Origin of the sequence: Streptomyces sp. NPDC012769 (assembly GCF_042901205.1) — a bacterium.
In the GTDB taxonomy this organism is placed as follows: Bacteria; Actinomycetota; Actinomycetes; order Streptomycetales; family Streptomycetaceae; genus Streptomyces.
Genome location: NZ_JBIBCP010000004.1, coordinates 341,581 through 800,523, shown reverse-complemented (window position 1 = coordinate 800,523; position 458,943 = coordinate 341,581). Strand labels below are relative to the sequence as shown.

At 72.2% G+C, this 458,943-nt stretch carries 382 protein-coding genes, 6 tRNA genes, 6 pseudogenes and 2 riboswitches (2 of these 396 cut by a window edge); of the genes and pseudogenes, 140 read left to right on the top strand and 254 right to left on the bottom strand.

The annotated features are described in order from the left end of the window. The 6 genes from ACFY7C_RS24855 to ACFY7C_RS24830 form a co-directional block, all read right to left on the bottom strand. Positions 1-1,057 carry the 5' portion of an acyl-CoA dehydrogenase family protein gene (locus ACFY7C_RS24855; RefSeq protein WP_389654343.1) on the bottom strand. The gene continues 869 nt to the left of window position 1, outside the view, so only the first 1,057 of its 1,926 coding nucleotides appear in the window; the start codon lies at positions 1,055-1,057; the stop codon falls past the left edge of the window. 272 nt (positions 1,058-1,329) lie between these two features. Continuing rightward, a complete protein-coding gene (locus ACFY7C_RS24850; RefSeq protein WP_389654341.1) occupies positions 1,330-2,775 on the bottom strand; it encodes an aldehyde dehydrogenase family protein in 1,446 nt (481 codons plus the stop codon). A gap of 173 nt (positions 2,776-2,948) precedes the next feature. Further along, on the bottom strand, positions 2,949-4,238 hold the full coding sequence (locus tag ACFY7C_RS24845; protein ID WP_389654339.1) for a PQQ-binding-like beta-propeller repeat protein: 1,290 nt from the start codon (positions 4,236-4,238) through the stop codon (positions 2,949-2,951). A 62-nt stretch (positions 4,239-4,300) separates the two neighbouring features. Continuing rightward, positions 4,301-5,245, bottom strand: coding sequence for an EamA family transporter (locus ACFY7C_RS24840; protein ID WP_389654337.1), 945 nt, complete (start codon positions 5,243-5,245; stop codon positions 4,301-4,303). 202 nt (positions 5,246-5,447) lie between these two features. Beyond that, positions 5,448-7,022, bottom strand: a complete 1,575-nt coding sequence (locus ACFY7C_RS24835) for a PucR family transcriptional regulator (RefSeq protein WP_389654335.1) — start codon at positions 7,020-7,022, stop codon at positions 5,448-5,450. Positions 7,023-7,162: 140 nt separating this feature from the next. Beyond that, positions 7,163-9,637, bottom strand: coding sequence for an ATP/GTP-binding protein (locus ACFY7C_RS24830; protein ID WP_389654333.1), 2,475 nt, complete (start codon positions 9,635-9,637; stop codon positions 7,163-7,165). A gap of 276 nt (positions 9,638-9,913) precedes the next feature. Here ACFY7C_RS24830 and gabT point away from each other — a divergent pair, with 276 nt between their 5' ends. The 3 genes from gabT (at position 9,914) to ACFY7C_RS24815 (ending at position 12,772) form a co-directional block, all read left to right on the top strand. Continuing rightward, positions 9,914-11,248 (top strand): 4-aminobutyrate--2-oxoglutarate transaminase, encoded by a 1,335-nt coding sequence (gene gabT / locus ACFY7C_RS24825; RefSeq protein WP_389654331.1) that lies wholly within the window; start codon positions 9,914-9,916, stop codon positions 11,246-11,248. Between the two features lie 109 nt (positions 11,249-11,357). Next, positions 11,358-12,125, top strand: a complete 768-nt coding sequence (locus tag ACFY7C_RS24820) for a phosphatase PAP2 family protein (protein ID WP_389654329.1) — start codon at positions 11,358-11,360, stop codon at positions 12,123-12,125. Beyond that, positions 12,122-12,772, top strand: a complete 651-nt coding sequence (locus ACFY7C_RS24815; protein WP_389654327.1) for a hypothetical protein — start codon at positions 12,122-12,124, stop codon at positions 12,770-12,772. Before ACFY7C_RS24820 ends, ACFY7C_RS24815 begins: the two co-directional genes overlap by 4 nt. Here the strand turns inward: ACFY7C_RS24815 and ACFY7C_RS24810 are convergent. The 8 genes from ACFY7C_RS24810 to ACFY7C_RS24775 form a co-directional block, all read right to left on the bottom strand. Then, on the bottom strand, positions 12,757-14,559 hold the full coding sequence (locus ACFY7C_RS24810) for a chitinase (RefSeq protein ID WP_389654325.1): 1,803 nt from the start codon (positions 14,557-14,559) through the stop codon (positions 12,757-12,759). The two genes, ACFY7C_RS24815 and ACFY7C_RS24810, sit on opposite strands and share 16 nt — an antisense overlap. A gap of 108 nt (positions 14,560-14,667) precedes the next feature. Further along, complete coding sequence (locus ACFY7C_RS24805; protein WP_389654323.1) at positions 14,668-15,192, bottom strand: hypothetical protein; 525 nt, start codon at positions 15,190-15,192, stop codon at positions 14,668-14,670. 132 nt (positions 15,193-15,324) lie between these two features. Continuing rightward, on the bottom strand, positions 15,325-16,743 hold the full coding sequence (locus tag ACFY7C_RS24800) for an NAD(P)/FAD-dependent oxidoreductase (RefSeq protein ID WP_389654321.1): 1,419 nt from the start codon (positions 16,741-16,743) through the stop codon (positions 15,325-15,327). A 36-nt stretch (positions 16,744-16,779) separates the two neighbouring features. Then, positions 16,780-17,574, bottom strand: coding sequence for an ABC transporter permease (locus ACFY7C_RS24795; RefSeq protein WP_389654319.1), 795 nt, complete (start codon positions 17,572-17,574; stop codon positions 16,780-16,782). Then, complete coding sequence (locus tag ACFY7C_RS24790) at positions 17,574-18,500, bottom strand: ABC transporter permease (protein WP_389654317.1); 927 nt, start codon at positions 18,498-18,500, stop codon at positions 17,574-17,576. Before ACFY7C_RS24790 ends, ACFY7C_RS24795 begins: the two co-directional genes overlap by 1 nt. After that, a complete protein-coding gene (locus ACFY7C_RS24785) occupies positions 18,497-19,645 on the bottom strand; it encodes an ABC transporter ATP-binding protein (protein ID WP_389654315.1) in 1,149 nt (382 codons plus the stop codon). The genes ACFY7C_RS24790 and ACFY7C_RS24785 overlap by 4 nt, the downstream gene beginning before the upstream one ends. Positions 19,646-19,685: 40 nt before the next feature. Continuing rightward, a complete protein-coding gene (locus tag ACFY7C_RS24780; protein ID WP_389654313.1) occupies positions 19,686-20,933 on the bottom strand; it encodes a spermidine/putrescine ABC transporter substrate-binding protein in 1,248 nt (415 codons plus the stop codon). A gap of 73 nt (positions 20,934-21,006) precedes the next feature. Next, complete coding sequence (locus tag ACFY7C_RS24775; RefSeq protein WP_389654311.1) at positions 21,007-22,524, bottom strand: gamma-aminobutyraldehyde dehydrogenase; 1,518 nt, start codon at positions 22,522-22,524, stop codon at positions 21,007-21,009. Positions 22,525-22,700: 176 nt separating this feature from the next. Here ACFY7C_RS24775 and ACFY7C_RS24770 point away from each other — a divergent pair, with 176 nt between their 5' ends. Beyond that, positions 22,701-23,279, top strand: a complete 579-nt coding sequence (locus tag ACFY7C_RS24770; protein WP_389654309.1) for an NADAR family protein — start codon at positions 22,701-22,703, stop codon at positions 23,277-23,279. A gap of 13 nt (positions 23,280-23,292) precedes the next feature. Here the strand turns inward: ACFY7C_RS24770 and ACFY7C_RS24765 are convergent, their stop codons facing one another. After that, positions 23,293-23,976: a DUF4190 domain-containing protein gene (locus tag ACFY7C_RS24765; protein WP_389654307.1), complete on the bottom strand. Its 684-nt coding sequence runs from the start codon at positions 23,974-23,976 to the stop codon at positions 23,293-23,295. A gap of 124 nt (positions 23,977-24,100) precedes the next feature. Between ACFY7C_RS24765 and ACFY7C_RS24760 the strand changes: the two genes are divergently transcribed. The 6 genes from ACFY7C_RS24760 (at position 24,101) to ACFY7C_RS24735 (ending at position 29,859) form a co-directional block, all read left to right on the top strand. Then, positions 24,101-25,126 carry an adenosine deaminase gene (locus ACFY7C_RS24760; protein ID WP_389654305.1) on the top strand — a complete coding sequence of 342 codons (1,026 nt, stop codon included), beginning with the start codon at positions 24,101-24,103 and terminating at the stop codon, positions 25,124-25,126. Between the two features lie 20 nt (positions 25,127-25,146). After that, on the top strand, positions 25,147-25,899 hold the full coding sequence (locus tag ACFY7C_RS24755) for a glycerophosphodiester phosphodiesterase (protein ID WP_389654303.1): 753 nt from the start codon (positions 25,147-25,149) through the stop codon (positions 25,897-25,899). Beyond that, positions 25,896-26,702, top strand: a complete 807-nt coding sequence (locus ACFY7C_RS24750) for an SAM-dependent methyltransferase (RefSeq protein ID WP_389654301.1) — start codon at positions 25,896-25,898, stop codon at positions 26,700-26,702. The genes ACFY7C_RS24755 and ACFY7C_RS24750 overlap by 4 nt, the downstream gene beginning before the upstream one ends. Continuing rightward, entirely contained in the window at positions 26,702-27,889 is a 1,188-nt protein-coding gene (locus ACFY7C_RS24745; RefSeq protein WP_389654299.1) for a sensor histidine kinase, read from the top strand. The genes ACFY7C_RS24750 and ACFY7C_RS24745 overlap by 1 nt, the downstream gene beginning before the upstream one ends. Continuing rightward, the gene (locus tag ACFY7C_RS24740; RefSeq protein WP_389654297.1) at positions 27,886-28,590 is read left to right on the top strand and encodes a response regulator; all 705 of its coding nucleotides are present in this window, start codon (positions 27,886-27,888) and stop codon (positions 28,588-28,590) included. The genes ACFY7C_RS24745 and ACFY7C_RS24740 overlap by 4 nt, the downstream gene beginning before the upstream one ends. 96 nt (positions 28,591-28,686) lie before the next feature. Next, a complete protein-coding gene (locus ACFY7C_RS24735; protein ID WP_389654295.1) occupies positions 28,687-29,859 on the top strand; it encodes a serine hydrolase domain-containing protein in 1,173 nt (390 codons plus the stop codon). Here the strand turns inward: ACFY7C_RS24735 and ACFY7C_RS24730 are convergent. Both ACFY7C_RS24730 and ACFY7C_RS24725 read right to left on the bottom strand, forming a co-directional pair. Then, on the bottom strand, positions 29,825-30,388 hold the full coding sequence (locus tag ACFY7C_RS24730) for a hypothetical protein (protein ID WP_389654293.1): 564 nt from the start codon (positions 30,386-30,388) through the stop codon (positions 29,825-29,827). The two genes, ACFY7C_RS24735 and ACFY7C_RS24730, sit on opposite strands and share 35 nt — an antisense overlap. 31 nt (positions 30,389-30,419) lie before the next feature. Next, positions 30,420-30,947 (bottom strand): HXXEE domain-containing protein, encoded by a 528-nt coding sequence (locus tag ACFY7C_RS24725; RefSeq protein ID WP_389654291.1) that lies wholly within the window; start codon positions 30,945-30,947, stop codon positions 30,420-30,422. A gap of 147 nt (positions 30,948-31,094) precedes the next feature. Here ACFY7C_RS24725 and ACFY7C_RS24720 point away from each other — a divergent pair, with 147 nt between their 5' ends. After that, positions 31,095-32,006, top strand: coding sequence for a DUF1963 domain-containing protein (locus ACFY7C_RS24720; RefSeq protein ID WP_389654289.1), 912 nt, complete (start codon positions 31,095-31,097; stop codon positions 32,004-32,006). A 58-nt stretch (positions 32,007-32,064) separates the two neighbouring features. Here the strand turns inward: ACFY7C_RS24720 and ACFY7C_RS24715 are convergent, their stop codons facing one another. Then, positions 32,065-33,501, bottom strand: coding sequence for a gamma-aminobutyraldehyde dehydrogenase (locus ACFY7C_RS24715; RefSeq protein ID WP_389654287.1), 1,437 nt, complete (start codon positions 33,499-33,501; stop codon positions 32,065-32,067). A gap of 205 nt (positions 33,502-33,706) precedes the next feature. On the opposite strand from ACFY7C_RS24715, the gene ACFY7C_RS24710 reads away from it, so the two are divergent. From ACFY7C_RS24710 to ACFY7C_RS24690, 5 genes are all read left to right on the top strand, one after another. Then, positions 33,707-34,198, top strand: coding sequence for an Lrp/AsnC family transcriptional regulator (locus ACFY7C_RS24710; RefSeq protein WP_389654285.1), 492 nt, complete (start codon positions 33,707-33,709; stop codon positions 34,196-34,198). Next, positions 34,183-35,562: an aspartate aminotransferase family protein gene (locus tag ACFY7C_RS24705; RefSeq protein WP_389654283.1), complete on the top strand. Its 1,380-nt coding sequence runs from the start codon at positions 34,183-34,185 to the stop codon at positions 35,560-35,562. The genes ACFY7C_RS24710 and ACFY7C_RS24705 overlap by 16 nt, the downstream gene beginning before the upstream one ends. A 217-nt stretch (positions 35,563-35,779) precedes the next feature. Continuing rightward, complete coding sequence (locus ACFY7C_RS24700) at positions 35,780-36,508, top strand: ABC transporter ATP-binding protein (protein ID WP_389654281.1); 729 nt, start codon at positions 35,780-35,782, stop codon at positions 36,506-36,508. Then, on the top strand, positions 36,490-37,569 hold the full coding sequence (locus tag ACFY7C_RS24695) for a hypothetical protein (protein ID WP_389654279.1): 1,080 nt from the start codon (positions 36,490-36,492) through the stop codon (positions 37,567-37,569). Before ACFY7C_RS24700 ends, ACFY7C_RS24695 begins: the two co-directional genes overlap by 19 nt. A gap of 59 nt (positions 37,570-37,628) precedes the next feature. Beyond that, positions 37,629-38,735, top strand: a complete 1,107-nt coding sequence (locus ACFY7C_RS24690; protein WP_389654277.1) for an LOG family protein — start codon at positions 37,629-37,631, stop codon at positions 38,733-38,735. On the opposite strand, the gene ACFY7C_RS24685 is transcribed toward ACFY7C_RS24690, so the two are convergent. Then, a complete protein-coding gene (locus tag ACFY7C_RS24685; protein ID WP_389654275.1) occupies positions 38,708-38,929 on the bottom strand; it encodes a hypothetical protein in 222 nt (73 codons plus the stop codon). The two genes, ACFY7C_RS24690 and ACFY7C_RS24685, sit on opposite strands and share 28 nt — an antisense overlap. A 132-nt stretch (positions 38,930-39,061) precedes the next feature. Here ACFY7C_RS24685 and ACFY7C_RS24680 point away from each other — a divergent pair, with 132 nt between their 5' ends. Next, entirely contained in the window at positions 39,062-40,066 is a 1,005-nt protein-coding gene (locus ACFY7C_RS24680; RefSeq protein WP_389654273.1) for a hypothetical protein, read from the top strand. A gap of 21 nt (positions 40,067-40,087) precedes the next feature. Here ACFY7C_RS24680 and ACFY7C_RS24675 read toward each other — a convergent pair whose 3' ends face one another. From ACFY7C_RS24675 to rpsB, 9 genes are all read right to left on the bottom strand, one after another. Next, positions 40,088-41,110: an ABC transporter ATP-binding protein gene (locus tag ACFY7C_RS24675; RefSeq protein WP_389654271.1), complete on the bottom strand. Its 1,023-nt coding sequence runs from the start codon at positions 41,108-41,110 to the stop codon at positions 40,088-40,090. Then, positions 41,110-42,723, bottom strand: a complete 1,614-nt coding sequence (locus tag ACFY7C_RS24670) for an ABC transporter permease (RefSeq protein WP_389654268.1) — start codon at positions 42,721-42,723, stop codon at positions 41,110-41,112. The genes ACFY7C_RS24675 and ACFY7C_RS24670 overlap by 1 nt, the downstream gene beginning before the upstream one ends. Before the next feature lie 41 nt (positions 42,724-42,764). After that, positions 42,765-43,862, bottom strand: coding sequence for a thiamine ABC transporter substrate binding subunit (locus tag ACFY7C_RS24665; protein ID WP_389654266.1), 1,098 nt, complete (start codon positions 43,860-43,862; stop codon positions 42,765-42,767). 85 nt (positions 43,863-43,947) lie between these two features. Continuing rightward, positions 43,948-44,058, bottom strand: a riboswitch (TPP riboswitch). Positions 44,059-44,087: 29 nt separating this feature from the next. Next, positions 44,088-45,194 (bottom strand): 23S rRNA (adenine(2503)-C(2))-methyltransferase RlmN, encoded by a 1,107-nt coding sequence (rlmN, locus tag ACFY7C_RS24660; RefSeq protein ID WP_356699846.1) that lies wholly within the window; start codon positions 45,192-45,194, stop codon positions 44,088-44,090. 92 nt (positions 45,195-45,286) lie between these two features. Then, a complete protein-coding gene (locus ACFY7C_RS24655; RefSeq protein WP_389654264.1) occupies positions 45,287-46,396 on the bottom strand; it encodes a phosphatidate cytidylyltransferase in 1,110 nt (369 codons plus the stop codon). Next, positions 46,396-46,953 carry a ribosome recycling factor gene (gene frr / locus ACFY7C_RS24650; RefSeq protein WP_030217939.1) on the bottom strand — a complete coding sequence of 186 codons (558 nt, stop codon included), beginning with the start codon at positions 46,951-46,953 and terminating at the stop codon, positions 46,396-46,398. Before frr ends, ACFY7C_RS24655 begins: the two co-directional genes overlap by 1 nt. A gap of 94 nt (positions 46,954-47,047) precedes the next feature. After that, positions 47,048-47,812: a UMP kinase gene (gene pyrH, locus ACFY7C_RS24645; protein WP_356699840.1), complete on the bottom strand. Its 765-nt coding sequence runs from the start codon at positions 47,810-47,812 to the stop codon at positions 47,048-47,050. A 159-nt stretch (positions 47,813-47,971) separates the two neighbouring features. Beyond that, positions 47,972-48,808 carry a translation elongation factor Ts gene (gene tsf, locus ACFY7C_RS24640; protein WP_389654262.1) on the bottom strand — a complete coding sequence of 279 codons (837 nt, stop codon included), beginning with the start codon at positions 48,806-48,808 and terminating at the stop codon, positions 47,972-47,974. Between the two features lie 113 nt (positions 48,809-48,921). Further along, a complete protein-coding gene (gene rpsB, locus ACFY7C_RS24635) occupies positions 48,922-49,812 on the bottom strand; it encodes a 30S ribosomal protein S2 (RefSeq protein ID WP_389654260.1) in 891 nt (296 codons plus the stop codon). Positions 49,813-50,065: 253 nt separating this feature from the next. Here rpsB and ACFY7C_RS24630 point away from each other — a divergent pair, with 253 nt between their 5' ends. Further along, positions 50,066-50,566, top strand: a complete 501-nt coding sequence (locus ACFY7C_RS24630; protein WP_389654258.1) for a M23 family metallopeptidase — start codon at positions 50,066-50,068, stop codon at positions 50,564-50,566. Between the two features lie 76 nt (positions 50,567-50,642). Here the strand turns inward: ACFY7C_RS24630 and ACFY7C_RS24625 are convergent, their stop codons facing one another. The 17 genes from ACFY7C_RS24625 to ACFY7C_RS24545 form a co-directional block, all read right to left on the bottom strand. After that, positions 50,643-51,203, bottom strand: coding sequence for a TetR/AcrR family transcriptional regulator (locus ACFY7C_RS24625; RefSeq protein ID WP_389654500.1), 561 nt, complete (start codon positions 51,201-51,203; stop codon positions 50,643-50,645). 57 nt (positions 51,204-51,260) lie between these two features. After that, positions 51,261-52,097 (bottom strand): RNA polymerase sigma factor WhiG, encoded by an 837-nt coding sequence (gene whiG, locus ACFY7C_RS24620; RefSeq protein WP_389654256.1) that lies wholly within the window; start codon positions 52,095-52,097, stop codon positions 51,261-51,263. 227 nt (positions 52,098-52,324) lie between these two features. Further along, positions 52,325-53,581, bottom strand: a complete 1,257-nt coding sequence (dprA, locus tag ACFY7C_RS24615; RefSeq protein ID WP_389654254.1) for a DNA-processing protein DprA — start codon at positions 53,579-53,581, stop codon at positions 52,325-52,327. Then, positions 53,578-55,191 (bottom strand): YifB family Mg chelatase-like AAA ATPase, encoded by a 1,614-nt coding sequence (locus tag ACFY7C_RS24610; protein WP_389654252.1) that lies wholly within the window; start codon positions 55,189-55,191, stop codon positions 53,578-53,580. The genes dprA and ACFY7C_RS24610 overlap by 4 nt, the downstream gene beginning before the upstream one ends. After that, complete coding sequence (locus ACFY7C_RS24605) at positions 55,191-55,568, bottom strand: YraN family protein (protein ID WP_389654250.1); 378 nt, start codon at positions 55,566-55,568, stop codon at positions 55,191-55,193. The genes ACFY7C_RS24610 and ACFY7C_RS24605 overlap by 1 nt, the downstream gene beginning before the upstream one ends. 129 nt (positions 55,569-55,697) lie before the next feature. After that, complete coding sequence (locus ACFY7C_RS24600; protein WP_005311352.1) at positions 55,698-56,006, bottom strand: DUF2469 domain-containing protein; 309 nt, start codon at positions 56,004-56,006, stop codon at positions 55,698-55,700. A 55-nt stretch (positions 56,007-56,061) separates the two neighbouring features. Further along, positions 56,062-56,670 (bottom strand): NUDIX hydrolase, encoded by a 609-nt coding sequence (locus ACFY7C_RS24595; protein WP_389654248.1) that lies wholly within the window; start codon positions 56,668-56,670, stop codon positions 56,062-56,064. Then, the gene (gene lepB, locus ACFY7C_RS24590; protein WP_389654246.1) at positions 56,667-57,440 is read right to left on the bottom strand and encodes a signal peptidase I; all 774 of its coding nucleotides are present in this window, start codon (positions 57,438-57,440) and stop codon (positions 56,667-56,669) included. Before lepB (ACFY7C_RS24590) ends, ACFY7C_RS24595 begins: the two co-directional genes overlap by 4 nt. A gap of 71 nt (positions 57,441-57,511) precedes the next feature. Next, positions 57,512-58,600, bottom strand: coding sequence for a signal peptidase I (lepB, locus tag ACFY7C_RS24585; RefSeq protein WP_389654498.1), 1,089 nt, complete (start codon positions 58,598-58,600; stop codon positions 57,512-57,514). Next, a complete protein-coding gene (gene lepB, locus ACFY7C_RS24580) occupies positions 58,518-59,567 on the bottom strand; it encodes a signal peptidase I (RefSeq protein WP_389654244.1) in 1,050 nt (349 codons plus the stop codon). The genes lepB (ACFY7C_RS24585) and lepB (ACFY7C_RS24580) overlap by 83 nt, the downstream gene beginning before the upstream one ends. After that, complete coding sequence (gene lepB, locus ACFY7C_RS24575; RefSeq protein WP_389654242.1) at positions 59,560-60,477, bottom strand: signal peptidase I; 918 nt, start codon at positions 60,475-60,477, stop codon at positions 59,560-59,562. The genes lepB (ACFY7C_RS24580) and lepB (ACFY7C_RS24575) overlap by 8 nt, the downstream gene beginning before the upstream one ends. Positions 60,478-60,516: 39 nt before the next feature. After that, positions 60,517-60,867: a 50S ribosomal protein L19 gene (gene rplS, locus ACFY7C_RS24570; protein ID WP_356697895.1), complete on the bottom strand. Its 351-nt coding sequence runs from the start codon at positions 60,865-60,867 to the stop codon at positions 60,517-60,519. 129 nt (positions 60,868-60,996) lie between these two features. Next, on the bottom strand, positions 60,997-61,818 hold the full coding sequence (trmD, locus tag ACFY7C_RS24565) for a tRNA (guanosine(37)-N1)-methyltransferase TrmD (protein ID WP_389654240.1): 822 nt from the start codon (positions 61,816-61,818) through the stop codon (positions 60,997-60,999). Further along, positions 61,818-62,513, bottom strand: coding sequence for a ribosome maturation factor RimM (gene rimM, locus ACFY7C_RS24560; RefSeq protein WP_389654238.1), 696 nt, complete (start codon positions 62,511-62,513; stop codon positions 61,818-61,820). The genes trmD and rimM overlap by 1 nt, the downstream gene beginning before the upstream one ends. A gap of 76 nt (positions 62,514-62,589) precedes the next feature. Then, positions 62,590-62,829 carry an RNA-binding protein gene (locus tag ACFY7C_RS24555; RefSeq protein ID WP_005311361.1) on the bottom strand — a complete coding sequence of 80 codons (240 nt, stop codon included), beginning with the start codon at positions 62,827-62,829 and terminating at the stop codon, positions 62,590-62,592. Between the two features lie 2 nt (positions 62,830-62,831). Beyond that, positions 62,832-63,278, bottom strand: a complete 447-nt coding sequence (rpsP, locus tag ACFY7C_RS24550) for a 30S ribosomal protein S16 (RefSeq protein WP_345485363.1) — start codon at positions 63,276-63,278, stop codon at positions 62,832-62,834. 154 nt (positions 63,279-63,432) lie between these two features. After that, entirely contained in the window at positions 63,433-64,026 is a 594-nt protein-coding gene (locus ACFY7C_RS24545) for a hypothetical protein (protein ID WP_345485364.1), read from the bottom strand. Positions 64,027-64,383: 357 nt separating this feature from the next. Between ACFY7C_RS24545 and ACFY7C_RS24540 the strand changes: the two genes are divergently transcribed. Continuing rightward, positions 64,384-65,115: a class I SAM-dependent methyltransferase gene (locus ACFY7C_RS24540; RefSeq protein ID WP_389654235.1), complete on the top strand. Its 732-nt coding sequence runs from the start codon at positions 64,384-64,386 to the stop codon at positions 65,113-65,115. Between the two features lie 1,376 nt (positions 65,116-66,491). Here ACFY7C_RS24540 and ftsH read toward each other — a convergent pair. The 6 genes from ftsH to ACFY7C_RS24510 form a co-directional block, all read right to left on the bottom strand. Beyond that, the gene (ftsH, locus tag ACFY7C_RS24535) at positions 66,492-68,531 is read right to left on the bottom strand and encodes an ATP-dependent zinc metalloprotease FtsH (protein WP_389654233.1); all 2,040 of its coding nucleotides are present in this window, start codon (positions 68,529-68,531) and stop codon (positions 66,492-66,494) included. A 187-nt stretch (positions 68,532-68,718) separates the two neighbouring features. Next, positions 68,719-70,269, bottom strand: coding sequence for a signal recognition particle protein (ffh, locus tag ACFY7C_RS24530; RefSeq protein WP_389654231.1), 1,551 nt, complete (start codon positions 70,267-70,269; stop codon positions 68,719-68,721). A gap of 119 nt (positions 70,270-70,388) precedes the next feature. Beyond that, on the bottom strand, positions 70,389-72,854 hold the full coding sequence (locus tag ACFY7C_RS24525; protein WP_389654229.1) for a [protein-PII] uridylyltransferase: 2,466 nt from the start codon (positions 72,852-72,854) through the stop codon (positions 70,389-70,391). Positions 72,855-72,886: 32 nt separating this feature from the next. Beyond that, positions 72,887-73,225 (bottom strand): P-II family nitrogen regulator, encoded by a 339-nt coding sequence (locus tag ACFY7C_RS24520; protein WP_004924863.1) that lies wholly within the window; start codon positions 73,223-73,225, stop codon positions 72,887-72,889. Further along, on the bottom strand, positions 73,222-74,571 hold the full coding sequence (locus ACFY7C_RS24515; protein WP_389654227.1) for an ammonium transporter: 1,350 nt from the start codon (positions 74,569-74,571) through the stop codon (positions 73,222-73,224). Before ACFY7C_RS24515 ends, ACFY7C_RS24520 begins: the two co-directional genes overlap by 4 nt. Positions 74,572-74,905: 334 nt before the next feature. Beyond that, complete coding sequence (locus ACFY7C_RS24510) at positions 74,906-76,381, bottom strand: hypothetical protein (RefSeq protein ID WP_389654225.1); 1,476 nt, start codon at positions 76,379-76,381, stop codon at positions 74,906-74,908. Positions 76,382-76,807: 426 nt separating this feature from the next. Between ACFY7C_RS24510 and ACFY7C_RS24505 the strand changes: the two genes are divergently transcribed. Beyond that, on the top strand, positions 76,808-77,461 hold the full coding sequence (locus ACFY7C_RS24505; RefSeq protein WP_389654223.1) for a bifunctional DNA primase/polymerase: 654 nt from the start codon (positions 76,808-76,810) through the stop codon (positions 77,459-77,461). A gap of 79 nt (positions 77,462-77,540) precedes the next feature. Here the strand turns inward: ACFY7C_RS24505 and ftsY are convergent, their stop codons facing one another. Then, positions 77,541-78,758 carry a signal recognition particle-docking protein FtsY gene (gene ftsY / locus ACFY7C_RS24500; protein WP_389654221.1) on the bottom strand — a complete coding sequence of 406 codons (1,218 nt, stop codon included), beginning with the start codon at positions 78,756-78,758 and terminating at the stop codon, positions 77,541-77,543. Positions 78,759-78,844: 86 nt separating this feature from the next. On the opposite strand from ftsY, the gene ACFY7C_RS24495 reads away from it, so the two are divergent. Continuing rightward, positions 78,845-80,317: a cytosine permease gene (locus ACFY7C_RS24495; protein WP_389654219.1), complete on the top strand. Its 1,473-nt coding sequence runs from the start codon at positions 78,845-78,847 to the stop codon at positions 80,315-80,317. 52 nt (positions 80,318-80,369) lie between these two features. Then, positions 80,370-81,347 (top strand): LLM class flavin-dependent oxidoreductase, encoded by a 978-nt coding sequence (locus ACFY7C_RS24490; RefSeq protein ID WP_389654217.1) that lies wholly within the window; start codon positions 80,370-80,372, stop codon positions 81,345-81,347. Between the two features lie 48 nt (positions 81,348-81,395). Here ACFY7C_RS24490 and ACFY7C_RS24485 read toward each other — a convergent pair whose 3' ends face one another. From ACFY7C_RS24485 to ACFY7C_RS24470, 4 genes are all read right to left on the bottom strand, one after another. Beyond that, a complete protein-coding gene (locus tag ACFY7C_RS24485; protein ID WP_389654215.1) occupies positions 81,396-82,829 on the bottom strand; it encodes a sugar porter family MFS transporter in 1,434 nt (477 codons plus the stop codon). A 206-nt stretch (positions 82,830-83,035) separates the two neighbouring features. Beyond that, positions 83,036-86,608 carry a chromosome segregation protein SMC gene (gene smc / locus ACFY7C_RS24480; RefSeq protein WP_389654213.1) on the bottom strand — a complete coding sequence of 1,191 codons (3,573 nt, stop codon included), beginning with the start codon at positions 86,606-86,608 and terminating at the stop codon, positions 83,036-83,038. Positions 86,609-86,794: 186 nt separating this feature from the next. Beyond that, the gene (locus ACFY7C_RS24475) at positions 86,795-87,007 is read right to left on the bottom strand and encodes a hypothetical protein (RefSeq protein WP_389654211.1); all 213 of its coding nucleotides are present in this window, start codon (positions 87,005-87,007) and stop codon (positions 86,795-86,797) included. A gap of 394 nt (positions 87,008-87,401) precedes the next feature. After that, a complete protein-coding gene (locus ACFY7C_RS24470) occupies positions 87,402-87,683 on the bottom strand; it encodes an acylphosphatase (protein ID WP_389654209.1) in 282 nt (93 codons plus the stop codon). Positions 87,684-87,882: 199 nt separating this feature from the next. Here ACFY7C_RS24470 and ACFY7C_RS24465 point away from each other — a divergent pair, with 199 nt between their 5' ends. Then, positions 87,883-88,722 (top strand): CAP domain-containing protein, encoded by an 840-nt coding sequence (locus tag ACFY7C_RS24465; protein ID WP_389654207.1) that lies wholly within the window; start codon positions 87,883-87,885, stop codon positions 88,720-88,722. Positions 88,723-88,796: 74 nt separating this feature from the next. On the opposite strand, the gene ACFY7C_RS24460 is transcribed toward ACFY7C_RS24465, so the two are convergent. Next, on the bottom strand, positions 88,797-89,381 hold the full coding sequence (locus tag ACFY7C_RS24460) for a flavodoxin family protein (RefSeq protein WP_389654205.1): 585 nt from the start codon (positions 89,379-89,381) through the stop codon (positions 88,797-88,799). A gap of 126 nt (positions 89,382-89,507) precedes the next feature. On the opposite strand from ACFY7C_RS24460, the gene ACFY7C_RS24455 reads away from it, so the two are divergent. Next, entirely contained in the window at positions 89,508-89,894 is a 387-nt protein-coding gene (locus ACFY7C_RS24455) for a winged helix-turn-helix transcriptional regulator (protein WP_389654203.1), read from the top strand. A 75-nt stretch (positions 89,895-89,969) separates the two neighbouring features. On the opposite strand, the gene mutM is transcribed toward ACFY7C_RS24455, so the two are convergent. From mutM to ACFY7C_RS24410, 9 genes are all read right to left on the bottom strand, one after another. After that, entirely contained in the window at positions 89,970-90,860 is an 891-nt protein-coding gene (gene mutM, locus ACFY7C_RS24450) for a bifunctional DNA-formamidopyrimidine glycosylase/DNA-(apurinic or apyrimidinic site) lyase (RefSeq protein WP_389654201.1), read from the bottom strand. 122 nt (positions 90,861-90,982) lie between these two features. Then, complete coding sequence (gene rnc / locus ACFY7C_RS24445) at positions 90,983-91,801, bottom strand: ribonuclease III (protein ID WP_389654199.1); 819 nt, start codon at positions 91,799-91,801, stop codon at positions 90,983-90,985. 19 nt (positions 91,802-91,820) lie between these two features. Next, positions 91,821-91,994, bottom strand: coding sequence for a 50S ribosomal protein L32 (gene rpmF / locus ACFY7C_RS24440; RefSeq protein ID WP_030496967.1), 174 nt, complete (start codon positions 91,992-91,994; stop codon positions 91,821-91,823). A 2-nt stretch (positions 91,995-91,996) separates the two neighbouring features. Continuing rightward, positions 91,997-92,707, bottom strand: coding sequence for a YceD family protein (locus ACFY7C_RS24435; protein WP_389654197.1), 711 nt, complete (start codon positions 92,705-92,707; stop codon positions 91,997-91,999). 52 nt (positions 92,708-92,759) lie between these two features. Then, positions 92,760-93,827, bottom strand: a complete 1,068-nt coding sequence (locus ACFY7C_RS24430; protein WP_389654195.1) for a cell division initiation protein — start codon at positions 93,825-93,827, stop codon at positions 92,760-92,762. 109 nt (positions 93,828-93,936) lie between these two features. After that, a complete protein-coding gene (gene coaD, locus ACFY7C_RS24425) occupies positions 93,937-94,416 on the bottom strand; it encodes a pantetheine-phosphate adenylyltransferase (protein ID WP_389654496.1) in 480 nt (159 codons plus the stop codon). Between the two features lie 26 nt (positions 94,417-94,442). Next, positions 94,443-95,024: a 16S rRNA (guanine(966)-N(2))-methyltransferase RsmD gene (rsmD, locus tag ACFY7C_RS24420; RefSeq protein ID WP_389654193.1), complete on the bottom strand. Its 582-nt coding sequence runs from the start codon at positions 95,022-95,024 to the stop codon at positions 94,443-94,445. A gap of 66 nt (positions 95,025-95,090) precedes the next feature. Then, entirely contained in the window at positions 95,091-97,325 is a 2,235-nt protein-coding gene (gene recG, locus ACFY7C_RS24415) for an ATP-dependent DNA helicase RecG (protein WP_389654191.1), read from the bottom strand. A 41-nt stretch (positions 97,326-97,366) separates the two neighbouring features. Further along, on the bottom strand, positions 97,367-98,965 hold the full coding sequence (locus ACFY7C_RS24410) for a DAK2 domain-containing protein (RefSeq protein ID WP_389654189.1): 1,599 nt from the start codon (positions 98,963-98,965) through the stop codon (positions 97,367-97,369). Between the two features lie 236 nt (positions 98,966-99,201). Here ACFY7C_RS24410 and rpmB point away from each other — a divergent pair, with 236 nt between their 5' ends. Then, positions 99,202-99,387: a 50S ribosomal protein L28 gene (rpmB, locus tag ACFY7C_RS24405; RefSeq protein ID WP_003957616.1), complete on the top strand. Its 186-nt coding sequence runs from the start codon at positions 99,202-99,204 to the stop codon at positions 99,385-99,387. Between the two features lie 113 nt (positions 99,388-99,500). Here rpmB and thiD read toward each other — a convergent pair whose 3' ends face one another. After that, positions 99,501-100,319 (bottom strand): bifunctional hydroxymethylpyrimidine kinase/phosphomethylpyrimidine kinase, encoded by an 819-nt coding sequence (gene thiD / locus ACFY7C_RS24400; protein ID WP_389654187.1) that lies wholly within the window; start codon positions 100,317-100,319, stop codon positions 99,501-99,503. Continuing rightward, positions 100,316-101,278, bottom strand: a complete 963-nt coding sequence (locus ACFY7C_RS24395; protein WP_356697867.1) for a thiamine-phosphate kinase — start codon at positions 101,276-101,278, stop codon at positions 100,316-100,318. The genes thiD and ACFY7C_RS24395 overlap by 4 nt, the downstream gene beginning before the upstream one ends. A gap of 233 nt (positions 101,279-101,511) precedes the next feature. Here ACFY7C_RS24395 and ACFY7C_RS24390 point away from each other — a divergent pair, with 233 nt between their 5' ends. Further along, positions 101,512-101,745 (top strand): Lrp/AsnC ligand binding domain-containing protein, encoded by a 234-nt coding sequence (locus ACFY7C_RS24390; protein ID WP_356697866.1) that lies wholly within the window; start codon positions 101,512-101,514, stop codon positions 101,743-101,745. A 23-nt stretch (positions 101,746-101,768) separates the two neighbouring features. Next, positions 101,769-102,263 (top strand): DUF3515 domain-containing protein, encoded by a 495-nt coding sequence (locus ACFY7C_RS24385; protein WP_389654494.1) that lies wholly within the window; start codon positions 101,769-101,771, stop codon positions 102,261-102,263. 46 nt (positions 102,264-102,309) lie between these two features. Here ACFY7C_RS24385 and ACFY7C_RS24380 read toward each other — a convergent pair whose 3' ends face one another. From ACFY7C_RS24380 to ACFY7C_RS24370, 3 genes are all read right to left on the bottom strand, one after another. Next, on the bottom strand, positions 102,310-103,449 hold the full coding sequence (locus ACFY7C_RS24380; RefSeq protein ID WP_389654185.1) for a D-alanine--D-alanine ligase family protein: 1,140 nt from the start codon (positions 103,447-103,449) through the stop codon (positions 102,310-102,312). A 120-nt stretch (positions 103,450-103,569) separates the two neighbouring features. Then, on the bottom strand, positions 103,570-104,520 hold the full coding sequence (locus ACFY7C_RS24375; protein ID WP_389654492.1) for an NAD(P)H-dependent glycerol-3-phosphate dehydrogenase: 951 nt from the start codon (positions 104,518-104,520) through the stop codon (positions 103,570-103,572). A 47-nt stretch (positions 104,521-104,567) separates the two neighbouring features. After that, the gene (locus ACFY7C_RS24370) at positions 104,568-105,386 is read right to left on the bottom strand and encodes a lysophospholipid acyltransferase family protein (RefSeq protein WP_389654183.1); all 819 of its coding nucleotides are present in this window, start codon (positions 105,384-105,386) and stop codon (positions 104,568-104,570) included. A gap of 122 nt (positions 105,387-105,508) precedes the next feature. Between ACFY7C_RS24370 and cofC the strand changes: the two genes are divergently transcribed. Together cofC and ACFY7C_RS24360 are read left to right on the top strand one after the other, a co-directional pair. Then, entirely contained in the window at positions 105,509-106,180 is a 672-nt protein-coding gene (gene cofC / locus ACFY7C_RS24365; RefSeq protein WP_389654181.1) for a 2-phospho-L-lactate guanylyltransferase, read from the top strand. 10 nt (positions 106,181-106,190) lie between these two features. Continuing rightward, a complete protein-coding gene (locus ACFY7C_RS24360) occupies positions 106,191-106,394 on the top strand; it encodes a hypothetical protein (protein WP_389654179.1) in 204 nt (67 codons plus the stop codon). A gap of 89 nt (positions 106,395-106,483) precedes the next feature. On the opposite strand, the gene ACFY7C_RS24355 is transcribed toward ACFY7C_RS24360, so the two are convergent. The 4 genes from ACFY7C_RS24355 to leuC form a co-directional block, all read right to left on the bottom strand. After that, positions 106,484-107,167: an HU family DNA-binding protein gene (locus ACFY7C_RS24355; RefSeq protein WP_389654177.1), complete on the bottom strand. Its 684-nt coding sequence runs from the start codon at positions 107,165-107,167 to the stop codon at positions 106,484-106,486. Between the two features lie 143 nt (positions 107,168-107,310). Further along, positions 107,311-107,538 carry a hypothetical protein gene (locus ACFY7C_RS24350; RefSeq protein WP_389654175.1) on the bottom strand — a complete coding sequence of 76 codons (228 nt, stop codon included), beginning with the start codon at positions 107,536-107,538 and terminating at the stop codon, positions 107,311-107,313. Between the two features lie 104 nt (positions 107,539-107,642). Continuing rightward, positions 107,643-108,236 carry a 3-isopropylmalate dehydratase small subunit gene (gene leuD / locus ACFY7C_RS24345; RefSeq protein ID WP_389654173.1) on the bottom strand — a complete coding sequence of 198 codons (594 nt, stop codon included), beginning with the start codon at positions 108,234-108,236 and terminating at the stop codon, positions 107,643-107,645. Between the two features lie 6 nt (positions 108,237-108,242). Then, positions 108,243-109,667 (bottom strand): 3-isopropylmalate dehydratase large subunit, encoded by a 1,425-nt coding sequence (gene leuC, locus ACFY7C_RS24340; RefSeq protein ID WP_389654171.1) that lies wholly within the window; start codon positions 109,665-109,667, stop codon positions 108,243-108,245. Positions 109,668-109,807: 140 nt separating this feature from the next. Here leuC and ndgR point away from each other — a divergent pair, with 140 nt between their 5' ends. Then, on the top strand, positions 109,808-110,524 hold the full coding sequence (gene ndgR / locus ACFY7C_RS24335) for an IclR family transcriptional regulator NdgR (RefSeq protein ID WP_005311436.1): 717 nt from the start codon (positions 109,808-109,810) through the stop codon (positions 110,522-110,524). Positions 110,525-110,667: 143 nt separating this feature from the next. Here the strand turns inward: ndgR and ACFY7C_RS24330 are convergent. From ACFY7C_RS24330 to ACFY7C_RS24285, 10 genes are all read right to left on the bottom strand, one after another. Next, positions 110,668-110,743, bottom strand: a tRNA-Glu gene (locus tag ACFY7C_RS24330). 18 nt (positions 110,744-110,761) lie between these two features. Continuing rightward, positions 110,762-110,833, bottom strand: a tRNA-Gln gene (locus ACFY7C_RS24325). Positions 110,834-110,851: 18 nt separating this feature from the next. Then, positions 110,852-110,927 (bottom strand) — tRNA-Glu (locus ACFY7C_RS24320). 61 nt (positions 110,928-110,988) lie between these two features. Then, a tRNA-Glu gene (locus ACFY7C_RS24315) sits at positions 110,989-111,061 on the bottom strand. Positions 111,062-111,102: 41 nt separating this feature from the next. After that, positions 111,103-111,174, bottom strand: a tRNA-Gln gene (locus tag ACFY7C_RS24310). A 95-nt stretch (positions 111,175-111,269) separates the two neighbouring features. Further along, on the bottom strand, positions 111,270-111,992 hold the full coding sequence (locus ACFY7C_RS24305; RefSeq protein WP_389654169.1) for an HAD family hydrolase: 723 nt from the start codon (positions 111,990-111,992) through the stop codon (positions 111,270-111,272). Positions 111,993-112,020: 28 nt separating this feature from the next. Beyond that, the gene (locus ACFY7C_RS24300; protein ID WP_389654167.1) at positions 112,021-112,695 is read right to left on the bottom strand and encodes a DUF4241 domain-containing protein; all 675 of its coding nucleotides are present in this window, start codon (positions 112,693-112,695) and stop codon (positions 112,021-112,023) included. Positions 112,696-112,814: 119 nt separating this feature from the next. After that, positions 112,815-114,290 carry a glutamate--tRNA ligase gene (gltX, locus tag ACFY7C_RS24295; protein ID WP_389654165.1) on the bottom strand — a complete coding sequence of 492 codons (1,476 nt, stop codon included), beginning with the start codon at positions 114,288-114,290 and terminating at the stop codon, positions 112,815-112,817. Further along, positions 114,283-115,077, bottom strand: coding sequence for a fumarylacetoacetate hydrolase family protein (locus ACFY7C_RS24290; protein ID WP_389654163.1), 795 nt, complete (start codon positions 115,075-115,077; stop codon positions 114,283-114,285). Before ACFY7C_RS24290 ends, gltX begins: the two co-directional genes overlap by 8 nt. Before the next feature lie 91 nt (positions 115,078-115,168). Beyond that, positions 115,169-115,357: a hypothetical protein gene (locus ACFY7C_RS24285; protein ID WP_389654161.1), complete on the bottom strand. Its 189-nt coding sequence runs from the start codon at positions 115,355-115,357 to the stop codon at positions 115,169-115,171. A 582-nt stretch (positions 115,358-115,939) separates the two neighbouring features. Here ACFY7C_RS24285 and ACFY7C_RS24280 point away from each other — a divergent pair. The 14 genes from ACFY7C_RS24280 (at position 115,940) to ACFY7C_RS24215 (ending at position 132,529) form a co-directional block, all read left to right on the top strand. Next, positions 115,940-119,758 carry a nitrate- and nitrite sensing domain-containing protein gene (locus ACFY7C_RS24280; protein WP_389654159.1) on the top strand — a complete coding sequence of 1,273 codons (3,819 nt, stop codon included), beginning with the start codon at positions 115,940-115,942 and terminating at the stop codon, positions 119,756-119,758. A gap of 9 nt (positions 119,759-119,767) precedes the next feature. Continuing rightward, positions 119,768-120,181: a roadblock/LC7 domain-containing protein gene (locus ACFY7C_RS24275; RefSeq protein ID WP_389654490.1), complete on the top strand. Its 414-nt coding sequence runs from the start codon at positions 119,768-119,770 to the stop codon at positions 120,179-120,181. Between the two features lie 151 nt (positions 120,182-120,332). After that, complete coding sequence (locus ACFY7C_RS24270; RefSeq protein WP_352076384.1) at positions 120,333-120,740, top strand: DUF742 domain-containing protein; 408 nt, start codon at positions 120,333-120,335, stop codon at positions 120,738-120,740. Then, positions 120,721-121,311 carry an ATP/GTP-binding protein gene (locus tag ACFY7C_RS24265; RefSeq protein ID WP_389654157.1) on the top strand — a complete coding sequence of 197 codons (591 nt, stop codon included), beginning with the start codon at positions 120,721-120,723 and terminating at the stop codon, positions 121,309-121,311. Before ACFY7C_RS24270 ends, ACFY7C_RS24265 begins: the two co-directional genes overlap by 20 nt. A 352-nt stretch (positions 121,312-121,663) precedes the next feature. Then, positions 121,664-124,888, top strand: a complete 3,225-nt coding sequence (locus ACFY7C_RS24260) for a nitrate- and nitrite sensing domain-containing protein (protein ID WP_389654155.1) — start codon at positions 121,664-121,666, stop codon at positions 124,886-124,888. A gap of 10 nt (positions 124,889-124,898) precedes the next feature. Next, positions 124,899-125,312 carry a roadblock/LC7 domain-containing protein gene (locus tag ACFY7C_RS24255; RefSeq protein WP_128978734.1) on the top strand — a complete coding sequence of 138 codons (414 nt, stop codon included), beginning with the start codon at positions 124,899-124,901 and terminating at the stop codon, positions 125,310-125,312. A gap of 93 nt (positions 125,313-125,405) precedes the next feature. Then, positions 125,406-125,969 (top strand): DUF742 domain-containing protein, encoded by a 564-nt coding sequence (locus ACFY7C_RS24250; protein WP_389654153.1) that lies wholly within the window; start codon positions 125,406-125,408, stop codon positions 125,967-125,969. Next, positions 125,950-126,531: an ATP/GTP-binding protein gene (locus ACFY7C_RS24245; RefSeq protein WP_389654151.1), complete on the top strand. Its 582-nt coding sequence runs from the start codon at positions 125,950-125,952 to the stop codon at positions 126,529-126,531. Before ACFY7C_RS24250 ends, ACFY7C_RS24245 begins: the two co-directional genes overlap by 20 nt. Before the next feature lie 135 nt (positions 126,532-126,666). Continuing rightward, on the top strand, positions 126,667-127,875 hold the full coding sequence (locus ACFY7C_RS24240) for a serine/threonine-protein kinase (protein WP_389654149.1): 1,209 nt from the start codon (positions 126,667-126,669) through the stop codon (positions 127,873-127,875). After that, positions 127,865-128,341, top strand: a complete 477-nt coding sequence (locus tag ACFY7C_RS24235; protein ID WP_389654147.1) for a hypothetical protein — start codon at positions 127,865-127,867, stop codon at positions 128,339-128,341. Before ACFY7C_RS24240 ends, ACFY7C_RS24235 begins: the two co-directional genes overlap by 11 nt. Continuing rightward, positions 128,319-129,281 (top strand): hypothetical protein, encoded by a 963-nt coding sequence (locus ACFY7C_RS24230; protein ID WP_389654145.1) that lies wholly within the window; start codon positions 128,319-128,321, stop codon positions 129,279-129,281. Before ACFY7C_RS24235 ends, ACFY7C_RS24230 begins: the two co-directional genes overlap by 23 nt. A gap of 47 nt (positions 129,282-129,328) precedes the next feature. Then, positions 129,329-130,117, top strand: a complete 789-nt coding sequence (locus ACFY7C_RS24225) for a hypothetical protein (protein WP_389654143.1) — start codon at positions 129,329-129,331, stop codon at positions 130,115-130,117. Then, positions 130,114-131,034 carry a PP2C family serine/threonine-protein phosphatase gene (locus ACFY7C_RS24220; protein WP_389654141.1) on the top strand — a complete coding sequence of 307 codons (921 nt, stop codon included), beginning with the start codon at positions 130,114-130,116 and terminating at the stop codon, positions 131,032-131,034. The genes ACFY7C_RS24225 and ACFY7C_RS24220 overlap by 4 nt, the downstream gene beginning before the upstream one ends. After that, the gene (locus ACFY7C_RS24215; RefSeq protein ID WP_389654139.1) at positions 131,021-132,529 is read left to right on the top strand and encodes a protein kinase; all 1,509 of its coding nucleotides are present in this window, start codon (positions 131,021-131,023) and stop codon (positions 132,527-132,529) included. The genes ACFY7C_RS24220 and ACFY7C_RS24215 overlap by 14 nt, the downstream gene beginning before the upstream one ends. A 74-nt stretch (positions 132,530-132,603) precedes the next feature. Here the strand turns inward: ACFY7C_RS24215 and ACFY7C_RS24210 are convergent, their stop codons facing one another. From ACFY7C_RS24210 to ACFY7C_RS24190, 5 genes are all read right to left on the bottom strand, one after another. After that, positions 132,604-132,804, bottom strand: coding sequence for an acyl-CoA carboxylase subunit epsilon (locus ACFY7C_RS24210; protein WP_389654137.1), 201 nt, complete (start codon positions 132,802-132,804; stop codon positions 132,604-132,606). 15 nt (positions 132,805-132,819) lie between these two features. After that, on the bottom strand, positions 132,820-134,403 hold the full coding sequence (locus ACFY7C_RS24205) for an acyl-CoA carboxylase subunit beta (protein WP_389654136.1): 1,584 nt from the start codon (positions 134,401-134,403) through the stop codon (positions 132,820-132,822). A 153-nt stretch (positions 134,404-134,556) separates the two neighbouring features. Continuing rightward, positions 134,557-136,929, bottom strand: coding sequence for a polysaccharide lyase 8 family protein (locus ACFY7C_RS24200; RefSeq protein ID WP_389654134.1), 2,373 nt, complete (start codon positions 136,927-136,929; stop codon positions 134,557-134,559). Between the two features lie 137 nt (positions 136,930-137,066). Then, a complete protein-coding gene (locus ACFY7C_RS24195; protein WP_389654132.1) occupies positions 137,067-140,966 on the bottom strand; it encodes an endo-alpha-N-acetylgalactosaminidase family protein in 3,900 nt (1,299 codons plus the stop codon). Positions 140,967-141,093: 127 nt separating this feature from the next. Continuing rightward, positions 141,094-141,603, bottom strand: coding sequence for a hypothetical protein (locus ACFY7C_RS24190; RefSeq protein ID WP_389654130.1), 510 nt, complete (start codon positions 141,601-141,603; stop codon positions 141,094-141,096). Positions 141,604-141,848: 245 nt separating this feature from the next. Between ACFY7C_RS24190 and ACFY7C_RS24185 the strand changes: the two genes are divergently transcribed. Then, positions 141,849-142,472: a YceI family protein gene (locus ACFY7C_RS24185; RefSeq protein WP_389654128.1), complete on the top strand. Its 624-nt coding sequence runs from the start codon at positions 141,849-141,851 to the stop codon at positions 142,470-142,472. Positions 142,473-142,658: 186 nt separating this feature from the next. On the opposite strand, the gene ACFY7C_RS24180 is transcribed toward ACFY7C_RS24185, so the two are convergent. Next, the gene (locus ACFY7C_RS24180; RefSeq protein ID WP_389654126.1) at positions 142,659-143,813 is read right to left on the bottom strand and encodes a serine hydrolase domain-containing protein; all 1,155 of its coding nucleotides are present in this window, start codon (positions 143,811-143,813) and stop codon (positions 142,659-142,661) included. A gap of 198 nt (positions 143,814-144,011) precedes the next feature. On the opposite strand from ACFY7C_RS24180, the gene dnaN reads away from it, so the two are divergent. Continuing rightward, the gene (gene dnaN, locus ACFY7C_RS24175) at positions 144,012-145,112 is read left to right on the top strand and encodes a DNA polymerase III subunit beta (RefSeq protein WP_389654124.1); all 1,101 of its coding nucleotides are present in this window, start codon (positions 144,012-144,014) and stop codon (positions 145,110-145,112) included. An 18-nt stretch (positions 145,113-145,130) separates the two neighbouring features. Here dnaN and ACFY7C_RS24170 read toward each other — a convergent pair whose 3' ends face one another. The 8 genes from ACFY7C_RS24170 to ureA form a co-directional block, all read right to left on the bottom strand. Beyond that, complete coding sequence (locus ACFY7C_RS24170; RefSeq protein ID WP_389654122.1) at positions 145,131-146,486, bottom strand: hypothetical protein; 1,356 nt, start codon at positions 146,484-146,486, stop codon at positions 145,131-145,133. A 68-nt stretch (positions 146,487-146,554) separates the two neighbouring features. After that, positions 146,555-148,186, bottom strand: a complete 1,632-nt coding sequence (gene cimA / locus ACFY7C_RS24165) for a citramalate synthase (protein ID WP_389654120.1) — start codon at positions 148,184-148,186, stop codon at positions 146,555-146,557. A gap of 285 nt (positions 148,187-148,471) precedes the next feature. Next, positions 148,472-149,815, bottom strand: coding sequence for an MFS transporter (locus tag ACFY7C_RS24160; RefSeq protein WP_389654118.1), 1,344 nt, complete (start codon positions 149,813-149,815; stop codon positions 148,472-148,474). An 81-nt stretch (positions 149,816-149,896) separates the two neighbouring features. Next, the gene (locus ACFY7C_RS24155; RefSeq protein WP_389654487.1) at positions 149,897-150,436 is read right to left on the bottom strand and encodes a TetR/AcrR family transcriptional regulator; all 540 of its coding nucleotides are present in this window, start codon (positions 150,434-150,436) and stop codon (positions 149,897-149,899) included. A gap of 93 nt (positions 150,437-150,529) precedes the next feature. Then, positions 150,530-150,964: a hypothetical protein gene (locus ACFY7C_RS24150; RefSeq protein WP_389654116.1), complete on the bottom strand. Its 435-nt coding sequence runs from the start codon at positions 150,962-150,964 to the stop codon at positions 150,530-150,532. A 46-nt stretch (positions 150,965-151,010) separates the two neighbouring features. Continuing rightward, on the bottom strand, positions 151,011-152,039 hold the full coding sequence (locus ACFY7C_RS24145) for an agmatine/peptidylarginine deiminase (RefSeq protein ID WP_389654114.1): 1,029 nt from the start codon (positions 152,037-152,039) through the stop codon (positions 151,011-151,013). 20 nt (positions 152,040-152,059) lie between these two features. Next, positions 152,060-153,742, bottom strand: coding sequence for an urease subunit alpha (locus ACFY7C_RS24140; RefSeq protein ID WP_389654112.1), 1,683 nt, complete (start codon positions 153,740-153,742; stop codon positions 152,060-152,062). Then, the gene (ureA, locus tag ACFY7C_RS24135) at positions 153,742-154,467 is read right to left on the bottom strand and encodes an urease subunit gamma (protein WP_389654110.1); all 726 of its coding nucleotides are present in this window, start codon (positions 154,465-154,467) and stop codon (positions 153,742-153,744) included. Before ureA ends, ACFY7C_RS24140 begins: the two co-directional genes overlap by 1 nt. A 168-nt stretch (positions 154,468-154,635) precedes the next feature. Between ureA and ACFY7C_RS24130 the strand changes: the two genes are divergently transcribed. Then, positions 154,636-156,129: a cytosine permease gene (locus ACFY7C_RS24130; RefSeq protein WP_389654108.1), complete on the top strand. Its 1,494-nt coding sequence runs from the start codon at positions 154,636-154,638 to the stop codon at positions 156,127-156,129. A gap of 11 nt (positions 156,130-156,140) precedes the next feature. On the opposite strand, the gene ACFY7C_RS24125 is transcribed toward ACFY7C_RS24130, so the two are convergent. Together ACFY7C_RS24125 and ACFY7C_RS24120 are read right to left on the bottom strand one after the other, a co-directional pair. Further along, positions 156,141-157,253: a branched-chain amino acid aminotransferase gene (locus ACFY7C_RS24125; RefSeq protein ID WP_389654106.1), complete on the bottom strand. Its 1,113-nt coding sequence runs from the start codon at positions 157,251-157,253 to the stop codon at positions 156,141-156,143. 246 nt (positions 157,254-157,499) lie between these two features. After that, positions 157,500-158,549 (bottom strand): 3-isopropylmalate dehydrogenase, encoded by a 1,050-nt coding sequence (locus ACFY7C_RS24120; RefSeq protein WP_389654104.1) that lies wholly within the window; start codon positions 158,547-158,549, stop codon positions 157,500-157,502. A 98-nt stretch (positions 158,550-158,647) separates the two neighbouring features. On the opposite strand from ACFY7C_RS24120, the gene ACFY7C_RS24115 reads away from it, so the two are divergent. Further along, positions 158,648-159,421, top strand: coding sequence for a class I SAM-dependent methyltransferase (locus tag ACFY7C_RS24115; RefSeq protein WP_389654102.1), 774 nt, complete (start codon positions 158,648-158,650; stop codon positions 159,419-159,421). Positions 159,422-159,501: 80 nt separating this feature from the next. Here the strand turns inward: ACFY7C_RS24115 and ACFY7C_RS24110 are convergent, their stop codons facing one another. Further along, entirely contained in the window at positions 159,502-159,633 is a 132-nt protein-coding gene (locus tag ACFY7C_RS24110) for a hypothetical protein (protein WP_389654100.1), read from the bottom strand. A 314-nt stretch (positions 159,634-159,947) separates the two neighbouring features. Between ACFY7C_RS24110 and ACFY7C_RS24105 the strand changes: the two genes are divergently transcribed. After that, on the top strand, positions 159,948-160,856 hold the full coding sequence (locus ACFY7C_RS24105) for an alpha/beta fold hydrolase (RefSeq protein ID WP_389654098.1): 909 nt from the start codon (positions 159,948-159,950) through the stop codon (positions 160,854-160,856). Between the two features lie 74 nt (positions 160,857-160,930). Here ACFY7C_RS24105 and pruA read toward each other — a convergent pair whose 3' ends face one another. Together pruA and ACFY7C_RS24095 are read right to left on the bottom strand one after the other, a co-directional pair. Continuing rightward, positions 160,931-162,562: an L-glutamate gamma-semialdehyde dehydrogenase gene (gene pruA, locus ACFY7C_RS24100; RefSeq protein WP_389654096.1), complete on the bottom strand. Its 1,632-nt coding sequence runs from the start codon at positions 162,560-162,562 to the stop codon at positions 160,931-160,933. A gap of 32 nt (positions 162,563-162,594) precedes the next feature. Beyond that, positions 162,595-163,521 carry a proline dehydrogenase family protein gene (locus ACFY7C_RS24095; RefSeq protein WP_389654094.1) on the bottom strand — a complete coding sequence of 309 codons (927 nt, stop codon included), beginning with the start codon at positions 163,519-163,521 and terminating at the stop codon, positions 162,595-162,597. Between the two features lie 195 nt (positions 163,522-163,716). Here ACFY7C_RS24095 and ACFY7C_RS24090 point away from each other — a divergent pair, with 195 nt between their 5' ends. The 3 genes from ACFY7C_RS24090 to ACFY7C_RS24080 are packed head-to-tail and all read left to right on the top strand — an operon-like array spanning position 163,717 to position 167,564. Then, positions 163,717-165,168, top strand: coding sequence for a PucR family transcriptional regulator (locus ACFY7C_RS24090; RefSeq protein WP_389654092.1), 1,452 nt, complete (start codon positions 163,717-163,719; stop codon positions 165,166-165,168). A gap of 60 nt (positions 165,169-165,228) precedes the next feature. After that, entirely contained in the window at positions 165,229-166,383 is a 1,155-nt protein-coding gene (locus tag ACFY7C_RS24085) for a DUF1266 domain-containing protein (RefSeq protein WP_389654090.1), read from the top strand. Continuing rightward, positions 166,380-167,564, top strand: a complete 1,185-nt coding sequence (locus ACFY7C_RS24080; RefSeq protein WP_389654088.1) for a DUF1266 domain-containing protein — start codon at positions 166,380-166,382, stop codon at positions 167,562-167,564. The genes ACFY7C_RS24085 and ACFY7C_RS24080 overlap by 4 nt, the downstream gene beginning before the upstream one ends. 1 nt (position 167,565) lies before the next feature. Here the strand turns inward: ACFY7C_RS24080 and ACFY7C_RS24075 are convergent, their stop codons facing one another. The 7 genes from ACFY7C_RS24075 to ACFY7C_RS24045 form a co-directional block, all read right to left on the bottom strand. Next, positions 167,566-168,144 carry a TetR/AcrR family transcriptional regulator gene (locus tag ACFY7C_RS24075; protein ID WP_389654086.1) on the bottom strand — a complete coding sequence of 193 codons (579 nt, stop codon included), beginning with the start codon at positions 168,142-168,144 and terminating at the stop codon, positions 167,566-167,568. Between the two features lie 78 nt (positions 168,145-168,222). Beyond that, positions 168,223-169,812 (bottom strand): phosphoglycerate dehydrogenase, encoded by a 1,590-nt coding sequence (gene serA / locus ACFY7C_RS24070; RefSeq protein WP_389654084.1) that lies wholly within the window; start codon positions 169,810-169,812, stop codon positions 168,223-168,225. A gap of 237 nt (positions 169,813-170,049) precedes the next feature. Beyond that, on the bottom strand, positions 170,050-171,051 hold the full coding sequence (gene ilvC / locus ACFY7C_RS24065) for a ketol-acid reductoisomerase (RefSeq protein ID WP_389654082.1): 1,002 nt from the start codon (positions 171,049-171,051) through the stop codon (positions 170,050-170,052). A 128-nt stretch (positions 171,052-171,179) separates the two neighbouring features. Then, the gene (gene ilvN, locus ACFY7C_RS24060; protein WP_356703138.1) at positions 171,180-171,707 is read right to left on the bottom strand and encodes an acetolactate synthase small subunit; all 528 of its coding nucleotides are present in this window, start codon (positions 171,705-171,707) and stop codon (positions 171,180-171,182) included. A gap of 29 nt (positions 171,708-171,736) precedes the next feature. Beyond that, on the bottom strand, positions 171,737-173,590 hold the full coding sequence (locus ACFY7C_RS24055; RefSeq protein WP_389654080.1) for an acetolactate synthase large subunit: 1,854 nt from the start codon (positions 173,588-173,590) through the stop codon (positions 171,737-171,739). A gap of 215 nt (positions 173,591-173,805) precedes the next feature. Continuing rightward, positions 173,806-176,562 carry a putative bifunctional diguanylate cyclase/phosphodiesterase gene (locus ACFY7C_RS24050; RefSeq protein WP_389654485.1) on the bottom strand — a complete coding sequence of 919 codons (2,757 nt, stop codon included), beginning with the start codon at positions 176,560-176,562 and terminating at the stop codon, positions 173,806-173,808. Between the two features lie 713 nt (positions 176,563-177,275). Continuing rightward, positions 177,276-178,238 (bottom strand): 2-hydroxyacid dehydrogenase, encoded by a 963-nt coding sequence (locus ACFY7C_RS24045; RefSeq protein WP_389654078.1) that lies wholly within the window; start codon positions 178,236-178,238, stop codon positions 177,276-177,278. A 75-nt stretch (positions 178,239-178,313) separates the two neighbouring features. On the opposite strand from ACFY7C_RS24045, the gene ACFY7C_RS24040 reads away from it, so the two are divergent. The 3 genes from ACFY7C_RS24040 (at position 178,314) to ACFY7C_RS24030 (ending at position 180,915) form a co-directional block, all read left to right on the top strand. Then, positions 178,314-179,315 (top strand): aldo/keto reductase, encoded by a 1,002-nt coding sequence (locus ACFY7C_RS24040; protein ID WP_389654076.1) that lies wholly within the window; start codon positions 178,314-178,316, stop codon positions 179,313-179,315. 121 nt (positions 179,316-179,436) lie between these two features. Next, entirely contained in the window at positions 179,437-180,573 is a 1,137-nt protein-coding gene (locus ACFY7C_RS24035; RefSeq protein WP_389654074.1) for a PQQ-dependent sugar dehydrogenase, read from the top strand. Between the two features lie 30 nt (positions 180,574-180,603). Then, positions 180,604-180,915 carry a DUF6191 domain-containing protein gene (locus ACFY7C_RS24030; protein WP_389654072.1) on the top strand — a complete coding sequence of 104 codons (312 nt, stop codon included), beginning with the start codon at positions 180,604-180,606 and terminating at the stop codon, positions 180,913-180,915. Here the strand turns inward: ACFY7C_RS24030 and ACFY7C_RS24025 are convergent. From ACFY7C_RS24025 to ACFY7C_RS24005, 5 genes are all read right to left on the bottom strand, one after another. After that, a complete protein-coding gene (locus ACFY7C_RS24025; RefSeq protein ID WP_389654070.1) occupies positions 180,799-183,870 on the bottom strand; it encodes an AAA family ATPase in 3,072 nt (1,023 codons plus the stop codon). The genes ACFY7C_RS24030 and ACFY7C_RS24025 overlap by 117 nt on opposite strands. 7 nt (positions 183,871-183,877) lie before the next feature. Continuing rightward, positions 183,878-184,054, bottom strand: coding sequence for a hypothetical protein (locus ACFY7C_RS24020; RefSeq protein ID WP_389654068.1), 177 nt, complete (start codon positions 184,052-184,054; stop codon positions 183,878-183,880). Between the two features lie 264 nt (positions 184,055-184,318). Continuing rightward, positions 184,319-184,885, bottom strand: coding sequence for a GNAT family N-acetyltransferase (locus ACFY7C_RS24015; RefSeq protein WP_389654066.1), 567 nt, complete (start codon positions 184,883-184,885; stop codon positions 184,319-184,321). Then, positions 184,863-187,115, bottom strand: coding sequence for an MMPL family transporter (locus tag ACFY7C_RS24010; protein ID WP_389654064.1), 2,253 nt, complete (start codon positions 187,113-187,115; stop codon positions 184,863-184,865). The genes ACFY7C_RS24015 and ACFY7C_RS24010 overlap by 23 nt, the downstream gene beginning before the upstream one ends. Positions 187,116-187,266: 151 nt before the next feature. Continuing rightward, a complete protein-coding gene (locus tag ACFY7C_RS24005) occupies positions 187,267-189,366 on the bottom strand; it encodes a phosphocholine-specific phospholipase C (RefSeq protein ID WP_389654062.1) in 2,100 nt (699 codons plus the stop codon). 216 nt (positions 189,367-189,582) lie between these two features. Between ACFY7C_RS24005 and ACFY7C_RS24000 the strand changes: the two genes are divergently transcribed. Beyond that, positions 189,583-190,782 carry an acyltransferase family protein gene (locus ACFY7C_RS24000; RefSeq protein WP_389654060.1) on the top strand — a complete coding sequence of 400 codons (1,200 nt, stop codon included), beginning with the start codon at positions 189,583-189,585 and terminating at the stop codon, positions 190,780-190,782. 100 nt (positions 190,783-190,882) lie between these two features. Here ACFY7C_RS24000 and gatB read toward each other — a convergent pair whose 3' ends face one another. The 13 genes from gatB to ACFY7C_RS23935 form a co-directional block, all read right to left on the bottom strand. Continuing rightward, positions 190,883-192,394 carry an Asp-tRNA(Asn)/Glu-tRNA(Gln) amidotransferase subunit GatB gene (gatB, locus tag ACFY7C_RS23995; protein WP_389654058.1) on the bottom strand — a complete coding sequence of 504 codons (1,512 nt, stop codon included), beginning with the start codon at positions 192,392-192,394 and terminating at the stop codon, positions 190,883-190,885. A 16-nt stretch (positions 192,395-192,410) separates the two neighbouring features. After that, positions 192,411-192,644 (bottom strand): hypothetical protein, encoded by a 234-nt coding sequence (locus ACFY7C_RS23990; RefSeq protein WP_356696183.1) that lies wholly within the window; start codon positions 192,642-192,644, stop codon positions 192,411-192,413. A gap of 5 nt (positions 192,645-192,649) precedes the next feature. Then, the gene (gene gatA, locus ACFY7C_RS23985) at positions 192,650-194,152 is read right to left on the bottom strand and encodes an Asp-tRNA(Asn)/Glu-tRNA(Gln) amidotransferase subunit GatA (protein WP_389654056.1); all 1,503 of its coding nucleotides are present in this window, start codon (positions 194,150-194,152) and stop codon (positions 192,650-192,652) included. Between the two features lie 6 nt (positions 194,153-194,158). Then, positions 194,159-194,455, bottom strand: a complete 297-nt coding sequence (gene gatC / locus ACFY7C_RS23980; protein ID WP_010984178.1) for an Asp-tRNA(Asn)/Glu-tRNA(Gln) amidotransferase subunit GatC — start codon at positions 194,453-194,455, stop codon at positions 194,159-194,161. Positions 194,456-194,583: 128 nt separating this feature from the next. After that, positions 194,584-196,728 (bottom strand): putative bifunctional diguanylate cyclase/phosphodiesterase, encoded by a 2,145-nt coding sequence (locus ACFY7C_RS23975; RefSeq protein ID WP_389654054.1) that lies wholly within the window; start codon positions 196,726-196,728, stop codon positions 194,584-194,586. A 273-nt stretch (positions 196,729-197,001) separates the two neighbouring features. After that, the gene (gene ligA / locus ACFY7C_RS23970) at positions 197,002-199,179 is read right to left on the bottom strand and encodes an NAD-dependent DNA ligase LigA (RefSeq protein ID WP_389654052.1); all 2,178 of its coding nucleotides are present in this window, start codon (positions 199,177-199,179) and stop codon (positions 197,002-197,004) included. 43 nt (positions 199,180-199,222) lie between these two features. Further along, positions 199,223-200,263 carry a methionine synthase gene (locus tag ACFY7C_RS23965; RefSeq protein WP_389654050.1) on the bottom strand — a complete coding sequence of 347 codons (1,041 nt, stop codon included), beginning with the start codon at positions 200,261-200,263 and terminating at the stop codon, positions 199,223-199,225. After that, positions 200,260-202,302, bottom strand: a complete 2,043-nt coding sequence (locus ACFY7C_RS23960) for a tetratricopeptide repeat protein (RefSeq protein ID WP_389654048.1) — start codon at positions 202,300-202,302, stop codon at positions 200,260-200,262. Before ACFY7C_RS23960 ends, ACFY7C_RS23965 begins: the two co-directional genes overlap by 4 nt. Before the next feature lie 4 nt (positions 202,303-202,306). Continuing rightward, positions 202,307-203,005, bottom strand: a complete 699-nt coding sequence (locus ACFY7C_RS23955) for an SDR family oxidoreductase (protein ID WP_356696157.1) — start codon at positions 203,003-203,005, stop codon at positions 202,307-202,309. A 4-nt stretch (positions 203,006-203,009) separates the two neighbouring features. Continuing rightward, a complete protein-coding gene (locus tag ACFY7C_RS23950) occupies positions 203,010-203,468 on the bottom strand; it encodes a hypothetical protein (RefSeq protein WP_389654046.1) in 459 nt (152 codons plus the stop codon). A 101-nt stretch (positions 203,469-203,569) separates the two neighbouring features. Continuing rightward, entirely contained in the window at positions 203,570-205,345 is a 1,776-nt protein-coding gene (locus tag ACFY7C_RS23945) for an alpha/beta hydrolase (protein WP_389654044.1), read from the bottom strand. Next, a complete protein-coding gene (locus tag ACFY7C_RS23940) occupies positions 205,342-205,689 on the bottom strand; it encodes a hypothetical protein (protein WP_389654042.1) in 348 nt (115 codons plus the stop codon). The genes ACFY7C_RS23945 and ACFY7C_RS23940 overlap by 4 nt, the downstream gene beginning before the upstream one ends. A gap of 154 nt (positions 205,690-205,843) precedes the next feature. Continuing rightward, positions 205,844-206,380 (bottom strand): TIGR00730 family Rossman fold protein, encoded by a 537-nt coding sequence (locus tag ACFY7C_RS23935; protein ID WP_389654040.1) that lies wholly within the window; start codon positions 206,378-206,380, stop codon positions 205,844-205,846. 97 nt (positions 206,381-206,477) lie between these two features. Between ACFY7C_RS23935 and ACFY7C_RS23930 the strand changes: the two genes are divergently transcribed. After that, positions 206,478-207,074, top strand: a complete 597-nt coding sequence (locus tag ACFY7C_RS23930; protein WP_389654038.1) for an alpha/beta fold hydrolase — start codon at positions 206,478-206,480, stop codon at positions 207,072-207,074. Positions 207,075-207,135: 61 nt separating this feature from the next. On the opposite strand, the gene mnmA is transcribed toward ACFY7C_RS23930, so the two are convergent. Next, complete coding sequence (gene mnmA / locus ACFY7C_RS23925; protein WP_389654036.1) at positions 207,136-208,281, bottom strand: tRNA 2-thiouridine(34) synthase MnmA; 1,146 nt, start codon at positions 208,279-208,281, stop codon at positions 207,136-207,138. 61 nt (positions 208,282-208,342) lie between these two features. Here mnmA and ACFY7C_RS23920 point away from each other — a divergent pair, with 61 nt between their 5' ends. After that, positions 208,343-209,029 carry an N-acetylmuramoyl-L-alanine amidase gene (locus ACFY7C_RS23920; protein WP_389654483.1) on the top strand — a complete coding sequence of 229 codons (687 nt, stop codon included), beginning with the start codon at positions 208,343-208,345 and terminating at the stop codon, positions 209,027-209,029. A gap of 33 nt (positions 209,030-209,062) precedes the next feature. Here the strand turns inward: ACFY7C_RS23920 and ACFY7C_RS23915 are convergent, their stop codons facing one another. From ACFY7C_RS23915 to ACFY7C_RS23860, 12 genes are all read right to left on the bottom strand, one after another. Next, positions 209,063-210,226: a cysteine desulfurase family protein gene (locus ACFY7C_RS23915; RefSeq protein WP_389654034.1), complete on the bottom strand. Its 1,164-nt coding sequence runs from the start codon at positions 210,224-210,226 to the stop codon at positions 209,063-209,065. Between the two features lie 211 nt (positions 210,227-210,437). Then, complete coding sequence (locus ACFY7C_RS23910; protein ID WP_389654032.1) at positions 210,438-211,394, bottom strand: helix-turn-helix transcriptional regulator; 957 nt, start codon at positions 211,392-211,394, stop codon at positions 210,438-210,440. A gap of 103 nt (positions 211,395-211,497) precedes the next feature. Continuing rightward, complete coding sequence (locus ACFY7C_RS23905; RefSeq protein ID WP_389654030.1) at positions 211,498-212,364, bottom strand: thioesterase family protein; 867 nt, start codon at positions 212,362-212,364, stop codon at positions 211,498-211,500. Positions 212,365-212,387: 23 nt separating this feature from the next. Further along, positions 212,388-213,065 (bottom strand): trimeric intracellular cation channel family protein, encoded by a 678-nt coding sequence (locus ACFY7C_RS23900; protein ID WP_389654028.1) that lies wholly within the window; start codon positions 213,063-213,065, stop codon positions 212,388-212,390. 145 nt (positions 213,066-213,210) lie between these two features. After that, a complete protein-coding gene (locus ACFY7C_RS23895) occupies positions 213,211-214,548 on the bottom strand; it encodes an ABC transporter ATP-binding protein (RefSeq protein WP_389654026.1) in 1,338 nt (445 codons plus the stop codon). Then, a complete protein-coding gene (locus ACFY7C_RS23890; protein WP_389654024.1) occupies positions 214,545-215,537 on the bottom strand; it encodes an ABC transporter ATP-binding protein in 993 nt (330 codons plus the stop codon). Before ACFY7C_RS23890 ends, ACFY7C_RS23895 begins: the two co-directional genes overlap by 4 nt. Positions 215,538-215,541: 4 nt before the next feature. Then, positions 215,542-216,504, bottom strand: coding sequence for an ABC transporter permease (locus ACFY7C_RS23885; protein ID WP_389654022.1), 963 nt, complete (start codon positions 216,502-216,504; stop codon positions 215,542-215,544). Next, positions 216,504-217,508 (bottom strand): ABC transporter permease, encoded by a 1,005-nt coding sequence (locus ACFY7C_RS23880; RefSeq protein WP_389654020.1) that lies wholly within the window; start codon positions 217,506-217,508, stop codon positions 216,504-216,506. The genes ACFY7C_RS23885 and ACFY7C_RS23880 overlap by 1 nt, the downstream gene beginning before the upstream one ends. A gap of 93 nt (positions 217,509-217,601) precedes the next feature. Continuing rightward, positions 217,602-219,272 (bottom strand): ABC transporter substrate-binding protein, encoded by a 1,671-nt coding sequence (locus ACFY7C_RS23875; RefSeq protein WP_389654018.1) that lies wholly within the window; start codon positions 219,270-219,272, stop codon positions 217,602-217,604. A 233-nt stretch (positions 219,273-219,505) separates the two neighbouring features. Then, the gene (locus ACFY7C_RS23870) at positions 219,506-220,285 is read right to left on the bottom strand and encodes an enhanced serine sensitivity protein SseB C-terminal domain-containing protein (RefSeq protein WP_389654016.1); all 780 of its coding nucleotides are present in this window, start codon (positions 220,283-220,285) and stop codon (positions 219,506-219,508) included. An 81-nt stretch (positions 220,286-220,366) separates the two neighbouring features. Next, positions 220,367-221,104, bottom strand: coding sequence for an enhanced serine sensitivity protein SseB (locus tag ACFY7C_RS23865; RefSeq protein ID WP_389654014.1), 738 nt, complete (start codon positions 221,102-221,104; stop codon positions 220,367-220,369). Between the two features lie 133 nt (positions 221,105-221,237). After that, positions 221,238-221,939, bottom strand: a complete 702-nt coding sequence (locus ACFY7C_RS23860; RefSeq protein WP_389654012.1) for an AAA family ATPase — start codon at positions 221,937-221,939, stop codon at positions 221,238-221,240. A gap of 152 nt (positions 221,940-222,091) precedes the next feature. Continuing rightward, a riboswitch (glycine riboswitch) is annotated at positions 222,092-222,204 on the top strand. A gap of 158 nt (positions 222,205-222,362) precedes the next feature. Here ACFY7C_RS23860 and gcvT point away from each other — a divergent pair. The 4 genes from gcvT (at position 222,363) to ACFY7C_RS23840 (ending at position 226,830) form a co-directional block, all read left to right on the top strand. Beyond that, positions 222,363-223,487: a glycine cleavage system aminomethyltransferase GcvT gene (gene gcvT, locus ACFY7C_RS23855; protein WP_389654010.1), complete on the top strand. Its 1,125-nt coding sequence runs from the start codon at positions 222,363-222,365 to the stop codon at positions 223,485-223,487. A 119-nt stretch (positions 223,488-223,606) separates the two neighbouring features. After that, on the top strand, positions 223,607-223,984 hold the full coding sequence (gcvH, locus tag ACFY7C_RS23850; RefSeq protein ID WP_389654008.1) for a glycine cleavage system protein GcvH: 378 nt from the start codon (positions 223,607-223,609) through the stop codon (positions 223,982-223,984). Between the two features lie 24 nt (positions 223,985-224,008). Continuing rightward, positions 224,009-225,268 carry a serine hydroxymethyltransferase gene (glyA, locus tag ACFY7C_RS23845; protein ID WP_389654006.1) on the top strand — a complete coding sequence of 420 codons (1,260 nt, stop codon included), beginning with the start codon at positions 224,009-224,011 and terminating at the stop codon, positions 225,266-225,268. A gap of 176 nt (positions 225,269-225,444) precedes the next feature. Then, on the top strand, positions 225,445-226,830 hold the full coding sequence (locus ACFY7C_RS23840) for an L-serine ammonia-lyase (RefSeq protein WP_389654004.1): 1,386 nt from the start codon (positions 225,445-225,447) through the stop codon (positions 226,828-226,830). Between the two features lie 45 nt (positions 226,831-226,875). Here ACFY7C_RS23840 and ACFY7C_RS23835 read toward each other — a convergent pair whose 3' ends face one another. Together ACFY7C_RS23835 and ACFY7C_RS23830 are read right to left on the bottom strand one after the other, a co-directional pair. Next, positions 226,876-227,439, bottom strand: coding sequence for a flavodoxin family protein (locus ACFY7C_RS23835; protein WP_389654002.1), 564 nt, complete (start codon positions 227,437-227,439; stop codon positions 226,876-226,878). 8 nt (positions 227,440-227,447) lie between these two features. Further along, a complete protein-coding gene (locus ACFY7C_RS23830) occupies positions 227,448-228,278 on the bottom strand; it encodes a class I SAM-dependent methyltransferase (RefSeq protein ID WP_389654000.1) in 831 nt (276 codons plus the stop codon). 277 nt (positions 228,279-228,555) lie between these two features. Between ACFY7C_RS23830 and ACFY7C_RS23825 the strand changes: the two genes are divergently transcribed. Beyond that, positions 228,556-229,416, top strand: coding sequence for a LuxR C-terminal-related transcriptional regulator (locus tag ACFY7C_RS23825; RefSeq protein WP_389653998.1), 861 nt, complete (start codon positions 228,556-228,558; stop codon positions 229,414-229,416). Here ACFY7C_RS23825 and metK read toward each other — a convergent pair. The 16 genes and pseudogenes from metK to ACFY7C_RS23745 form a co-directional block, all read right to left on the bottom strand. Beyond that, positions 229,394-230,605 carry a methionine adenosyltransferase gene (gene metK, locus ACFY7C_RS23820; protein WP_389654481.1) on the bottom strand — a complete coding sequence of 404 codons (1,212 nt, stop codon included), beginning with the start codon at positions 230,603-230,605 and terminating at the stop codon, positions 229,394-229,396. The genes ACFY7C_RS23825 and metK overlap by 23 nt on opposite strands. Before the next feature lie 51 nt (positions 230,606-230,656). Further along, positions 230,657-231,433: pseudogene (locus ACFY7C_RS23815) on the bottom strand (thioesterase II family protein); the annotation flags it as partial. Continuing rightward, positions 231,430-232,422, bottom strand: a complete 993-nt coding sequence (locus tag ACFY7C_RS23810; protein ID WP_389653996.1) for a 3-oxoacyl-ACP synthase III family protein — start codon at positions 232,420-232,422, stop codon at positions 231,430-231,432. The gene ACFY7C_RS23810 and the pseudogene ACFY7C_RS23815, both read right to left, overlap by 4 nt. A gap of 1 nt (position 232,423) precedes the next feature. Next, the gene (locus ACFY7C_RS23805) at positions 232,424-233,476 is read right to left on the bottom strand and encodes an LLM class flavin-dependent oxidoreductase (RefSeq protein ID WP_389653994.1); all 1,053 of its coding nucleotides are present in this window, start codon (positions 233,474-233,476) and stop codon (positions 232,424-232,426) included. 24 nt (positions 233,477-233,500) lie between these two features. Further along, positions 233,501-234,742, bottom strand: a complete 1,242-nt coding sequence (locus ACFY7C_RS23800) for an MFS transporter (RefSeq protein WP_389653992.1) — start codon at positions 234,740-234,742, stop codon at positions 233,501-233,503. Next, positions 234,726-236,348 (bottom strand): amino acid adenylation domain-containing protein, encoded by a 1,623-nt coding sequence (locus tag ACFY7C_RS23795; RefSeq protein WP_389653990.1) that lies wholly within the window; start codon positions 236,346-236,348, stop codon positions 234,726-234,728. The genes ACFY7C_RS23800 and ACFY7C_RS23795 overlap by 17 nt, the downstream gene beginning before the upstream one ends. After that, positions 236,341-237,438, bottom strand: a complete 1,098-nt coding sequence (locus ACFY7C_RS23790) for an HAD-IIIC family phosphatase (protein WP_389654479.1) — start codon at positions 237,436-237,438, stop codon at positions 236,341-236,343. Before ACFY7C_RS23790 ends, ACFY7C_RS23795 begins: the two co-directional genes overlap by 8 nt. A gap of 50 nt (positions 237,439-237,488) precedes the next feature. Continuing rightward, positions 237,489-238,514, bottom strand: a complete 1,026-nt coding sequence (locus tag ACFY7C_RS23785; RefSeq protein ID WP_389653988.1) for a 3-oxoacyl-[acyl-carrier-protein] synthase III C-terminal domain-containing protein — start codon at positions 238,512-238,514, stop codon at positions 237,489-237,491. Beyond that, positions 238,511-239,638, bottom strand: coding sequence for an acyl-CoA dehydrogenase family protein (locus ACFY7C_RS23780; RefSeq protein WP_389653986.1), 1,128 nt, complete (start codon positions 239,636-239,638; stop codon positions 238,511-238,513). Before ACFY7C_RS23780 ends, ACFY7C_RS23785 begins: the two co-directional genes overlap by 4 nt. Continuing rightward, the gene (locus ACFY7C_RS23775) at positions 239,631-239,921 is read right to left on the bottom strand and encodes an acyl carrier protein (protein ID WP_389653984.1); all 291 of its coding nucleotides are present in this window, start codon (positions 239,919-239,921) and stop codon (positions 239,631-239,633) included. Before ACFY7C_RS23775 ends, ACFY7C_RS23780 begins: the two co-directional genes overlap by 8 nt. Continuing rightward, the gene (locus ACFY7C_RS23770; RefSeq protein WP_389653982.1) at positions 239,918-240,790 is read right to left on the bottom strand and encodes a 3-hydroxyacyl-CoA dehydrogenase family protein; all 873 of its coding nucleotides are present in this window, start codon (positions 240,788-240,790) and stop codon (positions 239,918-239,920) included. The genes ACFY7C_RS23775 and ACFY7C_RS23770 overlap by 4 nt, the downstream gene beginning before the upstream one ends. After that, positions 240,787-244,275: a thioester reductase domain-containing protein gene (locus tag ACFY7C_RS23765; RefSeq protein ID WP_389653980.1), complete on the bottom strand. Its 3,489-nt coding sequence runs from the start codon at positions 244,273-244,275 to the stop codon at positions 240,787-240,789. The genes ACFY7C_RS23770 and ACFY7C_RS23765 overlap by 4 nt, the downstream gene beginning before the upstream one ends. Before the next feature lie 17 nt (positions 244,276-244,292). Then, positions 244,293-244,646, bottom strand: coding sequence for an acyl carrier protein (locus tag ACFY7C_RS23760; RefSeq protein WP_389653978.1), 354 nt, complete (start codon positions 244,644-244,646; stop codon positions 244,293-244,295). After that, on the bottom strand, positions 244,643-247,720 hold the full coding sequence (locus ACFY7C_RS23755) for a condensation domain-containing protein (protein ID WP_389653976.1): 3,078 nt from the start codon (positions 247,718-247,720) through the stop codon (positions 244,643-244,645). Before ACFY7C_RS23755 ends, ACFY7C_RS23760 begins: the two co-directional genes overlap by 4 nt. Continuing rightward, positions 247,717-249,573, bottom strand: a complete 1,857-nt coding sequence (locus ACFY7C_RS23750; protein ID WP_389653974.1) for an amino acid adenylation domain-containing protein — start codon at positions 249,571-249,573, stop codon at positions 247,717-247,719. The genes ACFY7C_RS23755 and ACFY7C_RS23750 overlap by 4 nt, the downstream gene beginning before the upstream one ends. Positions 249,574-249,628: 55 nt before the next feature. Further along, on the bottom strand, positions 249,629-249,862 hold the full coding sequence (locus tag ACFY7C_RS23745) for a hypothetical protein (protein WP_389653972.1): 234 nt from the start codon (positions 249,860-249,862) through the stop codon (positions 249,629-249,631). 275 nt (positions 249,863-250,137) lie between these two features. Between ACFY7C_RS23745 and ACFY7C_RS23740 the strand changes: the two genes are divergently transcribed. Beyond that, positions 250,138-250,683, top strand: a complete 546-nt coding sequence (locus ACFY7C_RS23740) for a GNAT family N-acetyltransferase (protein ID WP_389653970.1) — start codon at positions 250,138-250,140, stop codon at positions 250,681-250,683. A 24-nt stretch (positions 250,684-250,707) separates the two neighbouring features. On the opposite strand, the gene ACFY7C_RS23735 is transcribed toward ACFY7C_RS23740, so the two are convergent. Then, on the bottom strand, positions 250,708-251,616 hold the full coding sequence (locus tag ACFY7C_RS23735) for a CopD family protein (protein WP_389653968.1): 909 nt from the start codon (positions 251,614-251,616) through the stop codon (positions 250,708-250,710). Between the two features lie 149 nt (positions 251,617-251,765). After that, on the bottom strand, positions 251,766-251,981 hold the full coding sequence (locus tag ACFY7C_RS23730) for an EF-hand domain-containing protein (protein WP_352076310.1): 216 nt from the start codon (positions 251,979-251,981) through the stop codon (positions 251,766-251,768). Positions 251,982-252,055: 74 nt separating this feature from the next. Between ACFY7C_RS23730 and ACFY7C_RS23725 the strand changes: the two genes are divergently transcribed. After that, complete coding sequence (locus ACFY7C_RS23725; protein ID WP_389653965.1) at positions 252,056-252,703, top strand: GNAT family N-acetyltransferase; 648 nt, start codon at positions 252,056-252,058, stop codon at positions 252,701-252,703. A gap of 34 nt (positions 252,704-252,737) precedes the next feature. Here ACFY7C_RS23725 and ACFY7C_RS23720 read toward each other — a convergent pair whose 3' ends face one another. From ACFY7C_RS23720 to ACFY7C_RS23695, 6 genes are all read right to left on the bottom strand, one after another. Then, a complete protein-coding gene (locus ACFY7C_RS23720; protein ID WP_389653963.1) occupies positions 252,738-253,925 on the bottom strand; it encodes a YncE family protein in 1,188 nt (395 codons plus the stop codon). Next, a complete protein-coding gene (locus tag ACFY7C_RS23715) occupies positions 253,925-254,689 on the bottom strand; it encodes a polysaccharide deacetylase family protein (RefSeq protein ID WP_389653961.1) in 765 nt (254 codons plus the stop codon). Before ACFY7C_RS23715 ends, ACFY7C_RS23720 begins: the two co-directional genes overlap by 1 nt. Before the next feature lie 382 nt (positions 254,690-255,071). Then, entirely contained in the window at positions 255,072-255,575 is a 504-nt protein-coding gene (locus ACFY7C_RS23710; protein WP_389653959.1) for an ATP-binding protein, read from the bottom strand. 135 nt (positions 255,576-255,710) lie between these two features. Then, complete coding sequence (locus ACFY7C_RS23705; protein WP_389653957.1) at positions 255,711-256,478, bottom strand: enoyl-CoA hydratase/isomerase family protein; 768 nt, start codon at positions 256,476-256,478, stop codon at positions 255,711-255,713. 82 nt (positions 256,479-256,560) lie between these two features. Further along, positions 256,561-257,805 carry an Ig-like domain-containing protein gene (locus ACFY7C_RS23700; protein ID WP_389653955.1) on the bottom strand — a complete coding sequence of 415 codons (1,245 nt, stop codon included), beginning with the start codon at positions 257,803-257,805 and terminating at the stop codon, positions 256,561-256,563. Positions 257,806-257,968: 163 nt separating this feature from the next. Further along, entirely contained in the window at positions 257,969-259,192 is a 1,224-nt protein-coding gene (locus tag ACFY7C_RS23695) for an Ig-like domain-containing protein (RefSeq protein WP_389653953.1), read from the bottom strand. A gap of 161 nt (positions 259,193-259,353) precedes the next feature. On the opposite strand from ACFY7C_RS23695, the gene glgX reads away from it, so the two are divergent. Beyond that, entirely contained in the window at positions 259,354-261,570 is a 2,217-nt protein-coding gene (gene glgX / locus ACFY7C_RS23690) for a glycogen debranching protein GlgX (protein WP_389653951.1), read from the top strand. 7 nt (positions 261,571-261,577) lie between these two features. On the opposite strand, the gene ACFY7C_RS23685 is transcribed toward glgX, so the two are convergent. Then, positions 261,578-262,837, bottom strand: coding sequence for a hypothetical protein (locus ACFY7C_RS23685; RefSeq protein WP_389653949.1), 1,260 nt, complete (start codon positions 262,835-262,837; stop codon positions 261,578-261,580). Positions 262,838-262,954: 117 nt separating this feature from the next. On the opposite strand from ACFY7C_RS23685, the gene ACFY7C_RS23680 reads away from it, so the two are divergent. From ACFY7C_RS23680 to ACFY7C_RS23655, 6 genes are all read left to right on the top strand, one after another. After that, positions 262,955-264,772, top strand: coding sequence for an ABC transporter ATP-binding protein (locus ACFY7C_RS23680; RefSeq protein WP_389653947.1), 1,818 nt, complete (start codon positions 262,955-262,957; stop codon positions 264,770-264,772). Beyond that, entirely contained in the window at positions 264,769-266,673 is a 1,905-nt protein-coding gene (locus ACFY7C_RS23675; protein WP_389653945.1) for an ABC transporter ATP-binding protein, read from the top strand. The genes ACFY7C_RS23680 and ACFY7C_RS23675 overlap by 4 nt, the downstream gene beginning before the upstream one ends. Positions 266,674-266,860: 187 nt before the next feature. Then, on the top strand, positions 266,861-269,836 hold the full coding sequence (locus tag ACFY7C_RS23670) for a carbohydrate binding domain-containing protein (RefSeq protein WP_389653943.1): 2,976 nt from the start codon (positions 266,861-266,863) through the stop codon (positions 269,834-269,836). 286 nt (positions 269,837-270,122) lie between these two features. Continuing rightward, positions 270,123-272,153 carry a M4 family metallopeptidase gene (locus ACFY7C_RS23665; protein ID WP_389653941.1) on the top strand — a complete coding sequence of 677 codons (2,031 nt, stop codon included), beginning with the start codon at positions 270,123-270,125 and terminating at the stop codon, positions 272,151-272,153. A gap of 75 nt (positions 272,154-272,228) precedes the next feature. After that, positions 272,229-272,885, top strand: coding sequence for a response regulator (locus tag ACFY7C_RS23660; protein ID WP_389653939.1), 657 nt, complete (start codon positions 272,229-272,231; stop codon positions 272,883-272,885). Next, positions 272,878-274,404: a sensor histidine kinase gene (locus tag ACFY7C_RS23655; RefSeq protein WP_389653937.1), complete on the top strand. Its 1,527-nt coding sequence runs from the start codon at positions 272,878-272,880 to the stop codon at positions 274,402-274,404. The genes ACFY7C_RS23660 and ACFY7C_RS23655 overlap by 8 nt, the downstream gene beginning before the upstream one ends. Before the next feature lie 33 nt (positions 274,405-274,437). Here the strand turns inward: ACFY7C_RS23655 and glgP are convergent, their stop codons facing one another. The 7 genes from glgP to ACFY7C_RS23620 all read right to left on the bottom strand — a co-directional run bounded on the left by glgP (position 274,438) and on the right by ACFY7C_RS23620 (position 285,812). Further along, a complete protein-coding gene (gene glgP / locus ACFY7C_RS23650) occupies positions 274,438-276,993 on the bottom strand; it encodes an alpha-glucan family phosphorylase (RefSeq protein ID WP_389653935.1) in 2,556 nt (851 codons plus the stop codon). A gap of 75 nt (positions 276,994-277,068) precedes the next feature. Then, entirely contained in the window at positions 277,069-278,406 is a 1,338-nt protein-coding gene (locus ACFY7C_RS23645) for an FAD-dependent monooxygenase (protein ID WP_389653933.1), read from the bottom strand. 26 nt (positions 278,407-278,432) lie between these two features. Continuing rightward, the gene (locus tag ACFY7C_RS23640) at positions 278,433-279,533 is read right to left on the bottom strand and encodes a monodechloroaminopyrrolnitrin synthase PrnB family protein (RefSeq protein WP_389653931.1); all 1,101 of its coding nucleotides are present in this window, start codon (positions 279,531-279,533) and stop codon (positions 278,433-278,435) included. Positions 279,534-279,597: 64 nt separating this feature from the next. After that, on the bottom strand, positions 279,598-281,040 hold the full coding sequence (locus ACFY7C_RS23635; RefSeq protein WP_389653929.1) for an MFS transporter: 1,443 nt from the start codon (positions 281,038-281,040) through the stop codon (positions 279,598-279,600). After that, entirely contained in the window at positions 281,037-282,449 is a 1,413-nt protein-coding gene (locus ACFY7C_RS23630; RefSeq protein WP_389653927.1) for a 4-hydroxyphenylacetate 3-hydroxylase family protein, read from the bottom strand. Before ACFY7C_RS23630 ends, ACFY7C_RS23635 begins: the two co-directional genes overlap by 4 nt. Positions 282,450-282,623: 174 nt before the next feature. Beyond that, positions 282,624-284,510 (bottom strand): hypothetical protein, encoded by a 1,887-nt coding sequence (locus ACFY7C_RS23625; RefSeq protein ID WP_389653925.1) that lies wholly within the window; start codon positions 284,508-284,510, stop codon positions 282,624-282,626. 312 nt (positions 284,511-284,822) lie between these two features. Beyond that, on the bottom strand, positions 284,823-285,812 hold the full coding sequence (locus ACFY7C_RS23620) for an AraC family transcriptional regulator (protein WP_389653923.1): 990 nt from the start codon (positions 285,810-285,812) through the stop codon (positions 284,823-284,825). Between the two features lie 118 nt (positions 285,813-285,930). Between ACFY7C_RS23620 and ACFY7C_RS23615 the strand changes: the two genes are divergently transcribed. From ACFY7C_RS23615 to glgB, 5 genes are all read left to right on the top strand, one after another. Further along, positions 285,931-286,860, top strand: coding sequence for an SDR family oxidoreductase (locus ACFY7C_RS23615; protein WP_389653921.1), 930 nt, complete (start codon positions 285,931-285,933; stop codon positions 286,858-286,860). 346 nt (positions 286,861-287,206) lie between these two features. Beyond that, the gene (locus ACFY7C_RS23610; protein WP_389653919.1) at positions 287,207-289,192 is read left to right on the top strand and encodes an alpha-1,4-glucan--maltose-1-phosphate maltosyltransferase; all 1,986 of its coding nucleotides are present in this window, start codon (positions 287,207-287,209) and stop codon (positions 289,190-289,192) included. Then, positions 289,189-290,901, top strand: a complete 1,713-nt coding sequence (treS, locus tag ACFY7C_RS23605; RefSeq protein WP_389653917.1) for a maltose alpha-D-glucosyltransferase — start codon at positions 289,189-289,191, stop codon at positions 290,899-290,901. Before ACFY7C_RS23610 ends, treS begins: the two co-directional genes overlap by 4 nt. Positions 290,902-291,144: 243 nt before the next feature. Continuing rightward, a complete protein-coding gene (locus ACFY7C_RS23600; RefSeq protein WP_389653915.1) occupies positions 291,145-292,494 on the top strand; it encodes a maltokinase in 1,350 nt (449 codons plus the stop codon). 226 nt (positions 292,495-292,720) lie between these two features. Further along, on the top strand, positions 292,721-295,009 hold the full coding sequence (gene glgB / locus ACFY7C_RS23595) for a 1,4-alpha-glucan branching enzyme (RefSeq protein WP_389653913.1): 2,289 nt from the start codon (positions 292,721-292,723) through the stop codon (positions 295,007-295,009). Between the two features lie 57 nt (positions 295,010-295,066). On the opposite strand, the gene ACFY7C_RS23590 is transcribed toward glgB, so the two are convergent. Further along, the gene (locus ACFY7C_RS23590; protein ID WP_389653911.1) at positions 295,067-297,301 is read right to left on the bottom strand and encodes a HelD family protein; all 2,235 of its coding nucleotides are present in this window, start codon (positions 297,299-297,301) and stop codon (positions 295,067-295,069) included. 132 nt (positions 297,302-297,433) lie between these two features. Between ACFY7C_RS23590 and ACFY7C_RS23585 the strand changes: the two are divergent. The 3 genes and pseudogenes from ACFY7C_RS23585 to thrS form a co-directional block, all read left to right on the top strand. Then, positions 297,434-297,703 (top strand): annotated as a pseudogene (locus ACFY7C_RS23585) (DUF6817 domain-containing protein); the annotation flags it as partial. 246 nt (positions 297,704-297,949) lie between these two features. Further along, positions 297,950-298,360: pseudogene (locus tag ACFY7C_RS23580) on the top strand (S1 RNA-binding domain-containing protein); the annotation flags it as partial. Between the two features lie 294 nt (positions 298,361-298,654). Further along, the gene (gene thrS / locus ACFY7C_RS23575) at positions 298,655-299,896 is read left to right on the top strand and encodes a threonine--tRNA ligase (protein WP_389653909.1); all 1,242 of its coding nucleotides are present in this window, start codon (positions 298,655-298,657) and stop codon (positions 299,894-299,896) included. A gap of 77 nt (positions 299,897-299,973) precedes the next feature. Here thrS and ACFY7C_RS23570 read toward each other — a convergent pair whose 3' ends face one another. Further along, on the bottom strand, positions 299,974-300,942 hold the full coding sequence (locus ACFY7C_RS23570; protein ID WP_389653907.1) for a nucleotidyl transferase AbiEii/AbiGii toxin family protein: 969 nt from the start codon (positions 300,940-300,942) through the stop codon (positions 299,974-299,976). Next, on the bottom strand, positions 300,939-301,514 hold the full coding sequence (locus tag ACFY7C_RS23565) for a hypothetical protein (protein ID WP_389653905.1): 576 nt from the start codon (positions 301,512-301,514) through the stop codon (positions 300,939-300,941). The genes ACFY7C_RS23570 and ACFY7C_RS23565 overlap by 4 nt, the downstream gene beginning before the upstream one ends. 106 nt (positions 301,515-301,620) lie before the next feature. Between ACFY7C_RS23565 and ACFY7C_RS23560 the strand changes: the two genes are divergently transcribed. Continuing rightward, on the top strand, positions 301,621-302,523 hold the full coding sequence (locus ACFY7C_RS23560) for a squalene/phytoene synthase family protein (RefSeq protein ID WP_389653903.1): 903 nt from the start codon (positions 301,621-301,623) through the stop codon (positions 302,521-302,523). Positions 302,524-302,552: 29 nt separating this feature from the next. Here ACFY7C_RS23560 and trxA read toward each other — a convergent pair whose 3' ends face one another. The 4 genes from trxA to ACFY7C_RS23540 all read right to left on the bottom strand — a co-directional run bounded on the left by trxA (position 302,553) and on the right by ACFY7C_RS23540 (position 304,957). Next, positions 302,553-302,900 carry a thioredoxin gene (gene trxA, locus ACFY7C_RS23555; protein ID WP_389653901.1) on the bottom strand — a complete coding sequence of 116 codons (348 nt, stop codon included), beginning with the start codon at positions 302,898-302,900 and terminating at the stop codon, positions 302,553-302,555. Positions 302,901-302,905: 5 nt separating this feature from the next. Next, on the bottom strand, positions 302,906-303,373 hold the full coding sequence (locus tag ACFY7C_RS23550; RefSeq protein WP_389653899.1) for a MerR family transcriptional regulator: 468 nt from the start codon (positions 303,371-303,373) through the stop codon (positions 302,906-302,908). Positions 303,374-303,422: 49 nt separating this feature from the next. Continuing rightward, positions 303,423-304,328, bottom strand: coding sequence for a nitroreductase/quinone reductase family protein (locus tag ACFY7C_RS23545; RefSeq protein WP_389653897.1), 906 nt, complete (start codon positions 304,326-304,328; stop codon positions 303,423-303,425). Between the two features lie 107 nt (positions 304,329-304,435). Beyond that, positions 304,436-304,957, bottom strand: a complete 522-nt coding sequence (locus tag ACFY7C_RS23540) for an Lrp/AsnC family transcriptional regulator (RefSeq protein ID WP_389653895.1) — start codon at positions 304,955-304,957, stop codon at positions 304,436-304,438. Between the two features lie 44 nt (positions 304,958-305,001). Between ACFY7C_RS23540 and ACFY7C_RS23535 the strand changes: the two genes are divergently transcribed. Next, a complete protein-coding gene (locus ACFY7C_RS23535) occupies positions 305,002-305,928 on the top strand; it encodes an NAD-dependent epimerase/dehydratase family protein (protein WP_389653893.1) in 927 nt (308 codons plus the stop codon). Then, the gene (locus ACFY7C_RS23530) at positions 305,928-306,806 is read left to right on the top strand and encodes an aldo/keto reductase (RefSeq protein ID WP_389653891.1); all 879 of its coding nucleotides are present in this window, start codon (positions 305,928-305,930) and stop codon (positions 306,804-306,806) included. Before ACFY7C_RS23535 ends, ACFY7C_RS23530 begins: the two co-directional genes overlap by 1 nt. Before the next feature lie 119 nt (positions 306,807-306,925). Here ACFY7C_RS23530 and ACFY7C_RS23525 read toward each other — a convergent pair whose 3' ends face one another. Next, complete coding sequence (locus tag ACFY7C_RS23525; RefSeq protein WP_389653888.1) at positions 306,926-308,344, bottom strand: cation:dicarboxylate symporter family transporter; 1,419 nt, start codon at positions 308,342-308,344, stop codon at positions 306,926-306,928. A gap of 150 nt (positions 308,345-308,494) precedes the next feature. On the opposite strand from ACFY7C_RS23525, the gene ACFY7C_RS23520 reads away from it, so the two are divergent. The 4 genes from ACFY7C_RS23520 (at position 308,495) to ACFY7C_RS23505 (ending at position 312,537) form a co-directional block, all read left to right on the top strand. Further along, positions 308,495-310,231 carry an ATP-binding protein gene (locus ACFY7C_RS23520; RefSeq protein ID WP_389653886.1) on the top strand — a complete coding sequence of 579 codons (1,737 nt, stop codon included), beginning with the start codon at positions 308,495-308,497 and terminating at the stop codon, positions 310,229-310,231. Continuing rightward, positions 310,228-310,938 carry a response regulator gene (locus tag ACFY7C_RS23515; protein ID WP_389653884.1) on the top strand — a complete coding sequence of 237 codons (711 nt, stop codon included), beginning with the start codon at positions 310,228-310,230 and terminating at the stop codon, positions 310,936-310,938. Before ACFY7C_RS23520 ends, ACFY7C_RS23515 begins: the two co-directional genes overlap by 4 nt. Positions 310,939-310,991: 53 nt before the next feature. Next, positions 310,992-311,693 (top strand): helix-turn-helix domain-containing protein, encoded by a 702-nt coding sequence (locus ACFY7C_RS23510; protein ID WP_389653882.1) that lies wholly within the window; start codon positions 310,992-310,994, stop codon positions 311,691-311,693. 100 nt (positions 311,694-311,793) lie between these two features. After that, positions 311,794-312,537, top strand: a complete 744-nt coding sequence (locus tag ACFY7C_RS23505) for a tyrosine-protein phosphatase (protein ID WP_389653880.1) — start codon at positions 311,794-311,796, stop codon at positions 312,535-312,537. 16 nt (positions 312,538-312,553) lie between these two features. Here ACFY7C_RS23505 and ACFY7C_RS23500 read toward each other — a convergent pair whose 3' ends face one another. Then, positions 312,554-313,678: a helix-turn-helix domain-containing protein gene (locus ACFY7C_RS23500; RefSeq protein WP_389653878.1), complete on the bottom strand. Its 1,125-nt coding sequence runs from the start codon at positions 313,676-313,678 to the stop codon at positions 312,554-312,556. A 213-nt stretch (positions 313,679-313,891) separates the two neighbouring features. Next, positions 313,892-314,917: a 6-phosphofructokinase gene (locus tag ACFY7C_RS23495; protein WP_389653876.1), complete on the bottom strand. Its 1,026-nt coding sequence runs from the start codon at positions 314,915-314,917 to the stop codon at positions 313,892-313,894. A gap of 278 nt (positions 314,918-315,195) precedes the next feature. On the opposite strand from ACFY7C_RS23495, the gene pta reads away from it, so the two are divergent. From pta to pyk, 3 genes are all read left to right on the top strand, one after another. Then, positions 315,196-317,289 carry a phosphate acetyltransferase gene (pta, locus tag ACFY7C_RS23490; RefSeq protein WP_389653874.1) on the top strand — a complete coding sequence of 698 codons (2,094 nt, stop codon included), beginning with the start codon at positions 315,196-315,198 and terminating at the stop codon, positions 317,287-317,289. Beyond that, positions 317,286-318,533 carry an acetate kinase gene (locus ACFY7C_RS23485; RefSeq protein ID WP_389653872.1) on the top strand — a complete coding sequence of 416 codons (1,248 nt, stop codon included), beginning with the start codon at positions 317,286-317,288 and terminating at the stop codon, positions 318,531-318,533. Before pta ends, ACFY7C_RS23485 begins: the two co-directional genes overlap by 4 nt. Positions 318,534-318,607: 74 nt before the next feature. Continuing rightward, the gene (gene pyk, locus ACFY7C_RS23480; RefSeq protein ID WP_389653870.1) at positions 318,608-320,038 is read left to right on the top strand and encodes a pyruvate kinase; all 1,431 of its coding nucleotides are present in this window, start codon (positions 318,608-318,610) and stop codon (positions 320,036-320,038) included. Between the two features lie 88 nt (positions 320,039-320,126). On the opposite strand, the gene ACFY7C_RS23475 is transcribed toward pyk, so the two are convergent. The 4 genes from ACFY7C_RS23475 to ACFY7C_RS23460 all read right to left on the bottom strand — a co-directional run bounded on the left by ACFY7C_RS23475 (position 320,127) and on the right by ACFY7C_RS23460 (position 324,253). Continuing rightward, entirely contained in the window at positions 320,127-321,341 is a 1,215-nt protein-coding gene (locus ACFY7C_RS23475) for a hypothetical protein (protein WP_389653868.1), read from the bottom strand. Then, on the bottom strand, positions 321,331-321,924 hold the full coding sequence (locus ACFY7C_RS23470) for a DUF6114 domain-containing protein (RefSeq protein WP_389653866.1): 594 nt from the start codon (positions 321,922-321,924) through the stop codon (positions 321,331-321,333). Before ACFY7C_RS23470 ends, ACFY7C_RS23475 begins: the two co-directional genes overlap by 11 nt. Before the next feature lie 127 nt (positions 321,925-322,051). Next, positions 322,052-322,696 (bottom strand): DUF6230 family protein, encoded by a 645-nt coding sequence (locus ACFY7C_RS23465; RefSeq protein ID WP_389653864.1) that lies wholly within the window; start codon positions 322,694-322,696, stop codon positions 322,052-322,054. A gap of 591 nt (positions 322,697-323,287) precedes the next feature. After that, positions 323,288-324,253: a tetratricopeptide repeat protein gene (locus tag ACFY7C_RS23460; protein ID WP_389653862.1), complete on the bottom strand. Its 966-nt coding sequence runs from the start codon at positions 324,251-324,253 to the stop codon at positions 323,288-323,290. A gap of 272 nt (positions 324,254-324,525) precedes the next feature. Here ACFY7C_RS23460 and ACFY7C_RS23455 point away from each other — a divergent pair, with 272 nt between their 5' ends. Further along, on the top strand, positions 324,526-325,152 hold the full coding sequence (locus tag ACFY7C_RS23455; RefSeq protein WP_389653860.1) for a TetR/AcrR family transcriptional regulator: 627 nt from the start codon (positions 324,526-324,528) through the stop codon (positions 325,150-325,152). Between the two features lie 106 nt (positions 325,153-325,258). On the opposite strand, the gene ACFY7C_RS23450 is transcribed toward ACFY7C_RS23455, so the two are convergent. The 3 genes from ACFY7C_RS23450 to ACFY7C_RS23440 form a co-directional block, all read right to left on the bottom strand. Further along, positions 325,259-326,959 (bottom strand): methylmalonyl-CoA mutase, encoded by a 1,701-nt coding sequence (locus tag ACFY7C_RS23450; protein WP_389653858.1) that lies wholly within the window; start codon positions 326,957-326,959, stop codon positions 325,259-325,261. 72 nt (positions 326,960-327,031) lie between these two features. Beyond that, the gene (locus ACFY7C_RS23445) at positions 327,032-327,364 is read right to left on the bottom strand and encodes a DUF3817 domain-containing protein (protein ID WP_389653856.1); all 333 of its coding nucleotides are present in this window, start codon (positions 327,362-327,364) and stop codon (positions 327,032-327,034) included. Positions 327,365-327,430: 66 nt separating this feature from the next. Continuing rightward, positions 327,431-327,940, bottom strand: a complete 510-nt coding sequence (locus ACFY7C_RS23440) for a MarR family winged helix-turn-helix transcriptional regulator (RefSeq protein WP_389653854.1) — start codon at positions 327,938-327,940, stop codon at positions 327,431-327,433. A gap of 243 nt (positions 327,941-328,183) precedes the next feature. Here ACFY7C_RS23440 and ACFY7C_RS23435 point away from each other — a divergent pair, with 243 nt between their 5' ends. Continuing rightward, positions 328,184-329,194, top strand: a complete 1,011-nt coding sequence (locus ACFY7C_RS23435) for a glycoside hydrolase family 6 protein (RefSeq protein ID WP_389653852.1) — start codon at positions 328,184-328,186, stop codon at positions 329,192-329,194. A gap of 22 nt (positions 329,195-329,216) precedes the next feature. Here ACFY7C_RS23435 and ACFY7C_RS23430 read toward each other — a convergent pair whose 3' ends face one another. The 5 genes from ACFY7C_RS23430 to ACFY7C_RS23410 form a co-directional block, all read right to left on the bottom strand. After that, positions 329,217-331,178 carry a galactose oxidase-like domain-containing protein gene (locus ACFY7C_RS23430; RefSeq protein ID WP_389653850.1) on the bottom strand — a complete coding sequence of 654 codons (1,962 nt, stop codon included), beginning with the start codon at positions 331,176-331,178 and terminating at the stop codon, positions 329,217-329,219. Positions 331,179-331,181: 3 nt separating this feature from the next. Beyond that, positions 331,182-333,029 carry a glycosyltransferase family 2 protein gene (locus ACFY7C_RS23425; RefSeq protein ID WP_389653848.1) on the bottom strand — a complete coding sequence of 616 codons (1,848 nt, stop codon included), beginning with the start codon at positions 333,027-333,029 and terminating at the stop codon, positions 331,182-331,184. A gap of 106 nt (positions 333,030-333,135) precedes the next feature. After that, the gene (locus tag ACFY7C_RS23420; protein ID WP_389653846.1) at positions 333,136-333,774 is read right to left on the bottom strand and encodes a TetR/AcrR family transcriptional regulator; all 639 of its coding nucleotides are present in this window, start codon (positions 333,772-333,774) and stop codon (positions 333,136-333,138) included. Beyond that, a complete protein-coding gene (locus ACFY7C_RS23415; protein WP_389653844.1) occupies positions 333,771-334,466 on the bottom strand; it encodes a DUF4166 domain-containing protein in 696 nt (231 codons plus the stop codon). The genes ACFY7C_RS23420 and ACFY7C_RS23415 overlap by 4 nt, the downstream gene beginning before the upstream one ends. Then, on the bottom strand, positions 334,463-335,158 hold the full coding sequence (locus ACFY7C_RS23410) for a hypothetical protein (RefSeq protein ID WP_389653842.1): 696 nt from the start codon (positions 335,156-335,158) through the stop codon (positions 334,463-334,465). The genes ACFY7C_RS23415 and ACFY7C_RS23410 overlap by 4 nt, the downstream gene beginning before the upstream one ends. A 123-nt stretch (positions 335,159-335,281) precedes the next feature. Between ACFY7C_RS23410 and ACFY7C_RS23405 the strand changes: the two genes are divergently transcribed. Continuing rightward, positions 335,282-335,722: a GNAT family N-acetyltransferase gene (locus tag ACFY7C_RS23405; protein WP_389653840.1), complete on the top strand. Its 441-nt coding sequence runs from the start codon at positions 335,282-335,284 to the stop codon at positions 335,720-335,722. An 8-nt stretch (positions 335,723-335,730) separates the two neighbouring features. Here ACFY7C_RS23405 and ACFY7C_RS23400 read toward each other — a convergent pair whose 3' ends face one another. Together ACFY7C_RS23400 and ACFY7C_RS23395 are read right to left on the bottom strand one after the other, a co-directional pair. Continuing rightward, positions 335,731-336,024, bottom strand: coding sequence for an MTH1187 family thiamine-binding protein (locus ACFY7C_RS23400; RefSeq protein WP_030553578.1), 294 nt, complete (start codon positions 336,022-336,024; stop codon positions 335,731-335,733). Then, positions 336,021-336,365: a DUF3817 domain-containing protein gene (locus ACFY7C_RS23395; protein WP_389653838.1), complete on the bottom strand. Its 345-nt coding sequence runs from the start codon at positions 336,363-336,365 to the stop codon at positions 336,021-336,023. Before ACFY7C_RS23395 ends, ACFY7C_RS23400 begins: the two co-directional genes overlap by 4 nt. A 107-nt stretch (positions 336,366-336,472) precedes the next feature. On the opposite strand from ACFY7C_RS23395, the gene ACFY7C_RS23390 reads away from it, so the two are divergent. The 4 genes from ACFY7C_RS23390 (at position 336,473) to ACFY7C_RS23375 (ending at position 339,103) form a co-directional block, all read left to right on the top strand. Next, entirely contained in the window at positions 336,473-337,111 is a 639-nt protein-coding gene (locus ACFY7C_RS23390; RefSeq protein WP_389653836.1) for an AIM24 family protein, read from the top strand. Next, complete coding sequence (locus ACFY7C_RS23385) at positions 337,111-337,761, top strand: AIM24 family protein (protein ID WP_389653834.1); 651 nt, start codon at positions 337,111-337,113, stop codon at positions 337,759-337,761. The genes ACFY7C_RS23390 and ACFY7C_RS23385 overlap by 1 nt, the downstream gene beginning before the upstream one ends. Next, the gene (locus ACFY7C_RS23380) at positions 337,758-338,546 is read left to right on the top strand and encodes an AIM24 family protein (protein WP_389653832.1); all 789 of its coding nucleotides are present in this window, start codon (positions 337,758-337,760) and stop codon (positions 338,544-338,546) included. Before ACFY7C_RS23385 ends, ACFY7C_RS23380 begins: the two co-directional genes overlap by 4 nt. Positions 338,547-338,626: 80 nt before the next feature. Continuing rightward, on the top strand, positions 338,627-339,103 hold the full coding sequence (locus tag ACFY7C_RS23375) for a MarR family winged helix-turn-helix transcriptional regulator (RefSeq protein ID WP_389653830.1): 477 nt from the start codon (positions 338,627-338,629) through the stop codon (positions 339,101-339,103). Between the two features lie 79 nt (positions 339,104-339,182). On the opposite strand, the gene meaB is transcribed toward ACFY7C_RS23375, so the two are convergent. Together meaB and ACFY7C_RS23365 are read right to left on the bottom strand one after the other, a co-directional pair. After that, positions 339,183-340,139, bottom strand: coding sequence for a methylmalonyl Co-A mutase-associated GTPase MeaB (gene meaB / locus ACFY7C_RS23370; RefSeq protein WP_389653829.1), 957 nt, complete (start codon positions 340,137-340,139; stop codon positions 339,183-339,185). 31 nt (positions 340,140-340,170) lie between these two features. Then, on the bottom strand, positions 340,171-341,373 hold the full coding sequence (locus tag ACFY7C_RS23365; RefSeq protein WP_389653827.1) for an acetyl-CoA C-acetyltransferase: 1,203 nt from the start codon (positions 341,371-341,373) through the stop codon (positions 340,171-340,173). Positions 341,374-341,510: 137 nt separating this feature from the next. Between ACFY7C_RS23365 and mce the strand changes: the two genes are divergently transcribed. The 7 genes from mce to ACFY7C_RS23330 all read left to right on the top strand — a co-directional run bounded on the left by mce (position 341,511) and on the right by ACFY7C_RS23330 (position 351,453). Next, a complete protein-coding gene (gene mce / locus ACFY7C_RS23360) occupies positions 341,511-341,963 on the top strand; it encodes a methylmalonyl-CoA epimerase (protein WP_352076229.1) in 453 nt (150 codons plus the stop codon). Between the two features lie 212 nt (positions 341,964-342,175). After that, on the top strand, positions 342,176-346,414 hold the full coding sequence (gene scy, locus ACFY7C_RS23355; protein ID WP_389654477.1) for a polarized growth protein Scy: 4,239 nt from the start codon (positions 342,176-342,178) through the stop codon (positions 346,412-346,414). A 114-nt stretch (positions 346,415-346,528) separates the two neighbouring features. Further along, entirely contained in the window at positions 346,529-347,464 is a 936-nt protein-coding gene (locus ACFY7C_RS23350) for a cellulose-binding protein (RefSeq protein WP_128984664.1), read from the top strand. An 85-nt stretch (positions 347,465-347,549) separates the two neighbouring features. Next, the gene (locus ACFY7C_RS23345; protein ID WP_389653825.1) at positions 347,550-348,527 is read left to right on the top strand and encodes an ABC transporter ATP-binding protein; all 978 of its coding nucleotides are present in this window, start codon (positions 347,550-347,552) and stop codon (positions 348,525-348,527) included. 3 nt (positions 348,528-348,530) lie between these two features. After that, positions 348,531-349,310 carry an ABC transporter permease gene (locus ACFY7C_RS23340; RefSeq protein ID WP_389653823.1) on the top strand — a complete coding sequence of 260 codons (780 nt, stop codon included), beginning with the start codon at positions 348,531-348,533 and terminating at the stop codon, positions 349,308-349,310. A gap of 221 nt (positions 349,311-349,531) precedes the next feature. Continuing rightward, the gene (locus ACFY7C_RS23335; RefSeq protein ID WP_389653821.1) at positions 349,532-350,635 is read left to right on the top strand and encodes an ABC transporter ATP-binding protein; all 1,104 of its coding nucleotides are present in this window, start codon (positions 349,532-349,534) and stop codon (positions 350,633-350,635) included. Further along, positions 350,632-351,453: an ABC transporter permease subunit gene (locus tag ACFY7C_RS23330; RefSeq protein ID WP_389653819.1), complete on the top strand. Its 822-nt coding sequence runs from the start codon at positions 350,632-350,634 to the stop codon at positions 351,451-351,453. The genes ACFY7C_RS23335 and ACFY7C_RS23330 overlap by 4 nt, the downstream gene beginning before the upstream one ends. A gap of 30 nt (positions 351,454-351,483) precedes the next feature. Here ACFY7C_RS23330 and ACFY7C_RS23325 read toward each other — a convergent pair whose 3' ends face one another. Continuing rightward, complete coding sequence (locus ACFY7C_RS23325) at positions 351,484-351,810, bottom strand: ATP/GTP-binding protein (protein WP_389653817.1); 327 nt, start codon at positions 351,808-351,810, stop codon at positions 351,484-351,486. Between the two features lie 211 nt (positions 351,811-352,021). Between ACFY7C_RS23325 and ACFY7C_RS23320 the strand changes: the two genes are divergently transcribed. Then, positions 352,022-353,056, top strand: a complete 1,035-nt coding sequence (locus tag ACFY7C_RS23320; protein WP_389653815.1) for an LLM class flavin-dependent oxidoreductase — start codon at positions 352,022-352,024, stop codon at positions 353,054-353,056. Positions 353,057-353,153: 97 nt separating this feature from the next. On the opposite strand, the gene ACFY7C_RS23315 is transcribed toward ACFY7C_RS23320, so the two are convergent. Beyond that, on the bottom strand, positions 353,154-353,546 hold the full coding sequence (locus ACFY7C_RS23315) for an SCO5389 family protein (RefSeq protein ID WP_015036224.1): 393 nt from the start codon (positions 353,544-353,546) through the stop codon (positions 353,154-353,156). A 238-nt stretch (positions 353,547-353,784) separates the two neighbouring features. Here ACFY7C_RS23315 and nucS point away from each other — a divergent pair, with 238 nt between their 5' ends. Beyond that, positions 353,785-354,474, top strand: coding sequence for an endonuclease NucS (gene nucS / locus ACFY7C_RS23310; RefSeq protein ID WP_389653813.1), 690 nt, complete (start codon positions 353,785-353,787; stop codon positions 354,472-354,474). A gap of 75 nt (positions 354,475-354,549) precedes the next feature. Here nucS and ACFY7C_RS23305 read toward each other — a convergent pair whose 3' ends face one another. The 4 genes from ACFY7C_RS23305 to ACFY7C_RS23290 all read right to left on the bottom strand — a co-directional run bounded on the left by ACFY7C_RS23305 (position 354,550) and on the right by ACFY7C_RS23290 (position 359,471). After that, positions 354,550-357,165 carry an ATP-binding protein gene (locus tag ACFY7C_RS23305; protein ID WP_389653811.1) on the bottom strand — a complete coding sequence of 872 codons (2,616 nt, stop codon included), beginning with the start codon at positions 357,163-357,165 and terminating at the stop codon, positions 354,550-354,552. Between the two features lie 185 nt (positions 357,166-357,350). Next, the gene (locus tag ACFY7C_RS23300) at positions 357,351-357,674 is read right to left on the bottom strand and encodes an STAS domain-containing protein (protein ID WP_019889522.1); all 324 of its coding nucleotides are present in this window, start codon (positions 357,672-357,674) and stop codon (positions 357,351-357,353) included. A 161-nt stretch (positions 357,675-357,835) separates the two neighbouring features. Beyond that, positions 357,836-358,684 carry a 3-hydroxyacyl-CoA dehydrogenase family protein gene (locus ACFY7C_RS23295; RefSeq protein ID WP_389653809.1) on the bottom strand — a complete coding sequence of 283 codons (849 nt, stop codon included), beginning with the start codon at positions 358,682-358,684 and terminating at the stop codon, positions 357,836-357,838. Between the two features lie 148 nt (positions 358,685-358,832). Beyond that, on the bottom strand, positions 358,833-359,471 hold the full coding sequence (locus ACFY7C_RS23290; protein ID WP_389653807.1) for a TetR/AcrR family transcriptional regulator: 639 nt from the start codon (positions 359,469-359,471) through the stop codon (positions 358,833-358,835). 72 nt (positions 359,472-359,543) lie between these two features. On the opposite strand from ACFY7C_RS23290, the gene ACFY7C_RS23285 reads away from it, so the two are divergent. The 3 genes from ACFY7C_RS23285 to ACFY7C_RS23275 are packed head-to-tail and all read left to right on the top strand — an operon-like array spanning position 359,544 to position 361,661. Next, a complete protein-coding gene (locus ACFY7C_RS23285; RefSeq protein WP_389653805.1) occupies positions 359,544-360,317 on the top strand; it encodes an ABC transporter ATP-binding protein in 774 nt (257 codons plus the stop codon). A gap of 8 nt (positions 360,318-360,325) precedes the next feature. Next, entirely contained in the window at positions 360,326-361,075 is a 750-nt protein-coding gene (locus tag ACFY7C_RS23280) for an ABC transporter permease (RefSeq protein WP_389653803.1), read from the top strand. A gap of 13 nt (positions 361,076-361,088) precedes the next feature. Then, complete coding sequence (locus ACFY7C_RS23275; RefSeq protein WP_389653801.1) at positions 361,089-361,661, top strand: cob(I)yrinic acid a,c-diamide adenosyltransferase; 573 nt, start codon at positions 361,089-361,091, stop codon at positions 361,659-361,661. Here the strand turns inward: ACFY7C_RS23275 and ACFY7C_RS23270 are convergent. Beyond that, the gene (locus ACFY7C_RS23270; protein ID WP_389653799.1) at positions 361,581-362,246 is read right to left on the bottom strand and encodes a hypothetical protein; all 666 of its coding nucleotides are present in this window, start codon (positions 362,244-362,246) and stop codon (positions 361,581-361,583) included. The two genes, ACFY7C_RS23275 and ACFY7C_RS23270, sit on opposite strands and share 81 nt — an antisense overlap. A 173-nt stretch (positions 362,247-362,419) precedes the next feature. On the opposite strand from ACFY7C_RS23270, the gene ACFY7C_RS23265 reads away from it, so the two are divergent. The 3 genes from ACFY7C_RS23265 to ACFY7C_RS23255 all read left to right on the top strand — a co-directional run bounded on the left by ACFY7C_RS23265 (position 362,420) and on the right by ACFY7C_RS23255 (position 366,228). Continuing rightward, a complete protein-coding gene (locus ACFY7C_RS23265; RefSeq protein WP_389653797.1) occupies positions 362,420-363,616 on the top strand; it encodes a sensor histidine kinase in 1,197 nt (398 codons plus the stop codon). Then, positions 363,613-364,254, top strand: a complete 642-nt coding sequence (locus ACFY7C_RS23260) for a response regulator (protein WP_389653795.1) — start codon at positions 363,613-363,615, stop codon at positions 364,252-364,254. The genes ACFY7C_RS23265 and ACFY7C_RS23260 overlap by 4 nt, the downstream gene beginning before the upstream one ends. A gap of 123 nt (positions 364,255-364,377) precedes the next feature. Next, entirely contained in the window at positions 364,378-366,228 is a 1,851-nt protein-coding gene (locus tag ACFY7C_RS23255; RefSeq protein WP_389653793.1) for a glycosyl hydrolase family 18 protein, read from the top strand. Here the strand turns inward: ACFY7C_RS23255 and ACFY7C_RS23250 are convergent. The 26 genes from ACFY7C_RS23250 to ACFY7C_RS23125 all read right to left on the bottom strand — a co-directional run bounded on the left by ACFY7C_RS23250 (position 366,209) and on the right by ACFY7C_RS23125 (position 393,233). Beyond that, entirely contained in the window at positions 366,209-366,874 is a 666-nt protein-coding gene (locus ACFY7C_RS23250) for a 4'-phosphopantetheinyl transferase family protein (protein ID WP_389653791.1), read from the bottom strand. The genes ACFY7C_RS23255 and ACFY7C_RS23250 overlap by 20 nt on opposite strands. 53 nt (positions 366,875-366,927) lie before the next feature. Next, positions 366,928-367,374 carry a DUF2550 domain-containing protein gene (locus ACFY7C_RS23245; protein WP_389654475.1) on the bottom strand — a complete coding sequence of 149 codons (447 nt, stop codon included), beginning with the start codon at positions 367,372-367,374 and terminating at the stop codon, positions 366,928-366,930. Positions 367,375-367,517: 143 nt separating this feature from the next. Beyond that, entirely contained in the window at positions 367,518-367,892 is a 375-nt protein-coding gene (locus ACFY7C_RS23240) for a F0F1 ATP synthase subunit epsilon (RefSeq protein WP_389653789.1), read from the bottom strand. A 112-nt stretch (positions 367,893-368,004) separates the two neighbouring features. After that, the gene (gene atpD / locus ACFY7C_RS23235) at positions 368,005-369,444 is read right to left on the bottom strand and encodes a F0F1 ATP synthase subunit beta (RefSeq protein ID WP_389653787.1); all 1,440 of its coding nucleotides are present in this window, start codon (positions 369,442-369,444) and stop codon (positions 368,005-368,007) included. Continuing rightward, on the bottom strand, positions 369,444-370,361 hold the full coding sequence (locus ACFY7C_RS23230) for a F0F1 ATP synthase subunit gamma (RefSeq protein ID WP_389653785.1): 918 nt from the start codon (positions 370,359-370,361) through the stop codon (positions 369,444-369,446). The genes atpD and ACFY7C_RS23230 overlap by 1 nt, the downstream gene beginning before the upstream one ends. Before the next feature lie 20 nt (positions 370,362-370,381). Next, positions 370,382-371,977 carry a F0F1 ATP synthase subunit alpha gene (atpA, locus tag ACFY7C_RS23225; RefSeq protein WP_389653783.1) on the bottom strand — a complete coding sequence of 532 codons (1,596 nt, stop codon included), beginning with the start codon at positions 371,975-371,977 and terminating at the stop codon, positions 370,382-370,384. A gap of 131 nt (positions 371,978-372,108) precedes the next feature. Then, positions 372,109-372,924, bottom strand: coding sequence for a F0F1 ATP synthase subunit delta (locus ACFY7C_RS23220; protein WP_389653781.1), 816 nt, complete (start codon positions 372,922-372,924; stop codon positions 372,109-372,111). After that, complete coding sequence (locus tag ACFY7C_RS23215; protein ID WP_356696693.1) at positions 372,921-373,466, bottom strand: F0F1 ATP synthase subunit B; 546 nt, start codon at positions 373,464-373,466, stop codon at positions 372,921-372,923. Before ACFY7C_RS23215 ends, ACFY7C_RS23220 begins: the two co-directional genes overlap by 4 nt. Before the next feature lie 41 nt (positions 373,467-373,507). Next, on the bottom strand, positions 373,508-373,741 hold the full coding sequence (atpE, locus tag ACFY7C_RS23210) for an ATP synthase F0 subunit C (protein ID WP_010474382.1): 234 nt from the start codon (positions 373,739-373,741) through the stop codon (positions 373,508-373,510). 89 nt (positions 373,742-373,830) lie between these two features. Beyond that, complete coding sequence (gene atpB / locus ACFY7C_RS23205; protein WP_389653779.1) at positions 373,831-374,640, bottom strand: F0F1 ATP synthase subunit A; 810 nt, start codon at positions 374,638-374,640, stop codon at positions 373,831-373,833. Positions 374,641-374,865: 225 nt separating this feature from the next. Continuing rightward, positions 374,866-375,279: a hypothetical protein gene (locus ACFY7C_RS23200; RefSeq protein ID WP_389653777.1), complete on the bottom strand. Its 414-nt coding sequence runs from the start codon at positions 375,277-375,279 to the stop codon at positions 374,866-374,868. Between the two features lie 262 nt (positions 375,280-375,541). After that, positions 375,542-376,846 (bottom strand): MraY family glycosyltransferase, encoded by a 1,305-nt coding sequence (locus ACFY7C_RS23195; RefSeq protein ID WP_389653775.1) that lies wholly within the window; start codon positions 376,844-376,846, stop codon positions 375,542-375,544. Positions 376,847-376,963: 117 nt separating this feature from the next. Continuing rightward, positions 376,964-378,223 carry a serine hydroxymethyltransferase gene (gene glyA, locus ACFY7C_RS23190; RefSeq protein WP_389653773.1) on the bottom strand — a complete coding sequence of 420 codons (1,260 nt, stop codon included), beginning with the start codon at positions 378,221-378,223 and terminating at the stop codon, positions 376,964-376,966. A gap of 303 nt (positions 378,224-378,526) precedes the next feature. Further along, a complete protein-coding gene (locus ACFY7C_RS23185) occupies positions 378,527-379,180 on the bottom strand; it encodes a protein-tyrosine-phosphatase (protein WP_389653771.1) in 654 nt (217 codons plus the stop codon). After that, a complete protein-coding gene (locus ACFY7C_RS23180; RefSeq protein ID WP_389653769.1) occupies positions 379,177-379,824 on the bottom strand; it encodes an L-threonylcarbamoyladenylate synthase in 648 nt (215 codons plus the stop codon). Before ACFY7C_RS23180 ends, ACFY7C_RS23185 begins: the two co-directional genes overlap by 4 nt. Positions 379,825-379,858: 34 nt before the next feature. After that, the gene (prmC, locus tag ACFY7C_RS23175) at positions 379,859-380,704 is read right to left on the bottom strand and encodes a peptide chain release factor N(5)-glutamine methyltransferase (RefSeq protein WP_345485624.1); all 846 of its coding nucleotides are present in this window, start codon (positions 380,702-380,704) and stop codon (positions 379,859-379,861) included. A 100-nt stretch (positions 380,705-380,804) separates the two neighbouring features. Next, positions 380,805-381,881: a peptide chain release factor 1 gene (prfA, locus tag ACFY7C_RS23170; RefSeq protein WP_389653766.1), complete on the bottom strand. Its 1,077-nt coding sequence runs from the start codon at positions 381,879-381,881 to the stop codon at positions 380,805-380,807. A 96-nt stretch (positions 381,882-381,977) separates the two neighbouring features. Beyond that, a complete protein-coding gene (gene rpmE, locus ACFY7C_RS23165) occupies positions 381,978-382,202 on the bottom strand; it encodes a 50S ribosomal protein L31 (RefSeq protein ID WP_030761597.1) in 225 nt (74 codons plus the stop codon). Between the two features lie 178 nt (positions 382,203-382,380). After that, a complete protein-coding gene (locus ACFY7C_RS23160) occupies positions 382,381-383,472 on the bottom strand; it encodes an LCP family protein (RefSeq protein WP_389653764.1) in 1,092 nt (363 codons plus the stop codon). Positions 383,473-383,686: 214 nt separating this feature from the next. Beyond that, a complete protein-coding gene (rho, locus tag ACFY7C_RS23155; RefSeq protein ID WP_389653762.1) occupies positions 383,687-385,717 on the bottom strand; it encodes a transcription termination factor Rho in 2,031 nt (676 codons plus the stop codon). 423 nt (positions 385,718-386,140) lie between these two features. Continuing rightward, the gene (gene thrB, locus ACFY7C_RS23150) at positions 386,141-387,058 is read right to left on the bottom strand and encodes a homoserine kinase (protein WP_389653760.1); all 918 of its coding nucleotides are present in this window, start codon (positions 387,056-387,058) and stop codon (positions 386,141-386,143) included. Positions 387,059-387,484: 426 nt separating this feature from the next. Next, positions 387,485-388,555: a threonine synthase gene (gene thrC / locus ACFY7C_RS23145; RefSeq protein WP_389653758.1), complete on the bottom strand. Its 1,071-nt coding sequence runs from the start codon at positions 388,553-388,555 to the stop codon at positions 387,485-387,487. A gap of 6 nt (positions 388,556-388,561) precedes the next feature. Beyond that, positions 388,562-389,854: a homoserine dehydrogenase gene (locus tag ACFY7C_RS23140; protein WP_389653756.1), complete on the bottom strand. Its 1,293-nt coding sequence runs from the start codon at positions 389,852-389,854 to the stop codon at positions 388,562-388,564. Between the two features lie 170 nt (positions 389,855-390,024). Beyond that, positions 390,025-391,416, bottom strand: a complete 1,392-nt coding sequence (gene lysA, locus ACFY7C_RS23135) for a diaminopimelate decarboxylase (RefSeq protein WP_389653754.1) — start codon at positions 391,414-391,416, stop codon at positions 390,025-390,027. 12 nt (positions 391,417-391,428) lie between these two features. Continuing rightward, positions 391,429-392,472 (bottom strand): ArgS-related anticodon-binding protein NrtL, encoded by a 1,044-nt coding sequence (gene nrtL, locus ACFY7C_RS23130; protein WP_389653751.1) that lies wholly within the window; start codon positions 392,470-392,472, stop codon positions 391,429-391,431. Between the two features lie 263 nt (positions 392,473-392,735). Beyond that, positions 392,736-393,233 carry a response regulator gene (locus tag ACFY7C_RS23125; RefSeq protein WP_389653748.1) on the bottom strand — a complete coding sequence of 166 codons (498 nt, stop codon included), beginning with the start codon at positions 393,231-393,233 and terminating at the stop codon, positions 392,736-392,738. A 158-nt stretch (positions 393,234-393,391) separates the two neighbouring features. Between ACFY7C_RS23125 and ACFY7C_RS23120 the strand changes: the two genes are divergently transcribed. Together ACFY7C_RS23120 and ACFY7C_RS23115 are read left to right on the top strand one after the other, a co-directional pair. Next, a tRNA-Arg gene (locus ACFY7C_RS23120) sits at positions 393,392-393,463 on the top strand. Between the two features lie 544 nt (positions 393,464-394,007). Further along, positions 394,008-394,331, top strand: a pseudogene (locus ACFY7C_RS23115) (XRE family transcriptional regulator); the annotation flags it as partial. On the opposite strand, the pseudogene ACFY7C_RS23110 reads toward ACFY7C_RS23115, so the two are convergent. Then, positions 394,331-394,618: pseudogene (locus tag ACFY7C_RS23110) on the bottom strand (HD domain-containing protein); the annotation flags it as partial. The pseudogenes ACFY7C_RS23115 and ACFY7C_RS23110 overlap by 1 nt on opposite strands. Before the next feature lie 11 nt (positions 394,619-394,629). Further along, positions 394,630-395,076: a GntR family transcriptional regulator gene (locus tag ACFY7C_RS23105; protein WP_389653744.1), complete on the bottom strand. Its 447-nt coding sequence runs from the start codon at positions 395,074-395,076 to the stop codon at positions 394,630-394,632. A 614-nt stretch (positions 395,077-395,690) separates the two neighbouring features. Here ACFY7C_RS23105 and ACFY7C_RS23100 point away from each other — a divergent pair. The 4 genes and pseudogenes from ACFY7C_RS23100 to ACFY7C_RS23085 all read left to right on the top strand — a co-directional run bounded on the left by ACFY7C_RS23100 (position 395,691) and on the right by ACFY7C_RS23085 (position 399,674). Continuing rightward, on the top strand, positions 395,691-396,464 hold the full coding sequence (locus ACFY7C_RS23100; protein ID WP_389653741.1) for a hypothetical protein: 774 nt from the start codon (positions 395,691-395,693) through the stop codon (positions 396,462-396,464). A gap of 845 nt (positions 396,465-397,309) precedes the next feature. Next, positions 397,310-397,528 (top strand): annotated as a pseudogene (locus tag ACFY7C_RS23095) (DUF6980 family protein); the annotation flags it as partial. A gap of 293 nt (positions 397,529-397,821) precedes the next feature. Continuing rightward, positions 397,822-398,211 (top strand): hypothetical protein, encoded by a 390-nt coding sequence (locus ACFY7C_RS23090; protein ID WP_389654508.1) that lies wholly within the window; start codon positions 397,822-397,824, stop codon positions 398,209-398,211. A 449-nt stretch (positions 398,212-398,660) separates the two neighbouring features. Continuing rightward, a complete protein-coding gene (locus ACFY7C_RS23085) occupies positions 398,661-399,674 on the top strand; it encodes a DUF5954 family protein (protein WP_389653738.1) in 1,014 nt (337 codons plus the stop codon). A gap of 27 nt (positions 399,675-399,701) precedes the next feature. On the opposite strand, the gene ACFY7C_RS23080 is transcribed toward ACFY7C_RS23085, so the two are convergent. The 3 genes from ACFY7C_RS23080 to ACFY7C_RS23070 all read right to left on the bottom strand — a co-directional run bounded on the left by ACFY7C_RS23080 (position 399,702) and on the right by ACFY7C_RS23070 (position 403,422). Then, positions 399,702-401,237: a M4 family metallopeptidase gene (locus ACFY7C_RS23080; protein WP_389654473.1), complete on the bottom strand. Its 1,536-nt coding sequence runs from the start codon at positions 401,235-401,237 to the stop codon at positions 399,702-399,704. A 309-nt stretch (positions 401,238-401,546) separates the two neighbouring features. Beyond that, a complete protein-coding gene (locus ACFY7C_RS23075; RefSeq protein ID WP_389653735.1) occupies positions 401,547-402,305 on the bottom strand; it encodes a 4'-phosphopantetheinyl transferase family protein in 759 nt (252 codons plus the stop codon). A gap of 79 nt (positions 402,306-402,384) precedes the next feature. Then, positions 402,385-403,422 (bottom strand): Ku protein, encoded by a 1,038-nt coding sequence (locus tag ACFY7C_RS23070; protein ID WP_389653732.1) that lies wholly within the window; start codon positions 403,420-403,422, stop codon positions 402,385-402,387. An 87-nt stretch (positions 403,423-403,509) separates the two neighbouring features. Here ACFY7C_RS23070 and ligD point away from each other — a divergent pair, with 87 nt between their 5' ends. The 7 genes from ligD to ACFY7C_RS23035 all read left to right on the top strand — a co-directional run bounded on the left by ligD (position 403,510) and on the right by ACFY7C_RS23035 (position 413,574). After that, on the top strand, positions 403,510-404,394 hold the full coding sequence (ligD, locus tag ACFY7C_RS23065; protein WP_389653729.1) for a non-homologous end-joining DNA ligase: 885 nt from the start codon (positions 403,510-403,512) through the stop codon (positions 404,392-404,394). Further along, entirely contained in the window at positions 404,391-405,431 is a 1,041-nt protein-coding gene (locus tag ACFY7C_RS23060; RefSeq protein WP_389653725.1) for a DNA ligase, read from the top strand. The genes ligD and ACFY7C_RS23060 overlap by 4 nt, the downstream gene beginning before the upstream one ends. 566 nt (positions 405,432-405,997) lie before the next feature. Beyond that, positions 405,998-408,094 (top strand): PBS lyase, encoded by a 2,097-nt coding sequence (locus ACFY7C_RS23055; protein WP_389653723.1) that lies wholly within the window; start codon positions 405,998-406,000, stop codon positions 408,092-408,094. 280 nt (positions 408,095-408,374) lie between these two features. Next, positions 408,375-409,154, top strand: a complete 780-nt coding sequence (locus ACFY7C_RS23050; protein ID WP_389653720.1) for a hypothetical protein — start codon at positions 408,375-408,377, stop codon at positions 409,152-409,154. Further along, positions 409,151-410,440, top strand: coding sequence for an ATP-binding protein (locus tag ACFY7C_RS23045; RefSeq protein ID WP_389653717.1), 1,290 nt, complete (start codon positions 409,151-409,153; stop codon positions 410,438-410,440). The genes ACFY7C_RS23050 and ACFY7C_RS23045 overlap by 4 nt, the downstream gene beginning before the upstream one ends. A 183-nt stretch (positions 410,441-410,623) precedes the next feature. Beyond that, the gene (locus tag ACFY7C_RS23040) at positions 410,624-412,069 is read left to right on the top strand and encodes an FtsW/RodA/SpoVE family cell cycle protein (protein WP_389653714.1); all 1,446 of its coding nucleotides are present in this window, start codon (positions 410,624-410,626) and stop codon (positions 412,067-412,069) included. A 23-nt stretch (positions 412,070-412,092) separates the two neighbouring features. After that, complete coding sequence (locus ACFY7C_RS23035; RefSeq protein ID WP_389653711.1) at positions 412,093-413,574, top strand: penicillin-binding transpeptidase domain-containing protein; 1,482 nt, start codon at positions 412,093-412,095, stop codon at positions 413,572-413,574. 102 nt (positions 413,575-413,676) lie between these two features. Here the strand turns inward: ACFY7C_RS23035 and ACFY7C_RS23030 are convergent, their stop codons facing one another. Next, positions 413,677-414,240, bottom strand: coding sequence for a hypothetical protein (locus ACFY7C_RS23030; protein WP_389653708.1), 564 nt, complete (start codon positions 414,238-414,240; stop codon positions 413,677-413,679). Then, positions 414,237-422,249, bottom strand: coding sequence for a ricin-type beta-trefoil lectin domain protein (locus tag ACFY7C_RS23025; protein WP_389653706.1), 8,013 nt, complete (start codon positions 422,247-422,249; stop codon positions 414,237-414,239). Before ACFY7C_RS23025 ends, ACFY7C_RS23030 begins: the two co-directional genes overlap by 4 nt. A gap of 838 nt (positions 422,250-423,087) precedes the next feature. Here ACFY7C_RS23025 and ACFY7C_RS23020 point away from each other — a divergent pair. Beyond that, positions 423,088-426,024: a hypothetical protein gene (locus ACFY7C_RS23020; protein WP_389654471.1), complete on the top strand. Its 2,937-nt coding sequence runs from the start codon at positions 423,088-423,090 to the stop codon at positions 426,022-426,024. Positions 426,025-426,117: 93 nt separating this feature from the next. Here ACFY7C_RS23020 and ACFY7C_RS23015 read toward each other — a convergent pair whose 3' ends face one another. Next, positions 426,118-427,236: a ferritin-like domain-containing protein gene (locus ACFY7C_RS23015; RefSeq protein ID WP_389653704.1), complete on the bottom strand. Its 1,119-nt coding sequence runs from the start codon at positions 427,234-427,236 to the stop codon at positions 426,118-426,120. Between the two features lie 232 nt (positions 427,237-427,468). On the opposite strand from ACFY7C_RS23015, the gene ACFY7C_RS23010 reads away from it, so the two are divergent. The 4 genes from ACFY7C_RS23010 (at position 427,469) to ACFY7C_RS22995 (ending at position 430,853) form a co-directional block, all read left to right on the top strand. Then, positions 427,469-428,404 (top strand): diiron oxygenase, encoded by a 936-nt coding sequence (locus tag ACFY7C_RS23010; RefSeq protein ID WP_389653701.1) that lies wholly within the window; start codon positions 427,469-427,471, stop codon positions 428,402-428,404. 165 nt (positions 428,405-428,569) lie between these two features. After that, a complete protein-coding gene (locus ACFY7C_RS23005; RefSeq protein ID WP_389653698.1) occupies positions 428,570-429,292 on the top strand; it encodes a TetR/AcrR family transcriptional regulator in 723 nt (240 codons plus the stop codon). Between the two features lie 25 nt (positions 429,293-429,317). Further along, positions 429,318-429,614, top strand: coding sequence for a hypothetical protein (locus ACFY7C_RS23000; RefSeq protein ID WP_389653695.1), 297 nt, complete (start codon positions 429,318-429,320; stop codon positions 429,612-429,614). Positions 429,615-429,701: 87 nt separating this feature from the next. After that, positions 429,702-430,853: an NlpC/P60 family protein gene (locus ACFY7C_RS22995; RefSeq protein ID WP_389653692.1), complete on the top strand. Its 1,152-nt coding sequence runs from the start codon at positions 429,702-429,704 to the stop codon at positions 430,851-430,853. Here the strand turns inward: ACFY7C_RS22995 and ACFY7C_RS22990 are convergent. The 5 genes from ACFY7C_RS22990 to ACFY7C_RS22970 form a co-directional block, all read right to left on the bottom strand. Then, a complete protein-coding gene (locus ACFY7C_RS22990) occupies positions 430,817-432,061 on the bottom strand; it encodes a styrene monooxygenase/indole monooxygenase family protein (RefSeq protein WP_389653689.1) in 1,245 nt (414 codons plus the stop codon). The genes ACFY7C_RS22995 and ACFY7C_RS22990 overlap by 37 nt on opposite strands. A gap of 89 nt (positions 432,062-432,150) precedes the next feature. After that, on the bottom strand, positions 432,151-432,816 hold the full coding sequence (locus tag ACFY7C_RS22985) for an ATP/GTP-binding protein (protein WP_389653686.1): 666 nt from the start codon (positions 432,814-432,816) through the stop codon (positions 432,151-432,153). Beyond that, on the bottom strand, positions 432,797-433,213 hold the full coding sequence (locus ACFY7C_RS22980) for a DUF742 domain-containing protein (RefSeq protein WP_389653683.1): 417 nt from the start codon (positions 433,211-433,213) through the stop codon (positions 432,797-432,799). The genes ACFY7C_RS22985 and ACFY7C_RS22980 overlap by 20 nt, the downstream gene beginning before the upstream one ends. Next, positions 433,210-433,701: a roadblock/LC7 domain-containing protein gene (locus ACFY7C_RS22975; protein WP_389653680.1), complete on the bottom strand. Its 492-nt coding sequence runs from the start codon at positions 433,699-433,701 to the stop codon at positions 433,210-433,212. Before ACFY7C_RS22975 ends, ACFY7C_RS22980 begins: the two co-directional genes overlap by 4 nt. Continuing rightward, entirely contained in the window at positions 433,698-436,640 is a 2,943-nt protein-coding gene (locus ACFY7C_RS22970; protein ID WP_389653677.1) for a nitrate- and nitrite sensing domain-containing protein, read from the bottom strand. The genes ACFY7C_RS22975 and ACFY7C_RS22970 overlap by 4 nt, the downstream gene beginning before the upstream one ends. 384 nt (positions 436,641-437,024) lie before the next feature. Between ACFY7C_RS22970 and ACFY7C_RS22965 the strand changes: the two genes are divergently transcribed. Continuing rightward, positions 437,025-437,807, top strand: a complete 783-nt coding sequence (locus ACFY7C_RS22965; RefSeq protein WP_389653674.1) for a hypothetical protein — start codon at positions 437,025-437,027, stop codon at positions 437,805-437,807. Between the two features lie 60 nt (positions 437,808-437,867). Here ACFY7C_RS22965 and ACFY7C_RS22960 read toward each other — a convergent pair whose 3' ends face one another. Next, entirely contained in the window at positions 437,868-438,353 is a 486-nt protein-coding gene (locus tag ACFY7C_RS22960) for a MarR family winged helix-turn-helix transcriptional regulator (RefSeq protein WP_389653671.1), read from the bottom strand. A 227-nt stretch (positions 438,354-438,580) separates the two neighbouring features. Here ACFY7C_RS22960 and ACFY7C_RS22955 point away from each other — a divergent pair, with 227 nt between their 5' ends. The 3 genes from ACFY7C_RS22955 (at position 438,581) to ACFY7C_RS22945 (ending at position 441,805) form a co-directional block, all read left to right on the top strand. Beyond that, positions 438,581-439,420 carry a lysozyme gene (locus ACFY7C_RS22955; RefSeq protein WP_389653668.1) on the top strand — a complete coding sequence of 280 codons (840 nt, stop codon included), beginning with the start codon at positions 438,581-438,583 and terminating at the stop codon, positions 439,418-439,420. Positions 439,421-439,592: 172 nt separating this feature from the next. Then, positions 439,593-440,480 carry a lytic polysaccharide monooxygenase gene (locus ACFY7C_RS22950; protein ID WP_389653666.1) on the top strand — a complete coding sequence of 296 codons (888 nt, stop codon included), beginning with the start codon at positions 439,593-439,595 and terminating at the stop codon, positions 440,478-440,480. A gap of 173 nt (positions 440,481-440,653) precedes the next feature. Next, the gene (locus ACFY7C_RS22945) at positions 440,654-441,805 is read left to right on the top strand and encodes a glutamate--cysteine ligase (RefSeq protein WP_389653664.1); all 1,152 of its coding nucleotides are present in this window, start codon (positions 440,654-440,656) and stop codon (positions 441,803-441,805) included. 64 nt (positions 441,806-441,869) lie between these two features. Here ACFY7C_RS22945 and lon read toward each other — a convergent pair whose 3' ends face one another. Beyond that, positions 441,870-444,281: an endopeptidase La gene (lon, locus tag ACFY7C_RS22940; RefSeq protein WP_389653661.1), complete on the bottom strand. Its 2,412-nt coding sequence runs from the start codon at positions 444,279-444,281 to the stop codon at positions 441,870-441,872. Between the two features lie 130 nt (positions 444,282-444,411). On the opposite strand from lon, the gene ACFY7C_RS22935 reads away from it, so the two are divergent. From ACFY7C_RS22935 to ACFY7C_RS22910, 6 genes are all read left to right on the top strand, one after another. Continuing rightward, the gene (locus tag ACFY7C_RS22935) at positions 444,412-445,047 is read left to right on the top strand and encodes a GNAT family N-acetyltransferase (RefSeq protein ID WP_389653658.1); all 636 of its coding nucleotides are present in this window, start codon (positions 444,412-444,414) and stop codon (positions 445,045-445,047) included. Between the two features lie 46 nt (positions 445,048-445,093). Next, positions 445,094-445,648: a hypothetical protein gene (locus ACFY7C_RS22930; RefSeq protein ID WP_389653655.1), complete on the top strand. Its 555-nt coding sequence runs from the start codon at positions 445,094-445,096 to the stop codon at positions 445,646-445,648. A gap of 105 nt (positions 445,649-445,753) precedes the next feature. Beyond that, positions 445,754-446,425: a spermidine synthase gene (locus ACFY7C_RS22925; protein WP_389653652.1), complete on the top strand. Its 672-nt coding sequence runs from the start codon at positions 445,754-445,756 to the stop codon at positions 446,423-446,425. A gap of 72 nt (positions 446,426-446,497) precedes the next feature. Further along, the gene (locus tag ACFY7C_RS22920) at positions 446,498-447,235 is read left to right on the top strand and encodes a response regulator transcription factor (RefSeq protein ID WP_132913532.1); all 738 of its coding nucleotides are present in this window, start codon (positions 446,498-446,500) and stop codon (positions 447,233-447,235) included. 83 nt (positions 447,236-447,318) lie between these two features. After that, on the top strand, positions 447,319-448,371 hold the full coding sequence (locus ACFY7C_RS22915) for an ATP-binding protein (RefSeq protein ID WP_389654469.1): 1,053 nt from the start codon (positions 447,319-447,321) through the stop codon (positions 448,369-448,371). 291 nt (positions 448,372-448,662) lie between these two features. Beyond that, the gene (locus ACFY7C_RS22910; RefSeq protein ID WP_389653649.1) at positions 448,663-452,469 is read left to right on the top strand and encodes a multifunctional oxoglutarate decarboxylase/oxoglutarate dehydrogenase thiamine pyrophosphate-binding subunit/dihydrolipoyllysine-residue succinyltransferase subunit; all 3,807 of its coding nucleotides are present in this window, start codon (positions 448,663-448,665) and stop codon (positions 452,467-452,469) included. Between the two features lie 82 nt (positions 452,470-452,551). On the opposite strand, the gene fxsT is transcribed toward ACFY7C_RS22910, so the two are convergent. The 4 genes from fxsT to ACFY7C_RS22890 form a co-directional block, all read right to left on the bottom strand. Next, positions 452,552-455,578, bottom strand: coding sequence for an FxSxx-COOH system tetratricopeptide repeat protein (fxsT, locus tag ACFY7C_RS22905; protein WP_389653646.1), 3,027 nt, complete (start codon positions 455,576-455,578; stop codon positions 452,552-452,554). A 56-nt stretch (positions 455,579-455,634) separates the two neighbouring features. Beyond that, complete coding sequence (locus ACFY7C_RS22900) at positions 455,635-456,912, bottom strand: HEXXH motif domain-containing protein (protein ID WP_389653644.1); 1,278 nt, start codon at positions 456,910-456,912, stop codon at positions 455,635-455,637. Positions 456,913-457,011: 99 nt separating this feature from the next. After that, positions 457,012-457,230 (bottom strand): hypothetical protein, encoded by a 219-nt coding sequence (locus tag ACFY7C_RS22895; RefSeq protein ID WP_389653641.1) that lies wholly within the window; start codon positions 457,228-457,230, stop codon positions 457,012-457,014. 138 nt (positions 457,231-457,368) lie between these two features. Then, on the bottom strand, positions 457,369-458,943 hold the final stretch of the coding sequence (locus ACFY7C_RS22890; RefSeq protein ID WP_389653638.1) for an SAV_2336 N-terminal domain-related protein. The gene runs 1,644 nt beyond the window's last position; 1,575 of the gene's 3,219 nt are visible here — the last part of the coding sequence; its start codon lies off the right edge, out of view — the gene reads right to left on this strand; it ends in the stop codon at positions 457,369-457,371.

Here is a 458,943-nt window from a genome sequence, read left to right as displayed (position 1 = left end):
CGAGGTCGACGACCGCCTCCAGGGCGAAGGCGGTGGCGGCGATGAAGGAGATCTTGGTGCCGACGGCCTCGTGCCGGGCGACCGGCTTGCCCCACTGCTCGCGTTCGGCGGCCCATTCGCGGGCGATCTTCAGGCACCACTTGCCGGCGCCGGCGCAGGCGGCGGGCAGCGAAAGACGGCCGGTGTTGAGGGTGGTGAGGGCGATCTTGAGGCCGGAGCCCTCGGGGCCGATGCGGTTCGCGGCCGGGACGCGGACGCGGTGGAAGCGGGTGACGCCGTTCTCCAGGCCGCGCAGGCCCATGAAGGCGTTGCGGTGCTCGACGGTGATGCCGGGCGAGTCGCCCTCGACGACGAAGGCGGTGATGCCGCCGCGGTGGCCCTCGGAGGCGGGGACGCGGGCCATGACGACGAGCAGGTCGGCGACGACGCCGTTGGTGGTCCACAGCTTCACGCCGTCGAGGACGTAGTCGTCGCCGTCGGGGACGGCGGTGGTGGCGAGCCGGGCCGGGTCGGAGCCGACGTCGGGCTCGGTGAGGAGGAAGGCGGAGATGTCGCTGCGGGCGAGCCGGGGCAGGAAGGCGTCCTTCTGCTCCTGGGTGCCGAAGATCTTCAGCGGCTGCGGGACGCCGATCGACTGGTGGGCGGAGAGCAGCGCGCCGAGGGCGGGACTGACCGAGCCGACCAGGGCGAGGGCCCGGTTGTAGTACAGCTGGGTGAGGCCGAGGCCGCCGTACTTGGGGTCGATCTTCATGCCGAGCGCGCCGAGCTCCTTGAGGCCCCGGACGGTCTCGTCGGGGATGCGGGCCTCGCGTTCGATGAGGCCGCCGTCGACCCGGGTCTCGCAGAAGGCGCGCAGCTTGGCGAGGAAGGCCTCGCCGCGCCGGACGTCCTCGTCGGCGGGGAGCGGATGCGGATGGATGAGGTCCAGGCGGAAGCGGCCGAGGAAGAGCTCCTTGGCGAAGCTGGGTTTGTGCCAGTCCTGCTGTCGTGCGGCCTCGGCGACCTGCCGGGCCTCGCGTTCGGTGACCTTGGGCGGCCGCTGGGTGGGTGCGGACATGAGGAGCTCACCTCGCCGCTCGTCGGGGGCCTTGTGTGGCTACTCGTCCGTCGTACCCGAAATCCGTGGTTTCGGAAACGGCCGCGGGGCCGGTTCCGGGTGCTTCCGGCCGCTTCCGGACGGACGAAAGGCGGCCCGGGCCCCCGCACAGTGGGCCCGGACCGCCGGTCTCGTGCGTACGGACGCGCTGGTCCGTACGGGTTGTCCTCCGCGCTCCGGAGCGCGGGTCCGGACGGGTGGGTCCGGGCCGCGCCGGGAGCGCGTGGCGGTGGCTAGAGCGCCAGGCCGGTGAGGACGAGGACGCGCTCGTAGGTGTAGTCGTCCATGGCGAACTTGACGCCCTCGCGGCCGACGCCGGAGCGCTTGGCGCCGCCGTACGGCATCTGGTCGGCGCGGTAGGACGGGACGTCGCCGACGATCACGCCGCCGACCTCGAGGGCGCGGTGGGCGCGGAAGGCGGCCTGGAGGTCGTGGGTGAAGACGCCGGCCTGGAGGCCGAAGTCGGAGTCGTTGACCGCGGCGAACGCCTCGGCCTCGCCGTCGACCTTGGCGACGGTCAGGACCGGGCCGAAGACCTCGGCGCGGGCCAGGGTGACGTCGGCGGGGAGGTCGGTGAGGACGGTCGGGGCGTAGGTGGCGCCCTCGCGCTTGCCGCCGGCGAGCAGCTTGGCGCCGGCCGCGACGGCCTCGTCCACCCAGGCCTCGACGCGCTTGGCGGCGTTCTCGTCGACCAGCGGGCCGACGTCGGTGGCGTCGTCCGCCGGGTCACCGGTGACCTGGGCCTCGACGGCGGCGACGATCTTCGGCAGCAGGCGGTCGTAGACGGAGGCGTCCGCGATCACGCGCTGCACGGAGATGCAGGACTGGCCGCCCTGGTAGTTGGAGAAGGTGGCGATGCGGGTCGCCGCCCAGTCCAGGTCGGTCTCGGAGGACCAGTCGGGCAGGACGACGGCCGCGGCGTTGCCACCGAGCTCCAGGGTGCAGTGCTTGTGCGGCACGGACTCCTGGATGGCGTAGCCGACCGTGTCGGAGCCGGTGAAGGAGATGACCGGGAGGCGCTCGTCCTGGACGAGGGCGGGCATGCGGTCGTTCGGCACGGTCAGGATCGACCAGGAGCCGGCCGGCAGGTCGGTCTCGGCCAGGATCTCGCCCAGGATCAGGGAGGAGATCGGCGTGGACGGGGCCGGCTTGAGGATGATCGGGGCGCCGACGGCGATGGCCGGGGCGACCTTGTGGGCGCTGAGGTTCAGCGGGAAGTTGAACGGCGCGATGCCGAGCACGACGCCCTTGGGGATGCGGCGGGTGAGCGCGAGGCGGCCGACGCCGCCGGCCTCGGTGTCGAGGCGCTGGGCCTCGCCGCCGTTGAAGCGACGGGCCTCCTCCGCGGCGAAACGGAACACGGAGACGGCACGGCCGACCTCACCGCGGGCCCACTTGACGGGCTTGCCGTTCTCGGCGGAGATCAGCTGGGCGATCTCCTCGGAGCGCTCGGCGAGCCGCTTCGACACGTGGTCGAGGGCGGCGGCGCGGACGTGCGCCGGGGTGGCGGCGAACTCGTCGACGACGGCGTGCGCGGCGGCGACGGCCTCCTCGACCTGGGCCTCGGTGGGCACGCTGACCTTGCCGACCAGACGTCCGTCGTACGAGTTCGTGACGTCGAAGGTGGCCTCGCCGGTGGCCTCGCGGCCGGCGAGCCAGAAGGCGTGGGTGGTCGTCATTGCGTACCGGCCCTTTCCGTTTCGGGGGTGGTGCGAGGGGGGTGCTCTCGCGCTCTCGTGCCACGTTAGGGCGAAGCGGGCGAAGGGGCGCTTGTCCGTGATGGAGTGATGGCGGCGCCCACCTGTCCGCTTTGGCCGAAGCGGGAGGCGGATCGGGCGGGCCCGGCCTGCCGTCACCAGGTGCGGTACGCCGAGAAGGGTCGCTCCGCCCCCTCGCCCCAGCGGGTGACGATCCACAGGTCCTCGTACCGGAACAGGCCGTTGATCTCGGCGGCGCCGGGGTCGGTGTCCTCGTCGAAGGTGCGCTCGTCCACCGTCTCGCCCGTGGCGGAGTCGTAGACGTGCAGCTCGGCGAGGCCCTTGCGGGAGTGGGTGAAGACCGTCACGCGGCCTCTGCCCACGTGCATCGCCGTGACCTCCCGCCAGGCGCCCAGCGGCTCCGTGCTCCACACCTCTTTCCCGGTCACCAGGTCGTAGGCGGTCACACCGCCTCCGGAGCCGTCGATGACCTTGCCGTCGGTCACGATCCGGTCCCCGCCCCCGAGGTCGAACTCTCCCTGCAGGCGGCCCTCCTGATCGAAGGCGAAGTGGGCGTTCACGCCGTGCGGGGCCCGTTCCTGGACCCTCAGGACCGTCGGTTCGGCGGACAGGAAGGACATGAAGGCGTCCGGGGCGACGGGGCGGCGGGCGCCGAGCGGAACGGTCCACCGCACCTTGCCGTCGGCCGGGTCGAAGGCGGCGAGCTTCGCCTCGGTGGCGCAGGCGAGGGGCACGAGGACCTGCCTCGACGTGACGGCGACGGCGTGGGGCAGGCAGCCCTTCGGCACGGCGGCCTTCCAGCGCGGGGCGCCGGTCCGCAGGTCGAAGGCGCGCACCGCCTGGTCGGCGGGGACGACGGGCCGCGTGCGCCGGTCCGGTTCGTGGGCCCACTGCTCGTCCTCGTCCCGGACCACGGCGAGGCCGGCTCCGGTGGCCAGGTCGTCGTCGGCGTACTTCGGGTCGGTGACGCCGGGCAGGCGGCTGGTGCGCCACAGCTCCCGGCCGTTCTTCAGGTCGATCGCGGCGACGGTCGCGCAGCCCTTGTCGCCCTGCGTCTCCATGAGGCCGATGAGCGCGACGGAGTCGGTCGCGGCGGAGGTGGCGCAGATCTCGACCCGGCCGGGCACGACGTACTCCCAGCGGCGCTCGCCGGTCCCGGCGTCGAAGGCGGTGACGGCGTCGAAGCGGCTGCGGACGACGGTGTCGCCGACCGACCAGGCGGCGTTTCCGTACTCGGCGGCCGTCTTGTCGTACGGCGTGTCCCAGACCCGCTCCATCGAGTCGCCCGGCAGATTGCCCGTGTCGGAGGCGACGCAGGAGGCGATGCCTCCGATGAGGGCGAGCGGGACGCCGACGAGGACCAGCACGGCGACCGCCAGTCCCCCTCGTTCCCTCCACGTGCGCTCGGTCGTGCGTTCTGCCATACGGATCCCCACCCCTGGCCGACTCGGTCGTTCGAAGCCCCGTCAGGGTAGGGGATCGTCGATCACCGGCGCCGCTCGGTCGAGACGATGAGACAGACCCCGGCGACGACGATCGCGCCGCCGAGCACGATGGGCCAGGACAGGGCCTCGTCCAGGATCAGCGCGCCGAGGGCGACGGCGACGACCGGGTTCACGTACGCGTAGGTGGCGACCAGCGAGAGCGGGGCGGTGTGGAGGAGCCAGGCGTACGCGGTGAAGGCGATCAGCGAGCCGAAGACGATCAGGTAGCCGAGGGCGGCCCAGGAACGGCCGGAGACGGCCGACAGGTCGAGGCCGTGCTGCTCGCCGCGGATCAGGCCGACGCCGAGGCAGCCGAGTCCGCCGGCGATCATCTCGTACGCGCTGGCGGTGAAGGGGTTCGCGGGCATGGGGATCCGCGAGGAGGAGAACGACCCGGTCGACCACAGCAGCGTCGCGACGATCACCAGCACCACCCCGCCGGTCTTCACGTCGCCGCTGAGCCCCGGCAGCGTGAGCACGGCCAGGCCCGCGAGTCCGAGCAGCACGCCGACGACACCGCCGGCGCTCGGCCGCTCGCCGAATCCGGCCTTGAGGAGCACGACCCAGGCCGGGACGACGGCGATGAGCAGCGCGGCGAGCCCGGAGGGCACGGAGGTCTCGGCGAGCACGACGAGCCCGTTGCCGCCGAGGAGGAGGAGCAGACCGACGACCGCGGCGGAGGCGAGCTGCCTGGGGCTCACCCTCAGCGCGGCCGGCCCCTGCCGCCAGGCGATGATCCCGGCCAGCAGCAGACCCGCGGTGACGAAGCGGGCGCCCGCGGAGAGGAACGGGGGCAGCGTCTCGACGACGATCCGGATCCCGAGGTACGTGGACCCCCACACGACGTACACGATCCCGAGCGCCACCCACACGGCGGCGGGGATGCGCCGGGCTGTGGGGGCGGGGGGCTTGACCTCGGCTGCCGTGTCGACGGCGGGGGTTGTCATGCTCAGGAGACTAGGCAAACCACCACCCCGAATCCAAGGATTTTGCCCGCGATCGGGCAGCGGGGGGCGAATTCGGGGCGGGTCCGCGGGGCGCCGGGGCGTCGGCTGCGACGGCGCGGCGCGCGCACCCCGGCGCGACCCGGCGACGCGCGGGCCCGCGCCGGGCCTGGCGCGCGGGGGTGCGGCCTCGGGCCCCCGCTCGTCAGTCGGCGGTCGCCGAGCCGCCCGTCGCCTTGAGGGCCAGCCAGAGTTCCATGCGGACGTCCGGGTCGTCGAGGGAGCGGCCGAGGATTTCCTCGACGCGGCGCATGCGGTAGCGGAGGGTGTGGCGGTGGACGCCCAGGTCGGCCGCGGCGGCGTCCCATTGGCCGTGGCGGGAGAGCCAGGCGCGCAGGGAGGCGACCAGGTCGCCGCGGCCGGTGGCGTCGTGTTCGTAGAGGGCGCGGAGCAGGCCGTCGGCGAAGGCGCGCACGGCGTCGTCGGCGAGCAGGGGCAGGACGGAGCCCGCGGCGAGCTCCTCGTGCTCGACGAGCGCACGGCCGCGCCGCCGGGCCACGGAGAGGGCCTGTTCGGCCTGCTTGTACGCGGCGGCCGCCGCGATCGGGCCCGTGGGGGCGGACAGCCCCACGACCAGCCCGGCCTCCTCCGCCTCCCGCGTCGCGTAGCCCTCGCAGGCCGCGACCACCGCTCCCCCGTCGCCGGCCAGGACGACCAGCCGCTCCCCGTCCTCCGGGCCGTCCGGCACCGTCAGGACGGACTCGCCCGCCCGGGCGGCCGCCGCCTCCAGGTTCTCGGCGAGCACCGCGAGCGGCGCCTCGCCGCCCTCCTTCGGCTCGCCCGGCACGGACTCGGCGATGAGCAGCCGGAACGGCGCGTCGAGCAGTCCGCCGTACAGGCTGCCGGCCACCGCCCGGGCGTGGTCGGGCTGCCCGGCGAGCAGCATCCGCAGCACCGCCGCGCCGAGCCGCTGCTCGGCTTCCTGGAGCGAGCGGGAGCGTTCCGTCGTGAGGGTCAGCAGGGCGACGGCGGAGTGCACGGCGTACCGCTCGGCCGTCCCGAGCGGCGCCCCGGTCCCGACGGCGAGCGCGCCGCGCACCCGCCGGCCGGTGCCGAGGGACTGCAGCTCCACCCGGTCGTCGGTGCCGCCGACCACGGCGCTGGCCGGCGCGGGCCGTTCCCGGAGCCGTTCCACGTCGGCGGTGAGCCGGGCGGCCCGGCGCGCGGCCCAGTCGGGCGAGACGGCGAGGACGGTGCCGGAGGTGTCGTACAGCGCGGCCCAGCCGTCGACGTGCGCGGCGAGCCGGGCGACGACGGCGTCCGGCCCCTCGGCGAGCGCGGCCCTGGTCAGTTCGCGCTGCGCCTCGAAGCCGGCGGTCACGGCCCGGTACTGGTCGGCGGCGATGGCCGCGGACACCGCCTTGCTGATGGCGAGGAACGGGGTCCGCCGCGGCACCTCGAGCAGCGGCAGGTGCTCCTCGCGGGCCGCGTCGAGCAGCGCCGCCGGGATGCCCTCGTAGTTGACGCCGATGGCGAAGCCGAGACCGACGACCCCCGCGCCGAGCAGCCGCCGCACATAGCGCCGCATCGCCTCCGGGTCCTCGGCATCGAGCGTGAGCGCGGTGGTGAGCAGCAGTTCGCCGCCCTCCATGTACGGGACGGGGTCGGCGAGCTCGCTGACGTGGGCCCAGCGCACGGGGGTGTCGAGGCGGTCCTCACCGGCGCGGACGGTGAGTTTGAGCGCCGAGTGCTGGACGAGCGAGGCGAGGGTGGGCGGCATTGGGGACCGTCGGAACCTTAAGGGGGGAGGGAGGCGCGTGGGGGGTGGGGGAGGCGCGCGCCGCCCGTCGGGCGTCGCGCCACCGATTGTGCCAGTCCGTCCCGGGGCCCGCCCTCAGCCTCGCGGGGAGCCGGGGCCCCCTAGGGGGTGGGGGCGTCGCGCAGGTCGACGAGGAGGGGCGGGGTGTGCTCGCCCCGCACATGGGTGAGGGAGAGGACGGCGTGGCCGGGCGGGACGGCGTGGGCGAGGTCGGAGGCGGACCAGCGTTCGCGCTCGACCTCGCGCACGGTCACGGCGTCGGTGGTGACGGCCCGGCCGGTCACCAGTTTGCGCAGGGTGTGCATGAGCCGGGTGAGGGGTTCGTCGGCGAGCACGGTCCGGCTGGTGACGTCCCGGGTCTCCACCCACTCGGTGCCCCAGGTCTCGGCGAACCGCTTGCCGTCCCACATGGTGACCCCGGCGAGGGCCACCCGGCAGCCGACCGCGCCGAGCAGCGGGGTGCGCAGGTGCTCGGGCACGTCGTCGAGGCCGCGCAGGCCCAGGACGACACCGGCGTGGGCGGAGCGCAGCCGTTGCAGTCCGCGCACGGTCCCGGCGGTCAGGGTGTGGGCGGCGTCGTCGAGGACCAGGCAGGCGAAGCGGGTCCGGTCGGTGCGGGTGACGGCGCGGGCGAGGAACTGGGCGAGGACGAGCCGGGCGAGCAGCCGGGAGGCCTCGGGGTGACCGGTCTCGGGCAGGTCGATCCGTACCCGTACGGGATGCTCCAGCGCGCGCATGGTGAACGGCGCGCCTGCGGAGGCACCGCCCGTGGTGTCGAAGAACCCGGCGAAGGCGGGCCGGTCGAGCAGGGCGACCCGGTCGGCGAGGGCGGCGGCGGGGTCGCCGGGGGTCCCCTGCTGACGCTCGCGGGCGTCGAGCTCGCGCAGGAGGGCGGCCCTGCCGTCCCGCTCCAGGGCGGCGCGGAGTGCCTGGCGGGGCGCGGGGGCGCCGTCGAGGAGCTCGCGGAGTTCGGGAACGGTGGGGAAGCGGCCGTGGACGGCGTGGAACGGGCCGAGGAGCTGGGCGAGGGCGGTCGCGGCCCGCCGGGGGTCGGCGGTCCCGGTCATGCCGCCGATCCCGGTGGGTTCGTCGGCGAGGGCGTCGGCGAGGAGGGTGGCGGCCTGGTCGGGGTCGCCGGTCCCGCCGTAGAGGTCGAGGTCGTGCGGCGAGGCCGGGTCGCCGACGCGGATGACGACGTCGTACGCCTCGTCGGGGCCGAGCGGCGCCCCGGCGGAGCCGACCACGACGACGGCGGCCTGTCCGGTGAGCGCCTGGAGGGCGAGGGACTCGACGACGGGGCGGAGCAGTCGGGTGGTCTTGCCGCTGCCGGAGGGGCCTACGACGAGCATCGAGGTGCCGAGGACGGCGGGGTCGACGGCGAGTCCGGTGCCGCGGCGCGGATACGGGTTGCGGGGGACGTCGGCGACGGTGCCGAGCCGGACCTGCCGGAGGGTGAGGTCGTGGGCGGCCGTCCGGCCGGGCAGCAGCCGGGCGCCCGACGGGTGCGAGAAGGCGGCGGCGCCGTGGGCCCGGATCTCCCGCAGGAAGGCGGCCTGCCGGTCGGGCGCCGTGCGGGCGGCCTCCCAGGCGGCGCGGATACGGGTGTGGTCGACGTCGTTCATGAGGTCGGCGGCGGCCTCGGCGACGAGCCGGTCGGCGGCCTCGGTGAGCCCGGCGGCCCGGAGCTCGGGCCAGTCGGCGGGGTCGGGCGCGGCCGGGTCGGTGACGGGTGGGGCGGTGGCCGGGCCGGCGGGGCGGCCGGTGCGGCCGGTGCGGCGCAGGGCGAGCCAGAGGAAGGGCAGGACGGCGGCGACCGTGATCCACAGGTCGGCCGTCTCCACCATGTGCTGGTTGGCGTACGCGGCGGTGGGGGTGCCGCGCTCGTACGGCAGGAGTGCGTAGACGACGCCCTTGAGCGGGATCCAGCCGCCGCGGACCAGGGCGACGGTGACGGATCCGGCGACGACGGCGAGGACGACCTGGGCGGCGCGTCCGCGCTCCTCGGTCAGCCGCCGCCAGGCGTACGGCCAGCGGCCGAAGCGGCCGAGTCCGTAGAAGACGGCGGTGAAGAGGACGAGCTCGTAGACGGCGAGGGCGAGGACGCCTCCGGTGCCGGGCTGCGGGCCGCCGTCGAGCGGGTGCCACCAGTCGTCGGGGGTGAAGAGCTTGAGCAGGACGCTCCAGTACGGGATGTAGCCGTTGCGGAGCAGGGACCAGAGCAGGACGCCGGCGAGGAAGGAGATGACCGCGCCGGACAGCACCGACCGCAGGGGGGTCTCGGCCGCCTCCCGCTCGGGCCGTGGCACGTATCCGTACCGCCACACCCCGGGCCCGCCGGCCGGCCGCGGCACGCGGAGCCAGTCGGCGAGCGTGACGCTCCCGCCGCCGGCGGCGCCACCCGCGGCGACCGGCGGCACCGCGGGCGCCACGACGGGCGGCACCGTCGGCATCGGCGGCGGCCCGGCCGGACGCGGGATCTGGTCGGTCCTCGGGGTCTCGGCCGGGCGGGCGGGGACGGCGGGGTCGGGAGGGGTGTCGTGTGTGCCGCGTGCGCCCTGTGTGCCCTCGAACTCCATGACCCCTGTCCCCCTGGCCCTTCACTCCGCCGCGCCCCGCAGCCTGGCCCGCGTCACCGCGGTGTCGCCGTCCGCCCCAATCTAGGGCCTCGGGCGCGGATCATGCCCCGGATCAGGCCGATGGCGTGGAGACGGGCCGGACAACAGCGCGTATGGCCGATACGGACAAGGACACGCCGGGACCACTCCCATCCGTAGCATGCGCGGGGCCACCGGCCGCGCCTAGCCTGCGGAGGAAACCCGCAAGTGCGTCCAGAACACCCCCAGGAGCCCCGCATGAACGCTGTCCCGCAGGAGCGGCGCGTCGTCACCGCCATCCCCGGCCCGAAGTCGCAGGAGCTTCAGGCCCGCCGTCTCGGCACGGTCGCCGGTGGCGTGGGCTCGGTGCTGCCCGTGTTCACCAAGCGGGCCGGCGGCGGCGTCATCGAGGACGTCGACGGCAACCTGCTGATCGACTTCGGTTCCGGCATCGCCGTGACCTCGGTCGGCGCCTCCGCCGAGGCCGTCGTGCGCCGCGCCTCCGCGCAGCTCCAGGACTTCACCCACACCTGTTTCATGGTCACGCCGTACGAGGGCTACGTCGAGGTCTGCGAGGCGCTCGCCGAGCTGACCCCGGGCGACCACGCCAAGAAGTCCGCCCTGTTCAACTCGGGCGCCGAGGCCGTCGAGAACGCGGTCAAGATCGCCCGTTCGTACACCAAGCGCCAGGCCGTCGTCGTCTTCGACCACGGCTACCACGGCCGCACCAACCTCACGATGGCGCTGACGGCGAAGAACATGCCGTACAAGCAGGGCTTCGGCCCGTTCGCGCCCGAGGTCTACCGCGTGCCGGTCGCCTACGGCTACCGCTGGCCCACCGGCCCGGAGAACTGCGGCCCCGAGGCCGCCGCCCAGGCGATCGACAACATCACCAAGCAGATCGGCGCCGAGAACGTCGCCGCGATCATCATCGAGCCGGTGCTCGGCGAGGGCGGCTTCATCGAGCCGGCCAAGGGCTTCCTGCCGGCGATCGTGAAGTTCGCCAACGACAACGGCATCGTCTTCGTCGCGGACGAGATCCAGTCCGGCTTCTGCCGCACCGGCCAGTGGTTCGCCTGCGAGGACGAGGGCATCGTCCCGGACCTGATCACGACCGCCAAGGGCATCGCGGGCGGTCTGCCGCTCGCCGCCGTCACCGGCCGCGCCGAGATCATGGACTCCGTCCACGGCGGCGGCCTCGGCGGCACCTACGGCGGCAACCCGGTCGCGTGCGCCGGTGCGCTGGGCTCCATCGAGACCATGAAGGAGCTCGACCTCAACGGCAAGGCCAAGCGCATCGAGGAGCTCATGAAGGGCCGCCTCGCCACCATGCAGGAGAAGTTCCCGATCATCGGTGACATCCGCGGCCGCGGCGCCATGATCGCCATCGAGCTGGTGAAGGACCCGGCGACGAAGGAGCCGCACCCGGAGGCCGCCGCCGCGCTGGCCAAGGCGTGCCACGCCGAGGGCGTCCTCGTCCTCACCTGCGGCACCTACGGCAACGTGCTGCGCTTCCTCCCGCCGCTGGTCATCGGCGAGGACCTGCTGGGCGAGGGCCTGGACGTCATCGAGGCCGCGCTGGCCCGTATCTGACGGTCGGGCGGCCACTTCTGACACCCTGTGTGAAGAAGCTGTGGGGGGCCGATGGCGGGATCGCGATCCGGCTGTCGGCCCCCTTCGTCGTGCCGTACGGTTTCCGCAGATGAGAGAAACACCCCGGGCGGAGCCTCCCCAGCCCCGCCCACACCGTGCCTTCGCGCACACCGCTGGAGCCCTGGGCTCCGGAACTCCTCACCGATCGGATGGCCGCCCGCCCCACACCCCCCGGGGCGCGCGGCAGCCCGGTCAAGGCGACCGCCCCGGAACCACCCCCCCTGTTCCGGGGCGGCCGGCTGTCTTCTGGGCCCTCGTCGTCCTCGCCGTCAGCACCTGGCAGGTCCTGGTCCACGGCCCCCTCGCCCGCCTCGACGAGCGTCTCTCCCGCGCCCTGGTGGACACGGTGCCGCGCACGCTCTCCGAGCTCGCCTCCGACCTCGGCAACCTCACCGTCGCCGTGCCGGTCCTGGCCGCGGCGATGGCGTACGCGGCCTGGCGCGGCCGCCGCGTCGCCGCCCTGGCCGCGGGGGTGGCCATGGCCCTCGTCCCGCTCCTGGTGGTCCCCCTCAAGGCGTGGACGGCCCGCCCCGGCCCCCTCGAACCCTGGGCCCACGGCTACTTCCCCTCCGGCCACACGGCGACGGCGATGGTCGCCTACTTCGGCGCGGCCCTCCTGCTCTCCCGCCGCCTTCTGCCCGTCGCCGCCGCGCTCACCGCGATCACGGCCACGGGTCTGGTCCTGCGCGGCTTCCACTGGCCGCTGGACGTCCTGGCCTCCGTCGCCCTGTGCCTGCCCCTGCTGCGCTGGCCGGAGTTCGCCGCGCGGTACGGTCGTGCCGCCCCTCACGCGACGACCGAACCGGAGAACCGATGACGATCCGACGGCCCGGACTCCCGACGGACCTGCCGGCACCGGAGCTGCTGTGGGCGCGCTGGGCCCTGGCCGCCGTCGTGCAGGCGACCACCGCGTCGGAGAAGGACGGTGTCCACCGGACCGGTGTCTGGATCGACGAGGAGGGGCTGCACCTCGACGACTGCGGTTGCACCTGGTGGACGTTCTCCCGGCTGGGCGAGGGCCGTTACGTGCTGTTCGGCGAGGACGAGTCCAGCGGCTGCAAGTGGCACGAGCCGCCGGTCGACATGCTGGCGGGCGGCCCCGACTGGCTTCCGTACGAGGAGCTGCGCGACCGGCTCGCCGGGAACGAGCTGGGCTGTGTCTACTGGTACGAGAACGGTGCCTGGGCGCGCGCCCCGTACCCGGAGGACCTGGACGACGACGGCCTGGACTGCGGGATGAGCCGCTTCGTCGTCCGGGACGAGGCCCTGGGGCTCCTGGACGAGTACGTCGGGTACGGCGAACCGGGCGGAGAGGTCCTGATGGAGCACGCCGAGGGCTACCGGCTGACGCCGGAGCTCCTCGACGCGCACGTGACTCCGCTCGACGGGAGCGCCCCGGACCGTCCGGCGATGGTCAGGGCGCTCCGGCGGGCGGGGCTAGGCGGGGCTCAGCTCCAGCGGTAGGCGTCGAAGTTCCGGCTGAACTCGCCCTGGTTGAAGCGGTCCCAGTTGATGGACCAGGTCATCAGGCCGCGCAGCGCGGGCCAGGTGCCGTGCGTCTGGTAGCTGCCGCAGTTCGTCCTTCTCGTCAGGCAGTCGAGCGCCTTGTTCACCTCGGCCGGAGGGGTGTGCCCGTTGCCGGCCTGGGGGGAGGCGGGCAGGCCGATGGCGACCTGCTCGGGGCGCAGCGCGGGGAAGACCCGGTCGGTGTTGCCGGCGACGGGGAAGCCGGTGAGGAGCATGTCGGTCATGGCGATGTGGAAGTCGGCTCCGCCCATGGAGTGGTACTGGTTGTCGAGCCCCATGATCGGGCCGGAGTTGTAGTCCTGGACGTGGAGCAGGGTGAGGTCGTCGCGCAGCGCGTGGATGACGGGCAGGTAGGCGCCGGCGCGGGGGTCCTGGCCGCCCCAGGGGCCGGAGCCGTAGTACTGATGGCCGAGCTGGACGAAGAAGGTCTCCGGGGCCATGGTCAGGACGAAGTCCTCGCCGTAACGGGCCTTCAGGGTCTTCAGGGCCGTGATGAGGTTCACGATGACGGGGCTGGTCGGGTTGCGGAAGTCGGTGTCGCCGGTCTGGAGGGACAGCGAGTGGCCCTCGAAGTCGATGTCGAGGCCGTCGAGACCGTACTCGTCCATGATCTTCGACACCGAGGTGACGAAGGCGTCGCGGGCGGCGGTGGTGGAGAGCTGGACCTGGCCGTTCTGGCCGCCGATGGAGATGAGGACCTTCTTGCCGGCCGCCTGCCTGGCCTTGATGGCCGCCTTGAAGTCGGCGGCCGATTCCACTCCCGGGCATTCGGTCGCCGGGCAGAGGCGGAAGCGGATGTCGCCGGAGGTCACCGAGGTCGGTTCGCCGAAGGCGAGGTTGATGACGTCCCAGGAGTCGGGGACGTCGGCCATGCGGGTGTAGCCGGAGCCGTTGGCGAAGCTCGCGTGGAGGTAGCCGACGAGGGCGTGGGCGGGCAGGCCGCCGCCGGGGTCGCCGCCGCCGGTCGTGGTGGTGGCGGTGACGGCCGCGGACCTGGCCGACTCGCCCGCGCTGTTGGCCGCCGACACCTGGAAGCGGTACGAGGTGCCGGCCGCGAGCCCGGTGGCGGTGTACGCGTTGGTGGTGACCGTCGCGGCGAGGGCACCGTCCTTGTAGACCTTGTACGAGGTGGCGCCGGGGACCGCGGGCCAGGTGAGGGTCACCGAGGAGGAGGTCGGGGAGCCGGCCGCGAGCCCCGTGGGGGTGGCCGGTGTGGCGACGGGGTCGCCGCCGGGGCCGAGCAGGGACAGGTCGTCGGCGACGTAGGCACCGGTGCCGTACCAGCCGTGGGTGAAGATCGTGACGGAGGTGGTGGAGGCGCCGGTGGTGAAGGTCGTGGCGAGCCGCTGCCAGTCGGGGGCGGACCGGGTCCAGGTGGAGACGTCGGTGGTGCCGGTGCCGGAGGCGCCGAGGTACACATAGCTGCCGCGCACCCAGCCGCTCAGCGTGTAGGTGGAGTGGGGCTTCACGCTCACGGTCTGGGCGCACCGGGCGTTGTCGCTGCCGGCCGGGGTGGCCTGGAGGGCCTTCGTCCCGCTGTGCACGGGTGAGGGGACGACGGCCCCGCTGCCCGCCGTACAGCTCCATCCGTCCAGGCCGCTCTCGAAGCCGCCGTTGCGGGCGAGTTCGGTGTCGGCGGCGTGGACCACGGGGGTGAGCGCGGCGAGGCCGCCGGCGGCGAGCACGCCCGCCAGGAGAAGGGTGAGGGGTCTGGTGCCGTCCACAACTGCCTCCGGTGGTGGGGGAATCGAGGTGGAGCGCGGCACAGCATGGTCCAGACCAATCAGGTGGTCAAGACCTCTGACCGTGACGCGCACGCGCCCGCGCACACCTCAGACGTCTCCCGACTCCTTTTCCTCCCGGGCCAGTTGCCCCGCCGCCTCGTGCATCGCCAGTTCAAGGAGGGCCGGGTCGGTGAGCGTGCCCGCCGCGTCGGGGGTCACCAGCCAGCGCACCCCGCCGCCGATAGCCCGACCCGGGTACGGGACGACGATCCAGGTGCCCCCGCCGGCGCTGCGGACCCCCGTGCCCAGCCAGCGCGCGGCGGTGCCCGGCGGCACGAAGAAGCCCATCCGGGCGTCGCCGAAGTCGGCGAGGACCGGGCCCGGCCGGTCCACGAGCCGGGTCAGCACGTCCAGGGTGGGATAGCCGAGCTCGGCCGGCAGGATCAGCACGTCCCACCGCCGCCCGGCGGGCAGCAGCGCGACGCCGTGCGGACTGCGCTCCCACTCCCAGCGGCAGGCCTCGGGATCCGGCGCCACCGAGGCGAGCCACTCCACCGCGGTCCTGGCGCCCGAAGCACCCGACGCCGCACCCGAGCCCGCACCGGCGCCCGCACCCGTCCCCGTATCCGCCATCACAAAGCCCTCTCTCTCCGCACGGACCCGCGGGTCGCGGTGTCCACACGGAAGAGAGAGGGCCGCCCCGCGCCCATGACGCGGGTTTCCCACCCCTCGGTTGTGATCTGCGTCACAATGACGCGGGCGGGCTCAGCTGTCGAAGCCGAGTCCCAGCCGGTCCATCGTCTTCAGCCACAGATTCCGCCGGCCGCCGTTCTCGTCGGCGCGGGCCAGCGACCACTTGGTGAGCCCGATGCCCGCCCAGGCGATCGGCTCCGGCGGGAACGGCAGGGGCTTGGAGCGCACCATCTCCAGCTGCGTCCGCTCGGTCCGCTCCCCCGCCAGCAGGTCCAGCATCACGTCCGCGCCGAAGCGCGTGGCGCCCACGCCGAGACCCGTGTACCCGGCGGCGTACGCCACCTTGCCCTGGTGCGCCGTGCCGAAGAAGGCCGAGAAGCGCGCGCAGGTGTCGATCGCCCCGCCCCAGGCGTGGCTGAAGCGCAGACCCTCCAGCTGCGGGAAGCAGGTGAAGAAGTGCTGGGCGAGCTTGAGGTACGTCTCCGGGCGGTGGTCCATCTCCGCGGCCACCTTGCCGCCGAAACGGTAGATCGCGTCGTAACCGCCCCACAGGATGCGGTGGTCGGCGGTGATCCGGAAGTAGTGGAACTGGTTCGCGGAGTCCCCGAGCCCCTGTCGGTTCTTCCAGCCCACCGATGCCAGCTGCTCCTCGCTCAGCGGCTCGGTCATCAGCGCGTAGTCGTACACCGGGACGACATAGTGCCGCACCCGCTTGACCAGCGACGGGAAGACATTGGTGCCGAGGGCGACCCGACGGGCCGCGACCCGGCCGTACGGCGTGCGCACGGCCATGCCGCCGCCCGCCGACACCAGGTCGAGCGCCGGGGTGTTCTCGAAGATCCGCACACCGAGGTCCAGACAGGCCCGCTTGAGGCCCCAGGCGAGCTTCGCCGGGTGCAGCATGGCCACTCCGCGGCGGTCCCACAGACCGCCCTGGAAGGTCGGCGAGTCGACCTCGGCCCGCACCGCGTCCCGGTCCAGGAGCGTGAGACCGTCGGCCAGACCGAGCCGGTCGGCCTCCTCGTACCACTCGTGCAGCTCGTCGAGCTGGTAGGCCTCGGTGGCCACGTCGATCTCGCCGGTGCGCTCGAAGTCGCAGTCCAGGGAGTAGCGGGCGACGGTCTCCTCGATGGCGTCGAGGTTCCGCTCGCCCATCCGCTCCAGCTTCGCGAGCTCCCCCGGCCAGCGGGCCAGGCCGTTGCCGAAGCCGTGGGTCAGGGAGGCGGCGCAGAAGCCGCCGTTGCGGCCCGAGGCGGCCCAGCCCACCTCGCGGCCTTCGATCAGCACGACATCCCGGGAGGGGTCGCGCTCCTTGGCGAGGAGCGCGGTCCACAGTCCGCTGTAACCGCCGCCGACCACGAGCAGGTCGCACCGCTCGGTGCCGGTGAGGGCGGGCAGGGCTCCGGGCTTGCCGGGGTCTTCCAGCCAGAAGGGGACGGGCTGGGCGTCGGAGAGAGATTGTGCAGCGAGACGCATGGCGACTGGGGCCATGGTTTCCAACTCCTTCGGTGCCTGACCGGCTGTCGGTCAGGCCGTTGCTGTTTTCTTGCGCCGGTTCGAGATGATCTGGCCGGCCACCACGATCACCACCGCGAGGACGAACATCGCGGTGCCGATCACGTTGATCTGCACGGGCGTTCCCCGCTGCGCCGAGCCCCAGACGAACATGGGGAAGGTCACGGTGGAGCCCGCGTTGAAGTTGGTGATGATGAAGTCGTCGAACGACAGCGCGAAGGCGAGCAGGCCTCCGGCGGCGATGCCGGGCGCGGCGATCGGCAGGGTCGCCCGCAGGAAGGTCTGCACCGGACCGGCGTACAGGTCGCGCGCCGCCTCCTCCAGACGGGGGTCCATGGACATCACCCGCGCCTTGACCGCCGTCACGACGAACGACAGACAGAACATGATGTGGGCGATCAGGACCGTCCAGAAGCCCAGCTCCGCACCCATGTTGAGGAACAGGGTGAGCAGCGAGGCGGCCATGACGACCTCGGGCATCGCCATCGGCAGGAAGATCAGCGAGTTGATCGCGCCGCGCGCCCGGAAGCGGTAGCGGACCAGCGCGAAGGCGATCATCGTGCCGAGGGCGACCGCGCCGACCGTCGCCCACGCGGCGAGCTGGAGCGAGAGGGTGAGCGACGCGCACAGGTCGGCCACCCCGCAGGGGTCCTTCCAGGCGTCCAGCGAGAACTGCTGCCAGGCGTAGTTGAAGCGCCCGTTCGGCTTGTTGAAGGAGAACGCCATGACGACGACGTTCGGCAGGATCATGTACGCGAGCGTGAGCAGACCCGCGATGGCAACCAGGTTCTTCCGCAGCCACTGCATCAGACCAGGTCCTCCGTTCCCGCGCGGCGGATGTAGACGGTGACCATGAGCAGCACGATCGCCATGAGGATGAACGACAGGGCGGCGGCCGTCGGGTAGTCGAGGACCCGCAGGAACTGCGACTGGATGACGTTGCCGACCATCTTGGTGTCCGTCGACCCGAGGAGCTCGGCGTTGACGTAGTCACCGCTCGCCGGGATGAAGGTGAGCAGGGTGCCGGAGACGACGCCCGGCATCGACAGCGGGAAGGTCACCTTGCGGAAGGTGGTCGCCGGAGAGGCGTAGAGGTCCTGCGCGGCCTCGTGCAGCCGGCCGTCGATCCGCTCCAGGGAGGTGTACAGCGGCAGGATCATGAACGGCAGGAAGTTGTACGTCAGACCGCAGACCACCGCCATGGGGGTGGCGAGCACCCGCTCGCCCTCGGTCCAGCCGAGCCAGCTGGTGACGTCCAGGACGTGGAGGGCGTTCAGCACGTCCACCACGACGCTGTCGTCGGCGAGGATCGTCTTCCACGCCAGCGTCCGGATCAGGAAGCTGGTGAAGAACGGCGCGATCACCAGGACCAGCAGGAGGTTGCGCCACCGTCCGGCCTTGAAGGCGATCAGGTACGCCAGCGGATAGCCGAGCAGCAGGCACAGCAGGGTCGCCGTGCCCGCGTACAGCAGCGAGCGGACGAACTGCGGCCAGTACTCCGTCAGGGCGTCCCAGTAGGTCCGGAAGTGCCAGGTGACCTCGAAGCCCTGCTCCAGGGAGCCGGTCTGCACGGAGGTCGATGCCTGGTAGACCATCGGCAGCGCGAAGAAGACGAGCAGCCAGACGATGCCGGGCAGCAGCAGCCAGTACGGGACGAGCCGCTTGCGCGTGGCGGGTTTGCGCGGCACCGGCTCGCCGGCCGGCGGCGCGTCCTTCGTCAGGAGGGCGTTCACGAGGCGTCCTCCACCGTCTCCACACCCGCGTCGATGTCCTGGGAGGCGTCGAGGCCGAAGGTGTGCGCTGGGTTCCAGTGCAGGACGACCTCGGCGCCCGGCACCAGACGCGCGTCGCGCTCTATGTTCTGCTCGTACACCTGGAGCTCGGCGCCGGCCGGGGAGTTCACCACGTACTGCGTGGAGACGCCGATGAACGACGAGTCGACGATCCGCCCGGTCACCCGGTTGCGGCCCGCGGCGATCTCCCCCGCGTCGTCGGCGTGCGCCAGGGAGATCTTCTCGGGCCGTACGCCCACCAGCACCTCGCCGCCCACGCGGACGGCGGAGGCACAGCGCTCGCCCGGCACCCGGAGCTTGCCGCCCCCGGCGGTGACGAGCACGTCGTCGCCGGTCTCGACGACCTCGGCCTCGATCAGGTTGGAGGTGCCCAGGAAGTTCGCGACGAACGTCGTCCGCGGGTTCTCGTACAGGTCGGCGGGGGCGCCGAGCTGCTCGACCCGGCCGCCGTTCATCACCGCGACCTGGTCGGCCATGGTCATGGCCTCCTCCTGGTCGTGGGTGACGTGCACGAAGGTGATGCCGACCTCGGTCTGGATGCGCTTCAGCTCCAGCTGCATCTGGCGGCGCAGCTTCAGGTCGAGCGCGCCGAGCGGCTCGTCGAGCAGCAGCACCTGCGGGTGGTTGATGAGCGCGCGGGCGACGGCGACGCGCTGCTGCTGGCCGCCGGAGAGCTGGTGCGGCTTGTGGCGGGCCTTGTCGCCGAGCTGGACCAGCTCCAGCATCTCGTCGACCTGCTTCTTCACCGACTTGATGCCGCGCCGGCGCAGGCCGAAGGCGATGTTCTCGGAGATGTCCATGTGCGGGAAGAGCGCGTAGGACTGGAAGACGGTGTTCACGGGCCGCTTGTACGGCGGCAGATCGGTCACGTCCCGGTCGCCGAGGAAGACGCTGCCCGTCGTGGGGTCCTCCAGGCCGGCGATCATCCGCAGCGTCGTGGTCTTGCCGCAGCCGGAGGCGCCGAGCAGGGCGAAGAAGGACCCCTGCGGGACGGTCAGGTCGAGCGGGTGCACGGCGGTGAAGGAGCCGTACGTCTTGCTGATGCCGGTGAGACGGACGTCGCCGCCGGTGGTGGTGTCAGTCATGGGTGGAATCCCGGTGTTCGTGAAGGAATGGACGGCGGCCTCAGGCACCGATGAGCTTGGCGAACTTCTCCTCGTACGCCGTCTCCTGCGCGCTGCTGAGCGAGCGGAAGGCGTGCGACTTCGCCGCCATCGCCTTGTCCGGGAGGATCAGCGTGTTGCTCGCCAGCTCGGGGTCGATCTTCGCGAGCTCGTCCTTCACCCCGTCGACCGGGCAGACGTAGTTGATGTAGGCGGCCAGCTGGGCGGCGACCGGAAGCTCGTAGTAGTAGTCGATGAGCTTCTCGGCGTTGGCCTTGTGGCGGGCCTTCGTCGGGACCAGCAGGTTGTCGCTGGAGGTGATGTAGCCGGCGGAGGGGATGGCGAACTTGATGTCCGGGTTGTCCGCCTGGAGCTGGATGACGTCACCGGCCCACGCGAGACAGGCCGCCAGGTCGCCCTTGTCGAGGTCGGAGGTGTAGTCGTTGCCGGTGAAGCGCCGGATCTGCTTCTTGTCGACGCCCTTCTGGAGCCGGCCGACGGCGGCGTCGAAGTCGGCGTCCGTGAAGGAACCGGGGTCCTTGCCCAGGTCGAGGAGCGTCATGCCCACCGAGTCGCGCATCTCCGTCAGGAAGCCGACCCGCCCCTTGAGCGAGGGGTCGTCCAGCATCTGGGTGACGGAGTCGACCTTCTTCCCTCCGGTCGCCTTGCTGTTGTAGGCGATGACGGTCGAGATGCCCGTCCAGGGGTACGAGTAGGCCCGGCCCGGGTCCCAGTCGGGGCGGCGGAACTGCGCGGACAGGTTGGCGTACGCGTTCGGGAGGTTCGCCGGGTCGAGCTTCTGCGCCCAGCCCAGCCGGATGATGCGGGCGGCCAGCCAGTCCGTCACGCAGATCAGGTCGCGCCCGGTGTCCTGACCGGCGGCGAGCTGCGGCTTGATCTTTCCGAAGAACTCGACGTTGTCGTTGATGTCCTCGGTGTACTTGACCTTGATCCCGGTCCGTTTGGTGAACGCCTCCAGGGTCGGACGCGTCTTCTCGTCCTCGCTGACGTCCATGTACTCGGTCCAGTTGGAGAAGCTGAGGGTCTTCTCCTTCGCCGAGAAGTCGGTGGACGCCGGGCCTTCGCCCTCCCGCTTGGCGGGCGGGATGCCACAGGCGCTCAGGCCGGCGAGGCCACCGACGGTGAGCGCGCCGACGCCTCCGGCACGCAGCATCGAACGGCGGGTGAGGGCGCCCCGGCCGCTCGTGAGGCTGCGCCGCATCGCGGCCAGCTGCGCCGCGGACAGGCTGTCGGGCTCGTACTGCTCCATGCGCTGTGCCCTTTCGGGATGGTTTCGCCGCTGGTCGGACGGCAGGCTTCACGCGGCGGTAGCCGCATGTCGATTACAGGCGGTCCCCGAAGATCGTGCGGTGCCAGTCCTTCGCGGCGACCGCGGTGTTGTCGTACATCACATGCTTGACCTGCGTGTACTCCTCGAAGGAGTACACGGACATGTCCTTTCCGAAGCCCGAGGCCTTGTAGCCGCCGTGGGGCATCTCGCTGATGATCGGAATGTGGTCGTTGACCCACACGCACCCGGCCTTGATCTCACGGGTGGCCCGGTTCGCCCGGTAGACGTCCCGGCTCCAGGCGGAGGCGGCGAGCCCGTACGGGGTGTCGTTGGCGAGCCGGATGCCCTCGTCGTCGCCGTCGAAGGGCAGGGCCACCAGGACCGGTCCGAAGATCTCCGACTGCACGACCTCGCTGTCCTGCGCGGCACCGGTGATCAGGGTGGGCCGATAATACGCACCGTCCTTGAGCTCGCCACCAGGGGCTTCGCCTCCGGTGACGACGGTCGCGTACGCCCGGGCCCGCTCGACGAAGCCCGCGACCCGGTCCCGCTGGGCATGGCTGATGAGCGGACCGAGGTCGGTCGAGGGGTCGAACGGGTCCCCGACGCGCACGGTCTCCATGAGTTCCGCGACCCGCGCGACGAAGGCGTCGAACAGCGGACGCTGGACATAGGCCCGGGTGGCGGCGGTGCAGTCCTGTCCGCTGTTGATCAGCGAGGCGGCGACGGCCCCGTGGGCGGCTGCCTCCAGGTCGGCGTCGTCGAAGACGACGAAGGGGGCCTTGCCGCCGAGCTCCAGGTGCAGCCGCTTCACCGTCGAGGTCGCGATCTCCGCGACGCGCCTGCCCACTCCCGTGGACCCGGTGAAGGAGGTCATGGCCACGTCCGGGTGCCCGACCAGATGCTCGCCGGCGATCCGCCCGGCACCCGTGACCACGTTGACGACGCCGTCCGGGATGCCGGCCTCCTTCGCCGCCCGGGCGAACATCAGCGAGGTCAGCGGCGTCAGCTCGGCCGGCTTCAGGACGATGGTGTTCCCGGCGGCGATCGCCGGCAGGATCTTCCAGGCCGCCATCTGCAGCGGATAGTTCCACGGGGCGATGGAACCCACCACACCGATGGGCTCCCGCCGGACGTACGACGTGTGGTCACCGCTGTACTCGCCCGCCGACTGCCCCTGGAGGTGCCGGGCGGCTCCGGCGAAGAAGGCGGTGTTGTCCACCGTCCCCGGCACGTCGAACTCGGTGGTGAGCTTCACGGGCTTGCCGCACTGGAGGGACTCGACCCGGGCGAAGTCCTCCGCCTGCTCGGCCAGCACACCGGCGAGCCGGTGCAGCGCGTCCGACCGCTCGCCCGGCGTGGCCCCCGCCCACTCGGGGAACGCCTCCCTGGCGGCCGCGACGGCCTCGTCCACGTCACCGGCCGAGGCCAGCGCGTAGGTGTACACGCTCTCCCCGGTCGCCGGATCGATCACGCTGTGGTCCTGTCCGGAGGTCCCGGCCCGAAGCCGCCCCCCGATGTACTGCGCGCCGTCCGCGAAGCGATCCGACACCTGGAAGCGGTTGCCCATGACGCTCTCCGTTGTTCCAGCTCGAGTTGAGTGCCGATCCTGACAGAGGCCCTCAGGTGCAACAAGTGATTCCGTTGTTGCCTTTTGGTTACGCGACGGAATCGGTCGACCAATGTGTCGAGGTCGGCGGGAAATTGCCGTACGGACTGTCCGTGGCACCTGACAAGCTGCCATGCATGAGCGATCTCGACACACTGAAACAGCAGGTCAGAACCGGAGCGAAGACCAAATGGCTGCATTTCTGGGGCCACCGGCCGCGCCCGGACGGGCAGCTCTCGGCGAGCTGTCTCAGCCAGTGGTGGCCGTCACCCTTCGAGGTGGACGGGGTGCGCTACGCGACGGCCGAGCACTGGATGATGGCGCGGAAGGCGAGGCTCTTCGGCGACGCGGAGGCGGAGGCGGCGGCCCTCGGCGCGCCCACCCCGGCCCACGCGAAGAATGCCGGCCGCCTCGTCCGCGGTTTCGACGAGACCGTCTGGGAGAAGGAGCGCTTCGCGATCGTCGTCGAGGGCAGCGTCCACAAGTTCTCGGCCGAACCCCTCCGCTCCTTCCTCCTCGGCACGGGAGGGCGGGTGCTCGTCGAGGCGAGCCCGCTGGACCGGATCTGGGGCATCGGTCTGGCCGCGGACGACCCGAGGGCCTTCGACCCGGAGCGGTGGCGCGGCCTCAACCTCCTCGGCTTCGCGCTGATGGAGGCGCGGGAGAGGCTGCGGGGAAAGGGCGCGGGGGCCGTTTCGGCCCCCGCGGAAGACTGACTGACGCCCGCGGTCAGCGCGGGGCGGCGGAGACGGTGAGGCGCGTCGCCCAGGGGTCCTCGGAGCCCTCCAGGCCCTCCGGGTTGCTGGCGATGACCCAGATGAGGAAGCCCAGGAAGGCCAGGCCGATCAGGGTGCCGATGGCACCGAGCACGATGCCCGCGATGGCCATGCCCCGGTTGGTGGCCACGCCCCGGTTGGCCTTCTTCAGGCCGATGATGCCGAAGATCAGCGCCAGGACGCCGGGGATCGCGCCGAGCCCGTAGAAGCAGAAGCCGGCCACGGAGATGATGCCGAGGACCATGCCGGCCGTGCCCATGCCGTTGTCCGGGTTCTGCTGCCAGCCCGGCTGGCCGTAGCCGCTGCCGTACGCGGCGTATCCCGGCGCCGCCGGATATCCGTAGCCCGTCCCGGCGCCCATCCCCGTCTGCGGGGCGACCGGCTGGGTCGGATAGCCGAAGGATCCGCCCGGCGCTGCCGGCGGAGGCGGGATCTCGACGCCGGACGCCATGGTCGGCTGGTCGTGCACCGGCGACGTGGGCGCACCCGTCGGACCGGACGCGCCCCCCGGCCCGGACGTCCCCGACGGACCTGTCGCCCCCGGCGCCGCCCCGCCCGTCGTCCCCTTGCTCAGTTCGACGCCGTCATGGTTCGGCGGAGCCCACGGGTCCACCGGCTGGTCGTTGTTCTCGGACATGGGCCTCCCCCATCGTGGTCACGCCATGCTACGACCTCACTCCGACGGGGGAAGGGCCAGGGGAACGGCCCGGGGGAGCGGCCGAGGGAGCGAGCCGAGGAAGCGCCCCGCCTACGATGACCCGATGACCGACCTGCATTCCTTCATCGCCGGGCTCCCCAAGGCCGAGCTGCACGTCCACCACGTGGGCTCCGCCTCGCCGCGGATCGTCTCCGAGCTGGCCGCCCGCCACCCGGACTCCAAGGTCCCGACGGACCCGGAGGCGCTGGCCGACTACTTCACGTTCACGGACTTCGCCCACTTCATCGAGGTGTACCTGTCCGTCGTGGATCTGGTGCGCACTCCGGAGGACGTGCGCCTGCTGACCTTCGAGGTCGCCCGGGACATGGCCCGGCAGAACATCCGCTACGCGGAGCTGACGATCACGCCGTACAGCTCGACCCGCCGCGGCATCGACGAGCGGGCGTTCATGGCGGCGATCGAGGATGCCCGCAAGGCGGCGGAGGCGGAGCTCGGTGTGATCCTGCGCTGGTGTTTCGACATCCCGGGTGAGGCGGGTCTGGAGGCGGCGGAGGAGACGGCACGTCTCGCGGTCGATCTCCGGCCGGAGGGCCTGGTGTCGTTCGGTCTGGGCGGCCCGGAGATCGGCGTGCCGCGCCCGCAGTTCAAGCCGTACTTCGACCGGGCCCGGGCGGCCGGTCTGCGCTCGGTGCCGCACGCGGGTGAGACGACGGGCCCGGAGACGGTCTGGGACGCCCTGCGCGAGCTGGGTGCCGAGCGGATCGGCCACGGCACGAGCTCCGTCCAGGACCCCGAGCTCCTGGCCCATCTGGCCGAGCACCGGATCGCGCTGGAGGTCTGCCCGACCTCGAACATCGCGACGCGGGCGGTGGAACGCCTTGAGGACCACCCGATCAAGCGGATGGTGGAGGCGGGTGTGCTGGTGACGATCAACAGCGACGACCCGCCGATGTTCGGTACGGACCTGAACAACGAGTACGCGGTGGCGGCGCGGCTGCTCGACCTGGACGAGCGGGGTCTGGCGGCGCTCGCGAAGAACGCGGTGGAGGCGTCGTTCCTGGACGAGGCGGGGAAGGCGCGCCTGGCCGAGGAGATCGACACGTACACGGAGCGCTGGCTGTCGGCCTAGGCATCAGCAGAATGGGGGGCATGGCCTCCGTGACCCCCCGCCCCCCGTCCGCCGTCCTCTCCCCCTCCTCGTCCCCGTCCCCGTCCCCGTCCCTCACCGTCGTGGCGCACCGCGGCGACCCGTACCGGGTCCGGGAGAACACGGTCCCTTCGATCCTGTCGGCGATCGGGCGGGGCGCGGACGCGGTGGAGGTGGACGTGCGGCTGACGAAGGACGGCGTGCCGGTCCTGCTGCACGACGACTCGTTGAAGCGGCTGTGGGGCCATGACCGGCCGCTGGCGGCGCTCACCGTCGCGCGGTTGAAGGAGCTGACGGACGGCGGGGTGCCGACGCTGCGGGAGGCGCTGCTCGCCGCGGGGGCGCACCGGCTGATGCTGGATCTGCCGGGCGGGGACGAGGGGTCGGTGCGCACGGTCGTCGGCACGGTGCGGGAGTGCGGGGCGGCGGAGCGTGTCTTCTACTGCGCGGGCGGCGTGGCGATGCTCCAGGTGCGGGCGGCGGATCCGAGTGCGGAGATCGCGCTGACCTGGAACACGCTGGCTCCGCCGCGCCGGGTGCTGCTGGACGCGGTGCGTCCGCGCTGGCTGAACTACCGCTTCGGGCTGGCGAGTCGGGAGCTGGTGGAGCGGGTGCACCGGGACGGTCTGCTGGTGTCCGTGTGGACGCCGGACACGAAGCGGTCCATGCGTAAGCTGATCAGGAACGGGGTCGATTCGATCACGACCAATCGCGTCGACGCCCTGGCAGCCGTCCTGCGAAAGGCCCGTCGATGACCGACCCGCACGCTCCCGACCACCTCCACGACCGCATCCGCACCGACGTCGCGCACAACGCCCGGGTGTGGAACTACTGGCTGGGCGGCAAGGACAACTACCCGGTGGACCGGGCCGTCGGCGACCAGGTGACGTCGTTCCATCCGAGCATCGGCGAAGTGGCGCGCGCGGACCGCGCGTTCCTGGGCCGGGTGGTGACGCATCTGGCCGCGGAGGCGGGCGTGCGCCAGTTCCTGGACATCGGTACGGGCCTGCCGACGGCAGACAACACCCACGAGGTGGCCCAGCGGGTGGCCCCGGACTCCCGGATCGTCTACGTCGACAACGACCCGATCGTGCTGACCCACGCCCGCGCCCTGCTGACCGGCTCGCCAGCAGGCGTCACGGAGTACGTGGACGCCGACGCGCACGATCCGGAGAGGATCCTCCGGGCGGCGGCGGGAACGCTGGACTTCACCCGGCCGGTCGCCGTCCTGATGCTGGGCATCCTCAACTTCGTCCTCGACGGCGACAAGGCCCGCTCGATCGTCCGCACCGTCATGGACGCCGTGCCCTCCGGGTCCTACCTGGCCCTCACCCACCCGACGTACGACGCCGAGCTCGGCGGCGAGGCGAACGTGGCGGCGATGGAGTTCTGGAACGCCCACGCCACCCCGCCGATCACGGCCCGCGGCCGCGCCGAGTTCACCTCCTTCCTGGACGGGCTCGACCTCCTGGAGCCGGGCGTGGTGTCGTGTGCGCGCTGGCGTGCGCCGGAGGCGGCCGAGGTCGCGCAGTTCGGTGCGGTGGGCCGCAAGCCGTAATGGGAGCGGGGCGGATACGGGGGGTCCGGGAGGTACGGGCCTGGGGCGCGGCCAATCCGTGGGCGGTGGACATCGGGGTCGCGCTGCTGGTGCAGGCGGCGATGACGATGCCGTTCGTGGTGCCGCGCCCGCCGGAACTGGAGCCGGCGACATGGTCGGCGTACGGGCTCAGCACCCTGACCGTCGTGCCCCTGGTGTGGCGGCGCCGGGCGCCCGTGGCCGTCCTGCTGGCCATCCTGGCGACGAGCGGCCTGTACCGGCTGGCGCTGGACGGGCCGGGGCAGCCGCTGCCGTACACCGGCCTGGTCAGCCTCTACACGATCGCGGTGCTGTCTCCCGCCCGGAGGCGACTGGCGGCGGGGATCCTCGTCGCGCTGGCGGTGCCGGTGTCCGTCTGGCTCAACACCCGGTCGATGCGCGAACTGACCTTCTCGCTCTTCGTGTTCGGGGCCGCGTATGTCTTCGGGCGGCTGACCGACGCCCGGCAGCGGGCGCACCGGGTCGAGGCGGAGCAGGCGGCGGCCCGGGAACGGGCCCGGATCGCCCGGGAGATGCACGACATCCTGTCGCACGCCGTGAGCCTGATGATCGTGCAGGCGGAGGCGGGCCCGGTGGCGGTGCGGGTGGCGCCGGAGCGGGCGGAGGCCGCCTTCGAGGCGATCTCGGAGACCGGCCGGGACGCGATGGCGCAGCTGCGGCGGATGCTGGGCGTGCTGCGCGAGGAGGAGGACGAATCCCGGGCCCCCAGGGAGCCGCAGCCCGAGGTGGGCGCGCTGCCCGAGCTGGTCCGGCGGGTCCGGGCCGGGGGTCTGGACGTGCGGTACGGGACGACCGGCACGGTGCGCCCGCTGCCGGCCGCGACGGGGGCGACGGTCTTCCGGATCGCCCAGGAGGGGCTGACGAACGTGGTCAGGCACGCGCGGGCGGCCTCGGCGTCGGTGCTGGTGGCGTACGGGGAGGACGAGGTGGAGGTCCGTGTGACGGACGACGGGCACGGCCCCGGGCCGGGACGGTCCGGCGGTCACGGCCTGATCGGCGTGCGGGAGCGGGCCGCGGCCCACGGCGGTACGGCCTGGTCGGGCCCCGGCCCGGACGGCAGGGGCTTCGAGCTGCGCGCGGTGCTCCCGCTGACGGAGTCGCACGAGGCACACGAGGCACACGAGGCGGGGAAGGTACGGCGGGGATGACGATCCGTGTGGTGGTGGCGGACGACCAGGAGCTGGTGCGCAGCGGTTTCGCGCTGATCCTGGACGTCCAGGAGGACATCGAGGTGGTCGCGGAGGCCGGGGACGGCGCCGCGGCGGTCGCCGCGGTGCGCCGGCACGCGCCCGATGTGGCGCTCCTCGACATCCGGATGCCGGTGATGGACGGCATCGAGGCGTGCCGGACGATCAGCGCCGGGTCGGCGTGCCGGACGGTGATGCTGACGACCTTCGACACCGACGAGTACGTGTACGAGGCGCTGCACGCGGGGGCCAGCGGCTTCCTGTTGAAGGACGTGCGGCGGGACGACCTGGTGCACGCGGTGCGGGTGGTGGCGGCGGGCGAGGCGCTGCTGGCCCCGTCGGTGGCGCGGCGGCTGGTGGAGCAGTACACCTCGGGCGGGCCGCGGCGGACCGATCCGCGCCTGGACGCGCTGACGGTGCGGGAGCGGGAGACGCTGCTGCTGCTCGCGCGGGGGCTTTCGAACGCGGAGATCGCGGCGGAGCTGGTGGTGAGCGACCACACGGTGAAGACGCATGTGGGCAACGTGCTCGCGAAGCTGGGGCTGCGGGACCGGATCCAGGCGGTGATCTGCGCGTACGAGACGGGTCTGGTCACGGCGGGCGCTCCCCCGGCCGGGGGAGGCGGGGCGGCCGGCTCCTCCCCCGCGTGGGCGAGGAACTGACCGGGCGAGGACCGCCGGTGCGGGCGATCCGTGGATCGCCGCTGGTCAGCAGGATGAGGTTGTCGAGAACAACGGCTCGCAACCATGGAGTTGACCATGAAGAAGTCCACCCGCGCCCTGCTCGCCACGGCCCTGGTCCTGGGGGTGTCGGCCGGCCCGGTGCTCACTCCGGCGTTCGCTTCCGGGAGCCCGGCGGCCGTGTCGCGGACGTCGAGTCCCGCCCCTGACCTGAGCACGGTGATCGCGGGTCTGCCGAGCGCCGACGCGACGGCCGCGCTGGTGCGGATCGGTGGTACGGAGGGGGCGTGGCAGGGCAGTTCGGGGGTCCGCGACCTGGAGTCGAAGGACCCGGCGGATCCGTCCGCGCGCTTCCGGGCGGGGTCGGTGACGAAGGTGTTCACGGCGGCGACCGTGCTGTGGCTGGCCGCCGAGGGCCGGATCGACCTGGACCGCTCGGCCCGCTCGTACCTGCCGGAGCTGATCCCCGGCCGGTACGCCACGGTGACCGTGCGTCAGTTGCTGAACCACACGCACGGCATCCCGGCGGCGGACTTCCCGGGCGACACCGTGGAGGAGTGGTACGCGCGCCGCTTCGAGGTCCACCGCCCCGAGGACATCGTCCGCTCGGCGACCGCGAAGCCGCGCGAGTTCCGGCCGGGGACCCGGCAGCACTATCTGAACATCGGCTACACGATCGCCGGTCTGATCGTGGAGCGGGTCACGGGTGACACGTTCGAGCACCAGGTGGAGCGTCGGATCCTGCGTCCGCTCGGGCTGCGGGACACGTACTTCCCGGGAACGGACCCGCGGATCCGGGGCCCGTACAACCACGGCTACCAGACGATGCGGCTGGACGACGGGACGACCGGTCTGCGGGACGTGTCAGTGTGGGGCACGACGGACGGCTGGGCTGCCGGTGACCTGATCTCCACGACGGCGGACCTGGAGCGGTTCACGCGGGCCCTGTTCGCGGGGGAGGTGGTGCGCGGGCCGCTCCTGGAGGAGATGTTCACGCTGCCGAAGGCGGTGGACTTCAAGAGCGGCGGCCCGGCCGCGTACTCCGTCGGTCTGTCGATGAAGAAGCTGGGCGGACGCGAGGTATGGGGCAAGACGGGTGGCCGCTGGGGCTACAACGCGGCCATCGCCTCGACCCGCCACGGCGAGCGGACCCTGGTCTACAGCGTCAACTCGACCGACGCGAAGGGCCAGGACATGAACAAGGTGGCGCTGGGGATCATGCTGGCGACGTACGGCCTGCCGTCGGAGTGACCGGCTCGCCCGGGGCGCCCGCCGTCGACGCCTCCAGGCGCCTGATCAGCCGGTGGACGGCGAGCAGCGGCAGGATCCCGATGACGCCGAACGACATGTCGATCACCGACCACCAGAAGGGGATGCCGCGGATCGGCCCGCAGATCAGGGCGAGCGGGATGATCCCGGCGCAGGCGATCATCCCGAACTGGACGACCCAGATGTTGCGTACGGGGTCGCGGTAGGGCCCGTAGAAGGCGACGGCGATGACGAGGTGGGCGAAGGCCAGCCAGTCGGTGCCGTACAGCAGGAAGGGGTACCGGTCGTCGGCGGCGTCGAGGCCGTCCCGTACCCGTGCGATCCACTCCAGGAGCCCGGGGAACGGCTCGGCGAGCGGGGCGGCCCAGGACGTCAGGGCGCCCTCGACCAGGCGGAGTTCGGTGACCAGCGGGAACGCCGTGGCCCCGCTGAGCACCAGACAGACGATGAAGACGACCAGCCAGACGCGGATGCGCTTGAGGAGGGCTCTCGGCCCGTTCGTGTCGTTCATGCGGGCAGCCTACGCCCCCTCATGAACGTGTTCAAAAACGGGTCAGGGTGCGGGCCGCGGCATGCGAGAGGACCGTCGCCCCGGCCGCCACCGCCAGCCCGGCGACCACGTCCCGGACCCGGGCCGGCCTCAGCACCCCGGCCCGTCGCAGCCGGCCGCGCGCCCAGAGGGTGAAGGGGACGACGACCAGGGGCGAGGTGGCCGAGCCGGGCGTCCAGCCGCGGACGGCGGCGGCCTGCGCGAGGTGCACGAGCCCGTGCAGGCCGAAGCCGTTCAACGCCCCCTGGTAGAAGGCGGACCGGCCGCCGCTGCGCCGGCCGGCGACGGCGGCCGAGCCCACGATCGCGGCCATCACCGCGACAGCGGCCCGGAACTCGCGGTCGTCGACGGAGCCGGCCGCCCGCCACACCGCCTCCGGCACGCCGGGGAAACGCTCCCGCAGCCGGGGCAGGTTCTCCCGCAGCCACCGGGGCCCGAAGGCCACCTCCTCGGCGTCGTGCAGGGCCCAGGCGGCGAACAGCCCGTAGGTGACGAGGACGTCGGGGGTGTCGTGGTCCATGCTCGGGCAACTCGCGGACCGGTGACCGAGTTCCACCGCCCGGTGAACTCGGCACGCTTCCCTGTGTGATGTCCCGGGCGACGGCGAGCCGGGCGGCTCCCCCGGCCCGGGCACCTTGTCGGTCAAGGAGCGCGGTACGGTGCCGGGATGGCTGACCGACCCGCGCGTACGACCCCGCCGCGGCCGCTCGACGTGGCGGCCCTGTTCCCCGAGGTGGCCCGCTACCGCCGGGAGGCGGTCCGGCTGCATCCGCGCGCCGGGAGTCCCGGGGTGCGGGAGAGCTCGATGGGCGGGCCGCTGCTCTGGCCGGCGGACGAGCCGTGGCCGGCCTGCGCGGACGACCACCCCCGCACGGCGTTCGCCCCGCCGCGGGACGCCGCGGGCCCGCTGCCGCTCGTGCCGGTGCTCCAGCTGTTCGCCGGGGACGTCCCCGGGCTGCCCTTCCCGCCCGGCACGGACGTGCTCCAGCTGCTGTGGTGCCCCTTCGACCACGAGCCGCGCTACGCGCCGCGCCCGGAGCCGTACTGGCGTGCGGCCGCCGAGGTCACCGAAGTCCTGCTCGACCCGCCGCGTCCCGCCGGCGCCCGGGAGGACTACGTGCCGGGGCCGTGCGTGCTGCACCCGGAGCGGGTGGCGGAGTATCCCTCGTGGGACCTGCCGGAGGAGGTGTACGAGGCGCTGGAGGAGCGTTTCGACGAGGTCGAGGAGGAGACGGGCTGGTCGTACTGGTCGCATCTGTCGGTGGCGCCCGGTGTGAAGGCGGGCGGCTTCCCGACCTGGACGCAGGACCCGTACTGGCCGGACTGCGAGGGCTGCGGGCGGCGGATGGAGCATCTGCTGACGGTGAGCAGCCGGGAGTTCGACGGCGAGTCGTGGCGCTCGTGGGTGCCCCGGGAGGACGTGCCGCGGACCGGGACGGTGCTCGACCTCCCCTACGAGGAGCGCCGCCGGGTGCAGGGCGCGCACGGGCTGATGCTCGGCGACATGGGCGGGGTGTACGTCTTCGAGTGCCGGACCTGTCCCGGCCGGCCCTTCGCGTACCACCACGACTGTTCGTGAGAACGGCCGTGGGGGGGGGGGGACGCCCCCCCCCCCCACGGCCGTGTGGTGCCGGTGATCAGCCCAGCGAGGTCATCACGTGCTTGATGCGCGTGTAGTCCTCGAAGCCGTACGCCGACAGGTCCTTGCCGTAGCCGGACTTCTTGTAGCCGCCGTGGGGCATCTCGGCGACCAGCGGGATGTGGGTGTTGATCCACACACAGCCGAAGTCGAGCGACTTGGACATGCGCATCGCGCGGCCGTGGTCCTTGGTCCAGACGGAGGAGGCCAGGGCGTACTCGACGCCGTTGGCGAACTCCAGGGCCTGGGCCTCGTCGGCGAAGGACTGGACCGTGATGACCGGGCCGAAGACCTCGTTCTGGACGATCTCGTCGTCCTGCTTGAGGCCGGAGACGACGGTCGGGGCGTAGAAGTAGCCCTTGTCGCCGACCCGGTGGCCGCCGGCCTCGACCTTGGCGTGGGCCGGGAGGCGGTCGATGAAGCCGGCGACCTGCTTGAGCTGGTTCTCGTTGTTCAGCGGGCCATACAGCACGTCCTCGTCGTCCGGCTGACCGGTCTTGGTCTCCGCGGCGGCCTTCGCCAGGGCGGCGACGAACTCGTCGTGGATGGACTGGTGCACCAGGACACGGGTCGCGGCGGTGCAGTCCTGACCGGCGTTGAAGAAGCCGGCGACGGAGATGTCCTCGACGGCCTTCTCGATGTCGGTGTCCTCGAAGACGACGACCGGGGCCTTGCCGCCGAGCTCCAGGTGGACGCGCTTGACGTCCTTGGACGCCGACTCGGCGACCTGCATGCCGGCCCGGACCGAGCCGGTGATGGAGGCCATCGCCGGGGTCGGGTGCTCGACCATGGCCCGGCCGGTCTCGCGGTCACCGCAGATGACGTTGAAGACGCCCTTGGGGACGATGGAGCCGATGATCTCGGCCATCAGGACGGTCGACGCCGGGGTGGTGTCCGAGGGCTTGAGGACGACCGTGTTGCCCGCGGCGAGGGCCGGGGCGAACTTCCACACGGCCATCATCATCGGGTAGTTCCACGGCGCGACCTGGGCACACACACCCACCGGCTCGCGGCGGATGATCGAGGTCATGCCCTCCATGTACTCGCCGGCGGACTTGCCCTCGAGCATCCGGGCGGCACCCGCGAAGAAGCGGATCTGGTCCACCATCGGCGGGATCTCCTCGCTCGCGGTGAGGGCGACCGGCTTGCCGGTGTTCTCGACCTCGGCGGCGATCAGGTCCTCGGCGCGCTCCTCGAAGGCGTCCGCGATCTTCAGGAGGACCTTCTGGCGCTCGGCGGGAGTGGTGTCACGCCATGCGGGGAAGGCGGCCGCGGCGGCCTCCATGGCGGCGTCGACGTCGGCCTGGCCGGACAGCGGGGAGGTGGCGTACACCTCACCGGTGGCCGGGTTGATCACGTCGATCGTGCGGCCGTCGGCCGCGTCCCGGAACTCCCCGTTGATGTAGTTGCGCAGCCGGCGCAGCTCGGTGGTCACTTGCCACCCCTCCTGTCACGTTCTGGTCCGCACCTCGTCGTGCGGTGTCCCGATGGGCGAGACACCCCAGGGTAATCGGTCCACTGACGCTTTCAACAGCCCCGACGGCCCCCAACTTCGGATTCAGTAAGATCAAGAGGCTTGAACAACGGATTTCATCACTCTGGGGTTGCAAGACCGACGAGGTTCGGTGCACAGTGAAGTCGTGGCCAGTCAAAGCACGCACTCAAGAACCGGAAGCGGTTCGTCCCCGACGATCGACGCCGTCTCCCTGGCGATCATCGAACAGCTTCAGGAGGACGGTCGCCGTCCCTACGCCGCCATCGGCAAGGCCGTCGGCCTGTCCGAGGCAGCCGTACGGCAGCGCGTCCAGAAGCTGCTCGACCAGGGCGTCATGCAGATCGTCGCCGTCACCGACCCGCTCACCGTGGGATTCCGGCGGCAGGCGATGGTCGGCATCAACGTCGAGGGTGACCTGGATCCGGTTGCGGATGCCCTGACGGCCATGGCCGAATGCGAGTACGTGGTGATGACCGCCGGCTCCTTCGACCTGATGGTGGAGATCGTCTGCGAGGACGACGACCACCTCCTGGATGTGATCAACAAGCGCATCCGCACCCTCCCCGGGGTGCGCTCCACCGAGAGCTTCGTCTACCTGAAGCTCAAGAAGCAGACCTATATGTGGGGAACCCGATAGCCGTGAGCAAGGACCTCTCCAAGACCGCCTACGACCACCTGTGGATGCACTTCACCCGCATGTCGTCGTACGAGAACAACCCCGTCCCCACCATCGTCCGCGGTGAGGGCACCTACATCTTCGACGACAAGGGCAAGCGTTACCTCGACGGTCTCGCGGGTCTCTTCGTGGTCAACGCCGGACACGGCCGCCAGGAGCTGGCCGAGGTCGCGTACAAGCAGGCCCAGGAGCTCGCGTTCTTCCCCGTGTGGTCGTACGCGCACCCCAAGGCCGTCGAGCTCGCCGAGCGTCTCGCCGACTATGCCCCGGGCGACCTGAACAAGGTCTTCTTCACCACCGGCGGCGGCGAGGCCGTCGAGACCGCCTGGAAGCTCGCCAAGCAGTACTTCAAGCTGCAGGGCAAGCACACCAAGTACAAGGTCATCTCGCGTGCGGTCGCCTACCACGGCACCCCGCAGGGCGCCCTGTCGATCACCGGCCTGCCGGCCCTGAAGGCCCCCTTCGAGCCGCTGGTCCCCGGCGCGCACAAGGTGCCGAACACCAACATCTACCGCGCCCCGATCCACGGCGACGACCCCGAGGCCTTCGGCCGCTGGGCCGCCGACCAGATCGAGCAGCAGATCCTCTTCGAGGGCCCCGAGACCGTCGCGGCCGTCTTCCTGGAGCCGGTGCAGAACGCCGGCGGCTGCTTCCCGCCGCCGCCCGGGTACTTCCAGCGGGTCCGCGAGATCTGCGACCAGTACGACGTGCTCCTCGTCTCCGACGAGACGATCTGCGCCTTCGGCCGCCTCGGCACGATGTTCGCCTGTGACAAGTTCGGCTACGTGCCGGACATGATCACCTGCGCCAAGGGCATGACCTCGGGCTACTCCCCGATCGGCGCCTGCATCGTCTCGGACCGCATCGCCGAGCCGTTCTACAAGGGCGACAACACCTTCCTGCACGGCTACACCTTCGGTGGCCACCCGGTGTCGTCGGCGGTCGCGATCGCCAACCTCGACATCTTCGACAAGGAAGGCCTGAACCAGCACGTGCTGGACCAGGAGGGCAACTTCTTCGACACCCTGAAGAAGCTGCACGACCTGCCGATCGTCGGCGACGTCCGCGGCAACGGCTTCTTCTACGGCATCGAGCTCGTCAAGGACAAGGCCACCAAGGAGTCCTTCACGGACGAGGAGACCGAGCGCGTGCTCTACGGCTTCCTCTCCAAGGCGCTCTTCGACAACGGCCTGTACTGCCGTGCCGACGACCGTGGCGACCCGGTCATCCAGCTGGCCCCGCCGCTGATCGCCGACCAGGGCACCTTCGACGAGATCGAAGGCATTCTGCGCTCGGTGCTCACCGAGGCGTGGACCAAGCTCTGACGGGTCCCGCACGACCTCACGCCGCCCTCACGGCGTGACCCCGGCCCGGGCATGCCGCCATCCGAGTGGATGGCGGCGGCCCGGGCCGCGTGCTGTCCGTACAAACCGATCTGAATCCTTAACGTGCCGGAAGAGCCCAGTGACCGACCGGCCCGCCCGTTCGTTCCCCCATCCAGGGGAACGAACACGGACTGGCTTCCACATCGAGGTGTACGCGATGGCCCCACCGGACAACGACGTGCTCTGGGCGCGTTCCCTGCGCTGCGCCCTGGGCGGCTGCGACGTGCTGACCGGCGTCTCCGTCGGCGTGCGCGAAGGCGAGATCCTCGCCCTCGTCGGCCCGCGCGGCAGCGGCAAGACCACCCTCATGCGGTGCCTCTCCGGCCAGCTCGCCCCCGAGCAGGGCGAGATCTGGTTCAACAGCACCCCCGTCCACACCATGAACCGCAACCAGCGCGAACGGCTCCGCCGCGACCGCTTCGGCTGGATCGACCCCGAACCCGGGCTGGTCCCCGAACTCACCGGCTGGGAGAACGCGGCCCTCCCCCTCCTGCTGCGCGGGGTGTCCCACCGGGCCGCCAGGACCGCCGCCGGCGAATGGCTCGAACGCCTCGACATCGGCAGCGCCGCCCGCAGACGCCCCGCCGCCCTCCCGCACGCCCAGCGGCAGCGGATCGCCATCGCCCGCGCCCTGGTCACCACCCCCTCCGTGCTCTTCGCCGACGAGCCGACCGCCACCCTCCACCGCGCCGACGGCGCCCAGGTGCTGCGCACTCTCGCCGCCGCGGCCCGCTCCCACGGCATCACCGTGCTCCTCGCGACCCACGACCCCGAGGTCGCCGCCGTCGCCGACCGCACGATCAACCTCCTCGACGGACGCCGCGTCGGCTCCGTACCACCGACGAACGGGGCGGAGGGCGTCACGGCGTGCTCGCTCTCCGTCTAGTCCGCGGGACCCACCCCGTCGTCCAGCTCCGCCGGCTCGCCGTCGCCTCGGCCGCCGCCGGAGTGGGCTTCCTGCTGCTGTGCGCGCTCGGCTACGCCGTCGGCCACCCGGGAGACCCCGCCGCCGTCATCCGCCTGCTGTGGTGCGCGCTCCCGCTCGCCGCCACCGTCCAGTTCGCGGTCGCCGTCGCCCGCACCGACCCCAGCACCAGGCCGCGCCCCGGCCTCTCCGCGATCGGCCTCGGCCAGGCCCGGCTCACCGCCATCGCGGCGACCTCCACGGCCGTCTCCTGCACCCTCGGCTCGATGATCGCCCTCCTCTTCTACCTGCACCTGCGGGGCGACATCACCGGCCTCCCCTTCGACGGGGCGGCGGCCGGGCTCCTCGCCGCCGACCAGCCCGTGCCCCTGGCGGCGGCCCTCACCCTCCTGGCGATCGCCCCCGTCACCGCCGCCACGGCCGCAGCCCTCGCCCTGCGCCCCCGCACGAAGACGCCCGCCGAGAAGTCACCGACCTCCGCCCTCCCCTGGGGCGTCGCCCTCCTCGCGGTGGGCCTCGCCGTGGAGACGTACGCCGCCCGGGGCGACGGCGGCGGTGTCCTCACCGGCTGGATCCTCACCGCGATCGGCCTGGCGACGATGGGCCCCGGCCTCACCTACGGCTGCGGCCGGCTGCTCCAGACGGTCCGCCCCGGCGCGGTCCGGCTGCTCGCCGGCCGGGTCCTCATGACCGACTCCCGCCGCATCGGCCGCCCGCTCGGCGTGGTCTGCGCGGTCGGCTCGGGCGCCGTGGCCGGATACACGCTCCACGGAGGCTCCGTGGGCGCCCTGGCCTGGCTGGGCGTGTCCCTGGTCGTCGGCTGCACCACGGCCACGCTGCTGACCGCGGCCCTCGAATCCCGGCAGAACCGCACCCTCACCACCGAGGCCCTCCTCCGCCTCGGCGCGCCCCCCTCGGTCCTGCGCACGACGGCGCTGCTCCGGGCGGCCGTCCTGATCGCCGTACTGGCCCCCCTGACCTGGGCCGTCGGAGCGCTGGCGGCGGTCCCGCTCCAGCGCTGAGCCGGCCGGCGGGGGGCCACGCCCCCCGCGCACGGCGCGCAGCCCCCTATGGTGGCCGCATGGCGACGCACCGACACGAGCGCGAGATCCATTCCCCCGCCGAGTTCGACGCGGTGCTCGCCGCGCACGGCTCCCTCGCCGGTTACCGGCTCCAGTCCGTCGACCTCACCGACCGGACCTTCGCGCTGCTCGCCGCCTCCGCCACCGACGCCGTCTTCCTGGGCTGCGCGCTGCAGCCGGAGGCCTCGGCGAAGGTGCGGGCGGACGGGGCGCTGGTGTTCCCGCCGGTGCCGGACCTCCCGTTCGACCCGTACCGGGCCCGGCTCCACTCCCCCGCCGACCTGTACGCGGGCATCGCCGAGGTCCCGTACGAGCGGACGCCGGACGCCCTCGCGTACGCCTGGTTCCAGCGGACGAAGGCGGACGGCGACGTCTTCTCCTCCATGCTCCGCTCGATCCACGACGACGCCGTCTCGGACGCCCTGGACGAGCACCTGGCGGGGGCGCGGGTGGTGGGGGTGATGGGCGGGCACCGGATGGGCCGGGGCACGGACGCGTACGCGGGGGCCGCCCGGCTCGGGAGGTCGCTGGCCCGCGCGGGCCTGACGGTGGCGACGGGCGGCGGCCCGGGGGCGATGGAGGCGGCGAACCTGGGCGCGTACACGGCGCCGCTGGCGGACGGGGCCCTGGAGGAGGCCCTGGAGCTCCTCGCGAAGGTGCCGTCGTTCGTGCCCTCGGTGACGGACTGGGCCCGCGCCGCGTTCGAGGTGCGGTCCCGCTGGCCGCGCGGCGGCGACTCGGTGGGCATCCCGACCTGGTTCTACGGCCACGAGCCGCCGAACGCGTTCGCGGCGCACATCGCCAAGTACTTCGCCAACGCGACCCGCGAGGACGGCCTGCTGGCCCGTTCGACGGCCGGCGTGGTGTTCCTGCCGGGCGCGGCCGGCACCGTGCAGGAGGTCTTCGACAACGCGACGCCGAACTACTACGGGTCGCGGGGAGCCCCGACCCCGATGGTCCTGGTGGACCGGGCCCACTGGACGGAGCGGCTGCCGGTCTGGCCGCTGCTGTGCGCGCTGGCGGAGAAGCGGCCGATGGCGGCGCGGATCGCGCTGGTGGACTCGATCGACGAGGCCCCTCAGGCGCTGGCCCGCCTCGCGGCGTAGTCGGTGACGTCCATGAGGGCCTCGGCGTACGGCCAGCCGTCGACCTCCACGTTCCGCCCCGCCGCCGGGAAGTCGGGGAAGAACGTCAGCGTCAGGCGGCAGTCCTCGTAGCGGGGCCGGATCCGCTGCCGCACGGTCCAGTGCCAGGTGGTGCCGTCCACGACGAGCCGGCGCAGGCGTCGATCGTTCTTCACCGGCCCACCGTAGGCGGGGGCCAGGCCACGGGCACACCCCTTTTCCGCCCCGGCTCCGGCGGGCGGCACGGGCGGCGGGCGGCCGGGAAAACCGCGCGCGCCGCTGAGACCGGCCGGGGAGAATCGGGGGCGATGGACGTCTTCGTGTGCGCGCGCTGCGACGCGGTGCTGACGGTGCCCCTGGCACGGGTGCCGCTCCCTCCGGAGGCGCATCTCTCGTACGGGCACGAGCCGTACCCCGCGCTGATGGAGCCGGGGACGTACGCGATCGACCCGGCTCCGTCGGGCCCGCCGTTCCGGGACGGGCAGGACATCGGGGAGGCGGCGGCCGCCGCGCAGGGGGTGTTCGCGCCGTGGCCCGTCTCTTTCGGCGCCCGGGGCCGGATCGTGACCGCTCCGGGTGATGTGCGCGGCACGGTGCTCGTGCCCGAGAAGTGCGTCAACCACTGCCTGGGGATCGCCGCGGGGGCCGAGCCGAACCTGGAGTGCGCGGGGTGCGGGCTGCCGGTGGCGTCCCGTGAGGACGACTGCGGGCTCTGGCAGACGGTGTGGCTCGAACCGGGCGCGGTGCGCCGGGTGCCCACCGGTGTCCCGGCTCCGCCCCGTACGTTCAGGGCCGTCCCGCCCGTCGACCCTCCGGGCTTCTGGAGCCCCCGCTGGGAGGCGGCCATGGGGGCGGCGCTCGCCCGTCTGGTGGTCGCCTCCGGCGGGGCCCGGGTCGGGCTGCCCGCAGGGGTCCTCACCGACGTGCTCGGGCGTGCGCTGGACGCGCTGCTCCCGCCGGGCCCGGTCGTGCGGACGGCGGGTCCGGCCGGTCCGGGGGTTCCCGGCGACGGCCTCGACATCGCGCTCGTACCCCACGACCCGCGGACGGGCGGTCCCTGGCGCCCTGAGGGCGGCGCGGTTCCGGTGCCGCTGCCCGACGGTGTGTGGGCTTGGCTGGCGCTGCCACCGGAGACCTCTCCGCTCCCGGCGTCCGGCACCCTGCCGGCGGGAGTCCTGCGCGACGACTACCCCCTGCCGGACCACCCCTGGAGGACGCTGCAGCCGGACCGCCGGGCCTTCCGCGGAACCCTGGCCCGAATGCCGGAGGTCCGCGAACCCTGGCTGCGCGCGCTCTACGACCGCCGCTTCTGACGGTGTGGGCGGATCGGGTATCTACGGCGTGCCCAGCACCACCACGTCCTCCGCCCGGAACACCACGTCGACCTCGGCGCCCTCGTCCGGTGTGTCACGCAGGGCGAACTCGGCCTCCAGCGGGGGCCCTTCTGCGGGGCGGAGGGTGACGGCGACGTGGCTGCCGCGGAAGGTGCGGGTCTCGACCCGGCAGGGCAGGCCGTCGCCGGCGGGGGCGAGGTGGACGCCGGCGGGGCGGACGAGGAGGCGGCGCTCGCCCTGGGGGGAGCCGTCGGGGACGGGGATCTTGCCCCAGGGGGTGTCGGCGGCGGTGCCGGTGACGGTCGCGGGGACCACGTTGTCGAAGCCGAGGAAGCGGGCGACGAACTCGGAGGCGGGCCGCCGCCACACCTCCAGGGGGGTGCCGGACTGGGCGATCCGTCCGTCGTTCATCACGACGACCCGGTCGGCGAGGGCGAAGGCCTCGCCCTGGTCGTGGGTGACGGCAAGGACCGTCGTACCCAGCCGGCCGAAGAGCCGGCGGAGTTCGACGACGAGGCGTTCCCGCAGGCCGCGGTCGAGCTGACCGAGCGGCTCGTCCAGCATGAGCAGCCGGGGGCTCGGGGCCAGGGCCCGCGCGAGGGCGACCCGCTGCTGTTCGCCGCCGGAGAGCGCCGAGACGGCCCGCCGGCCGGCGCCGGGGAGTCCGACGAGGTCGAGGAGCTCCTCGACCCGCGCGTCCCGTTCCGCCCCGGGCACGCGGCGCATCCGCAGCCCGAAGGTGACGTTTCCGGCGACGTCCCGCTGCGGGAACAGCTGGTGGTCCTGGAACATGAGGCCGACTCCGCGCCGGTGCACGGGCACACCGGCCTGGTCGGCGCCGTCGAGGAGCACCCGCCCGGCGTCCAGCGGCTGGAGTCCGGCGACGGCCCGCAGCAGCGTGGACTTGCCGCTGCCACTGGGCCCGAGCACGCACACGATCTCGTGGTCGGCGACCTCCAGGTCCACCGTGTCGAGCACGGCGCGGGCCCCGAACCGTACGGTCGCCTGTCCGAGCGTCAGCATCAGAACTCCCCCGAGGTCCGGTCGGTACGGAGCCGTTCGAGGAGCAGCAGGGACACCGCGCACACCACCATGAGGATCGTCGAGAGGGCCATGGCCTGGCCGTAGTTGAGCTCGCCGGGCCGGCCCAGCAGCCGGGCCACGGCGACCGGCAGGGTCGGGTTGTCGGGGCGGGCGATGAAGACCGTCGCGCCGAACTCTCCGAGCGACACGGCGAAGGCGAAACCGGCGGCGATCAGCAGCGCCCGCCGGACGAGCGGCAGGTCCACTTCCCGCCAGGCCCGCCAGGGCGAGGCACCGAGGACGGCCGCGGCCTCCCGCAGCCGCTCGTCGACCGCCCGGAGCACGGGCAGCATGGTCCGTACGACGAAGGGGACGCCGACCAGCGCCTGGGCGAGGGGGACGAGGATCCAGCTGGCCCTCAGGTCGAGCGGCGGCTCGTCGAGGGTGATGAGGAAGCCGAAGCCGACCGTGACGGCGGAGACGCCGAGCGGCAGCATGAGCAGCGCGTCGAAGCCGCGGACGAGCCGCCCGGCGCGCCGGGTGAGGGCCGCGGCGGCGAGCCCGCCGACGAGGACGGCGATGCCCGTCGCGGCGAGCGCGTACTGCAGCGAGTTGACGATCGTGTCGGTCAGCGGCACGAGGAAGGTGCCGGTCTCGTCGACGCGCTGGAGCGACCGGTAGTGGGCGAGGCCGTAGCCGGTGGGGGTGGCGAGGGACCGTTCGACGAGGACGCCGAGCGGGGCCAGGATCAGCAGGGCGATGGACAGCAGGACGGCGCCGAGCAGCGCCCACTGCGCGGTGCCGCGCGGCCGGTGGGCGGTCCGCTCCGGCGGGACGAGCCTCAGTGCCGTCTCGCGGCGCCGCACGGTCCTGGCGTGGACGGCGAGGACGGTGCCGACGGCGACGAACTGGACCATGGTCAGGACGGCGGCGGTGGAGAGCTGGAGCCGGTCGGCGGTCTGCCGGTAGATCTCGGTCTCCAGGGTGGAGTACGCGGGTCCGCCGAGGATCTGCACGATGCCGAAGGAGCTCGCCGTGAACAGGAAGACCATGAGCGCGGCGGCGGCGACGGCGGGCCCGAGCGCGGGCAGGGTCACGGTCCGCCAGGCCCGCAGGCGGGAGGCGCCGAGGACCCGGGCGGCTTCCTCCTGGCGGGGGTCGAGCTGCGACCAGAGGCCGCCGACGGTGCGGACGACGACGGCGTAGTTGAAGAAGACATGGGCGAGGAGGATCGCCCAGACGCCGGTGTCGAGCCGGACGCCCCACCACTCGTCGAGCAGCCCGCGCCGGCCGACGAGGGCGAGGAACGCGGTGCCGACCATGACGGTGGGCAGCACGAACGGCACGGTGACGACGGCCCGCAGGATCCGCTTGCCGGGGAAGTCGAAGCGGGCGAAGACGTACGCGCCGGGCAGGGCGACGAGCAGGGTGAGGGCGGTGGAGGCGAGGGCCTGCCACAGCGTGAACCACAGGACGTCGAGGATCTCCGGCCGGCTCAGGGTCTCGCCGAACCGGCCGAGCTCCCAGTGGCCGTCCGGCCTGAGCCCGCGCTCGACGATCGAGACGACGGGCCAGGCGAAGAAGACCGCGAAGAAGGCGACGGGCAGGAGCATCAGCCCCAGCCGCGCCGCGCTTCCCCGGCGGCCCGAGCGGACTACTTCAGGACGAGCGACGACCACTGCTGGATCCACTGGTCACGGTTCTCGGCGATCTTCTCGGGCGCCATGGTCTCCGGCTTGTCGATCACCACACCGTGCTTGGTGAACAGCTCCGGGAGCGTCGCGTCGTTCGTGACCGGGTTAACGAACATCTGCAGCGGCATGTCGTCCTGGAACTTCTTGGAGATCAGGAAGTCGATCAACGCCTTGCCGCCCTCGGGGTTCTTCGCCCCGTTCAGCAGGCCGGCGAACTCGGTCTGCCGGAAGCAGGTGCCCGTGGACACGCCGGTGGGGGCCACCTTCGGCTGCGGCTCGGAGTAGAGCACCTCGACCGGCGGGGAGGAGGCGTAGGAGACGACGAGCGGCCGGTCCCCCTTGGCCTTCTTGCCGCCCGCGGAGCCGGAGAACTCCTGGTTGTAGGCGAGCTCCCAGCTGTCGACGGTCTTCACGCCGTTGGCCTTGAGCTTCTTCCAGTAGTCCTGCCAGCCGGTGTCGCCGTACTTCGCGGCGGTGCCGAGGAGGAAGCCGAGGCCCGGGGAGGACCGCTCGGGGTTCTCGACGACGAGGAGGTCCTTGTACGCGGGCTTCGCGAGGTCGTCGAAGGTCTGCGGCGGCGCGAGCTTCTTGTCGGCGAAGTACTGCTTGTCGTAGTTGACGCAGATGTCGCCGGAGTCGATGGGGGTGACCCGGTGCTGCTCCTTGTCGAGCTGGAGCGCGGCGGGGATCCGGTCGAGGCCCTTCGCCTCGTACGAGGTGAAGATGCCGTTGTCGAGGGCGCGGGACAGCAGGGTGTTGTCGACGCCGAAGAAGACGTCGCCCTGGGGGGCGCCCTTGGTCAGGATCTCCTTGTTGACGGCCTCGCCGGCGTCGCCGCTCTTGAGGACCTTGACCGTGAAACCGGTCTGCCGGGTGAACTCCGCCAGCACTTCCTTGGAGGCGTTGAAGGAGTCGTGGCTGACGAGCGTGACGGTCTTGGGCGCGGGTCCGCCGCTCTTGCCCGCCGCGTCGCGCACGTCGTCGGTGCCGCAGGCGGCGAGGGTGGTGACGCCGAGCGCCGCGGCGAGCGCGGCGGCGGCTGCCTTCTTGGTGTTCACGTTGGACTTCCTCCTGGGGGTGGCCAGGAAGAGACGCGGCCCTGCCCGCGGCCGGGGGACACCGGACGCGGGCAGGGCGCAACAGCTCGAGTTACGACCGAACTTCCTACCCAGAATGACCTGGGCGAGGTTCAGAGGGTCTGCGGTCTGACGGTCACCGCACTCTCAGCGCTGTGGCGCTCCCCTGTCGGAATATGCAGATGTGTTCGAGCTCAGACTACAAGGTCAGCGTTCGGCGGCGGCCAGCTGTCCACAGGCACCGTCGATCTCCTGCCCGCGGGTGTCGCGGACGGTGACCGGCACGCCGTGGGCGGCGATGGCCTCGACGAACGCCTTCTCGTCCTCGGGGCGGGACGCGGTCCACTTCGAGCCGGGCGTCGGGTTCAGCGGGATGAGGTTCACGTGCACCCGCTTGCCCTTCAGCAGCCGGCCCAGCAGGTCACCACGCCAGGCCTGGTCGTTGATGTCCCGGATCAGGGCGTACTCGATGGAGATCCGGCGGCCGGACTTCTCCGCGTACTCCCAGGCGGCGTCGAGGACCTCGCGGACCTTCCAGCGGGTGTTGACCGGCACCAGGGTGTCGCGCAGCTCGTCGTCGGGCGCGTGCAGCGAGACCGCGAGACGGCACTTGAAGCCCTCGTCGGCGAACCGCAGCATCGCCGGGACCAGGCCCACCGTGGACACGGTGATGCCGCGCTGGGACAGGCCCAGGCCGTCGGGCTCGGGGTCGGTGAGCCGGCGGATGGCGCCGACGACCCGCTTGTAGTTGGCGAGCGGCTCGCCCATCCCCATGAAGACGATGTTCGACAGCCGCGCCGGCCCTCCGGGCACCTCGCCGTCCCGCAGGGCGCGCATGCCGTCGACGATCTGGTGGACGATCTCCGCCGTCGACAGATTGCGGTCGAGACCGGCCTGGCCGGTGGCGCAGAACGGGCAGTTCATGCCGCAGCCGGCCTGCGAGGAGATGCACATGGTCACCCGGTCCGGGTAGCGCATCAGCACCGACTCGACGAGCGTGCCGTCGTGCAGCCGCCACAGGGTCTTGCGGGTGGTGTCGTCGTCGCACGAGACGTGCCGCACGACCGACATCAGATCGGGCAGCAGCTCCCCCGCCAGCTTCTCGCGCGAGGCCGCGGGAATGTCGGTCCACTCCGCCGGGTCGTGCGCGTACCGCGCGAAGTAGTGCGTGGACAGCTGCTTGGCGCGAAACGGCTTCTCGCCGATCGCGGCGACCGCCTCCTTGCGCTCTGCGGGCGTGAGGTCGGCGAGGTGCCGCGGGGGCTGCTTGGCTCCGCGCGGGGCGACGAAAGTGAGTTCTCCGGGCTTGGGCATGGTGATACCAGTGTCGCAGAGTTACGACGAAGGGCTCGCCGCCCTGTGGACAACGAGCCCTTCGCGTGGAAAAGCACTGGTCAGCGCGTTGATCAACCGCTTCCGACGAACAGGACGAGCAGCAGCCACACCACCGGCGCCGTCGGCAGCAGCGAGTCCAGCCGGTCCATGATGCCGCCGTGCCCGGGGAGCAGGGTGCCCATGTCCTTGATGCCGAGGTCACGCTTGATCATCGACTCCCCCAGATCGCCCAGGGTCGCGCTCGCCGCGACCGCGAGGCCGAGGAGGAGGCCCTGCCACCAGGTGCCGCCGTCGATCAGGAACTCCATGCACAGCGCGCCCGCCGCCATGGCGAAGGCGACCGCGCCGAGCAGACCCTCACGGGTCTTGCCGGGGCTGATGCGCGGGGCGAGCTTGTGCCTGCCGAAGCGCCAGCCGACCGCGTACGCGCCGGTGTCGCTGACCACGGTGAGGACCAGGAAGGTCAGCACCCGCCACGGCCCGTCGTCGGCGGTCAGCATCAGCGCCACGAAGGTCGCCAGGAAGGGCACGTAGAAGGCGGCGAAGACTCCCGCCGTGACGTCCTTCAGATAGCCCTCGGGCGGCTCCGTCATCCGCCACACGAGGACGGCGAGGGCCGTGAGGGCCATCGCGACCCACGCGCCCTCCGGGCCCCGCACATAGCCGGCGACGACCATCGCCGCGCCACCGACCGCCAGCGGGACCAGCGGGGCCTTGATGCCCTTGCGTTCCTGGAGGCGGGAGGTGAGCTCCCAGAGGCCGACCACGACGGCGACCGCTATCACCCCGACGAACGCCGCCTTCCAGACGAACAGCGACGCGATGATGACGGCACCGAGGCCGAGACCGACTCCTATGGCCGCACCCAGGTCACGACCCGCGCTCTTCTTCTGCCGCGGCTTCTGCCGGGGCGAAGGCGCAGGCGCGGGCTGGGACGGGCTGGACATGGGCTCCTGCGGGTGCTCGTGCGGCGTCTCGTCACGGAACAGGGGACCGCTCGGCTGAGCGGCCCCCCGGTCGTGATCGTCCTGGTTGTCGCCGGCGGGATCGTCGGACACGATGGGCATGGGCCGAGTCTGCGCCGCCTGCCGCCCTTCGTAGGCGGGACCCGCCGGGGCAGGCCCCTGGTCGGGTCCCCCGAAGCCGGTGGTGGCCGGGGCCCTCCAGGATGAGTCGTTCATCAGACCTCGAGCAGCTCGGCTTCCTTGTGCTTGAGCAGCTCGTCCACCTGCGCGACGTACTTCGCGGTGGTGTCGTCGAGCTCCTTCTCCGCGCGGCGGCCCTCGTCCTCACCGACCTCGCCGTCCTTGACGAACTTGTCGATGGTCTCCTTGGCCTTGCGGCGCACGGAGCGGATCGAGATCTTCGAGTCCTCGGCCTTGCCCTTGGCGACCTTGATGTAGTCGCGGCGGCGCTCCTCGGTCAGCTCGGGGAACACCACCCGGATGATGTTGCCGTCGTTGCTCGGGTTGACGCCGAGGTCCGAGTCCCGGATGGCCTGCTCGATGTTGCGCAGCGCGCTCTTGTCGAACGGGGTCACCACGGCCATGCGCGGCTCGGGAACCGAGAACGACGCCAGCTGATTGATCGGGGTGAGGGCACCGTAGTAGTCCGCCACGATCTTGTTGAACATCGCCGGGTGCGCACGGCCGGTGCGGATCGCGGCGAAGTCCTCCTTGGCGACCACGACGGCCTTCTCCATCTTCTCCTCGGCCTCGAGGAGGGTCTCTTCGATCACCACTTGCTCCTGCGTGTCGTCGCGTTGTGTCCTGCACGGTGTACGACCGGCAGGGCTCTGTCCATCCCCCTCGCGGGGCGGTTCCCGGTTCGGGTCAGGCCCGGGTGCCCTGGTCGCTCACGAGCGTGCCGATCTTCTCACCCTTCACCGCGCGCGCGATATTGCCCTCGGCGAGCAGCTCGAAGACGAGGATCGGCAGGGTGTTGTCGCGGCACAGGGTGATGGCGGTGGCGTCGGCGACCTTCAGGTCGCGGGAGAGCACCTCGCCGTACTCGAGTGCGTCGAACTTGACCGCGTCCGGGTTGGTCTTCGGGTCGGAGTCGTAGACCCCGTCGACACCGTTCTTGCCCATGAGCAGGGCCTCGGCGTCGATCTCGAGCGCGCGCTGCGCGGCGGTCGTGTCGGTGGAGAAGTACGGCATGCCCATACCGGCACCGAAGATGACCACACGGCCCTTCTCCAGGTGGCGCACGGCGCGCAGCGGGATGTACGGCTCGGCGACCTGGCCCATGGTGATGGCGGTCTGGACGCGGGAGTCGATGCCTTCCTTCTCCAGGAAGTCCTGGAGGGCGAGGCAGTTCATCACGGTGCCGAGCATGCCCATGTAGTCGGAGCGGGCCCGGTCCATGCCGCGCTGCTGGAGCTCGGCGCCGCGGAAGAAGTTGCCTCCGCCGATCACGATCGCGATCTGGGCGCCGTCGCGGACGACGGCGGCGATCTCGCGCGCGATGGCGTGTACGACATCCGGGTCGACTCCGAGGCCGGTGCCCCCGGAGAAAGCCTCGCCGGACAGCTTCAGCATGAAGCGGCCGGCCTTTTTGCCGTTGTTGTCGTCGCCCTGTGCGGCGCCCTGATTCATTGGAGATCTCCTCGTGCACATACGAAGAAGGCCATTGCCCTGGGGTCCTTGCGGTTTCCCGTACGGCAATGGCCTCCTCGTCAGATCTGCGGCCGTCCCACGCGTGCGCCGGCGGCTGCTTCAGACCCTACCGGGGTCCGGTGTCCGTTGCGTACGGACTCAGATGCCGACCTTGATGCGGGCGAAGCGCTTCAGGGTGACACCGGCCTCGTCCAGGATCTGCTGGACGGACTTCTTGTTGTCAAGGGCGTACGGCTGGCCGAGCAGCGTGGCGTCCTTGAAGAAGCCGTTGACGCGACCCTCGACGATCTTGGCGATCGCGGCCTCGGGCTTGCCCTCGGCGCGGGTGGTCTCCTCGGCGATGCGGCGCTCGGACTCGACGACCTCGGCCGGGACGTCCTCGCGGGTGAGGTACTTCGGGGCGAACGCGGCGATGTGCTGCGCGACACCCTTGGCGACCTCGGCGTTCTCCTTGTCCAGCTCGACCAGGACACCGATCTGCGGCGGCAGGTCGGGCATGGTGCGGTGCATGTACGCGGAGACGTAGCCGTCGGCGTACTGCGCGAAGCGGTCGAGGACGATCTTCTCGCCGAGGTTGGCGTTGGCCTCGTCGACGTACGCCTGCACGGTCTTGCCGGGCTCGATCTCGGAGGCGAGCAGCGCCTCGATGTCGGCCGGGCTGGTGGCGGCGACGTGGGCGGCGAGCGCGTTGGCGACGGCCAGGAACTTCTCACCCTTGGCGACGAAGTCCGTCTCGCACTTCAGCTCGACGAGGACGCCGGAGGTGTTGTCGTCGGCGATGAGGGAGACCACGGCGCCGTTCTCGGCGGAGCGGCCCTCACGCTTGGCGACACCCTTCTGGCCCTTGATGCGCAGGGCCTCGACGGCCTTGTCGACGTCGCCGTCGGCCTCGTCCAGGGCCTTCTTGCAGTCCATCATGCCGGCGCCGGTGAGCTCGCGGAGCTTCTTGACGTCAGCGGCGGTGTAGTTCGCCATGAGTCTGTTTCTCTCTCGAAGTCTGAAAGATCGGGCGGGTCCACGGGTGGACGGCGGGAGCCTCGTGAGCCCCCGCCGTCGTCACCCGAAGGTCCTCAGGGACCGGAAGAGCGTCAGGCCTGCTCGGCGTCGGCGGCCGGAGCCTCGACGTCGGCCTCGGCGGCCGGGGCCTCAGCGGCCGGAGCCTCGGCAGCGGCCTCGGCGGCCGGAGCCTCGTCGGCCTTCTTCTCGCCCTCGAGCAGGTCGCGCTCCCACTCGGCGAGCGGCTCGCCCGCGGCCTTCTCGCCCGGCTTCGAGTCGCCGGTCGCGGCGCCGGAACGGGCGATGAGGCCCTCGGCGACGGCGTCGGCGATCACGCGGGTGAGCAGGGTGACGGAGCGGATCGCGTCGTCGTTGCCCGGGATCTTGTAGTCGACCTCGTCGGGGTCGCAGTTGGTGTCGAGGATCGCGACGACCGGGATGTGGAGCTTGCGCGCCTCACCGACGGCGATGTGCTCCTTCTTGGTGTCGACGATCCAGACGGCGCTCGGCACCTTCTGCATCTCGCGGATACCACCGAGGGTCTTCTCCAGCTTGGCCTTCTCGCGGGAGAGGACCAGGAGCTCCTTCTTGGTGAGACCGGAGGCGGCCACGTCCTCGAAGTCGATCTGCTCGAGCTCCTTGAGGCGCTGCAGACGCTTGTAGACGGTCGAGAAGTTGGTGAGCATGCCACCCAGCCAGCGCTGGTTGACGTACGGCATGCCGACGCGCGTCGCCTGCTCGGCGATGGCCTCCTGGGCCTGCTTCTTCGTACCGACGAACATGATGGAGCCGCCGTGCGCGACGGTCTCCTTGACGAACTCGTAGGCGCGGTCGATGTACGACAGCGACTGGAGCAGGTCGATGATGTAGATGCCGTTGCGCTCGGTGAAGATGAAGCGCTTCATCTTCGGGTTCCAGCGACGGGTCTGGTGACCGAAGTGGACGCCGCTCTCCAGCAGCTCCCGCATCGTGACGACGGCCATGGCCGTATCTCCTTGAGTTTCTCGGTTGTTTTCCTGACGCCCCGGCGCGCCGTGCCACGAAGGACCGAAAGGCGCTGCCACCCGCCAGAGACCGGTGGCGGGGCGTGCGAAGTCGACCCGGTGACCCGGGTCGCCAGGGAAAGTGTACGGGACCCCGGAGGCACCGGGTGACGGCGCTGTCCACAACCGGGAAGTTGTCCACAGATCCGGGTGACGCCGGTCGGGGGCCTCGACGGGCGGGCAGTCTGCCGTCATGCCTCCGATGACGACGCTCCTGCTGTCCCTCACCGTCCCCCTGTCCCTGCTCCTGCACCCCGCGGACTGGCCGGTCGGCCCGCCTCGCCCCGAGGTGCTGCGCGGCTGGGAACCACCACCCGGCCCCTACGCGGCCGGTCACCGCGGCGTCGACCTGGCGGCCCCACCGGGCACCCCGGTCCGGGCCCCCGCCGCCGGCACCGTCACCTTCGCGGGCCCGGTCGGCGGCCGCGGCGTCCTGGTCCTCACCCTTACGGGTACGGGCCGACCCCCGCTGCGCACCACCTACGTCCCCGTCGACCCCCTGCTCCGCCCCGGCACACCGGTGCGCCCCGGCGACCTCATCGCCCACGTCTCCCCCGCCACCCCGGGCGACCACTGCGCCCGCTCCTGTCTGCACTGGGGCCTCCTGCGAGGCGACACCTACCTGGACCCCCTGCGCCTGCTGGGCGGCGGGCGATCCCGCCTGCTGCCGGTAGCGGGGCTCCCGCCTGACTGACACACGGGCTGACTGACACACGGGGCGGGGAGGGGGGCGGGGAGGGGGGAGGGAGGGGCCCCGGGTCGTCGAACGGTCAGGCGCCGCGGATGCCGCCGAGTGCCATCGACACGGCCGCGTCGGCGATTGTCGTCGGGTCCTCGGCCGCGCCGAGTTCGATGCGGCGGACGGCGGCGTCGACCACGCCCTGGAGGAGCATGGCCTCCAGGCGGGGCTGGGGGCGGCCCAGGGCGGTGAGGGCGTCGACGATCATGGTGACGAGGCCGCCGTGGGCGGCGCGGATCTTCTCGCGGGCGCCGTCGTCGAGCTCGCTCGCGGAGATCGCGACGACCGCGCGGTGCCGGCGGTCGCCGACCAGCGCCAGCTGGCTGCGGACGTACGCCTCGACCTTGCCCTCGGCGGTGTCGGAGGCGGCCATGGCGGCCTGGACCTCGGCGGCCCAGACGGGGAAGTCGACGGCGCACAGCTCTTCGACCACGGCCGCGCGGGAGCGGAAGTACTCGTAGACCGACGAGCGGGCCAGGCCCGTGCGCTCGGCCAGGGCCGGGAAGGTCAGCGCGTCCGTCCCGCCTTCGGACAGCAGGGTTCGCGCGGCGTCCAGCAGGGCGCCGCGCTGCATCGTCCGGTGCTCGGCCACGGAGGCCGCTCGAATCCTTGGCACGGCTCCACTGTACGACCGGTGGGGCGGGGCGGGTCAGCGGCCCACGTCGGCCAGTTTGGCGCGCAGCTGGAGGACGGACTTGGTGTGGATCTGGCTGACCCGGCTCTCGGTGACGCCGAGGACGTGGCCGATCTCGGCGAGGGTGAGGCCCTCGTAGTAGTAGAGCGTGACGACGGTCTTCTCGCGCTCGGGGAGCGTGTTGATGGCCCGGGCGAGGAGCCGGCGCAGCTCGCGGTCCTCGGCGACCTCCACCGGGTTGTCGGCGGCGGTGTCCTCCAGGGTGTCCATGAGGGAGAGCCGGTCGCCGCCTTCTCCGCCGACGTGCAGCAGCTCTTCGAGGGCGACCACGTTGGCGAGGGACAACTGGCTGAAGACGGAGTGGAGTTCCTCCAGGGTGACGCCCATCTCGTCGGCGACCTCGGCCTCGGAGGGGGTGCGCCTCAGCTGTGCCTCGAGGGTGGCGTAGGCCCTTTCGACGTTGCGGGCCTTCTGGCGCACGGAGCGGGGGATCCAGTCGAGGGCGCGCAGTTCGTCGATCATCGCGCCGCGGATGCGGGTGATGGCGTAGGTCTCGAACTTGATGGCCCGCTCGACGTCGAATTTCTCGATGGCGTCGATGAGGCCGAAGACGCCGGAGGAGACGAAGTCGGCCTGTTCCACGTTGGACGGCAGTCCGACGCTGACGCGTCCCGCGACGTATTTGACGAGGGGTGAGTAGTGCAGGATCAGCTGTTCCCGCAGCCGTTCGTCGCCGGTGTCCTTGTACGAGCGCCACAGCTCGTCGAGCGAGGTCGGTGCGGGTGGTCGCACGGTGCCCCGGGCTGCTGGGGGCACCGCAGCGCGGTCAGACCCGGAGGTGTGCTGGGGCATGCGTTGCCTTGAGCCGTTCTGCTGTCGGGTGCGGAGGAGTCGGTCCGGTGGTCGGGTGGGGGATCCTCGTGAGCGTAGCGTGAGTGCGCTGTCGCGGTGCGCGAACATCGGCGGATGGCGCCGGTGCGGGTGGCTGTCGTCGCCCACGTCTTCGAACGGGGGCCGTGGCGCGGGTCGGCCCCTCGGGTGCGGCCGAGAGAACTCGATTGCTCATCGTGCGCAGCCTTTCACCCGATTGCGCCGGGCTGATAGCCGCCATGCCGGGTGTTCGACCGTTCTGTGCGTCTGTTCGTCAACCGCCAGTCGTCCTGTTGTCGCTCGACGAACCCGAGGGAGTGGAGTTCGTAGAGCTTGGCGAGGGTGTGGTCGGGGTGGGTGCCGGCGCGGGTGGCGATGGTGGTGAGGGAGGCCGGGCCTCGGCCGGGGAGGGCTTCGAGGACGCGGGCGGTGTCGGGGGTGAGGAGGTCGCGGGGCAGGACGGGGCCGCGGCGTGGTGGGGCGAGTTCGCCGACGGCGCCGACGAGTTCGATGATCTCGGCGGCGTCGGTGACGAGGGTGGCCTCGCCGCGGAGGAGTTCGTGGACTCCGGCGGACAGGCCGCTGGTGACGGGGCCGGGGACGCCCATGGTGTGCCGGCCGAGCCGGGCGGCGGCGCGGGCGGTGACGAGGGAGCCGCTGCGGTATTCGGCCTCGACGACGACGGTGCCGCGGGTGAGAGCGGCGATGACGCGGTTGCGCAGGACGAAGCGGCTGCGGGTGGGGTGTACGCCGGGTGGGAGTTCGCCGATGACGAGGCCTTGTTCGGCGATGCGGTCGATGAGTCGGGCGTGGCCGCGGGGGTAGGGGACGTCGACTCCGCAGGCGAGGACGGCGGCGGTGGCGCCGCCTGTGCCGAGGGCGCCGCGGTGGGCGGCGCCGTCGATGCCGAAGGCGGCTCCGGAGACGACGACCCAGCCGCGTTCGGCGAGGCCGGCGGCGAGGGTGGCGGCGGTGTGGGCGCCGTAGGGGGTGCAGGCGCGGGCGCCGACGACGGCGACGGAGCTCAGGGCCCAGGTGCGGAGGTCGGCGGGGCCTCGGATCCACAGGCCGATGGGGCGGGTGTCGCCGAGGTCGTCGAGTTGTCGGGGCCACTCGGTGTCGCCGGGGATGAGGAAGCGTCCGCCGAGGCCGGTGATGAGGTCGAGGTCCCGGTCGGGTGTGGCGGTGCGGGCTCTGCGTCGCCAGCTCGCGATGCGTTTGTCGCCGGTGCCGGGGAATTGTTCGGTGTCCGGCGGTGCCTCCGTGCCCGGGAGTGGTTCGGCACCGCTGTGCCGGGTCGGCTGGTGGGTGTTGTGGGGTGCGTCGGCTTGCAGCAGGTCCAGGAAGCGGACGGCTCCGTGTCGGCGCAGGGCGCGGCCGGCGTGTTCGTCGCCGGGTTCGACGATGTGGGTGAGGGCGGCGCGGGCGAGGCGTTCGGCGTCTCGGGCCTGTGGTGCGGTGGTCATGGCCGCTCGCCCGCGGCGACGGGGACGCCCCGGGCGATGCCGGTGCGCAGTTCGAGGGCGAGGGCGATGTCGTCGGCTTCGGGGCGGTCGTGTCCGGCGAGGTCGGCGACGGTCCAGGCGACGCGCAGGACGCGGTCGAGGCCGCGGGCGGTGAGCAGGCCGCGTTCGATGTCGCGTTCGGCGGCGGCGAGGGCGCCGGGGCGGGTGAGGAAGCGGGTGCGGAGTTCGTGTCCGGGGATCTCGCTGTTGACGGTCCATGGGGTGCCGTCGAGTCGGGCGGCGGCGCGGGCTCTTGCTTCGCGGACGCGGTCGGCGACGGCGGCGCTGGTTTCGCCGCGTCCGCCGTGGCCGAGGAGGTCGGAGCGGTGGACGGGCTCGACTTCGACGCGGAGGTCGACCCGGTCGAGGAGGGGGCCGGAGAGTCGGGCCTGGTAGCGGCGGATGAGGGAGGCGGGGCATTCGCAGCCGGCGCCGTGGAGGGTGTGGCGGCCGCAGGGGCAGGGGTTGGCGGCGAGGGTGAGCAGGAAGCGGGCGGGGAGTCGGACGACGCCGGCGGCGCGGGCGACGACGACGTGGCCGGATTCGAGGGGTTGGCGCAGGGCGTCGAGGGCCTTGGAGGAGAACTCGGGGGCTTCGTCGAGGAAGAGCACGCCGCGGTGGGCGAGGGAGACGGCGCCGGGGCGGGGCAGTCCGTTGCCGCCGCCGACGAGGGACTGCATGGTGGCGGAGTGGTGGGGGGCGCAGTAGGGCGGGCGGTGGACGAGGGGTTCGCCGGGCGGGAGGATGCCGGCGACCGAGTGGACGGCGGTGACTTCGAGGGATTCCTGGCGGGTGAGCGGCGGCAGGATGCCGGGGAGTCGTTCGGCGAGCATGGTCTTGCCGGCTCCGGGCGGGCCGGAGAGGAGCAGGTGGTGGCTTCCGGCTGCGGCGATCTCCAGGGCGCGGCGGGCGGTGTGCTGGCCGGCGACGTCGGCGAGGTCGGGTCCGTCGGCGGGGTCGGCGGCGAGTCCGGTGCCGATTCCGGCGCCGGGGACGAGGAGGCCGGCGAGCATGGGGTCGGGGCGGCCTTCCTCGTGGGGTTCTTCCTCGGGGACGGGTTCGTCGGCGAGGACGGCGATGAGCTGGCGGAGGCTGCGGATGCCGAGGACGGAGACGCCGGGGACGAGGGCGGCTTCGCCGGCGGTCTGTTCGGGGACGACGACCTGCCGGTATCCGGCGTCGGCGGCGGCGAGGACGGCGGGCAGGACGCCGCGGACGGGTCGGACGCGGCCGTCGAGGCCGAGTTCGCCGATGAGGACGAGGTCGGCGATGCTGCGGGGGTCGATGCGTTCGGCGGCGCCGAGTACGGCGGCGGCGACGGCCAGGTCGAATCCGCTGCCTCCTTTGGGGACGGAGGCGGGGCTGAGGCCGACGGTGAGTTTCTTCTGGGGCCATTCGGCGTCGGAGTTGACGATGGCGGCGCGGACGCGGTCGCGGCTTTCGGTGAGGCTCTTGTCGGGGAGTCCGACGAGGGTGAAGGCGGCGACTCCGGCTTCCAGGTCGGCCTGGACCTCGACGACGACGCCTTCGACGCCGACGAGGGCGACGGAGCAGGTGCGGGCGAATCCCATCACGCCACCCCCTGGGCGTGGGTGACGACGGGGGCGCCGCGGCGGGGCAGGACGACGCCGATGAGGTCGATGCGGACGCCTCCGCCGGCGGGTGGGCCGCCGTGCCGGTCGAGCCAGCAGGCGGCGAGGTGGCGCAGCCGTTCGGCCTTGCGTGGGGTGACGGCGGCCATGGGGTGCTCGAAGGCTCCCTCGCGGCGGGTCTTGACCTCGCAGACGACGAGGGTGTCGCCGTCGCGGGCGACGATGTCGATCTCTCCGGTGCGGCCGCACCGCCAGTTCCTGGCGAGGACGTGCAGTCCGGTCGCGGTGAGCCGGCGGGCGGCGAGCTCTTCTCCGTACCGCCCGAGGGCTCCGCGTGCGGTTGTCGTGGCGTTCATTCGGTACCACCTCCGGCACCGAATGTGACGCATCGCTACGGAGCGTGTGCGGCCCTGTGGACAGGCCGTCCGTTGTGGATAACCGAGCCACCCCTGCGGGTGGTTTCAGGCGTCGTGCGGCCGGTTGTGTCAGCTGCCGGGAAGTTCGAGGTCGCTCTTGTTGAGCTCCTCGATGTTCACGTCCTTGAATGTCAGGACGCGGACCTGCTTGACGAAGCGGGCGGGCCGGTACATGTCCCAGACCCAGGCGTCGGCCATGGAGACCTCGAAGAAGACCTCGCCCTGGACCGAGTGCACCTGCATCTCGTAGTCGTTGGTGAGGTAGAAGCGCCGCTCGGTCTCGATCACGTATTTGAACAGCCCGACGACATCGCGGTACTCCCGGTAGAGCTTCAGCTCCATCTCGGTCTCGTACTTCTCGAGGTCCTCGGCGCTCATGGCATGTTCCCCTTCAGCCGTGCGTCCCCCTATTGTGCGCCAGTCGCCCGGGCCCCTAAACGATTTCGGGGGCGAGAACGAGCGGCGCGCTCGGAGGTCCTTCGTCGAGCAGCGTGCGGAGCAGCTCGGCGAGTCTGTTGGGGTACACCGTCTCACGGGCCGCCGACAGTTCGGCGGAGGTCCACCATCTCAGGCCCGCGACGCTGCGGGCCTCCAGCTCGGTGAGGCCCGCGGGAGCGGTGACGGTCTGGGTGGTACGGGCGAGGTAGTACCACTCGTCCTGGTCCCAGCGCCGCCCGTCGAAGGGGAAGGAGCAGTAGCGCTGCCACAGCACCGGGCCGAGCTCGACCTCGGTGATCCCGGTCTCCTCGGCGAGCTCGCGCAGTGCGGCCTCCTCCCGGCTCTCCTCGCCCTCCAGACCGCCGCCGGGGGTGAACCACCAGGTCTGGGCGGGGTCGTCGGGCTCGTAGCCGTGGAGGAGCAGGATGCGGTCGTCGGGATCGAGCAGCACCACCCGCGCCACCCGCCGCGGCGCCACGGCCCCGCCCTCGGTCCCGACCGCGGCCACCGCCGCCGCGCGGTCCTCAGCCGCCTCGTCCACCCCGTGCGCCTCGTTCGCCTCGTCCGCCCCGTGCGCCTCGTTCGCCCTGTCCGCCTCGCTCATGCGCCCACCTTGTTCCCGGTCGTGCGCGCGGTCGTCGGCGCCGCGGGTCGCTTGCGGCCGAGCGCCCGGGCCAGCGGCCCGTAAGCCGCGCCGGCCAGGATCAGTACACACCCGGCGACGATCGCGTAGAAGAGGGGCGTGACCGGGCCGGGTCGCGAGACGCCGCCGGGCAGTGCGGCGAACGGCTCGGGCCGCTCCAGGACGCCCTTGGCGGGCCAGACGACGGCGTCGACGCGGGCGACGACCGCCGAGCGCGGCACAGAGCCCCGGCCGGCCTCCTGGAGGTGGGCGCGGGAGTCCATCGAGGTGTGCCGCTCGTCGCCGAGCAGGAAGAGCTTCCCCTCGGGCACGGTGACCGAGAACTTCTGCCCGGAGGCGGGCTTCCCGGCCGGCAGATACGGTTCCTCGACCGGCTTGCCGTCGAGGGTGAGCCGGCCGTCGGCGTCGCAGCAGGCGAGGGTGTCGCCGCCGACGGCGACGACCCGCTTGACCATGGTCACGTCGCCCCACAGGGGGTCCTCGAAGACGACGATGTCGCCGCGCTTCACCTCCGCGCCGTCGACGCGCTGGGCGAGGACCTTCGAGCCGACGTCGAGCGTCGGTGTCATGGAGTCGCTGGGCACCGAGAACGGCTGGTAGAGCAGGGCGCCGACGACGAAGCCGCCGAGGAAGAGCACACAGCCGACGGCCACGACCAGCCCCGACAGGACGCTGCCGAGGCGGCCGTGGCCGCCTTTCGTACGCGGTGTGACACTCGTGCCGACGCTCATGGGCACCTCGCCTCGGAGGATCCGCGGGCCGTCCGTGCGACGGTCCGGGACGGCACCCTACCCGCGGGTCGCTACCTGGCGGTACGGGAGGACCCGGCCGCCTCGCCGGCGGTGCGCCGCTTGCGCCGCCACAGCACCAGCGGAAGCGCGCCGGCGAGCCCGGCGGCGCCGGGGGCGACGGCCAGCGCCTGGCTGAGCCCGGGCTGGTCGAACGTCTCCGGGACCGGCAGGGTGGCCCAGCGCGTCACCGGCCAGGCGATGACGACGGCGCGGCCCACGACCTCGTCCTCGGAGACGGTGCCGCCGCCCGGGAGCTCCATGTGGAAGCGCGAGTCGAGCGAGTTCTGCCGGTTGTCGCCCATGACCCAGATGCGCCCCTCGGGCACCTTGACCGGGCCGAAGGCCGGGTCGCAGGGCACCGAGCCGGGGTAGAGGTAGGCGCTCTCGTCCAGCTCCTTGCCGTTGACGACGACCTTGCCGCCCTCCTTGCAGGAGACGGTGTCGCCGCCGACCGCGATGACCCGCTTGATCAGGTCCTTCTCCTCGGCGGACGGCATGAGGCCGATGAAGCTGAGCACCTTCTGCACCACGTTCGGCTCGGGGGCCTTGCTCTCCTCGAGCCAGCCGCCCGGGTCGTGGAAGACGACGACCTCGCCGCGCTCCGGCTCGGCGCCGAACCAGGGGGTGAGCTTGTCGACGAGGACCCGGTCGCCGCGCTGCAGCGTGTTCATCATCGAGTCGGAGGGAATCGAGAACGCCTGCACCAGGAAGGTCTTGATCAGCAGCGCCAGGACCAGCGCGATGCCGATGAGCAGGGGCAGTTCCTTCCAGAAGGAGCGCGGCCTCCGGGGGTCGTGGCCGTCCTGCCCGGTGCTGTCCTCACCGCCGTCCCCGTCCCCGTGGCCGTCTCCATGGCCGTCGTCGGCGCCGCCGTGGGGCACGGTGCCGCCGGGCACGCCGGACACACCTGAGACACCGGAACCGGCCTCAAGGCCCTGGTCGGAGCCCTGGTCGGGTCGCCGGTCGGAGCGCGGATCGGGGTCCGGGCGCTGGTCGGGGTCCGGACGGCCCGTGGAGTCATCCGTCATGGCCACCGCCGGGGCGGGCCGCTCGGGCCTCTTCTCGGGCTCGCCGTGTCCGGACCGTGCGCCGACGGCCAAATCCCCCACATCCACTCCTCAGTCCGTGCGCTCGCCCGTCCCCGAACAGGGACAGGCCCACCACTCCCATAACGAGCAGAAGTTCCGCAGGGGTCGGGAGGTGGGGCATTCCGTTCGTGTTCCGCTGGGACACACTATGCGACACCCCCTGTGCCTCGGCCGCGCGCACCGCGCCGCCGTCCGGCACGGACGCGAAGGTCGACCGCTCCTCCAGGCGTCGCCAGTGGTCCACGGGCCAGGCGATGACGACGGCCCGGCCCACCACCTGGTCCTCGGCGATGGTGCCGTGGTGCTTCTCGTCGAGGTGGAAGCGCGAGTCGGCCGAGTCGGACCGGTGGTCGCCGAGGACGAAGATCCGCCCCTGCGGGACCTTCACCTCGAAGGGGATCGTCGACGGTTCGTTCCCGGGGTGCAGATACGGTTCGTCCAGCGGTACGCCGTTGACCGTGAGCCTGCCGTCCTTGCCGCAGCACTTCACGGTGTCCCCGCCGACCGCCACGACCCGCTTGATCAGGTCCCGCTCGTCGGCCGACGGCAGCAGACCGATGAAGGTCAGGGCCTGCTTGATCTGTCTGACGCCCACCGGGTCGTCATCGGGCGGCTCGGCCTCCTGCTGGAGCCAGTTGCCGGGGTCCTTGAAGACGACGACGTCGCCGCGCTGCGGGGTGGCCCCGAACCAGGGCGTCAGCTTGTCGACGAGCACCCGGTCGTCGATCCGGATGGTCTGCTCCATCGAGCCGGACGGGATCACGAAGGCCTGCACCAGGAAGGTCTTCAGGACCAGGGCGATGAGGACGGCGACGGTGAGGAGGAGCGGGATCTCCGTGACGGCGGAGCGCCGCCGGCGCCGCTTGACCTTGCGGGCGAGCCGGCGCCGTTCGGCCCGCCCCGGCGGCGTGCGGCCCTCGCCGTCCGGCCGGGCGTCGGCGCCCCTCCGGCCCGCGGGGGCCTTGCCCCGCCTACCCATGGCCGCCGGTGGTCCATTCCGGTACGGCGTCGAAGGCGTCCGTGCCGGGCACGGTGGACCAGCGGCCGACGGGCCAGCCGATCCAGTCGGCGCGGCCGACGACCTTGTCGACCGGCACCATGCCGCCACCGGGCCGGCCGAGGTGGTCGCGGGAGTCGCTGGACTGGCTGCGGTGGTCGCCCATCACCCACAGGGTGCCGACCGGCACCACGATGTCGAAGGGCACGTCGGAGGGCCGGTCGCCCAGGAGCACGTACGTCTCCGGCACGGGCACGCCGTTGACGCTGATGCGGCCGTCCTTGTCGCAGCAGACCACCCGGTCGCCGCCGGTGCCGACGACCCTCTTGACGAAGTCGGTCTCGTCCGGCTCGGCGAGACCGAGGGCGGCCGCGGCGCCGCGCAGCAGGCCGGTGACCGGGTTGCCGTCGGGCTCCTCCTGCACGAAGGACCCGGTGCCGTCGAAGACGACGACGTCGCCGCGGCGCGGCTCGTCGCCGAAACGGTACGCCAGCTTGTTGACCAGGATCCGGTCCCCGACCTGGAGGGTGGGCTCCATGGAGCCGCTGGGGATGAGGAAGGGCTGGAGCACGAAGTGGCTGAACAGCAGCAGGAAGACCATGCAGGCGCCGCCGATGAGCCCCGTACGGCGCCAGGTGAGGACCCCACCCGAGGCCCCGCCATCCCCGTCCGCGTCCCGATCACGCCCTCGGTCGGCGTCGGCGTCACGCCCGTGGTGGGCGTCTCCGTCCCCGTCACGCCCGCGGTCGGCATCCGTGTCCGCGTCCGCGCCCTCGTCCCGGGCGGAGTCCAGATCCAGGTCCGGGTCCGTCCCGGAAACGCGCGCGGAGCGCGACCGCCCCTCCTTGCCGGAGGAGCGATCGCGCTCCGTGTGCTGTGCTTCGGTGTCCATCGGGGGCAGAGCCTATCCCGCACCCCTGTGGGCCGGAGCTCAGTTGTCGCGCTTCTCCTTGATCTTGGCAGCCTTGCCGCGCAGCTCACGGAGGTAGTAGAGCTTGGCGCGACGGACGTCACCGCGGGAGACGAGCTCGATCTTCTCGAAGATCGGGCTGTTCACCGGGAAGGTGCGCTCGACGCCGACGGAGAAGGAGACCTTGCGGACCGTGAAGGTCTCGGAGACGCCCGAGCCCTGACGGCGGATGACGACACCCTTGAACTGCTGGATACGGGAGCGGTTGCCCTCGATGACGCGAACGTGGACGTTCACGGTGTCGCCGGGGCGGAAGGCCGGGACGTCGGAACGCAGCGAACCGGCGTTGACCTGGTCGAGCAGGGAGGCCATGGAGGTCTCTTTCCTCGCTGATGCCACAGGTCATCAGCGGTACGTACGAATGGTGGGTGAGCGCCGTGCGTCTCTGGCGGGCGTCGTCCCCCCTGTGGCAGGGGCGCGCGCCGAACGTACGACAGCGGCCTATTCTTCCACGCTCTCCGGTCTGCGCCAAAATCGGCCACCGGGCTCGGGGGCCCAGCCCAGCATGGAGAGGATCTCGCGGTCCTTCTTGTCGAACGCGGTGGGGTCGCAGCGCTCGATGAGGTCCGGGCGGTTGGCCGCCGTGCGCCGGAATGCCTCGTCCCGCCGCCAGCGCGCGATCTTCCCGTGGTGCCCGCTGAGGAGAACGTCGGGGATGGTGCGGCCGCGCCACTCGGGCGGCTTGGTGTAGACCGGCCCCTCCAGGAGGTTGGCCATGGCGCCCGGGGCGAAGGAGTCGTCCCGGTGCGACTCGGCGTTGCCGAGGACGCCGGGCAGGAGCCGGGCGACGGCCTCGGTGACGACCAGGACGGCGGCCTCCCCGCCGGCCAGGACGTAGTCGCCGATGGACACCTCGTAGACCGGCATCCGGGTGGCGTACTCGTCCATGACGCGCCGGTCGATGCCCTCGTAGCGGGCGGGCGTGAAGACCAGCCAGGGCCGCTGGGAGAGTTCGACGGCGAGTTCCTGTGTGAAGGGGCGGCCGCTGGGGGTGGGGACGACCAGGGCCGGGCCGTGGGCGCCGGCCTCGTAGCCGTCGGCGAGGACCTGGTCGAGGGCGTCGCCCCAGGGTTCGGTCTTCATGACCATGCCGGGGCCGCCGCCGTACGGGGTGTCGTCGACGGTGTTGTGCCGGTCGTAGGTCCAGTCGCGCAGGTCGTGGACGTGGACGTCCAGTCGGCCGCGGGCACGGGCCTTGCCGACGAGCGAGACGTTCAGCGGTTCGAGGTACTCGGGGAAGATCGTGACGACGTCGAGGCGCATCAGGAGGCGTCCTTCTGCGCGTCACCGTCGGCGGCCGCGGCCTTGCCCCCGTCCGCGGGGCCGGCCTCGCGCCCCTCGTCGGCACCTGCCTCGGCACCTACCTCGGCACCGGCTTCGGCGTCGGCGTCGGCGTCGGCATCGGAAGCGCCGGCCTCGGCGTCGCGCGCGGAGACGACGACCGCCTGGCTGTCGTCGATCAGTCCCGGCGGCGGGGCGATGACGGCGCGCTGGTTCTCCAGGTCGATCTCGGTGACGATCGTCGAGACGAACGGGATCATCACCTCGGTGCCGTCGGGCCGCTCCACGATGAAGAGGTCCTGGGAGGGCAGGTGGGAGATCTCGGAGATCACGCCGATCTCGGTGCCGTCGGCGAGGACGACGTCGAGGTCCATGAGCTGGTGGTCGTAGTACTCGTCCTCCTCCTCGGGCAGCTCGTCGGGGTCGACGTCGGCGATGAGAAGGATGTTGCGCAGGGCCTCGGCGGCGTTGCGGTCCTTGACGCCCTCGAAGCGGAGCAGCAGCCGGCCGCTGTGCACCCGGCCGGTCTCGATGGTGAGCGGCCCGGCGGAGGCCGGGTCGGTGTGCAGGACGGCGCCGGGTCCGAGTCGCAGCTCGGGCTCGTCGGTCCGCACCTCGACGGTGACCTCGCCCTTGATGCCGTGGGCGCGGCCGATCCGTGCGACTACCAACTGCACTGGTGATCTCTCCTGTCGTACGGCAACGGGCCGGGGAGGGCGGTGAGCCCTCCCCGGCCCGTGCCGGTGTCAAACTTCAGCGGACCTGGTCCACGTCGACGAGGTCGACGCGGATGCCACGGCCGCCGATGGCGCCCACGACGGTACGCAGCGCACGCGCGGTGCGGCCGTTGCGGCCGATCACCTTGCCGAGGTCGTCGGGGTGGACCCGGACCTCGAGTACGCGACCACGGCGCAGGTTGCGCGAGGCGACCTGCACGTCGTCGGGGTTGTCCACGATGCCCTTCACGAGGTGCTCGAGAGCCTCCTCGAGCATGATCAGGCCTCGGTCGACTCGGTGGACTCGGCCTCAGCAGCCTCGTCCGCCTTCTTGTCGGCCTTCTTGGCCTTCGGGGTGATGGCCTCACCCTTGGTGTCGTCACCCTCGAGCGCCTTGGCGAACTCGTCGAAGGTGGCGCGCTTGGCTTCCTTGGTCGCCGGGGCGAGCAGGGGCTTCTCCGGGGCGGGGAGGCCCTTGTGCTTCTGCCAGTCACCGGTGAGCTTCAGGATGGCGAGAACCGGCTCGGTCGGCTGGGCGCCGACGGACAGCCAGTACTGCGCACGCTCGGAGTCGACCTCGATCTTCGACGGGTTGTACGTCGGGTGGTAGAGGCCGATCTCCTCGATCGCACGACCGTCCCGGCGGGTGCGGGAGTCGGCGACGACGATGCGGTAGTGCGGCTGGCGGATCTTGCCGAGGCGCTTGAGCTTGATCTTGACTGCCACTGGAGTGGTGTCTCCTGGTCTTGACGTGGTTGGGCACTTGAGATGCCACGTGGGGTTGCGGTACTCGGGTGCCCGATGGACGCGTCAGCCGGAGGAGAGAGGGGTCCTGTGCGACTGTCGAGTACAGCTAGCCATTGTGCCACACGCCGCGAGGTCAGCTCGCGGCGCCCACCGTCTCCGGGATGCGGAAGGGCTTGCCGCAGCCGCCGCAGACGATCGGCGCCTGGGCGAGCACGGAGGGGACCACGCGCACGTTGCGCCCGCAGTCGCAGACGGCCTTGACCCGCACGCCGCCGCCGGAAGAGCCGTGCCGGGCGGCCGGTCCGCGGAAGGAGCGCTTGGTGTCGGCGGCGGTCGCGACCGTGTGCGCCTTGAGGGCGCGCTGGAGCCGCTCGATGGTGGGCCGGTAGCGCCGCCTGGCCTCCGCGTTCAGGGTGACCAGGGAGAAGCCGCTGCTGGCGTGCGGTTCCTCCGGATGGTCCAGGCCCAGCTCCTCGGCGATCGCCAGGAATCTGCGGTTGTGGTAGCGGCCGGCGCGCGAGGTGTCCCGGACTCCTCGTGCGGCGGCGATGCCGTGGACTGCCTCGTGGAGCAGTCGCTCGAAGGAGAGCTCGGCGCCGCAGGCGGACGAGGACTCTCCGATCAGGGACTCGGGCGCGGCAAGGTCCGGCAGCTCGGGGTGGTGCCGCTGAATGTCGGCCCACGCCTGTGCCAGCTCTGCGGCGAGAACAGGTGGTGTCGTGCTCACGTCGGGTACAACGAGCCGGATCCCCTCCGGGTTCCATTCCGGGGCAACTCAAATATTTTGCACGTACCCGTCAGTCGGTACGGATGCGACCGGAGCTGGTGCGTAGCGGCTCATACGCCCCGGCGCGCGGTCGATTCACACGCGCCGGAATGGTGGGAGGGACAGTACCGGGTGTCTGCCCGAACTCGGGCACCACCCCCCTGTTCCGGCCGAATCCCGACGGCGCCCGGGGCGGGCCCGGCGGCTCCGGCGCGAATCGACCCGGAGTCGTCCGGCGCGAGCACTGGACGGGCGCGCGGATGCGCAGTTCCCTGGCTACGGGGGGTTGTCGTCCAGGCACGGATTGGGGCGCTTTCCATGACACCTACGCTCGTCCCGCACCACCCCGCGCGCGACTGGGCCGAGATCCAGGAACGCATGCTCGTGCCGCTCTACGAGGCGGTGTACGACCGGCTCGGCGTGGGCGCCGGGTCACGGGTGCTCGGCCTCGGCTGCGGCTCCGGCCTCGCGCTGCTGATGGCGGCGGGGCGGGGCGCGCGGGTGGCCGGCGTCGACCGGGACCACGCGCGCGTGGCGCTGGCCAGGGAGCGGCTGCCGGAGGGGGCGCTGAGCACGAGTACGACGGACGTGCCGCAGGCCGGTCCGTACGACGTGATCACGGCCTTCCACGGGACGGCCGCACTCGGCTCGGAGCCGACCGCCCTCACCCGTTCGGCCCAACGGGGCGCGGCGATCGTGCTGGCGGGCTGGGGGCCGCCCGAGCGGTGTGCGACGACCTCGGTGCTGCGGGTCGCGGCCCGCCTGACGGGCTGGGGCCCGGCGCCCCGCGAGGACCTGGACGGCGCCGTCGTGGCCGCGGGCCTGCGCCCGGACGGCTCGGGCCGGGTGGCCTGCCCCTTCGGCTACGCCGACCCGGACAGCGCGGTGCGTGGCCTGATGTCCACCGGCGACTTCGACGCGGCCGTCCGCGCCACGGACCCCGACCAGGTCGAGAAGGAACTCCTGGAGGCCCTCGAACCGTACGTGCGCCCCGACGGCACGGTATGGATGCCGAACGTCTTCCGGTACGTCATCGCCCGCGTGCCGTAGCCCCGACGGACGGGGCCGGGTGCGGGAGGGAACCGGCGGTTGTGCCCGCCCCCGCGGCGGAAGCGCGAGGTACGCGTCGCGCGGGGTGCCGCGGGCAGGCGATCGGTTGCTGCCCCGCGCCGGGGGCCGGCGCGCGGTTGCTCGCCGCGCCGGCGGGATCCCGGCCACGCGGGTGCCGCAGCCCGCGCTGCCGGCCACTGTCCGGCGCGAGGTGCCGCGAACAGGCCGCCCTCCTCCCGGCCGGGGTGGCCAGAGGCCCCGGTGGGAGGGCTGACAGCGATTCCCTCCGCCGGACGCCACGGACCGGCGCAAGGACTTCGCCGAGGCGCGGGATACCCGCCGCGCGGCGCGCCGCAGCCCCGGCGGCGCGGCGGTCCCCGCGGAAGCGGCTGATCCCCCGCGCCCGGGGGGGGCCGGCGCGCGGTTGCTCGCCACGGCGGTGGACACCGGTGACGTGTGTGCCGCGGGCACGCGGACACCGCCTCGCCACGGCAGGAGACGGCCGCCGCACACGGTGCCGCAGGACCGGCGAACGGCTGCCACCCAGCGCAAGTGCCGCTGCCCCTGAGGACGCCCAGCGCCCGCGCAGGACCGGCGAACGGCTGCCGCCCAGCGCAAGTGCCGCTGCCCCTGGGGACGCCCCTGGCCCGAGGTGCGCGGTGCCGCAGGACCGGCGAACGGCCGCCACCAGCGCGCGAGCCGCACCGTGGCACGGGACCCCGCCGCGGCGGGGTCCCGCAGGGCCGGCGGGCAGCTGTCGCCCCGCGCACGTGCCGCAGGACCTGGGGGGCGCCTCCTCGCCGCCCGGCGGACGGCCACCGCCCAGCGCGGGCGCCGCGGGCACGCCGGGCACCGCCTCCGGCGGCAGGAGACGGCCACCGCGGCGGGGTGCCACGGGGCCGGCGGGCAGCTGCCGCCCAGCGCACGCACCGCAGGCTGGGGGACACCCCTCGCCGCGGCAGGAGACTGCCGCCGCGCGCGGTGCACAGAGCCGGCACACGGACCGCCACCCAGCGCAGGTCTCGCGGACACGGCGGGCGCCGTCTCGCCGTAGCAGGGAACGCTCGCCCCGGCGAGGGCCAGCGGGCAGCCGTCGCCAGCGCACGTGCCGCTTGGCCCGGGGGGCGACCCTCGCCGGGACAGGAGACCGGCCGCCACGCACGCCGCCACAGAGCCGGCGCACGGCCGCCACCCAAGGGCGACCCCTCGCCGCCGCGCGCGGGTCCCGCAGAGCCGACGTACGGCTGCCGCCCGACGCCGGTGCCGCAGGCACAGCACGCGCGCGCCCTCGCCGAGCCGCCGGGTGCCGTAGGCAGGCTGCCCCTACCCCCGGCTCGGGCGCCGCAGGCCCCGCCAACCGCAGACGCCGCCCGCAGCTACTCCCCCGCGCCGGGGGTCGTCGACCCGCCGGTCGTCGGCCCCTCGGACATCGGCCCGGCAGACATCGGTCCATCAGGCCTCGGCCCCGCAGGCATCGCGCCCGCAATCGGCTCCTCAACCGGCTCCTCGCCACGACGCGGGATGCCCGCCGCGCGGTAGGCGGCGGCTTCTTCGAGGGTCTCGTTCTCCAGGAGGGCGGAGGCGAGGGCGTCGAGTCGGGGGCGGTGGGCGCGGAGTTGGCGGAGGGCGCTTTCGTAGCACTCCTCGACGATGCGGCGCATCTCCTTGTCGACGGTGTCGAGGGTGGCGGGTGCGGCCGAGAGGCCGTAGGCCTGTTGGGCGTCGGAGGGGATCGCGGTCAGGCGGCCGACGCGTTCGCTCATGCCCCAGCGGCCCGCCATGCCGCGGGCGATGTTCGTGACCTGTTCCAGGTCGCTCTCGGCGCCGGTGGTGACGACGCCGAAGACGACCTCCTCGGCCGCCATGCCGCCGAGCGCCCCGATGATCCGGCCGCGCAGGTACTCCTCGGTGTAGGCGTACTTGTCGGACTCCGGGGTGGAGAGGGTGACGCCGAGGGCGCGGCCGCGCGGCACGATGGTGATCTTGCGGACGGGGTCGGCGCCGGGCTGGAGCATGCCGAGCAGGGCGTGGCCGCTCTCGTGGTAGGCGGTGCGGCGCCGTTCCTCGGGCGGCATGACCAGCGGTCGTTCCGCGCCGAGCTGCACCTTCTCCAGCGCGTCGGAGATGTCGGACTGGGTGACGGCCTTCTGCCGGCGCTTCACGGCGAGCAGGGCCGCCTCGTTGGCGAGGTTGGCGAGTTCGGCGCCGGTCATGCCGGGTGTGGTCTTGGCGACGTGCTCCAGGTCGACGTCCTTGGAGAGCGGGATCTCCCGCGTGTGGATCCGCAGGATGGCCTCCCGGCCTCCGCGGTCGGGCGGGTTGACGTGCACGATCCGGTCGAAGCGGCCGGGGCGGGTCAGGGCGGGGTCGAGGACGTCGGCCCGGTTGGTGGCGGCGAGCACGATGACGCCCTCGGAGCCGGTGAACCCGTCCATCTCGGTGAGGATCTGGTTCAGGGTCTGCTCGCGTTCGTCGTGGCCACCCATGCCGGCCCCCGCCCCGCGGGCCCGTCCGATGGTGTCGATCTCGTCGATGAAGATGATCGCGGGTGCGACCTTGCGGGCCTCCGCGAACAGCTCGCGCACCCGGGAGGCGCCCACGCCGACGATCATCTCGATGAACTCGGAGGCCGAGGCGGAGAAGAACGGCACTCCGGCCTCCCCCGCCACCGCCCGGGCGAGCAGCGTCTTGCCGGTCCCGGGCGGGCCGGCGAGCAGCACGCCGCGGGGCATCTTGGCGCCCAGCTCGCGATAGGCGCCGGGGTTCTTCAGGAAGTCGACGACGTCGTTGAGCTCGCCCTCGACCTCGTCGATGCCGGCGACGTCCTCGAAGGTGGTGCGTTTGCCGCTCTCCAGCTCGACCGGTTTGGGCGGGGCCTTGCGGCCCAGCATCCCGCCGGCTCCGCCCATGCCGGCGCTCATCCGGCGGGCGATGAACACCCACAGCAGGACGAGCAGCACCATCGGGGCGAGCGAGATCAGCAGGTTGGCCAGGAAGCTGCGTTCCTGGACGACGGGTTCGGCGGTGACGGTGACGTTCTGCCTGGACAGCTGGGCCCACAGGTCGTCGTCGGCGAAGGCGGGGCGCTGGGTCTGGAACTTCGTGTAGTCACCCTCGCCGTCGGGGACGGGCTGCTTGTTCTTGAGCTGGCCTTGGATGGCGTCGCCCTTGGAGTAGATCTTGGTGACGTTGCCGGCGGCGACCTGCTTGCTGAACTCCGTGTACGAGACGGTCGGCCCGTCACCCTCGTTGAAGAAGGACAGGACCAGGTTGGTGATGAGGTAGACCGCGAGGGCGGCGAGGATGAGGCTGCCCCAGCCGCCGGGCATCTTCCTCTTGGGCGGCGGGGGCGGCGGGGCCCCTTCCGAGCGCCAGGGCTGGTCGGTCCGGTCGCGCGGGGGTACGGAGTTGGCCACGGGCTCTCCTCGGGGCGGCAATGGCCCCAGTATCGAAGAACCGCACATTCCCGGCATTACGGATGGGCCGATCGTACGAAAAGGGGCCCGCGGCGGTTTCGTACCGCCACGGGCCCCTCTGCGTACGGGTTGCTTACGGGTTGCCGACGCGTCAGCCCATGGGCCGACGGGTCAGCCCGTCAGCCCGTCAGCCCATGAACTTCTTGAACTCGTCCGGGAGCTCGAAGTCGGTCGGCTGCTGGCCCGCCGGCAGTCCGAACGCGCCGCCGGCCTGCGCCTGCTCGCGCTTCGCCTGGGCGGCCTGCTCCTCGGCCTTCCGCTTCATCGGGTTGCCGCTCTTGCGCTTGCCCTTGGCCTGCTTGAGCTGCTTCTTCTGCCGGCCGGGGCCGCCGCCCATGCCCGGGATCCCCGGCATGCCCGGCATGCCGCCGCCCTGCGCCATCCGCGACATCATCTTGCGCGCCTCGAAGAACCGCTCGACGAGGCCCTTGACGGCGCTGACCTCGACACCGGAACCGCGGGCGATACGGGCGCGGCGCGAGCCGTTGATGATCGTCGGGTCCTGGCGCTCGGCCGGGGTCATCGACTTGATGATGGCGGCCGTGCGGTCGACGTCGCGCTCGTCGATGTTGGCGATCTGCTCCTTCATCTGCGCCATGCCGGGCAGCATCCCGAGGAGCTTGCTGATGGAGCCCATCTTGCGGACCTGCTCCATCTGCGCCAGGAAGTCGTCGAGCGTGAACTCCTGGCCCTTCTTGGACGCCAGCTTGGAGGCCATCTTGGCGGCCTCTTCCTGGCTGAAGGTCTGCTCGGCCTTCTCGATGAGCGACATGATGTCGCCCATGCCGAGGATGCGGGACGCCATGCGGTCCGGGTGGAACGCGTCGAAGTCGTCCAGCTTCTCGCCGTTGGAGGCGAACATGATCTGCTTGCCGGTGACGTGCGCGATGGAGAGCGCGGCACCACCACGGGCGTCGCCGTCGAGCTTGGAGAGCACGACGCCGTCGAAGCCGACGCCGTCGCGGAAGGCCTCGGCGGTGTTGACCGCGTCCTGACCGATCATGGCGTCGACGACGAAGAGGATCTCGTCGGGGCTGACGGCGTCGCGGATGTCCGCGGCCTGCTGCATCAGCTCCTGGTCGATGCCGAGGCGGCCGGCGGTGTCGACGATGACGACGTCGTACAGCTTGGTGCGGGCGTACTCGATGGAGTCCTTGGCGACCTGGACCGGGTCGCCGACGCCGTTGCCCGGCTGCGGACCGTAGAAGGCCACGCCCGCGCGGTCGGCGACGACGGAGAGCTGGTTGACGGCGTTGGGGCGCTGGAGGTCACAGGCGACGAGCAGCGGGGAGTGGCCCTGGCCCTTGAGCCACAGACCGAGCTTTCCGGCGAGGGTGGTCTTACCGGCACCCTGGAGACCGGCCAGCATGATCACGGTCGGCGCGGTCTTGGCGAACCGCAGACGGCGGGTCTCGCCACCGAGGATGCCGACCAGCTCGTCATTGACGATCTTGATGAACTGCTGTGCCGGGTTGAGCGCCTTGGAGATCTCGGCCCCGAGCGCCCGCTCCTTCACGTTCTTGATGAACGCCCGGACGACCGGCAGCGCGACGTCGGCTTCGAGCAGGGCGATGCGGATCTCGCGCGCGGTGGCGTCGATGTCCGCCTCGCTGAGGCGCCCCTTGCCGCGCAGGTTCTTGAAAGTCGCTGAAAGGCGGTCGGAGAGGGTATCGAACACGGCGGTCGCGGATCCTCGGTGTCGTGGGCGGGCGGACGGACTGCCCTCCAGGGTATCCGGCCGCTCAGCGTGCGTGCCCTCACCCGCCGTATCCGGCGGACGAGGGCACGGGGGCGGTGTCAGCCGAGCGCCCTCTCCAGCGCCTTGACGACGTCCGCCGCCTCGCCGTCCGAGAGCGGGGAGCCGTCCGGCCGTGTCACGTACAGGGTGTCCACCGCGTTCGCGCCCAGGGTCGAGACGTGGGCGCTGCGCACGCGGACCTCGGCGCCCTCCAGGGCGCGGCCGATGCGGTGGAGGAGGCCGGGGGCGTCCTGGGCGCGGACCTCGATGACCGTGGCGTGGTGGGAGGCCGCCGGGGCGACGGTGACGCGGGGCGGTGGGGCCTGCACGCCGCGTCGCCTGGGATAGGCGGCGTCGCGTTCGGCGAGGCGGGCGGGGACGTCGAGGGCGCCGTCGAGAGCGCGGACGAGGTCGGCGCGCAGTCGGTGGGCCTCGGGGAGGGTGCCGTACTCGGCGGCGACCCGCCAGTCGAGGACGAGGACGGAGCTTCGGCCCAGCTCCGTGGGCAGGGCGACGGCGCGCAGGTCGGCGGCGCGCACGGTGAGGCGGTGCAGGGCGAGGACGCCGGCGACGGCGGGCAGCACGCCGGGCCGCTCGGGCAGGGCCACGAGGAGTTCGACGCCGACCGGCTCGGGCGTCTGGGAGTCGGGCTCCTCGGAGTCGGGGGCCACCGGGTCGTGCGCGTGGAGGGTGAGGACGGGTTCGCCGGTGCGCAGCGCCTCGATGGCGAGCCGTTCCTGTTCGGCGCTGGGCGCGGCGGCCTCGGGGTCGGGCGGCTCCTCCCCCGCGAGCACGCCGGCGACGCGTTTGACGAGGTCGGCGACGAGGGAGGCGCGCCAGGAGGACCAGGCGGCCGGTCCGGTGGCGAGGGCGTCGGCCTCGGTGAGGGCGTGCAGGAGTTCCAGGGCGCCGAGGGTGCCGACGGCGGCGGCGACGGTCTGGACGGTGGCGGGGTCGTCGAGGTCGCGGCGGGTGGCGGTCTCGACGAGGAGGAGGTGGTGGCGGACGACGGTGGCGATGACGGCGACGTCGGCGCGGTCGAAGCCGATGCGGGTGGCGAGGTCGCGGGCGATGGTCTCGCCGGCGACGGAGTGGTCCCCGGGCCAGCCCTTGCCGATGTCGTGCAGGAGGGCGGCGACGAGCAGCAGGTCGGGGCGGTTCACGCGGCGGGTGAGGGAGGCGGCGCGGACGGCGGTCTCGACGAGGTGCCGGTCGACGGTCCAGGTGTGGACGGGGTTGCGCTGGGGGCGGCAGCGGACCCGTTCCCAGTCGGGCAGCAGGCGGGTGACGAGCCCTTCGGCCTCCAGGGCCTCCCACACGGGGACGGTGGGCTCGCCGGCGCCGAGGAGGGTGACGAGTTCCTCGCGGGCCTCGGCGGGCCAGGGCACGGGCAGCGGCCTGGCGGTGGCGGCGAGGCGGCGTACGGCGTGGAGGGACAGCGGGAGGCCGGCCTGGGCGGCGGCCGCGGCGGCGCGGAGCGGGAGGACGGGGTCGCGTTCGGGGCGGGCGCTGAGGGCGAGGACGGCCTCGCCGTCCATCTCGACGACGCCTTCGGCGAGCGGGGTGCGGGCGACGGCCGGTTTCGAGGCTCCGGAGCGGCCGCCGAGGAGGCCGCGCAGCCGGGGCCGGGCGGAGCGGGCCTTGAGGACCCTGCCCACCTCGCGCCAGGTGACGTCGGAGGCGTACGAGACGGTCCGGGCGGCCTCGTACACCTCGCGCAGCAGGGTGTCGGCGTCGAGCAGGCCGAGTTCCGCGGCGACGGCGTCCTGTTCCTGGAGGGCGAGCCGGTCGGTGGCACGGCCGGTGGCGAGGTGGAGGGCGTCGCGGGCGTCGAGGAGGCGGCGGCGGGCGTCGTCGAGTCCTTCGCGGGGGGCGTCGGCGAGCCAGGAGGCGGCGACGGCGCGCAGCGCCTGGGCGTCGCGGAGCCCGCCGCGGGCCTCCTTGAGGTCGGGTTCGAGGAGGTACTGGAGTTCGCCGGAGCGTTCGGCGCGCTCGCGGCAGAGGGCGTCGAGCTCGGGGAGGCGGCGGGGGGCCTGGTTGCGCCAGTCGGCGAGGACGGCGGTGCGCAGGGCGGTGGCGAGGGCGGCGTCGCCGGCGACGGGCCGGGCGTCGAGCAGGCCGAGCTGGACCTTGAGGTCCTCGCCGGCGGTCCTGCGGGCCTCGGCGGTGGTGCGGACGGAGTGGTCCAGGGCGATACCGAGGTCCCAGACGGGGTACCAGACGCGGTCGGCGAGGGCGGCGATGGTCCGGGCGTCGGCGGTGCCGTCGTGCAGGAGGAGCAGGTCGAGGTCGCTGCGCGGCGAGAGTTCGCCGCGTCCGTAGCCGCCGACGGCGACGAGCGCCGTTCCGGGGGGCGCGCCGGCGGCCTGGTAGAGGCCGGCGAGCCAGTCGTCGGTGAGGCGGGCCAGGGCGGTACGGCGCGGCGGCCCGGACCGCGCCTTCTCGGTGAGAAGGCGCAGCCGGGCCGCCGCGTAACCGCTGGGTCCCGAATCTTCCGTTTCCGTTTTCACGTCGAGGTTCGTCACCCAGCGGCTCCTTACAGCGTCGTTGTCCGGGCCTACAGCGCGTCCGGTCCGCGTTCGCCGGTGCGGACCCGCACGGCGGTCTCGACCGGCACGCTCCACACCTTTCCGTCACCGATCTTGCCGGTGCGGGCGGCCTTCACGACGACGTCGATGAGCTGTTCGGCGTCATCGTCCTCGACGAGGACCTCGATGCGGATCTTGGGGACGAGGTCGACGGTGTACTCGGCGCCGCGGTAGACCTCGGTGTGGCCGCGCTGGCGGCCGTATCCGCTGGCCTCGGTGACGGTGAGCCCGTGGACGCCGAAGGCCTGGAGGGCTTCCTTGATCTCGTCGAGCCGGTGCGGCTTCACGACCGCGGTGATGAGCTTCATGCGTCCACCTTCTTGTTCTCCGTCGGGGCGGGAGCGGGGACGGCGGTGGCGGTGCGCCCGGCGATGCCGCCGCCGGCCCCGCTGAAGTCGTATGCGGTCTCGGCGTGCTCGACCTGGTCGATGCCGGCGACCTCGTCGTCCTCGCTGACCCGCATCCCCATCGTCTTGTCGATGATCAGGGCGAGGATCGCGGAGACGATCAGAGAGTAGGCGAGGACGGAGAAGACTCCGATGGCCTGCTTGCCGAGCTGTTCGAGGCCGCCGCCGTAGAAGAGGCCCTTGGCCTCGGACTGGACGCCGCCGGTGGCGAAGAAGCCGACGAGGAGGGAGCCGATGACACCGCCGACGAGGTGGACGCCGACGACATCAAGGGAGTCGTCGTAGCCGAACCTGTACTTGAGGCCGACGGCCATGGCGCACACCAGTCCGGCGACGGCGCCGATGGCGATCGCGCCGAGCGGGGAGCAGGAGCCGCCGGCGGGGGTGATGGCGACGAGGCCGGCGACCGCGCCGGAGGCGGCGCCGAGGGTGGTGAAGGAGCCGTGGCGGAGCTTCTCGTAGAGGAGCCAGGCGAGCATGGCGGCGGCGGTGGCGACCTGGGTGTTGACGAACATGACGGCGCCGACGCCGTCGTCGTTGCCGAGCCACGAGCCGGCGTTGAAGCCGAACCAGCCGAACCACAGCAGGCCCGCGCCGAGCATGACCAGCGGGAGGCTGTGCGGGCGCATCGGGTCCTTCTTGAAGCCGACGCGCTTGCCGATGACGAGGATCACGCCGAGGGCGGCGGCGCCGGCGTTGATGTGGACGGCGGTGCCGCCGGCGAAGTCGATGACGCCCATCTCGAAGAGCCAGCCGCCGGTGCCCCAGACCCAGTGGGCGACGGGGAAGTAGACGACCGTGGCCCACAGGGTGATGAACAGGGCCCAGGCGGTGAACTTGACCCGGTCGGCGAGGGCGCCGCTGATGAGGGCCGGGGTGATGATGGCGAACATCAGCTGGAAGACGGCGAAGACGTACACCGGGATGGTGTAGCCGGGCCACAGTTCGGTGATGCCGATGCCGCTGAGGCCGACGTAGTCGGAGGACCAGCCGAAGAGGGAGGCGGAGTCGGTGCCGAAGGCGATGCTGAAGCCGTAGAGCACCCACAGGATCGTGACGATCCCGAGGCTGATGAAGCTCATCATCAGCATGTTGAGGGTGGACTTCACGCGGACCATGCCTCCGTAGAAGAAGGCGAGGGCCGGGGTCATCAGCATGACCAGGGCGGAGCAGATGAGCATGAACCCGGTGTTGGCTGCGGAGAGCGTGGGCTCACCTGCGGCCAGGGTCGTGATGGCTGCTGCCATCGGCGTCTCCTCGTCGTCGGACGGCCTGTGCGGGGGCGGGGGCCGAAGAGCGGCTCGGCCATGAGGGGTGGCCGGTTATGCGCCAGAGATTCGCGCAGCGCGGTTTCCGCCGATGCCGCTCGATGTTTCGCCGCAGTGACGAAGGGGCGGGGCGTGTTACGCGGCCGTGAACGGCAGGGTCACGGGAAGGTCACGGCGGTACCATCCGAGGCCGCGGCCGCAAGCGGACCGGCCGCGCCGGCGTCCGTATGTCCGTTGCGGCGGGGGAGCCGAGTCGGGCTTCATGGGACGGCCGGCGCGGCCGGGGTCTTCGGGCGGGCGGACGAGGGCCCGGTCAGACGGCCTCCGCCGTCTCGGGGAGCAGGGCGGTGAGCCGGTCGGTGAGCTGGACGACCTCGGCGACGTCGCCGAAGTCGCGGGCTGCGGTGTCGACCGTCTTGCGCAGTCGGGTGTTGACCCGCTCGGAGCGGACCCTGCGGGCGACGGTGAGGGCCCTCTCGGCGAGGACGACCGACTGCTCGGGCTCCCGCTTGAGGAGGTGGACGGTGGCCATGCCGATGAGGTTGAGGGCGTAGCTGCGCTGGTGCTCCGGGTCCTTCTCGAAGAGTTCGACGGCCCGTTCCATGACGGGTTCGGCGAGCGAGGCGTAGGTCGGGGAGCGGCCGGCGACGTAGGCGAGGTCACGGTAGGAGTGGGAGTTCTCGCCGTTGAGCTCGGCCTCGGAGAAGAAGCGGATCCAGTCGGGCTCGGGCTCGCCGTCGAGGCCGACGTCGGCGAAGGTGTCCTCGGCCATGCGCACGGCCCGCTTGCACTTGGAGGGCTGGCCCATGTTCGCGTAGGCGCGGGCCTCCATCGCATACAGCATGGCCTGGGTGCGCGGGGTGGCGCAGTCGCGACTGCCGTACTGGGCGAGGTGGATGAGTTCGAGGGCGTCGTCGGGCCGGCCGAGGTGGATCATCTGGCGGCTCATGGAGGACAGGATGTACGAGCCGAGGGGCTTGTCGCCGGCTTCCTTGGCGGCGTGCAGGGCGAGCACGAAGTACTTCTGGGCGGTGGGCTGGAGGCCCACGTCGTAGCTCATCCAGCCGGCCAGCTCGGCCAGTTCGGCGGCGCAGCGGAACAGGCGCTGGGCGGTGGCGGAGGGCTGGGGCTCCTGGAGGAGGTCGGTGACCTCGTGGAGCTGGCCGACGACCGCCTTGCGGCGCAGTCCTCCGCCGCACTGGGCGTCCCACTGGCGGAACATCGCGGTGGTGGATTCGAGGAGGTCGAGCTCGACCGGGGAGAGCCGGTGCGTGCGCCGCTCCTCGGCGGCGCCCGCGGGCCGCTCGGGCTCGGTGACCGGGGTGGGCACGAGCCAGCGCTGCATGGGTTCGATGAGGGCGGGGCCCGCGGCGAGCGAGAGCGAGGAGCCGAGGAAGCCGCGGCGGGCGAGCATCAGGTCGCTGCGGGAGAACTCGCTGAGCAGGGCGACGGTCTGGGGGCCCGCCCAGGGCAGGTCGACGCCGGACACGGACGGCGACTGGTGGGCGGTGCGCAGGCCGAGGTCCTCGATGGCGACGACGGAGCCGAAGCGCTCGGAGAACAGTTCGGAGAGGATCCGCGGGATGGGCTCGCGGGGCTGCTCGCCGTCGAGCCAGCGGCGCACCCGGGAGGTGTCGGTGGAGATGTGGTGCGCGCCCATCTGGCGTGCCCTGCGGTTCACCTGGCGCGCCAGCTCGCCCTTGGACCAGCCGCTGCGCACGAACCACGAGCCCAACTGCTCGTTGGGGCGCTTGCCGGTAGTCGTACCGTCTGCGCCGTTGCCGCCCACTGGAACGCCCCCATCCACCTGATGTCGTCGTGCGAACCCCTGACAGGATGCCGCGTCGCGCGGTGTCCGTCCGGTGTTTGTACTCCCTCGAACGGAAAACCGGGTTGCCTCCGGCATACCCGTGCGTGCGCTCCGCCCCGGGGGTTCGTGTACCGAAGGTAATCCTACGATCACCCGTCCGGGCATGGCGTTTCAAGAAACGCCACCATTCGCCACCCCTTCGAATGAACTCGCCGCGCGCGGAACGCGATTCACTTGACATGCGACGGAACGGGGTCGGCGGATCGCAGCGCGAGGAGGCGCGCGCGGCGGTGCGCACCACCGCCCGCACGACCGCGCGCCCTCGGCGACGAGACGGCGACGACGGACAGTGGCGGTAGGTCTCCGGTCCGTAACCACCGGCGCGTTCGACCCGTTGGAGGGGGCATGGGCTTCACGATCGGCGGCATTCGTGAGATGCGGTCCGGCTCACGTCGCCGCGTACGCACCACGGAGTGCACTGCGGTGGCCGAGTACACAGGACTGTGGGGCTGGGACGTGGTCCCGGGAGCGCGGGCGGTCGCCGGCCGCTGCTCCTGTGGCGATCCGTCCTGTGCGGCTCCGGGGGCGCATCCGCTGTCCTTCGCCGAGCCGGTCCCGGCGGGCGCGGGCCTCGACGACGCGACCAAGGCGTGGTCGGAGTATCCCGGGGCGGCGATCCTGCTGCCGGTCGGCCGCTCCTTCGACGTGATCGAGGTCGCGGAGGCGGCGGGCCGCCGCGCCCTGGTGCGACTGGAGCGGATGGGGCTGCCGCTGGGGCCGGTGTGCGCGACGCCGACCGGGCGGGCGCAGTTCTTCGTGGCCCCGGGGGCGGCGGCCGAGCTGCCGCAGCTGCTGTACCGGATGGGCTGGGACGACGCAGATCTCGATCTGCACTGTCCGGGCCCCGGCTCCCACATCACCGCGCCGCCCTCGGATCTCGGCGGCCTCGGCCCGGTCCGCTGGCTGCGCCCTCCGACCCTGGACACCGCGGGAGCCCCGCCGCAGGCCCGGCTGCTGCTCGGGACGCTGGCGTACATCTGCCATCGGACGCATCTCTGAGGACCGGCCGCATGAGAAGGGCCCCTGCCGTTGAGCTGCGGCAGGGGCCCTTACTCGTTCGCGCTCGGCGCGCGGAGCGTCAGTCGCCGATGAGGGCGTCGACGAAGGCGCCCGGCTCGAAGGGGGCCAGGTCGTCCGGGCCCTCGCCCAGGCCGACCAGCTTGACCGGGACGCCCAGCTCGCGCTGGACGGCGATGACGATGCCGCCCTTGGCGGTGCCGTCGAGCTTGGTCAGGACGATGCCGGTGATGTCGACCACCTCGGCGAAGACCCGGGCCTGGATGAGGCCGTTCTGCCCGGTGGTGGCGTCGAGGACGAGCAGGATCTCGTCGAGCGGGCCGTGCTTCTCGACGACGCGCTTGACCTTGCCGAGCTCGTCCATGAGGCCGGTCTTGGTGTGCAGCCGGCCGGCGGTGTCGATGAGGACGACGTCGGCCTTCTCGGCGATGCCCTCCTTGACGGCGTCGTACGCGATGGAGGCCGGGTCGCCGCCCTCGGGGCCGCGCACGGTGCGCGCGCCGACCCGCTCGCCCCAGGTCTGCAGCTGGTCGGCGGCGGCGGCGCGGAAGGTGTCGGCGGCGCCGAGGACGACGGACCTGCCGTCGGCGACCAGGACGCGGGCCAGCTTGCCGGTGGTGGTGGTCTTCCCGGTGCCGTTGACGCCGACGACCATGACGACGCCGGGGACGTCCTCGGGGCTCTCGGTCTTCACCGAGCGGTCGAGGTCGGGGCCGAGGAGGGCGACGAGCTCCTCGCGCAGCAGGCCGCGGAGCTCCTCGGGGGTGCGGGTGCCGAGCACCTTGACGCGCTCGCGCAGCCGCTCGACGAGCTCCTGGGTGGGGGCGACGCCGACGTCGGCGGTGAGGAGGGTCTCCTCGATCTCCTCCCAGGTGTCCTCGTCGAGGTGCTCGCGGGACAGGAGCGTGAGCAGCCCCTTGCCGAGCGAGTTCTGGGAGCGGGCGAGCCGGGCCCGGAGCCGTACGAGGCGGCCGGCGGTGGGCTCGGGCACCTCGATGGCGGGGGCCTCGGGGGCGGGCGGCTCCTCGACGACGACCGGGGCACCGGGGGCCTCGGCGGTGGGGAGCTCGACCTCCTCGACGGTGCGGCGTGGTTCTTCCCGCGGTGTCTCCGCCTCGTCGCCGACGTGCGGTTCGGCGGGCGGAGCGGTGATGGTCGGCGGGGTGGACGGCGGCTCGGCCGGCGGCAGCTGCTTCTTCTTGCGACCGCTGATCACGAGGCCGCTGGTCACGGCGACCGCGACGACCAGAGCGATGACTACAGCAAGGATGAGTTCCATAACCGCTCCAGTATCGGCCACGAAGGCGCCGGAGGCGGAGCACGTAGAGTGGTGGTTCCCCCACATCTGTACAACGGAGTACCCCTATGCCCCACGCGTCCGAGACCGGAGGCGCGCAGAGCGGCGCCACGCTGGAGAGCCGCGGCCTCGAACCCGTCCCCGACGCCGAGCGGACCGGCAGGGTCCGTGAGCTCTTCCCGACCTGGGTCGCCGCCAACATCAGTGTGCTGCTGCTCACCATGGGCGCCGGTCTGATCGTCTTCAACGGCCTGAACTTCTGGCAGGTGCTGCTCGTGGCGGTGGCCGCGCCGGTCCTGTCGTACGGGATCGTCGGCCTGATCTCGATCGCCGGCAAGCGGGGCGGCGCGCCCGGTATGGCGCTGTCGCGGGCGGTGTTCGGCCAGCGAGGAAACCTTTTTCCGGGGTCGCTGATCTGGGTGGCCCGCTGGGGCTGGGAGACCATCAACGCGGTCACCGGCGCCTACGCGGTGCTGACGGTGCTCGATCTGCTCTTCGGCGTGAAGTCGAACACGTTCCTCATCGTGGTGACGCTGCTGGCCTTCGTCTCCTGCACCTTCCTGGTCTCCGGGCTCGGGATCAACGCGCTGCGGGTGTGCAGCACCTGGTCGACCTATCTCTTCGGCGCGTTCTCGGTGCTGGTGCTGGTCTATCTGGTCGCGGACACCGACTGGTCGGCGGTCTTCGCCAAGCCGGCCGGGTCGACGGCCATGCTGATCGCCGGCATCGGCACGATCGCGGCGGGCGGCATCAGCTGGGTGCCGTCGGGCCCCGACTTCACCCGCTATCTGCCGCGCACCGCGTCCTCGAAGGCCGTGGTCGGCTCGACCGTGGGCGGCGCGGGGATCGTCGTGCTGCCGATGGTGCTGATGGGCGCGGTGATGGCGGTGTCGACGCCGGACCTGGCGTCGGCGCAGGACCCGGTCTCCTTCATCGGCGAACTGCTGCCGGCCTGGATCTCGGTGCCGTACCTGCTGATCGCCCTGATCGGGATGCTGCTGATCAACTCGATGTCGATGTACTCGGCCGGATTCACGGCGCAGACGCTCGGCATCAAGGTGTCGCGGGCGGCGGCGGTGAGCGTGAACGCGGTGATCAGTCTGGTCTTCGGCTTCCTGCTGATGGTGGTGGCGACCAGCTTCATCGGCTCCTTCATCTCCTTCCTCACGCTGCTCGCGGTGGCGTTCTCGGCCTGGATCGGTGTCTTCGGCGTGGACATGCTGCGCCGGCGGTCGTACGACGGGGAGGCGCTGATGGACACGGGGCGGACGAGCGCCTACTGGTACCGGGGCGGTTTCGCCTGGCAGGCGATGACGGCGTGGGGCGTGGCCCTCGTGGCGGGTCTGCTCCTCACCAAGGTCGACTGGTTCGCGGGGCCGCTGGCGTCCTCGTGGGTCGGCCGGAACGGGCTCGGCTGGGCGGCGACGATCGTGGTGGCGGCGCTGCTGTACGCGGTGCTGCCGCGGGACCGTGCGCCCGGGGCCGGGGCCGGAGCCGTGGCCGACGAGCCCGCCGAGGGGCGCGCGACCGTTTCCATCTGACGCTTCGTCAGCTACGGTCCCCTCCACGACGCACCCGTGGAGGGGACTTCCCATGCCGTTCACCGTCGTCCGGTTCAACCTCGTCGACCCGCACGCCGATCCCGTCTCCCTCTCGGCCCGCTACCGGGCGGCCGTGGAGATGGCGGCCCACGCCGACGCGCACGGGGTGGACACGGTGCAGACCGAGGAGCACCACGGCGCCGCCAACAACTGGCTGCCCTCCCCCTTCGCCTTCGCGGGGGCCGTCTTCGGGGCGACGAAGACGATCGCGGTGACGGTCTCGGCGATCATCGGTCCGCTGCACGACCCGCTGCGGCTCGCGGAGGAGATCGCGGTCCTGGACCTGCTGAGCGGGGGCCGTCTGGTGACGGTGGCGGGGATCGGCTACCGGCCGGAGGAGTACGAGGAGCGCGGGGTCGACTGGGGGCGGCGCGGCCGGCTCCAGGACGAGCTCCTGGAGACCCTGCTCGCGGCCTGGTCCGGTGAGCCGTTCACGTATCGGGGCCGTACGGTACGGGTCACCCCGCGGCCCTTCACCCAGCCGCATCCGCTGCTGCTGGTCGGCGGCTCGTCGAAGGCGGCGGCCCGGCGGGCGGCCCGGCTCGGGCTGCCGCTCTTCCCGAGCGCGCACCTGCCGGAGCTGGAGACGTATTACCGGGAGCAGTGCGCCGCGTACGGGACGGAGGGCTGGACGATGATGCCGGCCCGGGAGACCCCGCTGCTGCACGTGTCGGAGGATCCGGACCGGACCTGGGCGGAGTGCGGCGAGCACTTCCTGCACGAGGCGCGGACCTACGCGTCCTGGCAGTCGAAGGACATCCGCTCGGCGGTGCGTTCGGGCGCGGCGACGGTGGCGGAGCTGCGGGCGGAGGGGGTGTACCGGGTGGTGACGCCCGAGGAGTGCGTGGCGCTCGGGCGGGACCTGGACAGTCTGGTGCTGCATCCGCTGTGCGGCGGGATGCCGGTCGAGGAGGGGTGGCGCAGCGTCCGGCTGTTCTGCGACGCCGTACTGCCCCGGCTCCGGGCGTGAGCCCGGGGCCGGGGCAGTCTCGCGTTCCGAGGAGCGGGGCAGCGGGGTTTAGCCCATCTCCTCCAACGCCTTGCCCTTGGTCTCCTTCACGAACCTGAGCACGAAGGGGATCGAGAGCACGGCGAAGATCGTGTAGATCACGTAGGTGCCGGAGAGGTTCCAGTCCGCGAGGGACGGGAAGCTGGCGGTGATGGCCCAGTTGGCGATCCACTGGGCGGAGGCGGCGACGCCGAGGGCGGCGGCGCGGATGCGGTTGGGGAACATCTCGCCGAGGAAGACCCAGACGACCACGCCCCACGAGAGGGCGAAGAAGAGCACGAAGACATGGGCGGCGACGAGCGCCACGACGCCCTGCGTCTCGGGCAGCTTTCCGTCGACGAGGTCGGCGGAGAAGGCCCAGGCCTCGACGGCCAGGGCGAGGGCCATGCCGGCGGAGCCGACGAGGGCGAGCGGCCGGCGGCCGACCCGGTCGACCAGGACCATCGCGATCACGGTGCCGATGATGTTGATGATCGAGGTGGTGAAGGAGTAGAAGAACGAGCTCGACGGGTCGATGCCGACGGACTGCCAGAGCGTCGCGGAGTAGTAGAAGGCGACGTTGATGCCGACGAGCTGCTGGAAGACGGAGAGTCCGATGCCGACCCAGACGATGGGGAGCAGCCGGGACTTGCTGCCGGCGGCCAGCAGGTCCTTGAAGGTGGACTTGTGCTCGCTGCGCATGGCCTGGTCGATCTCGGCGACCCGGCGGTCCAGGTCGACGCCGCGGCCCTCGACCTCGGCGAGGACCTCCTTGGCCTTGTCGACGCGGCCGACGGAGATGAGGAAGCGCGGGGACTCCGGGATGGCGAAGGAGAGCAGGCCGTAGAGGAGCGCGGGCACGACCATCACGCCGAGCATCCACTGCCAGGCCTCCAGGCCGGCGATCTCGCCGCGCTGGTCGCCGTCGGCGAGCTGGAGGATGCCGTAGTTGACCAGCTGGGAGATGGCGATGCCGATGACGATGGCGGCCTGCTGGAAGGAGCCGAGGCGGCCGCGGTACGCGGCGGGGGCGACCTCGGCGATGTAGGCGGGGCCGATCACGGAGGCCATGCCGATGGCGAAGCCGCCGACGATCCGCCAGAAGGCCAGGTCCCACAGGGCGAAGGGCAGCGCGGAGCCGACGGCGCTGATGGAGAAGAGGACGGCGGCGATCTGCATGCAGCGGATCCGGCCGATCCGGTCCGCCATGCGGCCCGCGGTGGCGGCGCCGATGGCGCAGCCGATCAGGGCGATGGCGATGACCTGGGCGAGCGTGCCCGAGCCGATGTCGTAACGGTCGCGGATGGCCTCGACGGCACCGTTGATGACCGAACTGTCGTAGCCGAAGAGGAAGCCTCCCATCGCGGCCGAGGCCGTGATGAAGATGACGTGTCCGATGTGGTCCGGATGGGCCGAACGGCCCTCGGACGGCGGCGGTGTGGGCGCCTGCGCGGTGCTGGTCACGTGGACTCCTCGGGGCTCCGGCAGCGTCGCCGGTGCGGTGGGGGGCGAGCCCTTCCAGTGGCGCACAACTTCACGCCGCCCACCACTTGAAGGTAAAAGCAACGTTGCAGAGACTATGCCTTCAGGTTTCGAAGTCAAGAGGGGATGTCGTATGACTTGAAACGCACTCGATGGCACCTTGCGTTCACGAGTTGAAGTTATGAGTCTCAGCGCAGCCGCTGGCTGATGACCTTCGATACCCCGTCGCCCTGCATGGAAACGCCGTACAGCGCGTCGGCGACCTCCATCGTCCGCTTCTGGTGCGTGATCACGATCAGCTGCGAGGACTCCTGGAGCTCCTGCATGATCCGGATGAGCCGCTGAAGGTTGGTGTCGTCGAGGGCCGCCTCGACCTCGTCCATCACGTAGAACGGGCTGGGCCTGGCCTTGAAGATCGACACCAGCAGCGCCACCGCCGTCAGCGACCGCTCGCCGCCGGACAGCAGCGAGAGCCGCTTGACCTTCTTGCCCGGCGGGCGGGCCTCGACGTCGACGCCGGTGGTGAGCATGTCGTCCGGATCGGTGAGCACCAGCCGGCCCTCGCCGCCGGGGAAGAGGCGCGAGAAGACGCCCTCGAACTCGCGGGCCGTGTCCCGGTACGCCTCGGTGAAGACCTGCTCGACCCGCAGGTCCACCTCCTTCACGACCTGAAGGAGGTCGGCCCTGGTCTTCTTCAGGTCCTCCAGCTGCTCGGAGAGGAACTGGTGCCGCTCCTCCAGGGCCGCGAACTCCTCCAGGGCGAGCGGATTGACCTTGCCGAGCTGCTGGTAGGCCCGCTCGGCGGCCTTGAGCCGCTTCTCCTGCTCCGAACGGACGAACGGGCGCGGCTGGTTGCGCGGGTGCTCGGGGTCCTCGGGAAGCTGCTCGCCCTCGGCGGGCGGCGACGGCGGTACGGGCTGATGGGGGCCGTACTCGTCGACGAGGGTGACCGGCTCCACGCCGAGCTCCTCCAGCGCGCGGGTCTCCAACTGCTCGATCCGCAGCCGCTTCTCGGCCCCGAGGACCTCACCCCGGTGGACGGAGTCGGTGAGCTTGTCGAGCTCGGCCTTCAGGTCCCGGCCCCGGACGCGGGCGGCCGCGAGGCCCTGCTCGCGGGCGCTCTTGCCGGCCTCGGCGAGGGCCCGTTCCCGCTCGGCGCGGACCAGGGACACCTCGATGTGGGCGAGGAGCTGGCGCGCGCCCGAGGCGACGGCGGCGGCGACCTCGGCCTCGTGGCGCAGCCGCGCCCGGCGCTGTTCGGCGCGCGCCCGGGCCTCGCGCTCGGCGCGGGCCGCCCGGTCCAGGGAGTCGGCCCGTCCGGCCAGGCCCTTGACCCGCTCCTCGTGGGTGCGGACCTGGAGCCGGGCCTCCATCTCGGTCTGGCGTGCGTTGGAGCCGTCGATGGCGAGCCGGTCCCTGACGGAGGTGTCGGGCTCCTCGTCCGCCGGGGCCTCCTCGGCGACGAGCAGCCGTTCGGTCAGCTCCTCCGCCTCGACGAGCGCCTTCTCCAGGGCCTCCTGGGCCCTGGCCGCCGCGGCGGCGGTCCGCTCGGCCTCCCCGGCGGCCCCCCGCGCCTGCCCGGCCAGCCGGCCGAGCTGCTGGGCCACGGCCGACTTCTCCCGCTCGGCGGTACGGCGCCGCTCCCCCAGCTCCTCGACCAGCCGCGCCGCCTCCCGCCTGCGCTCCGCGGCCGCCTCCTGCGCGGCCGCCGACTCCCGGCAGCGCACATCGAGCCCGGCCAGCTCGGCCGCCGCCTCGTCCACGGACGCCTGCACCTCGAGCAGGCTGGGCGCCCCGGCCGAGCCTCCTTGCGCGACGTGCGCGCCCAGCAGATCGCCCTCCGCGGTCACCGCCGTGAGCGCGGGCCGTGTCCGCACCACCTCGACGGCCTCGTCGAGCGTGCCGACCACGACGACGTCCTTCAGCAACCGCCGTACGGCCACGAGGAGTTCGTCGGGGCCGGTCACCAGCCGCGCGGCGGGGACGGCGGTGACGCCGCCGACCGTCAGGACGGCGGCGTCCGCGGTGTCCTCCCGGCGCGGGCCCTCCGCTCCCGCGAGCAGCAGGGAGGCGCGGCCCGCGTCCTGTTTGCGCAGGAGGCGGAGCGCCTCGGCGGCCGCGGTGGGGCCGGTGACGGCGAGGGCGTCGGCGGCGGCGCCGAGGGCGACGGCGACCGGGACCTCGTGGCCGGGGGTGACGGTCAGCAGCTCGGCGGCCGGGCCGAGGAGACCGGTGAGCCCGGCGGCGAGGAGGGCGCCGGTGCCGTCCTTGCGGCGCAGGCCGAGGGCGAGCGCGTCGTGACGGGCGCGGGTGGCGGCCCGGGCACGGTCGGCGGCCGCCGCCTCGTCGCGGGCGGCGGCGAGCGCGGACTCGGCGTCGGCGAGCTCCCGGCGGGCGGCCTCGTGGCGCTCCGCCAGCTCGGTGTCGCCCGCGTCGAGCCCGTCGACCTCCGCCTTCAGTTGCTCGTACTCCTCCTGCGCACGGGCCGCCCGCTCCCGCGCCTCGTCGCGGGCGGCGGCGAGCCGGTCGATCTCGGCCTGGGCGGACGCGGCGCGCGAGCGGGACGCGTTGACCTGGCCGTGCAGCCGGGCCAGGCCCTCGCGGCGGTCGGCGATGGCGCGGGCGACGTCCTTCAGGCGGCGTTCCTCGACGGCGAGGGCGCGCTCCAGTTCGGCACGGTGGGCGACCGTGTCGTCCAGGGCGCGCTCGGCCGCCTCCAGCGCGGCCTCCAGTTCGGCCTCCTGCTCACGAACGCGGGCGGCCTCGCGCTCCATGTCCTCGGGGTCGCGGCCCCGCCGCTCCTCCACCGGCCGGTCGGAGGCGCTCTTCACGCGCGCGTCGGCGAGGGAGATCGTGCCGCGCACCCGCTCGGCGAGCTGGGAGAGCGCGTACCAGGTCTGCTGGGCGCGCTGGAGCCGTGGGGCGAGGCGGCGCACCTCCTCCTCCAGTTCGGCCTCTTTCGCGAGGGCTGCCCTGAGCTCGGCCTCGGTCGCCTCCTTGCGGGCGAGCAGCGCGGCCTCGTCGGCCACCTCCGCCTTCAGCGCCTCCTTGAGTCGTACGAGGTCGTCGGAGAGCAGCCGCAGCCGGGCGTCGCGCAGGTCGGCCTGGATGACGGCGGCGCGGCGGGCGACGGCGGCCTGCCGGCCGAGCGGCTTGAGCTGGCGGCGCAGCTCGTCGGTGAGGTCCTGGACGCGGGCCAGGTTCGCCTGCATCGCGTCGAGCTTCCGCAGCGCCTTCTCCTTGCGCTTGCGGTGCTTGAGGACACCCGCGGCCTCCTCGATGAAGGCGCGGCGGCCCATCGGGTCGGCGTGCAGGACGGAGTCGAGCTGGCCCTGGCCGACGATGACGTGCATCTCGCGGCCGATGCCGGAGTCGGACAGCAGGTCCTGGATGTCGAGCAGCCGGCAGGTGTCGCCGTTGATCTGGTACTCGCTGCTGCCGCCGCGGAACATGATCCGCGTGATGGTGACTTCGGCGTAGTCGATCGGGAGCGCGCCGTCGGAGTTGTCGATGGTCAGCGAGACCTCGGCGCGGCCGAGCGGGGGCCGCCCGGTCGTGCCGGCGAAGATGACGTCCTCCATCTTGCCGCCGCGCAGCGACTTCGCGCCCTGCTCTCCCATGACCCAGGACAGGGCGTCCACGACATTGGACTTGCCCGAGCCGTTGGGCCCGACGACGCAGGTGATTCCCGGTTCGAACCGCAGCGTGGTGGCGGAGGCGAACGACTTGAAACCGCGGAGCGTCAGGGCCTTGAGATGCACGCCTGCGGACTCTACCCGGGGTCGTGGGTTTCACCTGTGAAGGTGCAGGGCACACCCTCCCCCAAGGAAGGTGGGGCAAGGGATCAAAGAAAGAAGGGACGCCGAAGCGTCCCTTGCATATCCAGCTGTCGCTATCCAGCTGTGCCGGCGAATGTGTTTCTCACCTGGCCCCTCGGGGCTGAGGCCTCAGGTGAGCGCAGGCTCCGCCTTGGTGACGTCGAGATCGATGCTGTCCAGCAGCGACTCTCCCTGGTGAGCGGCGGCGGTCAACGCGTCGTTCTCGGACTGGATCCGAACCAGCTCGGACTCGAGGTCCTGGACGCGCTGCTGAAGCCGTCGCATCTCGGCGAGGAGTCGCGGGTCGGAGCCGCCGACGTAACCGAGAAGCGCCTTTGCCATGATGGATGGTCCTCCACAATGAGTGACCGACCGATGCGGTTGGGTCGTGAGGGATTCGCACCCGCGATGCTCGACCGTGCTCTTCTGTCGTGCCCGTTCTCACGCTCGAACAGCTAAGGTGCGCGGGGCTTCCAGAGTCTCACCAAAAAGTTTGACGGTCAACACGATCACGCCCGGGATCAACGGGTCACCGGGGGGTCCGCGGCCTTACGGAGGGCGGCGGCGCCTCGCAACTCGGTGCCCGAGGGGCTGTGGAGATCATCCTTCCGCGCGCAGCCTGGCACGGCAAGTGCTTCTCGGCAATCATCAGGCTTTTTCCTCTTCGCACGCTGTTCGTCGAACGTCCGCCCGAGGCCGGTTCCGGCCATCGGGCGGAGCGCGGTCCGGGAGATCGTCAGCGGATCGAGAAGGTGTCGTAGATGCCGCGCGGGGAGTCCCAGATCTCGGTGACGCCGTCGACGCGGCCGGGCGTGTCGTCGGAGCGGAGCCAGTCGAGCAGACGGTGGCAATTCTCACTCGGCCCCTCGGCCACCACCTGGACGCGGCCGTCGTCGAGGTTCAGGGCGAAGCCGACCAGGCCACCGATCTCCAGCGCGTTTGCCCTGGTGAACCAGCGGAAGCCCACTCCCTGTACCCGGCCGCGCACCCAGGCGGTCATCCGTACGTCGTCGTTCATGGCTGCACGCTAACGGGCGAATTACGGAAGGAGCACGTCAGCCCGGCGTGTCATGGCGTACAGTCCCGACGGAATGGGGCTCACCCGTTTGACCGCGCCCCGCTCGACAGCATCCACACAAGCAAAGCTCAGCAAAGATCGTGGTTCGTCGGCCCCCGGCCGGCCCGGCCCGGTCCAGGCCGTCAGGGAGGCGGAGGAGATGGGACGTCATCGCGGCGCACGACGCGGCGCACCCGTGCGCACCGGACTGCTCGGCGTCTCCGCGGCGGTCGCGGTCGGCGCGGTCGCCGTGGCCTCGGGTCTGCTGCCCGGCGGCGACACGTTCACGACCGGCGGCACCGCCACCGGCGAGCAGCGCGTGGAGGCGCAGCAGGCGCCCAGCCTGACGACACAGGGCGGCTCCTCGCCGACCCCGGCCCGTACGCCCGCCGGCACGCCCGCCGGAAAGGCCAAGGCCGCTCCGTCGCAGAAGCCGTCGACGGCCCCGTCGCAGAAGCCGAAGCCCTCCGCGACGAAGGCGAAGCCCTCCCCGAAGCCGACCCCCGAGGTCACGAAGAAGCCGGTGGCCCAGCCCACGAGGACGGCCCGTCCGACCCAGGCTCCGACGACCGAGGCTCCCGTCTCCTCGCCCTCCGCCGTCACCCGCTCCCTGAGCAGCCGGGCGACGGCAGCCGAGGCGGAGGTCGTGCGGCTGGTGAACGTCGAGCGTGCCCAGGTGGGCTGCGGCCCCGTCCGCTCCGACGCCGGGCTCGCCTCGCTGGCCGGCGCCCTGAGCGCGGACATGGCCGCCCGCGGCTTCTTCGACCACACCGACCCCGACGGCGCCTCCCCCTGGAGCCGCGCCGCGAAGGCCGGCATCACCAACCTGGGCGCGGAGAACATCGCCCGCGGGCAGGTCGACGCGGCCGCCGTGATGAAGTCCTGGATGGCGAGCGACGGACACCGCGCCAACATCCTGAACTGCGACTACAAGGAGCTGGGCGTGGGCGTCCACTTCGCCGACGGCGGCCCTTGGTGGACGCAGGACTTCGGCTACTGAGACGACGACCGTTCCGATACGCGGAAGGGCCCCGTCACCGATCCGGTGACGGGGCCCTTCCGCGTATCGGAGGGTCAGACTGCGGCCTTGCCGAGTGCGAACGTGCGGGCGGTCTCGGCGACGCGGCGGCCGAGGTGCTCGGCGGTCGCGATGTCGGCCTTGTGGACGGCCTCGGGGCCCAGGTCGCTGGGCGTCTGCGCGCCGGCACCGGAGAAGAAGCCGAGGCGGTTGATGTCGTTCTCCGAGCCCGCGCTGTGGTTCCAGCCCGGCTTGAGGCCCAGGTTGACCCAGGTCATGCCGTGCTGGCCGGCGAGGGTCTGGAAGAACTGCAGGGTGTGCAGCTTGTCGCCGCTCTTCGAGCCGGAGTTGGTGAAGCCGGCGGCCAGCTTGTCCAGCCAGGCGTCGGCGAACCAGCGCTTGGAGGTGGCCTCGGCGAACTGGTGGAAGGCGCCGGACGCGGTGCCCATGTAGGTCGGCGAGCCGAAGACGATCGCGTCGGAGGCGTCGAGAAGCTCCCACTGGGCGTCGGTGATCTCGTCGACCTTGATCAGGTGGACGGTGGCACCGGTGTCGGCGGCGCCGTCGCGAACGGCCTCGGCGAGGACGGCGGTGTGGCCGTAGCCGGAGTGGTACGCGATGGAGACGACGGGCGTGGTCATGGAGGGACTCCTCGACGAGGGGAACAGCAGGGGAACGCCAGAAGTAGAGCACTAACTTTTAGAAAGTGCAACCCACTGGTTAGCGCTACCCCATGCGCAGCGCTGTACCGGAGTATGGTGGAGGGCATGACCGATGACCTCGCCTACAACGTGTTCGCCAAGGCCTGTCCCTCGCGCGGCACCCTGGAGCACGTGACCGGCCGGTGGGGCAGCCTGACCCTGGGGGCACTCCACGAAGGCTCGTTCCGCTTCAACGAGCTGCGGCGCAGGGTCGACGGCGTGAGCGAGAAGATGCTGTCCCAGACGCTGCACGCCCTGGAGCGCGACGGGCTCGTGCACCGCGAGGCCCAGCCCACCAATCCCCCGCGCGTCGACTACCGGCTCACGCCGCTGGGCGCGGAGGTCGCGGAGCGGCTGCTCGGCCTGATCCACCTGGTCGAGGGCCGCATGGACCAGGTCATCACCGCCCGCGAGGCGTACGACGCGGAGCGCGCCGCGCCCGTCGCGCCGTAAGCCCACAGCGCCGTAAGCCCACCGCTCGGACCGCTCGACCCGGCTCTGCCGCACCGCTCGGCCCGGCGGCGCCGCTCAGCGTCCCGGCAGCACGATTCCGGCGGTGGCGCGCGGCGGGCGCTGGCAGCGCGGGCAGTAGTAGCTGGAGCGGTTCATCCAGGGGCGCCGGCGCATCGGCGTGCCGCAGCGGCGGCAGGGCTCGCCCTCCCGCCCGTAGGCGTCGAGCGAGCGGTCGAAGTACCCGGACTCGCCGTTCACGTTGACGTACAGCGAGTCGAAACTGGTGCCGCCGGCCGCGAGCGCCGCGTTCATCACGTCCCGCACATGCCCGAGCAGCTCGGCCGAGCGCGGCCGGGTCAGGGCGGCCGTCGGCCGGTCGTAGTGCAGCCGTGCCCGCCACAGCGCCTCGTCGGCGTAGATGTTGCCGACGCCGCTGATCAGCGACTGGTCGAGCAGCGCCCGCTTGATCGTCGTACGCCGCAGACGCAGCGCGGCCTGGAAGGCGGCGTCGTCGAAGGCGGGGTCGAGCGGGTCGCGGGCGATGTGCGCGATGACGTCCGGGAGCCCGTCGGTGCTCGCCGGCGCCGTGTCGTGCAGGGAGAGCCCGCCGAAGGTCCGCTGGTCGACGAAGCGCAGCTCGGTGCCCGCAGCGTCGGCGAAACGGATCCGGATCCGCAGGTGCTTCTCGTCGGCCGCGCCCTCGGGCTGGACGAGCAGCTGGCCGCTCATGCCGAGGTGGCCGAGCACGGAGGCGCCGGCGTCGGCCAGCGGCAGCCACAGGTACTTGCCGCGCCGTCGCGCCACCCCGAACCGATGCCCCTTCAACCGGGAGGCGAAGTCCGCCGCGCCCTCCGGGTGGCGGCGCACGGCCCGCGGGTGCAGGACCTCGACCTCGGCGACGGTCCGCCCGGCGACCCAGCGCTCAAGACCGCGTCGTACGACCTCGACCTCGGGCAACTCGGGCACGGGACTCCTCCGGACGGCGTCGGTGGACGGATGATGCTGGCAGCCTACCTCCGCCCCCTCGGCCCCCGGACACGACGGTGCCCCCGTCCCTGGAGGGGGCGGGGGCACCGGGAAGCGAAGGGTCAGGCCGTGGCCTGGTCCCTGGCGGAAGAGGGGTCGGCGACCTCTTCCCCGTCACCCGCGACGGCGGTCTCGACCGCGTTCTCGGCGGCGGCCCTGGCCGCCGCCACGCGCTCGTCCGCAGCCGCGCGAATCGCGCGCCATGCGGATTCCGCCGCCTGCTGCTCCGCTTCCTTCTTGCTGCGGCCGGTGCCGGTGCCGTACGAGACACCACCGACGCGGGCGGCAGCAGTGAAGGTCTTCTCGTGGTCCGGACCCTCCTCGCTGACGAGGTACTCCGGAACACCCAGACCCTCGGCCGCGGTGAGCTCCTGGAGACTGGTCTTCCAGTCCAGACCCGCACCGAGGTTCGAGGACTTCTCGATCAGCGGGTCGAAGAGCCGGTGCACCAGCTCGGACGCCGCGTCGAGGCCCTGGTCGAGATAGACCGCGCCGATCACCGCTTCAAGGGTGTCGGCGAGGATGGACGCCTTGTCCCGGCCGCCCGTGCCTTCCTCGCCCCGGCCGAGCCGGATGAAGGAGCCGAGGTCGAGGCCGCGCCCCACCTCCGCCAGCGCACGCGAGTTGACCACCGCGGCCCGCAACTTGGCCAGCTGGCCTTCGGGCAGGTCGGGGTGGGTGCGGTACAGCGTGTCCGTGACCACCAGGCCGAGCACGGAGTCCCCGAGGAACTCCAGCCGCTCGTTGGTGGGCAGACCGCCGTTCTCGTACGCGAAGGAACGGTGGGTGAGCGCACGCACCAGAAGGGCGGACTCGAGCTGGTACCCGAGCCGCCCTTCCAGAAGCGTGTGGGACGAGGCTGAACTGACGTGGTCAGACATCGTGCCTCTCACCAGCCCCTCAGACCGAGAGGACCTGGCGCTTGTTGTAGGTGCCGCAGCTCGGGCACGCGATGTGCTGCTGCTTCGGCTCCTGGCAACGCTCACACGAAACCAGGGTGGGGACCGCAGCCTTCCACTGCGACCGGCGGTGGCGCGTGTTGCTGCGCGACATCTTCCGCTTCGGAACAGCCACGGCTACTTCTCCTGCTTCTCGTCGACGCCAGCTTCGGCGCCGCTCATGTTGTCCTTCTCGTCGGTTCCCAGCGAACCGGCGAGTCCCTGCAGTGCCGCCCAACGTGCGTCGACGGCGTCATGGTGGTGGTCCGGGTTGTCGTTCAGGTTGGTTCCGCACTCGGAACACAGACCCGCACAGTCCTCCCGGCACACCGGCTGCATCGGCAGTGCGAGCACCACCGCATCACGCAGCACGGGCTCGAGGTCGAACATTCCGTCCTCGAGGGGGATCATGTCCTCGTCGTCCTCGGCTTCGTCGTCCGCGGCCGCCTTCGAGCGGCCCCGGTCGTCGGAGTCGGGGTACGAGAACATCTCCTGGAAGTCCGCGTCGACATCAAGCTCGACGGGCTCCAGACACCTTACGCACTCCCCCTCGGCCGATGCACGGGCGGTGCCTGTGACAAGCACCCCTTCCATGACCGACTCGAGACGGAGCTCGATCTCCACCGGGGCGCCCACGGGCACCGCGACGACCTCGGCGATCCCGAGGTCGACCGGGGCGTCGACCGTGCGGGAGATCCGCTGCAGTGCACCAGGACGCCGCCCCAGCTCGTGCGTGTCGAACACGAGGGGGTTGCGGTGGTCGAGGCGCGTGCTCAGGGCTCTTCCTGCTTTCGGATCGTTCACGAGGTGGAGGGCCGCCCTGACGTGGGCAGCACTGATCGCGGACATAGCGCGACCGAACAGCCAGGATACTGGACGCTTCGCTCACAGCCCAATCCGGTCACCCGTGCCCCTGCTCGTACCGTCGCAGCTGCTCCAGATCGATCATGCTCGTGTCGAAGAAGCTGGTCTCGTCGAGCGAGGCGGCCTGGGGGTGCGCCTGCGGGTGGGCCTGGGGGTGCGCCTGGACGTGCGGCTGCTGCTGGGGCTGCTCGTAGCCGTACTGCTGCTGGTACGCGTACGGGTCGGCCTGCGGCTGCTGGTAGCCGTACGGGTCCTGGACCGGCTGCTGGTAGCCGTACGGGTCCGTGGCCGGCTGCTGATAGCCGTACGGGTCGGGCTGGTGCTGCGGCTGCGGCGGGGCGGCCTGCTGCGCGGGGATCTGTACGGGCTCGGGGTCGGCCAGCTCCGCGAGGCCGGCCAGGTAGTCGGCGTCGCTGGTGTGCTGGGCCCCGGGGCCCGCCGCGTCCTGGGCGGCCATGTGCTCGCCGAGGGCGTCGCTGGCGATCCGGCCGTGCAGCTTCTGGCGGCCCCGGCCGACCGCCTCCAGGGTCTTGCTCAGCACGGCCTCGAAGGCGCCCAGCTTGGTGTCCACGTACGCGTCGGCCCGCTGGATCAGGGTCTGGGGGTCCGCGCTGTACTCGGGCGCGTCCTCGTCGGCGTAGCCGTCGGCGTCGAGGCCCGGGCCCCGGCCGAGCAGCTTCTCGCGGCCGCGGTCGACGGAGGCGATGGTCTTGTTGAGGACGACCTCGAAGTTGGCCAGCTTGGAGTCGACGTAGTCGTCGGCCTCGGCGCGGATCTCCTCCGCCTCCCGGCGGGCCTCGGCGAGGATGCGGTCGGCCTCGTCCTGGGACTGGCGGGCGACCTGGGTGTCGGAGACGATCGAGCCGCGCTCGGCGTGGGCGGCCTCGATGATCCGCTCGGCCTCCCGGCGGGCCTGCTCGACCATCTGCTCGCGCCCGCCGAGGAGCTCCTGGGCCTGGGCGAGCGAGCCCGGAAGGGCCTCGCGGACCTCTTCGAGCAGGGCAAGCAGCTCGGCCCGGTTGACCACGCAGGACGCCGACATGGGCATGGAGCGGGCGCTTTGGACCGTCGCGACGATCTCGTCGAGCTTCTTCTGCACGTCCACCGGTGCTCGCCACTCTCTACAGCTGGTTGGAGACGGACGGGACGACTGTAAGGCCAGTCGGACCCTGTCCGGCACCTGGTGACGGAGCGTCAGTGGCGATGGCCGGGGGTCACCGCTCGCGCAGCCGTTCGGTGAGCCGGGAGAGCACCTGCGGCGGCACCAGGTGGGAGACGTCGCCGCCCCAGGCCGCGACCTCCTTGACCAGCGAGGACGACAGGAAGCTGTAGGTCGGGTTGGTCGGCACGAAGAGGGTTTCGACGCCGGAGAGCCCGTTGTTCATCTGGGCCATCTGGAGCTCGTAGTCGAAGTCGCTGACGGCCCGCAGCCCCTTGACGATGGCGGGGATGTCGCGCTGCTTGCAGAAGTCGACGAGCAGGCCGTGGAAGGACTCCACCTCGACGTTGCCGAAGTCGGCGGTGACCTCGCGGATGAGGTCGATCCGCTCCTCGACCGAGAAGAGGCCCTTCTTCGACTGGTTGATCATCACCGCGACGTGCACGACGTCGTACAGCTTGGAGGCGCGGGCGATGATGTCGAGGTGTCCATTGGTGATGGGGTCGAATGACCCCGGACAGACGGCGCGGCGCAACTTGGGTCCCTCGCTCTCCGGTCCGGTCATCGTGCGTCTTCGCACGTAGAGGCGGCGCGACCGTACCAAAACGTTCCCTCGCCGTAGCGACGGGACCGCAGTGGTGCGAAGCCGTCCGGCCAGCGGAACTCCCCGCCCCGGGTGCTGCGCTCCACGGTGACGAGGGCATCCTCGCCGATCCAGCCCCCCGAGCGCAGTGTGAGGAGGATCTCGCGAAGATCGTCGTCGGAGACGGCGTACGGCGGGTCGAGGAAGACCAGGTCGTACGGCTCGGCCGGAGCCGGTCCGGTCACGATCTGCTCGGCCTTGCCAGTGCGCAGTTCGACGCCCGGCAGGCCGAGCGAGCGGATGTTCTCGCGCACGGTCCGCGCGGCCCGGGGGTCGGCCTCGACGAGCAGGGCGTGGGACGCGCCACGGGACAGCGCCTCCAGGCCGACCGCCCCGGAGCCCGCGTACAGGTCGGCGACGCGCGCGCCGGCCAGGCCGTGGAACGACTCCCAGGTGGAGAAGAGGCCCTCCCGCGCCCGGTCGGAGGTGGGGCGGGTGCCGTTGCCCGGTGGTACGGCGAGTCGGCGTCCGCCGGCGGTGCCGGCGATCACGCGGGTCATCTGGGTCCTCGCTCTGCATGAGTCATGGCGTACGCAACAGCTTATGGCGGCTCGTACCCCCGCGCGTCAGCCCTTCTCCAGGTACTCCTCCCGCTCCTTGTCGAGGAGCGCGTCGAGGGCGGTGCGCAGCTCGGGGTGGGCGGTGAGGCCGGGATCGGCGAGGACGAGGGCGGTGGCCTCCTCGCGGGCGGCGGCGATGACCTCCTCGTCCTCGATGACGGCGAGCATCCGCAGCGAGGAGCGGACACCGGACTGGGCCTGGCCGAGGACGTCGCCCTCGCGGCGCTGTTCGAGGTCGATCCGGGAGAGCTCGAAGCCGTCCAGGGTGGAGGCGACGGCGCCGAGGCGCTGGCGGGCGGGGCTGGCCTCGGGCATCTCGGTGACGAGCAGGCAGAGGCCGGCGGCGGAGCCGCGGCCGACGCGGCCGCGGAGCTGGTGGAGCTGGGAGACGCCGAAGCGGTCGGCGTCCATGATCACCATGGCGGTGGCGTTGGGCACGTTGACGCCGACCTCGATGACGGTGGTGGCGACCAGGACGTCGGCCTCGCCCGCGGCGAAGCGGCGCATCACGGCGTCCTTGTCGTCGGGGTGCATCCGGCCGTGCAGCACCTCGACGCGGAGCCCGGCGAGCGGCCCGGCGCGCAGCTGCTCGGCGACGTCGAGCACGGCGAGCGGCGGCCGCTTCTCGGCCTCGTCCTCGGGCGCCGCCTTGCGCTTCCCGCTCTGCTTCCGGTCCTCCTCGTCGCCGATCCGGGGGCAGACCACGTACGCCTGGTGGCCGTTCTCGACCTCCTCGCGGACCCGCTCCCAGGCGCGGGCGAGGAAGTGGGGCTTGTCGGCGGCCGGGACGACATGGCTGGCGATGGGCGAACGGCCGGCGGGCAGCTGGTCGAGGACGGAGGTCTCCAGGTCGCCGAAGACGGTCATGGCGACCGTACGGGGAATGGGCGTCGCGGTCATCACCAGCAGGTGCGGCGTCCGCTTTTCCCTCTGGGAGTGCCCCTTCCCGCGAAGGGCGTCGCGCTGCTCCACACCGAAGCGGTGCTGCTCGTCCACCACGACCAGGCCGAGGTCGTGGAACTGCACCTTGTCCTCGATCAGCGCGTGCGTCCCGATGACGATCCCGGCCTCGCCGGTGACCAGGTCCAGCAGCGCCTGCCGCCGCGCCGCGGTCCCCATGGACCCGGTGAGCAGGACGACCTTGGTCGCCTGGTCGGCCCCACCGAGCATGCCGCCCTCGGCGAGCTCGCCCATCATCTCGGTGACCGAGCGGTGGTGCTGCTGGGCGAGGACCTCGGTGGGCGCGAGCATCGCGGCCTGCCCGCCCGCGTCGACGACGGCGAGCATGGCGCGCAGGGCCACCATCGTCTTGCCGGAACCGACCTCGCCCTGGAGGAGGCGGTGCATGGGGTGCTCGGTGGCGAGGTCGTCGAAGATCTCCCGGGAGACCTTCTGCTGGCCCTCGGTGAGGGTGAAGGGGAGCTTGGCGTCGAAGGCGGTGAGCAGGCCGTCCGGGGCGGGGCGGCGGGCGACGGCGGGGAGCTGGGTCTCGGCGTGCCGGCGGCGGGCGAGGGCGACCTGGAGGACGAAGGCCTCGTCCCACTTGAGACGGTCGCGGGCGTCGGCGATGTCGGCCTTGGTGCGGGGCCGGTGGATCTTCATGAGGGCGTCGGGCAGGTCGGTCAGACCGCGGCCCTCGCGCAGGGCGGGCGGCAGCGGGTCGACGAGCCCCGCCCAGCCGGTGGCCGCCATGGAGTCGAGGGCGATGGCGACGGACTGCTCGATGGTCCAGGACTCCAGCTGCTTGCAGGCGGGGTAGATCGGCAGCAGTTCGCTCGCGAAGGCCTTGACGGTCTCGGTGCCGCTGTCGGCGTCGAGGAGCTTGTACTCGGGGTGGGCGAGCTGGAGCCTGCGGTTGAAGACGCCGACCTTGCCGGCGAACATGGCGCGGCGGCCGGGGAGGAGTTCCTTCTGGTGGAAGTGGACGGTGCGGCCGAAGAAGACCAGCTGCATCCGGCCGCTGCCGTCGGTGATGGTGACCTCCAGGCGCTGCCCCTTGCCGCGGCCGCCCTTGTTGAAGGTGTGCACGCGCGCGTCGGCGACCTGGGCGACGACGGTGACGTGCTCGTCGAGCGGCAGGTCGGCGAGCGCGGTGAGCTCCCCGCGCTCCGCGTACCGCCGGGGGTAGTGGTGGAGCAGGTCGCCGACCGTGTGCAGGTCCATGTGCTCGGCCATCACCTTGGCGGTGGCGGCGCCGAGCAGCTTCTTCAGGGGTTCGTCGAGCGCAGGCACGTGTTCCATTGCACACCACCGCAGTGACAGTCGTCCCGCAGGCCGGGCTGCTACTCGACGCCGATGAGCAGGGGCGGCGCTCCCTCGCCCGCGTGGTACGTCGTGGTGTCGACCGCCAAGTGCGTGGCGCGGACGTGCTGTTCGAGGGCGGGGGCGAGGTCGGCGGGGGTGTCGGAGGCGACGATGAGGGTGACGAGTTCGCCGCCGGCGGAGAGCATGCGGTCGAGGACGGTGCGGGCGGTGGCGGTGAGGTCCTGGCCGATGACGGCCACGTCGCCCTCGATGAGGCCGAGGACGTCGCCGGCCTGGCAGACGCCCGCCGAGGTGAAGGACTGGCGTTCGGCGACGGCGAGTTCGGCGTAGCGGGTGGCGCCGGCCGCGGCGGTCATGGCGACGACGTCCTCGTCGAAGCGGCGGGCCGGTTCGTGGACGGCGAGGGCGGCGATGCCCTGCACGGCGGCGCGGGTCGGGACGAGGGCGACCCGGATGCCCTCGGCCCTGACCTGTTCGGCGGCCGCCGCGGCGACCTGGCGCAGTTCGGTGTCGTTGGGCAGCAGGACGATCTCGTGGGCGCGGGCGCGGCGGATCGCGTCCGCGAGTTCGGTGCCGGTCGGGGGTTCGCCGGGGCGGGCGAGCAGGGTGGTGGCTCCGGCTTCGGCGCACAGTCCGGCGAGGCCCTCGCCGGGCAGGACGGCGACGACGGCGCGGCCGGCGGGCCCGGGCAGGTCGAAGTGGGTGATGCGGATGCGGTACGGGCGTCCCGCCTCGACGCCCGCCTCGACGGCGGCGCCGGCGTCGTCGACGTGGACGTGCACGTTCCACAGCCCGTCGCCGCCGACGACGACCAGGGACTCCCCCAGCTCGTCGAGGCGGGCCCGGAGCCGGTCGACGGCGGCGTCGTCGGCCTCCAGGAGGTAGATCACCTCGTAGGCGGGACCGGCGGCAGGACCGGCCGCGCCGTCGCGGTCGCAGTCGGCGGTCAGGACGGGCCGGTGGTGGGCCCGCTCGGCGGGGCGGGCGGGCGCCTCGCCTGACAGGGCCTCCAGGAGGGCGCCGAGCACGGTCACCAGACCGCGCCCGCCGGCGTCCACGACCCCGGCGCGTTCGAGCACGGCCAGTTGTCCGGGGGTGGCGTCCAGGGCCGTCCGTGCCCCCTCGTAGGCCGCTGAGGCCACCGTCACGAGGTCCCGGCCGTCGGCGCATGCCTCGGCGGCGGCGTCGGCGACGGTGAGGAGGGTGCCCTCGACGGGGTGGGCGACGGCCCGGCGGGCCGCTTCGGCGCCGCTCGCGAAGGCGCGGGCGAGGTGATTCCCGTCACCGCCACCGGCGAGGACCCCGGCCATGCCGCGCAGCAGCTGGGACAGGATCGTCCCGGAGTTTCCGCAGGCGCCGAGGAGCGCGCCCTGCGCCATGGCGCGTATGGCCTCGGCGACATCGGGGGTGCGGCCGGTGGCGCCGGAGAAGGCCTCGTCCACGGCCCGGGCCGCCGATTCCACCGTCAGGTACAGGTTGGTGCCGGTGTCGCCGTCCGCGACGGGATAGACGTTGATGGCGTCGATCGCCTCGCGCTCCCTGCCGAGCGCCTCCAGCGCCCCTGCGCACCAGGATCGGACCGCCTCGGCGTCGAGGGTCTGCGGTGCTCGCGGCAACGGGTGGTCCTCCTGTGCTCTGCGGTGGGCTCACCGCAGGGTAGACCCGCTCCCGACCATGGCCCGGGGCGGGGGCCGGGCGGACCGTGGTAGTTTCGTTCCACGGAAGCAGTCGTTGTATGCTGCTTCGGTTGCCCGGCACCTGTCGGGCCATTCCCCCGGCAAACCACTTCAGATCCCTGATCCGATCCGGTGCGCCGGATTTCACTGTAAATCTGAAGTCTTTGGAGTGACCCGTGGCTGCCAACTGCGACGTCTGCGGCAAGGGGCCGGGCTTCGGCAACAACATTTCGCACTCGCACCGCCGTACGTCTCGTCGCTGGAACCCGAACATCCAGCGCGTGCGTGCCGTGGTCGGTCGGACGCCGAAGCGGCTCAACGTCTGCACCTCGTGCATCAAGGCCGGCAAGGTCTCGCGCTAACCGCGACGTTTTGTCGTAGCGCAGCCCTGCGGTTGCCTTGAAAGGCCGGTTCACCTCGGTGAACCGGCCTTTTGCCATGCCCGGAAACCAGGACCCGAGCCAGAAGACACGGCCTAGTGCCGGAAGGCCCAGCCGTGGTCGACCGGGCCGATGCCCTCGCCCAGGGCGAAGCCGGCCGCGATCGCTCCGGTCACGTACGCCTTCGCCTGCCGCACCGCCTCCGGCACGCCGAGGCCCTTGGCCAGGCCGGACGCGACCGCCGAGGCGAGCGTGCAGCCCGTGCCGTGGGTGTGGCGGTTGTCGTGGCGGGGGGCGCGCAGCCACAGCTCCTCCGAGCCGTCCGTGAGCAGGTCGACGGCCGCCTCGCCGGACGGCAGGTGCCCGCCCTTGATCAGGGCCCAGCGCGGCCCGTACGACAGGATCGCGTCGGCGGCCCGCCGCATCCCGGTCTCGTCCTCCACCACGATGCCCGTGAGCTGCGCCACCTCGTCCAGGTTCGGGGTGGCGACGGTCGCGACGGGCAACAGCGCGGTGCGTACGGAGTCGAGCGCGGAGGCGGCGAGCAGCGGGTCGCCGTGCTTGGAGACGCCGACCGGGTCGACGACGACGGGCACGCCCGTGGCGGCCGAGGTCCCGGCGAGCAGCTCGGCGACCGTCTCCACCAGCACGGCGGAGGCCAGCATGCCGGTCTTGACGGCCTGGACGCCGATGTCGTCGACGACGGCCCCGTACTGGGCCCGTACCGCCTCCTGGGGCAGTTCCCAGGCGCCCTGGACGCCCAGGGAGTTCTGGGCGGTGACGGCGGTGATCACGCTCATGCCGTGGACGCCGAGGGCGAGCATGGTCTTGAGGTCGGCCTGGATGCCGGCGCCGCCGCCGGAGTCGGATCCGGCGACGGTCAGCACCCGGGGCGGCACGGGGGCGGGACTCACTCGGTCTCCCCGAAGTGGTCCCAGCCTCCCGTGCTGTGCCAGGGCGCGCCGTCGACGGTGACCTGGGGCAGCGCGGAGGGGTTGAGGACCTCGCCGATGACCTTCCAGCGGGCGGGGAGCTTCACGTCCGGCGGGAAGGTGGCGACGATCGCGTGGTCCTCTCCCCCGGTCAGGACCCACTGGAGCGGGTCGACGCCGACGGCCTGGCCGATGTCGTTCATCTGGGTCGGGATGTCGATGAGGCCGGAGCGCAGGTCGATGCGGACCTTGCTGGCCTCGGCGATGTGTCCGAGGTCGGCGATCAGGCCGTCGCTGACGTCGCACATGGCGGTGGCGCCGAGCCCGGCGGCCGCGGGGCCCGCGTGGTACGGCGGCTCGGGGCGGCGGTGGGCCTCGACGAAGGCGCGCGGGGAGCGGAAGCCGCGGGAGAGCACCGCGTAGCCCGCGGCGGACCAGCCGAGCCAGCCGGTGTAGGCGACGACGTCGCCGGGCTGGGCGCCGCCCCGGGTGACCGGGTCGTGGTTGCGCAGGTCGCCGAGGGCGGTGATGGAGACGGTGATGGTGTCGCCGCGGACGACGTCGCCGCCGACCACGGCGGCGCCGGCGACCTGACATTCGTCGCGCAGTCCGTCCATGAGTTCGGTCGGCCAGGTGACGGGCAGTTCGGCCGGGACGACCAGGCCGAGCAGGAGCGCGGTGGGGACGGCGCCCATGGCGGCGATGTCGGCGAGGTTCTGGGCCGCGGCCTTGCGGCCGACGTCGTAGGCCGTCGACCAGTCGCGGCGGAAGTGACGTCCTTCGAGCAGGATGTCCGTGCTGGCCACCACCCGCCGGTCGGGCGCGGAGACGACCGCGGCGTCGTCGCCGGGGCCGATCCGCACCGCGGGGGTGGAGGTGAGCCGGGAGGTGAGCTCCCTGATGAGCCCGAACTCGCCCAGCTCTCCGACTGTGCCCTTCACCGCGATTCACCTCGTGTCGTCGTGCCGGCCGCCGCGCCGCTCCGCTGCTCCTCGCCGTGCGGGTCGCGGGCCGTCACCGTGCCGGATACCGTCAAGTAGACCGTCAACTTCTCATCTGTGTACGCCACACCCCGGGCGCCTCCGAGCACGGAGGTCTCCCCGCGGCCCGCGGCGACGCGGTACCGTGGCGTCTCTTTCTCCCACAAGATCCTCGTGGCCGCCCTGGAGGTTCCGTGGTACAGGCGTACATCCTTATTCAGACCGAGGTGGGCAAGGCGTCGACCGTCGCCGAGACCATCGCCAAGATCCCGGGGGTGATCCAGGCGGAGGACGTGACGGGTCCGTACGACGTGATCGTGCGTGCCGAGGCCGACACCGTGGACGCGCTCGGCCGCATGGTGGTCGCCAAGGTCCAGCAAGTGGACGGCATCACGCGCACCCTCACCTGCCCGGTCGTGCATATCTAGCCCCCGTCTACCCTTGGCCGGTGATGTCTTCCCACCGGCCCTTCGGCCTGCCCGCTTTTGCCGCCTCGGTCGTGCTGCTGCTGGCCGTCGCGGGCTGTTCCAGTCCGGACACGAAGGCGTCGGTCCCGGTTCCCCGTCCTCCGGCGGCCGAGGCCGCCTTCTGCCGCGCCCTCGCGAAGGAGCTGCCCGGCACCGTGGCGGGTCTGGAGCGGACCGGCACCGAGCCGGAGTCCGAGCTGACCGCCGCGTGGGGGGATGCCGCGATCGTACTGCGCTGCGGGGTCCCGCGGCCCGAAAAGATGAGCGATCCGCAGTCGCTGGGCATCGTCGCGAACGGCGTGCGCTGGCTCCTGGAGCAGCGGGAGGGCGACGGGCCCCGCTTCACCACGACGTACCGCAAGACGTACGTCGAGGTGTCGCTGGACGAGCGGTACGCGCACGACATCGGCCCGCTCACGGATCTCGCCGCCCCCGTGCAGCGGGCCGTTCCCTGCGCCCTGGAACCGGAATGTGGCTAGGGCCTGAATCCCGGCCCCCGCGGGGGCGGGGGCCGGGCGCCGGGATCTAGCGCAGGCCGGTGGAGCGGCGCAGCGCGGCCTGGATGAGCCGGTCGACGAGCTCCGGGTAGCCGACCCCGCTCTCCTGCCACATGCGCGGGTACATGGAGATGGGGGTGAAGCCCGGCATCGTGTTGACCTCGTTGATGACGAACCCGCCGTCCTCGGTGAGGAAGAAGTCGGCGCGCACCAGGCCCTCGCAGGAGATGGCCTCGTAGGCGGCGACGGCGAGGCGCTGGACCTCGGCGGTGGCCTCGTCGCCGATCGGCGCGGGCACGATGCCGGAGGCCGAGTCGATGTACTTGGCCTCGAAGTCGTAGAAGTCGTGGTCGGTGACGGGCGGGATCTCGGCCGGCACGCTGGCGCGCGGGCCGTCCTCGAACTCCAGGACGCCGCACTCGATCTCGCGGCCGCGGACCAGCGCCTCGACGATGATCTTCGGGTCGTGGCGGCGGGCCTCCTCGACGGCCTCGTCCAGGCCGGAGAGGTCGTCGACCTTGGTGATGCCCACGGAGGAGCCGCCTCGGGCGGGCTTCACGAAGAGCGGCCAGCCGTGGTCGGCGGCGAACTCCACGATCTTCTTGCGGGCGGCGGCCGGGTTCTGCTCCCACTCGCGCGGCCGGATGACCTCGTACGGGCCGACCGGCAGGCCGAAGGAGACGAAGACCCGCTTCATGTACTCCTTGTCCTGGCCGACGGCGGAGGCGAGGACGCCCGCGCCGACGTAGGGGACGCCGGAGAGCTCCAGGAGGCCCTGGAGGGTGCCGTCCTCGCCGTAGGGGCCGTGCAGGACGGGGAAGACGACATCGACCTCGCCGAGGGCCTGCGGCACGGAGCCGGGCTCGGTGTGGACGACCTCGCGGCTGGCCGGGTCGACGGAGAGGACCACGCCGCCCGTCTCGGACTCGGCGAGGTCGGTGACGTTCGGCAGGGTGCGGTCGGCGATGGCCATCCGCTCCGGCGCGTCGGCGGTCAGCGCCCAGCGCCCGTCGGTGGTGATGCCGATGGGCAGCACGTCGTACTTGTCCCGGTCGATGGCGCCGAGGACGGCACCGGCGGTGACGACGGAGATGGCGTGCTCGGAGCTGCGTCCGCCGAAGACGACGGCCACGCGCGGCTTGCGGGGGCTCTGGGTGTTCTCGCTCATATCGCGATGAGGGTACCTTGCGACGTCCGAACTGCTGAGCGCCCCGCGCGTCCCGCGCGCGTCCCGGTCATCCGCGTCGGTCGCGGACCACCGGCGGATCAGCGGCGGATCACCGGCGGATCAGCGGCGTTCCGCCTTGGCGCTGCGCGACATCAGCTCCTTGAGGGCGACGATCGGCGGCTTGCCCTCGTGGACGATCGAGACGACGGTCTCGGTGATGGGCATGTCGACGCCGTGGCGGCGGGCCAGATCCAGCACGGACTCGCAGGACTTGACGCCCTCGGCGGTCTGCTTGGTGACCGCGATGGTCTCCTCCAGGCTCATGCCGCGGCCCAGGTTGGTGCCGAAGGTGTGGTTCCGGGAGAGCGGCGAGGAGCAGGTGGCGACCAGGTCACCGAGGCCCGCGAGGCCGGAGAAGGTGAGCGGGTCGGCGCCCATGGCGAGGCCGAGGCGGGTGGTCTCGGCGAGGCCGCGGGTGATGAGGGTGGCCTTGGAGTTGTCGCCGAGGCCCATGCCGTCGGCGATGCCGACGGCGAGACCGATGACGTTCTTGACCGCTCCGCCGAGCTCGCAGCCGACGACGTCGGTGTTGGTGTACGGGCGGAAGTACGGGGTCATGCAGGCGGACTGGAGCCGCTGGGCGACCGTCTCGTCGGCGCAGGCGACGACGGCGGCGGCCGGCTGCCGGGCGGCGATCTCCTTGGCCAGGTTGGGGCCGGTGAGGACGGCGACGCGGTCGGCGGGGACGTCGGCGACCTCCTGGATGACCTCGCTCATCCGCTTGGCGCTGCCGAGTTCGATGCCCTTCATCAGGGAGACGAGCACGGTGCCGGGGGCGAGGTCGGGGGCCCAGTCCGCGAGGTTGGCGCGCAGGGTCTGGGAGGGCACGACGAGGACGGTGAAATCGGCGTCGCGGGCGGCCTCGGCCGGGTCGGCGGTGGCCGTGATGCCCTTGGGGAGTTCGACGCCGGGGAGGTAGTCGGGGTTGACGCCGGTGCTGTTGATGGCGTTGGCGAGGGCGGCGCGCCGGCCCCAGAGGCTCACCTCGCAGCCCGCGTCGGCGAGCACCATGGCGAAGGCCGTGCCCCAGGATCCGTTGCCGAAGACGGCTGCCTTGGTCACTTCTCGCCCTCTCCGGTGGTGCCGCCCGTCGCGGCCGTTCGGTCCTTCGCGGCCGCGGCGCCCGTGCCGGCCTTGCCCTGCGCGGCCTTGCGGCGCTGTTCCAGCCGGGCCTTGCGGTGGTCGTAGGGCTCGTCCGGGGCCTTCTCGCCGCGGATCTCCTCCAGGAGCCGGGTGATGGCGGCCATGATCTCCTCGGTGGCGGCGCGCAGCACGTCGGGCGTCGGCTCGAGGTCGTGGAAGCGGGAGAGGTCGACCGGCGGACCGGCCTGCACGATCAGGGTCTTGCGCGGCCAGAGCCGGAGCTTGTTCTCCTTGGCGTACGGCGGCATCGCGAGGTTGGCGCCCCACTGGGCGACCGGGATGACGGGCGCCTTGGTGAGCAGGGCGACCCGGGCGGCGCCGGTCTTGCCGGCCATGGGCCACATCTCGGGGTCGCGGGTGAGGGTGCCCTCGGGGTAGAAGGCGACGCACTCGCCGCGCTCGATGGCGTCGACGGCCGAACGGAAGGCGTCCAGGGCGTCGGTGGTCTCGCGGTAGACGGGGATCTGGCCGGTGTTGCGGAGCATGGTGCCGACGAAGCCGCTCTTGAAGAGCCCCGCCTTGGCCAGGAAGCGGGGGACGCGCCCGGTGTTGTACTGGTAGTGCGCGTACGACAGCGGGTCCAGGTACGAGTTGTGGTTGACCGCGGTGATGAAGCCGCCCTCGGCCGGGATGTGCTCCGTCCCGCGCCAGTCCCGCTTGAACAGCACCACCAGTGGGGGTTTGGCGATGACCGCCGCCAGGCGGTACCAGAAGCCGATTCTGCGGCGGGACACTCGGACACCTTTCTCCGGACTGGTTCGCAGGGGCAAGTGTCGCCCTCTGCTCCTGGCCTGTCGAGGACACCGTACGCCCCGGCGCTCGGGCCGTTCGCTCGGGCGGGACAGAATGGGGCGCGATGACGACCTACGCCGATGAGAACGCCGACGGGACCGCGGACGACGACTGGTCCCTGGTGGTGCCCCTGAAGCCGTTGGCACGGGCGAAGAGCAGGCTGGGCCCGGCGGTCGGGGGCCTGCTGCGGGGGCGCCTGGCGCTGGCCTTCGCCGAGGACACGGTGGCGGCGGCGCTGGCCAGCGCAGGGGTGCGGGATGTGGTGGTGGTCACGGACGATCCGGCCGCCGGTGCGGCGCTTTCGGCCCTGGGGGCGCGGATCGTGCCCGACGTTCCGGGCGCGGGGCTCAACGCGGCGCTCGCGCACGGGGCCCGTGCGGTGCGGGCGGTGCGGCCTTCGGCGCGGGTGGCGGCGCTGAACGCGGACCTTCCGGCGCTGCGGCCGGCGGAGCTGGCGCGGGTCCTGACGGTGGCGGGGCAATTCGGCCGGGCATTTCTCGCCGATGCCGCCGAAATAGGTACGACATTCCTCTCGGCGGCGCCGGGGGTGGAATTGGAACCGGCTTTCGGAGGGGCTTCGCGGCGCCGGCATTTGTCCTCGGGGGCGGTGGAAATCCGGCTGGCGGGGGTGGATTCCGTGCGCCGGGACGTCGACACCGGGGCGGACCTGGCGGCCGCCGTGGCGCTGGGCGTGGGGCCGCGGACGGCGGCCCGCTGGGTGCCCGCGGCCGGATAGGCTGCGGCCCATGCAGGCGACCGCGTACACGTACGATCCCGAGACCCGCAGCGGCAGTGTGCTGCTCGACGACGGCACCCCGGTGGAGTTCGGGGCCGAGGCCTTCGAGGCGGGCGGGCTGCGACTGCTGAGGCCGGGGCAGCGGGTGCGGATCGAGACGGAGGGTTCCGGGTCCGCCCTGAGGATCACCCTGGTGACCCTGCAGACCTTCTAGGGAGCGTCCCACCGGGTCGCTCCGGACGCGCCGCGGGCCGGGCTCCCCCTCGGGGGAGCCCGGCCCGGCGTGTGAGCACCAGTCGCCGTCTACTTCTTCGCGGCGGTCTTCTTCGCGGTGGTCTTGCGCGCCGTCGTCTTCTTGGCGGGCGCCTTCTTCGCGGTGGCCTTCTTCGCCGGCGCGGTCTTGGCGGCGGTCTTCTTGGCCGCGGCCGTGGTGGTCTTCTTGGCCGGGGTCGCCTTCTTGGCGGCGGCGGTGGTGGTCTTCTTCGCGGCCGGGGTGCTCTTCTTGGCCGCCGTGGTGGTCTTCTTCGCGGCCGGCGTGGTCTTCTTCGCGGCGGCCGTCGTCTTCTTCGCCGGGGTCGCCTTCTTGGCGGCGGCCTTCTTGGCGGTGGTGGCCTTCTTGGCCGCGGCCTTCTTCACGGTCGCGGAGGCGCCACCGGTGAGGCTGCCCTTGGGCGCCTTCTTGACGGAGACCTCGCCTCCCTTGGGGAGCTTCTTCGAGCCGCTGACCAGGTCCTTGAAGCCCTGACCCGCACGGAAGCGCGGAACGGAGGTCTTCTTGACCCGCACACGCTCACCCGTCTGCGGGTTACGGGCGTAGCGGGCGGGACGGTCGACCTTCTCGAACGAGCCGAAGCCGGTGACCGAGACCCGGTCCCCGCCGACCACGGCACGCACGATGGCGTCGAGCACGTGGTCGACGGCGTCGGCGGCCTGCTGGCGACCGCCCATCTTGTCGGCAATCGCTTCTACGAGCTGCGCCTTGTTCACGTCTTCCCCTTCGGAGACATTGCCGGAACGAAAGTGTTCAAGCTTTTTCGCACGTTAGGCATGTATATACCGCAAATCAAACACGAAACGGGCTAATCACCCTAGTGCCGCAACGCAGAAGTCCCGTTGCGGAGTTCCTGGTGTCAGTCGTCTTCAGGGAATCGGCCCTCGTCGAGGTCCTTCATCAACCGGTCCAGACGCGTTGCCGCGTCCGCGAGATCGTGCTTCGCCGCGGCCGTGATGACCAGCAGCTTCCGGGACAGCGCCATCCTTACGCCCTCCGGGACTTGCAGTTCGCGCACCCTTGTGTGCGCTTCCTTCAATCGGGCGGCGACTGCCTCGTAGAGCTCGAGTTGGCTGTCGCGTTCCATGCACAGATTGTGCCATCTAGGGCGAGTTGTCGCCCGACGGGGTCTCAACAAGCGACTGCGCCCCCCACCGGGCGGTGGGGGGCGCAGTCCTGGAAAAGCGCTGCTCAGGCCGTAATTGTACGGGGCTTGTGGGCCGGCCTCGCGGCCTCGTAGGCGGCGATGTCCGCTTCGTTCTGAAGGGTGAGGCTGATGTCGTCCAGACCGTTCAGCAGCCGCCAGCGGGCGTTCTCGTCGAGCTCGAAGTCGGCGTCGATCCCGGCCGCGAGGACCTTGCGGGCCTCCAGGTCGACGGTGACCTCGGCGGTCGGGTCGGCCTCGGTCAGCTCCCACAGGGCGTCGACGGTCTCCTGCGGCAGGACGACGGTCAGCAGGCCGTTCTTCAGCGAGTTGCCGCGGAAGATGTCGGCGAAGCGGGAGGAGATCACCGTCTTGAAGCCGTAGTTCTGCAGCGCCCAGACGGCGTGCTCACGGGAGGAGCCGGTGCCGAAGTCGGGTCCGGCGACCAGGACCGTGGCGCCCTGCCGCTCGGGGCGGTTGAGGACGAACTCGGGGTCCTTGCGCCAGGCCTCGAACAGGCCGTCCTCGAAGCCGTCGCGGGTGACCTTCTTGAGCCAGTGCGCCGGGATGATCTGGTCGGTGTCGACGTTGCTGCGGCGCAGCGGGACGGCGCGGCCGGTGTGGGTGGTGAAAGCTTCCATGGTTCCTCAGACCCCCGCGGTGGTGGCGACGTCGGACAGATCGGCCGGGGAGGCCAGGTGGCCCAGCACGGCGGTGGCGGCGGCCACCTGGGGGGAGACCAGGTGGGTGCGGCCGCCCTTGCCCTGCCGGCCCTCGAAGTTGCGGTTGGAGGTGGACGCGGAACGCTCACCGGGGGCCAGTTGGTCGGGGTTCATGCCCAGACACATCGAGCAGCCCGCGTGCCGCCATTCGGCGCCGGCCTCCTTGAAGACCTTGTCCAGGCCCTCCTCGACGGCCTGCAGGGCCACCCGGACCGAGCCGGGGACGACCAGCATGCGGACGCCGTCGGCGACCTTGCGGCCCTGCAGCAGGGAGGCCGCGTTGCGCAGGTCCTCGATGCGGCCGTTGGTGCAGGAGCCTACGAAGACGGTGTCGACCTTGATGTCGCGCAGCGGCTGCCCGGCGCTCAACCCCATGTACTCCAGGGCCTTTTCGGCGGCGAGGCGCTCCGAAGCGTCTTCGTACGAAGCCGGGTCGGGGACGTTCGCCGAAAGCGGGGCGCCCTGGCCGGGGTTGGTGCCCCAGGTGACGAACGGGGCCAGCTCGGCGGCGTCGATGACGACCTCGGCGTCGAAGACCGCGTCCTCGTCCGTCTTCAGGGTCTTCCAGTACGCGACGGCGGCGTCCCAGTCCTCGCCCTCGGGGGCGTGGGCGCGGCCCTTGAGGTAGGCGAAGGTGGTCTCGTCGGGGGCGATCATGCCCGCGCGGGCGCCGGCCTCGATCGACATGTTGCAGATGGTCATCCGGGCCTCCATCGAGAGCTTCTCGATGGCGGAGCCGCGGTACTCCAGGATGTAGCCCTGGCCGCCGCCGGTGCCGATCCTGGCGATGATCGCCAGGATCAGGTCCTTGGCGGTGACGTCGGCGGGCAGCTCGCCCTCGACGGTGATCGCCATGGTCTTGGGGCGGGCGAGCGGGAGCGTCTGGGTGGCCAGGACGTGCTCGACCTGGCTGGTGCCGATGCCGAAGGCCAGCGCGCCGAAGGCGCCGTGCGTGGAGGTGTGCGAGTCGCCGCAGACCACGGTGGTGCCCGGCTGGGTCAGGCCCAGCTGGGGGCCCACGACGTGGACGACGCCCTGCTCGACGTCGCCCAGCGGGTGCAGCCGGACGCCGAACTCCGCGCAGTTCTTGCGCAGGGTCTCCAGCTGTGCGCGGGAGACCGGGTCGGCGATCGGCTTGTCGATGTCGAGGGTCGGGGTGTTGTGGTCCTCGGTGGCGATGGTGAGGTCCAGACGCCGCACCTGCCGGCCGCTGAGCCGGAGCCCGTCGAACGCCTGCGGGCTGGTCACCTCGTGCAGCAGGTGCAGATCGATGAAGAGGAGGTCGGGCTCGCCTTCGGCGCGCCGGACGACGTGGTCGTCCCAGACCTTCTCCGCGAGTGTCCTACCCATCGCTTTCCCTCCGGCCGGCGGCTGCGCCGACACCACTAGAGACCCGTTTCGCGAGCCGTTGTGCGGCCGCCTCACCAGAGTGACGGGTTCCTCGGAAAATTGAACTTGCGTTTCACAGAGTGAGACGTGAATATCGTTGCATGGACAACTCTAGCGGCGTAGGCGTTCTCGACAAGGCAGCCCTTGTCCTGAGCGCCCTGGAGTCCGGTCCGGCCACCCTCGCAGGTCTGGTCGCGGCGACGGGACTCGCACGACCCACGGCACACCGACTCGCCGTGGCTTTGGAACACCACCGGATGGTGGCCCGCGACATGCAGGGCCGGTTCATCCTCGGACCGCGGCTTGCGGAGCTCGCCGCCGCGGCCGGTGAGGACCGTCTGCTCGCGACCGCCGGGCCGGTGCTGACGCATCTGCGCGACGTGACCGGCGAGAGCGCGCAGCTCTACCGGCGCCAGGGCGACATGCGGATCTGCGTGGCGGCGGCCGAGCGGCTGTCCGGCCTCCGGGACACCGTCCCGGTGGGCTCCACGCTGACCATGAAGGCCGGCTCGTCCGCGCAGATCCTCATGGCCTGGGAGGAGCCCGAGCGGCTGCACCGCGGCCTTCAGGGCGCCCGCTTCACGGCGACGGCCCTGTCGGGCGTACGGCGCCGCGGCTGGGCCCAGTCGATCGGCGAGCGGGAGCCGGGCGTGGCGTCCGTCTCCGCGCCCGTACGGGGCCCCTCGAACCGCGTGGTGGCCGCCGTGTCGGTCTCGGGCCCGATCGAGCGCCTGACCCGCCACCCGGGCCGTATGCACGCCCAGGCGGTCATCGACGCGGCCGCGCGCCTGTCCGAGGCCCTGCGCCGCAACGGCTGATCCCGCCTCCTCTTCCCTCTTCTCCTGTACGTTTCCGGCCCACCGCTCCAACGCCGCAGCGGTGGGCCGGAGTTGTGTCCACGGGGACACGTCGGACCGGAACAGCGAAGAAGCCCTCCCCCGAAGGGAAGGGCTTCTTCGTTTGGTACCCCCGACCGGATTCGAACCGGCGCTACCGCCTTGAGAGGGCGGCGTGCTAGGCCGCTACACAACGGGGGCAAGATCTCAAGAGATCCGCTGGCCTACCTGGACTCGAACCAAGACTAACTGAACCAGAATCAGTCGTGCTGCCAATTACACCATAGGCCACTGGTGGTTTAGACCAGTTGGTACCCCCGACCGGATTCGAACCGGCGCTACCGCCTTGAGAGGGCGGCGTGCTAGGCCGCTACACAACGGGGGCCCTAGCGATCCTGCATCGAGTTCACCGGGAGCTACCCAAGTGATCCCGCGGGAAGGATCTGTACCCCCGACCGGATTCGAACCGGCGCTACTGCCTTGAGAGGGCAGCGTGCTAGGCCGCTACACAACGGGGGCTTTGTGGATCATCATCCACGGTTGCAGATGAGCTCTGCGAGCTGGCCTACCTGGACTCGAACCAAGACTAACTGAACCAGAATCAGTCGTGCTGCCAATTACACCATAGGCCACCGGGGCGCGATCCCTCCGAGGGGGGATCTTGCTCTGGCTTGCGCTTTCGGGGCTTTCGGCCTTTCGGCCCGCTCCCCTCGGCGCAGGAAGAACATTACCCGAAGGTGTCCGGTGCTCCAAAACGGGTATCCCCGCGCAGCACTCCGGGCAGCTGGTGGAGGCCGGTGATCCTGGTCAGGCCCGGTCTGCCGCCCGTGTCGGCGCGATCCAGCCAGACCCCGAGGAGGCCCGCCTCGACGGCCCCCAGGGCGTCGATCTCCGGCTGGTCGCCCACGTACGCCACCTGCTCGGGCGGCAGCCCGAGGGCGGCGCAGGCGAGGTGGAAGGCCTCGGCGGCAGGCTTGGCCACCCCGAGCTCGGCGGCGCACACGACGGCCTCGAACCGGTCCCGTACGCCCAGCACCCGCAGCTTGCGGTCCTGGTTGCGGATGCTGGAGTTCGACAGCACGCCGTGGCGGTACTCCGCCGCGAGCAGGTCCAGCACCGGCAGGGTGTCCGGGAAGAGCTCCCACGCGGCCTCGTAGTGCACCACGTACCGCTCGAACCAGCCGTCGGCCTCGGCGACGGTGAGCTCCGGCCTGCCGAGGAAGTCCCGGACCCGGTTCCGCCGCTGATCCAGGAAGTCGCCGCCCTCGGCCTCGAAGCGCCGCCAGTGCAGCTCCGTGAGCTCCTTCCAGCACCGCAGGGCCTCCTCGACGGAGGCGTACCCGCCGAGCAGCCCCTCGGCGGCGAGGTGGGCCCGCATGCCGGCGTGGTCGGCGCTCGTGTAGTCGAAGATCGTGTCGTCGATGTCCCAGAGCACCGCGCGGATGGTCATGGCTCGACGGTACCGCCGGGAGGGCCCCTCAGGCAGCGGGATCGACCAGCTCGGGCGGCGCGACCAGGAAGTCGGTCACGAAGCAGGCGACCTCACCGTCGGCGTCCCGCCCGATCCAGGTCGGATAGCAGCCGTCTCCCCAGCCGGAGGTGAAGCCGGCGAGGTTGTGTCGGTCCTCGCCCTCGGCCAGGAAGACCTCGGGTCCGTGCCCGACGCCCTCCATGGCGGCCCACACGGCCCCCTCGTCCTCGTCGGTGCCGGGGAAGGCGTCGTCAGCGGAGGCATCGTGGAAACAGCCGGCCCCGGCGTCCACGCCGTAGCCGAAGAACTCGTCCTCCCCGAGCTCGGCGAGGTCCTGCCCGGGCAGCAGCGCCATCTCCCAGGCCGCCACGGGTGCGGCCCGGACCACCAGGCGGACGGCGGCGATCCGGGTGTGCGGATGGGGGTCAGGCTCCTCGCCGGGGTCGACCAGCGTCGCGACCGCCGCCTGGACCGGGTAGCGCCCCGGCGCCACCGTGACGGTGAACGGCTCGCTCTCACCGTGACCGAGAGAGACGAAAGGGTCACAGGCCACGAGCCGCCCGGTGGGCAGGGCCAGCTCGCCGACCTCGACCGGGGACAGGGTCCCGGTCCGGCCGTTCTCGTACGAGAAGGAGGTGCCGGGCGTGAAGTACCGGGTGTAGTCGGGGGCGGTCATCGGCATGACGGGAGGGCCTCTCGCAAGCGGGCATCGACGGAGCCGACCGTAGCGAAGGGGTCCGACACCGCCCTCGGGGGCGGCGGCCGTCGTGGCCGCCGCCCCCGAGGGCGGGTACGGAAGGGTCAGCCGGCGAGCTTCGCCAGGGCCGCGTCGATGCGGGCGAGGGTCTTGTCCTTGCCCAGGATCTCGAGCGACTCGAAGAGCGGCAGGCCGACCGTGCGGCCGGTGACGGCGACGCGGACCGGGGCCTGGGCCTTGCCCAGCTTGAGGCCGTGGGCCTCGCCGGCGGCGAGGACGGCGGCCTTGAGGGACTCCGGGTCGCTCCAGTCGGCGTCCACGAGCTTCTCGCGGGCGGTGGTGAGGAGCGCCGCGGGCTCGCCCTTCATCGCCTTGTCCCACGAGGCCTGGTCGAAGACCGGCTCCTTCAGGAAGAGGAAGTCGACGTTGGCCGTGATGTCCGACAGGACGGTCAGCCGGGTCTGGGCGTGCGGCGCGATGGCGTCCCAGGCGGCCTGGTCGAAGTCCTCCGGGGCCCAGTTGGCGTGCGGGGCCCTCAGCCAGGGCTCGCAGGCCGCGGCGAAGTCCTTCACGTCCAGCATGCGGATGTGGTCCGCGTTGATCGACTCGGCCTTCTTCAGGTCGAAGCGGGCCGGGTTGGCGTTGACGTCCGCGATGTCGAACCGCTCGACCATCTCGGGGATGGTGAAGAGGTCCTGGTCGGCGGAGAAGGACCAGCCGAGCAGGGAGAGGTAGTTCAGCAGGCCCTCGGGGAGGAAGCCGCGCTCCCGGTAGAGGTTGAGGGAGGCCTGCGGGTCGCGCTTGGAGAGCTTCTTGTTGCCCTCGCCCATGACGTACGGCAGGTGGCCGAAGGCGGGGACCTCCTTGGCGACGCCCAGCTCGATCAGCGCCTTGTAGAGCGCGATCTGGCGCGGGGTGGAGGAGAGCAGGTCCTCGCCGCGCAGGACGTGGGTGATCTCCATCAGGGCGTCGTCGACGGGGTTGACCAGGGTGTACAGCGGGGCGCCGTTGGCGCGCACGATGCCGTAGTCCGGGACGTTGTCCGGGGTGAAGGTGAGCTCGCCGCGGACCAGGTCGGTGAAGGTGATCGGCTCGTCGGGCATCCGGAAGCGGACGATGGCCTCGCGGCCCTCGGCCTTGTAGAGCTCGATCTGCTCGGCGGTGAGCTCGCGGCAGTGGCCGTCGTAGCCGGAGGGGCGGCCGGCGGCGCGGGCGGCGTCGCGGCGGTCGTCCAGCTCGGTGGTGGTGCAGTAGCAGTGGTACGCGTAGCCGCCGGCGAGCAGCTTGTCGGCGACGTCCTTGTAGATGTCCATCCGCTGCGACTGCCGGTAGGGGGCGTGCGGGCCGCCGATCTCGGGGCCCTCGTCCCAGTCGAGGCCCAGCCAGCGCAGCGAGGCGAGCAGCTGCTCGTACGACTCCTCGGAGTCGCGCGCCGCGTCGGTGTCCTCGATGCGGAAGACCATGGTGCCCTGGTTGTGCCGGGCGAAGGCCCAGTTGAAGAGGGCGGTGCGGACCAGGCCCACGTGGGGGTTGCCGGTCGGGGAGGGACAGAAACGTACGCGGACGTTCGCGTTAGCCACGCTTGATCACCCTGTTGGTGAGAGTGCCGATGCCTTCGATGGTGACGGCGACCTCGTCGCCGACGTTGAGGGGGCCGACCCCGGCGGGGGTGCCGGTGAGGATGACGTCGCCCGGGAGCAGCGTCATGGCCTCGGAGATGTGGACGACCAGGTCCTCGATGGAGCGGATCATGTCGCTCGTACGACCGAGCTGGCGCTGTTCGCCGTTGACCGTGGCCTGGACGGTCAGGTCACCGGCGGCGGCGACGCTCATGTCCGTCTCCACCCAGGGGCCCAGGGGGCAGGAGGTGTCGAAGCCCTTGGCACGGGCCCACTGGGCCTCGCGCTTCTGGACGTCGCGGGCGGTGACGTCGTTGGCACAGGTGAAGCCGAAGACGACGTCCTGGACGCGCTCGCGGGGCACCTCACGGCACATGCGGCCGATCACCACGGCCAGTTCGGCCTCGTGGTGCAGCTCGTCGGAGAAGGAGGGGTACTCGATGGCGTCGCCGGGGCCGATGACCGAGGTGGTCGGCTTGAAGAAGGTGACCGGGACCTCGGGGACCTCGTTGCCGAGCTCCCTGGCGTGCTCCGCGTAGTTGCGGCCGACGGCCACGACCTTGTTGGGGAGGACGGGCGGCAGGAGCCGGACCTTGCTCAGCGGCACCTTGGTGCCGCTGAGTTCGAAGTCGGTGTACGGGATGCCCTTGATGATGTCGAGGACCAGGCCGCCGGACTCGACGGTCCCCTCCCCCTCGACCGCGCCGAAGGCGACGTTGCCGTCGATGGAGAATCTGGCGATGCGCACGAGTGCTGTCGCCCCTCACTTGCTACTGGCTGGAGTCTGACGCTCCAGGCTAACGCGGTGAGGAGGCCCGATCGCCTGATTGCTCGGCGGGTTACTCGGCGGGGCGGTACGGCTCGGGGGCGGTCATCAGGATCGTGCGGCGCGGGTTGGCGGTCCGGCCGGGGAGCTCGGCGGCGTACTCGGGCCGGGCGCCTCGGCTCAGCTGCGCGGCGTCCTCCAGGTGGGCGAGGGTGGCGCGGCGGGGGTTGGCCGTGGTGCGGAGTACGGACGTCGTGTTCATCGCGGTGTCGGACCCTTGTCTGCGGTGGGGCGCGCCCACGCGGGCGCGGCGTACGGGGTGCCCATTCTGTAAAGCGTCAGGCTAAACATGCAATTCCCTTCGAATGCATGGCGGATCCAACGAACTACGTGTGAGTTTGCTCACCACCGAGGGGACAAAGACGGCATTACGCACCGCCACAGGGGGTGACTGAAACGGACATTCCGCCATTGAACCCGCCATTCCGCTCCTGATCATCGCGACTGGGACACCCCGCACCGCCCACCCCTTCGGTGCGATATGACCGATTCATCCGTGATCATCTTCTACGTGGGGTGACATGGCGTGCACGCGTTGTCATGCCCCTCGCGCCACGCCCCACGGCCCTTGTTGGAGGTCCGGCACTGTGCTGGAATTCCACGCACCGCCGCGGGTTTCAAGCCGGCGCGCAGGGGGCGCAACGCAGCGCCGGCCGAGTGGCGGGGATAGGGGGATCTGCGCCGGTCACCGACGACCACCACGGGGACGCACCGCGTCCCACGACGCCGACACCGTCTTCTCCGTTCACCCGGAGGGACGCCTGGTCCAGAGGTTGCGACGCTAGTGCAGGGACGTTTCAAGAGGGATGGCACGGGCTCTTCCCAGGCCCGCAAGGGCCGAGGGGAAGCCTCGGCGGAGCAGGAGCCGCGTGCCGGGACCCAGCACGGCTCCCCCGCCCCGCACCCCCAGAACCCGGGGAAGAAGGGCGAAGGCTCCGACGGTGCCGCGCGCGGTACCGCCGCGGACGCCGCCGCCGAGCAGGCCCCGGCCCCCCGGCTCCAGGCCGAGAACCAGGTCGGGCCCCGAATAGCCCTGCGCAACTGGCGCATCTCCACCCGTCTGGTCGCCCTGCTGACCCTCCCCGTGGTCGCGGCGACCAGCCTCGGTGGCATCCGTATCAACGAGTCCTTGCAGGACATGGAGCAGCTGGATCACATGCAGCTGCTCACCGAGCTGACCAAGGAAGCCACCAAGTTCGCCGAGGCGCTCCAGAAGGAGCGCGACCTGTCCGCCGGTCCGCTCGCCAACGGCAAGACGGCCACCGACTACCAGGTCTCCAACCCCCGCCGGGACACCGACCGCGCGTACCGCACCTTCCTCGAGGCGACCGAAGCCATCCCGGCGACCGAGGAAGACGAGTCGCTCCGCAGCATCCGGCAGAACGTCAGCCAGATCGCCTCGCAGGTCAGCCAGATCGGCGCCATCCGCACCCACGCGTACGAGAAGAACGTCGCCCGCTCGGTGACGGTCGAGGCCTACAGCCGTCTCATCCGCTCCCTGCTCAGCCTGTCCCAGGACATGGCGCAGGCCACCAGCAACCCGGAGATGATCAAGCGGACCCGGGCGCTCGCCGCGTTCTCGTCCGCCAAGGAGTACGCCTCCATCCAGCAGGCGATCATCGCCTCCTCGCTGCCCCCGAACGACAGCCGGGCCGCCAAGATCGAGCAGGGCGACCGGCTCTACGGCGACGCCGCGCTCACCAGTGAGATCGTCGAGTTCAAGTCCTTCAAGTCGATCTACGAGTCGACCGGCGGCGACGCCGAGGAGCTCACCGCCTCGCTGACCAACGGCAACCCGACGATCGAGGCCGCCGGCAACTACGCCGAGCGCATGCTGAAGTCGGAACGCGGCCTGCCCGACGTCAAGCGCGGTTACCTGAACTTCACCGACGAGTACGACACCAAGATGCGTGCCATGAACACCATCGAGGCGACGCTGCTCGGCGAGATGGAGACCAAGGCCCGTGAGCTGCGCCAGGAGTCGCAGCGCGACGCCATCATCAACGGTGCCCTGATCCTGCTCGTCCTCGGCGTCTCGCTCGTCGGCGCCTTCGTCGTGGCCCGCTCCATGATCCGCTCGCTGCGCCGGCTCCAGGACACCGCCACCAAGGTCGCCCAGGAACGCCTGCCCGAGCTGGTCAAGCAGCTCTCCGAGTCCGACCCGCAGGACGTCGACACCTCCGTCGAGTCCGTCGGTGTGCACTCCCGCGACGAGATCGGCCAGGTGGCCGCGGCCTTCGACGACGTGCACCGCGAGGCGGTCCGCCTCGCCGCCGAGCAGGCCCTCCTGCGGGGCAACGTCAACGCGATGTTCACCAACCTCTCGCGCCGTTCCCAGGGCCTCATCCAGCGCCAGCTCTCGCTCATCTCCGAGCTGGAGTCCCGCGAGGCCGACCCGGACCAGCTGTCCTCCCTCTTCAAGCTCGACCACCTCGCGACCCGAATGCGCCGGAACGGCGAGAACCTCCTCGTCCTCGCGGGCGAGGAGCCGGGCCGCCGCTGGACCCGTCCGGTCCCGCTGGTCGACGTCCTGCGCGCCGCGGCCTCCGAGGTGGAGCAGTACGAGCGCATCGAGCTGGCCGCGGTCCCGGCGACCGAGGTCGCCGGCCGGGTCGTCAACGACCTCGTCCACCTGCTCGCCGAGCTGCTGGAGAACGCCACCTCGTTCTCCTCGCCGCAGACCAAGGTCCGCGTCACCGGTCACGCCCTGCCCGACGGCCGGGTGCTCGTCGAGATCCACGACACCGGCATCGGCCTCTCCCCCGAGGACCTCGCCGCGATCAACGAGCGGCTCGCCTCGCCGCCCACCGTGGACGTCTCGGTCTCCCGCCGCATGGGTCTGTTCGTGGTCGGCCGCCTGTCCCTGCGACACGGCATCCGGATCCAGCTGCGCCCGTCCGACTCGGGCGGCACCACCGCGCTCGTCATGCTCCCGGTCGACGTCGCCCACGGCGGCAAGAAGCCCGTGCCGAAGGCCGGCCCCGGCGGCCAGGGCGCCGTGCCGCAGGGCCAGTCCGCCCCCGGCGGCCGCCTCCCCGGCGGTCCCGGCGCGGCCGGCGGCCCCGGTGCCCCCGGCGGGCGTCCGGGCGGTGCCCCGTCCGCGCCCGGCGGCCGGCTCGGAGCCGGTGCGGCCCGCACGGCGCTGCCCGGCCGGGACGGCGCCCAGCGCCCGAACGGCCCGCAGGGCCAGGGCGGTCAGACCCCGGGCGGTCCGAACCTGTTCCAGGAGCGGCCGCAGACCCCGGCTCCGGCCCAGGGCCAGGCTCAGGGTCCGCAGACCGCGCAGCTGCCGCCCGTCCCGCAGGACCCGCAGCAGCGTCCGGGCCTCGGCGCCCCCGGCGGGCTCGTCGGCGGCGCGCAGAGCGCGATCCCGTCCCGTACGGACGTCTGGGGCGGCCAGAACAACGCCTCGGACAACGGCCGGAACAGCAGCCAGAACGCGGGCCAGAACCCCGGTCAGCACCCGCAGGCCCAGGCTCCGCAGGAGCCCCGTCCGGGCCAGAACGGCTTCCCGCGCGCCGAGCTCCCCGGCGGCACCCCCCAGCCGCAGCACCCGCAGCGGCCGCAGGCCGCCAGCTGGGGCAGCAACGACCAGGGGCAGCCGGTCCGCAGGCCGCAGCAGGACATGTCGCCGCTGGACGCGCCGCGCGGTCACGAGGAGCCGGAGAGCACGGGCCGTTACGGACAGCCCGACGGCCCCGGTTCCACGGGCCAGTTCGCGCGCCCGGACTTCGGAGCTCCCCAGCAGGCCCCGCGGCACTCGGCCCCGCAGGGCTACCAGGGCGGCGCCCAGGACCCGGCGTCCACCGCGCAGTTCCCGCAGCCGGACTTCGGAGCCCCGCAGCAGGCCCAGCCGCAGGCCCCGCAGCAGGCGTACGGCCACCAGCCGTTCGTACCGCAGGCCCAGAACCCGCAGGCCCAGAACCCGCAGCAGGCGCAGCAGGCACCCCAGCAGGGTCCGCGCCGGCACGCGGCGGGCGACCCTCAGCAGCCGCAGCAGCCCCGGCAGCCGCAGCTCCAGCAGCCGCGTCAGCCGGAGGCCCTGCCGCCGGCGCCGGGATCCGGTGACGGCCGTACCCCGCTGTACGACACGCTGGAGACCAACTGGTTCCGCCAGGAGCAGGGCGGCCAGGGCCAGGGCCAGGCGCCCGCCCCGGCCGCACCGCAGGCTCCGGCCCCGCGGCAGACCCCGGCCCGGGGCGTGCCGGAGGCCGAGCGGACGATGCAGAACCCCGTGGTTCCGCAGCGTCCCGGGACGAGCGCGCCGCAGGCGCCCGATGCCGGGCGGCAGAACCAGAACGGCGGGGCCGCCTGGCGGACCTCGCCCAACGACGAGCTGGTGCGCCAGGCCGAGCGGGTGCGCAAGCCCGCGGCCGGCGGTGTCACCACCTCCGGGCTTCCGCGGCGCGTGCCGCGGGCCAACCTCGTGCCCGGGACCGCCCAGGAGCAGGCCCACACGGCCGGCCCCCAGGTGTCCCGCGCACCCGACGACGTCCGCGGCCGGCTCACCAATCTGCGCCGCGGTATCCAGCAGGGCCGTCAGGCGGGCAACTCCACCACGGGTTCCTTCAATCTCGGTCCGACCCAGCAGCAGGAGCGTTAGTTGAGCGCGATGAGCCAGGCGGCGCAGAATCTGAACTGGTTGATCACCAACTTCGTGGACAACACCCCAGGGGTGTCCCACACAGTGGTGGTCTCCGCCGACGGACTGCTCCTTGCCATGTCCGAAGGGTTCCCCCGTGACCGCGCCGACCAGCTGGCGGCGGTCGCGTCCGGACTGACCTCGCTGACCGCGGGGGCGTCCCGGATCTTCGAGGGCGGGCCCGTCGCCCAGACGGTCGTGGAGATGGAGCGCGGCTTCCTCTTCCTGATGTCCGTCTCGGACGGCTCCTCGCTGGCCGTGCTCGCGCACCCGGAGTGCGACATCGGCCTCGTGGGCTACGAGATGGCGCTTCTCGTGGACCGGGCGGGCACCGTGCTCACCCCGGACCTGCGGGCCGAGCTCCAGGGCAGCCTGCTCATGTAGCCCGGCCCTCGCATCCGTAACCGAAAAGACACGCCACCGGGCGGTGCGCCCCTCCGCACCGCCCGTACCGTTCACCGTCCGGCCGCCCCACCCGGCCCCCCACCGGCCCCATCAGACGGCAGAGGCCTCTGCCGTCACGCCCGGAGGATTCATGACCCCGCCCCCCGCCTCTCACGATCCGTACGGCGCCTCGATAGACGACCCGTACGGACACGAGGGCGACCAGCCGCTGGTACGTCCGTACGCGATGACCGGCGGCCGGACCCGGCCGCGCTACCAGCTCGCCATCGAGGCGCTGGTCAGCACCACGGCCGACCCCGCGCACCTGGCCACCCTGCTCCCGGAGCACCAGCGGATCTGCCACCTGTGCCGTGAGGTGAAGTCGGTGGCGGAGGTGTCGGCGCTCCTGTCGATGCCGCTCGGTGTGGCCCGCATCCTCGTGGCCGACCTGGCCGAGGCGGGCATGGTGGCCATCCACCAGCCGGGCAACGGAGAGGCCGGCGGCACGCCGGACGTGACACTGCTCGAAAGGGTGCTCAGTGGACTTCGCAAGCTCTAGCGGCGGCTCCGTTCCCCAGAGTCGTTCGACCACCAGCGCGAAGATCGTGGTGGCGGGTGGCTTCGGCGTGGGCAAGACCACGTTCGTGGGTGCGGTCTCCGAGATCAATCCGCTGCGCACGGAGGCCGTGATGACGGCGGCTTCGGCGGGCATCGACGACCTGACGCACACCGGGGGCAAGACCACCACCACGGTGGCCATGGACTTCGGCCGCATCACCCTGGACCAGGACCTGATCCTGTACCTCTTCGGTACGCCCGGTCAGGACCGCTTCTGGTTCATGTGGGACGACCTGGTCCGCGGCGCCATCGGCGCCGTCGTCCTCGTCGACACCCGACGGCTCGCCGACTGCTTCCCCGCCGTCGACTACTTCGAGAACTCGGGCCTCCCCTTCGTCATCGCACTGAACGGCTTCGACGGCCACCAGCCGTACGCCCCGGAGGAAGTCCGCGAAGCCCTCCAGATCGGTCCCGACACCCCCATCATCACCACCGACGCCCGCCACCGCGCGGACGCCAAGAGCGCGCTCATCACCCTCGTCGAGCACGCCCTCATGGCCCGCCTGAAGTAGTACACATCAAGTAGAAGTCGAGATACGGCAGTTGTCGTAGAGGTTTTGGGAGCGGTCTGTGTCCTTCGACACGACCGCCCCCGGGTTCATAACATTTCGACAGAGAATTGGGGCGCGACGGACACCCGACGCATCCGATCGGTACCGCTGCGCTCACATGAGCCCCGCTTTTTGGCGGGGCTCGCTCTTTATGCCCGTTTTATCTCGGGTGAGAGTCACAGAAACCGGCTGCTTCGCACTGTTTGGAGGGGACCCCCTTCACGTGCTGCAATTCATGAACTCCCGAGTAGTACGGCCCTGAACGAAACACCCGGCACAACGTAGGTGCCGACGCCGAGAGGTTGTTGGTCGAGTGAGGCGAAGCAAGGAAAGCTCCGCGGAGCAGCAGACGCGGGGCAACTTCACGCCGCCATCGCGCCCGGGGTTCACACCCGTGGACGAGCCCGTGACGCCCCCGGCCCCGAGCCGCCAGGGCAGCTCCAGCAAGCTGTCCCCGCGCAACTGGCGCGTGCCCACGAGGCTGAACGCGATCCTCCTCATACCCGTGCTCGTCGGGCTGGTCATGGGCGGCTTCCAGGTGAAGACCGCCATCGACACCTGGCAGGAGGCCCAGGACGCCGAGAAGACGGCGCTCATCGTGCGCGCCGCCTCGGACTACAGCCAGGCGCTGCTCAACGAGCGCGACCTCACCGCCGCTCCGCTGCTCAAGGCCAAGGACGCCGACGACCGCGAGAGCGACGAGGTCACCCAGGCGTACGCCGCCACCGACGCCGCCAAGACGAAGTTCGACCAGGCCGTCACGAACATGCCGAGCGGGCAGGGCCTGGAGCGCCGCCTCGGGCTCTTCCGGAACGCCGAGCCGAAGCTCACGGAGCTGCGCAAGGTGGCCTACACCCGCTCCCTGGACCCGGTGAACACCCAGCTCGGGTACACCGAGGTCCAGCACTACCTGATGGAGTTCTCCAACGAGCTCGGTCTGGGCACCGGCAACATCACCAGCTACGGCCGCACGGTCTACGCGATCCAGCTCGCGAAGGCCGCCGAGTCCCTCCAGCGGTCGATCGGCACCCAGCTGCTGATCCGCCCCAGCAAGAAGGACGACGTCTTCGCGCAGCAGTCGGTTGCGTTCAACTCGTACAACTACCTGGAGCAGATCGCCCTCGGCGAGTACCAGTCCGGTGGCACCGAGGCCGACGTGGAGCGTCTGAAGGAGGTCATGGCGGGCAAGGCCGCCGAGGGCTCCAAGAAGATGGCCGCGCTCGGGATCGAGCTGCCCAAGGGCACCGGCAAGGACACCTCCGTCTACGCCGGCGTGGCCCAGGCCATCGGTTCCGCCAAGGACGCCGACGCGATCGCGGGCCTGAAGCAGCAGGGCATCACCGCCGAGACCTGGCTGGCCGTCGCCACCGCCAAGTTCGACGGCTACACCGAGGTCGAGCACGAGCTCGTCGACAAGGCCGTGACCGAGGCCGCCGAGATCTCCTCGGACGCCCAGACCGACGCCTGGGTCATCGGTGGCATCGTCGTGATCGCCCTGCTCACCGCCTTCATCCTGGCCGGGATGATGGCCCGCCAGATGAGCCGCTCGATGATCGCGCTGCGCACCGCCGCCTTCGGCATCGCCGAGCAGCGCCTGCCGATGCTGGTCGACCAGCTCTCCCGTACCGAGCCGGGCCGGGTCGACACCCGCGTCCAGCCCATCCCGATCGACTCCCAGGACGAGATCGGCGAGGTCGCCCGCGCCTTCGACCAGGTGCACCGCGAGGCCGTCCGGCTCGCCGCCGAGCAGGCCATGCTGCGGGGCAACGTCAACGCGATCTTCACCAACCTCTCGCGCCGCAACCAGTCGCTGATCGAGGGCCAGCTGACCCTCATCACCGACCTGGAGAACAACGAGGCCGACCCGGACCAGCTGGAGAACCTCTTCAAGCTGGACCACCTGGCCACCCGTATGCGCCGCAACGGCGAGAACCTCCTGGTCCTCGCCGGCGAGGAGCCGGGCCGCCGCTGGGACCAGCCGGTCCCGCTGGTCGACGTCATGCGCGCCGCCTCCTCCGAGGTGGAGCAGTACGAGCGCATCGAGCTGGCCGGCGTCCCGGACGCCGAGATCCACGGCCAGGCCGTGACCGACCTCGTGCACCTGCTCGCCGAGCTCCTTGAGAACGCCACCACGTTCTCCTCCCCGCAGACCAAGGTCCGCGTCACCGCGACCCGTCTTCCCGACGGCCGCGTCATGGTCGAGATCCACGACAAGGGCATCGGCCTGACGGCCGAGGACTTCGCGGACATCAACCACAAGCTGGCCAACCCGCCGACCGTGGACGCCGCCGTCTCGCAGCGCATGGGCCTGTTCGTGGTCGGCCGCCTCGCCGACCGGCACGGCATCCGCGTCCAGCTGCGCCCCTCGGGCGAGCAGGCCGGCACCACCTCGCTGGTCATGCTGCCGGACGCGATCACGCACGGCGGTGGCGGCGAGCAGCCGCTGCAGGACGACTTCACCGTCTCGCAGATGATCCCGCAGCAGGCGCAGAACGCCTTCGAGCCGCAGGCCCAGCCGATGCGGACCGCGGCCGAGCTCGGCTTCGACGACTCGCGCTACGAGGAGCCGGGCGACGAGCGCCAGCTCGACCCGGTGAACCGCTCCCTGATGCGCGAGGAGCGCCGGGCGGCCCTCGAGGCCCAGATGCACCAGGGCGACGACCGCCCGCTGTACCGGGACGAGACGGACCCCGCCGGGCAGCAGACGTACGTACCGCAGGAGCACCAGCGGGAGTACGCGCCGGAGCACTCCGCCGAGTACGCCCCGACCCAGGAGTACGGCCAGGAGTACGGCCAGGACTACGGGCAGGCGCAGGACTCCTACGGCTACCCGCAGCAGGGTTACGAGTACGAGCAGCCCGCCGACGGTTACCGCGACCAGGCATATGCGGAAGCCTCGTACGATGGCGGCGCGAGCGGCCACACGGAGTACCAGAACAGCTACGAAACCCAGCCCCACCAGGGCGACTGGCAGCAGCAGGCCGGCTACGGCGACGGCTACGCGCAGGAGTTCGGGACCGAATCGGAATCTGCCCAGGCCGCTCCCGAACAGGGCCGTGACCGCGTAGGCTTCGACCGTCCGGGTGCCACGCCGAGTCCTGCCCCGGACGCCGGCCACGCACTGACCGACGCCGGTCTGCCGCGCCGCGGCAGCGTCGCCCCGCAGGCGCCGCAGACCCCGCAGGCACCGCAGTCCGGGTCGCCGGCCCAGGCCGCGCCGGCGGGCAACGAAGCCGACGGCACCGGGGAATGGCGCTCTGCCAACGACGAGCGCTGGTCCCGGGCCGAGAAGCTCCGCGACCCGAAGGCGGGCGGGGTCACCCCCTCCGGTCTTCCGCGACGGGTCCCCAAGGCCAACCTGGTCGAGGGAGCCGCGGAGCAGACCCCGCAGGGCGGCCCCCAGGTCTCCCGCGCACCGGAGGACGTGCGGGGCAGGTTGAGCAACCTGCGCCGCGGTGTCCAGCAGGGGCGCAGCGGGGGCACGGACACGAACGGATCGGGCCTCGGCCCGGGCAACACCTACAACCAGGAGCGTTAGTGTGAGCGCGATGAGCCAGGCGGCGCAGAATCTGAACTGGTTGATCACCAACTTCGTGGACAACACCCCCGGGGTGTCCCACACGGTGGTGGTCTCCGCCGACGGCCTCCTGCTGGCGATGTCCGAGGGGTTCCCCCGGGACCGCGCCGACCAGCTTGCGGCGGTCGCGTCCGGGCTGACCTCGCTGACCGCGGGCGCGTCCCGGATCTTCGAGGGCGGCGCGGTCAACCAGACCGTCGTGGAGATGGAGCGCGGCTTCCTCTTCATCATGTCGATCTCGGACGGCTCCTCGCTGGCCGTGCTCGCCCACCCCGAGTCCGACATCGGCCTCGTGGGCTACGAGATGGCACTGCTCGTCGACCGCGCGGGAAGCGTCCTGACCCCCGACCTGCGGGCGGAACTGCAGGGAAGTCTTCTCAACTAACAGACAGACAGTGCGTTTCTCGCCACCGCACCGTAGGGTGCGGTGGCGCGGTTCCAAGGGACATGGGGCCGCGAGGCAGTCGGAGGAGGAGACGTGGGTACACCCCCGGGCGGAAGCCCTTACAACGGTTTCGACGCGCATCAGGCGCCGCTGGGCGACACCGCGCAGAACCGCTTCAACTTTCCCTCCGCTCCGAGCAGACAGGGTGTGTCGCAGCCCTATCAGCAGCCGCAGAGCCAGCCCTCGCCCGCCGGTTCCCCCAGCGCGTCCGCCGCGCCGGGACGCCGCCAGGGTGGTCAGGGCGGCTCGGGCGGGCACAACCCGCTCGTGCGCCCGTACGCGATGACCGGCGGCCGGACCCGGCCGCGTTACCAGCTCGCCATCGAGGCGCTGGTCAGTACCACGGCCGATCCCTCCCGGCTGCAGGGGCAGTTGCCCGAGCACCAGCGGATCTGCCGGCTGTGCTTCGAGATCAAGTCGGTCGCGGAGATCTCGGCACTTCTCTCCATCCCCCTCGGCGTTGCCCGGATTCTCGTCGCCGACCTGGCCGAGGCCGGACTCGTCGCCATCCACCAGCCCGGCGGCGACGAGGCCGCCGGCGGTCAGCCAGACGTGACACTGCTCGAAAGGGTGCTCAGTGGACTTCGCAAGCTCTAGCGGCGGCGCGACCCGTTCAACCACCAGCGCGAAGATCGTGGTGGCGGGTGGCTTCGGCGTGGGCAAGACCACATTCGTCGGCGCCGTCTCGGAGATCAACCCGCTGCGAACCGAGGCCGTGATGACGTCCGCGTCCGCGGGCATCGACGACCTCACCCACACGGGCGACAAGACGACGACGACTGTCGCCATGGACTTCGGCCGCATCACCCTGGACCAGGACCTGATCCTGTACCTCTTCGGTACGCCCGGTCAGGACCGCTTCTGGTTCATGTGGGACGACCTGGTCCGCGGCGCCATCGGCGCCGTCGTCCTCGTCGACACCCGACGCCTCGCCGACTGCTTCCCCGCCGTCGACTACTTCGAGAACTCGGGCCTCCCCTTCGTCATCGCACTGAACGGCTTCGACGGCCACCAGCCGTACGCCCCGGAGGAAGTCCGCGAAGCCCTCCAGATCGGTCCCGACACCCCCATCATCACCACCGACGCCCGCCACCGCGCGGACGCCAAGAGCGCGCTCATCACCCTCGTCGAGCACGCCCTCATGGCCCGCCTGCGGTAGTTGTCCCCGGCGTTCGTCCGAAGGCCGCGTTCCCCTTCCGGGAACGCGGCCTTCGGCTTGTCGCCCTCGGCCGGTGAAACCGCCCCCGGGGCGCGGCGCGTCCAGTACGTTGTACGCGGACCCGGGGGGGTGGGCATGGGCTGGTCGGACTCGTCGGGCACGTCGGAGGCGTCGGACGGTGTGCGCCGGATCGGGCGTTTCACGATCGAGGAGACGCTGGGCCGGGGCGGGATGGGCAAGGTCTACCTGTGCCGTACGCCCGCCGGACTGCGGCTCGCGGTGAAGGTGATCCGCAAGGACCTGGCCGACGACCACGACATCCGGGTGCGGTTCAACCGCGAGGTCGACGCCCTGCTCGGGGTGCGCAGCCCGTACACGCTGCCGGTGTACGCCGCCGAGACGGTGCGGCCGCCGCTCTGGCTCGCCGCCCGCTATGTGGAGGGCCCCACCCTGGACGCCCATGTCCGCGCCCGGGGGCCGTTACCCGGGCGACGGGTCGCGGAGCTGGGCGCGATGCTCGCGGAGGCGCTGTCCGACGTGCACGCCCACGGGGTGATCCACCGGGACCTGAAGCCCACCAACATCATCCTGGAGGGCGGGGAGCCCCGGCTCATCGACTTCGGGATCGCCCGGTCGGCCGGTGTGACGCGCGGGCTGACGATCCCCGGTTCGCCCCTCGGCACGCACGGTTACATGCCGCGCGAGCAGCTCCAGGGAGACGAGCCGACGCCCGCCGTCGACGTGTTCGCGCTCGGCGCGGTCCTGGTGTTCGCGGCGACGGGCCATCCTCCGTTCGGCCACGGGCTGCCCGCGAGCCTGCGGATCCACCAGGGCGAGCCGCCCCGGCTCACCGGCGTGCCGCGCCCGCTGGTGGGTGTGATCGCCGCCTGTCTGTCCGCCGCGCCGGCCGAACGCCCCGCGCCCGAGGAGATCATGGCGGCGCTCCGCGACGGGCTGCGGGAGCACTCCCCGGCCCCGGCCGCGCGGGACCACGGGCCGGGCCCTGGGGCGGGCCTTGAGGCGGGCCCCGGGTCCGGTCCCGACGGCCCCGATTCCGGCCGGGGACACGCCGGTTCACCGGACGGCTCGTCCTCCCGTGGGGGCTCGTCCGGTCGTGGCTCGTCGGATGGCGGCTCCTCGGGTGGTGGTTCGTCCGGAAGGACACCGGCCGGGAGCCGGCGGGCGCGGACCGTGCCCGTGCCCGATCCCCCGCACCACTGCCATGTGCCGGTGCCGCCGGCCGACGGCGAGGGGTGCGCCCTGCGCCCGGTCGCGGCGCGACTGCTCGCGTCGGGACTCTCCCGTCCCCTGATCCGGAAGGCGGTTCTGCAGCATGCCCGTTGAGCCCGTGGTCGAACTGCGCGACGGCTGGGAGTCGTTGGTCCGCGCATGGGCGCGCCGACGCGGCGAGCAGGTCCACAGCGAGGACGGCGCGCTGTACCTGGAGACCAAGGCCGGCGGCCCGTCCGGCCCCCGGCTCACCGTGGACATCAGCCCGGCGGCCGGTTCGCTCGTGGTGGCCGTCACCGACGGGACGCTCGTCCCGCCGGACCGGCTGGCCCCGACCGCCGCGGCCGCCACCGCGTGGAACGCCCACGAGGTGACTCCGGCCGCCGTCCTCGGGGACGCCCGCAGCGACGAACCGCTGCTCTCCGCGGTCCTCGCGCTGCCCCTGGTCGCCCATCTGTCCGTCACCGGGTTCGCCGCGACGCTGGACCAGCTGCTCGACCGGGCGGTGCGGCTGCTGCGCGAGTGCCATGACCTCGGATTCGTTCTGCGGAGCGACGATGACCTCGCCGCGCGGGGGTGACGCCGTGGAGTCGGCGGCCTTCGTGCTGGCGGTCGCGGTGGTGCCCATGGCGACGCTGCTCGTCGTCCTGTGGGCGAGCACCGGTTCCTGGCTCTCCGGCCCCCGCCGTTCCTCCGACGACCACGAACGGCCGGACCGGCGCGGCCTCGACCGACCGGGCGAACGCAGGCCCGAGGAACGCCGGTCCGAGGAGCGAAGGCCGTCCGAGGAACGCCGATCCGAGGAACGCAGGCCGTCCGAGGAACGGCGGCCCGAGCGGCGCGGTGCGGACGAGCGGCGCGGTGCGGACGAGCGGCGCGGTGCGGACGAGCGGCGCGGTGCGGACGAGCACGGGAGCCGGGAGCCCGAGCCCCGTCAGGCGTACGGGAGTCCGGGACCCGGTGCGGCTCCTCCTGACCCGTACCGGAGCGGCCGGTCCGTACCGCCGCCGCCCCGGCTGCTCAGGGACGACGTCGAGCGGCTCATGGCCGGCCCGCGCGCGCTCCTGAACAACGTGCTCGACGCGACCGCCGCCCTCCTCCCCCACCGGACGGATCCGACGCCACCACAGGCGGAGGCCCCGGCCCAGGAGCACGCCGGGGCCGAGCCGCGGCGGGAACCCGGCTCCCGGGCGCTCCCCGAGGCCCACCGCCCCGCCCTGTCCGCCTCCACCGCACCGGACGACCCGACCACCCCGCCCCCGACCACCCCGCCCCCGCCGGCCGCCGACCCCGAACCGGCCGCCGAGGGCGACACCCTCGCCCTCGGCTCCGGTCAGCGGATCGTCGTCAGCGCCGCGACCTGGCTGCGCCCCGACGGGTACGTGGAGTGGGAGGGCGCCCTGTGCCGGGCCCGCTGGCTGGGCCCCGCCTCGGCGTACCCCCGCCCCGGCGACCTGGTCCGCGTCACCATCGCCCCGGCCTCCGAAGCGCCGCTGCTCCTGGCCGGCCCGCTCCACTGAACCACCGCGCGACACCCCGTCCCCGTCCTTCGCTCCACGGAGTAGCCGTGTTTCCCACCGCAAGTCCTGACGAAGCCCCGCTCCCCGTGCCGTACATGGGCTTCGAGTTCGACAGCGCCCAGCGGCTGCCGCTGCTGCTCTGTCTGGACACCTCCTCGTCCCTGAGCCAGAGCGGCGCCATCGGCGCGCTCAACGAGGCCCTCACCTCGTGGGCGGAGAGCCTGGCCAACGACATGGCGCTGAGCGCCGCCGTCGACGTCGCCGTGATCACGTTCGGAGGCGTCGAGGGGATCACCGTCTGGCAGGGCGCCACCCCGCTCGGCGCCGTCGCCCCGAAGTGGCCGCACAGCCCGTTCGTCCCCGCCAACGAGTTCCGCCCGCCGGTGCTGCGCGCCCACGGCGTGACGCTCCTGGACCGGGCCCTGCGCCTGGCCATGGAGGTCGTCGCCGACTACAAGGCGGGGCTGCGCGCCGAGGGGCTGACCTACTACCGGCCGCAGATCTGCGTGGTCACCGACGGCGCCCCGAGCGACGAGCAGGGCCGCTTCTCGCACGCCTACCGCGAGCTGCTGCCGGAGCTGCGCAAGGCGGAGCGGGAGCAGAGGTTCCGGCTCTTCGCGGTCGGGGTGGGCGAGCGGCACGCCGGCGCGGAGGAGGTGCTCAAGGAGCTCGCCCCGCACTACCACGCCTGGCTGGACGGGTTCCCCTTCGCCGAACTGCTCACCGCGATGTCGCACAGCGCCCGGGCCACCCAGGGCGGCGCCGCCGAGGCCGAGTTCCAGGAGATCTTCGCGCGGCTGAAGCGCCGGCGCGGCGGCGGGCAGGTCCCCGCGTGAGGGGGCCGGACCGGCCGCACTCCCGGTGGCGGGTGCACGGCATCAGCTCCACGGGCTACCGGCACCTGAGAGACAGCACGCCCTGCCAGGACGCCTGGGACCGGCTGGAGACCCCCGGCGGTCTGGTGCTCGCGGTGGCGGACGGCGCGGGCAGCGCGCCCCGGTCCGGCGAGGGGGCCCAGGAGGCCGTACGGCTCGCGGTGGAGGCGTTCGCGCCGGTGGCCGCGCCGTGGCACCGGGTCGGCGGCGCGCGGCTGTGCCGGGAGCGGATGACGGAGGCCTTCCGCGAGGTCCGGACCGCCTATCTGCGCTGGTGCGAGGGGCCGCCGGGGCCTTACGCGACCACCCTGACCGTGGTCGTGGCCGCCGACGGCTGGCTGGGCCAGGCCTCGGTCGGCGACGGTCTCGTCCTCGTGCGGGCCGCTCCGGTGGGCGGCCCGGGCGTCCCGGGTGTCCCGAGCTGGGTCGGGGCACGAGAGGGCGGACCCCGCGAGGCCGGACCCCGGTACGAGGGCGGGCCACGAGAGGCCGGGGCCCGCGAGGGCGCGGCCTCTGCCTCGTACCACCTGCTGCCCCGCGCGCACACCGGCAGCGAGTACGCGAACGAGACCGTCTTCCTCGGCTCCCCCACCGCCCTCGGCCAGCTCCGGGTGGACTGCGTCCGCGACGACGGGATCGACGGCGTGCTGCTGTCCACCGACGGGCTGACCCAGGCACTGCTCCGGCGGGCTCCCGCCGGGCCGCCGCTGCCCCACGACGCCTTCCTCGGCCACCTCTTCGACCGGCTCGGCCGGTCCGACTACGACCACGACGAGGAAGAGCGCCGACTGTCGGACTTCCTCGCCTCCGACCAGATCACCCGTGTGACCGGGGACGACAAGACTCTCCTGTGGGCGATACGACATGACGACCACTGACGGCTCCTCCACCGACGACTCCACCGACGGCTCGGGCCCCGCGGACGGCGTCGACCTGACCCTCGGGGACGGCACCCGCATCAGCCGCACCGGCAAGGCGCTCGGCACCGGCGGGCAGGGCAGCGTCTGGGCGCTCAGGGAGCGCTCCGACCTCGCCGGCAAGATCTACGACCGGGCACCCGACGACGCCCAGCTGCGGCGGCTCGCCGCGATGCTGCGGGCCGACCCGCTCGCCGGCGAACGGCTCGCCCCGGGCCAGCCGCCGATGCTGGTGTGGCCGGTCCAGCTGATCGAGGCGGGCGGACGGGCCATCGGATACGGGATGCCGCTGGTGGACCTCGCGGTGCAGACCCCGATCAACGGGGTGCTCCAGAAGCAGGTGCGGCTGCGCCGCTTCGCCGGGCGGGCGCACTGGAAGTTCCTGCTGGGCGTCGCGTCCAACCTCGCGTACATGACGGCGGAGCTGCACCACCGCGGGTTCGTGGTGGGCGACCTGTCCGACCGGAACGCCGTGATCGACCCGCGCGGCTACATCACCCTCCTGGACTGCGACTCCTTCGCCTTCACGGACACCATGACCGGCGAGTTCTTCGGCTGTGACGTCTTCACCGACGACTACGCGGCGCCCGAGCGCCACCGCGGGGAGCAGGCCACCCGGCACTCGGACGACTTCGCGCTCGCCGTCCTCGTCTACCAGCTGCTCACCGCGGGCAACCACCCGTTCGACGGAGCCCCGCTGAAGGGATCCGACGAGGCCACCCGCAAGGACAACATCCTGGCCGGTACGTCCTTCCTGGTGCAGCCGGAGCGGGTGCGGGTGCCGGCCCGGCTGCTGCCGCCCGAGGTGCAGCCGCCCGCGGTGCTGCGGCTGGCCCGGGAGGCGTTCGGGCCGGGGCTGCGCGATCCGGCCCGGCGGCCGTCGTCGGCCCAGTGGCTGCAGGCCCTGGACGACGCCCGGAACTCGGTGGTCGTCTGCGCGAACGTGCCGGAGCACCACTACGGCGGGCATCTGTCCGCATGCCCGTGGTGCGAGCGGACGAGGGCGGGGCAGAGCGACCCGTTCGTGGACGGCCGGGCCGGGACGAGGGCGTCCGCCTCCCGGCCCGGCGGCTCCACCTCCGCGTCCACCGCGTCCACCTCCACCTCCGCGTCCACCTCCGCCTCGGCGTCCTCCTCCGCTTCGGCCTCGTCGGCGTCCTCGGCCTCCGCTTCGGCCTCGGCCTCGTCCGCCGCTCCCCCCAAGCCGACCCCGACCACGCCCCCGACACCCAAGGCGAGCGGGAAGACCACCACGAAACCCACCTCGACATCCACCTCGAAACCAGCCGGGAAACCGGCCGGGAAGCCCGCCGGCAAGGCCACCGGAAAGCCCGCCCCGCAGCCCGCCACCAACGGCGAGATGGCGCTCGGCTGCACGGTCTTCGCGCTGGCCGGCGGTGTTCTGGTCGCCGTCATCTGGGGTCTGATCGTGCTGATCCAGGGGCTCGTGAAGTAACGGCCCTCACAAGGAGAAGGGCCGGACCCCGGTCTCGTACCGGGGTCCGGCCCTTCTCGCCGTGCTGGGCGGCGTCAGCGCCAGCTGTGCGGCGCGCGGAAGCCGTTCTCGCGCTCCAGACGGCGCCATCCGGCCGTCGAGCGGCCGTGGTGGGCCGGCTCGGCGGGGGTGGCGGCGGCGCGGGCGAGCAGGACCGCGGTGATGGCGGCCAGCTCCTCGGGCTCGGCGTGGCCCTTCTCGACGCGGAGAAGGCTGGCTGTGGCGGGCGTGGTCACGTGGGTGGGCTCCTCTTACTGAGGCGGGTTGCCGTGCTTGCGGGACGGCAGGTCGGCGTGCTTGGTGCGGAGCATCGCGAGGGACTTGATCAGCACCTCGCGGGTCTCGGCGGGGTCGATGACGTCGTCGACGAGACCGCGCTCGGCGGCGTAGTACGGGTGCATCAGCTCGGCCTTGTACTCCTTGACCATGCGGGCCCGCATGGCCTCGGGGTCCTCGGCCTCCGCGATCTGCTTGCGGAAGATCACGTTGGCGGCGCCTTCTGCACCCATCACCGCGATTTCGTTGGTGGGCCAGGCGTACGTCAGGTCGGCGCCGATGGACTGGGAGTCCATGACGATGTACGCGCCGCCGTACGCCTTGCGCAGGATCAGCGAGATCCGGGGCACGGTCGCGTTGCAGTACGCGTACAGCAGCTTCGCGCCGTGCCGGATGATTCCACCGTGCTCCTGGTCGACGCCGGGCAGGAAGCCGGGTACGTCCAGAAGAGTGATGATCGGGATGTTGAAGGCGTCGCACATCTGGACGAAGCGGGCGGCCTTCTCGGACGCCTCGATGTCCAGGACGCCGGCGAGCGTCTGCGGCTGGTTCGCCACGATGCCGACGACCTGGCCGTCGAGCCGGGCCAGGGCGCAGATGATGTTGCGGGCCCAGCGCTCGTGGATCTCCAGGTAGTCGCCGTCGTCGACGAGCTCCTCGATGACCTTGTGCATGTCGTACGGGCGGTTGCCGTCGGCGGGCACGAGGTCGAGCAGCACGTCCGAGCGGCGGTCGGCCGGGTCCCCGGAGGCGGCGGTCGGCGGGTTCTCGCGGTTGTTCTGCGGGAGCATCGACAGGAGGTAGCGCACCTCGGCGATGCAGGTCTCCTCGTCGTCGTACGCGAAGTGGGCGACACCGCTGGTCTCGGCGTGCACGTCGGCGCCGCCGAGGCCGTTCTGGGTGATCTCCTCGCCGGTGACCGCCTTGACGACGTCCGGTCCGGTGATGAACATCTGCGAGGTCTCGCGGACCATGAAGACGAAGTCCGTGAGGGCGGGGCTGTAGGCCGCGCCGCCGGCGCACGGGCCGAGCATGACCGAGATCTGCGGGATGACGCCCGAGGCGCGGGTGTTGCGCTGGAAGATGCCGCCGTAGCCGGCGAGGGCGGAGACGCCCTCCTGGATGCGGGCGCCGGCGCCGTCGTTCAGGGAGACCAGCGGGGCACCGGCCGCGATGGCCATGTCCATGATCTTGTGGATCTTGGTGGCGTGGGCCTCGCCCAGGGCGCCGCCGAAGATCCGGAAGTCGTGCGCGTAGACGAAGACCGTGCGTCCCTCGACCGTGCCCCAGCCGGTGATGACACCGTCGGTGTACGGCTTCCTGGCCTCCAGGCCGAAGCCGCTGGCGCGGTGGCGGCGCAGCTGCTCGACCTCCTGGAAGGAACCAGGGTCGAGGAGCAGCTCGATGCGCTCGCGAGCGGTCAGCTTGCCCTTGGCGTGCTGGGCCTCGGTCGCTCGGTCACTCGGGCCACGCCGAGCCTGCTCGCGCAGCTCGTGCAGCTCGGCCACACGGCCACGGGCGTCAGCGGGCTCGCTCGGGATCTGGTCCACAACGGTCATGTACCGACCCTACGAAGTCGGTGGGGAAAACCCGCCGTCGACTCCGTACAGTCTCGCGTGTCGAATCCTGGTGGGGCCGGACAGAACCGCCACCCCACCAGGCCGACTCAACAGCCAGGCACCCCAGCTGATTGTAGGTTTTCTACATAAGTGCTACACCAGCAGGGTGCAACCGTGGGTGGCCCCCGCGGTACCGGGCGTGATCCGGAGCCGCAGCGAGGCCCCGGTGCCGAGCACCTCCACCGTGGCGTCATGGGAGAGCACGGCCCGCACCGGGCGGTCCCAGCGCAGTTCCAGCGGCTGTCCGGAGCGGGGCGGCTCGCTCACCCGCAGGACCGCCGTGGAGCGGCCGCGCCGCAGCAGGACGCTCGCGGGCGCCGAGACGGTCAGGCGGTCCACCGTACCGGCCTGCCAGAAGTTCGCGGCGGTCAGACCGAGGGACGGGACGGCGACGGCCTGCCGGTCGGCGCCGTTGGCGAGGATCCGCAGCCAGCCGGGGTCGGCGGCGCGGGCGGCGAGGGTGCCCGGCGAGGCGCCCGGCATCAGGAGGTAGGCGTAGGAGGCGTCCGTGGGATCGGTGCCGTGGTCGATCCAGAGGGTCTGGTAGCGGCGGGTGCGGCGCTCGGTGGAGCTGGTGGTGTTGATGTCGCTCCAGGCGCCGGTGCGGTCCTCGCGCAGGGTGCGCAGCCGCTCCGTACCGCCGGGGCCGGGCAGGACCCAGCCGCCGTGGCCGGCGAGGTGCGCCCAGCCGGTGCCGCCGACGCCCGTGCCGGTGGTGAACCGCGCGGTCCCTCCCCCAGACTCCGTCCGGGAGGTGCCCCCATCGCCGAGGCAGCGGTTGTCGACGACCGTCTCGACGGGGACGCCGTCCCGGGCGGTGATGCCGGCGCCCAGGCAGATGACGGTGTCGGCCGCGCAGAACCAGGACTTGCGCGCCTCCAGGGTGGAGCCGAGGCCCTTGAGGTGCTGGCCGACGGCGGCGAACTCGCCGTCGGTGGCGCCGCCGACCCATTTCACAGCCGGCTTGGGGGCACCCCACTCGCCGCCGGCCCGGTCGGCGAGGCGCTTGGTGGAGACGGTGGTGCCGGGCAGCCGGTAGGGGTCGACGGTGGGCCAGAACCAGTCGGTGTACTGGCCGCCCTGGCCTCTGGTCCACCAGTAGAGCATTCCGGCACCGGTGTGCCAGCCGCGCGGGTTCTCGCCGTTGCCGCACTCGTAGTACGAGATCCGCTCGGAGGCCATGGAGATGTTGGCGGCCCAGCCGGGGCGGCGGTGGACGGCCCGGTCCATCGAGGCGAAGAGGCGGTGGCCGGTGGGTTCGGGGGCGGCGGGGACGGCCGAGGCGGCGACCGCGTGGAGGCGGGCGAGGTCGGCGACGCCGAACTGGCGGGCGGTCAGGATCGGGGAGACGGTGTCGCGCTCGATCCAGCCCTTCACCCGGGCGTGCCAGCGGTCCCGTTCGGCGGGGCTCGCGCCGCCGGCGAGCAGGGCGATGGCGGCGATGAGGCCCTGGCCGTGGAAGTGGTCGGAGCGCATGATCCGCCGCTCGTCGCTCTTCAGGTAACCGCGGCTGATGGCACGGCCGTTGACGCTGTCCATCATCAGGCCGTCGTGGATGAGCGGCGCGTAGGCCTTCTCGACGCTGTCGAGGATGATCTGCCGGTGGGGGTCGGTGACCTCCCAGGTGGAACCGGCAAGCAGGCTGAAGAGCCGGCCGAGTCCGTCCAGCATGACCTGGCCGTAGGTGCCCGAGTAGGCGACCCACGTGTGCTGGACGAAGGAGCCGTCGGCGTAGAGGCCGTCGCCCTTGGTCACGTACGGGAAGACGGGTGAGAGGGCGTCGCGGGCGAGGGCGATCTTGGCGGGGTTCGCGCCGAGGACGCCGCGCAGGGCCACCGAGCGGCAGAGGTCGACGCGGTTGGCTCCGGTGGAGGTGCCGGTGTACGTGCCGAGCATGCTGTCGGGGACGAAGTGGTCGACGGCCGCGCAGGCGGCGGCGATCCGTTCGGCGCCGAGCAGCGGGTGGAGGGCGGCGACGATGTCCATGAGCAGGCGCGGGGAGCCGATCTGCCACTCCCACCAGTTGCCGTAGCGGGTGGTGCCGGGGTGGTAGATGCGCTCGGCGAGGTGGTCGAGGCCGCGCAGGACGTCGGCGAGGAGGCCGGGGTCGCCGGTGAGGCCGGTGCCCTCCTGGACGTACGCCTGGGTCATCGTCCACAGCCTGCCGTAGCTCTGGGTGATGCCGGCGGGCGGGTCGAAGGAGTGGCCGGGCCACAGGGAGGTGGTGGCGGGCGCCATCGTGGCCTGGAAGGTACGGGCGAGGCTGCCGGTCTCGGCCAGCCGGGAGGCGTAGGGCTCGGCCCCGGCGTCGTAGCCGGAGCCGAGCTGGATGTCGAGCCAGCGCCGCCGCAGGGCCTCGAACTCGTCCGCCTCGGCGGCGTGGGCGAGGGGGTCGAGGGCGAGGACGGCCGCGGCGGCGGAGGCGGTCACGAGGAAGGTGCGGCGGGACCAGGCGGGGACGGGCACGGGAGCCTCCCGGGAAGGGTGGTGTAGACCGGTTGGCGCCTGGTGTAGCAGCGAGTTCCGGACGCAATCAATGAGCACGACCGCGGGGGCCGGAAGCGCTTTCTGTCCGGCCCCCGCCCGTCTCGGCCGCCGAGGGGTCAGGTCCCGCAGTGGAAGCGGGCGTCGCCCCAGTCGGCGTGGTCGTTGCCGTTGCCGTCCCCGCCGTCGCCGACGACCAGGTCGACGTACGAGGCGCCGGTGACGTCGGCGGTGAGCGACCAGGCGCTGTCGGCGGCCTTGAGGACCGGTGACGCCGCCTTCTCCGTGCCGTCGGCGAGCACGCTGAACCGCACGCTGCCGCGGGTGGTCTGGACGTCGTCCACGCCGACCTCGGCGGTGAAGGAGGTGCAGCGGCCGCCCAGGTAGTAGCGCACCTTCGCCGGGGCGTGGGTGCCCAGACCCTTGGCGTAGGCCACTCCCCCGATCCGCAGCGGGCCGCCGTCGCCGCTGCCGGTCCCGCCGTTGGAGATGTCCTTCTCGGCGGGGCCCCAGCCGTTGGCGGCGGAGGTCCAGTCGAGGTCGCTCGCCCAGGCGTCGGCGGTGGGCGGCGGGGGCAGGGTGCGGACCGTGGCGGCCGCGGTCAGCGTCCGGGGCCGGCCGCCGATCCCGTACGTGACGGTGGCGCCCAGCTCGTACGGCCGGTGGGCGGCGTCCACCGGCGGGGTGACCCGCCAGGTCGCCGTGGTCGTCCCGCCCGCGGCGACGGCGGCGAGGGCGATCGGCACGGACGGCTCGGCGGTCCAGCCCTCGGGGAGGGCGAGGGTCGCCTGCGCGCCGGAGACGGTGCCGGCCTCGTCGTTGCCGAAGGTCGCGGTGACGGTGTTCGCCCGGCCGGGCTCCAGGGTCTCGGGCGCGGCGACGGAGAGCGTGCCACAGGCGGCCCGCTCGGCGGCCGGGCCGAGGTCGGTGACGGTGAAGCGGTCGAGGACGAAGTCGGCGCCGTCGGGGGCGTCGGCGCGCTTGCGCAGCCCGGTCCAGGTGTCGCCGCAGCCGGCGGTGACGGTCTGGGAGAAGTGGCCGGTGGTCGCCTGCCGGCCGATCGGGGTGCGGCGGGTCTCGACGGGGGCGCCCTGGCCGCTCGTACGGTCGTAGCCGGTGACCCACTCGTAGGCGCCCGCGTGGCTGGACTGGTAGTCGAACTCCACGCGGTAGTCGTGGCCGTCCTTCATGGGGACGGTCCAGGGGGCCGTGCGGTAGACCAGACCGCTGTTCTCGTCGTGGGACTTGAGGGACTCGGCGCCGTCGATCACGTCGTCGATCGCCTTCCCGTTCCAGCCGGCCTGGGTGTAGGGGGCGTGCAGCTGGGCGATGTGGGTGCGCGGGTCGGTGGTGCCGCCGGCGTCGCCCTTGAGGAAGGGGCCCCAGCCCTGGTCGACGGCCTCGAAGTCCTCGTACACCGTGGTCCCGGGCTTCGCCGCCGGGTCGTTCGCCACGATCCGTACGTCGTCGAGGCGGACGGTGGCGGTGGAGCCGCTCGCCGCTTCGATCCGCAGGGTGGTGGTGCCGGTGGCGGGGGCGGTGAAGGTGGTCTTGGCGCGCTGGAAGCGGGTGCCGTTCCAGTCGGAGGCGGCGACCCGATCGGTGAGGGTGGAGCGGGCGACGGTGACGGAGGTGCCGCCGGCGGAGAGGGTGGTCGGGCGGGTCTTCCCGGCCTCGACCTCGACGAGGACGGAGGCGGTGTACCGCCTGCCCGGGGTCAGTCCGGTGATCTGCTGGCGTACGGCGGCGGTGGCGGAGCCGGTGAGCTTCGCGCTGTTGCGGCCGTGGGCGTCGGTGTCGCGGGCCACGGTGCCGCTCTTCGTCCAGGAGGTGAGCCGGGCGTCGTTGAAGCCGGGGTCACGGACCGGGGTGCCCTCGCCCCAGCGGGGTTCGGGGGCGGCGGGGGCGGAGCCGGGGTGGAGGACGTAGGGCTGTCCGGCGGTGGCGTCGAGGGTGACGCGGCCGCCGACGGGGGTGACCGTGCCGGTCTTCACCCGGCCGTTGTCGGTCAGCTGGTAGACGGTGTACGAGCCGGTGCCGGCGGGCACGGCCCAACTGGTCCTGCCGCCGGTCTTGTTGTAGTGGTAGAGCTTGCCTCCGCCGGCCCACGGCAGCAGATAGGCGTCGCCGTCGAGGACCTTCCGGCCGTTCTCGTAGAAGGTGCGGCGGCCGTTCTCGACGGTGCCGCGGACGCCGCCGGTGAAGGTGATGTCGTCGCCGTTCCAGCGGGTGATCCGGTGCTGCTGGAGGTACTTGGCGGGCAGGTTGCGCTGCCAGATGTTGGCGGTGAAGGCGGTGTGGTCGGTCTCGCCGGTCCAGCCCTCGAAGTCGACGAGGGCGGTCTGGCCGAGGACGGGGTGGTCGTTCCAGACGTCCTTCTCGCCGTTGCGGATGAAGCGGATGATCTGGGAGTTGAGGCCCTTGTTGGTGACGCCGCCGTAGTCGAGGTCGTTGGCCCAGTGGGACCAGAGGGAGGCCCGCTCGAACTTCTCGGACCACTCGGTGGCGACGTTCCAGCCCTGCGCCTGGACGGCCTGGACGGTCTTGTCGGCGATCCAGCCGTGCGTGTAGTAGACGTCGATGTAGAGCGTCGACAGGTTGGGGTCGGTCTCGTCGCGCAGCTGCTGGAAGCGGCGGGCGAGGTCGCCGCTGTTCACGTCCCTGCGCTGGTCGATGTAGTAGCTCTGGTTGAGCCAGTTCCAGCCCGGCCTGCTCTTGTCGACCAGGGTCTCGCTGAAGTTGCGCGCCTCGGGGTAGGCCTCGGTGGCGTTGACGTGGACGCCGAAGCCGGCGCCCCACTTCTTCCCCTCCTTCAGGAGGGTGTTGAGGTCGGCGAGGCCGCCCGCGCGCTTGTTGTAGTTGCCGCCGTAGTCGGGGTGGGCGGAGTCGTGGCCCTCGGAGCCGTAGCCCTTGAGCAGGGCGAACTGGCCGAGTCCGTCGGTGGCCAGCGAGACCCGCTTGACGTCGTCGAGGGTGCGCAGGAAGGGGTGGGTGGCGTTGGAGGCGAAGTTGAACGGGATGTGGGCGACGACCCGGTTCGGGGTCTGGTCGCTGCCGGGGGCCTTGATGCCGATGGTGCGGAAGGCGACGGCGCCGTCCTGCCAGTCGGTGCGGCCGTCGCCGTTGGCGTCGGGGGTCACGACGACCCTGGCCCAGGGGAGGTTCTCGCCGCTCTCGGGCCGCGGGGCGCCGGCGCCGCGGTAGGTCCACTGGCCGGACCAGACGCCGACGCGGGTCTCGGTGCCCGTGCCGGTGGGGGTCTTGCGGGCCTGGTGCCAGAAGCGGGCGCCGTCACGGGCGGAGGCGCCGGCGGGCTTGTCGTAGGAGGAGTTGGACTCGACGGCGGCGGCGAGCCGGCCGGTGTTCACGATCGCGTAGCTCGCCCCGACCGGAGCGCTGTCGGCCGGGGTGGCGTCGGTGATCTGCGCGAAGACGTCGGCGGTCCGGGTGGAGTCGGGGTCGAGCCGGGTGAAGGCGGTCGCGGCCCCGGGGTCGGAGGAGCCGACCGAGACCAGGTCGTGGCCGGGGATGTCGAGGGTGCCGACCCGGAAGGCCTCGGTGTCGCGGACGGCGGTCACCTGGAAGGTGACGGCCCGGCCGCTGACGCTCAGCCGCGCGTTGATCTCGACGCCGGGCAGGTCGGGGAAGAGGAGGGTGTACGCGGCGGAGTCGCCGGTCACGACGGGGGCGGCCGCGGCCCGGACGGTGTGGGCGGTGCCGTTGAGGACGACCTGGGTGACGGGCGCGGTCGAGCCGAGCAGCCGGGCGCCGCCGGCCCGGTCGGTGTACGACAGGACGCGGGGGAAGTCCTCGGCGACGGCGACGGAGAGCTGCTCGGAGCCGATGACGACGGAGGAGGCCGTCTCGGCGGCGGCCGACGGGGCGGCCGGAGCCGTGGCCGTGGGCGGGGCGCCGGCGCGGGCCGGGCCGGCCAGGGCGAGCACGGCGGAGGCAGCGGCGGCCAGCGCACAGATCGTGCGCAGCCGCCGCGCCGCGGAGGGAGGGTATGGGTGCGACATGCGCACTAGTTGGCCCGCGTGACGGACCACCGTCAACGAGATCGCGCGCCGACGGCCCCTCCAGTCCAACAACCCCCTGCGGTAAGTCCAAGTGGGACCCGGGTGGACCCCGGTGGACCCAAGTGGCTCAGCAGCCGCCGCAGTTGTAGTAGGTGACGTCCCAGTGGTTGCCCTCGTCGGCGTAGATGTTGCCGGAGCCGGACTTCCACTGCGGGGCGCCGTCACCGCGGACACCTATGTAGGTGAAGGTGTTCTTGATGTAGTTCCCGACGCAGGTGTACTTGCTGTAGTCGAGCTTGTAGCCGTTCCAGTGGGAGTACGTGCCGCCCGCGTGGCCGGTCTCGGTGCCGCCCGTGATGTTGAGGGCGCAGCCGCTGGCGCGCTTGAGGGTCTGGGCGCCCTGGGCGGTGGCGAGGTTGAGCTGCTCGAAGGACGTGCAGGTGGAGTTGTAGCGGTCCGAGCAGCCGCCGGACGAGGACCACGTGATGCCGACCTCGCGGAACATCGAGGTGGCGGTGGCATGGCTGATCTTGGTGACCGCGTGGGCGTCGGTGGCGGTGGACAGGACGCCGAAGCCAGGGGCGAAGAGGGCGCCGAGGACGAGGGCGAGGGCGGTGAGGACGGAGCGGAGCTTCACAGTTCAGTTCCTCCTGGGAGTGACCGTACGTGTGGATCGCGCAGGGAGATGGTGGCGCAGGTCTACGCGCGTCCGCTAGAGGGCCTCGGGGGTCGGTTGCGGGCCTTCCGGGTGAACAGGGGGACTCACCCGAACCAAGATGTTGAAAGTTGAACGGAATGGGGTTATGGTCGTTCTCGTTGAAGCTTCAACAAAGCGAAGCCCAGCAGAGCGCCTCCCCCGCGCACCGTCCCCAAGGAGCAGTCATGGGTCTCTTCAGCCGCAAGAACAACGAGTCCGCCGTCGCCACCGCCTCCGCCGTCGCCACCCTCCCGGTGGACCCGGCCCTGGCCGCCCTGACCGGCTCGTACACCATCGACCCGGCCCACAGCAGCATCGGCTTCACCGTCCGCCACGCGATGGTCACCAACGTCCGCGGCAGCTTCGCCGAGCACGAGGGCACGCTGGACCTGAACGGCGCCGACCCGGCCGCCTCCAGCGCCGTGATCGACGTCAGGATCGCCTCCATCGACACCGGCATCGCCGACCGCGACAACCACCTGCGCAGCGGCGACTTCTTCGACGCCGAGCGCTTCCCGCTGATGACCTTCCGCTCCACCGGGGCCGAGCAGCTGGGCGGGGACGCCTACCGCATCACCGGCGACCTCACCATCAAGGACGTCACCAAGCCGCTCGCCATCGACCTGGAGTTCAACGGCGTCGCCACGGACGTCTACGGCAACGAGCGCGTCGGCTTCGAGGGCTCGGCCGAGATCCTGCGCTCCGAGTGGGGCCTGACCTGGAACGCGGCCCTGGAGACCGGCGGCGTCATGGTCAGCGACAAGGTGAAGCTGAACTTCGACATCTCCGCGATCAAGAACGCCGCCTGAGCGGACCCTTCCCCCACCGGGAAGCACCGGGATCCACCGGGAACCACCGGGAACCACCGGGAACCACCGGGAAGCACCGGGAAGCACCGGGAACCACCGGGAAGCACCGGGATCCACCGGGAAACGAGCGCGCCCGCCTCTCCGTCGTCACGGAGGGCGGGCGCTCGGCGTTCCTGGCCCTGCGGCTCAGGCCTCCTGGCGGTCCGCGGCGGCCGTCACCGCCCGGATCAGCCGCTCGTTCTCCGGCGCGCCCGGGCCGCCGGCGAAGGCGCAGCGGCGGCGGGCGTAGCTGTAGGAGAGGGACCGGGAGGCGTCCGCGAAGGACTGGGTGCCGGGGACGCCGCTGTGGCCGATCGCCGTCGGGCCGAGCTCGGGGTGCCGGGTGGCGAGCGGGACGAAGCCGAGGCTGAAGGCGTTCTTCTCGCCGGTGACCAGGTCCGTGCCGGAGGAGTGGACGCGGGAGACCTCGGCGAGGACGTCCGGCTTGAGGAGCGGGGGCCGGCCGTCGAGCTCGCCCGCGACCGCCGCGTACATCCGGGCGAGGCCGCGCGCGCTGCCGACGCCGCCGCCGGAGAGCGGGGCCGCGACGTGCAGGGCGCGGGAGTTGCCGTACGCGAGGACGTCGAAGGGCGGCTCGGTGTGCAGGCAGAAGGCGATGGCCATCAGGCTGTCGGGGGCGATCGGGTTCGCCTCCTGGAGGGCCTGCTGGGCCGGGGTGGGCAGCATCGGCAGGGCCGGGCGGAAGCGGGACTCCAGCTCCTCGGGGAGGCCGAGGTGGTACTCGATCCCGTAGGGGGCGCGGATCCGCTCCTCGTAGAGCTCCTGGACCGTCCGGCCGGTGGCCCGCAGGACCACCTCGCCGGCCAGGGCGCCGAAGGCGAGGGCGTGGTAGCCGTGCCCGGTGTCCGGCTCCCAGTAGGGGCGGTGGGCGGCGATCCGGGCCGCGACCAGCCGGTCGTCGGCGAGCTCGTCGAGGCTGAAGCCGCCCTCGACGCCGATCGCCCCGGCCCGGTGGGCGAGCAGGCCGCGCAGGGTGACCGCGCCCTTGCCCTCGGCGGCGAACTCGGGCCAGTAGGACGCCACTTCCCGGTCGAGGTCGAGCGCGCCCTCCTGGACGAGCAGGGCGACGACCAGGGCGGTGGCGCCCTTGGCGGAGGAGTAGAGGGCGAGCAGCGAGTCGCCGTCGACCCCGTCGCCGCCCCACAGGTCGACGACCTGGCGGCCCCGGTGGTAGACCGCGAGCTGGGCGCCGCCGTCGCGCGCCTCGTCGGCGACGACGCCGGCGAACTCCTCCCGCACGGACTCGAATCCGGGCGCCACCGTGCCGTGGACCTCGCTCATCGCACTCCCCCTCGTCCTCGCGAACTGCCTTCCGGGGAGGGAACGATCACCGGCGCGGCCGGATTCCCGCACGGGCTCGCCGCTGCGTGTCCCGGCAGCGGATCCCGGCCGGCGGGTGCCGTGCCTCGGTGCCGCCCCGTCGCCGGTCCCGTGCCGCAGCCGGCTCGATTGTCAGTGGCGGCCGCTAGCGTCGGCGGCATGGAATTCCGTATCGACAGCGGTGTGTTGACCGAGGCCGTGGCCTGGGCCGCGCGTGTGCTGCCCGTCCGCTCCCCCGTCCCCGTGCTCGGCGGTCTGCTTCTGGAGGCGGCGGACGGCGGTCTGCGCGTCTCGGGTCTCGACTACGAGGCATCCGCCCGGATCGAGGTGGACGCCGACACCGGGCGCGAGGGCCGGGCGCTGGTGCTCGGGCGGCGGCTGCTCGACATCTGCAAGGTGCTGCCGCAGGGCCCGGTGGACTTCGCGGTCGACGGGGCGCGCCTCTCGGTGACCGGCGGTGACGCCCGTTTCGGGCTCTCGCTGCTGCCCCTGGACGACTATCCGGCCCAGCCCGCGCTGCCCGCGTGGTGCGGCGAGGTGGACGCGGACGCCTTCGCCGCCGCCGTGGGGCACGTGGCGGTGGCGGCCGGCCGGGACGACTCGCTGCCGGTGCTGACCGGGATACGGCTCGGCCTGGACGGCACGACGATGACACTGGCCGCCACCGACCGCTACCGGTACGCGGTGCGCACCCTGGAGTGGAAGCCGGACGCCGGCGCGAAGGCGGCCGCCGACGTGGTGGTGCCCGCGCGCCGGCTCACCGAGATCGCGCGCTCGCTGGCCGGTGCGGGGACGGTCCGGCTCGCCCTTGACGGCGGCTCGTTCGGCTTCGAGAGCGGCGGCATGCGGACGACGACCCGCCTCCTCGACGGCCGGCTGCCCCGGCACGACAAGCTCTTCGCGCTCGGGGAGCACGCGGTGGCCGTCACCGAGCGGGCCCCGCTGGTCGAGGCGGTGCGGCGGGTCGCGGTGGTGGCGGAGGGCGACAGTCCGGTGCAGCTCGCGTTCGACGGCACGACGGTGCACCTTCAGGCCGGGTACGAGGACGACGTGGCCTCGCAGCGGCTGCCGGCCGCGCTGACCGGGGCCGAGTCGATGACGGTCGCCTTCAACCCGGGCTATCTGCTCGACGCGCTCGGCTCGTTCGAGGCCTCCACGCTGCGGCTGCGGCTGCTCGGTCCGGGGCAGCGGGCGCTGATCACCGCCGGGGAGGGCGACGCCCACCGCCATCTGCTGATGTCGGTGAAGCCGCTGGTCTGACCCGAGGGGGTCCGGCGTTCAGAAGCCTCCGCCGCCGTCGAAGCCTCCGCCCCCGTCGAAGCCTCCGCCGCCGCCGAAGTCGCCGGAGCCGAAGTCGCCGGAGCTGAAGTCGGCGCCGGAGAAGTCGCCGCCCTGGAAGTCCTGGAAGTCACCGCCGCCGTATTCGCCGGCGTAGGCCGGGGTGGCGAGCATCGAGCCGAGCATGGTGCCCATGAGCAGGCCGGGCAGCAGGCCGCCGCCGAAATAGCCGCCGGCCCACGGGCCGTACGCCGGTCCCGCCTCCCAGTAGGGGCGGCGGCCGCCGTCGGTGGCGACGGTGCGGGCCTGCGGGTCGAGGCCCTCGTCCAGGCGGGCCGCGTCGGCGGCGCAGACCGGGACCTGCCGGGCGGCGCCGCCCGCCGGCGTCCAGGTGCGGTCCTCCGCGGAGGGGCCGTGGCGCGGGTCGAAGAAGCAGGGCGGGCGCCGCTCGGGCAGCGGCCGGCCCTCGCGGCGGGCGGCCAGGACGGCGAGCGACCAGCGGCCGTCCTCCAGGGCCTGGGTGACCGCGCGCACGTCGTGCGGGTGGGTCGCGGAGCCCATGAGGGACTTCGCCTGGTCGTAGGAGTCGAGGGCCCGCTCGTAGTCGCCCCGCATGGCGTCGTCCGCGCCCGCCTCCGCCGGATGGAAGTCGAGCCGCTCCAGCTCCTCGCCGAAGGCGGTGATGTCCTCGTCGACCACGACCCGCAGCCTGTCGAGGGCCTCTCGCTCCTCGGCCTCCTTGCGGCGCCGCTTCTGCCGGACGACCGCGTAGGCTCCGGCGCCGCCGGCCGCGGCGACCGCGCCCAGGGTGACCAGTCCGGCCACCGGCACTCCGGAGTCCTGGCCGACGGTGCCCCAGCTCGCGGGCGCGGAGCCGCGCAGGGTGGGCAGGGCCTGGTCGACGAAGTTGTTCAGCTCCGTCCTGGCGTCCACACCGGGCTGCCGTACGGAGGTGACGAGGTTGTCCACGGCGTCGGAGGACATCACCGACCGGTCGGCCTTGGCGTCGAAGCCGTCGCCGAGGCGGATCGCGTAGAGCCCGGTGATGCCGGTCTGGGTGCGCAGGTTCTGGAACAGGTCCTCGGGCGGGAACTGCGCGTTCGCGGGCAGTACGGCCACGAAGAGCGGCTTGTCGGCGTCCTTGATCTTCTCGGCGAGGGCGTCCGCGTCGGCCCGCGACAGCTGGGCGGCCGCGCCGGGGTCGACGTACACCGGGCCCTGCTTGAGGGCGGCGGCGGCGTCGGATATGCCCGTGGTCCTGGCACCCGCGGTGGGTGCCAGGACCAGGAGCAGCAGGAGTATCAGCCCGGCGAGGGCCGACAGTGCCGGCATCACCGGTATCGCCCTGGTCCTCATGGTTCGACGCTACCCGAACGGCGCCGAACAGGACATAGCAGGCATATCCCTAAATGCGGCGAAGGCGACTATTCCGCCGGTTCGATGCCCACCCGCAGCAGTCCGTAGGTGAAGGCGTCCTCCAGGGCCTGCCAGGAGGCGGCGATGACGTTCTCTCCGACGCCCACCGTCGACCACTCCCCGTTGCCGTCGCTGGTGGTGATCAGGACCCGGGTGGTGGACTCGGTGCCGTGGCGGCCCTCCAGGATGCGGACCTTGTAGTCGACCAGCTCGAACTTGGCGAGCTGCGGGTAGATCCGCTCCAGGGCGACGCGCATCGCCCGGTCGAGGGCGTTGACGGGGCCGTTGCCCTCGGCGGTGGCGACGATCCGCTCGCCCTTGGCCCACAGCTTCACCGTGGCCTCGTTGGCGTGGGTGCCGTCCGGGCGGTCCTCGACGATCGCCCGCCACGACTCCGTACGGAAGTAGCGGCGGGGCCTGCCCTCGGCCTCCTCGCGGAGCAGCAGCTCGAAGGAGGCGTCGGCCGCCTCGTAGGTGTAGCCCTGGAGCTCGCGCTCCTTGACCCGCTCGACCACCCGGGCGACGAGGGCCCGGTCGTCGCCCAGGTCGACGCCGAGCTCCTTGCCCTTGAGCTCGATGGAGGCGCGGCCGGCCATGTCGGAGACGAGCATCCGCATGGTGTTGCCGACCAGCTCGGGGTCGATGTGCTGGTAGAGGTCCGGGTCCACCTTGATGGCGGAGGCGTGCAGGCCCGCCTTGTGCGCGAAGGCGGAGACGCCCACGTACGGCTGGTGGGTGGAGGGGGTGAGGTTGACGACCTCGGCGATGGCGTGCGAGATCCGGGTCATCTCGGCGAGCGCGCCCTCGGGCAGCACCTTCTTGCCGTACTTCAGCTCCAGGGCCGCGACCACGGGGAAGAGGTTGGCGTTGCCCACCCGCTCGCCGTAGCCGTTGGCCGTGCACTGGACGTGGGTGGCGCCGGCGTCGACGGCGGCGAGGGTGTTGGCGACGGCGCAGCCGGTGTCGTCCTGGGCGTGGATGCCGAGGCGGGCGCCGGTGTCGGCGAGGACGGTGGCGACGACGGCCTGGATCTGGGCGGGCAGCATGCCGCCGTTGGTGTCGCACAGGACGACCACGTCGGCGCCGGCCTCGTGGGCGGCGCGGACCACGGCCTTGGCGTAGTCCGGGTTGCCCTTGTAGCCGTCGAAGAAGTGCTCGCAGTCGACGAAGACCCGGCGGCCCTGGGAGCGCAGGTAGGAGACGGTGTCGCGGACCATCTCCAGGTTCTCGTCCAGGGTGGTGCGCAGGGCCAGCTCGACATGCCGGTCGTGCGACTTGGCGACCAGGGTGATCACCGGAGCACCGGAGTCGAGCAGCGCCTTGACCTGCGGGTCCTCGGCGGCGTTGCCGCCGGCCCTGCGGGTGGCGCCGAAGGCGACGAGCTGCGCGTTGCGGAACTCGATCTCCTGCTTGGCGCGGGCGAAGAACTCCGTGTCGCGCGGGTTGGCTCCGGGCCAGCCGCCCTCGATGAAGCCCACGCCGAACTCGTCGAGGTGTCGCGCGATGGTCAGCTTGTCCGCGACGGTGAGGTTGATGCCTTCACGCTGCGCCCCGTCGCGCAGCGTCGTGTCGAAGACGTGGAAGCTGTCGTCGACGTGGCCGGCGTCCAGCCGCGAGCTCTCGCCGTTCTCCGTGGTCATGACTCTGATGGCTCCTGTCGGATGTGGCTCCGGAAGGTCTGGATCCACTTGCCCCCATTCTCACGCGCTGTCCGCTTCCGGCGATTGGTGGGGCCGGAAAACGAAAAAACCCCTCGCGGGTGCGAGAGGTCTGCGCGCGGGTCTGGGGCACGGTGGCCGCTGCCGCGGGGGTGGAGTCCCGCGGTTCAGCGGTCACTGCGGACCGGCGCGCTGCTGCCGATAATCATGGTGGTAGCGAGCACGCCGGAAGTCTGCCACACCCGCGCGCGACGGCGGACGCGAATCTCACGATGCGGAATCCGCGGCGGCTTCCCTCGTCCGTACGGGCGTGGCGGCGGGCTCGCGTTCGGTGCGGCCGACCCGGCCCAGGTCGATGTCGCGGGTCTCGCGCATGGTGACGTACACGATCAGGGAGACGGCCGCGCAGCCCGCGACGTACCAGTAGTAGCCGGACTCGACGCCCGCGTCCTTGAACCACAGGGCGACGTACTCCGCCGTGCCGCCGAAGAGGGCGTTGGCGATCGCGTAGGGCAGGGCGACGCCGAGGGCGCGCACACCGGTCGGGAAGAGCTCGGCCTTCACACAGGCGTTGATCGAGGTGTAGCCGGTGATGACGACGAGCGCGAGCAGGGACAGGCCGAGGGCCGGCCAGAAGGAGCCCGCGTGCCGCAGCAGCGTCATGATCGGCACGGTGAGGAGGGTGGAGCCGACCGCGAAGGTGATCAGCAGCGGGCGGCGGCCGATCCGGTCGGAGAGCCGGCCGGCCAGCGGCTGGAGGCAGGCGAAGACGATCAGCGCGCAGAAGGACACCAGGGTGGCCGTCTGCTTGGACAGACCGGCGGAGTTGGACAGGTACTTGGTGAGGTAGGTGGTGTACGTGTAGTAGGCGACCGTGCCGCCCATGGTGAGCGCGATGACGAGGAAGGCCTCGCGCTTGTGCGCCCACAGGGCCTTGAGGGTGCCCTTCTCGCCGCTCTCGACGCCGGCGTCGGCGGTCTCCTCGTACACCTCGGTCTCCAGCATGTTGCGGCGCAGGTAGAAGACCACCGCCGCGCCGAGGGCGCCGATGATGAAGGGGATGCGCCAGCCCCAGCTGTGCAGGGCGTCGGCGGACATGGTCCGCTGCAGCACGATCTGGAGGCCGAGGCCCAGGATCTGGCCGGCGGTCATCGACACGTACTGGAAGCTGGAGGCGAAGCCGCGGTGCTCGGGGGCGGAGGCCTCGGTGAGGTAGGTGGCGCTGGCGGCGTACTCGCCGCCGACGGACAGGCCCTGGAGGAGCCGGGCCACGAGGAGGACGGCGGCGCCGCCGTATCCAGCGACGGAGTAGGTGGGGGCGACGGCGATGAGGACCGCCGAGGCGGACATCAGCGTCACGGTGAGGGTCAGGGCCGCCTTGCGGCCCTTGCGGTCACCGACCCGGCCGAGCAGCCAGCCGCCGACCGGCCGCATGAAGAAGCCGACGGCGAAGATGCCGGCCGTGTTCATGAGCTTGGCGGTGTCGTTCCCCTCGGGGAAGAACGCCCCCGCGAAGTAGGTCGCGAAGCTCGCGTACACGAACCAGTCGAACCACTCGACCATGTTTCCGGCCGAGCCGACCCAGATCTTCTTCCAGTGCTCTCGTCCCATGGCCCCGAACCGTGCCGGAGGCGGCCCGGCCGCAACAAGGGTGCAACGCGCAACGATCGGGAGTACTTGCGTACCTAAAGATCACGGGATCAGGGTTTCGGCGATGAACTCCCTGACGTGGGCGAGGACTTGGGCCCGTCCGGTGCCGGGGATGCCGACGGCGACGTGCACGCTGAACCCGTCGAGCAGGGCCCGCATCCGGTGCGCGAACCGGTCCGGGTCGACGGCCCGGAACTCACCGCGCGACACGCCCTCGGCGATGATCGCGACGAGGTCCCGGTGCCAGGCGCCCTCGATGGCGGCCTGCCGGGCGCGGGCGTCGTCGTCGGCGTTCTGCGAGCGGTTCCAGACCTCCAGCCAGAGCGTCCAGTGCGGGTCGCGTGGCCCGTCGGGCACGTACACGTCGACATAGCCGTCGAGCCGCTCCCGCGCGGTGCCGGGGCCGGACAGCAGCGCGCTGCGCTCGGCGCCGAGCCGGCCCTCGCTCCACTCCAGGGTGCGCAGCAGCAGCTCGTCCTTGGTGCGGAAGTAGTAGAGGAGGTGCCCGCTGCTCATCCCGACCTGCCGCCCGAGGCCGGCCATGGTGAGCCCGTCGAGTCCGCGCTCGGCGATGGTGTCCATGGCGGCGGCGAGGACGTCCTCGCGCGGCGGGGCCGCCTGGTTGCGGCGGCGGGGGTGATGGGGCGGGTTGCTGCTCTGACTCACTCGTACGTTCTACAGGATGCCGCCGTCGGGCCCACGCCCGTAGGCATGGCGCATCACGACGGCGAGGTCGGCTTCGGGCAGGGTGGCGCGCAGCCGGGCGAGGACGGGCGGCAGATCGTCGTCGTCGATCACGCCGAGGTCCTCCTGCCGCAGGGCATGGATCAGCTCGACGAGGTCGGGGCGCAGCTCCATCCAGGCGCGGGAGGTGCGGATCTCCTCGTCGACCGCCTTCATGAACCAGCGCAGGACGTCGTACGGGATGTGCCGCTCGCCCCCGCGGGTGTCGAAGCAGACCGTCGGCTCCCGCGCCGGATCCTCGTCCGGCACGATCCCGATGGCCAGCTGCCGCAGGCCGTCCACCTCGTCCAGCTCCACGTACCAGGCGTCGTCGGGGACGGAGTACAGATACGTGAGGCTGTAGCGGCCGGAGGAGTGCGTGGTCATGGCCGCACGCTGTCACGGGGCGTGCGGCCATGACCAGCGGATTTGGCTAGGCCGTCGGGCCCGCCGGCTGCTGCTGGGTGATGCAGTGGATGCCGCCGCCGCCCGCGAAGATCGGGCGGGCGTCGACCAGGACGACCTCCCGCTCCGGGAAGAGCCGGCGGAAGATCCCGGCCGCGACCTCGTCGTTCGGGTCGTCGAAGCCGCACAGCACCACGCCGCCGTTGCAGAGGTAGTGGTTGATGTACGAGTAGTCGACCCAGTCGCCCTCCTCGTCCTTCAGGACGGTCGGGGCCGGAACCTCGATGACCTCCAGGGGGCGGCCCTGGGCGTCGGTCTGGCCGCGCAGGAGGTTGACGTAGAGCCGGGAGCGCTCGTGGTCGGGGTGGGCCGGGTCCTGCTGGCTGTGGACCAGGACCGTGCCGGGGCGGGCGAAGGCGGCGACGATGTCGACGTGGCCCTGGGTGCCGTACAGGCCGTAGTCGCCGGCCAGGCCGTGCGGGAGCCAGATCGCCTTGGTGGTGCCGAGCCTGGCGTGGATCTCGGCCTCGACCTCCTGACGGGTCCACTCGGGGTTGCGGCCCGCGCCCAGCTGCACCGTGTCGGTGAGCAGGACGGTGCCCTCGCCGTCGACGTGGATGGCGCCGCCCTCGTTGACAAGAGCGCTGCTCACCACCGGCACGCCGGCCACGTCGGCGACATGGCGGGCGATCTTGGAGTCGTGCTCCCAGCGGGCCCAGTCCTGGGCGCCCCAACCGTTGAACACCCAGTCCACGGCGGCGATCCGGCCCTCCTCGTCCTTGACGAAGGTGGGGCCGATGTCCCGCATCCAGGCGTCGTCCAGCTCGCGCTCGACCAGCTCGACGTCGTCGCCGAGCAGGGCGCGGGCGGACTCGCCGTCGCCGGGGGCCACGACCATCGTCACCGGCTCGAAGCGGCGCACGGCGCGGGCCACGGACGCCCACGCCTCACGGGCCTCGGCCAGCTCCTCCTCGTTGGTGAAGGTGGGGTTGGTGCTGGGCCAGGCCATCCAGGTCCGCTCGTGGGGGGTCCACTCGGCGGGCATGCGGTACGTCATGAGTACGGGTCCTAAGCAGGTCAGAGGAAGTAGAGGCGGTTGAGCGAGACGGACTCGGCCGCCTCCGAGCGGATCGGGGAGCCGTCGAGGGACACCAGGCCGGTGCGGCCGTCGACCTGGACGTCGCCGATGCGCGAGTTGAGGAGCAGGTTGCCGGGGCCGATCCCCCGGGTGCCGCGCACCGGGACGCGCCGGCGGCGGGTCGGCATGCGGTCGGAGCCGAGGTCGATCGCGGCCTGGGCGACGAACGCGACCGAGATGTCGGCGGCGGTCGCGCCGTGCCCGCCGAACAGCGGGCCGAGGACGAGCGGTTCGCAGGTGTCCGTGGCCGCGTTCGGATCGCCCACGACCCCCCACGCGGGGAAACCGGACTTCAGCACCAGCTGCGGCTTGGCGCCGAAGTACTCCGGCCGCCACAGCACGATGTCGGCCAGCTTGCCGACCTCGATCGAGCCGATCTCGTGGGCGAGGCCGTGGGCGATCGCCGGGTTGATGGTGAGCTTGGCCATGTAGCGGAGCACGCGCGCGTTGTCGTCGTGCGCGCCGTCGCCCTCCAGGGGGCCCAGCTCGGCCTTCATCTTCCCGGCCATGGCGAAGGTCCGGCGTACGGTCTCGCCGGCCCTTCCCATGCCCTGTGCGTCGGACGAGGTGATCCCGATCGCGCCCAGGTCGTGCAGGACGTCCTCCGCGCCCATCGTCCCGGCCCGGATCCGGTCGCGCGCCATGGCGGCGTCGCCGGGCAGGTCGGTCTTCAGGTCGTGGACGGAGACGATCATCCCGTAGTGCTCGGCGACCGCGTCGCGGCCGAAGGGCAGGGTGGGATTGGTGGAGGAGCCGATGACGTTCGGCACGCCCGCCATCTTCAGAACGTTCGGTACGTGTCCGCCGCCGCAGCCCTCGATGTGGAAGGCGTGGATCGTCCGGCCCTCCAGGACGGCCAGGGTGTCCTCCACCGACAGGCACTCGTTGAGGCCGTCCGAGTGCAGGGCGACCTGCACGTCGTACTCCTCGGCGACCCGGAGGGCGGTGTCGAGGGCGCGGGTGTGGGCGCCCATGTCCTCGTGGACCTTGAAGCCGGACGCGCCGCCCTCGGCCAGGGCCTCGACGAGGGGCGCCGGGTCCGAGGAGGAGCCGCGGCCGAGGAAGCCGACGTTGACCGGCCAGGCGTCGAAGGCGTTGAAGGCGTGCTTGAGCGCCCAGGGCGAGTTGACGCCGACGCCCCAGACGGGGCCGAACTCCTGCCCGATGACCGTGGTGACGCCGCTGGAGAGCGAGGCCTCCATGATCCGGGGCGAGAGCAGGTGGACGTGGGTGTCGACGGCGCCTGCGGTGGCGATCAGGCCCTCGCCGGAGACGATCGAGGTGCCGGTGCCGACGACGACGTCGACGCCGTCGAGGGTGTCGGGGTTGCCGGCCCGGCCGATGGCGTGGATCCGGCCCTCGCGGATGCCGATGGAGACCTTGCGGATGCCCTGGACGGCGTCGATGACCAGGACGTTGCTGATCACGACGTCGCAGGTCTCGCGGACGGCGGCGGCCTTGAGGTGCAGCCCGTCGCGGGCGGTCTTGCCGAAGCCGGCCAGGAACTCGTCGCCGGCCCGCTGGGAGTCGGACTCGACGCGTACGACGAGGCCGGAGTCGCCCAGGACGACCCGGTCGCCGGCCCGCGGGCCGTGCACGGAGGCGTACTCGTAGGGGTCCATCAGTTGCCCTCCTTCTCGGGCTCGCCGGGCGCGCCGGGCGCGGTGGTCTCGACACCCAGGTATCCGCAGGCGGCGGCCCTGCGCAGGGCCTCCTCCTTCGCTCCGGGGGCGTCCAGCGGTCCGTCGACCAGGCCCGCGAAGCCGATGGCGACACGGGCGCCGCCGATGGGGACGAGGCCGACCTCGGCCTCGCCGCCCGGGTCGAAGCGGAAGGACGCGCCGGCCGGGATGGCCAGGCGCATGCCGTACGCGGCGGCGCGTTCGAAGGCCAGCCGCGGGTTGGCCTCGAAGAAGTGGAAGTGGGAGGTCACGCTGACCGGGACCGTCGCGGTGTTGCGGACGGTCAGCGTGACGGCCGGCTCCGCCTCCTCGTACGCGGGCCCGGGGAGCAGCGCGCCGGGCGCGCCCGCTCCCAGGGAGCCCCCGCCGATGGGGTCGGAGACGACGGCCAGCCGTGATCCGTCGTCGAAGACGGCCTCGACATGGACCTCGGTGACGACGTCGGCGACGCCCGGCAGGACGTCGTCGGGGCCGAGGACGGAGCGGGCCGCCTCGATCGCCTCGGCGAGTCGCTTGCCGTCGCGGGCGGCCTCGCAGACGGTGTCGGCGATGAGGGCGGTGGCCTCGGGCACATTCAGCCTCAGGCCACGGGCCCGGCGGGCGCGGGCGAGCTCGGCGGCTCCGAAGATCAGCAGCCGGTCGCGTTCCGTGGGGGTCAGTCGCACGCCCCAAACACCTCCTGCGTGAGCGACATATTTGAGCAACACTCTAAATGCTGAAACCGCAGCTTCCAAGCATTGACGTGACCGGACGACGTGAGTCACATTGAACGTCACTCTAAATCCCCCCACGCCGCCCTTCCCCCGTCCCCCCCCATTCCCCCGGGAGTCCCCATGGCGATAGAACAGCGCGGAGTCGACACCATCCCCGAGGCGGAACGCACCAGCGGCCCCCGCGATCTCGTCTCGATCCTGCTCGGCTCGAACCTCTGCCTCGGCGTGATCGTCTTCGGCTGGCTCCCGGTCTCCTTCGGGCTCGACCTGTGGGGCTCGGTGACCTCCGTCGTCGCCGGCACCCTCGTCGGCGTCGCCGTCACCGCCCCGCTCGCGCTCGTCTCGCTGCGCACCGCCACCAACCTCTCCACCTCCTCCGGCGCCTTCTTCGGCGTCCGCGGCCGGCTGGTCGGCTCGGTGGTGGGCCTGCTGCTCTCCCTCGGCTACACCGCGCTGACCCTGTGGATCGGCGGCGACGTGATGGTCGGCACGCTGGAGCGCCTGATCGGCCTGCCCACCGGCGACGCCACCCACGCCGCCGTCTACGCGCTGCTCGCCGCCCTCACCGTGGTCGCCGCGGTCTTCGGCTACCGGCTGCTGCTGAAGCTGAGCAAGGGCCTCGCCGTCGGCATGACCGTGCTGCTCGCCGTCGGACTCTTCGCCTACGCGGGCGACTTCACCACCGCCGCGGTGCCGGACACCCCGTATCTGCTGGGCTCGTTCTGGCCGACCTGGCTGCTGTCCGCCGTCGCCGCCGGGCTCAGCGGCCCGGTCGCCTTCATCACCCTGCTCGGCGACTACACCCGCTACGTCTCCCCCGAGCGGCACAGCCAGAAGTCCGTCTGGCGCGCCACCTGTCTGGGCCTGCTCGTCGGCCTGCTGATCCCCCAGCTCTTCGGCACCGTCACCGCCCTGGCGGCCCGCGGCGGCCTCGACTACGCCGGTCCGCTGGTCGCCGCCTCGCCGGTCTGGTACCTCGTCCCGCTGCTGATCGCCGCGACGGCCGGCTCCATCGGCAACGCCGGTCTGATGCTGTACTCGATGGGCCTCGACCTCGACGCGATCCTGCCGAAGGCCACCCGGGCCCGCGCCACCCTCGTCGTGGCGGTGGTCGCCACCGCCTTCGTCTTCCTCGGCCACTTCGCCTCGGACGCGCAGACCGCCATGACCTCGTTCGTGCTGCTGCTCACCGCGATCGGCACGCCGTGGGCGGTCATCACCCTGATCGGACACCGGCGTTGCCGCGGTACGTACGACGCGGAGGCGCTCCAGGTCTACAACCGGCGCTCGCGCGGCGGCGTCTACTGGTTCTCGGCCGGCTGGCACCCGCGCGCCACCGCCTCCTGGGCGATCGGCGCGGCCGTCGGTCTGGCCGCCGTGTCGACGCCGCTCTACGAGGGGCCGCTGCTCTCCCTGACCGGCGGGATCGACGCCAGCTTCGTGCTGTCCGGGCTGGTGGGCGGTGTGCTGTACGCGGTGCTCACGCCCGCGAAGGCTCCGGCACCGGAGACGGCCGCGGCCGAGGAGACGGCGCCTGCGCGGGAGACGGCTCCGGACGCGAAAGCGCCCGGGACGGTGACCGTCCCGGGCGCCCTGGTGGACTCGGAGTCGTAACTCCCCGTCCGTCACTTGCCGCCCAGCTCGTGCATCCAGCCGTGGACGTCCTCGGCCTTGCCGGTCTGGATGGCGAGCAGCGTCTCGCGCAGCCTCATCGTGACCTCGCCGGGCTCACCGCCCGAGTGCTGCCACTCGCCCCGGGCGGACTTGACCGTGCCGACCGGGGTGATGACGGCGGCGGTGCCGCACGCGAAGACCTCGGTGAGGCTGCCGTTCGCGGTGTCCTGCTGCCACTGGTCGATGGAGACCCGGCCCTCCTCGGGCTCGTAGCCGAGGTCGGCGGCGAGCTTGAGGAGGGAGTCGCGGGTGATGCCCGCGAGCAGCGAACCGGTGAGGGTCGGGGTGACGATCCTCGTCTTCTCGCCGTCCTTGCCGCCGTAGACGAAGTAGAGGTTCATGCCGCCGAGTTCCTCGACCCACTTGTGCTCGACCGCGTCGAGGTAGCAGACCTGGTCGCAGCCCTTCTCCGCCGCCTCCGCCTGCGCGAGCAGGGAGGCGGCGTAGTTGCCGCCGGTCTTGGCGTCGCCCACGCCGCCGGGGACGGCACGGACGCGGTCCTCGGACGCCCAGATGGAGACGGGCTTCACGCCGCCGGGGAAGTACGGTCCCGCCGGGGAGGCGATGACGACGAAGAGGTACTCGTTGGCCGGCCGGACACCGAGGCCGACCTCGGTCGCGATCATGAAGGGTCGCAGGTAGAGCGACGCCTCGCCGCCGTGCTCCGGCACCCACGCCTCGTCCTGGCGGACCAGGACGTCACAGGCCTCGATGAAGGTCTCGACCGGCAGCTCGGGCATGCCGAGCCGGTGCGCGGAGCGCTGGAAGCGGCGGGCGTTGGCGTCCGGGCGGAAGCTGGCGACGGAGCCGTCGGGGCGGCGGTAGGCCTTCAGGCCCTCGAAGATCTCCTGCGCGTAGTGCAGGACGTTGGTCGCCGGGTCCAGGGAGAGCGGGCCGTACGGCACGAGCTCGCCGTCGTGCCAGCCGCGGCCCTCCGTCCAGCGGATGGTGACCATGTGGTCGGTGAAGTGCCGGCCGAATCCCGGGTTGGCCAGGATCGCCTCGCGCTCCGCGTCGGACAGCGGGCTGGAGGAGGGCTTGAGCTCGATGGTGGGCGTCGTCATGAGTGCTTGTCCTTCACCGGTTGTGTGGGTCGGACCGCGCTCACGCCGCTCCGCAGTCACGCCGTACTGCTAGGACGTCCGAGCTTTCCCGCATGCCGCGGCCCCACGTTCGATTATCGCCCGTGGGGACCGGTGCACGAAACGGTGTGCGCGGTCCAGGATTCGATGGTGGCACCCTGCGACCGCATAGGTACAGCCGCCGGGTGCTGTGTGCGACCCGGCGGCTGGGTGGAATTCAGCGGCGGGTCAGCTCGCTACTCGTACCGCGAGCGCGTCGCCGATCTCGTCCGTCGTGCGGGAGGCGTTCTTCGCGTCGCCCCGCTCGGCGAGGTCGGCCGCGACGGCCGCCTCGATCCGGGCGGCCTCGGCCTCGTAGCCGAGGTGGCGCAGGAGCAGGGCGACGGACAGCACGGTGGCCGTCGGGTCGGCCTTGCCCTGGCCCGCGATGTCCGGCGCGGAACCGTGGACCGGCTCGAACATGGACGGGAACGCGCCGCTCGGGTTGATGTTGCCCGAGGCGGCGACGCCGATGCCGCCGGAGACGGCCGCGGCGAGGTCGGTGATGATGTCGCCGAAGAGGTTGTCGGTGACGATGACGTCGAAGCGGGCGGGGTCGGTGACGAGGAAGATCGTCGCCGCGTCGACGTGCAGATAGTCGGTGGTGACCTCGGGGAACTCGGCCGCGACCTTGTTGAAGATGTTCGTCCACAGGTGGCCCGCGAAGGTCAGGACGTTGTTCTTGTGGACCAGCGTCAGCTTCTTGCGGGGGCGGGCCTGGGCGCGGGCGAAGGCGTCCCGGACCACGCGCTCGACACCGAAGGCGGTGTTGACGGAGACCTCGGTGGCGACCTCGTGCTCGGTGCCCTTGCGGATGGTGCCGCCGTTGCCGGTGTACGGGCCCTCGGTGCCCTCGCGGACGACGACGAAGTCGATCTCGGGCTGGCCGGCGAGCGGGGTCGCGACGCCGGGGAGCAGCTTCGAGGGGCGCAGGTTGACGTGGTGGTCGAAGGCGAAGCGCAGCTTCAGCAGGAAGCCCCGCTCCAGGACGCCGGACGGGACCGACGGGTCGCCGATCGCGCCGAGCAGGATCGCGTCGTGCCCCTTGAGGGCGTCGAGGTCGGCGTCGGTGAGGGTCTCACCGGTCGCGTGGTAGCGCTTGGCGCCGAAGTCGTACTCCTTCGTCTCCAGCTTCACATCCTCGGGAAGGACGGCCGAAAGGACCTTGAGGCCCTGGGCCACGACCTCCTGGCCGATGCCGTCGCCGGGGATGACTGCGAGATTGATGCTGTGAGACATGTCGGCACCCTACTCTTCGTCCCATCGTCTGACACGTCATGTCCAGGATGCGGACGATCCTCCTGAACGCGGGAAGGCGCGCCGTCGATAATGCGGTCATGACGCGCACTTTCGAGGAACTCGTGGCGGAGGCGTCGCAGGCACCCGTGGACGGCTGGGACTTCTCCTGGCTGGACGGACGGGCGACCGAACTGCGGCCGTCCTGGGGCTATCAGCGGCTCATCGGCGAGCGTCTGGCCGGCGTCCGGTCCTCGCTGGACGTGCAGACCGGGGGCGGCGAGGTGCTCGCCGGGGTGCCGGTGCTGCCGCCGACGGCGGCGGCCACCGAGTCCTGGCCGCCGAACGTCGCCCGCGCCACCGAGCTGCTGCACCCGCGCGGGGTCGTGGTGGTGGCCGACCCGGACGAGCCGCCGCTGCCGTTCGGCGACGCGGCCTTCGACCTGGTCACCAGCCGGCATCCGGCGACCGTGTGGTGGGACGAGATCGCGCGGGTGCTGCGGCCCGGGGGCACCTATCTGGCACAGCACGTGGGTCCGGCCAGCGTGTGGGAGCTGGTCGAGTACTTCCTGGGTCCCCAGCCCGAGGCGGCCCGGCTGCGCCATCCGGACGACGAGGCCGCGGCGGCGCGGGCGGCCGGCCTCGACGTGGTCGACCTGCGGGCGGAGCGGCTGCGGATGGAGTTCCGCGACATCGGCGCCGTGGTGTGGTTCCTGCGCAAGGTGATCTGGATCGTGCCGGGCTTCACGGTGGAGGGGCACCTGCCGCGCCTGCGCGAGCTGGACGCGCGCATCCGCGAGCGGGGGCCGTTCGTGGCGCACTCGGCGCGCACCCTGATCGAGGCGAGGAAGCCCGCGGCCGCTGCCGCGCGGTGACCGGTGCGGGGGCCACCGCGGGGCGACGCGGGGAGGCTCGGCCTGGATCTCGTACGCCTCGCAGGCCTGCCTCGCGGTCCTCAGTGGCCGGTGGCGCCGCCGTTGTCACGGCGGTCGAGGGCGCGCTGGAGGGCGGCGGCGGCGTTCTTGCGGGCGTCGTCGCTGGGGCGGGTGGAGGAGTGGCGGACGCGGACGGCGGTCTGAGCGGCCATGAGGGATCGACTCCTTGAGATCAGCGTGATCGAAGGCGCCGGAAGGGGCGGGGAGCGCCGCCGCAGGGGTTGCCTGCTCGGGGCGTCGCGCTCTCGACCGCCCTGCGCTCGATGGAGCGGGACGTTCGGCTTCTACAAAGCTAGGGCAGCCGGCCGGATCTGTCTCCACAATTACTCGGACTTCCTACTATCTGAGATGGCCCACCCCACGACACGCCTCCCTAACCCTTGACTCACTCTTGACAGGTTAGTGACGGGCGCGCTTGACTCTGCTCGCAGTCAACCAGTCATCTGCACATGAGGGGTTAGAAACGATGCCCGTCCTCCCGGTCCTCCCGGTCCACCACCGCACCGTCACCGTCCGCGGCCACGAGATCTTCTACCGGGAGGCGGGCCCCGCCGACGCCCCCGTGCTGCTCCTGCTGCACGGCTTCCCCACCAGCTCGCACATGTTCCGCGACCTGATCCCGCGACTCGCCCACCGCTATCGGCTGATCGCCCCCGACCACCTGGGCTTCGGCCGCAGCGCCGCGCCCTCCGCCGACGCCTTCGACTACACCTTCGCCGAACTGGCCTCCCTCACCTCCGACTTCACCGAGGCCCTCGGCCTCGACCGGTTCGCGCTCTACGTCCAGGACTACGGCGCCCCCATCGGCCTGCGCCTCGCCCTCGCCCACCCCGAGCGCGTCACCGCGATCGTCACCCAGAACGGCAACGCCTACGAGGAGGGCCTCGGCGCCGACGCCTGGGCCCCCGTCCTCGCCCTGATCGCCGAACGCACCCCCGAGACCGAGGCCCCGGTCCGCGCCATCCGCTCCCTCGACGGAATCCGGTGGCAGTACGAGACGGGCGTCCCCGCCGCCCACCGCGACCTCCTCAGCCCCGACGCCTGGCACCACGACGCGGCCCTGATGGCCCGCGACGGCCAGGACGCCGTCCAGCTGGACCTGATCGCCGACTACGGCTCCAACTTCGCCCTCTACCCCGCCTTCCAGGAGTACTTCCGCACCACCCGGGTCCCGCTCCTCGCCGTCTGGGGCGAGGGCGACGAGATCTTCCCCCCGTCCGGCGCCGAGGCCTTCCGCCGCGACCTCCCCGACGCCGAGCTCCACCTCCTCCCCACCGGCCACTTCGCCCTGGAGACCCACGCCCCGGCGATCGCCTCACTGATCGACGACTTCCTGACCCGGCGGGTGGCGGGCCGCGCGGGGCAGCGCGCATGAGAACCGCCCCCGTCCTCAGTTGGGGGACCGAGGAGGGGGGCGGTGATCAGCGGCCGCTCAGGCGGCGGTGGGGGTCAGCCCATGTGGGGGTAGCCGTAGTCGGTCGGCGGGACCAGCGTCTCCTTGATGGCGCGGGTCAGCGTCCAGCGCATCAGGTTCTGCGGGGCGCCGGCCTTGTCGTTGGTGCCCGAGGCGCGGCCGCCGCCGAAGGGCTGCTGGCCGACGACGGCGCCGGTCGACTTGTCGTTGATGTAGAAGTTGCCGGCCGCGAAGCGGAGCTTCTCCATGGTGTACGCGGCGGCCGCGCGGTCGCCCGCGATGACCGAGCCGGTGAGGGCGTAGTCCGAGACCGACTCCATCTGGGTCAGCATCTCGTCGTACTTCTCGTCGTCGTAGACGTGCACCGCGAGGATCGGGCCGAAGTACTCGGTCGTGAAGACCTCGTTCTCCGGGTCGGTGCACTCGATGACGGTCGGGCGGACGAACCAGCCCTCGGAGTCGTCGTACGTGCCGCCGGCGACGATCGTGCAGGTCTCGTCGGCCTTCGCGCGGTCGATCGCGGCCTTGTTCTTGGCGAAGGCGCGCTCGTCGATGACGGCGCCGATGAAGTTCGACAGGTCGGTGACGTCACCCATGCGGATGCCGTCGACCTCGGTCGCGAACTCCTCCTTGAAGCCGTCGTTCCAGATGGAGGCCGGGATGTACGCACGCGAGGACGCGGAGCACTTCTGGCCCTGGAACTCGAAGGAGCCGCGGGTCAGCGCGGTCTTCAGGACGGCGCGGTCGGCGCTCGGGTGGGCGACGACGAAGTCCTTGCCGCCGGTCTCGCCGACGATCCGCGGGTAGGAGCGGTACTTCTCGATGTTGTTGCCGACCGTCTTCCACAGGTGCTGGAAGGTCTTGGTCGAGCCGGTGAAGTGGATGCCGGCGAGGTCGCGGTGGTTCAGGGCCACCTCGGAGACGGCGATGCCGTCGCCGGTCACCAGGTTGATGACGCCCTTCGGCAGGCCGGCCTCCTCCAGGAGCTCCATGAGGAGCACGGCGGAGTGGGTCTGGGTCGGGGACGGCTTCCAGACCACCACGTTGCCCATGAGGGCGGGGGCGGTGGGCAGGTTGCCCGCGATGGCCGTGAAGTTGAACGGCGTGATCGCGTAGACGAAGCCCTCGAGCGGGCGGTGGTCGAGGCGGTTCCACACGCCGGGCGAGTTCGCCGGCGGCTGCTCGGCCAGGATCTGGCGGGCGTAGGCCACGTTGAAGCGCCAGAAGTCGACGAGCTCGCACGGGGTGTCGATCTCGGCCTGCTGGGCGGTCTTCGACTGGCCGAGCATGGTGGAGGCGGCCAGCGTCTCGCGCCACGGGCCGGCCAGCAGCTCGGCGGCGCGCAGGATGATCGCGGCGCGGTCGTCGAAGGACATCGCGCGCCAGGCCGGGGCGGCGGCCAGGGCGGCGTCGATGGCGTCCTGGGCGTCCTGCTGGGTGGCGCCCCGGAAGGTGCCGATGACGGCCTTGTGGTTGTGCGGCTGGACGACCTTGAACTCGTCGCCGCCACCCATCCGCTTGACGCCGCCGATGGTCATCGGCAGCTCGCGCGGGTTGTCAGCCAGCTCCTTGAGCTTGGCCTCCAGCCGGGCACGCTCGGGGGAGCCGGGGGCGTAGCCGTTCACCGGCTCGTTGACGGGAGTGGGGACCTGGGTCACAGCGTCCATAAGTCTCGGAACTCCTTTTGAGGGGTGGGGGCTCAGCCCTTGGTGAGGATGGAGCGGACGAAGAAGAGGAGGTTGGCCGGCTTCTCCGCCAGGCGGCGCATGAAGTAGCCGTACCAGTCGGTGCCGTACGCGGTGTAGACCCGCATCCGGTGTCCCTCGGCGGCGAGACGGTTCTGCTCCTCGCTGCGGATGCCGTACAGCATCTGGAACTCGTACTCGTCCAGTTTGCGCCCGGCGCGGCGGGCGAGCTCCTGCCCGATCGAGATGAGGCGCGGGTCGTGGGACCCGATCATCGGGTATCCCTCGCCGTCCATCAGGATCTTCATGATCCGGACGTACGCCTTGTCGATCTCGGCCTTGTCCTGGATCGCGACGGAGGCGGGCTCCTTGTAGGCGCCCTTCACGATCCGCACGCGGGAGCCGTTCGCGGCGAGGCGGCGGGCGTCCTCCTCGGTGCGGAAGAGGTACGCCTGGATGACGCAGCCGGTCTGCGGGAAGTCCTTCCGCAGCTCCTCGTGGATGGCGAACATCGAGTCGAGGGTGGTGTGGTCCTCGGCGTCGAGGGTGACCGTGGTGCCGATCTCGGCGGCGGCCGCGACGACCGGGCGGACGTTCGCGAGGGCCAGCTCGTGCCCGTTCTCCAGCGACTGGCCGAACATCGACAGCTTGACCGACATCTCGGCGCGGGCGCCGAGGCCCAGCTCCTTCAGGCGGCCGATCAGCTCCAGGTACGCGTCGCGGGCGGCGTAGGACTGCTCCACGGTGGTGATGTCCTCACCGACCACGTCGAGGGTGACCTCCAGGCCGCGGGCGGCCAGGTCCTGCACGATCGGGACGACGTCGTCCACCGTCTCGCCGGCGATGAAGCGTGCCACGACCTGCTTGGTCCCGGGGGCGGCCGACACGAAACGGCGCATCTTGTCGCTGCGCGACGCGGCGAGGATCACGGGACCCAGCACGGGGCACCTCCAGAGGGCAGGGTGACGAAAGGTGCCGTACCCGATCATTCTCAACGGATCGGGAACAGCACGAAGAACCACCGTGAAACCTAAGGACCGCTCCGATCGTCCGCCATCTACAGCTGTCACGCATCCGTGGCCCCGCTCTCAGACATCTGTCTGAAGAAGCGGGCGGGCGGTGCGAGAATGGGCGCCGTGAAGGGCGATTACCAGGAGCTGGTGGACGAGATCTCGGCGCTGCTCGGCGCCCCCGCGACCCTGGAGAACCGGGACTTCGGGCTGATCGCCTTCGGCGCGCACGACAGCGAGGACGACAGCGCCATGGACCCGGTGCGGACCCGGTCGATCCTGACCAGGAAGTCCACCCCGGCCGTCCGCGCCTGGTTCGAGGGCTTCGGCATCACCCGGGCGACCGGCCCGGTCCGTATCCCCGCCGCCCCGGACGCGGGCGTCTTCCGGGACCGGATCTGTCTGCCGGTACGGCACCGGGGGGTGGTCCTCGGCTATGTCTGGCTGCTCGACGCCGAGCCGGGCCCCTCGCACGCGCGGCTGACCGCCGCGATGGAGGTCGCCGCCCGGATCGGCGACCTGCTCGCCGACGAGGAACGGGCCGGGGCGGACCTCTCCCGGGAACTGCGGGCCACCCTGACGGCGGAACGCGGCTGGCAGTACGACATGGCCGTCGCCGCCCTGCGCACCGCCCTCGGCCCGGACGCGGACGGCCTGCACGCGCTGGTCTGCCTCGCCCCCTGGCCGAGCGAGGACTCCCCCTCCCCCCGTACGGTCCCGGGCGCGGCCGCCCTGTGCACGGTCCCGTGGGCCCCACCGGCCGCCTCCGGGTACGGCGCGGCCGGCGGCATGGCGACCGGGTCCGGCCGGCGCGCGGCCGGCAGCGGGCAGGGCGCGGGCCCGGCCGTCGGCGCGGCCGGCGGCATGGCCTCGGGCTCCGGTCGACGTACGGCAGCGAGCACCGCGGCTTCCCCCACGGGATCCGGCCCCGGCCCGGCCGGCGGCGACCGGGGTACGGCCGCGGGATCCGGCGCGGCATCGGCCCGGCGCTCCCCCAGCACGGCCGCGGCCCCCGCCCCCGGCCCCTACGTCGGGGGTGGCGATCCCGCCCCGTACGCCCCCGAGGGCGGGGCGTCCCGGGCGCTCGCCGTGCTGGTCCGGCTGCGGTCGGCCGACAACCTGGTCCCCGCCACCACCGCGGCCGGCCGGCTGCTCGGTACGGCGGACCCGGCCGGCGTCGCCGGGATCGCGCCGCCCCGGCGGGGGCTCGCCGAGCTCGACGCGTCCTGGCGCGAGGCCGCGTCGGCCGCCCGCGCCGCGACCGCGCAGCCGCACCTGGGCCCGCTCGCGGAGTGGGCCGCCATCGGCCCGTACCGGATGCTCACCGCGCTCCCCGTGGCCGAGCCCGACCCGGTGGTCCGCACCCTGCTCGCCCCGGCGCACGCGGAACTGGCCCGCACCGCCGAGGTGTTCCTCGACCACGCGGGCCAGGCCGGCCGCACGGCGACCGCCCTCGGCATCCACCGCCAGACGCTCTACTACCGTCTCTCCCGCGTGGAACAGCTCACCGGCCTCGACCTCGACGCCGGCGAGGACCGGCTGCTGCTGCACATGGCGCTGAAGGCTGCGCGGCTCTGACCCTGCGCCGTCCGCGGTCCGCCGCCCGGCCCCCGCGGCACCGGTTTATAGGATCGGCGCATGACAACGGGGAGTTGGGCGCCGCCGACGCGGGTCGAGCAGGTGCTGTACGAGGCCGGGGCGCGCGGGGACCGGGCGGCCGTGGTGGACGCGCTGGGGCGGACCCGCCTCTATGTGCTCATCGCACGGTTGCACGCCGACGCGCCCGGCTACGTCCCTCCCCTGCCCTCGCAGCGCGACGAGGGCTCCCAGCGCACCGTCGTCCCGGTGCTGACCGAGGGCATGCTGCCGCCCTGGCACCCGGACTGGGTGTTCCGGCAGACCACCCTCGCACGGCTCGCCGCCGCCTGGCCGCACGACCGCTGGTGGCTCGCGGTCAACCCCGGCACCCCGTACGCGACCACGCTGCCCGCCCGGCCCGCGGACCGCCGCGCCTGGCAGCGGCCCGTCGCCCCGGCCGGTGGTGCCGACCCGCTGCGGATGCGGCTGCTCACCCATGCCGGCGGGCCCCTGCACGGCCCGCTCGCGCAGGCCCTCGCGCTCGGCGCGCACCTCGCCGTGCTGAACGGCCTGGTGTGGAACCAGCTGGGCGCCCAGTACGAGGACTATCCGACCGACGTGGCCCGGCTGCGCCGGCCGTGGCAGGTCCACCACCGCGCGGGGTTCCGGGAGAAGCTGGACACGCTGCTCGCCGCCCGGCTGGTCGGCCGTCTCCCCGAGGCCGTCCTGGGGATGCGGCGCCGTCTCGACGCACGCCTCGGCTACCCGCCTTCCGAGATGCAGTGGACCTCGATGGTCACGGTGAATTTCGAGCGGGACGACCCCTACGGAGATGACGCGGCCGAGGCGGTGGAGTTCGTGCGCCGGATCATCCACTACGAGGAGCGGTTCCGCGCCGACGGCCTGCTCCCTCCGGACGGCCGGGTCGACACCCTCGCCGCCTTCGACCACGGCCGCGCCGTGAACGTCGTACGGCTGGCCCTCGGCGCCCGGTACTGCGATCCGCAGGAGGCGGAGCGGTCGGTGCTGCGGGTCCTCGAACCCGCCCGGCGGGCGTACGACTCCTGGTCCGCGTTCTCGCTCGGCTATCTGCTCGCGCGGCTGATCCACTTCGACGAGGGCGACCCCGAGCCGCTCTACCAGGAATCCCTGGCGATTCACCGCACCCTCGTCCAGGACCCGTCCAGCCCCTACCGGAACCTCCCGTGGTCATGACTCCGCATCCCCCGCCCCTTCCCTCCTCCCCGCACCCGGCCGCCCCCTGGGTCCCGCCGTCCGAGACCGAGCAGCGGCTGCACGAGGCGGCGCTGCGCGGGGACGTCGAGGCCCAGATCCGGGCGCTCGCCGAGGCCCAGCTCTTCGTCGGCGCGCCCCGGGCCGAGGTCGACGCCGATCCGGACACGGTCTGGTGGCGCCCGCAGCAGGTGGGGAACGGACTCGTGGTCCGGCCGCTGCTCACCCGGGGGATGCTGCCGCCGTGGCATCCGGACTGGGTGTTCCACGGCGTCACCCTGCGCTGGGCCGCCGAGTTCCCGTGGCGCGACCCGCGGGTGCTGCTCGCGGTCAACGGCGGCATGCCCGGCGAGGTGCTGCTGCCCGCGACGCCCGAGCACCGGGCCTGGTGGCTGCGCTGCTACGCCGAGAAGGAGCAGGGCGCGGACAACCGTTTCATCGCGCTGCGGCACGGGCCCCTGCACGGCCCGCTCGCCTTCGGCCTGGCCTGCGGGGCCCATCTGGCCTTCGTGAACGGCGTCCCGTGGAACGAGGTCGGCACGGCCTACCTCGGCTACACCGACGAGCTGGGGACCCTGCGCGACGCCTGGGGCGTCACCGACCCGGCGGGCTGGCGGGGCGAGCTGGACGCGCTGCTCGACGGGCGCAACAGCCCGGCCGAGCCGGACTTCGTGCTCCGGGTCCGCGAGGAGCTGTGCGCCCGGCGCGGTGCGCTGCCGTCGCCCGACGAGTGGCGCGAGACGGCCGCGGGGCACGCCCAGGACCTCGGCGCCCACCCGACGGCGGTGCGGCACATCGAGGAGCTGGTGCGCCGGGTGCTGCGGTACGAGGCCCGGTTCCGGGCCGACGCGCTGCTGCCGCCGGACGGGCGGGTGCGCAGAACGGTCGCGTACGACTACGGCCGGGCGGTGAACGTGGCCCGCTGGGGACTGTCGGCCCGCTTCTGCGCGCCCCCGGAGGCCGATCAGGCCATCGTGCACGCGGGGGCGCTGGCCAGGGCGGCGTACGGCTCCTGGGAGGAGTACTCGGCGGGCTACGCGCTGGGGCGGGTGCTGCGTTTCGACGGGGAGGAGTACGGCCGCTACCACGAGCAGAACGTGGCCGCCCACCGCACCCTGACGGAGCACGCGGGCAGCCCCTGGCGGAATCTCCCCTGGCGCTGAGTCAGTCGCGCGTCTCCATCAGGACCTTGAGGCCCTCGGTGAGGTCGTCCGCGCTGGGCGCGGTCTCGGGGTCGACCAGCCACTGGATCATCACGCCGGTGGCGAGGGCCTGGCAGAGCAGCCCGGCCACCCGGGCCTTCTCGGGCTCCCGCTCCGGGTCGATGCCGAGGAAGCCCTGGGCCATGCCGAGGCGGCCCTCGCGCTGGGGCTCCTTGATGGCCTCGCGCAGCTTCTCGTCGTCGTCGATGCGGGTGACGACCTCGGTCTGCAGCTTCCAGACCGGTCGGCTCGCGCCGGCGGCGGCGACGACCTGCTCCCAGACGGCGTGGAAGCGCTCGTACGGGTCGGCCGGCAGCGCCGTGGCGCCTTCCGCGCCCGCCGCTCCGGCCTGGTCGCCCCACTCCTCGGTGAGGGCGAGGAAGGCCTGCTGGAGCAGGGCGTCCTTGGAGCCGTAGTGGTAGCCGATGGAGGCGAGGTTGGTGCCCGAGGCGGCCACCACGTCACGGGCGGTGGTGCGGGCGTAGCCCTTCTCCAGGAGGCAGCGCTTGGCGCCTTCGAGCAGATCTTCCTTGTGTCCCATGGACAGCACTGTACCCGGCCGCTAGACGTCCGTGTAAGACGGTTGTCTAGAAGACCGGGTACGGAGTGCGCTGCCGGGTCAGATCAGGTTGACCGAGCGCACCGAGTTCGCGCCGATCTCCTCCGCGATCTCGGACAGCACGTTCGCCGGGACCGTGTCGTCGACGGTGAGCACGACGAGCGCCTCGCCGCCCTCCTCCATGCGGGAGACCTGCATGCCCGCGATGTTGAGACCCGCCTCGCCGAGGATCCGGCCGACGGTGCCGACGACGCCGGGACGGTCCTCGTAGCGCAGCACCACCATGTGGTCGGCGAGCGCCAGGTCCACGTCGTAGTCGCCGACCGCGACGATCTTCTGGAGGTGCTTGGGGCCGGCCAGCGTGCCGGAGACGGAGACCTCCTGGCCGCTGCCGAGCGTGCCGCGCACGGTCACCATGTTGCGGTGGTCGGGCGACTCCGAGCTCGTGGTCAGCCGGACCTCGACACCGCGCTCCTGCGCGAACAGCGGGGCGTTCACGTATGACACGGTCTCGTCGACCACGTCCTCGAACACGCCCTTGAGCGCGGAGAGTTCCAGCACCTTCACGTCGTGCTGGGTGATCTCGCCGTACACCTCGACGTCGAGACGGGCCGCGACCTCGCCCGCGAGCGCGGTGAAGATCCGGCCCAGCTTCTCGGCCAGCGGCAGACCCGGCTTGACGTCCTCGGCGATGACACCGCCCTGGACGTTGACCGCGTCCGGGACCAGCTCGCCGGCGAGCGCCAGGCGCACCGAGCGGGCGACCGCGATACCGGCCTTCTCCTGGGCCTCGTCCGTGGAGGCGCCCAGGTGCGGGGTGCAGACGACCTGGTCGAGCTCGAACAGCGGGGAGTCCGTGCAGGGCTCCTTCGCGTACACGTCCAGGCCCGCGCCGGCGACCCGGCCCTCCTTCAGCGCCGAGTACAGCGCCGCCTCGTCCACGATCCCGCCGCGCGCGGCGTTGACGATCCGGACCGAGGGCTTCACCTTGTGCAGCGCCTCGTCACCGATGAGACCGAGGGTCTCCGGGGTCTTGGGCAGGTGGACGGTGATGAAGTCGGCGACCTCCAGGAGCTCGTCCAGGGCCAGCAGCTTCACCCCCATCTGGGCGGCGCGGGCCGGCTGCACGTAGGGGTCGTACGCGACGATCTTCATGCCGAAGGCGGACATGCGCTGGGCGACCAGGACACCGATCCGGCCGAGGCCGACGACGCCGAGGGTCTTCTCGCTGAGCTCGACGCCGGTGTACTTCGAGCGCTTCCACTCGCCGTTCTTCAGCGCGGTGTTGGCCTGCGGGATGTTGCGCGCGGTGGCGACGAGCAGACCGCAGGCGAGCTCGGCGGCGGTGACGATGTTGGAGGTCGGGGCGTTCACGACCATCACGCCGGCCTTGGTGGCGGCGGAGACGTCCACGTTGTCGAGGCCGACCCCGGCGCGGGCGACGACCCGGAGCTTCTTCGCGGCGGCGATGGCCTCCGCGTCGACCTTGGTGGCGGAGCGGATCAGGATGGCGTCGACATCGGCGATCGCGGGGAGCAGCTCGGCGCGGTCCGCGCCGTTGCAGTGCCGGATCTCGAAGTCCGGCCCCAGCGCGTCGACGGTGGCGGGCGACAGCTCTTCAGCGATGAGTACGACGGGTTTCGAGCTCACGTGAGTCCTCACATTTGGCGGTGCGGACGGCCGTCCCGACGGCCGCAGGCGGTGGAGGGGGCTTGCCGCGTGAAAGCGCACGACGCTGTGGGCCAGACGCGATGTTGTTGAGCAGTGTAGTGCTGCGTCGGCGCACTTCCTGCGCCTCGTTGGAAGGATCACCCGTCCGTGGTTGGACGGGGTGTCCAAGGATGTGGCACAGGGCCGGACGGTGTGTCCGGCCCTGTGCCGAGAGGCTTACGCCTCCTCGTCGTTCACCCAGCTCATGAGCTTGCGCAGCTCCTTGCCGGTGGTCTCCAGGAGGTGCTGCTCGTCCTGGGTCTTGTACTCGTCGTACTTCTTCAGACCGCCGTGGTACTCGTCCATCCAGTTCTTGGCGAAGGTGCCGTCCTGGATGTCGGTGAGGACCTTCTTCATCTCGGCCTTGGTGGCGTCCGTGATGATGCGCGGGCCGGTGATGTAGTCGCCCCACTCGGCCGTCTCGGAGACGGACCAGCGCATCTTCTCCAGGCCGCCCTCGTACATGAGGTCGACGATGAGCTTCAGCTCGTGCAGGCACTCGAAGTAGGCGATCTCCGGCTGGTAACCGGCCTCGACCAGGGTCTCGAAGCCCGCCTTGACGAGAGCGCTGGCTCCGCCGCAGAGGACGGCCTGCTCACCGAACAGGTCGGTCTCGGTCTCCTCGGTGAAGGTGGTCTTGATGACGCCGGCGCGGGTGCCGCCGATGGCCTTGGCGTACGACAGGGCCAGCGCGAACGCGTTGCCGGTGGCGTCCTGCTCGACGGCGGCGATCGCGGGGACGCCGCGACCCTCCTCGTACTGGCGGCGAACCAGGTGGCCCGGGCCCTTCGGGGCGACCAGGGCGACGTCCACGCCGGCCGGGGGCTTGATGAAGCCGAAGCGGACGTTGAAGCCGTGGGCGAAGAACAGCGCGTCGCCGTCCTTCAGGTTCGGGGCGATGGACTCCTCGTAGACCTTGGCCTGGATCGGGTCCGGGATCAGGATCATGATGACGTCGGCCTCGGCGGCGGCCTCGGCGGGCGTGACCACGCGCAGGCCCTGCTCCTCGGCCTTGGCCTTGGACTTGGAGCCCTCGTGCAGACCGACGCGGACGTCGACACCCGAGTCACGGAGCGACAGCGCGTGGGCGTGGCCCTGGCTGCCGTAACCGATCACCGCGACCTTGCGGCCCTGGATGATGGACAGGTCGGCGTCGTCGTCGTAGAACAGCTCGGCCACTGGGAATCTCCTTGAGGTGCTGATGTTGCGTCCCACCGTACGGCGGGGTGCGGGAGGTAGGTTGTCGGGTCTCGCCAGGCGGACCGCCGGTCGGACCGGCGGTCGGACCTCGTCGACCGTCCGGGGTGTCAGGCGCTGCGGTCGAGGGCCCGCAGCGACCGGTCCGTGATGGACCGGGAGCCACGCCCTATGGCGATGGTGCCGGACTGGACGAGCTCCTTGATGCCGAACTGCTCCAGCATCTTCAGCATCGCCTCGAGCTTGTCACTCGAACCGGTGGCCTCGATGGTGACGGCCTCCGGCGAGACGTCCACGGTCTTGGCGCGGAACAGCTGGACGATCTCGACGATCTGGGAGCGGGTCTCGTTGTCGGCGCGGACCTTCACCAGGACGAGCTCGCGCTGGATCGCGGCGCCGGGCTCGAGTTCGACGATCTTCAGGACGTTGACCAGCTTGTTGAGCTGCTTGGTCACCTGCTCCAGGGGCAGGTCCTCGACATTGACCACGATGGTGATGCGGGAGATGTCGGGGTGCTCGGTGACACCGACGGCGAGCGAGTCGATGTTGAAGCCGCGGCGGGAGAACAGGGCGGCGATCCGGGCGAGGATGCCGGGCGTGTTCTCGACCAGGACGGAGAGCGTGTGCTTGGTGGACATGGTGTGGGTCTCTTCCTTCGCTCTTCGCTTCAGTCGTCTTCGCCGTCGCCGAAGTCGGGGCGGACGCCCCGGGCGGCCATGACCTCGTCGTTGGAGGTGCCCGCGGCGACCATCGGCCAGACCTGGGCGTCCTCGTGGACGATGAAGTCGATCACGACCGGGCGGTCGTTGATGGCGTTGGCCTGCTCGATGACCTTGTCGAGGTCGGCCGGGTCCTCACAGCGCAGGGCGACACAGCCCATGGCCTCGGACAGCTTGACGAAGTCCGGGATGCGGGTGCCCCGCGCCTCCGGGTTGACGTCGTCCGGGCCGGAGTGCAGCACGGTGTTGGAGTAGCGCTGGTTGTAGAACAGGGTCTGCCACTGGCGGACCATGCCGAGGGCGCCGTTGTTGATGATGGCGACCTTGATCGGGATGTTGTTCAGCGCGCAGGTGACCAGTTCCTGGTTGGTCATCTGGAAGCAGCCGTCGCCGTCGACCGCCCAGACGGTGCGGTCCGGCATGCCGGCCTTGGCGCCCATGGCGGCCGGGACCGCGTAGCCCATCGTTCCGGCGCCGCCGGAGTTGAGCCAGGTGGCGGGCTGCTCGTAGTCGATGAAGTGGGCGGCCCACATCTGGTGCTGGCCGACGCCGGCGGCGAAGATCGTGCCCTCGGGCGCGAGCTTGCCGATGCGCTGGATGACCTGCTGCGGGGAGAGGCTGCCGTCCTCCGGCAGGTCGTAGCCGAGCGGGTAGGTCTCGCGCCAGCGGTTGAGGTCGCTCCACCAGGCGGTGTAGTCGCCCTTGTTGCCGTCGCTGTGCTCGGCCTGGACGGCCTGGACCAGGTCGGCGATGACCTCGCGGGCGTCACCGACGATCGGGACGTCGGCAGCGCGGTTCTTGCCGATCTCGGCCGGGTCGATGTCGGCGTGGACGATCTTGGCGTACGGGGCGAAGCTGTCCAGCTTGCCGGTGACGCGGTCGTCGAAGCGGGCTCCGAGGGCGACGATCAGGTCGGCCTTCTGCAGCGCGGTGACGGCGGTGACCGCACCGTGCATGCCCGGCATTCCCACGTGCAGCGGGTGGCTGTCGGGGAACGCGCCCAGGGCCATCAGGGTGGTGGTGACCGGGGCGCCGGTGAGCTCCGCGAGGACCTTCAGCTCGGTGGTGGCGCCGGCCTTGAGGACGCCGCCGCCGACGTAGAGGACGGGCCGCTTGGCGGCGGTGATCAGCTTGGCGGCCTCGCGGATCTGCTTGGCGTGCGGCTTGGTCACCGGGCGGTAGCCGGGCAGGTCGGTCTGCGGCGGCCAGCTGAAGGTGGTCTTCGCCTGGAGGGCGTCCTTGGCGATGTCGACCAGGACCGGTCCCGGACGGCCGGTGGAGGCGATGTGGAAGGCCTCGGCGATCGTCCGCGGGATGTCCTCGGCCTTGGTGACCAGGAAGTTGTGCTTGGTGATCGGCATCGTGATGCCGCAGATGTCCGCCTCCTGGAAGGCGTCCGTGCCGATCGCCTTGGAGGCGACCTGGCCGGTGATCGCGACCAGCGGGACGGAGTCCATGTGGGCGTCGGCGATCGGCGTGACCAGGTTGGTGGCGCCCGGTCCCGAGGTCGCCATGCAGACGCCGACCTTGCCGGTGGCCTGCGCGTAGCCGGTGGCGGCGTGGCCCGCGCCCTGCTCGTGGCGGACCAGGATGTGCCGCACTCGCTTCGAGTCCATCATCGGGTCGTACGCGGGCAGGATCGCGCCGCCCGGAATGCCGAAGACGGTGTCGGCGCCCACTTCCTCGAGAGAACGGATGAGGGACTGCGCACCCGTGACGTGCTCGACGGGGGTGGCGGGCTGTGCGCCGCTACGGGTCCGCGGCTGCGGATGGTGCCCGGTGGCCTGCTCGGTCATCAGCATTCTCTTCTCGAAGCAGAGGGTTTTACGAGGGTTTGGGACGACTTTGGGATGAGCCAGTGCAACAAAAAACCCCTCGTGCCATGAGGCAAGCGAGGGGAGCGCGTCGGGTGCGAATCAGGCGGACCTTGTTCCGGTCTGCCTCAGCCGACGCGCTTTCCAAGTACGAGAATTCGGGTGCGCATGGCACTGACCCTCCCCCCGACGCGCGGTCACTGTCAAGTGGGTGGGACGGGCGTCTCACTATTTGAGCGGATCGGGGGACGGTTTCCGACACTCACCGGGACCGGACCGGGCAGCGGGTACTCGTCCCGCACCAGGGCCCGGCGCAGCCGGTACTCGTCCAGTGGCCCCGAGAAGGCCATGCCCTGGCCGTGGGTGCAGCCCATGGAGCGCAGGGCGAGCACCTGCTCGGGCATGTCCACGCCGTCGGCGACGGACTGCATGCCCAGGTCGCCGGCGATGCGGAGCAGACCGCTGGTGATCTTGCGCAGTCTGGCCGATTCCACGATGCCCTCGACCAGGCCGCGGTCCAGCTTCAGTATGTCGACCGGAAGGCGGCGAAGGGCGTTGATCGCCGCATGTCCGCTGCCGAATCCGTCGAGGGCGATCCTGACGCCGAGCCGGCGCAGGGCGGCCAGGCGCTGCTCCAGCTCGTCGAAGGTGACCCGGGGGTCCCGGGGGTCGCTGTCGGCGAGCTCGATGATCAGGGAGCCGGAGGGCAGGCCGTGCCGGGTCAGCAGGGACTCGACGGAACCGAGCGGCAGGGAGCGGTCGAGCAGGCGGCGGGCGGAGAGCCGGATGGCGACCGGGGTGCGGTGGCCGATGCCGGCCCGCTCGGCGGCCTGCTCGACGGCCTCTTCCAGCAGCCAGCGGCCGAGCTCGGCGGTGCGCTCGCTGTCGTCGGCGGCGCGCAGGAACTCGGCGGGGGTGAAGAGGATGCCCTGGGCGGAGCGCCAGCGGGCCTGGGCGGCGACGGCGGCGATCCGGCCGGTGGTCAGGTCGACGACGGGCTGGTGCAGCAGGGCGAACTCGCCGTCGTGCAGGGCGGTGCGCAGCCGGGCGGCCAGCTCGGTGCGGCGGACCACCTCGGCCTGCATCTGCGGGGCGTAGAGCTCGACGCGGTCCTTGCCGCCGGCCTTGGCCCGGTACATGGCGAGGTCGGCGTTGCGCAGCAGGTCTCCGGCGCCGATGCCGGGCTCGGCGAAGGCGACGCCGATGGAGGCGGCGACCCGCACCTCGTTGCCGCTCTCCAGGCGGTACGGCTGGGAGAGCCTGACCCGCAGCCGGTCGGCGATCTCGTGGACCCGGCACTCGCGGTCGGCCTGGTCGCGGGTGCCGTCGCCGAGGATGAGGGCGGCGAACTCGTCGCCGCCGAGCCGGGCGGCGGTGTCCCCGGCCCGTACGGAGTCCTGGAGCCGTCGCGCGGCCTGGACCAGCAGCTCGTCGCCGGCCTGGTGGCCGAGCCGGTCGTTGACGGCCTTGAAGCCGTCGAGGTCGATGAAGAGCACGGCGGTGCCGGGGTCGGAGGAGCGGCGCCCGCTGAGCGCGCCACGGACCCGTTCGGTGAACAGGGCCCGGTTGGGCAGGTCGGTGAGCGGGTCGTGCTCGGCGTTGTGCCGCAGCTGGGCCTGGAGGCGGACGCGCTCGGTCACGTCCCGGCTGTTGAAGATCAGGCCGCCCTGGTGGCGGTTGACGGTGGACTCGACGTTGAGCCAGTCGCCGCGGCCGGAGCGGAAGCGGCACTCGATCCGGGTGGTGGGCTCCTCGGAGGGCGGGGCGGCCAGGAAGCGGCGCACCTCGTGGACGACGGCGCCCAGGTCCTCGGGATGGATGAGGGAGGCCAGCTCGGAGCCGATCAGCTCCTCCGCCTCGCGGCCGTACACGCCGGAGGCGGCGGGGCTGACGTAGCGGAGTATGCCGGTGGGCGCGGCGATCATGATGACGTCGCTGGAACCCTGCACGAGGGACCTGAAGTGGTTCTCCTTCTGGGCCAGTTCGTGGGTGAGGGCGATGTTGTCGAGCAGCATGATGCCCTGCCGGACGACCAGGGCGAGCACGACCGTGCAGCCGGTGAGGACGACGACGCGGTCCACTCTGCGTCCCTCGACGACGTTGTACAGGATGCCGAGCGTGCAGACCGCTGCCGCCAGGTAGGGGGTGAGGGCGGCGAGCGACCCGGCGAGGGGGCGGCTGTGCGGCTGCCGGGCGGCGCGGGGGGCGGGTGGCATGTCGGCGGGGCGGCGCACGCCCCACGGCGCGTAGGCGAGCAGCAGGGAGCCGGCGAACCAGCCGGCGTCGAGGAGCTGTCCGGAGCTGTAGTGCTCGCGCAGCAGCGGCGAGGTGAAGAGGGCGTCGCACAGCACGGTGAGCGCGAGGGCGGCGATGGCCGTGTTGATCGCCGAGCGGTTGACGTGGGAGCGGCGGAAGTGCAGCGCGAGCACCATGCTGACGAGGACGATGTCGAGCAGCGGGTACGCGAGGGAGAGCGCCGCCCTGGCGACGCTCTCGCCAGGCACGTAGGCGGTGTGCGCGAGGGCGAGGCTCCACGACAGGGTGAGCAGGGAACCGCCGATCAGCCAGGCGTCGAGGGCGAGGCAGACCCAGCCGGCTCTGGTCACCGGCTTCTTGGCGAGGACGAGCAGGCCGACGATGGCCGGCGGGGCGAAGAGCAGGAAGCAGAGGTCGGCGAAGGAGGGGCTGGGCACCTCCTGATCGAGCACGACCTCGTACCACCCCCAGACGGCGTTGCCCGCGGCGGCCATGAAGGAGGAGAAGGCGAACAGGAGCCAGGCCGGGCGGAAGCTGCGGTGGCGGCCCCGGGCGTAGAGGAAGCAGGAGACGGCGGCGGCGAGCGCGGCGGCGCTGAGGCCGAAGTCGCCCATGAAGAGGGCGATCCGCGCGGAACCCCAGCCGAGGGCGGCGCCGGTGGCGTATCCCCCGCAGACGAGTCCGAGGCCGATCTGGGCGAGCACACCGCCGGCTCCGGGCCCGTGGCGCTCGGGCTCGGGCGCGCCCGGTCCGGGGCGCGGCCCGGCCTCGCCGGTGACGGGCCGGCGCCCGAGGAGCGCCCCGGTGGTCACCGTGGCCTCCGGGGCCTCGCCGGGGTGCTCCTGCGCGGGGGGCGCGTCGCCGAGGCCGTCGTCCCGCCGGTCGGCGCGGGGGGCGGCGTGCCCGCCGCGGCCGCCGGAGAGGTCACCGTGGGCGCACCGGCCGCCGTCCGGGGCGTCCGGGGCGTCCTGGCCGTCCGGTGCGGCCGCGGTGGTGTGCCCGTCGGCGGTGCCGTCCGGGCGGTCGGGGGTGTCGCCGGTGCGGGGTCCGGGCACGGCGGGTGCACCGGGGCCGGCCGGGGCGGCGGCGCCCCGGTCGTCCGTCGGCGGTCCCGCCGAGCGGGCGGGCCGCTCAGGGACCGGCTGGTCCGGAAGGGTGGCCGCGAGGCGCGGGATGGCCGGCGGCGACACCGCCGCGTCGGATCGTCCGTCACTCGGCCGTGCTTCACCCGTCGCCCCCCTCGGAATCTGATGTCCCGTCACTTCGCTCCCCAGCGCCTGCCCGTTCTCGACGCAGTCCCCCGCTCCGGGACCATACACCAGGATCGTCACTCAGGGACAGGGGTGGAGTACTCTCCGTGACGGACAGGGGGCTTGTGAGCAGCGCACTCGGGGGCGCACCCGCCCCGGGCCGCGGGTCAGGTGGTCAGGACCACGTTGGCGAGCTCCTCGCCCGCCGCGAACCGGGTCAGCTGCGCCGCGAGGAGACGCTTGGCGCGCGGCATGAACGCGGAGGTGGAACCGCCCACATGGGGACTCACCAGGACACCGGGAGCGTGCCAGAGGGGATGCCCGGCCGGCAGCGGTTCCGGGTCGGTGACGTCGAGCGCGGCGGTGATCCGGCCGCCCTCCAGCTCCTTCAGGAGCGCGGCCGTGTCCACGACGGGGCCGCGGGCCACGTTCACCAGGAGGGCGCCGTCCTTCATCCGGGCGAGGAACCCGGCGTCGGCGAGATGCCGGGTCTCGGCCGTCAGCGGCGTGGAGAGCACGACGACGTCAGCCTCGGGCAGCAGCGCGGGCAGCTCCGAAAGGGCGTGCACCGGACCGCGCTCGGTGGCACGCGCGGAGCGCGCGACGCGCACCACCCGCGCGCACTCGAACGGAACGAGCCGGTCCTCGATGGCGGCGCCGATCGATCCGTAGCCGACGATCAGCACGGACTTGTCGGCGAGCGCCGGGTAGAAGCCGGCCCGCCACTCCTCCGCGTCCTGGCCGCGGACGAAGCCGGGGATGCCGCGCAGCGAGGCGAGTATCAGGGCGAGCGTCAGCTCGGCGGTGCTGGCCTCGTGCACGCCCCGGGCGTTGCACAGCCGGACGCCCGGGCGCAGCGCGCCGACTCCCGGGGTCACGTGGTCGATGCCGGCGGACAGGGTCTGCACGGCCCGGACGGAGGCCATCGCGGCCAGCGGCCGGCACGCGATCTCCTCGCCCTTCATGTACGGCACGACGTAGAAGGCGCAGCGCGCCGGATCGGCCGGGAAGTCCGGCCCGCCGTCCCAGAAGCGGTAGTTCAGGCCCGACGCGCCCGGCGCCGGAAGTCCCTCGATCTCGTCGGCGGGAATCGGAAGCCACACGTCAGCGGCGGTGTCATCGAACGTCATGACCGGGAGGCTATGCGATGGATCCGGTGCGCCATTGGTTACTTTGGGGGGCGGCACAGGGAGGGGTACCGGCAGGTGGAGCGCAGGACGATCGGGGCGGCGGCGCTCGGTGTGGGTGCGGTGGGCCTCGGATGCATGCCGATGAGCTGGGCGTACAGCGGTTCGCAGCGACGCGGCGACCGCTCGCTGCGGACGGTGCACGCGGCCCTGGACGCCGGGGTGAACCTGCTCGACACCGCCGACATGTACGGCCCCTTCACCAATGAGCTGCTGCTCGGGCGGGTGCTGAAGGAGCGCCGTGCGGACGCCTTCGTGTCGACCAAGTGCGGCCTTCTGGTGGGCGACGGGCACGTCGTGGCCAACGGTCGCCCCGGGTACGTGCGCCGGGCCTGTGACGCCTCGCTGCGCCGCCTCCAGACCGATGTGATCGACCTCTACCAGCTGCACCGGGCCGACCCCGAGGTGCCCGTGGAGGAGACCTGGGGCGCCATGGCCGACCTGGTGCGGGCGGGCAAGGTGCGGGCGCTCGGCCTGTGCGCGGTGGGCGCCCGCTCGACCCGGCGGGGCGCGGCGGGCGGTGGATACGAGGGAACGATCCGCCAACTGGAGCGGATCCAGCAGGTGTTCCCGGTCAGCGCGGTCGAGGCCGAGCTGTCGGTGTGGTCCCAGGAGGCCCTGGTGCGGCTGCTGCCCTGGTGCGCGGCGCGGGGCGTCGGGTTCCTGGCCGCGATGCCGCTGGGCAGCGGCTATCTGACCGGGACGCTGACGCCGGGCGGCGGCTTCGAGGCCGACGACCCGCGGGCCCGCCACCCCCGTTTCACGGCCGAGATGATGGCCGCCAACCAGCCGCTGGTCGCGGGCCTGCGCCGGGTGGCGGCCCGCCACGGCGAGGACGTCACGCCGGCGCAGGTGGCGCTCGCGTGGGTGCTCGGCCGGGGACCCCACGTGATCCCGATCCCGGGCGCGAAGCGGGAGCGGTGGGCCGTGGAGAACGCGCGGGCGGCCGGCCTGGCGCTCACCCCGGCGGACCTGACGGAGATCGCGGCACTGCCCGCGCCGAGGGGATCCTGGGACTAGGGACTTCTGGGACCGGGGCTCCTGGGACCAGGGCTTGTGAAACCCGCCGCGGCGGATGGGAACCCGAACGGGCCGGGCGGTGTATCAAAGGCAGGAACCGCCGCGGGAAGGGATCGGGAGCATGGGTCGAGGCCGGGTCGTCGTGAAGGGCGTGGCGGGGGCTGTCGCCGCGCTGCTGCTGGCCGCCGGGTGCGGGTCGCCCTCGGGTGGGGACGGGGGGCCGACGGCCACGCCGACCGCTTCCCCCACGACCGCTTCCCCGACGCCGGCGACGAGCCCTCCGCGGGCCGCGGTGAGGGTGGCGGGGACGCTCACCGAGGGCCTGAGATCGCCGTGGGGCCTGGCCGAGCTGCCCGGCGGTGACCTGCTGGTCTCCTCGCGCGACGAGCGGACGATCACCCGCGTCTCGGCCGGGGACGGACGGAAGACACCGCTCGGCGAGGTGCCCGGGGTGGTGCCGGGCGGCGAGGGCGGCCTCATGGGCCTCGCCGTGCGCGACGGCTGGGTGTACGCGTATCTGACCTCCGCCTCGGACAACCGGATCGTCCGGATGCGGTACGGGGGCGGGGCGGGTGACCGGCTCGGGGCGCCGCAGCCGGTGCTGACCGGCATCCCGAAGGGCACGGTCCACGACGGCGGGCGGATCGCGTTCGGCCCCGACGGGATGCTGTACGCGGGGACGGGCGAGAGGGGCGAGACCGGGCTCGCCCAGGACCGGGACTCGCTCGGCGGGAAGATCCTGCGGATGACCCCGGAGGGCCGCCCGGCGCCCGGCAACCCCTTCCCGGGCTCGGTCGTCTATTCGTACGGGCACCGCAATGTGCAGGGACTGGCCTGGGACGGGGACGGGCGGCTGTGGGCGGCGGAGTTCGGGCAGAACACCTGGGACGAGCTGAATCTGATCGAGCCGGGGCGGAACTACGGCTGGCCGGAGGTCGAGGGCCGTGCGGGCCGCTCCGGGTTCACCGACCCGGTGGCCCAGTGGCCCACCTCGGAGGCCTCGCCGAGCGGGATCGCCTATGCGCGCGGCGCGATCTGGATGGCCGGGCTCAGGGGCGAGCGGCTGTGGCGCGTCCCGGTCTCCGGCGCGGAACGTTCCGGCGAGCCCCAGGCGTTCCTCTCGGGTGAGTACGGACGGCTGCGCACGGTCCTGACGACCGGCGGTGGCGCCCGGCTCTGGCTGGTGACCAGCGAGACCGACACCCGGGGCACCCCGGGGCCGGGCGACGACCGGATCCTCCGGCTGGAGGTGGGTTAGCACCCGGCATCTCAGAGGGAGGCCGAGCACATGTTCAACCTGATGGAAGAGCTCTTCGCGCCGGGCCGCAAGCACACCGACGACGAGCGGCAGCGGCTCGCCCTGACCCGGGAGGACGTGGGCGACGGCGATCGGCACAAGGGGCCGATAGACCTGGCCTCCGGGAAGGTGACCATACGGGTGGCCGCGGCCGCCGAGGCTCCCGCGCCCGCCGGGTCGGACGGGTCAGACCGGGGCGTCGAGGAGGCGGAGGCGGTGGGCGAGGGCGGCGGCCTCGCCACGGCCGGCGACGCCCAGCTTGGCGAGGATGTTGGAGACGTGGACGCTCGCCGTCTTCGGTGAGATGAACAGCTCCTCGGCGATCTGGCGGTTGGTGCGGCCCTCGGCGACCAGGCGCAGCACGTCCTGCTCGCGCGGGGTCAGACCGAAGGCGTCGGAGGCGTCGTGGTCGGGGTCCGCGTCCACCGGCGCCGCGCGGTCGGCGGCGAGGGGTGCCAGCCGGGCGCGGGCGGCGAGGAGCTCGATGTCCTCGCGCAGCGGGTGGGCGCCGAGGCGGACGGCGGTGCCGTGGGCCTCGCGGAGCAGCGCGGCGGCCTCCTCGCGCCGGCCGCCCTCGGCGAGCAGGGCGTCGGCGAGCCGGTGCCTGGCCCGGGCCAGCTCGTAGGGGCGGTCGAGCGGCTCGAAGGCGGCGACGACCTCGGCCCAGCGTTCGGCGGTGTCCCGGCCCTCGGCGCGGGCCAGTTCGGCGGAGACCTGGAGGGAGTGGGCCTTCCAGACGGGTGCCGGGGCGGCCAGGTTCCGTACGCAGCGGCGGATCAGGTCCAGGGCGGCCGGGCGGCCGTCGGCGGCGGCCGGCAGGCCCCGGGCGTCGGCCTCGGCGGTGACGGCGGCGAGGACGAGCGGCCAGCCGTAGCGGTGGGCGCCGGGCGGGAAGCCGGCCTCGGCCGCGGCGGCCAGGATGGCCCGTACGTCGGCGAGACGGCCCTCGGCGGCGGCCACGAGGGTCTCCACCTGCGCCATCGGCAGGCTGTACTGCGGCATGGGGTCGCGGGTGCCGTAGCGGGCGGCGGCCTCGGCCAGTCGGGCGGCGGCCGGGGCGGGTTCGCCGCGCAGCACGGCGAGGAGGCCGAGCAGCATCAGGGCGGTGCCGCCGGGCTTGGTGTCGGCGGCAGCGGTGCGCAGCAGCAGTTCGGCTTCCTCCTGGCCCCGGTCCCAGTCGCCGAGGGCGAGCAGTGACTCGGCGAGGTTGGCGCGGATCCAGCCCGCGCTGTCGACGAGGCCGTGGGAGCGGGCCATGTCGATGCCGGTGCCGGCGATCTCCACGGACTCGTGGGAGCGGCCGAGCCCCTCCAGGCAGGAGGAGAGGTTCACATGGGTGCGCGCCGCCTCGTGGAACTGGCCGAGGGCCATGGTCCGTTCGCGTACCTCGTGGAGCTCGGCGAGCCCGCGCTCGGTGTCCCCGGCGGCCACCATGATGGTGCCCAGGGTGCCCCGGGCGGTGAGTTCGATCGCCTCGGCCTTGACGAGGCGGGCGTATTCGACGGCGCGTTCGGCGTCGGCGAGGGCGTCGGGGCCGGGGTTGCGGAGCATGCCCCAGCCGGCGGCGACGGCGAGCACGAGGGCGTGGACGGCGGAGGGCGGCAGTCCGCGGACGAGTTCCTGGGCGCGGGCGATCTCGGCCCAGCCGTCGCCGCGGGCCAGGTTGGACTGGAGCCGGGCCCGCTCGGTCCAGAACCAGGCGGCGCGCAGCGGGTCGCGCTCCTCGTCCGTGTCGAGCAGGCGCAGCGCCGTCTTGCCGATCTTCAGGGCGCGTTCGCGTTCGCCGCTGAGCCGGGCGGCGACGGCGGCCTCGGCGAGCAGGTCGAGGTAGCGCAGCGGGGTGGTCTCGGGGTCGCAGCCGCAGGGAGGGTAGGCCTCGGCGTAGTCCATGGGGCGCAGGGCGTCGCGGACCTCGTCGGGGACCTCGTCCCACAGTTCGAGGGCGCGTTCGAGGAGCCGCAGTTGTTCGGCGTAGGCGTAGCGCTTGCGGGTCTCGACGGAGGCGCGCAGGACGGCGGGCAGGGCGCGGGCGGCGTCGCGGGAGTGGTACCAGTAGGTGGCGAGGCGGTTGGCGCGGACGTCGGCGCGGACCAGGCCGGGGTCCTGCTCCAGGGCTTCGGCGTAGCGCCGGTTCAGGCGGGAGCGTTCGCCGGGCAGCAGGTCGTCGCTGACGGCCTCGCGGACCAGGGAGTGGCGGAAGCGGTAGCCCTCGCCGTCGGCGGCGGCGATGAGGATGTTGGCGCCGACGGCGGCCCGCAGGGCCTCGATGAGGTCGTCCTCGGTGAGCCGGGCGACGGCGGCGAGCAGGTCGAACTCGACGGTGGAACCGCCCTCGGCGACGGTCCGGACGACCCGCTGGGCGTCCTCGGGGAGGGTCTCGACGCGGACCAGGAGGAGGTCGCGGAGGGATTCGCTGAGGGGGGCCGTGCCGCGGCCGCACTCGTGGGAGGCGACGAGTTCCTCGACGAAGAAGGCGTTGCCGTCGGAGCGTTCGAAGACTTCGGCGAGCAGGGCCGGGGAGGGTTCGGCGGCCAGGATTCCGGTGAGCTGGCGGTGCACCTCGGCGCGGGTGAAGCGGGAGAGTTCGATGCGGCGGACCGAGCGCAGCCGGTCGAGTTCGGCGAGGAGGGGGCGCAGCGGGTGGCGGCGGTGGATGTCGTCGGAGCGGTAGGTGGCGACGACCACGATCCGGCCGCGGTGCAGGGTGCGGAAGAGGTAGGCGAGCAGGTGCCGGGTGGAGGCGTCGGCCCAGTGCAGGTCCTCCAGGACGAGGACGACGGTGCGGTCGGCGGCGAGGCGTTCCAGGAGCCGTACGGTCAGCTCGAAGAGGCGGGCGGTGCCGTCCTCGGCGGCGGGCTCGTGGCTGCCGACGTCGCCGAATTCGGGGAGCAGCCGGGCGAGTTCGCCCTCCTGCCCGTCGGCGGCGGCGGTGAGCTCGGCGGGCAGGCGCCGGTGGAGGGCGCGCAGGGCGGTGGAGAAGGGTGCGAAGGGCAGCCCGTCGGCGCCGATCTCGACGCAGCCGCCGACGGCGACGACGGCGCCCTGGGCGCGGGCGAGTTCGGTGAACTCCTCGACGAGGCGGGTCTTCCCGACGCCCGCCTCACCGCCGACGAGCAGCGCCTGGGGCTCTCCCGCGCCGCCGCGGGAGAGCGCCTCGGTGAGGGCGGTGAGTTCGCCGGCGCGGCCGACGAACACGGGGCTGACTGACCTGGTCTCCACGGCGCCGAGCATCGCACAGGCGTCCGTCGCCCGGCTCATACGGGGGTCACGCGGCCCGTGCGAAGCGGCGGGGGTCGGCGCTCACCCGCCCCTCGGGATCCTGGCGGCGGCTCGAACGGCGGGCGGCCTTGGCGGCGCGGACGGCCTCGCGGGACAGCCGCTGGGCGGCGGCCTCGCGGACCAGCTCGGCGTGGTGGGCGCGGTGCAGCTCGTACTCGAACATCGTGTTCTCCCTGGGGTGTCGGTCCCGTTTCCGGTCCCGGTTTCGGTATCGCTCCTTGCGATGCCTCTACTTTCGCGGCCCAGGCGGTGCGGCCACATCGGGCGTGTGCCGCATGTTCGGGGTACGAGGGGCCTTAGGCGCCCGCGTGAGGTCCTTAGGCGGTCCTCAGCCCGGTCTCAGGCGGTCGCCAGGCCGGCCTCAGGCGGTCCTCAGTCCGGTCTCAGGCGGTCGTCAAGCCGGCCTCAGGCGGTCATAAGGCCGGCCTCAGGCGGTCTCGGCGGCGCGGGCCGCGCGCCATTCCGGGGCCAGGACCGACCAGACCTCCATGTCCGCCCGCTTGCCGCGGTAGCGGTAGCTCTGGCGCAGGACGCCGTCGCGGCGCATGCCGAGGCGGCGGGCCACGGCGATGCTGGGGGCGTTGGCGGAGGAGACGTGCCATTCGACGCGGTGGATGCCGCGCCGCTCGATCGCCCAGTCGATGATGACCCGGCAGGCGCGGGTGACCAGGCCCCGCCCCGCGTAACCGGGCTCGATCCAGCAGCCGGCCTCGGCGAGCTCGTTCTCGGTGTCGAAGATCCGGAACATGACGCCGCCGACGAGGGTGCCGTCGACGCGGATGCCGTAGAGGTAGCCGGCGTCGTGCGCGCTCTTCTCGGCGTAGCGGACCAGGTGGGCGCGGGCGGAGTCCAGGTCGGGGACGACGTCGGGCAGGCCCACGTGGGCGCCGATGAAGTCGCGGCCGCGGTCGATGTGGGCGAGGAACTCCTCGGCCTGCCAGGGCTGGAGGGGGGTCAGCTCGGCACCGTCGTCACCCAGCGATATCGCGAACATCCTCGTTCTCCTCTGCCTGCCCCGCCTGTTGCGGCCGCGGAATGATCACCTGAGTGGGGATCTTCGCACGGGTGTCGCCCGTGACGCGGCACTCGGGCGTCTCGATGCTGATCCGCGGCAGCACGCGGTCGAGCGCGCGCGGCAGCCACCAGTTCGCCCCGCCGAGCATGTGCATCAGGGCGGGGACGAGCAGGGTGCGCAGGACGAAGGCGTCGAGGGCGACGGCGGCGGCGAGCGCGATGCCGAACATCGCGATGACCCGGTCGCCGGAGAGGACGAAGGCGAGGAAGACGGAGATCATGATGACCGCCGCGGAGTTGATCACGCGGCTGGTCTCGGCGAGGCCGACCCGGACCGCCCGGCGGTTGTCGCCGGTCTCCAGCCACTCCTCGTACATCCGGCTGACCAGGAAGACCTGGTAGTCCATGGAGAGGCCGAAGAGCACCGAGACCATGATCACGGGCAGGAAGGGTTCGATCGGGCCCGCGCTGCCGAGGCCGAGCAGCTCGCTCCCCCAGCCCCACTGGAAGATCGCGACGACCACGCCGAAGGCGGCGGCGACGGCGGCGATGTTCATCAGGGCGGCCTTGAGCGGGATGCCGATCGAGCGGAAGGCGAGCAGCAGCAGGACGCAGCCGAGCGCGATCACCACGCCGACGAACAGCGGCAGCTTGCCCACGATGATCTCGGCGAAGTCGTCGTAGGAGGCGGTGACGCCGCCGACGTGGACCTGGAGCGAGGAGCCGTCGGCGGCGGCCGGCAGGACGTCGTCGCGGAGCCGGTCGACGAGCTCGCTGGTGGCCTTCGACTGGGGCGAGGAGTCGGGGACGACGGTGAGGACGGCGGTGTCGCCGGAGCTGTTGTACGCGACCGGGGAGACGGCCTCGACGCCGTCGGTGTGCGCGAGCCGGGCCGGCAGCCGGTCGAGGGCGAGCCGGTCGTCGGCGCCGTCGAGCGAGGCGACGAGGGTGAGCGGTCCGTTGACGCCGGGGCCGAAGCCCTCGGCGACCAGGTCGTAGGCCTTCCGCGTGGTCGCGGCGGCCGGGTTGTTGCCCTGGTCGGAGGTGCCGAGGTGGAGGGAGAAGGTCGGCAGGGCGAGGACCACCATGACGACGGCGGCGACCGCGCCGAGCAGCTTGGGGTGGCGCTCGACGAAGGCGGACCAGCGGGCGGCGAAGCCGGTGGGCAGCTCGGGCTGGGGGCCGTGCTCGGCGAGCTGGCGCCGCTCGCGGCGGCTGAGGGCGCGCATGCCGATGAACGAGAGCAGCGCGGGCAGCAGCGTGACGGAGGCGGCGACGGTGAGGACGACGGTGAGGGAGGCGGCGATGGCGACGCCGTTGAGGAAGCCGAGCCGCAGGATGAGCATGCCGAGCAGGGCGATGCAGACGGTGGCGCCGGCGAAGACCACGGCGCGGCCGGTGGTGGCGACCGCGATCCGGGCGGCCTCGGGCACGGGCAGGCCGCGTTTGAGGCCCTTGCGGTGCCGGGTCACGATGAACAGCGCGTAGTCGATGCCGACGCCGAGGCCGATGAGCATGCCGAGCATGGGGGCGAAGTCGGCGACCGTCATGAGGTGGCCGAGGAGCACGATCCCGGAGTAGGCGATGCCGACGCTGACCAGGGCGGTCGCGATGGGCAGCAGGGAGGCGGCGAGGGAGCCGAAGGCGAGGAAGAGGACGACGGCCGCGACGACGACACCGACGGCCTCGGCGATGTGGCCGCCGGGCGCCTCGGTGAGGGCGACGGCGCCGCCGCCGAGTTCCACCTGGAGGTGGTCGCTCGCGGCGGCCTTGGCGGTGTCGACGAGGGCCTGGGCCTGGGCGACGGGGATGTCGTCGGCCTGGGCGTCGAAGGTGACGGCGGCGTAGGCGGTGCGGCCGTCCTCGCTGATCTGACCGGGCAGGGAGCCGTAGGGGGAGGTGACGGAGGCGATGCCGGGCAGCTCGGCGACCTCGTCGAGCATCTCGGTCATCCGCTGCTCGACGTCGGCGGCGCGCACGCTGCCCCGGTCGGTGTGCCAGACGATGGTGCCGTTGTCGCCGCCGGCGCCGGGGAAGCCCCGTTCGAGCAGGGCGGTGGCGCGGCCGGACTCGGTGCCGGGGGCCTCGTAGTCGTTGGAGTACGCGCTTCCGGCGATCGCCGCTCCGGTGGCGACCCCGCCGAGGGCGAGGAGCCAGAGCAGAACGGCGACGAGGCGGTGCTTGATGCACCACCGTGCGATGGCTGCCAAAGGACGTGCTCCCTGGGTGGTTCGGTGCTCCGCCCACTCTCGCAGCCAATCGTGATCGTTTGCCCCTTTCGTGGCGATCCTCACAGGGGTGCGCCGGGGTACGGGTCGACGGTCCCGGACCCCGGCGCACCCTGCCCCTGAGCTGCGGGCCTCAGCCCGACACGCTGGGGCGCCCGTTCTCGATGTGACCCATGAGACGGCGGCGGAAGCCGTCGGGGCCGGTCACCTCGATGTCGTACCAGCCGTGGGCGTCGGCGGCGGAGTGCACGACGGTACGGGTCTTCCCGGGCTTCACGGTCAGGGTGCGGGCCCAGCGGCCGCGCTCGCCGAGGTCTTCGGGGTCGACGTAGCCGAGCGGCCGGACGGTGAAGGAGACCGGGGCGTCGGTGTCGTTGCGGACGGTGAGGTGCAGGTCACGGTCGTGGTGGTCGATGCGCGAGACGAGCTCGGCGCCGCCCGTCGCGGGGCCCTCGAACTCGCGGCGGAAGCCGTTGGGGCCGGTGATCGTGAAGCGGTAACGATCACGCGTAAGGGGGACCGTCCACGGTGCCGTGCCCCTGACATCCCGGTGCTGGGGGACGGCGAACTCGCCCGCGTACGGGTAGAGGGCGAAGTGCGCGCTCGCCCGGCCGGTGTTGCGGAGGGTGACGGAGACCTTGCCGTCCTCGACCTTGGCGTGGGCGTCCGGCTGGTAGGGCAGCGGGCGGGCGGGGCGCGTGCCGGGCTCCTGGGCGGGCATCGACTGCACGGCCGGCGGCTGGGGCCGCCAGCGGCCGGTGAAGGGCGGGATCGGTCCGGGCTGCTCGACGGGGGGCTGCCGGCGGGTCCGGTGGAAGTCGAAGGCGGAGGTGAGGTCGCCGGTGACGGCTCGGCGCCAAGGGGTGATGTTGGGCTCCTCGACGCCGGTCAGCCGCTCCAGGAAGCGGATCACGGAGGTGTGGTCGAAGGTCTCGGAGCAGACGTAGCCGCCGACCGACCAGGGCGAGATCACGAGCAGCGGGACCCGGATGCCGAGGCCGGTGGGCAGGCCCTTCCACCGCTCGTCCCCGTTGTCGGCCGGCGGCACGGGCGGCGGCACATGGTCGAAGAAGCCGTCGTTCTCGTCGTAGTTGATCAGGACGACGGTGTGGCGCCAGACGTCCGGGTGCGAGCCGAGGGCGTCGAGCACCTTGTAGACGAGGGTGGCGGAGGCGATCGGCGAGGAGGAGCCGGGGTGCTCGGAGTCGATCGCGGAGGGGACGAGGTAGGAGACCTCGGGCAGCGTCCCGGCGGCGACGTCGGCGCGGAAGGCGTCGGCGAGGGTGCCGGTCTCGACCCGGCGGAGCCCCCGCTCGAAGAGGGAGCGCTCGGCGTCGGTCAGGGTCGCCACGCCCTCCTCGAGCAGGCCGAGGAGCCTCGCCCGCTCGGCGGCGTCGGCGGTGTCGCGGACGGCGGCGTAGAAGGACTCCATGAAGGTGTGCCCGCCGGTCCTCGCGAGCGCCTTGCGGGCGATCTTCTTGAAGCTGGTGAAGAACTCGATGTTGTTGTCGGTGAAGTTCTCCCACTCGCTGTACGTCTTCCAGCTGCGCCCGGCGGCTTCGAGACGCTCGGCGTAGGTGGACCAGCCGTAGCCGGGGTGGGTGCCCTCCGCGTAGGCGGCGTTGGTGACGGCGCGGCTGCCGTCGGCCTCGTAGCCGGTCCAGCCGGACCAGAGGTGGTTGCGGTTGGGGCTGGTGGAGGTGTGGACGGAGGAGTGGTAGGCGTCGCAGATGGTGAAGGTGTCGGCGAGCTCGTAGTGCAGCGGGATGTCCCGCCGGTCGTAGTACGCCATGGTGGCCGCGGTCTTCGCCGAGACCCAGCCGTCCATCCAGCCGTCGTGCCAGGCCTTGGCGCCGCCGCTCCAGGAGTGGTCGAGGTCACCGATGTACTGGAGGTCCTTCCGCTGCGCCTCGGCGGCGCCGCGCACCGGGAACGGGAGCACGGTCCGGCCGAGCGGGCCGGGCTGCTCGAAGACCGGCCGGCCGGAGGGCAGCTCGATGGCGTTGCGGTCGCCGAAGCCGCGGACGCCGCGGAGGGTGCCGAAGTAGTGGTCGAAGGAACGGTTCTCCTGCATCAGGACCACCACGTGCCGCACCGCCGCCATGCCGCCGGCCGGCGGCTCGGCGGCCATCGCGGCCTGCAGCGACGGCGGCAGCAGCGATCCCGTGGCGGCGACACCGAGCGCGCCTCCGCCGAGCGCGAGCAGCCTTCTGCGCGATATCTCCGGTGACACGCCCCGACCTCCTCGTCGACAGCCAATGGTTCACCCGTGAGCCATTGGATGGGTACGGCGGGGACGGTAGTGAGGCGGGATGACACGGAGAAGACCCGTCGAGGGCGCGGCGATGAACGTCCAAGACCCCGGACGCGGAAGTCCAAACCGCCATTTCATGGCATTTCAGACATAGTATGTCTCGGCCAGTTCTGACCGGCCGAGCTCTGGGGGCCCATGACGACGCATCAGACCGTCCAGCTGGAGGCGCCGGCTCCGACCGGACCCGCGCCGGCGGGCACCGGCGCACCCGCCCAGGCCCCCGCCGGCGCCGCCGGGAAGCGCCCGCCGCGTCTGGCGCTCGTGGACGGACTGCGGCTCGCCGCGTGCCTCTTCGTCGCCGCGTTCCATTTCCTGGGGACGACGAATCCGGCCATCTGGGGTGAATCCCCCAAGGTCTTCTCGTACCTCGTGCACCGTGCCTCGATGTACGGCTGGCTCGGCGTGGAGATGTTCTTCCTCATCAGCGGCTTCGTCATCTGTATGAGTGCCTGGGGCCGCACGCCCGGCCAGTTCGCGGTCTCCCGGATCTCCCGGCTCTTCCCCGCCTACTGGTTCGTCATCCTGCTGATCGTCGCCCGCATCGCGATCATCCCCATGCAGACCGGCGACATCTCCTCGGTCATCCACCCGCGGGTCGTCCTCTCGAACCTGACGATGTTCCCCGGCCCCCTCAAGGTCGGACTGCTCGACGGCGTCGCCTGGACGCTGGACGTGGAGGCCCGCTTCTATCTGCTGATGGTCATCGTGCTGAAGTTCGGCACGACCTACGCGCGGATGATGGGCTTCTGCACGGTCTGGCTCGTGGCCGCCTTCGTCACCCACTCCACCGGGTTCAAGCTCGCCGACCAGTTCGTCCTCAGCACCTACGCCGGCTACTTCATCGCGGGCATCGCCGTCTACCTGATGTGCCGCTTCGGCCAGAACCTGATGCTCTGGTTCCTGCTCGGCATGGCCTGGGCCTACCAGCTCAGCGTGCTCCAGATCCGCGTGAACTGGCACCCGGCCACGTCCCACACCGACAAGACGGTCTCCTGGACCCTGTGCGCGCTGCTCGTGACCGGGTTCCTCGCGATCCTGATGCTGGCCTCCCTCGGCCCGCTCAGGAAGATCAAGTGGAGCTGGCTGGTCACCGCCGGCGCCCTCACGTACCCCTTCTACCTGGTCCACATGAGCCTCGGCATTCCGCTGGCCAAGGGTCTGACCCGGCACGTCCCCGAGCTGGGCCCCTGGGGCAACATCGTGGTGACGACCAGCGCCATGCTGCTGCTCTCCTACGGGATCTACCGCTGGGTCGAGAAGCCCATGAGCAGGTGGCTGCGGCGCAAACTCACCAAGGGGCTCAAGCCCAAGGAGAACCCCGAGTTCGCCCACTGAGGCACTGAGGCACTGAGGCCCGCACCCGCGCGTGCACGAGAGCGGCCCCGCACCGGATGTCCGGTGCGGGGCCGCTCTCGTACGCGTACAAAACCCGACGTCAGCCCTCGCTGACGCCCAGCTTCTCCAGGATCAGGTCCTTGACCTTCGCCGCGTCGGCCTGGCCACGGGTGGCCTTCATGACCGCGCCGACCAGGGCGCCGACCGCCGCGACCTTGCCGCCGCGGATCTTGTCGGCGATGGCCGCGTTGCCGGCGATGGCCTCGTCGACCGCCGCGCCGAGCGCGCCGTCGTCGGAGACGACCTTCAGACCGCGCTTCTCGACGACCTCGTCCGGGGTGCCCTCGCCCGCGAGGACGCCCTCGATGACCTGACGGGCCAGCTTGTCGTTCAGGTCGCCGGAGGCGACCAGGGCCGACACGCGGGCGACGTCCGCCGGGGTGATCGGGAGCTCCTCCAGGGAGACGCCCTGCTCGTTGGCGTTACGGGCCAGCTCGCCCATCCACCACTTGCGCGCCGACGCCGCGTCGGCGCCCGCCTCGATCGTGGCGACGATCGGGTCGACCGCACCCGCGTTGAGGATGGCCTGCATGTCCAGCTCGGACACGCCCCACTCCTCGCGCAGCCGGTTGCGGCGCACCCGCGGCAGCTCCGGAAGGCCCTTGCGCAGTTCCTCGACCCAGTCACGGGACGGGGCGACCGGCACCAGGTCCGGCTCCGGGAAGTAGCGGTAGTCCTCGGCGTTGTCCTTGATGCGTCCGGAGGTGGTCGTGCCGTCGTCCTCGTGGAAGTGACGGGTCTCCTGCACGATCGTGCCGCCGGCCTCCAGGACCGCCGCGTGGCGCTGGATCTCGAAGCGCGCCGCACGCTCCACGGAACGGAGCGAGTTGACGTTCTTCGTCTCCGACCGTGTACCGAAGGTCTCGGACCCCTTCGGCATCAGCGACAGGTTGACGTCGCAGCGCATCTGGCCCTTGTCCATGCGCGCCTCGGAGACGCCCAGGGCACGGATCAGCTCGCGCAGCTCGGCCACGTAGGCCTTGGCGACCTCGGGCGCGCGCTCGCCCGCACCGACGATCGGCTTGGTGACGATCTCGATGAGCGGGATGCCGGCCCGGTTGTAGTCGAGCAGCGAGTGCGAGGCGCCGTGGATGCGGCCGGTCGCGCCACCGATGTGGGTGGACTTGCCGGTGTCCTCCTCCATGTGGGCGCGCTCGATCTCCACGCGGAAGATCTCGCCGTCCTCCAGCTGGACGTCCAGATAGCCGTTGAAGGCGATCGGCTCGTCGTACTGCGAGGTCTGGAAGTTCTTCGGCATGTCCGGATAGAAGTAGTTCTTCCGGGCGAAGCGGCACCACTCGGCGATCTCGCAGTGCAGCGCGAGGCCGATCTTGATGGCGGACTCGACGCCGACCGCGTTGACGACCGGGAGCGAGCCCGGCAGGCCGAGGCAGGTCGGGCAGGTCTGCGCGTTGGCGTCCTGGCCGAGCTCGGTCGAGCAGCCGCAGAACATCTTCGTCTTCGTGCCGAGCTCGACATGGACCTCCAGGCCCATGACGGGGTCGTACTCGGCGAGCGCCGCTTCGTACGACAGCAGTTCAGTGACAGTCACGGTGGAACTTTCCCTCTCAGCCCAGCAGGACGTCGTCGTCGCCGAGGCGCTTCAGCTCGCGGTACAGGATCGCGAGGCCGGTGACGATGGCGGCGGCGGACACGGCGGCGTCGACGAGACGCAGCATGTCACCGTCGCTGCGGGCCAGCTTGGCCTGCTTGGCGACGCTGACCGCGCCGAACGCGGTGGTGGCCAGCGAGACGTAGACGCCGGTCTTCGACTTCTTGAAGTTCTTGGCCTTCTTTGCCATGGCGTTCACAGCGACGGAGCCTCCTCGAGCAGCGGGTGCCCCCACCTTTCCACGAAGGCGGCCTCGACGGCGGCACCGACCTTGTACAGGCGGTCGTCCTTCAGGGCGGGGGCGATGATCTGCAGCCCGACCGGGAGACCGTCCTCCGGCGCCAGGCCGCAGGGCAGCGACATGGCGGCGTTGCCGGCCAGGTTGGTCGGGATGGTGCACAGGTCCGCGAGGTACATCGCCATCGGGTCGTCGGCGCGCTCGCCGATCGGGAAGGCGGTGGTCGGGGTCGTCGGGGAGACGATCACGTCGACCTGCTCGAAGGCCTTCTCGAACTCGCGGGTGATGAGGGTGCGGACCTTCTGGGCCGATCCGAACCACGCGTCGTAGTAGCCGGAGCTCAGGGCGTACGTGCCGAGGATGATGCGGCGCTTGACCTCGGGGCCGAAGCCGGCCTCGCGGGTGAGCGCGGTGACGTCCTCGGCGGACCGGGTGCCGTCGTCGCCGCTGCGCAGGCCGTAGCGCAGGCCGTCGAAGCGGGCCAGGTTGGAGGAGCACTCCGACGGCGCGATGAGGTAGTACGCGGAGAGGGCGAGGTCGAAGGACGGGCAGTCCACCTCGACGATCTCGGCGCCCAGCGACTTCAGCAGCTCGACGGACTCGTCGAAGCGCTGCATCACGCCGGCCTGGTAGTGCTCGCCGCGGAACTGCTTGACCACGCCGACGCGCATCCCGGCGACGGAGCCGTTGCGGGCCGCCTCGACGACCGGCGGGACCGGGAGGTCGATGGAGGTCGAGTCGAGCGGGTCGTGCCCGGCGATGGCCTCGTGCAGCAGGGCCGCGTCGAGGACCGTACGGGCACAGGGGCCGCCCTGGTCCAGGGAGGAGGAGAAGGCCACCATGCCGTAGCGGGAGACCGCGCCGTAGGTCGGCTTGACGCCGACGGTGCCGGTGACGGCGGCGGGCTGGCGGATGGAGCCGCCGGTGTCCGTGCCGATGGCCAGCGGTGCCTCGTACGAGGCGAGGGCGGCCGAGGAGCCGCCGCCGGAGCCGCCGGGGATGCGGGTGAGGTCCCAGGGGTTGCCGGTGGGACCGTAGGCGCTGTTCTCCGTGGAGGAGCCCATCGCGAACTCGTCCATGTTGGTCTTGCCCAGGATGACCACGTCGGCGGCCTTGAGCTTCTTGACCAGGGTGGCGTCGTACGGCGGGATCCAGCCCTCGAGCATCTTCGAACCGACCGTCGTGGGCACGCCCACGGTGGTGAAGATGTCCTTGAGCGCGAGCGGCACGCCGGCGAGCGGGCCCAGCTTCTCGCCGCGGGCCCGCTTCTCGTCCACGGCACGGGCCTGGGCGAGGGCGCCCTCGCGGTCGACGTACAGGAAGGCGTGGACCTTCTCGTCGACGGCCTCGATGCGGGCGAGGTGGGCCTCGGTCACCTCGACGGCGGTGAGCTCGCCGGAGGCGATCTTCGCCGCGATCTCGGCGGCGGTGAGCTTGATGATGGTGCTGTTGTCCGTCATGACTTCTTAGTCCTCCCCCAGGATCTGCGGCACCTTGAAACGCTGCTGCTCCTGGGCCGGGGCGCCGGAGAGCGCCTGCTCGGGGGTGAGCGACGGACGGACCTCGTCCGCGCGCATGACATTGGTCAGCGGCAGCGGGTGGGAGGTCGGCGGTACGTCTTGGTCGGCGACCTCGGAGACGCGGGCGACCGCGCCGATGATGTCGTCGAGCTGACCGGCGAAGTGATCGAGCTCTTCGGCCTTCAGCTCCAGACGCGCCAGCCGTGCGAGGTGTGCGACCTCCTCGCGCGTGATGCCAGGCATGCGGATCCTCACGGGGTGAGTTTGTTGGTGTTGGCCCAATCCTATGGGGCCCGCACCGCTGCCCGTGAAACGGTTTGCCCCCGGGAGGGCTCCCGGGGGTCCGGGAGGGCGTCTCGGGGGCGGGACCGTCAGGGGACCACGTGGCCGGAGGGCTGCTCGACGTCGACGATCGCCGGGGTCGCCGCCGCGCCGGCGGCGCTCGCCGCGATCTCGGCGGGGCGGCGCCAGCCGTGCTCGCCGCGGGCCAGGAGCCAGGCGGTGGTCTCGGCGGGCGGCATGGCGGCGGCGACCAGCCAGCCCTGGACGGCGTCGCAGCCCAGGTCGCGCAGCCGCTCCCAGGTCTCGTCGTCCTCGACGCCCTCGGCGACGACCAGCAGGCCGAGGGAGTGGGCGAGGTCGACGGTGCAGCGGACGATCTCGGCGTCCTCGGTGTCCACGGCGAGCCGGGCGACGAAGGAGCGGTCGATCTTCAGTTCGCTCACCGGGAGGCGGCGCAGATGTACCAGGGAGGAGTAGCCGGTGCCGAAGTCGTCGAGGGACATCTTGACGCCGTGGCCGGTGAGCCCGGCCATGGTGTCGGCGGCCCGCTGCGGGTCCTCCAGGAGCACGTGCTCCGTTATCTCCAGCTGGAGCGCGCCGGCCGGTACGCCGTGGCGGGCGAGGCGGGCGGCGACGGCGCCGGCGAAGCCGGGGGTGTGGACGTCGCGCGGGGAGACGTTGACGGCGACGGGCACGTCGAGGCCCTGGGCGCGCCAGCGGGCCACCTGGGCGAGGGCGGTCTCCAGGACGTACTCGGTGAGGTGGGGCATCAGGCCGGAGGACTCGGCGATGGCGATGAACTCGTCCGGCGGGACCTTGCCGCGCTCGGGGTGGACCCAGCGGACCAGCGCCTCGAGGCCGGCGACCTGACCGTCGAAGCGGACCTTGGGCTGGTAGTGCAGCTCGACGTCGCCGGCGTCGAGGGCGCGCCGCAGGTCGCCGAGGAGGCCGAGGCGGTCGGGGGTGTTGGAGTCGCGCTTGGACTCGTAGACCTCGACGCCGGTGCGGTCACGCTTGGCCTGGTACATGGCGACGTCGGCGCGGCGCAGCAGGCCCTCGGCGTCGAGTGCGTGCTCGGGGAAGACGGCGACGCCCGCGCTGGCCTCCAGGACCAGGGTGAGCCCGTCGAGGTCGAGCGGCGAGGAGAGCTCGGCGACGAGGTGGCGGGCGACCCGCTGGGCGCTGGTGGTGGAGTCGGCGGTGGGCAGCAGGACGGCGAACTCGTCGCCGCCGAGCCGGGCGGCCTCGGCCCCGCGCGGCAGGGCGAGGCGGAGCCGTTCGGCGATCTGGAGGAGCAGCCGGTCGCCGGCGAGGTGTCCGAGGGTGTCGTTGACCGAGCGGAAGCGGTCGAGGTCGATCAGGACCAGGGCCGAGCGGACGCCCTCGCCCTCGGCCTCCTCCAGGGCGGTCCAGGTGCGCTCCAGGAGCCACTGCCGGTTGGGCAGCCCGGTGAGCGGGTCGCGCAACTGCTCCTCGGCGCGGGCGCGGGCGATCCACAGGGTGGAGTCGAGGGCGATCAGCGGCACGGCGAAGAGCGGCAGGAGCGGCGGGCGGGAGGCGGCGACGACACAGATCAGGGGTGCGATCCCGAGCAGCGCGACGGCGACGAGTCCCTGCCGGAGCAGGGCGGTGCGGGCGACCGTGGGCAGCGCGCCGACCTGGGGGGCGAGCGCGTACCACAGCAGGAGCCGGGTCGCCACGAGATAGGCGACGGCGGCGAGTGCCACTTCCGGCAGGTCGGCGATCCCCCAGTCGAGCGGTCGCCAGGGCGCGGCGACGGTGGGGACGTCCCCGAAGGTGGCGAGGACGAGGGCGGCGGCGCCGGTGCCGATGACGTCGACGGCGCCGTGCAGCAGGCCCTGGCGCCAGCGGTGGCGGCGGGCGGCGGCGACGAGGACGACCACGGTGAGGGACACCAGGGAGGCGGCGACCCAGCCGTAGAGGAGGAGGACGGCCAGGGTGAGGGCGGCGCCGGAGCCGGTGCCGCCCCACCAGCGGTCGCGGCCGAGCGCGACCAGGTGGCCGACGATGAGGCCGGTGAGGACGGCGAGGGACCAGCCGGCGGCGCCGCCGGGGAAGAGTCCCTCGCCGGTGCTCAGCGCCCGGTACAGTCCGGCGGCGAGCACGACGGCGGCGATGCCCACCAAAACTCCGGGAAGCCCGGAGGTGATGCCCACGAACGCCGCGCGGCCCTGGGGCCGTGCGACCGGGGCGGCACTCTCGGTCGGTTTCATTCGCGTCCCTCTCACAGCCGGCGGTGCCGTCGCATCGCGGGGCCGTCGTCATGCCACTGGGCCGTCGTCCCGTCGCGTGCCGTACCGCGTGTCCTGCTCCGGCGCGCCGGCAGGGCTCTCGCACGGCCGTGCGCGACGGACGCACGGTCACCACACTAGGCCGCGGAGGGCTGCTGCGGGCACCGCTCTCCATGTCTTGCCCGAATGCGGCCCAGCCACCCGTAACGATCTGGTATGCGCCGAACGGGTGAGCTTCCGCGGCCCGTCGGGCGGCTACTCGGCGACCGGGAGGGCGACCTCCGCGGCGGCTTCGGGACCCTGTTCGAGCAGCACGGCGAACCCTTCCTCGTTCAGAACCGGAACCTTCAGCTGCATGGCCTTGTCGTACTTGGAGCCCGGGTTGTCACCCACAACGACGAAGGCGGTCTTCTTTGAAACGGAACCGGTCACCTTCGCACCAAGGGCTTGCAGGGACTCTTTTGCGCCATCCCTGGTGTAGTTCTGGAGCGTTCCGGTCACCACCACGGTCAGACCGTCCAGCGGACGCGGCCCGCGCTCCTCACCGGCACCCTCGTCCTCGAAGCTCACTCCGGCCGCACGCCACTTGCGCACGATCTCCTGGTGCCACTCCTCGGAGAACCACTGCTTCACCGCGGCCGCGATGATCGCACCGACCCCCTCGGTGTCCGCCAGCTCCTTCTCCGTCGCCTGCTCGATCCGCTCCAGGGAACGGAACTCGCGGGCCAGCGCCTCGGCCGCGACCGGACCCACATGGCGGATCGACAGACCGTTGATGAACCGGGCCAGCGGACGCGCCTTGGCCGCCTCGATGTTCGCCAGCATCGCCAGCGCGTTCTTCTTCGGCTCGCCCTTCTGGTTGGCGAAGACCGAGACGATCTTCTCCTCGCCCGTCTTCGGGTCCCGCTTGGGCAGCCCGCTGTCCGGGTCGAGGACATACGCCCTGATCGGCAGCAGCTGCTCGATCGTCAGATCGAACAGATCGCCCTCGTCCTTCAGCGGCGGCTCCGCGGGCTCCAGCGGGCGGGTGAGCGCGGCCGCCGCGACCATGCCGAAGTTCTCGATGTCCAGGCTCTGCCGGCCCGCCAGATAGAACAGCCGCTCGCGCAGCTGCGCCGGACACGTCCGCGCGTTGGGGCAGCGCAGATCGATGTCCCCCTCCTTCATCGGCTTCAGCGGCGTCCCGCACTCCGGGCACTCGGCCGGCATGACGAACTCCCGCTCGGTGCCGTCCCGCAGGTCCGCCACCGGCCCCAGGATCTCCGGGATCACGTCACCGGCCTTGCGCAGCACGACCGTGTCCCCGATCAGCACGCCCTTGGCCTTCACCACCTCCTGGTTGTGCAGGGTGGCGAACTCGACCTCGGAACCGGCCACCGTCACCGGCTCCACCTGCGCGTACGGCGTGACACGGCCCGTGCGGCCGACACCGACCTTGATGTCGAGCAGCTTGGTGTTGACCTCCTCCGGCGCGTACTTCCACGCGATGGCCCAGCGCGGGGCGCGCGCCGTGGAGCCGAGCCGGCCCTGGAGCGGGATCTCGTCCAGCTTGACGACGACCCCGTCGATCTCGTGCTCCACCGAGTGCCGGTTCTCACCGAAGTACGCGATGAAGTCCCGCACTCCGTCGAGGTCCGGGACGACCTTGTTGTGCCGGGCGGTGGGCAGACCCCACTCGCGCAGCAGCTCGTACGCCTCGGAGAGCCGGGAGATCTCGAAGCCCTCCCGGGCGCCGATGCCGTGCACCACCATGTGCAGCGGGCGGGTGGCCGTCACCTTGGGGTCCTTCTGGCGCAGCGAACCCGCCGCCGCGTTGCGCGGGTTGGCGAAGGGCTTGTCGCCGGCCTCCACCAGACGCGCGTTCAGCCCCTCGAAGGCCTCCATCGGGAAGTAGACCTCGCCGCGGATCTCCACGAGCGCCGGGATGCGCTCGCCGCGCAGCCGGTCCGGGACGTCGGCGATCGTCCGCACGTTCGGCGTGATGTCCTCGCCCGTACGGCCGTCGCCGCGGGTCGCCGCCCGGGTCAGCCGCCCGTGCTCGTACGTCAGGTTCACCGCCAGGCCGTCGACCTTGAGCTCGCACAGGAAGTGGTGGTCGCTCGTGCCGACGTCCTTGGCGATCCGCTCGGCCCAGGCGGACAGCTCCGCGTCGTCGAACGCGTTGTCCAGCGAGAGCATCCGCTCCCGGTGCTCCACGGACGTGAAGTCCGTCTCGTACGACCCGGCGACCTTCTGGGTCGGCGAATCCGGCGTCCGCAGGTCCGGATACTCCTCCTCCAGAGCCTCCAGGGACCTCAGGAGCCGGTCGAACTCGGCGTCGCTGATGACCGGCTGGTCCTTCACGTAGTACCGGAAGCGGTGCTCCTCGACCTGCTCCGCCAGCTCGGCGTGCTTCTCCCGCGCCTCGGCGGGGGCCCCCTGTTCGACTGCCACCGTTCCTCGTCCTCCCGTAGCCTGAAACCCGGTCACCTTGCCGTCACTCTGGGTTGTCCGCGAGCGATCGTGCCGCCCGGGCGCAGTGAGCGAGCGCCTTGCGGGCGTACGCCGGCGACGCGCCCGCGAGACCACAGGTCGGGGTCACCACCACGGACTCGGCGAGAGTCCCCGGATTCAGCCCCAGCCTGCGCCACAGCGTCCTGACACCCATGACGCTACCGCCCGGGTCCGACAATGCCCCCGACGCCGGGTCCGTCGACGGCACCACACCGGCGAAGAGCACGGTGCCCGCCTCCACGGCCTCGCCGACCGGCTCCTCGTCACGCTCGGTGAGCAGCCCGAAGTCGAACGACACGCCCGCGACCCCGGCCCGGCGCAGCAGCGCGAACGGCACGTCAGGGGCGCACGAGTGCACGACCACCGGCCCGTCGTGGACCGCGATCACGTCCCGCAGCGCGCCCTCCACCACCTGCCGGTCCACCGCCCGGTGGGTGCGGTAGCCGCTGGCGGTACGGACCTGCCCGCGCAGCACCGCGGTCAGCGACGGTTCGTCCAGCTGGAGCACCGGACGGGCGCCCGGGATCCGCCTGCGGAGCTCGGCGAGGTGCCCGCGCAGCCCCTCCGCGAGCGAGGCCGCCAGGTCCCGGCAGGCACCCGCGTCCCCGAGGGCCGCCTCTCCGCCGCGCAGCTCGAGCCCCGCGGCGAGCGTCCACGGCCCGACCGCCTGCACCTTGAGCGGCCCCTCGTACCCCTGGGTGAACTCCTCCAGGGCGTCCAGGTCCTCCCCCATCCACGACCGCGCCCGCCGGGTGTCCCGCCCCGGCCGGTCGCTGATCCGCCACCCGCTGGGCTCCACGTGCGCGTACAGCTCGACGAGCATCCCGATCGTCCGCCCGATCATGTCCGCCCCGGGCCCCCGGGCGGGCAGCTCCGCCAGGAACGGGAAGTCCTCGAAGGACCCGGTGACGGTCTTGGCGGCCTCGCGGGCGTCCCCGCCGGGCATGGACCCGACGCCGGTGGCGGGGCCCCAGGGGAAGGCGTTCTTCTCGCTGTCGTGGCTGATGGCGCTGTTGTCGGTCACTCCGGCAGGGTACGTGCCGTGCGCTCCAGGGCCTCGCGGGTGGCGAGGGTGACGGGGTGGTCGGGGCCGAGGACGCGGGTGCGGGCGTCGAGGACGGCGGTGAGCTCCTCGCGGGCGCGGTCGGGTGGCAGGAGGGCGGTCAGGTTGAAGCGGGCGGCCAGGGTGTCGGGGTGCTCGGCGCCGAAGCGCCGCCCCCGTGCCTCGGCGACGGCCTCCACCTCCGGGCGTGCGCTCTCGGTTTCCCCCAGCTCCCGCAGAAGCCAGGCCCGGTTCAGGCGTGTGGTGAGGGTGTCCCGGTCCTCGGGCCCCAGCAGACGCGTCTCCGCGGCCAGCACGGCATCCATCTCGGCCAGCGCCTCCGCCGTCCGGCCGAGCAGCGCGAGGGTCATGGCCAGGTTGTGGCGTGCCGCCAGGGTCTGCTGATCGTCCTCCCCCAAGAGCCGGGAGTGGTCCTCGAGCACGGCGGAGAACTCTGTGCGCGCGCCCTCGAGATCGCCGCACCGCTGGAGTGTCACGCCCTTCTGGTTGCGTAGCCGCAGGAGGAGCAGCGGGTCGCACCGCTCCGCGCGCCGCGCCTCCTCGACGATCCGGTCGAGAAAGACCCGGGCCTCCCTCTCCCTGCCGCACGCCATCAGGGCCTCGCCGTACTCGCAGCCGGCCGCGAGCACGGCCCGATGGCCGGCGGGCAGATGACGCGCCGTGCCCTCGTACACGGCCGCCGCCTGTTCGGCGGCCTCCAGGACCAGGCCCCGCAGGCTCAGCGACCGCACGGCGAGGACCGCGGCCGTCCAGCCGTTCTCGCCCACGTCCGGCCCGAGTCCGTGGAGTAGGTGCGGAACGAGCAGCGGCCACAGGGGCCCGAGCGCCTTGGGATTCTCCGTCCGCAGCGCCAACTCCGCCGACAACCGCTCCCGCTCTCCTCTGTACGCGTCCCGCACCAGCGGATGGAGCGTCACCACCGGCTCCCCGTCCGTCCGCAGGGACGCGAGGCCGAGCCGGTCCAGGGCCTGGAGGCAGGTCCACAGCTCCCCCGCCGGGATGTCGACCCGCTCGGGGGCGAAGACCCGCAGCGGTACGGGCGCGTCGGCGAAGCCGGCGAGGAGACGGAGCAGGGCCTCCGCGTGGAGGTGGCCGCGGTCGCGGAGCAGCCGCAGGGACATGGCCCAGATACGGGCGAGGGTGCCGTCGCCGTCGACGGTCAGGTCCCCCGTACCGAGGGCGTCGAGATACGCGGCATACGTGGCGGGCTCGCCCGGCGTACGGAGGAAGGCGGGGCGTTCGGCGACCGAGGCCAGGTAACGCCCGGCGCTGTCGAGGGCGAGCGGCAGGCCCCCGAGGCGTACGGCGAGCAGCTCGGCGTCCGTCGCGGTCCCGGCCTCAGGGGTGGCCCGGTCGACGAGGACCCGGGCGCCCTCCGGTCCGGGCAGGGCGCCGAGCCGGTGCAGGACGGGGCCGGTGCCCCACGCGGCGGGGTCGCCGTCGCGGGTGGTGACGAGGACGAGCCCGTCCGCCCCGGCCGGGACGCGGGCCCGGCCCGTACCGGCGGCGAGGGAGCCGGGGCCGTCGAGGAGGGCGAGGTCGTCGGCGTTGTCGAAAACAAGGAGCCAGCGGCCGGGCAGGGCGGCGAGGCTTTCCCACAGCAGGTCGGCGGTCTGGCCGGTGGCCAGCTCCTCCTCCCCGACACCGAGGCGGCGGGCGACCGCCCGCAGGCCGCCCGCGAGCCGCCCGCCGTCCTGGGCGGCGACCCACCACACGGGCGCGCCCTCGCGGGCGAGGCGGTCGGCGACCTCCAGGGCGAGGCTGGTCTTGCCGACGCCCCCAAGGCCGTACAGCACGTGGGTGCCGGTCGCGCCGAGCAGCAGACCGAGCAGCTCCTCCCGCCCGCGCAGGGGCATGCCCCGCCGCCCGAACGGCGGGGCGACGGTCACCTCGTCGACCGACGGCGGGGCCTGGTGGACCACGAGGTGCTCGATGTGCCCGGCCTGGACGACCGTCCCCTGCGTACCGCCCGAGACGACGTTGCCGCCAGGCCCCGTCATCGGTTCAGCGCCCGGGGCGCACGGTCAGGTCGTTCACCTCGGCGTCGCGCGGCAGGTCGATCGCCATGACGATCGTCGTGGCCACGGACTCGGGGTCGATCCAGCGCTCGGGGTCGTACTCCTTGCCCTCCTGCTGGTGCACCTTGGCCTGCATGGGGCTCGCGGTCCGCCCCGGGTAGACGGAGGTGACCCGCACACCGTTGCCGTGCTCCTCGTGCCGCAGCGAGTCGGCGAGCGCCTTCAGCCCGTGCTTGGAGGCGGCGTAGGCGCTCCACTCGGCGTGCGCGTTGAGCCCGGCGCCCGAGTTCACGAAGACCACGTGCCCCTTGGAGACGCGCAGTTGCGGCAGGAAGTGCCGGGTCAGCTCGGCGGGGGCGACGAGGTTGACGTTGAGCTGGTGGTGCCAGGTTTTGGGAGTGAGCTCGCCGACCGGCCCGAGGTCGACGACGCCCGCGATGTGCAGCAGCGAGTCGACCCGCTCGGGCAGGCTCTGGTGCGAGAACGCCCACGAGAGCCGGTCCGGATCGGCGAGGTCCCCCACGAGCGTGCGCGCGCCGGGAAACTCGGCGGCGAGCTCCTTGGCCCGCCCCGCGTCCCGCGCGTGCAGCACGAGCTCGTCCCCGCGCGCGTGCAGGCGCCGCGCGACGGCGGCGCCGATGCCGGAACCGGCTCCGGTGATCACATGAGTAGCCATGGGACTCATGGTCTCAGGGAAGGGGCGTTGCGGCGGACCAGAAGGCGGAGCGGACGTGCGGGGCGGGGATGCGGCCGAGGGGGTAGGAGGGGCCGTTGGGTGGGGAGACGGGGTCGGCGACGTCGGATTTTTCGACGCAGGTGGTGTCGACCTTGAAGACGATCTGCCCCTCGTGACCGACGGTCAGGGTGAGCTGAAACCCTTCCGAGGTCTTGGCGAAGATCGCCGGCATGTCCTTGTCCTGGTTGACGCCGGTGATGTCGTAGCCGCTCTTCTTCCAGAACCGCTCGATCACTCCGAGGAAGCTGCCTCGCCGCTGCTCCGAAATGATCGTCATCACCTTACGGCGACGCGTCACCGTACAACTGCCACTTGTCCAGGTGTGGTGAGTCCACTGGATCTCCGGCACGACAGCTCCGATGGTCGCGTCCAGCATCGAGTCCGCACGGTCCGCCGCGGCCTGCATGTTCATGCTTTCCATCGCTCCCCCACCTCGCGGCGCTCCACAACCCGCCAGTGCCGCGCCCGCCATACAAACGAGAAGGACGGCCCGAGCCTGCCGGGCTGGTCGCCTCATCGGTGTTCCTCCCTGCTGATCTTGTGGGAACTACCGCCCACGATCAGGGCGATGTTGTTGGCCGACTCCGCGTCCACGTCCGGCGTGAAGTACTGCGAGTGGGCCTGAAAAAGCCCCCCTTCCACGACCATGCGGGGCCCGTCGTCGACCTTGAAGCGCCGCGCCCCGAACGCCTCGCTCGCGGGGTCCTTGCCGAAGTACACGTCGTCGTTCCCCCGGTCGACGACATCCCGCGCGAGCAGGACGCCGGTGGAGCCGCCGAACTGCATGCCGATCGCCGACTCGGTCCTGGTGGGGAGGTGGGTGACGGGGTCGTTGTCCGCGGCCCCGACGAAGACGTGCTCCTTGCTCACGCCGAGGTCCTCGGCCCGGTCCACGCCCACGCCCGGGCTGCCGAGCAGGATGACGTCGTCCACGCCGGGGATCCCGCCGGACTGCCGGGCGGCCGTGCCCACGGTGAGGGAGCCGTACGAGTGGCCGATGGCGGTCACATGGGGGTCCGCGTGCGCGTTCGTGGTGGAGAGCCCGGCCATGAACCGGTTGTACGCCGGGGCTCCGCGCTCGGCGTCGCCCGTGGACATGACGTCACCGTGCTGGGGCGCGTCGTAGCCCAGCCAGACGATGGCCGCACTCGAGGGATCGACGTCTCGCGCCCCCACCGCCGTATCGCGCGCACGCTTCATCGTGTCGTCGACGAAACCCGCGTCCAGCTTCGTTCCAAGCCCCGGCACGTACGCCGACACGTTCCGCGACGTGTCCGGGTCGCCGTACGCCACGATCGCGCGGCCGTTGCCCTCCGCTCCGATGCCGAGCAGGAACATCGGGGGGTCGCTCGGCTCGTCCAACCTGGCCTGGATCATGCGGAGCGCCTCCAGCTTCGTCTCGGCGCTCCCGCCCCCCGTCCGCTCCAACTCGGCGATCAGCAGCGGCAGGTAGCGCCGGTTGGCCTCGTCCCGTACGGCCGCGGGGATGCCGTCCAGGTTGCCGATCAGGTCCGGGGCGACGTCGAGGTATTCGCGGCGCTGTTCCTCGGAGAGGGCGTCCCACCAGGCCTTGCGTGCGGCGGGGTCGGCGTCCTTGGGGACGGCGGCGGCGAGGTGGTGTCCGGCGGCGTCGCGGACGGCGGCGGTGTCCCGGGCGACGTCCCTCAGTGTGGCCTCGGTGACGTCGAGGCCCTTGGCCGCGCGCAGGGCCTCCAGGGTGCGGGCGTACCGGGCGTCGACGGCGGCGGCCGTGAGGACCGCACGGCCGATGCGGTCCGCGATGTCCTGCGCCTTTTCGGCGTGGGGGTTGAGCGGTCCGAGCGGGGAGGTGTCGGCGAAGGGCGAGCGTTCCTGGAGGAGACGGCCGCGGGCCCGGCCGCCGGGGGCCTCCTGGTCGCCCGAAGGGGTCCGGGCGGGCGCGGCGGGGTAGGCGACGGAGCCGTCCTCGTGGACGGTGAACCTCAGGGCATCGGCCTCGTCCAGGGCCTGCTTCAACTGGCGCTGGGGTTCGGCCAGATCGCCGGCCAGGCCGTTGAGCGCGGTGCGGGCGAGCCCGCACTCCGTGTGCAGGTACTGGAAGTTGCGGCTCAGCCGCCGGAGTCGGCCGAGGGCAGCCTCGGCCGACTCGCTGCACTGGGTCTCGCGGAGCTTCGCCGCCATCGCGCGGTCGACGCGCACGCGATCGGCGTCCGCGCGGCCCGAGACCTGGTGCCAGGCGTCGCCCGCCTGCTCGAACTCCGCGAGCCTGAGGTCCCTGAGCTGCCGCCAGGTGAGTGCCGCGGCGCTCATCGCCGCCCCGCGAAGGAGTTCCCGACGGCGGTGTCGGTCTCGCCCATCTCCCTGGCCACGGTGAGCAGGGCGCCCCGCAGGGCCTCGCACTCGTCGCGCACGGCCGCGAGCCGCTCCTCCCAGGACTTCCGTAAGCCGGCGAGCGCGGCGACGGCGGTCAGTCCGGCGCCGCCGGCCGCGACGCCCTCGTGGCCGCGGCCGAGGGCGGAGCGGGCGGTCTCGGTGCTGGTCCCGAGTGCGCCGGCGGTGGCGGAGGCGCGGGTCCAGGGGCCGCCGCTGCGTCTGAGCTCCCCGGCACCGCCGCTCGGCCCGGACGACTGCTGCCGGCGCACCGCATGGGACACGGCTCCCCCGCTCTCGACGGCGACCCTTCGTCGCTCCAGGTCGAGGAGGCTAGCGCAGCCGTGTCCACTCGTACGCAGTCGCGAAGACTTCCCGCCATCGAACCTGCTCAGGCGGCCGTACGGGCGTGCGAGGTGCGGTTGCGGGCGCAGACCGTCAGCTCCGCACCCACGACTCCAGATACGCCAGCGCCTCCGTGCCGTCCTCCGCGAAGAAGACCAGGTCGCTCAGCGGGACCGGCAGGAAGCCCTCCTCCTCCATGCGGCGGAACTGCGTCTTCAGGCCGTCGTAGAAGCCGGCCGCGTTGAGGAGGACGACGGGCTTGGTGTGCTTGCCGTGCTTCTTCAGCTCCAGGATCTCGGTGGCCTCGTCGAGGGTGCCGGTGCCACCGACCATGATCACGACGGCGTCCGACTTGGCGAGGAGGAGCGCCTTGCGCTCGGCAAGGTCCTTGGCGAAGACCATCTCGTCCGCGCCCGGGCGGGCCTTGGCGGCGAGGAAGTCCACCGAGACGCCGACCAGGCGTCCGCCGGCCTCCTCGACCCCGTCCGCGACGACCTTCATCAGACCGCTGTCGGAACCGCCCCAGACAAGCGTGTGGCCGCCCTTGCCGAGACGCGTGGCGAACTCGCGGGCGGGGGCCGTGTACCGCTCGTCGAGGTCGGCGGCGGACAGGAAGACGCAGATGTTCATGCGCCCCACCGTAGGGCCTCGCACCGACAGCGGGATTTTTTCGGGAAGTTCGCTCCCGGAGCGATGAGTTCCCGCGGTGGCGCCGGTCTGCCCTTCCATGGACGAGGTGAAGACCACTCTCTGCCGGGCCCGGGGCCTGGTCAGGTCGCAGGACGGGACGCGGATCGCCTACGAGCGGTACGGGCGGGGGCGGCCGGTGATCCTGGTGAGCGGGGCGCCGGGGGCGGCCGGGAGCGAGCGGCCGCTGGCCGGGCTGCTCGCCCGGCACTTCTCGGTCGTCGCGTACGACCGGCGCACCGCCGCGGACTGTGTGGAGCGGGAGATCGAGGACCTGGCGGCGCTCGTCGACGCGGTGGGCGGCCCGGGCGGTACGGCCACGGTGCACGGCACGGCGTCCGGCGGGGCCCTCGCGCTGGCCGCCGCGGCGGCCGGGGTGCCGGTCGGGCCGGTGTCGGTGTACGAGCCGCCGTACGGCGCCCAGCAGGCGGGCGGGCTCGACCGGGTGCACGCGCGCGTGCTGGTGGTCGACGGGGGTTCGAGCCCGGCCTGGACGCGGCGGGCGGCCCGCACGATCGCGGCGGCCGTCCCGCGCGGACGGCACCGCACCCTCACCGGCCAGACGCACGAGGTGGCCCCGCACGTCCTCGCCCCGGTCCTGGCGGACTTCTACGCGGAGGACCAGGCCGGGGAGTGAGGTCCCGGCGGAAGCCGGCGGCCTCGGTCAGGCCAGGCCCGGGGTCAGGCCCGGGCCCGCCTCAGGACCCGGTCGGGGCCGTCGCGCGGCGGACCGTCGTCGCGATCGTCGCCGAGCCGACCACGCGGGTGCCGTCGTAGAGGACGATCGCCTGGCCGGGGGCCACGCCCCGTACCGGCTCGTCGAAGGTGACCTTCAGCTCGCCGGCCTCCATCACCGCGCTCACCGGCGTCTCGCCGCCGTGGGCGCGGAGCTGGGCGGTGTAGCGGCCGGGGCCCTCGGGGGCGGTGCCGCACCAGCGGGGCTTGATGGCGGTGAGGGCGGTGACGTCCAGCGCCTCGACGGGGCCGACGGTGACGGTGTTGTTCACCGGCGAGATGTCGAGGACGTAGCGGGGCTTGCCGTCCGGGGCGGGGTGGCCGATGCGCAGGCCCTTGCGCTGGCCGATGGTGAAGCCGTACGCGCCCTGGTGGGTGCCCACCCTCGTACCGGACTCGTCGACGATGTCGCCCTCCGCCGTGCCCAGGTGGGAGGCGAGGAAGCCCTGGGTGTCGCCGTCGGCGATGAAGCAGATGTCGTGGCTGTCGGGCTTCTTGGCCACCGCCAGACCGCGCCGCTCCGCCTCCGCCCGGATCTCGTCCTTGGTGGTGAGGGTGTCGCCGAGCGGGAACATGGCGTGCGCCAGCTGCTTCTCGTCGAGGACGCCGAGGACGTACGACTGGTCCTTGGCCATGTCGGAGGCCCGGTGCAGCTCTCGGCTGCCGTCCTCGCGCAGCACCACGGTCGCGTAGTGGCCGGTGCAGACGGCGTCGAAGCCGAGGGCGAGCGCCTTGTCGAGGAGGGCGGCGAACTTGATCTTCTCGTTGCAGCGCAGGCACGGGTTGGGCGTGCGGCCCGCCTCGTACTCGGCGACGAAGTCCTCCACGACGTCCTCGCGGAAGCGCTCGGCGAGGTCCCACACGTAGAACGGGATGCCGATGACGTCGGCGGCCCGCCGGGCGTCGCGCGAGTCCTCGATCGTGCAGCAGCCCCGCGCTCCGGTACGGAAGGACTGCGGGTTCGCTGAGAGGGCGAGGTGCACGCCGGTGACGTCGTGGCCGGCCTCGGCGGCGCGGGCGGCGGCGACGGCGGAGTCCACTCCGCCGGACATGGCGGCGAGTACCCGGAGGGGGCGGGGCTGGGGGCGCTGCGGCGGAGTCTGAGTCATAGCCCTACCAGGGTACGGGGCGCGGGGAACCACGGTCGTGTGAGTGAGCGTTCTCGATCACATGGGGAAAAAGGCGAGGGGCGGGGCGGCGGAGCGGGGCGGCGGCCGCGGCACGGGGCGGCGGGCGTTCCTGGTGGGCGGCACGGTCGCGGTGGTCGGCACGGTCGCGCTCGCGCGCGAGGAGCTGGCCCGCTTCTGGTGGCGGCTGCCGGGGATGGAGAAGACCCGGGTCGAGGGCGAGCTGGACCACAAGGGCGCCGAGTGGACGGGAGCCTCTCGGGCGAACTGGCGGCGGGCGGACCGCCCGGACGACTATGTGATCGACCGGGTGGTGATCCATGTCGTGCAGGGCAGCTATGCCTCCGCCGTGAAGGTCTTCAAGGACCCGGGGCACGGGGCGGCCACCCACTACGTGGTGCGCAAGGACGGGCACGTCGCGCAGATGATCCGCGAGCTCGACGTGGCCTTCCACGCCGGGAACCGGGACATGAACGAGCGGAGCGTCGGCATCGAGCACGAGGGCTTCGTCGACCGGCCCGAGGGCTTCACGAAGGCGATGTACGAGGCGTCGGCGCGGCTGACGGCCGGCATCTGCGCCCGCCACGGGATACCGGTGGACCGGGAGCACATCATCGGGCACGTGGAGGTGCCGGGCACGGACCACACGGATCCCGGGCCGCACTGGGACTGGGACCGCTACATGCCCCTCGTACGGCGCGAGCGGGCGAAGCTGCCGTCGGCCGGCTGAGACCGGGCGCGCGCCGCCGGGGCGGCCCGGTCGTCAGCTGAGGCCGGCCGTCCGGGCGCGCTCGACGGCCGGGCCGATCGCCTCGGCGACGGCCAGCACGTCCTCCTTGGTGGAGGTGTGGCCGAGGGTGAAGCGCAGGGTGCCGCGGGCCAGGTCGGGGTCGGTGCCGGTGGCGAGCAGGACGTGGCTGGGCTGGGCGATGCCGGCGGTGCAGGCGGAGCCGGTGGAGCACTCGATGCCGGCGGCGTCGAGGAGCAGCAGCAGGGAGTCGCCCTCGCAGCCGGGGAAGGTGAAGTGGGCGTTGGCGGGGAGCCGGTCGACCGGGTCGCCGCCGAGGATCGCGTCGGGGACGGCGGCGCGGACGGCGGTGACGAGTTCGTCGCGCAGGGCGCCGACGGTGCGGGCGAACTCCTCCCGGCCCTCGGCGGCGAGCCGGCCGGCGACGGCGAAGGCGGCGATCGCGGGCGCGTCGAGGGTGCCGGAGCGGACGTGGCGCTCCTGGCCGCCGCCGTGCAGGACGGGTACGGGGGTGTACTCGCGGCCGAGGAGCAGCGCGCCGATGCCGTAGGGGCCGCCGATCTTGTGGCCGGAGACGGTCATGGCGGCGAGTCCGGAGGCGGCGAAGTCGACCGGAATCTGACCGAAGGCCTGGACCGCGTCGGCGTGCAGTGGGACGTCGAACGCGGCGGCGACGTCGGCGAGTTCACGGATCGGCATGATGGTGCCGATCTCGTTGTTGGCCCACATGACGGTGGCGAGGGCGACCGACTCGGGGTCGCGCGCGATGGCCTCCCGCAGGGCCTCGGGGTGCACCCGGCCGTGGCGGTCGACGGGCAGGTACTCGACGGTGGCGCCCTCGTGCTCGGCGAGCCAGTCGACGGCGTCGAGGACGGCGTGGTGCTCGACGGGGCTGGCCAGGACGCGGGTGCGGCGCGGGTCCGCGGCGCGGCGGGACCAGAAGAGGCCCTTCACGGCGAGGTTGTCGGCCTCGGTGCCGCCGGAGGTGAAGACGACCTCGCTGGGCCGGGCCCCGAGCGCCCCGGCGAGCGTCTCGCGGGCCTCCTCGACGGTCCGCCGGGCGCGACGGCCGGCCGCGTGCAGCGAGGAGGCGTTGCCCGTGACGGCGAGCTGGGCGGTCATCGCCTCGATCGCCTCGGGGAGCATGGGCGTGGTCGCGGCGTGGTCGAGGTAAGCCATGGTGGGAACGATTCTACGAGGCGGCTCGGGTGTCTCCGTCGGGTGGCTGGATCCAATATCCGGTTCGCCTTCGGATATCGGATCCGATGTGTGTCTGGAACTGGATAGGGGATCCGGTGCGTGTCGCGATCCTGGATGTTGGATCCGATGCCTGTCGCGATCCTGGATATGGGATCCGATGCCTGCCGTGACCCTGGATATGGGATCCGGTTCACCGGTAGAGAGCAGCGGTCTCCCTCGCGACCTCGGCGAGGTAGGCACGGGCGGCCGGTGGGGCGAGGACCTCCAGGCTGGCGCCCATGGCGAGGAGCGGGCGGAGTTCGCCGAGTTCGGCGAAGGCCAGTTCGACGGTGGTCCACTCCTCGGCGGCCCGCGCCGGGGGCGGGGCGGTGAGCCGGTCGCCGTGGAGGCGCAGGAAGCGGTCGTAGCGGTCGCGGTGGACGCGGGCGGTGACGGTGAGTTCCGCCGGGCGCCGCTCGACGCGGGTGCGCAGCAGGTCCCAGACGTCGGCGAGTTCGACGCCGGGACGGCGCCGGACGGGCTCGTCGAGGAGCTCGGCGCGGTGGACGCGGTCGGCGCGGAAGAGGCGGGGTTCGGCCTCGTGGTCGGCGACGAGGTACCAGACGCCGGCCTTCACGACGAGGCCGTACGGGTCGACGGTGTAGGCCTTCGGGGCGGGGGCCCCGCTGCTTCGGTAGGTCAGGGCGAGCCGGCGGTCGGAGAACACGCCCCGATCGAGGACGTCGAGGTCGACCTCGGCGCGCGGCCCGCTCATCCAGCGGTCCGGGTCGACCAGGATGCGGCGGCTGGTCAGCTCGGCGGCCGGCCGGTGCGGGGCGGGCAGCGCGGCCATCACCTTGCGCAGCGCCGATCCGAGCGCGGCGTCGAGGCCGAGCGCGGTGTGGGCGCCCTGGGCGGCGAGGACGAACAGGGCGCGCGACTCGTCGGCGGTGAGCCCGGTGACGTCGGTGCGGTAGCCCGGGAGCAGCGCGATGCCGCCGTGCCGTCCCCGCTCGGCGTAGACGGGCACGCCGGCGGCGGAGAGCGCCTCGACGTCCCGGTAGATGGTGCGTACCGACACGTCGAGCCGCTCGGCGAGCTCGCTCGCCGGCACGAGCCCCCGGGTCTGGAGGAGCAGGAGCAGGGACAGCAGCCGGTCGGACTTCACCCACCGGACTCTCTCACGCGCCGCTCACACGAGCGCATCGCTCCCCCCGGGTCGGCCATACCGGCCGGCCGTGCCGATCAACCGCGACGGCCGGCCGCGCCGGTCAGCCGCGAGGGGCGCGGGCCAGCTGGCGGGACTGGGCGACCAGGCGGTCGGCGCTGTCCCAGACCTCGGCGTCCTCCTCCAGGAAGCCGCCCGCGAGGTTGCGGGTGGTGATGGAGACCCGCAGCGGACCGGGGGCCGGGCGGCAGCGGACGTGGGTGGTGAGCTCGACGGTGGGGGTCCAGCCCTTGAGACCCAGCTCGAAGGAGGTCGGCGGCAGGGCGTCGACCGTCAGGAGCAGGGACAGCGGGTCCGGCTCGCGGCCGTCGGCCAGGCCGAACCAGGCCCGCATCTCGCCCTTGCCGGAGGGCGCGCCGATCGCCCAGCCGACGCAGGAGGGGTCGAGCCGGATGTCGAGCCGCTCGGTGATGGCAGAGGAGCCGGGGATCTGCGGGGTGGGCCCGTCGGAGGCGCCGAAGCACTGGTCGACGGGCGCGATCGCGGGCGGCGTCGCGGTGGTGCGGACCTCGTCCGGGAGGGCGTCGAGGTCTCCGTACGAGGCGAGGACGCGGATCCGCTCGACCTCGGTGCCGTCCTCCGCGTACTGGAAGAGGGACGCCTGGCCGGTGGAGAGGGTGCGTCCGGTGCGGACGGTCTCCGTGCGGATCACCGCGGGGCCCGGCGCGGAGGGCGTGAGGTAGTGCGCCGAGATCGTGAACGGGTCCGGGTGCGGCAGGTGGTCGCCGAGCGCGCGGCCGAGGAGGGCGAGGAGGTAGCCGCCGTTGACGGCGTGGATGATCGTCCAGCCTGCGGAGAGCTCGGCGTCGTAGACGCCGGGGGCGCGGAGGGTGACGGCGGTGTCGCGGTCGAACTCGCTCGTCGCGCCGTTCGTCGTACCGCTCGCCGTCTCGATGCTGCTCGTGCTCATGGCGGCGACGGTACAGGATTTAGCTACTGAGCGGTAGCTTTTTCGGGCTCCTCGCGGGTGGACGACCGCCGGTTCCAGGCGCGGGGCGCCCGCCAGTGGAAGCGCATCGCGAGCAGCCGCAGCACGAAGGCGGTGAGGACGGCGGCGGCGCTCGTGTACGCGTTGAGCACGTCGAAACGGATGCTGAGCACGACCATCGTGGCGCCCACGATCGCGGGGACGGCGTAGAGGTCCCGGTCCCAGCGCAGCAGCGACGGCACCTCGTTGGCGAGCACGTCGCGCAGGACGCCGCCGCCGACGGCCGTGGCGAGGCCGAGCGCCGCGGAGGAGGTGAGGCCGAGACCGTAGTCGTACGCCTTGGTGGTGCCGGTCACGCAGAACAGCCCGAGGCCCGCCGCGTCGAACACGTTGACGGCGGTCTGGGTGCGCTCGACCTGCGGGTGGAGGAAGAAGACCAGGACGGTCGCGACGAGCGGCATGAGGAAGTAGCCGAGGTCCGTGAACGCGGCCGGGGGCACGGCGCCGATGATCAGGTCGCGCAGGAGGCCGCCGCCGAGGGCCGTGACCTCGGCGAGGACGGCGATGCCGAAGACGTCGAAGTTCTTGCGGACGGCGAGGAGGGCGCCGGAGATCGCGAAGACGAAGATGCCGACGAGGTCGAGGGCGTGTTGGACGGAGGGGTTGAACAGATCGTGGAGCACCGGCCCATTGTCCCGGTAGTGCGGCCGGGCCCCGCGCGGGCCGGAACCGGGGCGCGGCGCGGCGCCGTCAGCGAACGCGGCCGCGGCCGTACGACGCCGAGGCCCCCGCAGCCAGGTGGCTGCGGAGGCCTCGGGGCCGAACCGGTCAGGCCGAAGGCGCGTCGCCCTTCGCCGCCGGGGCCGCCGGGGCCTCGTCAGCCTTGTCGGCCTCGACGGCCTCGACGCCCTTGTCGGGCTTGGCTGCCTTGGCGGTCTCGACGCCATCGTCAGCCTTGTCGGACTCGGCAGCCTTGTCGGACTCGGCAGCCTTCGCCGACTCCTCCGGCTCCTCCGACTCCTCCGAGCCCTCGGATCCGCCCGCCCCCGCCGGTACCGCGTCCGCCAGCTCCGCCGCCGGGGTCGTCGGGGAGGTCAGCGGGGTCGCCTCGGCCGGGTCCGGGGTGATCTGGGCCGGGATGACCACCGCGTCCGTCGTGCCGGTGCGCTGGATCGTGCCGTCGTGGATCTCGCGCGCGAAGTGGCAGGCCACCTTGTGGCCGCCGCCCACGTCCGTCAGCTCGGGGCGCTCCGTCGCGCACCGCGACTCCTGCTTCCACGGGCAGCGGGTGTGGAAGCGGCAGCCCGTCGGCGGGTTCGCCGGGGAGGGCAGGTCGCCGTGGAGCAGGATGCGCTCGCGGCGGTCCTCGACCTCCGGGTCCGGGACCGGGACCGCGGACATCAGGGCCTTGGTGTACGGGTGCATCGGCTCCGCGTACAGCGCGTCGCTCGGGGCCTCCTCCACCAGCGAGCCGAGGTACATCACGCCGATGACGTCCGAGATGTGCCGGACCACCGCGAGGTCGTGGGCGATGACCAGGTAGGTCAGGCCCATCGACTCCTGGAGCTCCTCGAGCAGGTTGATGACCTGGGCCTGGATGGAGACGTCCAGGGCGGAGACCGGCTCGTCGCAGATGATGACGTCCGGTTCCAGGACGAGCGCCCGCGCGATGCCGATGCGCTGGCGCTGGCCGCCGGAGAACTCGTGCGGGTAGCGGGAGAGGGCGTTGGTGGGCAGGCCCACCTTCGCGAGGATCTCCCGGATCTTCTCCCGCCGCTCCTCCTGGTTCGCCCCGATCCCGTGCGCGGCCATGCCCTCGCTGAGGATGGACTCGATGTTCTGCCGCGGATTGAGGCTGCCCAGCGGGTCCTGGAAGACCATCTGGAGCCGGCGGCGGAACGAGCGCAGGTCCTTCTCGGAGAGCTTGGCCACGTCCGTGCCGTCGAGGACGACCGAGCCGTCCGTGAGGTCGACCAGGCGCAGCACCGCACGGCCCAGCGTCGTCTTGCCGCAGCCCGACTCGCCGACCAGGCCGTACGTCTGGCCGGCTTCGACCGACAGCGACACGCCGTCGACGGCGTAGACGTGGCCGACCGTACGGTCGAAGAGGATGCCCTTCTTGACGGGGAAGTGGACCTTCACGCCGTCGAGTTCGAGCAGGCTCATGCCGGGACCTCCGTGGTGGCCAGGACCGGGTTGACGCAGCGGGCGCGGTGTCCGGCCTCGCGTGGTTCGGTCAGTTCGGGGGTGCCGGTGAGGCACTCCATCTCGTACCGGTCGCAGCGCGGGGCGAAGGCGCAGCCGTCGGCCCAGGCGATCTGGTCGTTGATGGACCCGCGGATCGGGTGGAGCGGTTCGCCGCGCGGCGCGTCGAGCCGGGGGATGGAGCCGAGCAGCCCGTGGGTGTACGGGTGCGTGGGGTGGGCGAACAGCTCGCGGCGGGCGGAGGACTCGACGACCTTGCCGGCGTAGAGCACGTTCACCTCGTCGCACAGGCCGGCGACGACACCCAGGTCGTGGGTGATCATCAGCAGCGCGGTGCCCTCCTGGTCCACGAGCTCCTTCAGGAGCTCCAGGATCTGGGCCTGGATGGTGACGTCGAGCGCGGTGGTCGGCTCGTCGGCGATGAGCAGGCGCGGGGCGCAGGCCACGGCCATGGCGATGAGGGCGCGCTGCCGCATGCCGCCGGAGAGCTGGTGCGGGAACTCCTTGAGGCGCCTCGTCGGGTCCGGGATGCCGACCCGGTCGAGCAGGTGGGCGGCCTCCTTGCGGGCGGCCTCGCCCTTCAGGCCCCGGTGGCGCTGGAGGATCTCGGTGACCTGGACGCCGATGGGGATGACCGGGTTCAGCGAGGACAGCGGGTCCTGGAAGATCATCGCCAGGTCGCGTCCGCGCAGGTCGCGCATCTTGGACGGGCTGAGCTTCAGCAGGTCCGTGCCGTCGAAGTCGGCGCGCCCGCCGAGGGTCACGCCCTTGGAGGGGAGCAGACCCATGAGGGCGAGCGAGGTGACGGACTTGCCGCAGCCCGACTCGCCGACCAGGCCGACGACCTGGCCCTGGTCGACGCCGAAGGAGACGCCGTTGACCGCACGGACGTCCTTGCGGCCGCGGCCGCCGAAGGTGACGGTGAGTTCGTCCACGGTGAGCAGTGGCATGACATCAACCTCGCAGCTTCGGGTCGAGGGCTTCGCGCATGGCCTCGCCGAGCAGGGTGAAGCCGAGGGCGGTGATGATGATGCCGATCGCCGGGAAGGCGCTCATCAGCGGCGCGTTGTCGAAGAACCGCTGGGCCTGGGAGAGCATGACGCCCCACTCCGGGACCGCCGGGTCGGGGTTGCCGAGACCGAGGTAGGACAGCGCCGCTGCCTCGATGATGGCGGTGGCGAGGCTGAGCGTCGCCTGGACGATCACCGGACTCAGCGAGTTCGGCATGATCTGGGTGAGGACGATCCGCCGCTTGCGGATGCCGAGGGAGCGTGCGGCGAGCACGTAGTCGCTGCCGCCCTGGGCGAGCATCGAACCGCGCAGCAGGCGGGCGAAGATCGGCACCTGCACGACACCGACGGCGATCATCACGGTGGTGAGGGACTGGCCCATGACCGCGGCGATCGACACGGCGAGGAGCAGCGAGGGCAGCGCCAGCATGATGTCGGTGAAGCGCATGATGACGGAGTCGATCCGCTGTCCGGTGCGTCCGCCGAGGGTGGCGGCGGCGCCGGAGACCGCGCCGACGACCGCGCCCGCGACGAGGCCGATGAGCATGGAGACGACACCGACGAGCAGGGTCTGGCGGGCGCCCACGAGGAAGCGGGAGAAGGTGTCCCGGCCCAGGTGGTCGAGGCCGAACCAGTTGTCGGCGCGGGGGCCGACGAACTTGCCCTGGTTGGGGAAGACCTCGCCGCGCCAGGTCTGTTCGACCGGCCCGTACGGGGCGACCCAGGGGCCGATGACGGCGACCAGGACGAACAGCGCGATGATCGCGGCGCCGATGACCGCCATCTTGCTGGAGCGCAGTCGCCGCATCGCCTCGCGCCACAGGCTCGCGCCGCTGGCGTGCTCGGACGTGGCCGTGAGCTGCGCGAGGCGGTCGATCTTCGACGTGTTGGTGGATACCAGGCTCATCAGTGCACCCGCACCCTCGGATCGATGACGCTGTACATGAGATCGACCAGCAGGTTGATCAGGACGTACACCATCGCGATGAACATGATGAAGCCGACGAGCACCGGGTAGTCGCGGGCGTCGATGGCGGTACGGATGAAGGAGCCGATGCCGCCGAAGGAGAAGACGGACTCGGTGAGGACGGCGCCGGACAGCAGGCTTCCGGTGAGCAGGCCGACGGCGGTCACCACGGGCAGCAGCGCGTTGCGCAGGATGTGGCGGCCGCGGACGACCCGGCGCTCCAGGCCCTTGGACTCGGCGGTGCGGACGTAGTCCTCGCCGAGGACCTCCAGGACGCTGGCGCGGGTCATGCGCACGATGACGGCGAGCGGGATGGAGGCGAGGGCGATCGCGGGCAGCACCAGGTGCATGATCGCGTCCCAGCTGGCGTCGAGCTCGCCGGTGAGCACGCCGTCGAGGACGGCGAAGCCGGTCACGCTGGTGGCGTCCAGGCCGGTGGACTGGCGGCCGAAGCTGGGGAAGATGCCGAGCTGGACGGCGAAGACGCCCTTGAGGAGCAGGGCGAGGAAGAAGACCGGGATGCAGATGCCGATCAGCGAGCCGGAGACCGAGGCCACGTCGAGCCAGCCGCCGCGCTTGCGGGCGGCGAGGTAGCCCATCGGGATGCCGAGGACGACGGCGATGAGCATGGCGGCGATGCTGAGTTCCACCGTGGCGGGGAAGCGCAGCACGAATTCGTCCCAGACCGGCTGTCCGGTCTGCACGGAGGTGCCGAGGTCGAGTTCGAAGAGCCGCTTGAGGAAGCGTCCGTACTGGACGTAGAGCGGCTGGTCGAGTCCCAGCGCCCGGTTGATGCGCGCCACGTCGGCTTCGGTCGCCCGCTCGCCCAGGATCGCTGAGGCGGGTCCGCCGGGCAGTCGGTTCAGCCAGACGAAGAGCAGAACCGACAGGCCGAGCAGGGTGGGTATCAGCTGGAGAAGTCGTCGTACGACGAGTCGCAACACCCCGCGTGCCCCTTTCTTGCGTACGAGAGTCGGATGCGGGTCCGCCCGGCCACGTGTCGTGCCTACGTGGCCGGGCGGACCGCTTGCGGTGTGTTACTTGAAGGAGACCTCGGCGAAGTTCTCCTGCGTCAGCGGGGAGACCTTCGGCGGGTTGACGTTCTTGCCGAACGCGATGGCCGGCGGCGAGGAGGTCAGCGGGAGACCGGGCAGGTACTCCATGATGGCCTCGTTGGCGGCCTTGTAGAGGTCGGTGCGCTTGGACGGGTCGCCCTGGAGCGAGCCGGCCTTCACCGCGTTGAAGACCTTGTCGTCCTTGAAGCCCCACTGCTTGTCGGGCTCGGCGAACCAGGTGCCGATGAAGTTGTAGCCGTCGTTGAAGTCACCGGTCCAGCCGAGCATGTGCAGGGCGCAGGAGCCGGCCTCGACCGCGTCCAGGTAGTCCGGGTTCCACTTCAGCGGCTTCGGGGTGACCTTGATGCCGGCCTTCTCCAGGTCGGCCTTGATCAGCTCGAAGATGTCCTGCGGCGCCGGCATGTACGGGCGGGTGACCTCGGTCGGGTAGCACATCTCGATCGAGAGGTTGCTGGCACCGGCGGCGGCGAGGAGCTGCTTGGACTTGGCCGTGTCGAAGGGGTACTTCTTCACGTTCTCGGAGTAGCCGGCGACGGTGTGCGGCATGAACTGGGTCGCGACCTTGCCGCCCTCGGGCAGCTGGGTCTTGACGATGTTCTCGCGGTCGACGGCGTGCGCGATGGCCTGGCGGACCTCGGGCTTCTGCAGCGCCGGGTTCTTGGTCTGCGTCATGCCGAGGTAGAGCAGGTTGAAGACGTCACGGGTCGGCACCTGGGCGCCCGCGGCCTCCAGCGTCTTGATGTCGGCGGGAGCGACCAGGTCGTAGCCGTCGATGTCACCGGCCTGCAGCGCCTGACGGCGGCCGTCCTCGGTGTCGATCGTGCGGATGACCAGGTTCTTCACCTTGGCCTTGTCGCCCCAGTAGTCGTCGAAGCGGGTCAGGGAGACTTCCTTGTTGCCCTTGTTCCACTTCGCGATCTTGTACGGGCCGGTGCCGGCGACCGTGCCGGCCTCCTGGCTGTACTTGGGGTACGTGATGGCGTCGCCCTTGGCGGTCGCCTCCTGCTTCTCGTACTCCTTGATGGCCTTCGGCGAGTGGATCGCGAGGGCCTGGAGCGAGAAGCCGCCGGGCAGGTTGGCGGAGGGCTTGAGGACCTCGATGACCGCCGTGTTCTCGTCCTTGGCCGTGCAGGACTTGTAGTTCGGCGCGGGGGCTTCCTTGTCCTCGTTCTTCGCGAAGCCACCCATGATGTCCTGCCAATAGGTGGAGATCGCGCTGGACTGGTAGGTGCCCTTCCAGTTGAACCAGTGGTCGTAGTTCGCGCAGACCGCGGCGGCGTTGAACGCCTCGCCGTCGTGGAACTTCACGCCCTTGCGCAGGTTGAACGTCCAGACCGTGCCCTGGGGGTTGCTCGACCAGGTCTCGGCGAGCCCGCCGACGAGCTTGCTGCCTCCGGACTCGTGCTCAAGGAGCGCTTCGAAGGCCTGACGCGTGACCCGGAAGGTCTCGCCGTCGGCCGCGAGGGACGGGTCGAGGGAGGCAGGGTCACCGGGGGCGCCGAAGACGAAGGTGTCCTTCGCCCCGTCCTTGTCCCCGTCCTTGCCCCGCTCGCTCGCGCAGCCAGTGGCGATGAGGCCGACCGTGAGGGTCGCCGTCAAAGCCCGGGCCGCCCGGGACTTGAATATTCGCATGGGTCCACCCCTGGGTCGCCATGTGTGGTCTTGACCGGCCGAACGCTACTGGCGAGTGACGCGGCAGAGAACAGTCCGCATAGCGGTGATACCAACCTGAGACCCGGACAGTTGCCAAAACGGTCCGATGCGGGACATCGCAGCGCGCCCGCCGGGAAGCGGAGGCAAAACCTCTGTTTGGCAAGGGATTTCGGCGACGTTTCCGCGGGGCGTCCCCGGGTGGCGCGGGTGTTTCAGCGGTGTTGCGCGGGCGGGTAGCCGTATCCCGGCTGGTGAGACGGGGCGGCGTGGGCCTCGCGGTCGTAGAACGGGCGGGCGTGGGCGCCCAGCCACATCGCGACCGGGTCGTACGCGTCGGACATCGTCACCGTGGAGACCGGCAGGCCGTCCGGGACGGCGGCGACCGTCTGGTGCATCATCGCGCGGACCGCCTCGACGGAGGCCGGCGAGGAGTCGTACAGGTCGAGGCCGATGGCGAGGTACGGGGAGCCGAGCGCGGGCTGCACCCAGGCGCGGCGCAGCGAGCGGACGGCGGGGGTGCGGTGGGCGTTCTGGGTGAGCAGGGCGTAGAACTGCGGGATCTCCAGGGCGGGCTCGGAGAGCCGCAGCGGGCCGGCGGGCATCCGGTCCAGGCCGGTGGCGATGCGGCGCAGGTCGGCCCAGGGGATGCCGACGCCGCCGCCGGGGGCGTGCGGGTTCAGCCAGATGCCCCAGCGGTCGGGGTAGAGGGCGCGGGCGATCTCCAGGCCGGTGACGAGCTCGTGGGCGCGGTTCCAGCCGGAGGCGGCGAGCTCCTGGGCGGAGGTGACACAGGGGGCGTAGCCGTAGCCGTCGACCTCCATGTTGCCGTACTGGGCGTCGGGGGATCCGGGGGCGCCGTGCCAGAGCAGCATCCAGACCTCGGAGCCGGCGAGGGCGTGCAGCAGCTGCTCGTACGCGTCGTGGCGTCCGGGTGCCACCTGGCGCAGCATGTGCTCGACCTGTCCGGTCGCAGCGGTGCCTGACGCGCTCACCCTGGGTCCCGCCCCTCTTGTCGTACGGCTCGGTTGCTCGTTGCTCGGTTCTGAATCAGTTCAGCTTAAACAGGGGGACCGTCACACGGCGGCGCGCTGGAAGAAGGGGCGCACCTTGTCCAGCATCCAGTCGGCGACGGGGTCCTGGGCCACGTCGAGCAGGATGAGGTTGACCGGCCAGGCGACCTCGACCCGGCCGAGGGCGCGGCCGAGGGCGTCGAGCGGGGCGGTGCGGTCGGCGTCGGGGTGGAGGAGCTGGACGCCGACGAAGAGGGCGGGTTCGGTGCCCTCGACGCTGGCGAGGGCGCGGCGGGCGGTGGCGACCGTGCCGACGGCCTCGAACTCGGCGGAGGCGGCGGCGAGGAAGTCGACCGGGTCGTCCTGCCAGTCGGGCTCGAAGAGGCGGACGCGGCCGCCGCTGGCGGGGCCGTCGAGCGGGGTGCGGCCGGTCCGGCAGAGCTCGGCGACGGCGGGCGGGGGCAGCGGGACGCCGACGGTGCCGCCGGGGTTCACGGCGATGCCGAGCTGCGGGGGCAGGCCGCGGGCGAAGTCGCGGGCGGGGGCGACGGTGAACGACATGTGCTCGCCGACGCAGGCGAGGAACTGTTCGTGGGAGCTGAAGACGGGTACGTAGGCAAAGCCGCCGATCTCCAGGGTGGGCAGGTCGAGGTCGGGGCTGTCGGGGCCGCCGCCGTTGGGCAGGGGCACCCAGACGGGGCTGCGGCCGAGGACCTCGACGAGCCGGCCTCCGGCGGCGGGGTTGCCGAGCGAGGCGGCCAGTACTTCCTCGAGCTCATTGCCCGGCCACGTCACGTCCACGGTTCTCGTCGTCCCCTTCCGGCCCTTCCGGCACCTGCTGCGGTCGGCCTGATCCGCCGGACAGGCCATACGCACCTTAATGGCGGCACGCCGCCCCTGTGACCCAGAAGGACGCCGGGAGGGCGGGAGTGGTTCACGCCACGTCGTGACTCGCCGTGTCGCGGAATCCGATCCTGCGCAGGGCGTCGGCGGCGTCCCGGTCGAGCAGGGTGACCGAGGCGCAGCCGGGCGGCAGGGTGCCGCTCTCGGCGGTGCGGACCAGGCGGCCGACGGCGCGGCGGTGCCGGGCGAAGGCGTAGCCGGAGACGCCGCGGCCGCGGGCCCGCTGGCCTGCGCGGGCGGTGTCGGGGTCCACGTCCAGCAGGATCAGGTGCAGGGCGGCGCCGCGCCGCCCGGCCTCGCGAGCGAGCCAGCCGCGCACCCAGGACTGGGTGCCGCAGTCGTGGACGATCACCCCGGCGCCGGAGCGCAGGGCGCGGCGGAGGCCCGCGTAGTGCGCGAGGCGGGCGAGGGGGCGCCAGAGGGCGTACGGCAGGAAGCGGGGCAGCCGGGCCTCCCAGCGCTCGCGGGTGTGCTGGGAGTCGATGGCGCGGCCCTCGGCGGCCCGGTCCATGAGCGTGGACTTGCCGGCTCCGGGCAGCCCGGAGACCACGACGACGTCACCGGCGGCGAAGGTCAGCACCCGGGGGCTGCGGCCGCCGCGCTCGCGCAGGTCGCGCAGCAGCCGGGCCCGGCGCCGGCTCCTGACCCGGTCGCGGGCGCGGGCGCGTGCGGCCGCCCGCTGGACCGGTATGCCCGTGTTCGTCGCGTAGGCGCCGGTGCGCTGGATGGTCATCGTCTGCTCCCCCTGTCGGGCCTGCCGGGACCCTGCCCACGAAGTGTAAAGAAACGGTAATGGGACACAAGCGATTTGCCCGGCGGACCCGCCGTGCAATGATGAGCGCGCCACGCGCTCGCACGAGCGCGCACAACCACATATCGGCCGCTCGAATCCGCGCGGGAGAGTCCCGGTTCGCCAGGCGCAGTCGCGCCGTGCGTCCGGGCGCCGAAGGAGCAAGAACCTCCCTTGAATCTCTCAGGCCCCGTACCGCGTGGATGAGGCAGATCTGAAAAGCGGGCCGCACCTGTCGCGGCCCCACCCAAGGTGCAAGCCGGGGATGCCCTCGGTGAACCTCTCAGGTTCCATGACAGATGGGGAGGATCGTCCTCACCGTCATGCACGTCGTGCCCCGCACGCCTGGGACCCGGGAGCCACCCCATGAGCACTGCCCCCCGTCTGACCGCCCTCGATGCCCTGCATCGTTCGCTGGGCGCGACCATGACCGACTTCGCCGGCTGGGACATGCCGCTGCGCTACGGCAGCGAGCGCGACGAGCACAACGCCGTACGGACCCGGGCGGGCCTCTTCGACCTCTCCCACATGGGCGAGATCACCGTCACCGGCCCGCAGGCCGTGGACCTCCTGGACTACGCGCTGGTCGGCAACATCTCGACGGTGGGCAACGGCCGGGCCCGCTACACGATGATCTGCCGGGAGGACGGCGGGATCCTCGACGACCTGATCGTCTACCGCCTGGGCGAGACGGAGTACATGGTCGTCGCCAACGCCTCCAACGCCCAGGTGGTCCTGGACGCCCTCACCGAGCGCTCCGAGGGCTTCGACGCCGAGGTCCGCGACGACCGTGACGCGTACGCGCTGATCGCCGTGCAGGGCCCGGAGTCCCCCGGCATCCTGAAGTCCCTCACCGACGCCGATCTGGACGGTCTGAAGTACTACGCGGGCCTGCCCGGCACGGTCGCCGGCGTGCCCGCGCTGATCGCCCGGACCGGCTACACCGGCGAGGACGGCTTCGAGCTGTTCCTGAAGCCGGAGCACGCCGAGGGCGTGTGGAAGGCGCTGACCGAGGCGGGCGCGGGAGTCGGCCTGATCCCCTGCGGCCTGTCCTGCCGTGACACGCTCCGCCTGGAGGCGGGCATGCCGCTGTACGGCCACGAGCTGACCACCGCGCTCACCCCCTTCGACGCGGGCCTGGGCCGGGTCGTGAAGTTCGAGAAGACCACCAACGAGGGCCGCTTCGTCGGCCGCGAGGCGCTCGAGAAGGCCGCCGAGCGCGCCGAGACCGCCCCGCCGCGCAAGCTGGTCGGCCTGATCGCCGAGGGCCGCCGGGTCCCGCGCGCCGGCATGTCCGTCGTGGCGAACGGCGAGGTGATCGGCGAGATCACCTCCGGCGCGCCGTCCCCGACCCTGGGCAAGCCGATCGCCATGGCCTACGTGGACGCGGCCTTCGCCGCGCCCGGCACCGAGGGCGTCGGCGTGGACATCCGGGGCACCCACGAGCCGTACGAGGTCGTGGCGCTGCCGTTCTACAAGCGTCAGAAGTGACAGGCGACTGACAGGGATAGGCCAGAAGTGACGTTTCCCTCGTCGATTCGTCTCATTCTGCATCTCACCCCGCAAGACCCACGTTCATCAGCACTCCCCCGATCCAGGAGAATCAGGTCATGAGCAACCCCCAGCAGCTTCGCTACAGCAAGGAGCACGAGTGGCTGTCGGCCGTCGAGGACGGCGTCGCCACGGTCGGCATCACCGAGCACGCGGCGAACGCGCTCGGCGACGTCGTCTTCGTCCAGCTCCCCGCCGTCGGTGACACGGTCACCGCCGGCGAGTCCTGTGGCGAGCTGGAGTCCACGAAGTCCGTCAGCGACCTGTACGCCCCGGTGACCGGCGAGATCGTCGAGGCCAACCAGGACGTCGTCGACGACCCCTCGCTGGTGAACTCCGCCCCGTTCGAGGGTGGCTGGCTGTTCAAGGTGCGCATCGCGGACGAGCCGGAGGACCTGCTCAGCGCCGACGAGTACACCGCCTTCACCGCCGGCTAACCGAGACCCCCCAGGGATCGAAACATGTCGCTTCTGAACACCCCTCTCCACGAGCTGGACCCGGACGTCGCCGCCGCCGTCGACGCCGAGCTCCGCCGCCAGCAGTCCACCCTCGAGATGATCGCCTCGGAGAACTTCGCTCCGGTCGCGGTCATGGAGGCCCAGGGCTCGGTCCTCACCAACAAGTACGCCGAGGGCTACCCGGGCCGCCGCTACTACGGCGGCTGCGAGCACGTCGACGTGGCCGAGCAGATCGCGATCGACCGGATCAAGGAGCTGTTCGGCGCCGAGTACGCCAACGTGCAGCCCCACTCCGGCGCCTCCGCCAACCAGGCCGCCCTCTTCGCGATCGCCCAGCCGGGCGACACGATCCTCGGCCTGGACCTGGCCCACGGCGGCCACCTCACCCACGGCATGCGCCTGAACTTCTCCGGCAAGCAGTTCAACGTGGTCGCCTACCACGTGGACGAGGCCGGTCTGGTCGACATGGCCGAGGTCGAGCGCCTCGCCAAGGAGCACCGCCCCAAGGTGATCATCGCGGGCTGGTCCGCCTACCCGCGTCAGCTGGACTTCGCCGAGTTCCGCCGGATCGCCGACGAGGTCGAGGCCTACCTGTGGGTCGACATGGCCCACTTCGCCGGCCTGGTCGCCGCCGGTCTGCACCCGAACCCGGTCGAGTACGCGGACGTGGTGACCTCCACCACGCACAAGACGCTCGGCGGCCCGCGCGGCGGCATCATCCTGGCGAAGAAGGAGTTCGCGAAGAAGCTGAACTCCTCGGTCTTCCCCGGCTTCCAGGGCGGCCCGCTGGAGCACGTGATCGCGGCCAAGGCCGTCTCCTTCAAGGTCGCGGCCTCGGAGGAGTTCAAGGAGCGCCAGCAGCGCACCCTGGACGGCGCCCGGATCATCGCCGAGCGCCTGGTCCAGGACGACGTCAGGGAGCACGGCGTCTCCGTGCTGTCCGGCGGCACCGACGTGCACCTGCTCCTGGTCGACCTGCGCGACAGCGAGCTGGACGGCCAGCAGGCCGAGGACCGTCTCCACGAGGTCGGCATCACGGTCAACCGGAACGCCGTTCCGAACGACCCGCGCCCGCCGATGGTCACCTCCGGTCTGCGCATCGGCACGCCGGCCCTCGCCACCCGCGGCTTCCAGGCCGAGGACTTCCGCGAGGTCGCCGACATCATCGCCGAGACCCTGAAGCCCGGCTTCGACGCCGCGGCCCTGGGTGCCCGGGTGACCGCTCTGGCCGAGAAGCACCCGCTGTACCCCGGCCTGAAGTAATTTCGTACCCTTTTGTTCTGCGGCCGGTCCTCGGCCGTTGGTACGAAAGCTCCGGGGCACCGCGCACACTGGACAGTGAGCGCGGTGCCCCACCCCCTTTACCGCCCTGCTCGCATTTCCTGCTCGTTCTGCACCACCCCGGCAGACAACGGCGTCGCCCCCACAAGGAGTCCCCCGTGGCCATCTCGGTCTTCGACCTGTTCTCGATCGGCATCGGTCCGTCGAGCTCCCACACGGTGGGCCCGATGCGCGCGGCCCGCATGTTCGCCCGCCGCCTGAAGAACGAGGGCCTGCTGGCCCACACCGCGTCGATACGGGCGGAGCTGTACGGCTCCCTGGGCGCCACCGGCCACGGCCACGGCACGCCGAAGGCGGTCCTGCTCGGCCTGGAGGGCCACTCACCGCGCACGGTGGACGTGGAGAGCGCCGACGACGAGTTCGAGCGGATCAAGCAGAGCGGCCGGATCAACCTGCTCGGGGCGCACGAGATCCCCTTCTCCTTCGACGACGACCTGATCCTGCACCGGCGCAAGGCGCTGCCGTACCACGCCAACGGCATGACGATCTTCGCGTACGACGCCGCGGGCGCCCCGGTCCTGGAGAAGACGTACTACTCGGTCGGCGGCGGCTTCGTCGTGGACGAGGACGCGGTCGCGGGCGAGAACCCGATCATCCCGGACGACACCGTCCTGACGTACCCGTTCCGCACCGGTGACGAGCTGCTCCGCCTCACCAAGGAGACCGGTCTGTCGATCTCCTCGCTGATGCTGGAGAACGAGAAGGCCTGGCGCACCGAGACGGAGATCCGCGAGGGCCTGCTGGAGATCTGGCGGGTCATGCAGGCCTGTGTCTCGCGCGGCATGTCCCGCGAGGGCATCCTGCCCGGCGGCCTCAAGGTCCGCCGCCGCGCCGCGACCTCGGCCCGCAAGCTGCGCTCCGAGGGCGACCCGGCCGCGCACGCGATGGAGTGGATCACCCTCTACGCGATGGCCGTGAACGAGGAGAACGCGGCGGGCGGCCGCGTGGTCACCGCCCCGACGAACGGCGCGGCCGGCATCATCCCCGCCGTCCTGCACTACTACATGAACTTCGCGGCGGGCGGTGCCTCGGAGGAGGAGAAGGAGGACGGCGTGGTCCGCTTCCTCCTCGCCGCCGGCGCGATCGGCATGCTCTTCAAGGAGAACGCCTCCATCTCCGGCGCCGAGGTCGGCTGCCAGGGCGAGGTCGGCTCGGCCTGCTCCATGGCGGCGGGCGCCCTCGCCGAGGTCCTCGGCGGTTCCCCCGAACAGGTCGAGAACGCGGCCGAGATCGGCATGGAGCACAACCTGGGCCTGACCTGCGACCCGGTCGGCGGCCTCGTCCAGATCCCGTGCATCGAGCGCAACGGCATGGCGGCGGTCAAGGCCGTCACCGCGGCGCGGATGTCGATGCGCGGCGACGGCAGCCACATGGTCTCCCTCGACAAGGTCATCAAGACCATGAAGGAGACCGGCGCGGACATGAGCGTGAAGTACAAGGAGACGGCGCGCGGCGGCCTCGCGGTGAACATCATCGAGTGCTGAGGCCGCCGAAGGCGGGCCCGGGGACGATGCGGGCCCGCCCCGGGGTCAGTGCGAGGGGTCGAAGAAGGCGGACGCGCGGGTGAGGGTGGCCGGGTCGGATTCCAGGTCGCCCGCGCGGTGGGCGCGGGCCAGCAGGGCGCCGCGCCACTCCATGCCGAGGTAGTCGGCGGTCCGGCGGAGCATGCCCGTGAGGGGTTCGGTGTCCCGGTCGTCGCCGCGCGCGTAGGCGGTGACGGCCCACAGGTTCTTGCCGCGCATCCGCTCGCGGAACGAGACGTCCGGCAGGGCGATCCAGCGGGCCCAGTAGTCGAGGTACAGCTTCGTGGCCGCGGAGACGCTGTACCAGTGGAGCGGGGACGCGACGACGATGTCGGTGCTCTCCAGCGTCGCGTCCAGCAGCACCTTCTCCGGGCCGGACGGCACCGGTCCGGCCGGCTGCGCGGGGAGCGGCAGGTCGCACAGGTTCAGCCAGCCGCTGGTGGTGTCCGGCGGGAGGCCCTCGGCCGCGTACCGGGCCAGGGTCTCGGTGTTCCCGCCGCTACGGGGGCTGCCGAGGATGAAGGCGAAGCTCCGGCTCCGTACCGGTACGGAGGCGAGGGTGGCGGTCACGGCGTTCCTCACCGCTCGGCGACGAGCCGCAGGTGCTCCTGGGCGTCGCTCAGCAGCCGGTCCGAGTAGTCGATCCGGCCGCCGGTGCCGGCGTAGCGCCGCTTCTGCTCGCCGGAGGTGCGGCGCAGGATGGTGACGCTGTTCTGCATCAGCTTCTGCGACTCGAGCAGGCTCACGACCTCCAGCTCGCCGGGGTGGCGCTGCTGGAACTTGGCGATGTAGCGGCGGACGGCGTCGCCCTCCGGGTAGGTCATCAGGTAGTGCATGACGATGAGCCCGCCGTCGGGGTCGATCAGGTCCCAGAAGTGGTCGAAGAACCACAGGCACTCCCAGGCGTCCACCCACGCGAAGTCGATGGGGGCGAAGTCCTCGGGCAGCTTGTCGAGCGAGTCCTTCAGGTCGGCGTTGACGACGGTCACGCGGTCGTCGAGGCCGAGTTCGGCGAGCACCTCGCGGACCCGGCCGGCCGAGGAGTCGGCGATCGAGAGGTTGTCGACCGCGGCGAGCCGGGGCCGGTAGGGCTCCAGGTGGAGCGAGGGCGTCACGAGCGGCGGCTCGGACAGCAGCCAGGCGTCGTCCAGCTCGCGGCCGGCGTCGAGGTGGGCGCGGGTCTTCGCGGCGAGGGCGAGGGACTCGGCGGCCACCGTCTCCTCGGTCTCGGCGAGCGCGGCGGCGAGGAACGGGGTCGTGTAGCCCATTCCCACCTCGAGTACGCGCCGCGGGCGCAGCAGCTGGACGAGGTTCGCGAGGAGCGGGCCGACGACTTCGGTGCCCATTCCGGGCACGGCGAGCCTGGCCACCGCCGAACGGAACTCTTCACTGTGAATCGAATGAGTCATTTCCATCCCTTGTAAATACGGTGTTCACCGAATCGGAGAGGCCCACTCATCGTTTCCGGCGGAAGGTTGCCGCAACAACGCCCTGCCCTAACATGTATGCGCAGCGCATGATCACGCAGGGGGGCAAATGTTGCAAACAGGTTGTGATAGCACGCCATGTGGGCCAGGTCTGTGCGGGGCGGGGCTCCGGCGCTACGAGAGCGCCGTCGCCACGGGTGGGGTGCCGGCCGATCCGCCCGTCCACTGCGCGACGGAACTCGGTCTGCTGGAGCCCGTCGTGGGGGAACCCGGGCTCCTCGCCCCCGTCACTCCGGCGATCGCCGCAGGTCGGGTTCTGGCTCCGCTGGAGGAGACGCTGGCGGAGGGCAAGCGCCGGCTGGACGCCCTGACCAAGTCCTACGAGACGGCGGAGGCCGTCTTCAACGGGGCCCGGCAGAGCGGTCCGCAGTCCTCCACGGTGCTGCGGGGCGCCGACGAGATCGCCGAGACGATCGACGCGGCGGTGGGGACCGCCAAGGCGGAACTGCTCACCGCCCAGCCGGGCGGCCGCCGGCCTCCGGAGATCCTGGAAACGGTGGTCCGGCGCAATCTGGAACTGCTGGCGAGGGGGGTCCAGCAGCGCACGCTTTATCAGCACGCGGTGTGGAATCACCCGCCGACCGCGGAATACATCAGGACCGTCGCGGAAGCCGGAGGCTGCGTCCGGACCGTGGACGAAATGTTCGACCGCGTCATCATCGTCGATCGCACGGTCGCCTTCATTCCGACGAGTTCCGATTATCCGGACGAGGCACTCGAGGTCCGTGATCCCAGCATCGTCTGGTACCTGGCGAACGTCTTCGAGTACGCGTGGGCCCGCGGCACCCCGGTCGACCCGGCGGTCAACCGAAGACCCGAGACCGTGGTCTCCGAGATCGAGCAGAGCATCGTGCGGTTCCTGGTGGCCGGCCACACCGAGGAGAAGATCGCCCGAGGCCTCGGCATCAGCCGGCGGACCGTGGCCGAGTACATCAGCCGGATCTCCCGGCGCCTCGGCAGCGTCAGCCGGGCACAGCTCGGCTATCTGATCGCCACCAAGGGGCTGCTCGCGGAGGCGGAGTACGAGCGGGTACCGGCTACAGACCCGCGGCCGTCCTGAGGGCTTCGACACGGTCGGTGCGCTCCCAGGTGAAGTCGGGCAGCTCACGGCCGAAGTGGCCGTAGGCGGCGGTGGCGGCGTAGATGGGCCGCTTGAGGTCGAGGTCGCGGATGATCGCGGCCGGGCGGAGGTCGAAGACCTCCTCGATGGCCTGCTCGATCAGCGGCACGGGGGCCTTCTCCGTGCCGAAGGTCTCGACGAAGAGGCCGACGGGCTCGGCCTTGCCGATCGCGTAGGCGACCTGGACCTCGCAGCGGGAGGCGAGGCCGGCGGCGACGACGTTCTTGGCGACCCAGCGCATGGCGTAGGCGGCCGAGCGGTCGACCTTCGAGGGGTCCTTGCCGGAGAACGCGCCGCCGCCGTGCCGGGCCATGCCGCCGTAGGTGTCGATGATGATCTTGCGGCCGGTGAGGCCGGCATCGCCCATCGGGCCGCCGATCTCGAAGCGGCCGGTCGGGTTCACGAGGAGGCGGTAGCCCTCGGTCTCCAGCTTGATGCCGTCCTCGGCGAGCCGGGCGAGGACATGCTCGACGACATGGGTGCGGATGTCGGGCGCGAGCAGCGTGTCCAGGTCGACGTCCGAGGCGTGCTGCGAGGAGACGACCACCGTGTCCAGGCGCACCGGCACATCACCGTCGTACTCGATGGTGACCTGGGTCTTGCCGTCGGGGCGCAGGTAGGGGACGGTGCCGTTCTTGCGGACCTCGGTCAGCCGGCGGGAGAGCCGGTGGGCGAGGTGGATGGGGAGCGGCATGAGCTCCGGGGTCTCGTCGCAGGCGTAGCCGAACATCAGGCCCTGGTCGCCGGCGCCCTGCGCGGCCAGTTCGTCGCCGGTGCCCTCCACCCGGGACTCGTACGCGGTGTCGACGCCCTGCGCGATGTCCGGCGACTGGGCGCCGATGGACACCGACACACCGCAGGAGGCGCCGTCGAAGCCCTTGAGGGACGAGTCGTAGCCGATCTCCAGGACGGCGTCGCGCACCAGCTGGGCGATCGGCGCGTACGCCGTGGTCGACACCTCGCCGGCGATGTGGACCTGCCCGGTGGTGATCAGCGTCTCGACGGCCACCCGGGAGTGCGGGTCCTGGGCGAGCAGCGCGTCCAGGACGGTGTCGCTGATCCGGTCGGCGATCTTGTCGGGATGGCCCTCGGTCACGGACTCCGAGGTGAACAGACGGCGGGACGGCATGGTGTGCTCCGGAAGGGGGCGTCGGGCGGCGGTGACGTCGCGGGCGATGGCCTCGCAGACGGCGGCGGCGTGGTCGAACAGGTAGAAGTGGCCTCCGGGCCACGTGTGCGCGCGGGTCCGGGCGGTGGTGTGACCGGCCCAGGGGGCGGCGAGCGCGGGTCCGGCGACGGGATCGTCGCGGCCGGTGAACAGGGACAGCGGCGCCCGCAGCGGCGGGCCGGGGTGCTCCTCGTAGGTGTCGACGACGGACAGGTCGCCGCGGAGCGCCTCGACCATCGGCTCGACGATCTCGGGCAGGGCGAGCACCTCTTCGGGCGTGCCGCCGAGCTCCCGCATGAACCGGGTCAGCCGTTCCCGCGACCACAGGTGCCGCTGGGCCCGGTCGGGGCGGTGGCCGGGTGCGGGGGCGCCGGACAGCCCGACCCAGGCCGGCGGCCGGCCCTGCCGGGAGAGCTCGCGGGACAGTTCGTACGCGATCAGGGCGCCCATGCTGTGGCCGAAGACGCCGTACGGTCCCGGCAGCACGCGGTGGGTGAGCGGGGCGAGCCAGTCGACCACCTCGCCGGTGCTGCGGCAGCCGCCCTCCCCCGCCGCCATCAGCCGGCCCGGCAGGTCCACGGCGAGGATCCGCCAGTCGGCGGGCAGGTGGCGCAGCAGCGGGGCGAACGCGGCGGCGGAGCCGCCGGCGTGGTGCGCCAGGAGCAGGGTGAAGGGGCTGTCGGCGCCGGGCTCGGTGACCGGGTCGGGCGCCGGATCGGCTGCGGAGACCGGCGCCAGGAAGCGGCGCAGGTCCTTCCAGCCGGCGTAGGGACGTGCGGGAGCGGTCATCGGCCTCGGTACTCCAGTGCGGTGACGCCCCAGGTGAAGCCCATGCCGCTGGTGGCGACCAGGATCAGGTCCCCGGGTGCGAGGCGCCGGTCGGCGATGAGGTCGCCGAGCGCGATCAGCGGGTCGGAGCCGCCCATGTGTCCGTACCGGTGGTAGTTGAAGACGCTCTTCTCGGCGGGGATGCCGAGCGTGGCGAGGAGCTTCTCGTGCATGCCCTTGTCGCCCTGGTTGATGAGGAGGTACGCGACGTCCCCGATCTGCCGGCCGAGGGCGGTCAGCACGTCGTCGACGCGGGCCGGGAAGTTCTCCAGGTAGGCGTCGCCGAGCCCCTGGCGGCGGCCGCGGCGGCGCATCAGGACCCGGTCGTCCTCGATGTCGCCGGAGTAGTAGTCGGCCCACGAGGGGTCGGTGCGCATGGAGGAGGTCAGGACGTCGAGGAGGCAGCCGTCGCGGCCCAGGAGCACGGCGGCGGGGGCGTCGCCGAAGTTGAACAGGGCCTTGGACTCGGCGTCCTCGTGGTCGACGAGCCGGCTGAGCCGGTCGCCGATCAGGACGAGGGCGTACGGGGCGGTGCCCAGGGCCAGTTCGGCGAGGGCGGTGCGGACGGCCGTCATCCCGCCGTTGCAGAAGTTGGTGACCTCGAAGCAGTGGGCGTGGTGGATGCCGAGTTCGTCGGCGACCTTGGCGGCCGGCGACCAGAACGGCTGGTCCCACTCGCCCGAGCCGGCGTAGACGACGTGGCCGATGTCGTCCGGGGAGATCCCGGTGCGGTCCAGGACGGCCCGGCCGGCGGCCGCGGCCAGTTCCCAGGCCGCCTCGTCCTCGTCGAGGGCGGGGAACTCGGCGGTGTGGGTGATGGCGAGGATGTCGGCCACCGGGACGCCGGAGGCGGCGTGCAGCTCGGCCACCTCCACCTTCGACGAGGGGAAGACCACCTCGAAGTCGATGATTCCGCCCACAGTCTGTGCTGCCTTTCGCTGTTCGGTCATGTCATTCGCCGGCGGCCGACAGCTCGCGCAGCCGGTTCAGGTGCTCCAGGCTCGCGAGCACGGCGGGGGTGGGCAGCCCGAAGTCGATCAGGCAGGCCACCTCGTCGACGCCGATCGCGCGGAACCGCTCCACCATCGTGGCGGCCTTGCCGACGGTGCCGAGGAGGCCGCCGTCGTCGAAGTAGCGGTCGAAGGAGCGGGCCACGATGAAGTCGATGTCCTCGGGCGACAGCTTGGAGGCGTCGATGCGGCGGCCGTCGAGCTGCGAGCCGAGCAGCAGCCCGAGGGAGCTGCGCAGATAGTCGCCCAGGGGGGCCCGTACGGTCGCGCGCACGGTGTCCTCGTCCTCGCCGAGGAAGGCGTGGACCATGAGGGCCACATGGCCGGTCCAGCCGTCGGGGCGGCCGAGTTCGGCGACGGCCTTGCGGTATTCGGCGATCTTGTGGGCGAGGTCGTCGAGGTCCTGGCCGAGCAGGTGGGTGAGCAGTCCGGAGCCGGACCGGCCCGCGTTGCGGAAGGTCTCGACGCCGCCGGCGCTGGTGACCCAGACCGGGAGCTCGGGCTGGACCGGCGGCGGGTAGACGCCGAGCCGCTGCTCGGTGCCGACGCCGTCGGTGACGGCGATCTTCTCGCCGCGCCACAGGGCGCGCACCTGCTCGACCTGCTCCAGGAGGATCTGCCGGCGGTTCTCGTAGTTCTCCGGGCGCAGCGCGAAGTCGGTGGCGTGCCAGCCGGAGGCGAAGGAGAGCCCCACCCGGCCGTTCGACAGGTTGTCGACGACCGACCACTCCTCGGCGATGCGCAGCGGGTGGTGGAGGGGGGCCACGACGCTGCCCGCGCGGATGCCGATGCGCTCGGTCACGGCGGCGATCGCGGCGCCGGTGACCGACGGGTTGGGGTAGAGGCCGCCGAAGGGGTGGAAGTGCCGTTCGGGCGTCCACACGGCGCTGAAGCCGTTGCGGTCGGCGAACTTGGCGCCTTCCAGGAGGAGTTCGTAGCGGTTCTCGGTGCTCTCGGTACTGTCGTTGGCGAAGTAGAAGAGGCTGAAGTCCATGGGGTTCTCCGTTCGGGCGACGGCTCAGGCGACGGCCGCTTCGGCGCCCGCCCCGGGGGCGGGCCTGCGGGTGCGTTCGGCCCAGGACGCCACCGCGGGCGCGGCGAGGCCGGCGCCGAGCAGCAGGGCGGCGAAGACCAGCCAGGCGGGCCAGCCGAGGCGGACGATGAGCAGGGTGGCGAGGGCCGGGGTGACCATCGAGCCGAGCTGCGTGGACATGCCGAACATGCCCTGGTACTGCCCCTGGGCGTGGTCCGGGGCCAGGCCGAAGGCGAGCGACCAGGAGCCGGCGCTGTAGAGCATCTCGCCGATGACGTGGACGAAGGCGCCGGCCAGCAGGGCGGCGACCGCGACCCACACCGGCCGGTCGGCGGCGAGGGCGAAGAGGGCGCAGCACACGGCGAGGAGGACACCGCACCGGCGCAGGGTGCGGGCGCCGCCGCGGACGTCCTCGCTGCCCTTGCCGGCCCGCACCTGGAAGACCACGACCATGATCGTGTTCAGGATGAGGATGGCGGAGTAGAGCCACTTCGGGGCGCTGGTCTGGGTGGTGATCCAGATGGGCAGGGCCACGGTGAGGATGGCGACGTTCATCACCAGGACCGAGTTGAGCAGGGCGACGGCGGCGTACGGCAGGTCGCGCAGCACCACCCACCGGGGGCCGGTGTTCTCCTTGGGCACCGGGGCGACCGAGGGGACCGTCAGGTAGGCGCCGCCGGCGACGAGGAACATGAGGCCGCCGGCGATCAGCAGGCCGACGTAGCCGGGCCGGTTGTCGAACCAGAGGGCGACGGCGCCGGCCGCGGCGCCCAGGGTGACGCCGAGGTTGCTGACCGCCCGCATGTAGGACCAGGCGCGGACCCGGTCCTCCTGCGGGATGAGGCCGGCGATGAGCGCGCCGCGGGCGGCGTCCGTGGAGGACTCGGCCATCAGGGCGAGGCTGGTGACGATCACCAGGCCGGCGAAGCTCTCCACGAAGGCGTAGGCGCCGACGAACACGCCGAGCAGCATGAGGAAGCCGACGGTGGTGTTGCGGGGGCCCACGAGGTCGGCGAGGCGGCCGGCCGGGATGCTGGCGGCCATGGCGAGGGCGGCGCCGATGCTGAGGGCGAGACCGACCTGCTCGGCGGGGATGCCGACGGTGCGGGTGAAGAACAGCACGCTGACGGCCATGAGGACGCCGTGGCCCGCGGTCTTGGCGAAGTTGCTCAGGCACAGGGTCCGGACGATGCCGGGCGGCGGGACGATGTCATCGAGAAGCGCCATGGTGGCCTCCGTGGCCGCCGCCGGCCGGTCCGGCCGCGGCGAGGTCGTGGGACAGGAGCTCACGGGTGATGCGCGGCCGGTCGACCTTGCCGTTGGGGTTGAGCGGCAGGGTGTCCAGGTGCCGGAATCGCCGGGGCACCATGTGGACCGGGACGCGCTTGCGCAGCCAGCGGCCGAGCAGGTTCGGCTCCAGCGGGGAGCCGGTGTGGCAGCCGACGAGTTCGACGTCGTCGCCGTTCTTCAGGGCGATGACGACGGCCTGCGCGATGTCCGGGTGGCGGCGCATCGCGGCCTCGATCTCGCCGAGTTCGATGCGGTAGCCGCGTACCTTCACCTGGTTGTCGAGGCGGCCGAGGTGGACGAGGTTGCCCGCCTCCCAGCGCACCCGGTCGCCGGTGCGGTAGTAGTGCTCCTCGGTGAGCGGTCCCTCGCCCTCGTACGGGGTGACGCCGTGCTCGTCGTAGGTGAGGAAGCGGCCGTGGTCGTCGGCGGGGTCGAGGTAGCCGTCGAAGCGCTGGGAGCCGCGGACGACCAGCTCGCCCTCCGTGGCGGGCCGGCCGTCCTCGTCGAGCACCAGGTGGTCGAGGAAGTCGTAGACGGGTCCGATGGGGACGGTGTCGTTGGAGGTCGGCGGCCAGTCGGCGGGGTCGGCGGGCAGCGCGAACTCGGTGCAGGCGACGGTCAGTTCGGTGGGTCCGTAGACGTTCTCGATGGCGGCGTGCGGGGCGACCGCGCGCCAGGCCTCGGCCTGGTCGTAAGAGAGCTGCTCGCCGATGAACACGCTCATCCGCAGGCCGGTGGCCCGGCCGGCGGGCAGGTTGCCCAGCTGGGCGCTGACGGAGACCACGGACGGCACCGAGAACCAGTGGGTGACGCCGTTGTCGACGATGTAGTCGACCGGCGAGAGGAGCTCGGCCCGGCCGGGCACCACCAGCGTCGCGCCGCCGCCCCAGGTGACGAACAGGTCGAAGACCGAGGGGTCGAAGGTGAGGTCGAAGGTGTGCGAGGTGCGGCAGCCGGGGCCGATCCCGTAGCGCTCGATGTTGTGCGCGAGGTACGGGGTGAGGTTGCGGTGCCGGATCGGCACGCCCTTGGGGCGGCCCGTCGAGCCCGAGGTGAACAGGACGTACGCGACGTCGTCCGGGCCGGTGGTGTACGGGGGCAGCTCCGGGCCCGGCTCGGTGGCGGCGGCCCGCCCGGCGGCGGCGACCTCCTCGCTGTCGAGGCGCAGTTCGGTCGCCGCGCACCCGGCGAGCTCGCCGTCGAGCTGGCCGGCGTCGGCGGCGTCCACCACGAGGACCTCGGCGCCCGCCAGCTCGCAGATCATCCGGTTGCGCTGCACCGGGAACGCGGGATTGACCGGGGTCACCGTGGCGCCCAGCCGCTGGCCGGCCAGGTAGGCGGCCAGCACGGCCACGGACCGGGTCGCCATGACGGAGATCCGGCGGGGCGCGGAGCCGTGGGCGGCGAGGATGCGGGCGGCGACGTGCTCGGCGGCCCGGCGCAGCTCGCGGTAGGTGAGGCGGGTGGCGCCGGCCTCCACGGCGGGCTCGTCCGGGTGCCGCTCGGCGGACTCCTCGAACCAGGCGTAGAGGGTGTCAGCCATGCGACACCTCCGGGGCGCCGGCGGCGACGGCCAGGTCGGGGGCGTCGAGCCGCATGGTGGTGGGCGGCTCCTGGCGGGTGGGCTCGATGTGGAGGAGCTCGATGCCCTCGCGGCCGGGTCCTGTGACGGCGGCGGCGCAGGCGCAGGCGTCGTCGGCGAAGCCCGCGAAGCGGTAGGCGACCTCCATCATCCGGTTGCGGTCGGTGCGCCGGAAGTCGGCGGCCAGGTGGACGCCGGCGGCGGCGGCGCGGTCGGTCAGCCAGCGCAGGATGACGGCTCCGGCGCCGAAGGAGACGACCCGGCAGGAGGTGGCGAGCAGCTTGAGGTGCCAGACACCGGGCAGCCTTTCGAGCAGCACGATGCCGACGGCGCCGTGGTCGCCGAAGCGGTCGCTCAGGGAGATGACGAGGACCTCGTGGCCGGGGTCGGCGACCAGGCCGCGCAGCTCGGCGTCCCCGTAGTGGACGCCGGTCGCGTTCATCTGGCTGGTGCGCAGGGTGAGTTCCTCGACGCGGGCGAGGTCGTCCTCGGCGGCCCGCCGGATGGTCATGACCAGCTCGAGGGTGCGCAGGAAGTCCTCGTCGGCTCCGGCGTACTCCTCGCGGGCCGCCTCGCGGCGGAATCCCGCCTGGTACATCTCCCGGCGGCGGCGCGAGTCGGCGGTGATGACGGGGCTGAACTCGGGCAGCTCGGGCAGCTGGAGGACCTGCTCGGCCGGGTAGCAGCGCACCTCGGGCAGGTGGTGGTTGACCTCGGCGCGCTCGGCCGGCTGGTCGTCGACGAACGCGATGGTCTTCGGGGCGAACTTCAGCTGCTCGGCGATGTCCCGTACGGAGGCGGACTTCGGGCCCCAGCCGATCCGGGCGTGGACGAAGTACTCGGCGACGCCGAGCCGCTCCAGGCGCTCCCAGGCGTGGTCGTGGTCGTTCTTGCTGGCCACGGCCTGGAGGATGCCCCGCTCGTCGAGGGTGGTGATCACCTCGCGGACCTCGTCGGAGAGGACGACCTCGCCGTCCTCCAGCAGGGTGCCCTGCCACAGCGTGTTGTCGAGGTCCCACACCAGGCACTTGACGGCCGTGATGTCCGGCACGGTCCCGGCCTCGTCGCCGGCCTCGGTCTGCGTCACGGTCTCGGTCACGGTCACACCTCCCAGAGGGTCACGGCCCAGGCCGCGACAGGGCTGTTGTTGAGGACGAGCACGAGGTCGCCCGGGGCGAGTTCGCCGGTCGCGAGGAGCCGGTCGAGGTTGAGCACGACGTCCATGGCGCCCAGGTGCCCGTACGCGGCCAGGTGCTCGTTGCACACGGGGTGGATGGGCAGGCCGAGGAGGGTCTCGTAGAACTGGTAGGCGCTCGCGGTGACGTTCTGCATGAGCGTCGTGGCGACGGCGCTCTTGTCGACGCCGGCCTCGGCGAGCACCTCCTCGACCATCCGGCCGAGGCGCATCCGGCTGTTCATGGCCAGTTCGAAGCGGTAGCGGTCGGGCGAGGCGCATTCCTCGCGCCACTCGTAGAACGGCACCTGCTTGTAGTCGACCCGGAACAGGTCGTGGAAGGTGCCGTCGGTCTCCATGCGGTGGGCGCGCAGGACCGGGCGGCCGCCGCGGACCAGCGTCATCGCGTAGGCGCCGTCGCCGATGACGGTGACCGGGTAGCGGACCCGGTCGAGGCCGGTGGGCCGGCTGCCGTGGGCGATGAGGACGCCCTGCCGGGACGGGTCGGCGAGCAGCAGGTCGCGGCCCAGGGCCCAGGCGGCGCTGGAGCCGGTGCAGCCCAGGCCGTCCACGGTGAAGGCGAAGGCGCCGTCGAGCTTGGCCTCGGCCTGGACGCGACAGGCGTCGGAGCCGAGCAGGACGTCGGGGGCGCGGGGGCTGACCAGCATGAGGGTGTCGGGCATGCCGGGGGCGCCGGGCGCGGTGTCGTCGAGACGGCCGAGCAGTCCGCGGACGGCCTGGACGGCGAGGTCTCCGGCGGTGCCGTCCTCCCACACGCCGACGGTCCCGATGCCGCTGCCGCGGGCGAACTCGGCCTCTTCGGGGGCGAGTCCGGCGAACTCCGGCAGCTCGGCGAGCGGCGTGCGGACCTCGGGCAGGACGGTGTGGATCGCCCCGATGCCGATGGCGGCGGAGGCATCGGGGGCGGTGCCGGTGGTGTTGTCGAGGCTCATGACCACACCGCCAGGGCGTGCTTGCCGAGCAGGAGCTGGCTGATCTCGTTGCTGCCCTCGATGATCTCCATCAGTTTGGCGTCCCGGTAGGCGCGGGCCACCGGCCCGCCGTCCTGGGCGCCGGCCGAGGCGAGCACCTGGACGGCGGCGGCCGCGCCGCGGGCGGCGTGCCCGGCGGCGAGGTGCTTGGCGGTGACCGCGGAGGTGACGAGCTCGGGGCTGTTCTCGTCCCAGCAGCGGCTGGCCTGCTCGCAGCAGCGGGCCGAGGCCTCCTGGGCCACGTGCAGCTCGGCCAGGTGCCGGGCCACCAGCTGGTGGTCCGCGAGCGGCGAGCCGAACTGCTGCCGGGTGGCGGCGTGGGAGGCGGCGGCCCGCAGGCAGGCCCGCAGGATGCCGACGCAGCCCCAGGCGACGGAGACCCGGCCGAAGGTGAGCGCGGAGGTGACGAGCCAGTCGACGGGGAGGCCGGCGCCGCCGAGGAGGCTGTCGGAGGGGAGCCGTACGCCGTCGAAGGTGACGTTCGCGTGGCCGGCGGCCCGGCAGCCCATGGGGTCGGCGACCCGTTCCACCGTCACGCCGGGCGCGTCGGTGGGGACGACCACGGCGCCGGCTCCGGCGCCGTGGCGGCCGAAGACGACCAGCAGGTCGGCGTAGGCGCCGACGGTGATCCAGGCCTTGCGGCCGTCCAGGACGAGGGTGTCGCCCTCGGCGCGGATCGTCGTGGTCATGGCGCCGAGGTCACTGCCCGCGCCGGGCTCGCTGAACGCGACTCCGGCGAGCCGGCCCGAGGTGAGCCGGGACAGGTAGTGGGCCTTCTGCTCCTCGCTGCCGAGCCGCTCGACGGTCCAGGCGGCCATGCCCTGGGAGGTCATCACGCTGCGGACGGAGGAGCACAGGGAGCCGACGTGGGCGGTCAGTTCGCCGTTGTCGGCGCTGCTCAGGCCGAGGCCGCCGTGCTCGGCGGGCACCTGGGCGCACAGCACGCCCTTGCCGCCGAGCTCGCGCAGCAGGTCGAGCGGCAGCTCGCCGGCCCGGTCCCAGGCGTCGGCCCGGTCGCCGATCAGCTCCGCGGCGAGCTGCTCCGCCTCGGCGCGGGCGGAGCGGCCGTCCGACGGGTCACTCATCGCCGCCGCCCTTCAGGCGCAGGACGAGGGCCGTCATGGCGTCCACGCTGCGGAAGTTGTCGAGCGTGAGGTCGGAGCCGCCGACCTGGACCCCGAAGGACTGCTCGACGTGGACGAGGAGCTCCATGGCGAACAGGGAGGTGACCAGGCCGGTGGAGAACAGGTCGACGTCGGCGGCGACGGCGGTCTTGGTGCGCTGCTCCAGGAAGGCGGTCAGCGTCTCGCGGATGACCGCGTCCTGCTGGGCGGTGGCGGTGTCCTGCTGGGTGGTGGGGGTGCTCATGAGGTGCTTCCTCCGTATACGAAGAATCCGCGGCCGGTCTTGCGGCCGAAGTCGCCGGCGGCGACCTTCTCCAGAAGCAGGGCGCAGGGCTCGTAGCCCGCGTCCCCGGTGCGTTCGTGCAGGACCCGCAGCGAGTCGACCACGTTGTCGAGACCGATCAGGTCGGCGGTGGCGAGCGGGCCCGTGGTGTGGCCCAGGCAGCCCTCGAAGGCGGCGTCGACGGAGGCGGGGTCGGCCACGCCCTCGGCGACGATCCGCGCGGCCTCGTTGATCATGCGCTGCAGGATCCGGTTGATGACGAAGCCGGGTCCGTCGCCGACGACCACGCCGTGCTGGCCGAGGGCCTCCAGGAGGGCGCGGGCGTCGGCCAGGGCGGCCTCGCCGCTGCGCGGGCCGCGGATCAGCTCCGCGGTGTGGATCAGATAGGGCGGGTTCATGAAGTGGATGCCGACCAGGTCCTCGGGGCGGGCCACCGAGTCGGCCTGCTCGTCGATCGGCACGGCCGAGGTGTTGGAGATCAGCAGGGTGCCGGGGGCGACCGCGGCGGAGGCCTCGGCGAGCACCTTCGCCTTGAGCGGGGCCAGTTCGGTGACGGCCTCGACGACGGCGGTGGCGTCGGCGATGTCCTCGATGCGGGTGGTGGTGACCAGCTCCCCGGTGGCTCCCTCGCGCGGCAGCTTGCCCATCATGCGGGCGAGCCGCAGCTGGCCGGTGGTCGCGGTGCGGGCCTTGGCGAGGATGTCCTCGGAGACGTCCACGAGGATCACGTCGATCCCGCGGCCGAGGGCCAGGGTGGTGATGCCCGTGCCCATGACTCCGGCTCCGATGACCGCGAGCCGGTGCGGGCGGTCGTTGACGGTGTCGCTCACTTCTCCCCCTCGATGTCGTCGCCCGCGCCCTCGGCCGCCAGGGCCGGGAGCAGCGAGCCGATGTCCTCGGTCCGGTGGGCCAGGAAGGCCAGGCCGTTGCGCAGCTGCTCGCCGGTGACCAGCGGGGAGAGCCCCGCCTTGCGCAGCCACGGCTGCCAGCCGCGGGCCTGCACGCCGGCCTCGTCGAGCTCGTGGCCCTCCATCTCGTACAGGGCCGTGGCGGACAGCACCTTGCTGCCGGTGGCCTGGGCCTGCTCCGCGATGAGCCGCTGCCATTCGGTCAGCGGGACGGTGCGGGTGGGCAGGCCGGCCTCCTCCAGCGCCTCGAAGAGGTCCTCCAGGCTCGGGGAGATCTCGTCGACCAGGTGGTAGGCGCGGCCCACCGACTTGGAGGACATGGCGAGTTCGGCGACGGCGCGGGCGAGCACGTCGACCGGGGACACCGGCATGCCGCGGTCGTCGACCGGGCGGGCGCCGACGACCAGGCCGCTGGCGAGCAGGAACCAGATGAGGTCCTTGTCGTTGCAGGCGCCGGTCTTGCTGGAGGCCATGATCAGGCCGGGGCGGAAGACGCGTACCCGCATGCCGTCCTGGTCGGCGCGCTCCAGGATGCGCTCGCCGACCCACTTGCTGACGCCGTAGCCGCCGAGCTGCGGGTCGAGCGGCTGCTCGCGGGTCTCCATCAGCATGCCGTCGGCGCCGGCGGGCGCGGTGGCCGCGACGGTGGAGATGAAGCTGAAGTCGCGGATGCCGAGCGGCCGCATCCAGTTGAGCAGGGCGACCAGCGGCAGGGTGTTGTCGTCGCGCAGCATGCGGTACGGCTCGGTGAAGACGACCTTGGCGGCGCAGTGCAGCACGTGTCCGACGCGGGTGGCGAGTTCTCCGTCGCGGTAGGTACGGCACAGGGTGCCGATCTCGCGCAGGTCGCCGGGGACGGCGTGGACCCGCTCCGGGTCGGGCTCCGGCAGGCCGAACTTGGCGGCGGTGGCCTTGAGCCTGGCCATGCCCTCGGCCTCGTCGGCGGCCCGTACGACGCAGTAGACGCGGCCCTTGGAGGCGCGCAGCAGCTCGTCGAGGAGGAACGCGCCGAGGTAGCCGGTGGCGCCGGTGAGCAGGACGTCCTTGCCGGGGGCGGACTGCTTGGCGAGCGGCTCCAGGGCGATCTGGAGGTCGGCGTCGACGAGCGCGCCGTCGCCGTCGGCCGCCGGGTCGACCTCCTCGTCGCCGAGCTGGGCGCCGTTCTTGAGGCCCTCGACGATGGTGGTGAGGCGGCGGACGGTGGCCTGGCTGCCGCCGGCCCGGTGGATGTTGATGAGGACGCCGAAGCGCTGCTGGATCTCCAGGACCATCTGCACGGAGAGCAGCGAGGTGCCGCCCAGGGCGCCGAACTCGTCGTCGAGGCCGATGGTCTCCAGGCCGAACAGGTCCTTCCACAGCTGGACGAGACCGGCCTCGACGGTGCCCTCGGCGGCGGTGGACGCGGCGCCCGTGCCGGCTCCGGCGGGTGCGGCGGAGGCGACCGGGCCGTCGTAGGTGAGGCGGTCGAGGGCCCAGTGCCGCTTGCGGGTGAACGGGTAGGTCGGCAGGGCGACCCGGCGGCCGCGGCTGCCGTGAAGCGCGGACCAGTCGACCTCGGCGCCGTGCAGCCACGCGCTGGTGACGGCGTCGTCGAGGAGGTCGGCGAGGGTGTCCTCGTCGAGCGGGGCGGCCGAGTCGGGGAGGGCGATGACGTGGCGGCCCCTGGCCGGCTCGCCGTGCCCGACGAGGACCGGGAAGCGGCCCTCGGGCAGGGTCTCCTGCGGCCCGGTCAGGACGTCGCCGAGCTCGGGCAGCGCGGCGCGCAGTCCGGCGACCAGCGCGGCGGACGGCTGGGGGGCGTCGGCGGCGGGCAGGACGAGCACGGGGCGGCGGCCGGCGGCCCGCTCGGTGCGTACGGCCGGCGGCCGGGGCATGCGCAGGGCGGCGGCCAGGCGCTCGCGCGGGGCGGTGACCACGCGCCGCTCGTCGAAGGCGGCGCGGCCCACGCGCAGGGTGTGGGCGACGTCGTCCGCGTCGAGGCCGCCCTCGTCGAGGGCGTCGGCGAGCCTGCGGGAGAGCTGGTCGAGCTCGGCGCGGGTACGGGCCGAGAGCACCAGGCGTACGGTGTCGCGGCGCGGCGCGGCGGGGCGTACCGGCTCCGGCGGCGCGGCGAGCACGATGGCGGCGTTGGTGCCGCCGACGCCCATGGAGTTGACCAGCACGTGGCGGTCGGCGTCGGCGCACTCCTCGCCGGTGGTGGTGACGAAGAAGGGGCTCTCGTCGAGGATGCCCGGGTCGCGCGGCCGCTCGAAGGTGGGGTGCGGCGGGATCTTGCCGGTGCGGGCGACGTGGACGGCCTTGATGAAGCCGGCGATGCCGGCGGCGGGGCCGGTGTGCCCGATGTTGGACATGACCGAGCCGAGGGCGCAGTAGGCGCTCTTGTCGGTGGTGGCGCGGAAGGCCCGGTTGAGGGCGATGAGTTCGATGTTGTCGCCGACCGGGGTGGCGGTGCCGTGGGCCTCGACGTAGCGCAGCTTGTCGGCGGTGACGCCGGCGGTGCCGAGGGCGGCGGCGACGACGTCGGCGACGCCGCGCGGGCTCGGGGCGATGAAGCCGAGGCGGTCGCCGCCGTCGTTGCCGACGGCGCTGCCGCGGATCACGGCGAGGACGTTGTCGCCGTCCGCGAGGGCGTCCTCGAGGCGGCGCAGGGCGACCACGCCGACGCCCGAGCTGTACGTCGTACCGGTGGAGCTCGCGTCGAAGGAGCGGCAGTATCCGTCCTCGGACAGCACGCCGCCGGGCTGGTGGCGGTAGCCGCGGAAGGGTTCGAGGACCGTGGCGCCGCCGGCCAGGGCGATGTCGCACTCGCCGGAGAGCAGGCTGAGGGTGGCGTAGTGCACGCCGTAGAGGGAGGAGGAGCAGCCGGTCTGGAGGCTCACGGCGGGCCCGCGCAGGCCCAGCTTGTAGGCGGCGCGGGAGGTCATGAAGTCCGCCTGGCCGCCCACGGTGAGTTCGAGGTCGTCGACGGCCGCGCGCAGCCCCGACTCCCTGGCCTTGGCGGCGAGCAGGGCGGCGGAGTAGTTGCCTGCGGCGCTGCCGGCGAACACGCCGACGACGGGTCCTGCGGGGCCGTCCTTGCGGACGGGGTGTCCGGCGGACTCCAGCGCCTCCCAGCAGGCTTCGAGGAAGATCCGCTGCTGGGGGTCGATGGTCTCGGCCTCGCGGGGCGGGTAGCCGAAGAACTCGGAGGCGAACTCCTCGACGCCGGGCAGGGTGGTGGCCACCCGGACGAAGGAGGGGTCGGCGAGCATCTCGTCGGTGACGCCCGCGGCCTTCAGCTGCTCGGGGGACATCTCGCGCATGGAGACGACGCCCCGGTCGATGTTGCGCCAGAACTCCTCGGGAGTGGTGGCGTCGGGGTAGCGCAGGCCGATGCCGACGACGGCGATGTCGGTGCTGTTCGTCATGGTTCCGGTTCCCCCGCTCACTCGGAGACGAGCTGGTCGCGGCGCGCGCGGCCGAGCAGGCCGCCGCGGTTGCGGGCGCCGAGCTCGGTCAGGCCCTCGTCGGCGCCGGTGGGGTCGGCGAGCAGGGCGACCTGGGCCTTGACGGTGCTGTGCTGGAAGAGGTCGGACACCTTCAGGCTGCGCTCCGTCAGCGGGTCGAGCTCCTCCCACAGCATGATGAGGAGCAGGGAACTGCCGCCCGCCTCCAGGAAGTTGACGTCCTCGGGTACCTCGTCCGCGCTGTCCAGGTCGAGTACGTCGGCCCAGGCCTGCCGGACCCGGTCGAGGAGTTCGGTCTCGGTGAGCGGGGTCGTGGCCACGGTGTTGTTCACGAAGTGCTCCTGGTGATGGGGTGGGAATCGGGGTCGGCCGCGAGGTCTTCGGCGGCGGTGACCACGTCGGCCAGCAGGGCCTGTGCCGTCTCCTGCGTGAACAGGCGGACGGCGTACGACAGGGAGAGGTCGAGCCGGTCGTCCGCGGCCTCCGAGGCGACGAGTTCGAGCTCGTACTTGATGTGCAGCGGGCTCAGCGGGAGGAACCGGGCGGTGGTGCCGGCGGTCAGCGGCTCCGGGCCCGCGGCGCCGCTCTGGGCGCTGAGGAACACCGGGGTCAGGGCCGGACGGCTCAGGTCGCGGTCGCTGTGCAGCTCGCCGGCGAGGACGTCGAGCGCCACTCCGGCGTGCCGGTACGACACCGCGCAGCTCTCCCTGACCCGGCCGAGCAGTTCGCGCCAGGTCAGGTCCTCGCGCAGGTCCACGCGCAGGATCAGGGTGTTGACGAACATCCCGATCGCCTCGGCGGCCGCCGGGTCCTCGCGTCCGGCCCAGGGGAAGGCGAACAGGAAGTCGCGCTGGGTGCCGCGCCGGGCCAGGGCCACGGCGAGCAGCGCCGCGGTGGTCATGAAGGGGGTGCAGCCGACGACGTCGGCGGCGACGGTGCGCAGCCGGGCGGCGGTTGCGGCGGGCAGCCGCTCGGTGAGCAGGGCCGCCTCGGTGGACTGGAGTTCGGTGCGCGGCCGGTCGTGCGGCAGCGCGATGTCGTTGGGCGCCCCGCGCAGGTGCTCCAGGAGGGCGGCCGCGCGCTCGGTCTCCTCGGCCTCGGACCCGGGGTCGGCCGGGGCCAGGCGGGCCGGGTGCACCGGTTCCGCGAGCTCGGGTACGGCTCCGGCGGCCAGGGCCCGGTAGGCCGTGCCGATCTCCGCGAGCAGCAGGTCGCGGGACCAGCCGTCGGCGACGATGTGGTGGACCACCAGGGCGAGCACGGTCCGGTCGGGACCGAGGGTGAGGATCTCCGCGCGGGCGGGGGCCTGCCGACCGAGGTCCACGGGCTCCCAGCACAGCCGGGACAGCCGGTCCCGCAGCGTGTCGGGGCGCCAGTCGGCGGCGTCCGTGACCGCGGTCGGGGCCGGGGTGCCGGTGGTGCGGTAGCACACGTGCCGCTTGCGCCGGTCGAGGAAGAAGACCGTGGACAGGGCGGGGTGCCGGGTGAGGACGAGGTCCACGGCGCGGCGCAGCACCTCGCGGTCGACGGGGCCGCCGTACTCGACCAGAGTGGGGATGAGATAGGCGGCGCGCAGCGACGGAAGCCGGTCGAGGAACCAGAACCGCTGCTGCACCGGGGAGGCGGGGTGCGCCTCGTCGTCGGCGGCGGGCACGGGGGCGGGGGCGTCCCCCGCGGCCGGTACGGCCTCGGCGGCGGCCCTCGCCTCGTCGAGGAGCCGGGCAAGACCCGCCACCGTGGGGTCGGGCAGGAAGGCGCGGGGGGACACGGCCAGGCCGTGCCGGCGCTTGGCCTCGGCCAGCATCGTGACCGCGAGCAGCGAGTGGCCGCCGAGGGCGAAGAAGTCGGTGCCGGCGGTCAGTTCCGCCGCCGCGGGGGCGGGGCCGACGCCGCGCTGGGCGAGGGCGGCGGCGAACAGCTCGGCCGCGTCCGCCTCCGAGCCCGTCAGGCGGGGCGCGTCGGCGGGGGCCACGGCCGGGGCGGGGGCCACGGCGGTCGGTTCCGGCTCGGGCTCGGGCGGCAGCGCGTCCGCGGACGGCTGGCCCGGCAGGGCCGGCAGGGCGTCCAGCGGCCGGGCCGGATCGGCGACCGCCTCGGCGAGCAGGGCCGCCAGGCCGCCGGCGAGGTCCCGCGCCGTGGCGTGGGCGTACAGCTCGGTGTCGTACTCGACGGTGATCGACAGCCCGTCGGGGCCGTCCTCGAGGACGAACAGCAGGTCGAACTTGGCGGTGTCGGTGCCGAGCACCACGGGCGCCGTCCAGCCGGTGCCGCCGGCCCGGGGCACGGGCGTGTTCTGGTACACGAACCCGACCTCGACCAGCGGCCGGCGGCCCGCCGCGCGGGCGGCGCCGACGGCGGCCGTGAGCCGGTCGAAGGGGACGCCCTGGTGGGACAGCGAGCGGAAGGCCTCGGTGCGGACCGCCGTGCACAGCTCGCCGAAGGACCCGGTGGTGTCGACCCGGCAGCGCAGCGGCACGGTGTTGACGAAGAAGCCGACGGCCTCCTCCAGGCCCGCGTGGACCCGGTTGGCCGTCATCGTGCCGAGCAGGAAGTCGCTCCGGCCCGACCAGCGGTGCAGCAGGGCCTGGACGGCCGCGGTGAGCACGACGTACGGCGTGGCCCGCAGCGAGCGGGCGAGCGTGGCGATCCCGGTGCGGACCGGCGGTGGGACGGTGACCGCGAGCTGGGCGCCGGGCCGGGTCCCGTCGGGGGCGGCCGGCCGTTCGGCGCGTCCGGCGAGGTGCAGTCCGGGCGCCACGCGCAGCAGCTCGGCGACGCGCTCGTCGAGGCCCGCGACGGCGTCGGGGTCGTGTTCGGCGGCGCGTTCGAGCGTCGCGAAGTCCGCGTAGCGGGTGGGCAGCGCGGGCAGCTCGGCCGGGTCGCCGTCGGCCGCCGCCTCGTAGGCGCGGGCCAGGTCGTCGAAGAGCGGGGCCAGCGACCAGCCGTCCACGGCGATGTGGTGGACGGTCAGCAGCACGGCGTCGCCGCCGGGCAGGCCCTGCCAGACCGTGCAGCGCAGCAGCGGGCCGTGCTCCAGGTCGAAGGGGGCGCGGCCGCGCTCCCTCGCCTCCCGTTCCGCGCGGGCGGCGGCGTCGGGCGCGCCGGTGAGGTCGACGACCTCGACGGGGACGGGCTCGGCGGCGAGGACGTGCTGCGCGGGACGGCCGTCCTCGGCCGGCCGGAAGACGGTGCGCAGCGGTTCGTGCCGTGCGGTGACCGCCTCCAGGGCGAGCGACAGGGCCTTGGCGTCGACCGCTCCGCCGGCCCGGAAGTACAGCGGGACGTTGTAGGTGGGGTTGCCGGGCGCGGCGGCGTCGGTGAACCACAGCCGCTCCTGCGCGAAGGAGAGCGGCGCGGGGCGGTCGGACGCGGGGCCCGGGACGGTGGGGCGGGAGGTGGTGGTCATGAGGCGGCCGCCACCGGCTGCGCGGCCACGTGGGCGGCCAGCTCTTCCAGGCTGTCGGTCAGCAGTACGGCTCCGGCGTCGACGCGGACGTCGAGGTGCTGCCGTACGCGGGTGGCGACCTGCATCGCGAGGATCGAGTTGCCGCCCAGGTCGATGAAGTTGGAGCCGGGTCCGACCACGTCGGCGTCGGCGGAGAGCACGTCCTGCCAGATGGCCTGGAGCGCGGCGAGCACCGAGGCGTCCGAGGGCCGGTCGCCGGGGGCGGCGGGGGCGTCCGTCCGGGGGGCCGCCGTGCGTCCGGCGGCCGGTGCGTCGAGCAGCCTCAGCAGCTGGGCGCGGTCGGCCTTTCCGGTCGAACCGAAGGGCACCCGGTCGAGCACCAGCCAGCGGGCGGGCAGCATGTAGCTCGGCAGGGTCTGTCCGAGCGCCCGGTTGAGCGCGGCGGGCAGTTCCTCCGGGCCCGGCCCGGCACCGGCGGCGTCGCGGGCCGGCAGCACGAAGCCGACGAGCGAGGCGGTCGGGCCCTCGCCGATCTTCTCGACGAAGGCGGAGTCGGCCAGGCCGCAGTTCAGCGCGGTGCGCTCGATCTCCTCGAGCTCGATGCGGAAGCCGCGCAGCTTGACCTGCCGGTCGGTGCGGCCGAAGAGCTCCACGGCGCCGCTCGGGAGCAGTCGGCCGGTGTCGCCGGTGCGGTAGATCCGCTCGCCGGTCGCGGGGTGGGTGACGAACCGCTCGGCGGTCAGCTCGGGGCGGGCCAGATAGCCGAGGGCGACGCCCGGGCCGCCGACGCACAGCTCGCCGGTCTCGCCGGCGGGCACCTCGTTCAGCTCGGCGTCCAGGAGGTGCAGGGTGGTCTCCTGGAGGGGGAAGCCGACCGGTACGCGGTCCAGGCCCGCCAGGCTCTCGTCCGTGCAGTCGAAGTAGGCGGCGAACGTGGTCGTCTCGGTGGGGCCGTACCCGTTGACCAGCCGCGCGGGCGGCTCGGCGGCCAGGACCCGGCGCACCGCGCCCAGCTCCAGCTGCTCGCCGCCGACCACGACGGTCCGCACGGTGCCGAAGGCGCCCGCGCTCTCCCGCGCCACGGTGTGGAAGAGGGAGGTGGTGAGGAACATCGCGTCGATCCGCTCCGTGCGGATCAGCGCGGTCCACTCGTCCATGACCAGTTCGGTGACGGACGGGAAGACCACGACGGTCGCGCCGGCGCAGAGGGTGTTCCAGACCTCGAAGGTGGTGGCGTCGAAGGCCGGGTTGGCGGAGCTCGCCACCTGGTCGCCCGCGCCGAGCGTGCAGAAGCGGGCGTTCAGCGCGAGGCGCAGCACGGCACGGTGGGGTACGACGACGCCCTTGGGGCGCCCGGTGGAGCCCGACGTGAAGTTGACGTACGCCGGGTCGTCACGGTCGCCGGTCACGGCGGGCGCCGGGAGGCCGGGGTCGGTCTCGGGGAGGGCGAGCGGCTCGACGCCCGCGGGCAGCCAGGCGGACAGGTCGGCCCAGCGGCCGGGGGCCGCCGCACCGGCCCCCGGCGAGCGGACGATCACCCGGGACCCGGACTCGGCGACGGCGTCGGCGAGCCGGCCGGTGGGGGCGAGACCGTCCAGGGGAAGGTAGGCGGCGCCGCAGCGCAGGATGCCGAGGAAGGTGACGATCAGGTCGACCGAGCGGTCCTGGGCGACCGGTACGAGGTCGCCGCGGCCGACTCCCCGCCCGGCCAGCTCGGCGGCGAGCCAGCCGGCACGCTGCCACAGCTCCCGGTACGAGAGCTCCCGGCCCCCTGCCGGATCGCGTACGGCACAGGCGTCGGGCTGAGTCTCGACCCACTGTGCCACGACGTCGTGCACGCTGACTGCCGCCATTTTCCTACCCCTCCTCTGAATTCGATGTGAACTGCGCGTCAAAAAGGGATTCGGTTCATCCCCAGCCGTGGTCGTCGGTGCCGCCCGCCAGGACGACGGTGCCGTCGGCCGGGATGGCGGAGCCGGGGGTGATCACGCCCCAGCCGTGGTCGTCGGCCACGATTCGCCCGGTCGAGTCGGCCACGGAGCCGGCACCCTGCAGGAGTCCGCCGGAGACGGCCGCCGCAGTCGCGAGGAAAAGGGCCGAGACGGAGATTCCCGCGGAGCTGACGAACCGGTTGATACGCATCTCTCTCGCTTTCGTTGAACGGCCGTTCACGCTTTTTCGGCCGCGTTGCTTTCCGACGTCCACATCGTGTGTCGAGCGAGGAGTCGGTATCAACGATTCGCCACCGCATGCCTGTGCGGCGCACGTTCATGCGGACCGGTGAAACGGACATCCCGGACCGGCGCCATGGGCCCGGGCCTGGGCTCTCGCCTAGAGTCGAGGGCGTCCACCAGGGGTGCGGGGGGCGGTCAACGGCCTGCCGCGACGACTGGATCCGGCCACGATGGAGGCTTGCCGTGACGCTCTTCGGCCACAACCTGACAGACTCCGCCCAGCTGCGCCCGTTGGAGCCGTGGCAGGCGGAAGAATTCGCCCGGTACGTCGACCGGGTACGTCCCCATCTCGCGCCGTGGCTTCCGTGGGCGCACTTCGTGAACGACGCCGACTCGGCCCGGCAATTCCTGCAGCGGTACGCGGACACGCAGAGTCAGGACGGCGGCCGGATCTTCGGCATCTGGGTCGACGGAAATCTGGAGGGCGGGGCCCTCTTCCGCATCTTCGACGTGCCGACCGGTGTATGCGAAATGGGTGTCTGGCTGTCCCCTGATGTTCAGGGAAAGGGTCTTGTCACGCTTGCCGCGCGGCATCTCGCGGACTGGGCTCTGGGCGTACGCGGAATGCACCGGGTCGAATGGCGGGTGACACCGGCGAATATGCGCAGCATCGCGGTCGCCAAGCGTCTCGGAATGCGATACGAGGGCACGCTGCGCGAGGTCTTCGCTTTCAACGGCGTGCGCCAGGACCTGGAGATCTGGTCCCTGCTCGCCGGCGACGCCGCGTAACCGGGGACCGCTCCCCCGACCCCGTCAGGGCAGCAGCCAGTGCGGGTCCGGTACGACGGTGAGCAGCGCGGAGACCACCATGACGGCCGCCAGCACCCCCAGCTCGACCCGGGCGGGGGGCTGGGCGTCGCCGCCGCCGAGCATCCGGCGGCGGGCGGTCAGGGCGAGCAGCGCGGCCAGGCCGAAGAGGGCGAGCTTCACCACGAGGACCCTGCCGTACGCGGTGGTGAGGACCCCGTCGAGCGGGAGGCGGCGCAGGGTGGAGCAGGTGCCGGTGACGGCGAGGGCGGCGAAGACCCAGGCGGCCATCCTGGCGTACCGCATCAGGACGTCCCTGCCGCCGCCGCGCAGCCGCATGGTGCGCAGCACGTACAGCAGGGTGCCGAACCAGAGCGAGGCGGCCGTCAGGTGCACCACGGTGAGGGTGACGCCGACCGCCGGGCTGTACGCCTCGGGGTGGGCGCGCAGCGCCTCGGCCCCGATCGCGACGGCGAGCGGCCCCAGTGCGAGGGCGGGCCGGCGGTCGGCGGCGCACAGCGCGGCCAGCGCGAGGGCGTTGGCGGTGACGAGGAGCAGCCGGCCTTCGCGCAGCCCGTAGACGGTGGTCAGCTTGAGTCCGCTGATCACGGCGAGGAGCACGAGGAGACCCGCGGAGGCGGCGCAGCCGACGGCGGCGGCGGGCAGGGACCAGCGGCGGGGCAGCGGGCCTTCGCCGGCGATCCGGACGCCCGCGATCTCGCCGATCTGGACGGCGAGGGCGGTGACGACGAGGAGCCGCAGCAGGGTGATGCTGCCCGCGGCGGGGATCTCCAGTTCACCGGTGCCCGTCCGGGCGAGTGAGCCGCCGAGGAGGGCGACGGTGAGGACGGCGAGGGCGGCGAGAACGGCTGCCGTCAGACGGATCGGGGTACCGAGGGGTCCGGGGAGCGTCACCTCATGATCGTCACCGGGGTCCGGACGGGCGGCAACTCAGGCGGCGTGCGCATGGTCGTACGCCGCGCCGTACGCCGTGTCGTCCGGCGCCGCCCGTCCGTGCCCCGGAGGGCTCAGGCCCCGGCCCGTGGCCGGGCGGGGACCGTGGCTCAGGCCTTGTCGAGGTGGGCCCAGAACTCGTCCCAGGACAGGACGCCGTCGCCGTTGGCGTCGCGCTGCTTGATGAGCGCCTCGGCGACGGTCTCGGTCACGTTGAAGTCGCCCAGCTGGGCCATGACGCTCTTGTACTCGGCGGCCGTGATGAAGCCGTCCCCGTCCACGTCGAACTTGTCGAATGCCGTACGTGCCGACTCGATGTCCGCCACTTTTTCCGCCCCTTCATGGTGCTTCGATGTCGGGGGTCAGATTAGCGGGCGCGGTCGTATCGGATGATGGGGGTATGAACAGCGAGGTCACTGGAGTGGCGGACATCCTGGCGGCGGCGGCGCGCGGGGTGTTCCCTCCGCCGGACGGGTCGACGACGATCCTGCGGCAGCCGAACGCCCGGGACGCGGGGGTGCTGTCGTTCACGGCGCACTCGGTGGTGTTCCTGGACGAGGACCCGGAGTGGATACGGGCGGAGCTGGCGGCGGCGTCGACGGATCCGCTGGTGGCGAGCATGACCCCGCCGTTCCTGTCGGCGCTGACGGCCCGCACGCGCCGGTACGTGAACACGATCGACCTGCTGACCGTCGCGGACGCCCTCCCGGGCGAGCCCGGCATCGAGCTGCGCGAGATCGACGACCCCGAGCATCCGCGGGTGGCGCGGGCGCTGAAGTACCGGGACGAGGTCCGGGTGTGGGCCGCGGACGGCGGCGTGCTGATCCTGGGCCGGGGCGTCGCGGGCCGCATGGAGGCGGCGATCGAGGTGGACGAGACCGTGCGCCACCGGGGCCTGGGCCGGGCGCTGGCGACGGCGGCCCGTCATCTGACCCCGGACCCGGTGGTCTGGGCGCAGCAGTCCCCCGGCAACGCCCGCAGCGTCCGCGTCTTCCAGGCGGCGGGCTACCGCCCGGTCGGCGCGGAGGCCCTGTTGGTCGCGCGGTAGGACCTCCGGTGACCGCGCGAACCGAGCCCAAGGATCAGCGGAACACGCCGGTGTGGCCGAGGGAGTAGCGGCCCGGCTGGGGGTAGACGGCCAGGCCGTGGGGGCCGCCGCCGACGGGGATGCGGGCCAGCTGCCTGCCGGTGGTGGTGTCGATCGCGTAGACCTCGGAGTCGTAGCGGCCGGAGAGCCACAGCACCTTGCCGTCGGCGGAGACGCCGCCCATGTCGGGGGATCCGCCGTCCGGCAGCCACCACTTCTTGGTGAGCCGGTTCTGCTTGAAGTCGAAGACGGAGATCGAGCCCTCGCCGCGGTTGGGGACGTACATCTCCCGGGAGTCGCGGGAGACGTAGAGCCCGTGGCAGCCCTTGCCGGTGGGCAGCAGCTTCGGGGTGGTGAACTTCTCGCCGTCGAGGACCCACATGCCGTGCGCCATCATGTCGGCGATGTAGAAGGTCTTGCCGTCGGGTGAGATCTTCACGTCCTGCGGCATGGCGCCCTCGAAGGGGAGCCGCTGCTGGCCGATGACCTCCATCTTCTCGGTGTCGACCTTGAGGAGCTCGGCGGAGAACTCGCAGGACACGATGAAGTAGCGCCCGTCGGCCGAGAAGTCCGCGTGGTTGACGCCGTAGCAGGAGACGGGGACGGTCTTCTTCCGTTCCATGGTGTGCGGGTCGCGGAAGACGAGTTCGCGGTCGAGCGAGGCCATGACGACGGCGTACTTGCCGTTCGGGGTGAAGTAGAGGTTGTACGGGTCGTGGACCTCGACCGGCTTGCCGGCGGTGCCGGTGGCGGGGTCGATGGGGGTGAGGGTGTGGCCGCGGTTGTTGTTGACCCAGAGGGTCTTCAGGTCCCAGGAGGGGACGACGTGCTGCGGCTGGATGCCGACGGGGATGGTCTCGATGACCTTGTAGGTGGCGGGGTCGATGACGGAGACGGTGTTGGAGTTGGTGTTGGGGACGTACACCCGGGAGGGGAAGTCCTTGACGACCGGGGAGAGTCTGCCCGGCCGGTCGGCGGCGTAGACGTCGTTCGGGTCGAGCAGCGGCGGCATGCCGGGCAGCCCGGCGGGGGCGGCGGGTTTCGGTACGGCGGGGACGGCGGCGGCCTTCCTGGCGCCGCCGCCGCTCTCGGCGGGGCCGGGATCCGAGCAGGCGGCGAGGGCGAGCAGCAGGGCGGTGGCGGCGAGGGCGCGCTTCGTACGGCGCGGGGCGAGGGTCGGCATCAGGTCAGCAGCTCCGTGGTGGTCACCGCGGAGAGGCCGCGGCGGTCGAGGTCGGCGAGGAGGAGGGGCAGCGCGGCGACCGTGTCGGCGTAGCCGAAGTGGAGGCTCACCACCGATCCGTTGCGGATCTCCCGGGTGACGTGGGCGACGACGGCCGCGGGGCCGGGCGAGGTGTGGTCGAGGGAGTCGACGTCGTACGAGAGGACGTGCGGGTATCCGGCGCGGCGCGCGGCCCGGCGGACGGTCTCGCCGGCGTGCCGGGTGCGGGAGGGCCGGAACCAGGTGCCGATGGAGCCGGTGAGGCGGCGCAGCCGGCGGGCGCAGTCCTCGATCTCGGTGTGGGCCTCGGCCTCGGTCATGGCGGTGATGTCGAGGTGGCGCTGGGTGTGGTTGCCGAGGTCGTGGCCGCCGTCGAGGACGCGCCGGGCGAGCTCGGGGTGGCGGTCGAGCCAGTCGCCGACGGCGAGGACGGTGACGCGGGCGCCGGCCCGTTCGGCCCGGTCGAGGATCGCGCGGGCGGTGGCGGGGTCGCCCTGCCCGTGGAAGGTGAGGGCGACCCGGGGCCGGTCGCGGGGCCCGGTGGTGATCTCGTCGGGGCGGCCGGGGTAGCGGCGGGGTCCCGGGGCGGCGGGCGCGGGCGCGGGGCGCTGGGGGCGCGGGGCGGGGCGGTCCGTGCCGCAGGCGGTGCCGAGGGCTCCCGCGAGGGCGGCGGCCGTGCCGGCCCGGAGGGCACCGCGGCGGTCGGTCGGCGTCACGGGCACCATTTAACGGCCGCCGGGCCCGGAAGATGAGGATTGCGCCGTTTCAGGACGTTTACGGGGCGCGGTCGGCCGTCCACCATGCGGACCGGTCGAGGAAACACCCGATGAACCCCATACTTATTCATCGTTTACAAGGTCAGTGCTCTAGGTCACCAACGATTCATCGGTAAACTGTTCACCTATGTCCGCATCTGCCCCGGTAAGGACTTTTGGCACCGAGGCCACCTGTCTGCCATAGTCGAGGACACGACCCCCATTGACCCGGGTTCAGGTCGTCACAGCGGCCGTGGATACCACCCCCCTGATCCACGGCGCATCACACGGAAGCCCCCAGGCGCCCCATCACGGCGGACGGGGGCTTTCGTGCGTCCGAGGGCGGAAGAGCTCAGCGGTCGCTGACCCGCATCTCGAACCAGGTGGTCTTGCCGCGCGGGGCCAGGTCGACGCCCCAGCGGTCGGAGAGCTTGTCGACGAGGAAGAGCCCCCGGCCGCTGGTGTCGAGCTCGTGCACCGGCATCAGGCAGGGCAGACCGCGCGAGGGGTCGCGGACCTCGACGCGGATCCAGCCGCGGCGGCGCAGCATGCGCAGGGCGAAGACGCGGGCGCCGGTGTGCCGGACGGCGTTGCCGACGAGCTCGGAGACCAGCAGCACCGCGTGCTCGGCGATCTGCGGGGTGAGGGCCCAGTGGCGCAGCACGACCCACTGGGTGAGCCGGCGGGCGACCGCGGCGGACTCGGGACGGGACGGCAGCCGGACGTCGTCCTCCGCCGGGTTCCCGTACAAGTGCAGTGCTTCCGCGGCCTGTTCGTCCTCGGCGGCCGGTACCCACCGTGCGGCGGTCGCCCCGCCGTGCTGCCGCGGTTGATCCATACCCTCCAGGCCCGCCATGCCCCCCATCATGGCCGCACAGAGCCGGGCGCGGGGCCGTTCCGGGGGATTCGACCCCCCGGAATCGACAACTCCACGGGACTGCCTCCGGCACATGCCGGCGTCAGCGCCGAGCGTGTCCGAAGTGCGGGGAGATCAGACGAACTTGGCCTTCCCCGGGCCCTCCTCGACGAAGCTGCGCATCCCGCGCTCCCGGTCCTCGGTGGCGAACAGGCCGGCGAACCAGGTGCGCTCGATGGCGAGGCCGGTGTCGATGTCCGCCTCCAGGCCCTGGTCGATCGCCTCCTTCGCCGCCCGCAGCGCGATCGCCGGGCCCTGGGCCAGCTTCGCGGCCCAGGCGTGCGCCTGCTCGTACACCTCGGCGGCCGGCACCACCCGGTCGACGAGACCGATCCGCAGCGCCTCGTCCGCCTTCACCATGCGGCCGGTGAAGATGAGGTCCTTGGCCTTGGAGGGGCCGACGAGACGGGACAGCCGCTGGGTGCCGCCGGCGCCCGGGATGAGGCCGAGCAGGATCTCGGGCTGGCCCAGCTTGGCGTTGTCCGCGGCGATCCGGTAGTCGGCGCACAGCGCCAGCTCGCAGCCGCCGCCCAGGGCGTAGCCGGTGACGGCGGCGACGACCGGCTTGGGGATGCGGGCGACCGCGGTGAAGGAGTCCTGCAGCGCGCGGGACCGCTTGACCATGGCCGCGTGGTCCATGACCTGCATCTCCTTGATGTCCGCGCCGGCCGCGAACACCTTCTCGCCGCCGTACAGGATCACGGCCCGCACGTCGTCGCGGTCCGTCGCCTCCTCGGCCAGCTCGCGCAGCCGGTCCTGGGTGGCGATGTCCAGGGCGTTCATCGGGGGGCGGTCGAGGCGGATGGTGCCGACGCCTTCGGCGACTTCGAGGTTCACAGTCATGGAGGGCAGGTTAGTCGCCGTTAACGCGAACGGACCCGGTGCTGTTGCTCACAGCACCGGGTCCGCTCGTCACGGGGACGGACTACTTGGTCCATTCCTCCCAGGACATGTTCCAGCCGTTGAGGCCGTTGTCCGGCTGGATCTGCTTGTCCTTGGAGTTCTTCACGATGACGACGTCACCGATGAGGGAGCGGTCGTAGAACCAGGCCGCCGGCGTGGAGCTGTCGCCCGCTCCCCGGGTGTCGCGCAGACCCACGCAGCCGTGGCTGACGTTGGCCGAGCCGAACGTCGAGGCGGAGGCCCAGTAGTTGCCGTGCACGAAGGTGCCCGAGGTGGACAGGCGCATCGCGTGCGGCACGTCCTTGATGTCGTACTCGCCGCCGAAGCCGACGGTGGCCCCGTTCATGCGGGTCACCTTGTACTTCTCGCTGATGACCATCTGGCCGTTGTACGTCGTCGTGGACGGCGCGCCCGCGGTGATCGGCAGGGTCTTGATGATCTTGCCGTCGCGCTCGACCTTCATGGTCTTGGCGCTGGCGTCGACCGTGGAGACCTGACGGCGGCCGATGGTGAAGGAGTAGGTCTTCTTCTGCTTGCCGTAGACGCCCGGGCGGCCCTCGACGCCGTCCAGGTTGAGCTTCACGGTCACCTTGGTGCCCGCGGCCCAGTACTCCTTGGGACGGAAGTCGAGCCGGTCGTTGCCGAACCAGTGGCCCTCGATCTCCACCGACGGCTCCGCCGTCACCGTGATGGCGCGCTCGACGGCCTCCGGGTCGGTGATGCCGCGGGTGAAGTTGATCGAGACCGGCATGCCGACGCCGACGGTCTGGCCGGCCTCCGGCGTGTAGTGGCCGATGAAGGTGTTCTTCGGGGTGAGCGTGGAGAAGGTGGTGTCCTTCGCCGACTCACGGCCCTCGGCGTCCTTGGCGATCGCGTGCACCTTGTACTGGGTGCTCGCGGCCAGGTGGCCCAGCGGCTCCCAGCTGCTGCCGTCGGCGGAGATCTTGCCCTCCACCTTGTTGCCCTCGGTGTCGGAGACCGTCACCGTGGTCAGCTTGCCCTGCTCCGCCGTCACCTTCAGCGCCCCGCTGGTGGCGACCGAGTCGGCGCCGTCCTTCGGAGCGATCGTCACGACCGCCGCGGAGGCCGCGATCTCCTGCTTGCCGCCACCGCCGCCCGCGTCCTGGCCGCCCTTGTCGCCGCCGCCGGCGACGCCACCGCCGCCGCAGGCGGTCAGGACGAGGAGCAGCGCTCCCGTCGCCAGGGCGCCCAGGCGGGTCCGGCGCCGCCGTCCGGCGTTCCCTCCGGATATCGGCTGCCCGTTCACTATGGTCTTCTCCCCTCGCACGACCCGGCACTGCCTGGGCCCCACCCCCGTGCGCATACTCCCGCGCACACGGCGTTAGATAATCACACCGCCGGACACGAAAGTTCCACGTGAATGTCACCGTTCAGTCCCAGTTCGTGCGAGGTGCGGACCGGGACCCGGGTCAGCGCAGCGCGGACCCGGCCTTCCAGCGGGCCCAGTCCATGTTCCAGCCGCCGAGGCCGTTGTCCGGAGCCACCTGCTTGTCGCGCGAGTTGACCACCTCCACCACGTCGCCGATGAGCGTCCGGTCGAAGAACCAGCCGGCCGGGGTGTCCGAGCCGCCGCCCTTCACGTCCCGCAGCCCCACACAGCCGTGGCTGACGTTCGCCGAGCCGAACGTGGCGGCCGGAGCCCAGTAGTTGCCGTGCAGGAAGGTCCCCGACTCGGTCAGCCGCATCGCGTGCGGCACGTCCTTGATGTCGTACTCCCCGCCGAAACCGACCGTGCGCCCGTCCATCCGCGTCACGTCGTACAGCTCCGTGACCACCATCTTCCCGTTGTACGTCGTGGTCTTCGGCGCCCCGGCCGTGATCGGCAGGGTGGTCAGCGGCTCGCCGTCCCGGCGGATCTCCATGGTGTGCTTCTCGGCGTCGACCAGCGAGACCTGCGAGCGGCCCACCGTGAAGCCGACCTTCTTGCGCTGGATCCCGTACACGCCCGGCGCACCCTCGACATCGCGCAGGGCGAGGTCGACGGTGACCCGGGTGCCCGGCTGCCAGTACGCGGCGGGGCGGAAGTCGAGCCGCTCCGCGCCGAACCAGTGGCCGACCACCTCCACCGGCGGGTCGGAGGTGATCCGGATGGCGCGCTCGACCGCCGCCCGGTTCTCGATCGGCCGGTTGAAGGAGAAGGAGACGATCATCCCGGTGCCGACCGTGGAACGGTTCTCCGGCTTGAAGTAGCCGATGAAACGGTGCTCGGGCACCACCGTGGTGAAGGTGGTGTGCCGGGCCGAGCGGCGGCCGTGCCCGTCGAGGGCGACCGCGTCCACGCTGTACTTCGCGGCGAGCGCGAGCCGGGTGCCGGGCCGGGGCCGCCAGCGCAGCCCGTCCGCGGAGATCTCCCCCGCCACCCGGGTCCGCTGCGCGTCCTCCACCTGGACCACGGTCACCCGCTCCAGACGCCCGCTGTCGACCCTCACCTCCACCGGGCCGTCGGCGGCCACCCCGCGGCTGCCGTCCTCCGGGCTGACCCGGATCACGTCGCCCGGCGCCCGGGCCTTGCCGGGCAGGGTGATGTCGATCCCGGGCGGCCCGTCCCCGGTGCACGCCGTAAGCCCCGCAAGGCCCGCAAGGACTCCGGCCACCACCAGGCAGGCCCTCGCCCGCTTCAGTACATGTCTCACGCCCGGCCCAACGACGGCCACCCTCCAGGGGAAACGTGCCCGCGCGGCATGTTGGGAGCACGGCCGTGCGGGCAGAACAGGTGGAGGACCACGTACGGGAAGCCGCGGCCGGGACGCCGCGCCCTTCTGTCGTACGGGGAGAGCCGCGGGAGGCCGGGACGGTGTCGAGCGCAGCCGAGCAGGAGGCGGTACGGGAGCGGGCCGGTGCCCCGAAGGGGCCGGTCCCTGTGGTGTGGCCGGGGGCGCCGACGCCGCTCGGCGCCCGGTGCCGGGTCGGACCGGACGGGGTGGCGGGGACCAACTTCGCGCTGTGGGCGGGCGGGGCCGAGGCCGTCGAGCTGTGCCTCTTCGACGCCTCCGGCACCGAGACCCGGCTCGCGCTGACCGAGCTCACCCATGAGATCTGGCACGGCTTCGTGCCCGGCGTCGGCCCGGGGCAGCGCTACGGCTACCGGGTGCACGGCCGCTGGGACCCGTGGACCGGCGCCCGCTGGAACCCGGCGAAGCTGCTCCTCGACCCGTACGCGCGGGCCGTCGACGGCGACTACGCCCGCCACGGACTGCCGCCCGAGGTGTACGGGCACGTCCGCGACTGGCCCCAGCAGCAGGTCGCCGACACCGTCCGGGACGAGCGGGACTCCGCCCCGTACGTCCCCAAGGCGGTCGTCGTCCACGACGACGACGACTGGTCCGACGACCGCAGACCCAAGACGCCCTGGCCGGACTCGGTCATCTACGAACTGCACGTCAAGGGCTTCACCGCGCTCCACCCGGGCGTCCCCGAGCGGCTGCGCGGCACCTACGCGGGCCTCGCCCACCCGGCCGCGATCGAGCACCTCGTACGGCTCGGGGTGACGGCGGTCGAGTTGCTGCCGGTGCACCAGTTCGCCCACGAGGACCACCTGCTGCGCCGGGGCCTGACCAACTACTGGGGCTACAACTCCATCGGCTACTTCGCCCCGCACGCCGGCTACTCCTCCTCCGGGACCGCCGGGCAGCAGGTCGGCGAGTTCAAGCGGATGGTGCGGGCGCTGCACGCGGCCGGCATCGAGGTCATCCTCGACGTCGTCTACAACCACACCGCGGAGGCCGGCGAGCTCGGCCCCACCCTGTCCCTCAAGGGCATCGACAACCGCGGCTACTACCGGCTCCAGTCCGACGCCCGGCGCTACGCCGACTACACCGGCTGCGGCAACACCCTGCACGTGGTGCAGCCGCAGGTGCTGCGGCTCATCACCGATTCCCTGCGCTACTGGGTGACCGAGATGGGCGTGGACGGCTTCCGCTTCGACCTGGCGGCGGCGCTCGCCCGCTCCTTCCACGACGTCGACATGCTCTCGCCGTTCCTCGCCGTCATCGCCCAGGACCCGGTGCTGCGCCGGGTCAAGCTGATCGCCGAGCCCTGGGACGTCGGCAACGGCGGCTATCAGGTGGGCGCCTTCCCGCCGCTGTGGACCGAGTGGAACGACCGCTACCGCGACGCCGTACGGGACTTCTGGCGCGGCGCGCTGCCCGACGTCCGGGACCTCGGCTACCGGCTCTCCGGCTCCAGCGACCTCTACGCGTGGGGCGGCCGCCGCCCGTACGCCTCCGTCAACTTCGTCACCGCCCACGACGGCTTCACCCTGCGCGACCTCGTCAGCTACGAGCGCAAGCACAACGAGGCCAACGGCGAGAACAACCGGGACGGCACGAACGACAACCGCTCCTGGAACTGCGGCGCCGAGGGCGAGACCGACGACCCCGAGGTCCAGGGGCTGCGCCTGCGCCAGCTGCGCAACCTGCTCACCACGCTGCTGCTGTCGACCGGGGTGCCGATGCTCGTCGCCGGCGACGAGATGGGCCGCACCCAGGGCGGCAACAACAACGCCTACTGCCAGGACAACGAGATCAGCTGGCTGGACTGGACGCTGCCCGAGGACCCGGGCCGCGCCCAGCTCCTCGCGCTCACCCGCCGCCTGCTCGCGCTGCGCCACCGGCACCCGGTGCTCCGCCGCCGCGCCTTCTTCTCCGGCCGGCCGCAGGGCGCCGACGGGCTGCGGGACCTGGCCTGGTTCACCGCCGAGGGCACCGAGATGACCGAGGGCGACTGGTACGCGCCCGCCGCGACCCTCGGCCTCTACCTCTCGGGCCGCGACATCCCGGGCCGCGACGCCCGCGGCGAGCAGGTCACCGACGACAGCTTCCTCGCGGTGCTGCACGCCGACCACCGCCCGGTGGACTACCGGCTCCCGGGCCCGCCGTGGGCGGAGTCGTACGAACTGGTCCTGGACACCGCCCACGAGGACCAGTCCCGCGCCCCGGGCACGGTGCACCGGGGCGGCGGGACGCTGACGGTGGCGGGGAGGTCGGTGGTGCTGCTGCGGGTGCGCGGGTGAGGGCCGGTCAGCGGCCGGCGGTGTACACGTAGCAGGCGTACGTGCCCTCGATGTCCACGTCCGGACCGGTGTAGGCGGAGCTGGAGGAGCCGGCGCCGTAGGTGTAGAACGTGTCGGCCGGACGGGCGCCTCGCACCCAGGCGCGCGGGGCGGCCCGGTACTTCGCCTCGCACTTCTCCTGGGCCTTCTTCACCGCCACACCGGTCGGGTTCCCCTCGATCGTCTCCTTCACCTCGACCTGGCCGAAGACCCGCAGCTCCGCGGCCTTGCCGTCGCAGGGCGTGACGCGGACGAGCTCCAGGCTGCCGCCGAGGCCGGTGTCCGTCGAGCCGCAGTCGCCCGGCTTCGCCTTCGTGAGCGGGGTCAGGGCCTTCTCCGCGGCCTGGGCCCGCTTCGCGCCGGCGGGCGGCGCCGGGACGGTCGCCTCGCCGTGGCGGGAGAGGCGGTACTCCGCCTTCAGCGAGGTCACGCCCTCGAGGAGGCCGTCCTCGTGGAGGGTGTCGAGCACGGGCCCGAAGTCGGCGGTGGCGGCGGTCAGCCGTCCCTCCCCGTCGAGCACCACCGTCAGGGGCACCCGGGCGGCGCTCTTGTCGGAGGTCAGGGACGACGAGAACTGCGGCGGCAGCGCGGCCTCCGCCGTCTGCGGCGGGACGCTCAACCGGTACGTCCGGCTGCCGTCGGCGCCCTTGTCCGGCTGCCTCTCCGCGTCCGAGACCCGGACCACCTCGGCCAGCGTGCCGCCGTACGGGGCGGTCTCGCCCGCCCGGTGGAGCACGCCGTCGAAGAGGTCGACGAGCTCCATGGGCGCGGAGGAGGAGTAACGCAGCCAGTCGCCCTGGCGGGTCCGGTAGGTGACGTCGTTGCCCGCGACCACGTACGTCTCCGGCGCGGCGGAGGAGCCGGGTCGCCCGCCCAGTTCGGCGGCGGCGTCCGCCGGGAAGCGGCGCGGCACCTCCAGGACCCGCTCGGCCTGGGCGGTGTCCTTGGCGTAGTCCTGCGTGCCCGTCGTGCGGTCGACGGCGGTGCCCTTGTCGGAGCCGTACGTGAGCGTCCAGCTGAAGGCCGCCGAACCGGCCGCCGTGGTCGCCTTGCTCGCGGCGGACAGCTGGTCGTCGAGCCGCACCTCGTAGACGGGAGTCACCGACGGCTTCGGCGCCCGGGCGTCCGCGCCCCCGCCCTCGCCCCCGGACTGGCAGGCCGCCAGCGCCGTCAGCAGCACCGGCAGCAGGGCCGCCGTGGCGCGGCGGCGTCTCGTGTGGTCGTGCATGGTCCCCGCCCTTGTCTCTCCACCCCAGGTTCCGACGGTCGGCGATCCTACGGGGCGGGCCGCACGGCCGGAAAAGCACATGAGCGATGTCAGGGGTGAACCCTAGGCTCGGACCTGATGCCCTCCGAACCCGCACTCACCAAGGATCCGCACGGCCGCCGCTCGGCCGTGCGCACGCTGCTGCGCCTGTGGCCCTACGTCCGGCCCGTACGCGTACGCCTGTTCACGGCCGCGTTCGTCGCGATCGTCGCCTCCTGTCTCTCGCTCGTCATCCCCCTCGTCCTGAAATGGCTGGTCGACGGCCCGGTCACGGACGGCGACACGACCGGGGTGTGGCTCGGCGCGCTGTACCTGCTGCTGCTCGGCATCGCCGAGGCGGCCCTCTTCGGCTTCCGGCGATGGCTGGTGGCCCGGCCGCTCGCCGGGGTGGAGGCGGGCATGCGGGCCGATCTCTACGGGCGGCTGCAGCGGCTGCCGATCGCCTTCCACGACCGGTGGGCGTCCGGACAGCTGCTGTCGCGCGGGACGACCGACCTGATGATGGTCCGGATGTTCCTGGCCTTCCCGCTGACCTTCCTGCTGGTCAACGGCGTGACGATCCTCGCCGGTTACGCGGTGCTGCTCGCCCAGGACTGGACGCTGGGGATGGTGCTACTCGTCCCGGTGGTGCCGATGGTGGTGCTCTGCTCGCTCTTCGAGCGGCGGTACGCGGTGGTGGCGCGACGGGCGCAGGACCAGGTGGGCGATCTGACGACGGTGGTCGAGGAGAGCGTCCTGGGCATCCGGATCGTCAAGGGCTTCGGCCGCCACCGCAGCCAGGCGGAGGCGTTCCGGACCCTGGCCGGGCTGCTGCGCACCACGGAGCTCGGCAAGGCCCGGCTGCTCGCCGGGATCTGGGCGTTCATCACGCTGCTGCCGGAACTGGCGGTGGGCGCGGCGCTGGTGGTCGGCACGGTGCAGGTGGCGGACGGGGAGCTGTCGGCGGGCACCCTCGTGGCGTTCCTGTCGACGGCGCTCGCGCTGCGCTGGCCGGTGGAGTCGATCGGCTTCCTGCTGGCGATGAGCCAGGAGGCGGCGACGGCGACGGAACGGTACTTCGAGGTGATGGACGCGGCGGAGGAGTCGGAGACGGGGCCCGGGCCTTCCGGGGCCGGGACCGGGGGCGCCGGTGCGGGGGCCGCCGACGGGGTGCGGTTCGAGAGCGTCACCTTCCGCTACCCGGACGCGCCGGCGGACGCCCCGCCGGTCCTGGACGGGATCGACCTGCACATCCGGCCCGGCGAGACGCTGGCCCTGGTCGGCGGGACCGGGTCGGGAAAGACCACGCTCACCGCGCTCGTACCGCGGCTGCACGAGGTGACCGCCGGGCGGATCCTGCTCGACGGCGAGGACATCGCGCTGATGCCCCGGGACCGGCTGCGGTCACTGGTGTCGGTGGCGTTCGAGGAACCCACCCTCTTCTCCGCGAGCGTCGGCGAGAACGTCCTGATGGGGGCCGGGGCGGACGCCGCCGAGCCGGAGCTGCGGCGCGCGCTGGCCGTCGCCCAGGCCGACGGCTTCGTCGACCGGCTGCCCGAGGGCACCGCGACCGAGGTCGGTGAGCAGGGCCTGAGCCTCTCCGGCGGTCAGCGCCAGCGCCTCGCCCTGGCCCGCGCGGTCGTCGGCCGCCCGCGCTTCCTGGTCCTGGACGACCCGCTCTCGGCCCTCGACGTCCACACCGAGGCCCGGGTCGAGGCCGCCCTGCGCGAGGTGCTCCGCGACACCACCGCCCTGGTCGTCGCCCACCGCCCGTCCACGGTGCTGCTCGCGGACCGGGTCGCCCTGCTGTCGTCCGGCCGCATCGCGGCCGTCGGCACCCATCACGAACTGCTGCGCACCAGCGCCGAGTACGCCTGGCTGATGTCCGGCGAGCGGCACGAGGAGAAGACCCGATGACGGACGCGCACACGGAGACGGAGAGGGAGCGGGAGCGGGACACCGCGGTCGGGAACGGGGTCGGCGCGGGGACCGGAACCCCCGAGGCGGCCGGCTCGGCGGCGACCGGCGGCGATCCCTTCGACCGGGACGACCTGCCCGCCGCGCCCGGGGCCACCGGGCGGCTGCTGCGGTCGCTGCTCGCCCCGCACCGGGGGCGGGTCGTGGTCGCCGCGCTGGTGCTGCTGGTGCAGCAGGCCGCGCTGCAGGCGGGGCCGTTGCTCGTGGCGTACGCGATCGACCGGGGCGTGCCGGCGTTCCGGAGCGGGGACCACGGACCGCTGGTCGCCGTGGCGCTCGGGTATCTGGCGTGCGCGGTGGCCGGCGGGCTGTTGCAGTACGCGTTCGTCCGGGGCGCCGCCCGGGTCAACCAGGACGTGCTGCTCGATCTGCGCGGGCGGATCTTCCGGCACGCGCAGGCCCTCAGCGTCGACTTCCACGAGCGCTACACCTCGGGCCGGCTGATCTCCCGCTCCACCACCGACGTGGAGTCGCTGCGCGAGCTGCTGTCCGAGGGCCTCCAGGAGCTCATCGGCGTCGTCCTCTCCTTCGTGGCGATCTCGGCGATGCTGCTCTGGCTCGATCTGGGCATCGGGGCGGTCGCCGTGGCCTCCTTCGGGCCGCTGTACCTCCTCGTACGGCTCTACCGGCGCCGGTCCGCCGTGGTCTTCGCGGAGCGCTCCACCGCCATCGCCTCGGTGATCGTGAAGTTCGCGGAGACGATGAACGGCATCCGGCCGGTACGGGCGTTCCGCCGGGAGCGAACCAACGACACGGAGTTCGCCGCGCTCAACCGGCGGCACGAGCGCAGCAACGGCGACGCGCTCCTGGAGATGGCCCGCTATGTGGTCGGCTCGCGGCTCGTCGCCAACACGGCGGTGGCCGGAATGTGTCTGTGGGGCGCCTGGCGGGTCGCGGACGGGACGCTGGAACTCGGTGTGCTGGCGGCGGCCGTGCTGTACGTGCGGCGGCTCTACGACCCGATCGACCGGCTCGGGATGTTCCTCAACTCGTACGAGTCGGCGGCGGCCTCGCTCGCCAAGATCGCGGGCCTGCTCGCCCAAGAGCCGGGTGTCCCGGAGGCGGCGGCGCCCCGCGAGCTGCCCGCCCGGACGGGCCGGCCGGGGCGCGAGGTCGTGTTCGAGGGGGTGCGGTTCGCGTACCGGACCGGCGGCGAGGTGCTGCCGCGCTTCGATCTGACGATCCCGGCCGGTCAGACGGTGGCCGTCGTCGGGGCGACGGGCGCGGGCAAGTCGACGCTGGCGAAGCTGCTGGCCCGCTTCTACGACCCGACGGAGGGCCGGATCCTGCTCGACGGGGTCGATCTGCGGGACCTGTCGACGCCCGAACTGCGGCGGGGCGTGGTGATGGTGACGCAGGAGGCGTTCCTGTTCTCGGGCACGGTCGCCGACAACATCGCGATCGGCCGGCCGGACGCGACCCGCGCCGAGATCGAGCAGGCCGCGAAGGCGATCGGCGCGCACGACTTCATCGCGGGGCTGCCGGACGGCTACGACACGGACGTCCGCAAGCGTGGTGGCCGGATCTCGGCGGGCCAGCGCCAGCTGGTGGCGTTCGCGCGGGCGCTGCTGGCGGATCCGGCGGTGCTGATCCTGGACGAGGCGACGAGTTCGCTGGACGTGCCGGGCGAGCGGGCCGTGCAGCGGGCGATGGACACGGTGCTCGCGGGCCGTACGGCGGTGGTGATCGCGCACCGGCTGTCCACGGTGGAGGTCGCCGACCGGGTGCTGGTGATGGAGTCGGGCCGGGTGGTGGAGGACGGCTCGCCGGCCGAACTCGTGGGCGGCGAGGGCCGTTACGCGGGCCTGCACCGGGCCTGGCGGGACAGCCTGGTGGGCTGACCGCCCCGCGCAACCGCGACGAACGTCCGTATGCCGGTCCTCTCGGGGCCGGCATACGGACGTTTTCGTCTGCCCGCGCGCGATCTCTTTACGGCTCGACCGACCAGGGGTACCTTCCAGCCGTCGTAAGCGCTTGCAGCAACTTTCCGCCGATTCTTGCTTGTTGAGCTCCGCAAGGGAGTCCCCCATGAGACGCGGTCCCACCCGACGGCTGCCACGGCTCCTGGCCGTCGCCGCCGTCACCGGCACACTGCTGAGCCCGGTCCCGGCGCACGCCTCGACCGCCACCGCCACCGCCACGACGACGGCCGGCAACACCGCGACCGTCTTCTACTCCACGAAGACCCGCGACTGGTCCGCGTACCACCTCCACTTCGCCCCCGACGGCGGATCCTGGACCACCGTCCCCGGGGTGGCCATGGAGGCGGCCTGCGCCGACTGGGTCAAGAAGACCGTCGACCTGGGCTCCTCGAGCGGCCTGCGGGCCACCTTCACGAACGGCGGCGGCACCTGGGACAACAACGGCGGCGCGAACTACGCCCTCGGCACCGGGAACATCACCGTCAAGGACGGCGTCGTCGCGCACTCCGACCCCTGTGCGGGGTCCGACACCCCCGCCCCCGCACCGAACTCCGCCACGGTGTACTACTCGACCGAGGCGCTCGGCTGGTCGACGGCCAACCTCCACTACGCCCCGGCCGGCGGCCCTTGGACGACCGTCCCCGGCATCGGGATGCAGGCCGCGTGTCCCGGCTGGTGGAAGCAGACCGTGGGCCTCGGCTCGGCCGGCTCCCTGCGGGCCGCGTTCAACAACGGCAACGGCACCTGGGACAACAACAACGGCGCCGACTACACGATCCCCGCCGGCACCAGCACGGTGCGGAACCGGACCGTCACCGCGCGGGCCCAGGACCCCTGCGCGGCCACCGCGCCCGACACCACGGCCCCCACCGCGCCGACCGGGCTCACCGCGAGGGCCGACGGCGTCTCCGTCGTCGTGGGCTGGCAGCCGTCCACCGACGCGACGGGCGTCACCGGCTACCAGGTGACCCGCACCGACGGCAGCGGCGGAAGCGTCGTCACCAGCGTCGGCTCGACCGTCCACACCGACACCGGCCTGGCCGAGCACACCACGTACACCTACACCGTGCGGGCCGTGGACGCGGCCGGGAACGTCTCCGCCGCCTCCACCCCGGCGCAGGCCACCACCGGCGCGAAGCCGGCCGGTCCCGCGCCCGGGAAGCCGCTGGGCACCGACCCGCGCAAGGACCCGATCTACTTCGTCCTGACGGCCCGCTTCCACGACGGCGACCCCGCCAACAACCGGGGCGGGAGCCAGCACGTGAAGTCCGGCAACGCGGCGAACGGCGACCCGATGTTCCGGGGCGACTTCAAGGGACTGGTCGAGAAGCTCGACTACATCAAGGCGCTCGGCTTCTCCGCCGTCTGGATCACCCCGGTGGTGCTGAACCGCTCGGACTACGACTACCACGGCTACCACGGCTGGGACTTCTACCGGGTCGACCCCCGTCTGGAGTCCGCGGGCGCCTCGTACCAGGACCTGATCGACGCCGCCCACGCCAAGGGCATGAAGATCTACCAGGACGTGGTCTACAACCACTCCTCCCGCTGGGGCGCCAAGGGCCTGTTCGTGCCGACCGTGTACGGCGTGCGCGACTCCCAGTGGAGCTGGTACTACGACGAGAGGCAGACCGGCTTCGAGTACGACGGCCTGACCGTCGACGCCAAGAGCGGCAGGTCGTACTACAACGGCGACCTGTGGTCCACGGCCGAGCCCGCCGGCAACACCTGTCTGAACTGGGGCAGGCCGACGGGCGGCAGGAGCCCCGAGGGCTACACGATCCACAACTGCCAGTGGCCCTCCCCCACCTCCGGCATGTTCCCGAAGGCACTCTTCCACCAGTGCTGGATCGGCAACTGGGAGGGCGAGGACGCCCGTTCCTGCTGGCTGCACGAGGACCTCGCGGACCTCGACACCGAGAACGCGCGGGTGCAGAGCCATCTGATCGGCGCGTACAACAAGTACATCGACATGGGCGTCGACGGCTTCCGCGTGGACACCGCCGTCCACATCCCGCGCACCACCTGGAACCGCCGCTTCCTGCCCGCCATCCAGGAGCGGGTGGCCCAGCGCCACGGCGCCGAGGCGGCGCGGAACTTCTTCGTCTTCGGCGAGGTCGCCGCCTTCGTGAACGACAAGTGGAACCGCGGCTCGGTCAACCATTCCGCGCAGTTCTACACCTGGAAGGAGCGCCAGGAGTACGACGCCGACGACGCGAGGGCGAGCCTGGAGATGTACGCGTACGAGCAGCAGCTCGGCCCGTCCGGCCAGCCCACCGGCGACAACGCCGTCCTGCGGGGCAACGCGTACCACGCGCCCGACCACTCGCGCTTCTCCGGCATGCACATCATCGACATGCGCATGCACATGAACTTCGGCGACGCGCAGAACGCCTTCTGGAACGGCAAGGACTCCGACGACAGCGTCAACGACGCCACGTACAACGTGGTCTACGTCGACAGCCACGACTACGGCCCCGACAAGAGCAGCGAGCGCTACGCGGGCGGCACCGACGCCTGGGCCGAGAACATGTCCCTGATGTGGACTTTCCGCGGGATCCCGACCCTGTACTACGGCTCCGAGATCGAGTTCCAGGCCGGGAAGAGGATCGACTGCGGGCCGAGCTGTCCGCTGGCCACCACCGGCCGCGCCTACTTCGGCAACCACCTGGCCGGCCAGGTCACCGCCGCCGGCTTCTCCCGCGTGGCCTCCGCCAGCGGCACGGTGGCGACGACCCTGGACAAGCCCCTGGTGAAGCACCTCCAGCGGCTGAACCAGATCCGCAGGGCGGTGCCCGCCCTGCAGATGGGCCAGTACTCCACGGAGGGCGTCAGCGGCGGCATGGCCTTCAAGCGGCGCTACACCGAGGGCGGCACCGACAGCTTCGCGCTGGTCACGGTCAGCGGCGGGGCCACCTTCGGCGGCGTCCCGAACGGGACGTACGTCGACGCGGTCACCGGCGACACGAGGACGGTGACGAACGGCAGCCTCACCGTCGCGGCCCCCGGCAAGGGCAACCTGCGGGTCTACGTGCTCGGCGGCCCCGGAAGGATCGGCGCCGACGGCCCGTACCTGAAGTGATCCTCCACCGCCCGGGCGGCACCGGGACAGGATCTCCCGGTGCCGCCCGGGCGCGTCCGCTGGGCGGACGGCGACGTACGGGCAACGGACGATTTCCGGCCAAGTTGTTGACGCGGTCCTGACAGCCGGGGTCGCCAACTGCCACTCTCTCCCCGGCTCTTCGCATCGATGTTCACCGCATCACCCGTACGTGTTCATCCGTATGTGCTCATGCTCCACAGCTCTGCTTGCTCCGCCCGGGCGGCCCCACCCAGCCCCCGGTACCCCCCTCGCAAAAGGAGTCTGCGTGAGATCCACGCCCAGCCGTCGCGCCACCGCGACCGGCGCTCTGATCGCTGCCGCCGCCATGGTCGCCGTGACCGTCCAGACCGGCACCGCCACGGCCGACGGCGGTGCGGCCGTCGCCCCCAAGGCGCAGGCCGCCGCCCAGGCGAACCCGGGCAAGCTGCCGGCCGACCTCTCCCCGGCCCAGCGCGCCGCGCTGATCCGCGCCGCCCAGGCGGACACCGCCGCGACGGCCAAGGAGCTCGGCCTCGGCGCCCAGGAGAAGCTGGTCGTCCGCGACGTCGTCCAGGACCGCGACGGCACGACCCACACGCGCTACGAGCGCACCTTCGCGGGGCTCCCCGTCCTCGGCGGTGACCTGATCGTCGCCGAGACCAAGGCCGGCGCCACCACCTCCGTCGCCAAGGCCACCCGCGCCGACATCACCAAGGTGGACACCGCCGCGGCGACCATCGCCCCGGCCGCCGCCGAGAAGCAGGCCGTCGGCCTCGCGAACGCCGAGGGCTCCAAGGAGACCAAGGCCGAGCGCGCCCCCCGCAAGGTCGTGTGGGCGGCGAACGGCACCCCCGTCCTCGCCTACGAGACGGTCGTCGGCGGCATCCAGCACGACGGCACCCCGAGCGAGCTGCACGTCGTCACCGACGCCAAGACCGGCGCGAAGCTGTACGAGTGGGAGGGTGTCCACACCGGCACCGGCAACACCCAGTACAGCGGCCAGGTCACCCTGGGCACCGCCCCGTCGTACACGCTGACGGACACGACCCGCGGCAACCACAAGACGTACAACCTCAACCGGGGCACCTCCGGCACCGGCACGCTGTTCACCAACAGCACCGACGTCTGGGGCAACGGCCTGCCGTCGAACCTGGAGACCGCGGGTGCCGACGCGCACTACGGCGCCGCGCTCACCTGGGACTACTACAAGAACGTGCACGGCCGCTCCGGCATCCGCGGTGACGGCGTCGGCGCGTACTCCCGGGTCCACTACGGCAACGCGTACGTCAACGCCTTCTGGTCCGACTCCTGCTTCTGCATGACGTACGGCGACGGCGCGAACAACGCCAAGCCGCTGACCTCCATCGACGTGGCCGCGCACGAGATGACGCACGGCCTCACCTCCAACACGGCGGGCCTGGTCTACAGCGGCGAGTCCGGCGGCCTGAACGAGGCGACCTCCGACATCTTCGCGGCGGCCGTCGAGTTCTACGCCAACAACGCCACCGACAAGGGCGACTACCTGGTCGGCGAGAAGATCGACATCCGCGGCAACGGCACCCCGCTGCGCTACATGGACAAGCCGAGCAAGGACGGCTCGTCCAAGGACTACTGGTACTCCGGCATCGGCTCGATCGACGTCCACTACTCCTCGGGCCCGGCGAACCACTGGTACTACCTGCTCTCCGAGGGCAGCGGCACCAAGACCGTCAACGGCGTCACCTACGACTCGCCGACCTCCGACGGCCTGCCCGTCACCGGCATCGGCCGTGACAAGGCCTCGCTGATCTGGTTCAAGGCGCTCACCACCAAGTTCAACTCGAACACCAACTACGCCGGCGCCCGCACGGGCACCGTCGCGGTGGCGACCGAGCTGTACGGCGCGGGCAGCGCCGAGGTGAAGGCCGTCGAGCACGCCTGGGCCGGCATCAACGTCGGCTCCCGCCCCGGCGGCGGCGACCCGGGCACCGGCAAGGTCTTCACCAACGACGCCGACGTCTCCATCCCGGACAACGGCGCCGCGGTGACCTCCTCCGTGACCGTCTCCGGCGTCACGGGCAACGCCCCCACCAACCTGGCCGTCGGCGTGGACATCGTCCACACCTACAAGGGTGACCTGGTCGTCGACCTGATCGCTCCCGACGGCTCGGTCTACAACCTGCACAACCGGTCGGGCGGCAGCGCCGACAACATCGTCCAGACCTACACGGTCAACGCCTCCACCGAGGTCGCCAACGGCACCTGGAAGCTCCGCGTCCAGGACAAGGCCTCGATCGACACCGGCTACATCAACAGCTTCAAGCTGACCTTCCCGTAACCGCGGGAGCAGGATCACGGGCGCCCGGAGGGAACGTTCCCTCCGGGCGCCCGCGCGTCTGCGTAGGCTGGTCCGATGATCAGGGTCCTGCTTGCCGACGACGAGACGATGATCAGGGCCGGGGTGCGGGCGATCCTCGCCACCGACCCGGGGATCGAGGTGGTCGCCGAGGCGGGCGACGGGCACGAGGCGGTCGAGCTCGCCCTCCTGCACCGGCCCGACGTCGTCCTCCTGGACATCCGTATGCCCGGACTCGACGGGCTCGGCGCCGCCGAGGAGCTGCGGCGGGTGGTGCCCGGGGCGGCGGTCGTGGTGCTCACCACCTTCTCGGAGGACGCCTACATCGAGCGGGCGCTGGGCAGCGGGGTCAGCGGTTTCCTGCTGAAGTCCGGCGATCCGCGCGAACTGGTCGCGGGCGTGCGGGCGGTGGCGGAGGGCGCCGCGTTCCTCTCGCCCGTCGTCGCCCGCCGGGTCATCGACACCCTCGGCGGCGCCCGCTTCACCCGGGCCGCCGACGCGCGGGCCCGGCTCGCCCCGCTGACCGGGCGGGAGCGGGAGGTGGTGGCCCTGGTCGGCGCGGGCCTGTCCAACCAGGAGATCGCCGCGCGCCTGTACGTGGTCGAGGCCACCGTCAAGGCCCATGTCAGCGCGGTCCTGGGACGGATCGGGCTGCGCAACCGGGTGCAGCTGGCGGTGCTCGCGTACGAGGCGGGGCTGGTCCCCGATGCGTGAGCGGGCCCGGCGGCGGACCCTCGACGCGCTGCTCTGGCTGCTGCTGTGCGTGCCCCTCCTGCTCACCTCCGACCCGCACGACGGCGGCTCGTGGACCCGGGTGGCCGTGGGCGTGGTCCTCGCGGCGGTGTGCGTGGCGCTCGCCCGGCGGTGGCCGGTGGCGCCGCTCGCGATCACGATCGGGGTCTCCCTGGCCTTCGGGCCCGAGCTGTTCACGCCCTCGTACGTCGTCGCCCTGATCGCCTTCGGCTGTCTCGCCGGGCGCCGCGGGGAGCGGACCCGGCCGGCGCTGTGGCTGTTCGCGACGGTGCCGGTGGCGGGGCTCGCCCTGGTCCTCGTCACGGGCAGGGCGCTGGTGCACTGGTTCGCGCTGCTCCTCTCGCTCGCCCTCGCCGTCGTCGCCCCCTGGCTGATCGGGCGTTACGCGCGCCAGTACGACCGGCTGGTGCGCAGCGGCTGGGAGCTGGCCGACCGGATGGAACGCGAGCAGGCGGCGGTCGCCGACCGGGAGCGGCTGCGCGAGCGGTCCCGGATCGCGGGCGACATGCACGACTCCCTCGGCCACGAGCTGGCCCTGCTCGCCCTGCGGGCGGGCGCGCTGGAGCTCGACCCGACGCTCGGCGCGGCCCAGCGGGAGGCGGCGGGCGAGCTGCGGCGGGCGGCGGGTGACGCCACGGCCCGGCTGCGGGACATCCTCGGCGTGCTCCGCGAGGACGGCGAGGAGCCGTCGGTCGCCCCGCCGGACGAGACGGTCGCCGCCCTGGTCGAACGCGCCCGGGACTCCGGCCTCTCCGTCGCCTTCGCCGAGGGCGGGGGTGCGGCGGAACCCCTGCCGGAGATGGCCGCCCGCGCGCTGCACCGGGTGGTGCAGGAGGGCCTGACGAACGCGGCCAGGCACGCGCCGGGCGCGGCGGTGACGGTGGCCGTCGAGCGGGACGCGGGCGCCGTGCGGGTACGGGTGGTGAACGGGCCGGGGACGGCTTCGGGGGCCGCCTCCCCGGCCGCGTCCGGTGGGACCGGTCTGGTCGGGCTCGACGAGCGGGTGCGGCTCGCGGGCGGCTCCCTCACCCACGGGACCACCGGTGGGGGCGGGTTCGCCCTGTCCGCCGCACTGCCGCTGCGCCCGCCCGCCCCGCGGCCCGCCGCCGCGCCCCGGTCCGCGCGGGAGCTGGACCTGGCGCGCCGGCAGGTGCGGCGGGGCCTCGCACGGGCGATCTGGATCCCGCCGGCGCTGCTCACCGGGCTCGGGCTGCTGATGGCGGGTGTCGCCCTGTACACCCAGCACCGGTCGTATCTGGAGCCGGAGGACTACGCCCGCATCGAGCTCGGGTGGACCCGCGCCGAGGTCGCCCCCTATCTCCCCGACAGCCCGCTCGACGGCGCCCCACAGCGCGCCCCGGCCGAGCCGCCCGGCATGGACGAGTGCCTGTACTACCGCTCGCTCATGCTGGCGACGGTCCCGGTCTACCGGCTGTGCTGGGCGGACGGGCGGCTGGCCGACAAGGCGGAGGTGGGCTGAGCCCGGTCGGTGGGCGAGGCCGACGGCCGCCCGTCAGCGCATCAGCAGCCCCGCCCCCTCCCCCTTCGTCTCCGCCGGCAGCGCCACGAGCCCCAGCTCCGCCGGGTGCGCCAGCGCCGGATGGGCGGGCAGCACCCGGACCGTGCAGCCGAACGGGCCGGTGCGGTCCAGCGAGAGCACGCCCGCGTACGGGATGCGGCCCTCCAGGTCCGGGCCGCCCGCCGGCTTGAGCACACTCGTCCGGGCGTCGCGAAGCCGGTCGTCGGCGTCCACCCGGCCCGTCACGGCCTGCACCTCGACGTCCTCGGGGCTCAGCTCGCCCAGCGCCACCCGGACCCGGACGGCCGGTGTCGCCCCCAGCTCCGCGTCCGCCCCCTCCAGGTCGTCACCGACCTCCACGTGGTCCACGGACACCTTCGGCCAGGCCGCGCGCACCCGGGTCTTCCAGGCGGCGAGCGCCCGCGCCGTGTCCGGGGCGAGCGCCCGGTGCTCGGCGGCGGCGGGGGCGTAGAGCCGCTCCACGTACTCCCGGACCATCCGGTCGGCGTGCACCTTCGGGCCGAGGTCGGCGAGGGTGCGCCGGACCATCGCGGTCCAGCGGGCCGGCACCCCGTCCGGGCCGCGGTCGTAGAAGCGGGGCGCGACCCGGTGCTCGATCAGCTCGTACAGCGCGGCGGCCTCCAGGTCGTCCCTGCGGTCCTCGTCGAGGCCGGCGGCCCCGTCGGCGGTGGGGATCGCCCAGCCGAAGTCCGGCTCGAACCACTCGTCCCACCAGCCGTCCAGGACGGACAGGTTGAGGCAGCCGTTGAGCGCGGCCTTCATCCCGCTCGTGCCGCAGGCCTCCAGGGGCCGCAGCGGGTTGTTCAGCCACACGTCGCAGCCGGGGTAGAGCCCGCGGGCCATGCCCATCCCGTAGTCGGGCAGGAAGACGATCCGGTGCCGCACCCGCGGGTCGTCGGCGAACCGGACCAGCTCCTGCACCAGCTTCTTCCCGCCGTCGTCGGCCGGGTGCGCCTTGCCGGCGACGACCAGCTGCACGGGCCGCTCGGGGTGCAGCAGCAGGGCCCGCAGGCGGTCCTTGTCGCGCAGCATCAGTGTCAGCCGCTTGTACGAGGGGACCCGGCGGGCGAAGCCGATGGTGAGCACGTCGGGGTCGAGGATGCCGTCGGTCCAGCCCAGTTCGGCGGCCCCGGCGCCGCGCTGCCGCCAGGACTCCCGCACCCGCCGCCGCACGTCCGCCACGAGCCGTTCGCGCAGGGTGCGGCGCAGCTCCCACAGCTCCCGGTCGCCGGCCTCGGGTCCGAGGCGGGCCACCTCGGGGGCCGTCCAGGTGGGGGCGTGGACGCCGTTGGTGATCGAGGTGAGCGGCAGCTCCTCGGGGTCGAAGCCCGGCCACAGGCCGGCGAACATGGCACGGCTGACCGAACCGTGGAGGGTGGACACGCCGTTGGCACGCCGGGCGAGCCGGAGGCCCATGGCGGCCATGTTGAAGAGTCCGGGTTCGCCGCCGAGCGCGGTCTCGTCGCCGAGGGCGAGGATCCGTCCGGTGTCGACGCCGGGCAGCGCGCCGTCCTCGCCGAGGTGGCGGGCGACCAGGGTCCGGTCGAAGCGGTCGATGCCGGCGGGCACCGGGGTGTGGGTGGTGAACACGGTGCCGGCCCGCACGATCTCCAGGGCGGCGTCGAAGTCGACCCCCTGGTTCCCGAGTTCGCGGATGCGTTCGAGGCCGAGGAAGCCGGCGTGGCCCTCGTTGGTGTGGAAGACCTCGGGCGCCGGGCCGCCGGTGAGCCGGGTGTACGCGCGGACGGCGCGGACACCGCCGATGCCGAGCAGCATCTCCTGCAGGAGCCGGTGCTCGCTGCCGCCGCCGTAGAGCCGGTCGGTGACCCCGCGTTCGCTCGGGGCGTTCTCCTCGACGTCGGAGTCGAGCATGAGCAGCGGCACCCGGCCCACCTGCGCGGTCCAGATGTGGGCGTGCAGGCTCCGCCCGCCGGGCAGGGCGAGGGTGACCCGGGCGGGGGTGCCGTCGGGCTCGCGGAGCAGGGCGACGGGGAGCTCGCCGGGGTCGAGCACCGGATAGCGCTCCTGCTGCCAGCCGTCGCGGGAGAGGGACTGGCGGAAGTAGCCGTGGCGGTAGAGCAGTCCGACGCCGACGAGCGGGACGCCGAGGTCGCTGGCCGCCTTGAGGTGGTCGCCGGCGAGGATGCCGAGGCCGCCGGAGTACTGCGGCAGCGCGGCGGTGACGCCGAACTCGGGCGAGAAGTAGGCGATCGCGGCCGGTGGCTCGCCGGGCTGCCGCTGGTACCAGCGGGGTTCGGTCAGATAGCGGTCGAGGTCCTCGGCCGCGTCCCGCAGCCGGGCCAGGAAGTCCTGGTCGGCGGCGAGCGCGGCGAGCCGCCCGGCGTCGATGGCGCCGAGCGCGCGGACGGGGTCGCCGTCGGCGGCGCGCAGCACCTCGGGATCGACGGTCTCGAAGAGTTCGCGGGTGGGTTCGTGCCAGGACCAGCGCAGGTTGCGCGCCAGGTCGGCGAGGGGTCGAAGGGTGTCGGGGAGGACGGGACGCACGGTGAATCGACGGATAGCCTTCACGTGTTCCACCTTCGCAGGCCGTGACGGACCGGAGCGGAAGCACCACGCTGTGCGTCCGCGGTTCCGTCCCGGAGCCTAGGCCACGGGCGCGCCGGCCACCACGGCGCGTGCGGGGCGGCAGGGCGCTTCGTAGGGGGAGCCCTGGTTCACGGTGGCCGGGTCGAAGGCTCCGGTGGCGGCGTAACGGGCGGCGACGGCGGCCAGTTCCTCTGCGGGGATCACCTGGTGGACGTCGGTGAAGCCGTGCGGCGCGCGCCGGTGCACCAGGTCGATGACGACCTCGGGGCCCTGCCGCCGGCCCGCGTGCTGGAGGGCGGTGGTGACGGGCCGCCGGTGCGCCTCGTACGCGCGCAGCGCCTCGGCCGGGTCGGGGTGGACGGCCAGGGCGTGGGCGAGGGCGCGGGCGTCGACGACCGCCTGGCTGGCCCCGTTGGAACCGACGGGGTACATGGCGTGGGCGGCGTCGCCGATGAGGGTGGTGCGGCCGTGGCTCCAGCGGTCGAGGGGTTCGCGGTCGACCATCGGATAGGCGTGGGCGGTGTCGGCGGCGCGCAGCACGTCGGTTACCCGGACGCCGTCGAACTCCCAGCCCTCGTAGTGGTGCAGGAAGGTGTCGACGTCGGCCTCGCGGTTCCAGTCGCCGAGGGCGTGCGCGTCGGGCGGGCCGTCGGCGGGCCGGGCCAGCGCCCAGTTGACCAGGACGCGTCCGCCGGTGGGGCGGCTCATGGGGTAGACGACGGCCTTCTGCCGGTCGTCGCCGGCGATGAGCATGAAGCGGGCGGCGGCCGCGGCGGGCATCCGGGAGACTCCGCGCCAGATCACCATGCCGTTCCACGGGGGCCGGCCCTCGCCGGGGTTGAGGGCGGCGCGGACGGCGGAGCGTATGCCGTCGGCGCCGATGAGCACGTCGGGTTCGAGCGAGGCCCGGCCGCCGCGCCCGATGCCGTCGCGGTGGGCGAGCCGCAGCCGGGGCCGCCCGTCGGGCCGGACGTCCACGCCGGTGACCCGTACGCCGGACAGGACGGCGGTCGGACCGAGGCGCTCGCGGACGGCGTCGGCGAGCACCCGCTGGAGGTGGGCGCGGTGCAGGGAGAGCTGGGGCCAGCGGTATCCGGCGCCCAGGCCGCGCGGTTCGCGGGAGATCAGCCCGCCGGAGCGGTGGTAGTAGCGCAGTTCGCGGGTGCGCAGGGCGGCGCCGGACTCCAGGGCGGCGAGCAGGCCGAGCGCGTCGAGTTCGCGGACGGCGCCCGGCATGAGGTTGAGTCCGGCGCCGCCCGGCCGGGTCTCGCGGGCCGCCTCGACGACGGTGATCCGCGCGAAACCGGCGGCGTGCAGGGCGAGTGCGGCGGTGAGCCCGGCGATGCCGCCGCCGGCGATCACGATGTGCGGGGTGTGGGGGCTGTGGGGGGTCATGGGGTTCTCCGGGGTCGGTCGGGGGCTCAGGCGACGGCGCGGCGCACCAGCGTCTCGTTGGCGCGGGTGAGGTCGAGGATCGTGCGGAGCAGGCTGACCGGGGCGCCGCCGCTGCCCTCGTCGTAGCGGCGCAGGTCCTCGGCGTACGCCTTGCGGGCGAGGGTGACGTGCCGGGCCCGGAAGGACTTCAGGAGGCGCAGGACGCGGGCGAGCGAGTGCGCGGAGGCGGCGAGCTGCGGGGGCAGGTGCCGGCCGCTCTCCCAGCTGACGGCGGCGGACAGCTTGCTGACGGCGGACACGCCGCCGCCGTGCCGGGCGTGGAAGTCGCGCCAGGCCGGCAGGGCGTACGGGAGGGAGTCGGCGAGGAAGGCGCCGTAGGCGGGGTCGGAGCGGTCGCACTGCCAGAGGGTCAGGTCGATCAGCCAGAGCGGTATCTGGGCGGCGGCGGGGCCGAGGTAGGCGCGCCCGTCGATGTCGATCTCCTCGAAGTAGGGCCGCAGGGTGCGGGCGAAGTACTCGGGGGAGACATGGGCGACGGTGAGGTCGATGGCGTCGACGATCGACTGGACGTGCTGGGCGGTGCGGTCGAGGGCGAGGGCGAAGCCGGGGTCGTACGGTTCGAGGCGGGCGACGCGGGCGCAGCTGTCGAGGGCGGCGACGAGTCCGGGGAAGACCATCCGGACGGCTTCCTGGAGGTGGGCCTCCATGGGGTGGCCGGTGTACGTGCGCCGGCGGCGGCCGGCCGGGTTCCAGGCCGTGTAGTGGTGGACGGTGTCGCGGGGCACCATGTCGGTGCGGCGGCCGATGAGTTCCAGGACGGGTAACACCTCGGGGACGGCGGCGACGGGCTGCACGCCGTGACGTTTCAGCGAGCCGAGCAGGATGCCGAGGTCCCGCATGGCGGCGAGGGCGTCGACGACGCTCCACTCGGCGGCGCGGTCGAGGTCGGGGACGAGGGCGCGCAGGGCGACGGTGAGGGCCGGGGTGTCGGCGTCGGCGTTCATGGCGGGCAGGGCGGCGAGGACCGCGTCCGCGCCGAGCGGATCGGCGGCGCGGATGTCGGCCATCCGGTAGCGCGGGTCGGTTCGTTCGTCGAGTCCGGGCACGACGAGGTCGTACAGCGTCACGGGGAGCCCCCTCGGGAGAGGTAGGAGAGGTGTCGGGGAGACGCCGGACCGCTCGGGGCAGCGGTCAGCGCGGGTCGCCCACCCGGTCCCGGCGCGGTGGCGCCGTGGCGGGGGCGGGCGGACGCGGCCGTGCGGACAGGAGCGCGGCAACGGCTGCGAAGGCCGCGCCCACGAGGAGCGCGGCACGGAAGCCACCGGTCTCGGCGGCGGGGGTGGGGGTTCCGGGGGTACCGGTGACGGCGGTGGCGACGGCGACGAGGACGGCGAGTCCGAGCACCGAGCCGAACTGCTGCCCGGTGTTGACGAGTCCGGACGCGAGGCCGGTCTCCTCGGGCGCGGCGCCGGCGGTCGCGGCGACGTTGGTGGTGACCATGACGAGCGGCAGCGCGGCGCCCAGGAGCAGGGTGGGGGCGAGCACGGTGCCGGCGAAGCCGCCGTCGGGGGTGAGCGCGAGCCCGAGCCAGAGCGTGCCGGCGGCGAGGAGGACGAAACCGGCGGTCATGGTGCGGGTGAGGCCGAGCCGGGAGATCAGCCGCCCGGTCTGCGGGGCGACGGCCACGACGACCAGGGACAGCGGCAGCAGCCCGAGCCCGCCGCCGAGGGGGCCGTGCCCGAGCACCCGCTGAAGGTAGAGGCTGACCAGGAAGAACATCGGGAACAGCGCGGTCTGCGCGAGCGCGGCCAGCAGGATGGCCCGCCGCTGCGCGGCCCTGCGCCACACCCCGGGCGGCACGAGCGGCGCGACGGCCCGCCGTTCGACCGCCCCGAAGATCGCGAGCAGCCCGAGCCCGCAGCCCCCCGCCACCAGCGTGACGGGGGAGAGCCACCCGTTCTGCCCCGAGCCGACGAGCGCGTACGCGAGGAGCCCGAGCCCGGCGGTGACGGTGAGCGCCCCGGCGAGGTCGAAGCGACGGAATCCGCCGGTCTCGGCGCCGGGGCCGGTGGCCGCCGGGAGCAGCCGGGTCGTGAGGACGGCCAGGGCCGTCGCCGCCAGGAGGTTCAGCCAGAAGGTGGAGCGCCAGCCGAGGAGGGCGGTGAGGGTGCCGCCGAGGGTGGTGCCGAGGACGCCGCCGAGGCCGCCGGTCGCGGCGAAGACGCCGAGCGCCCGGTGGCGGCCGGGCCCGTCGGGGAAGAGGACGAGCAGCAGGGCGAAGGCGGCGGCCGCGGCGAGGGCGGCGCCGACGCCCTGGGCGGCCCGGGCGGCGACCAGGGCGGCCGGGTTCGGGGCGAGCGCGCCGGCCGTGGAGGCGGCGGCCAGGAGGCCGAGGCCGGCGAGGAGGATCCTGCGGTGACCGAGCAGGTCGGCGGCGCGCCCGCCGAGCAGCAGCAGCCCGCCGAAGGTGATCAGATACGCGTTGGCGACCCAGGAGAGGCCCGCGGAGCCGGAGCCTAGGGCGGCGCCGATCGACGGCAGGGCGACGTTGACGATCGCCGTGTCCATGATCAGCAGCAGTTGGACGGCGGCGAGGACCGGGAGCGCGCCCCGGGTCGCGGTGGGGCTGCTCACCGGCTCGTCCCCAGGTCGTAGCCGTCGAGGCAGGCGCGGGCCAGCGCCTCGCAGTCCTCGGCGGCGCCGGCGCCGGTCTGCATGGTCAGGTAGACATGCGGGGCGCCCTGGTAGAAGCGCTCGTACTGCTCGTGCCGGCCGGCGAACTCGGAGCCGAGGGCGTCCCAGGCGAGCTTGAGGAGTTTGATCCGGTCCTCGGCCGGGTCGCCCGCGGTGCGGACGTACTGACCTACGAGCGGGCCGAGTTCGGGGTGGAGCAGGTCGCGGCCGCTGGCCGGCAGCGCCAGGAGCGCGCCGCCCGCGAGCAGCTTGATGTCCTGGACGGCCCGCGGATAGAGCTCGCCGGCCATGATCCGCTGGGCGAAGGAGATCTCCTGTCCGGGCCGTACGCCGCCGCGGCCTCCGTCGACCTCCTCCCAGGAGGCCTCGGCGGCCAGGACGAAGGCCTTGGCCTGGGCGACCATGCCGAGCAGCCGGCCGAGGGCCTGGGTGACGGCGGGCAGCTTCTCGGTGCCGTTGGAGCGGGTGACGAGGATCGCGAGGCCGGTCAGGAACTCCAGCTTGGTCCAGAAGCGCGTCGCCGACTGGTGCGTGAAGTTCAGGTAGGCGGGGGTCCGCCACCACATGGCGGCGGTGGTGACCGGGTCCCGGTAGGTGAGCACCCGTTCCCAGGGCACGAAGACGTCCCGGCAGACGAGGAGCGCGTCGTTCTCGTCGTAGCGCGCGGACAGCGGCTGGTCGAAGACGGAGCGGGCCCGCTGTTCGTAGGAGGTGCGGGAGATCAGGGTGAGGCCGGGGGTGTCGAGCGGCAGGGAGAAGGCGACGGCGTGTTCGGTGTCGTCGGCGGCGAGGGGTTCGATGGTGCCGACGAGGATCTCGTCGGCGAAGACGGCGCCGGTGCCGACGGTCTTGGCGCCGCGCACGACGATGCCGCCGTCGCGTTCCCCGACGACCCGGACGGCCTCCCCCGCGGGGTCGGTCAGCGTGAAGGCGCAGTGCAGGTCTCGCTCGGCGAGCCTGCGGTGGAAGGCGAGGGCGTTCTCGGCGCCGTCGAAGGACTCCCCCGTGAAGGCTGCGGGCAGGGCGGCGAAGCCGGCCGCGCCGGAGGCCATGTGGTCGGGGGTACGGCCGAGGAAGCCGTAACTCGCCTCGGCCGCCACCTTGTACGCGCGACGGCGGGCGACCAGGTCCTCGTAGGACCGGGGCACGGCGTACGCCCGGTGCACCCCGCCCTTGACCAGGACGGGACGCAGCGCCGGATCGGCGGCGAGGTCGTGGAGCCGGGCGAAGGAGGCCGCCGCGGAGCGGAAGGCGGGGTGGGTGGTGACGTCCTTGACGCGTTCTCCGTCGAGCCAGATCTCGCGCCCGTCGCGTAACGCCTCCAGATACTCCTGCCCGGACCTCGTCACCGGTTCGTCGCCTCTCCTCGGGGTGCCACGGGGGTGCCGCGGGAGCGGTGCTCGGGGGGACGCCGCGGCCGTGCCGCCCTCGAGCCTCCACGGGCCGGACCCCCGGGAGCAATGAACGTCCGTCCAGGGCTCCTTAAGAACCGGCCAGCGCCTCCGAGGTCCTTCCGGCTCCGACTACGGCCGTCCCCCTTGTGCCTCGGCCGGTTCCACGGGCCTGCGCCGCTCGTGCTCGGCCAGCCGGCCACGTATCCGCTCGACCTCGTCGGGATGCTCTCCCCGCGCCCGCGCCAGCGCGACGTCGATGACCAGCCGGACCCGCTCCGCTTCGACGGGCGGATACGCCACTCCGGATGTCCGCTGGCGGTTGGCGACCGTGATCAGGGTCTGGCTCGCTGCGGCGTCGTGGTCGTGACGGAGCCACTTCCCGTACTCCCACTCGCGCCGCTTGGTGATCCCCTGGAACAGCACCCGCAGGTTCGTGACGGCTATCTCGCCGCTTTCGGTACGGTCGGTGAAGTGAACTCCCTGGCGAGTGCGCACCTCCACCAGGGAAGCGGTGCAGACCAAGAGCACCTTCTCACCCGCCTTGCGCCGCCCCCAGCGGAAGTCACCGTGGGCGTACTCCTCGGCCGACTGGTTCACCGCCAGGTCACGGAGCTGCCTGAGCCGGTCGCGTTCCCGACGCCATCCGGAGAGATCGCGTTCGTACGCCTCCCTCGCCCTCCGCGTTCCCTCTGCCCGGGCACGCACGGCACGTTCCTCGGCCGCGACCCGCGCCGCCTCACGCCAACGGGCGTAACGGACGACGATGGCGCGACGACGGCGCCACAGCAGCACTCCGGTGACGGCAACAAGAGCGAGGACGCCGAGACACCAGAGGACCAGGCGCTGGATCTCACCGGCCGTCCACTCGTCGGAGACGTCGAGACCGATGGTCTGACGGGTGGTGTTGCCGACGCGGTCCGTCGCGGTGACCGTCACCACGTGCCTGCCCGGCCGCATCTGCAACAGGACGTCTTCCGGCACACCGGTGAGGATGGCCCGCCGGGGCGGTGCACCAGGGCTCTCGACGAGCACCCTGGCTCCCTTCTCGCCGGTGATCCTGACCACCGCGTCGCCGTAGCGCGCCCGGTCGGCGTCGTACGTGAGCGCGAGCGGCGGCGGAGCCGTGTCCACGGTGAACGCCTTCGACCGCGCGGCACCGCGACGGCCGAAGGGGTCGGCAAGCGCGACCTGAGCCAGGTGGTTCCCGTCGATCAGTGAGACGGGAACGTCGGCCCTCCCGTAGGTGTCGAGAACGATGTCATGGCGGGCGCCCCCCACCGTGAGCGTGCCCTTGCCGCCGCGTGGCCCGGTCACCCGCAGCACCGGAGTCCGGGTCCGGTAGGCGGCGTCGTGGGTGACGACGGGCCGGAAGTCGTGGAGGTCGACGACCGCCTGCTGGGTGAGAACCGTCGCGTTGCCGGCGGAGTCGCGGACGGTGGCCGTGATGCTGTGCCGGCCGTTCGGCAGCCACAGCTCCTCGCGCACCGTCCCGCCGGCCGCGACGGTCCCGGTCAGCCGGTCCTTCCGGCCGGCGACCCGGATGTCGTAGACGGTGCCGTGCTCAGCGGTGAACGAGACGGAGACGGCAGCGGTCGCGCGATCGGCGGGAGCCGCGGCCAGCGTGTGGGCCGTCGGCTTCGTGGCGTCCGTGGTGAGGGTGAACTCGGCGCTGGGCACACTGCTGTTGCCCGCCGGGTCGACAGCCACCACGGAGTACGTGTGATCACCGTCTTCCGCGGTGAAGGAGATCCGCTGAGCGGATCCGGTGGCCGCCGCCTTGGCCACCACGGCGTCGTTCGCGTCGCGCACCTCTATTCGCGAACCGCGCTCGGCGGTGACCGATACCGTCACCTTTCCGCCCGCGCCCGTCCCTGGCTTCGTGACGGTGGGGGCGTCGGGCGGCTCGACGTCGTACTCCTCCGAGTCGCCTGAGCCGGATCCCCGCCGGCTGCCCTCGTCCGCCCCGGGCAGCGAGTCGTACCCGCAGTAGGTGAAGTATCCGAGGTCGCCGCACACGTACGACCCGGTGTCGGACGGGCAGGAGTGCCATCGATGGCAGCCGTCGCGATGGGCGGCGGCAGGGGATGCCGATCCCCAGGCAACGGCCAGGGCAAGAGCCAGGGCGGCGGCAAGAGTCGAGGGATGTCCCCTGTGGGCAGGTCTCTTCACGTACTGCGATCCCCCCGGATCGGCGGTGGCCTCGTCGCGCACCGAAGGTGGGGATGGTGTCAGACGCGGTGGCGGGGACTCAATACGTATGTTCCTTCGATGCCGGTGCGGCGGCCCGGGAGGCGTCCGGCGGTTCGCCGCCGGACGCGGCTCCCTCCGTCAGGCCGCCCGTTCCTCCCCCGCCCGGTACTCGCCCGGTGTCCGCCCGAACCACTTGCGGAAGGCGAGGTGGAAGCCGACCGCGCTCTGGTAGCCGACCCGTTCCGGGACGCAGGACTGGGGCAGGGTGGTCTCGGTGAGGAGCCGGGCGGCCTCCTGCATGCGGCGGCCGGTGAGGTGGCGGGCCGGGGACTCGCCGACGAGGTCGCGGAAGGCGGCGGTGAAGGCGGAGCGGGACATGCCGACCTCGCGGGCCAGGGAGTCGATGGTCCAGGGTTCGGCGAACCGGGTGGCTATCACCACGAGGGCGCGGCTGATGCCGGGGTGGCGCAGGACGGGCAGGGAGTCGGGGTTGTCGGCGAGCTCCCGCAGCAGCGGGCGCAGGGCGAGGACGAGGGCCATCTCGAAGGCGCGCAGGGTGATGAGCCGGTCCCCGGGGCCGACCGGCCGGTCGGTGGAGGCGAGCAGCCGCAGGGTGTCGCGGAGCAGCGGTTCGCGGTCGACCTGGGCGCCGTCGAGGACCAGGGCCCAGGGCAGCGCGCGGTAGAGGCCGGTGGCGGCGCTGGCGTCGTAGTGGAGTCCGGCGCACAGCAGGCGGCTCTCGGCCCCGGTGCCGTCGATGCGGATCTCCCCGGAGGTGCCGGGGGTGCGTTCGGGCAGTACGGCCTTGAGCGGCAGGCCCTTGCGTTCGGGCCGGTCGGAGAGCCGGTGGGCGACTCCGGTGGGGAAGACGATGAGGTCGCCGGCGCGCAGCTCGATCGGGGTCTGGTCGGCGGCGGTGATCCAGCAGCCGCCCTCGACGATGTAGTGCAGGACGGCGCAGCCCTCTTCGGCGTCGCCCTCGATGGCCCAGGGGGCGCTGACGTGCCAGCGGCTGTCGAAGACGCCGGTGAGGCGCAGCGGTGTGAGGAGTTCGCTCAGGAGGTCGTCGCGCTCAGCCTCGATCCGGTCGGTACGACGGTCAGTGCCCTGGGTTCCCACGGTGGCCATGGACGATCCCTCAACTTCCGCCCCTGTTTGTTAATTGAACGGACGAAGCCGTCGCGACCAGCCTGGAGTGCGGCCACAACGGCAGCGGTCACAGCCTATCGAAGGGCCTCATCGACACATGTCCAGTCAGAATCCGATGCGGGTGGCGGTCGTGGGGGCGACCGGTTTCCAGGGGGGTGCCGTGGCCCGGCTGCTCGCCGAGCACCGGCACGCGGTCCGCACCCTGACGCGCCGCCCGGAGGGGGACCGGCCGCCGCTGCCGGGTGCGGAGTTCGTGGCGGGTGAGCTCGCGGCCCCGCAGGACGTGCGGCGGCTGTTCGAGGGGGTGACGCACGCGGTCGTCACGATGCCGCTGGTGTACGAGGAGGAGCGGATCGGCCTGTACGCGGCGAACATCGCGCGGGCGGCGCGCGAGGCGGGCACGCGGCGGCTGGTGTTCAACGCCAACACCCGGGTGCCGCAGGGGGTGACGACCGTGCCGGCGTTCGAGACGCGGCGGCTCGCGGAACAGATCCTGCGGGACAGCGGGGTGCCGCTAGTGGTCCTGCGGCCCCCGGTGTATCTGGACAACCTGTTCTCGCCGTGGAACGGGCCGGGGCTGGTCGACGAGGGCGTGCTCGCCTATCCACTGCCGGCGTCCGCGCCGACCGCGTGGATCTCGCACCGGGACCTGGCGGAGGCGGCGTACGCGGCGCTGACCCGGGAGGGCCTGGAGGGGCGCACCTTCGACATCGGCGGGTCGGTGTCGCTGACGGGCGCGGATCTGGCGGCGGCGTTCGGGCGGGGTCTGGGGCGCGCGGTGCGGTACGTGCCACTGCGGCCCGAACTGTTCGAACGGGGGATCGCACAGCTGCTCGGCCCGGAGACGGCGGCCGGGGTGGCCGGCATCTACCACTACATGGCGGACGGCGGCGATCCGCTGCTGATGGCCGGGGACGACGGGGTGTCGGCGGAGGCCCTGGCGGTCTCGCCGGCGCCGGTGGAGGAGTGGGTGACCCGTCAGCCCTGGCAGGTGTGGTCGAACGACACGGAGGGGCAGCCCGCCTGAGCGACCGCCACGGTTAGGCCATTCGGAGGACCTCCCGGAACCGGGGCCACGGACCGGACTCGGGGGGAACCGGCCCTGTCCCACAAGGACAGGGCCGGTTTCTTGTCCGGGAGGTGTTCTTGTCGGTGCGGCTACGCCCTAGTAGTTAACAAGGCGCCGGATTGCCCACCCGAAAACCGGGGGAAGGCTCCTTTCCGTACCCCTCCGGAATGTCTTCAGACCCGCCATTCGAGTGAACGCGCACAGGAGCGGCGATGCCCGCGACCCACGGGCCGTCGACGGAGCTAGAAAGAGCGCACACCACCCGCACCCTCGCGAACCGTCAGGTGATGCCGTGAATCCGCTCATGGGACGTATTCCCGTACTGGACGTCCGCCCGCTGGTCGACTGTGGCCGCCGTCCCGCGAAGGCGGTGGTGGGCGAGACCTTCGAGGTCACGGCCACCGTCTTCCGGGAGGGGCATGACGCGGTCGCCGCCAATGTCGTGCTGCGCGGCCCGTCCGGCCGGCCAGGCCCCTGGACCCCGATGAGGGAGCTGGCGCCCGGGACCGACCGGTGGGGCGCCGAGGTCACCCCCGACGCCGAGGGGCTGTGGACCTATCAGGTCGAGGCGTGGAGCGACCCGCTGGCGACCTGGCGGCACACCGCCACGATCAAGATTCCCGCCGGGATCGACTCCGAACTCGTGCTCGCCGAGGGCGCCGAGCTGCACGAGCGGGCCGCCAAGGGCGTGCCGAAGAAGGGCGGCGGCCGGGAGGTCGTGCTCGCCGTCGCGGACACGCTGCGCGACGAGTCCCGGCCGGCCGCGGTCCGGCTCGCGGCGGCGCTCGCGCCCCGGGTCCTCGAGACCCTGGCCCGCCACCCGCTGCGCGAACTGGTCAGCGCCTCGCCCAGGTTGCCGCTCCGGGTGGAGCGGGAGCGGGCCCTGTTCGGTTCCTGGTACGAGTTCTTCCCGCGCTCCGAGGGCGTACGGAAGGTGCGGGGGCGGACGGTGCCGGGCACCTTCCGCACGGCGGCCGAGCGGCTGCCGGCGATCGCCGCGATGGGCTTCGACGTGGTCTACCTGCCTCCGATCCACCCGATCGGCGTCACCCACCGCAAGGGCCCGAACAACTCGCTGTCGGCGAGCCCGCAGGACGTGGGCGTGCCGTGGGCCATCGGCTCGCCGGAGGGCGGGCACGACGCCGTCCACCCGGACCTGGGCACGATCGAGGACTTCGACGCCTTCGTGGCCCGGGCCCGTGAGCTGCGCCTGGAGATCGCCCTGGACTTCGCGCTGCAGTGTTCGCCGGACCACCCCTGGGTGGAGAAGCACCCGGAGTGGTTCACCCACCGGCCGGACGGCTCGATCGCGTACGCCGAGAACCCGCCGAAGAAGTACCAGGACATCTACCCGATCGCGTTCGACAAGGACATGGACGGGATCGTCGCCGAGACCGTCCGGGTGCTGCGGCACTGGATGGACCACGGGGTGCGGATCTTCCGCGTGGACAACCCGCACACCAAGCCGGTGGTGTTCTGGGAGCGGGTGATCGGCGAGATCAACCGGACCGACCCGGACGTGATCTTCCTGGCGGAGGCGTTCACCCGGCCCGCGATGATGCACACCCTCGGCGCGATCGGCTTCCAGCAGTCGTACACGTACTTCACCTGGCGCAACACCAAGGAGGAGATCACGCAGTACCTGACGGAGCTCTCCGGGGAGGCCGCCGCGCACATGCGGCCGAACCTCTTCGTGAACACCCCCGACATCCTGCACGCCTACCTCCAGCACGGCGGCCGGCCCGCGTTCGAGGTGCGGGCGGTGCTCGCCGCCACCCTCTCCCCCACCTGGGGCGTCTACGCCGGGTACGAGCTGTGCGAGAACACCCCGCTGCGGGACGGCAGCGAGGAGTACCTGGACTCGGAGAAGTACCAACTGCGGCCGCGCGACTGGGAGTCGGCGGAGCGCTCGGGCGCGTCGATCGCGCCGCTGATCACCACGCTGAACCGGATCAGGCGCCGCCACCCGGCCCTGCGCCGGCTGCGCAACCTGACCTTCCACCACACCGACAACGACGCCGTCATCGCCTACAGCAAGCGTTCGGGGCCGAACACCGTCCTGGTGGTCGCCAACCTCGACCCCCACCACACCCAGGAGGCCACGGTCTCGTTGAACATGCCGGAACTCGGCCTCGCCTGGCACGAGACCGTGCCGGTGCGCGACGAGCTCACCGGCGAGACCTATCACTGGGGCAGGTCCGACTACGTGCGCCTAGAGCCGGGTGTCACGCCCGCGCACGTACTCGTCCTGCGACCGTCCCCGCAGACCGGAGGGTCACCCACATCATGACTGTCAACGAGCCCGTCCCCGACACCTTCGAGGACACGCCCGCCAAGGACCGCGATCCCGAGTGGTTCAAGCGGGCGGTCTTCTACGAGGTCCTGGTCCGCTCCTTCCAGGACAGCAACGGCGACGGCGTCGGCGACCTGAGGGGCATCACGTCCCGCCTCGACTACCTCCAGTGGCTGGGCGTGGACTGCCTCTGGCTGCCACCGTTCTTCAACTCACCGCTGCGGGACGGCGGCTACGACGTCGCCGACTACACCTCCGTGCTGCCCGAGTTCGGCGACCTGGCCGACTTCGTGGAGTTCGTGGACGCGGCCCACCAGCGTGGGATGCGCGTGATCATCGACTTCGTCATGAACCACACCAGTGACGCCCACCCGTGGTTCCAGGAGTCGCGCTCCGACCCGGACGGCCCGTACGGGGACTACTACGTCTGGGCCGACGACGACAAGCAGTTCCCGGACGCCCGGATCATCTTCGTCGACACCGAGACCTCCAACTGGACCTTCGACCCGGTCCGCAAGCAGTACTACTGGCACCGCTTCTTCTCCCACCAGCCGGACCTCAACTACGAGAACCCGGCGGTCCAGGAGGAGATCCTGTCCGCGCTGCGCTTCTGGCTGGACCTGGGCATCGACGGCTTCCGGCTGGACGCGGTGCCGTACCTGTACCAGGAGGAGGGCACCAACTGCGAGAACCTGCCCGCCACCCACGCCTTCCTCAAGCGGGTCCGCAAGGAGATCGACGACCACTACCCGGACACGGTGCTGCTCGCCGAGGCCAACCAGTGGCCGGAGGACGTCGTGGACTACTTCGGCGACTTCGGCTCGGGCGGCGACGAGTGCCACATGGCCTTCCACTTCCCGGTGATGCCGCGGATCTTCATGGCCGTGCGGCGCGAGTCCCGCCACCCGGTCTCCGAGATCCTGGCGAAGACCCCGGCGATCCCCTCCGGCTGCCAGTGGGGCATCTTCCTGCGCAACCACGACGAGCTCACCCTCGAGATGGTCACGGACGAAGAGCGCGACTACATGTACGCCGAGTACGCCAAGGACCCCCGGATGCGCGCCAACATCGGCATCCGGCGGCGGCTCGCCCCGCTGCTCGACAACGACCGCAAACAGATGGAGCTGTTCACCGCCCTGCTGTTCTCGCTGCCGGGCTCGCCGGTGCTGTACTACGGCGACGAGATCGGCATGGGCGACAACATCTGGCTCGGCGACCGGGACGGGGTGCGCACCCCGATGCAGTGGACCCCGGACCGCAACGCGGGCTTCTCGTCCTGCGATCCGGGGCGGCTGTACCTGCCGGCCATCATGGACCCGGTGCACGGCTACCAGGTGACCAACGTGGAGGCGGGGATGGCCTCGCCGTCCTCGCTGCTGCACTGGACGAAACGGATGATCGAGATCCGTAAGCAGAACCGCGCCTTCGGGCTCGGCTCGTACACCGAACTGCCCTCGTCCAACCCGGCCGTGCTCGCCTTCCTCCGCGAGTCCGCTCCCGAGGAGGGCATGGACGCCGATCTGGTGCTGTGCGTGAACAACTTCTCCCGGTTCGCCCAGCCGACCGAGCTGGACCTGCGCCGCTTCGACGGGGCGAAGCCGGTGGAGCTGATCGGCGGGGTGGAGTTCCCGCCGATCGGGCAGTGGCCGTATCTGCTCACGCTCGCCGGGCACGGTTTCTACTGGTTCCGCCTCAAGCAGTCCTGAAGTACCGTCAATTCAGTGCTGTCCCCTGTGGGGCGGTTTCCCCCGCCCCACTCTGGGCACTGTGACACACACGCTCACCCCTGTACTTCAGGTCCATACGGGCCTTCTTGCCGGGCCCATACGGATCTTCCCCCTCCGACACGTCCCGCACAGCCGGACAGCCGAAGCCGCCATCCGGGACACTCTGCGCATTTGAACACTTACGCATACCCCTTGCGCACCCCGGGGAAAGGACGCGATGCCATGCCGGAGACCGCATCCACCACCCGGGCCCCGGACGCCCTCCTACCGTCGCTCACACCCCTGCTGCACACCTGGCTGCCCCGGCAGCGCTGGTTCGCGGGCAAGGGCCGCCGGGTCACCGGGTTCACCCTGGACGCGGCCACCGAGCTGCTGCCGCTGGACGGCGCGGGACCCGGTCTCCTCCATCTGCTCGTACGGGTCGAACAACCCGGCCGGCCGGCCGGAACGCCCGCCGACTGCTACCAGGTACTCCTGGGCGTGCGCAGCCAGTTGCCGCCACGCCTCGCCCCCGCCCTGATCGGGCGGATCCGCCAGGGGCCGCTCGCCGGCCGGGCGGTCTACGAGGGCCTGCGCGACCCGCGGCTCGCCGGACTGCTCTACGAACGGCTGCGCAGCCCCGGCCGGATCGGCCCGCTGCGCTTCCACGCGACGGCCCCGCTGCCGCCCGTGCTGGCTCCCAGGGTCCTGGACGCCGAGCAGTCGAACTCGTCCCTGGTCTACGGAGATTCGTTCATCCTGAAGATCTTCCGCCGGGTCAGTCCGGGCGCCAACCCGGACCTGGAACTGCCGCTGGCGCTCGCCCGGGCCGGCTGCGCCCGCGTCCCGGCGCCGGTCGCCTGGTTCGAGACGGGCACGGCGACGCTGGGCGTGCTCCAGCCGTATCTGCGCGACTCGCGGGACGGCTGGCGCCTCGCCCTCGACGCGCTCGCCGACGGCAGGGACTTCACGCGGGAGGCGCACGCGCTCGGCCGGGCCACCGCCGAGGTGCACCTCGCCCTGGCGACGGCCCTGCCCACCGAGCGGCTGCCGCGCGACCGGGCGGAGCACCTGGCCGCAGCGATGGACGCCCGGCTGCACAGCGCCGCGCAGGCCGTCCCCGCGCTGCTGCCGTACGTGCCGGGGCTGCGGGCCGTGTTCGCGGCGGCCGGCGACTCCCTCGGCGCGGGCCGGCTCCAGCGCATCCACGGCGATCTGCACCTCGGGCAGACGCTGCGCGGCTCCGACGGCGCCTGGGCGGTGATCGACTTCGAGGGCGAGCCGGCGAAGCCGCTCGACGAGCGGCGCAGCCCGCAGCCGCCGGTGCGCGACATCGCCGGCATGCTCCGCTCCTTCGACTACGCGGCCCGCACGCACCGCCCGTGGAACGCCGAGTGGGCGGCCCGCTGCCGGGCCGCCTACTGCACCGGCTACGCGGAGGCCTCCGGCACGGACCCCCGCGACCACCCGGCGCTGCTGCGGGCCTACGAGACGGACAAGGCCGTCTACGAGGTCGTCTACGAGGCCCGCCACCGGCCGGACTGGCTCCCGGTCCCGATGGCGGCGATCCACCGCCTGGCGGGGGCGGAATGACCTCGGCCGGCACCCCGTGGGCGCGGCGACCGCGCCCCGGGTGCGGGGCCCACCCGTTCGGAGCAAGGGCCGGGCGCCCGTGGGGCGTCCCGCCTGCGGGGGAACGGACGGGGCCCGTTCGGCCGAGTGTCCCGAGCGGAACGCGCCGCGTTGCGCTTGCGTGGAAAGCGCCACTCCCCCGCCGCACCTCCCCCTTTCCCCTTCACCCCTTCCTGGAGGCATCCCAGTGACCGCCCGATCCGCAGGCAGGACAGCCCGCAAGCCGAAGACGCCCGCGCCCCGGGCCGAGGCCAAGCCGGAAGGCCAGGACCGGGCCGCCGTACGGAAGGCGCCACCGCTCGATCCGGGCGACCGGGCCCGGCTGCTCGCGGGTGAGCACCACGACCCGCACGGGCTGCTCGGCGCCCACCCGGTGCGGGGCGGGATCGCGGTGCGGGTGCTGCGCCCGTGGGCCCGGGAGGTCGTCGTCCTGGCGAAGGGGAAGCGGTACGTCCTGCACGACGAGGGCGACGGCCTCTTCACCGGCGTGCTGCCGCTGCTGCGCAAGGTCCCCGACTACGAGCTGCGGGTCCGCTACGACGGCGACGAGCTCGCGGTCGTCGACCCGTACCGCTTCCTGCCCGCCCTCGGCGAACTCGATCTGCACCTGATCGGCGAGGGCCGCCACGAGGAGCTGTGGACGGCGCTCGGCGCGCGGGTCATGACCCATCAGGGGGTGGCCGGCACCCGCTTCACCGTGTGGGCGCCGAACGCGCGCGGCGTGCGGGTCACCGGCGACTGGACGTACTGGGACGGCACCGCCCTTCCGATGCGTTCGCTCGGCTCGACGGGTGTGTGGGAGCTGTTCGTGCCGGGGATCGGCGAGGGCGCGGTCTACAAGTTCGACATCGCCCGCCCGGACGGCTCGCACACCCTGCGCGCCGACCCGATGGCCCGCCGCACCGAGTGCCCGCCGAACACCGCCTCGGTCGTCACCGCCGACCACCACGTGTGGCGCGACGAGGAGTGGATGGCCCGGCGCGGCGCCCGCCCGCACCACGAGTCGCCGTTCTCGGTCTACGAGGTGCACCTGCCGTCCTGGCGGCCCGGCCTGTCGTACCGCGACCTCGCCGAGCAGCTGCCCGCGTACGTCCGTGACCTCGGCTTCACGCACGTCGAGTTCATGGCCGTCGCCGAGCACCCCTTCCACGGCTCCTGGGGCTACCAGGTCACCGGCTTCTACGCGCCGACGGCCCGCATGGGCACGCCCGACGACTTCCGCTTCCTGGTGGACGCGCTGCACCGGGCCGGCATCGGCGTCCTCATGGACTGGGTGCCGGCGCACTTCCCGCGCGACGACTGGGCGCTGGCGGAGTTCGACGGGCGTCCGCTGTACGAGCACGAGGACCCGCGCCGCTCGGCCCATCCCGACTGGGGCACCCTCGAGTTCGACTACGGCCGCAAGGAGGTGCGCAACTTCCTCGTCGCCAACGCGGTGTACTGGTGCGAGCAGTTCCACCTCGACGGGCTGCGGGTGGACGCGGTGGCCTCCATGCTCTACCTGGACTACTCGCGCGAGCACGGCGAGTGGCTGCCGAACGAGTTCGGCGGGCGGGAGAACCTGGACGCGGTGGCGTTCCTCCAGGAGATGAACGCCACGGTCTACAAGCGCTGCCCCGGCGTGATCACCTTCGCCGAGGAGTCCACCGCCTGGGACGGGGTGACCCGGCCGACCGACCAGGTGGGTCCGGGCGGCTTCGGCGGGCTCGGCTTCGGCATGAAGTGGAACATGGGCTGGATGCACGACTCCCTCGGCTACGTGCAGAAGGACCCGGTGCACCGCAAGTACCACCACCACGAGATGACCTTCTCGATGGTGTACGCGTACAGCGAGAACTACATCCTGCCGATCTCCCACGACGAGGTGGTGCACGGCAAGCGCGCCCTGGTGTCGAAGATGCCGGGCGACTGGTGGCAGCGGCGCGCCAACCACCGCGCCTACCTGGGCTTCATGTGGGCCCACCCCGGCAAGCAGCTGCTCTTCATGGGGCAGGAGTTCGCGCAGGGCGCGGAGTGGTCGGCGGAGCACGGCCCCGAGTGGTGGCTGATGGACGAGACGTACCACTCGGCCGGTGACCACCGGGGCGTGCGGGACCTGGTGCGGGACCTGAACACGGTGTACACGGCGACGCCGGCGCTGTGGGAGCGGGACACCTCCCCGGAGGGCTTCCAGTGGATCGCGGGCGACGCGGCCGAGGACAACGTCTTCGCCTTCCTGCGCTTCGACGCGGCCGGCTCCCCGCTCCTCGCGGTGTGCAACTTCTCCCCGGTGGTGCGGCAGGACTACCGGCTCGGCGTGCCGGACGCCTTCGCCGCCTGGGCGGAGGTGCTCAACACGGACGCGGCCCGGTACGGCGGCAGCGGCGTGGGGGGCACCGACCCGGTGAAGACCGAGTCGGTGCCGTGGCACGGCCGTTCCGCGAGCGTGCGGATGACGCTGCCGCCGCTGGCGACGGTCTGGCTCAGGCCCGCGTGACGGGATCCGCCTGACCGGCGCCGCGTGACCGGCGACCGCCTGCTCAGGCCCGTCCGCTCAGGCCCGCCTGATGATGCCCAACCGCTGGGTGGCCCGGGTCAGTGCCACGTACAGGTCGTTGATCCCGTGCGTGGCGCCGGCCCGGATGCCGTCCGGGTCGACGACGAGGACCGTGTCGAACTCCAGGCCCTTGGCCTGGCGCGGGCCGAGCAGGACGACCGGGCTCGTCAGGTCGGGCCTGGGTCCGTGGGAGGCGTCGGGAAGGGCCGCGATCAGCTCCGGGTGCAGGTCCTCGGGCGCGATCACGGCGAGCCGTCCCTCGGGCCGCAGTTCCGCCGCCACCGCGTCGGCCGTCTCCTTCACGGGGTCCTCCACGGTGCGGTCCCAGGGCTCGACGCCCGTGGACCGCACCGAGCTCGGCGGCTCGAAGTCCGGGTCGGCCTCGCGGCGCACCTCGGCGGCCACCGCCATGATCTCGGCCGGGGTGCGGTAGTTGACGCCCAGCCGGACGAGCTCCCAGCGGTCCTGCACGTACGGCGCGAGGATCCGGTCCCAGGCACCGACGCCGGCCGGGTCGCCGGTCTGCGCGGGGTCGCCGACCAGGGTCATGGAGCGGGTGGGGCTGCGGCGCATCAGCAGCCGCCACAGCATCGCGGAGAGTTCCTGCGCCTCGTCGACGATGATGTGCCCGAACGCCCAGGTGCGGTCGGCGGCGGCGCGTTCGGCGGCGCTGCGGTGGTCGGCCTCCTCGTGGCGTTCGGCGAAGCGCTCGGCGTCGATGATGTCGTGCGCGGACAGCACCTCGGAGGCGTCCTTGTCGACCTCCTCCTTGTCCTCGAACTCGTAGGTCCGCGAGGCGTAGGAGACGTCGAGGACGCCCTGCGCGTACTGGATCCGCTTCTGCCGCTCGGCCTCCTCGGCGGCGCGGGCGGCGGCGTCGTCCGCGCCGAGGAGTTCGGCGGCCTCGTCGAGGAGCGGGACGTCGCCGGGGGTCCAGGCGCCGCCCTCGCGGCGGATCGCGGCGGCGTCCTCCTCGTCGAGGTGGGTGGGCTCGGCGAGGTAGTCGGCCAGGAACCGCTGGGGCGTGAGCGGCGGCCAGAGGGTGTCGAGGGCGCTGTGCACCTCGGGGTTGGCGGCGACGCCCTTGGCGAGCAGGGCGAGGTCGTCGGGGCCGAGGAAGTTGGGGCCGCCGTAGGGGTCGGCGCCGATGCGGTCGGCGAGCTGCTCGGCGAGCGCGTCGAGGATCGCGAAGACGAAGTAGGGGCGGGCGAGGTTGTGCGGGAGGAAGGTCTCGCGGGCCTTGTGCCGGGCTTCGAGTGCCATGTCCCAGTCGATGACCAGGTCGCCGTCCTCGTGCGGGACGACCAGCGGCGCGCCGCGCTCGGGGACCTGCTGACGGTCCCGTACGGCGTTCGCGAGCGCCTCGGCCATGGCGGCGGACCCCTTGACGGCGGCGGCGCGGGGCGTGTCGGTGCCGGTGGCGTGGACGCCGGGGAAGAGCTCGCCGGGGGTGGCGAGGAGGACACCGGTCTCGCCGAGGGAGGGCAGGACGTTGCCGATGTAGCCGAGGAAGGCCGGGTTGGGGCCGACGATGAGCACGGCCCGTTTGGCGAGCTGCTCGCGGTGGGCGTAGAGGAGGTAGGCGGCGCGGTGCAGGGCGACCGCGGTCTTGCCGGTGCCGGGGCCGCCCTCGACGACGAGGACCCCGCGGTGCGGGGAGCGGATGATGGCGTCCTGCTCGGCCTGGATGGTCTGCACGATGTCGTGCATGCGGCCGGTGCGGGCGGCGTCGAGGGCGGCGAGCAGCACCTCGTCGGCGTCGCGGTTCTCGTGGCCGGTGCGGGTGGCGTCGGCGAGGTCGAGGACCTCGTCGTGGAGCGAGACGACCTCGCGGCCGTGGGTGGTGATGTGGCGCCTGCGACGGAGCCCCATGGGCTCGTAGCCGGTGGCGAGGTAGAAGGGGCGGGCGACGTCGGCGCGCCAGTCGACGACGAGGGGGGTGCGCTGGGGGTCGTCCTTCCGGATGCCGAGGCGGCCGATGTGGTGGTCGCGGCCGTCCTGGAAGACGAGCCGGCCGAAGCACAGGCCGCTCTCGCCGGCATTGAGGGCGGCGAGCAGTCCGGACTGCTCGGCGACGAGCACGTCCCGCTCCAGCCGCGCCTGGGCGCTGCCCGCGCCGGGCGTGGCGAGGGCCGCCGCGACGCCGGCCTCGGCCTGGTCCCTGAGGGCGTCGAGTCGGGCGTAGAGCTCCGTGATGAATTTCTGCTCGTTCCGAAATTCTTCGGTTGACAATTCGACTCCCGCCGCGATACAGTGCCTTTATTGAATACGTGAGCGCGATTCACCTCGCACACGCAGAGCCAACCAATATAGTCGCCGAATTACCCCGCCTGTCAATTCTAGGTCGGGGTATTTTTGTGCGCCATGAGGAGCCATTCGGCAGCCCATGAGCTGCTCCGCGCCCACGGCGCCGACAGGATCGACCACCCGGGCGGCACCCTCCTGGCCCATCTGGACCGGGTCGAGGCCCGGCTCGCCGACTGGGGTGCCCGGGAGGAACTACGGCTGGCGGGCCTGTGCCACGCCTTCTACGGCACCGACGGCTTCGCCGAGAGCCTGCTGCCCCTGGAGCGCCGCGCGGAACTGGCGGCGGCGATCGGCCCCGCCGCGGAGGAGCTGGTCCACTTCTACGCGAGCTGCGACCGGGATTTCTCGTACCCCGGCCTGGCGAGCGACGACGGTCCGTTCCGGGACCGGTTCACGGGCGGGACGTTCGTCCCGACCGCACGGCAGCGGGCGGATTTCGCGGAGCTGACGGCGGCGAACGAACTGGACGTCCTGGCGATGAATCCGAAATTCCGGCAGCGGTACCGGGCCCCGCTGCTGCGGCTGCTGAACGGCTGGGAATCGCTGCTGAGCGAGCCGGCCCTCGCGTTCTCCCGCGCCCTGCTGTCGATGACGGCCGACGAGCGCCGCGCCTTCCTGCTCGACCTGCGCGAGGGCCAGGTCCTCTCGGGCCGGGTGTCGTCCATCGAGCCCTTCGGTGTCCTCGTCGACCTCGGCGGCGTGGACGGACTGGTCAACGCCGCCGAACTGTCCTGGGAGCGGTACGAGCGCTACACCGACGTCGTCTCCGTCGGCGAGGAGCTCCGCGTCGAGGTCCTCGACGTCGACCACGGCCGGGAGCGGATATCGCTGTCCCGCAAGGCACTGCTGCCGGACCCGTGGCCCGCCTTCGCCCGGGCGGCGCCGGGCCGGGTGGTGACCGGCCCGGTCACCAAGGTGGTGCCCTTCGGCGTCTTCGTCCGCGTCGGCGACGGGATCGAGGGGCTCGTCCACGCGGACGTGCTCGGCGGCCTGCTGCCCGCCGAGGGCGAGTAGCTGACCGTCGAGGTCGTCGAGGTCGAGATGCCGGCCCGCCGGGTGCGGCTGGCCCTGCGGGGATAGCCGACAAATGCCGGGCGCGCCGGGCCGGGACCTTGCTACGGTCTGCCGCATGAAGCGCGCTGCCGTCCTCACGACGACGCCGGAGAGTGTCCCGGCGCGCTGACAGCTGTCCTTGTCCGAAGCCCCGGGGCGAACGGCCCGGGGCTTCGCCGTGTCGGCGCCCGGGGTGATTTCCCCCGACCCACACGAGGAGTGACCATGAACGACTCCGGAAACGTCGTCGACCACCGCAGGCTCGGCCGGGAGCTGGACCTGTTCGACACCGATCCGCTGATCGGGGCCGGGCTGCCGTACTGGCTGCCCGACGGGGCCGCCGTGCGGGCCGCGTTGGAGGAGTACGTACGGGAGGCGGAGCGGCGGGCCGGGTACCGGCACGTGTACTCGCCCGTGCTCGGCAAACGCGAGCTGTACGAGATCTCCGGGCACTGGTCGCACTATGGCGACGACATGTTCCCGCCGATGGAGGTGGGCGGGGAGCAGTTCGTGATGCGGCCCAGTCTCTGCCCGCACCACGCGGTGATCTTCCGCTCCCGGCCGCGCAGCCACCGCGATCTTCCGCTGCGCATGGCGGAGTTGGGCGGCATGTACCGCTCGGAACTGTCCGGCGTGCTCGGCGGGCTCACCCGCGTGCGGGCCATCCAGCTCAACGACGCCCATGTCTTCTGCACCCTCGACCAGGTCGCCGAGGAGGCCGCCGGGGCGCTGGAGCTGATCCGGAGGGCGTACGCGGCGATGGGCATCGAGCCGGCCAGGTACCGGCTCTCGCTGCCCGGGCCGGGCGGGAAGTACGTCGCCGCGCCCGAGAAGTGGGAGCGGTCGACCGCCCTGCTGCGCGAGGTCCTGGACGCCTCCGGTCTCCCCTACGAGGAGGGGGAGGGCGAGGCCGCCTTCTACGGGCCCAAGATCGACGTGCAGGTCGCCGACCCGGCCGGCCGCGAGTCGACCCTGTCCACCGTCCAGGTCGACTTCCACCAGCCCGAGCGGTTCGACCTGCGCTACATCGGCCCGGACGGCGGCCGGCACCGGCCGGTGATGGTCCACCGCTCCGTCATCGGCAGCGTGGAGCGCGCCGTCGCCCACCTCGTCGAGCACCACGCGGGCGCCTTCCCCGCCTGGCTCGCCCCGGTCCAGCTCGCCGTCCTGCCCGTCTCCGACGCCGCCCGCCCGGCCGCCGCCCGCCTCGCCGACCGCTGCGCCGACCGGGGCCTGCGCGCCGAGGTCCTCGACCCGGACCGCGGCAGCCTGGGCGCCCGGATCCGCGCCTCCCGCCTCGTCCCGTACCAGGCGGTCATCGGCCCGAAGGAGGCCGCCGCCGACCAGGTCTCCGTCCGCCTCCGCGACGGTCGGCGGCTCGACCCGCTGCCGGCCGCCGAACTCGTCGCGCGGGTACGGGCGCTGGTGTCGGCGCACTCCACCGAGCTGTGGGAGGACATTACCTAGGCACCCGGCGACGGCGGCCACCGCCCGCCGCTCCAGGACGTCGCCCGACCGACGTGCCGGTCCGCCGCTCGCGTGTCCTACGGCGTGAAGACCGGGCCGAGGGCGGCCACCAGGCGTGCGGGCAGGTCCCTTCGTACGGACGCGGTGTCCGGGTGGTCGTGCGGGAAGCCGTCCCAGTCGACCTCGCGGGCGGCGTTCTCGAACATGCCCAGGTTCAGCGGCTCGTCCGGGAGGCCCGGCCACTCGTCCGCCTCGTGGAGGACGGTCTCCAGGAGGGCGAGCGGCATGGCGCAGGTCTCGGCGAGGAGGACGGCGTCGTAGAGGTCCTTGGCCTGCGGGTACATGTCGCAGCTCAGCCACATGAGCTTCCAGGCCAGGGACAGTTCGCGGTCCGCCGCCATCAGGCGTACGCCGGCGACCTCGGCCGGGCGGGGCGGGGCCGGGAGGCGCTCGTTGAAGACGAAGTCGAGCTGGACCTGGCCGCCGGGGAGGCCGGGGGCGCTCCAGGGGATGACCAGACGATGTCCGGGGACCCGCTCGTACGTCCAGATGTACTCGGACACGGCGTCCTCGGCGGACAGCCGGATTCCGGCGAGCCGTTCCCGGGCGAGCCGCTCGGCGGCCTCGGCGATGCCGTCGAGCAGGGCGCGGGTGCGGGGCTCCTCGATGTGCCAGGTGTCGGGGACGACGACGAAGTCGATGTCCTTGGGCGCGCGGGCGGCATCGCCGAACCAGGCCGACATCAGCATGCTGCCGCGCAGCACGAGGGAGTCCGCCCACGGGGAGCCGGCGACGGCCGCGAGCACGAGGTCGAGGGCGGTGCGGCGGGCGGCCTGCCAGCGGGCGCGGAGCGCGGGGTCGTCGACGACGTCGTCGACGGGCCGGAAGGCCTCGTCGAAGTGCTTGAGGGCGGGGTCGAAGACCCGGTGCCGTACGGCGGCGTCGCCGATGCCCGCGGTGAGGGTGCGGGGCAGCTCGTCCCTGCGGCGCACAAATGCGGCGCGGTCCTCGCCGGTCGTGCCCGGTCCTCCGGGGATCTCTCTCATACGGTCTCCTCCAGCCATCCCTCGTCCACGGACAGGTCGCTGTCGGAGAGCACGAACTCCCGCTCCTGGGCGACCACTTCGTATCCGGCGGCGCCCAGCGCGGCGAGCAGCCCGTCGCAGGCCCGGCCGGCGGCCGGCGCGGGGCCCCGGTGCCGCTGGGTCACGAAACGCTCGTGCCGTCCGCCCGGCCCCGGCAGCACCCGCCGGGCGTTCCACGAGACGTGCGCGCCGTGCGGCACCACGAGGCCTTCGAGCGCGGCACGGTCGTAGGCGGCGGGCAGCGCCAGCTTGAGGTGGTGCTCGTAGTAGCCACCGCCGGGCCCGGCGGGCTCCTGGCTCCACGGCACCGTCTCGACCTTGACCCGCACCGGTTCGAGACCGGCCGCCCGCAGCCCCGCCACGACCGCCGGGTGGCCGGTGCGGTCGGGCAGGGTCAGCATCGGCTGGACGGGCATCCGGCCCCGGGCGAGGACGATGGTGGTGACCTTCAGCCCCCGCTCCGCCGCCCATCGGTCCAGCCGGGCCCGCTCCCCCTCGGTCCGGCAGCGGACCGTCACATGCGTCTCGTACACCACGCCCCCTCGAACACCGGGCGAGTCTGACAGACGGACCGCCGGGCGCTCATCCCGGTTTCCGGTCGGCCGTAGGCTCGCAGCCGACGAACGACAGGAGACCCCCATGTGGAAGCGGGCCCTCGGGCGGGCCGGAATCGGCGAACCCCGGCTGCGCCGGGACTACACGGAGCAGCGGCGTGCGGTGCGGCGGTTCGCGCCGGCCGAGTACGCGGCCGCGCGGCTGCTGCTGCCCGCCGGGCTGCTGCCGCACGTCGTGGCCGCCGTCGCCTTCATGCACGAGACCGACGACCGGATCGACCGCGGGCCACGGGACGAGCGGGCGGCCGCGCTCGCGGAGTGGGACGGGCTCGTACGGAAGGCGTTCGCCGACGGCGACTCGGAGCTGTCGGTGCTGCGCTGTCTGACGCGCACCGCCGAGCGCCACCCGGACGTGCGCGGGCACGTGGAGGAGTTCCTGCGGGGGTGTGCGCGCGAGGTGGCGTGGCGGACGATCGCGGACGACGAGGAGCTGGATCGGTACGTACGGGAGTACTCCCTGCCCGCGCTGATGCTCACGGCCTGTCTGCTCGCCCCCGCGGAGCCGTCGGCGCGGGAGGCGTTCACGGCCCGTTGCCATGTGCTGATCCGCGCCATGCAGCGCTTCGACTTCCTGGAGGACCTGGCCGAGGACGTGCGCGCGGGCCGGCCGGGCGTCCCGGCCGACGCGGTGGCGCGCCACGGCGCGGACCTCACGCGGCCCGGTCCCGCGCTGGGCCGGCTCGTCGAGGAGCAGGCGGACCGCGCCGCGGCGGACCTGGTCGCGGCGGCCCCGCTGGTGGGCACGGTCGCCCCGGCGTACCGGCCCTTCGTGCGGGCCCTCACCGGGGTCCAGCGCCTCCGACTGGACGCGGTGCGCCGCGCCGGACCGGCGCTGGCCACCCGCCCGTCGGGCCCGCCGGCCCTGCGGGCGGGCGCCCTGCTGCTGGCCGAGACGGCCCGGGCCCGGCTCGGCCCGCGGAGCGCGTGATCGGCGCTGACCGACAGCGGCTGGGGGCCTTAGGACCGCACCGGTTCCAGGACGTCGGCGAGTTCCTCCAGGAGGCGGCGCTTGGGGCGGGCGCCGACCATGGAGCGCACGGGCTCGCCGGACCGGAACACCATCAGGGTCGGCATCGACAGGACGCCGTACCGGGTGACCGTCTCCGGGTTGGTGTCCGCGTCGATCTGCACGACCTTCAGCCGGCCGGCCTCCTCACGGGCCACGGCGGTCAGGACCGGGGCGAGCTGGCGGCACGGGCCGCACCAGTCCGCGGTGAACTCCAGGAGGACGGGCAGGTCGGCGCCGAGCACCTCCGTCTCGAAGTCGGCGTCGGTGACCTCGGCCACGCCTTCCGCTCGGATCATCGTCCTCATCCTCCCGTTGTCGTCCGTCGGTGTTCGCGGTCGCGGCCGATGTCCCGGCCGCTGTCGTGTGCGCCGTCGTGCTCGTGTCCGAGTTCGCAGCGCGGCTCCGGACCGCCCGGCAGTTCCGCCTCGGCCCGCAGCAGCTGCGCGCCGACCTGGTCGCGCACCGTCCGCAGCTGTGCGATGAGCCCGTCGAGCTCGGCGAGCTTGCGCCGGTAGACGGCGATCGACGCGGGGCACGCGTCGCCCGCCGGGTGGCCGGCCCGCAGGCACTCCACGAACGGCCGGGTCTCCTCCAGCTCGAACCCGAAGTCCTGCAGGGTCCGGATCTGCTGGAGGAGCCGCAGGTCGTCCTCGTCGTAGGTGCGGTAGCCGTTCTCCGTGCGCCGTGCGGTCAGCAGGCCCCGGGACTCGTAGTAGCGCAGAGTCCGCGGGGTCGTGCCCGCCCGCTCGGCCAGCTCGCCGATTCTCATGTCCCCGAACGTAAGCCTTGACGCCGACGTCAGGGCAAGCAGCGAGGGCTCAGGTCCCCTCCCGCAGCAGCGGGAGCACCTGTTCCTCCTCGTACGCGAAGTGCTCGTCCAGCTGCTTCGCGAGCCCGTCGAACTCCTCGCGCAGCTCCGCCGGATCCGCCTCGTCGAGGCGGGCGAGCAGGGCCTGGAGCTCGTCGAGGACCCGGGCGACCGTGGCGTGCTCGGCCGCGAGGCGGTCGAAGGCGCCGGCCTTCTCCGGATACTCGCGGGCCAGGTACGGGAAGAGCCCGGCGTCCTCGCCGCCGTGGTGGACGGCGAGGGCGGAGCAGAAGGTGAGGCAGTGCCGGCGCAGCCGCACCGTGAGGCCGGGGGCGTCCGCGGGCCGGGCGCCGAGGCCCTCGCGCAGGGCCTTCAGCTCGCCCCGCAGCCAGTCGTGGATCGCGACCAGCTCGTCGGCGAGGGCGTCGAGCCGGGTGGGCGGGGTGTAGTCGGAGACCGGGTCGCGGTAGAGCGCGACGACGGGGAGGACCCGGTCGGTGGCCTTCTGGTAGTCGGCGTAGCCGGGGGCGACGGCGACCACCTTCGCGAACAGCTCGTCGCGTTCGGCGCCGGTGGCGACGACGGCGGTGCCCTGCCAGGTGGCGATGCCGCCGGGGGTGGCCGCGTCCGGGATCTCCACGGTGACCCGTGGGTTCGCCAGGATGTTGCGGTACCAGTCGGGGTGCCGGTCGGAGCCGCCGGCGGAGCCGACCACGAGGAGGCGTTCGCCGTCCTCGCCGTCCTCGGCCCCGTCCCGGACGAAGCCGAGGGGGGTGGTGTGCGGGTTTCCGGACCTGGCGCCGGTGGTGGTCAGAAGGAGGAGCACCCATCCTTCGAAGGGGCCGCCGAGGCGGCCTGCGTGGGTGCGGAACTCGTCGATGATCCGGGTGTTGAAGTGGAGAGGCAAAGCCGTCATCCCTACTGCCCTCTTGCCTCCATGCCTCCGCTTTCCAGCGCGGACCGGCACGCGACGCGAGTCCCCTCATCTCAACCGTGCGCCCAGGAAGTTGTCAAGCGAGGCTGTCAAGCGCCGGGCGGCAGCAGCGGCTTCCGCTCGATGGGCGACGACAGCACGATGGAGGTGGTGGTGCGGCCGAGGGCGGAGGTCTGTTCCAGGATCTCCTCCAGGTGGACGGTGTCGGTCACGGCGACCTTGAGGATCCAGCAGTCCTCGCCGACCACGTGGTGGACCTCGCGGATCTCGGGGCGGGCGGTGAGTTCCAGGGTGCGGGGGTGCTTGAGGTTGTAGCCGCCGTGCGGGTTCACGCGGATGAAGGCCTGGATGCCGTAGCCGAGGCGGGCGGGGGCGACCTGGGCGCCGTAGCCGGTGATCGCGCCGCAGGCCTCCAGGCGGCGGACCCGCTCGGTGACGGCGGCGGGGCTGAGCCGGACGCGGCGGCCGAGCTCGCTGAGCTTGATGCGGCCGTCGCTCTGGAGCAGGTCCAGGATCTGCCGGTCGATGGGGTCGAAAGCGCCCGCCGTCGTTTCGACGGTGGCGGGGCGCGGCTGCCGTGGTTCCTTCGGCGGGACGGCCTGGACTCCCATGATTCCCCCTTCAGTTGGCGTGCGCTCAACGTAACACTTGAGCCATGGACGTTTTGATCATCGGCGGCAACCGCTATTTCGGAAAGCGCCTGATAACGCGACTGCTCGACGCGGGACATCGGGTGACCGTGCTCAACCGCGGCTCCTCCCCCGCCCCGGAAGGGGTCATTCCATTGGTGGCGGACCGGAATGATGAGGCCGCGCTGGAAAGGGCGCTGGCCGGGCGGAGTTTCGACGTCGTGGTCGATCAGGTCTGTTACACCCCGCGCCATGCGGACATCGCCCGAAGGGTCTTCGCCGGGCGGACCCGACGCTATGTGATGACCTCGACGGTGGAGGTGTACGAGTACGAGGACTCCGCCGCACCCGTCGCCGAGGACGTGCTCGATCTCGCCGCGCTGCCGGTGGACCTCGGCCTGCGGTGGGAGGACCCCGAGTTCCTGGAGGAGCACTACGGGGAGGGGAAGCGGCAGGCGGAGGCGGTGTTCGCGGCGGCCGGCGCGGGCTTCGCGTGGGCCTCGGTGCGGGTGGCGCACGTGCTGGGCGGCGCCGACGACTTCACCGGGCGGGTCGCGCACTACGCGGCGCGGATCCGCTCGGGCGAGCCGGTCGCGGTGCCGGTCGTGAACCGGCCGGCGACCTATGTGTACGTGGAGGAGATCGCCGCGTTCCTCTTCTGGGCGGCCGTCGAGGCGGAATTCGCCGGGCCGGTGAACGCGCATTCCCACGGCCCGCTGACGACGGCGGAGATCTGCGGGGAGATCGAGCGCCTGGTGGGCGGCCGGACCGTTTTCCAGGAGGTGGAGGTGGGTGAGGTGTCGCCGTTCTCCTTCACCCGTGCGTACGCGATGGACAATTCCCGGGCGGAGCGGCTGGGATTCCGTTTCTCGCATTCCTCGAAATGGCTGGGAACGGCGCTCGCCGAGACACTGCACGGGAAGCCCGCGGGCGATGCGGAGGTGGCGGTCTGATGCGGTACCGCATGCTCGGCGACACCGCCGTCAGCGCGATCGGGCTCGGCGCGATGCCGCTGTCCATCGAGGGCCGGCCCGACGAGGCCCGCGCCCTCGCCACCGTCCACGCCGCCCTGGACGCGGGCGTGACCCTGCTGGACACGGCGGACTCGTACCACCCGCCGGCCGGGGAGCCGGGCGAGAACGAGCGGCTCGTCGCCCGCGCCCTCTCCTCCTACGGCGGCGACCGGGACGCGGTGCTCGTGGCCACCAAGGGCGGGCGCGGCCGGAGCGCCGACGGCGGCTGGACGGTCGACGGCCGCCCGGAGCACCTGCGGCGGGCGGCGGAGGCCTCGGCGCGGCGGCTCGGGCTGCCGGCCATCGGCCTCTACCAGCTCCACAAGCCGGACCCGGCCGTGCCCTACGCCGAATCGCTGGGAGCGGTGCGCGAGTTGCTGGACGCCGGCACGATCCGACTGGCCGGCGTCTCCAACGTGGACCGCGGGCAGATCCTGCTGGCTCGGGAGATCCTGGGCGAGCGCCTGGTCTCCGTGCAGAACCGCTATTCCCCGGCCGTCCGCGACGGCGAACCGGAGCTGCGGCTGTGCGCGGAGCTCGGCCTCGCGTACCTGCCGTGGAGTCCGCTCGGCGGCATCTCCCGCAGCTCCCTCGACGGCACCTCCGCCCAGGAGGCGGATCCGCGGTTCGGCGCCTTCCACCGGGTGGCGCGGTCCCGCGGGGTGAGCGCGCAACGGGTGGCCCTCGCCTGGCTCCTCGCGCGCCCGGGGACGGTCGTCCCGATCCCGGGCGCGAGCCGCCCGGAGACCGCCCGCGACTCGGCGGGTGCCGCAGAACTGGCCCTGACAGCGGAGGAGTTGGCGGAGCTCGGCGAGTGAGCCGAAGCGCCCCGGAACCGGGCCACGAGAACGAAGGAAACGCCCCCGGCGCTCGCGCGTTCGGGGGCGTTCCGCGACCGGGGCCCGGATCCGGCTCAAGGCCCGGGACCCGGGGCTCGTCAGACGCCGGCGCGGGCCTTCTCGTCGCCCTCGTCGGCGCGCAGGTCCGCGCGCTGGTCCGGGACGGCGGAGGGGTCGGCCGAGTCGGCGGGGGCGCCGTGGCCGTCGTCGACCAGGGTGGTCTCGTCGAAGGGGATGCGGCCGGCCAGGACCTCGGTCACCCGGGCCTTGTCGATCTCCTTGGTCCAGGTGCCGACGAGGACGGTGGCGACGGCGTTGCCCGCGAAGTTGGTGAGGGCGCGGGCCTCGCTCATGAAGCGGTCGATGCCGACGATCAGGCCGACGCCGTCGACGAGTTCGGGGCGGTGCGACTGGAGGCCGCCCGCGAGGGTGGCCAGACCGGCGCCGGTGACGCCCGCCGCGCCCTTGGAGGCGATGATCATGAAGACGAGGAGGGAGATCTGCTCGCCGACCGACAGCGGGTCGCCCATCGCCTCGGCGACGAACAGCGAGGCCATCGTCAGATAGATCGCGGTGCCGTCCAGGTTGAAGGAGTAGCCGGTCGGGACGGTGATGCCGACCACCGGCTTGCTGACGCCGAGGTGCTCCATCTTGGCGATCAGGCGCGGCAGCGCCGACTCGGAGGAGGAGGTGGACAGGATCAGCAGGAACTCGCGGCCCAGGTACTTCAGCAGGGTCAGGATGTTGACGCCCGCGACCAGCCGCAGCAGCGCGCCGAGGACCACGAAGACGAACAGCGCGCAGGTGACGTAGAAGCCGATCATGATGACGGCGAGCGACTTGAGGGCGTCCACGCCGGTCGCGCCGACCACGGCCGCGATCGCGCCGAACGCGCCCACCGGGGCGGCCCACATGATCATGGCGAGGATGCGGAAGACCAGCCGCTGGATGTGCCCGATGCCGCGCAGCACCGGCTCGCCGGCCGAGCCCATCGCCTGGAGCGCGAAGCCCGCGAGGAGCGCGACGAGCAGGGTCTGGAGCACCTCGCCCTCGGTGAAGGCGGAGACCAGGGTCTTGGGGATGATGCCGAGGAGGAAGTCGGCCGTGCCCTCGCTCGCGCCCTCGGCCTGCTTGGCCCCGGCCTCGGCCAGGTCCTTGGTGAGGTGCAGGCTCGAACCGGGCTCCAGGAGGTTGCCGACGAGCAGGCCGATGGCGAGGGCGACCGTCGACATCACCATGAAGTAGCCGAGGGCGAGGCCGCCGACGGCGCCGACCTTGGCGGCCTTGCGCACCGAGCCGACGCCGAGCACGATCGTGCAGAAGATGATCGGCGAGATCATCATCTTGATCAGGTTGACGAAGCCGGTGCCGAGCGGCTTGAGCTCGACGGCGACTCCGGGCGCCAGGAAGCCCACGGCGATGCCGAGCAGGACGGCGCCGATCACGGCCAGATACAGATAGTGGGTGCGGTCCCGTCGTGCGGCCACGGGGTCCTCCTCGTACTCAGGGGTGTCCACGTCCCGGTGGATCCCCGCGACTATCCACCAGCCTGTGACCCGGGTCACCCTTGCGTACGTTTCGTTCACGACCGAAGCGTTCGTCTCGTTCCAGGAACGATTCGAGCAGCCGTTTCGAGCTGCCCCGCGGTGCCCGGCACACTTGCTCGCATGCGTCTCCACCTGCCCCGACCCCGCAGCCTCGCGGCCCAGCTCTTCGCGATGCAGGTCGTGCTGGTGGCCGCCGTCGTCGCGGGGTGCGCGGCCTTCGCGTACGTGACGGACCGCGCCCAGGCGGAGGAGACCGCGCGCCGCCAGTCGACGGCGACCGCGACGGCCGTCGCCGAGTCGCCGGCGGTGGTGGCCGCGGCCCGCTCGGCGGACCCGACGGCCGCGCTCCAGCCGTACGCGGAGGCACTGCGGGGCCGCTCGGGCGTCACCTTCGTGGTGATCATGGCACCGGACGGGACGCGCTGGACGCATCCGGAGCCGGAGCAGATCGGCCGGACGTACCTCGGGCACATCGGTCCGGCCGTGCGCGGCGAGACCTTCTCCGAGATCCACAGGGGAGTGCTCGGCCGCTCGGTCCGCACGGTCGCGCCGGTCGTCGACCACGAGCACGGCGACCGGGTGATCGCCCTGGTCAGCGCCGGCATCACCATCGAGAAGATCAGCGAGCAGGTGCGCGAGCAGGTCACGGCGCTGCTCGGCATGGCGGGCGCGGCCCTCGCGCTCGGCGGCGCCGGCACGTACGTGATCAACGCCCGGCTGCGCCGGCACACCAAGGGCATGAACGCGACCGAGCTGAGCCGGATGCACGACTACCACGAGGCCGCGCTGCACGCGGTGCACGAGGGCCTGGTGATGCTGGACGGGCAGCGCCGGATCGCGCTGATCAACGACGGGGCGCGGGAACTCCTCGGTCTGGCCGGGGCGGACGGCGACGACGTCGTCGGCCGGCCGGCGGCGGACCTCGGGCTGCCGGCGTCGCTGACGGGGGCACTGCTCGCCTCCGAGCCGCGGGTGGACGAACTGCACCTGACCGACGAGCGGGTGCTCGTCGTCAACACCCGGCCGGTGGTGGGCGGCGAGCGCCGCGGCACCGTCGTCACCCTGCGGGACCGGACCGAACTCCAGGCGCTGTCGGGCGAGCTGGACTCCGAGCGGGGCTTCACGGAGGCCCTGCGCTCCCAGGCCCACGAGGCGGCGAACCGGCTCCACACCGTGGTCTCGCTGATCGAACTGGGCCGGGTCGAGGAGGCCGTGGGCTTCGCCACGGCCGAACTGGAACTGGCGCAGGCCCTGACCGACCGCGTCGTCACCGCCGTCGGCGAACCGGTCCTCGCCGCCCTGCTCCTCGGCAAGGCCGCGCAGGCCAACGAGCGGGGCGTGGAACTGGTCCTGACCGAGGACAGCCGCATCGACGACGGCGTCCTGCCGGTGTCGCTCCCCTCCCGCGACCTGGTGACGATCCTCGGCAACCTGATCGACAACGCGGTCGAGGCGGCGGGCGAGGCTCCGGGGGACCCGGTGGGGCCCGGCCTGGGCGGCGCGGTCCCGGCCGCCCGGGAGGCCGGGGCGCTCGCCGAGGCGCCGGCGTCCGCGGACGGCGGCAGGGGCGCACGGGTCCGGGTGACCGCGCTCGCCGAGGGCGGTGAGCTGCTGCTGCGGGTCGGGGACAGCGGGCCCGGGGTGCGGCCCGAGGACCGGGAGGCCGTCCTGGACCGCGGGTGGTCCACCCGGGGTCCCGGTCGCGGGCTCGGGCTCGCTCTGGTGCGCCAGGCCGTGACCCGCGCCTGCGGCAGCCTGACCCTGGCGGAGTCGCGCCTCGGCGGGGCGGAGTTCACGGTCCGGCTGCCGCTCGCGGGAACCGCCGCGCGGCGGACCGCCGTGGAGGTGGGGGCATGAGCGAGCCGGGCCGGGACATCCGGGTGCTGGTGGTCGAGGACGACCCCGTCGCCGCCGACGCGCACGCGCTGTACGCGGGGCGGGTGGCCGGTTTCGCCGTGGTGGGGGTGGCGCACTCGCGGGCGGCGGCCGTGCGGCTGCTCGAGCGGACGCCGGTGGACCTGATCCTGCTGGACCTGTACCTGCCCGACGGGCACGGGCTGCAGCTGCTGCGGGCGCTGCGCGCCGCCGGGCACGCGGCGGACGTGATCGCGGTGACCTCGGCACGGGACCTGGCGATCGTGCGGGAGGGCGTGTCCCTCGGCGTCGTCCAGTACGTCCTGAAGCCGTTCACCTTCGCCACCCTGCGTGACCGGCTCGCCCGGTACGCGGAGTTCCGGGCGACGGCCGGCGAGGCCTCGGGCCAGGACGAGGTGGACCGGGCGCTCGCGACCCTGCGCGCCCCGCAGCCCGCCGCGCTGCCGAAGGGGCTGAGCGGGCCCACCCTGGAGGCGGTGACCCGTTCGCTGCGGGCGGCGCCCGAGGGGCTCACCGCGGCGGAGGCGGGCGTGGCCGTCGGGATCTCGCGGATCACCGCCCGCCGCTACCTGGAGCACCTGGTCACGGCGGGGCGGGCGGCCCGCGCCCCGCAGTACGGACAGATAGGGCGCCCCGAGCTCCAGTACCGGTGGCTCAGCGCGACGGACGGCGCCACTCGCGGTTACTGATCAGTTCCGACGTTCCTACGACCTTGAGGCTTTGGGGGAACGCACCGTAGCCAATGATCACACTCCGCATCTACGGTGGCGGCGTGCACCAACCCTCTCCCCCTTTCCACGCTCTCGCCGCCCGCCGTCTGCGCGAGGGCCTCGGCATGGGTCCCGAACACGTCGCCTACGGCCTGCGCGCCCAGTACGGCCTCTTCATCAGCCCGGAAACCGTCGTCGCCTGGGAACGCGGCCGGCTCGCCCCCACCTCGCAGGAGCTGACCGCCCTCGCCGGCGTGCTGTGGTGCTCCCCCGCCGAGCTCCTCGCCGCCGCCACGACCCTGCGCGAACACCGGATCGCCCGCGGCCTCGCCCCGGAGGACCTGGCGCGCCGGGTGGGCCTGGACCCCGCCGCGTATCTGCGCATGGAGGAGTCGGGCCGCTGGCGCGGCAACGACCGCCAGACCGCCGCCCTCGCCGAGGTCCTCGGGCTGCGCCCGCGCGAGCTGCTCACCGCGACCGGCGGCGACGAGCAGCTCGCCACCCTGCTGCGGGACGCCGCCACGACCCGCTGGCAGGCCTACGTGAAACCGGTCGTGAAGCTGCTGCCGCTGTCGAAGCGGACCGTCGAGGACGCCCTCCAGCGTCTGCACGCCGAGTACCACGCCAAGGTGACCGCCACCAGCAGCTGGGGTGCGTCGGGCGCGACGGCCGACACGAGTCGCGCGTACCTGGACGAGATCACGGACCACTTCTGGGCCGCCGTCGGCCCGTAGCCCGGCCCCGGCCCCTACCCGGTCCCCTCTCCGTCTCCCTCTCCCCGTCCCTCTCCCTGATCTTGTCCCCGTCCCCGGTCCGCGCCTCTAGATTGGCCGGGTGAGACGACACATACCTTTCGCACGGCTCCACAACTTCCGTGACCTGGGCGGCTATCGAACCGCCGACGGCGGGAGCGTCCGGTGGGCGACCCTCTACCGCTCCGACTCCCTCGCCAAGCTCGCCGGCCCCGACGCCCGCGCCGATCTGGAGCGCTTCCGGGAGCTGGACGTGACCACCGTGATCGACCTGCGCTATCCGTGGGAGATCGCCGCCAAGGGCCGCCACCCCGAGACCGAGCCGCAGACCTGGCACAACCTGAGCATCGAGCACCGGCCGTACGACCAGGCCGAGATCGACCCGGACGTCGACCCCTGGCGCTACCTCGCCGACCGCTTCGCCGAGGTCGCCCTCGACGGCGCCGCCGAACTGCGCGAGGCCCTGGAGATCATCGCCGCGGCCGAGGGGCCGCTGGTCTTCCACTGCGCCTCCGGCAAGGACCGCACGGGTCTGCTCGCCGCCCTGGTCCTCGGCCTGCTCGACGTGCCGGACGAGGAGATCCTCGACGACTTCGCCCTCACCGAGCTCGCGACCGAGCGGCTCGTCGCCGACTGGAAGGCCGCCCACCCCGGCCGCGTGCTCCGCTGGCCCGGCTACGGCCGCGCGCCCGCCACCGTGATGCGGCTCGTCCTCGCGGACCTGCGGGCGGAGTACGGCTCGGTGCGCGGCTACGCCACCGGCCACGTCGGTCTCGACCCGACGGCGATCGAGGCGCTGCGCGCCCGCCTGGTGGAACGGGTCTAGGCAGCCGCCGAGGCGGCTAGGCCGTGTCCCTGCGGTCGAAGCTGAAGAGCTGGCCCCGGGCGTGCGGGGTGCAGGGTGCCTGGGCCAGGCGGGACCATTCGGCCGTGGGGTCGCCGACGACGGTGACGCAGGCGCCGGGGGTCGCGGAGCCGGCCGGGCGGATGCGGTAGCCGGTGACGGGGGTGCCGTGCGGCTCCAGGGTGAAGCGTTCGACGCGGGTGGGGTCGCCGCACTCGGAGTCCTCGAGCGCGGCGTCGGGTATCCGGCCGCCGGAGGGGATCCCGGAGCAGCCGGGGCCGTAGTCGGGGTGTCGCGAGACGATCCGCCAGTGCTCGCCGGTGAGCCGTTTCAGCTCGTACGCGGGGATGTCGGCGCCCGCGCAGGGGCGCTGGTGGATCTGGCCGCTCCTGTTGCCCCGCCGCTCGTTCAGGCACAGGTCGGAGCCGATCACCCGGATGTGGACCGGCCCTTCGGCGGGGGCGGTCAGCGCGGGTCCGGCGCGATGGGCCGGGGTGCGGTGGGCGGGGGTGCGGTGGGCCGGGGTGTCCTCGCGGAGGAAGGCGACGACGCTGACGGTGGCGAGGACGAGTCCGGCGACGGCGATCGCGGCGACCAGGGTGCGGCGCAGCCGGGAGCGGGTGCCCGTCGGCTCCTCGGGGCCGGGCGCGTCGGCGGGCGGCGCCGCCACGGCGCCGGCGCCGGGCCACTCGGGCGGCGCCTCCCCCGCGTCGGCGGCTCCGATGGCTGCGGTGGCTTCCGTGTTTTCGGCGGCTGCGGCAGCGACTGGCTCCGCCTCCCGGTCCGGCACGTCCGGCCCGTCCGGCCCGTCCGCCTCCCGGTCCGGCTCGCGCACTCCCCTGGTCGCGAGCTCCTTCCGTACCGCCTCCCATTCCAGCGCCGCCCCCGGGCCGACCCCGCACGCGCGCACGAACGCGGCGAGGAGCTCCTCGCGCGGGACGGTCGTGCGGGCCAGCATGTTGGCGACGGTGGAGCGGGGCAGGACGTCGCCCCGCGCGTCGGCGCGGGCGGCCAGCTCGCGGTAGGTGAGGCCGGACCAGGCCCGCAGGGCCTGGAGCCGCGCGATGAACTCTGCCGGGTTCCGCGCCTCCCGCGGGTCGGGAGCCGTCTCCCCCGTCGTCATGCGCGCCGCTCCCCTCGATCGGACACCGGCCCGGACCGGGTTGGGACATGTCCGGGACAGGCTCAAGCCTTGTTGATCCCGGGGCTGGGCTCAAGCATGGATTCGGCCCCGATCGTCCACGGGGGGACGATCGGGGCCGGGCGTGTCCGGGACGGCGAAGGGACGGGTGTCCCTACCGGCGGGGCGGGTCAGGGCGGCTCCGGCCGAGGCGGCTCAGAAGACCGACTCGGCCTCGCGGATCCGGTCCGCCGGCACGGTCTTGAGCTGGGTGACGGCCTCGGCCAGCGGGACCATCCGGATGTCGGTGCCGCGCAGCGCGGTCATGTTGCCGAACTCGCCCCGGTGCACGGCCTCCACCGCGTGCCAGCCGAAGCGGGTGGCGAGCACCCGGTCGTAGGCGGTCGGCGTGCCGCCGCGCTGGACGTGGCCGAGGATGACGGGCCGGGCCTCCTTGCCGAGGCGCTTCTCCAGCTCGTAGGCGAGGGCGGTGCCGATGCCCTGGAAGCGCTCGTGGCCGAACTGGTCGATCGCGCCCTTGCCGTAGTCCATGGTGCCGTCGGCGGGGTGGGCGCCCTCGGCGACGCAGATGACGGCGAACTTCTTGCCGCGGGCGAAGCGCTCCTCGACCATCTTGACCAGGTCGGACGGGTCGAAGGGGCGCTCGGGCAGGCAGATGCCGTGGGCGCCGCCGGCCATGCCGGACTCCAGGGCGATCCAGCCGGCGTGCCGGCCCATCACCTCGACGACCATGACGCGCTGGTGGGACTCGGCGGTGGTCTTGAGCCGGTCCATGGCCTCGGTGGCGACGCCGACGGCGGTGTCGAAGCCGAAGGTGCGGTCGGTGGAGGAGATGTCGTTGTCGATGGTCTTCGGGACGCCGACGACGGGCACGCCCACCTCGGACAGCATCCGGGCGGCGGTGAGGGTGCCCTCGCCGCCGATGGGCACGAGCGCGTCGAAGCCGCTCTTCTCGATCAGTTCCTTGGCGTTGTCGCAGGCCGCGCGGAAGCGGTCGCGCTCCAGGCGGGAGGAGCCGAGGATGGTGCCGCCGCGCGCGAGGATGCCGCTGACGGCGTTCAGGTCGAGGGGCCGGTAGCGGCCGTCGAGCAGGCCCGCGTAGCCGTCCTCGAAGCCGATGACCTCATCGCCGTAGTGGGTGACCGCCCGGTGCACGACCGACCGGATCACTGCGTTCAGGCCCGGGCAGTCGCCGCCTGCGGTGAGAACTCCGATGCGCATCGTGCTCATTCTCCTGCTCGTAGTGGTACGTGTGAGCCGCGTCGATTCTCACACGGTGGACGGCGCCACCGTGATCGCCGCCGCTCCGCGCGTCCGGTGCCACGGGCCTTGCGGGGCCTTCGGTCCCGGCCCTCGGGGCCCTTCTTCCCGGCCCTTCGTCCGGCAGGCGTCCTATCCATCCGCGAGGGTATTGTCAAGAGGTCGATGCCACCCTAATGGCGCTTTTTGAACACACTCGATTGACGAAGTCGACGAAGAATCGGACAGGAGACCACGGCGTGACGCGCAGCGTGTACGTGACCGGGATCGACCGCGGAGACGGCCGCCAGGTCGTCGAGCTGGGAGTCATGGAGCTCCTGACCCGCCAGGTGGACCGGGTGGGGGTGTTCCGCCCGCTGGTGCACGACGGCCCCGATCGCCTGTTCGACCTGCTGCGGAGCCGCTACCGGCTGTCCCAGGACGCCGCCACCGTCTACGGCATGGACTACCACGAGGCGTCGTCGCTCCAGGCCGAGCGGGGCACCGACGAGCTGGTGTCCCGGCTGGTGGACCGCTTCCACGCGGTCGCCCGTGACTACGAGGTCGTCCTCGTCCTCGGCACCGACTTCGCCGCCACCCAGCTGCCCGACGAGCTCGCGCTCAACGCCCGGCTCGCCAACGAGTTCGGCGCCTCGGTGATATCGGTGGTCGGCGGCAAGGGCCAGCCCGCCGAGTCCGTGCGGGCCGAGGCCCGCAACGCCTTCCGCGCCTACGACGGGCTCGGCTGCGACGTGCTCGCGATGGTCGTCAACCGGGTCGCGGCCGAGGACCGGGCCGCGATCGCCGAACGCCTTTCGGCCCGGCTGCCGGTGCCCTGCTACGTGCTGCCCGACGAGCCGGCCCTCGCCGCGCCGACCGTCTCCCAGATCACCCACGCGCTGGGCGCCTCCGTCGTCCTCGGCGACGACGCCGGCCTGGCCCGGGACGCCCTCGACTTCGTCTTCGGCGGCGCGATGCTGCCGAACTTCCTCAACGCGCTGACCCCCGGCTGCCTGGTGGTCACCCCCGGCGACCGGGCCGACCTGGTCGTCGGCGCGCTCGCCGCGCACTCGGCCGGCACCCCGCCGATCGCCGGTGTGCTGCTGACCCTCAACGAGCGGCCCAGCGACGAGATCCTCACCCTGGCCGCCCGCCTCGCGCCCGGCACCCCGGTCATCTCCGTACCGGGCAACAGCTTCCCCACCGCCGCCGAGCTCTTCGCCCTCGAGGGCAAGCTGAACGCGGCCACCCCGCGCAAGGCGGAGACCGCCCTCGGTCTCTTCGAGCGTCATGTCGACACCGCCGAACTCCTCGGGCGGCTCTCGGTCGCCCGCAGCGGCCGGGTCACCCCGATGATGTTCGAGCACGAGCTGCTTGAGCAGGCCCGCGCCGACCGCCGCCGGGTCGTCCTGCCCGAGGGCACCGAGGAGCGGGTGCTGCGCGCCGCCGACGTGCTGATCCGGCGCGACGTCTGCGACCTGACCCTGCTCGGCGACGTCGAGGCCATCCGCAAGAAGGCCGCCGACCTGAGCGTGGACCTGGGCGCCACCCAGCTGATCGACCCGCAGACCTCGGAGCTGCGCGACTCCTTCGCCGAGAAGTACGCCCGGCTGCGCGCCCACAAGGGCGTCACCGTCGAGCTCGCGTACGACGTGGTGTCGGACGTCAACTACTTCGGCACCCTGATGGTCGAGGAGGGCCTGGCCGACGGCATGGTCTCCGGCTCGGTGCACTCCACGGCCGCGACCATCCGGCCCGCCTTCGAGATCATCAAGACCAAGCCGGACGCGTCGATCGTCTCCTCGGTCTTCTTCATGTGCCTGGCCGACAAGGTGCTGGTGTACGGCGACTGCGCGGTCAACCCGGACCCGAACGCCGAGCAGCTCGCCGACATCGCGGTGCAGTCGGCGGCCACCGCCGCACGCTTCGGCGTGGAGCCGCGGATCGCGATGCTCTCGTACTCCACCGGCACCTCCGGCTCCGGCGCCGACGTCGACAAGGTGCGCGAGGCGACCAAGCTGGTCCGCGAGAGCCGGCCGGAGCTGAGGATCGAGGGTCCGATCCAGTACGACGCGGCCGTCGAGCCCTCCGTCGCGGCGACCAAGCTGCCCGGCTCGGAGGTGGCCGGCCAGGCCAGCGTGCTGATCTTCCCGGACCTCAACACCGGCAACAACACCTACAAGGCCGTGCAGCGCTCGGCCGGCGCGGTCGCCGTCGGCCCGGTGCTCCAGGGTCTGCGCAAGCCCGTGAACGACCTCTCGCGCGGCGCGCTCGTCAGCGACATCGTCAACACGGTCGCCATCACGGCGATCCAGTCCCAGAACCCCGCCCAGGGTCAGGAGCTCCCCGCATGACCGGCACCCCCACCCGTGTCCTCGTCCTCAACTCCGGCTCCTCGTCGGTGAAGTACCAGCTGCTCGACATGAAGGACGGCGGCCGTCTCGCGGTCGGCCTGGTGGAGCGGATCGGCGAGCAGAACTCGCGGCTCGTGCACACGCCGCTGCCGGGCGGCGGTGCCGCGAGGCGCGAGCGGAACGGGCCGGTCGCCGACCACGCGGCGGCCCTGAAGGCGGTCGCCGAGGAGCTGGCGGCCGACGGGCTCGGCCTGGACTCCCCCGAGCTGGCCGCGATCGGCCACCGGGTGGTGCACGGCGGGCTGCGGTTCAGCGCGCCGACCGTCATCGACGAGGAGGTGCTGGCCGAGATCGAGCGGCTGGTCCCGGTGGCGCCGCTGCACAACCCGGCGAACATCGTCGGCATCCGTACGGCGATGACGCTGCGGCCCGACCTGCCGCAGGTGGCGGTCTTCGACACCGCCTTCCACACCACCATGCCGGAGGCGGCGGCGCGCTACGCGATCGACGTGGAGACGGCCGACGCGTACCGCATCCGCCGCTACGGCTTCCACGGCACCTCGCACGCGTACGTCTCCCGGGAGACGGCGAGGCTGCTCGGCAAGGCGCCGGAGGAGGTGAACGTGATCGTGCTGCACCTGGGCAACGGGGCCTCCGCCTCGGCGGTGGCGGGCGGCCGGTGCGTGGACACCTCCATGGGGCTCACCCCGCTGGAGGGCCTGGTCATGGGCACCCGCTCGGGCGACATCGACCCGGCGGTGACCTTCCACCTCCAGCGGGTGGCCGGCATGACGTCGGACGAGATCGACGGCCTGCTGAACAAGCGGTCCGGTCTCGTCGGGCTGTGCGGGGACAACGACATGCGGGAGATCCGGCGCCGGATCGACGAGGGCGACGAGCGGGCGGCGCTGGCCTTCGACGTCTACATCCACCGCCTGAAGAAGTACATCGGGGCCTATTACGCGGTGCTCGGCCGGGTGGACGCGGTGGCGTTCACGGCGGGGGTCGGTGAGAACGCGGCCCCGGTGCGGGAAGCTGCGATCGCGGGCCTGGAGGAGCTGGGCCTGGCGGTGGACGCCGACCTGAACGCCGTGCGCTCCGACGAGGCCCGGATCATCTCGCCGGAGTACGCACGGGTGGCGGTGGCCGTCGTCCCGACCGACGAGGAGCTGGAGATCGCCCGGCAGAGCTTCGCCCTGGTGCAGGGTGCGCCCGAATTGACGTCCGGAGAAGTGAACGCCTGAGCGGCCCCCCGCCCATTTGTACTTTCCGCCAGACGGAATATTCCGCAGTGAAACAAACCGATAGGATCCGCCTCATGCGCCGTTCCAAAATCGTCTGCACGCTGGGCCCCGCCGTCGACTCGTATGAGCAGCTGAAGGCTCTCATCGAGGCCGGCATGAACGTGGCCCGTTTCAACATGAGCCACGGGACCCAGGCAGAGCACCAGGAGCGGTACGACCGTCTCCGCAGGGCGGTGGCGGACACCGGCCGCGCCGTCGGCGTGCTCGCCGACCTCCAGGGCCCCAAGATCCGTCTGGAGACCTTCGCCGAGGGTCCCGTCGAGCTGGTGCGCGGTGACGAGTTCACCATCACCACCGACGACGTCCCCGGTGACAAGTCCATCTGCGGCACCACGTACAAGGGGCTGCCCGGCGACGTCTCCAAGGGCGACCAGGTCCTCATCAACGACGGCAACGTCGAGCTGCGCGTCGTCGAGGTCGAGGGCCCGCGGGTGAAGACGATCGTCGTCGAGGGCGGTGTCATCTCCGACCACAAGGGCATCAACCTGCCCGGTGCCGCGGTCAACGTCCCGGCCCTGTCCGAGAAGGACGTCGAGGACCTCCGCTTCGCGCTGCGCATGGGCTGCGACATGGTCGCGCTGTCCTTCGTCCGCAACGCCGACGACGTCAAGGACGTCCACAAGGTGATGGACGAGGAGGGCCGCCGGGTCCCCGTCATCGCCAAGGTGGAGAAGCCGCAGGCCGTCGAGAACATGGCGGACGTGGTCGCCGCCTTCGACGCCGTGATGGTGGCCCGTGGCGACCTCGCCGTGGAGTACCCGCTCGAGAAGGTCCCGATGGTGCAGAAGCGCCTCGTGGAGATGTGCCGCCGCAACGCCAAGCCGGTCATCGTCGCCACCCAGATGATGGAGTCGATGATCACCAACTCCCGTCCGACCCGCGCCGAGGCGAGCGACGTCGCCAACGCGATCCTGGACGGCGCGGACGCGGTCATGCTGTCGGCCGAGTCGAGCGTCGGCGCCTACCCGATCGAGACCGTCAAGACGATGTCGAAGATCGTCGCCGCGGCCGAGGAGGAGCTGCTCGCCAAGGGCCTCCAGCCGCTGGTCCCGGGCAAGAAGCCGCGCACCCAGGGCGGCTCGGTCGCCCGCGCGGCCTGCGAGATCGCGGACTTCCTGAACGGCAAGGCCCTCATCGCCTTCACCCAGTCCGGCGACACGGCCCGCCGTCTGTCCCGCTACCGCACCCAGCAGCCGATCCTGGCCTTCACCACGGACGAGTCGACCCGCAACCAGCTCACCCTGAGCTGGGGCGTGGAGTCCTTCCTCGTGCCGTTCGTGGAGACCACCGACGCCATGGTCGACCTGGTCGACGCGGAGCTGCTGAAGCTCCAGCGCTACAACGCCGGCGACATCATGGTCATCACGGCGGGCTCGCCCCCCGGCGTCCCCGGCACCACGAACATGGTCCGGGTGCACCACCTCGGCGGCGCGCAGCGCGACTGACGCTCCTGCCCGCACGGCGGACCGCACGAACGGCCTGTGGCCGCATCCCCCGACAGGGATGCGGCCACAGGCCGTTCTCGGCGAGCCGTCAGTTCGGCTCGACGGTGTTGCGCAGGCCCGGGACCTTGAGCGTGCCGCCGAACTGGCCGGCCTGCTTCACCGTGGCGTCGGAGAAGAAGGCGAAGGGCACGTTCAGCGGGGGCGGGGTCTGGGGGCTGAAGGTGACCGGGATGAGGCCGAAGAGGTTGCCCTTCAGCTCCTCCGTGTACATGGTCACCTTGCCGCCGCGCATGGTGGAGGTGGAGCCCTTGTCGGAGCGGACGTGACCGGTCAGGCCGTCGGAGTGGACGGTCAGCTGGTGCAGGTCCTTGATGTCGATCTCGTCGGCGGTGAACTTGAGGACCTTCTTGATCTTTCCGCTGGCGGTCTTCACCTCGACGATGCCCTCGTAGTCCAGGCCGCGCAGGGTGAGCATCGTGGTCCGCAGGGTCCAGGCCTCGTCCGGCAGGAGCGGCATGCCGGTCTCCAGCTCCGCCGCCGCGAGCGCCTCCGGGTCCGGTTCGGGGCACGGGAAGCGCGGCTTGGCGCCGTCGGGTATGTCCTCGTCCTTCTTGGCGTCCAGGCCCTTGGCGGAGTCGGGCAGCTCCTCGGTCGTGGCACCGGCCTTGTCGGCCGCGTCCTTGATGGCCTCCTTGGTGCGGTCGGTGGCCTTGTCGACCGGGGTGGTGTCCTTCGGCGCCGTGCTCCCGGTGGGCTTCGGGGCGGGCGTGCCGGACTGGGTGGCGGTCGGCGTGGGCGCCGGGGCCGTCGTCCTGTCCGGTCCGTCGAGCAGGTCCTTGAGCGCGTCGCCGACGCCCAGCGGGTCGAGCGGGTTGACGGACCTGGTGGCCGTCGGGGTCGGCGCGGGTGTCGCCGTGGCCTCCTTGCGGACCGTCGTGCCGGGCGTCTGCGTGGGCTTCGGCTCGGTGGTCGCGGAGGTCTCCGGGGCGGGCTTGTCGGTGGGGGTGGCCGTCGCGCTCGCCGTCGGCTTCGGGTCCGCCGTCTCCGTGGGCTTCTTGGTCTCCTCGGCCGCCGGTTCGTCCGAGCGGGTCACGCACGGGCCGGGGGCGAAGGGGATGTCCTTGTCGTCGGCGAGGGCGAGCCGGGGTGCCAGACCCATGCCCACGATCACCGCGGTGGGCATGGCCGCGAGGGCCATCGCCTTGCCGGCGGGCACGTGGATCTTGTTCAGGAGGGACTTGCGGGGAGCCGCGTGGCGCGGCCCTCTCGTCGTCCCGGCCGACTGTGTTTCGTCACCCCGCACTGTTCCTCCCGCCGTTGGCTTCGATCGTCGTCTCGGCCACCGGCGCCTCGGAGCCCTGCTGCGGGATCACCGGCTGCGTCGTGCCGTCGTGCATGTGCGCGTGCTCGGTCGGGGCGGCGCCGAACTCGTCCGGGGCGTCGCTCTCCCCGGCGCTCGCCCGCGCCTCCTCGGCGTCCCCGGCGTCATCCGCGGCCGGTTCCGCCGGTGCCCACGAGGCGGACATGCCGCCGCCGACCAGGGCGAAGAGGAAGCCGATGACCAGGCCGCCGAAGTTGGACACGGGGATGGAGATGAGCCCCAGCACGATCGCCGCGACTCCCGCGAAGACCCGGACGACGGGCTGGAACCACATCGTCAGTCCGAGCGTGATGAGCAGGACGCCGATGATCAGCGCGCCGGCGCCGGCCGTCGTCGCCATGGCGAGCGTGACGTTGCCGAGCCGCATGTCCCCGTACGGGAGGTAGGCGATCGGGATGCCGCCGATGATGGTGAACAGGCCCGCCCAGAAGGGCCGGGTCTGCCGCCAGACACGGAACCGGTTCTCCTGGGGGACTCCGCTGGAAGCAGTGGACTCGGCGCTCATGGAAACAGCTCCCTGAAAGCGGTGTTGCTGAGAAAGATGGTGAAAAAGGGGCACTCGGCCGGGGCGGGTGGGGGCCGCACGCGACGGCCCCACACCCTGGGGCGTCAGTCCTGGACGGACCTCAGCCTCAGAAGCACTCGGCCGACTTGCCCCGGTGCAGGGACAGGTTGAGGTCGGGCAGCTTGAAGGTGCCGGCGGTGGTCGCCCACGCCTTCTGCTCGACGTTGGAGAGCTTCGCGACCTCGGCGCGCTGGCCGAAGCCGTACGGGTTGGCCTTGGTGTTCGGCTGGATGCCCGGCTTGCCCGGCGCCTTGGCCAGGTTGCCCGCGGCGACGCCGATGTCGATGTTGGTGAACTCGGCGTCGGTCTTCAGCGAGGAGACATCCAGGTAGATGTTCTTCGCGTAGACCTTGTCCTTGCCGGTGCCGGCCGTCAGCTGAAGCGTCACGTCACCGACGAACGGGACGTGCGGCGTCACCACGGACTGGCACATGTTGGTGATCCAGGCCTCGGAGAAGCCGGAGACCGCCACCGGAGCGGCGAAGTCCTTGCCCTCCAGGTCCTTGCCGACGTTGACGCTGCCGTACTGGACGAAGTCGTTACCGACGAGGCTGTCGGTCTTAACCTTGAACTCCTGGCCGGAGATGCTGAAGGACGCGGCGAGCGCGCCCTGGGCCAGGCCGACACCGATCGCGGCCGTCGCGGCCACGCTCGGCACCATGACGACGGCGAACCGCTTCCATCTGGTCCCGCCACGAACCTGGGACTTCATGAGAATTCCTCCTTCTCGGACGTACATCTCCGGATGGGCCCAGGGGCCCGTCCTGGGATGGGAGAAGTGCTACGTCCTCGGGAAGGAGAGCGCCGAGGGCTCAGGCGGCACGATGCGCGTCCGAATCACCGGCGATCACCCCCGAGCGACAACCACTGGCCACGCCGTGTGTGTGGCCGGATTGGACAGGCCCTGCCGGTGAGGGCAGGAACCCCCCTGTCCATGACCGGCGACGCTGCCGCCGGCCCGCCCGGTGGGGACCCGTCGCCGCGCAGCCGGCGGGTTGCCGGGCTGGTGCGGTGTCGGACCGAGCGTCGCCGATCGTGGTCGATTCCGGGCGCCCGCACAAGGGGGTTCGTTACTCACTAGTAACGGCCTGATAACCCCGGCACGACAGGCTGCCGCCGGATGGCGACACAGGGTGCCGCCACCTGATGCGACAAAGAGCGATGAGGCCGGAGAAATCCGGACAGAAATCCAGGTTCGATTTACTGCAAGTAACAGCGGCCGCGATTACCAAGTTTTGGTAAAGCGCGGCCGCCGAATGTCGCCGTGTCGCCAAATCGTCCCCTTACGGAGGGGACGATCGGCTCAGTACAGGGCCCTCGCCAGGGCCTGGCGGGCGGTCGTCACCCGCGGGTCCTCGGGACCGATGACCTCGAACAGCTCGAGCAGCCGCAGCCGCGCCGCGTCCCGGTCCTCGCCCGCCGTACGGCGCACCGCGTCGACCAGCCGGCCGAAGGCGTCCTGGACGTGACCCCCCACCAGATCGAGGTCGGCGGCGGCGATCTGCGCGGCGACGTCCGCCGGGTCGTCCGCCGCCTTCTTGCGCACCTCGGCCGGGTCCATCGCCTGCACCCGCTGGAGCAGCTCGGCCTGGGCGAGCCCGAGCTTGGCCTCCGGGTGACCCGGGTCGTCCGCGAGGACGTTCTTGTACGCCTGGACGGCACCGGCCAGGTCGCCCGCGTCGAGCGCGGACATGGCCGCCTCGAGCAGGGCGTCGTACGGACCGGCGGGCACGGGAGCCGCGGCGGCCGGGCCTGCGTCGGGGTCGACCTGGATGCCGGTGAGGCCGAAGCGCTCCTCGGCGACCTGGACCAGCTGGTCGAGGGTCTGGCGGATCTGCGCCTCGGGGGCCGCGCCCTGGAAGAGCGGCAGCGCCTGACCGGCGACCACCGCGAAAACGGCCGGAATTCCCTGGATGCCGAACTGCTGCATCAGCATCTGGTTGGCGTCGACGTCGACCTTGGCGAGCAGGAAGCGGCCGTTGTACTCGACGGCGAGCCGCTCCAGAAGGGGGCCGAGCTGCTTGCAGGGCTCACACCACTCGGCCCAGAAGTCGATGACGACCGGAACCTCGGCGGAGCGCTGGAGCACATCGAGCTCGAAGCCCGCCTCGTCGACGTCGATCACCAGGGCGGAGGGGGCGACGGCCGCCGTCCCGCCCTGCCGGGCCGCCTCGGCGCGCGCCTGCTCCGCCTTCGCCTTGGCCTCGCCGGCCGCCTTCACCGCGGCGAGGTCGACGACGCCGCTCATGGACATGTTTCGGGGCTGCATGGCTACATCCTCCCCCCTCCGCGCGCGTAACCGGTAAGCGATGGCCGAACCGTGCCGTCCGCGGGCAGGACGGCACGGCCTGTCGTTCGTGTGCGCCGGGTCCCCACCCGGCGCCGTGGTTGTCGCGAGGGGCCGCCGGGGTGTCCCCCGAGCCTTTCGCTACGGGTCGTAGCGTAATCCCCGGACCCCGGTCCTGGACAGGCCCCCGAGGTGAACTGCCTCACACGACCGGCCTCTGGCGCAATACCTACCGGCGGGTATGGTCGACGTCCATGTGTAGCCGTACCCGCTCCCGCGCCCGACCCGGACGCCCCCGTTCCGCCGAGGCCGACACGGCCATCCTGGAGGCGACCCGGGCGGCCCTGGTGGAGCTGGGCTGGTCCAGGCTGACCATGGGGGACGTGGCGACCCGGGCCGGGGTCGCCAAGACCACCCTGTACCGGCGCTGGAACAACAAGAACGAACTCGTCGTCGACGCCGTCGCCGTCCTCTTCGATGAACTCCGACTGCCCGATCTCGGTTCCCTCCAGGCCGACATCGAGGATGTCGTCCTGCAGTTCGCGGCGCTCCTGGAACGCCCCGAGACCAAGACCGCCCTGATGGCCGTCGTCGCCGAGTCCACCCGGGACGAGCCGCTGCGCGACCGCATCCGCTCCTCGATCGTGGACCGCCAGAAGCGGCTGGTCCTGGAGGGCCGCCAGCGCGCCCAGGAGCGCGGCGAACTCCCCCGCGAGCGCGACCCGGCGACCGTCGAGGCCGTCGACGATCTGATCTTCGACGTGGTCGCGGGCGCGGTGGTGCACCGGGCCCTGGTGAGCGCCGAGCCGGTGGACCAGGCCTGGGTGCAGCGGCTCACGGCCCTGCTGCTCGGCGGCCTCGCCGCGGCGGCCGAGCTGTAGGCACCCCCCTGGACACCACGGCGCCCCCGCACGACCCGGAGGTCGTACGAGGGCGCCGGAGCCTTCGGCCGGCCGAAGCCGGTGGGCCAGGCCGTGTCCTCACGACCTAGAAGCCCGGGGGCTCCGTGTACACGCCCCACTCGTCGCGCAGCACGCCGCAGATCTCGCCGAGCGTCGCCTCCGCCCGCACGGCCTCCAGCATCGGGGCGATCATGTTGGAGCCGTCCCGGGCCGCCGCCAGCATGGCGTCCAGGCAGGACTTCACCTTCGCCTCGTCACGGCGGCCCTTGCGCTCGCCGAGCACCCGGACCTGCTCCCACTCGACCTCGTGGCTGACCCGCAGGATCTCCAGGTCGCCGGTGACCGAGCCGTGGTGCACGTTGACGCCGACGACCCGCTTGTCGCCCTTCTCCAGGGCCTGCTGGTAGCGGAAGGCCGACTCGGCGATCTCGCCGGTGAACCAGCCGTCCTCGATGCCGCGCAGGATGCCGGAGGTGATCGGGCCGATCGGGTGCCTGCCGTCCGGGTGGGCGCGCAGACCGCGCTCCTTGATCTGGTCGAAGATCTTCTCGGCGTCGGCCTCGATCCGGTCCGTGAGCTGCTCGATGTACCAGGAGCCGCCCAGCGGGTCGGCCACGTTGGCGACGCCGGTCTCCTCCATGAGCACCTGCTGGGTGCGCAGGGCGATCTCGGCGGCCTGCTCGCTGGGGAGCGCGAGGGTCTCGTCGAGGGCGTTGGTGTGCAGCGAGTTGGTGCCGCCGAGGACGGCCGCGAGCGCCTCGACCGCGGTCCGTACGACGTTGTTGTACGGCTGCTGGGCGGTGAGCGAGACACCGGCGGTCTGGGTGTGGAAGCGGAGCCACTGCGCCTTGTCGGTCTTCGCCCCGTAGACCTCCTTCATCCAGCGGGCCCAGATCCGGCGGGCGGCGCGGAACTTGGCGATCTCCTCGAAGAAGTCGAGGTGCGCGTCGAAGAAGAAGGAGAGACCGGGCGCGAAGACGTCGACGTCGAGGCCGCGGGAGAGGCCGAGCTCCACGTAGCCGAAGCCGTCGGCGAGGGTGTACGCGAGCTCCTGCGCGGCCGTCGCCCCGGCCTCGCGGATGTGGTAGCCGGAGACGGAGAGCGGCTTGTACGCGGGGATGCCGGCCGCGCAGTGCTCCATCAGGTCGCCGATGAGGCGCAGGTGCGGCTCGGGCTGGAAGAGCCACTCCTTCTGCGCGATGTACTCCTTGAAGATGTCGGTCTGCAGCGTGCCGTTGAGCACGGCCGGGTCGACGCCCTGGCGCTCGGCGGCGACCAGGTACATGCAGAAGACCGGGACGGCCGGGCCGGAGATCGTCATCGAGGTGGTGACGTCGCCGAGCGGGATGTCCTTGAAGAGGACCTCCATGTCGGCGGCGGAGTCGATGGCGACACCGCAGTGGCCGACCTCGCCGAGCGAGCGCGGGTCGTCGGAGTCGCGGCCCATGAGGGTGGGCATGTCGAACGCGACCGAGAGCCCGCCGCCGCCGGCGGCCAGGATCATCTTGTAGCGCTCGTTGGTCTGCTCGGCGTTGCCGAAGCCGGCGAACTGCCGGATGGTCCAGGTCCGGCCGCGGTAGCCGGTCGGGTGCAGCCCGCGGGTGAAGGGGTACTCACCGGGCCAGCCGATCCGCTCGAACCCCTCGTACGTGTCGCCGGGCCGGGGCCCGTAGACCGGCTCGACCTGGTCCCCGGAGAGCGTGGTGAAGTCGGCGTCGCGCTTGCGGGCCTTGTCGTAACGGGCCTGCCAGCGACGGCGGCCTTCCTCGATGGCGTCAGCGTCCATGCTTCGAATTTACTAGGACGTCCTAGTAAATGTCGATGGCAAACCCCCGCGAGCATGCCGCGGGGGTTCGGGTCAGACCTTGGCCGGAGCCGGCTGCGCGCCGCTGACCAGCGGAAGCGTCTCGCGCACGATCGCGCGCTCGACGAAGAAAGCGGCGAACGGAATCGTGCCGCTCACCAGGACCCAGAGCAGCTTGCCGAAGGGCCAGCGGGCCTTGGAGCCCAGGTCGAAGGCGAAGATCAGGTAGATGATGTAGAGCACGCCATGGGCCTGGGAGACCGCGAAGGTCACGTCCTCGCCCATGTCGAACCCGTATTTGAAGACCATGCAGGTGCACAGCACGAGCAGCATGACCGCGGTCACGTAGGCCATGACGCGGTAGCGGGTCAGCACGCTGGATTTCATGCCGTCGAGCGTAACGGCACGTTCCGGGCGATCTTCCGCCGGGGGCCCGCCCGCCGGCGGGCCTCTTCAGCCCTCGTCGAAGTCGCCCGCCGACACCCGCAGCGGCCGCAGCATCGCGAAGATCTCCGCGCACTCCTCCGCGTCGTACGCGCCCAGGCCGAAGTCCATCGCCATCAGGTCGCGGGTGGCCGCCTCGACCACCTCGCGGCCCTTCTCGGTGATCGACGCCAGTGTCCCGCGGCCGTCGTTGGGGTTGGGCCGCTTGTCGACCAGACCGGACCGCACCAGGCGGTCGACCGTGTTGGTCACCGAGGTGGGGTGCACCATCAGACGCTCGCCGATCTTGGACATCGGCAGCTCCCCGGCCTTGGAGAAGGTGAGCAGCACCAGCGCCTCGTAACGGGCGAAGGTCAGCCCGTACGGCTTGACCACGGCGTCGACCTCGGCGAGGAGGATCTGGTGCGCGCGCATGATCGAGGTGATCGCGGCCATCGAGGGGACCGGCCCCCAGCGCTTCTGCCAGAGTTCGTCGGCGCGGGCGATGGGGTCGAACGGGAGACTGAGCGGCTTCGGCACGCGTCGACCTTACCCACTGGTCATATGGCGGTCAGCCGCGTCTCGCCTTTCGGTCGCCGGGACTTCGGCGGCGACGCTCTCGTCCGCCGACGGACGCCGCCGGGGATCGCCCCGGCGGTGTCGCAGCCGGACACCGACTGACCGCCATGTCAGGATGTCCCGGTCTGTCACGTGACGTCCGCGCGCTGTCGTGCGTCGTCCGCGCGGCTGCCCTGCCGTCCCGTAGCCGACCCTGGGGGCCGGATGTCCCGTCGTTCCCTTGCCACCGTCGTGCTCGCCGCCGCGCTGCTGCTCAGCGGATGCGGCGGCAAGGACGCGCCCGTGTCCCCGGTCGGGCCGCCGGCCGGGCGTGGTGAGGCGGCGCCCCCGACCGGCGGCTCACCGTTCTGGGTGGACCCGGACAGCGACGCGGCACGGCAGGTGAAGGAGTACGAGAAGCAGGGCCGTGCGGAGGACGCCACGATCATGAGGCGGATCGCGGACCGGCCGGTGGCCGAGTGGCCGGCCGGTGACGATCCCGTGCCGGACGTCACCAGGGCGGTGAAGGGCGCGGCGCCCGACGGGCGGACGGTGGTCCTCGTCGCGTACGACATCCCGCACCGCGACTGCGGGATGTACTCGGCGGGCGGGGCGCCCGACGCGCAGGCGTACCGGAAATGGGTGGACGCCTTCGCCTCCGCCCTCGGGGACGCGCCCGCGATCGTGGTCCTGGAGCCGGACGCGGTGCCGCACATCGTGGACGGCTGCACCCCGGCCCAGTACCACGACGAACGCCTCGAGCTGCTGGCCGGGGCGGTCGAGCGGTTCAAGCGGCAGCCGCGCACCCGGGTCTATCTGGACGCTGGCAACCCGGCCTGGATCGACGCCCCGGCCAAGCTGGTGGAGCCGCTGCGCCGGGCGGGCATCGGGCGGGCGGACGGCTTCGCCCTCAACGTGGCCAACTTCCAGACCGACGACGTGGTGCGCGGCTTCGGCGCGGGCCTGTCCCGGCTGCTCGGCGGCACCCACTTCGTCGTGGACACCAGCCGCAACGGCGCCGGCCCGCTGCCGGGCGACCGGGCGGATGCCTGGTGCAATCCGCCGGGCCGGGCGCTCGGTGTGCCGCCGACCGACCGGACCGGGGACTCGCTGGTCGACGCGTTTCTGTGGATCAAGCGGCCCGGTGAATCGGACGGCACCTGCCGGGGCGGCCCGGCCGCCGGGACCTGGTGGCCCGACTACGCCCTGGGGCTCGCGCGCCGCGCCAAGTCCTGACCCGCACCGGGCGGGAACAGCGTCACTCCACCTGGATCCACTTCGCCTCGGACGGGACCCCGTCCCGGTCGGTGACGAACAGCATGTACCAGCCGGGCGGCACCAGGGTCCGGTCGTCCGGCGCCTGGACGGTGACGCTCGTCCCGTCCGCGCCCTTGGTCAGGCGCAGTTCCACGGAGCGCTGTTCGACGTCGGTGGTGTGGGTGACGGCGCTCGGCCGCATCAGCCGGGCCTTGGCGATCCGGGCCGCGTCCTCGGTCCTGAAGGTGGCGCGGCCGTTCTGGTCGAGTTCGCTCGGGCCGTCGCCGAGGACCGGCCGGTCGGCGCCGCCGCGGTGCAGGGCGGGCGGGGTGAAGACCTCGATGCGCTGCTCGAAGGTGCCGAGCCTGGTGTTGTCGGCGTCGTCGAAGAGCGGGTCGGAGCCGAAGGTGGCGACCCGGCCGTCGGGCAGCAGCAGCGCGGCGGAGTGGTAGTTGCGGCCGACGGTGGGGTCGGCGGCGCGGGCGAAGGCGTTGGCCCTCGGGTCGTAGAACTGGGCCTTGAGGATGTCGCTGCCGCCGCGGCCCCGGTAGTCGCCGGAGCCGCCGCTGGTGAAGACGGTGTCGTCGGGCATGAGCACGCTGTTGAGGTAGCGGGTGCCCTGGGGCAGTGCGGGTCCGTCGCTGAAGACGGGGCTGTCCTGGGAGAGGTCGATGATCGAGGTGCGGGCGGTGGAGGCGGGCGACTCGCCGACCCCGCCCCCGCCGAGGACCATCACCTTCTGGTTCTGGACGGGCGGCAGCATGAGGGAGGCGGAGGTCTCCAGCTGGTCGGGGTCGGTGAGGCCGCGGAGCTTGGTGAAGGAGTTCTTCTTCAGGTCCCACAGGCCCGGTTCGCGGCCCTTGTCGGCGGGTCCGTAGCCGGCGTTGGAGCCGGTGTAGAGGAGTTTGCCGCCCTTGGTGAGGAAGAGCGCGGGGTAGGTGGGGAAGTAGCGGAAGGGCCCCTTGGACCACTTCTTGGTGGCGGGGTCGTAGATCTCGTTGTCGCCGGGGACGACGTCGCCGACGTCGTTGAGGCCGGAGACGGCGAGCACCTTGCCGTCCTGAAGGGTGACGAGGGTGGGGTACCAGCGGGCGTCCTTCATGGGGGCGACCGGGATGTAGCGCTCGGCCTTCGGGTCGAACTCGTAGGCGGCCTTGATGCCCTGGAAGTCCTGCTTCTCGGTGGTGAGCTTCTGGGCGAGGCCGTAGACGTTGTCGGCGTCGTCGCCCTTGAGACCGACGACCTCGTACTGCGCGGCCTCGGTGGTGAGGGCCTGGGGGCCCTCCTTCCTCGCCTCGACGAAGACCCGGACCTCGGCGGCGGTGACCTTGGTCTTCCAGGGCTTCATCTGGCCGCTCTTGAAGTACGAGATCTCGAACTCGCGCTTGGCCTTGGGGACGGTGACGTCGGAGGTGGAGACGTACTCGACGCCGGACGGGGAGCGGAAGACGGTGCCCTTCTTGAGGGTGACGGCCTTGTCGGGGCTCTCGTTCTTGACCCGCATGCCGCCGCCGGCCCGTCTGACCTCGCCGTCGAGGACCTCGTAGCGGGCGGTGCCGCCGGCGACCAGCAGCCGGCCGTCGGCGAGCTGGGTGTGTCCGGAGCAGAAGAAGTCCTCGGGGGTGGGGATGGTCTTGAAGGTGTTCTTCACCGGGTCCCACAGGACGGTGTCGAAGGTGCCGGCGTCGAACTTCTTCTGGTCGTTGCCGGAGCCGGCGATGAGCAGCACCTTGCCGGTGTGCAGCAGGGCCGCGTGGATGGCGTTGACGCGGTACCGCTCGGGGACGTCGACCACGGCCCAGGAGCCGTACTTCTTCTTGTAGCCGGGCTGGGCGATCTTGTAGGCGTGGTACTTCTCGGTGGCGAAGGAGACGACGGCGGGGGCGTTGAGGGCCGCGAGGACGATGACGGCACCGCTGCCGAACAGGGTCTTCTTGAACTGCTGGGACGGCCGGTAGGCCATGGCTCAGTTCCCTCCGGTCGTCGTGGGCGCGGCGGCGGGGCCGGCCGTGGGCGCGGTGGTGGACTTCGCGGGGGTGGTGACGAGGGTGACGCCCTGGGCGGCGTCGGCCCGGCCGCGGGCGCGGGCCCGGGCCCTGACCTGGGCGCGGAGCCGGACGCGCAGGGCCAGGCGGCGCTTGTCGCGCAGGACGGTGAAGGCCCACACGGCGATCGGGGCGAGGGCGATGACGAGGGCGAGGACCGCCCAGGTGCGCATGGCCGCGTGGGTGTGGCCGAGGGGGACGGAGGCGACGAGCGAGGCGACGAGGACCGCGGCCCAGAAGAGGTGGATGCGGAAGGTGAGGACGCGGTCGGGGCTGGCCTCGCCGCCCTTGGGGGTGACGACGAAGCGGCCGCGGGTGCGCAGGAGCGCCGATCCGAGGGACTTGAGGTAGATCGGGGCGGAGAGCGCGGACATCGCCATGCCGGCCAGGCCGCCCGAGCCCTCGGGTTCGTGGGGTGAGACGTTGTGGCGCCGGTTCCACAGGTAGAGGCCGATCTGGAGGGCGACGGCGTCGCTGTAGATCATCAGCCAGACCGAGGAGGAGACCTGGGTGCCGGAGGCGCCGAGCCACAGGAACAGGACGCAGGAGAGGATGCCGAGGAACCAGTTGACGGCCGTCATCGGGTAGTAGACGAGCATCAGCGTGTAGTTGAGGAGGCGGCCGGGCGGGGTGCGGAAGGGTGCCTTCCAGTACTGCTTGAGCAGGGTCTCGTAGGTGCCGCGGGACCAGCGCAGCTGCTGGGTGAAGAAGTCGGTCCAGGAGGCCGGTCCCTCCCCCACGGCGAGCACGTCGGGGGTGTAGACGGAGCGCCAGTGGCGGCCGGTTACCGGGTTCCTGCTGCGGTGCAGTTCGAAGCCGGTGGCCATGTCCTCGGTGATGGAGTCGTACAGGCCGCCGACCTGCTTCAGGGCGGCGACGCGCATGACGTTGTTGGTGCCGACGAACATGGGGGCGCGGTAGCGGTTGCCGGCCCGCTGGATGAGCGCGTGGAAGAGGAACTGCTGGGACTCGGCGGCCTTGGTGACGGCGGAGGTGTAGTTGCCGTAGACCTGCGGTCCGACGACGAAGGCGACGTCCGGGTCGCGGAAGTAGCCGAGCATCCGCTCCAGGAAGTTCGGCAGCGGCACGTGGTCGGTGTCGACGGAGGCGAAGAAGTCGTAGCCGTCGCCGTGCATGGCGAGCCAGGCGTTGTAGTTGCCGTGCTTGGTACGGGCTTTGTGGACGCCCTTCGCGCGGTTCCACTCGGGGACGCCGGCGCGGGTGAAGTGGCGGACGCCGAGCTCCTCGCACAGCGCCTTGGCGGTGGTGTCGTCGCCCTCGTCGAGCAGCCACACGTCGAGGGGGCCGTCGTGGCGCAGCCGTACGGCGCCTTCGAGGGTGGCCCGGACCATGGAGAGCGGTTCCTTGCCGGGCACGTAGGTGGTGAGGAAGGCGACCCGGGTGCCGGGCTCGGGGCGGACGGGTACGGGGTCGCGGGCCACGAGGGTGGCGTGGGCGATCGAGGCGACGTTCACCAGCATGAAGAAGCAGATGAGCCCGATCGACACGAGCATCACGGTGTCGAAGCGGACCAGCCACCGTTCCCCGCCCTCGCGGACGGTCCAGTGGCTCGGCCAGACCAGGTAGACGAGGAGCAGCGCGGAGAGGACGGGCGCGAGCCCCATGAGGAGGACGGCGCGTATTCGGTGCGGCTCCTTCGCGAGCAGGCTCCGGTACCGCACCGTGTAGGCGCCTTCCCCCGGGTCCGGGTCCGTGAGGGGACCGGCGAGTCGGCTGTAGGTGTCGTAGTCGTAGCCTCCCGGCCGCACGGTGCCTCCAGCTGTCGTCGAACGGGTCGATAGCCCCACGAAAGGGGACATTCAACGGCGTGTCGACTGGAGGCGTCCGAGTGAGGGGTTTTCCGCGTGAGGGGTTTTACGAAAGAGCACTCCTTCGGCGCAGCGCGTACCGCACGGCCTTCTGGGTGACCGGACCCAGCTCGTCGAGCGCGGCCATCAGACCGCCCAGGTGTTCGAGCACGTCGAGGGCGGCGTCCGCGCCCGCCGGGTCCACCCCCTCGTACAGCTCGATCCCGACGAAGGAGGCCGCGAGGGCCCGGGCGAGCCCGGCCGGGTCGACGAGCCCGTCGAGCGGGCCGCCGGCCAGCACCCGCCGCAGCACCTGTTCGATCTCCGCGATCCACAGGTCGAGCCCGGCGGCCGTGGCCGGGGCGAGCCGCGGATGGGTCTGCGCCCCGGCGAGCAGCTGCCCGAGCACGGCGACATGGCCGGCCGCGCGCTCCTCGGCGTGCATCTCGCGCCCGAACGCGAGGAGTTCGGAGAGGCTGCCGACCGCGCGCAGCCGTTCGCGATGCCGGGCCACCCGCTGCTCGGCGCCGTGCCGGCAGGCGGCGGCGAGCAGCTCGTCGACCGAACCGAAGTGATAGAAGATCAGCGCCTGGTTGACGCCCGCGGCGGCGGCCACGGAGCGGGCCGAGGTCTTGGCGATGCCCTGCTCGACGAGGCTGCGCAGCGCGCCCTGAAGGAGCCTGGCCCGGGTGTCCTCCGCGCTCACGCCCGCACCTCCTCGCGGACGGGCCGCAGCCCCTGACGTACGCCGCGTTCACGGACGGGCGCGTACGAGGCCGTGAAGGACCCCTCGTAGCCGAACAGCGGCCCCACGTAACGGTTGACGACCCGCACCCGGATGCGGAAGCGGCCGGTGCGCTCGTCGAAGGACTCCCGCACCTCCGCGTCCCCGCCGATCAGTTCGGGCACCCGCAGATCCAACGGGCCCTCACGGAAGCGGTGTTCGCCGGAGCGGATCAGCAGCGAACCGTCCGGCTCGGCGGTCATCCGCAGTTCGCTGGCGAGGTGCTGGTGGGTGCCGAGGTAGTCGAGCACACAGCCGCGCGCCGGGCTGTGCACCATCGTGGCGTCGAACCGGCGCGGCCCGCCGGGCAGCGCGAAGGTCCGCACGAAGGTGACCGTCTCCCGCCCGTACGAGTCGAGGTACGGGGTGTTCTCGATGACGAAGGGCACGTCACGGCCGGTGCGCGGCAGCAGGATGTTGCGGGTGCCGCCGAGCGCGAGGAACGGCCGCAGGAGCGGCCCGGTGACTCCCCTGCCGTGCCAGATCCGGTCCATGACGCCCCGCCCGACGCACAGTTCGCCGCTCGCGAGCCCGACCGAGAAGCGCCGCCGCAGCTCCGGATGCAGCCGCTCGAAGGCGGCGTCCCCCATGGCGGCGCGGAAGATGGAGGTCATGGCCTCTCCAGGGTGGCGAGGAGCCGCGGCGCACGACTCCGGTCGGGCGGGGTGCGCCGACAGCGGCGGGCGGCGGGCGTCCGCGGCGACGGCGGTACGAGGAGGGCGGCGGCGCAGGCGACGGCCAGGGCCACCGGATGCGGGGCGCAGAGGGCCACGAGCAGGGCCCGGACGGCGAGTTCGAGGAGCCAGTGGGCGCGGGCGCGCTCCGGGGTGAGACCGTGCTCGCACCACAGCCGCAGCCGGTCGAAGGACCAGGCGGTCGCCCACCCCATCAGCGGCCGGACGACCAGCCGGTCGGCGACCCGGCCGAAGCGGCCCCAGCGCGGCCGGTAGTCGTAGCCGGTGAGGAACCGGATCCCGTCCTCCCCCGGCACGTACCGCCAGTAGCCGCTGCCCTCGGCGAGCGGCGACAGCGGATGCGGCGAGGCGAACCGCAGGGCGGACACCCGGTCGCCGCCGGCCCGGTGGCGCTCCCCCGCGGAGACACCGGTGCCGGCGACGGCCGGAAAGGGCGGCACGCGCACGGCGTACCGGAACCGCCGGGGTCCGTCCTCGACGCCCGGCCCCACCGGCAGGTACGCGATCTCGGTGAACCGCAGATCCCACCGCTGGTGCTCCGCCGGGTCCTGTGTCCGCTCCCAGAGCGTGTCCAGGTCGACGCGGACGCGCGTCTCGACGTAGAGGCCCATGACTGTGCCCTTCCCCCGTTTTGAGCGGCCGCTCAAAACGGCGCTCACCGAGGACAGTAGCGACTTTTGAGCACATGCTCAAGATCGAACGCGGGTTCGTGTGCGCGTGTCAGACTCTGCGGCATGGCGAACGATCACACGCGGCCGAAGCTCAGCGTCGGCCACCGCGACGCGGCGCTCGACGAGCGGCTGTCCCAGGGACTCGACGAGATCAACTTCCCCGCCACCGGCACCACCGCCGCCGATCAGGGCACGCTGACGGTGAAGGTCGTCGACGAGGCCGGCGAGATCGTGGGGGGCCTGTCCGCCTGGACGTGGGGCGGACTGCTCGGCATCGAGATGCTCTGGGTCCGCGAGGACAGCCGCGGCGACGGCTGGGGCGGCGAGCTCCTCCTGGCCGCCGAGGAGGAGGCCCGCCGCCGGGGCTGCGACCGCGCCTGCGTCTCCTCGTTCACCTTCCAGGCCCCGGCGTTCTACCAGCGGCACGGCTACGTCGAGACGGGCAGGACCCTGGGCATCCCCGGCGGAGCCGAGGACGTCCACATGTACAAGAAGCTGGCCTGAGGCGGACCTCAGGCCCCCAGGTGGCGCTCCACCGTCTCGACCTTCGAGGTCAGACCGTCGGTGACACCGGGCCGGATGTCGGCCTTGAGGACGAGGGAGACGCGCGGGGCGCGCGCCTCCACGGCGGCGACGGCGCGCTTGACGACGTCCATGACCTCGTCCCACTCGCCCTCGATCGACGTGAACATCGCGTCGGTGCGGTTCGGCAGGCCCGACTCGCGCACGACCCGGACCGCGTCGGCCACGTACTCGCCGACTTCCTCCCCCACGCCCAGCGGGGTCACCGAGAACGCGACGATCACGCGTTCACCGTGCCCTCGCGGCGGGCGCGGGAGGCGATCACCGCGGCCTCGGCCTCGCGCTTCAGCTTGCGCTCGGCGAAGAAGCCGCCGAAGGGCAGGACGGAGAGGACGAAGTAGAGCGCCGCGGTCGTGAAGGACCACTTGGTGCGGTTCCAGGCGTCCAGCCAGAAGAGCACGTAGAGGATGAACAGGATGCCGTGGATCGCGCCCATCACCGGCACCGCGTTGAAGTCCGTGGTCCGCTTCAGCACCGAGCAGACGAGCAGGAGCAGGAACGACACGGCTTCGGGCGCGGAGACGAGCCGGAGCCGGTGCAGGGAGGAAGCGGTCTTGATGTCCACGACAGGGGTCACCTTCGTTCGATCTTGTGAACGGATGCACAAGGGCCGTTCCATTGTGCATGGGGACTTTGCTGTCTCTTTATCCGGGGGGCAAGTACCGTCCCCTCGTGGCAACGTTCCGACTCCAGGGCAGCAAAGTGCTCGCCGTGACCATGACCGGCGACGCCGTCAAGGCGAAAAACGGCTCGATGGTCGCCTACGACGGCCAGATGGCCTTCAAGAAGATGTCCGGTGGCGGTGAGGGCCTGCGCGGCATGGTGACCCGCCGCCTCACCGGTGAGCAGATGGAGGTGATGGAGGTCCGCGGGCAGGGCACCTGCTGGTTCGCCGACCGCGCCTCCGAGATCAACCTGGTGCAGCTGCACGGCGACAAGCTGTTCGTCGAGGCGAGCAATCTGCTGTGCACCGACGCCGGGCTGCGCACCGGCACCAGCTTCACCGGTCTGCGCGGCGGCGCCACCGGCAACGGCCTGTTCACCACGACCGTCGAGGGCACCGGCCAGGCCGCGATCATGTCCGACGGCCCGGCGGTCGTGCTCCGGGTGACCCCGCAGTACCCGCTGTCCGTGGACCCCGGCGCGTACATCGCCCACCAGGGCAACCTCCAGCAGAGCTTCCAGTCCGGTGTGACCTTCCGCACGTTCATGGGCGAGGGCGGCGGCGAGGCGTTCCAGATCCGCTTCGAGGGCGACGGGCTCGTGTACGTCCAGCCGAGCGAGCGGAACACGATCGGTGGGGATGTCTGATGCCGTTCCGTGAGATCAACTCCAAGATGGTCGAGGCCACGGTCGTCCCGGGGCAGCGCATGTTCAGCCAGCGCGGCGCGATGCTGGCGTATCGCGGCGACGTCACTTTCACGCCGAACATCGCCGGCGGCCAGGGCGGCCTCGCGTCGATGATCGGTCGCCGGGTGGCCGGCGAGGCGACCCCGCTGATGACGGTCGAGGGCAACGGCACCGTGATGTTCGGCCACGGCGGGCACCACATCCAGGTCATCGCCCTGACCGGCGACACCCTGTACGTGGAGGCCGACCGGCTCCTCGCCTTCGACGGCACCCTGGAGCAGGGCACCATGTTCATGGGCTCGCAGGGCGGCGTGATGGGCATGGTGCGCGGTCAGGTGACCGGCCAGGGCCTGTTCACGACCACGCTGAAGGGTCACGGCTCGGTGGCCGTGATGGCGCACGGCGGGGTCATCGAGCTGCCGATCGCGCCGGGCCGTCCGGTGCACGTGGATCCGCAGGCGTACGTGGCCCATCACGGGGACGTGCGCAACAAGCTGTCCACCGCGCTCGGCTGGCGCGACATGGTGGGCCGAGGCTCGGGCGAGGCGTTCCAGCTGGAGCTGAGCGGAAGCGGTGCGGTGTACGTCCAGGCCTCGGAGGAGAAGCTGTGAGCGCCCCGGTGATTCATGACCCGATGACGCTGCCGTCGGACGACAACGTCAATCCGTACACCTTCTGCGTGGAGCTCAAGGGCTCCCAGTGGTTCCTGCAGAAGGGCAAGATGATCGCCTATTACGGGCGGATCGAGTTCAACGGGATCGGGCACGGCCGGCTCGACCGGCTGGTGCGCACCTCCTTCCACTCGCCGCTGCACGCGAGCGACTGGGTGGTGGCGGAGGGCAGCGGCAAGATGCTGCTCGCGGACCGGGCCTTCGACGTGAACTCGTTCGACCTGGACGAGGGCAACCTGACGATCCGTTCGGGCAATCTGCTGGCCTACCAGCCGTCGCTGGCGCTGAAGCAGTCGATCGTGCCGGGTTTCGTGACGCTGATCGGCACCGGCAAGTTCGTCGCCGCGTCCAACGGTCCGGTGGTCTTCATGGAGCCGCCGCTGCGGGTGGATCCGCAGGCCCTGGTGGGCTGGGCGGACTGCCCCTCCCCGTGCCACCACTACGACCACGGCTACATGACGGGCGTGATGGGCGGCGTTCGGGCGCTGACGGGCATCGGGGGCACCTCGGGCGAGGAGCACCAGTTCGAGTTCGTGGGGGCGGGCACGGTGCTGCTCCAGTCGACGGAGCTGCTGATGGCGGAGCGGGCGATCGGGGGGCCGGGCGGACAGCCGGGCGTACCGGGCGGCGGTCCGGGAGCGCATGGATCCGGCCAGGGCGGGGCGGGTTCGGTACCGCGTCTTCCCGGTCAGCTCGGGGACCTGCAGCGTCGCTTCGGCCTGTGAGCGGTAGTCTGCGGAGAGTGACGCGTCGAACACACTCCCAGAATTCGTCAAGTATTCAACTTCTTAGGTAGAATCCATATATGGAGACCGAGACGGCCACCCCCTGGCTCACCGATACCGAGCAGTGCGCCTGGCGCACGTATCTGGACGTCAACAGAATGCTGATGTACCAGCTGGAGAAGGACCTCCAGCCCTTCGGCCTGACGATCAACGACTACGAGATCCTGGTGAACCTCTCGGAGTCGGCGGAGCGGCGTCTGCGGATGAGCGACCTGGCTTCGGCCACCCTCCAGTCCAAGAGCCGGCTCTCCCACCAGATCACCAGGATGGAGAACGCCGGCCTCGTCCGGCGCGAGAACTGCGAGTCCGACCGGCGCGGCCTGTACGCGGTGCTGACCGACCAGGGCATGGAGACCATGCACAAGGTCGCCCCGCACCACGTGGAGTCGGTCCGCAAGCACTTCATCGACCAGCTCAGCCCGGAGGCCCTCGGCGACCTCCACGAGTCGCTGAAGCCCATCTCCGAGCAGCTGCGCGGACGGCGCGGCAAGCCGTGACCCGGCCGACCTGACACATTCGACGCACATGTGAGAAGGGCCTTCCCGGTCGTCCGGGAAGGCCCTTCTCACACACGGCCTAGTTGCCCGTCAGGCTAGCGACCAGTTCGTCGGAGGCCGCGTACGGGTCGAGGTCGCCGGCCGTGATGCGCTCGGCGAGCGCGTCGAGGCGGCGGTCGCCGTGCAGGTCGCCGATCCGCTCGCGCAGGGCCGTGATCGTGATCGTCTCGACCTCGCGGGCCGCGCGGGACCGGCGGCGCTCGGCGAGGACGCCGTGCTCCTCCATCCACGCGCGGTGCTTCTCCAGGGCCTCCACGACCTCGTCGACGCCCTCGCCGCGCGCCGCGACCGTCTTCACGATCGGCGGCCGCCAGTCGCCCGGGGCGCGGGCCTCGCCGAGGCCCAGCATGTGGTTGAGCTCGCGGGCGGTGGCGTCGGCCCCGTCCCGGTCGGCCTTGTTGACCACGTACACGTCGCCGATCTCCAGGATGCCCGCCTTCGCGGCCTGGATGCCGTCGCCCATGCCCGGCGCGAGCAGCACCACCGAGGTGTCGGCCTGGGAGGCGATCTCCACCTCGGACTGGCCGACGCCGACGGTCTCCACGAGGATCACCTCGCAGCCGGCCGCGTCCAGGACGCGGATGGCCTGCGGGGCGGCCCAGGCGAGGCCGCCGAGGTGGCCGCGGGTCGCCATGGAGCGGATGTAGACGCCCGGGTCGGAGGCGTGCTCCGACATCCGCACCCGGTCACCGAGGAGCGCGCCGCCGCTGAACGGCGAGGACGGGTCGACGGCGAGCACGCCGACCCGCTTGCCCGCCCTGCGGTACGCGGAGACGAGCGCCGAGGTCGACGTGGACTTGCCGACGCCGGGCGAGCCGGTCAGGCCCACCACGTAGGCGCCGCCCGTGAGCGGGGCGAGCGCCGCCATCACCTCGCGCAGCTGCGGGGACGCCCCCTCCACGAGCGAGATCAACCGGGCCACGGCACGCGGCCGGCCCTCCCGTGCCTGGGCGACCAGAGCGGGGACGTCCACCATCAGTCGAGCTCCTTGCGCTTGCGTAGGTGACTTACTTACCCGGGACGCGGAGGATCAGCGCGTCGCCCTGACCGCCGCCGCCGCACAGGGCCGCCGCGCCCACGCCGCCGCCGCGGCGCTTGAGCTCCAGGGCCAGGTGCAGCACCACGCGGGCGCCGGACATGCCGATGGGGTGGCCGAGCGCGATGGCGCCACCGTTGACGTTCACCTTTTCGGGGCTGACGCCGAGGTCCTTCATTGACTGGTGGGACACCGCGGCGAAGGCCTCGTTGATCTCGATCAGGTCGAGGTCCTCGACCTCCAGGCCCTCCTTCTTCAGGGCGTGGCGGATCGCGTTGGACGGCTGCGACTGGAGGGAGTTGTCCGGTCCCGCCACGTTGCCGTGGGCGCCGATCTCGGCGATCCACTCCAGGCCGAGCTCCTGGGCCTTGGCCTTGCTCATCACGACCACGGCGGCGGCGCCGTCGGAGATCTGCGAGGAGGTGCCGGCGGTGATGGTGCCGTCCTTGGCGAAGGCCGGGCGGAGCTTGCCGAGGGACTCGACGGTGGTCTCGCCGCGGATGCCCTCGTCCTGGGAGAAGACGACCGGCTCGCCCTTGCGCTGCGGGATCTCGACCGGGGTGATCTCGGCCTCGAAGATGCCGTTCTTCTGGGCGGCGGCGGCGCGCTGGTGGGAGAGGGCGGCGATCTCGTCCTGCACGTCGCGCGGGATGCCCAGACGGGTGTTGTGCTTCTCCGTGGACTCGCCCATGGCGATGCCCTCGAAGGAGTCGGTGAGGCCGTCGTACGCCATGGCGTCGAGCATCTCGATGGCGCCGTACTTGTAGCCCTCGCGGGACTTCGGCAGCAGGTGCGGGGCGTTGGTCATGGACTCCTGGCCGCCGGCGACGACCACGTCGAACTCGCCCGCGCGGATCAGCTGGTCGGCGAGCGCGATGGCGTCGAGACCCGAGAGGCACACCTTGTTGATGGTGAGGGCGGGGACGCCCATCGGGATGCCGGCCTTGACGGCGGCCTGGCGAGCGGGGATCTGCCCGGCACCCGCCTGGAGCACCTGGCCCATGATCACGTACTGCACCTGGTCGCCGCCGATGCCGGCGCGGTCCAGGGCGGCCTTGATGGCGAATCCGCCGAGGTCGGCGCCGGAGAAGGACTTGAGCGAGCCCAGCAGGCGACCCATGGGCGTGCGGGCGCCCGCGACGATCACTGAGGTGGTACCGGTCGTTCCAGACATGAGGCACGGCCCCTTGGGATGAGGAGTGAACGAGGGTTTACGTTCAATGTACTGAGCGGTGCGTCACCGGGTCACCGGCCTGCCGGTGTGATCGCGCGCACGTTGCGTAACCATGCTCCCGGCGCTGCACTGGAGGCATGCTGACGCGAATCGACCACATCGGGATCGCCTGCCGGAACCTCGACGAGACCGTCGAGTTCTACCGGGCCACGTACGGCTTCGAGGTCTTCCACGAGGAGGTCAACGAGGAGCAGGGCGTGCGCGAGGCCATGCTCAAGATCAACGAGACCTCCGACGGCGGGGCCTCCTACCTCCAGCTCCTGGAGCCCACCCGGGAGGACTCCGCGGTGGGCAAGTGGCTCGCCAAGAACGGCGAGGGCGTGCACCACATCGCCTTCGGGACGGCGGACGTCGACGGTGACGCCGAGGCCATACGCGGCAAGGGCGTCCGGGTGCTCTACGACGAGCCGCGGATCGGCTCCATGGGCTCCCGCATCACCTTCCTCCACCCCAAGGACTGCCACGGCGTGCTGACCGAACTGGTCACCTCGGCGAAGCCGTCGGCTGACCACTCCTCAGCGGAGCACTGACCTCCGGATTCCCGGCCCGGTAGAGTGGGCCACTCCGGGCCGGGGCCGGTCGGGGCCGTGTGCGCACGGCACCGAAGTCGGGATGTCGGGGTCGTCCGATCTGCCACGATTCCCCGGGGGGCCGTTCTGTCCGGTGAACGGTGCTCGTTGGAGTTGCGAGCAGGGTTGGGGTCTCCCCTGCTCGGAGAGCTCGGGGAAGGATGGACCGCGCAGTGCGGGGCTACGAACGCCAGGAGAGCCACCGAGCTGAAGACGACCATCTTTCGCGGTTCGAAGCCGAGATGGAACGGCTGAAGAAGGAGCGAGAGAAGGCCGTCCAGCACGCCGAGGACCTCGGTTACCAGGTCGAGGTGTTGCGCGCCAAGCTCCACGAGGCGCGTCGCACCATCGCGACCCGGCCCGCCTACGACAGCGCGGACATCGGCTACCAGGCCGAACAGATGCTGCGCAACGCGCAGATGCAGGCCGAGCAGTTGCGCCAGGACGCCGAGCGCGAGCTGCGCGAGGCCCGTGCCCAGACGCAGCGGATCCTCCAGGAGCACGCCGAGCAGCAGGCCCGCCTCCAGGCGGAGCTGCACAACGAGGCCGTCCAGCGCCGCCAGCAGCTCGACCAGGAGCTGAGCGAGCGCCGCCAGACCGTCGAGTCGCACGTCAACGAGAACGTGGCGTGGGCCGAGCAGCTGCGCGCCCGCACCGAGGCGCAGGCCCGGCGTCTGATGGAGGAGTCCCGCGCCGAGGCCGAGCAGTCGCTCGCCGCCGCGCGCGCCGAGGCGGCCCGGATCGCCGAGGAGACCCGTCGCCGGGTGGGGTCCGAGGCGGAGGCGGCCCGTGCCGAGGCCGAAGCGATTCTGCTGCGTGCCCGCAAGGACGCCGAGCGACTGCTCAACGCCGCCTCCAGCCAGGCGCAGGAGGCCACCAGCCACGCCGAGCAGCTGCGTTCCTCCACCACCGCCGAGACCGAGCAGGCCCGCCGTCAGGCCGCCGAGCTGTCCCGGGCGGCCGAGGTGCGCGTCCAGGAGGCCGAGGAGAAGCTGCGCGAGGCCCGTACGGAGGCCGAGCGGACCCTCGCCGAGGCCAAGGAGGCGGCGGCCAGGCAGCTCGCCACCGCCGAGTCCGTCAACGAGCAGCGCACCCGCACCGCCAAGACGGAGATCGCCCGGCTCGTCGGCGAGGCCACCAAGGAGGCCGAGGCCCTCAAGGAGCAGGCCGAGGAGAAGCTGCGCGAGGCGACCGCCGAGGCAGAGAAGCTGGTCACGGAGGCCGCCGAGAAGGCCCGTACGGTCGCCGCCGAGGACTCCGCCGCCGCGCTCGCCAAGGCCGCCCGCACGGCCGAGGAGGTCCTGAGCAAGGCGTCGGTGGACGCCCAGGAGACCACCCGCAAGGCCGCCGAGGAGGCGGAGCGGATCCGCCGCGAGGCCGAGGCGGAGGCCGACCGGCTCCGCCTGCGGGCCGAGGAGCAGGCCGACGAGCTGCTCGGTTCGGCGAAGGACGACACCAAGGAGTACCGCGCCAAGACGGTCGAGCTGCAGGAGGAGGCGCGCCGGCTGCGCGGCGAGGCCGAGCAGCTGCGCGCGGAAGCCATCGCCGAGGGCGAGCGGATCCGCGGCGAGGCCCGGCGCGAGGCCGTCCAGCAGATCGAGGAGGCGGCGAAGACCGCCGAGGAGCTGCTGACCAAGGCCCGCAAGGACGCCGACGAGCTGCGCACGAGCGCGGGCGCCGAGAGCGAGCGGGTGCGGGGCGAGGCCATGGAGCGGGCGCAGACGCTGCGCACCCAGGCCGAGGAGACCCTGGAGCGGACCCGCGCCGAGGCCGAGCGGATGCGCGCCGAGGCCGAGGAGCAGGCCGAGTCGGTCAAGGAGGCGGCGGAGGCCGCCGCGGCGCGGCTGCGCGCGGACGCCGAGCGGGCCGCCGCGGCCCGGCAGGCGGAGGCCGCCGAGGAGCTGGCCCGGCTGCACACCGAGGCCGAGACGAAGCTGTCGACGGCCGGTCAGGAGTTGACGGACGCGCGCGCCGAGGGCGAGCGCATCCGCCGCGAGGCCGCCGAGGAGACCGAGCGGCTGCGGACCGAGGCCGCCGAGCGGATCCGTACGCTCCAGGCGCAGGCCGAGCAGGAGGCCGAGCGGCTGCGGACGGAGGCGGCGACGGACGTGGCGGCCTCGCGCGCCGAGGCGGAGGCGGTCGCGCTGCGGCTGACCTCCGAGGCGCAGACCGAGGCCGAGCGGCTGCGCTCCGAGGCGCAGGAGACCGCCGACCGGGTACGGGCCGAGGCCGCGGCCGCCGCCGAGCGGGTCGCCGCCGAGGCCGCGGAGGCGCTGGCCGCCGCGCAGGAGGAGGCCAACCGGCGCCGCCGGGAGGCCGAGGAGACGCTGGACTCGGCCCGTTCCGAGGCCGGCCGGGAGCGCGAGCTCGCCCGCGAGCAGTCCGAGGAGCTGCTGGCCTCCGCCCGCAAGCGGGTCGAGGAGGCGCAGGCCGAGGCGCACCGTCTGGTCGAGGAGGCGGACGCCCGGGCCACCGAGATGGTGTCGGCGGCCGAGCACACCGCGCAGGAGGTGCGCGACTCGGTCGCGGGTCTGCGCGAGCAGGCCGAGGAGGAGATCGCCGGGCTGCGCAGCGCCGCCGAGCACGCGGCCGAGCGCACCCGTACCGAGGCGCAGGAGGAGGCGGACCGGGTCCGCGCCGACGCGTACGAGGAGCGGGAGCGGGCCACCGAGGACGCGAACCGGGTCCGCGAGCGGGCCCAGGAGGAGTCCGAGGCGGCGAAGGCGCTGGCCGAGCGGACGGTCACGGACGCGCTGGCCGAGGCGGAGAAGCTGCGGACGGACACCGCCGAGTACGCGCAGCGGGTACGGACCGAGGCGACGGACGCGCTGGCGTCGGCCGAGCAGGACGCGGCCCGCACCCGTGCGGACGCCCGCGAGGACGCCAACCGGATCCGTTCCGAGGCGGCCGCCCAGGCGGAGACGGTGGTCGGGGAGGCCCGCGCGGAGGCGGAGCGGATCGGCGCCGAGGCCGAAGAGGTCCTCGACGAGGCCCGCAAGGCCGCCGACAAGCGCCGCGCCGACGCCGCGGAGCAGGCCGACACCCTCATCACCGAGGCGACGGCGGAAGCCGAGCGCATCGGCGCCGAGGCCGAACGGCTCCTCACCGAGGCCGAGCAGGTCAAGGCCGACGGCGAAGCCGAGGCCGAAGCCCTCCGCGCCGCCGCCCGCGCCGACGGCGAACAGGTCCTCGACGAGGCCCGCAAGGCCGCCGACAAGCGCCGCGCCGACGCCGCCGAACAGGCCGACACCCTCATCGGCGAGGCGACGGCGGAAGCCGAGCGGCTCACGACGGAGGCCGCCGAGCTGCTGGAGTCGACCGAGCAGGAGGCTCTGCGGCTGCGGACCGAGGCCGAGCAGGTCAAGGTGGACGGCGAGGCGCACGCGCAGGCGCTGCGCAGTGCCGCCCTCGCGGACGCCGACCGGATCCTGGACGAGGCCCGGCAGGCCGCCGACAAGCGCCGCGCCGACGCCGCCGAGCAGGCCGACGCCCTCGTGGGCGAGGCGACGGCGGAAGCCGAGCGGATCGCCGCCGAGGCCGCGCGGGTCAAGGCGGAGGCGGAGGCCGCGGCCGAGGAGATGCGGGCGGACGCACGCGCCGAGGCCGACCGTACGCTCGACGAGGCCCGGGAGGCCGGCGCGAAGCGGCGGGCGGACGCGGCCGAGCAGGCCGACCAGCTGATGGCCAAGGCCCAGGAGGAGGCGCTGCGCGCCACCACCGAGGCGGAGACCCAGGCGGACACGATGGTCGGCGCGGCCCGCAAGGAGGCCGAGCGGATCGTCGCCGAGGCGACCATCGAGGGCAACTCGCTGGTGGAGAAGGCGCGTACGGACGCCGACGAGCTGCTGGTCGGGGCGCGCAGCGACGCGACGGCCATAAGGGAGCGGGCGGAGGAGCTGCGGGCCCGGGTCGAGGGCGAGATCGAGGAGCTGCACGAGCGGGCGCGGCGCGAGACGGCCGAGCAGATGAAGACGGCCGGCGAGCGCGTGGACAAGCTGGTGAAGGCCGCGGAGGAGCAGCGGGCGCAGGCCGAGGAGAAGGCCAAGGAGCTGGTCTCGGAGGCGAGTTCCGAGGCGAGCAAGGTGCGCATCGCCGCCGTGAAGAAGGCCGAGGCGCTGCTCAAGGAGGCCGAGCAGAAGAAGGCGTCGCTCGTCGCCGAGGCGGAGCGGATCAGGGCGGAGGCCGAGCGCGAGGCCGAGGAGACGGTCTCGGAGGGCAAGCGCGAGCTGGACGTGCTGGTGCGCCGGCGCGAGGACATCAATGCCGAGATCTCCCGTGTCCAGGACGTCCTGGAAGCGTTGGAGTCTTTCGAGACGCCGTCGGGCGGGGACAAGTCCTCCGCCCGGGAAGGGGCCAAGGCAGCCGCGTCCGCGGGGGCCACCCGTTCGGGTGGCAAGTCCTCCGACGGCTAGCCACTCAAAAGGCTGGACATTCTCCAGATCAAACGGGCATACGCTCGATGACACGCCGCTTCGACCCCTAGGATTCCCCCTAACACCTCACCGGTCTCATTCGACAGGAACCCCATGAGCGACACTTCCTCCCCCTTCGGCTTCGAGCTCGTGCGGCGTGGTTACGACCGCGGTCAGGTGGACGACCGCATTACCAAGCTCGTCGCCGACCGTGACAGTGCTCTGGCCCGAATCACCTCTCTGGAAAAGCGCATCGAGGAACTGCACCTCGAAACGCAGAACGCCCAGGCGCAGGTCACCGACGCCGAGCCGTCGTACGCCGGTCTCGGCGCCCGCGTCGAGAAGATCCTCCGGCTGGCCGAGGAGGAGGCGAAGGACCTGCGCGAGGAGGCCCGTCGCGCCGCCGAGCAGCACCGCGAGCTGGCCGAGTCGGCCGCCCAGCAGGTGCGCAACGACGCCGAGTCGTTCGCCGCCGAGCGCAAGGCGAAGGCCGAGGACGAGGGCGTCCGGATCGTCGAGAAGGCGCAGGGCGAGGCCAACTCGCTGCGGGCCGAGGCCCAGAAGGACGCGCAGTCGAAGCGCGAGGAGGCCGACGCGCTCTTCGAGGAGACCCGCGCCAAGGCCGCCCAGGCCGCCGCGGACTTCGAGACCAACCTGGCCAAGCGCCGCGAGCAGTCGGAGCGCGACCTGGCCTCGCGTCAGGCGAAGGCGGAGAAGCGCCTCGCCGAGATCGAGCACCGGGCGGAGCAGCTGCGCCTGGAGGCCGAGAAGCTGCGTACGGACGCGGAGCGCCGGGCCCGCCAGACGGTGGAGACCGCGCAGCGCCAGGCCGAGGACATCGTGGCCGACGCGAACGCCAAGGCGGACCGGATCCGCAGCGAATCGGAGCGCGAGCTGGCGGCGCTGACGAACCGCCGCGACTCCATCAACGCCCAGCTGACCAACGTCCGCGAGATGCTGGCCACGCTGACCGGTGCCGCGGTGGCCGCGGCCGGCTCCCCGATCGACGACGAGCGGACCGCCGGCGTCCCGGCCCAGCAGACGCGCTGACCGGGCTTCCCGGGCAGAGCCGACGCGAAAAGACCCCCCGTCACTCCGGTGGCGGGGGGTTTTGCGTGCCCTTAGGTTGGTACGCATGATCGAGCTTGAGGGCCTCACCAAGCGCTTCGGGCAGAAGACCGCGGTCGACCATCTCACCTTCACCGTACGGCCGGGCGTGGTCACCGGCTTCCTGGGGCCGAACGGGGCGGGCAAGTCGACCACGATGCGGATGATGCTGGACCTGGACAACCCGACGAGCGGGACGGTCCGGATCGACGGCAGGCACTACCGGGAGCTCCAGGAGCCGCTGAAGTACATCGGGGCGCTGCTCGACGCCAAGGCGATGCACGGCGGCCGCTCCGCGTACAACAACCTGCTGTGTCTGGCCCAGTCGAACCGCATTCCGCAGCGGCGGGTCGGCGAGGTGCTGGATCTGGTGGGTCTGACGCCGGTCGCGAGGAAGAAGTCGAAGGGCTTCTCGCTCGGCATGGGGCAACGGCTGGGAATCGCCTCGGCGTTGCTCGGTGATCCCGAGATCCTGATGTTCGACGAACCCGTCAATGGTCTGGACCCCGAGGGAATTCACTGGATCCGCAATCTGATGAAGGCGCTGGCCGCCGAGGGAAGAACGATCTTCGTTTCCAGCCATCTGATGAGTGAAATGGCGCTGACGGCCGATCATCTGATCGTCATCGGGCAGGGAAAGCTGCTGGCCGACACGTCGATGGCGGATTTCATCCAGCAGAATTCGCGGAGTTACGTGCGACTGCGCTCTCCGCAGCAGGAACGACTGCGGGACGTGCTGCACAGGGGAGGTTTTGTCGCCGTCGAGGCGGGCGGCGGAGTCCTGGAGGTCGACGGGACGACGACGGAGAAGCTGGGCGAGCTGGCGGCCGCGCACCAGATCGTGCTGCACGAGCTGAGCGCCCAGCGGGCCTCGCTGGAGGAGGCCTTCATGCAGATGACGGCGGGCGCGGTGGAGTACCACGCGCACGGGACGGACATCCACGGCGGCGGGCAGGCCGCGCGCACAGGCGGGCCCCGCTGGGGCGAGAGCTTCGAGGGAGCCTGATCGATGGCAGCGGCGACCGCGGTCCTCCAGTCGGAGTGGACCAAGATCCGGACGGTCTCGTCGACGGTGTGGACGCTGGCGTGCGCCCTGCTGGTGACGGTGGCGCTGAGCGCGGCGCTGTGCGCGCTGATGAGCTCGGAGTTCGACGACCTGTCCGCGGTGGAGCGGGCGACCTTCGACCCGACCTTCCTCAGCTTCTCGGGGATGGTGCTCGGGCAGCTGGCGATGGTGGTCTTCGGCGTCCTCGTGGTGGGCACCGAGTATTCGTCGGGCATGATCCGCACCTCGCTGGCCGCCGTTCCGCAGCGGGCGAGCTTCCTCTTCTCGAAGATCGCCGTGGCCGGGGCGCTGGCCCTGGTGGTGGGGCTCGCGACCAGCTTCCTGTCCTTCTTCCTCGGCCAGGCCCTGCTCGGGGAGCACCGCACCACGCTCGGCGCGGACAACGTGCTGCGGGCGGTGATCGGCGGCGGGCTCTACATGGGCCTGATCGCGATCTTCTCGATGGGTGTGGCGACGATGCTGCGCTCCTCGATGCTGTCGCTCGGCATCCTGGTGCCGTTCTTCTTCCTGATCTCGCAGATCCTGTCGGCGGTGCCGAAGGCCAAGGAGGTCGCGCGCTACTTCCCGGACCAGGCCGGCTCCAGGATCATGCAGGTGGTCCCTGACGCGATGGGCTCCGAGACGGCGCCGTACGGCCCGTGGGGCGGCCTCGGGATCATGCTGCTCTGGGTGGCGGCCGCGCTGGTCGGCGGCTGTCTGGTGCTGAAGAAGCGCGACGCCTGAAGGGGCCCTGACGGCGTCTGACGGGCCCCTGAGACGTCCCCCACGCGCCCCCGAGAAGTCCCCGACCCGCCCCTGAGATGTCCCTGGTCCAACCCCCAGGTCACGATTTACGCATCGGCGGAACCGTGAACGGCTGGATAAGCTCTTCGCTCGTACGGGGGGCTCCGGTCGCACGGCCGTGACGCCCCGACGACGACCTGACCTGTCGATGGGGCTGGAGAATGATCGAGGCAGTCGGCCTGACGAAGCGCTACGGCGCCAAGACGGCCGTGTACAACCTTTCCTTCCAGGTGAGGCCCGGGCTCGTCACGGGCTTCCTGGGCCCCAACGGCTCGGGCAAGTCGACGACCATGCGCATGATCCTCGGCCTCGACCGGCCGACGTCCGGGCACGTCACGATCGGCGGGCACCCCTTCCGGCAGTTCCCGAACGCGCCCCGGCAGGTCGGCGCGCTGCTCGACGCGAAGGCCGTGCACGGCGGGCGCAGTGCCCGCAACCACCTGCTGTCGCTGGCCCAGCTCGCCGGCATCCCGGCCCAGCGGGTCGACGAGGTGCTCGGCGTGGTCGGTCTCCAGGACGTCGCCCGGCGCCGCTCCAAGGGCTTCTCGCTCGGCATGGGCCAGCGGCTCGGGATCGCGGCGGCGCTGCTCGGCGACCCCCAGGTGCTGCTCTTCGACGAGCCGGTCAACGGCCTCGACCCGGAGGGCATCCTCTGGGTGCGCAACCTGATGAAGAAGCTGGCCGCCGAGGGCCGGACCGTCTTCGTCTCCAGCCATCTGATGAGCGAGATGGCGCTGACCGCGGACCACCTGATCGTGATCGGCCGCGGGCAGCTGCTCGCGGACATGAGCGTGAAGGACTTCATCTCGGCGAACTCGGCGGACTTCGCCCGGGTGCGCACCCCGGGGACCGAGCCGCAGCAGCGGGAGAAGCTGACCGCGGCGCTCACCGAGGCCGGCGCCGGCGTGCTGTCCGAGCCGGACGGGGCACTGCGGGTGACCGGGCTGCCGCTGCCGCGGATCAGCGACCTGGCGCACGAGGCGGACGTACGGCTGTGGGAGCTCTCCCCGCACCAGGCGTCGCTGGAGGAGGCGTACATGCGGATGACGCAGGGCGCCGTGGACTACCGCTCCACCGACGACCGGCTGGCCCACCTCCAGGCGCCGCAGCCGCAGCCGCACCCGCAGCAGCCCGACGGGTACGTGATCCCGGAGGTGCCGCAGCAGGGCTGGTACGCCCCGCCGCCGCCCGGACAGAACCCGTACGCGCAGAACCCGTACGCGCAGAGCCCGGACCAGAGCCAGAACCCCGAGGACGCCCGATGACCACCCCGCCGCCGACCCCGTACGCGTACGTCTCGCCCATCCCGGTCCGCAAGGCGCACCTCGGTGACGCGCTCGCCTCGGAGTGGACCAAGATCCGCTCGGTGCGCTCCACGATGTGGACGGTCGGGATCATGGTGCTGCTGATGCTCGGCCTCGGCCTCGGAGTGGCCGCGGTCGCCGCCGCCTCGTCCGCGGAGATGTCGGAGGAGCCCGCGCTGGGCCTCGGCTTCTTCGGCATGCTGCCGGCCTCGATCTGTGTGATGACCCTGGGCGTGCTCAGCATCAGCTCCGAGTACGGCACCGGCATGATCCGTACGACGCTGACCGCCTGCCCGAGCCGGTCGCGGGTGCTCACGGCGAAGGCGATCGTCTTCTTCGCGCTGGTGTTCCTGCTCGTCACGGTGATGGCGGCGGTGGTCGGCGCGGCCCAGGTGGCCATGGTCGACGCGGCCGAGCCGACCGGCGCGCAGTGGCTGCGGGCCACCGTGGGGGTGGGTCTTTTCCTGGCGCTGCTCGGGCTGCTGGCGATGGGTGTCGGCGCGATCATGCGGCACTCGGCGGGCGCGATCACGGTGATGATCGGCGTGCTGCTGCTGCCGCTGGTGGCGGCGCTGTTCATGTTCTCCCAGGCGCTGCGCTCGGTGCAGGAGGCGCTGTTCATGTACGCGATCCCGTCGCAGATGATCGCGCTCTACAGCGACGCGGCACCGTTCAACGACCAGGGCCCGGCCGGCTGGGAGCCGGTGCTGATCATGGCGGGGCTCACGGCGGCCGTGCTCGGCGGCGCGTTCGCGCTGCTCAACAGCCGGGACGTCTAGCCGGCCGGGGCCCGGTCCGCCGGGCCCCGCTCAGTACCGAGGCGCGTTGCGGGACCGCTGCACCCGGGTGGTGCGGCGGTCCTTCGCGTTCCAGCAGGCCTTGTGCCAGTGGCGGCGGTCGTCGACGCCGCCGTACTGGGGCCAGGCCACCACGTGCGGGGCGCCGGCCGGGATCTCCTGGTCGCAGCCCGGGCAGCGGTAGCGCTTGCCGGGCGCGCTCGCCCCGGCCACATGGCGCACGCACCACTCCTCGCCCTGCCAGGCCTCGGTGCGCTCGGCGCCGCCGTACCGGTCGCCCGGATCGCCCTGCTGAGCCGGCTTCACGCCGCCACGGGGGCGGTTGTGGCGCGGGGACACTTCGACACCTCACTGGGGGGTACGGGAACACGGACGGTTCCGTCCAGCGTACGGGCCGCGACGGGGTGGCTTCTCCCCCACCCGTCAGGGATCAGCGGAAAATCGCAAGAACTTCATGAACGGCCGTTGCCTTTGGCACGTGTCAGACGTTGTTGCCAGTACGTGGGGAAGTCCGAGGGGGAGACGCGCCGTCCGCGAGGAGGCAGAAACGATGCGCGTGGGTACGTTCGTACTGGCCGCCCAGTTCCCGGGCCAGGGCCAGGGGGAAGCACTGCATCGCGCGGTGCGGACCGCCGAGGTCGCCGAGGAGGCGGGGCTCGACTCCGTCTGGCTGGCGGAGCACCATTTCGTGCCGTACGGGGTGTGTCCCTCGGCCGTCACGCTGGCGGCCCTGCTCCTGGGCCGCACGCGCCGGATCCGGGTCGGCACGGCGGTCAGCGTCCTGCCGAGCGTCCACCCGGTCGGGCTGGGCGAGCAGGCGGCGCTGCTGCACGTGACCTCGGGCGGCCGGTTCACCCTCGGGGTGGGCCGCGGCGGGCCGTGGGTCGACCTGGAGGTCTTCGGATCGGGGCTCGCCGCGTACGAGCGGGAGTTCCCCGAGTCGCTCGATCTGCTGCTGCGCTGGCTCGGCGAATCCCGTGTCGGCGCCCAGGGGGAACGATTCGCTTTCCGCGAGGTGGCGGTCGTGCCGGCCCCCGGCGAGCTGATCGGCGGTCCGGCCGCGCCGGAGGTGGTGCTCGCCTGCACCTCCCAGCGGAGTGTGCGGCTCGCCGCCGAGCGGGGCCTGCCGATGCTGCTCGGCATGCACTGCGGGGACGAGGAGAAGGCCGAGATGGTGGCCTGCTGGGAGCGGTGCGCCCGGGAGGCCGGGCACACTCCGGACGAGATCGCCCGGATCGGGACCGGCCATGTGTCGGCCGGTGTGGCCCAGGTCGCCGACCGCACCGCGGACGCGGTGGAGGCCCTGGTGAAGGCGATGCCCGGCTGGCTGAAGCAGGGCCTGGACGCGCATGTGACGGTGGACGGCCGGCAGCGCGCGATGCGCGACCCGGTCGCGTACACGGAGCTGCTGTGCGGGCTGCACCCGGTGGGGACGCCCCGGCTGGCGGCGGACCGGCTCGCGGCGACCGCCGAGCGCACGGGCATCACCCGCTTCGCGCTGCTCGCCGAGGGTTCGGGCGACCTCGCGGCGACGGAGGAGAACGTGCGGCGGCTCGGCGCCGAGGTGCTGCCCCTGCTGGTGTGACGGTTCATGTACGAGGGTTCACGGCGGTGCAGGACCGTGCCGCCGCCCCGGCATCCCTATCGTTCTCCCGCGATGCGGAGCGGCGGCACCAGGCCTGTCAGCAGTCGCGCAGTTCGGGCGACTGGTTGAGGAGCTGCCCCCGTACGGAGGTGAAGCGGGCGAGCCGCTCGTCCACCGACGGGTCCAGCGGGAAGACCGCCACACGGTGGCAGTTCTGGAAGGCGAGACGCACCCCGAAGTGCCGCTGCAGCGCACCGCGGATGGCATCGCTCGCGAGTGCACGCAACAGCTGACCACGTGCCTGCTCATTCGGCGGCGGCGTCTGGTTGTCGGCGAACTCTCCGCCGTCGACCTTCAGCTGTGCCACCAGAGAACTGATCATCTCCCATGCGTAGGGCAGGGAGGTCCGGACGCAGTCGACGAAGTCGGCTTCGTCGACCTCGCCTCGCTCGGCCTGTTCCAACAGGGCCGGTGAGACGTCGAGCGACATGGGTTCTCCTCTCGCGACCCCGCGAGCGGGGTCTTGCGGGCAGGGGCAGGGGCCGGCGGCGCGCACGCAGCGTGCACGGGCGACGACCTCCTGTCCTCCACGGTAAGCGCCGGGTCCTGACCGCACCAGGAGATTGGGCACACAACCGGCCAATAACCGACGGGTGTTGGGCGTACGCCGGGCGGGCGTTACGGGCCGAATCGCGTAGAGCATCGTCCGTCTTGTAGCGTTGCGGACCATGCGTCTCGTCATTGCCCGTTGTTCCGTGGACTACGCGGGTCGGCTCACGGCCCACCTGCCCTCCGCGCCCCGTCTGATCCTGGTCAAGGCCGACGGCAGCGTCTCGATCCACGCGGACGACCGGGCGTACAAACCGCTCAACTGGATGTCGCCGCCCTGCACGCTGAAGGAATCCGCCGACGGCGAGGCCGTGGAGAACGGCGCGGCGGCGGTCTGGACCGTGATCAACAAAGCGGGCGAGAAACTGATCATCACGATGGAGGAGATCCTCCACGACTCCTCGCACGAACTGGGCGTCGACCCGGGTCTCATCAAGGACGGCGTGGAAGCGCACCTCCAGGAGCTGCTCGCGGACCGCATCGAGACGCTGGGCGAGGGATGGACGCTGGTCCGCCGCGAGTACCCGACGGCGATCGGGCCCGTGGACATCCTGTGCCGGGACTCCGACGGGGCGACGGTCGCGGTGGAGATCAAGCGGCGCGGCGAGATCGACGGCGTGGAGCAGCTGACCCGCTATCTGGAGCTGCTCAACCGCGACCCGCACCTGGCGCCGGTGAAGGGCATCTTCGCGGCCCAGGAGATCAAGCCGCAGGCGCGGGTGCTCGCGACCGACCGCGGGATCGACTGCGTGGTGCTCGACTACGACGCGCTGCGCGGGATCGAGGACGACAAGCTGCGGCTCTTCTGAGCCCCCGTACGTAGGTACGGATACGCGGGAAGGCCCGGGTGCGGTGGACGCACCCGGGCCTTCGGCGTACGCGGGTCAGGCCGGGGAGCCGCTCTCGGTGGAGGATCCGGAGCGGGAGGCGGACGCGGAGGCGGAGTCGCTGGGCGTGCCGCTCGTGCTCGCGGACGGCGAGGGCGCGGTGGTCGAGCTCGACGGCGACTCGCTGGGGGTCGACGACGACGGGCTGGGCTTCGGGGACTGTGTCCCCGTCGGCGACATCGTCGGGCGCGGCGGCGTCTTCGTCGGGTCGCTCGGCTCACGGGTGTCCGTCGCGGACGGCGAGGACGTCGGGTCCGGCGCGCTGCCGGTCGGGCCGGTCCCGCCCGGGGACGCCGTACCGGTCGGACCGGGGGACGCCGTTTCCGAGGGGCGGTCGGTCGGCTCCTCGGTGGGCTCGGTCTCGCCGCCGGTGCCGTCGTCCGTGCCGTCCGGGCCGGTGCTGCTGTCGGAGGTGACCCGGTCGGCGCCGGGTTCGGCGCCGTCGCCTGAGGTGGCGCCGAGGGTCACCACGGTGCCGAGCACGGCGACGAGGAGCGCGCCCGCGCCGACGGCGGCCAGGTTGCGGCGGGCGCCGGTGAGGATGCCCTTGCGCAGGCCGCCCCGCCGGTCGTCGTCCCGGTCGGGGGCCGGGCCGGCACCGGGCCGTACGCCCGCGCCCGTGCCCGCGCCCGTGCCCGTACGGGCGACGACCGTCGGGGGCTCCTCCATGAAGGCCGGGAAGGAGCGCGGCGGGGTCGGCGGGGCGAGGTCGGGGAAGGCGGGCTTGGCGGGGAGCGGCGTGGTCGCGGGGATGCCGCGGGGCGGCGAGGCCGGCCCTTCGCGGCGCGGCAGGGCGGGCGGCCGGGAGCCCTGCGCCGGGGTGGCGGCCGGTGTGCCGGCGGGCGGCGTGGCCGGGGACGCGGGTTCCACGGGGGTGGTCTCGCCGGCGAGGTCGGCGACGAGCGCGAGGGCCCGGCGCCCGGCGACGGTGCCGCGCTTGTCGGCGAGGGCGCCGCGCATGCCGATGGAGGCCTCCAGTTCGGCGCGGGCCCGCTGGAGGCTGCCCCGGCAGAGCGCGAGGATGCCCAATTCGTGGTGGAACCATGCCTCTTCGGCGACCTCGCCGGACATGCGGGCGGCTTCCTGGCCGCCGCGCAGGGCGCGTTCCCAGGCGCTCCAGTGCAGTCCCGCGGCGAAGGCGGGCGCGGCGGCGCGGGCGAGCCGGACGGCGGTGACCGGGTGCTCTGCCTCGGCGCCGGGGACGAGCACGGCGAGGGCGGCGAGCAGGGAGTCGGCCTCGGCGGTGGCGCGCTCGGGGCTGACGGACGGGTGTCCGGCCCACCAGGCGTAGTGCTGGGCGACGGTGTGGGCGCGGCCGGCGGGGTCGGGCTCGTGGTTCTGCGCGAGCAGCTGGGTGAGGACGCCGGCGGCGAGCCGGTAGCGGGTGCCGACCGGGGAGAGCAGTCCGCAGGACATGAGCTCGCCGACGGCCGCGTCGGCATGGGTGTCGCCGACGAGGGCGGGCAGATGCGCCTGGTGGGGCACCTCGCCGCCGAGGGCGACGGCGAAGCGCAGGGTCTCCTGGGCGGCGCGGCTGAGCCGGGAGGCGAGCAGGGCGGCCGGGGCGGCGCCTTCGCCGAGGCTGGGCAGCGGTACGGCGCGGACCTCGACGTCGGGGTCGTCGGCGGGGTCCGCGGCCGCGCCCTGGGCGGTGGTCCCGGGGCCGGACGGGCCGAAGGCCTCCTCCAGGGCGCCGAAGGCGTCGAACTCGGCGGGCGCGACGCGGAGCCGGTCGCGCTGCCGGAGCAGGGCGCCGGCCTGGACGAAGCGGAGCGGCAGCCCTTCGGACTCGAACCAGAGGTCGCCCGCCCAGTTGGCCTCGTCCTCGGTGAGGGCGCGGCCGACGGCGCTCTCCAGGAGTTCGACGGCGGCGGCGCGGCCGAGTCCGGGGAGTTCGACCTCTTCGAGGGCGGCCTCGGGCGAGGCGGCGGGGGTGTCGGGGGTGGCGGCGAGGAGGAAGGCGCAGTCGGGGGTGGCGGCGAGCAGCTCGTCGAGCGCGGCGCCGCCGAACTCCAGGTCGTCGACGACGACGATGGCGCCGATGCCGCGGACCTCGAGGAGGAGTTCCTCGCGGTCCGGCCGGAACGCGGGGGCGTGCTGGACGGCGTGGAAGAGCTCGTACAGCAGGTCGGTGGGCGCGCGGTGGTGGCCGGAGAGCCGGACGACGCCGTCGGGGGCGATCTCGGCGCAGTCGGCGGCGACGGCGTCGAGGAGGGTGGTGCGTCCGGAGCCGGCGGGGCCGGTGAGCCGGGCGGAGCGGCCGCGGCTGAGGTGGTGGACGAGCTTTTCGCGCTGTTCCTGCCGTTCGAGCAGCGGGAGGGCGGGGGCCGCGGGGCCGGGCGGTACGGGCGGGTGGGCGGCGCGGGCGGCGTCGGCGCGCTCCTGGGCGGTGCGGCGGCGGGGTGCCGGGGGCTGTTCTCCGGGCGGGCACACCTCGATCTCGCTGCCGTCGAGGGGGTTGACGGTGAGCAGGAGGCCGCCGGAGACGAGCCGGGCGGTGCGCACCCGGGCGGGGGCGGTGGACGCGGGCGTGGGTACGGCGTGTCCGGGGCGGGCGTCCTCGCCCTCGGCGTCGTGACCGTACTCCTCCGGTCCCCGGTTGATCGGGTCCATGGTCCAAGCTCCCAAGCGGCGGGCGATGTGCAGGCGAGCCGACCCTAGACGGTTGTCCGACCTCCGGGAACAGTCGGGGTGGCACCGAGCCCAAGACGTCATGGTCTTGTGAGGATTGCGCGTGACGCCTGGTTCTCACAGTGGCTTCACAGCCGCGTGTCGCGGCTGTGACGTGTGACGACCGTTCAGACGCGGGGCAGCGACTCGGCGGCGAGTCCGCCCTCGATGGCGAGGATGCGGTGCAGCCGGGTGGCGACGAGCAGGCGCTGCATCTGGGGCGGCACTCCGCGCAGCACCAGGCGGCGGCCGCACCGGCCGGCCCGGCGGTGGGCGCCCATGATGACGCCGAGCCCGGTGGCGTCCCAGGAGTCGAGGCCGGTCAGGTCGAGCACGAGGTCGCCGACGCCGTCGTCGACGGCCGAGTGCAGGACCGTGCGGGCGTCCGCCGCGCTGCGGACGTCGAGGCGGCCCCCGACGACCAGCTCGGCGTGGTCGCCCCTGATGTGCATATGCGCTCCCCGAGAGTGCTCCGTCGTGTGCCCGTCCACGCAACGCTTGACTGCCGCATCGGCAGAAGCGTTGCGCCTTGTAAGCGAACCGATATCGAAATTCACCCCTGAGGGCGATGGTGCGGGGGCGGTCGGACCCCTGTGCGGAACCGGTGTGCGGTTCAGTACGTGTAGAAGCCCTGCCCGCTCTTGCGGCCGATGTCACCCGCGTCCACCATCCGGCGCATCAGCTCCGGCGGCGCGAACTTCTCGTCCTGGGTCTCGGCGTAGATGTTGCTCGTGGCGTTGACGAGGATGTCGACGCCGGTGAGGTCGGTGGTGGCGAGCGGGCCCATGGCGTGCCCGAAGCCGAGCTTGCAGGCGATGTCGATGTCCTCGGCGGTGGCCACGCCCGACTCGTAGAGCTTGGCGGCCTCGACGACGAGCGCCGTGATGAGGCGGGTGGTGACGAAGCCGGCCACGTCGCGGTTGACGACGATGCAGGTCTTGCCGACGGACTCGGCGAACTCCCGTGCGGTGGCGAGGGTTTCGTCGCTGGTCTTGTAACCGCGGACGAGCTCGCAGAGCTGCATCATCGGGACCGGCGAGAAGAAGTGGGTGCCGACGACGGCCTCCGGGCGCTCCGTCACCGCGGCGATCTTGGTGATCGGGATGGCGGAGGTGTTGGAGGCGAGGACGGCGCCGTCCTTGGCGACCTTGTCGAGGGAGCGGAAGATCTCGTGCTTGACCTCGAGCTTCTCGAAGACGGCCTCGACGACGATGTCGGCGTCGGCGACCGCGTCGAGCTCGGTGGTGGCGGTGATCCGGCCGAGCGCGGCCTCTGCCTCGGCGGCGTCCAGCCTGCCCTTGGCGACGAAGCGCTCGTAGGAGGTCTTGATGGCGTCGGTGCCCCGCGTCAGTGCGGCGTCGGTGACGTCACGCAGGACGACGTCCCAGCCGGCCTGGGCCGAGACCTGCGCGATGCCGGACCCCATGAGTCCGGCCCCGATGACGGCGAGCTTCCTGGCCACGTCTTCCACCCCTCAATGCCCGTAACAACTGTTCACTTCTGGCTCTCCGGCGGAGATTAGCGGGCGCGGGCGGCGTTGTGACCGATAAGTAAGGCGCGTCACGTCCCCTTTGACGGACGTCACACTCACGACAGGCCGGGCGGGTGGCTCAGTCGGCCCGTACGGCGTAGTCGAGCACCTTGTCGCTCAGCACCTCCTCGATCTCGTCGAGGAGGTCGAGGGTCTCGCGGGAGACGGTGGTGGCCTTGCGGCCGGCGCTCATCTCGCGGGTGATGTACCCGACGGCGGTGTTCTCGATCCAGGCGATCTGTCCGCCGACGAGGAGCGGCAGCGGGTCGTCCTCGGCGGCGGCGGTCTCCTCGCGCAGGGTGGCGACGACCGCGTCGTGGACCTCCTGCTGGAGGTAGAAGAGCCGGGCCTTGAGGGTGGGGGCGTGCTCGATGACGTTCATGAAGGCGTCGAAGCCGTCCATGAGTCCGTACGCGGGCGAGACGGCGCCGATCTGCTGGCGCATCTCGCGCAGCACGGCCCGGGCGGCGGACTCGCCCCGGTCGCGGCCGCGGATCATCCGGGACAGGCGGAGGGTGACGCCTTCCATCCGGTCGAGGAAGAGGTCCTCCTTGGCCGGGAAGTAGTTGTAGACCGTGTTGACGGAGACGTCCGCGGCTTCCGCGATCTCCGCGATGGTCACGGTCACGAAACCGTGCTCCAGAAACAGTCCGGTCGCGATGTCCGAGATCCGCTGTTTCGTCTGGCGCTTCTTGCGCTCCCTGAGCCCCTCAGCCATGGCGCCATTCTAGGTGCCCCTGAATTCTTGGAGGCGTTGCAAAATTTCAAAGACTCTGTTTTTGTGGTCACCATGCCCATCATCAGTACGGCCGGGCTCTCCCGGACCTTCCTCACCAAGAACGGCCCCGTGGAGGCGGTGCGCGGCATCGACCTCACCGTGCGGCCCGGCGAGATCCTCGGACTCCTCGGGCCCAACGGCGCCGGCAAGACCACCACCCTGCGCATGCTCACCACGCTGCTGCCGCCCACCGGCGGCGCCGCCACCGTCGCGGGCCACGACCTGCTCGCCGCCCCCGCCGCCGTACGACGCCGGATCGGGTACGTCGCCCAGTCCGGCGGCGTCGACCCGCAGGAGACCGTGCGCTCCGAACTCGTCACCCAGGGACGGCTCTACCGGCTGTCCAAGGCCGCGGCCGCCGCCCGGGCCGAGGAGCTGGCCCGGGAACTCGACCTCACCGAGCTCCTCGACCGCTCCACCGCCGCCCTCTCCGGCGGCCAGCGCCGCCGCCTCGACCTCGCGATGGGCCTCACCCACCGGCCCGAGGTGCTCTTCCTCGACGAGCCGACGACCGGGCTCGACCCGGGCAGCCGGGCCGACCTGTGGGCGCTCGTACGCCGGCTGCGCGACGACCACGGCACCACCGTGGTGCTCACCACCCACTACCTCGACGAGGCCGACGCGCTCGCGGACCGGCTGGTGATCGTGGACCGGGGCGTCGTCGTCGCCGAGGGCAGCCCGGCCGCCCTCAAGGCGGAGCACGGCGTCACCACCCTCCAGGACGCCTTCCTCGCCGTCACCGGGCGCGGCCCGGCCCCCACCGACCCCGTTCCCGTCGCCGTATAGGACCCGCCTTGCTTCTCCACGACACGGCGCTCGTCTTCGGGCGCTACGCCCGCCAGACCCTGCGCTCCCCGTTCCAGATCCTCTTCGGCGTGCTGATGCCGCTGATGTACCTGCTCTTCTTCGGGCCCCTGCTCACCGGCCTGCCCCTCGGTCGCGAGGGCGACTCCTGGCAGGTCCTCGTCCCCGGTCTGCTGCTCCAGCTCGGTCTCTTCGGCGCCTCGTTCGCCGGCTTCTCGCTGATCATGGAGAAGAACTGGGGCGTGGTGGAGCGGATGCGCGTCACCCCGGTCAGCCGGCTCGCGCTGCTGCTCGGGCGGGTGCTGCGGGACGCCTCGCTCTTCGTGTTCCAGGCCGTGCTGCTGGTCCTGGCCGCCCTGGTGATGGGGCTGCGGGCACCGGTGACGGGGATCCTGATCGGATTCTGCTTCGTCGCCCTGCTGACCTTCGCGCTGGCCTCCCTCTCGTACGTGCTCGCGATGAAGGTCCGCACCCCGCAGGAGTTCGGCCCCGTGATCAACGCGCTCGCGATGCCCTCGATGCTGCTGTCCGGCCTGATGCTGCCGATGGCGCTCGCGCCCGGCTGGCTCGACGCGCTCTCCCGCCTGATGCCGTTCCGCTATCTGGTGGACGCGGTGCGGGACGCGTACGTCGGGCGGTACGCGACCCCGGCGATGCTGTACGGCGTCCTCGTCGCGCTCGGACTCACGGCGCTCGCCGTGACCATCGGCACACGCGCCTTCCGGAAGGCCGGGGCGTAACTACGCTGGTGGCATGGTCAATCTGACGCGCATCTACACCCGCACCGGCGACCAGGGCACCACCGCCCTCGGCGACATGAGCCGGACCGCCAAGACCGATCTGCGGATCTCGGCCTACGCCGACGCCAACGAGGCCAACGCCGTCATCGGCACGGCCATCGCCCTCGGGCAGCTCGACGAGGAGGTCGTGAAGGTCCTCGTCCGCGTCCAGAACGACCTGTTCGACGTGGGCGCGGACCTGTCCACGCCCGTGGTCGAGGATCCGAAGTACCCGCCGCTGCGGGTGGAGCAGACCTACATCGACAAGCTGGAGGCGGACTGCGACCGCTTCCTGGAGCCGCTCGAGAAGCTGCGCTCCTTCATCCTGCCCGGCGGCACGCCCGGTGCGGCGCTGCTGCACCAGGCGTGCACGGTGGTCCGGCGCGCGGAGCGCTCGACCTGGGCGGCCATGGAGGTGCACGGGGAGACGATGAACCCGCTGACCGCCACGTACCTCAACCGGCTCTCAGACCTGCTCTTCATCCTTGCGCGGACCGCCAACCAGGAGGTCGGGGACGTCCTGTGGGTCCCGGGCGGGGACCGCTGAGTCCTTCCCGGTCCCCTTCCCCACCGGCTCCTTCTTCACCGGCTCCTTCTTCACCGGCTCCTTCTTCGGCCAGATCGCGTAGCTGAGCGCGATCAGGCCGTGGATGCCGACGGCCCGCCAGGCCCCGTACATCCACATCCGCAGCGAGGACGTGTCGCCGGTGTCGCCGACGTACCAGGACGCGAGCAGCAGCAGCCCGGACGCCACGGCCGCTGCCGTCACCGAGCCCAGCCAGACCGCGCCCTCGTGGCGGGCGCGCGCCATGCCGTAGCGCGGCGGCTTCACCGGCGGAGGGCCGCCGCCGAGACGGTGGGCGGCGTGACCGTCGAGCCACTTCACGGTGCGGTGGCCGTGGCCGACGGTGTAGCCGATGTACACGGCGGCCAGCCCGTGCCGCCAGCTCGGGTCGGCGCCGTTCTTCAGATCGATCGTGGTCACCACCAGGAGCAGGACCTCGAGCAGCGGCTCGCACAACAGCAGCGCGAGGCCGGTACGCGGCATCCTCAGCAGATAGCGGGCGGCCAGGCCGGCGGCCAGCAGCACCCAGAATCCGACCTCGCAGACGACGATGAGCGTGACGATCACGACCAGGCTCCTTCCGGTCTCCCCCGTTGTCCCTCCCAGCCTCCCGTGCCCCGCGGCCCGTTTCGTCGTCGCGACCGACGAACCACGTCTACATCCTTCGACGGAGGGGCGGCGCGCCGCGGATCGGCCCCGACGGCGACGTCCGGTCGGCCGGCAGCGTGTTGGATGAGGGGGTGAGACTCCCCCGCCCGCACCGCGTCGACCTGCTCATCGCCGCCGGTGGCCTGGCCTTCGGCCTGCTGCTGTGGGGCTTCGGCATGGTGGTCAAGACCGAGGCCCTGATCGAGACGCGGTGGGCACCACTGGTGCCGCTCCTGGTCATGACCGCGGCGGAGACGGTCCGCCGGTCCCTGCCGCGCACCGCGCTGCTGGTCGGCACCCTCACCGTCGTGGCGAACGAGTTCACCTACGGCAATGTGCTGACCATCCTGATGTTCACGGACGTCGTCTACGCCGCCGTGGTGTACGGGACGCCCGCTTCGGCCCGCCGCATCCCGTACACGACCGGGCTGATCACCGTCGGCATCACCATCGGCTTCCTGGTCTGGTGGCAGAACGCCTACGCGCTGCTGATCGGCGTGGCCAGCGGCATCGTCTGCTTCCTGCCCGCCCTCACCGGAGCCGTGGTGCGCAACCACCGCCAGGCCGCCGAGGCGGCCAGGCTGCGCGCCGAACAGACCGCGCTGCTCGCCGAGATGGACCGCACCCAGGCGGTGGTCGCCGAGCGCGCCCGGATGGCCCGCGAGCTGCACGACATGGTGGCCAACCACCTCTCGGCGATCGCCATTCACTCCACGGCGGCGCTCTCGCTGGACGACCCGGACACCACGCGGCGGGCACTGGGCGTGATCCGGGAGAACAGCGTGGCGGGCCTGGACGAGATGCGGCGGCTGATCGGCCTGCTCCGGGACAGCAGCGGCGACGCCGAGCCCGCGGCGGCCCCCACGCTGGCGGGCCTGGACGCGCTGGTCGCACAGGCCCGGACGAACGGCACGTCCAGCGGGCTGACGTTCGCCCTCGACGACGGCCGCGAGGACGGCGGGGAGCCGCTGCCGGCGCCGGTCGAGCTCGCCGCCTACCGGATCGTGCAGGAGTCCCTGACCAACGCCCTCAAGCACGCCCCGGCCGGCCCGGTCGTGGTGCGTCTCGCCCGCGACGACCGGGTGCTGACGGTACGGGTGACCAGCCCGTTCGGGGACCGTCCCGGCCCTCGCGCGCCGGGTTCGGGGGCCGGTCTGGTCGGCATGCGCGAGCGGGTGGCGCTGCTCGGCGGGGAGTTCGAGGCGGGGCCCGTGCCGAACGGGGACGGGACGAAGATCTGGCAGGTGCGGGCCGTGCTGCCCGCCGAGGAGAGGACACCGGAGGCATGACGATCCGGATCGTGGTCGCGGAGGACCAGAGCGCGGTACGGGCCGGGCTCGTGCTGATCCTGGGCAGCGCGCCCGACATCGAGGTGGTGGGCGAGGCGGCGGACGGCGAGCGGGCGGTGGAGCTGGCCCGTGAACTGCGTCCGGATCTGGTCCTGATGGACGTGCAGATGCCGCGGCTCGACGGGGTGGCGGCGACCCGGCAGGTGGTGGCGGAAGGGCTCGCCGACGTCTTGGTGCTGACCACCTTCGACCTCGACGAGTACGTGTTCGGGGCGCTGCGCGCGGGCGCGGCGGGCTTCCTGCTGAAGAACACCGACGCCAGGGACCTGGTGGAGGCGGTGCGGACGGTGGCGCGCGGCGAGGGCCTGATCGCCCCGGCGGTGACCCGGCGGCTGATCGCCGAGTTCGCGGCGCCGAGCCGGCCGGTCCCCGCGGCGTCCGGTGCCGTCGACGCGCTGACGCCCCGGGAGCGGGAGGTGCTCGCGGCGCTCGGCGCGGGGCTGTCCAACGCGGAGATCGCGGTGCGTCTGGAGATGGCGGAGGCGACCGTGAAGACCCATGTGTCGAAGGTGCTCGGCAAGCTGGAGCTGCGAAGCAGGGTGCAAGCGGCGGTCCTGGCAAGGGAGTTGGGGCTCTAGTCACGACCGGGTGACGTTGGTCTGGACCTCTTGACGATTGGTCCAGACCTTCCTACGCTCGCGGGGCGCGCGCATCTCCACGGACCACCCCCACCTTGTCCGTCCGCAACTTGAGGAGCACCGTTGAGCACTCAAGCACCGACGCGCAGAACAGGGTTCAGACACCGGGCCGCCGCCGGTCTGACCGCCCTCGTCCTGCCCCTGGCCGCCATGGTCGGCCTCGCCGCCCCCGCCGAGGCGGCCACCTCCGCCACCGCCACGTACACCAGGGTCTCCGACTGGGGCTCCGGCTTCGAGGGCAAGTGGACGGTGAAGAACACCGGCACCACCACCCTCTCCTCCTGGACCGTGGAGTGGGACTTCCCCTCCGGCACCGCGGTCACCTCCGCCTGGGACGCCACCGTCACCGGCTCCGGCACCCACTGGACCGCCAAGAACGTCGGCTGGAACGGCACCCTCGCCCCCGGCGCCACCGTCTCCTTCGGCTTCAACGGCAGCGGCTCCGGCTCGCCCAGCGGCTGCAAGGTCAACGGCGGCTCCTGCGACGGGTCCACCCAGCCCGGCGACAGCGCCCCCTCCGCCCCCGGCACACCCGTGGCCTCGGGCGTCACCGACACCTCCGTGAAGCTCACCTGGACCGCGGCCACCGACGACAAGGGCGTCAAGAACTACGACGTCAAGCGCGACGGCACCACCGTCGCCACCGTCACCGGACTGACGTACACCAACACCGGACTGACCGCGGGCACCGACTACAGCTACACCGTCGTCGCCCGCGACACCGCCGACCAGACCGGTCCGGCCAGCGGCGCCGTCTCCGTGCGCACCACCGGCGGCGGCGGGGGCAACCCCCAGCCCGGCGGCACGGTGAAGATGGGTTACTTCACCAACTGGGGCGTCTACGGCCGCAACTACCACGTCAAGAACATCGTGACCTCGGGGTCCGCCTCGAAGATCACCCACATCAACTACGCCTTCGGCAACGTCACCGGCGGCAAGTGCACCATCGGCGACGCCTACGCCGACTACGACAAGGCCTACACCGCCGACCAGTCCGTCGACGGCGTCGCCGACACCTGGGACCAGCCGCTGCGCGGCAACTTCAACCAGCTGCGCAAGCTGAAGAAGGCCTACCCGCACATCAAGGTCCTCTGGTCCTTCGGCGGCTGGACCTGGTCCGGCGGCTTCGGCCAGGCCGTGCAGAACCCGACCGCCTTCGCCCAGTCCTGCTACGACCTGGTGGAGGACCCGCGCTGGGCCGACGTCTTCGACGGCATCGACCTCGACTGGGAGTACCCCAACGCCTGCGGCCTGTCCTGTGACACCAGCGGCCCGAACGCCTTCAAGAACATGATGCAGGCCATGCGCGCCAAGTTCGGCGCCAACAACCTGGTCACCGCGGCCGTCACGGCCGACGCCTCCGCCGGCGGCAAGATCGACGCCACCGACTACGCGGGCGCCGCGCCGTACATGGACTGGTTCAACGTGATGACGTACGACTTCTTCGGCGCCTGGGCGGCGAAGGGCCCGACGGCCCCGCACTCCCCGCTCACCTCCTACCCCGGCATCCCGCAGGCGGGCTTCAACTCCGCCGAGGCGATCGCCAAGTTCAAGGCGAAGGGCGTCCCGGCGAACAAGCTGCTCCTCGGCATCGGCTTCTACGGCCGCGGCTGGACCGGAGTGACGCAGAAGGAGCCCGGCGGCACCGCCACCGGACCCGCCGCCGGCACCTACGAGCAGGGCATCGAGGACTACAAGGTCCTGAAGAACTCCTGCCCGGCCAACGGCACCGTCGCCGGCACCGCCTACGCCCACTGCGGCACCAACTGGTGGAGCTACGACACCCCCGCCACCGTCACCTCGAAGATGGGCTGGGCCAAGAACCAGGGCCTGGGCGGCGCCTTCTTCTGGGAGTTCAGCGGCGACACCTCGAACGGCGAGCTGGTCGGCGCCCTCAACAGCGGACTGAACTGACCGTCCGAGGAACGATCCGGTGGGCCGCGTCCCCCAGCAGGGCGACGGCCCCCCGGTACCCCTCCCCCGCGTCCACGTCGTACAGCCGCACCGGCGGGTGCGGCTGTACGCCGTCCCGCCCCCGCCAGCCGAGCAGCTCCGCCGGCCGGTCGGGGGCCGAGACGGTGAGCCGCGCGGGATCCACCCGCAGCCCCTCCCCGGTCGCCTTCAGGACCGCCTCCTTGCGCACCCAGTACGCGGTGAAGGCCGCCGCCCGCTCCGGGCCCGGCACGCGATCGAACACCGCCCGCTCCTCGCCGGACAGCACCGGCAGCGGCAGCTCGGCCAGATCGGTGACCCGCTCCACGTCCACCCCCACCGGGGTGCCCGAGGTCAGCGCCACGGCCACCCGCTCCCCCGAGTGCGAGAGCGAGAACTCCACCGGAGCGTCCTCCAGGTACGGCTTGCCGTGCGGCCCGGCGGAGAAGACGAGCCCCGCCGGATCACGGCCCAGGGCCTCGCCCAGGACCAGCCGCAGCAGAGCGTGCGCGGTCAGGTACGACGCGCGGTCGGCCTCGCGCAGCAGCGACCCGTACACCCGGCGCTCGCGGTCGTCGAGCAGCCGGACGCGGTCCGGGGAAACGGAAACGGCCCGGGCGGTCCACACATGGCACTCACCGGGCCGTACAGAAAGATCAGAGAGAGGGTCGGACGGCATGATCAGGCGACATTCACCCGCTGCCCTGGCGGCGCCGCCTCCAGCCAGGCAAGGAAGCCGGTGAGCGCGTCCTCGCTCATCGCCAGCTCCAGGCGGGTGCCCTTCACCAGACAGCCCTGGATCACGGAATCCGACAGCAGGGCCAGCTCCTCCTCGCCCTCCGGCATCCGGCGCTCCAGGACCTCGATGGCCGAGCGCTCCAGGATGCGGCGGGGGCGGGGCGCGTACGAGAAGACACGGAACCAGGCGATCTCGTCACCGCTGTAACGGGCGACCCCGTACACCCAGCCCTTGCCGGTGGAGTCCGGCGTCTCCGGCACGTTCCAGCGCAGGGAACAGTCGAAGGTGCCGCCGGCCCGCTGGATCAGTCTGCGGCGCAAGCCGAAGACGAAGAGCCCGATCACCACCAGTGCGACGACCAGCCCGCAGACAAGCAGCGCGAGGAACATCTTCACCGACCTCCTCGCCGCTTCCCGTAACCGGTGGACCCGGCCTGACCGAATACAACCTGCATATGCATCGCCTCAGCCGCGACACGGGCTGGAAAATTCCATCCGTGCCGCGGCTGAGGGCTGGCTCTCGGCGCGGTCCGCTAGCGGACCGCTACCGCGCGCAGCCGGACTTCGGCGCGCCGCTCGGCGGCGGCGTCCTCCTCGCCCTTGGCGCGCTCCAGCGCGCGCTCGGCACGCTGGGCGTCGATCTCGTCCGCCAGCTCGGCGATCTCCGCGAGCAGAGACAGCTTGTCGTCGGCAAAGGAGATGAATCCGCCGTGGACAGCGGCCACGATCGTGCCGCCCTCGCTCGTACGGATGGTCACCGGGCCCGACTCCAGCACACCGAGCAGCGGCTGGTGACCGGGCATGACGCCGATGTCGCCGGAGGTGGTACGCGCGATGACCAGGGTGGCCTCGCCGGACCAGACACTCCGGTCAGCGGCGACCAGCTCGACGTGCAGCTCAGCAGCCAAGGTTGGCTCCTCGGGTCACCACCCGGCGGTGCTGCCGGGTGTTGGGATCAATTCTAGTGGGCGTGAAGAGGGGGGCGGGACCGATCCCGCCCCCCTCAGGCGAGCACGGGGCTCAGGAGACGCCGAGCTCCTTGGCGTTCTTCTTGAGGTCCTCGAGACCACCACACATGAAGAAGGCCTGCTCCGGGAAGTGGTCGAACTCTCCGTCGCAGATCGCGTTGAACGCGGAGATCGACTCGTCGAGCGGAACGTCCGAACCGTCCACACCGGTGAACTGCTTCGCCGCGTGGGTGTTCTGGGACAGGAAGCGCTCGACACGCCGGGCGCGGTGGACAACGAGCTTGTCCTCCTCGCTCAGCTCGTCGATACCGAGGATCGCGATGATGTCCTGGAGGTCCTTGTACTTCTGCAGGATGCCCTTGACCCGCATGGCGGTGTCGTAGTGGTCCTGCGCGATGTAACGCGGGTCCAGGATCCGGGACGTGGAGTCCAGCGGGTCCACGGCCGGGTAGATGCCCTTCTCGGAGATCGGACGGGAGAGAACCGTCGTCGCGTCGAGGTGGGCGAAGGTGGTCGCCGGCGCCGGGTCGGTGAGGTCGTCGGCGGGGACGTAGATCGCCTGCATCGAGGTGATCGAGTGACCACGGGTCGAGGTGATGCGCTCCTGGAGGAGACCCATCTCGTCGGCCAGGTTCGGCTGGTAGCCCACCGCGGAGGGCATACGGCCGAGCAGGGTCGACACCTCGGAACCGGCCTGGGTGAAGCGGAAGATGTTGTCGATGAAGAACAGCACGTCCTGCTTCTGCACATCGCGGAAGTACTCCGCCATGGTCAGACCGGCGAGGGCCACGCGCAGACGGGTGCCCGGGGGCTCGTCCATCTGGCCGAAGACCAGCGCGGTCTTGTCGAGAACGCCGGCCTCCTCCATCTCGACCATGAGGTCGTTGCCCTCACGGGTGCGCTCGCCGACGCCCGCGAAGACCGACACACCCTCGTGCAGCTTCGCCACACGCATGATCATTTCCTGGATCAGAACGGTCTTGCCGACACCGGCACCACCGAACAGACCGATCTTTCCACCCTTGACGTACGGGGTGAGAAGGTCGACGACCTTCAGGCCGGTCTCGAACATCTCGGTCTTGGACTCGAGCTGGTCGAAGGCCGGGGCCTTGCGGTGGATGCCCCAGCGCTCGGCGTTCGCGACCGTGGACGCGTCCTCGTTGAGAACCTCGCCCAGGGTGTTGAAGACCTTGCCCTTGGTGACGTCACCGACGGGGACCGTGATGGCGGAACCCGTGTCGGTCACGACGGCCTGGCGCACCAGACCGTCGGTGGGCTGCATGGAGATGGTGCGGACCATGCCGTCACCGAGGTGCTGCGCGACCTCGAGGGTCAGCGTCTTGGTGCCCTCACCGGTCGGGTCCGGAACCTCGACGTTGAGCGCGTTGTAGATCTCCGGCATCGCGTCGACGGGGAACTCCACGTCGACGACCGGGCCGATGACCCGGGCGACGCGGCCCGTGGCGGCGGCCGTCTCAACAGTGGTCGTCATTACTTGTCACTCCCCGCGGTCGCGTCGGCCAGGGCTGCGGTGCCACCGACGATCTCGCTGATTTCCTGGGTGATGTCGGCCTGGCGGGCCGCGTTGGCAAGTCGGGTGAGGTTGGTGATCAGCTCACCCGCGTTGTCGGTCGCCGACTTCATCGCGCGCCGCGTGGCGGCGTGCTTCGAGGCCGAGGACTGAAGCAGCGCGTTGTAGATCCGGCTCTCGACGTAGCGCGGAAGCAGGGCGTCGAGGACGTCCTCCGCCGACGGCTCGAAGTCGTACAGCGGACGAAGCGTGTCCTGCTGGCCGGCCTCCTTCGCCACCTCGTCGAGGCTGAGGGGCAGCAGCCGGGCCTCGACCGCCGTCTGCGTCATCATCGAGACGAACTCGGTGTAGACGATGTGGAGCTCGTCCACGCCGCCCTCGGCCGTTTCCTTCTCGATCGCCTCGATCAGCGGCTCGCCGATCTTCTTGGCGTCCGCGTACGACGGCTCGTCCGTGAAGCCGGTCCACGTGTCGGCCAGCTTGCGCTCACGGAAGTTGAAGTGTGCGACGCCACGGCGGCCGACCACGTAGATGTCGACCTCCTTGCCCTCGCCCTCCAGCTTCCGGATGAGCTGCTCCGCCGCCTTGATGGCGTTGGAGTTGAAGGCGCCGGCCAGACCGCGGTCGCTCGTGAGGAGCAGGACCGCGGCGCGGGTCGGGTTCTCCGCCTCGGTGGTCAGCGGGTGCTTGTCGTTGGCGCCCGTGGCCACCGCGGTCACCGCGCGGGTGAGCTCGGTGGCGTACGGGGTCGACGCCTGCACCTTTCGCTGCGCCTTGACGACGCGCGAGGCGGCGATCATCTCCATCGCCTTGGTGATCTTCTTCGTCGCGGTGACGGATTTGATGCGACGCTTGTAGACCCGGAGCTGCGCTCCCATGAGTCAGGTCCCTTCCGTCGTCACTTCGAGACGTTGACGGCGGAGGCGTCGTCGCCGAGCAGCTTGCCGTCAGAGGTCTCGAACTGCTTCTTGAACTCCGCGATCGCGTCGGCGACGGACTGCAGCGTGTCGTCCGACATCTTGCCGCCCTCACGGATGGAGGTCATGAGGCCCGAGTGGTTCTGGCGCAGGTACGCCAGCATCTCGGCCTCGAAGCGACGGATGTCGGCGACCGGGACGTCGTCCATCTTGCCGGTGGTGCCGGCCCAGATGGAGACGACCTGGTTCTCCGTGGCCATCGGCTGGTACTGCGGCTGCTTCAGCAGCTCGACCATGCGCTGACCGCGCTCCAGCTGCGCCTTCGACGCGGCGTCCAGGTCGGAACCGAAGGCGGCGAACGCCTCCAGCTCACGGAACTGGGCCAGGTCCACGCGGAGACGGCCGGAGATCTGCTTCATCGCCTTGTGCTGGGCGGAGCCACCGACACGGGAGACCGAGATACCGACGTTCAGGGCCGGACGCTGACCGGCGTTGAACAGGTCGGACTCCAGGAAGCACTGGCCGTCCGTGATGGAGATGACGTTGGTCGGGATGAACGCCGAGACGTCGTTGGCCTTGGTCTCGACGATCGGCAGACCGGTCATCGAACCGGCACCCAGCTCATCCGAGAGCTTGGCGCAGCGCTCGAGCAGGCGGGAGTGCAGGTAGAAGACGTCACCCGGGTAGGCCTCACGGCCCGGCGGGCGGCGCAGCAGCAGCGACACGGCGCGGTAGGCGTCGGCCTGCTTCGACAGGTCGTCGAAGACGATCAGGACGTGCTTGCCCTGGTACATCCAGTGCTGGCCGATGGCCGAGCCGGTGTACGGGGCGAGGTACTTGAAGCCGGCCGGGTCGGACGCCGGGGCGGCGACGATCGTCGTGTACTCGAGCGCACCAGCCTCTTCGAGGGCCGCGCGCACGGACGCGATGGTGGAGCCCTTCTGACCCACGGCGACGTAGATGCAGCGGACCTGCTTGTTCACGTCGCCCGAGCGCCAGTTGTCGCGCTGGTTGATGATCGTGTCGACGGCCAGGGCGGTCTTGCCGGTCTGGCGGTCACCGATGATCAGCTGACGCTGACCACGGCCGACCGGGGTCATGGCGTCGACGGCCTTGTAACCGGTCTCCATCGGCTCGTGGACCGACTTGCGCTGCATGACGCCGGGCGCCTGCAGCTCGAGGGCGCGGCGGCCCTCGGTCGCGATCTCGCCGAGACCGTCGATCGGGTTGCCGAGCGGGTCGACGACGCGACCCAGGTATCCCTCACCGACACCGACGGAGAGGACCTCGCCGGTGCGCTGCACCGACTGTCCCTCCTCGATGCCGCTGAACTCGCCGAGGACGATCGCACCGATCTCGCGCTCTTCCAGGTTCAGCGCGAGGCCGAGGGTTCCGTCCTCGAACTTCAGCAGCTCGTTCGCCATGGCCGAGGGAAGACCCTCGACCTTCGCGATACCGTCGCCGGCCAGGCTGACCGTGCCGACCTCCTCGCGCGAGGCCGCGTCCGGCTGGTACGACTGGACGAAGTTCTCCAGCGCGTCCCGGATCTCCTCCGGCCGGATCGTGAGCTCCGCCATCTGGGTTCCCTGCTCTCCTTGTTGGGCCCGAAGTTTCTTAGGGGGTCTGGGGGCCGACCCCCAGGAATCTTCTGCAATCTCTGCACGGCCCAACCGGGCCGCTGGTCATGCTTCTTGAGTTGTGGCCGAGGTCAGCCGGCCAGTCGCCGGGTCGCCTCGTCGAGACGCTCGGCGATGGTGCCGTCGATGACCTCGTCGCCGACCCGCACCGAGATCCCGCCGAGGACCGTGGGGTCCACGTCCAGGTTCAGGTGCATCTGGCGGCCGTACAGCTTGGCCAGCACGGCGCCGAGGCGCTGCTTCTGCCGGTCGCTGAGCGGCACCGCCGAGGTGACGACGGCGACCATCCGGTCCCGGCGCGCCGCGGCGAGCTTGGACAGGGACTCGAGTCCCGCTTCCAGGCTACGTCCCCGGGGCTGGGTCACGAGACGGACGACCAGGCGCTCGGTGACGGTGTCGGCCTTGCCGCCGAGCAGGCTGCGCAGCAGCTCGCCCTTGGCGGAGGCCTTCGCGGTCTTGTCCGTCAGCGCCGAGCGGAGCTCGGTGCTGGAGGAGACGATCCGGCCGAAGCGGAACAGCTCGTCCTCGACGTTGTCGAGGCTGCCCGCCTTCTGGGCGGCGGTGAGGTCGGCGGTGTTCGCCAGCTCCTCGGCCGCGTCGACCAGGTCGCGCGACTGCGACCAGCGGGAGCGGACCATCCCGGAGACCAGGTCGACGGTCTCGCCGCCCACCTGACCGGACAGGAGTCGCTGCGCGAGCGCGGCCTTGGCCTCGCCCGACTGCGCCGGGTCGGTCAGGACCCGACGCAGCGACACCTCGCGGTCGAGCAGCGCGGTGACGGCAGCCAGCTCGCCCGCGAGCTTGCCGGCATCCACCGACGTGTTGTCGGTCAGCGCGTCGAGGGCCTCGCGTGCGGTGCCCAGTGCCTCGCGGCTCGCTCCGTTCATCGGACGGCCTCGGCCTTCTCCTCGAGCTCGTCGAGGAAGCGGTCGATGGTGCGGCTCTGGCGGGCGTGGTCCTCGAGGGCCTCGCCGACCAGCTTCGCGGCCAGGTCGGTGGCGAGCTTGCCCACGTCCTGACGCAGCGCGGCGGACGCGGCCTTGCGGTCGGCCTCGATCTGGGCGTGACCGGCCGCGATGATCTCCTCGCGCTGGCGCTGGCCTTCCGCCTTCATCTCCTGGATGATCGCGGTGCCCTGCTCCGTCGCCTCCTGGCGGAGACGCGCGGCCTCGTGGCGGGCCTCGGCGAGCTGAGCCTTGTACTGCTCCAGCACACTCTGAGCCTCGATCTGGGCCGACTCGGCCTTCTCGATGCCACCCTCGATGGCCTCGCGGCGCTCGTCCAGAACCTTGTTGATGTTCGGGAGAAGCTTCTTGGCGAGGAAGCCGAAGACGATGACGAAGGCGATCAGGCCGATGACGAGCTCGTCGAGATGCGGGATGAGCGGAGGCTGCTCCTCCGCCGCTGCCGCAAGAAGCAGAGCGTTCACATCAGTGCCTTCCGTAAAAAGGTATGGGCTGTCGGTCCGGCTTACTTGTAGACGAAGCCCATGACGATGCCGATGAGGGCGAGCGCCTCACAGAAGGCGAAACCCATGATCTGGTTGGTACGGATCAGGCCGGCCGCCTCGGGCTGACGGGCGAGGGCCTGGGTGCCGTTACCGAAGATGATGCCGACGCCGACGCCGGGGCCGATGGCCGCGAGGCCGTAGCCGATCGAGGCGACGTTTCCGTTGACGGCGGCGAGAGTCTCGAGAGCGGACATGCCGGTTCTTCCTTCTCTTTCAAGGACCCGGTGGGGGTTGGCCACCGGACGACTGTTGGTAAGGGGGGTGGTGCTGCTGCCGGGCCGGCTCAGTGGTGCTCGGAGAGCGCGCCCTGGACGTAGCTGCAGGCCAGGAGGACGAAGACGTACGCCTGGACGGCCTGGATGAAGAGCTCGAAGGCGGTCATGATGATGACCATCACGAACGAGGCACCGGCGTAGACGAAGCCGATCTCGTTCATGAGGTAGTAGGTCGCCAGCGAGAACATCACGATCAGCAGGTGACCGGCGAACATGTTCGCGAACAGTCGGACCGCGTGCGTGAAGGGCCGGATGAGCAGGTTCGAGAAGAACTCGAGGACGACGACCAGAGGAAGGATCGGGCCGAGCGACTTGTCGTAACCGGTGATGTTCTTCCAGCCGCCGACGAAGCCGTGCTTCTTGAAGGTCAGCGAGATCCAGAGCACGTAGACGATCAGCGCGAGGGCCGCCGGGAAGGCGATCAGCGAGGTGACCGGGAACTGCGCGAGCGGGATGATGGACCAGAGGTTCATGATCCACACGAAGAAGAACAGGGACACCATCAGCGGGACGTACTTCTCGCCGTCCTTCTTGCCGATGATCTCGTAGACGATGCCGCGGCGCACGAAGTCGTAACCGGCCTCGCCGACCATCTGCATCTTGCCGGGAATCAGCTTGGGCTTGTTGAAAGCGGCCCAGAAGAAGCCGACGACCACGATCGAGCCCAGAAGCGCGAGCAGCATCGGCTTGGAGAAGTCGAAGCCGCCCACGGAGAAGATGGGCTCGTACATGAACGTGTGCAGGCCCGGCGCCGGGAAGCCGCATCCAGTGAAGATGTGGCAATCCGGGTCGAAGGCAAGCGTCTGGTCAGCACTCACCGCGGGCTCCTTCAGCGTGGCGCATAGGTACGGCAACCTCGTTGTGTCGGCGCGGCACGCAGCCGCGGGTCGGCACTGGACTGGTCTTACGGATAAGGGGGCGGCGGTTCGGCATCGAGCCTCGCGCTGGGACAGGCGCCGCTTCGGATGCCCGCGCCCGCAGTGCCGCAGTTGGCACCGGACGATAGCAGGAAGCCGAACGCGCCTTTATCCCGGCCCTACCCTTCACGACTTCGGCCCCGTGTTCTCGGGGTCGACGTACATGATCTTGGCCTTCATATAGGCCCGGGCCTGGGCGGCGACCCACACGATGGTCGTGGCGAGCAGCGTGAAGGCGAAGGCCTTGAAGTCGAACGCCGAGGTGTCCTTCAGCAAGGCCAGGAAGATGAAGAGGACCAGCAGCTGGGCCGTGTAGAGCATGAGCCCCATGGCCTGGAACAGCTGCGGAAGCTTCTTCGCCGTCCGCTGCAGAACCACCAGCCCGATGCCCATGAAGAGGATCACGACCGCGGTGCCGATGACGGCGCCGAGCGCGCCCTTGCCACCGACGACCACACCGCTGACGACCGTGGCGATGGCGCCGACGGCTGCGGTGGGAACGGCGGTGTGCAGCAGGGTGCGTGCGTCGTTGGACGGCATGGCGGTGTCTCCGCTTGCTGGAGGGGGCGATGGTGTCGTCATGGACGAGCGTAAGCCCGGTCCGAGGTGGGTCTCGGGGCCAACGGACCGTCGCACTACGGTCCTTCGGCACTGTCGCCGGGTCTCGTGAACCGTATCACAAACTATTTGAATAGGTCTTTACCCAGAGGGTGTGCCAACTGTCACACGTGAGAGCTACTGCGCGCGTGTGTGCACGGCGTCGGGGCGTCCTGTCTGGTAATGGAGCGAGATGGGGTTTTCGTCAACCCCGCGCCCCGGCCTTACTCCGGTCGGAGAACCGGGAACGGTGACCGATGGCGGTCGCCCCGTTGACCCCGGCGGGCACGGGCGTGCGCTCCTCCTCGGCCGGCAGGGCCTCCTCGGGAGCCGGCACGACCTTGCGGCGCCGGTAGCGCGGCGGCACGACCGCCTCCGCCCAGCGGGGCGCCCGCGGCGAGAACCGCGGCAGCAGGAGCAGCACCAGACCGACCGCGCTCAGGAAGACCACCGCGAGGACGATCCACATCGACGTCGAGTGGACCGAGTAGGCCAGCGTCCCGAAGGCGATCAGCGCCGACCAGAAGTACATGATCAGCACCGCTCGGCTGTGCGAGTGCCCGATCTCCAGGAGCCGGTGGTGCAGATGCCCCCGGTCCGCGGCGAACGGCGACTGGCCGTTCCACGTGCGGCGCACGATCGCGAGCACCAGGTCGGCCATCGGGATCGCGATGATGGTCAGCGGCAGCAGCAGCGGGATGAAGACCGGCAGGGCGGCGTGGGTGGCCGCCTTCGTCGAGCCCTCGAAGATCTTCAGCGCGTCCGGGTCGACCTGGCCCGTGATGGAGATGGCCGAGGCGGCCAGGATCAGACCGATCAGCATCGAGCCCGAGTCGCCCATGAAGATCCGCGCCGGGTGCATGTTGTGCGGCAGGAACCCCAGGCACATTCCCATGAGGATGGCCGCGAAGAGGGTCGCGGGGGCGGCCGCCTCGATCGTGTAGCCGAACCAGATCCGGTACGCGTAGAGGAAGAAGGCGGCGGCGGCGATGCAGACCATGCCGGCGGCGAGACCGTCCAGACCGTCGACGAAGTTCACCGCGTTGATGGTGAGGACGACCAGCGCGACGGTCAGCAGCGTGCCCTGCCACTGGGTGAGGGCGACCGTGCCGACACCCGGGATCGGCAGCCACAGGATCGTCAGACCCTGGATCACCATCACGCCGGCCGAGATCATCTGCGCGCCCAGCTTGATCAGCGCGTCCAGCTCGAACTTGTCGTCGAGGACACCGATCAGCCAGATCAGCGCGGCGCCGGAGAGCAGCGCGCGGGGCTCGTTGGACAGCTCGAAGACGCTGTTGAGGTTCTGCAGGTGGTCGGCGACGAGAAGTCCCGCGCACAGCCCGAAGAACATGGCGATGCCACCGAGCCGCGGAGTCGGTTCTCGGTGTACGTCGCGGGCGCGGATCTCCGGCATCGCCCCGGTCGCGATGGCGAACTTCCGCACCGGACCGGTCAGCAGATAGGTCACCGCGGCCGTGACACAGAGCGTCAGCAGGTAATCACGCACGGGCTGCCCCACAGGAATCGCTGGCCATCTCAGCCCCACACCCTAGCCGGGCCGTCCCCATGGTCGAGGACATCCGGAAGGCCGGAAACGGTTCCCCGGCCTTCGCGAGCGGCCTCTTCACCGCCCATACGGGGGTCCATACGGAGGAAATCGCCCGGCAAGCTCCCGTACCCGTGCCCGTACCCCGGCCGTCTCCTCCGGGTCGTCCCGCAGTGCGGCGGTGAACAGCGCGGCGATCCTCGCCATCTCGGGCGCCCCCATCCCCTGGGTGGTGACGGCGGCGGTGCCGAGCCGGATGCCGCGCCCGTCCCCGTACGGCAGCGCACAGGTGTCGAGCACGATGCCGGCGGCGGCGAGCCGGGAGCGGGCGGTGCGGCCCTCGACGCCGAGCGGGGCGGGGTCGGCGGTGATGAGGTGGGTGTCCGTGCCGCCGGTGGTGACCGCGAACCCCTCGGTCGCGAGGGCGGCGGCGAGGACCCGGGCGTTGTCGACCACCCGATGGACGTACGCGCTGAAGGCCGGGGTGCCGGCCTCGCCGAAGGCCACCGCCTTCGCCGCGATCGTGTGCATCTGCGCGCCGCCCTGGGTGAACGGGAACACGGCCCGGTCCACCCGGTCGGCGAGCTCCGCCCCGCACAGCACGAGCCCGCCGCGGGGGCCGCGCAGCACCTTGTGGGTGGTGCCGCAGACGATGTCCGCGTACGGGACGGGGCTCGGGGCCGCGCCGCCGGCGACCAGGCCCAGGGGGTGGGCGGCGTCGGCGATGAGATAGGCGCCCACCTCGTCGGCGATCTGGCGGAAAATCGCGTAGTCAGGGTGACGCGGATAGGAGATGGAGCCGCAGACGATCGCCTTCGGCCGGTGGTGCCGGGCGAGCGCGGCGAGCTGCTCGTAGTCGATGAGACCGGTCTCGGCGTCGACGCCGTAGGGGACGAAGTCGAACCAGCGGCCGGAGAAGTTCGCGGGCGAGCCGTGGGTGAGGTGCCCGCCGTACGCGAGCCCCATGGCGAGCACGGTGTCCCCGGGCCGCAGCAGCGCGGCGTACGCGGCGAGCACGGCGGAGGATCCCGAATGCGCCTGTACGTTCGCGTGCTCGGCCCCGAAGAGCGCCTTGGCCCGGTCGACGGCGATCCGCTCGGCCGCGTCGGCGTACTCGCACCCGCCGTGGTGCCGGGCGCCGGGATAGCCCTCCGCGTACTTGTTGGCGAGCCGCGACCCGAGCGCGGCGAGGACGGCCCCGGAGGTGAAGTTCTCCGCGGCGATCAACTGCAGACTGTCCGCCTGCCGCCGCGCCTCCCCCAGCAGCACGTCGGCGACCTCGGGGTCCTGACGGCGCAACACGTCGAGCTCGTCTTCGGGGGGTGCGGTGACCGGCATGGCGGGACTCCGGACGTCGAGTGTGACCAGAAATCCACTGTAGACACCGCCCCCCTCCACCGCTCCCCCACTGCGCCAACCGGGCCCACCGCCCTCGTGAGCCTTGGCGCCCTCGTGGGCCCTGCCCCGACCTCAGTGCTTGGCCGGCACCCCCGTCAGCGCCGTCACCACGGGGTCAAGCGCCTGCGGGAGCCCCTTCCCCCACGCGCCCCTCGCACTGCTCGGCCCCGAGGGGCCTCTCAGGCTTCGGGACGCTGCGCCGGCCTCCGACCGGCGGACGCGGGTGCGGCGCACGACCCGACCTCAGTGCTTGGCCGGCACCCCCGTCAGCGCCGTCACCACGGGGTCAAGCGCCTGCTGGATCTCGTCGCCGATCGAGCGGAAGAAGGTGATCGGGGCGCCGTACGGGTCGTTGACCTCGTCCGCGTCGACCGAGGGGGCCAGGAGCCATCCGCGGAGCGCCGCGGCGGCGCGGACCAGGGCGCGGGCGCGGTCGACCGTGCCGTTGGCGCCGAGGGGGTCGGGGAGGGTCGCGGGGTCTATCGCGCGGACGAGGCGGGTGAACTCCTTCAGGGTGAAGGTGCGCAGGCCCGCCGAGTGGCCCATCGAGATGACCTGCGCGCGGTGGTCGCGGGTGGCGGTGAGGACCAGGTCGGCGCGGATGACGTGCTCGTCGAGGAGCTCGCGGCCCACGAAGCCGCTGGAGTCCGCGCCGAAGTCCGCGAGGACCAGCTCCGCGTTGGTCTCCATCGGGGCGCCCTCGTGGCCCCACGTGCCCGCGCTCTCCACGATGAGGCCGCCGCCCAGCGGGTCGCCGAGGCGGTCGATCAGGGCATGGCGGGTCAGCCGCTCGGTGATCGGCGAGCGGCAGACGTTGCCGGTGCTGACGTGGAGGATGCGGAAGGTACTGCCGTCGTGCTCGTGCCCCGCTATGCCACGCCCCTCAGGGGCGGTCAATTGGCCACCTCGAGGTCGGGTACCACCTTCCGGAGCTCTTCCGCCGTCAGCGCGCCCTCGCGCAGCAGCACCGGCACCTTGCCCGTCACGTCGACGATGGACGAGGGCACGTTGCCGGGCGTCGGGCCGCCGTCGAGGTAGACGGAGACGGAGTCGCCGAGCATGCCCTGCGCCGCGTCGCAGTCCTCCGGCACCGGGTGCCCGGCCGAGTTCGCCGCGGAGACCGCCATCGGGCCGACCTCCGTGAGCAGCTCGATGGCGACCGGGTGCAGCGGCATCCGGATGGTGACGGTGCCGCGGGTGTCGCCCAGGTTCCACTGGAGCGAGGGCTGGTGCCGGGCGACCAGGGTCAGGGCCCCCGGCCAGTACGCGTCGACGAGCTCCCAGGCCTGCTCGGAGAAGTCCGTGACCAGCCCGTGCAGGGTGTTCGGGGAGCCGATCAGGACCGGCGTCGGCATGTTCCGGCCGCGCCCCTTGGCCGCGAGCAGGTCCGCGACGGCCTCCCCGCTGAAGGCGTCCGCCCCGACCCCGTACACGGTGTCGGTGGGAAGCACGACCAGCTCGCCGCGGCGTACGGCGGACGCGGCCTCACGCAGACCCGTGGCACGGTCCGTCGCCTCGTTGCAGTCGTATCGCCGAGCCATTACTCGCCTGCCTCCTCGTACGCGTCGTGCCGGGTCATGGGGTCGCCTTGCGGGCGGTCGCGAAGCGCGGCCGGTTGTTCAGGTCGGGGTGGTCGGCGGCGTCCGCCCAGCCGGCCTCCTCGTTGAAGATCCACGGCACCTGGCCGCCCTGGGTGTCCGCGTGCTCGACGACGACCAGCCCGCCGGGGCGCAGCAGCCGGTGCGCGGTGCGCTCGATGCCCCGGATGGTGTCGAGGCCGTCCTCGCCGGAGAACAGGGCCATCTCCGGGTCGTGGTCGCGGGCCTCGGGCGCCACGTACTCCCATTCGGTGAGCGGGATGTACGGCGGGTTGGAGATCACCAGGTCGACCTGCCCGTCCAGTTCCGGCAGCGCGGTCAGCGCGTCGCCCTGGTGGACGGTGACGCGCGAGCCCTCGGCGTTCTTCCGGGTCCAGACGAGCGCGTCGTCGGAGAGCTCGACGGCGTGCACGCGCGAGCGCGGCACCTCCTGGGCCATGGCGAGCGCGATGGCGCCGGAGCCGGTGCACAGGTCGACGATGAGCGGCTCGACGACGTCCATGGCCCGTACGGCGTCTATGGCCCAGCCGACCACGGACTCGGTCTCGGGGCGCGGCACGAAGACGCCGGGACCCACCTGGAGCTCCAGGTAGCGGAAGAACGCCCGGCCGGTGATGTGCTGGAGCGGCTCGCGCGCCTCGCGGCGCGCGATGGCCTCCCAGTAGCGGGCGTCGAAGTCCGCGTCCTTGACGTTGTGCAGCTCCCCCCGCTTGACGCCGTGCACGAACGCGGCGAGCTCCTCGGCGTCGAAACGCGGTGAGGGAACGCCGGCGTCGGCCAGCCGCTGGGTGGCCTGGGCCACCTCGGCAAGCAGCAGGTTCACGCTGGTCCTCCGTGGTGCGGGGTGCGGGGTGGGGCTTGGGGCGGCCGGCGCGGCGGCCGAGCCGCGCCGGGGTGACGGGCGGAACCGTACGCGCCGGGCCTTACGCGCCGGACAGCTTGGCCGCCGCGTCGGCGTCGACGCAGGCCTGGATGACCGCGTCGAGCTCGCCGTCGAGCACCTGGTCCAAGTTGTACGCCTTGAAGCCGACCCGGTGGTCCGAGATGCGGTTCTCCGGGTAGTTGTACGTGCGGATCTTCTCGGAGCGGTCGACGGTGCGGACCTGGCTGCGACGGGCGTCGGCGGCCTCGGCCTCGGCCTTCTCCTGCGCGGCGGCGAGGAGCCGGGAGCGCAGGATGCGCATGGCCTGCTCCTTGTTCTGGAGCTGGCTCTTCTCGTTCTGGCAGGAGGCGACGATGCCGGTCGGCAGGTGGGTGATGCGGACGGCGGAGTCGGTCGTGTTGACGGACTGGCCGCCGGGGCCGGACGAGCGGTAGACGTCGATGCGCAGGTCGTTGGCGTGGATCTCGACCTCGACCTCCTCGGCCTCCGGCGTGACGAGCACACCGGCCGCGGAGGTGTGGATGCGGCCCTGCGACTCGGTGGCGGGCACGCGCTGCACGCGGTGCACCCCGCCCTCGTACTTCAGTCGCGCCCAGACGCCCTGGCCGGGCTCGGTGGCCCCGTTGCCGCCCTTGGTCTTGACGGCGACCTGGACGTCCTTGTAGCCGCCGAGCTCGGACTCGGTGGCGTCGATGAGCTCGGTCTTCCAGCCGACGCGCTCGGCGTAGCGCAGGTACATGCGCAGCAGGTCGCCGGCGAAGAGGGCGGACTCGTCGCCGCCGGCGCCGGCCTTGATCTCCAGGATGACGTCCTTGTCGTCGCTGGGGTCGCGCGGGACGAGCAGCAGCCGCAGCTTGTCGGTCAGCTCCTCGCGCTGCTTCTCCAGCTCCTTCACCTCGGCGGCGAAGTCCGGGTCGTCGTGCGCCAGCTCGCGGGCGGTCTCGATGTCGTCACCGGTCTGCTTCCAGGAGCGGTAGGTGGCGACGATCGGGGTCAGCTCGGCGTACCGCTTGTTCAGCTTGCGCGCGTTGGCCTGGTCGGCGTGGACCGAAGGATCGGCGAGCTTCTTCTCGAGGTCGGCGTGTTCGCCGACCAGTTCCTCGACCGCCTCGAACATCGGGGGCTCCTGGTTTTCGTAAGTTGCTACGGGACGGCAAAGCGCCGGTCCCGGCCGCCCCGCGCAGGGGCAGCCGAAGACCGGCGCAGTGGCTCGCTACTTCTTGGCGGAGCCGGCAGCCTTGCCGAAGCGGGCCTCGAAGCGGGCCACGCGGCCGCCGGTGTCGAGGATCTTCTGCTTGCCCGTGTAGAACGGGTGGCACTCGGAGCAGACCTCGGCACGGATGGTGCCCTCGGTCAGGGTGCTACGGGTGGTGAACGACGCGCCACAGGTGCAGCTGACCTGGGTCTCGACGTACTCGGGGTGGATCTCGCGCTTCAAGGTGTCTCCTAGTTTCGGGAGGGCTCCGGGTCGCCGTGCGGGATGCACCTGCGTGAACCGGGGCCGACGTACCAGTCTGCCAGGACCGGCCGCATCTCCCAAAACCGGGGTCGGGCCGGAACTATTCCTGACCGTTCTCGGGCAGCACGGGGGCCCGGCACGGTCCGGAAGACACGGCCTAGCGGACCACGCCGTCGGCCTTGCCGGTGGCCGCGTCCTTGGTGGCGGACGCGGGGATCGGCCGGTCGGCCTTGAGGGCCTTCCAGACCTGCCGTCCCTGGGCCTCGAGGGGCACGACCCGGTTGGGGTCGAGGGGGTCGTACTCGACCGGGAGCGTGATCATGTGGACGTCGTCGGCGCCGAGCCCGGACAGGCCCTTGGCGAAGCTCATGAGCTCGTCGACGCTGTCGAGCTCGGAGTCGGGCGTGATGGCCTTGGTGGCGGTGTCGGCGAGGTCGAGCAGCGTCTTGGGGTTCGCCAGGACGCCGACGCTCTTCACCTGGTCGATGAAGGCCTTCATGAAGGCCTGCTGGAGCTGGATGCGGCCGAGGTCGCTGCCGTCGCCGACGCTCTTGCGGGTGCGGACCAGGCCGAGGGACTGCTCGCCGTCGAGGGTGTGGGTGCCGGGGGCGAGGTCGAGGTGGCTCTTGGAGTCCTCGATGGCCCGGGTGGTGGTGATCCGGACCCCCCCGAGCTCGTCGATGAGTCTGGTGAAGCCGGTGAAGTCGACCTCGATGTAGTGGTCCATGCGGATGCCGGACATCGCCTCGACGGTCTTGACGGCGCAGGCGGGGCCGCCGGCCTCGAAGGCCGTGTTGAACATGGCCCGGTGCTCGGCGGGGACGGTCGCGCCCTTGCGGTCGGTGCACTGCGGGCGTTCGACGAGGGTGTCGCGCGGGACGGAGACCACGGAGGCCTTCTTGTGGCCCTCGTAGACGTGGACGACCATCGCGGTGTCGGAGCGGGCGGCGCCCTCGTCCCTGCCGTACGCGCCGTTGGCGCCGGAGCGGGAGTCGGAGCCGAGGACGAGGATGTCCATCGAGCCGTTGTCGACGTCCTCGGGGCGGTCCTTGCCGAGCTGGCCGTTGATGTCGACGCCCTGGAGGTTGCCGTTGAGGTGGTAGTAGACGTAGCCGAGTCCGCAGCCGCCGACGAGGACGAGCGCGGCGGCGCCCCAGGCGGCGAAGGCCGCCGCGCGGCGTCGCTTGGCGGGCGCCTTGCGGCGGCGGCCGGTGGCCCGTATTCGGCCGCTTCGTGTCTGCTCGGTCATCTCTTCCCTCAGCCCTGTGGTTCACCTTGTGTGACGGCGAAACAGCCGAAAGGGTTGCATACGCGCCTGTGGGGTTTCGGTGAGCGACGGCCGGAAACACGACCGCGCCCACCGTGCGGGGCACGGTGGGCGCGGTCGTTCACGCAGGTCACGGCAGGGTCACGGGGCTGGTCCCGGCCCCCGGCCGTGTGACCGACGTCTCGGCGGGACGACGTCAGTCGTTGTTGGCGCCGGGCGTGGTCTTCTGGATCTGGAGCAGGAACTCGGCGTTCGACTTGGTCTGCTTCATCTTGTCGAGCAGCAGCTCGATCGCCTGCTGCTGGTCGAGCGCGTGCAGCACCCGGCGCAGCTTCCAGGTGATGGAGAGCTCGTCGCTGCCGAGGAGGATCTCCTCCTTGCGCGTACCCGAGGCGTCGACGTCGACGGCCGGGAAGATGCGCTTGTCGGCGAGCTTCCGGTCGAGCTTGAGCTCCATGTTGCCGGTGCCCTTGAACTCCTCGAAGATCACCTCGTCCATGCGCGAGCCGGTGTCGACCAGCGCGGTGGCCAGGATGGTCAGCGAGCCGCCGTCCTCGATGTTGCGCGCGGCACCGAAGAAGCGCTTCGGCGGGTAGAGCGCGGTCGAGTCGACACCACCGGACAGGATGCGGCCGGAGGCGGGCGCCGCGAGGTTGTACGCGCGGCCCAGGCGGGTGATGGAGTCCAGCAGGACGACCACGTCGTGACCCAGCTCCACGAGGCGCTTGGCGCGCTCGATGGCCAGCTCGGCGACGGTGGTGTGGTCCTCGGCCGGGCGGTCGAAGGTCGAGGAGATGACCTCGCCCTTGACCGACCGCTGCATGTCGGTGACCTCTTCCGGACGCTCGTCGACCAGGACGACCATCAGGTGGCACTCGGGGTTGTTGTGGGTGATCGCGTTGGCGATCGCCTGCATGATCATGGTCTTGCCGGTCTTCGGCGGGGCCACGATCAGACCGCGCTGGCCCTTGCCGATCGGCGACACGAGGTCGATGATCCGCGTGGTCAGCACGCCCGGGTCGCTCTCCAGACGCAGGCGGTCCTGCGGGTAGAGCGGGGTGAGCTTGTTGAACTCGGGGCGGCCGCGGCCGGACTCCGGCGCCATGCCGTTGACCGAGTCGAGGCGCACCAGCGCGTTGAACTTCTCGCGGCGCTCGCCGTCCTTCGGCTGGCGCACGGCACCGGTGACGTGGTCACCCTTGCGCAGGCCGCTCTTGCGGACCTGGGCGAGGGAGACGTACACGTCGTTCGGGCCGGGCAGGTAGCCGGAGGTCCGGATGAACGCGTAGTTGTCGAGGATGTCGAGGATGCCCGCGACCGGGATCAGGACGTCGTCGTCGGAGACCTGCGGCTCGCCGCCGGCGAACTCGTCGCGGCCGCGACGGCCACGGCGGTCGCGGTAGCGCCCGCGCCGGCCGCGACGGCCGCCGGCCTCGTCGTCGTAGTCGTCCTGCGGACCGGCCTGCTGGCCCTGCGGCTGACCCTGGCTCTGGCCCTGGCCCTGGCGCTCCTTGCGCTGGCCGCCCTGGCCACCGCCCTGCTGGTCGTCGCCCTTGCCGCGGTCGCGCTGGCGGTCCCGGCGGTCGCGGCGCTCACCGCGCTCGCCCCGCTCACCACGGTCACGACGGCCACGGCCCTCGGCGGTGTCCGCGGCGGCCTCGGCCTTGGCGTCGGTCTGCGTGTCGGTCTTGGCCTCGGTACGGGTCTCGGGGCGGGCCTCGGTCTTGACGACCGTGGCGGCCTCGGCCTTGGCCTCGCCCTCCGGCGAACCGGCGGGGGCGGTGGCGCGACGGCGGCGGCGCTCGCCGGCCGGGGCGTCGTCGGAGGCCGGCTGACCCGGGATCTCGATCTGCTGCTGGGCGACCGGCTCGGCCTTCTCGGCCTTCGGCGCGGCCTCGGCGGCGGTCTCGCCCGTACGGGCCTTGGAGGTGGCGCGGCGCTTCGGCTTGGTCTCGGCGGCGTCGGCCGCCTTGGCGGGCGCGGCGGCGCCCCCTCCGGCCTGCGCCTCCTTGATGACCTCGATCAGCTGGCTCTTGCGCATACGCGCGGTGCCCCTGATGCCGAGGCCGGACGCGACCTGCTGCAGCTCGGCCAGGACCATGCCCTCGAGGCCGGTGCCGGAGCGGCGGCGCCGTGCGGTGGTGCCAGTGGCAGCACCTGCGGCGGGCGCGGCGGTGTCGACGCTGTTGTCGGCAGTCACGCCCATCAGATCGGTGGTGTCGCTCACGAAGGGTCCTTCCCTGGAGCGGACGTCGGCCATCTGGCTCGGCGACCGGTTGTGCTGTCCGACAGCGGTCCTGTCTTGGTGGACCGTGTCGGGGCGGTGGTCCCGCCGGGTACGGCGGAAGAGAGAAAACGTGCTGTGGGTCCGGCCCGAGCGCCCCCTGCTCGGCCCTCACCTGGAGAAGAGCGAGGGGTGTCGTGCCGGTTCCGGAGCGTGCTCGAAACTGCTCAGGCAGGCTGCTCAGGCAGTGGAGGAGGCTCCCGGAAGAATGGGTGGTCCCTGATGGGGACACTCAGCACCGCGCCACAAAGACGTCGGGTGCAGACTTGAGGTTAACACTACCGGCTCCAACAAACATTCCCCCTCTCCGTCACCGGCAATCCCGTGTCCGCGTGGTCCCCGGCCCGGGGACCACGCGGTCGCCCGTCAGGGCGCGAGCGGCAGGACGCTGGCCCCGGGTCCGTCGAGGTCGAGCCGGTTCGCGGCCCACCCCTCGCCCGCGAGCAGTGCGACCTTGTCGGCCGTTGCGTGTTCCGCCAGCGCAAGGACCGTGGGGCCCGCGCCGGAGATGACCGCGGGCACTCCGTCCGCCCGCAGCCGGTTCACAAGAGCGATGCTCTCGGGCATCGCGGGCGCCCGGTACTCCTGGTGCAGCCGGTCCTCGGTGGCCGCGAGCAGCAGCTCGGGGCGGCGGGTCAGGGCCTCGACGAGGAGGGCGGCACGGCCGGCGTTGGCCGCGGCGTCCACGTGCGGGACGGTGCGCGGGAGCAGTCCGCGGGCGGTCTCGGTCAGCACGGGCTTCCCGGGGACGAAAACCACCGGAACGATGGAATCCGAGGGGTCCATCCTGATCGCCCGGGCGGCGCCGCCCTCGGTCCAGGCGAGCGTGAAGCCGCCGAGCAGACAGGCGGCGACGTTGTCGGGGTGGCCCTCGATCTCGGTGGCCAGTTCCAGCAGGGCCGTCTCGTCGAGCCGGGCGTCGCCGCCTATGGTCACGGCGCGGGCGGCGACGATGCCGGCGCAGATGGCGGCGGAGGAGGAGCCGAGGCCGCGGCCGTGGGGGATGCGGTTGGCGCAAACGACCTCGAGGCCGCGCGGCTGTCCGCCGAGCAGGTCGAAGGCCGTGCGCATCGAGCGGATGAGGAGGTGGCTCTCGTCGCGCGGCAGGGTGTCGGCGCCCTCTCCGGCGATGTCGATGTGCAGCCCGGAGTCGGCGACCCGGACGACGACGTCGTCGTAGAGCCCCAGCGACAGGCCGAAGGCGTCGAAGCCCGGGCCGAGGTTGGCGCTGGTGGCGGGAACGCGCACCCGTACGGCGGCGGCGCGGAACGCGGGACCGGCCATCGCTCGATGACTCTCCTTGACTTGCGGGGACGTGCGGAGGAAGTGACGGGGGAAGTACGCGGGAACCCCAGGGCCGCTCGCGCCTCCGGCGCGACAACGGCAACACCACCGCGCATATGCGTCGGGGTGGGTTCGGTACAGCCTATCGAAGGAAGGTTCTGTGGCGACATAGGGCGCACAGGAGGCGCACGATGCGTGTCGCGCGCCAGCCTGTGCGCCTATGTCGGTTCCTGATCGGGTTTGACACCCGATCAGGAACCTGCGAAGCAGCCGCTTTCAGCCGTTTTTCCGGCCGGAATCGAGGCGGGCTTCAAGCCGGATTCGGGGTGGGCTTCAGGCCGGAGTCGGGGCGGGCTCCAGGCCGGCTTCCGGTCGGCCCCGGGCCTACCGTCAGACCGGCCTTCAAGCCGACCTTCGGCCCGACCCTCAGGCCAGTCCGAGCCGCTCGGCGGCAGCGGCGGCGTCGACCGGGACGGTGACCGGCTGCGGGGCGCCCGCGACGGCCCAGTCGGGGTCCTTGAGGCCGTTGCCGGTGACCGTACAGACGATGGTCTGGCCCGGGTCGACCTTGCCCTGCGCGGCGGCCTTCAGCAGGCCGGCCACCGACGCGGCCGAGGCCGGCTCGACGAAGACGCCCTCCTGCGCAGCCAACAGGCGGTAGGCCTGCAGGATCTCACGGTCCGTCACCTCGTCGATGAAGCCGCCCGACTCGTCGCGCGCGGCGAGCGCGTACTGCCAGGAGGCCGGGTTGCCGATCCGGATCGCGGTGGCGATGGTCGACGGGTCCTTGACCACCTCGCCGCGCACGAGCGGCGCGGAGCCGGAGGCCTGGAAGCCCCACATGCGCGGGGTGCGGCCGGCGATGCCGTCCGCGGCGTATTCCCGGTAGCCCTTCCAGTACGCCGTGATGTTGCCGGCGTTGCCGACCGGCAGGACGTGGATGTCGGGGGCGTCGCCGAGCATGTCCACGATCTCGAAGGCGGCGGTCTTCTGACCCTCGATACGGACCGGGTTCACCGAATTGACCAGCGCCACCGGGTAGTTCTCGGAAAGGCCGCGGGCCAGGGTGAGGCAGTCGTCGAAGTTGCCGTCGACCTGGAGGATCTTCGCGCCGTGCACGAGGGCCTGGCCCATCTTGCCGAGCGCGATCTTGCCCCGGGGAACGAGGACGGCGGACACCATGCCGGCCCGCACCGCGTACGCCGCGGCCGAGGCGGAGGTGTTGCCGGTGGAGGCGCAGATGACGGCCTGCGCGCCCTCCTCCTTGGCCTTGGAGATCGCCATGGTCATGCCCCGGTCCTTGAAGGAGCCGGTGGGGTTGGCGCCCTCCACCTTCAGGTGCACCTCGCAGCCCGTGCGCTCGGAGAGGACCTGGGCGGGGACGAGCGGCGTACCGCCCTCACGGAGCGTGACGACCGGCGTCGTGTCCGTGACCGGAAGGCGGTCCCGGTACTCCTCGATGATGCCGCGCCACTGGTGGGTGCCCTTGCTGGTCATGGGTCCTTACTCCCCTTCAACACGCATGATGCTGGCGACACCGCGCACGGTGTCGAGCTTGCGCAGCGCCTCGACGGTCCCGGAGAGGGCGGCGTCGGGCGCGCGGTGGGTGACGACGACGAGGGAGGCCTCGCCGTCCTTGCCCGTCTGACGGACGGTGTCGATCGACACGCCGTGCTCGGCGAAGACCGTCGCGACCTGGGCGAGGACGCCCGGCTTGTCGGCCACGTCGAGGCTGATGTGGTACCGCGTGACGACCTCGCCCATGGGGCTCACGGGCAGTCGGGTGTACGCGGACTCGCCGGGGCCCGTCGCCTCGTTGAGACGGTTGCGGCAGACGGCGACGAGGTCGCCGAGGACGGCGGACGCGGTCGGCGAGCCGCCCGCACCGGGTCCGTAGAACATGAGCCGTCCGGCTGCCTCCGCCTCGACGAAGACGGCGTTGTAGGCCTCGCGGACGGAGGCGAGCGGGTGGCTGAGCGGGATCATCGCGGGGTGCACGCGCGCGGTGACGGACTCGCCGTCGGCGGCCCGCTCGCAGATGGCGAGCAGCTTGATGGTGCAGCCCATCTGCCTGGCGGAGGCGAAGTCGCCCGCGGTGACCTCGGTCATGCCCTCGCGGTAGACGTCGTCGAGGCGCACCCGGGTGTGGAAGGCGATGCCGGCGAGGATGGCGGCCTTGGCGGCGGCGTCGAAGCCCTCGACGTCGGCGGTCGGGTCGGCCTCCGCGTACCCGAGGGCGGTGGCCTCGTCCAGGGCCTCGCTGTAGCCCGCCCCGGAGGTGTCCATCTTGTCCAGGATGAAGTTCGTCGTCCCGTTGACGATGCCCATCACCCGGTTGATCTTGTCGCCGGCGAGGGACTCGCGCAGCGGCCGGATGAGCGGGATGGCACCCGCGACCGCGGCCTCGTAGTAGAGGTCCTGCCCGTGCTGCTCGGCGGCGGCGTAGAGGGTCGCGCCGTCCTGGGCCAGCAGCGCCTTGTTCGCGGAGACGACGGAGGCGCCGTGCTCGAAGGCGGTGGTGATGAGGGTGCGGGCCGGCTCGATGCCACCGATGACCTCGACGACGACGTCGATGTCCCCGCGTTTGACGAGGGCGGTCGCGTCGGTGGTGATCAGCTCGGCGGGGACTCCCCCGCGGACCTTGTCGGGCCGGCGGACGGCCACGCCGGCGAGCTCGACCGGGGCGCCGATGCGCGCGGCGAGGTCGTCGGCGTGCGTCGTCATGATGCGCGCCACCTCTGAGCCGACCACTCCACAGCCCAGCAGCGCCACCTTCAGCGGACGCGTACGCATCATCCGACCTCGTTTCTCATACCTTCTGAGCCGTATTTCTACGGTCGTGTCCCTACGGTGGAACCAGTCTCACTCACCGGACGACCGTTTCCGGCCTTGGTCCGGATGGTGAGACATGAATTCCACCACTCGACTATTCCGGCAGGGGGCTCTTCCCTCGCCGGACTATTTCGTCACCCGACGTCCAGACGCAGGAGATCTTCCTCCGTCTCCCGTCGCACGATGACCCGCGCCTCGCCGTCCCGGACGGCGACGACCGGCGGCCGCAGCGCGTGGTTGTAGTTGCTGGCCATGGAGCGGCAGTACGCCCCGGTGGCCGGTACGGCGATCAGGTCGCCGGGCGCCACGTCGGCGGGCAGGAAGGCGTCCCGTACGACGATGTCACCACTCTCGCAGTGCTTGCCCACGACCCGCGAGAGCATCGGCTCGGCGTCACTGGTCCGGGAGACCAGGGCGACGCTGTACTCGGCGTCGTACAGGGCGGTGCGGATGTTGTCCGACATGCCGCCGTCGACGGAGACGTACGTCCGCAGCCCCTCCAGCGGCTTGACCGTGCCCACCTCGTAGAGGGTGAAGGCGGTCGGACCGACGATGGCGCGCCCGGGCTCGACGGAGATGCGCGGCGTGCGCAGCCCGGCGGACTCGCACTCCCGCGTCACGATCTCGGTCAGCGCCTTGGCGATGTGGTGCGGCTCGCGCGGATCGTCCTCGGAGGTGTACGCGATGCCGAGGCCGCCGCCGAGGTCGATCTCGGGCAGCTCCACCCCGTGCTCGTCGCGGACCTCGGCGAGCAGCTGGACGACGCGCCGCGCGGACACCTCGAAGCCGGCCATGTCGAAGATCTGCGAACCGATGTGGGAGTGGATCCCGATGAGCTCGAGCCCGTCGAGGGAGAGCGCCCGGCGGACCGCCTCCGCGGCCTGCCCGCCGGCCAGCGCGATGCCGAACTTCTGGTCCTCGTGGGCGGTGGCGATGAACTCGTGGGTGTGCGCCTCGACGCCGACGGTCACCCGGATCTGCACGCGCTGGCGCCTGCCGAGGGACTGGGCGATGTGGGCGACGCGGACGATCTCCTGGAAGGAGTCGAGCACGATCCGCCCGACCCCGGCGCTCACGGCCTTGTGGATCTCCTCCGTGGACTTGTTGTTCCCGTGGAAGGCGATCCGCTCGGCGGGCATGCCGGCGGAGAGCGCGGTGGTGAGCTCGCCGCCGGAGCAGACGTCGAGGTTGAGCCCCTCCTCCTTGAGCCAGCGCACGACGGCCCGGGAGAGGAACGCCTTGCCGGCGTAGAACACGTCCGCGTCGGCGCCGAAGGCGTCGGCCCAGGCGCGGCAGCGGGTCCGGAAGTCGTCCTCGTCGAGGAAGTAGGCGGGCGTCCCGAACTCCTCGGCGAGCTCGGTGACGCTCAGGCCGCCGACGGTGACCCGCCCCTGCTCGTCGCGCCGCACGGTCCGCGACCACACCTTGGGGTCGAGGCGGTTGAGGTCGGACGGCGGGGCGGAGTAGTGGCCCTCGGGCAGAACGTCGGCGTGGCGGGGCCCGGCGGGGTGTGCGGAACGGCTCATGGTCTGCGTCTTTCAGATCTGGTCGGGTGCGCTGATGCCGAGCAGGGAGAGGCCACCGGCGAGCACCGTCCCGGCGGCTTCGGCGAGCGCCAGCCGGGAGCGGTGGGCGGCCGAGGGTTTCTCGTCGCCGAGGGGCAGAACGGTGTGCTGGAACGCGAGGAGCGCGTCGGCGACGGCCTCCAGGTGCCGTGCGACCCGGTCGGGGGCGCGGTGGCGGGCGGCGGAGAGCAGGACGGCGGGGTGGTCGCCGAGGAGAGCGAGGAGCCGGGGCTCGTCGACGGGGTGGTCGTACGCGGAGTCGAACCCGAGCTGGGCGGCGTTACGGCTCAGGGTCCTGGCGCGGGCGTGGGCGTACCGAACGCGGAAGAGGGGGTTGCGCTCGTGCTGGTGGAGCAGTGCGTCGGTGAGCCTGGCGTGATCGTGCGCGGCGGCGGAGAGCAGCCCCCATCGGGCCGCGTCGACCCCGAAGCGCCGGTACAGCTCGCCGGCTTCGTACGGCACGGGCAGCGGGGTGATGGTGGTGGCGAGGCGGCCGCGGGCGTGCCCGACCTCGGTCCGCGCTCCGAGCAGGCCCCATTCGGGGTCGACAGCGTCCTCGCAGGCGACGCGCACGGGATGCCCCTGTGCGACGAGGAGCCGCCGCACGGCGTCGGCGGTCACCGCGGCCCGGACGTCGGCGCGATGCACCGGCTGTACGGGCTCGCCGCCGAGCGGCCGGTGCCCGTAGCGCGGACCGTCCCGCAGAACGGCCCGCACGAGGTCCTGCCGCAGGTCGGCCCGGAGGGTGAAGTTGAGGAAGCCGGGCCCGGTGATGTCGACGCGGTCGAGTCCCGGGTGCGGGAGGAGCCGCTCCACGAGGACGTCGGCGACCTGGCGCGGCGTCGCGTCGGCGGCCCGGGCGAGCACGAGCGCGACGTTGCTGGCGTAGTCCCCTCGACCGCCGCCCCCCGGCCGCTCGACATGCACCCGCTCGGGCACCTCGACGGCCAACGCACCCTCGTCGACCGCACGGCGCACGGCGTGCAGCACGGTGAGGGAGAGGTCCGCGGGGGTCACGGGACCAGCCTAGGCGAGGAGGGGGGGCCGAACGCGAACCGGTTTCGGCATGTGGGCGGTGGGGGGGGTGGGGGTGGGGCCGGGGCGGGCGCGGTCCTCGTCGGCGCGACGGGGCGGCTGCCGGGGCGGGTACGGTCCTCGTCGGCGGGACGGGGCGGCTGCCGGGGCGGGTGCGGTCCTCGTCGGCGGGACGGGGCGGCTGCCGGGGCGGGTACGGTCCTCGTCGGCGGGACGAGGCGGCTGCCGGGGCGGGTGCCGGGAGCCTACGAACCGCTGCGCGCGCCCGGCCGCCCCTGCCGCCCCTCCACCGTGGGCGTCGCGGGCACTGCGGGCGGCTCCTCACCGGCCTCTTGGCCGGCCGCCCCGTCGTCGTGATCCCCGCGCCGCTCCCGGTGCATGAGCTGCCGCACGACCCGCACGAGTTCGGTCGGCTCGAACGGCTTGGCAAGGAACGCGTCGACCCCGGCGGCTCCCCCGCCGTCCGTCGCGTACTCGGTGCAGGCGCTGATGAGCGCCACGGGCAGATGACTCGTCCGCGGATCCTCCCGCAACCGCGCGGCGGTCTTCAGACCGTCCAGCCGGGGCATGACGACATCGAGGGTGACGACATCAGGACGGACCTCATGTACGACATCCAGACACTCGGCACCATCGGCCGCGGTCACCACCTCGAACCCCTCGAGCTCGAGATTGACCCTGATCAGCTGGCGGATCACCCGGTTGTCATCGACAACCAACACCCGCCCGGACACCCCTGACACACGTCGAGAGTAGGTCGCGAGGAGGGACCGCGTCCGGCTTTTGCCCACTTCTGACCCGTGCGAGCGAACCCCCCTCCCGTCACGCGACGGAAATACCTGTTCACAGGCACCCTCCGCGAGCTGGTAGTGTTCTACCCGTCGCCGCCGAACGCGGCAACGCCCCCGTAGCTCAGGGGATAGAGCAACGGCCTCCGGAGCCGTGTGCGCAGGTTCGAATCCTGCCGGGGGCACTCGCCGGTCAGAGACCGAAAATCATGGTCTGACCAGTGCGGATGCCGACAGAAGAGGGCGGAAGTCAGTCTCACTGGCTCCCGCCCTCTCTTGCTGTCTCTCAGTGTTCGCGACCCACCTCCGACACACTCGTCAGTCCGTGTCGCTACCTCCGGACGACCACCCCATCGCCTTCTCGATCTTCCTGTTGTCGTCCTCCTCGCTGTTGTCGACCAGCCCCGCGTAGTGCCGGTCGATGGCCTCCGGGGAGGTCGCGAGCGGGGAGGAACTTGGGCGGCGGGAAGGTGTACTGCCGCGCTTCCATCCAGACCCTGTAGTAGGACGTCGACCCCACGAGACCACCACGCTCATTGTGGAAAACCCGACCGTCCGGGGCCGTCCCGAATTCCTTCAGATGCACCTGAAGCATGGTGACCAGCTCAGGAGGAGTAGGGAACGCCCGGTTCACGCCGGGGTCCCGCATCTTCAGTCCGCGTCAATCGTGCCTCTCCCCCGTGTCGGTCCATTTCGTACCGGACACGGGCCGCGTTTCCCGAAGGGTGATCACTCCACCGGGTCGTCAAGGAGAGCTCGGCCGCCGACGTCCGGATCCGGTTCATGCTCGGGGATCCCGAGTCCGCGGCTGTCCCCGTGCGCGGCGAGGACGAAGGGATCGGGGGCGCGATGGCCAGCAAGATTCGAAATGCGCTGGTCAACTACGCCCCATTGTTCGGGCTTCCGGGGATGGAGTTCCGGCTCCACTCCACCACGCTCTACAACTCAACCTACCGGTCTGACGACGAGATGCTCACCAATGGCCACCTGTACGGCGTCGGTGCCTACATGGCGCCTGTCCTGCACATCCAGCGGGTCCCTGGGGGTGAGCTGAACTCGCTCGCCAGCTCTTCCCGGAGTCCCCGCTCCTCCGCCGCCAGGAGCGCGCAGGAATGGTGCGCCACGAGCCGGACGACCCGCTCGTCGGCACCCTCCTGGTCGCGAAGGAAGCGAGCCCCGTCGAGCGGATGAAAGCCGGTTGTGGCATTGGAGGGGGCGTAGCCGACATCGTGCAGAACGGCGGCAGCCTCCAGCAGCTCGGCGTCCCGGCCGAGGATCGGGCTCAGGGAACGCGCCCGCCTGGCGACCCCAAGAGAGTGCGCCCACTCAGTAAGCCCCATGGATGGCAAGGCTATGACTCCTCTTTGGTGGTCGGAAGGGCGAGCACTGTGCGCCCCTTGCCGTGCACGGTCGCGAGCAGACCAGTGCCCTCCATCTGAGCCAGCGCGCGGCGCACCGCTGTCCGGGACACTCCGAAGCGCTCGCAGAGGTTCGCCTCTGACGGGAACCTGTCGCCGACGGCGAGGGAGTCCTCTGTGATGACGGCGATCAGGCGCTCCACAAGAGGCGGGATGGGATCTCGGGACACCCGCCAGCCGGCGCCCGGAACGGACGTGATCAGCTTCTCGGACTCCAGTGTGTTGAGCGCGCGACGGACCGTGTTGCGGGAGACGCCGTGGGCCTGCACGAGGGTGGCCTCTGACGGCAGGGGGCTGTCCTTGAGTTGCCCCTCCTCGATGTCTTTCCGCAGCGCGTCAGCGATGAGCAGATAGGTTCCGCGCGGGCTGGCCTCCGGCACGGCACTTCCTTCCACAAGCTTCGCTTGCTGCCAGAGGGTCGCACGTGCGGGACACGTCCGGGCGGGCTGGGCGGACCACTGGCCCTGCCCGCCGATCGGTCTTCACACGCAGCCGTCCGCTGGTTCCTTTTCGCAGATGAACGGCAGTGAACGCCACCGTGCGGCGCGACGGGCCCATGCCTTGAGGCTGTCGCGTGTGCGATCAGGTCGAACGAGGCGAACGCACGTCGAAACGCTACCGGGAAGTCGGACAGGTCTGGGACGATCCAGTGTCCCCATGGCCTCTGACCACGCGAAACACCGCATCGCGCACAGGTTGTTACTACCGATAATGTCGAGCTGTCCCGGACAAAAAACCCGGGTCGGTGGACATGGGTGCCCCCTCGTTGTCACGCTATTCCTGTTCCACCGAAGCAGGCTTGCAATTACAAGTCACTGAGCAAAGGGGGGTATCGGTGCAGCGGCACGGGAATCAAAGAATCAGCTCAAAGGCCGGTCCCTTGCAAACCTGGCTGCTGCGCGAGAAGCGACGCGCCGGACTTAGCTTTGGAGACCTTTCTGCATTGACATTCGTTTCGAAGTCTTCGCTGCATCGAGCTACGCAAGGATTCGAAATGCCCAGCCGACACACCTTCGAAGCGTTCGTCCGGGGCTGCGCATCGGATCCGAAGGCTGCCGAGCAGGAATGGCGCAACGCCAAGATACTAAAAGACTTCTTTGTGTTCAATTATGGCTCGACGCATCCCGAAGACATCACCAGTCACACGGAGCTACGCCTAGCTCTTGGGCGTCTGGTGAAGCAGAAAGGCTTGACTCTGCGGCGCATCGAAAAGCTGGCGGAGCAACGTAATGTCAAGTTGCGCCGAAGCACCTTGGGTGATGCGCTCAATGGACGTCAGAAGTTTAGCCGCCGGTCTGCGAGCGAGCTTGCGCGCATCTGCGGTGAGTCGGAAGCTTCTGTGCATAACTGGGATGAAGCGTGGAAGCGCGCCGAGCGTGACAGGAGAAGCCGGACCGGACATCTAGGTGGGATGCATAGGCTCCCCGCAGGCGCCCGACAGTACGTTGAGCTCGGCATAGAAGAGGTATTTCGCGTGTGCGAGCGATATGGCGTCCCGAGTGCAGAAATCGATATGCACATTCGCAGACAGACAGAACTGATACGCCACTCTGGAGTGCGAACCTTTTGGGGCGATCCTCCCGCACCTTGGAAGTCGTCAGTTTCAGGACCTGCCGGTGACGTATCAGATCGCATCGAAGAGGCCCTGAAGGGTGTTCTGGTAAAAAGAGCTGGCGTTCCTATGGATTGGTCACTATTGCGTAAGCTTACGAGTGCTGTACTTCACGAGCTACGTAATGATCGAGAAGTCGACGGAACATTGAAGTAGACGTGCCGGATTAAGAAAGACATGCTTTCAGGCGTAAAATACGCGCGCCTACTTGAGTGTGGGACTCAACCGGCCAGCGGTGTTTCGTTGAGAGCGGCGTAGTTTACCGGGCCAGGAGTCAGTACTGCATGAAAGACCTTCTCTGAGTTCTTCCTCTTGAGCGCTGCGAACTCGCTGTCAAATGAGGGCAGGGGGGCAGCTTGCCTTGACAATTCCATCGAGGCACCACTGGAAGAATAGGAGGGCGTGTGGTGGAAGGCCGGATCGGGCGGAAGGCGCGCAGCGATTGGACTTGGCCGGAAAGGTGGCAAGTCGCACTCGCTGCGGCAGGTCTGCTTGTAGCGGTTATCGCCATGGTGGGGCAGTTCGTCCACTAGGACGTCCACCGCGAACCCGTCGCGATCGGGGCTGCCTACGCAGCGAGCCCGGTCTCTTGCTGAGCGACCGGGCTCTCGAACTGCGCGGGGAGCCCGGCTCTGGCGGAGCTGGGCTCCCCGTTCCGTGTGAGGCGCACAGCACGTAGCCCAGGTCAGCTGTGCCCGTCGCGCGTGGGAGGCAAGGACGGAGGGGCGCGCACCCCCGACACACCAGGCCCCTCTAGCACCTCCTGACACCTTCCGCCGCAGGTCAAGAGGCCCACAGGGCCCAATACGCACAACCCTCCCGAGCCGTGTGCGCAGGTTCGAATCCTGCCGGGGGCACTTCGCAGGAAGTGCCAAAAGACCCCGTGATCAGCGGAAACGCTGAGGACGGGGTCTTGTCGTATGTGCGGGCGTGGGCCGCGCTGGGCCCAGAACGCCGAGCCGCCGTGATCGACCTGATGAGGACGGGGCCGCACTGTCCCCATGCGAGAGCACTGCTGCGAAGCGACGGGGCACCACGTCGAATGGGATTGCAGCGTCCATAGCGATCCGTTCGCGTGTCCTGACGCACTGGTTCGTTTCATGCCCAGGTACCAGGAGTACGGGCTGCTCATCCACGACGGCGGTTCGTCGTACGTGGAGCTTCTGTTCTGTCCTTGGTGCGGGCAGCGGCTGCCGGAGTCGCGGCGGGATCGATGGTTCGACGAGCTGGAAGCTCTTGGGATCGACCCCTGGGAGGACGATGTCCCCGAGGAGTTCTCAGCGATCGATGGCTCCGCGCCCAAGCTCAGCCGGGCGGCGAGCGTTCCCGCGGGTCACTCCTGGCCGCGGCGGAGCCTGGCCACCGGTTGGGGCCGGGCTTGCGTGGAGAGCACTCGCTCCGGGGCCGCACCGCTGTCAGTGTCGGCGTCTACCTTTCGCCTAGGTTTCCGCGACCGGTTGAGGGGGCCTCCGGCCCTTACGACGCGGGGTATCTGCCTCGCGTGGAGATGCGCATGCACGCGGAGAAGGCCATCACCGAGCCCGTCGCCAAGCTGGGCGGCGATCCCGCGTGGCTGGAGGAGCCCTGCCGGCCTCTGCATCCCCGCACGGGTGAGCCACTCGACTTCATCGCGCAGATCCCGGTCCCCGTCGGGCCCGCCGACGGGTTCCGCATGGCGTATCTGTTTCTGTCTTACGAGGACTACGAGACGGGTGGCATGGACCCGGAAGACGGGGAGGCCGTGCTGGTGATCCAGCTCGGCGGACGAATTCCCGCCTTCGCCACGGTCGGGCCGGCCGGGACCAGGGGCCGTTCGCTCTTCGCGTTCGACGCCGAGGACGAGAAGGTGCCGGTGGAGTTCCGGATCGAGACGCGGCCGGTCCCGGAAGAGCAGGAGCGTTAGCTGGAGAAGCACGGGTCCTTCGATGTCGAGAACTACATCGGAGCCAGAGCCGACCATCGGATGTGGACCGAAGTCGATGCACCGTGGCGCTTCTTCTTCTCCTTGGTCTGCACCGGCGACACCGGGCCGTACTTCCTCAACTTCGCCCATGGCGCGGGCTGCGCCTATCTGAGCTCCGACGGACGGCTTGGAAGGTCGCTTCGGCTGGGAGGCTGCCTAGACTGCGACGCTCCCTCCCTCCCCGTTCCGTCTCGGGGCACTGACGGCCGGCAGTGTCCGCGCCCCTGCCGCATCCGGGTCGTGGGGTCCCTGGCCGTGGGGCGGCTCTCCGACCTACAGCGCAACTCGGCCGGGACACCGACGTCCGGGCTCTCCCGGGGCATCCCAACAAAGAGGGAAGTTTCCTTGGCTTCTCTCCACGAGGCGGTCTCCGGCGCAACAATGCGCGCATGGCTGATGACTGGAAGCGACGACTCGATCGGCTGGGGCGGGATCTGGCGGTCGGTGGTGATCCCGTCGCGTGGGTGAGTGAGGTCGATGCCGTGGAGGCGTCGGTGCGGTATCCGTCGCTCGCGGTGCGGGGGGCGTTGTTCGGGGTGGCGGTGGAGCGGCGGGGGGAGGGGGTCTGGCGGATGGCGATTCCGTTGCGGGACGGGATGCCGCAGGGGGCGCGGGACAGTCTGAACTCGATGCTGTGGTTCCGGGCGAAGGACGACACCGACGATCCCGCGGTGCGGCGGGCGTTGCTCGCCGCGGTGGCGGTGCTCGAGCGGGAGCCCGTCGACGAGGTGGAGGTGCTCGACGAGCGGTACCGGATCGTCCGGGGGGACGAGCTCGCGCGGTGCGGGCCCGAGGGGCTGGAGCCGCCGCGGCCGACGGATGTGGAGCCGTTGGAGCGGAGTTGGGAGCGGCCGCACCGGTACGAGACGCCGGACGACGGCTTCGTACTCGATCCGCACCGGGAGACGGGCCCGATGACGGAGGCGCTGCGGCTGGGGCTGCGCGGCTTCGACTACTCCGGGGACCGCTATCCCGCCGACGTACGCGCGGACTCCCGGCGCGCGGTCCGGACGCACCCGGAGATCGCCCTGCTGCCCGTCACCTTCGGGGTCGTCGAGAAGAAGGGCGCGACCTGGCGGCCCCAGGGGTCCCTGCTGCCGACTCCGCACGACGCCCGGCGGTTCCTGTACGACTCGCTGACCGAACTGTGGCCGCTCATCCATCAGCTGGACGACGAGACGCGGCAGCGGTACGCGAAGGCCGCGAAAGGGTTCCGGGCGGCCGGGCGGGACGACGAACTCGTCATGGACGACCGCCTGTTCCGGATCTGCCGGATCGAGCGCCTGGTCCGGTTCGGTCCCGACGGCCCGGAGACGCCCCGCCCTTCGGACGTGGACGACTACGGGCCGATGAAGATGCACCCCACCATGGACGAGAACGGTGAGGTGCACTTCGAGGAGTGAGCGAGGAGTGAGTCCCGCGTACGGCGGTTACTTCACGTTGACCGCGGCCCAGGCCGCGTTCACCGCCGCGTACTCCGTGCTGCCCGCGCCGTAGAGGTCCGTGGCCGCCGAGAGGGTGGCGGTGCGGGCGCCGGCGTAGGTGGTGGAGGAGGTCATGTAGGTGGTCAGGGCCTTGTACCAGATCTTGTAGGCCTTCTGGCGGCCGATGCCGGTGAGGGTGGAGCCGTCGTAGGTCGGGGAGCTGTGGACGACGCCGTTGATGGTCTTCGTGCCGCTGCCCTCGGACAGCAGGTAGAAGAAGTGGTTGGCCGGGCCCGAGGAGTAGTGGACGTCGAGGCGGCCGAGGCCGCTGGACCAGTAGTCCGCGGAGTTGCCGTCCTTGCTGGGCTTGTCCATGTAGCGGAGCGGGGTGCCGTTGCCGCGGATGTCGATCTTCTCGCCGATGAGGTAGTCGCCGGCGTCGGAGGAGTTGGCGGCGTAGAACTCGACCGAGGTGCCGAGGATGTCGGAGGTGGCCTCGTTCAGGCCGCCCGACTCGCGGCTGTAGCGCAGGCCGGCGGTGGCGGAGGTCAGGCCGTGGGTCATCTCGTGGCCGGCGACGTCGAGGGAGGTCAGCGGCTTGGCGTTGCCCGCGCCGTCGCCGTACGTCATGCAGAAGCACTGGTCGGACCAGAAGGCGTTGACGTACGCGTTGCCGTAGTGGACGCGCGAGTAGGCGGCGACGCCGTCGCCGCGGATGCCGTTGCGGCCGAGCTCGTTCTTGTAGAAGTCCCAGGTGACGGCGGCGCCGTAGTGGGCATCGGCGGCGGCGGTCTCGCGGTTGGTCGCGAGGCCGTTGCCCCAGACGTCGGTGGAGTTGGTGAAGAGGGTGCCGGTGCCGCTGGTGGCGCCCTTCAGGTCGTACGTCTTGTGGCCGCCGCGCGCGGTGTCGGTCAGGCTGAACGAGGGGGCCGTGCCGAGCGTGACCTGGCCGCTGTACTGGGTGTTGCCGACGCCCGTCTCGATGGCCTCGAAGGAGTAGAGCTCCTTGCCGGTGGCGGCGTCGGTGATGACGTGCCGCTCGCTCGGCGTGCCGTCGTGCTGGGTGCCGGTGACGACCTTCTCCCAGGCGAGGACGGGCTTGCCGGTGGCGGCCCAGATCACCTTGCGGGCGTTGTCGCCGGCCGCCTCCGCGGCCGCGGAGGCGGCGGGGCCGGTGGCCGGGGTGGCGGTCGCCACGGATATGCGGGCCTGGGTCGCCTTCGTGGTGGAGCGGGCACCGTTCTTCTTCTGGTGCACGACGAGGTCGCCGCCGAGGACCGGCAGGCCGTCGTAGGTGCGCTCGTAGCGGGTGTGGACGGTGCCGTCCGCGTCCTTGACGACGTCCCGGACGACCAGCTTCTCCTGGCCGGTCAGGCCGATGGCCTTGGCGGTGGCGGCGGCTCCTGCCTGGGCCTCCTGGATGGCGGCGGCGCGCTGGGGGCCGCTCAGCACGAGCGCGGTCGCACCGGCCTCGCGCTGGCCCTTCTGGGCGCTCTGGGCATCGGCGTTGGCGGATCCGGTCTGGAGTCCGACGACGACCATGGCGGCCGATGCGATCAGCGCGGCGGTACGGGCGGTGGTACGAGCGGCGGTACGGCGGTGCGCGGACTGCTGGTGCGAGGACTGCTGGCGGGTCACGCGGGCTCCTTCGCTGTTACGCGTGGGGGATCTGTGTGGGGGGTGGTGCGGGAGCGAGCGTGCCAGCGAGCAGCCCTGATTGACAGGTATGCAACAAGGATTTGACCATCAGTTGTCCGAAGGGCGGCCAACTCCGTCCGTTATACGGGGAGCTGACCGCCCTGAGGGTCATACAGGGGTCGGATAGGGAGGGGGCAGGGGTGCCCTCGCCCGTCAGGCCGTAAGGGTGCCGCCGCGGAGCGTCTCGTGGGAGAGGTGGCGCAGGACCGGCGGTTCGGTGGTGGCGTGGGGGGAGCGCAGGGCGACGGCGCCGTGGTGGGCCGGGCCGCAGGGCAGGTCGTGCAGGGTCCAGCCGGCCGGATGACGACGCTCGCCCGCGGGCCCCGTCCCCGTGCCGTCGCCGCCGAGGTCGTCCAGGGTCGTACCGCGGCCGAGGCCCGTGCCCAGGCCCTTCAGGTACGCCTCCTTGCGCGCCCAGATCCGGCCGAACGCGGCGGCCCGCCGCCCCGGCTCCTCCTCGGCCTCGATGTCCGCGCGCTCCCGGGGATGGAGGACGGACAGCAGGTCCGCCACGGTCTCCGGCGCGGGCCGCAGTTCGACGTCGGCGCCGACCGGGACCGGAGCCGTCGCGATCAGGACCATGCCGCGGGTGTGCGAGAGGGAGAAGTGCAGCGGCGGCGGCGCGGAGGCCTCACCGCCGGGTACGGCGAGGGCCGGACGGCCGTGGGGCGCGCCGCAGCACGGGCACGGCTCACGGGTGAAGACCAGGTCCTCGGGGCGTTCGCCGAGCAGGCCGCCGAGTACGGTGCGCAGCGCGACGTGCGCCGCGGTGTAGAGGACGCGGTCGACGGACCGTACGAACGCGGCGGCCCGTTCGCGCTCCCGCGCGTCCAGGAGCGTCGTGTCGAGACCGGCGGCGAACGCGGCCTCGGGGGTCTCGTCGAGCTCCAGAAGCCAGACCTCGGCCTGCATCGTTCGGTGTCCTCCAGGGTGCGGCAGCAGCCTCGACCGTACCCGGGGCCTCATCTCCCTGTCAGGCCCAACAGACCGGTCAGGCGGAGCGCTTGCGTGCCGCCGTCTTCTTCGCCGGCTGCTTCTTCGCGGCCTGCTTCTTCTCCGCCTGCTTCTTCTCCGTCGTCTTCGCCGCCGACTTGGCGGTCTTCGCCGTCGTCTTACGGGCCGGTGCCGCCGCGGCCTTCTTGGCCGCCGTCCGCGCCGTGGACTTCTTCGCGCCCGTCTCCTTCGGCGCCGTCGTCCCCGTCGCCGCCTTCTTCCTCGGCCGGAGCTCGGTGACCTCCGCCGGCTCGCCCCGGGCCTCCTTCGCCGCGCGCACGCTGCTCTCCAGGGCCGCCATCAGGTCGATCACCTGACCGCCGCCGCGCGTCTCGGGCTCCGCGGGGGCCAGGCCCGCGCCGCCCTCCGCCTTCGCGGCGATCATCTCCTCGACGGCCTCCCGGTAGTCGTCGTGCAGGGTGCTGATGTCGACCTCCCCGAGCGTGGACATCAGGGCGTCCGCCAGGTCGAGTTCGGCCTCCCGCACCGTCACCGGGGTCTCGGGCGCCACGCCCTCCGGAGCGCGGATCTCGTCCGGCCAGAGCAGTCCGTGCATGGCGATCACGTCGTCCACGACCCGCAGCATGCCGAGCCGCTCGCGCCCGCGCAGGGCGTACTTCGCCACGGCCACCTTGTCGCTGCGCTTCAGGGCCTCGCGCAGCAGGGTGTACGGCTTGGCGGCCGGCACTCCGTTGGCGGAGAGGTAGTACGCGGCGTCCATCTGGAGCGGGTCGATCTCGGCGGCCGGCACGAAGGCCACGATCTCGATCGTCTTCGCCGTGGGGAGCGGCAGGGCGGCCAGGTCCTCGTCGGTGATCGGGATCATGGTCCCGTCCGCGTCCTCGTACGCCTTGCCGATGTCCGCCTGGGCGACCTCGGCGCCGTCGAGCTCGCACACCTTCTTGTAGCGAATCCGGCCGCCGTCCTCGGCGTGGATCTGGCGGAAGGAGACCGACCGGCTCTCCGTGGCGTTGACCAGCTTGATCGGGATGCTGACGAGCCCGAAAGATATGGCCCCGTTCCAGATGGATCGCACGGTTCATCCCCTTCCATGACTTATATGCTCTTTGTACTGAATGTTTCTTTCACACCGTATGGGCGGGAATCGTGGGATTCTCATCGTATGACGCCCATCACAGAGGTGGCGGGGCGGCGCTTGGCGCTCAGCAACCTGGACAAGGTCATCCACCCTGCCTCCGGCACCACCAAGGGCGAGCTGCTGCACTACTACGCCACGGTCGAGGCCGTGATCCTGCCGCACCTGCACGACCGCCCGGTCTCCTTCCTGCGCTATCCGGACGGTCCGGACGGGCAGCTCTTCTTCACCAAGAACCCTCCGCCCGGCACGCCCGCCTGGGTGAACACCGCCCCGATGCCCCGCTCCGAGGACCCCGGCGCCCGGCAGGTGGTGATCCAGGACCTGGCGTCGCTGATGTGGGCGGCGAACCTGGTCGTCGAGTTCCACACCCACCAGTGGCGGGCCACCACCCCCGCCGTCGCCGACCGACTGGTCCTCGACCTCGATCCGGGGCCGCCCGCGACCGTCGTCGAGTGCTGCCGGGTCGCCCTCCACCTGCGGGAACGGCTCGCGGCCGACGGTCTCACGGCGTACGCGAAGACCTCCGGCTCCAAGGGTCTGCACCTGCTCGTCCCTCTGGAGCCGACCCCGTCCGAAGAGGTCTCCGCCTACGCCCGCCGGCTCGCGGTCGACGCGGAGGCGGAGCTTCCGCGCCTGGTGGTGCACCGGATGGCCAAGCATCTGCGTCCCGGCAAGGTCTTCGTCGACCACAGCCAGAACGCCGCCGCGAAGACCACGGCCACCCCCTACACCCTGCGCGCCCGCCGGCTCCCGGCCGTCTCCGCGCCGGTCGCCTGGGAGGAGGTGGAGAGCTGCACGAGCCCCGAGACGCTCGTGCTGCTCATGGACGACATCGCGCCCCGCCTGGAGGACTACGGCGACCTGCTCGCCCCGCTCTTCGACCCGGGCGCCGCGGGAGCCCTGCCATGAGCCCGGACCGGCCGCCGGGTACCGGCCCCGACCCCGCTCCCGGCCCCGGCGCGGGCGCGGGCGCGGGCGCGAACACGGGCGCCGGTGCCGGCCCGGGGGCCGGCGTCGTGCTCCGTCCGCCGGTCGAGGTGATGCGACCGAAGGCCGCGGACGAGCTCCCGCGACAGGGCAGCGTCCCCGGCGGCCTGCAGTACTCCCTCAAGCTCGACGGCTTCCGCGCCCTCGCCTTCGTCCTCGACGACGGCCAGGTCTTCCTCCAGTCCAGGAACCGGCGCGACCTGGCGCGCGAGTTCCCCGGCATCGCCGCGTACCTGGGCGACCGACTGCCCGCGGGGATCGTCCTGGACGGCGAGCTGTGCGCGTACCGCGAGGGGCGGGTGAGCTTCACCGACCTGCTCCGCACGCACCGGGAGCGCGAGCGGGCCGGCGTCCCCGTCTCGTACATCGCCTTCGACCTGCTCGCCCTGCCCGGCCACGATCTGCGGGGCCGGCCGCTGCGGGAGCGGTGGGAGCTGCTCGGCGCCGCCCTCGCCGACACCGGGCCACCGCTGCAGCGGGTGCTCGCCACCGACGACGAGGAGACCGCCCGGGACTGGTTCGGCGCGCTGCGGGAGGCGGGTGTCGAGGGGGTCGTGGCCAAGGCGTGGAACTCGACCTACCGGCCGGGACGCACCTGGTCCTGGCGCAAGATCCGGCACGCGGACACCCATGACGCCCTGCTCGTGGGGGTGTTCGGGCCGCCGGACCGGCCGCACGCCGTGCTCGCCCGCCTGCCGGACGGCCGTACGCTGCGGACCACACCGCGCCTGACGGGGAATCAGGCCCGCGAGGTGGCCGAGCTGACGGCTGGGCTCCTCGCGGAGCGGCCGGTGAACGACCCGGAGCACGGGGCGGTCCGGCCGGTCGACCGTCAACTGCCCGTGGAACTGCGGCTGATCGTCGGCCGTCAGGACACCGCCCGGTTCGTACGCGTACGGGAGACGGACCCGCCACCGGCGCACCCGGACGAGGGCCAGGGTCCGGCACCCGAGCTCTGACCCGGGACCCACCCGAAGATCCGGGCCGCCCCGGACCCCGAGCCCTGACCCGGGACCCACCCGAAGATCCGGGCCGCCCCGGACCCCGAGCTCCGACCCGGGAGCCACCCGAAGATCCGGCCCGCCCCGGACCCCGAGCTCCGACCCGGCCCCGGAAACGGAAAACCCGACCCGGACCCCACCCCGTACCCGCGCCCCGGCTCGTTCCCGGCCGGGAACGAGCCCGGCGGCCGAATATCGACTCACCCGCCCCTCCGTTCCGTTCCGGACAAACTCCCCGGACGGCCGTGGCGGGCCCCCCGCCCGCCGCGTCGTCACGCAACAGTGCCGGTCCACCGCCCATGAGCAGTGGTCCGGACCATGACGGGGCCGGTGCTGACGGCGCCGGGACGGCCGGTCCGGGGCGGGTCGGGGGCCCGGCGGGGCGGTGTGCGGACCCGTTCGTGGCGCAAAGCGAGCGGCCGTGCGCGGCGCGCGGGACCGCGTCCGGCAGGCGGGTCCTTGTTGTCCTTGCGTTGGTGCACACTTGCTGCCTGGTACAGGGCTCACGGGGAAGGCGGCCTGGCATGCTGACGGGGATCGAGGAGGTCGACTGGGCCTCGTTGGGGCATGCGTACGGCCCCGCGGACGATGTGCCGGAGCTGCTGCGGGGGCTCGCCTCCGACGATCCGGCCGAGCGGGAGAACGCCCTCGACGGCATGTACGGGGCCGTGCACCACCAGGGTGACGTCTACGACTCGACGCTCGCCTGCATCCCCTTCCTCCTCGAACTCGTCGCCGACCCCACCGTCCAGGACCGGGGCGGCATCGTCGAGTTACTCACCAGCATCGGCGGCATCGAACTCTGCGACGACGAGGAGCTGGACGAACTCGACCCGGAGGACGAGGAGTTCATTCCGGCGGCCAACTACGCGATGGCCGCCGCGGCGGTCGCGGCCGGCGCCGACGTGTTCTTCGGACTCGTCGACGACCCGGACCCGGAGGTACGGCTCGCCGCGCCCTGCGCGCTGGCCTCGCTGCACTCCGACCCGGCCCGGGTGCTCGACCTGCTGCGCGAGCGGCTTACCGTCGAGCGGGACACGGAAGTGCGGCTCGCGCTGGTCGCCGCCGTGGGCCGGATCGCGCTGCGGCACGAGTCGCTGCGCGCCGAGACCGTGGACTGGCTGGGCTGGCTGTCCCGCGCCGCGCAGGCCCCCGGGCTGCGGCTCGCCGCGCTCGCCCAGCTCGCCCGGTGCGCGCCCGCCCACATCCCGGACGACGTGGTGGAGCGGGTCACGGTGCTGCTCGACGAGGTGCGCTCGGCTCCGTCCGACCGGCCCGCCGAGACCCCGCGGGCGGCCACGCCGACACTGATCGGGCAGGTCCGCGAGCTCTTGGAGGAGCACTCGGCGGGCCGCCCCACGCCGTGGACGGAGGAGCTGCTCCGCACCCTGCACACCGCCCTCGACGACCGGGTCGACGACCGCATCGCGCTCATCCTGGCCCAGCTCCGCAGCCCCGACTGGGGCCAGCGCTCGGACGCGATCTGGCTGTGCGGCGGGCTGATACGGGTGTGGCGCGGGCGGTACGAGGAGGTGGTGCGGCTCGTCGGGGAGCAGCTGAGCGACCCGGAGCCGCGGCTCCGGGAGGCCGCCACCTCCTTCCTCGAGCGGCTCTTCGAGCTGGCCGGACCGGCCTCGGACGCGCTGGCCGCGCGTCTCGCCGCCGCGCCGGCCGGGCCCCTCGGGCTGCCCGGCCCCGGTGCGCGGGCGGGTCGCGGCGGAGCGCTGCTCGCCCTCGCCCGATCGGGCGACGCCCGGGCGATCCCGCTGCTCGCGCGGGCCCTGGAGGAGCGCGAGGTGCGGCGGGAGCTGCTGTACGCGGTGGACGCGCTCGGTCCGGCCGCGCTGCCGCTCGCCCCGGTGCTGCGGCACCGGCTCGCCGAGGTGGAGCTCGACGACCTGCTGTACGACCGGGCGGCGCCGCTGCTGTTCGCGCTGGGGGCGGTCCGGGGCGCGCAGGCGCTGCCGGAGGTGCTGCGGGTGCTGCGCGGGGCGCCGCCGAACCGGCGGGACTGGGTGCGGGAGGCGTGTCTGCGGACCCTCGCGATGTTCGGCCCGGTGGCGCGGGAGAAGGCGCTGCCGGACGTGCGGCGGCTGCTCGCCGCCGAGTCGGCGACGGTGTCGTCGATGGCGGCGCGGGCCGTGTGGTCGCTGGACGGCTCGATCGACGAGGCACTCGCCGCCCTGGAGCGGTGGCTGCGGCCGGGCGCGACGGGTGCCGACTGGTGTGCGGCGGCCCGCGCCCTGGGCGCGATCGGTCCGGCGGCGGCCGGCGCGGCGCCCGCGCTGCGGGCGGGCCTCGGGGCGCGTGACCTGTGGGTGCGGGTGCGTTCGGCCGCGGCGCTGTGGCGGGTCGAGGGGGACGCGGCGGCGGTGCTTCCGGCGCTGCTCGCGGCCTGGGAGGAGAACCGGCACGCCCGGGTGGCGGTGGCCGAGTGTCTGGCGGAGATGGGTCCCGCGGCGAGCGAGGCGGAGCCGGCGATCCGCGCGGAGCTGTCCCGAAGACGACGGCACAACGCCCGCGAGGACGGCGCGGGCTCCCACGACGTCCACGACGACGAGAAGCTCCTCACCCTCTGCCGGGCGGCACTGGCCCAGATGGAGCGCCGGCCTTCTTATTAGGGCTCGGCTTACCAGGGCTCGGGCTTACCAAGGCTCGGCTCGCCTCCGGGGTGCTTGAGCACCCCTTCGGCTCGCTCGCGGTTTCCCGGGCGAGCCCCCAGCCATGCGCGGGGCCGGGAGCTCCAGGCCGTATCCCTGGCACCGCCGCCCTGCTCGTACGGAGACCAGCGAGTAGACAAAAGGGACTTCCCTGCGAATAAGGTCTAGGGGAAGACCGACCGTCCGGAGTCCCGAGCATCCCCCCGCCCCCTCCCCGAGGAGCAGAGTGAGAACGCGCAGAGTGAGACCGCGCGGAGCGCACGCCCTCGTCGCCACGGCCCTGCCCGTCCTGGCGGTGTGCGCCCTCGCCCCGCCCCTCACCGGCTGCGGACACGAGGCTGGTCTGGAGAGCGCCGGCCGGGTCCCGGCCGCCGTCGGCCCGGTCCGGCTGTGGCCCGATCTGCCGCCCGCGACCAATCCGCCGATCGACTACGGCGAGACCGACACCGAGCGCGTCCCCGGCATCACCGTCCCGCACAACGACGTCCACACCGTCGACCCGGTCGCGGTGGTCCAGGCCGAGGTCCGCGCCCACGCCGAGGAGCGCTCCGGTCCGGACGGCATGTACGAGGAGACGGTGCGGGCGATCGAGGCCTGCGGCACCGACCGCGCGCGCTGCCCGATCCTCACCCCGTACTACCGCGATCTCACCGGCAACGGCCGCGACGAGCTGATCGTCGGCATCAGGATGCCCGAGCAGCAGGTCGGCGTCCGGGTCTACCTCGCCGAGAACGGCACCCTGACCCGGATCATGTCCACCACCGACCAGGTGGTCAGCGTCGAACTGGCCGGCCGCGATCTGATCATGCGGGTCAGCTCGGCCGGCATCCCCGGTTACGAGTACCGGACCGCGTGGTCGTGGGACGAGCAGCAGCGCTCGATGCTGCCCGCCCGGGACGAGATCGTCCGGGTGAAGCCGCCCGGCTCGGGCGCCTCGGTCGTCCCGCCGCCCGCGTTCGTGAGCCCCTCCGCCACGCCCACGCCCGCCCCCGTACCCGTACCGCCCGAGGCGGGCCCGTGAGGCGCCGTCTCCGGCCTCCCGCCTGGACGGCGACCCTCACCTGGAAGGCCGCGGTCTTCATCACCGTCATGTGCTGCGCGCTCGCCGCGCTGCTCGGCACGCTCGTCCATGTGTCGGTGGCCGGCCAGACGGTGCGGGACTCCCGCGAGAAGGCGCTGACCCGGCTCGGCGAGGTCGGCCGGCTCTACGAGTCGGGCGAGCCGCTCCCCCGTTTCGCCGGGGTGGACCCGGAGGGCCTGCCCGCCGAGCTGCGCGCGCTCGCGGTCCGCGGCGAGCAGGGCACCATGGTGAGCGACCAGCAGGGCCGGCCGACGATGTGGGCGGCGGGCCCCGCGGACGGGCGCGCCCTGGCCGTACAGGTGGACTACACGCAGAGCGCCGACATCATCGACGGGCTCGACCGCTCGATCCTCGGCTCCTCCGTGCTCGCCATCGGGGCCACCCTGCTCGTCGGTGCCTTCGCCGTCACCCGGATCACCCGGCGGCTGCACGCCACCGCGCAGGTGGCGCGGCGGATCAGCGCGGGCGACCTGGACGCGCGCGTCGACGACCCCCGCACCCGGGACCCCTCGCGGCACCAGGACGAGGTGGCCACGGTCTCCGGAGCCCTCGACACCATGGCGTCCTCGCTCCAGCGCAAGCTGCAGAGCGAGCAGCGCTTCACCGCCGACGTGGCGCACGAGCTGCGCACCCCGCTGACCGGGCTCTCGGCAGCCGCCGAGCTGCTGCCCGAGGGACGGCCCTCGGAGCTGGTGCGGGACCGGGTGCGGACGATGCGCACGCTCACCGAGGACCTCCTGGAGATCTCGCGCCTCGACGCGGGCAACGAGAGGGTGGACCTGGACGTGCACGAGCTTGCGCCGCTGGCCGTGCGGGTGGTGCGGGCCTCCGGCACCGACACGGAGGTACGGGTGGTGCGCGACGCGACGGTGGAGACGGACAAGCGGCGCCTGGAGCGGGTGCTCGGCAATCTGCTCGCCAACGCGCACAAGCACGGCGCGGCGCCGGTGGTGCTGACGGTGGACGGCCCGGTGGTGACGGTGCGGGACCACGGCGCGGGGTATCCGGAGTATCTGCTGGACGTGGGCCCGCAGCGGTTCCGTACGGAGGGCGGCGGCAAGGGCCACGGGCTCGGGCTGACGATCGCGGCGGGCCAGGCGGAGGTGATCGGCGCGGAGCTGGTCTTCGCCAACGCGCCGGCGGAGGAGGGCGGCGGGGCGGTGGCCCGGCTGACGCTCCCGGAGTACGTACGGCTCGCCGAGCCCGGCCCGGAAGCGGAGCGGTGACGGACACGGAGCGGTGAGAGCCTGAGCGGTGACAGCCGAGCGGTGACAGCCGAGCGGTGACAGCCGAGCGGTGACAGCCGGAACCGGGCCCGGCACGGAAGCGGAGCAGCGACAGCACGGCACGGCACGGCTCACCGTCACACAAAAGGGACATAAGGCTTACTGCTTGCTACGTTGCGGACCATGACCGCAGCGCCGCCCACGGACGCGAGACCCGCCCAGGACGCGCCCCCGCCCGGGGTGTGCGTCCCGAAGCGCCGCGGTGTGGAGCTCTCCCTCCTCCTCGGCGCCGTCCTCATCTCCGTCTACGGCTACGCCGAGGTCGGCCTCGCCCGCAGCGGCGCCGTGCCGCCGGACGCCGCCGGCTACGGCGCCGGCCTGGGACTGCTCGCCCTCCTCGCGCACCTCGCGGTCCGGTGGCGCGCCCCCTACGCCGACCCACTGCTGCTGCCGATCGCCGTCCTCCTCAACGGACTCGGCCTGGTCCTCATCTACCGCCTCGACCTGGAGACGCCCGGCGACCGGGCGGCGCCCACCCAGCTGGTCTGGTCGACGCTGGGCGTGGGCCTGTTCATCGTGGCCGTCGTCCTGCTGCGCGACCACCGGACGCTCCAGCGCTACGCGTATCTCTCCGTGGCCACCGCACTCGGCCTGATGATCCTGCCGATCTTCTTCCCCGCCGTGAACGGCGCCAAGATCTGGATCCGGATCGGCGAACTGTCCTTCCAGCCTGGCGAGTTCGCCAAGATCCTGCTCGCGGTCTTCTTCGCCTCGTACCTCGCCGCCAACCGCACCGCGCTCGCCCACACCGGCCGGAAGGTGTGGAAGCTGCAATTCCCCACCGGCCGGGTGCTCGGGCCGATCGTCGCGATCTGGCTGCTGAGCGTCGGCGTCCTGGTCCTGGAGCGGGACCTCGGCACCTCGCTGCTCTTCTTCGGCCTGTTCGTGATCATGCTGTACGTGGCGACCGGGCGCACCGGCTGGATCGCGGTGGGCCTCCTCCTCGCGGCCGCCGGCGCCTTCCTCGTCGGCTCCCTCGAACCGCACGTCCACGGCCGGGTGCAGGACTGGCTCGACCCGTTCGCCTCGATCCGCGCGGGCGACGGGCCCGGCCAGCTCGCCCAGTCCCTGTTCGCCTTCGCCGCCGGCGGGATGCTCGGCGCGGGGCTCGGCCTCGGCCACTCCGTCCTCATCGGCTTCGCCGCCAAGTCCGACTTCATCCTCGCCACGGCGGGCGAGGAGCTGGGGTTGGTGGGGCTCACCGCCCTCTTCCTGCTGTACGCGCTGATCGTCGCCCGCGGCTACCGCGCCGGCCTCGCCCTGCGCGACCCCTTCGGCCGGCTGCTCGCGATCGGCCTCGCCTCGATCCTCGCGCTCCAGGTCTTCGTGATCGCCGGCGGGGTGATGGGCCTGATCCCGCTGACCGGCATGGCGATGCCCTTCCTCGCCCAGGGCGGCTCCTCCGTCGTCACCAACTGGGTGATCGTGGCGCTCCTCGTCCGGGTCTCCGACTCGGCCCGCGCCCCGCGCCCGGACATGGCGGACACCGGGGTCATCGCCCCGATCGTGGAGGACGAACGAGTGGAGGACGGACCGGTGGAGGACCCCCGAGTCGAGGACATGAGATGAGGACATGAGATGAGGCAGGCACCGTGATCCGCTACATCCGGCGGGCCGCCGCCCTGTGTCTGGTCCTCCTGGTGGCGCTGCTGCTCAACGCGGCCCGGGTGATGGTCATCGAGGCGGACGAGCTGGACGACAACCCGGCCAACCGGCGGATCGCCATCACGCGCTGGGGCCAGCCGCGCGGCGAGATCGTCGTGGACGGCCGTCCGGTGACCGGGTCCCGCGACAGCGGCCAGCAGCTGCGCTGGGAACGCACGTACACCCAGGGCCCGTTGTACGCGCCGGTGACCGGCTACGCCTCCCAGACGTACGGGACGACCCTGCTCGAGGACGCCGAGGACCCGGTCCTGTCCGGCACCGAGCCGATGCTGGCCCCGCTCCCCCTCTGGAACGACCTGAGCCGCGGCCGGCAGCCGGGCGGGGACGTGATCACCACGATCCGGGCCCGGATGCAGGAGGCCGCCTACCGGGGCCTGGACGGAAGGCGGGGCGCGGTCGCGGCGATCGAGCCGTCCAGCGGCCGGATCCTGGCGCTGGTGTCCTCACCGTCGTACGACCCGGGGGTGCTGTCGGGCACGGATCGCGAGGTGAAGGACGCCTGGGCGCGACTGACCACCTCACCGAACCAGCCGATGCTGGCGCGGGCGTTCCGGCAGACGTACCCGCCGGGCTCCACCTTCAAGATCGTGACGGCGGCGGCCGCCCTGGACGCGGGCGTGGTGACGGACCCCGACGCGCCGACCGACACCCCGGACCCGTTCGTGCTGCCCGGCACCCGCCGGGTCCTGCCCAACGAGGCCAAGGGCTGTGCGGACGCCTCGCTCGCCGACGCCGTCCGCTGGTCCTGCAACACGGTGATGGCCGGCCTGTCGGTGAAGGTCGGGCTGGAGAAGATGGTGGAGGCCGCCGGGAACTTCGGCTTCAACGACCCGGGCCTGCGGATCCCGTCCTGGGTGGCGCGGTCCAACTTCGACACCGACATGAGCCCGGACCAACTGGCCCTCTCCTCCATCGGCCAGTTCAACACGACGGCCACCCCGCTCCAGATGGCGCTGGTCGCGGCCGCGGTCGCCAACAACGGCGAGATCGCCCACCCCCACCTGATCGAGCGCACCACCACCGCGGGCGGCACCACCGTCGACACCACCGGCCGCCGCAGCTACCGCCAGGCCATGCGCCCCTCCACCGCGACCCGCCTCCAGGAGCTCATGGTCCGCGCGGTCCAGGACGGCACCGGCACCAACGCCGCCATCCCCGGCGCCCGCGTCGGCGGCAAGACCGGCACCGCCCAGCACGGCCTGGGCAACACGGGCACCCCCTACGCCTGGTTCATCGCCTGGGCCCAGGCCAAGGACTCGGCCCAGCCGGCCGTCGCGGTCGCGGTGGTGGTCGAGGACGCGGCGGCCAACCGCACGGACATCTCGGGGGGCGGCAGCGCGGCGCCGATCGCGAGGGCGGTGATGGAGGAGGCGCTGCGGCTGGAGAAGGAGGGGCGGGGGCATCCCTGAAGATCCGCCCGTCTACGCCGAAAGCCCCGACCGATGTCTCGGTCGGGGCTCCGGTAAGGGCGCCTGGTGCGGCCGGGCTGGGTGTCCGGCCCGGCCGCACTGCTAGTGGCTGTCGAGCCAGCGGCGTGACGCAACGCTCAGCGGCGTGTCGTCCGGCTCTCCCATGTCGTCCATGGAGCCGTCCGTGAGCGCCTCGGCCCACCGGCGGAGCACCTGCGAACGGTGCGGCGCCGTCAGCACCGAGGTGCTGATCGCGTGCTCCCACGTCGTCGCCGAGCACAGCACGTTCCCGTCGAGCGACAGCATGCGGAACTCGGGGCGGTAGGGGGCGCTGCCGAGCAGTCCGTCAGCACCCTTGCCCATGATGTCCCACTCGCTCTGCAGCTCGACGCAGTGCCACCGTGCCAGGCGGTCCTGGCCGGGGTGCAGGGCGATCAGGAACCTGCGGTCGGTCTCGGAGAAAAGTCCTCCTTCGACCGACAGCCGGTACCAGTCGGCGTTCGCCTTCTCGGGCAGGAGCGGATCGAGGAAGTCCACCATGACCTCGACGCGACCGTCCTCGAACGGGACGCTCGGCGCCTGGCCGGTGACGGTGGGCGGAACGAGCCCGTAGGACGCGGTCCAGTCCTCCACGATCCGCAGGCCGGCCGCGATCAGTGACGTCATCGGGGTGAGCCACCTCCATGGCTGGCGTACCAAGCGGGCGGTGGCTGATTCCACCTGCCGGGCAGTCGCCCGGCGTACCCGTACTCGAACACCTGATTGTAATTGTGACCCAGGACGTACCCGACCACGCCGTCGGAGCGGACGAGGATGCGGGTCAGGCCGTTGTTCACGCCCGTGTAGACGGTCGCGTCGTACCACGGGTTGTTGGTGTTGTAGCCGGTGATGTGGCCCTGGGCGTTCGTCCGACGGGCGTCGTACCAGTCGAGACCGTTGTTGTTGACCCGCTGCTGAAGCGTACCGGCCTCCACGCGGTTCACGGTCTCGTGAACCTCACGCGGGATCTGCGACCAGTTGGACGCGTTCTCGGCCTGGCGCTTCTTGGTCTCCGATTCCGAGTACGGGTCCCGCTCCGTGGGCCCGTCCTCTCCACCGGTCTGGCAGGAGGACTGGTTGTGGTTGAGCAGCGAGGTGCCCGCGGCCATCACGTAGTACGTGTGGACCTCGGAGACCGTCAGGTTGTGAACGGTCGCCGCCTGGGCGGTCCAGCGCTTGATGGCGGTGATCTGGACCCGCGTACCGGCACTGGTCTGCAGCCACTGACCGGACTGCAGGTCGGTGGCCTTCACCCAGGCGTGCAGCTCGGGGACCCAGAAGGGGTGGCCGTCAGTCGCGGTGACCTGGGCCGTCTTCGAACCCTTGGCGCCGTCGGTGTCGACGGTGATCTTGACCAGGTGCTTGAGACCCTGGCCCTTGATCTCCGCCGTGACCGTCTCGACGCGGGTCTCCCCGCTCCTCGGGTCGGTCGTTACGACCTTGTCGCCGGTCTTGACCTTCTCGATCGGCTTGGTGGAGCCGTCGGCCATCAGCACCTGGGTGCCGGGCGCGAAGCTGTTGCAGCCGGACTTGCCGGAGCCACCGCTGCCGCTGGAACCACCGTTGCTGCGCGAGGAACCGCCGGAGCTGCCTCCGGGCTTGCCACCGCCCTTGCCACCGCCGCCCTTGCCGCCTGCACTCTGCGAGGAGGACTTGGGTGCGGCCTTGCTCTGGGACTGCTTCTGGACCGGGTTACCGGTCTTCTTCTTCGCGGCTGCCGCCGCCTCGGCCTTGCGCTTGGCGGCCTCGGCCGCCTTCTTCTTGGCTCTCTGTGCCGCCTCCTTCTTGGCCTTCTCGATGGCGGCCTTCTTGGCTCTCAAGGCCGCCGCTTCCGCCGCCTTCGCGGCCTTCAGAACCGCCTCGGCCGCCTTCTTGGCCGCCTTGAACGCCTTGACGGCCTCGATGGTGCGGTTGACCGCCTTGATGACCGACGGGATCTTGCCGAGCTTCGTCCACGGGATTGCGTCGACGATGATGCTGGCGCAGGACCACATGTCGCCGCCGAAGCACGCCATGGCGTCGTTGATGCCGATGAAGTCCTTCAGCGTCTCCCAGGCGATCGCCAGGATGACCGAGGAGAGGGACTTGCCCTGCATCGCCTGCGCCTGCGCGACCTGCGCCGCGGACAGACCCGCGCCCGCGAGGGCCGCGGCCCGCTCGGAAGCGGTCAGGGTGATCGCCTCACCCGTCGGGTCCGCGTACGTGACCGGGTTGTTGTGGGCGTAGACGTACCCGTTGGCCTGAAGCGGATCGTTCAGATCCATCTGTGGGTCGGCAGACAGGAAGCGTCCGACCACCGGGTCGTACAGTCGGGCGCCCAGCAGCGTGTAGCCGGAGGAGTCGTCCCGGGTCTTGTTCAGGAACCCGGTGTGCGCCTGCATGTTGACACCGGCCGTGCTGGCACCGCGCTGATTGCCGAAGGGGTCCTGCTTGCGGATCCGCACCGCCATCGTGCCGCTCATGGCGACCTCGGCGTAGGTGGACCCCTGGTGGTCGGTGGTCAGGGCGACCAGCTGGTCGCCTCCTGTGCCGTAGGCGTAGCGCAGGACCGAACCGCCCGGGGTGGCGTAGGTGCGCTGGCTGTTCACCAGGACACCACCCGGCTGGACGGTGACCTCGGTGTCACCCAGGTGCAGCGTGGCGGTCTTGCCCTTGACCGTCATCAGGCGCTCGCCGCCGGGGCCGTAGATGTAACGGGTGTCGTTCTGCGGCGCCCACAGCTGGGCGGCGGAGGTTCCGTCACACGTGGCCAGGACGATCGGCGTGGAGTTTGCCGAGTTGGCGCCCTGGACCGCCAGGCACAGTCCGCCCGACGCGGGGTGGATGAGCTGACCGGCAGTGTTCCGCTTCAGCTCCTGCGCGGCGGTGCCGTTGCACTTCTGCAGCTGGACCGCGGAACCGGCCGTGTTGGCCGCCGGCTGGACGCACCAGTCGGCGTAGACGGACAGGGTGCCCAGGTTGGGGTCGGGCTGGGTCCCGCCCACGGAAGGCGGCTTGGGGGTGAACTTCCAGCTCTGGGCCACGGACGTGTTGCAGCCGTACAGCTGGAGCGGCTGCGCGGCGATCGCGAGCCCGCTCTTGAGGTCGAGGCACTTGTCGGCCAGGCCCACGTACGGGCTCTTGCCGTCGTTACCGGCGCCGGTGATCCGGTCGACCTTGCCGTCCGCCGTCCAGGTCAGCGTCTGCTTGTCGCCGTTGTCGAGCGACGTGACGGACTTGGTCTGACCGGTCAGCTCGTACAGCCGCTCGGCCTCGGCCTTGACCTGCGCACCCGCGGGGGTGGTGAAGGTCTTCGACACCTTGGTCAGCGTGTGCGGCTGGCTCTTCGACGCGCCCACACCGTACTCGTACGTGGTGATCGCGTCCTTGGCGGTGTTGCCCGACAGGTCCTTCTCGACCAGCTGCTTGCGGTTGCCCAGCAGGTCGTAGTCGTACTGGTGCCAGTAACCGGCGTTGTCCGGGCCGGCGGTGACGTTCAGGGTGCCGTCGGTGTTCTTCGGGGTGGTGCAGGCGGTCTGGTCCTTCGAGGTCCAGGCCTCCTTCAGCTGACCCAGCGGGTCATAGGCGAAGCACTGCCGCTCCTCGATCCCGGTGGCCTCCTCATGGATGCCCGTGACGTTGCCGGAGGGGTCGTAGGTGTACGAGCGGCTGGAGACCAGGTTGCCCGCGACCAGACCGGCACCGGTCTGCTCCCGGTAGACCATCTGCTTCTGCATCTCACCGGTGGACTCGTCGTACGAGTTCTGCGTCCACACGCGGTACGGCAGCGCGCCCATGGTCGAGCGCATGACCTGGCCGTACGGCGAGTAGACCGTCTCCGAGCCGTACCAGTCCTTGCCGGAGATCGAGACCGGATTGCCGTCCTTGTTGTAACGGATGACCAGCTTCTCGGAATCGAACTTTCCGGCCTTCGGCAGAGTCGCCTCGTCCAGCATGCCGTTGTCGGAGTACTTGTAGTCGTACTGGTACTCCGGCAGCAGCCCCCAAGTGCTGGCCACCGAAGAGGGCAGCGACAGCGTCGTCGAGGTCGGCTGGTAGTCGCTCGTGTAACCGTTGACCTTCTGCGTGTACGCCAGGCCGTCGGTGTAGCGGGTGGCGGAGGCGGGCATGCCCTTGCCGCCGGCGACGGTGTCATAGGCGAACTCGGCGAGCACACTGCCCGTGGAGCTGCCGAGACGCTGCTGCTTGGGCCGGGACAGCTCGTCGTAGCCGTTCCAGACCGTGACGTTGCGCGCGTCGGTGGTGGTGAGGATCCGGTCGCGGTGGTCGTACGTGGTCCGCGTGGTGCCCGTGTCCGGGTCCGTCGCGGTTTCCATCCGACCGCGCTTGTCGAAGGTCCACGACCACGGGTGGGTCGGGTCGGCCGAGCTCGTCGCCTTGGTCAGCTGACCGCGGTCGTCGTACTCGTAGCTCGTCGAGGTGTAGTCGTTGGTGACCGGGTTGATGGTGTCCGTGCGGACGGTACGTCCCAGCGCGTCGGTGTAGACCCGGTAGGAGGAGTTCCCCTGCGGGTGCACGACCTTCGACCAGTCGGGGCCGTACTCGTAGCGGGTCGCCTTCTCCGGGACCTCTCGGGAGATGGCCTCGGTCGTGCCCGGGAGCTTGACCTTGAGGACCGGCATCTCCTCCAGCACGCGGCCGAGGCCGTCGTACTTGTAGCGGGTGATGTTCGGGACGGTGGTGTCCGCCAGCGGGGTGAACAGGTCGCCGCTCGGGGCGTCCTGGTTCAGATAGGCGTTGTTGGTCTGGTAGACCTCACCGGCGCTGTTGTACAGGGTGTCGGTGATGAGTCGGCCGCCGCCGTCCGCCTCCTCCTGCGTCTGCCGCTCACGACCCAGGCCGTCGTAGATGGTGACGGACTTCTCGACCCGGTCCTCGTAGCCTCGCGAGTAGGTGGTGACGAACGGGGGCAAACGGGTCTCGCCACCGTCGGGGTCGTTCGTGTCGGGAACCGGCTGCGGGATGGTGTACTCGGCGCGGAAGTCCGGCACACCAGTGGTGCGGCCCGGGGCCCATGCCTCGGAGAGACGGCCCAGGGGGTCGTACTTCGCCGTGCTGACGTGACCGTTGGCGTCGGTCGTCTTCAGCGTGACCGCGCGGCCCGGCTCCAGCTCCTGGGTCTGCGCGTGGCCCAGCGGGTTGGTCTCGATGACCTTGAACACCTGACCGGTGGGCGGATCGAAGGTGAGCGTGGACGCCTTGCCGTCCGGGTCGGTCTGCTTGATGACCCGGCCGATGGCGTCGAAGTTCACCGTGCCACCGGTCTGCCAACCGGTGCCCGTGCCGTTCAGCGACCACGTCTCGCTGGCCAGAGCGCGGGTGGTGGCAGTGAGCGACGTCTGGTTCTCGTCGAACGGCTGGTTGTCATAGGCCGTACGCGTACCGGCGCTGAGCGTCGTCTTGTCGGCCCAGTTGGCGTTCGCACACGAGGTCGGTGAGACCAGGACCTGCTTCGTCAAGCCGATGAGGTTCTTGGCCGTGTTGTGCAGGTACTCGAGCTTGGTGCAGTTGTCGTCCTTGGCGTCGCCGGTGTCGCCCAGCGACTCCACCAGCGTCGGCAGACCGTACGTCGACTCGAAGGTCGTGTTGGTCTTGACCGTCCGCAGCGTCCGCTTGTCGTCACCCGTACCCGACGACTTCGTGTACGCGATCTCCTCGGGCTCGGTGACACGCCACGCCTGCAGCGGGCTCAGGCCGTCGCCGAGGTCGCGGCGAGCCAGCTCGGTCGCCTGCGGGATCGTGAGGCTGCGGGTCAGCCAGTTGGTGTCCGCATCCGTCGCGTTGGAGTAGGACAGCTCTTCGAGGATGCGGCCGGCGAAGGCCTCGCGGTCGTACACGGGCTGGCCGTTGTACGTGATCGCGTTGCCGTGGACGTCCTTCACGGGGACGGTGTCGCCCATGCCGCGGTAGAAGCGGGTGACGGCCTTGGTCTTCGGACCCTCGGCGCCGGGGACGTCCTCGGCGGGGTTGGTGCCCTCGCCGCTGTCGGCGGTGGCCTTGCGCTCGCCGGTGGTGACCGTGGTCTGCTCGAAGCCGGCGAACTGGGAGTAGGTCCGGGTCGACTTCTTCGAGAACTCGGCCTCGGCCAGCTTCCAGCCGGCGTTCTTGTAGTCGTACGCCGTCAGCGTCGAGTACGAGCCGGGAACGTTCGGCAGCTCCTCGATCGTGTCGACCACGTACTTGTTGAACCAGTCGATGTCCTCGACCTCGGCGTCCGGGTGCCAGTACACCGGATAGCAGAGCCGGTTGTTGGACTTCAGCGCGGCGGTCTCGGTCTTGCCCGGCAGGTTGGTGCTGTCGAGGCACTCGGGCGTGCGGGGCTTGTAGGTGACGGCCGTCTCGCCGCCGTACTCGTTGACGACACGGGCGATGCGCAGACGCGAGAAGCCGGGCCGCGGGTCGGTCGCCGGGTTGCCGCGGTAGACGCGGTTCGGCATGTCGTCGGAGTTCGAAACGAACCGCACCGCGTTCAGCTTCACCGAGGCGTCGGTGGAGCCGTTGCGGCCGAAGCCGGTGCGCTGGATCGACTCCAGCCACAGGGCCGTGTTGGCGCCGGTCCGCAGGACCGGGAAGCTCTGCTTGAGCTGGTACTCGTCGACGACCTGACGCGCGGTGGTGCTGGTGAGACGCTGCGTGGAGGTGGTGATCTTGTCCAGGCGCTTGCGGGTCCAGAAGGTCGGACCGGCGTTCCAGCACTTGCGGGTGTAGGTCGAGGTGACGGCCTTGCAGTTCAGGTCGGCCGGGGTGTCGTACCAGATGCGGTACTTGCCCGGGTCCTTGTCCGTGAAGTGGTCGACCGTGTCGTTGGCGTCCGTGCAGGTCAGGCCCGCCTCGGGGAAGCAGCGCTCGGCGACGGTGAAGCCGATGCGCGCCGGGGCCTCCGCGGAGAAGATCGAGTCCTTGCGCTGGCCGTAGTAGATGTGCTTCAGGTAGCTGCCGCGGTGGTACTTGACCGGGCCCTTGAAGTAGAAGTTCTTCGCGTAGTAGTTCTGCTCGCGCGCGTGCCAGAGGGACATGGCGTTGCCGTGGATGTCCTCGACGTAGTCGAGGTTCCAGCGCCAGGCCTGGAGGCAGGAGGAGTTCTTCCAGTTGGCGGTTCCCGTGCCCGCGTAGCAGGGCTCGCCCGGGTGGTTGCCGTAGACCGGCACCGCGAGGACGGAGTCGGTGTACGGGTCGTCCGCCTGGTCACCGTTGTCCGACCAGCCCGGGAGCTTGTTCAGACCGAAGTGGTAGCGGGTGCCGTCCTTGGTGGTGACGACCCAGTACTCGCCGTCGGCGTCCTTCAGGCCCGAGCGGGGGTCCTTGGACGTGTCCTTGATGCGCTCGATCTTCGAGCCGTCACCGTTGGCGGTGAACCACTGGCCGACGGGCTTGCCGTCGGTGCCGAGCGGGCCCTTGTCCTTGTCCCACACCAGCTCGGTGGTCATGCCGCCCAGCGAGAGGGTGGCGTTCTCCGAGCCCCAGCACAGGTCCGCGGTCTTGTGGTCGGTGTTGTTCGCACCGGCCCGCTTGGAGTCCTGGCGGCAGTTGTTGTACGTCCGGGTGATGGAACCCGGGTTGTAGTCCCAGCCGTCACCGATCCAGGAGGCCTGGTTGTTCGACGCCGAGGTGCGGCCGTCGACCGACTGCGAGTTGTACGACAGGGCGACCTTCGGCATCAGACCGCCGGCGGTCTCCGGGACCTGCACCTGGTACGAGTAGGTGAAGGCGCCGTTGGACGAGCCCGCGGCCCAGGAGCCGGAGGACAGCAGCGGCGAGGCCGTGAAGTCACCGGACGCCGAGGCGCCGGTGTCCATCGCGCCGACGACCTGGCGGCCGTTGGCGCCCACGTTCTCCGAGAAGGCGGCCTTGCGCGCGGAGGCGCCCGAGACCTTGGAGGTGTCCTCGTCGGGCAGCAGGTTCGCGACCGGGATCGTGCCGGAGAGGATCTGGCGGACCGAGGCGTTCTTGGTCTTGCCGGACGTGCCCTTCAGCTTGGTCTTGGCCGCCGGCACCTCCTTGACGGTGCTGCGCAGCCGCTCGACCTCGAGGTCCGGCTCGTTCTCGCCGGCCATGGTCTCGACGCCGGTGTCGGGCGCACAGTCGCCGGTCTCCGGGGAGTCGATGACACAGCTCGGCAGCAGGACGAGGCCGAAGCGCTCGGCGGCCAGCTGGCCGTAGCGGTCCTCGAAGGCGGTGGTGTCGACGTCGACGAGCACCTGGGCCGCCGGGTCGGCCGTCGCCGGGGGCACGATCTCCATGATCATGCCGGGCACGCCGGTGTCCTCGGACGTGGTGGTCGCCTTGACGGCGACCTGCCAGTCACCGGCGATCTTCGCCGGGTCCTGGCCCGCCGGCACACCGACACCGACCGGCAGGAGGGTCGAGGTCGTCGGGTTCACGACCTGGACCGTGGTTCCCGCCGGGGCCGTCGCCGGGTCCGCCTTGCCTGCGTCCGCCGCCCACGGGTCCGTGGCGACCGGCGCGTACGGCGTGATCGGCTTCTCGTCCGCCGTGGTCAGCTCCTTCGGAGCCTCCTTGTCCTCCGGCAGGGTGGTGCTCTGCGGGATGTCCGGGAGGTCGACCTGGGAGGTCGTCTCCTCACGGCTCATCCCGTCGCCGGGGACGGCCAGGGCTTGCCCGCCCAGGCTCGTCACCGTCAATGTCGATGACAGCAATAGGACGATCGCCGCGCGGCTTCGCCGACGGCGCCGTCGTTGTGACTCTGTCATGGCTAGGCGATCCCGCCCGAGCCATGACAGTGGACCTGAAGCACGCATACGCGTCGACTCCCACCCAGACGAACAAGACAACGGGGATGAGGTGCGGAAACACCAAAAGCACGCGCCTGTTTCAGGCGCGTGCGTGCGCACTCTCTGTCATGTCCGCCCCATTTACAAGATCGGTTCCCGGGAGCGCCAGGGCATGAAGATGAGATTGATCACGCCCCATTTGCCTGCAGAGCGCGACCCTGTCGACCTTTGCCTCACACCGGGCAGATCAGGCATCTGGAATCTAACGCTCCGCCAAAACAGCTGAATAGCCACGTCCTGACGGAGTCACAGATTCTGTCACACGCCCCCATAACGTCTTCATAAAGTCTTCAGATATGGACGCAGCATGCCCGCCGTGTGATCGTGTGCGCGCCTTATGCCCCGCGGTCTGTCCGTCGGGGCCATCTGTGCTGTCCACCATCCGTCTTCACGGGAGTAGACCGCCGTGTCCGCGCCGCCGCCTCGTCTTCTCAGCCCATTCGTGCGCACGCGCACACGGCTGACCCTCACCCTCGGCCTCGTTCTGGCCGCACTCACCGCTGCTCTGCTGCCCTGGTGGCAGCCGAGCGACTCCACCACGGCCCAAGGGCCCCGACCCACCGACGCCACCCAGGCGTCGACCGGTCCGCGTGACGAGGCCGCCGCCGCGGCCGAGGCCAGGCGGACCGGGAAGCAGGTGCTCGTCGACACGGCGACCACCCAGACCCGGTTGCTGTGGGCGATGCCCAACGGCAAGATGCGCACCCAGATCGACGTCATGCCGCAGCGCGCGAAGAACGCGCAGGGCAAGTGGGCGCCGATCGACACCACGCTGCGCCGGACGGCGGGCGCAGGGGCCCTTGCCATCCGCCCCGTCAACGCCGCCGTACCGGTGCGTTTCGCGGGTGGGAGCCGGTCCGTGGAGCGCGCCGACCGTTCGTACGTCCGCGCGCCGCTGACCGGCGAGACCGTTCTCGCCGAGATCGACCTGGACGGCCACACCATCGCCTACACCTGGCCGGGCACCCTGCCCGAGCCGGTGCTCGACGGCCCGCGCGCCCTCTACCCGGAGGTCTTCCCCGGCGTCGACCTGCTGCTGATCGTGCGCACGGACGGCGGCTTCGGCCAGCTCCTCATCGTCAAGGACAGGCAGGCCGCCGAGAACAAGGACCTCGCGACCGTCTCGTACGGCCTGCGCTCGAAGACGGCCGTCTTCCGCCAGGACGCGAAGGCGAATCGCATCCAGGTCGTCGACAAGCGCGGCCAGGAGGTCGGCAGCATCCCGACCCCCTTCGCCTGGGACTCGGCCGGCCGCGACCCCGAGCTGCCCCAGGGCACCCCGCAGCGCACGTCCACGGCCTCGACGGCCGACGTGCTCAAGCTCTCCGGCCTGACCGGCATCGAGCCGGGCGCCAAGTCGGACCAGCTTCCCGTCACCCTCGACGGTGAGGGCACCGGCACCGCGGTGCTCGGCCTGAACGTGGCGGCCACGGGGCTGCTCACGGCCAAGGACACCACGTACCCGGTGTTCATCGACCCGCCGCTCAACAGCTCGTGGGCGGGGTGGACGGTGGCGTACAAGAAGTACCCGAACTCCAGCTTCTGGAACGGCACGAACTTCTCCTCCGGCACCTCCGACGCCCGCGTCGGCTACGAGAAGGACACCGGTGGCCTCGCCCGCTCCTTCTGGCGGATGAAGTTCGACACCGCCTACGCCGGTGCGAAGTTCGACTGGGCCACCTTCAAGATCTACAACAACCACTCCTACTCCTGCACCGAGCGCCAGATGGAGTTCTGGCTGACGGGTGGCATCTCCACCGGCACGACGTGGAACGCCCAGCCGGCCTGGTCGCGGTCCCTGCACAAGAAGTCCTTCGCGCACGGCTGGTCCTCGACGGGCTGCCCCGACGAGTGGGAGTACTTCACCGTCACCTCCGCGGCCCAGGAGGCCGCGGACAAGGGCTGGAGCACCATCACCCTCGGCATGCGGGCCACGACCGAGACCGACACCCTCACGTGGCGCAAGTTCGCCGCGACCGGTGCCCGCATCGAGGGCGTGTTCAACCGTCCGCCGAACCAGCCGACCGCCGGCATCTCGTCCCCGGGCGGCGCCTGCGTCCCGGGCCCGACGAACAGCATGCTGATCGGCCGTACGACCATCACGCTGAAGGCCAAGGCCACCGACCCGGACAGCGAGATTCCGAAGCTGCGATTCCGCTTCTGGAAGGACGGCTCCACCACCAAGAAGGAGTACGTCGCCACCATCAGCTCCTCCACCGGGTACGGCCAGATGGTCATCGACGCCACCGACCCGCTGCTGAAGGACCTCGAGACGAACACGCTCTTCAAGTGGGACGTGCGCTCCGAGGACGCCACCTACCCGGACCCGAAGTCCACGTCGACCTTCTTCCCCAACGGCGACTACCCGTGCCACCTCACCATCGACCCGACCGCCCCGCCGCAGCCCGACATCACCAGCACGGTGTTCACCGAGGCCACCAACGACGGTGCGACCTGGGCGAAGGTGAACTTCGGCAAGCCCGGTGACTTCACCTTCACCGCCTCCGGTGCCTCGAAGTTCCGCTACGCCTTCGAGGGCAACGGCTACGTCGACGCGCCGACCCCGGTCAACGGCAAGGTGACCATCACCAACGTCACGCCGCCGCACGCCGGCCCGGTCACGATCACCGTCTACGCCTACGACGTCAACGGCAACCAGAGCATCCGCGGCGACTACAGCTTCTACCTGCCGCCGCGCGACACCGCCGACGGCCCGATGGACACGGGCGGCGACAACATCCCCGACCTGCTCGTCCTCTACGCGGACGGCAGGCTGAAGAACTGCACGGGTGCGCCCGCCGACCCGACCCTCCCCGGCACCGGTGGCGAGCTCTACAACTGCCTGGCGGCGTCCTACGTCACCGCCGGCAAGAAGGTCGACCCGGCGAACCACTGGATCAACACCGCCGGCACGCCGTCACTGATCGCGCACTACAACGACGTCTACCCGGGCGACGGGTCGACCGACATGTTCGCGGTCACCCCGGACAAGCAGTTCTGGCTCTACCCGGGCGACGGCTACGGCACGTTCAACGTCGACCACCGCATCAAGATCCGCCTGCCTTCCAACGCGCCCGCGCCGTCGACGTGGACGCAGATGAAGGCGATCGGCGACATCACGGGTGACAAGCACGCCGACCTCGCCATCCGCGCGGGCACCGCGTTCTGGATCCTGTCCGGCTACACCGGCGCCAGCTTCCAGACCGCCACCCTCATGGAGGGCTCGGCCTGGGCCAGCACCGCCCGCGACATCGTCAACATCGCGGACATGAACAAGGACAACACGCCCGACCTGCTGTGGCGCAACGTGGAGAACGGCAACATGTACGTCCGCCACGGCAAGCCCGGTGCGGTCGCCGGCAGCGTCGACCTGGAGTCGATCAAGCTCGCGGCCAACTCGGCCAACGGTGACGTTCAGTTCGGCACCAACTGGACCGGGACCAACGTCACGGCCGCGATCGGCATCCCGGACGTCAACAAGGACGGCGTGCCCGACATCTGGGCCCGTGACGGCGCCACCGGCAACATGAGGCTGTACCACCCGTCCACCACCAACACCAACGCCTACGTCAAGACGGTCCTGTCCGTCGACTGGAAGACCGTCAAGGCGTTCGGCTGATCCCGGCCATCCCCTGACGAACACCGAGCCCCGGTCGCCTGCCTCGCAGCAGGCGGCCGGGGCTCGCCCCTTTTCCGGCCTTTCCAGGCGGGTCTACGAGGCCGCCTCGCCCTCCGCGATGGCCTCCGCCACCTCCGCCACCCGCTCCCGCTCCTCCGCCGCGAACCGCTCGCGGTCCAGGGCCTCGGCGATCTCCTCGTCCTGGGTCATCAGCAGGTCCAGGTTGGAGTCGCCGAGGTCGAAGACGCCCATGTCGACATAGGCCTTCTGGAGGCGCTCGCCCCACAGGCCGATGTCCTTGACGCAGGGCACGATCCGGCTGAAGAGCAGCTTGCGGAAGAGGTGCAGGAACTCGCTCTGCTCGCTGAGCGCCTCCGCCTCCTTCTTCGGGATGCCGAAGTTCTCCAGGACCTCGACCCCGCGCAGCCGGTCGCGCATCAGATAGCAGCCCTCGATGACGAACTCCTCGCGCTCGCGCAGTTCGGCGTCGGTGAGCTGCTTGTAGTAGTCGCGCAGCGCCATCCGCCCGAAGGCCACGTGCCGGGCCTCGTCCTGCATCACGTACGCCAGGATCTGCTGGGGCAGCGGCTTCTTGGTGGTGTCCCGGATCATGCCGAAGGCGGCGAGCGCGAGGCCCTCGATGAGCACCTGCATGCCGAGGTAGGGCATGTCCCAGCGGGAGTCGCGCAGCGTGTCGCCGAGCAGGCTCTGCAGGTTGTCGTTGATCGGGTAGAGGGTGCCTATCTTCTCGTGCAGGAAGCGGGCGTAGATCTCGGCGTGCCGGGCCTCGTCCATGACCTGGGTCGCCGAGTAGAACTTGGCGTCCATGTCGGGCACGGACTCGACGATCCGGGCGGCGCAGATCATCGCGCCCTGCTCGCCGTGCAGGAACTGGCTGAACTGCCAGGAGGCGTAGTGCCGGCGCAGCTCACCCTTGTCCTTGTCGGTGAGCCGGTCCCAGTGCCGGGTGCCGTACAGGGACATGGCCTCGTCGGGCGTGCCGAGGGGGTCGTACGGGTCGACCTCCAGGTCCCAGTCGATACGGGTGGCCCCGTCCCACTGCTTGTCCTTGCCCTTCTGGTAGAGGGCGAGGAGTCGGTCACGCCCGTCGTCTGCCATGTCGTAGGACCAGTTGAAGCGGGCGGCGCCGGTGGCCGGCACCTGCCAGACGGGCTCCTTCGGGGCCTGCGCATAGAGGTCGTGCGTCGACACTGACGGCTCCTTCCTACGGCTTCCAGCAGGCTCACACGGTGGTAGACGCAGGGTCAACAAGTCGAGGCCGAGGGATTGACGACATTACTGACGGGGAGTCTTATAAGTACCGGCCCGCCGGCCGGCCCCAGGGGTCCGCACCGCCGACCGACCCCAGGAGCCCGCACCGCCGGCGGCCTCAGGAGCCCGCACGAGCAGCCGTCCGCCATCCCCCAGCGAGGTGCCTCCCGCCATGGCCAGTCTCACCGAGCCCGACTTCTCCCGCCTCCGGGACGCCCTGGGTCCGCTGCGCGACCGCGAGCAGGTCGCCGAGCGGCTCCTGGAGTCCTCCCTCAGGCATTCCTTCGACCCCGAGACCGAGCTCGACTGGGACAGTCCCTTCGAGGACGGCAAGTGGTTCTGGCCGCCGGAGCTGGTCTCCCTCTACGACACCCCGCTGTGGCGGAGGATGTCCGAGGAGCAGCGGATCGACCTCTCCCGCCACGAGGCCGCCTCGCTCGCCTCCCTCGGCATATGGTTCGAGATCATCCTGATGCAGCTGCTGGTCCGGCACATCTACGACAAGTCGCTCACCAGCAACCACGTGCGCTACGCCCTCACCGAGATCGCGGACGAGTGCCGGCACTCGATGATGTTCGCCCGGCTCATCACGCGCGGCGGCGCCCCCGCGTACCCGGTCCCTCGGATCTACCACAACCTCGGCCGCCTCCTGAAGACCGTCTCCACCACCCCCGGATCCTTCGCCGCGACCCTCCTCGGCGAGGAGATCCTGGACTGGATGCAGCGCCTGACCTTCCCGGACGAGCGCGTCCAGACCCTGGTCCGCGGCGTCACCCGCATCCACGTCGTCGAGGAGGCCCGCCATGTGCGCTACGCACGGGAGGAACTGCGCCGCCAGATGATCACCGCCCCCCGCTGGGAGCAGGAGTTCACCCGCCTCAGCTGCGGCGAGGCCGCGCGGGTCTTCTCCACCTGCTTCGTCAACCCGGCGGTGTACGACAACGTCGGCCTCGACCGCCGCGAGGCCGTCGCCCAGGTCCGGGCGAGCGGCCACCGGCGGGAGGTGATGCAGTCCGGCGCGAAGCGGCTCACGGACTTCCTCGACGACATCGGCGTGCTGCGGGGCGCGGGGCGGCGGCTGTGGAAGTCGTCGGGGCTGCTGGCCTGAACGGGGCGGGGCGGGGCGCTCGGGGCCGGGCGGACGGAGGCCCCCGCGCGAGGCGGCTCGGCCGGAGGCCGGCGCCCGACCGGCTGGGCCCGGCCCGGGCACCTTGACCCCGCACGTCCGTCGTTGTCGGTCTGACACGCCCCGTCCGGGGATACGCTGCGGGGCATGACCAGTGCCGCCTCGCCCGCGTACCGCCGGCTCAGCGTCGAGGAGCGGCGGCTCCAGCTGCTCGACGCGGCCCAGTCGCTCTTCGCGCACCGGCCGCCGGAGGACGTCTCGCTCGACGACGTCGCCGAGGCGGCGGGCGTCTCGCGCCCGCTCGTCTACCGCTACTTCCCCGGCGGGAAGCAGCAGCTGTACGAGGCGGCGCTGCGCTCCTCCGCCGACGCCCTGGAGCACTGCTTCGCCGAGCCGCCCGAGGGGCCGCCGACGGAGCGCCTGGCCCGGGTCCTGGACCGCTATCTGGCCTTCGTGGACCAGCACGACGCCGGGTTCGCCGCGCTGCTGCGCGGCGGGAGCGTCGCCGAGACCTCGCGGACGACGGCGATCGTCGACGAGGTCCGGCGGGCCGCGGCAGAGCAGATCCTCTTCCACCTGGGGGTGGAGCGGCCCGGGCCGCGGCTTGGGATGATGGTGCGGACGTGGATCGCGGCGGTGGAGGCGGCGTCGCTCATCTGGGTCGACGAGGGCAAGCGGCCGCCGGCCGCCGAGCTGCGGGACTGGCTGGTCGACCACCTGGTCGCACTGCTCGCCGCGACGGCCGCGAGCGACCCGGAGACGGGCGAGGTGGTGGCGCGGCTGCTCGCCCAGGAGACGGCGACGGGGCCCGTCGGCACCCTCGCCAGGAACGTGATCCCGGTGGTGAGCGAGGCCGCGCACCTCCTGTGAGCGGCGCGGAGGGGACACTGGTGGGGTGAAGAGCGAGAACACCCCCTTCCGCGGCGGCCCCCTCGACGGCCGGGAGCTGCCGGTCCTGGTCGGCCCGACCGGTCACCCGCCCAAGTGGTACGAGGTGCCGGTCCCGGCCCATGACGGGCACCCCGCGACCGTCCACGCCTACCGCCGCGAGCCGGCCGGCTACACCAGGCGGCTCGGGCTGCAGCGGGGCTGGGTGTACGTGTACGCGCCGGAGGGGCGGGAGCGGCGGGAGCTGAAGTGGCCGTGGTCCAAGCCGAACCCCTCCCCTGGTCCCACTGCTCCGAAGGAGTGACGGGGCGAAACACCCGCCCGATCATCACTTCATCACACGATCGATCGCGTCATCATCCCCCTATCCCCTGGAGGTGGTGACGTGCACGTGCCCGGACGACTGCTGCGCACGGTCTGTACGGCGGTGCTGGCCGTGACGACGACCCTGGCCGGCACCGCGGCCACGGCCGCCCCGCCCGACGAGGGCGACAGCTCCGTCGGCGGACTGCTCACCCGGCTCCGCACGCTCTACCAGGACTCCGAACGAGCCGGTCAGGCCTACACCGCGGCCGGCGAGGCACTCACGAGACAGACGGCCGAGACCCGCAAGGCCACGGCCGAACTGACCGCCGCGCGGCGGGCGCTGGCCCGCGGCCGGGACGAGGCCGGCCGCCTCGCACGCCGGCAGTACCAGGGCCGCTCCGAACTCTCCCCGTATCTGGGCCTGCTGCTCGCCCCCGACCCCCAGCGCGCCCTGGACCAGGGCCGTCTGCTGGCCCGCGCGGCCCGCGAGCGGGCCGGGGTGGTCGCCCGCCTCCAGGCAGCGGAGAAGAAGGCCGACGCGCTGGCGACGGCCTCGCGCAAGGCCCTGGAGCGCCGGCAGGCCCTCCTCGCCGACCGGAAGAAGCACAAGGAGACGGCCCAGGCGAAGCTCCGCGAGGTCGAGCGGCTGCTCGCCTCGCTCTCCGCCGACCAGCTCGCCCGGCTGAACTCCCTCGAGAAGACCCAGACGGCCGGCGCCCAGAGCCAGCTCCTCGGCTCCGGCGCCCTCGACGGTGCCCGCACGCCCTCGGCCGGCGGCGCCGAGGCCCTGCGCTTCGCGGTGCGCCAGATCGGCAAGCCGTACGAGTGGGGCGCCGAGGGCCCCGACACGTACGACTGCTCCGGCCTCACCCAGGAGGCCTGGGCCGCCGCCGGCCGCACCGTGCCCCGCACCAGCCAGGAACAGTGGGAGACCCTCCCCCGCGTGCCCCTCACCCGGCTGCGCCCCGGCGACCTGGTCGTCTACTTCCCCGACGCCACCCATGTCGCGCTCTACCTCGGCGACGGCCTCGTCGTCCACGCCCCCCGCCCCGGCGCCCGGATCAAGGTCTCCCCGCTCGCCGCCAACCCCCTCCTGGGCGCGGTCCGCCCCGACCCGGCCGGAGAGCCCCTGAAGACCTTCGTGCCGCCCGAGCTCCCGGAGGGGGCCACGGACGGCACGGACGAGGGGTTCGACGGGTCTCAGGCTCCGGCGGCGGGGGCGACCGAGGCCAGGTAGGCGGCGGTCCTGTCCGGCTCGTAGAAGAAGTTCTCGAAGTCGGCCGGGTCGTTGAAGCCGTTCGCGAAGCGGTCGGCGACCGGCTGGAGCTGCCCGGCCGCCCCGATGAGGTTCAGGACGTGCTCCGGCGGGACGCCCAGCATCGCGTTGGTCCACTTGGTGACGTGCTGGGCGGTGTCCCAGTAGCGGTCGAAGGTGGCCTGCATCCACGTCTCGTCGAAGGGACGGTCGCCGTGCTCCACGATCGCGGCGAGGTACGCGGCGGCGCACTTGGCGGCCGAGTTGGAGCCCTGGCCGGTGATCGGGTCGTTGGCCACGACCACGTCGGCGACGCCGAGGACCAGGCCGCCGGACGGGAGCCGGCCGATCGGCTTGCGGACGGTGGGGGCGTAGCGGCCGGCGAGGGTGCCGCCGGCGTCGGTCAGTTCGACCTTGGTGGCGCGGGCGTACTCCCAGGGCGTGAACCGCTCCATCAGCTCCAGGGTGAGCGCCAGGTGGTCGGCCGGGTCCTTGACGCCCTGGAAGACGTCCAGCGGGCCGCCGGGGATGCCCTCCCAGAAGAGGATGTCGGCGCGGCCGGAGGTGGTGAGGGTCGGCATCACGAACAGCTCGCCGACGCCCGGCACCAGGTTGCACCGCACCGCGTCGAAGTCCGGGTGCTCCGGGCGCGGGCCCAGGCCGTGCACGTAGGCGACGGCCAGCGCGCGCTGCGGCGCGTCGTACGGGGAGCGGGCCGCGTCCCGGCCGAACATGGAGACCAGCTCGCCCTTGCCGGCCGCGACGAGCACCAGGTCGTAGCCGCGGGAGAAGTAGTCCAGGTCGCCGACGGCCGCGCCGTGGATGACGAGCTGGCCGCCGCGCTGCGCGAAGGTCTCCATCCAGCCGGCCATCTTCACCCGCTGGTCGACGGACTGCGCGTAGCCGTCGAGCTTCCCCACCCAGTCGATCACCCGGGCCGACTCCGGGCCGGCGACGGACACGCCGAGGCCCTCGATCCGCGGGGCCTGGGACTCCCAGAAGTTGAGGCCCAGGTCGCGCTCGTGCTGGAGCGCGGTGTCGAACATGCACTGGGTGGACATGACCCGCCCGGAGCGGATCTCGTCCGCCGTGCGGTTGGACATCAGGGTGACTTCGTAGCCCTTCGACTGCAGTCCGAGGGCGAGCTGGAGGCCGGACTGACCGGCGCCGACTATGAGTATCTTCCGCATGGGTGACCTTGGGGGTGTGCTCGGGGGGAGGGTGTGCTGGGGAGGGTGCCGGGGGGCGCCCGGGTGAGGCGGGGTGCTCGGCGAGGGGACTACTCGGGCGTGGCCTCGAGGGCGTGCTCGACCATGGCGAGCAGCGTCTCCACCACGCTGTACCGCTTGCGCGCGTCCATGATCAGGACCGGCACGTGCGGCGGGACGGTCAGGGCCTCCCGGACGTCCGGCACCTCGAAGCGCTCGGTGCCCTCGAAGTGGTTGACGGCCACGATGTACGGCAGGCCGCAGCTCTCGAAGTAGTCGAGCGCGGGGAAGCAGTCGGTCAGCCGGCGCGTGTCGGCCATCACGACCGCGCCGATCGCGCCGCGCACCAGGTCGTCCCACATGAACCAGAACCGCTGCTGCCCCGGCGTCCCGAAGACGTACAGCACCAGGTCGTCGTCGAGCGTGATCCGGCCGAAGTCCATCGCGACGGTCGTGGTCAGCTTGTCGGGCGTGGCGGTGAGGTCGTCGGTCTCCTCACTGGCCCGGGTCATCAGCGCCTCGGTCTGGAGCGGGGTGATCTCCGAGACCGCGCGGACGAAGGTGGTCTTGCCGACGCCGAAGCCGCCCGCGACGACGACCTTGGTCGCGATCGGGGCGCGGGTGTGGTCCAGCTGCCAGTCCTGGGCGCCCTCTTCGGGGTCGGGGACCGGCTCCGGAGCCTCGGGCTGGGCGGGGATTCCGGCGATCACCGGCGTTTCAGAGACGGCGGAGTCCACTCAGCACCCTTTCGAGCAGCGCGCGGTCGGGCTGGCCGGTGGCGTGACCGGTCCCGTACACACGGATCTTTCCCTGGTCGGCCAGGTCGCTGAGCAGCACCCGGACGACACCCAACGGCATCTTCAGGAGCGCCGAGATCTCCGCGACCGTCCGCATCCGGCGGCAGACCTCGACGATGGCCCGCATCTCCGGCATCAGTCCGCGCGCGGCGGGCCCGCCGTCGGTCAGGACCTTGCGGCCGGGTCCGGCCTCGAGCGCGGCCACGAAGGTCTCGACGAGGAGGACGTGGCCGAAGCGGGTGCGGCCGCCGGTGAGGGAGTAGGGGCGGACCCGGGAGGGGCGGCGCCCCTCCCCCCGTATCGGCAGCCGGTGGGCATGGGCGGCGGCGGCGGTCACTGGGCACCCTCCGCGGACGAGGCCGACTTGGCCAGCTCGCTGCGGAGTTCGGGCGTCAGGACGTGTCCGGCGCGGCCGACGAAGAGCGCCATGTGGTACGCGATGACGCTCATGTCGCAGTCGGGCGCGGCGTGCACGCCGAGCAGCGAGCCGTCGCTGATCGACATGACGAAGACGCTGCCCTCCTCCATCGCGACCATGGTCTGCTTGACCCCGCCGCCGTCCATCAGCCGGGCGGCGCCCACGGTGAGGCTGCCGATGCCCGAGACGATGGTGGCGAGGTCGGCGCTGGAGCCACGGGGGCCGGCGGTCCGGTCGGCCGCGGGCGCCCCGGTCTGGACGTCCGGGTCCGACGACAGCAGGAGCAGCCCGTCGGAGGAGACGACGGCGACGGAGCGGACGCCCGGCACCTCCTCGACCAGGTTGCCCAGCAGCCATTGCAGGTTGCGGGCCTCGCTGCTCAGTCCGAATGTTCCGGTCGCAGTCAACTGCGTGCCTCCTCGACTGTGTCCCCCGTCTTCTCCGTGTTCCCATCGGGCCGTGCGGTCCGTGCGGCGCGGATCTCGGCGGCCACGTCGCGGCGGCCGTCCTCTGCTCCTCGCTGGAAGCCGCCGAGCCGCTTGCGCAGCGCCTCGGCGTCCACGCCGCCGCTGCGTATGGGCGCGGCGGGGGTGGCGGCCTGTCGCACTATCCGCGGCGTCCGCTTGGGCAGTCCCTTGTCGGTGACCCGCTCCCACTGGCCGGGACGGGGCCCGGCGGCGTCGGCCTCGGGCGCGCCCAGCGGCTCCTCGGCGGCCCGGTCGTGGGCCTCCGGCTCGGCCGGCGGGTCGGGAAGGCGCACCTGCAGGGTGGTCTCGGCGACGGACTCGCGGGCGGGCGCGGGGTCCTGGTCCCGCGCGGGGTCCGCTTCCGACGCGGGGTCCTGGTCCGGCGCCGGGTCCGCTTCCGGCTCGGGGGCCTCGTCCTGGGCCGGCTCCTGGTCCTGGTCCTGGGCCGGCTCCTGGGCGTGGGCCTGGTCCCGGTCCCGGTCCGGCTCCTGCGCCCGGTCCTCAGCCGGCTCCCGGGCCGGCTCCGGCTCCTGCGCCTGGTCCGCCTCCGCGATGGCGCGTTCGGCGGCCTCCACCAGCGGGTCGCGGTGGCGCGAGGGCAGCGTGTTGGAGTTGGCCTCGGCGGCGGAGCCGGGGAGGTTGAGGACGGGGGCCGGGGTCACGCCCGGGACCGTGACGGTCGGGGGGACCGCGGCGGCCGGCGGGGTGGTGGGCAGCAGCGGCAGCGGCAGGACCACGACGGCCGCCACGCCGCCCTGCTTCTGCTCGCGCAGCTCCACCCGCACACCGTGCCGCGCGGCGAGCAGCGCCGTGACGCGGATGCCGAGACCCTCGCCCTCGGTGTCGGTGATGTCGGGGTCGGCCAGGCGGGCGTTGAGCTCGGCGAGCCGGGCGGGGGCGATGCCGATGCCGCCGTCCTGGACCGAGAGCATGACCTCGCCGGACTCCAGGAGCCAGGCGGAGAGCTGGACGTGGGAGTCGGGCGGCGAGAAGGAGGTGGCGTTCTCCAGGAGTTCCGCGACCAGGTGGCTCAGGTCGTCCGCGGCGAACCCGGCGACCTGGGCGTGCGGCGGCAGCGACTGGATGCTGACTCGCTCGTACCGCTCGATCTCGCTGACGGCGGCGCGCAGCACGTCGACGAGCGGGACCGGGCCGGGGTGGCCGTGGTGGTGCTCGTGGCCGGCGAGGACGAGGAGGTTCTCGCTGTGGCGGCGCATGACAGTCGCCATGTGGTCGAGCTTGAAGAGGGTGGCGAGCCGGTCGGGGTCCTGCTCGCGCTCCTCCAGCTTCTCGATGACGCCGAGCTGGCGCTCGACGAGCCCGAGGCTGCGCAGCGAGAGGTTGACGAAGGTGTGCCGGACGGTGCCGCGGAGCCGTTCGAGCTCGGCGGTGAGCCGGGCGCTCTGGCCCTGGAGTTCGGCGCGCTGGGCGGCGAGCTCCGCGGCGAGGGCGTCCCGGGCCTCGGCCAGGTCGGCGCGCTCGCCGTCGAGCTGCTCGGCCCGCGCGGCGAGGTCGGCGAGCCGGCCCTGAAGGGTGTTGAGGGACCGTACGACCTGGGCGAACTCGTCGTTGCGGCCGGTGAAACGGACTGCTTCCTCGGCGTGCGGCTCGGGCGCGGCCGCGAGCCGGGCGGCGCCGATGCGGACCACGGCGAGCGGCCGGGTGAGGCTGCGGGCCACGTAGGTGGAGATGCCGACGGCGACGAGCAGGCAGCCGCCGAGGAGCGCGATGCGCAGTTCGAGCGCGGTGATGTCGTCCTGGCGGAGCTCGGCGAACCGCTCGGCGCGCTCGGCGGCGAGGGCGGACTCGACGCCCCGCATCTGCTCGATGCGGGCGGAGAGCGCGGCGTCGAGCTTGGCGGGGTCGGTGTCCAGCTCGGACTCGGAGAGTTCGGGCCGGTCGGTGAGCCGGGCCAGGTAGCGCTCGGCGCTCTTGACGTCGGGTCCGGTGACGGTGGCGGCCAGGGAGTCGCGGGCGGAGTCGCCGGCGGCCTGGTCGAAGTCGGCGAGGGCGGCGAGTTCGCGGACCCGGGCCTGCTGGGCGGCGGCGGCGAGCGCGTTCCTGGCCCGCTCGGCCTCCTCGGCGCCGTCGGGCTCGGCGGTGACGTAGGTGCCGGTGGTCGGGTCGTAGCGGGTGCTGCCGGTGGACTCGGGCCGGGGGACGGCGAGGGCGGCGAGGAGGAGGCCGCGCTCGGCGGAGGCCTGCTCGGTGGCGCGGCCGAGGGCGGCCGGGGCCCGGACGCCTTCGGCGGCGCGGGCCGGGGTCTGCTCGGCGAGCCGGTCGGCGAGGTCCTGGAGCTTGGCGATGACCTCCGTGTAGGCCCGGTGGGCCTCCAGGGCGCTGCCCTTGCCGGTGAGGGCGGTGCGGCGCAGGGAGGGCACGGCGGCGAGCTCGCGGCGCAGGTCGGCGGGGGCGGCGTCGCGGATCTCGTCGATCTGGCGGTCGACGCGGGCGGACCGGACGCTGGTGACCTGGCGCTTCTTCCGGTCCCCCGACCCGTTTCCGCTGCCGCTCCCGGAGCCTTCCGAGCCGCTGCCGGACCGCTCGCCGGGCTGGTCGTCGCGGCCCGCGGCGATGTACGCGACGACCTCGTCGCGCTCGTCGGACAGGGAGTGGGCGAGGGTGACGGCCTGGCGGTCGAGTTCGGCGAGGGAGACGAGGCGCACGGTCTCGTCGAGGTCGCCGGAGGCGGTGAGGATCGCCGGGGCGCCGGCGGCGAGGACGGTCACGCCGACCAGGGCGACTCCCGCGACGAGCCGGCTGCGGACCCGCTTGGTCCGGCCGGTGGCAGGGGGCTCCGCGGGCACGCCGGGGGTCTGCGGGTCACCGGGGGTCTGGCTCCGCGCGCCGTTGTTGCTCCCAGGCCGCTTCTTCTGCACCGGTGCTCGCATCCTTGACTCGTCCCGCCATGAAGCAGAGGTGACGACCGGTCACATGTAAGAGCCCCCACCCCTGGTGTGTCTTCCGACCATTTCAGCGGTTCTGGTCAGGGGACTCGCATCGGCCGCTCCGCCACCCGAACGAGTGAACAACACTCATGAGTTGGCGAACAACTCTCGCCGGTGGCCGCCGGGGCGCCGGGCTTACCCCCGGTTGGATCTTCCGCGCGGCCTTTGGCAGGATGCCCGCCCGCAGGTCGCCGGAGCCCCCGGTTCCGGCCCTTCGCCGCCCTCGCGCCCCGTTGGTACAGGCCAGATTCCGCCGTTTGGAGGCGTCGTGAAGGAGCGATGCGTGCCGGGCGGGTGCGCGGCAGACTGTGGATCATGCGTACGGAAGCGGCGACCCTGCCCGGCAGTCCCGAACGGCCCAACGAGGACTGGGTGGCCACGGCTCTGCCCGCCTCGGGGACGGGGGGCGTGGTGGTGGTCCTCGACGGGGTGACGCCGCCGGCGGGCGAGGACGGTTGTGTGCACGGCGTGCCGTGGTTCACGACCCGACTCGGGGGCGCTTTGACGGAACTGTCCGCTTCGCGACCGGATCTGACGCTGCCGGAGATCCTGTCGCTCGCAATCCGGCGCACCGCGGACACGCACCGCGGTACCTGTGACCTTTCTCACGTCCGTACGCCGCAGGCGACGGTGGCCCTGGCCCGCTGGGACGCGACGACGGTGGAACACCTCGTGCTGTCCGACGCGGCCCTGCTGCTCCAGGCTCCCGGCGGAGCGGTACGGGCGGTGCTCGACGACCGGCTGGGCCGCGTCCCGGTCGAGATCCTGCGCTCCCGGGAGGCGACCGACCGGCTGCGCAACCAGGAGGGCGGCTTCTTCACGGCGGCCGCCGACCCGGCGGTGGCCGACCTGGCCGTGGTCGGCACGACGCCGAGGTCCGAGGTGCGCGCCCTGGCGGCACTGAGCGACGGAGCGACCCGCTGGACGGACCTCTTCGGGCAGGGCGACTGGGCGGACCTCTTCGACGTCCTGACCGAGGAGGGGCCGAGCGGTCTTCTGGGCCGGGTCCGGGCGCTGGAGACGGCGCGGACCCGCGCCGGCGGGATCCTCCGCGGCAAGCTGCACGACGACGCGACCGCCGTGCTGGCCTTTCTCTGAGGGCTCGGTTCACCTCCGGAGCGCTTGAGCCGGACTCACAGCGCCGGCCGGAGACCCCCCTCAGCCCTCCGCCGCCCGTACGTTGAAGTGGTGGAGCAGTCGGGCCAGTTCCGCCACCTCGGCGCGGTCCCAGTCGGCGAGCTTGCGGACGTACCGCTCGCGGCGGGCGTCGCGGACGTGGCGGAAGCGGCCCTGGCCCTCGTCGGTGAGGCGGACCAGGGAGGCGCGGCCGTCGGCCGGGTCGGGGTCGCGGGCAACCAGGCCGAGCTCCTCCAGGGCGCGCAGCTGGCGGCTCATCGTGGCCTTGCCGACGCCGAAGTAGCCGGCCAGGTCGGTGGCGCGCTGGGGTCCCGCCTCGTCGAGGCGGACGAAGAGTCCGTAGGCCGCGGGCTCCAGTTCGGGGTGGACCTCGCGGGCCATCTCGCCGGACTGGGCGCGGGCGCGGCGCAGAAAGACCGCCAGCTCGCGTTCCAGGGCGAGGAATTCCTGGTCCACACCACTCCCGTTCTTGGGTTCGGCTTCACTCCCCGTACCGCTTCCGTGCACGTCAGCACCCCTCGCGCGCTTTCCGCTCGGTGAAAGTTTCTTCCGGTCGCGGCCATCGCCGCAGCTCCTTCAGTATTTCGCAGGAGTAGACCAACGGCGGCCGTCGGGCCCTCTTCCGCCGGGGGGTCTACGTGCGTAGCGTCGTGCCCGGCGCCATCGCCTGACATGTCCACACCAGAGCATGGCGCCGCACCCCCGCTCCCCACCGAGCCTTTCGGAGGCACGCAATGCGTGTGCACAGATCCGGAACGTCCCTCGCCGGCGCCGCCCTCGCGGCCCTGGCGCTCCTCCTCCCCCTCACGCTCTCCGGCACCGCCAGCGCCGCCCAGGACGACCCGGGCGCCCGGCAGGTCCCGGCCCGCGGTTCCGCGTACATGGGCATGGGCGTGATCGCGCACGACGGCCAGGGCGGCAAGCCCGGCGGCATCTCGATCCAGGCCACCCAGACCGAGGGTGTCGACGTCTCCAGCCACCAGGGGAACGTGGACTGGCCGAGGCTGTGGAACAGCGGGGTGCGCTGGGCCTACGTCAAGGCGACGGAGGGCACGTACTACAAGAACACCTACTTCACGCAGCAGTACAACGGCTCGTACAACGTGGGCATGATCCGCGGCACGTACCACTTCGCGACGCCCGACACGACGACCGGGGCCGCGCAGGCCGACTACTTCGTGAACAACGGCGGCGGCTGGTCCAGGGACGGCAAGACGCTGCCGGGGGCGCTGGACATCGAGTGGAACCCGTACGGCGCGACCTGCTACGGCAAGACGCAGGCGGGGATGGTCGCCTGGATCCGGGACTTCGTGAACCGCTACAAGTACCGGACCGGCCGCGACCCGGTGATCTACACGGCGACCAGCTGGTGGAAGCAGTGCACCGGCAACTACGGCGGCTTCGCCACCACGAACCCGCTGTGGATCGCGCGGTACGCGACGACGGTCGGCGAGCTCCCGGCCGGCTGGAGCTACTACACGATGTGGCAGTACACGTCGTCCGGCCCGATCGTGGGCGACCACAACCACTTCAACGGCGACCTCTCGCGCGTACAGGCGCTCGCGAACGGCTGACGGCCGGCCTCGCCCTGCGGGCCTCCCGGGTGTGCGGCACACCCGGGAGGCCTTGCGTATTGGTATGGACCAATGCGACCCTCGGGTCGGCACCGTCGCACGGGTCAACTCCCGCGCGCGGACCGCACGTTGCTCGTCCCGTACTCCCCCACGCACGAGAGAGAGCCGCCGCATGCCGTCCCACCGCCGCACCTCAGCCGCCCTCGCCGCCGCACTGGCCGCCGCGGCGCTCACCGCCCTCACCCCCACCGCCGCCCAGGCCCACGGCGCCGTCTTCGACCCGGTCAGCCGGATCGCGGCCTGTTACGCCGAGGGGCCGGAGTCACCCGACTCCCAGGTCTGCAAGGACCTCGTCGCCGACTCGGGCACCCAGCCCCTCTACGACTGGAACGAGGTCAACGTCGCCAACGCCGACGGCAACCACCGGGCGCTCATCCCGGACGGGAAGCTCTGCTCGGCCAACCGCGCGAAGTACCGCGCCCTCGACTGGGCCCGCACCGACTGGCCCGCCACGGCGGTCGCACCCGGCACCTTCGGCTTCAGGGTCCGGGTCACGGCCCCGCACTCCGGCACCATGACGATGTACGTCACCCGGCAGGGCTTCGACCCGACGCAGCCGCTGAAGTGGTCCGACCTGGACGCCACCCCGGTCGCCGTGCACACCACCACCCGCACCGCGACCGACGGCCACTACGCCTTCTCCGGCACCCTGCCGGCCCGCACCGGCCGCCATGTCGTCTACATGGTGTGGCAGCGCAACGACAGCCCCGAGGCCTTCTACAGCTGCTCGGACGTCGTCTTCGGCGGCGCTGCGGCGGCCGGCACCCGGGTCGTGACTCCGGCGGCCGAGGCGCCGACCGAGGCCCAGCTCGCGGACGGTGCCGCGTTCTCGACGGTCAGCCACGCCGGTCACGGCGGCGACGAGGCGGCGCCGGCCCTGTCCGCCGACGCGGCCGGATCCCCGGCCTCCCCGCTGCCGCTCGCCCTCGCGGGCGCCGGAGCCCTGGCCGCCTTCGGCGCGGGCAGCCTGCTCCTGACCCGCCGCCGCGGCGAGAACTGACACCCCACACGGCTCACGGAGGGGCGCCCGCACCGGGCGCCCCTTCGGGTGTCGAATTCGCGCCATCCGCACCAGGACGGGTGGGAGTGCGTGCTTCCGTGGACAAGGTTCAGGAAAGCTCTGTGCGAACGGCCGTCAGCGCACCGTCGTCCGACCGTGAAGGAGTGCACTCCATGCGCCAGGAACCGCCGTGGACCTACCACCGGGGAGAAGGGCCGCGCACGTTCGGCGTGGAGGAGGAACTGCTCGTCGTCGATCCCGGGACCGGGGTCCCCCGGCCGCTCGCCGGGACCGTCGCCGACATCGCCGCCTGGCACGCCGACGTCCATCGGCGGGCGGACCGGGTCGAGCCGGCGAAGACCGAGCTGTTCTGCGAGATGCTGGAGATCGCCACCCGCCCCTGCGTCTCCTCCGCCGAGCTCGACGAGCAGCTGCGACAGGCCCGGCGCGCGGCCGCGGCCGCCGCCAAGGAGGCGGGGGCGGCCGTGGCGGCCCTCGCGACCGCGCCGGTGCGCTTCGAGCCGCTCCTCAACCCCGCCGAGCGCTATCGGCGCATCGAGGACCGGTTCGCCCGGCTCGTGGACGACAAGCTCACCTGCGCCTGCCACGTCCACGTCCATCTCACCTCCGCCGAGGAGGGCGTCGGCGTGCTCGACCGGATCCGGCCCTGGCTCGCCCCGCTGCTCGCGCTCAGCGCCAACTCGCCGTTCTGGCAGGGACGCGACACCGGGTACGCCAGCTGGCGCCACCAGCTCTGGTCGCGCTGGCCCATGAGCGGGCCGAGCGAGCTGTACGGCGACGCCGCGACGTACGAGGAGACCACGCGGGCGATGCTGGCGACCGGGGTGCTCGTCGACGACCACATGGTCTACTTCGACGCCCGGCTCTCGCGTAGCTACCCGACGGTCGAGGTCAGGGTCGGGGACGTGTGCCAGCAGGTCGAGGACGGCGTGCTCCTCGCCGTCCTCGTGCGGGCCCTGGTGGAGACCGAGGCCCGGGCCTGGCGGGCCGGCCGGGACGCCGACCCGGTGTCGACGGCGGTGCTGCGCCTGGCCGCCTGGCGGGCCAGCCGGCACGGCCTCGGGGACGAGCTGCTGCATCCGCTGACCTGGCGGCCCGCCCCGGCGGCCGCCGTCCTGGAGGCCCTGCTCGACCACGTCACCCCGGCCCTGGAGGCCGTGGGCGACCTGGACCGGGCGGTGCGCGGCGTCGAGCTGCTGCTCTCCCGGGGCACCGGAGCCGACCTCCAGCGCGCCGCGTACGCCAAGGAGCCGGGCCTGGGCTCGGTCGTCGTCGATGCCGTGCGCCGCACCGTCCCGGACTGAGCCGGCGGCGGGACGCCCTCCGCTTTCGGGAGAGGCGCCCCGCCCGCGGCGGGCGGCGCGGGCGTCAGGCCGCCGCGCCCACCGCGACCTCGGCCGGGGTGAGGGCGATCTCCAGGACCTGCCGGACGTCCGTCACCGGGTGGACCTCCAGCTTCTCCAGGATCTCGGCCGGGACGTCGTCCAGGTCGGCCTCGTTCCGCTTGGGGATCACGACGGTCGTGATGCCCGCGCGGTGGGCGGCGAGCAGCTTCTGCTTCACGCCGCCGATCGGCAGGACCCGGCCGGTCAGGGAGACCTCGCCGGTCATCGCGACGTCCGTGCGGACCAGTCGGCCCGACAGCAGCGAGGCCAGGGCCGTCGTCATCGTGATGCCCGCGCTCGGGCCGTCCTTCGGGACCGCGCCCGCCGGGAAGTGGATGTGCACGCCGCGGTCCTTCAGACCGGTGACGGGCAGCTCCAGCTCCGCGCCGTGCGAGCGGAGGAAGGACAGCGCGATCTGCGCGGACTCCTTCATCACGTCGCCCAGCTGGCCGGTGAGGGTCAGTCCCGCCGCGCCCGTCTCCGGGTCGGCGAGCGAGGCCTCGACGAAGAGCACGTCGCCGCCGGCGCCGGTCACCGCGAGCCCGGTCGCGACGCCGGGCACCGAGGTGCGCCGCTCGGACGGGTCCTGGGCGGACTCGGGCACGTGGTGCGGCCGGCCGATCAGCCCGCGCAGGTCGTCGGCGCCGATGGTGAAGGGGAGCTCCCGCTCGCCCAGTTCGTGCTGGGCGGCCACCTTGCGCAGCAGCCGGGCGATCGAGCGCTCCAGGGTGCGGACGCCCGCCTCCCGGGTGTACTCGCCGGCCAGCCTGCGCAGCGCGGACTCCTCCAGGACGACCTCGCCGGCCTCCAGGCCCGCCCGCTCCAGCTGCCGGGGCAGCAGGTGGTCACGGGCGATGACGACCTTCTCGTCCTCGGTGTAGCCGTCGAGCCGGACCAGCTCCATCCGGTCGAGCAGGGCCTCCGGGATGGCCTCCAGGACGTTCGCCGTCGCCAGGAACACGACGTCGCTCAGGTCGAGTTCGACCTCCAGGTAGTGGTCGCGGAAGGTGTGGTTCTGCGCCGGGTCGAGGACCTCCAGGAGCGCCGCCGCCGGGTCGCCCCGGAAGTCGGAGCCGACCTTGTCGATCTCGTCGAGCAGGACCACCGGGTTCATGGACCCGGCCTCCTTGATCGCGCGGACGAGACGGCCGGGCGCCGCGCCCACGTAGGTGCGCCGGTGGCCGCGGATCTCCGCCTCGTCCCGGACGCCGCCGAGGGCGACCCGGACGAACTTGCGCCCCATGGCGTGGGCCACGCTCTCGCCGAGCGAGGTCTTGCCGACGCCGGGCGGGCCGACCAGGGCGAGCACGGCGCCGCCGCGCCGGCCTCCGACGACGCCGAGGCCCCGCTCGGCGCGCCGCTTGCGCACCGCCAGATACTCGGTGATGCGCTCCTTCACGTCGTCCAGACCGGCGTGCTCGGCGTCCAGGACGGCCTTGGCGCCCTGGATGTCGTACCGGTCCTCGGTCCGCTCGTTCCACGGCAGTTCGAGGACGGTGTCGAGCCAGGTGCGGATCCAGGAGCCCTCGGGCGACTGGTCGCTGGCCCGCTCCAGCTTCTCGACCTCCTTCAGGGCCGCCTCGCGGACCTTCTCGGGCAGGTCGGCGGCCTCGACGCGGGCGCGGTAGTCGTCGGACTCGTCGCCCTCGCTCTCGCCGTTGAGCTCGCGCAGCTCCTTGCGGACCGCTTCGAGCTGACGGCGCAGCAGGAACTCGCGCTGCTGCTTGTCGACGCCCTCCTGGACGTCCTTGGCGATGGTCTCGGCGACGTCCTGCTCGGCGAGGTGGTCGCGCAGCTGCGTGGTGGCGAGCCTGAGGCGGGCGACGGGGTCGGCGGTCTCCAGGAGCGCGACCTTCTGCTCGACGGTGAGGAAGGGCGAGTAGCCGGAGTTGTCGGCGAGGGCGCCGACGCCGTCGATCTGCTGGACGCGGTCGACGACCTGCCAGGCGCCGCGCTTCTTCAGCCAGCTGGTGGCCAGCGCCTTGTACTCCTTGACGAGTTCGGTCACGGCGCCGGGCAGCGGGTCGGGCAGGGTCTCCTCGACGACGGTGCCCTCGACCCACAGGGCGCCGCCGGGTCCGGTGGTGCCGGCGCCGATGCGGACACGGCCGAGGCCGCGGATGAGCGCGCCGGGGTCGCCGTCGGACAGCCGGCCGACCTGCTCGACGGTGCCGAGGACGCCGGTCCCGGCGTAGGTGCCGTCGACCCGGGGCACCAGGAGCACCCGGGGCTTCGCGTTCCCCCCGCGCGCGGCGGCCTGGGCGGCCTCGACCGCGGCCCGCACGTCGTTGTCGGACAGGTCCAGCGGCACCACCATTCCGGGCAGCACGACCTCGTCGTCGAGCGGCAGCACAGGCAGAGTGAGCGGCACGGACGCCATGGACTCAGAAGCCATGATCTCCCCTTCGGCAGTCAAGTTGAGCTATGTGGACTCAATGCACCTGCGCCGCGGAATGTTCCCCACCGCGTGTTCGCTCTGAGCGATCACCCTCCCACACACCGCGAACAGGCGATGTAATGCCCTCATGGATATCGCAGCCATTACATCGGCCTGGGTGGCCGGCTGGACCGTCTCCCGGGGCACTCCGGCCGCCGTCGTCGAGCCCTGGGGATACCGGATCGAGGTGGGGCACCCCCGGCATCCCTTCCGGCACGTGCTGCCCCACCCGGACGCGATGTCCGTCGGAAAGCTGTGCGCGGACATCACCGAGCCGTGGGCGTGGCTCAAGGTGATGGCGACGCCCGAGGAGGTGGCGCCGTGGATCACCGAGGGGTGGACGATCCCGGACGACCCGGGCTTCATGATGACCAAGACGCTGGACCCGTCCGCCCGCCCGGCGCCTCCCGAGGGCTACGCCCGGACGACGGAGACCCGTGACGGGGTGATCCGGGTCCGGATCCTCGCGCCCGACGGCACCCTCGCCGCCCGGGGACAGATCGCCCCGACCGGGGCGACCGCCGTCGCCGACCAGATCGAGACGGACCCGGCCCACCGCCGCCGGGGCCTCGGTGCCAATGTGATGCGCACCCTGGAGGCCGCCGCGGCGCAGGCCGGCGCGACGACCGGTGTCCTGTCGGCGACCACGGACGGGATGGCGCTCTACGACTCGCTCGACTGGTACCACCGGGGCCCGCTGACCGGCATCGTCCGCACCGGTTGAGCCGTTCCGGCTGCGCCGGGGCCGGGTGAGCGGGCATGCTCGGCTCATGGAGTACGGGAAGCGGTACGGGGCCGGGGCGTTGCTGGCCTCGGTCGTCGCGCTCGTCGCCGTGGCCGGCTGCGGCCAGGCACCGACGGCACCGGACGACCGGCCGGACACCACCATGAGCATCCCGCCGGCGCCGAGCGGACCGGCCGACGGCACGACGACGGCCACGGCCACCGCGGGCGGTGACGGCGACGAGCCGGCCCCTCAGGAGGTGCTCGTCGAGGTCGTCGTCAACGGCGGCCTCGCGGGCGTCGTCAACAAGCTGGTCGTCCACCACGACGGCAGCTACACGCTCCGCTCCGGCACCAAGCCCGCCCGGGAGGGCCGGATGAGCGCCGCCGGGGCGGCCGAGCTCCGCGCCGCCCTGGAGGACCCGGCGTACGCGAAGGTCCCGGCCCGCCCCACCGGAGGGGCGACGGTGGCCGACGGCTTCACGTACTACATCACCCACGCCTACCGGCTCGTGGTCGCCCGGGACGGCGAGGACCGGCCGGCCGCCCTCCAGCGCGTCCTCGACGCCCTGCCCGGCGGCGGCCCGCCCACCGCTCCCTGACCCCACCGCGCGGGCCCCCGGGGCTCGTTGAGCGTTTGCCCCGGCCGCCCGCGACCGCCCAGGATGGCCGGGACGAACACGTACACATCGAGCCACGGAGTGAGCATGACCAGCCCCGTCACCCTCGACCGCCGCGAGGGCCCGTACGGAGAAGTCGTCCTGCGGCAGCGCGACAGCCACTACGAGATCATCGCCAACGGCACCTTCCTGATGGACACGTCCGACGGCCGCTCCGAGCGGCTCCTCATGGACGCGGCGCTCGACGCCCTGCCCGGCGGCCTGCACGGCCGTGCCGCCGTCCTCGTCGGCGGGCTCGGCGTCGGCTTCTCCCTCGCGCACGCCGCCGCCGACCCCCGCTGGGGCCGGATCGTCGTCGCCGAGCGCGAGGAGGCGATCATCGACTGGCACCGTGAGGGTCCGCTCGCCGCGATCTCGGGTCCCGCGCTCGCCGATCCGAGAACCGTGATCCTGCACACGGACCTCGTCACGCATCTGCGCACCTCGCCCGACACGTACGACGCCCTGTGCCTCGACATCGACAACGGGCCCGACTGGACGGTCACCGCGGACAACGAATCCCTTTACTCCGCCGAGGGTTTGGCGGCCTGCGCGGCCCGGCTGAACCCGGGCGGAATCCTCGCGGTGTGGTCGGCGCGACCCTCCGCCGATTTCGAAGAGTCGTTGCGGAATGCCGGATTCAGCGGGGTACGGACGGAAGAGGTCCCCGTTGCCCGGGGCGTCCCCGATGTGGTCCACCTCGGTGTCCGGCCCGCCTGATCACCTGCGTAGCCTTGACGCCGCCGGTGCCTCTAGGCTGCTGCACCGACATCGGCGACGCGAGGCGGGGCAATGGAGCAGACACACACCACTCACCACGGTGCGGCGACCACTCCGGGGGCCCAGCGGCGCGTCCTTGTCGTCGAGGACGACGCGACGATCGTCGAGGCCATCTCCGCGAGACTGCGCGCCGAGGGCTTCCTGGTGCAGACCGCGACCGACGGGCCGGCCGCCGTGGACGCCGCCGAGGCGTGGCAGCCGGACCTGATGGTGCTCGACGTGATGCTGCCGGGCTTCGACGGCCTGGAGGTGTGCCGCCGGGTGCAGGCCCAGCGTCCGGTCCCGGTCCTGATGCTCACCGCACGGGACGACGAGACGGACATGCTGGTCGGCCTGGGGGTCGGCGCCGACGACTACATGACGAAGCCGTTCTCGATGCGCGAGCTGGCCGCCCGGGTGCACGTGCTGCTGCGCCGGGTGGAGCGGGCCGCGCTCGCGGCGGTGACCCCGCGCAGCGGGATCCTGCGGCTCGGCGAGCTGGAGATCGACCACGCGCAGCGCCGGGTGCGGGTGCGGGCGGAGGACGTCCACCTGACCCCGACCGAGTTCGACCTGCTGGTCTGCCTGGCGAACACGCCGCGCGCGGTGCTCTCCCGCGAGCAGCTGCTCGCCGAGGTGTGGGACTGGGCGGACGCCTCCGGCACCCGCACCGTGGACAGCCACATCAAGGCGCTGCGCCGGAAGATCGGGGCCGAGCGCATCCGCACGGTCCACGGCGTGGGATACGCGCTGGAGACCCCGGCGCCGTGATCCGGCGGGGACGCGCCGCGAACCGGCCGAGCCGTCCGGGCCGTCCGGGCCGGGGCGCCGGCCGCGGGGACCGGCGGCGCCGGATAGTGATCTCGATCAAGACCAAGCTCGGCGCGCTCGTCGTCGGCGCGGTCCTGCTGACCTCGGGTCTCGCCCTGGTGGCGATCCGGACCTCCACCGAGTTCCGGTACATCACGATCTTCGCGATGATCGCGACCCTGCTGATCACCCAGTTCGTGGCGCAGTCCCTGACCGCCCCGCTGGACGAGATGAACCACGTCGCCGGCTCGATCTCGCGCGGCGACTTCAGCCGCCGGGTGCGCGGCGCGGACCGCCGCGACGAGCTGGGCGACCTGGCCTCGACGATCAACCGCATGGCGGACGACCTGGAGGCGGTGGACCGGCACCGCAAGGAGCTGGTCGCGAACGTGTCGCACGAGCTGCGCACGCCGATCGCCGCCCTGCGCGCGGTCCTGGAGAACGTCGTGGACGGCGTCTCGGAGGCCGATCCGGAGACCATGCGGACGGCCCTGAAGCAGACCGAGCGGCTCGGCCGGCTGGTGGAGACGCTGCTCGACCTGTCACGGCTCGACAACGGTGTCGTCACGCTCAGGCGACGCCGCTTCGAGGTCTGGCCCTATCTCTCCGGCGTGCTCCGGGAGGCGAACCTCGCCGCCTCGCAGCGCGGCCTGTCCTCCACCTCCGGCCTGCACAACCGCACCGACGTCCATCTCCACCTGGACGTCTCCCCGCCGGAGCTCACGGCGGACGCGGACGCGGAGCGGCTGCACCAGGTGATGGCGAACCTGATCGACAACGCGGTGAAGCACTCGCCGCCGCACGGGCGCGTGACGGTGCGGGCACGGCGCGGACCGTTTCCGGACTCGCTGGAGCTGGAGGTCGAGGACGAGGGCCCCGGCATTCCCGAGTCGGAGCGGCACAAGGTCTTCGAGCGGTTCAACCGGGGCACGGTCCCGGCCCAGCAGGGTCCCGGCAGCGACGGCGGCACCGGTCTCGGCCTGGCGATCGCCCGCTGGGCGGTGGATCTCCACGGTGGCCACATCGGAGTGGCCGAATCGTCACGCGGCTGCCGCATCAGACTCACTCTTCCGGGCAGCCTTCCTTCACGGGATTGACGTAGGGTTCGAACCGGAAGCTCGCGTTCTGCGTGTACGTGTACGACTGCTCGTACGGGATGCCCGCGGGACCCGGTCAGGGGTGCGGCCCACAGGGCCGCAGCCGCGGTTCTCCGTACCCTCACCGAACCGGAACCACGCTTGTTTCCCGCCATTCACGGCACCGAAACACGTCGTCAAGTGTGACTTGCGCGACGTTGGAGTGCCCGGCCTGCACCTCCAGGCCAGGGAGGCGTAGCCTTTATTTCCGCTGTCCATCACCTTGTGAAGCGGAAGAGGGCGGTTGCCGCCGTGTCGTCTCAGTCCCCCAGTACCCCGAGCTCCCCGACCGACCAAGACGGGCAGGGTCAGTCCCCTGCCGCCGCCTTCGGTGCCAATGAGTGGCTCGTCGACGAGATCTACCAGCAGTACCTCCAGGACCCGAATTCGGTCGATCGTGCCTGGTGGGACTTCTTCGCCGACTACAAGCCCGGAGCGTCGGAGACCCCGGCCGCCCCGGCAGTAGCCACCCAGACCCCCCAGAGCGCCCCCGCCGCGCCGCAGACGGGCCCCGCACAGGCCGCGCCTGCCGCTCCGGCGGCCGTTCCCGCTCCGGCCGCTCCCGCGGCTCCGGCCGCCGCCCCGGCGCCCGCCGCCGCGGCCCCCGCTCCCGCGAAGCCGGCCCCCGCCGCTGCCCCGGCTCCGGCCGCCCCGGCGAAGCCGAAGGCCGCGGAGCCGGCGGAGGCCCCCGCAGGCCCCGAGCTGATCACCCTGCGCGGCCCGGCCGCCGCGGTCGCGAAGAACATGAACGCCTCGCTGGAGATGCCGACGGCCACGTCCGTCCGCGCCGTCCCGGTGAAGCTGCTCTTCGACAACCGGATCGTCATCAACAACCACCTGAAGCGCGCCCGGGGCGGGAAGATCTCCTTCACCCACCTCATCGGCTACGCGATGGTGCAGGCGATCAAGGCCATGCCGTCGATGAACTACTCCTTCGCGGAGAAGGACGGCAAGCCGACCCTGGTCAAGCCGGAGCACGTGAACTTCGGCCTCGCCATCGACCTGGTGAAGCCGAACGGCGACCGCCAGCTCGTCGTCGCCGGCATCAAGAAGGCCGAGACGCTGAACTTCTTCGAGTTCTGGCAGGCCTACGAGGACATCGTCAAGCGCGCCCGCGTCGGCAAGCTGACGATGGAGGACTTCACCGGCGTCACGGTCTCCCTGACCAACCCCGGCGGCCTCGGCACCGTCCACTCCGTCCCGCGCCTGATGCCCGGTCAGTCGGTCATCATGGGCGTCGGCTCGATGGACTACCCCGCCGAGTTCCAGGGCACCTCCCAGGACACCCTGAACAAGCTGGGCATCTCCAAGGTCATGACCCTGACGTCGACCTACGACCACCGGGTCATCCAGGGCGCGGCCTCCGGCGAGTTCCTGCGGATCGTCTCCAACCTCCTCCTCGGTGAGGACGGCTTCTACGACGACGTCTTCAAGTCGCTGCGCATCCCCTACGAGCCGGTCCGCTGGCTCAAGGACATCGACGCCTCGCACGACGACGACGTCACCAAGGCCGCCCGTGTCTTCGAGCTGATCCACTCCTACCGGGTCCGCGGCCACGTCATGGCCGACACCGACCCGCTGGAGTACAAGCAGCGCAAGCACCCCGACCTGGACATCACCGAGCACGGCCTCACCCTGTGGGACCTGGAGCGCGAGTTCGCGGTCGGCGGCTTCGCCGGCAAGTCGATGATGAAGCTCCGCGACATCCTCGGCGTGCTCCGCGACTCGTACTGCCGCACCACCGGCATCGAGTTCATGCACATCCAGGACCCGAAGCAGCGCAAGTGGATCCAGGACCGCGTGGAGCGCCCGCACGCCCGCGTGGAGCGCGAGGAGCAGCTGCGCATCCTGCGCCGGCTGAACGCGGCGGAGGCCTTCGAGACCTTCCTGCAGACCAAGTACGTCGGCCAGAAGCGCTTCTCGCTGGAGGGCGGCGAGTCCGTCATTCCGCTGCTCGACGCGGTCATCGACTCCGCGGCGGAGTCCCGCCTCGACGAGGTCGTCATCGGCATGGCCCACCGCGGCCGCCTGAACGTCCTCGCGAACATCGTCGGCAAGTCGTACGCGCAGATCTTCCGCGAGTTCGAGGGCAACCTCGACCCGAAGTCGATGCACGGCTCCGGCGACGTGAAGTACCACCTGGGCGCCGAGGGCACCTTCACCGGCCTCGACGGCGAGCAGATCAAGGTCTCGCTGGTCGCCAACCCCTCCCACCTGGAGGCGGTCGACCCGGTCCTGGAGGGTGTCGCCCGCGCCAAGCAGGACGTCATCAACAAGGGCGGCACGGACTTCACCGTCCTGCCGGTCGCCCTGCACGGTGACGCGGCCTTCGCCGGCCAGGGTGTCGTCGCCGAGACGCTGAACATGTCGCAGCTGCGCGGCTACCGCACCGGCGGCACGGTCCACATCGTCATCAACAACCAGGTCGGCTTCACCGCGGCCCCCGAGTCCTCGCGTTCCTCCATGTACGCGACGGACGTGGCCCGCATGATCGAGGCGCCGATCTTCCACGTGAACGGCGACGACCCGGAGGCCTGCGTCCGGGTGGCGCGGCTCGCCTTCGAGTTCCGCCAGACGTTCAACAAGGACGTCGTGATCGACCTCATCTGCTACCGCCGCCGCGGTCACAACGAGGGCGACAACCCGCAGTTCACCAACCCGCAGATGTACACCCTGATCGACAAGAAGCGTTCGGTACGCAAGCTGTACACCGAGTCGCTGATCGGTCGCGGCGACATCACCCTGGAAGAGGCGGAGCAGGCGCTCCAGGACTTCCAGGGCCAGCTGGAGAAGGTGTTCGCGGAGGTCCGCGAGGCCACCTCGGCCCCCGCGCCGGCGCACGTCCCGGACGCGCAGCCCGAGTTCCCGGTCGCCGTCACCACCGCGGTCTCCGCGGAGGTCGTCAAGCGGATCGCCGAGTCTCAGGTCAACATCCCCGAGCGGATCACGGTCCACCCGCGTCTGATGCCGCAGCTGCAGCGCCGCGCGGCCTCGATCGACGACGGCACCATCGACTGGGGCTTCGGCGAGACCCTCGCCATCGGCTCGCTGCTGATGGAGGGCACCTCGGTCCGCCTGTCGGGTCAGGACTCCCGCCGCGGCACCTTCGGCCAGCGCCACGCGGTGCTCGTCGACCAGGAGACCGGCGAGGACTACACCCCGCTGCTGTACCTGACCGAGGAGCAGGCCCACTTCAACGTCTACGACTCGCTGCTCAGCGAGTACGCGGCGATGGGCTTCGAGTACGGCTACTCGCTGGCCCGCCCGGAGTCCCTGGTGATCTGGGAGGCCCAGTTCGGTGACTTCGTCAACGGCGCGCAGACCGTCGTCGACGAGTTCATCTCCTCGGCCGAGCAGAAGTGGGGCCAGACCTCCGGCGTCACGCTGCTCCTGCCGCACGGCTACGAGGGCCAGGGCCCGGACCACTCGTCCGCCCGCCCGGAGCGCTTCCTCCAGATGTGCGCCCAGGACAACATGACGGTCGCCATGCCGACGCTGCCGTCGAACTACTTCCACCTCCTGCGCTGGCAGGTGCACAACCCGCACCACAAGCCGCTCATCGTCTTCACCCCGAAGTCGATGCTGCGTCTGAAGGCCGCGGCGTCGAAGATGGAGGAGTTCACCACCGGCGGCTTCCGCCCGGTGATCGGCGACGCGTCGGTCGACCCGGCCGCCGTCCGCAAGGTCGTCTTCTGCGCGGGCAAGGTCTACTACGACCTGGAGGCCGAGCGTCAGAAGCGCGGCGACACGGAGACCGCGATCATCCGCCTCGAGCGCCTGTACCCGCTGCCGGGTGCCGAGCTCCAGGCCGAGATCGCCAAGTACCCGAACGCCGCGAAGTACATCTGGGCGCAGGAGGAGCCGGCGAACCAGGGTGCCTGGCCGTTCATCGCGCTCAACCTGATCGACCACCTGGACCTGGCGGTCGGCGCGGACATCCCGGCGGGCGAGCGCCTGCGGCGGATCTCCCGCCCGCACTCCTCGTCCCCGGCGGTCGGTTCGGCCAAGCGTCATCAGGCCGAGCAGGCGCAGCTGGTCGCGGAGGTCTTCGACGCCTGACCGAGGCGCGGAGCTCGCACGACAGGAGGCCCGGCACCCCGAGGGGTGCCGGGCCTCCGGCGTGTCCGCCGCCGGTACGGGCTCAGCCGAGGTTGGCCTCGAAGTCCCAGTAGGGACGGTTCCGCTGGCGGGCGGACAGGGTGTGCGGGTGCTGGGCGCCGAGGGTGCGGGTGAGGGTGAGCAGGGCGTCCTCCTCCAGCTTGCCCGCCTCCTCGTTCTCCCGCAGACCGCGCAGGTCGGTGGCGAGCGCCACCTGGCAGGACAGGGTGAGCGGGTGCTCGTGGCCGAGGACGTGCCGGGCCCGGCGCAGGGTCTCCCGGCTGAGCTCGGCGGCGTCGCTCACCCGGCCGTTGAAGTTGCGGGCGGCCGTGGTGTTGAGCGCGCAGCCCAGCACCCAGGGGTGATCGGGACCCAGGGAGGAGGTGAGCCCGGCGAGCGCGCCCTCCAGGATGGCGAGGGCGTCGGCGCGCTGCCCGGCGGCCTGGAGGACGAGCGCGGTGTTGGCGAAGACACCGGTGGCGACCGGGTGCGCGGGTCCGACGAGCGCGCGGTAGCCGGCCTCGGCCTCCTGGATGAGGTCGCGGGCGTGGGCGAGGTCGCCGTGCTCGCGCAGGTAATTGGCGTAGTTGTTGATGGACGAGAGCGTGATGTAGTGCTCGCGCCCGTGCACCTGCTCCATCTGTTCCAGCAGGTTCTCCATGGTGGCGCCCAGGTCCTGCTGGAAGCCGCCCTCGCGGCGGCGGCACAGGGCGAGCTGGGCCCGGGCGTACAGCGTGTTGAGGTGCTGCGGGCCGAGGACCTGCAGATGGAATCGGACGTTGTTCTCCTGGCGGGCCAGCGCCTCGCGGTAGTTGCCGAGCAGGCGCAGGTCCTGGGCGACGGCGTTGCTGACGCTGAGCGTGTGGGAGTGGAGGGCGCCGAGCGCGTTCTCGCTGCGGGCGAGGGAGGCGATGTCGTGCTCGTACGCCTCCTGGTAGCGGCCGAGCATGCGCAGCATGAGGCCCAGGTTGTGCCCGGCGACGAGGGTGAGGAACTCGTGGTCGCCGAGAAGGCGTTGGGCCTCGGCGAAGGCCTCGCGCTGGATCCGCTCCGACTCCTGGTACTGGCCGAGGAAGCGGAGGTCGCTGGCGATGGAGACGGCCGAGCGCAGGGTGCCGAGCTCGTCGGGGTTCGCGGCCTCGTCGAGCCGGGCGCGCAGGGCGAGATCGAGTTCGTACGCCTCGCGGAAGCGGCCGAACGCGCGCAGGATGTAGCACTCCTGGGAGGTGAGCTCCTGCATCTCGGGGCTCACCGGGTCCATGAAGGTGGACCAGTGGGCGCGGATCTTCTCGGCGAGCCGGATGCCGGCGCGGAACTCGGCGCTGCGGAAGCAGTAGCGCAGGCAGTTGAGGACGGCGGTCTGCACGCGGGGGTTGCGGCTGGCCAGCGCCCCGGAGGGCTCCAGGTGCGGCAGGAGTTCGGCGTAGCGGGGCCAGTGCCGGCTGTCCATGGGGTTGCCGGGGTCGGCCTCGGCGAGCAGGGCCCGGACCGCCTTGCGGTGGGCCTCGCGGTGCTCGCCGTCGGTGAGCCGGGCGACGATGTCGTGGACGAGCCGGTGCATGTGCACGGACTCCTGGTGCGGTCCCATCTCGAGGCTGGCGGCCGGTCCTCGGGACTCGCGGCTGAGCACCGAGTAGTTGACCAGGGTGTCCAGGGCGCGGTTCCAGGCGGGCAGGTCGGTGGCCATCCAGCGCAGGTCCTCGGGGAGGTCGGCCTGCGGGTAGGCGCGGACGATGCCGAGGGGGATGCGGCCGGGGGCGAAGGACGCGCACAGGCTGAGCACGTCGATGGCCTGCGGCTGGGCGCGCCGGAGCCGGTTGATCAGTATCGACCAGGAGGTGAGGGAGGCGTTGGGGAAGCCGTCGCCGGCCCGCTCGTCCACGGTGGACAGCCGGCCGTCGCGGACCATCCGCAGGTATTCGGGGACCTCCATGCCGGACTCGCCGAGCCAGGCGGCGGCCTGGACGAGCGGCAGGGGGACGTCGCCGAACTCGGCGGCGACCTCGTCGGCCTCGGGCGCGGTGATGTGCGGGGCGCGGCGCATGAGGTAGCCGGTGGACTCGGCCCGGTCGAAGCTGGGGACTTCGAGGATGTCGGTGTGCTCGCCCCAGGCGCGGTTGCGGGAGGTGATGAGGACGTGGCCGGGACCCTGCGGCAGCATCACGCCGGCGCCGTCGGTGTCGTCCCAGCCGTCGAAGATCACCAGCCAGCGGGAGTGCGGGTCACCGCGGCGCAGCGCCTCACGGACGGCGCGGATGCGTTCGCCGGGTTCGTTGCCGCTGGGGAGGCGGAGTGCGGCGGCGAGCTCGCCGAAGCGGTCGCGCTGGACGTTGCGGTCGTCGGAGTTGACCCACCAGACGACGTCGTAGTCGGGGCTGAAGCGGTGCGCGTACTCGGCGGCGATCTGGGTCTTGCCGATGCCGGACATGCCGAGGAGGGTGCAGGCGGCCTTGCCGCGCTCGGCGTCCATGAGCCGTTCCTGGAGCTCGGTGAGGAGGTCGTCGCGGCCGGTGAAGCGGGGGTTGCGGCGCGGGATCTCGCCCCAGATCTCGGGCGGTGTCTCCGGGTAGCGGACCAGGGATCCGGGCGTGATGCGGCGGCCCGTGGAGCGGCGGGGCTCGATGCCGAGCCGGGTCAGCAGGCGTGCCTCGGCCTCCTCCTCGCCGACGCCCCAGAGGCTGACCGGTTCGAGGACGGCGGTGGCGGGCAGGAGGGTGCGGTTGGTGAGGTTGACGGCCGCGAAACGGTCGGCCTGCTCGGGGACGAAGCCGCGCAGGACCTCGTTCCATTCGCCGGCCGGGCGGGGGCCGAGCTGGAAGAACCAGTCGTCGAGGACGAGGAGCACGGTGCCGCGGGCGAGCAGCAGGTCGCCGAGCGAGTCGACGAGCGGGGTCTCGCGCGGCGGGTCCCACCGCTGGAGGGTGGCGCGCACGCCGTGGGCTTCGAGCCGCTGGTTGATCCAGGTGGCCCAGGGGCGGTTGTAGCCGGGGAAGACCACGAGGACATGTCCCGGCGCGGCCCTTCCGCCGTGTTCCGCCGCCGCACCGCCGCCCGACCGCACTTCCGCCATCCGAGTCTCCCGTCCCGCTCCCGCGCAACGCAGTGTCATGTGCCGTGGGCACAGTGTTACCCAGTCGCCCCCGGCGCCGCTTCCAGGCTCGCGTGGTGCCGCCTCATCTGATGGGCGAACTTCCGCCCCTCAGTGGTCAGTTCATCTGATTCAAGCAGGATCGCCAGGGCTTCACCCACCTGATCGTGGATACGGTCGAACTGCTGCCCGGCCCGGGTTCGCCAGCCCGCGGGGGCGCCCTCGGCGACAGCGGCCCGGCGCCACAGGTCCGTCAGCGCCAGATGCGCGTACGTGCCGTGCATCACCCCGGAGATGGGCCGCGGGTCGGCCCGCCAGCCCACCCGGTGCACGGCGGTCCGGCCCGCCCCGTAGAGCGGGACCAGCTCGTGCAGCGTGGCCAGTTTGCTGTGGTGCAGCTCGTGGACGAGGGTCTCGGCCATGTCCTCGGCGCCGGAGGGCAGCGAGGTGAGGACGGCGCCGGGCGCGGCGCTCATCGTGGCCCCGAAGGAGCCGGGGCCGCGTGCCACCAGCGGCACGATCGCCCGGACCGCCCGGCGCACCTCGCCGGCGCGGGCCGGGTCGGTGCGGTGCAGCAGGTCGAGTCCGGAGTCCCAGCGGGCGGACCAGGCGGCCCGGTCGGTCACGCCGTGGTCCTCCGCGTCGCGGGGCGGCAGACCGATGCCGCCGGCCGGCACGCGGTACGGGTCCATGTCGTCGAGGCGGGCGGTGGAGCCGCTCAGCACGTGCAGGCCACTCCAGCCGGGGCCGTGGCCGGTGAGGGCGCCGGTCGCCGGGTCGGTGCGCAGCAGGACCTCGGGGCCGGCGGGGCCGGGCAGCTCGGGGCGCAGCCGGCCGGTGCGGGAGCCGGAGCTGATCCGGACGCGGGACGAGCCGGTGCTCAGCCGGCCGACACCGGGCAGCACAAGGAGGCCGTCGGGGACCTCGACGGTCAGGCGCACCGGGCAGCCGGAGCGCAGGGCGGCGGTGGCGGCGAGGACGTCGAGGCGGGCGAGATGCCGGTCGAGGCCCGGCCCGACCGGCTCGGCGAGCGCGGCCGCGAGCCAACCGCCGGTCGTCGGGTAGTCGAGGAGATCCCGGACGACGTCGGGGCGGCGCCGCTCGGCCCGTTCGAGCAGCTGCCAGGCCGCGCCGAAGCGCCGGAACACGGCGGCGTCGATGGCCTCGCGGTGCCGCTGCACCCGCACGAGCAGGGCCTTGAGCAGGAGCAGCCGGCGGGCGTGCAGGGCGGAGTGCAGCAGCGAGGCGCTACCGGGCTCGGCGCGCGTGCGGGCCAGTTCGACGAGGGCCGCCGCGTGGGGTCCGGCGAGGCTCATGCCCGCCTCCCGTCGTGCCCGGCCCCGCCCCGCACGGCCCGCGCGGTCCGCCGCCGCCCGTCTCTGGCCGGAAACCGATGTGCGCCGCGCCGCGCGCGGTCAGTGGGCGACGCGGCCCCCGTCGTCGGCGAGGGCGCCCTCCGGCCAGGCGTCGGCCAGCTCCTCGGGCTGCCACAGCAGTCGCTCGACGGCCGCCGCGAGCTCGGGATCCTCCATGAAACGCAGGGTGCGCAGGTCGACGGCCGTGAGATCGGGCAGGTGCGGTGGGCGGGCCTCCCTCCGGTCGACATCGGCCACCCACTCCATGTGCTCCAACACTCTCGGCTCCTCCTCACCGGCGCGTGTCCCCCACGGTCGTAGCGGCGGAGCGGTTCTTCCCGACGCCGTAAAGTCAGAAACCCGTTCGACTCAACTGCTCCCATGTGCGCCCCCGTTATCCAGCCGTCCCGGAACGGTCTACGTCTCCGCACCGCGCCACGCCCACCACGGCGGTCCGATCCGCCTCCGCTCCGCGCGGGGCAGCCGGCCCGGGAGCGGGCGGGGGCTCGCGGTCGTCTCGGCCAGCAGGGCGCGGGTGCGCCGCACGTCCGTCCAGTCCAGCGGGACGAGGACGGCGTCCAGGCGGCGCCACTGGTCGACGGCGGCGCCGAGCGCCTGCGCGGCCGCGGCGAGGCGGTCCATCAGATACAGCACGGCGCCCTGGGCGTGCAGGGCGCGGGCCAGGGTGACCGTGCCCGGGGTGTCGCCGTGGGCGGCGCGCTCGTCGTCGGCGGCGCGCTCGTAGGCCGTGAGGGCGTCGGCGAGCTGGCCGTCCCGCGCGGCCTCCGCCAACTGCAGCCGCACCCAGCCCAGTTGGAGCCACACCTCGGCGCTGGCGGCGGGGCCGCGGGCGGTGCGCAGGGCCTCGTCGAGGAGGTGGCGGCTCTCGTACAGGTCGGGCAGGAAACCGGCCCGGTCGAAGCGGAGGGCGAGGACGCTGCCGATCAGGACGCGGGCCCGGAAGCGGGCGCCGGCGTCGGCGGGCAGACAGGTGAGGGCCTCGCGGAGGACGGACTCGGCCCGGTCGACGGGCGCGGTGCCACGGTCGGCGGCAGCCCGGCGCAGCAGCGACTCGCCCCAGGTCAGCAGGAGCCGTCCGCGCTGCTCGCCCTCGGCGGGGGTGAGCAAGGTGGCCCGCTCGTAGGCCTCGTCGGCGGCGGGCCCGTCGCCGGTGGTCTCGTGGAGCCGGGCCCGTGCGGTGGTCCAGCGCAGTCGGAGCGCGAGGGAGTCGCCGAGCAGGGCTTCCGCCCGGTCGAGGGCGGCGGCCACGGTCTCGGGCGCGGAGCCGGCGAGGTGGAGGGCGTCGGCCAGGTCGAGGAGCACGGGGCCGGTCGTGCTCAGGGCGAGGGCGGCGGTGAACGCGGCCGCCGCGTCCGACCCTTCGCCGCGGGCGAGGAGCAGCCGCCCGCGCCGTACCAGCAGGGCGTGGCGCTGTCCCTCCGGCCAGTCGGCCGCGTCGCCGTCGAGCGCGGCGAGGGCCATGTCGAGCCGGTCCGCCTCGCCGGTGTGGCGCCACAGGGCGTAGTGGGCGGCGGCCTGTTCGAGGCGGGCCTCGGCCCAGGCGTCGCCGCCGGGTTCGGCGAGCTCCGCGGCCCGTACGAGCTCGGCCACGGCCCGGTCCAGCAACTCCTGACGGCGCCCCCGGTCCCGTACGGCGGCGGTGCCGGCCTGCGCGTACAGCACCTGGCCGAGGACGAGTCGGGCGAGCGCGGTGTCCTCGGGGCGGCCGGGCGGGCCGTCGTCGCCGAGGGCGGCCTCGGCCCGTTCGAGGGCGGCGTCGAGCAGCGACGGGTCGGACTGGACGCGCCACTGGTCGAGCAGCCGGCGGGCGGCGGCGAGCGGTTCGGGCGTGACCAGGTCGGGGTGGTAGAAGCGCAGCACACGGGCGGGGATGCGGGCGAAGAGCTCGGCGGCGGCGCCGGCCGGTTCCTCGCTCTCCTCCCCCGGACCGGTGGCGGCGGCGGGTTCCTCGTCGGTGCCGTGTCCGGCGAG

What these genes read in the sequence shown, in the direction of transcription:
- ACFY7C_RS24850 (WP_389654341.1), bottom strand. Translation starts at nt 2,775, where the DNA reads ATGACGACCACCCACGCCTTCTGGCTCGCCGGCCGCGAGGCCACCGGC.
- ACFY7C_RS24845 (WP_389654339.1), bottom strand. Translation starts at nt 4,238, where the DNA reads ATGGCAGAACGCACGACCGAGCGCACGTGGAGGGAACGAGGGGGACTG.
- ACFY7C_RS24840 (WP_389654337.1), bottom strand. Translation starts at nt 5,245, where the DNA reads ATGACAACCCCCGCCGTCGACACGGCAGCCGAGGTCAAGCCCCCCGCC.
- ACFY7C_RS24835 (WP_389654335.1), bottom strand. Translation starts at nt 7,022, where the DNA reads ATGCCGCCCACCCTCGCCTCGCTCGTCCAGCACTCGGCGCTCAAACTC.
- ACFY7C_RS24830 (WP_389654333.1), bottom strand. Translation starts at nt 9,637, where the DNA reads ATGGAGTTCGAGGGCACACAGGGCGCACGCGGCACACACGACACCCCT.
- gabT (WP_389654331.1), top strand. Translation starts at nt 9,914, where the DNA reads ATGAACGCTGTCCCGCAGGAGCGGCGCGTCGTCACCGCCATCCCCGGC.
- ACFY7C_RS24820 (WP_389654329.1), top strand. Translation starts at nt 11,358, where the DNA reads ATGAGAGAAACACCCCGGGCGGAGCCTCCCCAGCCCCGCCCACACCGT.
- ACFY7C_RS24815 (WP_389654327.1), top strand. Translation starts at nt 12,122, where the DNA reads ATGACGATCCGACGGCCCGGACTCCCGACGGACCTGCCGGCACCGGAG.
- ACFY7C_RS24805 (WP_389654323.1), bottom strand. Translation starts at nt 15,192, where the DNA reads ATGGCGGATACGGGGACGGGTGCGGGCGCCGGTGCGGGCTCGGGTGCG.
- ACFY7C_RS24800 (WP_389654321.1), bottom strand. Translation starts at nt 16,743, where the DNA reads ATGGCCCCAGTCGCCATGCGTCTCGCTGCACAATCTCTCTCCGACGCC.
- ACFY7C_RS24795 (WP_389654319.1), bottom strand. Translation starts at nt 17,574, where the DNA reads ATGCAGTGGCTGCGGAAGAACCTGGTTGCCATCGCGGGTCTGCTCACG.
- ACFY7C_RS24785 (WP_389654315.1), bottom strand. Translation starts at nt 19,645, where the DNA reads ATGACTGACACCACCACCGGCGGCGACGTCCGTCTCACCGGCATCAGC.
- ACFY7C_RS24780 (WP_389654313.1), bottom strand. Translation starts at nt 20,933, where the DNA reads ATGGAGCAGTACGAGCCCGACAGCCTGTCCGCGGCGCAGCTGGCCGCG.
- ACFY7C_RS24775 (WP_389654311.1), bottom strand. Translation starts at nt 22,524, where the DNA reads ATGGGCAACCGCTTCCAGGTGTCGGATCGCTTCGCGGACGGCGCGCAG.
- ACFY7C_RS24770 (WP_389654309.1), top strand. Translation starts at nt 22,701, where the DNA reads ATGAGCGATCTCGACACACTGAAACAGCAGGTCAGAACCGGAGCGAAG.
- ACFY7C_RS24765 (WP_389654307.1), bottom strand. Translation starts at nt 23,976, where the DNA reads ATGTCCGAGAACAACGACCAGCCGGTGGACCCGTGGGCTCCGCCGAAC.
- ACFY7C_RS24760 (WP_389654305.1), top strand. Translation starts at nt 24,101, where the DNA reads ATGACCGACCTGCATTCCTTCATCGCCGGGCTCCCCAAGGCCGAGCTG.
- ACFY7C_RS24755 (WP_389654303.1), top strand. Translation starts at nt 25,147, where the DNA reads ATGGCCTCCGTGACCCCCCGCCCCCCGTCCGCCGTCCTCTCCCCCTCC.
- ACFY7C_RS24750 (WP_389654301.1), top strand. Translation starts at nt 25,896, where the DNA reads ATGACCGACCCGCACGCTCCCGACCACCTCCACGACCGCATCCGCACC.
- ACFY7C_RS24745 (WP_389654299.1), top strand. Translation starts at nt 26,702, where the DNA reads ATGGGAGCGGGGCGGATACGGGGGGTCCGGGAGGTACGGGCCTGGGGC.
- ACFY7C_RS24740 (WP_389654297.1), top strand. Translation starts at nt 27,886, where the DNA reads ATGACGATCCGTGTGGTGGTGGCGGACGACCAGGAGCTGGTGCGCAGC.
- ACFY7C_RS24735 (WP_389654295.1), top strand. Translation starts at nt 28,687, where the DNA reads ATGAAGAAGTCCACCCGCGCCCTGCTCGCCACGGCCCTGGTCCTGGGG.
- ACFY7C_RS24730 (WP_389654293.1), bottom strand. Translation starts at nt 30,388, where the DNA reads ATGAACGACACGAACGGGCCGAGAGCCCTCCTCAAGCGCATCCGCGTC.
- ACFY7C_RS24725 (WP_389654291.1), bottom strand. Translation starts at nt 30,947, where the DNA reads ATGGACCACGACACCCCCGACGTCCTCGTCACCTACGGGCTGTTCGCC.
- ACFY7C_RS24720 (WP_389654289.1), top strand. Translation starts at nt 31,095, where the DNA reads ATGGCTGACCGACCCGCGCGTACGACCCCGCCGCGGCCGCTCGACGTG.
- ACFY7C_RS24700 (WP_389654281.1), top strand. Translation starts at nt 35,780, where the DNA reads ATGGCCCCACCGGACAACGACGTGCTCTGGGCGCGTTCCCTGCGCTGC.
- ACFY7C_RS24690 (WP_389654277.1), top strand. Translation starts at nt 37,629, where the DNA reads ATGGCGACGCACCGACACGAGCGCGAGATCCATTCCCCCGCCGAGTTC.
- ACFY7C_RS24680 (WP_389654273.1), top strand. Translation starts at nt 39,062, where the DNA reads ATGGACGTCTTCGTGTGCGCGCGCTGCGACGCGGTGCTGACGGTGCCC.
- ACFY7C_RS24675 (WP_389654271.1), bottom strand. Translation starts at nt 41,110, where the DNA reads ATGCTGACGCTCGGACAGGCGACCGTACGGTTCGGGGCCCGCGCCGTG.
- ACFY7C_RS24670 (WP_389654268.1), bottom strand. Translation starts at nt 42,723, where the DNA reads ATGCTCCTGCCCGTCGCCTTCTTCGCGGTCTTCTTCGCCTGGCCCGTC.
- rlmN (WP_356699846.1), bottom strand. Translation starts at nt 45,194, where the DNA reads ATGCCCAAGCCCGGAGAACTCACTTTCGTCGCCCCGCGCGGAGCCAAG.
- ACFY7C_RS24655 (WP_389654264.1), bottom strand. Translation starts at nt 46,396, where the DNA reads ATGAACGACTCATCCTGGAGGGCCCCGGCCACCACCGGCTTCGGGGGA.
- pyrH (WP_356699840.1), bottom strand. Translation starts at nt 47,812, where the DNA reads ATGAATCAGGGCGCCGCACAGGGCGACGACAACAACGGCAAAAAGGCC.
- tsf (WP_389654262.1), bottom strand. Translation starts at nt 48,808, where the DNA reads ATGGCGAACTACACCGCCGCTGACGTCAAGAAGCTCCGCGAGCTCACC.
- rpsB (WP_389654260.1), bottom strand. Translation starts at nt 49,812, where the DNA reads ATGGCCGTCGTCACGATGCGGGAGCTGCTGGAGAGCGGCGTCCACTTC.
- ACFY7C_RS24630 (WP_389654258.1), top strand. Translation starts at nt 50,066, where the DNA reads ATGCCTCCGATGACGACGCTCCTGCTGTCCCTCACCGTCCCCCTGTCC.
- whiG (WP_389654256.1), bottom strand. Translation starts at nt 52,097, where the DNA reads ATGCCCCAGCACACCTCCGGGTCTGACCGCGCTGCGGTGCCCCCAGCA.
- dprA (WP_389654254.1), bottom strand. Translation starts at nt 53,581, where the DNA reads ATGACCACCGCACCACAGGCCCGAGACGCCGAACGCCTCGCCCGCGCC.
- ACFY7C_RS24610 (WP_389654252.1), bottom strand. Translation starts at nt 55,191, where the DNA reads ATGGGATTCGCCCGCACCTGCTCCGTCGCCCTCGTCGGCGTCGAAGGC.
- ACFY7C_RS24605 (WP_389654250.1), bottom strand. Translation starts at nt 55,568, where the DNA reads ATGAACGCCACGACAACCGCACGCGGAGCCCTCGGGCGGTACGGAGAA.
- ACFY7C_RS24600 (WP_005311352.1), bottom strand. Translation starts at nt 56,006, where the DNA reads ATGAGCGCCGAGGACCTCGAGAAGTACGAGACCGAGATGGAGCTGAAG.
- ACFY7C_RS24595 (WP_389654248.1), bottom strand. Translation starts at nt 56,670, where the DNA reads ATGAGCGAGGCGGACAGGGCGAACGAGGCGCACGGGGCGGACGAGGCG.
- lepB (WP_389654246.1), bottom strand. Translation starts at nt 57,440, where the DNA reads ATGAGCGTCGGCACGAGTGTCACACCGCGTACGAAAGGCGGCCACGGC.
- lepB (WP_389654244.1), bottom strand. Translation starts at nt 59,567, where the DNA reads ATGGGTAGGCGGGGCAAGGCCCCCGCGGGCCGGAGGGGCGCCGACGCC.
- lepB (WP_389654242.1), bottom strand. Translation starts at nt 60,477, where the DNA reads ATGGACACCGAAGCACAGCACACGGAGCGCGATCGCTCCTCCGGCAAG.
- rplS (WP_356697895.1), bottom strand. Translation starts at nt 60,867, where the DNA reads ATGGCCTCCCTGCTCGACCAGGTCAACGCCGGTTCGCTGCGTTCCGAC.
- trmD (WP_389654240.1), bottom strand. Translation starts at nt 61,818, where the DNA reads ATGCGCCTCGACGTCGTCACGATCTTCCCCGAGTACCTCGAACCGCTG.
- ACFY7C_RS24555 (WP_005311361.1), bottom strand. Translation starts at nt 62,829, where the DNA reads ATGCTCGAGGAGGCTCTCGAGCACCTCGTGAAGGGCATCGTGGACAAC.
- ACFY7C_RS24540 (WP_389654235.1), top strand. Translation starts at nt 64,384, where the DNA reads ATGACACCTACGCTCGTCCCGCACCACCCCGCGCGCGACTGGGCCGAG.
- ACFY7C_RS24520 (WP_004924863.1), bottom strand. Translation starts at nt 73,225, where the DNA reads ATGAAGCTCATCACCGCGGTCGTGAAGCCGCACCGGCTCGACGAGATC.
- ACFY7C_RS24515 (WP_389654227.1), bottom strand. Translation starts at nt 74,571, where the DNA reads ATGGCAGCAGCCATCACGACCCTGGCCGCAGGTGAGCCCACGCTCTCC.
- ACFY7C_RS24505 (WP_389654223.1), top strand. Translation starts at nt 76,808, where the DNA reads ATGGGCTTCACGATCGGCGGCATTCGTGAGATGCGGTCCGGCTCACGT.
- ftsY (WP_389654221.1), bottom strand. Translation starts at nt 78,758, where the DNA reads ATGGAACTCATCCTTGCTGTAGTCATCGCTCTGGTCGTCGCGGTCGCC.
- ACFY7C_RS24495 (WP_389654219.1), top strand. Translation starts at nt 78,845, where the DNA reads ATGCCCCACGCGTCCGAGACCGGAGGCGCGCAGAGCGGCGCCACGCTG.
- ACFY7C_RS24490 (WP_389654217.1), top strand. Translation starts at nt 80,370, where the DNA reads ATGCCGTTCACCGTCGTCCGGTTCAACCTCGTCGACCCGCACGCCGAT.
- ACFY7C_RS24475 (WP_389654211.1), bottom strand. Translation starts at nt 87,007, where the DNA reads ATGGCAAAGGCGCTTCTCGGTTACGTCGGCGGCTCCGACCCGCGACTC.
- ACFY7C_RS24470 (WP_389654209.1), bottom strand. Translation starts at nt 87,683, where the DNA reads ATGAACGACGACGTACGGATGACCGCCTGGGTGCGCGGCCGGGTACAG.
- ACFY7C_RS24465 (WP_389654207.1), top strand. Translation starts at nt 87,883, where the DNA reads ATGGGACGTCATCGCGGCGCACGACGCGGCGCACCCGTGCGCACCGGA.
- ACFY7C_RS24460 (WP_389654205.1), bottom strand. Translation starts at nt 89,381, where the DNA reads ATGACCACGCCCGTCGTCTCCATCGCGTACCACTCCGGCTACGGCCAC.
- ACFY7C_RS24455 (WP_389654203.1), top strand. Translation starts at nt 89,508, where the DNA reads ATGACCGATGACCTCGCCTACAACGTGTTCGCCAAGGCCTGTCCCTCG.
- rnc (WP_389654199.1), bottom strand. Translation starts at nt 91,801, where the DNA reads ATGTCTGACCACGTCAGTTCAGCCTCGTCCCACACGCTTCTGGAAGGG.
- ACFY7C_RS24435 (WP_389654197.1), bottom strand. Translation starts at nt 92,707, where the DNA reads ATGTCCGCGATCAGTGCTGCCCACGTCAGGGCGGCCCTCCACCTCGTG.
- rsmD (WP_389654193.1), bottom strand. Translation starts at nt 95,024, where the DNA reads ATGACCCGCGTGATCGCCGGCACCGCCGGCGGACGCCGACTCGCCGTA.
- recG (WP_389654191.1), bottom strand. Translation starts at nt 97,325, where the DNA reads ATGGAACACGTGCCTGCGCTCGACGAACCCCTGAAGAAGCTGCTCGGC.
- ACFY7C_RS24385 (WP_389654494.1), top strand. Translation starts at nt 101,769, where the DNA reads ATGTCTTCCCACCGGCCCTTCGGCCTGCCCGCTTTTGCCGCCTCGGTC.
- ACFY7C_RS24380 (WP_389654185.1), bottom strand. Translation starts at nt 103,449, where the DNA reads ATGAGCGAGAACACCCAGAGCCCCCGCAAGCCGCGCGTGGCCGTCGTC.
- ACFY7C_RS24375 (WP_389654492.1), bottom strand. Translation starts at nt 104,520, where the DNA reads ATGGTGCTCGCCGACGCGGGCTGCGAGGTGAGCCTCTGGGGCCGGCGC.
- cofC (WP_389654181.1), top strand. Translation starts at nt 105,509, where the DNA reads ATGACGACCTACGCCGATGAGAACGCCGACGGGACCGCGGACGACGAC.
- ACFY7C_RS24360 (WP_389654179.1), top strand. Translation starts at nt 106,191, where the DNA reads ATGCAGGCGACCGCGTACACGTACGATCCCGAGACCCGCAGCGGCAGT.
- ACFY7C_RS24350 (WP_389654175.1), bottom strand. Translation starts at nt 107,538, where the DNA reads ATGGAACGCGACAGCCAACTCGAGCTCTACGAGGCAGTCGCCGCCCGA.
- leuD (WP_389654173.1), bottom strand. Translation starts at nt 108,236, where the DNA reads ATGGAAGCTTTCACCACCCACACCGGCCGCGCCGTCCCGCTGCGCCGC.
- leuC (WP_389654171.1), bottom strand. Translation starts at nt 109,667, where the DNA reads ATGGGTAGGACACTCGCGGAGAAGGTCTGGGACGACCACGTCGTCCGG.
- ndgR (WP_005311436.1), top strand. Translation starts at nt 109,808, where the DNA reads ATGGACAACTCTAGCGGCGTAGGCGTTCTCGACAAGGCAGCCCTTGTC.
- ACFY7C_RS24305 (WP_389654169.1), bottom strand. Translation starts at nt 111,992, where the DNA reads ATGACCATCCGCGCGGTGCTCTGGGACATCGACGACACGATCTTCGAC.
- ACFY7C_RS24300 (WP_389654167.1), bottom strand. Translation starts at nt 112,695, where the DNA reads ATGCCGATGACCGCCCCCGACTACACCCGGTACTTCACGCCCGGCACC.
- ACFY7C_RS24285 (WP_389654161.1), bottom strand. Translation starts at nt 115,357, where the DNA reads ATGAACACGACGTCCGTACTCCGCACCACGGCCAACCCCCGCCGCGCC.
- ACFY7C_RS24275 (WP_389654490.1), top strand. Translation starts at nt 119,768, where the DNA reads ATGAGCCAGGCGGCGCAGAATCTGAACTGGTTGATCACCAACTTCGTG.
- ACFY7C_RS24270 (WP_352076384.1), top strand. Translation starts at nt 120,333, where the DNA reads ATGACCCCGCCCCCCGCCTCTCACGATCCGTACGGCGCCTCGATAGAC.
- ACFY7C_RS24255 (WP_128978734.1), top strand. Translation starts at nt 124,899, where the DNA reads ATGAGCCAGGCGGCGCAGAATCTGAACTGGTTGATCACCAACTTCGTG.
- ACFY7C_RS24240 (WP_389654149.1), top strand. Translation starts at nt 126,667, where the DNA reads ATGGGCTGGTCGGACTCGTCGGGCACGTCGGAGGCGTCGGACGGTGTG.
- ACFY7C_RS24235 (WP_389654147.1), top strand. Translation starts at nt 127,865, where the DNA reads ATGCCCGTTGAGCCCGTGGTCGAACTGCGCGACGGCTGGGAGTCGTTG.
- ACFY7C_RS24230 (WP_389654145.1), top strand. Translation starts at nt 128,319, where the DNA reads ATGACCTCGCCGCGCGGGGGTGACGCCGTGGAGTCGGCGGCCTTCGTG.
- ACFY7C_RS24215 (WP_389654139.1), top strand. Translation starts at nt 131,021, where the DNA reads ATGACGACCACTGACGGCTCCTCCACCGACGACTCCACCGACGGCTCG.
- ACFY7C_RS24205 (WP_389654136.1), bottom strand. Translation starts at nt 134,403, where the DNA reads ATGACCGTTGTGGACCAGATCCCGAGCGAGCCCGCTGACGCCCGTGGC.
- ACFY7C_RS24195 (WP_389654132.1), bottom strand. Translation starts at nt 140,966, where the DNA reads ATGTCGCACCCATACCCTCCCTCCGCGGCGCGGCGGCTGCGCACGATC.
- ACFY7C_RS24185 (WP_389654128.1), top strand. Translation starts at nt 141,849, where the DNA reads ATGGGTCTCTTCAGCCGCAAGAACAACGAGTCCGCCGTCGCCACCGCC.
- ACFY7C_RS24180 (WP_389654126.1), bottom strand. Translation starts at nt 143,813, where the DNA reads ATGAGCGAGGTCCACGGCACGGTGGCGCCCGGATTCGAGTCCGTGCGG.
- dnaN (WP_389654124.1), top strand. Translation starts at nt 144,012, where the DNA reads ATGGAATTCCGTATCGACAGCGGTGTGTTGACCGAGGCCGTGGCCTGG.
- ACFY7C_RS24170 (WP_389654122.1), bottom strand. Translation starts at nt 146,486, where the DNA reads ATGAGGACCAGGGCGATACCGGTGATGCCGGCACTGTCGGCCCTCGCC.
- cimA (WP_389654120.1), bottom strand. Translation starts at nt 148,186, where the DNA reads ATGACCACGGAGAACGGCGAGAGCTCGCGGCTGGACGCCGGCCACGTC.
- ACFY7C_RS24160 (WP_389654118.1), bottom strand. Translation starts at nt 149,815, where the DNA reads ATGGGACGAGAGCACTGGAAGAAGATCTGGGTCGGCTCGGCCGGAAAC.
- ACFY7C_RS24155 (WP_389654487.1), bottom strand. Translation starts at nt 150,436, where the DNA reads ATGGACACCATCGCCGAGCGCGGACTCGACGGGCTCACCATGGCCGGC.
- ACFY7C_RS24150 (WP_389654116.1), bottom strand. Translation starts at nt 150,964, where the DNA reads ATGACCACGCACTCCTCCGGCCGCTACAGCCTCACGTATCTGTACTCC.
- ACFY7C_RS24145 (WP_389654114.1), bottom strand. Translation starts at nt 152,039, where the DNA reads ATGACGTACCGCATGCCCGCCGAGTGGACCCCCCACGAGCGGACCTGG.
- ACFY7C_RS24140 (WP_389654112.1), bottom strand. Translation starts at nt 153,742, where the DNA reads ATGGACCCCTACGAGTACGCCTCCGTGCACGGCCCGCGGGCCGGCGAC.
- ACFY7C_RS24130 (WP_389654108.1), top strand. Translation starts at nt 154,636, where the DNA reads ATGGCGATAGAACAGCGCGGAGTCGACACCATCCCCGAGGCGGAACGC.
- ACFY7C_RS24125 (WP_389654106.1), bottom strand. Translation starts at nt 157,253, where the DNA reads ATGACGACGCCCACCATCGAGCTCAAGCCCTCCTCCAGCCCGCTGTCC.
- ACFY7C_RS24120 (WP_389654104.1), bottom strand. Translation starts at nt 158,549, where the DNA reads ATGTCTCACAGCATCAATCTCGCAGTCATCCCCGGCGACGGCATCGGC.
- ACFY7C_RS24115 (WP_389654102.1), top strand. Translation starts at nt 158,648, where the DNA reads ATGACGCGCACTTTCGAGGAACTCGTGGCGGAGGCGTCGCAGGCACCC.
- ACFY7C_RS24110 (WP_389654100.1), bottom strand. Translation starts at nt 159,633, where the DNA reads ATGGCCGCTCAGACCGCCGTCCGCGTCCGCCACTCCTCCACCCGCCCC.
- ACFY7C_RS24105 (WP_389654098.1), top strand. Translation starts at nt 159,948, where the DNA reads ATGCCCGTCCTCCCGGTCCTCCCGGTCCACCACCGCACCGTCACCGTC.
- pruA (WP_389654096.1), bottom strand. Translation starts at nt 162,562, where the DNA reads ATGGACGCTGTGACCCAGGTCCCCACTCCCGTCAACGAGCCGGTGAAC.
- ACFY7C_RS24085 (WP_389654090.1), top strand. Translation starts at nt 165,229, where the DNA reads ATGACAACGGGGAGTTGGGCGCCGCCGACGCGGGTCGAGCAGGTGCTG.
- ACFY7C_RS24080 (WP_389654088.1), top strand. Translation starts at nt 166,380, where the DNA reads ATGACTCCGCATCCCCCGCCCCTTCCCTCCTCCCCGCACCCGGCCGCC.
- ACFY7C_RS24075 (WP_389654086.1), bottom strand. Translation starts at nt 168,144, where the DNA reads ATGGGACACAAGGAAGATCTGCTCGAAGGCGCCAAGCGCTGCCTCCTG.
- ilvN (WP_356703138.1), bottom strand. Translation starts at nt 171,707, where the DNA reads ATGTCCACCAAGCACACGCTCTCCGTCCTGGTCGAGAACACGCCCGGC.
- ACFY7C_RS24055 (WP_389654080.1), bottom strand. Translation starts at nt 173,590, where the DNA reads ATGCTGATGACCGAGCAGGCCACCGGGCACCATCCGCAGCCGCGGACC.
- ACFY7C_RS24045 (WP_389654078.1), bottom strand. Translation starts at nt 178,238, where the DNA reads ATGACGTTCGATGACACCGCCGCTGACGTGTGGCTTCCGATTCCCGCC.
- ACFY7C_RS24035 (WP_389654074.1), top strand. Translation starts at nt 179,437, where the DNA reads ATGGGTCGAGGCCGGGTCGTCGTGAAGGGCGTGGCGGGGGCTGTCGCC.
- ACFY7C_RS24030 (WP_389654072.1), top strand. Translation starts at nt 180,604, where the DNA reads ATGTTCAACCTGATGGAAGAGCTCTTCGCGCCGGGCCGCAAGCACACC.
- ACFY7C_RS24025 (WP_389654070.1), bottom strand. Translation starts at nt 183,870, where the DNA reads ATGAGCCGGGCGACGGACGCCTGTGCGATGCTCGGCGCCGTGGAGACC.
- ACFY7C_RS24020 (WP_389654068.1), bottom strand. Translation starts at nt 184,054, where the DNA reads ATGTTCGAGTACGAGCTGCACCGCGCCCACCACGCCGAGCTGGTCCGC.
- ACFY7C_RS24015 (WP_389654066.1), bottom strand. Translation starts at nt 184,885, where the DNA reads ATGTTCGCGATATCGCTGGGTGACGACGGTGCCGAGCTGACCCCCCTC.
- ACFY7C_RS24000 (WP_389654060.1), top strand. Translation starts at nt 189,583, where the DNA reads ATGACGACGCATCAGACCGTCCAGCTGGAGGCGCCGGCTCCGACCGGA.
- ACFY7C_RS23990 (WP_356696183.1), bottom strand. Translation starts at nt 192,644, where the DNA reads ATGGCAAAGAAGGCCAAGAACTTCAAGAAGTCGAAGACCGGCGTCTAC.
- gatA (WP_389654056.1), bottom strand. Translation starts at nt 194,152, where the DNA reads ATGACGGACAACAGCACCATCATCAAGCTCACCGCCGCCGAGATCGCG.
- gatC (WP_010984178.1), bottom strand. Translation starts at nt 194,455, where the DNA reads ATGCCTGGCATCACGCGCGAGGAGGTCGCACACCTCGCACGGCTGGCG.
- ACFY7C_RS23975 (WP_389654054.1), bottom strand. Translation starts at nt 196,728, where the DNA reads ATGAAACCGACCGAGAGTGCCGCCCCGGTCGCACGGCCCCAGGGCCGC.
- ACFY7C_RS23960 (WP_389654048.1), bottom strand. Translation starts at nt 202,302, where the DNA reads ATGACGGGGCCTGGCGGCAACGTCGTCTCGGGCGGTACGCAGGGGACG.
- ACFY7C_RS23955 (WP_356696157.1), bottom strand. Translation starts at nt 203,005, where the DNA reads ATGAGTCCCATGGCTACTCATGTGATCACCGGAGCCGGTTCCGGCATC.
- ACFY7C_RS23950 (WP_389654046.1), bottom strand. Translation starts at nt 203,468, where the DNA reads ATGAACATGCAGGCCGCGGCGGACCGTGCGGACTCGATGCTGGACGCG.
- ACFY7C_RS23945 (WP_389654044.1), bottom strand. Translation starts at nt 205,345, where the DNA reads ATGAGCGCCGCGGCACTCACCTGGCGGCAGCTCAGGGACCTCAGGCTC.
- ACFY7C_RS23935 (WP_389654040.1), bottom strand. Translation starts at nt 206,380, where the DNA reads ATGAACATCTGCGTCTTCCTGTCCGCCGCCGACCTCGACGAGCGGTAC.
- ACFY7C_RS23930 (WP_389654038.1), top strand. Translation starts at nt 206,478, where the DNA reads ATGGACGAGGTGAAGACCACTCTCTGCCGGGCCCGGGGCCTGGTCAGG.
- mnmA (WP_389654036.1), bottom strand. Translation starts at nt 208,281, where the DNA reads ATGACTCAGACTCCGCCGCAGCGCCCCCAGCCCCGCCCCCTCCGGGTA.
- ACFY7C_RS23920 (WP_389654483.1), top strand. Translation starts at nt 208,343, where the DNA reads ATGGGGAAAAAGGCGAGGGGCGGGGCGGCGGAGCGGGGCGGCGGCCGC.
- ACFY7C_RS23915 (WP_389654034.1), bottom strand. Translation starts at nt 210,226, where the DNA reads ATGGCTTACCTCGACCACGCCGCGACCACGCCCATGCTCCCCGAGGCG.
- ACFY7C_RS23905 (WP_389654030.1), bottom strand. Translation starts at nt 212,364, where the DNA reads ATGAGCACGAGCAGCATCGAGACGGCGAGCGGTACGACGAACGGCGCG.
- ACFY7C_RS23895 (WP_389654026.1), bottom strand. Translation starts at nt 214,548, where the DNA reads ATGAGCCTGCTCGAACTCGACGGCGTGAAGGTCCACTTCCCCGTCAAG.
- ACFY7C_RS23890 (WP_389654024.1), bottom strand. Translation starts at nt 215,537, where the DNA reads ATGCCACTGCTCACCGTGGACGAACTCACCGTCACCTTCGGCGGCCGC.
- ACFY7C_RS23885 (WP_389654022.1), bottom strand. Translation starts at nt 216,504, where the DNA reads ATGAGCCTGGTATCCACCAACACGTCGAAGATCGACCGCCTCGCGCAG.
- ACFY7C_RS23875 (WP_389654018.1), bottom strand. Translation starts at nt 219,272, where the DNA reads ATGCGAATATTCAAGTCCCGGGCGGCCCGGGCTTTGACGGCGACCCTC.
- ACFY7C_RS23860 (WP_389654012.1), bottom strand. Translation starts at nt 221,939, where the DNA reads ATGACCATCCAGCGCACCGGCGCCTACGCGACGAACACGGGCATACCG.
- gcvT (WP_389654010.1), top strand. Translation starts at nt 222,363, where the DNA reads ATGAGCACTGCCCCCCGTCTGACCGCCCTCGATGCCCTGCATCGTTCG.
- gcvH (WP_389654008.1), top strand. Translation starts at nt 223,607, where the DNA reads ATGAGCAACCCCCAGCAGCTTCGCTACAGCAAGGAGCACGAGTGGCTG.
- glyA (WP_389654006.1), top strand. Translation starts at nt 224,009, where the DNA reads ATGTCGCTTCTGAACACCCCTCTCCACGAGCTGGACCCGGACGTCGCC.
- ACFY7C_RS23830 (WP_389654000.1), bottom strand. Translation starts at nt 228,278, where the DNA reads ATGACTCATTCGATTCACAGTGAAGAGTTCCGTTCGGCGGTGGCCAGG.
- metK (WP_389654481.1), bottom strand. Translation starts at nt 230,605, where the DNA reads ATGCCGTCCCGCCGTCTGTTCACCTCGGAGTCCGTGACCGAGGGCCAT.
- ACFY7C_RS23810 (WP_389653996.1), bottom strand. Translation starts at nt 232,422, where the DNA reads ATGACCGAACAGCGAAAGGCAGCACAGACTGTGGGCGGAATCATCGAC.
- ACFY7C_RS23805 (WP_389653994.1), bottom strand. Translation starts at nt 233,476, where the DNA reads ATGGACTTCAGCCTCTTCTACTTCGCCAACGACAGTACCGAGAGCACC.
- ACFY7C_RS23800 (WP_389653992.1), bottom strand. Translation starts at nt 234,742, where the DNA reads ATGGCGCTTCTCGATGACATCGTCCCGCCGCCCGGCATCGTCCGGACC.
- ACFY7C_RS23795 (WP_389653990.1), bottom strand. Translation starts at nt 236,348, where the DNA reads ATGGCTGACACCCTCTACGCCTGGTTCGAGGAGTCCGCCGAGCGGCAC.
- ACFY7C_RS23785 (WP_389653988.1), bottom strand. Translation starts at nt 238,514, where the DNA reads ATGAGCCTCGACAACACCACCGGCACCGCCCCCGATGCCTCCGCCGCC.
- ACFY7C_RS23780 (WP_389653986.1), bottom strand. Translation starts at nt 239,638, where the DNA reads ATGAGTGACCCGTCGGACGGCCGCTCCGCCCGCGCCGAGGCGGAGCAG.
- ACFY7C_RS23775 (WP_389653984.1), bottom strand. Translation starts at nt 239,921, where the DNA reads ATGAGCACCCCCACCACCCAGCAGGACACCGCCACCGCCCAGCAGGAC.
- ACFY7C_RS23765 (WP_389653980.1), bottom strand. Translation starts at nt 244,275, where the DNA reads ATGACGAACAGCACCGACATCGCCGTCGTCGGCATCGGCCTGCGCTAC.
- ACFY7C_RS23755 (WP_389653976.1), bottom strand. Translation starts at nt 247,720, where the DNA reads ATGACCACCACCTCCCGCCCCACCGTCCCGGGCCCCGCGTCCGACCGC.
- ACFY7C_RS23750 (WP_389653974.1), bottom strand. Translation starts at nt 249,573, where the DNA reads ATGGCGGCAGTCAGCGTGCACGACGTCGTGGCACAGTGGGTCGAGACT.
- ACFY7C_RS23745 (WP_389653972.1), bottom strand. Translation starts at nt 249,862, where the DNA reads ATGCGTATCAACCGGTTCGTCAGCTCCGCGGGAATCTCCGTCTCGGCC.
- ACFY7C_RS23725 (WP_389653965.1), top strand. Translation starts at nt 252,056, where the DNA reads ATGAACAGCGAGGTCACTGGAGTGGCGGACATCCTGGCGGCGGCGGCG.
- ACFY7C_RS23720 (WP_389653963.1), bottom strand. Translation starts at nt 253,925, where the DNA reads ATGCCGACCCTCGCCCCGCGCCGTACGAAGCGCGCCCTCGCCGCCACC.
- ACFY7C_RS23715 (WP_389653961.1), bottom strand. Translation starts at nt 254,689, where the DNA reads ATGGTGCCCGTGACGCCGACCGACCGCCGCGGTGCCCTCCGGGCCGGC.
- ACFY7C_RS23710 (WP_389653959.1), bottom strand. Translation starts at nt 255,575, where the DNA reads ATGGCGGGCCTGGAGGGTATGGATCAACCGCGGCAGCACGGCGGGGCG.
- ACFY7C_RS23705 (WP_389653957.1), bottom strand. Translation starts at nt 256,478, where the DNA reads ATGACTGTGAACCTCGAAGTCGCCGAAGGCGTCGGCACCATCCGCCTC.
- ACFY7C_RS23685 (WP_389653949.1), bottom strand. Translation starts at nt 262,837, where the DNA reads ATGCACGACCACACGAGACGCCGCCGCGCCACGGCGGCCCTGCTGCCG.
- ACFY7C_RS23680 (WP_389653947.1), top strand. Translation starts at nt 262,955, where the DNA reads ATGCCCTCCGAACCCGCACTCACCAAGGATCCGCACGGCCGCCGCTCG.
- ACFY7C_RS23675 (WP_389653945.1), top strand. Translation starts at nt 264,769, where the DNA reads ATGACGGACGCGCACACGGAGACGGAGAGGGAGCGGGAGCGGGACACC.
- ACFY7C_RS23670 (WP_389653943.1), top strand. Translation starts at nt 266,861, where the DNA reads ATGAGACGCGGTCCCACCCGACGGCTGCCACGGCTCCTGGCCGTCGCC.
- ACFY7C_RS23660 (WP_389653939.1), top strand. Translation starts at nt 272,229, where the DNA reads ATGATCAGGGTCCTGCTTGCCGACGACGAGACGATGATCAGGGCCGGG.
- ACFY7C_RS23655 (WP_389653937.1), top strand. Translation starts at nt 272,878, where the DNA reads ATGCGTGAGCGGGCCCGGCGGCGGACCCTCGACGCGCTGCTCTGGCTG.
- ACFY7C_RS23645 (WP_389653933.1), bottom strand. Translation starts at nt 278,406, where the DNA reads ATGACCCCCCACAGCCCCCACACCCCGCACATCGTGATCGCCGGCGGC.
- ACFY7C_RS23620 (WP_389653923.1), bottom strand. Translation starts at nt 285,812, where the DNA reads ATGGCCACCGTGGGAACCCAGGGCACTGACCGTCGTACCGACCGGATC.
- ACFY7C_RS23615 (WP_389653921.1), top strand. Translation starts at nt 285,931, where the DNA reads ATGTCCAGTCAGAATCCGATGCGGGTGGCGGTCGTGGGGGCGACCGGT.
- ACFY7C_RS23610 (WP_389653919.1), top strand. Translation starts at nt 287,207, where the DNA reads ATGGGACGTATTCCCGTACTGGACGTCCGCCCGCTGGTCGACTGTGGC.
- treS (WP_389653917.1), top strand. Translation starts at nt 289,189, where the DNA reads ATGACTGTCAACGAGCCCGTCCCCGACACCTTCGAGGACACGCCCGCC.
- ACFY7C_RS23600 (WP_389653915.1), top strand. Translation starts at nt 291,145, where the DNA reads ATGCCGGAGACCGCATCCACCACCCGGGCCCCGGACGCCCTCCTACCG.
- thrS (WP_389653909.1), top strand. Translation starts at nt 298,655, where the DNA reads ATGAACGACTCCGGAAACGTCGTCGACCACCGCAGGCTCGGCCGGGAG.
- ACFY7C_RS23570 (WP_389653907.1), bottom strand. Translation starts at nt 300,942, where the DNA reads ATGAGAGAGATCCCCGGAGGACCGGGCACGACCGGCGAGGACCGCGCC.
- ACFY7C_RS23560 (WP_389653903.1), top strand. Translation starts at nt 301,621, where the DNA reads ATGTGGAAGCGGGCCCTCGGGCGGGCCGGAATCGGCGAACCCCGGCTG.
- trxA (WP_389653901.1), bottom strand. Translation starts at nt 302,900, where the DNA reads ATGATCCGAGCGGAAGGCGTGGCCGAGGTCACCGACGCCGACTTCGAG.
- ACFY7C_RS23550 (WP_389653899.1), bottom strand. Translation starts at nt 303,373, where the DNA reads ATGAGAATCGGCGAGCTGGCCGAGCGGGCGGGCACGACCCCGCGGACT.
- ACFY7C_RS23545 (WP_389653897.1), bottom strand. Translation starts at nt 304,328, where the DNA reads ATGACGGCTTTGCCTCTCCACTTCAACACCCGGATCATCGACGAGTTC.
- ACFY7C_RS23540 (WP_389653895.1), bottom strand. Translation starts at nt 304,957, where the DNA reads ATGGGAGTCCAGGCCGTCCCGCCGAAGGAACCACGGCAGCCGCGCCCC.
- ACFY7C_RS23535 (WP_389653893.1), top strand. Translation starts at nt 305,002, where the DNA reads ATGGACGTTTTGATCATCGGCGGCAACCGCTATTTCGGAAAGCGCCTG.
- ACFY7C_RS23530 (WP_389653891.1), top strand. Translation starts at nt 305,928, where the DNA reads ATGCGGTACCGCATGCTCGGCGACACCGCCGTCAGCGCGATCGGGCTC.
- ACFY7C_RS23520 (WP_389653886.1), top strand. Translation starts at nt 308,495, where the DNA reads ATGCGTCTCCACCTGCCCCGACCCCGCAGCCTCGCGGCCCAGCTCTTC.
- ACFY7C_RS23515 (WP_389653884.1), top strand. Translation starts at nt 310,228, where the DNA reads ATGAGCGAGCCGGGCCGGGACATCCGGGTGCTGGTGGTCGAGGACGAC.
- ACFY7C_RS23510 (WP_389653882.1), top strand. Translation starts at nt 310,992, where the DNA reads ATGATCACACTCCGCATCTACGGTGGCGGCGTGCACCAACCCTCTCCC.
- ACFY7C_RS23500 (WP_389653878.1), bottom strand. Translation starts at nt 313,678, where the DNA reads ATGACGACGGGGGAGACGGCTCCCGACCCGCGGGAGGCGCGGAACCCG.
- ACFY7C_RS23495 (WP_389653876.1), bottom strand. Translation starts at nt 314,917, where the DNA reads ATGCGCATCGGAGTTCTCACCGCAGGCGGCGACTGCCCGGGCCTGAAC.
- ACFY7C_RS23485 (WP_389653872.1), top strand. Translation starts at nt 317,286, where the DNA reads ATGACCGGCACCCCCACCCGTGTCCTCGTCCTCAACTCCGGCTCCTCG.
- pyk (WP_389653870.1), top strand. Translation starts at nt 318,608, where the DNA reads ATGCGCCGTTCCAAAATCGTCTGCACGCTGGGCCCCGCCGTCGACTCG.
- ACFY7C_RS23470 (WP_389653866.1), bottom strand. Translation starts at nt 321,924, where the DNA reads ATGAGCGCCGAGTCCACTGCTTCCAGCGGAGTCCCCCAGGAGAACCGG.
- ACFY7C_RS23465 (WP_389653864.1), bottom strand. Translation starts at nt 322,696, where the DNA reads ATGAAGTCCCAGGTTCGTGGCGGGACCAGATGGAAGCGGTTCGCCGTC.
- ACFY7C_RS23460 (WP_389653862.1), bottom strand. Translation starts at nt 324,253, where the DNA reads ATGCAGCCCCGAAACATGTCCATGAGCGGCGTCGTCGACCTCGCCGCG.
- ACFY7C_RS23455 (WP_389653860.1), top strand. Translation starts at nt 324,526, where the DNA reads ATGTGTAGCCGTACCCGCTCCCGCGCCCGACCCGGACGCCCCCGTTCC.
- ACFY7C_RS23450 (WP_389653858.1), bottom strand. Translation starts at nt 326,959, where the DNA reads ATGGACGCTGACGCCATCGAGGAAGGCCGCCGTCGCTGGCAGGCCCGT.
- ACFY7C_RS23445 (WP_389653856.1), bottom strand. Translation starts at nt 327,364, where the DNA reads ATGAAATCCAGCGTGCTGACCCGCTACCGCGTCATGGCCTACGTGACC.
- ACFY7C_RS23435 (WP_389653852.1), top strand. Translation starts at nt 328,184, where the DNA reads ATGTCCCGTCGTTCCCTTGCCACCGTCGTGCTCGCCGCCGCGCTGCTG.
- ACFY7C_RS23430 (WP_389653850.1), bottom strand. Translation starts at nt 331,178, where the DNA reads ATGGCCTACCGGCCGTCCCAGCAGTTCAAGAAGACCCTGTTCGGCAGC.
- ACFY7C_RS23415 (WP_389653844.1), bottom strand. Translation starts at nt 334,466, where the DNA reads ATGACCTCCATCTTCCGCGCCGCCATGGGGGACGCCGCCTTCGAGCGG.
- ACFY7C_RS23410 (WP_389653842.1), bottom strand. Translation starts at nt 335,158, where the DNA reads ATGGGCCTCTACGTCGAGACGCGCGTCCGCGTCGACCTGGACACGCTC.
- ACFY7C_RS23405 (WP_389653840.1), top strand. Translation starts at nt 335,282, where the DNA reads ATGGCGAACGATCACACGCGGCCGAAGCTCAGCGTCGGCCACCGCGAC.
- ACFY7C_RS23385 (WP_389653834.1), top strand. Translation starts at nt 337,111, where the DNA reads ATGCCGTTCCGTGAGATCAACTCCAAGATGGTCGAGGCCACGGTCGTC.
- ACFY7C_RS23375 (WP_389653830.1), top strand. Translation starts at nt 338,627, where the DNA reads ATGGAGACCGAGACGGCCACCCCCTGGCTCACCGATACCGAGCAGTGC.
- meaB (WP_389653829.1), bottom strand. Translation starts at nt 340,139, where the DNA reads ATGGTGGACGTCCCCGCTCTGGTCGCCCAGGCACGGGAGGGCCGGCCG.
- ACFY7C_RS23365 (WP_389653827.1), bottom strand. Translation starts at nt 341,373, where the DNA reads ATGTCTGGAACGACCGGTACCACCTCAGTGATCGTCGCGGGCGCCCGC.
- mce (WP_352076229.1), top strand. Translation starts at nt 341,511, where the DNA reads ATGCTGACGCGAATCGACCACATCGGGATCGCCTGCCGGAACCTCGAC.
- ACFY7C_RS23350 (WP_128984664.1), top strand. Translation starts at nt 346,529, where the DNA reads ATGAGCGACACTTCCTCCCCCTTCGGCTTCGAGCTCGTGCGGCGTGGT.
- ACFY7C_RS23345 (WP_389653825.1), top strand. Translation starts at nt 347,550, where the DNA reads ATGATCGAGCTTGAGGGCCTCACCAAGCGCTTCGGGCAGAAGACCGCG.
- ACFY7C_RS23340 (WP_389653823.1), top strand. Translation starts at nt 348,531, where the DNA reads ATGGCAGCGGCGACCGCGGTCCTCCAGTCGGAGTGGACCAAGATCCGG.
- ACFY7C_RS23335 (WP_389653821.1), top strand. Translation starts at nt 349,532, where the DNA reads ATGATCGAGGCAGTCGGCCTGACGAAGCGCTACGGCGCCAAGACGGCC.
- ACFY7C_RS23330 (WP_389653819.1), top strand. Translation starts at nt 350,632, where the DNA reads ATGACCACCCCGCCGCCGACCCCGTACGCGTACGTCTCGCCCATCCCG.
- ACFY7C_RS23320 (WP_389653815.1), top strand. Translation starts at nt 352,022, where the DNA reads ATGCGCGTGGGTACGTTCGTACTGGCCGCCCAGTTCCCGGGCCAGGGC.
- ACFY7C_RS23315 (WP_015036224.1), bottom strand. Translation starts at nt 353,546, where the DNA reads ATGTCGCTCGACGTCTCACCGGCCCTGTTGGAACAGGCCGAGCGAGGC.
- nucS (WP_389653813.1), top strand. Translation starts at nt 353,785, where the DNA reads ATGCGTCTCGTCATTGCCCGTTGTTCCGTGGACTACGCGGGTCGGCTC.
- ACFY7C_RS23305 (WP_389653811.1), bottom strand. Translation starts at nt 357,165, where the DNA reads ATGGACCCGATCAACCGGGGACCGGAGGAGTACGGTCACGACGCCGAG.
- ACFY7C_RS23300 (WP_019889522.1), bottom strand. Translation starts at nt 357,674, where the DNA reads ATGCACATCAGGGGCGACCACGCCGAGCTGGTCGTCGGGGGCCGCCTC.
- ACFY7C_RS23290 (WP_389653807.1), bottom strand. Translation starts at nt 359,471, where the DNA reads ATGGCTGAGGGGCTCAGGGAGCGCAAGAAGCGCCAGACGAAACAGCGG.
- ACFY7C_RS23285 (WP_389653805.1), top strand. Translation starts at nt 359,544, where the DNA reads ATGCCCATCATCAGTACGGCCGGGCTCTCCCGGACCTTCCTCACCAAG.
- ACFY7C_RS23275 (WP_389653801.1), top strand. Translation starts at nt 361,089, where the DNA reads ATGGTCAATCTGACGCGCATCTACACCCGCACCGGCGACCAGGGCACC.
- ACFY7C_RS23260 (WP_389653795.1), top strand. Translation starts at nt 363,613, where the DNA reads ATGACGATCCGGATCGTGGTCGCGGAGGACCAGAGCGCGGTACGGGCC.
- ACFY7C_RS23245 (WP_389654475.1), bottom strand. Translation starts at nt 367,374, where the DNA reads ATGTTCCTCGCGCTGCTTGTCTGCGGGCTGGTCGTCGCACTGGTGGTG.
- atpD (WP_389653787.1), bottom strand. Translation starts at nt 369,444, where the DNA reads ATGACGACCACTGTTGAGACGGCCGCCGCCACGGGCCGCGTCGCCCGG.
- ACFY7C_RS23230 (WP_389653785.1), bottom strand. Translation starts at nt 370,361, where the DNA reads ATGGGAGCGCAGCTCCGGGTCTACAAGCGTCGCATCAAATCCGTCACC.
- atpA (WP_389653783.1), bottom strand. Translation starts at nt 371,977, where the DNA reads ATGGCGGAGCTCACGATCCGGCCGGAGGAGATCCGGGACGCGCTGGAG.
- ACFY7C_RS23220 (WP_389653781.1), bottom strand. Translation starts at nt 372,924, where the DNA reads ATGAACGGAGCGAGCCGCGAGGCACTGGGCACCGCACGCGAGGCCCTC.
- atpE (WP_010474382.1), bottom strand. Translation starts at nt 373,741, where the DNA reads ATGTCCGCTCTCGAGACTCTCGCCGCCGTCAACGGAAACGTCGCCTCG.
- ACFY7C_RS23200 (WP_389653777.1), bottom strand. Translation starts at nt 375,279, where the DNA reads ATGCCGTCCAACGACGCACGCACCCTGCTGCACACCGCCGTTCCCACC.
- glyA (WP_389653773.1), bottom strand. Translation starts at nt 378,223, where the DNA reads ATGCCGGTCACCGCACCCCCCGAAGACGAGCTCGACGTGTTGCGCCGT.
- ACFY7C_RS23180 (WP_389653769.1), bottom strand. Translation starts at nt 379,824, where the DNA reads ATGGCTCGGCGATACGACTGCAACGAGGCGACGGACCGTGCCACGGGT.
- prfA (WP_389653766.1), bottom strand. Translation starts at nt 381,881, where the DNA reads ATGTTCGAGGCGGTCGAGGAACTGGTCGGCGAACACGCCGACCTCGAG.
- ACFY7C_RS23160 (WP_389653764.1), bottom strand. Translation starts at nt 383,472, where the DNA reads ATGACCGAGCAGACACGAAGCGGCCGAATACGGGCCACCGGCCGCCGC.
- thrB (WP_389653760.1), bottom strand. Translation starts at nt 387,058, where the DNA reads ATGGCCGGTCCCGCGTTCCGCGCCGCCGCCGTACGGGTGCGCGTTCCC.
- thrC (WP_389653758.1), bottom strand. Translation starts at nt 388,555, where the DNA reads ATGACCAGCAAGGGCACCCACCAGTGGCGCGGCATCATCGAGGAGTAC.
- ACFY7C_RS23140 (WP_389653756.1), bottom strand. Translation starts at nt 389,854, where the DNA reads ATGATGCGTACGCGTCCGCTGAAGGTGGCGCTGCTGGGCTGTGGAGTG.
- lysA (WP_389653754.1), bottom strand. Translation starts at nt 391,416, where the DNA reads ATGAGCCGTTCCGCACACCCCGCCGGGCCCCGCCACGCCGACGTTCTG.
- ACFY7C_RS23100 (WP_389653741.1), top strand. Translation starts at nt 395,691, where the DNA reads ATGCCCAGCCGACACACCTTCGAAGCGTTCGTCCGGGGCTGCGCATCG.
- ACFY7C_RS23090 (WP_389654508.1), top strand. Translation starts at nt 397,822, where the DNA reads ATGCACGCGGAGAAGGCCATCACCGAGCCCGTCGCCAAGCTGGGCGGC.
- ACFY7C_RS23085 (WP_389653738.1), top strand. Translation starts at nt 398,661, where the DNA reads ATGGCTGATGACTGGAAGCGACGACTCGATCGGCTGGGGCGGGATCTG.
- ACFY7C_RS23080 (WP_389654473.1), bottom strand. Translation starts at nt 401,237, where the DNA reads ATGGTCGTCGTCGGACTCCAGACCGGATCCGCCAACGCCGATGCCCAG.
- ACFY7C_RS23075 (WP_389653735.1), bottom strand. Translation starts at nt 402,305, where the DNA reads ATGCAGGCCGAGGTCTGGCTTCTGGAGCTCGACGAGACCCCCGAGGCC.
- ligD (WP_389653729.1), top strand. Translation starts at nt 403,510, where the DNA reads ATGACGCCCATCACAGAGGTGGCGGGGCGGCGCTTGGCGCTCAGCAAC.
- ACFY7C_RS23060 (WP_389653725.1), top strand. Translation starts at nt 404,391, where the DNA reads ATGAGCCCGGACCGGCCGCCGGGTACCGGCCCCGACCCCGCTCCCGGC.
- ACFY7C_RS23055 (WP_389653723.1), top strand. Translation starts at nt 405,998, where the DNA reads ATGCTGACGGGGATCGAGGAGGTCGACTGGGCCTCGTTGGGGCATGCG.
- ACFY7C_RS23040 (WP_389653714.1), top strand. Translation starts at nt 410,624, where the DNA reads ATGACCGCAGCGCCGCCCACGGACGCGAGACCCGCCCAGGACGCGCCC.
- ACFY7C_RS23030 (WP_389653708.1), bottom strand. Translation starts at nt 414,240, where the DNA reads ATGACGTCACTGATCGCGGCCGGCCTGCGGATCGTGGAGGACTGGACC.
- ACFY7C_RS23020 (WP_389654471.1), top strand. Translation starts at nt 423,088, where the DNA reads ATGCCCAACGGCAAGATGCGCACCCAGATCGACGTCATGCCGCAGCGC.
- ACFY7C_RS23010 (WP_389653701.1), top strand. Translation starts at nt 427,469, where the DNA reads ATGGCCAGTCTCACCGAGCCCGACTTCTCCCGCCTCCGGGACGCCCTG.
- ACFY7C_RS23005 (WP_389653698.1), top strand. Translation starts at nt 428,570, where the DNA reads ATGACCAGTGCCGCCTCGCCCGCGTACCGCCGGCTCAGCGTCGAGGAG.
- ACFY7C_RS22990 (WP_389653689.1), bottom strand. Translation starts at nt 432,061, where the DNA reads ATGCGGAAGATACTCATAGTCGGCGCCGGTCAGTCCGGCCTCCAGCTC.
- ACFY7C_RS22965 (WP_389653674.1), top strand. Translation starts at nt 437,025, where the DNA reads ATGCGTACGGAAGCGGCGACCCTGCCCGGCAGTCCCGAACGGCCCAAC.
- ACFY7C_RS22955 (WP_389653668.1), top strand. Translation starts at nt 438,581, where the DNA reads ATGCGTGTGCACAGATCCGGAACGTCCCTCGCCGGCGCCGCCCTCGCG.
- ACFY7C_RS22950 (WP_389653666.1), top strand. Translation starts at nt 439,593, where the DNA reads ATGCCGTCCCACCGCCGCACCTCAGCCGCCCTCGCCGCCGCACTGGCC.
- ACFY7C_RS22945 (WP_389653664.1), top strand. Translation starts at nt 440,654, where the DNA reads ATGCGCCAGGAACCGCCGTGGACCTACCACCGGGGAGAAGGGCCGCGC.
- lon (WP_389653661.1), bottom strand. Translation starts at nt 444,281, where the DNA reads ATGGCTTCTGAGTCCATGGCGTCCGTGCCGCTCACTCTGCCTGTGCTG.
- ACFY7C_RS22935 (WP_389653658.1), top strand. Translation starts at nt 444,412, where the DNA reads ATGGATATCGCAGCCATTACATCGGCCTGGGTGGCCGGCTGGACCGTC.
- ACFY7C_RS22930 (WP_389653655.1), top strand. Translation starts at nt 445,094, where the DNA reads ATGGAGTACGGGAAGCGGTACGGGGCCGGGGCGTTGCTGGCCTCGGTC.
- ACFY7C_RS22925 (WP_389653652.1), top strand. Translation starts at nt 445,754, where the DNA reads ATGACCAGCCCCGTCACCCTCGACCGCCGCGAGGGCCCGTACGGAGAA.
- ACFY7C_RS22920 (WP_132913532.1), top strand. Translation starts at nt 446,498, where the DNA reads ATGGAGCAGACACACACCACTCACCACGGTGCGGCGACCACTCCGGGG.
- fxsT (WP_389653646.1), bottom strand. Translation starts at nt 455,578, where the DNA reads ATGGCGGAAGTGCGGTCGGGCGGCGGTGCGGCGGCGGAACACGGCGGA.
- ACFY7C_RS22900 (WP_389653644.1), bottom strand. Translation starts at nt 456,912, where the DNA reads ATGAGCCTCGCCGGACCCCACGCGGCGGCCCTCGTCGAACTGGCCCGC.